Source organism: Brachybacterium sp. GU-2 (genome assembly GCF_030866705.2).
Lineage (GTDB): Bacteria > Actinomycetota > Actinomycetes > Actinomycetales > Dermabacteraceae > Brachybacterium > Brachybacterium conglomeratum.
Genome location: NZ_CP133037.2, coordinates 2,497,317 through 2,952,750 on the forward strand (window position 1 = coordinate 2,497,317; position 455,434 = coordinate 2,952,750).

Sequence of the window (455,434 nt, forward strand, 5' to 3'; positions counted from 1 at the left end):
CGCTGGCGCATCGCGTCCTGGGAGACGTCGACCAGCTCGGCGCCGGGGAAGGCGTCCTGGAGGCGGCGGAGGATCTGCAGCGTGACGGTGTCGTCCTCGATGCCCAGGCGCTTCGGGTCGGTGATCCCGCGCTGGGCCAGGGCCTGCTGGAGCGCGTAGTAGAAGTTGTCGCGGTTCCAGTCGGTGTAGACGATGTTCTCGCCGTAGCTGGTGCGCCAGGGCATGCCCGCGTCGATGTTCGCGGTGATGGTGCAGGTGTCGTCGGCGGTGACGACCATGCCGTAGGAGCGTCCGAAGTACGTGAACAGGAAGTCCGAGGAGTACTTGATTCCCTGGTAGCTGGTGAGGATCACGGCGTCGAGGTTCTTCTCGGCCATGATCCTGCGCAGCCCGCTGAGGCGGCGCTCGAACTCGGCGTCGGAGAAGGTCAGCTGCTGCTTCTCGCCGTTGTGGAGGACCTTGAGGCGCTCGAGGTCGTTGACGGAGGTTGCGGTGGTCGCGGTCATGATTGTCTCCTTCGGCGGGGCACGGCACGGTACGTGGCCTTGGTGGTTGCCTTGAATGCAACCCTGTTGCGTCAGTGTTGCGCGTGAGGGGTGTCACGTCAAGCGGTTCGGGGAGGAAGTTGCTGACCCGTGATGGTGGGGCGGGCGGAGGCGGGATCGGCGATGCAGGCGGGGCCGACGGGGCCGCCGGTCGGACGACGAGCCCTGCCCCTCGCCCGAGGCGGACGCGGAGCGAGGCTCGTCGAGGTCAGAGCCCGAGCTCGGTGTGCAGCTCCGCGGCGAGGTCCGCGACGGTCTGCGTGAACAGCAGCTCGCCCTTCTCGGCGCTCGCGCCGTCGGGCGCCGAGAGGCAGCCGGTCTCCGGCGTCCGCTCGGGCACGACCGGCAGGCGGTCGAAGCGGTACGGCGCGGCGGGCGGATGGCTCACCGCGCGGTCCATGTGCACCAGCTCCGGCCGCAGGTGCAGCAACAGCGCGGTCTCCAGCACCCCGCCGTGCTCCACGTCCCAGCCGGGGAACCCGCCCGGGTAGACGACCTCGAGAGTCGGCGCAGAGACGTAGTCCCAGTAGGACAGCAGCATCACCGACTGCTCCGCGCCCGGGGCCAGGCCCAGGTCGCGCAGCGCCAGGTCCGCGCCCTCGTAGAGGAACTGCGTGTTCTCGTAGTGGCCGTTGAGCACCACCACGTGCCGCACGCCCTGGGCGAGCAGGCCCCGGATCAGCTGGCGCGCCTGGGCGATGAGCGTATCGGCGTCGAGGCTGAGCGTGCCGGGCAGGTGGTTCCCGCCGCCCGAGCGCTGCTGGGACTTGTATCCGAGCGTGAACGGCTCGAGCACCTTCGCCCCGGTCTGCTCGGCGACGGCGGTCGCGACCGCGGTGGAGAGGATCGCGTCGGTCCCCAGCGGCAGGTGCGGGCCGTGCTGCTCGAAGGCCCCGGTGGGCAGGATCGCGACGGCGCTCCCGCCGCCCACCCACTCCTCGTACTCCCGGGCGGTCATCGTCGCCAGGCGCACGGTGCGGGCGGGCCCGTCGGCCGACGAGGCGTCGGGCGTGGGTGGCTCTGTCATCGGTAGTCATCCCTTCGGTCGTCGTGCCGGCGTAACGTCTGCGGGGGCACGAAGGTGCCCTCGCCGACGCCGCGCTTGGGGTCGGGGATCCCGTCCTCGTCGACGAACTCGTCCTCGGGGCGGGGCTCGGGGTCGTTGATCTCGCGCTCGGTCCGCACGACTGCGGCGTTGCGGCTGCGCAGTCGCCGGATCAGGTTCGCGATCATCAGGATGATCACGAAGGAGAACGGGAAGGCGCCGATGATCGTGCCGGTCTGGACGGTGTCCACCACGGCCGCGCCGCCGAGGGACAGCAGCACCGCCGCGACGGTCGCGATCGAGATCACGAGCACCACGCGGAAGGCGGGGCCGGACTTCTTGGGGGCCGAGACGAACTCCGCCAGCGCGTAGGTGCCGGAGTCGAGGCTGGTCACGTAGTAGGTCGCGACCAGAACGGTCGCCATGATGATGAGCAGGATGCCGATGCCCGGCACCATCTCCAGCATCCGGAACAGCGCCACCGAGAGGTCCTCGTTCACTGCCTCGGAGATCACCAGGCCGTTCTGGTCGTCGTAGCGGATGCCGGCCGAGGCGATGACCGCGGTCCACACCATGACGATCAGAGAGGGCACGATGGTCACGCCGAGCACGAACTCGCGGAGCGTGCGGCCGCGGGAGATCCGGGCGATGAAGCCGGCGACGAAGGGCGAGAACGCGATCACCCAGCACCAGATGAACACGGTCCACGGGCCGTTCCAGAGCTCGTCCCAGGGGGCTCCGCTGCCGGCGGCCTCGGCCTCGGTCCAGAAGCTCATGGCCGGGAAGGAGGCGAAGAAGCCGCCGAAGGTCTGGAACATGTTCGAGAGGATGAAGATCGTCGGCCCGAAGACGAACACGCCGACCACCAGCACGATGCTGAGCACGGAGTTCAGCTCGCTGATCCGCTTCATGCCCTTGTTCACGCCCATGAAGGCGGAGATGGCGGTGAGCGTGCCGAGCACGACGATCACGATCATCCAGACCAGGGGGCCGGAGGTGACCCCGGTGAAGGCGTTCAGGCCCGAGGAGAACTGCATCGCCGCGAAGCCGAAGGAGGTCGCCAGCCCCAGCACGGTCGCGATGATCGCGAGCAGCTCGATGACCACGCCGGCGGGGCGGCGCACGGCCGCGGGGAGGATGTCGACGGTCGCCTCGCGGAAGGTGAGGGTCTTGCCGAGGTTGTGGTGCGAGTAGGCCAGGCAGATCGCGACCACGCAGTACATCGCCCAGGCGGTGGGTCCCCAGTGGAAGTAGGTCCAGATGATGCCGGACTGGCCGGCGTTGCCCATGTCCGAGGCCACCGGGGCGCCGTCGCGCAGCATCATCGGCTCGGCGAGGGACCAGAAGATCAGGCCCACGCCCTGCCCGCAGGCGAAGAGCATCGAGTACCAGGCGAAGTTGCCGTGGGCCGGCCGGGCCTTCGGGCCGCCCAGGCGGATGCGGCCCAGCGGGCTGATGCACAGCCACACGCAGACCGCCACGGCGATCAGCGAGTAGAGCACGAACCACCAGGTGAATCCGCCGGTGACGAAGGAGCGCAGGTTCGAGATGAGGTTCGCGGAGGCGTCGGGTGCGAGGATCACCGCGATGACGACGCCGACGATCAGCAGCGGCGGCAGCACCATGATGATCGTGCGGTCCAGCGCCGGGATCTGGAATCCGCGGAAGCGGGGGAGGTCGACCGTGCGCTCGTCGGCGCGGGAGGCGCCCTCGGGCGTCTCCGCCGCACCGTCGCGGTTCTCGGGCTCAGGGGGCGAGGACGGGTCCTCGGCGCCGGGATGGTTCGTCTCTGTGGTCGTCATGGGACACCCCTCGGGATGGTCGGTGCGGCCGGGCCTACGGCGATCGTTCTCGATCGCTCGACGGTCCGCGGGACTGATTCCCCTGCACTGTTGCGTTTACCGCAACGTGGTTGCTCAAGCATTCACGTGGCGGCGGTCACAGTCAAGGGGGTTCTGGGGCGCGGCGCGCCGCGCGACACCTGTGAGGCGCCCACGCGACGTGTCGGGCGCTCAGGGGGCGGCGAGCTGCTCCTGCTCCTCGCGGGCGGCCTGCTCCCGGGCGGCCTTCGGATCGTACGAGTCGCCCTGGAGGATCAACGCGACCAGCCCGAGCAGCGAGAGCCCCATGATCAGGAAGGCCGGCGAGTACGAGTTGTCCGTGACCGAGATCAGCCAGGTCGCGATGAACGGCGCGGTGCCGCCGAAGATCGCATTGCCGAAGTTGAAGGGGATCGCGAAGCCGGAGAGGCGCACCTGCGGCGGCACCGCCTCGACGAAGTAGACGGCGAAGGTCGAGTCGTTGAGGCTGAACAGCGCCACCAGCGAGATCTGGATCAGCAGCACGCCGAGGAAGCCGGACTGCCCCAGCAGCACGAAGGCCGGATAGCTCAGCAGGATGAACCCGATCGCGTTGATCAGCAGCAGTCGACGCCTGCCGAAGGTGTCCGAGAGCCAGGCGCCCACGAAGATCAGCGGCAGGTAGAGCACCAGCGCGAGCGAGAGGATCAGGCTGGACTGGAAGGCCGTCAGCCCCAGCTCCACCTCGATGTAGGTGGCCATGTAGGTGAGCACCAGGTAGTAGCCGCTCGCGTTCACGGCCATGATGAAGAGCATCCGCAGCATCGAGGGCCAGTGGCCCTTGATCAGCTCGAGCAGCGGCGCGGTCGCGACCGCCTCCTCCTGCTCCATCTGCTCGCGCACCGGCGAGTCGGAGACCTTGCGGCGGATCCAGCGCACCACGATCGTGAGCACCGCCGCGGCGAGGAACGGGATCCTCCAGCCCCACTCCTGCACGGCCTCCTCGGGCAGCAGGCCGTTCAGCAGCGAGGCCATCACCGACGCGCCGAGGAAGCCGGCCGACGTCGCGATCGGGACGGTCGAGACCCAGCGGGCGCGCTTGTGCGCCGGTGCGTGCTCGGCCAGCAGCACCGCCGCGCCCGAGTACTCGCCCGCGGCGCAGAAGCTCTGCAGCATCCGGGCCGCGAGCAGCAGGATCGGGGCGGCGAGCCCGATCGTGGCGTAGCCGGGCAGCACGCCGATGGCGAAGGTCGCCAGCCCCATGCCCACGATCGTGAGGGTGAGCGTGCGCTTCGGACCGATCTTGTCTCCGAAGTGGCCCCAGAACAGCCCGCCGATGGGGCGGACCAGGAACGACAGCGCGAAGACGCCGAAGGTCTGCATCAGCGCGATGCCCGGGTCGGTGCTCGGGAAGAACACCTGGGCGATGGTGGTGGCGAGATAGGCGTAGCTGGCGTACTCGAACCACTCGATGAACGTGCCCAGGCCGACGGTGCTGAGCGTCAGCCGGACCTGGCCGCGCGCGAGCCGTGTCGCCGCGGCCGCGGTCGCGTGGGAGGGGGTGCTGGACATCGGGGCTCCTGTCTGCCTCCCGCCGCCGGGAGGGGCCGTCGGCTCGCACGGGGCGACGCGGGAGGAGGTGCGCGCCGGCGAACTCGTAAGTTGCGTTCAGTACAACCGAGTTGCCAGAATGTCCTGTGGGATGGGTCACGTCAAGGGGATCGGCGGCCCGTGACCGTCTCGTTGCACGCCCGGCCGGATGCTGGCTTCAGAGCACCGTGCGGATGGAGGACTCGAACTCCGCGACGTGCTGCGTGACGAGCTCGGCGGCGCGGTCGTCGTTCCCCGCGAGTATCGCGTCGAGCATCTCCCGCAGCTCGGTGACGTGCGAGGTCAGGCCCGGTAGGCGGTGCATCGCCACGCACCAGATGCGGGTGGAGAGATTGTCCAGGCGCAGCAGGGTCTCGGCGAGATAGACGTTCCCGCAGGCGTGGTAGATCGCACGGTGCACGCTGACGTCGACCTGCAGGGCGTGGCGCGGGTCCGCGGTCTCGGGGTCGGCCTCGAGCGCGTCGAGGGAGCGCAGCGACTCCTCGAGGGCGGCGCGGGCCGAGGGATCCTGGTTCGCGGACGCGGCGCGGACCGCGACCGGCTCGAGCGCCGCGCGCACCTGGGTGATCGCCGCCAGCGCCGTGATGTCGACCGTGGTGGCGAAGGTGCCGCGGCGGGGATAGGTGACCACGAGGTGGTCGAGCTCGAGGTGCTTGATCGCCTCACGCACCGGGGTGCGGCCCACGCCGAGCCCCTCGGCGATCCGGCCCTCCTGGAGCGGCTCGCCCGGGGCGATCTCGAGCATGATCAGCCGGTCGCGCAGGGCCAGGTACGCCTGCTCGGCGAGCGAGGCGGGGGAGGTGCCGAGGGGCGTGGTCATCTCTGCTCCTGAGCGTCGGGGCGGCCGGTATTGACACCGGATGTGTCCCACCCTACAGTGAGCGAACAGTGATATATCAGTCACAGTCGACTGGTCGACACACGCTCCGTCCGGCCCTCCGCCGACGACGGCGCGCCCCGTCCCCCTCTGCGAAGGAACCCTCCATGGCCGACCTTCTTCCCGAGCATCCCGATTTCCTGTGGCACTCGCCCGAGCCGAGGTCCGGCTACGACGTCGTGATCGTCGGCGGCGGCGGCCACGGCCTCGCGGCCGCCTACTACCTGGCCTCCCGCCACGGCATCACGAACGTCGCCGTGCTCGAGCGCGGCTGGCTGGCCGGCGGCAACATGGCCCGCAACACCACGATCATCCGCTCGAACTACCTGTGGGACGAGTCGGCGATGATCTACGAGGCCTCGCTGAAGCTGTGGGAGCAGCTGCCCGAGGAGCTCGAGTACGACTTCCTGTTCAGCCAGCGCGGCGTGCTCAACCTCGACCACACCCTCGGCGACGTGCGCGGCTCCGTGCGCCGCGTCAACGCCAACAAGCTCAACGGCGTGGACGCCGAGTGGCTCGACCCGAAGCAGGTCAAGGAGGTCGTGCCGATCCTCAACATCTCCGAGGACATCCGCTACCCCGTCCTCGGCGGCACCTACCAGCCCCGCGCCGGCATCGCCAAGCACGACCACGTCGCCTGGGCGCTCGCCCGCAAGGCCGACGAGATGGGCGTGCACATCATCCAGAACTGCGAGGTCACCGAGGTGATCGTCGAGAACGGCCGCGCCGTCGGCGTCGAGACGACCCGCGGCCGGATCGACGCCGGGAAGGTCGCGCTCGCCGCGGCCGGGCACTCCACCGAGGTCTCCGAGACCGCCGGCGTGCGCCTCCCCGTCCAGTCCCGCCCCCTCCAGGCCCTGGTCAGCGAGCTGTTCGAGCCCGTCCATCCCGCCGTCGTGATGAGCAACCACGTGCACGTCTACGTCTCCCAGGCCCACAAGGGGGAGCTCGTGATGGGCGCGGGCGTGGACCAGTACAACGGCTACGGCCAGCGCGGCGCCTTCCACGTCGTCGAGGACCAGCTCGCCGCCGCCGTGGAGCTGTTCCCGATCTTCTCCCGGGCCCGCGTGCTGCGCACCTGGGGTGGGATCGTCGACGTCACCGCCGACGCCTCGCCGATCATCTCGAAGACCGAGGTGGACCAGCTGTACGTCAACTGCGGCTGGGGCACCGGCGGCTTCAAGGCCACCCCCGGCGCCGGCTTCGCCCTCGCGCACACGATCGCCAACGACGAGCCGCACGAGATCAATACGCCCTTCACCCTCGACCGCTTCGAGACGGGCCACCTCATCGACGAGCACGGCGCCGCCGGCGTCGCCCACTGACCGCGCCCCGGCGCCACGAACCCAGGAGGCCACCATGCTCCTCATCGACTGCCCCCACTGCGGGCCCCGCAACGAGGTCGAGTTCCACTACGGCGGCGAGGCCCACGTGCCCTACCCCGAGGACCCCTCGGCCCTCGACGACCGCGAGTGGTCCCGCTACCTCTTCTACCGCGCCAACACCAAGGGCATCCTCGCCGAGCGCTGGCAGCACTCGGCCGGCTGCCGCAAGTGGTTCAACGCCCTGCGCGACACCCGCACCTACCGCTTCGAGCGCATCTATCCGATGGGCTCCCCGCGCCCCGACCTGCCGGACCCCGAGAAGGTCCCGGCCGACGCCGCCGAGCCGGACCGCTTCGCCTCGATGACCACCACCGAGGGGCGCACCGACGGCTCCGTCGCCGACCCCTCCGCCGCCGGCACCGCCGCCGACGGCTCCACCCCTGCCCCCGAGGCTCGCACCGGGAACGAGGACGACCATGCCTGAGAACCAGACCCCCCGCCGCGGCCCCGCCCACGGGGTCGACCCCGCACGGCCCCTGACCCTCACGGTCGAGGGCGAGACGCTGCCCGCGCTCGCCGGCGACACCGTCGCCAGCGCCCTGCTGGCCGCCGGTCGTCTGGCCGTGGCCCCCTCGATCTACCTCGCCCGTCCCCGCGGCCTCATGGCCGCCGGCCTCGAGGAGACCAACGCCCTGATCACCGTCCACGACCGACGGGAGAACGGGACCGACGAGTCGATGCTTCCGGCCACCGCGGTCGAGGCCGTCGACGGGCTCGAGGCGAGCCTGCTCAGCGGGCTCGGCACGCTCGACCCGCGCGAGGACCACGCCTACTACGACCACAAGCACGTCCACACCGACGTGCTCGTCGTCGGCGCCGGCCCCGCCGGGCTCGCCGCCGCCCGTGAGGCGGCCCGCTCCGGCGCCCGCGTCATGCTTCTGGACGAGCAGCCCCTCGCCGGCGGCTCGCTGCTGTCCTCTCGGGGCCTGCGGATCGACGACCAGGACGCCATGGACTGGGTCGACGCGACCGTCGCCGAGCTGCGCCGCACCGAGGACGTCACCGTGCTCGAGCGCACGAACGTCTTCGGCAGCTACGACTCGAACTACATCACCGCCCTGCAGAAGCGCACCGACCACCTCGGACTCCCCGCGGAGGGTGCGGACGGCGGCCGTCCCGGCGTCTCCCGCCAGCGCGTCTGGCACATCCGCGCGAAGCAGGTCGTGCTCGCCCCCGGCGCGATGGACCGCCCCGTCGTGTTCGCGCACAACGACCGCCCGGGCGTCATGCTCGCCGCGGCCGTGCAGACCTACCTCAACCGCTTCGGCGTCGCCGCGGGCGAGGACGTCGCGGTGCTGACCACGAACGACTCCGCCTGGGAGCTCGTCGCGGATCTGCACGACGCGGGCGTGCGCCTGCCCGTCGTGCTCGACTCCCGCCCCGAGCCCAGCGCCCGTGCCGCGGCCGTCCTCGAGGCGACCGGCGTCGACGCCCGCTTCGGCTGGTCCGTCGTGGACACCGTCGGCGGCGGCGACGGGGACCGCCTCACCGCGGTGCAGATCGCGCCGCTGGGCGCCGACGGCGAGATCGCCGGCGAGGTCGAGACCGTCGCCGCGGACCTGCTCGCCGTCTCCGGCGGGCTCTCCCCGCTCGTGCACCTGCACTCCCAGCGCCAGGGTCGGATCCAGTACGACGAGGCGCTGACCTCGTTCGTCGCCGTCCCCTCGGTCGAGGACCAGCACCTGGCCGGCTCCGTGCTCGGCACCGCCGACCTCGCGGGCGCCCTCTCCCAGGGCGCCGAGGCCGGGGCCGCCGCCGCGACCGCCGCCGGATACCCGATCACGGCGAAGGCCCCGCAGGCCGAGGCGTCGGCCCCCGTGGCGCCGGCCCGGCCGCTGTGGCTCGTGCCCAGCCCCGACAGCGGTCTCGTCTCCGCGGCGACCGAGGACCCCGAGCGCTGGCGAGAGCACTTCGTGGACCTGCAGCGCGACCAGACCGTGCGCGACGTGCTGCGCGCGCTGGGCGCGGGCATGCGCGCCGTCGAGCACGTCAAGCGCTTTACCTCGATCAGCACCGGCGCCGATCAGGGCAAGACCTCCGGCGTCGCCGCGATCGGCGTGATGAGCGTGCTGCTGGGGGAGGAGGACCTCGGCGGCATCGGCACCACCACCTACCGGGCGCCCTACGCCCCGGTGAGCTTCGCCGCCCTCGCCGGACGCCGCCGCGGGCAGATGTTCGACCCCGCCCGCATCACCTCCATCCACCAGTGGCATCTCGAGCACGGCGCCGTCTGGGAGGACGTGGGCCAGTGGAAGCGCCCGCGGTACTTCCCGCAGGGCGAGGAGGACATGGACGCGGCGGTGCTGCGCGAGTGCGCCGGCGTGCGCGACTCCGTCGGCATGATGGACGGCACCACCCTCGGCAAGATCGAGATCCGCGGCGCGGATGCGGCGCGGTTCCTCAACCGCATGTACACCAACGGCTTCCTCAAGCTGCCGGTCGGCAAGGGCCGCTACGGCGTGATGTGCGGACCCGACGGCATGATCATGGACGACGGCGTCACGCTGCGCGTGGCCGACGACCACTTCTTCATGACCACCACGACCTCGGGCGCCGCCGCGGTGCTCGACCACCTCGAGGAGTGGCACCAGACGGAGTGGCCGGAGCTGGACGTGTCCATGACGTCGGTGACCGAGCAGTGGGCCACGATCACCGTCGCCGGCCCCCGCTCCCGCGACGTGATCGCGAAGGTCGCCCCCGACCTCGACGTCTCCCAGGAGGCGTTCGGGTTCATGGAGTTCCGCGACACGGTCCTGGCCAGCGGCATCCCGGCCCGGATCCCGCGGATCTCGTTCTCCGGCGAGCTCGCCTTCGAGATCAACGTCGACGCCTTCTACGGGCGGACCGTGTGGGAGGCCGTGCACGAGGCCGGCCAGGAGTTCGGCATCGTCGTCTACGGCACCGAGACCATGCACGTGCTGCGCGCCGAGAAGGGCCTGATCATCGTCGGCCAGGACACCGACGGCACGATCACCCCGCAGGACGCGAACATGTCGTGGATCATCGGCGCGAAGAAGAAGGACTTCGTGGGCAAGCGGTCCCTGGACCGCCCGGACTCCGTGCGCGAGGACCGCCGCCAGCTCGTCGGCCTGCTCAGCGACGACGGCACCACGCGCCTCGAGGAGGGCGCGCAGATCGTCGACGCCAGCACCCCGATCACGCCCGAGGACGGGCCCGTGCCGATGATCGGCTGGGTCTCCTCCTCGTACCTCTCGGCGGCTCTCGACCAGCCGTTCGCGCTCGCCCTGGTCGACGGCGGCCTCGGCCGCATCGGCGAGAAGGTCCGCTCCCCGCAGGGGGACCGGATCATCGACCTGACCATCACCTCTCCCGTGCTCGTCGACCCCGAAGGAGCCCGCCGTGACGGCTGACAGCACCACCCTGACCACCTCGATGGACGTCCTGGAGCCGCTTCGCGCGGCCCCCGCCCGCCATCTGGCCGACCTGATGGAGGGCGCCGCCGTCACCGGGGCGCGCGCCGTGACCCTGCGCGAGCACGAGTTCGCCGTGCAGATCGGCCTGCGGGCCGTGCCCGGCGAGCAGGGCGCGACGGCGCTCGAGTCCGTGCTCGGCGTGCCGCTGCCGACGGCGCACGGCGAGGTGACCGGCGACCTGGACGGCCTGCACGTCCTGCGCCTCTCGCCGGACGAGTTCCTCGCCGTGGACGTCTCCCGCCGGCAGGAGCCCGGCGTCGAGGCGCCGTACCAGGAGGCGCTCGAGGAAGGGGTCCCTGGGCAGGCCGTGGACCTCTCCGCCAACCGCACCGTGCTGGTGCTCGAGGGCCCCGGTGCCCGCGAGGTGCTCGAGAAGAGCGTCGCGCTGGACCTGCACCCGCGCGTGTTCGGCGTCGGCCGGGCCGAGGCGACGCTGCTGAGCACCATCCCGGTGGTGCTCGTGCGCAGCGGCGAGGAGACCTGGCGGATCCTGCCCCGCGCCTCCTTCGCGGACCACATGGTCCGCTGGCTCGTCGACGGCATGACGGAGCTCGGCTCCGCCTGCCCGGAGGAGGAGTCCGCGCAGCGCTCGGTGCGCCCCGCCCAGCACGCCTGAGCTCGCCCGCGGCACGGCGCGAGGGGCCGACGGGATCCGTCCGTCGGCCCCTCGCGCCGTGCCCGGCCGTCCCTGCGCCGCGGTGAGCAGGGAGTTCGACCGCCCGGTCGTCGCGGCGTGACATCACGGAGCTTCCGCGGCAGGGTGGAGGGATGAACACAGAGCAGACCCATCTGACCGTCACCCGCACGATCGACGCCCCCTCGAAGGACATCTTCGGCGTGCTGACGCTCCCCGCGCGCCACCACGAGTTCGACGGCTCTGGCTTCGTCCGCGCCGCCGACGACACCGAGCGGATCACCGCCGCGGGCGAGAAGTTCGTGATGAACATGCACGGCGACCACATGGGCGGCGACTACCGAACCCACAACTTCGTCACCGCATACGACGAGAACAAGATGGTGGGCTGGAAGCCGGCTCCCGAGGGGGAGGACGGCAGCGCCCCCGAGGGCCCGAAGGGCTGGGAGTGGCTCTACGAGCTCACCCCGCAGGGCTCGGACGCGACCGAGGTGTCGCTGACCTACAGCTGGTCCGACGTCACCGATCCCGAGCTGCTCAAGCAGATCCGCTTCCCGATGATCCCCGAGGAGGATCTCGAGCAGTCGCTGAACCTGCTCGCCGCCGCGGTCACGAAGGACTGATCGCGCAGGACGCCCGCCCTCCTGCCGGGGCGGGCGGCCTCGTGCGCGCAGGCCGCCCGCACCCGTCGGCCGGAGGAGGAGCCTCGCCCGAGCCGCCGATCTCTGGCACGCTTCGTGCAGACGGCGACGACGCCGCCCCGACTCGAGGAGCACCGCCATGGCCGACGCACAGTCCCTCCCCGCCGACGCCCCCGTCCCCGACGAGATCGTGCACAGCGTGCTGATCGACGCGAGCGCGGAGAAGGTGTTCGCGGTCGTCCGCGAACCCGGCTGGTTCATCAACGACGGCGAGTACCGCGAGCACGAGATCACCACGTCGGGCCCGGTCACGCACGTGGTCGATCCCGTCCACGGCAGCTTCCAGCTCGCGATCGAGGCGCATGAGCCGCCGAACCGCGTCGCGTTCCGCTGGCTCGGAGGCGGGCTCGGCGAGATCTCCGACGCCCCGAACAACACCGTCGAGTTCGTCATCGACCCCGCCGGCACCGCGGCCCGGAACCGTGTGCGGCTGACCGTGCGCGAGCGAGGATTCGCGAAGCTGGGCCTGGACGAGGCGGTGCGGCGGCGCAACTACGAGGAGAACCTCCACGGCTGGCAGCTGGAGCTCGACCTCGCCAAGCGCCTTGCGGAGAACGGTCGCAACGGCACCGGTGCGTCGGTACCCGGCGAAGACGCCCACGGCTGAGGGCACGCCGCACCGCAGGTGGGAGGGCTATCCTCGAGGGATGGGCAGGGTCACCGACAGCACGCGGATCCGCACCGTCCGGGTGCGGGACGGGAAGCTCTACGCCGGACGCAAGGGCGACCATGTCGCCGTCGAGGAGCCGCTGGACATCCGCCTGAACGGGCAGCAGCTCTCCCTCACCATGCGCACCCCCGGCAACGACGTCGAGCTGATCCACGGCTTCCTGCACGCGGAGGGCCTGATCCGTGACCGCGAGGACGTGGCCGAGGCCCGCTACTGCGACGGAGCCGTCGTCGACGCCGGCAGCGGATTCGCCCAGAACACCTACAACGTCATGGACTTCACGACCACCCGACCGCAGCTGCTGCCGCAGGTCGCCCGCGCCTTCACCACCACCTCCGCCTGCGGGGTGTGCGGCGCAGAGAGCATCGACGCCGTCCGGCAGAAGAGCCGGTACACGCTGCTGCAGTCCTGGGTGGCGGACCCGCACGTGATCCTCCGCGCCGCCCGCGAGCTCTCCGACCAGCAGGCCGTCTTCGCCCGCACCGGCGGCGTCCATGCCGCCGCGCTCGTGGACCTCGAAGGGAACCTGCTCGTTGTCCGGGAGGACGTCGGCCGGCACAACGCGGTCGACAAGGTCATCGGCTGGGCCCTGCTCGAGGACCGCCTGCCGCTGCGGGACTGCTTCCTGCTGGTCTCCTCCCGGGCCAGCTTCGAGATCGTCCAGAAGGCCTGCATGGCCGGGATCCCGCTGGTGGCCTGCGTCTCCGCCGCGAGCTCCCTCGCCGTCGAGACCGCCCGCGAGTTCGGCCAGACGCTCGTGGGTTTCACCCGCGCGGGGGACGACGGGGACGGCCGCATGAACCTCTACACCCACCCCGAGCGCCTCGACCTCTCCGCCGCCGAGGGCTGACAGACAAGGGGTCCGGCCTGCTCCTGCGATCTGGCCTGACCGGATCGCTCGGGCCCGTCGTCGGCCGGGCCCGTCGGCCGGGGCCCGATGGTCGACTCTGCGTCTCCGTGCCCGGTAGAGTGCGGCGGTGAACAGCGACGACGCCGCCCTCCAGCAGTACTGGGCCGAGGCCCGCACCGCCCGACCCGAGCTGCCCGAGCAGAGGCCGGAGGCCTGGGCGTTCGGTGCCACCCCTGAGCACGCCGACGGGCTGCTCCGCCTCGTGCTCGACGGCGTGAAGACGGGGACCGCCTCCTCGCTTCGGGACTACGAGGCCGACGGGGACCCGCTCCCGGAGGTCGGCGAGCTGTCCATCATCCTCGACGGCAGCGGCGCGCCCCGCGCGGTGCTGGAGACCACGGAGGTCGTGACCGTCCCCTTCGACCAGGTCACCGGCGAGCACGCCCACGCCGAGGGGGAGGGCGACCGGACCCTCGCGGCCTGGCGGCAGATCCACGAGCGCTTCTGGACCGAGCACTCCGACGGCGGCTTCGCCCCGGACATGCCCGTCGTCTGCGAGCGCTTCCGCCTGATCCACTCCCGCTGACCGCATGATCACTCGGGTGATTGCCTGATCCCCGCCGGCGGCCGCTCGCCCCGCCGTCCGGCAGCCCTTCCCGACCGCGTCGCCCCGCCCGGGCGCCGACCGGTCGCGATCGAGACGTGGATCTGTGTCGTCATTCGCCGCCATACCGACACATAGCCACGTCTCGGCGTCGCGAGGATGGGAGCCGGAGGACGGCGTCGTGGGGCTGGGGCAGGGCAGCGGTGCTGCCGTGCAGAGCAGGGCGGGTCGCCTCAGCGCAGGGCCAGCAGCGCCGTGGCGGTGACCGCGTCGATGACCAGGTCCGTCGCGACCCCGGCCCGCAGTGCCGCCCGCAACGGCAGCGCCTTGCGGGAGCCGGAGGCGACTAGCAGGCGGCGGGGGATCCGGGCCAGCCGGTCCGGGGCGGTGCCCGATCCGCGCGCGTTCATGGCGATGTCGCGGAAGGTGCCGTCGGCCCGCAGGAACACGGTGCACACATCGCCCACCGCGCCGTCGGCCCGCAGCGAGCGCAGGTCCGCGGCCGTGAGGTAGTTGTGGGTGTAGACGTGGCTGGGGACCTCCGCGTCGAAGGCGCCGACGCTGAACACTGCGACCGTGGCCTGCGTCTGCGTCTCCAGCACCCGCTGCACCGAGCGCTCGTGCCACATGGCCTCGCGCGTGGCGGCGTAGTCGAAGAAGGCCGGGACCGGGAACTGGTGCACCGTCGCGTCCCATCGCTCCGCCGCGCGGGCGAGCACGGTCGCGATATAGGTCAGGCCCGAGCCCTCGACGTTGATCGCGCCGTTGAGCTGCACGATCCGCATCCCCGGCACGGGGCGGGGCCGCACCGTGCCCAGCAGTGCCGCGACCGTCGTGCCCCAGGCGATGCCGAGCGTGGAGCCGGGCTCGAGCATCTGATCGAGCAGCTCCGCGGCCTCCTCGACCACGGCGGCGAGGCGGTCGCGCTGATCGCTCTCGGGCGGATCCGGCACCACGTGCACCTTCACCCCGTACTGGCGGGCGATGCGTCGTCCGAGGTCCTCGACGCGATGCGCCTCGGGCGGGCGCAGGGTGATCTGGACCAGGCCGGCCTCGCGCGCGTCCCGCAGCATTCGTGACACGGTCGAGCGGGACACCCCGAGCTCTCCGGCGATCGCCTCCATGGTCTGGCTCTGCCCGTAGTACATCCGTGCAGCGGTGAAGAGGTCCTCGAGCCGGGAAGCGGGGGTCATGGACACCAGTCTTGCACGTTCGTGCACCTGGCTTGCGCGATGCTGCACGCCCGTCCCAGGATGGCCGTGTCACCGCCGCGGAGAGCGCGACGGGCCCGGCCGCGAGCGCCGGGATCACCAGGTGCCGATGCGAAGGAGCAGCCAGCGTGTCCGAACAGCAGCGATCCGCACTCACCCCCGAGGGCCGCGGCGAGCACCTCGCCCGCCTGCGCGCCACGACGGCCGAGAACCCGCTGGACGTCCTCATCGTCGGAGGCGGGGTGAACGGGGCGGGCGCCGCGTTCGACGCCGCCACCCGTGGCCTGTCCGTCGGCCTCGTGGAGTCCCACGACTGGGCCTCCGGCACATCCTCCCGCTCCTCCAAGCTCATGCACGGCGGCCTGCGCTACCTGCAGATGCTCGACTTCAAGCTGGTCGCCGAGGCTCTGCGCGAGCGCGATCTGCTGCTCGAGCACACCGCCCCGCACCTGGTGAAGCCGATCAAGTTCGTCTTCCCCTTCTTCAAGAAGGTCATCGACCGCGGCTTCATCGGCTCCGGCGTCATGCTCTACGACGCGATGCAGTCGGTGGGCCGCAAGCGCGCCGTCCCCTTCCACCGCCATCTCCTGCACGACAAGATGCTCGAGGTGTTCCCGGCACTCGACGGCGACAAGGCCGTCGGCGCGCTCGAGTACTACGACGCGCAGGTCGACGACGCCCGCTTCGTGATGATGCTGGTGCGCTCCGCCGCCCAGCTCGACGCCTCGGTCGCGAACTACACCACCGTCGTCGACTACCTCCACGAGGGCGAGCGTGTGGTCGGCGCCCGGGTGCGCGACGAGGAGAGCGGCGAGGAGTTCGACGTCCGCGCCCGCCACGTCATCCTCGCCGGCGGCGTCTGGACCCAGGAGCAGCAGGATCTCGCCGGGGCCGACGGCGGCCTCGAGGTCCTCGCCTCCAAGGGCATCCACGTCACCGTCGCCCGCGACCGGATCCCCGCCGTCCCCGACACCGGCATCATCACCCAGACCGAGAAGTCGGTGCTGTTCATCATCCCGTGGGACGAGTACTGGGTCATCGGCACCACCGACACCCCGTGGACCCAGGACCCCCGCGACGTGGGTGCCACCTCGGACGACATCGACTACGTCCTCGAGCACGCCAACGCCGTGCTCGCCGACGACCTCACCCGCGAGGACGTCATCGGCGTCTACTCGGGCCTCCGCCCCCTGCTGCAGCCCGTGAAGAAGGGCTCGGACAAGGGCTCGACCAAGGTCTCCCGCGAGCACACCGTCATGCAGGTCGAACCCGGCCTGAGCGCTATCGCGGGCGGCAAGTACACGACCTACCGCGTGATGGCCGAGGACGTCGTCGACTTCGCGATCAAGGACACCGAGCCCGGCCGCCCGTCGCTGACCCGCTCGGTCCCCGTCATCGGCGCGCAGGGCTACCAGGCGCTCGTGCGGGACAAGGCCGCGATCGGCCGACGGATCGGCGCGGACGAGATCCGCATGGACCGGCTCCTGTTCCGCTACGGCAGCCTGCTCACCGACGTGCTCGCCCTGATCGACGAGGATCCGTCCCTCGCCACCCCGCTCGAGCATGCCCCGCGCTACCTGCGCGCCGAGGTGGTCTATGCCGCCCGCGCCGAGGGGGCCCGGCATCTCGCCGACGTGCTCGAGCGCCGCACCCGCCTGGACTACGAGACCCGCGACCGCGGGGTCGCTGCGGCCGACGAGGTCGCCGCGCTGCTCGCGCCGGAGCTCGGCTGGGACGAGACGACCGTGCGCGCCGAGGTCGACGCCTACCGCGGGTACATCGAGGCCCGTCTCGCCGGGGAGGCCACCGCCTCCGACGCCGAGGCCGCCTCCCGCATCGCGGCCGCCGCGGAGGTGCCCGCTCGCGGCTGACCCAGAACTCCTCCCCGGTCGTGAACCGGCCGGGGAGGCCCTCCGCGGGCGACTCCGCCCGCGGACCATCGGCGGGCAGGACCCGCCCCTCTCCCCACCAACTGGATGCCACCGGTCCCGCAACGCTGCGGGACCGCTCGACGAGGAGGCCCCATGGCAACCATCTTTCTGTACGAGATCGCCGGAACGGCGATGCTCACCCTGCTCGGCGGCGGCGTCGTCGCCAACGCGATCCTCGGCAAGACGAAGGGCAACGGCGGCGGCTGGCTGATGATCAACTTCGGCTGGGGCCTCGCGGTCTTCGCCGGCGTGTACGTCGCCTACAAGACCGGCGCCCATCTGAACCCCGCGGTGACCCTCGGCCTGCTCTCCAGCGGCGCCGCGGAGTACGCCCCCGGGATCGCCGTCACCGTCGGCAACACGATCGCGTACCTCCTGGCGGAGATGATCGGCGCCTTCCTCGGCGCGATCGTCGCCTGGCTCGCGTACAAGACCCACTACGACCAGGAGACCGATGCCGGAACGATCCTCGGCACCTTCTCCACCGGTCCGGAGATCCGCTCCTACGGCTGGAACTTCGTCACCGAGGTCATCGCGACCTTCGTGCTGGTGTTCGTGATCATCATGTTCGGCAGCACGCCGAGCGGACTCGGACCCCTCGCGGTCGCGCTGCTGGTCGTCTCGATCGGCGCCTCCCTCGGCGGGCCCACCGGCTACGCCATCAACCCCGCCCGTGACCTCGGCCCCCGCCTCGCCCACGCGATCCTCCCGATCCCGCACAAGGGCGGCAGCGACTGGGGCTACTCGTGGGTCCCGATCGCCGGCCCGATCGTCGGCGGCGTCCTCGCGGGCCTGGCGAGCTTCGCCTTCTGACCCGACCCGCCGCTCCACCGCCGAGCGGTTCCCGTGCGCCGCGCGGGGCTGTCCGGCACCATGACCACCACCTGTTCATCACCACGAAGGAGTTCCGATGACCGACTCGACGAAGTACATCCTCTCGATCGACCAGGGCACCACCTCGACCCGCGCGATCGTCTTCGACCACGCCGGCCAGATCGTCTCGACCGGCCAGCAGGAGCACGAGCAGATCTTCCCCAGGTCCGGCTGGGTCGAGCACGACCCGATGGAGATCTGGCGCAACACCCGCTCCGTCGTCGGCTCCGCGCTGACCGGCGCGGACATCAACCGCCACCAGCTCGCCGCCGTCGGCATCACCAACCAGCGCGAGACCGCGGTGGTGTGGGACAGGAACACCGGCGAGCCCGTCTACAACGCGATCGTCTGGCAGGACACCCGCACCCAGAAGATCTGCGACCGCCTCGCCGGCGACGAGGGCGCCGACAAGTACAAGGAGCGCGTGGGCCTGCCGCTGGCGACCTACTTCTCCGGCCCCAAGATCGCCTGGATCCTCGAGAACGTCGACGGCGCGCGCGAGAGGGCCGAGGCCGGCGATCTGCTGTTCGGCAACACCGACTCCTGGCTGGTGTGGAACCTGACCGGCGGCGTCAACGGCGGCGTGCACGTCACCGACGTCACCAACGCCTCGCGCACCATGCTCATGAACATCGACACCCTCGACTGGAACGAGGACATCGCGAAGGACATGGGCATCCCGATGTCGATGCTCCCGGAGATCAAGTCCTCCTCCGAGGTGTACGGGCACGGCCGCAAGAACGATCTGCTCATCGACACCCCGATCGCCGGCATCCTCGGCGACCAGCAGGCCGCCACGTTCGGCCAGGCCTGCTTCGAGATCGGCATGGGCAAGAACACCTACGGCACCGGCAACTTCATGCTGGTCAACACCGGCGAGGACCTGGTGCGCAGCGAGAACGGGCTGCTCACCACCGTCGCCTACAAGATCGGCGAGAACAAGCCCGTCTACGCCCTCGAGGGCTCGGTCGCGGTGACCGGCTCGCTCGTGCAGTGGATCCGCGACAACCTCGGCCTGATCAAGGACGCCCCGGAGATCGAGGACCTCGCCAAGCAGGTCGACGACAACGGCGGCCTGTTCGTGGTCCCGGCGTTCTCGGGCCTGTTCGCCCCGCACTGGCGCTCCGACGCCCGCGGCGTGATGGTCGGCATGACCCGCTTCCACAACAAGAACCACATCGCCCGCGCGGTCCTGGAGGCCACGGCCTTCCAGTCCCGGGAGGTCCTCGATGCGGCGATCGCCGATGCGGCCTCGGAGGGCGTGGAGCTCACCGAGCTCAAGGTCGACGGTGGCATGGTCATGAACGAGACCCTCATGCAGTTCCAGGCCGACATCCTCGGAGTGCCCGTCGTGCGCCCGAAGGTCATCGAGACCACCGCGCTGGGCGCCGCCTACGCGGCCGGCATCGCGGTGGGCTACTGGGAGGGCGAGCAGGACGTCATCGACAACTGGGCCGAGGACAAGCGCTGGGAGCCCCAGATGGACGAGGAGACCCGCGACCGGTACATGCGCCTGTGGCGCAAGGCCGTCGAGCGCACCCTCGACTGGGTCGACGACGACACCGACGCTCTGTTCGGCTGATCGGCTGACCGACGAACTGCGGGCGCGGAGCGGTCGGCGAGGGACGAGCCGCCCGTGAAGCGTCCGCGGGAGGAGATCAGCGCAAGAGTGCAGTGGATCGACGATCTGCGGGCGCCCGGCATCTCGAGGGATGCCGGGCGCCCGCATGTCCGGGGGCGAGGTCACCTTCCGGACACAGGGTGGGGTGATCGGGGTCACCTCGGCGTAGGCTCGTCGGCACCCGTCCGCCGAGCACCGGTACGGTGACCCGTCGTCCCGGTCCGACCCGTCGGCCCTGCGTGCGAGGTCGCCATGGCCCCGGAGCGTCATCCCTTCCCCACCAGAGATCGGAGAGACCCATGGATCTCGCCTTCAAGCTGGTCGCCCTCGTCGTCTACTTCGGCGGCATGATCGGCATCGGCCTCTACGCCTTCCGCAGGACCAAGGGCGGCGAGGACTACATGCTCGGCGGCCGACAGCTGCACCCCTTCGTCGCCGCGCTCTCCGCCGGGGCCTCGGACATGTCCGGCTGGCTGCTGATGGGCCTGCCCGGCGCGCTGTACATGAGCGGCATGGTCGAGGCGTGGATCGCGATCGGCCTGACCGTCGGCGCCGGTCTGAACTGGATCTTCGTCGCCCCGCGCCTGCGCCAGTACACCCAGATCGCCGGCAACGCGATCACGGTGCCGAGCTACTTCGGCAACCGCCTCCACGACCGCACGAACATCCTGCGGATCGCGGCGGGCCTGATCATCCTGGTGTTCTTCACCTTCTACGTCTCCTCCGGCATGGTCGCCGGCGGCGTGTTCTTCCAGTCGATGTTCGGCGGGCCGTATCTGACCGGCCTGCTCCTCGTGGGCGGCGTGACGATCCTGTACACCCTCTTCGGCGGCTTCCTCGGCGCGAGCTACACCGACGTGGTGCAGGGCCTGATCATGCTGGTCTCCCTGATCATCGTGCCGATCACCGCGATGTTCGTCGTCGGCGGGCCCACGGCGATGTTCGCCTCGGTGCGCGAGGTCGACCCCTCCTTCGGCTCCCTCGTCTCCGGCGGCACCTGGGTGGGGATCCTCTCCGCCCTCGCCTGGGGCCTGGGCTACTTCGGCCAGCCCCACATCATCGTGCGCTTCATGGCGCTGCGCTCCTCGCGCGACGCGAAGTACGGCACGATCGTCGGGATGAGCTGGATGATCCTGTGCGTGACCGGCGCCGTGTTCACCGCGATGGCGGGTCTGGCCTACTTCCAGCAGAACCGCGACGTGCAGATCACCGACGCGACCAACGGCGAGTCGGTGTTCCTCGACCTCGCCCAGGTCCTGTTCCATCCGCTGATCGCCGGCATCCTGCTGGCGGCCGTGCTCGCAGCGATCATGTCCACGATCTCCTCGCAGCTGATCGTGACCACGTCCGCGCTGGTCGAGGACATCGTCGGCGGCGTGGGCGTGAAGCTCGGAGACAGCGCCAAGCTGTGGGGCGGCCGCATCGGCGTGCTCGTCGTCTCCGTCGTCGCGGTGATCCTCGCCCTGGATCCCGAGAGCTCGGTGCTGGCCCTGGTCGCCTTCGCCTGGGCGGGCTTCGGCGCCGCCTTCGGGCCGATCGTGCTGCTGTCGCTGTTCTGGCGTCGCCTGACGACGGCGGGCGCTGCGGTGGGCATGATCTCCGGCGCGGTGGTCGCCTTCGTCTGGGGCCAGTCCTGGGGTGCGGAGAAGCAGCCTCTCGATGTCACCCTGGGCCTCTTCGGCGGAGAGCACCTCTACGAGATCATCCCCGGCTTCGCGATCTGCCTGGTGCTCGCGGTCGTGGTCAGCCTGATCACCCCGCAGCCGCCCGCCAAGGCGATGGAGGAGTACGACGACATGCTCGACTCCCTCGCCACGGGCGAGGCCCGGGCCCGCTCATCGGAGGAGCCCGCCGCGGCCTGAGCCGTCGGCGTCCCGGCCGGCGGTGCCGTCCCTGGCTTCAGGCCGCCATCCCCGGCCCAGGCCGTCGGTGCCTTCCCCGGCGCCCTGGCCCCGGCGCTGCACACTTCTGCGCTCCTGGCGTGACCTCAACGACTATACGACCCTCAGGTCACGCCAGGAGCGCATTTGTTGTCACGGCCAGCCCCGGGGCACGGGGCTGGCCGTCGGGGTCAGGCGTCCGGATCGACCTCGTCGGGATCGCCGAAGAGGTTCTCCTCGGTGGGGCCGACGACGCCCGGACGCACCGAGAACAGCGAGCCGGCTTCCGGATCGTCCCCGTCGGCCACGTTCTCCCGGCTGGTGGTGATGAACAGGGTCCCGCGGTCCTCGCCGCCGAAGGTGCAGGCCGTGACCTGGCGCGCCGCCACCGTGATCCGCTCGGCGACCCCGCCGCGCTCGTCCAGGCCCAGGACCTGAGAGCCGCCGAACATCGCCACCCACACCCGGCCTTCGGCGTCCAGGCACAGCCCGTCCGGGCTGCCGTCCTCGCCGGAGAGGTCGGCGAAGGGCCGGCGCTCGACGAGCCCGTCGGCGTCGGACCAGTCGAAGAGGTCGACCCGTCCGGTGGGGGTGTCGACGTAGAAGGCGCGCGTCCCGTCGGCCGTGAAGGCGAGGCCGTTGGAGATCGTGAGGTCCCCGAACTGCCGGGTGGTGGTGCCGTCGGGCATCAGGCGCCACATCGCGGCGGCGCCGGGCCGCTGGTCATAGGCCATCGACCCGCACAGGAAGGAGCCGTCCGGCGCGATCGCGCCCTCGTTCATGCGCACGGCCTCGTCCCACAGCGGCGGCAGCGCGCGGATGGACCCGTCGGCGTCCTCGAGGCCGAAGCCCTTCTCGAGGGCGAGCACCGCCCCGCCGTCCGCCGCGGGGCGCACGCAGGCCACGACCGGGCTCGGGGTGGGCAGGCGCCGGGCGGTCCCGTCGGCGTCGAGATGCAGCATGTCCCCGGCGAGCATGTCCACCCAGCGCAGGCCGTCCCAGGTCTTTGACCAGTACGGACCCTCCGCGTGGTGACAGAGGGATTCGGTGAGTCGGTCGGCATGCATGGGGCTCCCCTTCCGGGCGCTGGATGCGGTCGACCGGCGCGCGGAGGTGCCGGTAGGGCCACCGTACGGGGTACGACGACGCGGCGTGCCGGACTCCCGGCCTCAGTGCTCCTGCATCGCCGCGAGAGCGTGGGTGATCTGAGAGGTCGCGGGGTAGAGGTCGCGGTAGAGCCGGTACAGCTCGTCGTAGCGCTCGCGCCGCGACGGGTCCGGGACGATCTCGTGATCGGTGGGGTTCCAGCGGGAGACGTCGGTGCCGTGGGCGAGGCGCGCGGCGAGCATCGAGCCGCCGTAGGAGGCGCCGACGATGCGCCGCGGGATCCGCTGGACCAGGCCCGTCACGTCGGAGACGATCTGCGGCCACAGGTCGCTGCGGGCCCCGCCGCCGACGGCGACGACCCGGTCCAGGCTGAGCTCGGCCGCGGTGAGGGTCTCGAGGTGGTGGCGCACCCCGAAGGCGGCGGCCTCGAGCGCGGCGCGGTAGAGGTCCCCGCGGGTGTGGGAGAGGGTCAGGCCCGCGATCACGCCCCGGGCGCCGGGGTCGGCGATGGGGGAGCGCTCGCCGGCGAAGTAGGGGAGCATGACCAGCCCGTTCGCGCCGGGGCCGCTGGCCTCCGCCTCCACCAGAAGCTCGTCGAACCCCGGGGAGCCGGTCAGCTCGCGCAGCCAGCCGGTGATCGCCCCGGAGGACGCCATGCCGCCCGAGAGCGCGTAGGCGCCCGGCTCCACCCCGGAGGTGGGCCACAGGGTGCGGCTCGCGACGGGCTCGACGGTGGTCGCGACGAGGAAGGTGGTGGTGCCGTACATCAGCATCAGGTCTCCCGGGGAGGCGGCGCCGACGCTGACGGCCTCCGCCCAGGCGTCGATGGTGCCGGTGATGACCGGGATCCCGGCGCGCAGACCGGGCACGAGCCGCGCGATCGCGCTCTGCACGGTTCCCGCCGCCTCGCCCGCCCAGCGCAGCTCGGGGAGCTCGAGGCCGGGGCCGACGCGCTCGGCCCACTCGGGATGCCACGTCTGGTGGCGCAGGCTGTACATCGGCGCGGACTGGCTGGCGCTGACGTGGTCGAGCACGTACTCGCCGGTGAGGCGGAAGGCGAGATACGAGGCCGGCATGAACAGCCGACGCGCCCGTGCATAGACCTCCGGCTCGTGCCGGGCGACCCAGGCGACCTTCGGCCCGGCCGCCTGCGAGGTGAGCATCCCGCCGCAGTGCGCGACGATCTCCTCCCGGCCCAGCACGTTCGTGAGGTGGCGGATCTCCTCGCCCGCGCGGGTGTCCACGCCGTAGAGGATCGCCGGGCGCACCGGTTCGCCGCGCTCGTCGGTGAGCAGCACGCAGGGGCCCATCCCCGAGACGCCGATCGCGGTGACCTCCGCAGGGACGTCCGCGGCGCCGGTCGCGGTGAGCTCGCGGGCGATGTCCACGAACTCCTCCCACCAGATCTCCGCGTCCATCTCGACGTGGCCCGGTGCGGGGCGGGAGACCGAGTGCTCGCGCACGGCGGTGGCGAGAATGGTCCCGTCGAGCGCGACGAGGGTGCCCTTCGTGCTCGAGGTGCCGACGTCGACGCCCAGCACAGCGGGGATCGTCGCGCCGGCTGGCGCTCCGGCCGTTCGGGGCGCGGTCGACGGGGCGGACGAGGTGGTGGGGGCGACGGATCCAGCGGTGGTCGCCGCCGCCGCCCGCGGGGCGGGCTGCGCTGTCGGCGCCGCGGTCGCTGGCGACGCTGCCGAGGAGTCCGACGGAGCGGTCCGCGGAACAGGGGTCGTCGCCCCCGTGCCTGCCGTCATCGCGCCGCCTCTCCGTGCCGTCATCGCCGCAGACCATCCTGCCACCGTCCGCCCTGCCAGGGGCGCAGGATGGGCCCCTGTTCCGCAGCACCGCCCGGCGTTCACTAGGATCATCGGCGCGAGCCCCGCCGCCCCGGGGCCCGGACACGGCCTTCACGGAGAGGAAGGAGCATCGATGCTCGAGACCGCGATGGACCTCCAGCTGCTCCACCGCGCCGCCTCTGCCTACTACGTCGACGGGGTGCGACAGGCCGAGGTCGCCGCGCGCCTGGGCGTCTCCCGGCCCACGGTCTCCAAGCTCCTCGCCGAGGCGCGACGGATCGGGATGGTGCGCTTCGAGGTGCTCGAGCCGCCCACCGCCGACCTGCCCGATCTCGGCGCCCGCCTGCAGGACGTGCTCGGCGTCCGCTCCGTGCGCATCGCCCCGGGCAACCAGGTCCAGCGCGACTACCGCGGCATCGGCGACCTGCTGGGGGAGGAGCTGCGCTCGCTGGACCTGCAGCGGGGCGAGGTGCTGCTGATCTCCTCGGGCAAGACCACCTATGCCGTCAGCGGCATGCCCGGGCTGCCCGAGCTGCCGGGAGTGGTGATCGCCCCGACCGTCGGGGGGCAGCAGGAGACCGACCCGTCCTTCCAGACCAACGAGATCGTGCGCCGCTTCGCGGACCGCACTCGGGCCGAGCCGAAGTTCATGTTCGCCCCGGCGAGCCCCTCGGAGCAGCTCTGGGAGTCCCTCCAGGCCGACCCCAGCTTCCGCGAGATCACCGACCTGTGGGCGCGGGCCCGCGCCGTGGTGGTCGGGATCGGCGAGCCGTACCAGGGTCGCGCGGCGCTGACCTCCGTGGTGCCGCGCGACGAGAAGGCGCTGCTCCCGGCCGTCGGCGACATCAACCTCCACTTCTACGACATCGACGGGCATCCGGTGAGCTATCCCGGCTCGGAGCTGCTGGTGCGCCCGCCGCGCGCGCTGCTCACCGCGCTGCCGACCTCGATCGCGATGGCGGCGGGGGAGCGCAAGGCGCCCTCGATCCTGGCCGGCGCCCGCGCCGGGCTGTACACGACGCTGCTGACCGACGAGCCGACGGCCCAGGCCGTGCTCGCGCTCGCCGCCTCGATGGGCTGACCCCGTCCGATCCACCCCTGGCATACCTCTGAACTGCGTCGCCCGGGTGTAGAACATTTGTGCTTGACGTTTGTTCCCGGCTCGCCTAGAGTGTCCCTCGTCAGGCCCGACCCGTCGGCGCGCGCTGTGGCGCCCCAGGCCGGGCGGAACGTATCGAAGGAGATGTGTCTTACGTGAGCCAGCTGCCCGCCACCATGCAGGCCGTCGTCATGCATGCCCCCGAGGACTACCGCCTCGAGGAGCGCCCGGTCCCGACCCCCGCCGCCGATGAGCTCCTGATCCAGGTCGAGGCCGTCGGCGTCTGCGCGTCCGACCTCAAGGCCTACGCCGGCGCCGCCAAGTTCTGGGGCGACGAGAACCGCGACCGCTGGGTCGAGCCGGGCATCATCCCCGGCCACGAGATCACCGGCACCGTCGTGCAGGGCTCCGACGAGATCCTCGCCCACCACGACGTCTCCGTCGGCGACCGCATCGTCGTCGAGCAGATCGTCCCCTGCGGCGAGTGCATGTACTGCCAGCGCGGCTGGTACTGGATGTGCGCCCCGCACGACATGTTCGGCTTCAAGCACTACCACGGCGGCATGGCCGAGTACATGATCGTGCCGAAGCTCGCCCGCGCCCACAGGATCTCCAAGGACATCGCACCGCAGCACGCCGCCTACGCCGAGCCGCTGTCCTGCTCGATGCACGCCGTGGAGCGCGCCGAGCTGGAGTTCGACGACGTCGTCGTCATCGCCGGCGCCGGCCCCATCGGCCTCGGCGCGATCATCGGCGCGGCCCACAAGAACCCCAAGCTCGTCATCGCCCTCGACTTCGACGACGACAAGCTCGAGCTCGCGAAGAAGTGCGGCGCCGACCTCACCCTGAACCCCTCGAAGGTCGACATCTACGAGGAGATCCGCGGCCTCACCGGCGGCTACGGCGCCGACGTCTACATCGAGTGCACCGGCCACCCCAGCGCCGTGCCGCAGGGGTTGAACCTGCTGCGCAAGCTCGGCCGCTTCGTGGAGTACTCCGTGTTCAAGGAGAACGTCTCCGTGGACTGGTCGATCATCTCCGACGACAAGGAGCTCGACGTGCGCGGCGCCCACCTCGGCCCGCACACCTGGCCCGCCGCCATCAAGATCATCGAGAAGGGCGACCTGCCCCTCGACGAGATCTGCACCCACCAGTTCGGCCTCGCCGACTTCCAGAAGGCCCTCGACTCGGTCGCCGACTCTGCCGGCGCCTCGGTCAAGGTCTCCATCCTCCCCGGCCGCTGAGTACGGCCCCGCTGATCCCGGATCAGCCCTGACGGGGCGGCCGACGCCTCGATGATGCCGCCGGCCGCCCCGAGCCTCTCCCCCTCGCACACAGGAGTGCCCTTATGAGCGCCGTACCCTCGACCACCCAGCCCGGACCCGCCGTCCCGGCCGCCGGGTCGTCCCAGGAGACCTTCCTGGACCGACTCGGCATCCCCCATCCGCTGCGATGGGGCTTCCTCGGCGTGCTCGTCTTCATGACGGGCAACGGCGTGGAGACCAACTTCGTCTCCCCGCACATGGCCGAAGTCTTCGGCGGCGGCGACAACATGATCAACCTCGCCGCCACCATCATCACCTTCTACTCCCTCGCCTCGCTGGTCGGCTCGTACCTCGCCGGCGCCCTCTCGGACCTGTGGGGCCCGCGCAGGGTGATGCTGCTCGGCCTCGTCGTCTGGCTGGTGTTCCAGGCCGCGTTCCTGGGCGCGCTGTCCACCGAGTCGATCCCGCTGGTGGCCGCGACCTACTTCTTCCGCGGCTTCGGCTTCCCGCTGTTCGCCTTCTCCTTCCTGGTCTGGGTGAACGCCGTGGTCCCCAAGGAGCGCAACGGCGCAGCCGTCGGCTGGTTCTACGTCATGTTCACCGGCGGCATGCCCACCATCGGCTCGCTGGTCGCGATCGGCCTGATCCCCGCCTTCGGCGGAGGCTTCTTCGGTGAGCGCTGGGCCATGGCCGCCTCCTCGCTGATCGTGATCGCCGGCTTCCTGATCGCCTGGTTCGGCGTGCGCGAGAAGCACGGCTCGATGCGACTGGCCCCCGAGGGCGAGTCCTCCCGCCAGGTGATCTTCTCCGGCGTCAAGCTCTCGCTGACCAACAAGCGCGTGATGATGGGCTTCCTGACCCGCCTGATCAACACCGCCCCGCAGTTCGGCATGTTCATCATCCTGCCCACCGTCATCGCCGAGACCCTCGGCTAGGGGCAGAGCCGCTGGCTGCTGATGACCTCGATCGTCTTCGCCGGCAACATCCTGTTCAACGCCGCCTTCGGCGCCCTCGGCGACCGCATCGGCTGGACCACCACGGTGCGCTGGTTCGGCATCGTCGGCTCCGCGATCGGCCTGCTGCTGTGGTGGTACGTGCCGCACTGGGTGCCGGCCGGCTCCGACTGGGGCTTCATCGTCGCCGTCATCGCGGGCACCGTCTTCGGCATCCTGCTGGCCGGATTCGTGCCGCTCGGCGCGATCATGCCGGCGCTCGCCCCCGACCACAAGGGTGCTGCGATGGCGATGTACACGACCGCCGCGGGCGGCGCGACCTTCCTCGGCTCGGCCGTGGTCGCGATCGTCCGTCCCTGGGGCGGGAACGTCGGCGTGGTCTGGGCCTTCGTGGCCCTGTACGCCCTCGCCTTCCTGATGACCTTCGCGCTGAAGGTCGACCAGCCCCGCGTCGGCAAGAAGAACATCGCCGCCGCCGAGGCCTGATCCGCGCCCCGGGGGCCGACGCAAGGACCGTCGGCCCCCGGGACTCGTTCGTCCTGGCCGATCCGCCCGCTCGTCCATCGCGCACGACCCGCGCGCCCCGACCCGCGCGCAGCGCCCGTCGGCCCCGTCTCTCCCGTCCGCCCACTGCTTCGAAGGAGTCCTCCATGACCTCCGCCATCAGCCCCATGTTCGACCTCACCGGGCGCACCGCCCTCGTCACCGGCGGCGCGAAGGGCCTCGGCCTCGCGATGGCCAAGGGTCTCGCCCAGCACGGCGCCCCGATCGTGCTGGCCGACATCGACGACGCCACCGGCGAGCAGGCCGCTAAGGAGCTCGCCGCCGAGACCGGGGTGGGGGTCTCCTACCGTCACCTCGACGTCACCGACCAGGCGATGGTCGAGAAGGTCGTCGCCGAGATCGACCAGGAGGTCGGGGGGATCGAGATCCTGCTGAACAACGCCGGGCGCACCATCCACCACCCGGTCGAGGACGGCGACGGCGAGAAGTGGCGGGCCGTGATGAGCCTGAACCTCGACGGCGTCTACCACGTGCTCTCGGCCGTCGGCCGGGCCATGCTCGAGCGGGGCCGCGGCAGCATCATCAACACCGGCTCCATGAGCGGCATCATCGCCAACATGCCCCAGACCCAGGCCTCCTACAACGCCTCCAAGGCCGCGGTCCACAACCTCACCCGCTCCGCCGCGCTCGAGTGGGCCTCCCGCGGCGTGCGCGTGAACGCGATCGCGCCCGGCTACATGCGCACCGAGCTGACCCGCGACTTCTACGAGGAGGGCGGCGAGCAGATCGACATCTGGAACGCGATGACCCCGATGTCCCGCCCGGGCGAGCCGGAGGAGCTCGCCGGCGCCGCCGTGTACCTCGCTTCCGACGCCGCGAGCTTCGTGACAGGCTCGATCCTGTCGATCGACGGCGGCTACACCGCCGCCTGAGCCCCGGCGGCCGAGGCGCCGTGGGGGCAGCGGTCGTGCTGCCGGCCCCGCGCCCGCCACCGCGGCCGCCGTGCCCGCCCGGCGCCGGCCCGACGCCCGCCGCACCTGCCCCCATCCGCACCGACCCCGCCGATCCGGAGAGACCCGATGACCTACCTTTTCGATGACCCCCAGACCTTCCCCTCCGACGCCGTCGAGGGCCTGGTCGCCGCGCACCCCGAGGAGCTGCTGCGCGTGCACGGCGGCGTGGTGCGCGCGAAGCGGACCCCCGCCGGGCAGCCTGCGCTCGTCGTCGGCGGCGGGTCCGGGCACTACCCGGCCTTCGCCGGCTGGGTCGGTCCCGGCTTCGCCCACGGCGCGCCCTGCGGGAACATCTTCTCCTCGCCGTCCTCCGACCAGGTGTACTCGGTCGCGAAGAACGCCGAGAACGGCGGCGGCGTGATCCTCGGATTCGGCCACTACGCCGGGGACGTGCTCCACTTCGGCGTCGCCGCCGAGAAGCTGCGCGCCGAGGGCATCGACGTGCGCATCGTCGCCGTCAGCGACGACATCGCCTCGGGCCGCGAGGGCGAGCACCGCGACCGCCGCGGCATCGCCGGCGACCTGCCCGTCTTCAAGGTTGCCGGGGCTGCGATCCGGGCCGGCGCCGACCTCGACGACGCCGAGCGCCTCGCCTGGAAGGCGAACGACGCCACCCGCTCCCTCGGCGTCGCCTTCGACGGCTGCACCCTGCCCGGCGCGGAGGACGCGCTCTTCCACGTCCCCGAGGGGCGGATGGCGATCGGCCTGGGCATCCACGGCGAGCCCGGCATCGACGAGCAGCCCATGCCGAGCGCGAAGGAGCTCGCGAAGGTGCTGGTCGACGGCGTGCTGGGCGAGACCCCCGAGCTCGACTCGGACCGCGTCGCCGTGGTGCTGAACGGTCTGGGCACCGTGAAGTACGAGGAGATGTTCGTGGTGTGGAAGCACGCCTCGCAGCTCCTGCTGGAGGCGGGCCTGACCATCGTGCGCCCCGAGGTGGGCGAGCACGTCACCAGCCTCGACATGGCCGGACTGTCCCTGACCGTGATGCGCCTGGACGAGGAGCTCGAGCAGCACTGGCTCGCCGCGGCCGACGCCCCCGCCTTCCGTCGCGGCGGCACCGTCGAGGGTGACCTCGGCACCGAGCGCACCGAGATCTACACCCCCGGCGAGGACCCGATCCCGGACGCGTCCGATGAGTCGAAGGAGTCGGCGCAGCGGATCGCCGGGATCCTCGCCGACGTCGAGGCGCTGCTGGTCGAGCTCGAGCCGGAGCTCGGCCGGATGGACGCGATCGCCGGCGACGGCGACCACGGCCAGGGCATGGTTCTCGGCGCGAAGGCAGCCCGCGCGGCAGCCGACCGCGTCGTCGGGTCCGACGGGGGTGCCCGCACCGTCCTGGTCCAGGCCGGTGCGGCCTGGTCCGCCGAGGCCGGCGGCACCTCCGGCGCGCTGTGGGGCGCGGCGCTGACCAGCCTCGGCAGTGCCTTCTCCGACAACGCGCCCGTCTCCGGCGAGCACCTGCTCACCGGCCTGGTCCAGGCGGTCGAGGCCGTCGAGCGGCTCGGCGGGGCGAAGCCCGGCGGTAAGACCATGGTCGATGCGGCCGTGCCCTTCCGCGAGGCGATCGCCCTCGCCCGGGCCACGGGCGCCGAGAGGGGCGACGGCCCCGCCGCCTCCGCTTCCCGGACGATCGAGACCGCGGCCGCCCGCGCCGTCGAGGCGGCCGAGGCCACCGCGGACATCTCCGCGACCCTGGGCCGCGCCCGCAACCACGGCGACAAGTCCGTGGGCACCCCCGACCCCGGCGCGATCTCGTTCTCGAAGATCGTCACGCTGCTGGCCGAGAAGCTCTCGGCCTGATCCCCGGGCCGAGCCGGCCGGGCTCTTCCCGGCTCGGAGCGCTCCGAGAAATGAGCGATTCTGAGCCATTTCGGGCTCGAGAGTGGCTCAGAATCGCACATTCTTCGTCATCGCCGGGCCCGGAGGGCCCCTCTGGCTTTCACTGCTCGTACTACCCACCTCAGGAGGACATCATGGGTTTCACCATCGTCACCGGTTCCGACAACGCCGGTTACGGCCACAAGTCCGCGCTCAAGGAGCTGCTCGAGCAGGATCCCCGCGTCGAGAAGGTCATCGACGTGGGCGTGACCGGCCGCGAGGACGGCACCTACTACCCGAACGTCGCGGTCGAGGCGGCGGAGAAGATCGCCGCGGGCGAGGCGGACCGTGCGCTGCTGATCTGCGGCACGGGCCTGGGTGTCGCGATCTCGGCGAACAAGGTCTCCGGCGTCCGCGCCGTGACCGCGCACGACCTCTACTCGGTGCAGCGCTCGGTGCTGTCGAACAATGCGCAGGTGCTGTGCATGGGCGAGCGCGTGATCGGGCTGGAGCTTGCGAAGGAGCTGGTGAAGGTGTGGCTCCACCTCGAGTTCGATCCGGAGTCGTCCTCGGCGGCGAAGGTCGACGCGATCTGCGCCTACGACGGCTCCCTCGAGAAGTGAGCTGAGCCCGGACCCGGCACGGTGCCCCGGGCTCGGCAACGGGCTCCCGCCCGGGGCCTGCCGCTCGGGCGCGATATCACCGGGTCGGGCTCGGTACCTGGGCAGTCATCGCACCGACGCTCCTGCGCGTCCCCACCGGGCGGTTGTTCGACGTCGGGTACCAGGACCCCGCCAGTTGTTCGACGTCCGGTACCAGGAAACTGGTACCGGACGTCGAACAACCCCCGCAGCGTGGAACCGGACGTCGAACAACCCCCGCGGCGTGGTGCCGGTCGTCGAACAACACGTGCCTGGTGACGCGTGGCGCTGATCGCCGCAGCCCCATGCCATCGCGACAGCGCCGGAGGCCTACTCCGCCAGCGCCTTCCCCCGCTGCTCGGGCAGGGTGAAGGCCGCGGCGGCGGCGACGGCGAAGGCGAGCGCGAACACCCCGAAGGCGAGCCACTGCCCGCCGGCGAGCACCAGCGCCGGCACCAGGAACGGGGCGATGATCGAGGCGAGTCGGCCGAAGGCGGCGGCCGCGCCCGTGCCCGTGCCGCGCACCGCGGTGGGGTAGAGCTCCGGGCCGATCGCGTACAGCGCGCCCCAGGCGCCGAGGTTGAAGAAGCTCAGCAGGCAGCCGGCCACCAGGATCAGCGCCTCGGAGTCGGCCATGCCGTAGCCCACCGCGGACAGCGCTGAGCCGGCGAGGAAGATCGTGAGGGTCCAGCGCCGTCCCAGCACCTCGATCAGCCAGGCCGCGGCGGCGTAGCCGGGGATCTGGGCGAGCGTGATGATCAGGGTGAAGGTGAACGACTTCGTGAGGTCGAATCCGCGGTCCACCAGCAGTGTCGGGATCCAGATGAACGCGCCGTAGTAGCTGAGGTTGATGCAGAACCACACCACCCACAGCCCGGCGGTGCGGGCGCGGAGGGACGCCGACCAGATTCCGCCGGTCGCGACCTGATCGGCCTCCGGCACGACGCCGACCGCGTCGGCGGAGACACGGCCCTGATCGCCGACGCCGGTGATCTGAGCGTCGGGCGCGGTGCGGGCCTCGGAGGAGTGCGGGACGGCCTGCTCCTCGGCGCCGATTCCGGCGGAGGCCTCGAAGTCGCGGACGATCCGCTCGGCCTCCTCGTGGCGGCCCTTCGTCTCCAGGAAGCGCACGGACTCGGGCATCCCGAGCCGGATCACCAGCGAGTAGACGGCCGGGATCATGCCGAGCGCGAGCGCCCAGCGCCATCCGGCCGGCCCCGAGGTCGCGACGAACGTGCCGATCACGGCGGCGAGGATCCAGCCGCCGGCCCAGAACGCCTCGAGCCACACGATGATCCGGCCGCGGATCCGGGCGGGCGCGAACTCGCTCATCAGCGTCGAGGCGACGGGCAGCTCGGCGCCGAGACCCAGGCCCACCACGAAGCGCAGCGCGATCAGCGTCCCGACACCCAACGCCAGGGCCGAGGCGCCGGTGGCCAGGCCGTAGACGAGCAGGGTGAGGGCGAAGACGGAGCGTCGGCCGATCCTGTCGGCCAGCAGCCCGCCGAGGCTCGCGCCGATCGCCATCCCGGCGAAGCCGGCGGAGGCGATGAGGGAGCCGTCGGACTTGGCGAGGTCCCAGTGGACGGTGAGCGCGGCGATGACGAAGGAGATCAGGCCGACGTCCATGGCGTCGAGCGCCCAGCCGATGCCGGAGGCGCCCAGCAGTTTGCCGTGCTTGCGGGTGAAGGGGAGGCGGTCCAGGCGCTGCGAGCGGGTGAGCGGCCGGCCGAGCGGGGCCGCGGACTCCGGGGCGAGGGGGAGGAGCTCATGTCATCTCCGACGACGAGGGGCGGGGTGCGCACATCATGGCCCACCGCGGCCGCCGCGTCGTGCGGTGTGGATCACACCGACGGGCGTCGCGGTGCGTCGCCGGAGGCATGACTCCTGGTCAGAGTGAGAAAAAGTGGGACGTCTCGGAAGGGTTGCGGTTCTGGGGCCGTCTCGCGTGGTCTCGGCACGCGGGACGATCGGCGGCCGACGGGCATCGCGGCCGAGGGGCATTGCCGCCGGCGAGCTGCCGCGGCCGACGGGCCCCGTCGGCCGCTCGGCCGGGGACCTCCCGACGGGACCGACAGGTCACCGCCGGGAATGGGAGGCGAGGTCCACCTCGGCCTCGCCGCGCAGCACCGCGAGAGCGCGCCGGGCACGGGCGGCGCCCCAGGTCGAGAGCAGCTCCGCCCGGTCCTCCTCGATGAGCGCCCAGTCGTCGAGCTCCGAGGCCTGCGGCACGATCTCCGCCTCGAGCTGCGCGCGCGGGATCACGCCGGCGTCGAAGATGAAGTGCACGCCCATCGGCGCGCTGCGCACCGGACTCGCCGGCAGCCAGTCCACGGTGAGCAGCCGACCCACCTCGACGTCCAGGCCCAGCTCCTCCATGACCTCGCGCTGGGCGCACTGCCGGGCGTCCTCGCCGGGGTCGACGCCGCCGCCGGGCAGCAGCCAGTGCGGACGGTAGTTCGGCTTCTCGACGACGAAGCGGCCGTCCTCGTCGCGCAGGATCACCGCTCCCGAGGTGATGACCTTGGGCAGGGAGGCGAAGTAGGCGGGGTCGGGGAGGAGGCGCGGCATGCCGCCCATCGTGTCATCGCCGGTGCACCGGTGCACTCGCGTCCCGCTCCGCAGGGGAGTCCTCCCCATGGCCCCGGACCGGGAGGTTCCCGTCGTGGTGAACGGAGCGGTCGTCCCATGCAGCCGCGCCTGCGCAGTCCCGAGCGGGAGACCATGTGCTCACGGAGCGTCGACGGGCACCAGGCGCAGGCGCGTGCCCGGCCCCGCCTGGGCGAGCCGGTCAAGGCCCTCCTGCGTGACCACGGCGATCACCGGGTAGCCGCCGGTGGTGGGGTGGTCGGGGCCGAAGACGACCGGGAGCCCCGAGGGCGGCACCTGCACCGCCCCGGGCAGCATCGGTTCACTCGGCACGGACGCCGCGCCCGAGGGGACCGGTATCGCCGGCCCGTCGAGCCGCACCCCGACCCGGTCCGAGTCGGGTCGCACGGTCCAGTCCGTGCCGAGCAGCGCCTCGACCGCCTCGTCGCCGAGCAGCTCGGCGCGCGGCCCGATGAGCACGGGGATGCGGACGGAGCGCCCGTCCGATGTCGACGAATCGGGATCCGCGGCCGACGGGCCGTCCTCCTCCGCTGCCGTGGTGTCGATGCCGTCGGGGCCGGCGACGTGGTCGGGAGCATCGGTCCCGTCGGGGTCGTCCGGCACGGGCACTGCCGGGGCGATGGCGGCCGGCACCGCGTCGAGGCCGCGCTCAGGGCCGACGACCAGCAGGTCGCCGGCCTGCAGCGGATCCGGGCCGAGGCCGGAGAGGGTGTCCCGGGAGCGTGCGCCGAGCACCTCGAGCAGCTCGTCGTCGGCGGGGTCCTGCCGCCTCACCTGCGTGATCCCGCCCCGGACCGCGAGGACCAGACGCAGCCCGTCCGCGGCCGGGCCCACCTCGATCCGGTCGCCGGGGTCCAGCGCGAGGGCGCGTTCGCGGGAGGCGCCGGCCGGCAGCTCCACGTCGCCGACCTCGTCGTCGCCCCGCCCGATCCGCACCGGGGCGTGCGCGCCGGAGACGGCGACGACCGTCGGCGCGGCGGCGCGCAGCGCGAGCGGTCCCAGCAGGATCTCGAGCGCGGCGGCGCCGGAGGGATTGCCGACGGCACGGTTCGCGCGCTGCAGGGCGCCGCGGTCGAAGGCCCCCGACCGGCTCACGCCGATCGCCGCCCGGCCGGGCCTGCCGGCGTCCTCGATCAGGGCCAGCGGACCGGGGGAGAGGACTTCGAGCGCGGGGCGGGAGTCCGTGCCAACCTCCGCGCCGCGATGGAGCCTGAGCCGGGCGGGGACGGCGGCGGCCTCCCGCGCGGCGCGGGTGAGGCCCGCGGCGGTCGCGGCCGTCGGACGGGAGGCGGCGCGCTGCGGCGTGAAGCGCACGCGCGTGCCCGGGCTGAGCAGTGCGGGCGGCTCCCGGTGCACGTCGAACAGGGGCGCGTCGCTGCGGCCGATCAGCTGCCAGCCGCCGGGGGAGGGTCGAGGGTAGATGCCGCAGTAGCGGGAGGCGAGGCCGACGGCGCCCGCGGGCACCGACGTGCGGGGCTCGGCGCGGCGCGGCACCTCCCAGGGCGGGCCGGACGCCTCGTGGGGATCGCCGGCGACGAGATAGGGGAAGCCGGGGGCGAAGCCGCCGAAGGCGACCGTCCATGTCGCTCCGGAGTGCGCGCTGATCAGCGCGTCCGTGCTCACGCCGAGCAGCTCCGCGACCTCCTCCAGGTCTTCGCCGTCGTAGACGATGCCGATGCTGGTCTCGCCGCCGCCGCTGTCATCGCGCGCGGCGCGGGGGAGTCGCAAGAGCAGGTCCTCGAATAGGCGCACGTCGCGCGGCGCCGCGCCGTGCAGCAGCAGGGTGCGCTCGGCGGGCACGAGCTCCAGCAGGTGCGCGGGGGAGCGGGCGCGCACGGCGGCGGCCGCGGCGAGCACCGCGGCGGTGTCGGGGTACTCGGCGAGGATGCTCGTCTCGCCGGCGCGGTGCACGCGCAGCGGGGGAGGGAGCGCATCGGCCGGACGCGCCGCGCCGTCGTGACCGTCGCCGAGCGCGCCGGTGCCGCCGTCGGGGGCGGTGCTGCCGCGCCCCGCGAGACGGCCGACGCCGGGGAGCGGTCCCTTCGCCCCGTCCCTCACAGCGCCGCCTGCAGGGTCACGCCCGCCTCCGCGAGCCGGGCCCGCACCGCCCGAGCCAGCTCGACGGCGCCAGGGGTGTCCCCGTGCAGGCACAGCGACCGCACCGGCAGTTCGACCCAGGTGCCGTCGGAAGCGCGCACCCCGCGCTCGGTCGCGATCGACTGCGCCTGGGCCGTGACCGCCTCGGGGTCGGTGAGCACGGCGCCGGGCCGCGTGCGCGGGGTGAGGGTGCCGTCGGGGAGATAGGCGCGGTCGGCGAAGCCCTCGAGCACCACTTCGAGCCCCGCCGCCTTCGCCGCGGGGACGACCACGGCGCCGGGCGCCGCGACCAGGGGCATGCCGCCGAGCTCGCCGAGCGCCCGCACCACCGCGCCGGCCTGCGCCTCGTGACGGGCGAGCGCGTTGTACAGGGCACCATGCGGCTTCACCCCGCGCACGCTCGTCCCCTCCGCGCAGGCCATCGCCTGCAGCGCCCCGGCCTGCACGACCACCTGGTCCGTGAGGTCGTCCGGGTCGATGTCGAGGAAGCGGCGGCCGAAGCCCTGCAGATCCGGATAGGCGACGTGCGCGGTGATCGCGACGCCGCGTGTGGCGGCGGCCCGGCAGGCGGCGCGCATCGTCGAGCCGTCCCCGGCGTGGCCGCCGCAGGCGACGTTCGCGGTGGTGACGACCTCGAGCATCGCGGCGTCGTCGCCCATCGACCAGTCGCCGAAGCCCTCCCCGAGGTCGGCGTTGAGGTCGACGACGGCGGTGGGGGTCATGGGCGGGCTCCTTCGTCCGACGGCGGGATCCTCCCCATTGTCGGCCCCGACCGCGCGGGCGTCATCCCGCCCTGCGTCCGACGGGACGCGCAGGCGAGATGCCGCGCGTTCGCATGCCCCGGCGCGCATGCGTTCCCCAGACCTTATGCGCCTGGGACGACTCATGGACGCCGCGACATGCGTCGCCACCGGCACAGAACCTGGCCGGCCGGGGCCCGGGCGGCGGCGGCTGGTGCGGCCCCGCATCGAGGGCCGGAGCCGAAGTTCTGCACCGCTGAGGACCCGTGCCGGCGACGAGATGAGTCCTCAGCGGCGCAGAACCTTCGGCCCTCGATAGCCTCGGGGCATGAGCGCGACCCCGGCGTCCCCCGCCCCTGACGCATCGACCGATGCGTCGACACGGATCCCCGACCTCCCCGCCGGGATCGGCGGCACCGATCCGACCGCGCCGCTGCAGTACACCGCCGAGGACGTCGCCGCCGCGCGTGACCTGCTCGAACGGGTGCGGAGAGGGGAGGCGACGGGACCGGATGGCCTGCCTCGCCCCTCCGGCCCGCCCGCCGTCGTCCATCCCGACCCGTCGGTCTCACAGGACGACGGCGCCCGGCCCGACCCGCCCGCTGCACAGGACGACGGCGGCCGGCCCGACCCGTCGGCCGCCCAGGAGCCCGCGCCGGTGGTGACCCTGAGCGATGAGCAGATCGCCGCGCTCGACGGGTACGAGCGCCGCCAGTTCGTGGCCCTGCCCTGGCTCGACGCGCATCCCGAGCAGCGACGCGTCGCCGCGGCCGTCGCGCTGCGCGGCATGATCGCCGGCGGTCAGGTCCTCACCCGCACCGCCCGGCACGAGGAGGGGCCGCGCTGGCGGGCTGTCCCCGAGATCTCCGGCTGCCTCGTGCTGCGTCGCACCGCGGAGTCGTTCACCACCGCCGAGCGGACCGTCCGCACCGAGGCCGGGCCGCAGGTCCATCGCCTGCACTGCTACAGCCACCCCGGCGGGGTGCTCGAGGAGGAGACGACGGCCGACGGCCTCCACCGCTTCACCGTCCTCCGCGCCGAGGAGGCGACCGTGCGCCTGGCCGCCTTCCTCGACCCCGCGGGCCTCGCCGATCCCGCCGCCGATGCCGAGTCCGACGCCGGCGGCGGGAGCGTCCACGTGCGCGGCTCGGAGCTGCTCGCCCACCCGCTCGCCGCGCAGCTCGCCGCGACCCGGGCGCTGACCGTCCTGACCCGCGTGCGCACGGCCGACGGGACCGTCCAGCAGCTCAGCGCCTACGCGACCGCCGGCGGGATGCTCACCATGGAGGCCCTCGACCCCGGCGTCGAGGACCCCCGCCTCGAGTTCCGCCGCGTCGGCCCCGTGTCCCTGCGCGCGCCCGCGACGGTGCTGGTCAGCGGCCAGGGCGCGCCGCAGTGACGCTGCCGGCGGGTGAGCACTCGCGGTCATCGGCGCGGGGGTCGACGCCGCTCCCAGGACCGCCCTCCGCGCCTCGATCGGACCCGGACCTCACATCCCCGGCCGCCCGCGCGTCTGCAGGGTGATGACCATGAAGATCCCCTACGAGACCGCGGTCCAGCGGCACGGCCCCACCGTGCTGCGGGTGTGTTGCGCCGTGCTCGGCCCGGGACCCGACGCCGAGGACGCCTGGGCGGAGACGTTCCTGGCGGCGCTGACCTCCTGGCCCGATCTCGCGGAGGACACCAACGTCGAGGCCTGGCTGGTGCGCGTCGCGCACCGCAAGGCCATCGACGTCACCCGCCGCCGGGCCCGGCACGCCGTGCCCACGGACGACCTGCCCGAGCGGACCTCCCGCCGCGGGAACCCCGGCCGGGACGACGGGGTCTGGAACGCCGTCGCGGCCCTGCCCGAGCGGCAGCGGCTAGCTGTCGCCTATCACTACCTCGGCGGACTCCCGCACGCCGAGACCGCCGCCCTGATCGGCGGGAGCACCGAGGCCGTCCGCCGCGCCTCGGCCGACGGCATCCGAGCCCTGCGACGGACCTTCGCCGCAGGCGACGACACGGAAGGAGCCGCGCGATGACCGATACCCCGAGCCTCCCCGAGCACCTCACGACGAACGAGCGGGAGGCGCTCTTCCCGCTCCCCGACCCGGCCCTGGCAGGACTCCGCGCCCGCCTCGTGCAGCAGGCCGACGACGCCGGCCTCGTCGAGATCGCCTATCGCACGCTCGACACCCCCGTCGGCCCGCTCCTGCTCGCCGCGACCGCGCAGGGGCTGGTCCGCGTCGCCTTCGAGCGCGAGGGCTTCGACGCCGTGCTCTCCGCCCTCGCGACGAGGGTCAGCCCCCGCATGCTGGAGGCACCGGGCCGGCTCGACGAGGCGGCCGCCGAGCTGGAGGAGTACTTCACCGGCACCCGCCGCCGCTTCGACCTGCCGCTGGACCGCGCCCTGTCCACCGGCTTCCGCGAGAAGGTCCAGCGCGTCCTGCCGCAGATCGACTACGGCTCCACCCGCTCCTACAAGGAGATCGCCGAGCTCGTGGGCAGCCCGCGGGCCGTCCGCGCCGTCGGCACCGCCTGCGCCACCAACCCGCTGCCGATCGTCGTGCCGTGCCATCGCGTGCTGCGCACCGACGGCGCGCTCGGCGGCTACATCGGCGGCCTCGACGCGAAGACCGCCCTGCTGACCCTGGAGAGGACCGCATGACCGCCCCCGACCCCCGCACCGGCCCCGACACCGGCGCCCGCCCCGACGCGGACCCCCGTACCGGCCCCGACCCCGACGCCGTGATCGGCGAGGACGGCCTGGCCCGCCCCGCCTGGGCGGCGAGCGACCCGATGCTGCGCGAGTACTACGACACCGAGTGGGGCATGCCCGTCCGCGACGAGCAGGGCATGTACGAGCGGATCAGCCTCGAGGCCTTCCAGGCCGGGCTGTCCTGGGCGACGATCCTGCGCAAGCGGCTTGCCTTCCGCACCGCCTTCGACGGCTTCGACCCCGAGGTCGTCTCCCGCTACGGCGAGGCGGAGGTCGAGCGGCTCATGGCCGACGCCGGCATCGTGCGCAACCGCGCGAAGATCCTCGCGACCATCACCAACGCGAAGGCGACCCTGGCGCTGCGGGAGAAGGGCGGGCTCGTCGACCTCGTGTGGTCCTTCCAGCCGGGGACGACGCCCGCGCCGAGGACCGTCGCCGAGATCCCCACCCGCTCGCCGGAGTCGACGGCGCTGTCGAAGGCCCTGCGCAAGGAGGGGTTCGCCTTCGTGGGGCCGACGACGATGTTCGCGCTGATGGAGGCCGTCGGCATCCTCGACACCCACCTGCTGGGCTCGCACCGCCGCGGCACCGTCTGGGGGGCCTGAGGGTCCGGGCGGGGCCGGCGGGACGGCCGCCGCGGTGCGGACGAGGGGGCGCCGACCGGACTGACCTGCGCGCGGATCAGCTCGCGGTGCCGTGCTCGACGCCGCCCGGGGCGTCGCCCGCCGTGCCGAGGTCCGCGCTGACGGCGCCGGCCCACTGCGCGAGCACGTCCTCGAGGCGGCCGTGGACGCGCAGGGACGCGTCGGGATCGGCGCGGGTCGGACCGTCGTTGAGGATTACCACCGGCTTGTCCTGCTTTCGAGCGGCGCGCACGAAGCGCAGCCCCGACTGCACGGTCAGCGAGGAGCCCAGCACCAGCAGGGCGCGCGCCTGCTCGAGCGCGGCGAAGGCGGAGGCGACTACCTCCCGCCGGGCGGACTCGCCGAAGAAGACCACGTCGGGCTTGAGGATCCCGCCGCACAGCGGGCACGGCGGGTAGCGGAAGGAGCTGGTGCGGTCGACCTCGGCGTCCCCGTCGGGCGCCTGGGCGGCATCGGCCGCGAGCTCGGGAAGGCGGGCTGCGAGTTCGGGGTTCATCGCGAGCATCCGGGCGTGCAGGGCCGCGCGGGAGGAGAGGGCGTCGCACTGCTGACAGCGCACCCGGTCCAGGCGCCCGTGCAGGTCGATCACGGGATCCGAGCCCGCCGCGGCATGCAGGCCGTCCACGTTCTGGGTGATCACGGCGGTGACGGGGAAGGCGGCGGGGGCCAGCACCGCGAGCAGTCGGTGGGAGCGGCCGGGCCGGGCGCTGCGGAACTGCTCCCAGCCGACGGTGGAGCGGGCCCAGTACCGGCGTCGGGCGAGGTCGTGCCCCATGAACTCCTGGTAGGTCATGGGGGAGCGGGGCACCGCATCGCGGCCCCGGTAGTCCGGCAGGCCCGAGCCCGTGGACATCCCTGCCCCGGTCAGCACCGCGACCGGCCGGTCCCGCAGCAGCGCGAGCGCCTCGTCGATCTCGTGGTCGTTGCTGCGCAGGCCGTAGCGCGCGCCCTCCATCGGCCCCCAGGCGGGCAGGCGCGGCCCGCCGCGGGTCGGGCCCGGGCCGTCCAGCGGGCGGGAGGTCGCGGTCGCGAACCAGCGGCCGACGTCCGCCGCGGGCCCGGCGAGGCCGGAGCGGGGCGAGGGGTCCTCGGCGCTGCTCATTCCTCGAGCGTAGAGGGCGTGTCGGTCGCCGTGGAGCCGTCGGCGCCCGAGGTCACCACATCGTCCTCGTGGACCCGGTCGCGCCGGGAGCGGATCCGCTGGGTCGCCAGGCCCACCAGGGCGAGGATCCCGATCCCCGCCACGATCGAGGAGTAGATCCGCACGAAGCCCTCGAGCGCCTCGCCGCCGGCCTGCCCGAAGGCATAGCCCGCGACCACGAACACCGCGTTCCAGATCGCGGAGCCGAGCCCTGTGGCCAGGGCGAACAGCCACACCGGCATCTTCTCGATCCCCGCCGGGACCGAGATGAAGGTGCGCACCATCGGCACGAAGCGCGCGAGCGCCACGGCGGGGAAGCCCCAGCGCTCGAAGAACCGCATCGCGATGGTCACGTCCTTCTCCTCGAGCAGCGGGAGGCGCCGCACGAGCGCCGTGGTGCGCCGCAGCCCGAGCGCGCGCCCCACCGTGTACACGCCGAGCCCGCCGAGCACGGAGCCGAGCGTGGTCCAGAAGATCGGCACCAGCACGTGCTGGCCGTTCGCCGCGGCGGTGACGCCGGCGAAGGGGAGCAGCACCTCGCCGGGGATCGGCGGGAACAGCGCCTCGGAGGCGATCACGAGCGCGGTGCCGGGACCGCCCAGGATCTCCATCAGGGCGATCGCCCATGCCGTGACGTCCACAGGGGCCTCCCGTCCTCGCGCATCGGCTGGCGCGTGCACCGTAGCGGGGGACAGTGGAGGGCAGGTGAACGGCACGTGGCGACAGACGAGGCGCACGCCCACCAGCCGACTTGCAGATGCGTGCTGCAACTTTGCACCGACCTGTTGACAACAATGGGATGAAGCGCTTTCCTAGTCTCGATCCTCCAGCCCTTCACCGAGGCGGTCCAGCGCGAGGCGGTCGAGGAGGCCGTGAACGTCGCCGCCCTGGACCATCTGCGCGAGGATGATCCTCGTGAGGAGCAGCTGGTCGACCCCGAGGCGGTCCGTCGCTTGGTCGCCGCGGGCAGCACGGTCGACGAGCGCCTGCTGCTCGACGCGCTGATCTTCGAGGAGCTCCATCTCGCCCACGCCGTCGCGGTCGCACGTTCGGCCGGGATGATCTACCCGGCCCGCACCGCGCTCGAGGCGCGGGGGATGGCCGACGGGACGGCCAGGTAGGCGGCGGGACGGCCGACTGGTGACTCCCTGGCACCGCGACGAAGAGGGAGGCGCGAGGATGTGCGGACACGTTCAGTCGTCGGAGGCCAGACGGGCACTCCAGTAACCCGGTCGTCGGCTCTCATGCGCATAGGCGAGGACGAGGATCGAGCCGTCCGACTCGGCGTACACGATGCGGAGTCGGAACGGTTGCACAGCACGCGACCGGATCACGGTGCCTCGGGTCGAAGACGCCAGCGGAGGCCACGATCGGGGCGATCGCCGGACGGACAGGATCGCCCGCTCGACCGCGTCGAGCAGGAGATCTCCCAGGCCAGGGCGCTGGTCGTCCAGATGTAGTGCGGCGGCGAGGAGCTCCTCGTGTGCGGCGGGGTGCTCACGCCACGGAAGCGTCATCGGCGGTGGACCGCCAGCTGCTCACGCACGGACTCGAGTGCGTTCGGGCCATCGACGCTGTGCACCGAGCCGTCCTCGATCTCCTCAAGGCGCTGGAGCGCTTGTGACGTCCACGCCTTCTCGGCGCCCTCGGCATCCGTCGCCTCGTCGGCGGAGTCGGAGGCTTCGAGGGCATGCAGCAGCTCATGGACCAGATCGGTCAAGTCCTGGTGGCTGAGCTGCTGAGCATCCCTCAGGAGCTCGGAGACGCTGCGTTCCATGCATCGAGTGTAGGGACGCGCCTCGACAGCCACCAGGTGCTGGGCGTCGATGTGGATGGCAACCACCGTCCCCGGTCCGTCCGGGGAACCGAGAGCGTCAGCGTTCTGTCACAGGCCTGCTCACGCCCCCAGCAGCCGGTCCACGTACTCGTTGCGGAACACCCGCTCGGGATCGAGCCGGTCCCGCAGCGCCCGGAAGCGCTCCAGGTCCGGATACTGCGACTGCACCACCTCCGGGTCCAGCGTGAACACCTTCCCCCAGTGCGGCCGAGGCGCGAAAGGGGCGAGGCGCTCCTCGATCTCGGGCAGCAGCGCCGCGACCTCGGCGGGCCGCTGCTTCCAGGTGAAGTGCACGCAGGCGCTGTCCCGGTGTTGGGCGGGGGAGAGCCACAGCTCGTCGGCCGCGACGGTCCTCACCTCGGAGGCGTGCAGCAGCGGACGGATCCGCTCGCCGAGCGGCATCACCGCCGCGAGCGCCTCGCCGATCCGCTCGCGCGGCACGAAGTACTCCGACTGGATCTCCTCGCCGCTGGACGGGGTGAACTCGAGCCGGAAGTGGGGCAGGCGCTCGTGCGCCGGCCCCGGCTCGCCGGTCTGGTCGGTGCAGAAGTCGGCGGGCATCCCCGGCAGCGGGTGCACGGGACCCGGCGCCCGTCGGCCGCCGAGCCAGTGCTCCGGCAGCGCCGCGTCCTCGTCAGTGTCCTCGCTCAGGCGCTGCTTCACCCAGGCCTGGGCGATGTGCCCGTCCCAGTGGTGGAACAGGCTCACGCTCGCGCCCGCCCCGAGCATCTCGGCGAGGCTGCCCTCGTCCATCCGCTCGGCGGGGAAGTCGAGGTGGACCGTCTGCCGCATCGGCGCGGCCGGCACCAGGTCGAGGGTCAGGTGCGTGGCGATCCCGAGCGTGCCGAGGGAGAGGACCGCCCCGTCGAACACGTCGGGGTCGGCGTAGCGGGACAGCGTCACCAGGTCGCCGCCCGCCGTGACCAGCTCGATCTCCCGCACCGAGGAGGCGAGGGAGCGCGAGCGGTTCCCGGAGCCGTGGGTGCCGGTCGCGCTCGCCCCGCCCACCGAGATGTGCGGCAGCGAGCCCATATTCGGAAGTGCCAGCCCGGCCGCATGGGCGGCGACAGCGAGCTCGCCGTAGCGCACCCCGGCGCCGACGCGGACCGTCGCAGCGGCCATGTCGATCTCGATCTCCGGCGGCATCGCCGTGAGGGTCACCAGCGGCCCGTTCGACGCCGCGACCTCGGAGAAGGAGTGCCGGGTGCCGAGCGCCCGCAGCCTCGCGCTGCCGGCGACGAGCTGTTGCAGCGCGGTGACCGAGGTCGGGGCGTGCAGCGGTCCCGGCCCGTAGTCCACGGTGCCCGACCAGCTCAGCCCGGGGGAGTGGAGGGCGGGATCGGGGGTGCTCGAGGTGGGCATCTTCGCTCCGAGGTGTCGAGGGACGCGGTCACGGGGTGCCGGACGGCGCACGGGCCAGGGCTGTGTGCGGCGCGGCCGGCGCGCGTGTCGGGCCGGCATGGCAGGAAATGTACCGCCAGGACCCATGTGGGGCCCCGCATGAGTCCTGGCGGCAGCAAAAGCTGTCGACCACCGGCGGACGGGGCCCGCCGGCCGGGCCCTGCCGCACGGACGGGGCCGGGCCCGCACGGCAGAGGGGGCCGTCACCCGGGCCCGCGCGGCCGACGGAACGGGCGGCCCGTCCCGTCGGCTGCCCCAGCCCGCCCCGTCGGCCGGGCCGCTCAGAACCCCTGGGCGAGGCGGTGGAATACCTGGTTGGTGCGCAGCTCCTGGGCGAAGGAGCGCACGGTCGTGGTCTCGTCGATGATCGCGAGCTCGATATCCGCGATCGTGGCGAGGTCCTCCCACACCTCCAGGCCCACCGCCGTGGTCATCACGGTGTGGTGGGCGGCGCCGGCGGTCAGCCAGCACTCGGCGGAGGTGGCGAAGTCGGGCTGCGGCTCCCACACGGCGCAGGCGACCGGCAGCTTCGGCAGCTCCTCGTCGGGCTCGACCACCTCGACGACGTTCGCGACCAGGCGGAACCGCTCGCGCATGTCGGACAGCGCCACGACCACCGCGGGGCCCGCGTCGGCCATGAACTTCAGGCGCACCGGGTCCTCGCGGTCCCCGATCCCCAGCGGGTGGATCTCCAGCGAGGGCTTGGCGGTGGTGAGGGTGGGGGAGACCTCGAGCATGTGCGCGCCGAGGATCTTCTCGCTGCCCGGCGTCATGTCGTAGGTGTAGTCCTCCATGAGCGAGGCGCCGCCGGGCAGGCCGTAGCCCATCACCGCGGCCACCCGCACCAGGATCGCGGTCTTCCAGTCGCCCTCGGCGCCGAAGCCGTAGCCGTCGGCCATGAGGCGCTGGACGGCCAGGCCCGGCAGCTGGCGCAGCCCGCCGAGGTCCTCGAAGTTCGTGGTGAACGCGCCGAAGCCGCCGTCCTCGAGGAAGCGGCGCAGGCCCAGCTCCTGCCGGGCGCCGTAGCGCAGCGACTCGTGGCGCTCGCCGCCGCGGCGCAGCTCGGGCACCACGTCGTAGAGCTCCTCGTACTCGGCGACGAGCTCGTCTACCGCGCTCTCCTCGATCCCATCGACCACCTCGACGAGGTCGTTGACGCCCCAGGTGTTCACGGAGACGCCGAGCCGCAGCTCGGCCTCGGTCTTGTCGCCCTCGGTGACGGCGACGCCGCGCATGTTGTCGCCGAAGCGGGCGAGCCTGAGGGAGTGCATCTCCGCCCAGCCGGTCGCGGCGCGGGCCCAGCGGCCGATCTTGGCCTGCACCGTCTCCTCCGAGGCGTGGCCGACCACGGTCTTGCGGTCCACGCCGAGACGGGTGGCGATGTACCCGAACTCGCGGTCGCCGTGCGCGGCCTGGTTGAGGTTCATGAAGTCCATGTCGATCGTGGACCAGGGCAGCTCCACGTTCGCCTGCGTGTGCAGGTGCAGCAGCGGGGTGGCCAGCGCGTCGAGGCCCTGGATCCACATCTTCGCGGGGGAGAAGGTGTGCATCCAGGTGATGACGCCGACGCAGGCCGGGTCCGCGTTCGCGGCCAGCGCCATCTCGCGGATCGCGTCGCGGTCGGTGAGCACGGGCTTCCACACGATCCGCACCGGGATGTCGGAGGCGTCGAGGGTCTCGGCGATGGTGCGGGACTGCGTGGCGACCTGCTCGAGGGTCTCGGGGCCGTACAGCCCCTGGCTGCCGGTGAGGAACCAGATCTCGCGGGTCTCGAAGGGGTTGTGCATGGTGCGTCCTCGTCTCTGAGTGGGATCGGTGCGCCCCAGGGGCGGCGGGTCGGTGAGAGCTGGTGGCGCAGGCGGCGGGGCGTGCGCCTGGCGGGCGGGCCGGCGTCAGCGCTGGCCGTAGACGTTCTGGTAGCGATCGAAGAGGGAGTCGACGAGCGACTGCTCGATGGGCAGCGGCTCGCCGAGCTGGCGGGAGACGTGCACGGTGCGTGCGACCTCCTCGCACATCACGGCGGCCTTCACCGCGGCGCGGGCGTCCTTGCCGATGGTGAAGGGGCCGTGGTTCTGCATGAGCACGGCGGGGGAGCGGGAGCCCTCCAGCGTCTCGACGATGCCGCGGCCGATCGAGTCGTCGCCGATCACGGCGAAGGGGCCCACGGGGATCGGGCCGCCGAACTCGTCGGCCATCATCGTCAGCACGCAGGGGATCTCCTCCCCGCGCGCGGCCCACGCGGTCGCGTAGGTGGAGTGGGTGTGCACCACCCCGCCCACGTGGTCCATGTGCTCGTAGACGTAGGCATGGGCGGCCGTATCCGAGGAGGGGGAGAGCGAATCCGGGGTGCCGTCGACGATCTTCGCGCCGTCGAGGGTGCACACCACCATCGTCTCGGGGGTCAGGTCGTCGTAGGAGACGCCGGAGGGCTTGATGACGAACAGGCCGGGGACGCCCTCCGGCAGATCCGGGACTCGCTCGGAGACGTTCCCGGCGGTCCACACCACCAGCTGGTTGCGGGGCAGCTCGGCGTGCAGGGCGGCGACGCGCTCGCGCGTCGCGGCGACGGCGCGCTGGGCGGCGTCGGGCAGGTCGGTCAGGACCAGGGTCATGGGGCTTCCTTCCGGTGCGGGGTCTGCAGTGTTGTCAACGTTCACAGATGGAGCCGAGGGCGATGTCGCCCGGTCGGCGGGCGAGGTCGGAGGCGTCCCGACGGGCCGATCTGCTGTGGTGGCGAGGTGGTCGTGACGGTCGCGCGAGCAGTCGGCCGACGGGCCGCTCCTGCGCCGCGCCGGTCGCCGGATCAGCGGAGCAGGTCTCCGGCCCGGCGGGCGAGCGGGAGTCCGTCGCGGTAGGCGTCCAGCCAGGTCGTGTGGCCCTCGCGGCCGGCGTCGTCAGGGGAGCGGGTGGTGATGTCCTGGCCGGCGAAGACGACCTTGTCGAGGTAGGCGCTGAGGGACTGCGCGTCACCCACGGCGGTGGCACCCGATCCGTCAGCCGCTCCGCCGGCGGCTCCGTCGGCCGCGGCGGTGCGGGCGGTGTGCGCGGCGAGCAGCGCCATGCCCCAGGCGCCGCCCTCGCCGGCTGACTCGCCGAGCGCGACCGGCACGCCGAGCGCGTCGGCGAGCACCTGCTGGGCGACGCCCCGGGTGCGGAAGATGCCGCCGTGGGCGTACATGACGTCCAGTCGGACGCCCTCGTCCCTCAGCAGTGCGTCCATCCCCACGGCGAGGGCTCCGAAGGCGCCGTAGAGCTGGGCGCGCATGAAGTTCTCGAGCGTGAAGCGGGCGGACTGCTCGCGCACCAGCAGCGGGCGGCCGGAGGCGACCCCGGTCTGGTGCTCGCCGGAGACGTAGTTGTAGGTCAGCACGCCGCCGGCGTCGGCGTCCCCGTCGGCCCCTGCGGAGAACAGCGTCCCGTAGAGGTCCTCGGCGGACTGCGGTGCCCCGATCAGCTCCGCGAACTGCGAGAACAGGCCCAACCAGGCGTCGAGATCGGTGGTGCAGTTGTTCGTGTGGATCATCGCGACCGGGTGACCCGACGGCGTGGTGACCAGGTCGATCTCCTCGCGCGGCCCGGACAGCGGCCCCTCGAGGACGACCATCGCGAAGGCGCTGGTGCCGGCCGAGACGTTGCCGGTGCGGGGCTCGACGGCCTGGGTGGCGACCATGCCGGTGCCGGCGTCGCCCTCGGGCGGGGCGGTGATCGCCCCGGGCTGCAGCGTCCCCGACGGGTCCAGCAACGCGGCGCCCTCGGCGGTCAGGTGCCCGGCGTCCTGCCCGGCGACGAGCACCTTGGGCAGCAGGTCCGGCAGCGACCAGGGCATCGCGTCGATCGGGTCGAGAGCGGCGGTGCGCTCGAGCAGCTCGGCGTCGAAGGAGTCGCCCGAGGCGCCGATCGGGAACATGCCGCTCGCATCGCCGACGCCGAGCACCTTCTTCCCGGTGAGCTTCCAGTGCACGTAGCCGGCGAGGGTGGTGAGGAAGTCGAGGCGCTCCACGTGCTCCTCGCCCTGCTGCACGGCGTGCAGGAGGTGGGAGATGCTCCAGCGCAGCGGGATGTTCTGCTCGAGAGTCTCGCTGAGCCGCGCCGCGGCTTCGGTGGTGAAGGTGTTGCGCCAGGTGCGGAACTCGGCGAGCTGCTCGCCGTCCGCGTCGAGGGCGAGATAGCCGTGCATCATCGCGGAGATGCCGAGGCCGCCGAGGGTCGTGAGCTCGACGCCGTGCTGCGCGCGCACGTCGCGGGCGAGGTCGGCGTAGCAGTCGCGGACCCCGGCCCACACCGCGTCCAGCGAGTAGGTCCAGATCTCGCCCACCAGCTCGTTTTCCCAGGCATGGGAGCCGGTGGCGAGCACGGTGCCGGTGCCGTCGACCAGGGCGGCCTTGATGCGGGTGGAGCCCAGCTCGATCCCGAGATGGGCGCCGCCGTCGGCGATCAGGGCCGCGGCGTCCTCCCCTCCGGGTGCGGGGAGGAGGACTGGGCGGGGGACACGTCAGCGTGCGTCATGGGGTCACTGAACCAGGTCTTCGACCGCTCTGTCAACGTTCACATCGCAGAGCCCGACTCCCGGACAGGGGCCGCTCAGTGGGTCCGCTCGGGGCGGGTCGAGCGGCGCACCACCAGGCGCGGCGACAGGGGTGGCGGGGGAGGGCCGGGGTCCTCCGGATCCTCCAGCAGCTCCAGCAGCCGGTGCAGCGCGAGCCGGCCCAGCTCCGCGAACGGCTGAGAGACCGTGGTCAGCGAGGGGAGCAGGTACTCGGCGCCGACGGTGTCGTCGAAGCCCGCCACCGCGACGTCCACCGGCACGCGCGCGCCGTGCTCGTGCAGCGCGTGCAGAGCCCCGATCGCCATCATGTCGTTCGCCGCGAAGATCGCCTCCGGCACGTCGCCCGCGAGCAGGGCGCGCGTCAGCTCGTACCCGGACCTCGGCGTCCAGTCGCCGGGCGCGGTCGTCGTCCCCTCCAGGCCCAGCTCCGCAGTCGCCTCGCGGAAGCCGTCGAGGCGGGCGCGGGCGTCGTACCAGTCCGTCGGGCCGGCCAGGTGGGCGACCGAGCGCACGCCCGTCCGTGCGAGGTGCTCGACCACCGCATGCGCGCCGAGGCGCTGGTCCACGCCCACGACCTGGGTGGATGCGGTCGCAGGAGGCTGTGCGGAGACGGCGAGGACGGGGATCGTGGAGGCCGCCGCCGCGACCACCGGCTGCATCCCCTCGTGCGCCGCGACCACGAGGATCCCGTCGACGCCCGAGCCGATCAGCTCGGCGCCCGGCGTGGCCCCCGCAGGGTCCCCGGGGCGGACCGTCGTCAGCAGCACCGAGTAGCCAGCCTCGCGGGCTGCGGCCTCGATCGCGGTGACCGTCTCGGAGGGGCCGAACAGCGAGGAGCCATCGGTGAGCAGGCCGATCTGCGAGGAGCGGGTGGTCTTCAGGGCGCGGGCGGCGCGGTTCGGGGTGTAGCCGGTCTCCGCGATCGCCGCGAGCACCCGCTCCCGGGTCTCGGGGCGGACGATGCCGGGCTGGTTGAGCACGCGGGAGACCGTCTGGTACGAGACCCCGGCGCGGCCTGCGACGTCGGCCATCGACGGGCGGCGCGTCGCTGGACTCATGGCGTCCTCCTCGCTGACGGTCGGTGGAGCGGCACTCTACAGGGCGATGACCTGCACGGATCGCCCGGTCCGAGCTCGGCGGGCAGTGGTGGCGGGCGCTCCCGGCAGGGTGCGGCGCGGGGCGCGATCGGCGGCGTTGCGGCATCGTGACCCGCGGCGCGGTGGTGTCGGTTGACACGCGACTTGATGTGAACGTTATCATCCTGGCGACCGATGCCATCGAGGGCATCGGTCGAATCGGACGCGGGGCCGCTGTCGGCCCGACGTCCACGCCGACGAACGGCCGGTCCCCACGGCGAAGGTGCCCGAGGGAGCCGATGTGCCGCACGCGGTGTCCCGCTCCCGATGAGGGGAGCGGGCGGAGATTTCGACGAGGAGAGATCCATGCACAACCGCAGAAGCTTCATCCTGGGCGGCACCGCCGCCGCGGCAGCGCTCGGCCTCGCGGCCTGCGGCGGGACCGGCGCCGGCTCCGGCGGCCCCGACCCCGACGCCGCCCCCGAGGACCAGACCGTCGGCGTCGCCATGCCGACCCAGACCTACGAGCGCTGGGTCGCCGACGGGAACAACATCAAGAAGGGCCTGGAGGACAAGGGCTTCACCGTCGACATGCAGTACGCCGACGACGACATCCCCACCCAGCAGCAGCAGATCGACCAGATGATCAACTCCGGCGTCTCCGTGCTGCTGATCGCCTCGATCGACGGCGCCTCGCTCTCCTCGCAGCTCGACGCCGCCGAGGCCGCGGGGATCCCCGTGATCGCCTACGACCGCCTGCTCACCGACAACGAGAACGTCGACTTCTACGTCACCTTCGACAACTACAAGGTGGGCGTGAACCAGGCCAACGCGCTCCTGTTCGGCCTGGGAATGCTCGACGAGTCCTTCGAGCCCGCGGCCGATGCTCCCGAGGGTCCGCTGAACGTCGAGCTGTTCGCCGGCTCGCTGGACGACAACAACGCCCACCTGTTCTGGAAGGGTGCGATCGACACCCTGCAGCCCTACTTCGACGAGGGGACCCTGAAGGTCCTCTCGGGGCAGATGGACATCGAGCAGGCCGCCACCCAGCGCTGGGAGCAGGAGACCGCGCAGAAGCGCATGGAGAACCTCCTGACCACCCACTACAACGGCGGCGAGGAGCTCGCCGGCGTGCTCGCCCCGGCCGATCCGCTCTCGCGCGGCATCATCAACGCCCTGCAGAACGCGGGCCTCGGCCCCACCATCGAGGAGGGCCTGCCGATCGTCACCGGCCAGGACGCCGAGATCGCCTCGATCAAGCTGATCGCCGACGGGGTCCAGTCCTCCACGATCTTCAAGGACACCCGCAACCTCGCCGAGCAGGCGATCGTCGCGGCCGAGTCGATCCTGAACGGCGAGGAGCCCGAGGCGAACGACACCGAGACCTACGACAACGGAGTGGTCGTCGTCCCCTCCTACCTGCTCGAGGTGCAGATGGTGCTGCAGAGCAACTATGAGGAGATCATGGTCGACTCCGGCTACTACACGGCGGAGCAGGTGGAGTCCGGCCAGCTCTGACGCAGGCGAGAAGCACCGAACCACCGGTGGGGTCCCGGCGCGCCGTCGTGCCGTCGGGACCCCCTGCCCGAAGGAGGTCCCCGTGGCCGAGAACATCCTCGAGATGCGGTCCATCACCAAACGCTTCCCCGGCGTCGTCGCCCTGAAGGACGTGTCCCTGACCGTCGGCGAGGGGGAGATCCACGCGATCTGCGGCGAGAACGGCGCCGGCAAGTCCACGCTCATGAAAGTCCTCTCGGGCGTCGAGCCCGCCGGCACCTACGAGGGCGAGATCCACTACCGCGGACGCCCCGTCAGCTTCGCGAGCATCAACGACTCCGAGGCCGAGGGGATCGTGATCATCCATCAGGAGCTCGCGCTGATCCCCCACCTCTCCATCGCGGAGAACATCTTCCTCGGCAACGAGCAGAGCCGCGGCGGCGTCATCAGCTGGCACGAGACCAACGCCCGCGCCGCCGAGCTGCTCGAGCGCGTGGGGCTGAAGGAGAAGCCCGTCACCCCCGTCGGCCAACTGGGCGTGGGCAAGCAGCAGCTCGTCGAGATCGCCAAGGCGCTCTCGAAGGACGTGAGCCTGCTGATCCTCGACGAGCCCACCGCCGCCCTGAACGACGACGACTCCGAGCACCTGCTCGGGCTGATCCGCGACCTGCGCGAGAAGAGCGGCGTCACCAGCATCATCATCTCCCACAAGCTCGGGGAGATCGCCGCGGTCGCCGACGCCACCACCGTGATCCGCGACGGCTCCACCATCGAGACGATCGACATGCGCGTGCCCGAGCAGGAGCGGGGCACGCTCGTCCCGCGGATCATCCGCGGCATGGTCGGGCGCGACATCGACAGCCTCTACCCCGAGCGGAATGCCGAGATCGGCGAGGAGATCCTGCGGATCGAGGACTGGCACGTCGGCCACCCCACCCAGCCCGGCCGCGTCGTCGTGGACGGGGCGTCGCTGACCGTCCGCGCCGGCGAGGTCGTCGGCATCGCGGGGCTGATGGGCGCCGGCCGCACCGAGCTCGCCATGAGCGTGTTCGGCCGGTCCTACGGCCGCGACATCTCCGGCCGCGCCCTCATCCACGGCAAGGAGGTGCAGCTGCGCTCGGTCGCCGACGCGATCGACGCCGGCATCGCCTACGTCTCCGAGGACCGCAAGCGGTACGGGCTGAACCTGATCCAGGACATCCGCACCAACATCACCGCCGCCGCGCTGAAGAAGATCCGCACGGGCGGCTGGCTGAACGGCAACGAGGAGATCGCGGTCGCCGAGCGCTACCGCTCCTCGCTGAACATCAAGACGCCGACGGTCATGGCGACCGTCGGCAAGCTCTCGGGCGGCAACCAGCAGAAGGTCGTGCTCAGCAAGTGGCTGTACACCGAGCCGGACCTGCTGATCCTCGACGAGCCCACGCGCGGCGTCGACGTCGGCGCCAAGTTCGAGATCTACACGATCATCAACGAGCTCGCCGAGGCGGGCAAGGCCATCATCGTCATCTCCTCGGAGCTTCCCGAGGTGATGGGGCTGGCCGATCGCATCTTTACGCTGTCCGCGGGCCGGGTCACCGGCGAGGTCGCCGCCCAGGACGCCACCCAGGAGCGCCTCATGGAGCTCATGACCATGGAGAGGGAGTGAGCGCGGCTCATGGCCGGGACTTCTGACATCAAGGAGCTGCTCACGCGCAACCTGCGCACCAGCGGCATCTACATCGCGTTCGTATTCATCATCCTGCTGTTCACGATCCTCACCGGCGGCCAGCTGCTCAGCCCCGGCAACCTCACGAACCTCGTGCTGCAGTACTCCTACATCCTGATCCTCGCCATCGGCATGGTGCTGATCATCGTGGGCGGGCACATCGACCTCTCCGTCGGCTCGGTGGTGGCGCTGACCGGCGCGGTCGCCGCGGTGGTGGTGATCGGCAACGGGCTGCCCTGGTGGCTGGGCGTGCTCGCCGCGCTCGGCACCGGCGTGCTGGTGGGGCTGTGGCAGGGCTTCTGGGTCGCGTACGTGGGGATCCCCGCGTTCATCGTGACCCTGGCCGGCATGCTCATCTTCCGCGGCCTGACCATGCAGGTGCTCGGCAACGTGTCGCTCTCGCCGTTCCCGCAGGAGTACCAGTTCATCTCCGGCGGCTTCCTCAACGGACTGCTGGGCGGCCAGGGCTTCGACGCCTTCACCCTGTTCCTCGCCGCCGCGCTGGTGGTCGTCTTCGCGATCCAGGAGTACCGCGGACGCCTCGCGAAGCTGAGGTACAAGCAGCAGGTCGAGGCGTTCCCGCTGTTCTGGGTGAAGATCGCCGCGGTCGCGGTCGTGGTCATGGCCTTCGCCTGGCAGCTCGCGCACTCGCGCGGCCTGCCGGTGGTGCTGATCCTGCTGGCGGCGCTGGTGCTGGTCTACGGCTTCATCAGCCAGCGCACGATCGTCGGCCGGCACATCTACGCCATGGGCGGCAACCTCCAGGCCGCGAAGCTCTCCGGCGTGAAGGTCCGCCGCGTGAACATGTGGCTGTTCATCAACATGGGCCTGCTCTCCGCGGTCGCGGGCATCGTCTACTCGGCCCGCTCGAACTCGGCCCAGCCCGGCGCGGGCAACATGTTCGAGCTCGACGCGATCGCCGCGGCCTTCATCGGCGGCGCGGCCGTGACCGGCGGCATCGGCAAGGTGCACGGTGCGATCATCGGCGGCCTGATCATGGCGGTGATGTCCAACGGCATGCAGATCATGGGCATCGACCAGTCCACCCAGTCCGTGGTGCGCGGCGTGGTGCTGCTGATCGCGGTCGCCTTCGACGTCTGGAACAAGAAGCGCTCGCAGGCCGGCGCCTGAGCCGCAGCTGGCGAGAGCGGATCCAAGCCGCCGCGCATCCCCTCACCGGAGGAAGTGCGCGGCGGCTCTCGCTCGCGCGCGACCGCGGTCGCGGCCCGAGCCGAGGAATGCGTGATTCCGAGCCGGATCCGGCCCGGACGTGGCTCAGAACTGCACCATCTTCGACCCTGCCGCCCGCCGGCCGCCATGGGGAGGCCGAGGCGGACCGAGCCGCACGGCAGATCGGTCGGGCGGAGTGTTGACGCTCACGTTACAACGATGTAAATTCTGGAGCAGCACACGAAGATCCGGGCTGGGAGCCCGCGGCAGAGCCGCCCGCCCCGCCCACCACGAAGAGGTGGCCCGCATGATGCAAGGTTCTTCCCGCGCTCCCCGCGGCGGTGCCCGGACGGGCCCCGTGCTGGGCAGGCGCTCCCTGATGCAGGGCGCCGGGGCGCTCGCCGCACTCGGCGCGCTCGCCGGCTGCGCCGGCGCGTCGGCCCGACCCAGCGACGACATCGCCTTCTGGCACCTGCTCTCCGGCCCCGACGGGGTGACGATGGGCGAGCTGCTCGACGGCTACATGGCCACCGACGGCGCCGCGAAGGTCACCCAGACCGTCCTGGCCTGGGGCGCGCCGTACTACACGAAGCTCGCCATGGCCTCGGCCGGCGGCCGGGCCCCGGACCTCGCGGTCATGCATGCCGCGCGCGTCCCCGGCTATGCGCCCGGCGGGCTCCTGGACGAATGGGACCTCGACCTGCTGGGAGAGTTCGGGATCCGCCAGGAGGACTTCCCGGAGCTGATCTGGGACAAGATGGTCGTCGACGACAAGCTCACCGCGATCGCGCTGGACTCCCACCCCTTCGTCCTCTACTACAACACCGAGATCGCCGAGGCCGCCGGGGTGCTCGGCAGCGACGGGCTGCTGCTGCCCACCGACACCCCCGAGGACTTCCGCGCCCTCGCCCTCGAGCTCGGCGGGAAGGCGCCCAGCGGCTTCGGCCTCAGCTGGGGCTATCTCGGCGACGGCTCGAACCAGTGGCGCATGTTCTCCACCTACTACTCCCAGCTCGGCGGCACGATCGAGCTGCCCGAGGGCGGGACCATGCAGTACCAGGAGGAGCTCGTCGTCCAGGCGATCGAGTGGACCCTCTCGCTCATCGACGGGGAGGTCGGCAACGGCGGCCACGACGGCGGCACCGCCATCTCCGAGTTCGCCACCGGCGGTTCCGGCGCCTTCTACGGCGGTGTGTGGGAGACCGGCAGCTACAAGAACGAGGGCCTGCCCTTCGACATGACGATGATCCCCGGCGTCTTCGGCGAGCCGGTCGCCTACGCCGATTCGCACTCCTTCGTCCTGCCCCACCAGATGAGCCCCGACGAGGAGCGCCGACGCACAGTCCACGCCGTGGTCGCGCACCTGCTGAAAAACTCGATCGACTGGGCGGCGGCCGGTCACATCCCCGCCTACTCCCCGGTGGTCGAGGACCCGGCCTACGGCGAGCTGGTCCCGCAGTCGCACTATGCCGACGCCGTGGACCACCTGGTCTACGACCCGCCGGCCTGGTTCACCGGCTCCGGCAGCGACTTCCACACCTACTTCGGCAACGACATGCAGAACGTGTGGGCGAGGCGCACCGACCCGCTCGACGGCTGGAACGCCTTCGTCGCGCGGATCAACTCGCTGCTGCAGAAGCCCAGCCCGATGTGAGCGCGGTGCCCCTCATGCCCGAAGCCACCACCGCGCCCGCGGCAGCCTCTGTGCCTGCGACCGCCAACACACCCCCAGCCCCCGCCGGCGTCCGCGCGCTCCGCGACCCGATCCGTCGGCCCCGCCCGTCCCTGCCCCGTCCGCCCGTCGAAGGAGACGTTCGATGACCACCGCAGACGACCTCGTCACCCCGCCGGGGAAGACCGCCGCCCCCTCTCCCGCGCTCACCCCGGCGCTGAGTCCCGCCCGTCGGCGCCGACGCCGCAGCGAGAACCTCCGCGGCTGGCTCTACCTCGCCCCGTTCCTGCTCGCCTTCGGCCTGTTCCTCATCTGGCCGACGGTCTACGGGCTGTGGATGAGCTTCACCGGCACCTCGCTCGCGGGCACGAACACCCAGTTCGTGGGGCTCGCGAACTGGAAGGAGGCGCTCGGCGACCCGCAGGTGTGGACGTCGCTGGGCAACACGGTGTGGTTCACCGTGCTCTCCACGATCCCGCTGGTGCTGGTGGCGATGCTGCTGGCGGTGCTGGTGAACATCGGCCTGCCGGGGCAGTGGTTCTGGCGGCTGAGCTTCTTCATGCCCTTCCTGCTCGCCTCCACCGTCGTCTCCCAGTTCTGGAACTGGATGTACAACCCGCAGCTGGGGCTCGTGAACACGATCCTGGGATGGTTCGGGATCGCGGGGCCCGCCTGGCTGCAGGACCCGAACACCGCGATGATCTCCGTGGTCATCACCACCGTGTGGTGGACCATCGGCTTCAACTTCCTGCTCTACCTCGCCGCGCTGCAGAACATCCCCGACCAGCTCTACGAGGCCGCCTCCCTCGACGGCGCCAGCGCCTGGCAGAAGTTCCGCTCGATCACCCTGCCGCAGCTCGCGCCGACGACGGTGCTGGTGCTGGTGCTGCAGATGCTCGCCTCGCTGAAGGTCTTCGACCAGATCTACCAGATGACCGGCGGCGGTCCCGGCGGCTCCACCCGCCCGGTGCTGCTGTACATCTACGAGGTCGGCTTCACCGGGTACCGCCTGGGCTACGCCTCGGCGATCTCCTACATCTTCTTCTTCCTGATCATCATCATCTCGATCGCCTACATGGTGATCTCCTCCCGACGGAGCGTGAAGGCATGACCCCGACTCCGACCGCCCGCCCGGCACAGGCCGCGCTCCCGGGCCCCGCACCGGTCCCGTCCACGTCGAAGGAGTCCCGCTCATGAGCGCCGCGAACCCCGCCGCCGCCCCCGCCATGCCCGTGCGCGCCAAGGCGGCCGCGAAGGCCCAGCCGGTGACCGTCGCAGGCCGACGCCGCCGCGGCCCCACCCCGGCCCGCATCCTGGCCTTCGTGATCCTCGCCGTGTTCGCCCTCGCCTGGCTGACGCCGGTGCTGTGGGCGGCGCTGACCTCCTTCAAGACGGAGGCGGAGGCCGCGGCGATGCCGGTGACGATCGTGCCGGAGAACGGCTTCACCCTCGAGGCCTATCTGAACGTGCTGCGCGAGGGTCTCGTGCCCCGCTGGGCGTGGAACAGCCTGATCACCTCCGCGGCGGTCACCCTGATCACCGTCGCGATCTCGTCACTGGCCGGCTACGCCCTCTCCCGACTGCGCTTCGCGGGGCGGCAGATGGTGGTCATGCTGATCGTCGCCTCGATCATGATCCCCGGCCAGATCCTCATCGTGCCGCTGTTCCAGCTGATGCTCTCGCTGAACCTGGTGGACACCTACTGGGGCATCATCCTGCCGCAGGTGGTCGCCGCCCCGATGGTGTTCATCCTCAAGAAGTTCTTCGACCAGATTCCCTTCGAGCTGGAGGAGGCCGCGCTGATGGACGGCGCGAGCCGGCTGCGGATCTTCTGGTCGATCGTGCTGCCGCTGTCCCGCCCGATCCTCGGCGCGGTCGCGATCTTCGTGTTCATCGGCGCGTGGAACAACTTCCTGTGGCCCTTCATCGTCGTCAACGACTCGAACCTGATGACGCTGCCGACGGGCCTGCAGACCGTGATCAGCGCCTACGGCATCCAGTACGCGCAGAACATGGCCCAGGCGATGCTCGCCGCGCTGCCGCTGATCGTGGTGTTCATGTTCTTCCAGCGCCAGATCATCAAGGGCATCGCCACCACCGGCATCGCCGGCACCTGAGCGGCGGTGTCCAGCAGGGAGGCCGCATAGGTCACATGGGTTTGCCTCCCCGCGCTCACCTGGCCTGGGATGGAGGGACGGCCGCCGGCGGGCGGCGACCCCGTCCCAGCAGGAGGCAGCCCATGACGATTCTCGAGCACTCGATCGTGATGGGCGGGAGCATGGCCGGCCTGCTCGCCGCCGCGGCCCTCGCCCCGCACAGCGCCCGCGTCACCGTCGTCGACCGCGACCCGCTGCACGTCGACGGCCCTGAGGCCTTCGCCCCGCGCCGCGGCGTCCCCCAGGGCGGGACCGTCCACCGCCTGCTCGCCCTCGGCGAGGCGCGGATGGAGGAGCTCCTGCCGGGCCTGCGCGAGGATCTCCTCGCCGCCGGCGCCGCCTCGCGCGCCGCCCGCGAGGCGGACCCCGTGCTCGAGGAGGCGACCCCGAACGAAGGCGCCCCCGCCGCGGCCGACGGCCCGCTCGGGACCGACGAGCACGACGCCCCGGGCATCGACGAGCAAGGCACCCTGTGGCTCACCCGCCCCGTCCTCGAGGGCGTGGTGCGCCGCCGCGTCCTCGCCCTGCCCGGCGTCGAGGCGGTCCAGGGCGCCGTCGGAGGGCTCCTGACCAGCGACGACAAGCGCACCGTCACCGGCGTGCAGCTCCGCGGCGGGGACGCCGGCGAGCTGCACGGCGACCTCGTCGTCGATGCGACCGGGCGCAGCAGCCGCGCCGCCACCTGGGTCGAGGGCCTCGGCGGCACCCGTCCGCGCACCCTCGGCACCCGCGTCCACGTCGCCTACACCTCGCAGCGCCTGCGCCTGCGCGGGGGCGCGCTTCCCGAGGGCACCGAGTCTCTCGGGCAGCCGGCGACCGGCAACAGCCCCTTCACGATCGACCTCGAGCCCTGCGGGGCCGGGGAGCACATCCTCTCCGTCGCCGGCACTGCCCGCCACCAGCCGCCCGCGGTCCTCGAGGGTCTGCTGGACATGGTCGCGCTGCTGCCTGAGCGGGAGACGGCCGACGCCCTGGACAGCGCGCTCGAGGGCGCGGAGCCGGTGGGGGAGCCGTCCGTCGCCAAGGCCGCGGGCGCCCATCGCCAGCTGTGGGAGGAGACGACCGACGGGCCCGCGGGCCTCGTCCACGTCGGCGACTCCGCCGCGATGTTCACCCCGCTGTACGGCCAGGGCATGACCATGGCCGCGGTCGGCGCGGTCGCGCTGCGGGACACGCTCGCGGACGACGGGGCCGACGGTCTCGCCGCCCGCTTCCCCCGTCTGCTCGGTGCCCTGCTCGACCGCGCCTGGGAGATCACCACCTCCCGCGACGCGCAGATCGCCGGCGCCGAGATGCTGGTGGACGGCGCGGTGGTCGAGGAGCTCCCGGCGCCGGGACCGCTCGTCGGCGCGGCGCCCGGCGAGTAGCTCGGTCCCCTGGGCACACGCCGGCGGCGCGGGCTCTGACTCGGCGCTGACCGGGCCTGCACGGCTCAGCGCGAGTAGGTGAGGATCCGGTAGCGCAGCCCGTTCGCGTCCTCGTGCCAGCCCTCGGCAGGATCGGCAGCGGTGACCGTGAAGTCCGCGGGGATCTCGGGGGCGAGGGTGTCCCCGTCGACCTCGAGGTCGATCTCGGTGACGACCAGCTGCTCGGCGACCTCGATCGCGTCGGCGTAGATCGAGCCGCCGCCGATCACCCAGGTGGTCCCTGCCGGGCCCGACTCGGTCGCGGCGAGCTCGAGCGCCTCCGGCAGCGAGCGGGCGCGCACCGCGCCGGGCAGCTCGAGGGTGTCGTCGCGGGTGATGACGATGTTCGTCCGCCCAGGCAGGGGGCGGAAGCGCGGCGGGAAGGATTCCCAGGTGCGGCGTCCCATCACGACGGGGGAGCCGGAGGTGGTGCGCTTGAAGTGCTTCAGGTCCTCGGGCAGGTGCCAGGGCATGTCGCCGCCGGCGCCGATCACTCCGCCGCGCGCCTGTGCCCAGATCATGCCGATCCGCGGCGCGGCCGCATCGTCGGCCGCGCCCGTTCCGCGCACGCCGTCGGCCGCGCTCGACGCGCGCGCCTCGGCCGGCCCGGCGCCGGGATCCGCGCCCGTGCTGCTCGCCCCGTCGGCCGCACTCATACCGCCACCGGTGCCTTGATTCCCGGGTGGTGCTGGTAGCCGACGATCTCGATGTCCTCGGGCTCGTACTCGAGGATCGAGTCCGGCCGACGGTTCAGCCGCAGCTCGGGGTAGGGGAACGGCTCACGGGAGAGCTGCCGCTCCACCTGCTCGACGTGGTTGTCGTAGATGTGGCAGTCCCCGCCGGTCCACACGAAGTCGCCGACCTCAAGGCCCGTCTGCTGGGCGACCATGTGGGTCAGCAGCGCGTAGCTGGCGATGTTGAAGGGCACGCCGAGGAAGAGGTCGGCGCTGCGCTGGTACAGCTGGCAGGAGAGCTTCCCGTCGTGCACCTCGAACTGGAACAGTGCGTGGCAGGGCGCGAGCGCCATGGCGGGGATGTCCGCCGGGTTCCAGGCCGAGACGATCAGGCGCCGCGAGTCGGGGTTCGTGCGGATCTGCTCGACCACCTCGGTGATCTGGTCGATCACGCCGCCGTCGGGGGTGGGCCAGGAGCGCCACTGCGCCCCGTAGATCGGGCCGAGGTCGCCGTTCTCGTCGGCCCACTCGTCCCAGATCGTCACGTCGTGCTCGTGGAGGTAGCCGATGTTCGTGTCCCCGCGCAGGAACCACAGCAGCTCCACGATGATCGAGCGGGTGTGCACGCGCTTAGTCGTGACCAGCGGGAATCCCTGCGAGAGGTCGTAGCGGATCTGCTTGCCGAAGAGGCTGCGGGTGCCGGTGCCGGTGCGGTCGCCCTTGGCGTGGCCGGTCTCCAGGACCTCGCGCAGCAGGTCCTCGTAGGGGGTCGGGATCGTCACCGGGGGAGCTCCTCGTTCTCGGGGCGGGCAGTGGGTTCGGGCTCGGGCAGGACGGCGCCGGGAGCCGGGGGAGCGGCCGACGGGGCGGCTCCGGCGGCCGCCGACGGGGTGGGTGCCTCCGGCGACGCCTCGACGGCAACCGGCACCGTGGACTCGCGCACGACCAGCGAGTACGGCGTGTCGATCGTGCGGGGCGGGCCGTCGTAGCCCTGGATCCGCTCGGCGAGCAGGTCCAGCGCGGTCGCGGCGAGGGTGAGCTTGTCCGGCGCGATGGTGGACAGCGACGGGATGGTGAAGGGGCTGTCGGGGGCGTCGTCGTAGCCGATCACGGCGACGTCCTCGGGCACGCGCTGGCCCAGGCGGCGCAGCATGGCGAGCGCGCCGGTGGCGAGGTCGTCGTTGCCGCACACGATCCCGTCGACCTTCGGATGGCGAGCGAGCAGCTCGCGCGCCCCGCCGAAGCCGTCCTCGCGCCGCCAGTCGTCCACCACCTGGATCCGGGCGGGATCGCCGCCGAGGCCGTGCGCATCCAGCGCCGCGAGGAAGCCGTCGCGCCGCAACGTCCCGGAGGAGTGGGGCTGCTTGCCCTGGGCGGTGTCGATCGCGCCGATGAACGCCAGGCGCCGACGGCCCTGCGCGATCAGGTGCGAGGTCGCCTCGTACGCGGCGCCGACGTTGTCGATGCGCACGTAGTCGCTGCCCTGGGGGAGGGTCTCGGGGAGGTGCTCGCCGATGAACACGGTGGGCTGGCTGGTGCGCTCCATCCGCGCGAACAGCTCCTCCTCGAGCATCAGCGGGTTGAAGATGACCCCGTCGCCGAGCACGCGCTTGAACCCCTCGAGCACGGTCCGCTCCGCCTCGCGCCCTCCGGAGGTCGAGTGCAGCAGGATCGTCTGCCCCCGCTCCTGCGCCACCTCGATGAACTGCTGGGCGAGGTTCGAGAAGTAGGAGAAGTCCAGCGAGGGGACCGCGAGGGTGATCATGCCGCTCGCCCCGGTGCGCAGTTGCTGCGCCGCGACCTGGGGGCGGTAGCCCACCTGCAGGATCGCCTCGCGCACCTTCTCGCGGGTGGAGTCCTTCACGTGGGGGTAGTCGTTGACCACGTTGGAGACGGTCTTGATCGAGACTCCCGCGAGCTCGGCGACGTCGCGCAGCGACGGCGGACGTCGGCGGCGGGTCGCGGGGCTCGAGGGCATGAGGTCGATTCTCGCACCGTCCAGGGCGGGCGGTGTGCGGTTGGTGCGGACGTCACTGTGGAGGGCTCTGCGTTCACTGGCCGTATACCGGGAGCCTCGGCCGTATAACGCGAGGGTCCGGTATTCCGCCAGTGAACGCACCGGGCCGACGGCCGCAGTTGGGGTGGAATGGCCGAAGGGGGGCGACGGCAGAGCGGGGAGCGGAGGGGTGTGCCGGCGGGTCGAGGCCGCGGGGTGTGTCGGCGGGATGCCGTTGACGGGGAGGCGGGCCTGTGGAAGCATGTTTCCAACGTTGTAGAAACGGTCGTCGCACCGGCGCGCAGCTGCCCGGTCGCACGACCTCGCCGCTCCCTCGCTCCGCCGTCGATCGCCGCTCCGGCGCCGCATCGCCGGCCCGCCCCACCTCAAGGATGCCGACACCGATGTCTTCGCCCGTCACCCTCACCCTGCACCCGTCCTTCCAGGTCGCGCCCGTGCGCCGCCGCACCTTCGGCGCCTTCGTCGAGCACCTCGGCCGCTGCGTGTACACCGGCATCTTCGAGCCGGATCATCCGTCGGCCGACGAGGACGGCTTCCGCACCGACGTGCTCGCCCTGACCCGCGAGCTCGGCGTGAGCTCCGTGCGCTATCCGGGCGGCAACTTCGTCTCCGGCTACCGCTGGGAGGACGGCGTGGGCCCGGTCGAGGTGCGCCCCGCCCGCCACGACCTCGCCTGGCACTCCACCGAGCCCAACACCGTCGGGCTCGACGAGTTCATGGCCTGGGCGAGCAAGGCCGAGGTCGAGCCGATGTACGCGGTGAACCTCGGCACCCGCGGGATCGAGGAGGCGCTCGACGTGCTCCAGTACGCGAACGCCCCCCGCGGCATCGCGTACTCGGACCAGCGCGCCGATAACGGCCACGCCGAGCCCTACGGCATCCGCATGTGGTGCCTCGGCAACGAGATGGACGGTCCCTGGCAGGCCGGGCACAAGACCGCCGAGGAGTACGCGCGGATCGCCACCGAGGCCGCCCGCCTCATGCGCCAGGAGGACCCGGAGCTCGAGCTGATCGCCTGCGGCTCCTCCAGCTCGCAGATGGAGACCTTCGCGGCCTGGGAGAACACCGTCCTCACCGAGTCCTACGACCTGGTCGACATGATCTCCGCCCATGCCTACTACTCGGAGAAGGACGGCGACCAGGCCTCCTTCCTCGCCTCGGCCGACGACATGGACCACTTCATCGACTCCGTCGTCGCGACCGCCGATCACGTGCGTGCCAAGCTCAAGCGCGACAAGCGCATCATGATCAGCTTCGACGAGTGGAACATCTGGTACCAGCACCGCGCCGAGTCCCGCCCGCCCAGCGGCGATGACTGGCCGGTCGCGCCCGTGCTGCTCGAGGACACCTACAGCGCGATGGACGCCGTCGTCTTCGGGAACCTGCTGATCTCCCTGCTGCGCCACAGCGACCGCGTCGCCTCCGCGTCCCTCGCCCAGCTGGTCAATGTCATCGCCCCGATCATGACCGCGCCCGGCGGGGAGGCCTGGAAGCAGACCACCTTCCACCCCTTCGCGCTCACCTCCCGTCACGCGGCCGGGCAGGTGCTCGACGTGCGCGTGACCGCGCCGAGCTTCGAGAACACCCGCTTCGGCGAGAGCTCCGCGGCCGACGCGGTGGCGACCTGGGACGAGGCCAGCGGTGCGCTGACCCTGTTCGTCGTCAACCGCGGACCCGAGGGCGAGCAGGTGCTGGACGCGGACCTCGCCGGCTTCGGCGATCTCGAGCTGGTCGAGGCCGTCACCCTCCACCACGAGGACCCCTACGCCGCGAACACCCAGGACGCGCCCGAGACCGTCGTGCCCGCACCGAACGACTCGGTCGCGCTGGACGGCGGCCGCCTCGTCGGCGCGCTGCCGGCGATCTCCTGGTCGATGATCCGTCTGGCCCGCCGGGCCTGACCTCCTGACATGGTCCGGCCGGGTGGAGCGCCCCCGGCCGGGCCGCCACCCACCCGTCCGCCACAGCCCGCCGTCCGCGCCCCGCGTCTGCAGATGTGGGCTCTGAGCGGCACGCTGAGCCGCTGAGCGCCGCGGCGTGCCGCTGGAGTCCCCTTTCTGCAGACGCTCCGCCCCACCGACCTCGCCCCGCCACTCCGAGGAGCCCTCGATGACCGCCCGCACCCTGACCACCGGCCTGGTCGGCGCCCTCGCCCCGACCTCGACCGGCAGCCGCCCGCTCGCCCCGCGCGCCGGAGCGACCGACGGGCCCGCCCGCGTCGTGATCGACCTGGACCTGCCCGGCGCCACGATCTCCCGCCACCTCTACGGCCACTTCGCCGAGCACCTGGGACGCTGCATCTACGGCGGCTTCTACGTGGGCGAGGACTCCGAGATCCCGAACGTGCGCGGCATCCGCACCGACGTGGTCGAGGCGCTGCGCGCCCTGCGGATCCCGAACCTGCGCTGGCCCGGCGGCTGCTTCGCCGACGACTACCACTGGCGCGACGGCATCGGCCCGCGCGAGGACCGCCCGCGGATGGTCAACTCCCACTGGGGCGACATCGTCGAGGACAACTCCTTCGGCACCCACGAGTTCATGGACCTCGTCGAGCTGCTCGGCACCGAGGCGTACGTCAACGGCAACGTCGGCTCCGGCACGGTGCGGGAGATGAGCGACTGGATCGAGTACCTCACCCGCGCCGACGACTCCCCGATGGCGGCGCTGCGGCGTGAGAACGGCCGCGACGAGCCGTGGCAGGTGCCGTTCTTGGGCATCGGCAACGAGGCCTGGGGCTGCGGCGGGAACATGCGCGGCGAGGACTACGCCGCGCTGGCTCGCCAGTACGCCACCTATGTGCGCGACCACGGCGACAACCAGGTCACCCGCATCGCCGCCGGCGCGAACGTGGACGACTACGCCTGGACCGAGGCGCTGATGCGCGCGATCGACGGCCTCGAGGGCCGTGACGGCCGGCCCGGTCCCTTCCAGGCGATCTCGCTGCACTACTACACGATGTCCGGGCCCTGGGAGGACAAGGGCAGCGCCACCGAGTTCAGCGACCAGGAGTGGTACCGCACCCTCTCCCGCGCCGTCCGCGCCGAGGAGCTGGTGGCCCGTCACGCCACCGTCATGGACCGCCACGACCCGCACAAGAAGGTCGGGCTGGTGTTCGACGAATGGGGCACCTGGTGGAACGTCGAGCCCGGCACGAACCCCGGCTTCCTGTACCAGCAGAACACCGTGCGAGACGCGCTCGTGGCGGGCATCCACTTCGACGGCTTCCACCGCCACGCGGACCGGCTGCTCATGGCGAACATCGCCCAGACCGTGAACGTGCTGCAGGCGATGATCCTCACCGACTCGGACTCCGGCGCGCTCGTGCTCACCCCGACGTACCACGTCTTCGCGATGAACGCCGGGCACCAGGACGCCGCCGCGCTCGACGCCCACCTGCTGCTTCCCGAGGAGGTGCAGGAGGTCGACGGCAGGCCGCTGCCGCTGGTCTCCGCCTCCGCCTCGCTGCGGGCCGACGAGGGGGCGGCGCTCGTCTCGCTGTCGAACCTCTCGGCCGACGAGCCTCGCACCCTCGTCCTGGACCTGCGCGGCCGCGAGGTCGTAGGCCATGAGGCGACCGTGCTGACCGGCGCGTCGACCGCCGCACACAACACCCCCGAGCGGCCTAAGGCGGTCGCCCCGGCGCCGCTGACGGACGTGCGCGAGCACGAGCGCGGGCTCGAGGTGACCCTGCCGCCGCACTCCTTCGCGACGGTGCGGCTTGACCTCGCCTGACCGCGGCGGCGACGAGCCCCGGCAAAGCGCGAGAGCGGAGAGGCACGGTGCGTCGGCCGGTGGTGCGGAGGAGCGCCGCGAGCGCCTCCGCATCCTGCTGGGTCTCGAACCCACCACGACGGAGGGACGCCTCGCCGAGGTACCGCCGGCCCCGTCGGACGGCGGCCCGGTCGAAGTGCAGCTGCTCGCCCCGTGCGGGGAGCCCGGCGTGGAGCCGGATGCCGATCCCGACGTGATCCCGGCCTTCCTCCTGCGCCCCGACCCGGAGCGCGACACCGGCGCCGGCGTCGTCCTGATCGCCGGCCACGGCCGCGGCATCGACGACCTCGTCGCGACCGACCCGGCCGACGAGTACCACGACGCCCTCGCCCTCAAGCTCGGCCGCGCCGGGCTGACGGTGCTGTGCCCGGAGATGGTCAGCTTCGGCCGTCGCCGCGTCCCGCCCCCGCCGGGCGGCGCCCCCTGGGCGCCCGAGGAGAAGACCTGCGAGATCGACGCCGCCCGTCATCTGCTGCGCGGCCGGCCGGTCATGGGCCGCCGCGTCGCCGACGCCCGCGCCGCCGTCCAGGCGCTGCGCGCCCTGCCGGGCGTGGACCCAGAGCGGGTCGCCGTCGCCGGCGGCTCCGGCGGAGGAGCGGTCGCGCTGCTGCTGGCCGCCGTCGACGAGACGGTCGCCGCGGCACTGGTCGCGACCTATTTCAGCAGCTTCGCCGCGAGCATCGCCTCGATCCGACACTGCCCCTGCAACATCGTCCCCGGCCTGCTGCCCGGGCTGGAGATGGCGGACATCGCCGCGCTCATCGCCCCCCGCGCGCTCGTGATCGAGGCGGGGGAGTGCGACCACATCTTCCCGATCGCAGCGACCCGCGAAGCCTTCGCACAGCTGGGACCGGTGTGGGAGGCGCACGACGCCGTCCCGCCCGAGCTCGTCGTCACTCCCAGTGGTCACGCCTTCCGCGCCGAGCGCTCCCTCGAGGCGCTGGTCGAGCAGCTGACGGGCTGACCTAAGGGCTGTCTGCGGGGCGACGAGGCGGACCGACGCCTTCCCCGTCGGCCGGCGCCGCCCTGTCAGCCGTCCCTGCCCGTCGGTCGGCGCCGCCCTCTAAGCCCCCGTCGCCCTCTCGGCCCGCGCCGCCCTGTCGGCTGAGACCACCCTGTCTGCCCCGTCGCCCCCTCGGCCCGCTCCATCGGCCTGCCCCGTCGGCCCCCGCTGTCAGAGTGACAAGATCGAGTGTTTGCGCCCAGGGGTGGGGGAGATGTCCTCTTCTGCCGTACGGTGAACCGTGTGCTGATCGCTGCACCCCGCGAGGGGACGCGCGCGGCGCCCGAGACCTCAGTCCCTGTCCCTTCGACGATTGTGAATCCCTTATGCAGGTAGCTGCCCGCAACAAGCTGTCCGCTCCTCCTCGCCTGGCCAAGAACGGCCTGCGCATCACCCCGCTCGGCGGCCTCGGCGAGGTCGGCCGCAACATGACCGTGTTCGAGCACCACGGGAAGCTGCTCATCGTCGACATCGGCGTGCTCTTCCCGGAGGACCATCAGCCCGGCATCGACGTGATCCTGCCGGACTTCGCCTCGATCCGCGACCGCCTCGACGACATCGTCGGCATCGTGCTCACCCACGGCCATGAGGACCACATCGGCGGCGTCCCGTACCTCCTCAAGGAGCGGGCCGACATCCCGCTGTACGGCTCGGAGCTGACCCTCGCCTTCATCACCGCGAAGCTCAAGGAGCATCGCATCACCCCGAAGACCATGCAGGTCAAGGCCGGGGACCGCCAGAAGGCTGGGCCCTTCGACCTCGAGTTCGTCGCGGTGAACCACTCCATCCCGGACTCCCTGGCGGTGTTCATCCGGACCTCCGCCGGCTCCGTGCTGCACACCGGCGACTTCAAGATGGACCAGTTCCCGCTGGACGGTCGCATCACCGACCTGCGCGCCTTCGCGCGCCTCGGCGAGGAGGGCGTGGACGTGTTCCTCACCGACTCGACCAACGCCGAGGTCCCCGGCTTCACGATGAGCGAGCGGGACCTCACTCCCGCGATCGACCGGGTCTTCGCGACCTCGCCGCGGCGCGTGATCGTCTCGAGCTTCGCCAGCCACGTCCACCGCATCCAGCAGGTGCTCGACGCCGCCCACGCCAACGGCCGCAAGGTCGCCTTCGTGGGCCGCTCGATGGTGCGCAACATGAAGATCGCGCGCGAGCTCGGCTACCTCTCCATCCCCAAGGGCCTGGTCGTCGACTTCCGCAAGATCCAGTCGATGCCCGATCACAAGATCACCCTGATCTGCACCGGCTCCCAGGGCGAGCCGATGGCGGCGCTGGCGCGCATGGCCAACGGCGACCACCAGATCCAGGTGGGCGAGGGCGACACCGTGCTGATGGCCTCCTCGCTGATCCCCGGCAACGAGAACGCGATCTACGGGATCATCAACAAGCTCATCGACCTCGGCGCGAACATCGTCCACAAGGGCAACGCGAAGGTGCACGTCTCCGGCCACGCAAGCGCCGGCGAGCTCGTGTACTGCTACAACATCGTGGGGCCGAAGAACGTGCTGCCGGTGCACGGCGAGTCCAAGCACCTGCACGCCAACGCCGACCTCGCCCGGAAGACCGGTGTGCCCGAGGACCGCGTGGTCGTCGGCTTCGACGGCGTGGTCGTGGACCTCGTGGACGGGAAGATCAAGGTCGCCGGCAAGGTCGACGCAGGCCTCGTCTACGTGGACGGCCAGACCATCGGCACCGCCACCGAGGACACCCTCGCCGAGCGCCGCATGCTCGCCGGCGGCGGCGTGGTCACGGTGGTCGCGCTGATCGACCCCAAGACCCACAAGCCGGTCGAGCCGGTCGAGTTCCTCACCAAGGGCTTCGTGCACGACAAGAAGACCTTCGAGGGCGCCGCCGCGCAGGTCGAGAAGGCGCTCGCGCAGTCGAAGGCTGACAAGATCGACGACATCGCCGAGATCGAGCAGATCGTGGTCGACACCGTCACCAATCACCTGCGCCGCACCTACCGCCGCGAGCCCGCGGTGATGGCCGTGGTCATCGACTCCTGAGTCCCGGCGCGGCCGACGTCCGTCGTCGGCCCCGCACGACGGCCCCTCCGGCCCGCGTCACAGCGGTGCGGGAGGGGCCGTCGGCTCAGTCGATCCAGATCTGGCAGATGTTGCTGCGCGTGAAGGTGGCGACTCGATCGACATGGAGGAGCCCATCGAGGGCCACTGGATCGTTGTCGAGCACCCCGGTGATGTGCACGCGAGCCGTGCGTCGGCCACCTCAACGCGACAGGTTGCGTTACGGCGGGTTGAGTGAACCCGCTTCACGTGCCCGTACTTGTCCGCCGCCCTGGACCCGCCGCTGAACAGCTTGCGCCCACCGAGTCTCGTCGTGTGCGACTCTACGGCGGTGCCGGCCGACGGGGCGGGGTGGGCGGAGGGACGGGTGATGACAGCGACGAACACGGCTCTGAAGGTGGGGCGATGACGGCCGTCGGCGGATCCGGCGCCGGCGACGAGCCGAGCCTTGCGGGCGGGCGCGCCCCGCTGCAGCTGCTGGTCGGCGGGGCGAGCAGGGAGGAGCTGCGCACCCGGCTCTCTAAGCTCTGCATCCAGCTGAACGACGGCGCGCGCACGCTTCTCGAGGATTCGTGCTTCGACACCCGCGCACCGGAGACGCTCGAGGTCGTGCAGCGCAGCCTCCACCAGCTCGGCCTCGCCTCGGGCGGCACCCTCCCGCAGATCACCGCTGCGGCACGGGCGCAGGGTCTCGCCCCGCTGCCGCCGGACGCCGGCCCTTACCTCCGCCTCGCCATCACGGACCAGGGGCAGGCCCCGGACTCGATCCTCTCCGCCGGGAGGGCACCGACCGGCGCCGTGCACGTCCACTCCGCACCTCTCCGCGCGGACCACGACTACCCCAAGGGCTTCTACCTGCGTGTCGTCGACGGCGTCACCTGGCTGCGGGGCTTCCGCTGCGACGACGAGTACGTGTGGCCGGCCGACGCCGTCCTCGCCCTGCGGGCCCCCGAGGGGTGAGGGGCCGCTGCGGCGCCTGAGCGCACCGCTCCACCACGTCGTCCAACCCCGTGCACGAAGTGTCCCAGATCAACCCCCGGCCTCACATCTGCACGCCAGCATCGACAAGGTCATGACCAACGACACCTGGGCTTCGAGGGTGTTCTTCTCCCAGTCGCCCGGAGCGCTGGGACTCCCCGGCCGAGGAATTCCGCACTGCTCTCGGACCCCTGCCTGAGATCCTCGAGCTGCTCACCGCCGCCGTGGGCACGTGGATCCGGCCCATGCACCAGACCCTCGACCATGCCGCGAACCGGCGCCTGCACGCCGGACGTCTGTCGCCGGTCTCCGAGATCCTCGCCGACCACGACCTGCGGCTCGGGCTGGAGTACATCGGGCCGAAGGCCTTCTGGTCCACCGAGCGTGACCCTTTCGTCCACGACATCACCGACGCCCGCGCCCTCATCGCCGAGACCGACGCGAGCAACATCGGCCTGTTCCTCGACAGCCGCCGAGCCGACGTGCGCGTCGGCACTCCGGTACGGGCCCTCCGGCCCGCCTCGTGGGGGCGCGAAAGGGCTGTTCGAGTCAACATGTGGTCAGCTCGTCCGATATCGCGCACGACGGGTCGACGGGTCCAGCCCTGTGCAACGTCCAGAAGCGGCGCGAGAAGCGCCGCGGATCGGAGGCCCCGACACGTGCGACAGTCACGCTCACGTCGTCGGCGGGGGAGCGGTGCTCTGCCGCGGCACCAGCACCATTGGTAGGCGGGCCGGGGAGCCGGCCTCTTCGTGCGGCTCTCCTTCTATGAGGCGGATCAGCAGATCGACTGCGATAGAGGCCTTTGCGGGGATGTCCTGGCTGACCGATGTGAGCTGAGGGCGCATCCACCGGCTGATGGCCGTGTCGTCGAAGCCCACGACCGACATCTGCCCGGGCACGTCCACGCTGCGATCGAGCAGCTCGCCGACGAGTTCCCCTGCGAGCGTGTCGCTCGCAGCGATCACTGCGGACGGACGGTTGGTTCCGGTAAGGAGCCGCTCAGCCACTCGTGCGGCGGCGCACGGTCCATGGTCAGCGGACACCACCTGGGTGATCTCAACGTGCGGGGCGGCGGCGACCGCTGATCGCAGTCCCGCTAATCGTCGAGCGACGACGCCGTCGGTCGAGCCGAGCGGCCCCGCAAAGGCCAGACGTCGATGGCCGAGCTCGATGAGGTGCTGACCGGCCGTCTTTCCTCCGTGGTGGTCATCGACCCCCACGACGTGCACCCGCGCCTGGCGCGAGTAATTGTCGAGGAAGACGAGCGGCCGCGCCTGGGTGCGCTCGAGCTCATTGATCTCGTCGGCCACCGAGCCGTAGACGATCAAACCGTCCGTCCGCCACGAGCCCACAGCCCTGGCTGTGGTGACGACATCCGCGCTGGAGGCGGTGATGAGGGAGAAGCCATGAGCGGTGGCCGCCCGCTCGACAGCCCCGAGCAGGATCGCGTCATGCGGATTCTCGAGCAAGTCGCGGCGCTCATCCGGGTGGTGGATGACCATGCCGATCATCCGTGATCGGTTGGCGGCAAGGGAGCGAGCCTGCGCGTCGGGGACGTACTCCAGGTCGGCGATGACCTGGCGGACCCGAGCGATCGTCGCGGCGGAAACTTTGTGGTGATGGCCGTTGATCACGTTCGAGACCGTCATTCGACTGACGCCGGCGACTGCCGCCACCTCGCGCAGACTGCTCATAGGTTCTCCCTGTTCGGCCCGGCCGACACACTGGTCGACGCATTGACCGGCGCCGGAGGGGGGCCTACCCTGACCCGAGTGGACCGGTAAACCCGCCGTGACCAGGCTGATGCTAAGCGCTCGACACGGATCAGGTCTATAGGTAGGCAGAGTCGCCTGCGCCCGCTCGCAACGAAGGAGCCCTTCATGAACGTCCGGCCCGGCCCCACCCCCCACTTCGCCTCACGTCGCATGGTCCTCGCCGGCCTCGGCGCCGCCACGCTGTTCCCCGTCCTTGCGGCCTGCGGTGCGGAGGAGCCCTCCGAGCAGGCGGCCGACGACGTCGCCGCCGCCGCGGAGGTCGAGCTCCCCACCTACGCCGAGCAGACTGCCGTGACTCCGGACATCCCCGGCCGGAACGGCTCCACCCCTGGGTATACGACCTATCCTGCCGACCTGCCGCAGACCGTCGAGGCGCCGCCAGGATCGGGCGGCACCTTCTCGCTGATGGTTCCGACCTGGAGCGCGGTTCAGTCCAGCCCCGACAATTCCTTCACCAAGGGGCTCGACGAGGCTCTGGGCGCGACGCTGACGTATCAGATGACTACAGGCAACGATTATCGCGACAAGCAGGCCGCTGTCTTCGCCTCTCCCGATGACGTCGCGGACTGGGTCTCCGTGTTCGGCTGGAACCCACCCCCGCGCTTCGCGCAGGCCGTCGAGTCCGTGTTCCAGGACCTCACGCCGTTCCTTGCCGGGGACAAGATCTCGCGCTGGCCGAACCTCGCCAACCTCCCGACCGCCGCGTGGGAGTTCGGGGTGTTCGGCGGCAAGCTCTACGGGATTCCTGTTCCGGGCGAGATCGTCACCGATGCGATCTTCTACCGCGCCGATATCCTCGACTCCCTCGGACTCCAGCCCCCGACCACGGCCGAGGAGTTCCTGCAGGTCTGCGAGGAGCTGACCGATCCCGGCGCCAATCGGTGGGCGGTCAACGACATGAACGTCGGAGCACCCAACCTGCTGTTCGGAGCCCCGCCGGACTGGAGGGATGACGACGGTGCGCTGATCTACCGCTGGGAGACCCAGGAGTACCGCGATGCGCTCGAGTTCCAGGTCCAGCTTTTCGAGAACGGTCTGGTCCACCCCGACGTAGCTGCCGATTCTGGCGACGCCAAGCAGCGCTTCGAATCCGGGCAGGTCGCCATCCATTACGACGGGATAGGCGCATGGGGCGAGTCCACGAAGCGAGTCCGAGCCTCGAACCCCGACTATCGGCAGGTCCCGATGAGCGGTCTGTCGGCCACAGGGTCCGATCCGATCCGGTACGCGGGTAACGCGGCGAACTTCTTCAGCTTTCTGAAGAAGGTCGACGACGAGGCCCGCATCGAAGAGCTGCTTCGTATCGCGAACTATCTGGCCGCCCCTTTCGGCACGAAGGAATGGGAGCGGGTCAACTTCGGTACGGAGGGTGTCCACTTCGAGCGTGGCGAGGGCGGGGTCCCGGTCGCCACTGACCAGCTCGCCGAGGAGCATCCGGGGGTGCTGTCCACGCTCGTCACCGGACCGGTCGCCAAATTCGACTTCACCGACCCGGACCATGTGCGTGAGTACTGCGAGTGGATGGCGGCGGAGACCGAGCACATGGTCGAGGGACCTTTCTACGGCCGGCAGATCCCCCGCCCCGTTGAGTATGCGGCGCTCGACCAGCCGATGTACGACCTCGAGAAGGACGTGGCGCGAGGACGTAAGTCGATGGACGACTTCGATCAGGCGGTCGAGACCTGGCGGAGCTCCGGAGGTGATCGTATGCGGGAGTACTACCAGGCCATCTACGACGAGCTCGGCGCATGACTGCCGACCAGGGGGCCACGGGCGCCCCCCGCTCAGTCCGAACTTCCCCGGTGGGGGCCGACGAGAACCCGCCGTCTCGAAGCGACACGGGCGCCCCGGTCGAGCGCCGCCGGATCCCCCTTGGTAAACGGCTGCGGCGTGACTGGCCGCTGCTGGCGATGGTCCTGCCCGCTGTGGCTTTGATGATCGTGTTCATGTACGTGCCGATGTTCGGCAACGTGATCGCGTGGCAGCACTACTCGCCGTACGTCGCGTTGTTCGAGAACCCCTGGGCGGGCTGGGAGAACTTCGCGCGCGTGTTCCGCACGCCCTCCTTCTGGGATGCGGTGGTCAACACCCTCACGATCACCACGTTCCAGCTGGTGTTCTTCTTCCCGGTGCCGATCGCCCTGGCACTGTTGCTCAACTCGGTGCTGACTCCGTGGATCCGTACCACCATCCAGTCGATCGTCTACCTGCCCCACTTCTTCTCCTGGGTGCTCGTCGTGACGATCTTCCAGCAGATCCTCGGCGGCGCCGGCCTGCTGAACCGCATCCTGCGTGATGCCGGCATGGCGCCCATCGAGATCATGACCAACCCGGATACCTTCCTGCTCCTGGTCACGTCGCAGGCGGTGTGGAAGGACGCCGGCTGGGGCATGATCATCTTCCTCGCTGCCTTGAGCACCATCGACCCTGCACAGTACGAGGCTGCGGCCGTCGACGGCGCCGGCAAGTGGCGAAGGATGTGGTCGATCACCCTGCCCGCTATCAGGCCTACCATCATTCTGCTGCTGATCCTGCGCCTCGGCGATGCCCTCACCGTCGGCTTCGAGCAGCTGATCCTGCAGCGCGGCGCCGTGGGACAGGGCGCCGCAGAGGTTCTCGACACCTATGTCTATTATCAGGGCGTCATCGGTGGGGACTGGTCGTACGCGGCCGCAGCGGGCCTGATCAAGGGCGTCGTCTCGCTGATCCTGGTGCTCGGCGCCAACAAACTGGCCCACGTCTTCGGTGAGGCCGGCGTCTATCAGAGGGAGGCCCGATGAGCACGAGCGCACCTGGATCCGGCATCGCCGATCAGACCGTCCCCGCGACGCAGAGCGCCCTCGGGGCCCCCCGGCCGGAGGGCAGCAGGGGCTGGCTGGGCAGGCTCGGGGGACCTCTGCGCCGGGCGCATGGCAGCAATCAGCGGCCGGCCTGGGCGGAGAAGCCGACCGTCCTCGAGAAGACCGGGAAGGCGCTCGCACTGAGCCTGATCGTGCTCATCGTGCTGCTCCCGCTGTACACCGTGGTGCTGACGTCCCTCTCCTCGGACGCCACCATCACCGAGGCCGGGGGCATGGTGCTGGTTCCCGGCGAGCTCACCCTGTCCGCGTACTCAGCGATCCTCAGCGGAGGAGTGGTGACGCGCTCGATCCTGGTCAGCGTCGGCGTGACGGCAGCCGGCACCCTGTTGTCGACCGCCGTCTCGGTGCTGGCCGCCTATGGGCTCAGCCGGACCGACTCATTGCTGCACCGACCGATCCTGTTCCTGTTCCTCGTCACGATGTTCTTCTCGGCCGGCATGATCCCCACCTACCTGGTGGTCTCAGAGCTGGGCCTGATCGACACATATCTCTCGCTGATCCTGCCGGGCGCCGTCTCGGCGTTCAACATCCTCATCTTGAGAGCGTTCTTCATGGGCATCGACACCGGCATCCTCGAGGCCGCGCGGATAGACGGCGCCGGGGAGTTCCGAATCCTCGGCACCATCGTGCTGCCGATGTCCACTGCAGTGGTCGCGGTGGTGGCGCTGTTCTACGGCGTCGGGTACTGGAACGCCTTCTTCAACGCGATGCTCTACCTCCAGGACAGCGCCAAGTGGCCCCTGCAGATGGTGCTGCGATCCTACGTCCTCGAGGGCGTCGAGCTGCCGGGCTCGGAGCTCACCCCCGCCGGGGTCGCCGGCGCTCGACCGCCCGCCAGCCTTGCGCTGAAGATGGCGATCGTGGTGTTCGCTCTCGTGCCCATCCTGCTCGTGTACCCCTTCGTGCAGCGGCACTTCACCAAGGGGGTCATTTTCGGGGCGATCAAGGGATGAGCCCTGCCTGACCGAACGCCCCGGTCGTCGCCTCCCATCACCAGAATCTCGCTTGTGGAGCGCCCCGCAGGCAGCCCCCGTGTCGGATTCAGGGCTCTTCAGAGTTGTGTGTGGGGTGAGGCGTCGAGGCCGCCGGTGATGAGGAGCATTCGGAGGCGGTAGTGCTCGAAGTTGCGGAAGCCGCGGGCGATGCGGCGGCCGAGTTCGATGATCCCGTTGACGGCCTCTGTGCCGCCGTTGCTCGCGCCATCGGTGTCGAAGTAGGCCAGGAACGCCGTCCGCCAGCGGCGCAGGGTCTTCCCGAGCCTGGCGATCTCGGGGATCGGGCAGGATGGCAGCGCAGCGATCAGCCGCTCGGCGAGGCGGCGTCCCTGGGCGGGCGTGGGCTGGTGGAACACGCCTCGGAGGTCCTGGGCGCACTGGTAGGCGACCTCGACCGCGACGTGATCGGGATGGGCCGCGAATGCGCTGGCCAGGCGGGTCTGCTGGCGCGGCGTGAGGCGCTCCCGTCCAGCGCGGAGAACATGACGGATCCCGTAGAGGGGGTCGCCCTTGCGGCCTCGGTGGCCGAGAGTCTCCTGCTGGATCCGGCGGCGAACGTCATCGACTGCAGCCCCGGCGAGCTTCACGATGTGGAACGCATCCAGCACGCAGGTGGCGTCCTCGAGCTGGTCATCGATCGCGTTCTTGTATCCCTGGAACGGGTCCAGCGTCGCGATCTCGACCCGCTTGCGGAACTCGTCGCCGCGCTCGTCGAGCCAGTCTCGGTAGGCCTTGCCGGATCGGCCTGGGACGAGGTCGAGAAGTCTGGCGGTGGGGTGGGTGCCGCGAGTCAGATCGACCATCCCGGTGAGCTCCTTCGGTCCGCGCCGGCGCGGGTCCCGGTGGTGCCAGATGTGTTCGTCCACGCCCAGGACCTGCACGCCCTCGAACCGGGACGGGTCGTTCGCGGCCTTGATCAGGACTGGCCGGACCTGGGACCAGAGCGTGTTCCAGGTCGTGCCGAGCTGGCGGGCCAGGCCCTGGATCGTCGCTCCCTCGCGCCGGAGTTGTCCGATCGCCCAGCGGATCGCGCGCGTGCTCAGCAGGCCCCGCGGTGCACAGACCTCCGGGTTCTGCTCGGCGAAGGTCGTCACCGTGCAAACGCGCTCGAGGCAGATCCAGCGGCGCTTGCGCCACCGGATTCGCACCGGTCGGCCAGCCCATGGCGCGTCGATCATCTCGACCACCACTCGGCCGTGACCAGTCGCAATGACACCGCAACCAGGGCAACCGGTCACCGAGTCGCAGGACTCCACCTCGAGCGCCAGGCCACCTCGCCGGTCCTTCGTGACCGTGAGCAGATGGAGGCTGGGGAAGTCGAGTAGAAGATCGCATCGGTCGCAGCGGTCAAGCGCGTCAGGGCATACGCAACTATGGTTGGGCATTGTCGAGGTCCTTGAGATTAGCGGGGGTAGAAGTCCGCTCATCATCGAGGACCTCGACGTCTATCCCCAGCTACCCGACGCCACCGGCGCGCCCACACTCAACTCTGAAGAGCCGGATTCAGTCTCGTCAGTTGATGAGCAGGGGTTCCAGATATTATCGCTTGACCGTTTCGGTGGCGATACGCCAAGAATGAACGCCACCCCTGTGGAGGAAACCCATGCAGATCTCCATCCAGCTGTACAGTGTTCGCGATGCGCTCGCGACAGACTTTCAAGGAGCCTTGCAGCGCTTGGTCGACCTTGGATTTAGTTATGCAGAGCCATTCAATCTCCTCCAGTTCAGCGAGGACCTCGTTGAGGCGAGCGCCCCCGTGCCGATCACCTTCCCTAGCGCCCATCAGTCGTTTCTAGGTGACGGAGATTTCCAGGAAGTGCTCGAGGCGGCCCAGGCCGTCGGCGTGCAGTACCTTATCGACCCGTATTGGGAACGGGAGGATTGGACCGACGCCGGTAAGGTACGCGCTCTGTCCGCACGACTGAACGACCGAGCCGCGGCGGCCGCTGCTTACGGCATCCGCGTCGGATACCACAACCACCACTTCGAGATTGCTTCGCGCCTCGAGGGTCGCAGCGCCCTGGAACTTTTCGCCGCAGAGCTCGATCCGCAGGTCATCCTTGAAGTCGACAGCTACTGGGCTGCCGTGGCAGGAGTCGATGTCCCGGTGCTGCTGGACGCGCTGGGCAGCCGCGTCCAGCTGGTGCACCTCAAAGACGGCGACCTGTCCGCAGACCCCGGAAACCAGTTGCCCTTAGGTGCCGGAGCGATGCCGCTCGCGGGAACGCTGCAGGCCGCGGCAGGAGCAGCCTACGGCGTGATCGAATTCGACGACTACGCTGGAGACATATTCGAGGGTATTGATACTTCGCTCGCTCATCTTCGCCGGATCCTGTAAATCGTTCGCGCGCGTCTGGCCCGCAGCGCCCTGGGCTCCGTCCCGTGGTTCGGCGGTCGCGGGCGCGAAGGCAGTGGGTCGGGTGCAGGTCGCCTCGATGCTCGCCGGGGTGCGGTAGCCGAGAGCTTCATGGAGTCCGGACAGCCCCTCGGCGTGCGGCTCGGGGCGGGGAGCACCACCTCGCGGCGCGCCGTTGACGTCTCGTCGCCGTCGGCGCCGACGGCGACCTGTCGTAGCGTCGTGCGCGGCGCGGGGGCTGCCGCCAGGCGCCCGCTGAGGCCGGATTCGAGCCGTCGCCTCCTTCACTGGTACGAGACGAACCAGGGCCGGGGCTCGAGGGCGAAGGTCTCCTCCGGGGTGAACATCGGGGTGTCCTCGTCGTGGAAGTTCTTCCACGCCATGAAGATCCCGCCCGGCAGGTCCTGCTGGAGCGCGTTCCAGGTGGCGAGCTTGTCCTCGGGGGTGCCGTGCCCGTCGGCGTGCAGGGTGATCGCGAGCTCGGGGCGGGAGGTGTCCACGTCCTGACGGTCGGAGATCATCGAGAGGTTGAACTGGTGCAGGATCAGCACCTTCTGCGGCAGGCCGTGCTCCGCCGTGAGGTCCGCGAGCCAGGTGGAGACCTCGTTGATCTCCGCCGCGGTGACCGAGCCGATCTGCTCGAGATGCTTCTGCCCGGGCTCCAGCCGCCACTCGGCATCCAGTGCCAGTCCGACGTGCGGGGCGGTCAGCAGCTCCTCGTAGCGCTTCGCCTGGGTGAGGAAGTCGGTGGTGCCCGGCTGCAGGTCCAGCACCACGTACACCCCGGCCCCGCCCGCCGCATCGACCCACTCGCGCAGTCCCTCGACGCCCAGCTCGGAGGAGAAGTCGCCGTCGCCGCCCGGCTCCGAGGAGGCGATGGTCGTGATGATCTCGAGGGCGGGGACGGCCGGCTCCTCGGCGAGCCCGTCGTACTCGGCGACCATCTCCTGCACCCGCTCGAGGGTCTGCTCGAGGTCCTGCTCGCCGAGGATCCCGAGCGAGGGCACGGCGGGGGAGCCGTAGGCCGCGATCATGCGCCGGCCGGGGAAGGCGGTGACGCCGCCGCCGGGCAGCTCGGTCGTGGTCGCGGCCCGGCCCAGCGCCTCCACCAGCGACGAGGCGTCCCCGAAGGAGTCGCCGAGCGCGAGCACGCCCACCGAGGCGTCCTCTCCGGCCGCCTCCTTCGCCGCGGCGACGCTCTCGCCGCTGCGGCCGACGTCCCCGCCGGGCGTCTCGACGACGGATCCGCCCGCGGCGGTGACCACGGCGCTCGCAAGTGACTGTGCGGGCGAAGCCGCCTCCGGGTCGACCAGCAGCGTCACGGCGTCGGTCGCCTCCCCGGCGGAGACCTTCGGGAGGTCGGGGTTCTCGGCGGAGAGGTCGATCTCTATGATCTCCCGACCGTCCCCGAGATCGCCGGGATCGACGCCCGCCGGGACGACGAGCGTGGCCGCGCCGAGCCGGTCGATCTCATCGGCGACCGCCTGATCGATGCCCGCCAGCACCGGGGCGGGGAAGCCCTCGAGCGTCGGCAGCAGCGCCTCGAGCGAGGCCTCGTCGGCGAGGACGGCGACGTCCGAGGAGGTGAAGAGTGCCGCGCTCAGGGCGGCGGACGCCGCGGGGAGATCGTCGCCCGGCAGCACCGTGGTCTCGGGGGACTCGGTGCGCTCGACGGAGAGATCGCCCCCGGTGCAGGCCGCGAGGCCTCCCGCGAGCGCGAGCACCGTCGCGCCCGCGAACGTTCGCCGGGTGATGCTCGCCGGTCGTCGGTCTCGTGCTGTCACGGCGGTGACCTCCTCTGCGATGCGGGCGAATGCCGGCGATCGGTACGGGCCGAGCCCGGGCTGGTGCGGTCGCATGGTGCCCATGCTGTCAGAGCCGCGGAACGGCCGATGGCACGGAGAACCCCGGGTCGGATCTCTCCGGCTGGTCGTCGTTCCTCGCTGCGGACCCGATGCGGTCGGCACGCGCTTGCCCGACCGAGATGCTCCGTGGTCTAATCATTCGAGATGGAAAGCGGTTACCGCCGCAGGGGTTGCGAGTGCGGCCCAAGGACCTCGAAGGAGAGCAGCCACATGGCAGAACGCAGGATCGGCATCATCGTCAACGGCGCGACCGGGCGCATGGGCTACCGCCAGCACCTGGTCCGCTCCCTCCTCGCCATCCGCGACCAGGGCGGTGTCGAGCTCGAGGGCGGCGACCGGCTCATGCCGGACCTGCTGCTCGTCGGCCGCAACGAGGAGAAGCTGCGCACGATCGCCGAGCGCCACGGCCTGAAGAACTGGACCACCGACGTCGACGAGGCGCTCGCGAACCCGGACTACGAGGTCTACTTCGATGCGCTGGTGACGAACCTGCGAGTGGCGAACCTGAAGAAGGCGATCTCCGCCGGCAAGGCGATCTACACCGAGAAGCCCACCGCCGAGTCCTTCGAGGACGCGCTCGAGCTCGCCCGCCTGGCGAAGGAGGCCGGAGTCGTGAACGGCGTCGTCCACGACAAGCTCTACCTCCCCGGCCTGCTCAAGCTGCGCCGCCTGATCGACTCCGGCTTCTTCGGCGAGATCCTCTCCGTTCGCGGCGAGTTCGGCTACTGGGTCTACGAGGGCGACTGGCAGAGTGCCCAGCGGCCCTCCTGGAACTACCGCTCCGAGGACGGCGGCGGCATCGTCGCGGACATGTTCCCGCACTGGAACTACGTCATCGAGGAGCTCTTCGGCCGCATCGAGGACGTCTACGCCCAGACCGCCACGCACATCGGGACGCGCTGGGACGAGAGGGGTCAGGAGTACACCGCCACCGCCGACGACGCCGCCTACGGCGTCTTCCGCCTCGAGGGCGGCGCCGTCGTGCAGATGAACTCCAGCTGGGACGTGCGCGTCCACCGCGACGAGCTGGTCGAGTTCCAGGTCGACGGCACCGAGGGCTCCGCCGTCGTGGGCCTCCACGGCGCGCGCATCCAGCCGCGGGAGGCGACCCCGAAGCCCGTGTGGAACCCCGACGTCAAGGATCCCCACAACTACTACGACGACTGGATCGAGGTCCCGGACAACGCCGGGCCCGACGGCTTCGACAATGGCTTCAAGGTGCAGTGGGAGGACTTCCTGCGCCATGTGGCAGGCGCTGAGGAGGGTTCCGACTATCCGTACGACTTCCTCTCCGGCGCGCGCGGCGTGCGGCTGGCCGAGGTGGGCCTCGCCAGCTCCGCCGAGGGCCGCCGCATCTCCCTCACTCCGCTGACGGAGGTGTGAGCATGAGCGAGTCCCTGCAGCTCACCCTGCTCGACGAGGACGGGTCGCTGCGCCGCCTGGACGTGGACCCCGCCCCGGCGTTCGCTCCGCCCACCGCGCCGCTGCGCTCCCGCGTCGTCTATGCCGCGGTGCACGTGGTGCCGAAGGTCCACGGCGATAACACCCCCGGCGCCCCGGCGGACGTGGACTGGGACGCGACCCTCGCGTTCCGCCGCACCATGTGGTCCCGCGGCCTCGGCGTCGCCGACGCAATGGACACCGCCCAGCGCAACATGGGCCTGGACCCCGCGGCGACCCGCGAGCTCATCTCCCGCACGGCCGACGCCGCCCGCGCCGCGCTCGAGGACCCCGAGATCGCCGCGGTCTTCCCCGCCGGCGCCACGGTGAGCGACCTCGTCGTCGCCGGGGTGAACACCGACCAGCGCGAGGAGCGGGACCTGAGCCTCGACGAGATCGTCGAGGCCTACGTCGAGCAGCTCGGCGCGACCGAGCGGGCCGGCGCCGGGGCCGTGCTCATGGCCTCCCGCCACCTCGCCCGCACCGCGCGCTCCGCCCCGGACTACGAGGAGGTCTACCGCCGCGTGCTCGCCGAGGCCACCGCCCCGGTGGTCCTGCACTGGCTCGGCACCGTCTTCGACCCGCAGCTGGAGGGCTACTTCGGCAGCACGAGGAGCGCCGACGCAGCAGACACCATGATGCGCATCATCGAGCAGGACCCCGCGAAGATCCGCGGCGTGAAGATGAGCCTGCTGGACGACGCCGCCGAGATCGCCGTGCGCGAGCGCCTCCCGGAGGGTGTGCGCATGCTGACCGGGGACGACTTCCACTTCTCCCACCTCATCGTCGGCGACGGCACCGTGACGACCGGGGCCGACGAGCAGCAGGTCCGTGGGGAGTACTCCGACGCGCTGCTCGGCGCCTTCGCCGCGACCGCTCCCGCCGCCTCCGCCGCCGTGCAAGCACTGGACCGCGGCGACGTGGACGAGGCGCGGCGCATCCTGGACGCCGCCGAGCAGCTGGGGCGGCACGTCTTCTCCGCCCCGACCTACCACTACAAGACCGGAGTCGCGTTCCTGGCCTGGCTGAACGGCCACCAGCAGGCGTTCACGATGGTGGGCGGGATGCACTCCGCCCGCAGCCTCCCGCACCTCTCGCGCACCATCGAGCTCGCCGCCACCACCGGCAACCTCGAGGACCCGGCGCTCGCCGCCGAGCGCTGGCACGGGATGCTGCGGATGGCCGGCTACGAGATCCCGGCCGACGCGGCGACGCGCGACAGCGCCGCGCACGACGACCTGGCAGCCGCCCTGACAGGAGACCCCGTATGAGCACGCAGACCAGCACGTCACGGACCGGGACCGACGCCGCCGGCACCGTCCCCCGCCTGTCCCTGAACCGCTGGACCTTCCGCACCACGCCCGTGCAGGACTTCCTCGAGGCGACCGTCTCGCGCGGCATCGACGCCGTGGGCCTGTGGCGCCAGGACGTCCAGGAGGTGGGCCTGGACGCGCTGCGCTGCCGCGTGGACGACGCCGGACTGCGCGTCAGCTCCCTGTGCCGCGGCGGCTTCCTCACCGCCTCCGCCGAGGCCGACCGCGCCGCGGCGCTCGAGGACAACCGCCGCGCCATCGACGAGACCGCGGCGCTCGGCGCTCCCACGCTCGTCATGGTCGTCGGTGGCGTGGACCGCGCCGACAAGGACATCGTCGGCGCCCGAGCCCGGGTCACGGAGGCGATCGCCGAGCTCGCCCCCCACGCCGAGGAGCGCGGCGTGAGCCTCTCCCTCGAGCCGATGCACCCCATGTTCGCCGCCGACCGGGCGGTGCTCTCCACCATCGATCAGGCCCTCGACATCGCCGAGGCCTCCGGCAGCTCCGCCGTCGGCGTCGTCGTGGACACCTACCACGTGTGGTGGGACCCGTACCTCGAGCACGCCATCCAGCGCGCCGCGGCCTCGGACCGTCTGCTCGCCTACCAGGTGTGCGACTGGAACCTGCCGCTCGCCGCTGAGCCGCTGCACTCCCGCGGCTACATGGGCGACGGGTTCATCGACTTCCCCGCGATCACCCGAATGATCAAGTCCGCCGGCTACACCGGGGACATCGAGGTCGAGATCTTCAACGAGGACGTGTGGGCGACCCCCGCCGAGGAGTCCGCACGGATCATCGCCGAGCGGTACCAGGAGCTCGTGCTGCCGTACGCGTGACACGGCGGGCCACGGGCCCACCTCGACCTCCGCCTCCGGGCGCCGCCGCAGCCGCAGCCGGAGCCTCGCTGATCCTGAGGCGGTCTCGTGTCTCGCGGTCAGCGGTGTGCGATCCCCGTCGATTCGCGCAGCGCCACGTCCCCGCGCACCCGCACCTCGCGCACCGGGTCGGCCGCGCCCTCGGCCGATGGCTCCTCGTCGGAGCCGCTCGCGGCCTCCGCCTCATCCCCCGACCGGTGCGCGGGGGCGACGCCCTCGAGCGCCCACGCCGTCGCCTGTGCGGCCATCTCCGACAGCGGCAGCGCGATCGTGGTCAGCGAGGGATTCGCGTCCGCCGCGGCGGTGACCCCGCCGAAGCCGGCGACCGCGACCTGGCCGGGCACGTCCAGGCCGCGACGGCGCAGCTCGCCGAGCGCGCCGAGGGCCATCACGTCGGCCGGCGCGAACAGGCACAGCGGGCCCTGGTCGGAGCCGCCGGCTCCCTCGAGATGCTCCTGGACGCGGGCGGCGGCCTCGATCCCGCCGTCGCGGGTGAGATCCGCGGCGATGCTCAGCTCGGGCTCGATCCCCGCCTCCGTCAGCGCGGCGATGAAGCCGCTGGTCCGGGAGCCGGCCGACGGGATCCCGGGGATGCCCTCGACCACGGCGAAGCGTCGATGCCCCTCGACGACCAGGGCGGTGGCGAGCTCGTGGGAGTCCGCGGCGTCGTCGGAGATGATCGTGCGGCCCACGCCGAGAGACTGGCCCAGCCCCACGACCTTCCCGCCGTTGCGCTCGAAGCCCTGCAGCAGCGTGCTGATCGCGGTGTCGTCCTCGGTGCCGTAGCGGTGCGTGCCCACCAGCACGAGCGCGTCGACCTGCTGGGCGATCAGGGAGCGCAGCGCCCGCACCTCGGTGTCGATCCGGCGATCGGTCTGCGTGAGCAGCACCTGGGACTGCGAGGCGAACAGCTGCTGCTGGACCTCGCCGGCGATGGTCGCGAAGTACGGATCGGCGAGATCGTGCACGACCAGGCCGATCAGCCCCGAGCGGGAGCGGGCCAGGGCCTGGGCCTGGGCGTTGGGGACGTAGCCGAGGCGGTCCGCGGAGGCGCGCACCCGTTCGGCGACCTCCTTGCCGGGCACGCGGGCCGAGCCGTTGAGGACGCGGGAGGCGGTGGCGAGCGAGACGCCCGCATCCTGGGCGACGTCGCTGAGGCGCACGGCGGGCATCGGGGGCTCCTTCGTGGTGAGGCGGTCCTCCCGTCGGTGATCGTCCGGGCGGTGCGCACCGGAGCGGTCCGTCGGGGCCGACGGGTCCGACGGGAGGGCCCGACGGGGCTGCCGGGGTGGGTCGACGAGAGGGGTGGGAAACGCTGTCCCGGGAAGGTCAGCATAACGAGGCGATCACGGCCACGAGGCCGGCACGGCAGGTCGGGGAACGTGATCCCGGTCGGGATGCGGGTCAGGCCATGGAGTCCCGGCGGCTCCCGTCCACGGGATAGCGCGGCGGCTCCCCGGCGGAGAGGCGTCGCAGCTCCTCGAGCGCGGCCTCGCCCATGCGGTGCAGCTCGTTGCCCTGGGAGCCCGCGATGTGCGGGGTGAGCTGCGCGAGCTCCGCCTCCCACAGCGGGTCGTCGTCGGCGAGGTCGTCGTGCACGTCGAGGACCGCGCTGAGCCGGCCCGAGAGCACCTCGTCCCGCAGTGCGTCGATGTCCACCAGCGCGGGCCGGGCGGTGTTGAGGAAGGTGGTGCCCTCGCGCATCAGGCCGAGCAGTTCGCGAGTGACCATGCCCTTCGTCGCGGGCACGTCCGGGGCGTGCAGGCTCACCACGTCGCTGCGGGCGTAGAGCTCCTCCGGATCGACCTTCCTCGCACCGAGCTCCGCGATCTGCTCGGCGCTCGCGAAGGGGTCGGTGACCAGCACCTCGAGGTCGAAGCGGCGCAGGTGCTCGGCCACCAGCGTCCCGATCCGGGAGGCGCCGATCAGGCCGACGACCCCGCCGTGGTTCCCGATCCCGGGATCGGCGGCCGTGGCCGTGCCGACGGTGCGCTCGCGCTGGTAGCGTGCCTGCTGGGCGAGGGTCCGCTTCCCGGCGAGCAGGATCTGCGCGAGCGCGTACTCGGCGACCGGGACGGCGTTCGCCTCGGTTGCGGAGGTCACCACGATGTCGCCCCTGTCCCACACGGCGTCGGTGACGACGAAGCGGACGGTGCCGGCCGTGTGCACGATCGCGCGCAGGTGCGGCATCCGCGCGAGCGCCGCGGCGTCGACGGCGGGGGAGCCCCAGCCGGTGACCAGCACCTCCACCTCGGCGAGCTCCTCGTCCGGCGCGGCGGCGAGGTCCGGGACGGTGCGGGAGACGTCGATGCCGGTGATCTCCGCGAGCCGCTCCCGCTGGGCGGGGGAGAACATCCTGTCCTGCAGGTCCTCGGGCATCGCCAGCAGCGTCCTCATCGCGCGAGCTCCTCGCCGGCGGTGATCAGGGTGCGCAGGGTGTCCGCCTCGCGGGGCAGCAGCGCGGGGTCGTCGCCCGGCACGAACTCCAGCAGCGCATCGCGGTCCGCGCCGTTCGCGGCGAGGACCGCGAAGGCCGGCTCCCACAGGTCCGAGCGCTCGGCGAGCGGCAGGCGCTCGTGGTCCGGCCACCAGGAGAAGACGTGGATCGTGGAGGTGCGGGGCAGCGCCTGGCGCAGCGTGTCCAGCGCCGGCTCGACGGGCATGTCCTGATGCGGCTGCCAGTAGGTGAGCACGTTCGTGCGTCCCACCTCGTCCAGCAGGCGCAGGGCCGAGCCGATCTCGTCGGTGAGGGTGCCGCCGTGGAACTCGAGCCCGAGCTCCAGCCCGTGGGCGGCGACGCGGTCGGCGAGCTCCCGGATCCGGCCGACGGTGACGGCACGGTCCTCGGCGGAGGTCTCCGCCGAGCCGGTGCGGGTCGCCCACACCCGGATCCGCGGGGCACCGAGCGCGCGGGCCGCGGCGATCACCGCCCCGCCCGCGGCGTGCACCTCCTCGTCGGAGCCGACGAAGGTGAGGTACGAGCCGTAGGAGGTGACCGCGAGGCCCGCCTCCTCGGTGACGGTGCGGGCGTGGGTGGCCGCGTCGAGGTCGCCGGGCGGGACGTGTGCGTCCCCGGCCCACTCGATGCCCTCGAGTCCGGCGGAGGCGGCGTGGCGCACCACCTCCTCGACCGGCAGCGAGCGGAAGGTGACGGAGCACAGGCCCGGGCGGATCATGACGATCCCTCCGATCTCGACGAGGCGGGAAAGCGGTTGCGGTCAGGCTATCGCAGGTCCGCGAAGTGCCCGACGGGTCACCTGTGGGGTCCGGTCCGACGCGGCCGGAAGGCAGGCGCCCGACGGGTCGGAACCGAGGGGCCGGCCGCCCGGATCAGCCCTCGCGCTGCGCCCGCTCGGCCTCCTCCTGCCGCCAGACCTTCTCCTTGGCGATGTACTCGTTGTCCTCCGAGACGAGCTCCGCGATCTCCTCGTCGCCGTGGATCCGGCGCACTTCGAGCTTCATGCCGGGGCCGAGCGGGCAGCGCTCCGCCCACTGCCGGGCCTCATCGCGCGAGGCGACCTGGAGGATCCAGAACCCGTTGAACAGGGACTCCGTCGGCCCGTAGGGCTCCTCGGAGAGGGTGGGCGGGGTGGAGGAGAAGTCGAGCACGAAGTTCTCCTCCGCGCCCGCGTCGGTGAGTCCCTCGCCGCCGGCGAGCACTCCCGCGTCGTGCATCGCCTCGTTGTAGGCGCCCATCTGGTTGACGACCTCCTCGAAGTCCACCTCGGCGCTCGCGGCGAGCGCGGCATCGGTCGCTCGCATGATCAGCATGTACTTCATCGGGGCTCCTCCCGGTGGGGTTCGCGGCGATCCGCGGGCCGTCTGCGCTCAGCGTAGGGCCGCCTCGATCTGGGCACGCGGCGAATGGGCGGATCAGGTCAGCCGAAGCCCGTCGCCTCACCGCCAGGGAGACGCAGGCCGGCCCGGGGCCGTGACGGTCCCGGGCCGGTCGAGGTGCCGTGCCGGATCAGGTGCCGTGCCGGATCAGCGGCGGGGCAGCAGGTCGCCCATCGGCACGAAGTCGGTGAACTCGGGGTCCAGGCCGGGGCGTGCGGGAGCGGCGTCGGCCGACGCGTCCTCGACGGAATGCGTCTCGGCGGAGCCGTCGGCCGCAGAAGCCTTGCCCGCGGCGCCGGCGACCGGGAGCGCCGTCCCGCGACGGGCAAGCAGCATGGTGGCGAGCTCACCGGTCGCGCGACGCACCCGCGCTGCGAGCGGCTGCTCGTCGGCCTGGCCCTCGGTGTCCGCGCCGAAGTCCGCCGAGGCCGCGAACACGGAGGTCGGCACGAGATCCGCCTTCAGGTAGCCGAACATCGGGCGGACCGCGTAGTCGATCGCGAGGGAGTGGCGGGCGGTGCCGGCGGTCGCGCCGAGCAGCACCGGCTTGTCCTTCCACAGCTCGATGTCCAGCGCGTCGAAGAACGTCTTGAACAACCCGGCCGGTCCCGCGTTGAAGATCGGGGTGACCGCGATGACGGCGTCGGCCGCACGGACCTTCTCCCTCGCCGTCGAGAGGCGCTCGCTGGGGAAGCGGGTCAGCAGCGCATTGGTGAGGTCGTGCGCGTACTCCCGCAGCTCGACGGTGGTCACCTCGACCGCGGAGCCGTCGGCCCCGAGCGCGGCCGACGCCTCACGGGTCAGCTGGTCGGCGAGCATGCGCGTGGAGCTCGGAGTGGACAGCCCTGCGGACAGGGCGAGCAGGCGGAACGTGTCGGTCATGGGGAGTCTCTCTCGGGGAGCGCCGGGCGGCGGGGGGCATGGGGCGGAGCGTGGCGGGAGCTTTTGCGCCCGCGAGGACCGATGGCGGGCCGAGCATCGGTCCTCCGGGCAGCAAAAGCTGCGTGGACGGCGGACCGGGGTCGACCGCAGGGGTCGTCGGGCCCGGATGGCCGCGCCCGGTCAGCGTCGGGCGTCCTCGGCGCGCAGGCCGGTCCAGTTGTCGCCGGTCTCGAACTTGTAGCTGTCGTCGAAGGCGCCGTGCTCCGCCTCCGCGGCGGCGACCCGGCTGGCGTGGGTGGGCGCCTCGGGGGTGTCGGCGGGCTTGCGGGTCTCGAGCTCGCGGCGCAGCACGGGGACGACCTCGGTGCCCAGCAGCACGATCTGCTCCAGGACCGTCTTCTGCGGCAGCCCCGCGTGGTCCAGGAGGAACATCTGGCGCTGGTAGTCGCCGACGTGGTCTGCCATGGTCAGGTAGCGCTCCACGACCTGCTCGGGGGAGCCGACGGTCAGCGGGGTCTGCGCGGTGAAATCCTCCATCGAGGGGCCGCCGCCGTAGACGGGGGCGTTGTCGAAGTAGGGGCGGAACTCGTTCCACGCGTCCTGGGAGTTCTTGCGCATGAACGCCTGGCCGCCGAGGCCCACGTAGGCCTGGTGCGCCTTGCCGTGGCCGTAGTGCTCGTACCGCTCGCGGTACAGCTGCACCATCTGCTTGGTGTGGCTCATGGGCCAGAAGATGTTGTTGTGCAGGAAGCCGTCGCCGTAGTACGCGGCCTGCTCGGCGATCTGCGGGGAGCGGATCGAGCCGTGCCACACGAAGGGCGCGACGCCGTCCAGCGGGCGCGGGGTGGAGGTGAACTGCTGCAGCGGCGTGCGGAACTGGCCCTCCCAGTTCACGACGTCCTCGGTCCACAGTCGGCGCAGCAGGTCGTAGTTCTCGATCGCGATCTCGATGCCCTTGCGGATGTCCTGCCCGAACCAGGGGTAGACCGGGCCGGTGTTGCCGCGGCCCATCACCAGGTCCACGCGGCCGCCGGTGAGGTGCTGCAGCATCGCGTAGTCCTCGGCGATCTTCACCGGGTCGTTGGTGGTGATCAGTGTGGTCGCGGTGGAGAGGATGATCTTCTCGGTCTGCGCGCCGAGGTAGGCGAGGGTGGTGGTGGGGGAGGAGGTGACGAAGGGCGGGTTGTGGTGCTCGCCGATCGCGAAGACGTCCAGGCCCACCTGCTCGGCGAGCCTGCCCATCTCGATCATGTTCCTCAGGCGCTCGTTCTCGGTGGGCACCTTCCCGGTCATGGGATCGGGGGTGATGTCGGCGATGGTGAAGATTCCGAACTGCATGGCAGGCTCCTTGAGGTGCGTCGCGGGCATCCGAGAGGGCAGTGGCGAGGTTCCGCCCGGACCCGCCGAGAAGATGCTGCAAAGTTAAACTATCTCGGACGGGCTGGCAAGGACGGGGTGATCCCGGTCGCCTCGGAGCGGGCCCTGTGGACTCCGGCGAGCCCGCGGTCTGCGCGTCAGTGCCCACCGGCCGACGGGCAGGTGCGAGGATGGCGAGCCATGACCTCCACGAGTATCGAGACCCTGCTGGACGCGACCCGACTGGCCGCCCTCGAGACCACCGAGGGAGGCAGGATCGTGGCGAAGGTGTCCGGCCTCGACCAGAAGGGCACCTCCTATCGCGGCTCCCTGGTCGAGATCGACGGGGACCGCCTGGTGCCTCTGACTCGCGGAAGCGCCTCCGTCGGTGCCGTGGCCCTCGACGAGGACGGCACCACCTACTTCACCGCGAAGCGCGCGGGCGAGGACGGCGAGGAGTCCGAGGACCCGCAGCTCTGGGCGCTGCCCGCCCGCGGCGAGGCGCGCGAGCTCGCGAACCGTCCTGGCGGATTCGGCGGCCTCGTCGTCGCCGGACGCCACCTGGTCACCGAGCTCGAGGTCCACTCCCAGGCGGCCGACGAGGCCGAGCACGCCGAGCTCACCGCGACGCGGAAGAAGGCCAAGGTCAGCGCCGCCTTCCACGCCGGCTTCCCGACCCGCTACTGGGATCACGACCTCGGCCCCACCCGCCCGGTCCTCGCCATCGCCGCCCTGCCCGAGGACCTCGCCGACGCCGAACGCACCGCCGCGCCCACGGCCGACGGGGCCGACGCGGACGAGGACGCCCCCACCCAGGTCCTCCACTTCCGCCACGTCACCATGCCGCCCGGACGCCTCGAGGCCTGGACCGCGGACCGCACCGGCGAGCAGGCCCTCGTCGCCATGGCCGACTCCCGCGACGACCGCCTCGCCGTCACCGACCTCTACCTCCTCGACCTCGTCGGCGCCCAGCCACCGCGACTGCTGCGGGAGGGCTCGAACGAGGTCGAGTACGGCCCTGGCGAGTTCAGCCCCTCAGGCGACCTGGTCCTCATCGGCCGCCACCGCCACTGGACGCAGACCGCCTCGCTCCACGCAGGTGTCGAGCTGCTCGACCTCGCCACCGGCGAGTCAACCCCCGTCTGGCCGGAGCTGGACCACTGGGTCGACCCCGTCTGGCTGGACGAGAACACCCTGGTCGCCACCTCCGACGACACCGGTCGCGGCTCCGTCTGGATCGGTGACGTCAGCGACGCCGCGCCGCGCCGCCTCGCCGGCGGCCCCGGCCAGGACCTCGCCTTCTCCGGTCTCTCCATCGCCGGCGGCGAGATCATCGCGTCCGCCTCCGGCATCAGGGTCGCCCCGCACCCGGTGCGGATCGACCGCGGCAGCGGCGCCGTCGAGGAGCTGCCGAACCCGGCCGACGTCCTCGTCCAGTCGGGCACGCTCACCGAGGTCACCGCGCAGGCCGAGGACGGCACGGCGCTGCGGGCCTGGCTGCGCGTGCCCGACGGCGAGGGGCCGCACCCGCTGGTCGTCTTCGCCCATGGCGGCCCCTGGGGCTCCTGGAACGCCTGGACCTACCGCTGGAACCCCGGCCCCTTCGTCGATGCCGGCTACGCGGTGCTGCTGCCGGACCCCGCGATCTCCACCGGCTACGGCCAGTCCATGATCGACCGCGGCCAGCACGAGCTCGGCGGAGCCCCGTTCACCGACATCATGGCGCTCACCGACCGGGCGATCTTGCGCGAGGACATCGACGAGGCCCGCACGGCCTTCGCCGGCGGCTCGTACGGCGGATACATGGCCAACTGGGTCGCCGGGCACACCGGCGACCGGTTCCGCTGCATCGTCACCCACGCCTCGCTGTGGGACACCGAGTCCATGGGCCGCACCACCGACAACGCCGCCTGGCACCGGCCGATGCTCGCCCAGAACGCGCGCTTCAACCCGCGCGACTTCGTGGGCGAGATCGTGGCGCCGATGCTCGTCATCCACGGCGACAAGGACTACCGCGTCCCGATCGCGCAGGGTCACGCCCTCTGGCACGACCTGCACGAGTACTCCGCCACCCCGCGCGACGCGCAGGGCCGCAGTCTACACCGCTACCTCTACTTCCCCGACGAGGGGCACTGGATCCAGGGGCGCGGCAACGCGCAGGTCTGGTACGAGACCTTCCTCGGCTTCCTCGATACGCACGTGCGCGGGACGGCCTGGGAGCGCCCGGCGACGCTGGGCTGAGAGGCGTGATGACGACGAGCCTGATCCCCGGCACCGGTCAGAACGAGGGGATCAGCGTGGCGCTGTGCTCGTCCTCGAGGAAGGTGCGCACCGCATCGGAGGTCATCGCCCGCTGCAGCGCCTGGATCTTCGCGGAGTCCCTGTTGTCCTCGCGGGCGACGAGCGAGATCGCGAAGCGCTGGTCCACCGTCTCCTCGAGCAGCAGGGCGTCGGCCGGGGTCAGGCCCACCTTCGAGATGTAGGTGGGGTAGTTGTAGACGAGCGCGATCCCGTCCTCGTCATAGGCGGAGGCGAGGTTCAGCAGGTCCACCTGCACGAACTCGAGCGCGAGGGGGTTGTCGACGATGTCGGCGACCCTCCCCTCGAAGCCGGCGTCCTCCGGGAGGGAGAGCAGGCCGTGCTCGTGCAGGATCGCGAGCGCGCGCCCCTCGTTGGAGAAGTCGTTCGGGATCGCGACCTTCGCGCCCTCGGGGATCTCCTCGGTGCTCGTGTACGCCTTGGAGTAGTAGCCGACCTTCGCGTCGTAGATCGCGGCGAGCTTCACCAGCTCCGTGCCGTTCTCCTCGTTGAAGGTGGTCATGTACGGCTCGTGCTGGGCGAAGTTCGCATCGACCTCTCCGTCGGCGAGCAGCCGGTTGTACTGCACGTTGTCGCTGACCTGCACGAGCTCGACGGTGTAGCCCTCCTCCGCGGCGACGGTCGCGGCGGTGGTGACCACGTCGGTCATCGGCGGGAGGTGCGAGGCGACCTTGATCGGGGTGTCGCCGCCGCCGTCGGACGCGCCGCCCTGACCGGAGTCGGAGCCGCCGCCGACTCCGCAGGCCGCGAGGCCCAGCGCCGCGCCACCGGCGAGGGCCGACAGGCCGACGGCGCGGCGGGTCGGCAGGCCGCCGGACGGGCGGACGGCGCTGCGAGAGAAGGGGGAGGGGCTGCCGACGGGCCGGGGCGCCTCGGCACGGCGGGAGGGGGAGCGGCGAGCGGAGGGAGCCACGGGATGTCTCGTTCCTGGAGGTGGGGGTCGGGGGAGGTGAGGCCGGGGCCTGCGGGACTGCGGGCTGCTCGGCTGTCGGGCACGAGCGCTGCGGTCGTCGGGCGGACCCGTCGGCCGGAGGGGCGCGGTCAGCGCCCCGTCGGTCCAGGGCTCGGGAGAGCAGTGTCCCTGCGCCCTGGATGATCATCACCGCCACGATCATCAGCACGATCGTGGCGTACATGAGGTCGTACTCGTAGGTCTGGTAGCCGTAGCGGATCGCGAAATCGCCCACTCCGCCGCCGCCCACGACGCCCATGATCGTGGAGTAGCTGACCATCGAGATCGTCACCGTGGTCAGGCTCAGCACCAGACCGGAGCGCGCCTCGGAGTACAGGAAGCGGGTCACCAGCTGCAGCGGGCTCGCACCGAGGGAGCGGGCGAGCTCCACGGTCTGCTCGGGCACGTCCAGCAGGGTCTGCTCCGAGAAACGGGCTTAGAGCGCGGCGGCGACGAAGGCGAGCGGCACGGAGGCGGCGGTGGTGCCGAAGGAGGTCCCCACCAGCCAGCGGGTGAAGGGGATCAGCGCGACCACGAACAGCAGGAAGGGCACCGAGCGCACCACGTTGACGTAGACGTTCAGCGCCGTGTGCAGCCAGCGCCGCTCGTACGGGCCGTCGGGGCGGGCCAGGTACAGCATCGTCCCCAGCGGCAGGCCGACGAGCACCGCCGCGAGCAGAGAGTTGCCGATCATGTACCCGGTCTCGACGATCGAGGTGATGATCTCGCCGCGGTACTCGGAGAGGCGCGCGAGCAGGTCGTTCATGCGAGGAACTCCGCGGCGCGCTCCGCGTAGCTGCCGGTGCGCTCGCGCGGTGGCGGGGGAGTGATGTCGGTGAGCGCGGCGATCCGGCCCCGCTCGAGCACGACGGCCCGCTCGCAGGAGCTCTTCACGGTCTCCAGCTCATGGCTGACCAGCACGATCGTGGTGGAGAGCTCGTCGCGCACCGCGCGCAGCACGTCCATCACCTCGCCCGTGTGGCCGGAGTCGAGGGCCGAGGTCGGCTCGTCGCAGAGCAGGATCCGCGGCTGGGTCACGAGGGCCCGCGCGATGGCGACACGCTGCTTCTCGCCGCCGGAGAGGCGTGCGGGATGCGTGTCCCGGTGGCCGGTCATCCGCACGAACTCGAGCATCTGCATCGCCCGCTCGCGGCCGCGCCGGCCCTGCATGCGCAGCGGGAGTGCGACGTTCCCGAGGACGGTCGAGTTCGCGAGCAGGTTGAACTGCTGGAACACCATGCCGATGTCCCGCCGCCGCTCGCGCTGCGCGCGGGCCGACAGGGCGCCCTGGTCCTCGCCGTCGACCAGGACGGTGCCGGAGGTGGGCGCCTCGAGATGGTTGATCAGCCGCAGCAGGGTGGACTTGCCGGAGCCGGATTCGCCCACCACTCCGACCATCTCGTTCTCCGCGATCGTCAGGTCGATGTTGTCCAGCGCGGTCACGGTGGTGCGGCCCTGGGTGAAGGTCTTGCTGACCTGGCGGAACTCGATCATCGGCTCTCGGGGGAGGGGAGGGCCCGTGAGCGGGCTCGACATGGAGAGCGCCCGACGGGAAAGGTGAATCAAGCCTATCCAGCCGGTGGGTCAGCGCGTTATGCGGTGCGTCACGGAACCCTCGTCACCGAGACGTCCCCGCCGCCGGCGAGCAGCTTCGAGACCGGGCAGCGGGCATGCGCCGCCTCGATCAGCGCCTGCGCCTCCTCGGCGGGCAGTTCGTCGATCCCGATCTCCGCGCGCGGCGCGAAGCGGTAGCCGCCGGCGGGATCGCGCAGCAGGTCCACCTCGACGCTCACCCGGCTCGCCACCCGGTGCCCGTGCTCGCGCAGCACCACCTTCAGCGTCTCGCCGAGACAGGTGGACCAGGAGGCCGCCAGCAGCTGCTCGGGGTCGAACCCGGCCGCCTCGGCCGACGGGCCGCCCGTCGGCAGCGTGATCGCGCCGTCCGGGCCGGCCGCGGTCGCGGCGAGCTCGACGGCTCCGGCGCCCTCGATGACCACCTCTCCCGCAGTGCCGCCGCGGTTGCGCACCTGTGCGGTGTACAGCGCCTCCTCGGCGGCGCTCGGTGCGGGCGGAGCGGGCGGTGCCTGCGCGGCGTGCGGCGCGGGGCCGTCGGCCGTGGGCGCTCCGTTCTGCGGGGTGGGATCGGTCGCCATCGTCCCAGGCTAGTCCCGCGGGGAGGGGCGGCGGGTGGTCGCGGTGCGCGTCGGCCTTGACTGCAGTTCGAACGCATGTTCGACTATCGGGCATGCGGTGGAGCGGACAGGAGATCGGCCCGGGGCCGGAGCGGCAGGCGGGTGCGCCCGCGCTGCTGGGCCTGTCGGGCCTGGTGCGCAGCGTGACCACGCCCGAGTTCCAGGGCGTCACCTTCCACGAGGTCACCGCGAAGTCCGCGCTGAACCGTGTTCCCGCCGCCAGCTCGATGCCCTTCGAGTGGACGGTGAACCCGTATCGCGGCTGCTCCCACGCCTGCGTGTACTGCTTCGCGCGCAACACCCACCGCTATCTCGACCTCGACGCGGGCGCCGACTTCGACCAGCAGGTGATCGTGAAGGTCAACGTCGCCGAGGTGCTGCGGGCCGAGCTCGCCCGCCGCTCCTGGAACGGGGACCTCGTCGCGCTCGGCACCAACACCGACCCCTACCAGCGCGCCGAGGGCCGCTACCGGCTCATGCCAGGGATCATCGACGCGCTCGCCGAGTCGCGCACGCCGCTGTCGATCCTCACCAAGGGCACCCTGCTGCGCCGTGACCTGCCGCAGCTCGAGCAGGTCGCCCGGCGCGTCCCCGTGGACCTCTCGATGTCGATCGCGGTGTTCGACGACGCGCTGCAGAAGGCCGTCGAGCCCGGCACCCCCACCACCGCGGCCCGGCTCGCGACCGTGCGCGCCGCGGCCGACGCCGGCTTCGCCGTCACCGTCTTCCTGATGCCGATCATGCCCTGGCTGACCGACTCGGACGCGCAGCTCGACGACGCGCTCGCCCGGATCGCCGAGGCGGGCGCCTCTCGCGTCGTGTTCGGGGAGCTGCATCTGCGGCCGGGGGCGAAGGAGTGGTTCCTCGAGTGGATCCAGCGCGAGCACCCGCACCTGGCCACCGGGTACCGCCGCTTCTACGGCAGCTCCTCCTACGCCCCGGCGAGCTACCGCGCCCAGCTGGCCCGGCGCATGCGGCCCCTGCTGCGGCGGCACGGCCTGGACGCGCGGGAGGACGAGGACCAGCCGGAGCAGCGACGCCTCACCCGTGGGTCCGCACGTCGGCCCACCTCGCCGCCGTCCGCCCTCGACCCGATGCCGCAGCCGGCCCTGTTCTGACGGAGGCGACCGTCTCGGCGCGCCTCGGCAACTCTCCCCGCTCCGCACTCGGCCCCGAAGCCCCGGCCCGCACTGTGCACGGCCACGGATCCTGCGCCGCAGCGGCGGCGCGCCGGCCGGTCGACTCAGGCGACGGCGTCGGGCGCGGCGGACCAGGTGTCGCAGCTGCGCAGCACGCCCTCGCTGCCCTTTCCCTGCCCCACCCACACCGCACGGGCCTCGGGGCTCGGCTCCCCGGCGGTCGCGGGCGCGGCCTGTGCGTCGACCGAGGTCACGAAGCTCTCCACCCTGCCGGCGGGACGGATCCCCTCGGGCATCCGGTAGACGGCCGCGGAGGCGAGGCACGAGACTTGCAGGTCGTACCGGCGCTGGAACTCCTCGGCGCGCTCCGGCTCGTCGGCCAGGGAGATCAGCAGCGTCCCGAAGTAGTCGTCCAGCGAGGCGGCGCTCATCGCGAACAGCGCGTAGGAGTAGGAGAGGTGCCACATGTACAGCTGCGGCACCTCCTCCGCGGCGGTGTTCGAGAAGCCGGGATCCCAGGCCGCGGGCCAGTACAGCGTGTTGTCGGCCTGGCACACGACGGGCGTCGCCTCGGAGAAGCGTGCCGGATCGCAGGCCGAGTCCTCGAGCAGCGCATCGACGGTGTAGACGACGACGTCGGGACCGGTGAACTCGACCCCGACCGCGCCGAGCGCCTCGCCCCAGCTGGACTCGAGGCAGTCAGCCCCGATCTCGAGATAGCCGGTCAGCTCCTCCGATGCGAGTGCGCCGCCGTCGGTCGGCGGCAGCTCGCAGTCGGTGGGGGCCTGCAGCGTTGCCTCCTGCAGCGGGTTCTCGGCGAGGACCTGCTCGAGGTCGTCGGCGGTGCCGGTGGGCTGCTGCCCCTCCTCGAGCGGCTGCCAGACGCCGGGCTCGGCCTGGGCGGAGCTGCTCGAGGACTCCGCGACGGGGTCGGGGTCGCTGTCGCGGTTGCCGAGCCACACCGCAGTCAAGCCGCCGCCCACTCCCAGCAGCAGGAGCATCGCGCAGCCGAAGGCGATCGCCGGCACCAGCAGTCCGCGCCGGCGCGTACCGGTCGCGTCGATGCCTGGCGGGGCGCCGGGCGGGGTGGGGGAGGAGGCCGACGGACTCCCGTCGGCCGGCTGCGCTCCCTGCGAGGTCGAGCCCTGCGGCTGCGCGACGGGCGGCGGCGTGCCGGTCGATCGCGCGGCCGACGGCGTGGCGGTCGACGCGGCGGGGTATTCGAAGCGGGGCCGCTGGTCGAAGCGCTGGATCGGGCCGGTGTCGGGCAGGAAGGGCCTGCCGCCGGGGGAGGGGTCGAACAGGCCGCCTCCGGGACGGCGCACCACGGTGTCGTCGTCGGAGTCCGAGAGCGGGACCTCGTGGACCAGCGCGTTCCCGTCGGCCTCCCGGGGTGGTGCCTCGCGCAGCACGGTGTCGTCCTCGGGCAGGTCCTCGCCGGAGCCGACCGGTCCGGCCCCCTCGGCGTCGCCAGGGCGGTGATCGGTCGGTGCCCATTCCGAGGGCGTGCCTCGGACGGTGCCCTCGAGGTCGGGATCCGCCGGGGAGCCGGTCCCGGCCTCGCCGCGCTGATCGCTCATCGTCCTCCTTCCCTCAGGGCCCGGTGGTCGGCGGCTCCTCCGCCGGACGCCCGGCGCCGTGGCCGAGCCGTCCGCTCAGGAGACCGTCTCGGTCTCCGCCGTCCAGGTGTTGCACTTCGCGAGGTCGCCGCCCGAGTCGAAGCCCGCCGAGATCCAGCGCGCCCGGGTCTCCGGCGTGATGTCGTTCGGCGGCTCCCCAGCCTCCCAGGCGTCGGGCGAGCCGAGCGCGTCCCGCAGCTCCTGGCTGGGCTGTGCGGCGCGGGGGACCTGCATCGACGCGGCCGAGGCCCAGCAGATCCACTGCAGCGAGTTGCGGCGCCAGGCGTCGTCGAACGCCTCCGGGTCGGTGTCCTCGTACTGGTTGCGCAGTTCGCCCTGGTAGAACACCAGCGTGCTGTTCCAGCTGGCGGCGTTGGAGTACATGTAGGCGAGGTCCCACAGGTAGGCGCCGGGCACGTGCGCCTCGTCCTCGAAGTCCGTCGCGGTGCCGTAGCCCACGGGCCAGTAGATCGTGGAGTCGAGGTTGCACATGCGCGGGAAGTCCTCGGCGAAGGTGTCCGCCTCGCAGCTGGAGGACGAGGGGACGTCCGGCCAGGTGTAGACCACCACGTCGGGCGCGGTCCAGGGCAGCCCGCGGTCGGAGCTCGCGACCGACCACACCTGGTTCAGGCACCCCGAGGCCGCATCGAGCACGGCCTGGAGCTGCTCCTGCGACGGCGAGGTCGGGGTGGCAGGCAGCTCGCACTCGCCCACGTCCGGCAGGCCGCCCTCGGTGAGGGGGTTGTCCTGCATGACGCCCAGGAGCTCCTCGGGCGTGGCCTCGGGGAACTCCCCGAGTCCCAGCACCTTGAACTCGGAGTAGTCGGACGCCTCGGTCGTCGGGGTCTCCTCGGCGGAGGCAGACTCCTCGTCGCTGGAGGAGGCCTCCGAATCGCTCGGCTCGACGGAGTCCGACGTCGTCGTGGGGTCGCCGGCGACGGGCTCCGGGTCGCCGCGGCGGAGCACGAGGAACCCGATCCCTCCGCCGACCACGAGGATCATCGCCGCGATGCAGCTCGCCGCGACCGCGATCAGCCCCCACGGCCGCTTCTGGTGCGGGGCGGGAGGCTGCACGCCGGGGCCCTGCCCGTAGCCGGGGCCCTGGGACGGCTGCGACGGCGGCTGCTGCCACTGCGGCGACTGCCACGGGCCCTGGGGCGCGCCGCCCGACGGCGAGGCGGCGGGCTGCTGCGGGCCGGGAGCCGACTGATGCGGAGGCTGGGCCCACGGTGGTGTGTTCTGCGGCTGACCGGCGCCGCCCTGACCGGGGGAGTTCTGCGGTCCGCTCGGATGCCCGGAGCCGTCCTGGGGACCGCCCGGCCCCTGTCCGTGCTGGCCGGCCCCGTCTCCCGGGCCGCCCCATCCTGCGTTCGACATCTGGTTCCCCTCGCCTCCGCCGCCGCACTGCCACCGCGCCGCTGGTGTGCAGGATATCCGGGCAAGTCGCCAGGGGAGAGCGTTCCACGAGCGGGGGAAGGGGCAGGGCCGCCGGTGCCCGGGCCGAGCGACCACGGCGGCCGCATATGCCGAAAGACCCCTGCCCGGCGAGCGAACTCGCTGATCAGGGGTCTTTCTCCGGCGGAGGATGGGGGATTTGAACCCCCGAGGGCGTTAACCCAACACGCGTTCCAGGCGTGCGCCATAGGCCGCTAGGCGAATCCTCCAGCGCTCGTGAAGAGCGATGATCAGAGTACCCGACAGCCCAGGCCTGCGCGAACCGAGCGGGCACACGTCACATTCGGCTCGTTCGCGACGGCGTCGCGGCGATGGTCAGGTACCGGCGCGTGGTGTGCCGATGCGCCTATAGAGGCATAGCGGCACGCCACGCGCCAGTGCTCGACACTCATGGGGAGGCGGGTCCGGGGCCGGTGGAGTCGCGGATGCGCAGCACGGGCTCGGCGATGCTGCGGGAGTCCGTGCGTCGGCCCTCGCGCCGCTCCTGCAGCATCCGCGCCGCGATCCGCCCCATCTCCGGTCGGGGCTGGTTCACGCTGGTCAGGTGCGGCCGGACGGTGAGTGCGACGGCGGAGGAGTCGTAGCCCACCACGCTCAGCCGCTCCGGCACCGCCACCCCGAGATCGGCGGCGCGGTGCAGCACCCGCACCGCGGCGATGTCGTTCGCGGCGAACACCGCCGTCGGGGCGTCCTCGGCGCCGCGTCGCAGCTCGCGCAGCAGCAGGTCGATGCCGTCGTCGGCCGAGTCCGGGCCGATCGCAGCGACCGCGTCGGCGAGCCCGAGCCGCGCCGTCTCGGCGAGGAAGCCGGTGCGCCGCGCGGCGGGTCCGGGCCGGGAGGAGAGGGTCACGTGCGCGAGGCGACGGTGCCCGGCCGTGACGAGATGCCGCACCGCGAGCGCGGCCCCGGCGGTGTCGTCGGTGATCACCGCATCCGTGCCCGGCACCGGGTCCTGCATCCGCCCGATCACCACCACCGGCACCGAGCGCGCCGCCTGCTCGAGCGCCTCCGGCGGCAGCCACGTGGTCACCGCGATGATCCCGTCCACCTCGAGGTCCAGCAGGCGCTGCAGCTGCCGCTCCATGTGCGCGGTGTCCCGCCTCCCGTGGGCGATCACGACCCCCGCCCCGAGCATCTCGGCGCTCTCCTCGATCCCGGCGATGACGTCGGTGTGGTACGGGTTCCCGAGGTCCGTGGGGAGCACCCCGAACAGCGTCGTCGCCCGCCTCCGTCGTCCGTAGCCGAGACCTCGCGCGGCCTCCCGCACGCGCCGGCGGGTCGTCGGCGCGATGCCGGGGCGGTCGTTCAGCGCCATCGACGCGGCGGCGGAGGAGACCCCGGCCGCACGCGCCACGTCGGCCAGGCTCGGGCGCTTCCCGGAAGTGGTCACGACACCGGTCTAGCAGTGCCGAGTGCGGTGCTGACCGGCGGGTCTGAAGGTTTTCAGTCCCGGACCCGAAGGCGTGCCGACGGGTTCACCTTCCGTTCACGGGGTGCGCCCCGATGCCGCCTAGCGTCGAGGTCATCGGCCCTGCGCCGCCCCGCTCCTCCCCGTCGAAGGACCTCCGTGACCACTGCGCCCCGCACCCTCGATCCCGCCTCGTCCGTCCTGCTGCCCATCGGCGACGGGGTCCCGGCGCTGCCCGCCCCCGCGGCGCTGCTGCTGGACTTCGGCGGCGTGGTCGTCACGACTGTCCCTCGCGTGACCTGGGCGCAGGAGCTCGCCGAGGCCGTCGTCGCCCGGTCCGCGACGCTCGGCGCCCGGCTCGATCCGGCGGCGGTCGCGGAGTCGCTGCGCGCGGGCCGCACAGCCCTGTCGATGTGGAAGAACGCCGCCTCCCGCCGCCTCGCCCCGCGTGAGCTGGCCCCGGCCGAGATAGTCGGCGACTTCCTGCTCGCCGACCTCCCGGACCCGGTGCGACGCACCCTCGCCCTCGACGCCGGAGAGCTGCTCGCGACGATGGCGACGATGGTCTCCGAGCACCACCAGCGCCCGGGCATCGACGAGCTGCTCGCCGAATGCGCCACGCGCCGCCTCCCGCTCGGGATCGTCTCCAACGCCCACTCCGGCCGGGCGCACCGCGCGATCCTCGCCGACCTGGGACTGGACCGCTTCTTCGGCGTGCAGGTGTATTCCGACGAGGTCGGGATCCGCAAGCCCCACCCGGGCATGATCCGACGGGCCGCGGAGGGGCTCGGCGTCGCTCCGCAGCAGACCTGGTACGTCGGCGACACCCTCGACCGCGACGTGGTCGCCGGGCGCCGCGCCGGGGTCGGCGCCGTGGTGATCACCCGCGACCGACGCACCGACACCCCGCCGTTCCGCATCGCCGAGGCTCCCGACCTCGTGCTCGAGACCCCGGAGGGGCTGATCGTCCCGCTGCGCGCCGCGCTCGATTCCGCGGCGTCCGAGCGCGGCGCGGCCGGCGGGCCGACGAGGGCGACCGCGCCGGGTACGGACCCGTCCGGCGGCGGCCCGTCGGCCGCAGCGCCGCCGTCGGTCGCCTCGGCCGGTGCCGCACCCACCGCCCCGCGCCGCGGGCGACCCGCCGTGCTCCTGGACCACGGCGGCGTGATCACGCTGTCCACCCCGAAGCCCTCCCGGAACGAGGAGGTCGGCGCGCTGATCGTCGAGCTCTCCGAGCGCATCGGCCACCCGATCGACCTCCCCACCGCCGCGCGTGCCGTGGCCGACGGCTGGGAGCGGCACCGCGCCCGCAAGCGCGCCCGCGACGGCCGCGCCCTGGACGCCCGTGACCTCGACACCGCCGCCGACCCCGCGCACCGCCACGACGAGATCGACCCGGCCGTGCTGTGGGGCGACCTCGTGGGGGAGGGGCTGCCCGAGCCGCTGCGCGCTGCGCTGCGCCTGGACGGCGCGCAGCTCTCCCTCGCCCTGCACCGCGCGAAGTCCCTGCCCGCACCCCGCCCCGGCGCGCTCGAGCTGATCCGCTGGTGCCGCGAGCAGGGCATCGTCGTCGGCATCGTCTCCAACACGATCTCCGGCCGCGGCGTGCGCGAGATCCTCGCCCGCTACGGCGTGCTCGCCGACCTCGGCCCCTCCGCGTACTCCGACGAGATCGGGGTGCGCAAGCCCGGCCGCGAGATCTTCGAGGCCGCGCTCGCGGGGCTCGAGACCGACCCCGCCGATGTCGTCTACGTCGGCGACAAGACCGTCAACGACGGCCGCGGCGGCAAGGACGCCGGCATCGGCACCGTCTGCCTGCTGCGCGGCGGCAAGGACTCCGACGAGTCGCTCGAGGAGGCGCTCGCGAAGGGTCTCGCCGACCACCTCCTCGACTCCCCGGACGCGCTCATCGAGCTGCTCGTCGAGCGCCTGCGCGAGGCCGCGCGTCCGTCGCCCGCGGCGGAAGCGCGCAGCACCACCCCCTGATCCCGGTGCCCGCGCGGCACCGTCGTCCCCCGTCCCCTCGCCGACCCTCCCTGCGACCCGCTTCCCCGGCCGCAGTCCGTCCAGCTCGCCCCGAACCACTCGAAGGAGACCCCCGTGACCACCCAGAACCCTCCCCGTCCTGCCGAGGACGAGCGCCGCGGCGCCCTCCGCGGCACCATCGACGGGGTGCGCAGCGCCCAGCTGTCCACCTCGCAGAAGCTCATGATCTTCGTGCTGTCGATGTCGCTGTTCGGCCTGTCGAACATCATCCTGGAGATCATCCCGGACCCCTCGATCGGCCCCGTCGACATCTCCGTGTCCTACATGGTGTTCGTGCCGCTGACGATCGCGGCGCTGTTCTCCCCGTTCTGGGCCGCGCTCGGAGCCCCGCTCGGCGAGATCGTGTTCACCGACCTGCTGATGGGTGACTTCTCGGGCCTCGCCGAGGTCGAGGGCTACCTGCAGATGTTCCTCGCCGTGTTCATCGCCGGCTCCCTGATCCGCAACCCCCGCTCCAGGGGGCAGATCGCGCTCGGCGCGATCGTGCTGGTGCTCGTGGACAAGATCCTCTCCGCGATCGTGGACCTCTCCAAGGTGTGGATCGGCGTGGAGGACGCGGAGTTCGTCGAGGGCCTGCCCGAGTCGATGCTGGCGCTCGAGCTCCTCGGCCTCGGCGTGGACGTGCTGATGTCCGGCATCCTGCTCGGCGCGATCCCCGCGATGTGGCTGATCCCGGCGCTGCACGGGAAGATCGAGCCGCTGATGGGCATGCGCCCCCGCGTCCCCGGCGAGCCGATCCCCGGCCAGGCCCGGATCTCCGGCACCTTCGTCGGCTTCGCGGTGCTGCTCGGAGTGGCGAGCTTCGGCTTCGCCTTCCTCGAGGCGTTCGACATCTCCGCCGGCGCCTTCGAACCGGACTTCATCGACCGGTTCGGCGACTGGTTCCTCCTCGTCTCCGTGCTCGCGATCGCCGTGGTCCTGGGGATCGCGTTCCTGCTCTTCCGCCGCGCGCAGTCCTCGCGGGAGACCGCGGACCGCGCCTGAGCGACGACCCCAGAACCCGGAGACCCTGATGCAGACCGTTCCCCCGACCACCGCCCCCGCCCCGGCACCCGCCGGCGACGGGAGGGCGGAGCCCGTGATCCGCGTGAAGGACCTGTCCTTCCGCTACCCGGGCACCGACCGCGACACCCTGCGCAACGTCGACCTCACCATCGAGCGCGGCGACTTCGTGGCGGTGGTCGGGGGCAACGGCTCCGCCAAGACCACCCTGTGCAAGACCTTCAACGGCCTGGTCCCGCACTACTGGAACGGCGACTTCGCCGGAAGCGTGCACGTGGACGGGGTCGACACCTGGGACTCGTCCGTCGCGGAGCTCTCCAGCCGCGTCGGCTACGTCTACCAGGACTTCCAGAACCAGCTGGTGCGGCCGACGGTCCGCGACGAGGTCGCCTTCGGCCCGCTCAACTTCGGCCACGCCGACTACCGCGAGCGCACCGACGAGGCCCTCGAGCATCTCGGCATCGCCCATCTGCGCGACCAGTTCGTGTGGCAGCTCTCCGGCGGCCAGTCCCATCTCGTGGCCCTCGCCGCGGTGCTCGCCCTGCGCCCCGAGGTGATCGTCGTCGACGAACCCGTCGCCGAGCTCGATCCGGCCCGGGCCCGCGAGATCTACCTGCGGCTGCGCGAGCTCAACGAGCGCGACGGCGTCACCGTGATCACCATCGAGCACCACGCCGAGTTCATCGCGGAGTTCGCCCGCACCGTGGTGCTGATGGCCGACGGCGCGCCCGTCTGGCACCTGCCCGTCCAGGAGGCGATGGACCGCCACGCGGACCTCGCCGCCCACGGCGTTCCCGCCCCGGACGCGGTCGCGCTCTCCTCCGCGGTCGGTGCGCGCCCGGTCGCGCTCGACGTCCCCTCCGCCGCCGCGGCCCTGCGGCCGGTGGTGAGAGAGCGGCCGGCAGGGAAGGCCGTCCCTGGAAACGCGCCTGCCGCCGGCGGGCCCGGCCGACCGCCGACCCGTGACGGGGCCGCCGATGCTGCTGCGCACGCTGCGGCCGACCGACCGGCCGACGGGTCCGCAGCGCCCGCCGAGGTCGTCGCCGCGCTGCGCGGGGTCCGCCACGGCTACCGCTCCGTCGCCGGCGACCTCTCCACCGTGCTCGACGACCTCGACCTCGACCTCCGGGCGGGGGAGCGCGTGGCGCTGGTCGGCACCAACGGCGCCGGCAAGACCACGCTGATGAAGCTGCTGACCGGCCTGATCGTGCCGCGCGCGGGCACCGTCACGGTCGACGGGATCGACACTCGCACTCGCTCGGCCGCGAAGATGGCCGACCACGTCTCCTACCTCTACCAGCACCCCCAGCAGATGTTCCTCAAGGACACCGTGCGCGAGGACATCGCCCTGTTCCCGCGCGGGCGGAAGGTGCCCGACGCGGAGGCGATCGTCGAGAGGATCATCGAGGACGTGGGACTCTCCGCCCTCGCGGACCGCGACGGACGCTCCCTCTCCGGCGGCCAGCAGCGCCGCGCGACGCTCGGCATCGGCCTGGCCATGAGGCCCTCGCTGCTGCTCCTGGACGAGCCGACCTCGAGCCTCGACATCCGCTCCCGCGACGACGTCACCGCCATGCTCGCCGCGCTCGCAGAGACCGTGCGCTGCGCCGTCGTCGCCACCCACGACATGGAGCTCGTCGCCACCTGGGCGAGCCGCGTCCTCGTGCTCGACCAGGGGAAGATGCTCGCCGACGTCACCCCGCGCGAGCTCTTCTCCCGCCCCGAGCTCACCGCCCGCACCCGGCTGGTCCCGCCGCAGGCCGCGCGCATCGCGCTCGAGCTGGGCCTGGATCCTCTGCCGCTGACCGCGGCCGAGCTGCGGCAATGGCTGCCGGAGCCCGCCGGAGCCGCTCGCGAGTCCGGCCCGCCAGCCGCGCCCGCACCGCCGTCTGCACCCGCGGAGCCGGACCTGTCGGCCGTCCCCGTCGGCCCCACCGCGAAGGAGGTGCGCTGATGGCGCGCAAGACCCACGACGTGCTCAGCGTCGACTGGATCCGGCTCGAGCTGCTGCGCACCGCGTACTCCACCCGCGGCGGGCTGTTCTCGAGGATGGATCCGCGGATCGTGCTGGCCTGGTACCTGCTGATGGCGATCGCGCCCTGGCTCACCCATGACACCGGCGTGCTGCTGGTGCTGTTCGCGCTCGGCGTCGTCTCCGTGGCCCTCGCCCGGGTGGGGCCGCTGGTGCTGGGGCTGTTCCTCATCGGCCTGCTCGGCAACGTGATCGGCCTGTTCGCGGCGTCGTTCCTGTTCGGCGGGAACCTCGACACCCTCGTCGCGCTCGCCGAGCTGAACCTCAAGCTCGGCGCCGTCTCCATGGCCTCGATGGCCGCGTTCGTGTCCCTGGACCCGGAGAAGCTCTCCGACGCGCTGCTGTGGTTCCACGCCCCCGAGCTGCTCGCCTTCGGTGTCAGCTACGGCTACCGGATGCTGCCGATCCTTGTGGACGAGTACGTGACCGTGTTCGAGGGACAGCGCCTGCGCCACGCTCCGGTGGACAGGCCGGGCCTGCTGGGCTGGCGGGTGGTGTGGCAGTGGTGCGTCCTCGCCGTCACCGCGTTCTACCCGATCATGCTCAACACCGCCAAGAACGTGCGCACGACGGTCGAGGCGCTCGAGACGCGCGGCTTCACCTACGGTGCCTCGAACCCCGCCGGACGCTCGCTGCGCCTGGCCTACCTGCGCGTCTCGGCGCTGGACCTCGTGGTGCTGCTGGTGAGCGCGGCGCTCGTCGTCGCCGCCTTCCCGCTCGGCGCGAGGATCTCCGGCCTCGTCTGAGCCCGTACCCGGCCCCGGTCGCCGTGGCCTCGGAGGACCGGGGTTACCCAGAGGCATCCCGTCTGAGCTGTCGCTATGGGGTCACCATTGCGACAGCTCAGACGGGATGCTCGTGGGCCACGACGGGATCCGAGGCGCGGGGCACGGATCCCGGGGGTGAGGCTCAGTCCTCCTCGGGCGCCTCGGGGTGGCTGCGGAGGTTGACGACGGCGGCGACGAGGCCGCCCCAGACGGTGACGATCGCGACGATCATCATGACGATGGCGGGGACGGACATGATCCCTCCTGGGGAACGGGCCGGCGCGGGACCGGCGGTGAGTCGTGCGGGCCGGCGCGGTGCCGGCGAAAGACGGGTCGAGCGGTGGTGCGGGGGGGGGGAGCCGAGTGCAGCTCGCCGGGGACGAGGTGCCGGGCGGATCGCCGCCCGGCACCTCGCACCTCAGAGTCCGGCGGAGCGCAGCTCGTGCGGCGTGGTCGCCTCGGGCGTGGTCACCAGGCCCTTGCCGGAGACGACCTCGGGGGCGATCGGGTCGCCGTCGGAATCGTCCTTGTACAGGTTGGAGCCGGCCGGCCACGGGATCAGCGAGAGGATCACCGCGACCACGACCAGGCCGATCGCCATCAGCCAGCCGAAGGTCAGCACGAACCAGCCCGGATAGCCCTCATAGGTGCCGTCGGCCGAGAGCAGGCTGATCGTGCTGATGATCAGCGAGACGCCGAGCACGAGCGGGGCGATGATCGCCACGCACAGGTACCACCAGCGGCCGATGTGGAAGGAGCCGCGGAAGTTCAGGTGGTCGCGGAGGGTCGGCATGCCGCGGACCACGAAGGCGACGATCAGCGAGGAGACCAGCGCCGCCGCGACGATGCCGTACTCGTTGGCCCACTTGTCCATCACGTCCAGCAGCGGCAGCCCCATCGTGGTCGAGAACAGGATCGTGGAGACCACCGCGATCGGCACGCACACCAGCAGGGTCGAGGACACGCGGGCGAGGCCGAACTTGTCCTGGACCGCGGCGATCACGACCTCCACGATCGAGATCAGCGAGGTGAAGCCCGCCAGCACCAGCGAGCCGAAGAACAGCACGCCGATCAGCGCGCCGGCCGGGGCCTCGGAGATGATCGTCGGGAAGGCGATGAACGCCAGGCCCACACCGGCGACGACCACCTCGTCGACCGCGACGCCCTGGGCCTGCGCCATGAAGCCCAGCGCCGAGAACACGCCGATGCCGCACAGGATCTCGAAGCTCGAGTTCGCGAACCCGACCACCAGGCCGGAGCCGGTGAGGTCGGTCTTCTTCTTCAGGTAGGAGGAGTAGGTGAGCATGATGCCGAACGCCACCGAGAGCGAGAAGAAGATCTGCCCGTAGGCGGCGATCCACACGCCCGGATCGGCGAGCGCGGCCCAGTTCGGGCGGAAGAAGGCGTCCAGGCCGTCGACCGCGCCGGGCAGGAACAGCGAGCGCACCACCAGGATGATGAACATGATGATCAGCAGAGGGATGAAGACGACCGAGGCGGCGGAGATGCCCTTCTGCACGCCGAGCGCCATCACCACGATCACCGCGATCCACACCACCAGCATGGAGATCAGCACTGCGGGGACGTAGTCGAAGGAGATCGCCACGTCGGCCCCGCCGAGGGCCTGGGTGTACTCGCCGAAGAAGCCGGCCGCCCCCTCGGGGTGGGCGTCCCAGCGCTGGTCGAGGGAGAAGATGGTGTAGTTCGTCGCCCACGCCAGGATCAGCGCGTAGTACAGGGCGATGATCAGGGCGATCAGCACCTGCCACCAGCCGATGAACTCGGTCCAGCGGCGGAAGCGGCGCCAGGCGGCGGGGGCGGAGCCGCGCCAGCGATGCCCGATCGCATAGTCGAGGAAGAGCAGCGGGATGCCCGCGGTCAGCAGCGCGACGAGATACGGCAGGATGAACGCTCCGCCGCCGTTCTCGTAGGCGACCGCGGGGAAGCGCCAGATGTTGCCGAGGCCGACGGCGGAGCCGATCGCCGCGAAGATGAAGGCGGTGCGGCCGCGGAACGCACCGCGATCGGCGCTCTGGGTGGCGGCGCCGGCGGACGGGGTTGGTGCACTCACGATGAGCCTCCGGGTGAGCTGCGCCGGTCACGGCGCGGGGGAGAGAGGTCGACGACGTCGGCGACCCGGGGAAGATGCGCCGCCTGGGGGACGACGGCACGGCGGCCGCGGGAGACGGCCCTGGACCGCAGGGATGGGCGGTCCGATGCACGGCGCGGTGCGGGATCGCCGCGGGGCACCGTGGGGGGATCGTACCGTCCCGAGGGATGGACGCGCGCGGAGCGGAATCGACCGCCGGGTCGTGCCCGGTGCGGCGAATCGGGCGCGGTACCGCACCGCACCGGCCCGGCCCGGGGCGCGACGGGGCGTCGCGACATCGACGGACCGGGCCTGCTCCGGGTCAGTCGGCGGGCGGCGGCGGGGGCGTCGGCGCGCCGACGGGCGGGGCGACCCGGGGGTGGGTCGTCCCCGAGCGGGCAGCGGTGCGGCCGTCGGCCGCGGCGCCCGACGACTCGTCGGCACGGCCGTCCGCTCCCGTCCCCGCAGCGGCACCGACGGGGACGCGGGCGGGCGAGGGGTCCCAGCCGCCGTCGACCACGCGGCGCTGCATCAGGATCGCGCCGCCGAGGATCAGGGCGCCGACGACGACCAGCAGCACGATCCCGGGCAGCACCCCGGTGCGCGCCGAGTAGCCGATGAGGATGCCGAACCAGCCGAAGTCGGTGTCGCCGAAGGTGGTGTTCGCGGAGCCGAAGGTGCCCAGCACCTTCAGCAGCAGCGCCGGCAGGAAGGTGACCAGCAGGCCGTTGACGAATCCGCCCGCGACCGCTCCGCGCCGTCCGCCGGTGGCGTTGCCGTACACGCCCGCCGCGCCGCCGGTGAAGAAGTGCGGGACCAGGCCCGGCAGGATCAGCGCGAGGCCGAGCACCGGGCCGAGCCACACGCCGAGCACCAGCAGGCCCACGAGACCGCCCGCGAAGCTCGACAGGAACCCGATGAGCACCGCGTTCTGGGCGTAGGGGAACACGATCGGGGCGTCGAGGGCCGGGATCGCGCCGGGCACGACCTTCGCGGCAATGCCCTGGAAGGCGGGGACGAGCTCGCCGAGGATCGTGCGCACGCCGAAGAGGATCACGGCGACCGCGATGCCGAACTGGAGACCCTGGGTCACCGACTGCATGAGGTAGTTGCCCACCCCCGTCGCCCCGCTCTCGAAGGCGCCGAAGGCGGTCTCCTGTCCGGCCCGGGCGAGATACGCGACGGCGACCACGAGATACATCAGCACCATCGACAGGGCGGTGGCCACCATGGAGTCGCGCAGGAAGCGGAGCGACTCGGGGACCTTGAGGTCCTCGGTGGAGCGGCTGCGCCCCTTGGGGTCGACGAGTCGGCCGACGGCGCCGGCGGCGATGTAGCCCGCCGTGCCGAAGTGACCGATCGCGATCGAGTCGTCCCCGGTGATCCGCCGGGTCCAGGGCTGGGCGAGAGCGGGCAGGGCCACCATGAGGATGCCCAGCAGCACCGCGCCGAGCACCACCACGACCACGGTCGGCATCCCGGCCGAGGCCATCACGATCGTGATCAGGGTGGCCATGAACAGCAGGTGGTGGCCGGTGAGGAAGACGTAGCGCAGCGGGGTGAAGCGGGCGAGCAGGATCGCGACCACGAAGCCGAGGATCATCAGCCAGGCGACCTGGGCGCCGAACTCCTCCTGCGCGATGCCCGCGATCGCCTCGTTGGTGGGGACCACGCCCTGGGCACCGAGCGCGCCCTGGATCATCACGCCCAGCGGGGTGAGGGAGGCGGTGACGAGCGTGGCGCCCGCGCCGATGAGCAGGAAGCCGAGCACGGCCTTCAGGGCGCCGCCCGCGACCTGGCCGACGGACTTGCGCAGCGCGATCAGACCGATCGCGGTGATGATGCCGATGAGATAGGCGGGGACGGAGAGCACCTCGTTGACGAGGAACTCGGCGACCGTGACGAGCACGTTCATGGTTCTTCTCCGGAGAATCGGGGGACGGGGGAGGGGTGGCTGACAGGTCGGAGAGGGCGGACGCGTCAGACGGCGTAGATACGGCGCAGGGCCGCGTCGATCTCCGCCTGCGAGGTGAAGTTCTCGATCACCTCGACGCGCACGCCGACCTCGCCGAGGGTGTCCGCGATCGCCCCGGAGGTGAGGATCGCGTCGGAGTCCTTGGCGCGGCCCTTCGCAGAGATCGTGTCGGTGGCCTGGACGTCCAGATGCGAGGACCAGCCCCAGCGCTCCAGGACCTGCTCGGCCGTGTTCTTCAGGAACAGGCTGGTGCCCAGCCCGTTCCCGCACACCGTGAGCAGGAGCTTCTTCGAGGGGACGGCGTGGGCATCGACCATGGCGCCCGTGCCGGAGCCGGTGTCGGTCCGGGCAGCGGCGCCGGACCGGGAGTCCTCTGCCGACCTCTCGCCCGGACCAGCGCCGTCGGCCGCGAGAGCTGCGAGCACGTCCTCTCGCGTCCGCGCCTCGTCGAGCAGGGAACGGCGGGCCGGGTCGGCGAGCACCCCGGCGAGGGCCGCGAGCGCCTCGCGGTGTGCGGAGCTGTCCGCCGCAGCCAGCGCCATGACCAGCGTGACGGGATCGTTGGCCGCGTTGCCGAAGGCGATCGGCTCCGCCAGGCGCACGAACGACATCCCCGTGCGATGCACCGACTCGTCGGGTCGGGAATGGGCGAGCGCGAATCCCGGTGCGATGACGATGTAGGGGCCGTGCTCCTCGACGGTGCGGATCATCGCCTCGGTGTAGGCGGGGTCGGTGGCGCCGGTGGAGACCAGCAGCTCGCCGGAGCGACGTATCGCCTCGCGCCAGTCGGCGGCATCGGCGTCCAGGAGGATCGTGGACGGGGAGAGCAGTTCGCTGAGCTGTGACATGTCAAGGGCCTCTTCTCACGAGGGCGGCGCGGGGCGTGATCGAAACGCTACGCCTGAGCCGTCGGCGATGGGGGAGCGCGCCTGTCCCGGTGCGACGAGGCCCACCCGCCCTGCATGTCACGGCCCCGCAACCGACCGCAGGCGCGCACGAGGCGAGGGGCCTCGACCGTTACGCTCGGGCCCATGTCTGAACCGTCCCCCGTGCGGCTCGGGTCCACCTCGACCGAGCCGTCCACCGCCTACATGCACCAGCTCGACGAGGAGAGGGAGGCGGCTCTGCGCACGCAGAGCCACCCCGGCTCCTCGCACACCGGCGCCCCGGAGGCGCTGCGCTCCCGGCTCGAGGAGGAGGTCGACGAGGCCGGCCCCGAGCTCGTCGACCTGATGATCGACCTCGCCGAGCATCCCGAGGTCGCCTTCGAGGAGCACCGCTCCGCCGCCGCGATCGTGAGGATCCTCGAGGGCCACGGCATCGAGGCCCAGCTCGGCGCCCACGGCCTGGCCACCGCGATCCGCGCCGAGATCCGCGGCGAGGGCGCCGGATCGGCCGACGCGCCGACCGTCGCGGTGCTCTCCGAGTACGACGCCCTGCCCGGCATCGGCCACGGCTGCGGCCACAACGTCATCGCCGTGATGGGACTGGGCGCCTTCCTGGGCCTCGCGGAGCTCGCGAAGAGGGACCCCTCGGCCGTGCCCGGCACCGTCGTCTACCTCGGCACCCCCGCCGAGGAGGGCCACACCGGCAAGGAGTACATGGCCCGCGAGGGCGCCTTCGACGGGCTCGACGCCGCGGTCATGGCGCACGGCTACCCGGGCTACGACCTGGCCGACCAGGTGTGGCTGGGCCGGCGCACCCTCACCGTCGAGTTCCACGGCCACACCGCCCACGCCTCCGCGCAGCCGTTCATGGGACGCAACGCCCTGGACGCCGCGAGCCTGATGTACCAGGGCATCGGCCTGATGCGCCAGCAGACCCCGCCCAGCGACCGCATCCACGCCGTGATCCGCGAGGGCGGCGAGCGGGCCAGCGTCGTCCCCGACCACGCGAAGCTCGACCTGTACGTGCGCTCCCAGCGGCCCGAGACCCTCAAGGACCTCTCCCGCCGGGTCGAGGACGTCGCCCACGGCGCGGCCCTGATGGCCGGCGTCGGCGTGACCGTCACCTGGGACCACCACCCGCCCTCCCTGCCGGTGCGCACCAACGAGGCGCTGACCGGCCGCTGGGTCGAGGCGCAGCGCCGCCGCGGCCGCGACCCGCTGCCGCTGGGCGTGGTCTCCACGACCCTCGCCGCCTCCACCGACTTCGGCAACGTCAGCTACCGCCTGCCCGGCATGCATCCGCTGATCCGCATCGCCCCGGCCGACGTCGCCCTGCACACCCGCGAGTTCGCGGCCGAGTCCACCTCGCCCGCCGCCCGCTCCGCCGCGACCGACGGGGCCTACGGCCTCGCCGCGACCCTGCTCGACGTCCTCCACGACCCGGCGCTCGCCGCCGCCGTCGCCGAGGAGTTCGCCGCCGCCGGCGGTGCGATCGACGTCCCCTCCTTCTTCGACTGATCCGCCGACGGACCCGTCGCAGCTGCCGCCGTCGACCCCGTCGGCCGACGGCCGAAGGCCTCTCCCCACCCCCGTCTGGAGAACCCATGAGCGCAACACCCGCTCCGCCGGCCAAGACCGGCCTGACCGACAAGATCCTCAACGGCGTCGAGAGGGCGGGCAACAAGCTGCCCGAGCCCTTCATGCTGTTCCTCATCCTGTTCGCCGTCACCGGCGTGGTCTCCACGGCCATGGCCTGGGCGGACGTGGAGGTGACGGTGCCCGGCTCGGACGAGGCCACCGTCATCAAGGGCCTGTTCACCGGTGAGGGCATGACCTGGCTGACCACCACCCTCGGCGAGAACTACATCGGCTTCCCGCCGCTGGTGACGGTGCTGCCGATCCTGCTCGCGATCGGCATCTCGCAGCACTCCGGGCTGCTCGCCGCCGCGATCCGCAAGCTGTTCGGCTCCTCGCCGTCGTGGATGCTCCCCTACGTGGTGGGCTTCGTGGGCGTGGTCTCCTCGATCATGGCCGACTCCGCCTTCGTGGTGGTCCCGCCGCTGGCCGCGCTGGTGTTCAAGGCCGCCGGGCGACACCCCGTCGCGGGCCTGCTGGGCGGCTTCGCGGCCGCCGGCGCCGGCTACTCCACCAACATCTTCCCCACCTCGCTGGACGCGCTGTTCGCGGGGATCACCACCTCCGTGATGGACGCGCTGCCGGACTTCGAGTTCACCTCCGTGAACCCGGTCTCGAACTGGTTCTTCAACATCGCCTCGTCGCTGGTGCTCGGCTTCGTCGCCGGCTTCATCATCGACCGGATCCTGGAGCCGCGCCTGAACCGCCAGGGCATCGGCCGCGACGAGATCACCGAGGAGGGCGAGGTCGCCACCAGCGGCGAGAGCGCCGAGCAGATGCGCGCCGAGCTCACCCCGGCGGAGAACAAGGGCCTGATCGCCGCCGTGATCGCCGCGGCGGTGCTCACCGCGATCGTGCTGGCGGCGACGCTGGCCTCCGCCTCGCCGTGGCGGAACGAGGACGGCGGCTTCCTGCCGAAGTCCCCGCTGCTGGACTCGATCGTGTTCCTGGTCGTCGCCTACTTCATCGTGCTGGGCCTGACCTACGGCATCGTGGTCGGCACCCTGCGCAGCACCAGGGACGCGGTCGCGATGATGACCGAGTCGCTCAAGGAGATGCTGCCCTTCGTGGTGCTCGCCTTCATCCTGGGCAACTTCATCGCCCTGTTCAACTGGTCCGGGATCGGCACCTGGATCGCCGTGACCGGCGCCGCCGCCCTCGAGGGCATCGGCCTGACCGGCTTCCCGGCGGTGCTCGGCTTCATGCTGCTGGCCAGCTGCCTGAACCTGTTCATCATCTCCGGCTCCGGCATGTGGGCGATCATGGCCGCCGTGTTCGTGCCGATGTTCGCGCTGATCGGCTACGAGCCCGCCTTCACCCAGGCCGCGTTCCGCGTGGGCGACTCCGCCACCCAGGTCATCACCCCGATGAACCCGTACATGATCGTGCTGCTGGGCATGCTGCGGAAGTACGAGCCCGGCGCGGGCCTCGGCTCGCTGATGGCGCGGATGCTGCCCTTCGTGGTCCCGTTCTGGATCGTGTGGACCGTGATCCTGGCGGTCTTCTTCTTCGCGGACCTGCCGCTCGGCCCGGGCAACGGCATCTTCCTCGGCTGATCCCCGCCCGCGGCCTCTCCTCCGACGGCCCCGTCGCTCCCCGGGTTGAGCGGCGGGGCCGTCGGCGCGAGGATGGCGTCCATGAGTGAGCTCGCCGACCGCCTTCGCGCCCTGCCGTCCTTCCCCGAGGACATGCCCGGCCTCGACCCGGACTCCGTCCCCGAGGACCCGGCAGAGCTCTTCCTCGCCTGGCTCGAGGACGCGATCGCGAGCGGCGCCCGCCAGCCGCACGCCATGACCTTCCAGACCCTCGACGGCGGCGCGCCCGTCGGCCGCACCCTCATCCTCAAGGACCTCGACGAACGCGGCCTGCACGTCTCCACGCACCGCACCTCCCGCAAGGGCGAGCAGCTCGCCGCGGACCCTCGCGCCGCGATGACCTTCTTCTGGCGCGAGAGCGGGCGTCAGGTGCAGGTGGGCGGCGAGGTCGTGGCGCTGGACGAGGCGACCTCGCAGGCTGACTGGGCCTCGCGCCCCTCCTACGACGGCTCCCCGAACCCGGACTGGCAGGTCTACGCGCTGCAGCCGGCCTGGTACGAGTTCACCCAGTCGCGGCTGGATCGCAAGCACGTGCGCGTCGGCTACCGGCGCGAGGGCGGCGCCTGGGCGCACGAGCGCGTCACCACCCCGGCGGGCTGACCGGCCCCCGCCTCATCGCTCCCGGACGAAGCGCCGGTGCGGGCGGCCGTAGGCGTCGACGGTCCCGTCGTCCGCGAAGCCGAGCCGGGCGAGCACCGCGGCCGAGGCCGGGTTCGCGAGGTCGCAGAGGCCGACGAGGCGGCGCAGCCCGAGCGGTCCGTCGGCCGCCTCCACGCACAGCCGTCCCGCCTCGGTCGCGAGACCGCGGCCCCACCGGCCCCGGGCCAGCGTGTAGCCGAGCTCGATGCCCTGGTCGGTGACCTCCAGGCCCGCATCGCCGATCAGCTCGCCGCTCGCGCGCTCGATCACGGCCCAGAACGCGAAGCCGTGCCGGGCCTGGTGGGCGGCGTAGTCGACGAGCATCTGCGCGGTCCGCTCAGGGGAGGCGGGCTCGCCGTCGCCGACGAAGCGCATCACCTCGGGATCGCCATAGACGCGATGCGCGGTCGAGGCGTCGTCGGCCGTGAACGGGCGCAGGTCCAGTCGCGGACCGCGCAAGGGGAACCGAAGGGTCATCCCGCCAGTATGGCGAGGGGCGGGCCCGGCCGGGAGGTCAGCTGACGACCGTGGCAAGGCCCTGGCGTGCGTGGCGCAGCCGGTCGGGGGAGTAGGCGGTGATGCCGATCTCCTGGGCGCGGCCCGGATCGGAGACGCGCAGGTTCCCGTTCTCGTCCTCGCCCTGGGCGACGACGAAGTGGCCGTAGTCGGCCCCCTCCTCGCCGAGCAGCCGGCCGTGGTGGACGTGCAGGATCACCACCTTGCCGCGCGCGGCGGCCTCCAGGCCCTCCTCGAACCGGGTGCGGGTGGCGCGGGCGCCCGCATCGCGCAGGCCGTTCTCGAGGTCGCCGAGATAGGCGCCCGTGTAGTCGACGGTCTTCTTCTCCGGCTCTCCCCAGGGGGACAGACCGCAGCGGGCCCGCATCTCGATGACCGCCCTGCGGTTGCCGCCCACCGTCGTGCCCTTCTCGCCCGAGACGTAGTGCGAGACCTTCCGGCCCGCGGCGACCATGGCGATGACCGTCGAGGTGGGGCCGCAGTTCTCCGTGTCCCACGGGCCGGTGCCGATCTGGTCGACGACCACGAGGTCGCCGGAGGCATTGGCCTGCGTGGAGGCGAGCAGTCCGGCCGCGGTGAGGCCGAGGGCGCCGACGCCGCGGAGCGCGGTGCGTCGGCTGAGGGTGCTGTCGAGCGGGCTGGGCAACCCGGTCACCTCCGAGGGGTCGTGGGGAGCGACCGGGCGAGCCTCAGCGGGCGGTCTCGATCGCGCACCGTCCCCGCGAGACGCGACCGATGCGCCGAAATGAGCCCTCCACGGTGTGACAGGGCCCCCGCGCGCGGCAAGACGTGCGTGATCCACCGCTCGTGCGGCACGGACCACATCGGGGCGGGCGCCCCGCTGCGGGCTACCCTTGCCGGGTGTCACGCGCCGCCCTCCTGCCTCCCGTGCTGCTCGGCCTCGTGGTCCTGCTGCTCGCGCAGATGATGGGCCTGGCCGCGACGGCCCTGCTCGACCTGCCCGTGCCCGGGGTGGTGCTCGGGATCGTGCTGCTGCTGCTGCTGGGGATCCTCCGGCCCACCCGAGGCGTGCTCCGCGCCGCCGAGCCCGCGGCGACCCCGCTGCTGGCCCACCTGCAGCTGCTGTTCGTCCCGCCCGGCGTGGGGATCCTGCTCGAGCTGGACACCCTCGCCGCGAACGCGCTCCCACTCGCGCTCGCCGTGAGCGGCTCCTTCGTGCTCGCGCTGGTGGTCTCCGGGCTGCTGCTCCAGGCGCTGCTGCGCCGCCAGGACCGCCGACGGGGCGCGGCGGGCGGGCCCGACGGTGCGCCACCGGCGGACGATCCGGACGGTGCGCCGCCGGCAGGCCGGCCGGACGGCTCCGGCAGGTCGCCGAGGCCCGGCGGGGCCGGGCCGTCGGCGGCCACGGGAGGTGCCTCCGCATGAGCGCGCTGTACGAGCTGCCGGTCTTCGGCCTCACCCTGACCCTCGCCGTGTACCTGCTGTCCTACGGGCTGTACCACCGGCTGGGCCGACCCGGCCTGCTCTCCCCGGTGCTGGTCAGCGTGGTGATGATCGCGACCGTGCTGCAGCTGACCGGGATGCCCTACGCCCTCTACCTCGAGCAGGTCACGCTGCTGACGCTCCTGCTGGGCCCCGCGACCGTCGCCCTCGCCCTTCCGCTGCTGCGCAACGGCCGCGCGCTGCTCGCCTCGGCGCCGGCCGTGCTCGGAACCCTCGTGGTCGCGGGGATCGTGAGCATCTCGGTGACCGTCGCCGCGATGGTCGCGCTCGGAGCCGACGAGTCGACGCTGCGCGCCGCGCTGCCGCGCTCGGTCACCTCGCCCGTCGGCCTCACGATCGCGGAGAGCCTCGGGGCTTCGATGCCGCTCGCGGTGGTGCTGACCCTGGTCTCCGGCACGCTCGGCGCGGTGGTGGGGCCGGCGCTGCTGAGCCTGGTGCGTGTCCGCGACGAGCGGGCGCGCGGCTTCGCGATCGGCCTGACCTCTCACGGGATCGGCACCTCGCGGGTGCTGGGGGAGTCGACGGTCTCCGGCGGCTGGTCGAGCGCCGCGATGGTGCTGAACGCACTCGCGATGACGGTGACGCTGCCGGTCGTCGCGCACCTGGTGACTCGCTGAGCGCCTGCGGTCAGAGCATCGCGTCGTACCCCGCCCGGAAGTCCGGGAACTCGAGCTCGCCCAGCAGCTCGTGCAACGCGGTCGCATCCAGCACGGTGCCTGCCCCGGGATCCTGTGACGTGCGCGGCGGCGCGGGCACGCCGAGACGCTGCGCGAGATGCGTGACAACCTCGCCGAGCAGGGCGGGTGCGCCGTCCGTCGCATGGAGCAGCGCCGGCGGTGCGGGCGAGGACAGCAGCGCGAGGATCGCGCGGGCGAGATCGACCTCGTGGATCCGGTTCGTCCGACGACCGTGCTCGACCGGGCGCCTCTCGAGGACGGTTCGGATCAGACGGTCCCGGCCGGGGCCGTAGATCCCCGCCGGGCGCAGGATCACCGCGCCGAACAGCTCGCGCGCCGTCTCCTCGCCCTCGACCAGCACGCGGGCGCGGTCGGAGCGCGGTCGCGCGGGATCCGCCTCGGTGAGCGGACGCGAGGCGTCGTACCCCTCGAGGACCCGGGTGGAGGAGACGAACACCGTGCGCCGTGGGACCTCGGGCAGCGCGGCCGCGAGATGCGCGAGAGGCTCGCGATAGCTCGGGGCGGCCGACGGGGTGAGGGTGATGACCATGGCATCGACCCGCGGCAGCGGGGTGGGGAGGGCGGCGGAGAGATCGGCGGCGACGGGCACGAACCCCGGCGGCAGGGAGCTCGGGTCGCGGCGCAGCCCGAGCACCTCGTGACGACCTCTCTCGTCCTGATCAGCGAGCAGCAGCTCGCCCACCCGCAGGCCCAGGCGCCCGCAGCCCACCAGCAGGGTCCTCGTGGTCATGGCCGTCCTTCCGCGCGGGGAGCCTCCAGTATGGCGCGATCCGGCCCAGCTTCGTGGACCGCTTCGTGCACACCCTCCCCGACGGCTGCGACACCGTCATCGAGGACGAGGGCGCGAACGTCTCCGCCGGCGAGCGTCAGCGGATCACGATCGCCCGCGCCTTCCTCGCGGACCCCGCGCTGCTGATCCTCTACGGGGCCACCAGCTCCGTGGACACCACCACCGGCCCCATCCCGGCCGGCGCCGCGACCGAGCCCGAGCGCGAGTAGCGCGGGCAGGGGGCGGAGTCGGCACATCGGCCGGCCGTGCCATGCCACGCCGCCCCGCCCTACCTCGCCCCGCCTCGACCGGGCCAGGCCGCGCGGGCCGCACCTTTTGTGCCCGTGAGGCCTCATGTGGGCCCACGCATGAGTCCTCACGGGCACAAAACCTTCTGCCATCCCGCCGCGTCCCGCTCCGACCCGCCGCATCCCGGTCCGCTCCGCCGCATCCCGCCGCGTCCGTCCCGCTCGCCTCGCGGCTCGAGAGCCTCCGGGAATCCCCCTGGGCAGCTCCGTCGGTCGCAGGTAGCGTCGAAGGCATGGACGTCACCGTCATCGGAGGCGGCATCGCCGGCCTCGCCCTCGCCCACCAGCTCGCCCCCGACCACGACGTCACCGTGCTCGAGGCCTCCCCGGGCCCCCGCGGCGGCGGCTACATGATCGACTTCTTCGGAGCCGGCTTCGTCGCCGCCGAGCGGATGGGGATCATCGACGAGCTGCGCGCCCGCGGCCACGTCTACGAGGGCGTGCGCTACGGGACGCCCGACGGGGCCGAGTCCGGCCGGATCGACGTCGGGCCCCTCGCCGCGGCCCTCGGCGGACGCTACTTCTCCATCCTGCGACCGGAGGTCGAGCTCGGGCTCCTCGCCGTGCTGCCGCGCTCCGTCGACCTGCGCTACACGGCCCGTGTCGTCGCGGTGCGCGACATCGGCCTGCAGGGCGGGGGCTCCCCGCGCGGCGCCCTGGTCGAGCTCGCCGAGGGCACCACGCTCGCCTCCGACCTCGTCGTGGCCTGCGACGGCGTGCGCTCCCCGGTGCGGGAGAGGATCGCGCCCGGTCACGGGGAGATCGTGCCGATGGGCTACCGCGTGGCGAGCTACCTCTACTCGGATCCGGAGCTCGCAGGCGAGCTGGGGGAGCGGATGCTCATGACCGACACCGTCGGCCGGGTCGGCTGGGCGTACGCGGCCGGCGACGGCCGGGTGGGCGCGATGTTCGCCGAGCGCACCGATGTCGCGAGCACAGAGCGGCCCGTCCCCGATCGGGAGCGGCTCCAGCGCGACTTCGCCGGCCTCCACCCGCAGGTCGACCGGGCCCTCGAGAACGCCCCGGAGTCCTTCTACGACGACCTCGCCGCCCAGGCGATCGCGCCCCGCTGGAGCCGCGGGCGCGTGGCCCTCGCCGGGGACGCCGCCCACGCCCCTTCGCTCCTGGCCGGGCAGGGCACCTCGCTCGCGATCGCGGGGGCCGAGGCGCTGGCCCGGAGCCTCCGTGCGGCCGGGCCGCACGTCGAGGTGGGGCTGGTCGAGTACGAACGGCGCTGGCGGCCGACGGTCGAGCAGGTGCAGCTCGCGGGCCGTCGCAGCGCTTCCTTCTTCGCCCCCGCGAATCGTGTCCAGCTGCGGATCCAGCAGATCGCCCGCCGGGCGGTCACGCTGCCCGGGGCGAGCCTGTTCGCCGCGCGGAGCGTCCTCGGCCACTGACCCCGCCGAGGGCGTGGTCCTCGCTCGCTCAGCGCCGGCGCACGTGCTCGGTGAGGCTCACCCCGGACTCGGACGCCCATGATTTTCCCGGGCGTGGCCGTGCGTCGCGTGGTCGTCGGCACCGTGATGCTCGAGCCGGTGCTGCTCACGCTGCGCCTGCTCGCCCAGCGCGAGCTCTCCGTGCGTCGCGCGAAGACCGTCGACGGGGGCCGGATCCGGACCGACCCTCGACGATGAACACCGCCCCGTTCCGAGCGGCCGAGCGTGCGACCCGGCGGCTCAGTACGGCGTCGTGGGCGGCGCCCCGGGCGGGGGCTCCGGCGGCGGGGGCTGGTCGGGCTGGGGGAGCGGCTCCGGTGGCGGCTCCGGCGACGGCTCGGGCGGTTGCCCGGGGATCGGGGCCGGCGGGTCCGAGGGCGGCGCTCCCGGCGGCTCGGTGGGCGGATCGGTCGGCGGGGCCGTGGGCGGCTTCCCGGGAGGGGTCATCGGCGGTTCGCTGGGCGGCGGCAGGCTGCCGCCGGACGGCGCAGACGCGAGCGAGTCGTTCGGCGCGCGTTCGGCATCAGGGAGGCCGACCGAGCGGTCCTCGAGCGGACGGCGGGTCATCGCGGACTCGTTCCCGGGACCTCGACCGGCACCCGGTCCTCCAGCATCCGCGACCGGGTCAGGAACCTCTTCCCGTCGGGGGACTCGAGGCTGAACCCGCCGCCGCGCCCGTCGACCAGGTCGATCGTCAGGTGCGTGTGTCGCCAGTAGGCGAACTGCTCACGGCTCATCCAGAAGTCCAGCGGACTGGTGCTGCCGTCGGGCAGCGGCACCTCGACGTGGCCCATCCGCACATCGGCGTCCCCCGTGATGAAGTCGCCCTCCGGGTAGCACATGGGGGAGGAGCCGTCGCAGCAGCCGCCGGACTGGTGGAACATCAGCGGGCCGTTGCGGTCGATGAGCCGCTGGATCTGCGCGACCGCCGCGCCGGTGAAGGCGACGCGGGAGAAGTCCTCGCCCTCGACCGTCGGCTCCATCTCCAGGACGTCGTCGGCCTCGGTCGGCTCCGGCAGCGGCGGCGCCGGCGGCTGTCCGGGCTGCGGGGCGGGGGTGGTGGAGGTGTCGGTCATCGGGCTCTCCTTCCAGCGCGGCCGACGGCGCGGCCGGCCGGGTGCGCGGCGGCGATCATCGGCCTCGGCGTCACGGGCACCCGGACGGCGGGTGCGACGACCGGCGTCGGCCGGTGTGACGCGGGCCACCAGGATAGACCCGTGCCGGCGGACATAGGGTGGAACGCATGGAACATCGCCACCTCGGCCGCTCCGGCCTCAAGATCAGCGAGATCATCTACGGCAACTGGCTCACCCACGCCTCCCAGGTCGAGGACGACCGCGCCCGCGCCTGCGTCCGCGCCGCTCTCGACGCCGGCATCTCCACCTTCGACACCGCCGACACCTACGCCAACACCGCCGCGGAGGTCGTGCTCGGCGAGGCCCTGAAGGGCGAGCGCCGCGAGTCGCTCGAGATCTTCACCAAGGTGTACTTCCCGACCGGCCCGAAGGGGCACAACGACACCGGCCTCTCCCGCAAGCACATCCGCGAGTCGATCGACGGCTCGCTGCGCCGCCTGGGCACCGACTACGTCGACCTCTACCAGGCGCACCGCTACGACGACGCGACCCCGCTCGAGGAGACGATGCAGGCCTTCGCCGACGTCGTCCACTCCGGCAAGGCCCTCTACATCGGCGTCTCCGAGTGGAACGCGGACCAGCTGCGCGCCGGCCACCAGCTCGCCCGCGAGCTCGGCATCCAGCTCGTCTCCAACCAGCCGCAGTACTCGATGCTGTGGCGGCTCATCGAGGAGCGCGTCGTGCCGACCTCGCGCGAGCTGGGGATCTCCCAGATCGTCTGGTCTCCGGTCGCGCAGGGCATCCTCACCGGCAAGTACAAGCCCGGGGCCGAGGCGCCCGAGGGCTCGCGCGCCCGCGACGAGAAGGGCGGCGCGGACATGATCAAGCGCTTCCTGAACGACGAGGTGCTCACCGCGGTACAGGGCCTGCTGCCGATCGCGGAGGAGCTGGGGCTCACCCCGGCGCAGCTCGCCGTCGCCTGGGTGCTCAGCAACGACAACGTCGCCGGCGCCATCATCGGCGCCTCCCGCCCCGAGCAGGTCACCGAGAACGTCAAGGCCGCCGGTGTCATCCTCGACGCCGACGTGAAGGCCCGGATCGACGAGGTCCTCGGCGAGATCCCCGAGACCGACCCGACGAAGACCCAGTCCCCGTCGCACCGCCTGTCCTGACCTGATCCGGCGCGCAGCCGGCAGTCGCGCGCCAGCTGCGCACAATTCCGCGCTCCCTGCGTGAGCTCACGCCGTATACGGCCGCGAGGTCACGCAGGGAGCGCATCTGTGTGCGGCGCAGCCGGTCGGGCGGGCGGCGAGGCGCGGCGCTGCTCAGTGGATCAGGCGAAGATCGCCTCGGGGAGCCTCGCCCCGCACTCCTGGAAATCGCCCGCACTCCTGGAAGCCCCCGCACGGACGGAGGAGCGGCCGGTCCCGGGGGCCGGCCGCTCCTCCGCGCGAGGGCGGGTGATGGTCCGCGTCAGCGGCCGGAGACCTTCTTCTCGAGGTCCTCCCCGGTCTCGCCCTGGCTGACCAGGCCGTCCGCCCGCAGCTCCCAGAACTCGGCGTTCTTGATGCCGAGCGGGCGCGGATCGAACTGCGGGTCCTTGCCGGCCTTCTTCTGCTGCTGGTAGTCCTTCAGCGCCTTGAGGGCAGGTCCCTGGAGGATGAGGATCGCGACCACGTTCAGCCACGCCATCGCGCCGACGCCGATGTCGCCGAGCGCCCAGGCGTTGCCCGTGGTGGTCACTGAGCCGTACACGACGGCCACGAGGATCAGTGCCTGCAGGAAGCGCACCAGGACGCGTCGCGCGGTGCGGTTGGGGATCCAGCGGTTGAGGTAGGTGAGGTTGACCTCGGCCATGTAGTAGTAGGCCACGATCGTGGTGAAGGCGAAGAAGAACAGCGCGATCGCCACGAAGGTCGGTCCCAGGCCGTGGAACACGGACTCGAAGCCGTTCTGCGCGAACTCGGGACCGTAGTCGGTGCCCTCGGGGACCGAGCCGGCGTAGATGAGCTCCTCGTCGGGCCCCTGGAACACCTGGTACATGTCGGTGGAGATGATCAGGAACGCGGTCGCCGTGCACACGAAGAGGGTGTCGATGTAGACCGCGAAGGACTGCGCGAAGCCCTGCTTGGCGGGGTGGGAGACCTCCGCCGCCGCGGCGGCGTGGGGACCGGTGCCCTGGCCGGCCTCGTTGGAGTAGAGTCCGCGCTTGACGCCCATCTCGACGGCCTTGCCGACGATCGCGCCGAAGACGGCGTGGGCGCCGAAGGCGCTCGAGAAGATCAGTCCGAAGACGTGGGGGATCTGATCGAAGTTCACGAAGAACACGATCAGCGCGGCGATGATGTAGAGGATCGCCATGATCGGCACGACCAGCACGGCGAAGTGTGCGATGCGCTTGACGCCGCCGATGATGATGAAGGCCAGCAGGATGACCACGCCCACGGCGGAGACCCAGTGAGGCAGCCCCCAGGCCTCGTAGGCCGCGGAGGCCATGCCGTTGCCCTGCACGCCCGGTAGGAAGAAGCACATCGCGACGACGGTGACGATCGAGAACACGATCGCGTAGACGAGGAACACCGGGGCGGCCGTGGTGTGCTTGAACGCCTTCTCGATGTAGTACGCGGGTCCGCCGCGGTACTCGCCGGTGTCCTTGTCCTTCTCCTTGTAGATCTGGCCGAGGGTGCACTCGACGAAGGAGGTCGCGGCGCCGAGGAAGGCGATCAGCCACATCCAGAACACGGCGCCCGGGCCGCCGATCGCGATCGCGGTGGCTACACCGCCGATGTTGCCCATGCCGACGCGTCCTGCGAGGGACATCATCAGCGACTGGAAGGACGAGGTGCCGTCGGGGGAGGCCTCGCCCTTCTTCAGCTGGTTGAGCATGTCGGGGATGCAGCGCACCTGCAGGAACAGCGTGCGCAGGGAGAAGTAGAGGCCGGTCAGCAGCAGCAGCCCCACCAGGGGGAGCGACCACACGAGGTTGTTGGCCCCGGTGATCAAGGTGTCGAAGAACATGGGATCTCCATGGGGAGGGGAAGGATGGTCGCGGACGGACATCGGGCTCGCCTGTGAGCCCGGTCACCGACATCGCCGTGGAGGAACAGTAGCGCGTCACAGCCCCGCAGACACCTCAAGGGATGTCCGTTATCCGACTGCAATGCGCGCGGAGGCGGTGAGCCGGGCGACATCCGACCGCTCCGGCATGACGCGGACCGGGCTCGTCTGTAGACTCGTGGACGACCCCTCGTGCGGTGTCATCTTGCTGAACTCCCCCAGGGCTTGACGGCAGCAAGGGCAGGTGAGCTCTGGCAGGTGCGCGAGGGGTCGCTTCATGCCCGGACGCAGGAGGTCCGACGGCCGCCGGCTCTGCAGGTCCGGCCATCGACGCGGCGCCTCCGGCCGACGAGCGCGCCCCCTGTCGCGCCCCGAGCCCCCCGCCGCCGACGGGGGATGCCCCCACCTCGGCCGGGCGGTCCTCCCCGTACCGCCGCCCCGGGCACGATCCCTAGCGTGGACGACGATGCGGAGCCCGCCCCGGGACCCGCGCATCCCTCCCCAGGAGCGCACGATGTCGACGCCCCCGGCAGTCGCCCAGCCCGTCCTCGCCCCCTCGCTGCGCCGCGTGCTCGCCTTCCTCGGCATTGCGCTCGCCGTCTCGACCGCCCTCTCCCTGCCCTTCGCGTTCGGGGCCCTGCCGCCGGCGGCCGTCGGCCTCGCCGTGCCGCTCGCGCAGCTCTCCCCGCTGCTGGCCGCCCTGCTGGTGCGCAGGCGCGGAGCGCCGTGGTGGCACGCCCTCGCGCTCGGCGTCCCGTCCGGGCGGGCGCTCGGGATCGCCGCCCTCGCCGCGATCGCAGCATTCGTCATGGTGCCGCTGGCCAGGGTGCTGATCGGGCTCGGCGCCGGGGTGCCGCCGTCGGCCGATGCCCTCCCGCTGTCGTCCCTGCTCCTCGCCGTGCCGGCCGTGCTGGTGATGCAGTCGCTGTTCGCGATCGGCGAGGAGGCGGGGTGGCGAGGCTGGCTGCACGGCGAGCTCCGCCCGCTCGGCTTCTGGCCGATGTCCCTGCTCGTCGGGGTGATGTGGGCGGTGTGGCATGCGCCGATCGTGCTCGCCCTCGGCCTCGCGCCGCGCGAGGCCGTGACCTATCTCGGCACCATCGTCGCCGTCGCACCGCTGCTGTCCGCGCTGCGCGAGATCTCCGGCACCGCCTGGGTTGCCGTGCTCGGCCACGGTCTGCTCAACAGCGCCCGTGTCGCGATCGAGCAAAACGTGCTCGGCCCGCTCGAACCCGAGACCGCCTGGCTGCTGGATCTGAGCAGCTGGGCGCTCTGGATCGCGGCGGCATGGATGGTGCTGCGACTGGGTGGGACGCTCAGGAGAGCCGACGCAGCACTTCCCGCTGCTGCGGGTTCAGGCCGCGCTCGGCCAGGTCGATGATCAGCCGGCTCTGCTGCTCGGTCACCTCCGGGACGTGCTCCGCGAGGACCTCCAGCAGCCGCCGCGTGTCCGCGACCAGCTGCTCCAGGGCGTCGGCGCCGGTGTGCTCGTCGACCGCGTCGAACCGGTCCTGCAGCTCCAGGATCCGCGGTCGCGTCCGGGGATCCTGGAGGACATCGGCCATCCGCTGGGCCTGCTCCTCGTCGGTGTGCAGGTGCGCGTAGAGCGTGTAGAGCGGAACGTCCTCAGGCTTGGTGACCAGCGCGGCGGCCAGGCGCGTCAGACCGAGGTGCGCTCCGGAGCGGGCCTCGGCGAGCCGCCTGCGCTGCGCCGTGAGCGCGGCGATCTGCCGGCGCAGCGCCTCGTCCACCTCGTCCAGGACGTCCTCCGCGGTCGCCGCCTCGGACTCCGCGACGACGGCCCCCGCCTGCGCGAGCGACAGACCGGAGCGGGTCAGATGCCCGAGGCGCACGAGGGCGACGAGATGCTCGACCTCGTACTCCCGGTAGCCGTTGGCGCGACGCGCGGGCTCGGGCAGGACCCCCTTCTGGTGGTAGTGGCGGACGGCGCGCACGGTCACGCCGGCCAGATCCGCGAGCTCTCCGATGCGCACAGCGCCATGCTCCCAGACGGCGCAGGGCGCGGTCCGGCACAGGAGCCTTGACCCTGACGCGACGTCATGGTCCGCAATGGTCTCCATGAGACGCATCATCCGGTTCTACCTGGCCTCCTACGGCACCTCGCTGCTGGGCAACTCGATCACCGCGATCGCCCTGCCCCTGCTGGTGCTGTTCACCACCGGCAGCCCGCTCGGAGCGGGCGTCGTCGCGATGGCCGCCGCGGTGCCGGCCGCCTTCGCGGGGCTGCTCATGGGTTCGCTCGTGGACCGCTTCGACCGACGCGCCGTTGCGATCCTCGCCGACGTCATCTCCGCGCTCGCCCTGCTCGTCCTGCCGATCGTGCATCTCACGGTCGGGCTCGAGCTGGGCTGGTTCATCGCCGCCGCCGTGCTGAACTCCTTCGGGGACGTCCCGGGGATCACCGCGAGGGAGGCGATGCTGCCGGCGATCGCCCGCTCCGCGGGCGTGGGCGCCTCCCGGCTCATCGGTGTGCGCGAGTCGATGTCGGGGGTGGCGCTGCTGATCGGCCCCGCCGTCGCCGGGATCCTCGTCGCCGCGCTCCAGCCGGTCACGGTGCTGTGGTTCACCGCGGGGCTCGCAGCGCTGGCCGCCCTGCTCACGCTCGTGATCCCACGGACAGCGACCGCGGCCGTCGCGCGCGACGGGCGCGCCGACGATCCCGCGTCCGCGCCCGCCCCCGCGTCGATCTTCGCCGGCCTCGGCGTGATCCTCCGCGCGCCGCTGCTGCGCGGGCTGGTCCTGCTGCAGCTCGTGCTGGCCGTCGTGCTCGCCGCCACCCAGGGAATGGTCGTCCCCGTCCACTTCGCGTTCCGGGGCGAGCCGGGGCTGGTCGGCTTCGTGCTCAGCGCGCTCGCCGTCGGACTGCTGCTAGGAGGGGGCTGCTTCGCCGCCCTCGGGCACCGCATCCCGCACCGCCGATGGTTCCTCGCCGGGCTCGTCCTCGTCGCGACCGGCGTCGTGCTGATCGCGGTCCTGGGTCCCACCTGGTCGGTCTTCCTCGGTGCGGCCGTGATCGGCCTCGGTGGAGGATGCATGAACGCCGTCATCGGCCTGGCGTTCGTCGAGAACGTCCTGGATGCCCGGCGGGGCAGGGTGCTGGGTGCCCAGAACACACTGATGACCCTGGTCCCCGCCGGAGGGATCGGCCTGGCCTCCGTGCTGATCGAGCTCGGCGGGCTCCCGCTCGCCACCGCCGTCCTGGCCGGTCTGTGGATCCTCGCGGCGCTCGCCACGCTCCTCTCGCCGCGCCTGCGCCGCCTGGGGGACCCTGGCGCGCATCCCTCGCCGCGGCGTCCCCGACCGGACGGCGCCGGTGCCCACCCGTCGCCGTCGCCCACCACCGCTCCCGGAAGGAGCAGCCGATGAGGATCTGGCTGAACGCCCGCACCGTCCTCCACGACCACTGGAGGACCTACCTCCTGCTGAACCTCGCCGTCTACGACGTCCTCGTGGCGTCGGCGGTGATGACCCTGCTGCTGCCCGGGCTGCGCGGACGCGCTGCGCAGGACGTCGAGACCTTCGGCGGCCTCCCGATCCTGTCGCTCGTGACCGAGGCGTACACCGACGGCGACGTGCTGGCGGCGGCGGTGGGCACGTTCCTGGCGAACCTGCTGTTCGCCGCCGTGCTCACCACCACGCTGCCCTCCCTGCTGATCCCGTACGTGGGCGTCGTGCTGACGGTCCTGCGCACCGGCATGAACGGCGTCTGGCTCACCCCGACGACGCCCGGTGAGGCGATCGCTCTCCTGCCCCACCTGATCGTGCTGGTGATCGAGATGCAGGCCTATGTCCTCACGGCGCTGGGGACCGTGGTGCTGTGGCGCACGACGTTCGGGCACCGGCGTCTCGAGCTCCCGTCGGCGGGGGCGGGATATCGCGCCGGGGTCGCGGACATGCTGCGGCTCTATCCAGTCATCGCCGCCCTTCTGCTGATCATCGCGATCGTCGAGGCGATTGAGGTCATCTGGATCATGCCGCTGCTGGGGTGAGGGCCCCAGCGCAGGCTCACAGATGCTCGGCCGGATGCTCCTCCAGGGTGCTCGCCCGCTCCTCCACGGTCGGGGCCGACGGGACCGCGGCACGGGGGTCGCCGAGCGCTGCGTTGACCAGCGCGGCGAGGACCACGAACGCCGCCGCTCCGGTCGGCAGCCACATCGCAGCCTCGGCCCCGACGCCGTCCGCGACCGCGCCGGTCAGCGCCGAGGTCGCGGACTGGCCGACGATCGTGGCCGAGCCGAGCATCGACATCAGCGTCGCCGAGCGGCCCTGCGGGGCGCGGTCCGCGGCGAGGCTGTAGATCGTCACGATCGTCGGCCCGATGCCGATGCCCGCCACGGCCATCGCCCCGACCAGGCCCCACAGCCCGCCGGCGAGGCCGAAGGCGACCATCGAGGCGAGCATCAGCGCGGAGAACACCAGCCAGCGGTGGGAGCGGCGGAAAGCCTCCGGGAACAGCGAGATCGACAGCGCCAGGATCGTCGAGCCGACGCCCATCACCCCGTAGACCAGGCCTGCGGAGTCGCCGGCGCCGCGGGTGTCGAGGAAGGCCGTCAGCGAGGTCAGCACCGTGCCGAAGAACAGGCCGACGCCGAGCGCCCCGGCGACCAGCACGAGCACCCGCGCGGTGCGCAGCTCCGCGGCGGGCGCCTGCTCGGTCGGCGACTCGCTGCTGGGCGCGGAGGCGCGCGCGGTGGGATGCAGCGCGAAGGCGGTGACGAACACGAGGGTCAGGAGGGCCGCGCCGATCATCGGCGCCGCCGGGGACATCGTGGTGGCCAGCAGGCCCACCACCACGGGGCCGAACATGAAGGCGGTCTCGTCGGCCGCGGACTCGTAGCCCATCGTGGCGTTGAGGCTCTTCGCCCGGCGCGCGACCGGCAGGCGGGTGAGGATCAGGTGCACCAGGCGGGTGCGGGAGAACGGGCCGATCTGCGGGGAGGACGCACCGATCACGAAGCCGACGGCGAGCACCGCGACATCGGGCAGCGGGCTGAAGGCCACCCAGGCCAGGCCCATCAGCGCCAGCGAGTTCACGATCCCGGCCACCAGGATCACGCGGCGCTGGCCGAAGCGGTCCGCGGCGGCGCCCAGCAGCGGACCCACCAGCGCGGAGCCGAGGCCGAGCACGGCCGAGTTCAGCCCGCCCAGCGCGATCGAGTCGCGCGCGGCGACGACCAGGGTCAGGGTGCCCACGATCATCATCGCGAAGGGGAAGCGGGCGATGAACGCGATGGGGAAGTAGGCGCTGCCCGCCTCGCGGCGCAGCGTGGTGGGAGCGGGGATGCCCCGGGTCGGGCCGTCGACGGGCCGGGCGTCGTCGGCGCGGAACTGCGGGGCGGTGTGCGGCGTGGTCATCGAACCTCCATGACGGTGGTGCCGCCTTGGACGATCCACGTCGTGGATCCGAGGTAGATGCACCCGGGAACCCGCCGGAGCGGGTGGGGAACGCATCGATCCTATGCGGGACGCGGGGGCGTGACCAGGGAGGGGGCAGGTGGGGTGCGCGGAGTCACCGATGACCGGATCGAGACCGGTCCGCAATGGTCGCGCCGAGTCCAGGACACCCTCGCGTCATGCGCCGTTCGCCTTCGCCACGTACTTATGGGAGCGCTCCCACACAGTGCTCCCCACGATGAGAACGGACACCATGCCCACTCCCAGCTCCCCGCCGCTGTGCCGCGCCGGCATCGCCCTGCTCGCCGGCACCGCCCTCGCCCTCGGCCCCGCCGTCCTGCCGCTGACCGGACCGCTCGGCGCCCTCGCCGGCAGCACGATCCCCGCTGCGCAGGCCGCTCCCGTCCCCGGCGGACCGCTGCTGGTCACCGAGATCGCACCGGACACCGTCGGGGCCGACGAGTTCGAGTTCGTCGAGCTCACCAACACCTCGACCGAGCCGGTCGTCGTCGGCGGCGAGGACGGCCACTCGCTGAGCTACATCTACGCCGACAGCGCCGATACGGCCCGCGACGTCCCGCTCACCCTCGAGGAGACGGTCGAGATCGCCCCCGGCGACTCGCTCGTGCTGTGGCTGAGCTACGAGGCGAAGGACCTGGACTCCTTCGCCCGCACCGTGGAGGAGTTCCGCACCCACTGGGGCGCCGCCGAGGACGTCCCCGTCGTGCGCGTGACCGGCCAGCCCGGCATGGCCAACGGCGGCGGCCGCGGCGTGCGCGTGCTCGACCGCGCCGGCGCCGAGGTCTCCCGGAGCTTCTACTCCGCCGGCTCCGTCGGCCAGGACCTCAGTGCCCACTTCGCACTCCCCGCCGCCGATTCGCTCTCCGCGACCCTGTTCGCGAGCGCTGCCGCCCCCACCCCGGGCGCCGTCGACCCCTCCCAGCTCACGCCCGCCGAGCCCGAGCAGCCCGAGCAGCCGGAAGAGCCCGCCGAGCCCGAGCAGCCCGCCGAGCCCGTGGACCCGCCGGCCGCACCGCCCGCCGACTCCCTCGTCGGCCACCTGCAGATCACCGAGCTGGTCCCCGACTCCACCAACATCGACGGCGCCGACGGCTACGAGTTCATCGAGCTGTACAACGCGACCACCGCCCCGATCTCGATGGCGGACTACGAGCTGCGCTACCTCTACACCGCCGACGGCGAGTCGATCACCAACGCCGCGGACTGGCCGCTCAGCCCGTCGGACGCCGTGATCGAGCCCGGCGGCACCCTCGTGATCTGGGTGCGGAACGGCTCCAACGACGCCGCCACCGCCGAGGACTTCGCCGCGAACTACGGCGCGGACCCCGCCTCGCTGCACCTCGTCGAGACCCCCACCGCCGGGATGGCCAACGGCTCCGGGCGCGGGCTGGAGATCCGCACCCGCGCCGGCGACAGCGTCCACCGCGCCTTCTACAACCTCTCCGGCGCCGACGACACCCAGCCCGACCAGGGCATCCAGTACCGCACCGGCGACGGCGCCGACGGCGCGCAGCCCGACTTCTCCCGCGCGGAGAGGACCGGCCTCGCCCCGGCCACCCCCGGCGCGGTCGACCCCTCCCAGGTCCCCGCCGCACTCGTGGACGTCCCCGCCGATACGCAGGCGCCCGAGGTCCGCGACCTCAGCCCAGCGGAGCTGGACCCGTCGGCCGATGCCGTGATCAGCCACGAGGTCACCGATGACGTGCAGGCCCGCACCGTCACCCTCCACCTCCGCTCCAGCGCCGAGGACGAGTTCACCCCGATCACCGTGCGCCGCACCGAGGGCGACCGCTTCGACCACGCCATCCCCGCCGCGGACCTCACCGGCAAGCGCTGGTTCGAGTACTACCTCGTCGCCTCCGACGGCACCCACGAGACCCGCACCGAGCCCACCCGCGTGGCGCTGACCGGCGTGGACGCGGCCGCGCTGCGCATGAACCTCGCCGAGGGCCAGTACGTCTCCGGCACCACCTCCGTCTCGGTGGCCGGCGACCGGTACCCGGCCGAGGCGACGGTGAGCATCGATGGGACCGAGCGCAGCGACGTCGTCCCCGCGCTCGAGGCCGCACCGGTCTTCGCGATGGACGTCTCCCAGACCGACACCTTCTTCCGCAACGGCGTGCTGGAGGGCGACGAGGTCATCTCGATCTTCGACGAGGGCACCTACGCGAACTGGACCGGCCACGACGCCGAGGTGCCGCTGCAGCACGTGACGCGCGGCGAGCCGCTCACCGTCACGGTCGCCGCCGGCACCAAGGCGTATCCCGGCATCGACGAGAACGAGAACAACGACGACTTCTCGATCCGCAACCTGCGCCTGATCCTGCCCGATGGCCGCACCCTCCGACCTGTCGACGGGGTCGACCCCGCCGAGATCATCGCGATGGGCGACTCGGCCGGCAAGCACGACCTCTACGACGCCGTCTTCGAGATACCCGAGGACGCCTTCACCGCGCAGGCCGTCGCCTGGGACACCACCGCCGTCGCCGACGGCGAGCACGTGCTGGTCGGCGCCGACGGGGACGGGAACCGCGTCGAGCGCACCGTGCTCGTCGACAACACCGCCCCGACCATCAGCACCGGGATCGAGGACGGCGCCGACTACCAGGGCCGCTTCTCCCTGGACGTGAGTGCGGAGGATGCAGGCAGCGGCCTCGCCTCCCTCACCGTGCTGCTGGACGGCGAGGAGGTCCAGCCGGGCGAGGAGCTCTCCTCCCTCACCCTCGACCCGGGCGAGCACACCCTGGAGATCACCGCGGCCGACGAGCTCGGCAACGAGGCGACGCGCACCCTCGCCTTCACCATCCCCGTCGAGGACCCGACCGCGACCCTCCTCACCGAGGACGGCCTGAGCGTGCCGGTGTGCGAGGCGCCCGAGCTCTCCGCCCGCGTCACCGACCCGTCGGGCGACCGGATGGACGTCTCCTTCCGCGCCGGTACCAGCGCATCTCTGACCGACGGGACCGTCGCGGGCACCGCCGGCGAGGTGCGCGACGCCGACGCCGCCGAGCGCGAGGGCGAGGCGCTCACCGGTGGGCAGACCACCGCCTCCGAGGACGCCCTGCCCTTCCACGAGTTCGCCGTCGACGTCCCCGAGGGGGCGGGAGAGGACGCCGAGGTGCATGTGACCTGGGAGGGGAGCGCCGATCCCGGCGCACGGGTGCGGCTGCTGGTCGAGGAGACCGCCGGCGGCCAGCTCATCGAGGTCGCCCACGCCTTCGCCGCCGAGGACGGCTCCGTCGCCTTCGACGAGGTGGTCCCCGCCGCCGGTCACGTCTCCGGCGGTCAGCTGCGCGCCGTCGTCCAGCACTCCGTGGGCTGGTCCGGGGAGACCTCTCCTCCCGCGGCGACGCGACCGCCCCGCACCATCCGGAGGCGACCGACCGCTCGGAGTACGACTTCACGCTGGCCTGGGAGTCCGACACCCAGTACTACAACGAGGAGTTCTACGAGCACCAGCTGAACATCCACGAGTTCCTGCTCGAGCAGCGCGAGCCGATGAACCTGCAGTACCTCTTCCACACCGGCGACATCGTGGACGAGTCCGACAAGCCCGAGCAGTGGGCGAACGCGAACCCCGCCTACGCCCAGCTCGACGAGGCGGGCCTGCCCTACAACGTGCTCGCCGGCAACCACGACGTCGGCCACATGGACGGCGACTACACCGAGTACTCGACGCACTTCGGCAAGCACCGCTTTGAGGACAACCCCTGGTACGGCGGGTTCTACGAGGACAACCGCGGCTCCTACACCCTGTTCAGCGCCGGCGGCGTCGACTTCATCGTGGTCTCCCAGGGCTGGGGTCCGGGCGATGCCGAGATCGACTGGATGAACGAGGTGCTCGCCCAGTACCCGGAGCGCACCGCGATCATCAACCTCCACGAGTACATGCTGACCACCGGCGGTCTCGGCCCGATCCCGCAGCGGATCCAGGACGAGGTCGTGGCCACGAACCCGAACGTGTCCATGGTGATGAGCGGGCACTACCACGACGCCCACACCCGCGTGGACTCCTTCGACGACGACGGTGACGGCACCGCGGACCGCGAGGTCACGCAGATGCTGTTCGACTACCAGGGCCTGCCGGAGGGAGGTCAGGGCTTCCTGCGCCTACTGCACTTCGACAACGAGGGGGAGCGGATGATGGTGCGCACCTTCTCTCCCTCGCTCGAGCAGTACTCGAGCGACGACGCGACCCTGACCCCTGAGGACCAGGACTTCGAGGTCTCCTACGCGCAGCTCGGCATCGAGCCGGCCGACAAGGAGCTCACCACCGACGCCTTCCGCGCCGACGTGCTCTCCTCCGAGGAGTTCGCGCAGGTCCAGGACGTCGCCTCGGGCGAGACCGTCGAGGCGGACTCCGCGGTGCTCGGCGCCGGGACCCACTCCTGGTACGTGCGCGTCACCGACCCTCACGGTGGCATCGCCCGCTCCGAGGTGCGTGAGCTGACGCTGACCGGCGACGCGGCTGGCTGCGAGGGCGGCACACCGGGCGACGGCGGGGACGGGGCCGACGGCGGCTCCGGCAGCGAGGGCGGCTCCGGAGACGACGGCTCCGGCGAGCCGGGTGGCGGCGGCCAGGCCCCGGGTGCCGGTGACGGCTCCGGGAACGCGGGCGGCTCGGAGGGCTCCGACGGGAACGGCGGCTCCTACGTGCCTGGCGCCGGTGACGGCCCTGGCGGGAGCGGCGGCGCGGACGGTGCCGAGGGGGACGGCGCGGGCTCTCCGGGCGCGACCGGTTCCGGAGCGACGGACTCCGGTGCGTCCGATCCCGGCGATGCTGACTCCGGTGCCGTCGGCTCCGAGCGCTCGGCAGCAGCCGGCGGTTCCGGTGCGACCGGAGCCGGCAACGCCGAGGACAGGGCCGGCGAGGAGCAGGCGAAGGACGGTGCCGTCAGCGACGGATCGCTCGCCCGCACGGGCGTGGAGGCGGCGGGACTCGCCGCCCTGGCACTGGCCCTCACCGGTGCCGGGATCGCCCTGGTCAGGCGTCGTCGGGCCTGAGCGCCCCTGACAACAAAGGAGTCCCTGGCGTGACCTCAGCTGCCAGAGGGCGCTGAGGTCACGCCAGGGACTCGAAAGTGTGCGCCGGCGGTGCAGGCGCGGCATGGGTCAGGCGCGGGCGCCGGCCGTCTGGTGAGAGCCGGCCGAGGCGTCGGCGTCGTCGGGCTCCGTGCGCTCAGCATCGTCGGCCGCGTCGGCCTCCGCCTTCTGCTCGGCCTGGATGGCCTGGAAGGAGGTGCGGGCGGCAGCGGCGTAGGTGTCCTGGTCCAGGATCTTCTCGCGCTTGGCGACGATCACGCCCACCAGCGACTGCCCGGTGACGTTCAGGGCGGTGCGGCCCATGTCGAGGATCGGGTCGATCGCGAGCAGCAGGCCCACGCCCTCGAGCGGGAGGCCCAGGGTGGACAGGGTCAGGGTGAGCATCACGGTCGCACCGGTCATGCCGGCGGTCGCGGCGGAACCGAGCACGGAGACGAGCACGATCAGCAGGTAGTCGGTGATGCCCAGCGGCACGCCGTAGAAGTTCGCGACGAAGATCGCGGCGAGCGAGGGGTAGATCGCGGCGCAGCCGTCCATCTTCGTGGTCGCGCCCAGCGGGATCGCGAAGGAGGCGTAGTGGCGCGGGACGCCCATGCGCTCGGTGACGGTCTGGGTCATCGGCATGGTGCCCAGCGAGGAGCGGGAGACGAAGCCGAGCGAGGTCGCCGGCCACACGCCGCGGAAGAAGGAGCCGATGGACAGGCCGTTGACCTTCAGCAGGATCGGGTAGACGACCAGCAGCACGATCAGCATGCCCACGTAGACGGCGAGGGTGAACACGCCGAGCTGGCCGATCGCATCCCAGCCGTAGGAGGCCACGGCGTTGCCGAGCAGGCCGATGGTGCCGATCGGGGCGAGGCGGATGACCCACCACAGCAGCTTCTGGACGATCTCCAGCGCGGAGCCGGTGACCTTCAGGAAGGGCTCGGCCTTCTCGCCGACGGAGAGCACGGCGATGCCGACGGCGATCGAGATGACGAGGATCTGCAGGGCGTTGAAGCTCAGGGAGACGGAGCCGTCGTCGCCGGCCGAGCCGGTGATGCCCAGGAAGTTCGAGGGGACCAGGCCGGTGAGGAAGTCGAGCCAGCCGCCCTGGGTGGAGGAGGCCTCGGCGGAGTCCGCGGAGACCTGCGAGTTCGCGCCGGGGGTGGTCAGCACGCCGAGGGCGATGCCGATCGACACGGCGATCAGGGAGGTGATCCCGAACCACAGCAGGGTCTTGCCGGCCAGACGCGCGGCGTTCGTGACGCCGCGGAGGTTCGCGATCGAGGTGACGATCGCGAGGAAGATCAGCGGCGGGACCAGCGCCTTCAGCAGCGTCACGAAGATCGTGCCGATGGTGTCCAGCGTTGTGGTCAGCCAGTTCGCGCCGTCGGGGTTCGCCTCGGTCTCGGCGACCGGGCCCATCTGGGCGGCGACGAGGCCGAGGACGATGCCGAGGACGAGGCCGATCAGGACCTGCCAGCCGAAGGGGATGCGGGTGATCGCGGTCAGCGGGTTGCGCGACCGCGTCGAGGCCGAGGAGGAGGTGGTTGATGTGCTCACGAGCGGGACGCTACGCGCCCATGCTCCCAAGTTCAACTATATTGCTATGCGGTCACATTAGCGCAGCTATGGGGTTGTGTGCTGCTGCCAGGCGCTGGAGGGGGTGAGGGGCCGAGCGATGCGTGCCCGGGGACGGCGCTGCGGCGGAGCCGTGAGGGCCCGGCCGACCGGAGGGAACGCCGCCGTCGGTGGATCGGCAGGAGCCGTGCGGCCCTCGGCCGATCGGAGGACCTCGAGAAGGCGGGAACCGACGTGCGGAGGATGTCGGTCGCGAGCAGGCCTGGCACGCTGGAACCATGTCTCGCACACCTGTGGACCACGCCGATCCCGCCTCCCCGGACGAGGCGCTGACGAGTGCTGCCGGTGTGGAGGACGGCACCGCCGGGACGCCCGAGGGCACGGACGGGACGCACAGTGCCGTCGACGGGGCCGACGGAACCGGCGGGGTGGACGGCGCGGCCGATGGGCGCGACAGGAGGACCGACGCCGTCAAGGAGGAGGCCCCCTTCGGCGAGCATCCGGCGACCCGCTTCGCCGCCGACGTCGAGTACAGCGGCCGTGCCGGCGAGCACGACTATCTCGTCCGCGTCCGCCATCGCCTGCTGGACACCTCCTTCACCGTGGTCATCGACGGGATCGAGCACGATCCCAAGGCCGAGGAGAAGGCACGGAAGGCCGGGGAGAAGCGCGAGGCGAGCGACGACGACGCGACCGGCGACGACGCGACCCGCGACGATGCGATTGATGACAACGCGGCCGACGACGACCTGCAGTTCGGCCTCGACGAGGAGTTCTCCACGCTGCGCTGCACCGTGCGCCGCTGCCGCGAGGACGGCGAGATCAAGGACTGCGAGGTGCTCACGATCCGCACCGCGGGACTCGGCGGCGCCGGCGAGGTCGAGGTCCGGCACGGGTTCCGGACAACTCTGCTCGTCCCGACCGAGGGGTCCCCGTCGGCCCTGCGCGACGAGAAGCGCACCGCCCACCCCACCCGCTATGCGCTGATCGCGGCGCTGGCGAAGGCGGCGAAGTTCCTCATCCCGCTGCTGGGCCTCGGTGCGCTGTTCGGCGGGCTGCTCGACCCGGTCGAGGAGTGGATCGAGGCGCGGATCCGGCCCGTCGTCGCCGCGGTCGCCCAAGCCACCCAGCCGATCCGGGACTGGATCGGAGAGGTCACGCGACCGGTGCGGGAGTTCCTCGACGCCCTGCTGAGTCCGATCCAGGAGCTGATCGCCGCGATCCTCCGCCCGATCGGCGACGCCGTGCGCTGGCTGCTGGACCTGCTGCCGGAGATCGGGTTGCCGTTCTCCGTGCCCGGCTGGCTGGTGGACGTGCTGGTGCCGGTGATCGTCGTCATCGCCGTGTTCACGGCGACCCACCGCGCCCTGCGTACGCGCCGGGAGAAGCTCGCGGCGACGTCGAGCGGCACGGGTTCGGACAGGGGCGCGGGTTCAGACGACGACGCCGGAGCGCATGCCGCGAGGACGGGCGGTGCAGATTCGGGCGCCGCGGACGGGGCGGATGCCGAGACGCCGAGAAGCGCGGAAGCGGACGCCGCGCCGAGGAGCCGAGCGCACGTCGCAGACGGTGACCACGGCGCAGAGCCCTCGGGGCCGTCGCCGTCGGAGGTCGAGGACGACGATCGGTCCGCGGGTGAGCGAAGCACGCAGAGCTGAATCCCGTCCGGACCGTGCAGGCAGGTCCGGCGACCTGGTCAGAGGAACTCGAGGAACTGCCTGTTCTCCGCCATGATCTCCTCGAGTCGGGTGCGCGGGGGCCGCGCGTACGGCTCGTCCCCGAGAGCGGTGCAGGCGCGGTCGAAGAAGTCGGCGGAGACCAGCACGCCGCGCGCCCGTGCTCCGCGGCTCATCACCGTGACGGGCTGACGGTGCGAGAGCTCGAGGAGCTCGCTCAGCCTCGTGCGGAACTCCGAAGCGGTCACGATCTTCGTGGTGACCGCAGCCTCGATCGCGGTCAGTGCAGGCGGGCCCATCGCCGGCCCGTCAGGTGGGGTCCCGACCGCGTCACTCGCGGACCTCGCACGGCCAGTGCCCGCCGTGCTCGTCTCGTCAGCCCGATCCGGCTCGTCCGCTGTGTCGTCCCGATTCGACTCGTCTGCCGCGTCGAGGCGATCCGACACCTCCACCTCTGCGTCCCATGCACTCTCTGCCATGCCGCTCATCCCCCGTATCCGTCGTTTCTCTGAGGGGGAGTCTCGGCCATCTGGGGGTATCGGCTCCGCACGCGGTGTCTGTTGTGGAAAAGCACGTACATGACGTACGTGATGTACGCAGTTTTCCGCAGTACCCATGCGGTGCGGTGCCGGAATGTCGCCGCAGCGCGTCGCATGACCGACGACTGTTAGCGGATGTACTGGCGGATGGCGGATGGCGGATGGCGGATGGTGTATGGCGGATGGCGGATGGCGGATGGCGGATGGCGGACGGCTGTCGCCCGGCGCTGGAAGACCTCCGCGATGTGACCGCCGCCCGGCGTCGACGAGGGAAGCCGTGACGTCTCCTCCACAGTGCGGGGTTCTCCACGAGGATCCTCGCGACGGTGGGAGAGCGTGGGTGGCCTCGACTAGCCTGTTGGAGTGGCCACCGCTCTGTACCGTCGTTACCGCCCGGAGTCCTTCGCCGAGGTGATCGGCCAGGACCACGTCACCACGCCCCTGAGGCGTGCGCTGCGCGCGGGCCGGGTCGGTCATGCCTACCTGTTCTCGGGGCCTCGCGGCTGCGGCAAGACGACCTCCGCCCGCATCCTCGCCCGCTGCCTGAACTGCGAGCAGGGGCCGACGGACACCCCCTGCGGGACCTGCGACTCCTGCCGCGACCTCGCCCGCGGCGGCGCCGGCTCGCTCGACGTGGTCGAGATCGACGCGGCCAGTCACGGCGGCGTGGACGACGCCCGCGAGCTGCGCGAGCGCGCCTCCTTCGCCCCGGTGCGGGACCGCTTCAAGGTGTTCATCATCGACGAGGCCCACATGGTCACCTCCGCCGGCTTCAACGCGCTGCTCAAGCTCGTCGAGGAGCCGCCGGACCATGTGAAGTTCGTCTTCGCGACCACCGAGCCGGATAAGGTCATCGGCACCATCCGCTCCCGCACCCACCACTACCCCTTCCGGCTCATCCCGCCGCAGGTGCTCGGCCCCTACCTCGAGGAGGTCTGCGCCGCGGAGGACGTCCAGGTCGGCGAGGGCGTGATGCCGCTGGTCGTGCGCGCCGGCGGCGGCTCCGCCCGTGACTCGATGTCGGTGCTGGACCAGCTGATGGCCGGCGCCGGCGAGGACGGCTTGGACTTCCCCACCGCGATCGCGCTGCTCGGCTTCACCGACACGGCCCTGCTCGACCAGGCGGTCACCGCCATCGCCGAGCGGGACGCGGCCGCGCTCTACTCCGCGGTCGAGCACGTGCTCGCCACCGGCCACGAGCCGCGCCGCTTCGTCGAGGACCTGCTGGAGCGGATGCGGGACCTGATCGTGCTCGCCGCCGTGCCGGACAAGGGCGCCGATCTGCTCCCGCAGGTCCCGGCCGGAGAGCTCGAGCGGATGCTCGGCCAGGCCGCGCAGTTCGCCCCGGCCGATCTCTCGCAGTGCGGCGACCTGGTCCACGAGACCCTCTCGACCATGAGCGGCGCGACCTCGCCGCGTCTCCACCTCGAGCTGCTCGCGGCCCGGCTGGTGCTGCGGGACGAGCGGGCGGCGCTCGCCGCGGCCGATGCCCCGGCTCCGCAGGGCGGAGCGCCACAGGGCGGTGCGGGTGCAGGCCGTGGCGCGCAGGACCGCTCCGGTGCCGCGTCGGTCGGCGGCGGGGGAGGCCGCGAGGAGGCCCGACGGATCGCCCAGGAGCGCGCCGAGGCGGCCCGTCAGGCACGCGGCGGCGGGCGCCCCGCCCCGGCGGCTGCCCCCAGTGCGCCGCCTGCCCCGACGCAGGACGCCCCGGCCGCCGCGCAGAGCGGGAGCCCGCAGGGCGAGCCGACGCGGACGGCACCCGCCCAGGACTCCTCCTGGGGCGCGCTCGCCGGTGCTGGTGCTGGTGCTGGTGCCGGTGCCGGCCAGGCCTCGGGCGAAGAGCGTCGAGAGTCGCAGGGCGGGCAGGGGGAGCCCGGCGGCCGGGGCGCGTCGGCACCGACGGCTCCGTCATCCGCCGACGCCCCGACCGCGCCGCAGAGCGGCCCGTCGGGTCCGCAAGGCGGTCCGTCGTCTCCGCACGGGGGCCCGACGGCTCCGCAAGGTGGACCGGCCGGACCACAGGGTGGCCAGTCCACGCTGCAGGGTGCGGGCCCCGCACCGCAGGGCGCGTCGGGAGCACCGCAGAACGCTCCGGCGGCGCCGCAGGGTGCCCCCGCCGCGGGCGGCGGGATCGATGCCGACGCAGTGCGCGGGCACTGGTCCGCGATCCTCGACGAGCTGCAGCAGATCCGCCGCCCGAGTTGGGCTCTGATCTCACAGAACGCGCACGTCAACGGCGTGAACGGCAGCACCCTCGTGCTCGGTTTCCGCACAGAGGGCCTCGTGAGCGCCTTCCGCCGCGGCACGGCGGCGGAGAACCTCGCCGACGCTGTCCGACGCATCATGCACATCGACGTCATGGTCGACGCCGTCGTCGGGGAGGATCCCGGCCCCGGCAGCGCTGGCCCCGGTGGTGCAGGCCCCGGCGGAGGCGGCCCCGCAGGTCCGGGCTCCGCCGGCAGAGGTCCTGGCGGGAACGCGCCTGGCGGTGCCGGGCCGGGGAACGCCGGCCCCGGTGGCCCTGCCGACTTCGGCGGCCCGGGAGGTCGGGGCGGTTCGGGCGACTGGGCTCCCCGCGGGCAGGGCCCTGTCGGGCAGGACGCTCCCGGCCCGGGCGGACAGGGAGGCGGAGCCTCCGGTGGTCCGACCGCGGAGGACCCGTCCGGCGGCCAGGCCCCGCGGACCGGGGGAGCGCCGTGGGGAGACGCCGCCTCCGCGATGGCGCCGCGCGACCCGGCGCCCGCCCGCGCACCCTCCGTGCCGGGCTCCGCAGCGCCGTCGCCAGCTCCTTCGGCTGCGTCGTCGGTCGCACAGTCGGCGGCGCCTGCTGGTCCTGACAGTCCCGAGCTGCAGGAGCCCGCGTCTGTCGGCCAGCGCGCCTCGGAACGGGCTATGGCCGCCGCTGCGCGCGCCGCGAGGAACGCTCCGGCCGGACCCTCCTACGCCCCGTCCGACGACTTCCCGCCGGAGCCCGACGACCCCTACCCGCCGGACCCCGAGGAGCACGGCCCGCCCGCGCAGCACCAGCCGCCCACCGCGGCGCAGGGCGGAGGTCGCTGGTCGGAGGCGCTCGAGGACCGAAACGCGGGAGCAGGCGCCCCCTCCGCTCCGTCCCGATCCGCCGCGGCGGCCGCCCCGTCGGCCCCGTCCGCGCCCGGGGCCTCCGCGCCCACGGCGTCGCCAGCGGGCGATGCTCCTGGCGAGGCGCGACCGGGGTCCGCGTCGGCGGGCCCGCCGCTCGAGGTCGAGGACGAGGGACGCGACAGGCTGCCGGCGGAGGAGCCCCGCACCTTCGGCCAGAACGCGCTCAAGCGTGCCCTCGCGGAGGGTCGCGTGGTCCGCTCGCTGCCCGCCGCGCACCTCGCGCAGGGGGCGGACGCCTCCGCCTCAGGACCGGGCGAGGCGCCGGTCCAGGAGCCGGAGGACGTCGCGCAGGGCGGTGACATGCCGCGCGGGTTCACCGCGGCCCCCGAGGTCGCCTCACCCACCTCGCCGGACACCGCTCCGCCGGCCGGACTCGGCCGTGCCGTCCCACACGACGACCCAGCTCAGCCTTCCGGTCAGGTCGTGCCGGGCGGCGCGGACGGCTCCGCCGCCGCACGCGCGACGAGCTCCTGGGGCGCCGCGGCGTCGGTCACCGGCACCGCCTCGGGATCAGCCCCGTCGGCGTCTGCGGCACCGTCGGCCCCGCCCGCCGCAGCTCCCACCACCGCACCCGCCGCACCGCCCTCGGCGGACGCGCCGCGCAGCGGTGCCGCGCTCGTCCGCGAGGCCGCGATGGCGTCCCGCACCGCCGGTCAGCGCCTGCGAGGAGGGCGAGGCCAGGCGGATCAGGCCCCGCAGGCCGATCCGGACCCGACCGGCGGCGCGACCCGGGACGACGAGGACGCCGTCGTCGCGACCCGGAACGGCCGCGAGGTGATCGAGAAGATGCTCGGCGGCAGGGTCCTCGAGGTCATCGACGAGAACCGCCCGCGCTGACCCGGCGCACGCGGGACAGCCCGCGCTGAGCCGATGCAGGTTGTGCCGGATTGCGCCGAGCGGAGCCGGCACCGCAGAGCGGACCGTCTGAGCGGGCGAGCACCGAAGCGGCGCGCGCCCTTCCGGACGTCGCTCAGCCGCGCGGCTCGAGCAGGGAGAACAGGTCCGTGCGCAGCTTCGCCGGGTTCATGTCGGGATGCGGCTCGGTGACGTAGAACTCCCAGAACGGGTACGTCATCTGCTCATCCGACTCCCCGACCTGCTCGGTGAACGCGCCCCACTTCTCCGCGAGGCCGCCGTAGGGGCCGATGTGCGAGATCCAGGCGATGCGACCGCCCGGGATGCTCGACCCGCTGACCTCGTAGCCGCTGGGCAGCTCGAGGGGCTCGGTCAGCGGGGCGTCCACCGGGAAGCCCACCTCGAGATCGGCCGCCGCGACCGGCGCCCGGTGGTGCAGGGAGAACGCGGGGCCGATCGGGCGGATGCCCAGCGCCGCCAGCGCCTCGGCGAGATGGGAGAACGTGCCGTCCATCAGGGCGGGCGTGTCGTACATCGGGAAGTCGTGCTGGACCACGACCGCGGTCATGACCTCGGGAGCCTCCGTGATCCGGCAGGAGGTGGCGGGCTCGGCGGCGTCGTACGGGGCGGGCATCGGCGACATCGGGACTCGTCCTGTTCGCGGTCGGCGGGGGGCCGAGCAGGATGGCGGCGGCCCGGTCAGACGCTATCGCGGCAGGCTGGACGCCACCAGCACCGCCAGAGACTGCCGCCCTCTGCGGTGGATCCCCGTCATGCCCGGGGCTCAGGCGCGGGACCCCGCCCCCTCGTGCGTGCCGGACCGGTCTCGCAGGACACCGGCCAGATCCAGCGCCAGCTCGCAGAACATCGAGTTCGACCAGGAGAACCACTCCCGCGTGAACACCGTCGGGTCGTCCACGTGCACGCCCTCGTGCATCATCCCGGTCCCGCCGTCCGTGCGGATCATCAGCTCGAGCAGACGCAGCTTCTCGCCGCGCTCCGCGCTGGTCAGACCCTCGACCGCGAGCGCGATCGGCCACACATGGTCCTTCGGGGTGTGCGGGGAGCCGACGCCCTCGAGGTACAGCCCCTCGTAGTAGCAGGGGTTGCTGCGCGAGAGCACCGCGGCGCGGGTGGCCAGGTACAGCGGATCATCCTGCGCCACACAGCCCAGATACGGCAGGGCGAGCAGGCTCGGCACGTTCGCGTCGTCCAGGAACCGGTGCTCGCCGCGGCCGTCGATCTCGTAGGCCCAGACCCGCTCGCCCGTCGGCCCCTCGATCGTGCCGTGCTCGACCAGCGCCGCACGGATCTGCTCCGCCCGCTTCCGCGCCTCGTCCGCTTCCGCCGGGGCGTCCGCGACCTGCTCCAGCAGCTCCGCGAGCCGTTCCAGGGCGAGGGCGAGGAAGTGGTTGCCGGGGATGTTGTAGCCCAGCTCGCAGGCGTCGTCCGAGGGGCGGAAGCCCGCCCACACCAGACCGTTCGGCGTGGTCAGGGAGCCGCGCCCCTCCCGGGCGAGGGTGTCCTGGGCGGGCACGCCGGAGCGTCGGAAGAAGTACGCGGAACGCTCCTCGTGGTGCTGCTCTGTCCCGACGGTGGAGAGGATCGCGCGGGCCGCGGGCAGGAAGCGCTCGTCGGCCCAGCAGGTGTCGCCGGTCGCCCGCCACAGCCGCCAGGCGAGGTCGGGGCCGTAGGAGAGGGAGTCGAGCTCGAACTTCCGCTCCCACGCCCAGGGGTTGTCGCGCTCGGTCTCGTCCGCGTCCCAGTGGGAGGAGTCCGGGGCGCGGTTGAAGGCGTTGGCGTACGGGTCGATCTCGAGATACTGCCAATGACGGCGCAGCAGCCCGGCGAGCAGCGCGACCAGCTCGGCGCGGTCCTCGTCGGCCCCCACCCCGGCGGCCACGAGCCGCAGCAGCGGCGTCAGCTGCGCGGCGGAGTCCCGCAGCCACATCGCGGGGATGTCGCCGGTGATCACGAAGGTGGTGCCGTCCTCCTCCACGCTCACCGTGGTCTCGGAGGTGTTGCGCAGGTACGCGATCACGCGGCGTGCGATCTCGCCGACCAGCGCGTCGGAGGCGCCGAGGTCGGCGAGTCCCTCGAGCACGCGCGCCTGCACCGCGTCGAGCAGGGCGTCGGGAAGCCTGGCCATGGTTCTCCGCATCGAGAGTGGGTCGGGATCGTCAGCGTATCGATCGCCGACGCGAACGGGGCCCTCGTCCACCAGGAACGACGGCCCGACCTCTCAGGAGCGACGGCTCGGCGGCGGCCGACCGTCCGAGCGCCGCGCTCGGCACCGCGCGCCGCGATCCACACCACCTCGGCGCCGTCGCCGCACGTCGGCCCCGGGAACTAGAGTGAGACGCGTGTACGAAGGCATCGTCCAGGACCTCATCGACGAGCTCGGCAAGCTGCCGGGCATCGGCCCCAAGTCGGCGCAGCGGATCGCATTCCATCTGCTGGACGCCGACGACGCCGCCGTGCGCCGACTCGCCGAGGTGCTCGTCCAGGTCAAGGACACCGTCCGCTTCTGCGAGATCTGCGGGAACGTCTCGGCGGAGGAGAAGTGCCGCATCTGCACCGACCCGCGCCGCAGCGACGAGGTGATCTGCGTGGTCGAGGAGTCCAAGGACATCGTCGCGATCGAGAAGATCCGCGAGTTCAAGGGCCGCTACCACGTGCTCGGCGGTGCGATCGACCCGATCGGCGGCGTCGGCCCGAACGACCTGCGCATCACCCAGCTGATGAGCCGCCTCGGCTCCGGGGAGACCCAGGAGGTCATCCTCGCGCTGGACCCGAACATCGAGGGCGAGGCCACCGCCGCCTATCTCTCCCGCCTGCTCGGCCCTCTCGAGCTGACCGTCACGCGCCTGGCCTCCGGGCTGCCCGTCGGCGGCGACCTCGACTACGCCGACGAGATGACCCTGGGCCGCGCGTTCCTCGGCCGCCGCACCGTCTGAGGCGCCGCCGGTTCCCGTGATGACCTCTCCCCACTCCCGGACGCTGCCGCCGCTGACGGACCTGCCGTCGCCACCGCGGCTGCCGGAGGAGGAGACGCACCTGGTCTCGCCGGGGGAGATCATGGTCGAGTCCCGACGCGAGATCCTCCGCAGCCTGCTGCGTCGCCTCTGGGCGCCGGCGCTCGTGCTGCTCGGCCTCTGGTACGTGCTGCTGACCCTGTACGTCGTCGGCGCCTCGCCGACCTTCTGGTTCTTCTCCCTCCTCGCCGGCCTCGGCGATCCGGCCTACCTGCGCCAGGCGTTGAGCGCCCTGAACTTCACCTCCGAGGGCCTGTGGACCGCGTTCCTGCTGCTCCCGGCCGGCGCGACGATGCTGAGCCTGCTCGGGGCGCTGCTGGTGCCGCGCCTGGTCGCGCCTCTGCAGCCCCGCCGCTTCCTCTCAGAGACGCAGTTCCAGCGCGGCGTCGAGGATCGCACCACCGCGATGCTCCTCGCGCTGCCGGTGCTCACCGTCCTCGCCCTGCCGCTGACGGTCGTGCTCGGCCTGCCCCAGCCCTGGACCGGGCTCGGCGCGGGCCCGCTGTCCGTGTGGTGCGCCGGGCTGGTCGCCCTCGAAATCGCCTGGGTGCTCGTGCGCCGCACCGTGCCCGCCGCGCGGCTGCTCGGGATCACCTCCCACGAGGTGCTGCACACCGAGGCGCGCATCGGCACCGACCCGGAGCGCCGACGCGCCGCTGCCCGGCAGCACCTCGCCCAGGACCGCCGGCACCTGCCGCCGAACCCCGGCACCCCCGCAGCCGACGGGGCGAGGAGCCCCCGCGGCGCCCTCACCGCGCTCGCCCTCATCGCGCGCTCGGCACTGACCTGGGTGCTGCCCGCCCTGGCCGGGACCTCCTGGCTGGTGCTCGGCATCGCGGACCTCGTCACCGTCTGGAGCTCCCTGTCTGCGACGGGACTGTCCCAGGTCGAGACCCCGCTGCGCTGGCAGCACCTCGCCGTCGGCCTCCCCCTGCTCGTGCTCGTCGCGGCCGGCTGCGCGCTCGCCCCCGCGCTCGCGATCCAGCTCTCCTCCGGCCACCGCGCGCAGGAGCGCGACCAGCGCACCTACGCCGAGTGGGCGCACCGGGCCCGTGTGAACCCGTGGGAGGCGCGGGCGTGCGCGCTGACCGGCTGGCTCTGCGCGGGCTGGGCGCTCGCCGGGACCGTCCTCGCCGCGGTCCTGCTCCCGCTGCTCGGCGCCGGGACGGCCCTGACCTGGGTGTTCCTCACCCTCCTCGCGCTCATGGTCGTGCCGCTGCTGGGCCTCGCGGCGACGCAGGCGATGAAGAGCGGACTGCGCGACGTGCTCTACGGACCGGCCGGCGGATACATGCGCCGCCAGGCCCCGTACGCGCTGGTCGCCCCCGAGTTCGGCACCCGCGCCGACCGGGCGAAGGACCCCGCGGTGCGCGCCGCGCTGCGCAAGCGCCTCCAGGCCGACGGCGGGGACCACGCGCTGGAGATCTTCGACCTCGACGCGGCGGGGGAGCGGCTGTGGGTGGACGAGAACGCCCCCGGCGCCTCCGACACCGCCGTGCGGCAGGCGGACCTCGCCCAGGGCGTGCTGCCGGACTTCGGCTCCGAGGGATCGGCCTTCACCGGCGGTGGGAACAGCCCCTCCGAGCAGGCCTCGCACCTGCACGACATCCCCGACACGGTCACCGGGCTGCGCGAGCGCTGAACCGGCGGCCCCGTACTGTCCCTCGACGCGTGGTCGACTGATGGCGCCCTGCGTCCCGGTACGGATATATCGCCGTACCGGAACGCGGGACGCCAGCACCTAGCCACGACCGGCCTCGTCGCCTCAGGCGATCCGGGTGCCTGCGCCGAGCCGTCGGACCGGCACGGCGAGCCGCCGCACCGCGACCAGCAGCGACAGCGCCCCGACGAGCAGCCACAGCCCGAGACCCATCGGCCACACCGGACGGTTCGGCGGCGTGCCGAGATCGGTGGGGTAGCCGGGGTCGTCCGGCGAGCAGTACACGGAGTGGACGGGGTGGGTGGTGGTCGCGGCGGAGCGCATCCCGGTCTTCAGCGTCGTCAGAAGATCCGTGTCCGGGTCCTCGAGCGGGTCGTAGTCCGCGGGGAGGGTCGGCGCGGCCTCGGCCAGGAGCACCACCGGGTTCCCCCACAGCAGCGGCAGGGAGAGGTCCAGCCGGGGCACCGTCTCCTCGACCTGCTCCGCCGCGCACCGGCCCTTCTCCATCGAGTACTCGTCGTCGTAGACGGTGTAGTAGTTCGTGACCTCCCGCTCCTCGTTCAGCACCACGGCGGTGGAGCCCCACGCGATCGGCAGCACCACCGTCACCCCGAACACGATCACGTAGGCGAGCACCACCGAGCCGAGCTGCCGCGAGGTGAGCGCCGAGAGCCCGAGCCCCACCGCGGTCACGCACAGGGTGAGCAGCACGATCACCCCGAGCAGCCGCAGCATGTACAGGATCCCGATGCTGCCAAGCAGCGCGATCGGCACCAGCGAGGGCAGGGCGAGGACCAGGAAGGCGAGGCCGGTGAGGAAGCCAGCGAGCAGCTTCCCGAGCACGATCTCGGTGGGGCTGAGCAGGCTGGCCTGCAGCGTCGCGAGGGTCCCGGCGGTGCGGTCGCCGTTGATGGAGCCGGCCGACAGCGCCGGCACCACCAGCAGCATCGCGAAGAGCACCAGGATCATCTGCAGGCTGAACACCATCGCCGCGATCGGGCCGACGTCCTCCCACTGCGCGGAGTACAGCGTCGGGCCGAGGCCGAGCGCGCCGATGCCCATCATCACCAGCGTCCACACCGCCAGTGCCACGTACCAGCGCTTGGAGCGCAGGCGCTGGCGCAGCTCGAGCGAGGTGACCAGCCGCAGTCCGCGCCAGCGCAGCGCATAGCTGCCCCGGCCGCGGGGGCGGTCGGTCCCGGGACCGGCCTCGAGGGTCTGGGGAGTGCTCATCACAGGGCTCCTTCTCGCTGGGCGGCGTCGGAGGCGAGATAGGCGGCCTCGAGCCTGCCCGTCGTCGGGCCGAAGCCGATGATCCGGGCGCCCGCGGCGGTGAGATCCGCGAGCAGGCGGGCGGCGGTCGCGTCGTCGGGCAGCTCCACCACCGCCTCCGCATGACCGGAGGTGGTGCGGTCGCCGGGCAGCACCTCACCGTGGCGCACGTGCAGGTGATCGAGCGCCTCGACGAGCGCCTGATGGTGCAGCGAGGAGATCCGCCACGGCCGCGGCCGGGCGGCGAGGTCGCGGAGGCTCGAGGCGTCCACGGCGCGGCCGCCGTCCAGGAAGACGACGTGGTCGGCCATCTCCTCGAGCTCGCCGAGGATGTGGCTGGAGACCAGCACGGTCGCTCCATCGCCCGCCCGTGAGCGGACCACCTGCAGCAGGCGGCGTCGCGAGGCGGGGTCCAGGCCGGAGGCGGGTTCGTCGAGGACCAGCACCTGCGGGTCGTGCACGAGCGCACGAGCCAGGCCCAGGCGCTGCTTCTGCCCGCGGGAGAGCACGTGCGCGGGCTGCTGCGCGAGTGGCACGAGGTCCAGCAGCTCCAGCAGCTCGTCCACCCTCCCGCGCAGCTGCGCGGTGGGCAGGAAGTAGGCACGGCCCATCACCTCGAGCACCTCGGCGACCCGCAGCGAGTCCCACGCCCCGAACTGGTCCGGCATCCAGCCCACCTGCGCGCGCACCGCGGCGGAGTCCTCGGCGGGGTCGACGCCGCCGACCAGCACCCGGCCCGAATCGGGCGCCAGCAGCGAGGCGAGCATGAGCATCAGCGTCGACTTGCCGCAGCCGTTCGGGCCGACCAGCGCCGTCACCGCCCCGCGCGGCGCGGTGAAGCTCAGGTCCGCCACCGCCTGCACGCTGCCGAAGGCGCGGCTGACGTGCTCGGCGACGATCCCTGGCCCCTCCGGACCGGGAGCCCTCTGCGGGGAGGCATGGTCGACCGGCGGGAGGGGCGGAGGCGGGCCGTCCGGGGGTGTGCTCTGTGTCATGGGGCTACATTCCCACGCCCTGACCTGGCGCGACAGCCCTTCCTGGGCACGTTCGGGGCACGAACTGTGAGGGAGCGGTGGAGAGCCCGCGGCTCACTCCGCCATGGCGGCGTTGCCCTCCTCCTGCGCCTGCGGGATCCCGTCGGCGGCGGGGAGGCGTCCGATGAAGACCTCCTGGAAGATCGGCATCGCGGCGGTCAGCCCGGCGTTCGCGCGGGCGCCGGTGTCGGCCTCGGCGGGGTTCTTCGCCGCCTCGACGAACACGCTGACGTCCACGCCCTTGCCCTTCCAGAACTCGATGTACGCATCCTGGGCGTCGACGTGGCCGGGGAAGGAGACGCCCTGCTCCGCGAGCGGCAGCTGTCCGTCCTTCGAGCCGAGCCAGGTCAGCAGCTCGGCGATGCCGGCCTGCTGCTCGTCGTCGGCCTTCGCGTTGCCGACGGCGACCACGCCGTGGACCAGCGACTTCGCCCCGTCGGGGCCGGCGACCGGGGCGGCGAGCGCCCACTCGAAGGAGTCGGCGACGCCGTCGGAGATCGGCAGCAGGTTGTAGGGTCCGGACTGGAACAGGGCGAGCTTGCCCTGGGTGAACAGATCGCGGGTGAAGTCGCCGTTCTCGTTGGTGTCCGCGGCGCTGGGCGCGATGTTCTCGACGTTGATCAGGTCGGCCATGTACTGGAACGCCTCGATGCCCTCGGGGGAGGCGAAGGTGTACTCGTCCTCGTCCTGCCACTGCGCGCCGTTGGAGGCGAGCATCGGGCCGATGATCGCCTGCCGGTCGGCCTGCGAGTTGAAGCCGAACTGTGCGCGGGAGTCCACGTCGAAGCCGTCCTCGCCCGGGTGGCGGCCCTCGCCGTCCACCGTGAGCTTCCGACCCGCCTCGCGCAGGGAGTCCGTGTCGGCGGCCGGGTCGAAGGCGAGGGCCGACGGATCCACGCCGGCCTCCTCGACCAGCGCCTTGTTGTAGAACACGGCGATCGAGTCCCAGATCTGGGGCACGCCCCAGAGTCCGCCGTCGCGCGAGTACAGGTCCACCACGGCCTTCTCCCACTGCGAGGCGCCGTCGGGGACGACCTCGTTGATGTCCAGCAGGTCGCCGGAGTCCTTGTACAGCACGTAGTTCGCGGAGTTCATCCAGTACACGTCGGCTGCATCGCCGCTGGCGACGTCCAGCGGCAGGCGCGTCCAGTAGTCCGCCCACGGCACCACGTCGATCTTCACGTTCCAGCCGGACTGCTCGGTGAACGCGGCGAAGGACTCCTCGTAGGCGGCCACCGCGTTCTCGTCCCACAGACGGAAGGTCAGCGTGCCCTTGTCGCCGCCGCTGCTGCCGCCGGCGTCGCTGCCGCCGCCCTCGCCGTCGGAGCCGCTGTCACCGCCGCCCGACGGGGAGCAGGCCGCCGCGGTGCCGAGCAGGCCGGCGGCGGCGAAGGAGGAGAGGAGGGTGCGACGCTTCAGCATGGGAGGTCCTTCCGGGACGTGATGTCCTGCCCATTATCGTCCGCCGGCCCCGTCGTGGGGCGCTGTATGACCTTCCGAGACGGGGCGGGGCGCGGCCCTCAGCGCAGCGTCGCGTCGCCGACCGAGCGGGTGATCTGCTTCTGGAAGACGATCATCAGGATCACCAGCGGCAGCATCGCCAGCGTCGTCCCGGCCATCACCAGGGTCCAGTTGTTGTTGTACTGCGACTGCAGCGCGGAGGTCGCCACGGTGATCACCCGCCATTCGGGCCCGGAGGTGATCACCATCGGCCACATGAAGCTGTTCCAGTGCGTGACCACCGTGATCAGCACGAGGGTGACGATGATCGGCCGGTTCAGCGGCACCACCAGGTGCCACAGCAGGCGCAGCGTCCCGGCGCCGTCGATCCGCATGGCGTCCATCAGCTCGGTGGGGATGCCGCGGAAGTTCTCCCGCAGCAGGAAGATCGCGTAGGGGGAGCCGAGCACGAAGGGCAGCACGAGCGCCCAGAAGGTGTTGCGCAGCCCCATCTCCGAGAGCATCAGGTACAGCGGCACCACGACCACCACCTGCGGCACCATCAGCGTCGCGATGTACACCCAGAACAGCAGGTCACGGCCGGGGAAGCGGAGCTGGGCGAAGGCATAGGCGGCGAGCACCGAGAACACCATCTGCCCCACCAGGATCACCGCGACCATCTGCACGGTCACCGCCACGGGTGTGACAAAGCCGTCGGCCGAGGTGAACAGGCTGATGAAGTTGTCCAGCACCGGCGGGGCGGGCACCGACAGCGGCCCCTCCTGCGCGAACTGCGTGGTGGAGGTCAGCGCGGTCATCACCGAGAACAGGAACGGCCCGAGCGTGAGCGCGGCCGCGACGACCAGCACGAGATAGGTCGCGCCGACGCCGAGCACGCGGCGCGCGAGCAGCGAGCCGGTCAGCGGCCGACGGCGGGCGGTGGGAGCAGTCATCTCGTCCCTCCTCTCAGCTCATGTCGTAGGTGATGCGCTGGGAGAACCAGCGCTGCTGGATCACCGTGATCACCACCAGCAGGACGAACAGGATCACCGCGACGGCGCTCGCGCGGCCCAGGCGGCTGGCCTCGAAGGCCTCGTGGTAGATCAGGGAGGCGATCACCTCGGTGCGGTGCTGCGGGCCGCCGCCGGTGAGGGCGAAGACCATGTCGAACACCTGGAAGGAGGCGACCACCTGGGTGACGGCGAGGAAGAACGTCGTCGGGCGCAGCAGCGGGATCGTCATGAACCACAGCTGCTGCCCGGCGTTCGCGCCGTCGATCCGGGCGGCCTCGTAGATCGAGCCGGGGATCCGCGACAGCCCCGCCTGGAAGAACAGCGAGATGTAGCCGACGTTCTGCCAGATCGCGACGAAGGCGACCGCGGGCAGGGCGAGCGAGGGATCGGTCAGCCACTCGATCCGCACCCCGAGGATCTGGTTCAGCGCGCCGACCGAGGGCTGGAAGATCCACTTCCACACCACGCCGAGCGCGAGCGGCGCGCACACCCACGGGATCACCACGATCACCCGAACGATCGCCGAGCCCGGCAGCGCCCGCACCAGCTGCGTGGCGAGCACGAGCCCGATCGCGAGCGAGACCGGCACCGAGATCAGCGTGAACACGCCCGTGACCAGCAGGGAGTTCGCGAGCGCGCCGTCGGACAGCAGGGAGGCGTAGTTGTCCAGGCCCAGGAAGGTGCGCGTGCCCAGCAGGTCCCAGCGGAACAGGGACACCACGAAGGCGAGCACCACCGGCAGGATCAGGAAGCAGGTGACGCCGATCAGGCTCGGGGCGATCAGGAGCCAGCCGAGAAGGGGTCTGCGGGAGCTCATCGTCGATGCCTCCCGCCTGCGCCGTGCCGATGTTCCACCGGGTCAAACTATCGCAGCGCCGCCCAGGTCGTGGCGCTGTCCGTCCCCGTCGACACCGACCTGCCCCGTCGGTGCGGAGCTGTCCACGAGAGGGCGCCGAGCGCCACCGGGCCTGCACATGACAGGCCGTGTGCCGCTCACGTCCCCTCGGCGGACACGGCCCATTACGCTCGGGCCATGACCTCTGCGACGGACACCGCCGGTCACGCGGCCGCGGCCACGGACCCCCATGCCTCGATCTACGACCACGGCTTCGTGCGCGTCGCCGCGGTGACCCTGCCGGTCGCGCTCGCCGACCCGGCCGCGAACGCCGAACGCCACCTCGAGGTGCTGCGCGACCTGCACGACCAGCAGGTCGGGATCGCGGTCTTCCCCGAGCTGTCCCTGACCGGCTACTCCCTCGACGATCTCGTCCTGCAGGAGCCGCTGCTGGACGCGGCCGAGCAGGCAGTGCTCACCGTGCTCGAGGCGAGCGAGGATCTGATGCCGATCATCGTGTTCGGCGCCCCGCTGCGCGCGAAGGACCGCTCGCGGATCTTCAATTGCGCCGTCGTGATCCATCGCGGGCGGGTACTCGGCGTCACGCCGAAGCAGAACCTGCCCACCTATCGCGAGTTCTACGAGCGGCGCTGGTTCGCGCCGGGCGACGACGCGGCAGGCGAGTCGGTGCGCCTGGGCGGGGAGGAGCACGCCCTGTCGCCGCACTCGATCATCACCGTCGAGGACGTGCCGGGGCTGCGCCTGTTCGTCGAGATCTGCGAGGACATGTGGGTGCCGGTCCCGCCGTCGGCCGAGGCCGCGCTCGCCGGCGCGACCGTGATCGCGAACCTGTCGGGCTCCCCGATCACGATCGGCCGCGCCGAGGACCGCAAGCTCATGGCCCGCTCCGCCTCCGCCCGCGGCCAGGCCGCGTACATCTACGCCGCCGCCGGCGAGGGGGAGTCCACGACCGATCTCGCCTGGGACGGACAGACCTTCGTCTACGAGTGCGGTGACCTGCTGGGGGAGTCCGAGCGGTTCCCGACGGGGGTGCGCTCCACGATCGTCGACGTCGACCTGGATCGGCTGGTCGCCGAGCGGCGTCGCCAGAACACCTTCGACGACAACCGACGCACCCACGCCGCCTCGCTCGAGAAGTTCGACGGCTGGGAGGAGACGAGCCTGTTCGGTCCGTTCGAGAGCGACGAGATCGTCGCCGGAGACCCGGACTGGGCGATGGCCTGGGCCGACGGTCCAGGGTCGGCCGACGGCGTCGACCAGCACTCCTCGCCACAGCCCGCGGACTCCGCCACGGCGGAGAGCCGGCACGCACGGACGACGGGCTGGTTCGCGTACGCACCGCACTCCGGGAGCACGTATGACCCCGAGGGCGTCCTGGCGGAGCGGCCGCGCCCCGCCACCGGCCCGCTGCGCCGCCACCTCGACCGCTTCCCCTTCGTGCCCGACGACCCCGCGCGCCTCGCCCAGGACTGCTACGAGGCGTACAACATCCAGGTCGCAGGGCTGGTGCGACGCCTGAAGCAGATCGGCGGGGACAAGCCCGGCGGCACCCGCCCCGTCATCGGCGTCTCCGGGGGACTCGACTCCACCCACGCGCTCATCGTGTGCGCCCGCGCGATGGACCTGCTGGGCCGAGACCGCTCCGAGATCCTCGCCTTTACGATGCCGGGCTTCGCCACCACCGAGCACACCCGCTCCAACGCTGAGCTGCTCTCGAGGGCGATCGGCGCGAGCTTCGAGACGATCGACATCCGCCCCGCCTCCACCCAGATGCTCAAGGACATGGGTCACCCCTTCGGCGAGGGTGAGCCGGTGTACGACGTGACCTTCGAGAACGTCCAGGCCGGGATGCGCTACGACTACCTGTTCCGCCTCGCGAACCACCACGGCGGCATCGTGGTGGGCACCGGCGATCTCTCCGAGCTGGCGCTGGGCTGGTGCACCTACGGGGTGGGCGACCACATGTCCCACTACGGCGTGAACGCTGGCGTGCCGAAGACCCTCATCCAGCACCTGATCCGCTGGGTCATCTCCGAGGGGGTCTTCGACGCCGCGACCGCCGAGGTGCTGCGCGCCGTGCTCGACACCCAGATCTCCCCGGAGCTGATCCCCACCGCGCCCGGGCAGAAGGCGCAGTCCACCGAGGACTCCATCGGCCCCTACGCGCTGCACGACTTCGCGCTCTACCACCTGCTGCGCCGCGGCTACGGCCCCGGCAAGATCGCCTATCTCGCCCATCAGGCCTGGGGTGATGCGGAGGCGGGTCAGTGGCCGGCCGGCTACGCCGAGGACGACCGCCGCGCCTACTCCCGCGAGGAGATCAAGCACTGGCTGACCGTGTTCACCAGGCGCTTCTTCTCCAATCAGTTCAAGCGCTCCGCCCTGCCGAACGCCCCGAAGGTGCTGGCCGGCGGCTCGCTCTCCCCGCGCGGGGACTGGCGGATGCCCTCGGACGCCGCGTCGACCACCTGGCTCGCCGAGATCGAGCGCGACGTCCCCGGGGACTGAGCGGCGGCCGGGCCGCGGGCGCCGGCACTCATCGAGACGTGGCTTTCTGTCTCTATCGGGCCTGATAGGAGCAGAAAGCCAGGTCTCTCAGCGGTCCGCCCGGCGGTGAGGGGCGGGGCCCGGCCGACGGTGAGAGGTGAGCGGTCCGGCCGACGGTCCCGACCGGCCTCCCCGGCCCTCCTACTTCACCGCACCCATCGACAGGCCGCGCACCAGCTGCTTCTGCGCGATCCAGCCGGCGAGCACCACCGGCAGCGAGGCGAGCACCGAGGCGGCGGAGAGCCGGGCCAGGAACAGGCCCTCCGAGGTCATGGTCGACATCAGGAAGATCGGCACGGTCGCCGCGTTCGCCGCGGTGAGGTTCAGGGCGAAGAAGAACTCGTTCCACGCGAAGATCACGCAGATCAGCGCCGTCGCGGCGATGCCAGGGGCGACCATTGGCAGCAGCACCGTGCGCATCGTGCGCAGCAGCGAGGCGCCGTCGATCGAGGCCGCCTCGAGCACCTCGCCGGGCACCTCGAGGAAGAACGAGCGCATCATCCACACCGCGATCGGCAGGTTCATCGCCGTGTACAGAACGATCAGCGTGAGGATGTTGTCGAGCATCCGGATCTGCCCGGCGATCACGTAGATCGGCATGATCACCGCGACCACCGGCAGCATCTTCGTGGAGATGAAGAAGAACAGCACGTCCTGCGTGCGCTTCACGGGCCGGATGCTCACCGCGTACGCGGCCGGCACCGCGAGGACCAGCACCAGCAGCGTCGAGATGCCGGTGGCGAGCACCGAGTTCAGCACATAGGAGCCGACCTGGGCGGAGCTGACGATCGAGGTGTACTGCTCGAGCGTCGGGGTGAAGAAGAAGGCGGGCGGGTTCGAGGCGGCCTGCGACTCCTGCTTGAAGCTGGTCAGCACCATCCACGCCACCGGGGCGAAGAACAGCAGGCCGACCGCCCAGGCGAGGACGGAGAGCAGGTGCCCGCCGATCCGGCCCTTCCCGCGACGGGCGCGGGGAGCGCGCACGGCGGCAGGAGCGGCCGACGGGGAGACTGTCGCTGTGCTCATGACTCCCTCTCCTCCCGCTCGTTCCTCGCAGTTCGTCGATCGAGGAAGGTGCTCATGATTGCTCCTTGGAGTTGATGCTCGTGAAGATCAGGCGCAGCGCGAAGGTCGCGATGATGATCGTGGCGATCACCGTGACCACGCCCATCGCGGCGGACTGCCCGATGTCGAAGCCGAGGAAGGCGCGCTGGTAGATGTAGAACGGCAGGTTCGCGGACGCCGTGCCGGGCCCGCCCGCGGTCATGAGGTAGATCTGGTCGAAGGTGTTGACCACGTAGATCGCGCCCAGCAGCACCGACAGCTCGAGGTAGAACCGCAGGTGGGGGAGGGTGACGTGGACGAAGGTGGTCCACGTCCCGGCCCCGTCCATCTGCGCGGCCTCGAGCACGTCGCCGGTCTGGGACTGCAGGCCGGCCAGGAGCAGCAGCATCATGAACGGCGTCCACTGCCACACCAGCGCGATGATGATCGAGAGCATCGGGAACTGGCTGGTCCAGTCCACCGGGGAGATGCCGACGGTGCCGATCAGCCAGTTCACGAGCCCGTAAGTGGGGTCGAACATCGAGATCGACCACAGCATCGCGCCGGCCACCGGCATGATCAGGAACGGCGTGATCAGCAGGGTGCGGATGAACCCGCGGCCCACGAACTCCCGGTCCAGCAGCAGCGCGAGCCCGAGTCCCAGCAGCAGCGAGACGAGCACACAGCCCAGCGTGATGAGGATCGAGTTCAGCGCCGCGGTGCGGAAGGTCGAGTCGACGGCGAGGTCGAGGTAGTTCCGCAGCCCCACGAACGTCTCTCCCTCGGGGCGCAGCAGGTTCCGTGAGCGCAGCGAGTACCAGATCGTGAGCAGGAACGGGATCTGGGTGCAGATCACGACGAACACGAAGGCGGGCATCAGCGGGAGCCGACGACGCCAGCCCTCGGCGCGGGAGGCCCCGTCCTCGCGGCCGCGGGAGCGGGGCCCGTCGGCCGACGGGGCGCGCCCTCCGGGCGCCGGTGCGGTGTCCAGTGCGGTCATGGCTCAGCCCTCCCAGCCGTAGGTGCGGGCGACGGACTCGGCGAAGCCCTGCGCCTGGTCGAGGGCCTCCTCGACGCTCTTCTGCCCGGCGATCGCGGCGGAGAACTGCTGGCCGACGCGGGTGCCGAGGTCCTGGAACTCGGGGATCACGACGTTCTGCAGTCCGTCGTAGGGGACGTCCACGGTCATCGAGTTCTCCTGGGTCGAGTTCTCCATCGAGTCGAGGGTCGGCTCGGCGTAGGTCTTCGAGAGCTCCGCGTACTCGGGGATCTCGTAGGTGGACAGGCGCGACCCGGGTGGCAGCGCCTCCCAGCCGATCTCCTGGCCCACCAGCTGGAAGTAGTCGGGGTGGGTCATCCAGGCGATGAACTCCCAGGCCGCGTCCTTCTTGCGGCTGGTCTCGGGGATCGCGAGCGCCCAGGAGTAGAGCCAGCCGGCGTACTCGGTGTCCTTCGTCGGCCCGAGCGCGTAGCCGGTCTTCCCGACGACGGTCGAGGAGTCGGGGTTCTCGACGCCGGAGACCATCGAGGAGGCGTCGAACCACATGGCGGCGTTGCCCTGGCTGAACTGGGTCAGGCACTCGCCGAAGCCGGAGGTCGCGGCGCCGGGCTGGCCGTAGGAGCGCAGGGTGTCGACGTAGAGCGCGACGGCGTCGTGCACCTCGGGGGAGTCCAGTCGCGGCGCCCAGTCCATGTCGAACCAGCAGCCGCCGAAGGTGTTGATCACGGTGCTCATCGGGGCGAGGTTCTCGCCCCAGCCCGCGAGTCCGCGCAGCGCGATCCCGCTCATGCCCGCCTCGGGGTCGTGCAGGGTCTGGGCGAAGGAGCGGATGTCGTCCCAGCCGGGACGTTCGGGCATGGTCAGGCCCGCCTCGTCGAAGAGGTCCTGGCGGTAGACGAGGAAGGCGCTCTCGCCGTAGAAGGGGACGGAGTACATCGCGCCGTCGACGGTGAGCGCGTCCTTGATCGTGGGGACGAAGTCCTCCGGCGCGTAGCCCTCGGTGCGGGCGATGTACGGCTCGAGGTCGGTGAGCCAGCCGTTCGGGGCCCACAGCGGGGTCTCGTAGTTCGAGATCATCACGACGTCGAACTCGCCGCCGCCGGAGGCGACCGAGGCGGTGATCTTCGCGCGCGCCTCGTTCTCCGGCAGGGACACGAAGCGCACGTCGATGTCGGGATGCTGGGCGGTGAAGCGGTCGATGAGGCTGATCGCGTCCTGCATCTGCGGGTTCGAGACGATCGCGACGACGATCGACTCCTTCCCGCCGGCGGAGGAGCCGGCGCCGCATCCGGCGAGGCCGGCGGCACCGAGGCCCGCGGCGAGCCCGGCGCCGAGGACCGTGCGCCGTCGGGGACGGGAGGGCCGTGGCGGGGGAGAGGGGTGGGGACGGGGACCCATGCGCTGTTCTCCTGTGAACATCGCGGAGACGGGCCGCTCGGGCGCGTCGTCGCGGAGGGCGGGCACGGTCGGCGCCTCGGGGGCGTGCCCGGGAGGGCACGGCCGACGGGACGACCGTTCGCTCAGATGAGCGGGGAGACTTCTCAACTGAGGGTGAGCGTAGTCATATACGCTCAGCCGAGCAACCATCTGCCCTCACCTGAGGGGATCTGTGCAGTGGGCGGAGGGAGGAGTCGGGAGTGGACGAGCAGACCGCGGCCCGGACGGCGGGCGAGAAGGTCGGAGTCCGGAAGGCGGACACGCGTGCCGGGACTGCGGACGTCCGCGCCGGGAAGACGGATGCGCCAGCCGGGACGGCGGATGAGCGAGCCGGCGGCGGTGCGCCCGAGGCGATCGCGCTCAAGGTCACCCTCGCGAGCGAGCACCACCTCGAGGGCGTGCCGAAGATCGAGCTCGCCCGGCGCCACGGACTCTCCCGCTTCCAGGTCGCGCGCCTGCTCGACGAGGCGCGCGCCGAGGGCATCGTCCGCATCGAGGTCGTCGACCCGACCGCCGCCGGCCGCGACCTCTCCCCGCTCGCCGAGCGCCTGGGCATCTCCTCCGTCACCGTCGCGATCGACCGTCCCGGCGAGGTGCCCCGCGCCGCGCTCGCCCGCCAGGTCGCGGGCCTGCTGCTGCGTCACCTGCGCGAGGGCGGGCGGCTCGGCGTGGCCTGGTCGCGCACCCTCATGCACCTGCCCGCCGCGCTCGACGCGCTGCCCGCGGCCGACATCGTCCAGCTCGTCGGCCCCGTGAGCACCGCCGGGCACTCGACCGCGCAGTCCTCCGCGCTGGTCCATGAGCTCGGCGCCCGCTCCGGCGGCCAGGTCTGGGCCCTGCCCACCCCGCTCATCGTCGACTCCCCGCAGGTCGCGGCCTCGCTGCGCTCCATGGACGAGGTGCGCACGGCGCTCGATGCGGCCGACGGGCTCGACGTCGCGACCGTGTCCGTCGGCGCCTGGGCCGACGGGGCCTCGACCCTCTGGAGCCGGCTGCGCCCCGCCGAGCAGCAGCGCGCCCTCGACGCCGGCGTCGTCGCCGAGATCTGCGGGATCCTGCTCGGCGAGAACGGTGCCGTGTGGCACTCCGCCGTCGAGGACCGCGTGATCGGGGTGCGGCCCGATCAGCTGCGCCGCGCCCGCGTCATCGCCGCGATCCCCGCCGTCGGCCATCCCGAGGCGGTGCTCGCCGCGGCCCGCTCCGGCCTCGTCGACGACATCGTCCTCGCCCCCGAGCTCGCCGAGCAGGTCGAGGCGCTGCTGGGCTGAGCGCGGCCCCTCCATCCTCGGCCGGCCGCTCTGCCTCTGCTGTGCTGGCCGATCCGGTCGCGCGCTGCGCCGCCGTGTCACCTCGGGTCGACCGCGCCTCCGCTCAGCGCCCTCGGGTCCGCGGTGAGCCCGGCGTCGAACAGGTGAGCGCCACCCTCTGCTCATTTGACGTCGGAGTGTGTATCGTCGGGCGCACCCCCGATTCCTCGTCGAAGGATGAGCCGATGACCGCTCCGACCGCCCTGACCTCCGCCGCCCTCCCCGAGATCGCCGCCCGCGGCGAGGTCGCCACCCCGCAGCAGCCGCTGGACGAGCGACGTGTCGGCATCGTCCACTTCGGCGTCGGCGGCTTCCACCGCGCCCATCAGGCGATGTACCTCGACCGCCTCATGAACGCCGGACGCGGCCTCGACTGGGCGCTCTGCGGCGTCGGCCTGCTGCCGGGCGACGCCCGGATGCGCGACGCGCTCGACGCCCAGGACTCCCTGTACACCCTGGTCACGAAGGCACCCGACGGGACGCGCGACCCCCGCGTCATCGGCTCGATCGCCCGCTACCTCTTCGCGCCCGACGACCCCGAGGCCGTGCTCGCGCAGATGACCGACCCGGCCGTGCGGATCGTCTCGCTCACCGTCACCGAGGGCGGCTACAACTACAACCCCTCCACCGGGGAGTTCCAGTACGAGACCGAGGCGGTCGCCTCGGACCTCGCCACGCGGTTCGATCCTGCCGACGCCCAGGCGGCGGCCCTCGCGGGCTCGAACGACGGCGGCGCGAACTCCGCGCAGCAGGTGGGTCAGCCCCGCACGATGTTCGGGTACGTGGTCGAGGCACTGCGCCGCCGACGCGAGGCCGGCACCGCCCCTTTCACGGTCATGTCCTGCGACAACGTGCGCGGCAACGGGGACCTCGCCAAGCGCATGATCCTCGCCTATGCCCGCCGCCGCGACGAGAACGGCCTGCACGGCGATGCCCCGATCGCGGACTGGATCGCCTCCGAGGTCGCGTTCCCCAACTGCATGGTCGACCGCATCACCCCTGTCACCGCGGAGTCGGACATCGAGATGATCGCCGAGGACTACGGCATCGAGGACGCCTGGCCGGTGGTGAGCGAGGACTTCGTGCAGTGGGTGCTCGAGGACGAGTTCCCCGCCGGCCGCCCCGCCTGGGAGGAGGTCGGCGTGCAGATGGTCGAGGACGTCGAGCCGTACGAGCTGATGAAGCTGCGCCTGCTGAACTGCTCCCACCAGGCCATCGCCTACTTCGGTCTGCTGCTCGGGCAGACCTACGCTGACGAGGCCGCCGTCGATCCGCACCTCGCCCCCTTCACCCGCACCCTGTACATGGACCGCGAGGGCACCCCGACCGTGCCCGAGGTGCCCGGCATGGACCTCGACGCCTACAAGGACGAGCTCATGGCGCGCTTCGCGAACACGAGCGTGAAGGACACCCTCGCCCGCCTCGCCGCCGAGTCCTCCGACCGCATCCCCACCTGGCTCGTGCCCGTGATCCGGGAGAACCTCGAGGCCGGCCGCGACGTCTCCGCCTCCGCCGCGATCGTCGCCTCCTGGGCCCGCTACGCCGAGGGCACCGGGGAGAACGGCGAGCAGTGGCCGGTGGTGGACCGCCTGCACGACCGCGTCATGGCCGCCGCCGCGAAGCACGACGAGGACCCGCTCGCCTTCCTCCGCGACGAGGAGCTGTTCGGCGACCTCGTCGAGCACGAGGCGTTCACGACGCCCTACCTCCACGCCCTCCAGGTGCTCCGCACCGACGGCGCCCGCGCCCTCCTCACCGAGCTCACCGCCGGCCTCTGACCCGGTGCGGCGATACGTGGCTTTGTGTCGTTATTGCGAGCCATTCGAGCACAAAGCCACGTCTCGCCCCCTGCGCCGCGGAGGATTCGGCACATCGTCATCGCGGGCCTGGTCCGGGGGCCGCCGCGCACGGCCAGCTCGGAGCCTCGCATCGACTGGCCGACTCGGGGTGCTCGCGGCGCACGGCCGGTCGGACGCGAGTTCATCCTGTGCGGCCGACTCGAGGTGCGCTCATCCCGTGTGGCCGCGCCTGCGAAGCTCGGACGTCACTCGCTCGATGGCCCGAGCTGCGCCATGGTCCATGTCGCCCACGGAGACCACGAGCTCGGTCCATCCCGCGAGCCGTCGTCGCTCCCCGCGCAGGATGTCCTTCTCCTGCTGCGTCCGGCTGCGGTGGTGCCTCCCGTCGTACTCGAGGCAGACCTTCCACTGCGGCCACGCCATGTCCGGCTCCCCGAGCCATCGCCCGTCCTGACGGATCGTCGTGTTCAACAGGGGCTCGGGCAGGCCCGCCCGAAGGAGCGCGAGGCGGAGGAACGTCTCCTGAGGAGAGTCGGCGCCGACGCGGACGTCCGCCATCGCGGAGCGCAGCCGGCGTGACCCGCGGCCCCGGAACCGAGCGACGTCGTCGGAGAGCTCGTCGATCGGGACATGAGGCAGGCTGCGGCCCTCGAGGGAGGGACGAGGCATGCGCACGAGATGATCGCCGATCGCCACCATGTCTTCCTGGGGAAGCACCTCGGCGAGCTCGAGGAAGGTGCGCAGGCGCGTGGTGGTGCCGATGCCGCGCAGGCGGGTCCTCTCGCGAGACGAGATGTCGCTGGATCGCCACGTCACCTGCTTCGTGTTGAGCCGATGGACTCCGGTGAGGGACATGGTGATCGTCGAGTCCGGGTCGTCGACGTCCCAGGAGCTGAGGTAGAGCGGAAGGGGAAGGTTCCACAGCCTGGCCGCGCTGAGCCCGCAGGCGACCGCGTCCGGGTCGGCGCGCTGCAGCGCACGGATCACGTCGGCCTCGCGGACCGTGGTCGCCCCCTCTTCGTGCAGGGTCCCGTCGCTCTCGGGCGAGCTCGCGGCCCCGGTCGACTGTTCCGTCATGACATAGAGCCCTCGGTCGATGCGTGAGACGTCGGCGGCGCGCAGTCTGCCTCCCGAGACTCCAGCGGCTCGTGCTTCAGCGGCGGTGAACACGGGCCTGCTGAGCGAGGCGGGGAGCGGGAGCAAGCGGCGCGGCATGCAGGGAGCATGCCCCGCACGTGCCGCCCCGTCGCACTGCCCTCCACATCACCTCGGCGGGCGGCATGGATCGCCAGGTCATGACCCCGGACCGCTCCTCCACAGCACCTCGGCCAGAGGTCGCCTCAGACTCGGTGAGCTGGCGGCGCGCTCCCGGTGTGGATGCCGCTGCCGCGCTGCCATCACACTCCGGGCAGCTGCCGCCGCGGTCCCGGCGTGCCCACACAACGCGAGACGTGGCTGAGTGACGGTATGGGCCCACATAAGAGCACAAAGCCACGTCTCTGTGAGCCTTCCGGTGCTGATGTCGAGGAGCGAGGATCGGTGACCGGGCCGCGGGGCCCAGCCGCGGCGCGCCCGGGGTGGTGTTGCGCCGGTCACGTGCGCGAACCGTCCTGACCTGGCCCGCTGTCTCGAATGACGAGGTCACTGGGGCTTCGGGGAGCCGTCTTCGTAGACTGGCCTGCGTGTCGCGACGGCGTCACCGGATCGTCCGGGACGAGCGGTGTCCGGCGGGAGGCGTGCGTCTGCGCCGCTCCCGCGAGGCCGGCTCGGACCGCACGGCACGGGGCGTCCGATCGGCTCGAGCGGACCCGCGACGGCGGAAGTCCGCGCACCCACGCACGATCCGCACCGTCCTCGACAGTCAAAGGAAACCGCTCATGAGCCTGGTCGTCCAGAAATTCGGAGGATCCTCCGTCGCTGACGCCGACTCGATCAAGCGCGTCGCGCGCCGCATCTCGATGTACTCCAGGGCCGGCCACAAGGTGGTGGTGGTGGTCTCCGCGATGGGGGACACCACCGACGACCTGATCGACCTCGCCGAGCAGGTGAGCCCGAACCCGCCGCCGCGCGAGATGGACATGCTGGTCACGGCCGGCGAGCGGATCTCGATGGCGGTGCTGTCGATGGCGCTGAACGACACCGGCGTGCACGCCCGCGCCTACACCGGCTCGCAGGCCGGGCTGATCACCGACGAGGCGCACGGCAAGGCGCACATCCTGCGCGTCACCCCGGGCCGGATCGAGGAGGCGCTGGAGGAGGGCGCGGTCGCGATCGTCGCCGGATTCCAGGGCGTCTCGCAGACCACGAAGGACATCACCACCCTCGGCCGCGGCGGCTCGGACACGACCGCCGTCGCGCTCGCCGCGGCGCTCGAGGCGGACGTCTGCGAGATCTACTCCGACGTCGACGGCGTGTTCACCGCCGATCCCCGGATCGCGCCCGCCGCGCGCCGCGTCCCCGTCATCTCCAGCGAGGAGATGCTGGAGATGGCCGCGAACGGCTCGAAGATCCTCATGGCGCGCAGCGTCGAGTACGCGCGCCGCTACGGGGTGCCGCTGCACGTGCGCTCCTCGTACTCGGGCCGGCTCGGCACGATCGTCACCGACGAGCCCGACCGCGAGATCCCGATCGACCCTGACGTCACCCTCCGCCCCGCGGACGCCGCCCGTCGCGACGCCGCCGACCCGACCAAGGAGCTCCCCATGGACGACATCGCAGCACCGGGCCTCGAGGCGCCGATCATCTCGGGCGTCGCCCACGACCGCAGCGAAGGCAAGATCACCGTCGTCGAGGTCCCGGACGCGCCGGGCAAGGCGGCGCTGCTGTTCGACGTGGTCGCCGGGACCGGCGCGAACATCGACATGATCGTGCAGAACTCCTCGACGGTCGACGACACCGTCGCGATCTCCCTGACCCTCCCGGAGTCCGACGCCCCCGCCTCCCTCGAGGCGATCGAGAAGGCGCGCGAGGCGATCGGCTTCACCGAGGTCCGCTACGACGACCAGATCGGGAAGGTCTCCATCGTCGGCGCCGGGATGCGCGCGCACCCGGGCGTCTCGGCGACCCTGTTCCGCTCGCTCGGCGAGGCGGGCATCAACATCGACATGATCTCAACCTCGGAGATCCGCATCTCCGTCGTCACCGAGCAGTCGCGGCTCGACGACGCGGTGCGCGTGATCCACACGGCGTTCGGCCTCGACGCCGAGCAGACCGAGGCCGTGGTCTACGGAGGGACCGGACGATGAACACCACCAGCACCCCGAGCTCCACCACCGCGCCCGACTTCTCGGGCACTCCCGGCTACGCGGCCGACGGGCCCGTCCTCGGCGTCGTCGGCGCGACCGGCCAGGTCGGGCGTGTGATGCTCGCCCTGCTCGCCGACCGCTCGGTCGCACACTCCGCGATCCGCGTGTTCGCCTCCGCCCGCAGCGCCGGCAGCACCGTCTCGTATGCGGGTCTCGACCTCGTGGTCGAGGACGCGGAGACCGCCGACATCACCTCCGAGGGGCAGCGGCTGGACGTCGCGATCTTCTCCGCCGGCGGCTCGACCTCGAAGGCGCTCGCGCCCCGCTTCGCCGAGGCGGGCGCCGTGGTCGTCGACAACTCCTCGGCCTGGCGCCGTGACGAGGAGGTGCCCCTGGTGGTCTCCGAGGTGAACCCGGAGCAGATCGCCGCCCCGAAGCGCGGCATCATCGCGAACCCCAACTGCACCACCATGGCCGCGATGCCGACCCTGAAGGCCCTCCACGACGAGGCGGGTCTGGCCCGGCTGAAGGTCGCCACCTACCAGGCGGTCTCCGGCTCCGGCGTGGCGGGTGTCGCGGAGCTCGCCGCGCAGGTCAGGAAGGGTGTCGACCATGTTGAGGAGCTCGCGCTGGACGGCTCCTCGGTGGACCTCGGCGAGCCGGGCGTGTACCAGGCGCCGATCGCGTACAACGTGGTCGCGCTCGCCGGGAACCTGATGGACGACGGCACCGGCGAGACCGACGAGGAGCAGAAGCTCCGCAACGAGTCCCGCCGCATCCTGGGCCTGCCGGACCTGCCCGTGGCCGGCACCTGCGTGCGCGTGCCGGTGATGAGCGGCCACGCCCTCGCGATCCATGCCGAGTTCGACCGGCCGATCACCCCGGAGCGCGCCCGCGAGCTGCTCGAAGCGGCGCCGGGCGTGACCGTCGTGGACCTGCCCACCCCGCTGATGGCGGCCGGCAAGGACGGCACATTCGTCGGCCGCATCCGACAGGACGCCTCGGTGCCGGACGGGAAGGGCCTGATCCTCTTCGCGGTGGCCGATAATCTCCGCAAGGGAGCAGCTCTGAACGCGATCGAGATCGCGGAGCTGATCGTCTCCCGCCGACGGTGAAGGAGGAACGCCGATGACAGGTGTCGTGACCAACGGGTCGCAGGGGGCCGGGACGGGACCGGTGCCGCCGTCGGCGGTCTTCTCCGATCGAGCCGGCGAGGAGGCGCCGTGCCGCGCGGGCGGCGGGGCGCTCGAGGAGCCGCTGGGCCGGGTGCTGCGCAACCTCGACACCGTCACCGAGTCCCAGGGCGGGCTCGGCGCGGGCCTCGAGGGCGCGCGCGGCGCCTCGAGCGACGGGGCCGCACGGGCGGCCGACGGGGCAGTCACGACCATCGGCTCCGGTACGGCCATCGGCTCCGGCACGGCCGACGGGTCCGGTATGGTCGAGGGCTCGATCGCCGCCGAGCCCTCGCGGCGGGAGATGATCCTCGACGCCGCCTCGGCCCTGTTCGCCGAGCGCGGCTACGACGGCGCGAGCCTGCGCGACATCTCGCGCCGCGTCGGGATCTCGCATCCCGGCATGCTGCATCACTTCTCGTCGAAGGAGGTGCTGCTCGGTGCGGTGATCGACCGGCTCGAGGCGCATGCGCAGGGTCTGCTGGACTCGGCCGACTCGATCGCCTCCTCGCCGGAGACGCTGATCGCGTCGCTCGGCGGTCCGTGGGATCCGCGCAAGCACTCGATGGCGCTGCTGGCGACGCTGTCGGCGGAGATCGTGGACCCGGGCCATCCCGGCCGCTTCCGCATCGCCCGGCTCCGACTGGTCCACGAGCACGTCCTGGAGCGCGTGTTCGACGGCCTCGACGAGCGGGGGCACCTGGTCGCCGGGACCTCGCCGAAGTTCCTCGCCCGCTCCCTGTTCTCCCTGCTGCTGAGCCTGACGGTGCGCGAGCACACGGTCCGCGAGCTGCAGAAGACCTCCGACGCGGACCCGATCGCGGACGTGCAGGAGTTCGTGCGGCTCTGCTGCGTGACCGACTGAGCGCCCGGACCCCGTCGGTAGACTCCGTGGGCGTGACCCCCTGCGAGGAGACCCGATGAGCGCCGAGCGCACCCCGGAGGATCGCACCTCCGGCCTCACCGGCGGGCCGGAGACCGGGGATGCGCGGGGCCAGCCCCTCACCCACCACCGGGCGCCGGGCCTGCAGGCCCTCGCCGGGCTCACGGTGCGCGGCAGCGACGACCGGTTCGTCGGCCGTGTGCGCGACGTCTACCAGTACGATGCGAGCGGTGAGCTCGCCGCGCTCACCGTGATGCCCCGCCAGCTGAGCTCGCGCACCGTGATGATCCCGGCCGCGGCGATCGGGGGGCTGACCCCGCCCGGGGCGAGCCCCGCGCCGGACAAGGACGCGGTGGTGCGCCTGCGCGTGGACGCGGCGACGGCGCGGGCCGGGAGGCGCCCGCCCGCGACCGCGCACGTCGGCCCCGAGGAGCTGCGCGAGGCCGCCGAGGCGCTCGGGCTGGGGCCCGAGGACGCGGCCGGCCCGGGGACGGCCGACGGGTCCGTGCACCGGTCCGGCACCGCGGACGCGGCGGGCCCGGACGACGGCGCGGGCCCGGACCGCGGGCACCACGTCGAGAGCTCCGCCCCCGAGGACGAGCCCCGCTAGAGCACCGTCTCGGCGCCCATCACCACGGTGCGCGACGGCGGCAGATGCAGCACCTGGGTGCGGTTCGCGGAGCCCTTCTCGAGAAGGCGCACGAGCCGCTTCTGCCAGCGCGGCATGACGGGCTCCTGCCCGGCCTCGATGCGGAACACCGACAGCACGTACATCGCCTCGTCCGCGTCGACCGCGAGCGCGGGCAGATGCCGCCGGCAGTCGTCGGCGCAGTCCGCCTCGTGCGGGTGCCCGAGCAGCGCGACCGCGGTGCGCAGCGCGGCGGGGACGTCCTGCGAGTCGTGGAAGCCGACCAGGTAGGTCACCTGCACGATCCCCGGCCCGATCTCGCGCGCGTGGACCCGGTCGTCGCGGTGGGCGTGCGGCACCCCGATGTGCTTCATCGTCACGATGACGACGTGCTCGTGGAGCACCCGGTTCATCTCCACCCCGGTGCGCAGCGCGAGCGGCACGGTGGTCGGATCGCCGTGCGGGTAGACGACCAGGCCCGGCACCCGTCGCACCGCGCAGTCGGGACCGGCGACGAACTGCTCGAGCGGCCCCTCGAGCTCCCGTCGGCGGCCGAAGAGGATCCGCGCCCCGCGATGCCACACCAGCATGATCGTGGTGAGCGCCGCCGCGATGACCAGGGAGATCCAGCCTCCGGCGGGGATCTTGACGATGTTCGCGGCGAGCAGCAGCAGCTCGAGCCCGCCGACCACCGCCGCGAGCGCCACCACCTGCCACAGCGGTCGGCGCAGGATCCGTCGCGCGTACAGCAGGTACAGCGCGAGCACCAGCAGGATCGTCGCGGTGACGGCCAGGCCGTAGGCCGCCGCGAGCGCCTCGGAGCGGCGGAAGACGAGCACCAGGGTGACCACCCCTGCGAAGAGCAGCAGGTTGATCGCGGGGAGGTAGACCTGGCCGCCGTGCTCGAGGGAGGTCTGGGTGACCTTCATCCGCGGCAGCAGCGACAGCCGCGTCGCCTGGCGCGCCACCGAGAACGCCCCGGAGATCACGGCCTGGGAGGCGATCACCGTCGCGACGGCCGAGAGCGCCACCAGCGGGATCCGCAGCGCCTCGGGCACGAGGGTGAAGAAGGGGTTCGCGATCGCGGCGGGGTCGGCGAGGATCAGCGCGCCCTGGCCCAGGTAGTTGATCACCAGCGCCGGGAGCACCAGCGCGAGCCAGGCGACCGCGATCGGGCGGCGCCCGAAGTGGCCCATGTCGGCGTACAGCGCCTCCGCACCGGTGATCGCGAGGACCACCGCGCCGAGCGCGATGAACGCGACGAAGGGACGGTCCGCCATGAACGCGATCGCGTGGTGCGGGGACAGGGCGCGCAGGATCGAGGGGCCGGCCAGCAGGTGCGGCAGCCCGATCGCGGCGAGGGTCAGGAACCACAGCGCCATCACCGGGCCGAAGAACCGCCCGATGCCGCCGGTGCCGCGGTGCTGCACGGCGAAGAGCGCGGTGAGCACGATCAGCGCGCCGGGCACGATCACGGCGTCGGGCACCGCGGCGGCCACCTCGATGCCCTCGAAGGCGGAGAGCACGGAGATCGCCGGGGTGATCACCGAGTCGCCGAAGAACAGCGCCGCCCCGATCACGCCGAGCACCAGCGCGACGGACGCCTCGCGCGGACCGACCCCGCCGGGCCCGTGCAGCTTGCGCAGCACCAGCGCGGTCAGGGCGAGGATGCCGCCCTCGCCCTGGTTGTCGGCCCGCATGATCAGGCCGATGTAGGCGAAGGTCACGATGATCAGCAGGCACCACACGACCATCGAGATCACCCCGAGCACGTCGGCCTCGGTGGGGGCGACGGCGTGGTGGTGGAGGCTGAACACGGTCTGCAGCGCGTACAGCGGGCTCGTGCCGATGTCGCCGAAGACCACGCCGAGCGCGCCGAGCGAGGCCGCGGCGAGCGGGGTCCGGGAGCGGGGCATACCGCGGTGGTCGAGATGGTGATGGCTGTGCGGGTGGTCGCGGGGCCCGGCGGGGGAGCGCGGCACGGTGCCGGTCGGCGGGATCGTGGCCGGCGGGCAGATCGGGCCGGCCGACGGGGAGGGCGGCGCGGCCGATGGGGGAGGGGCCTGCGAGGCGGGCTCGTCGGCCGGAGGGGTTCGCTCGGGGTCTGGGGTGAGGGGCTCGTCGGAGCGGGGCGAGCTCGAGGTGTCCTCGTGCACGGAGCGAAATCATGCCACCGCTGCGGCCCGATGCACCCGGCGGGAGCGTGCGGGTTCTGCTCCGTGCGTCACATCCCGCGCCAGATGACTCACACGAGCCGAACGGCTCTGGCAACGAACCGATCGGTTCGTTAGTCTCCGGGGCATGACGACCTCACGGACCTCCGCCGTCCCCTCGCCCGCGACCGTGCCCCTGGCCGGTCGCCGCGAGTGGGCGGCGCTCATCGTGCTCGTGCTCGCGGTGACGCTCCTCGTCGTCGACGGCACGGTGCTCTTCCTCGCGATCCCCTCGCTGACCGCGGACCTCGCCCCCACGGCCACGCAGATCCTGTGGATCGGGGACATCTACTCCTTCGTCCTGGCCGGACTGCTGGTCACCATGGGCAACCTCGCCGACCGCATCGGCCGCAAGCGCCTGCTCCTGATCGGTGCCGTCGCCTTCGGTGCAGCGTCGCTGCTGGCGGCCTTCGCCCCGAGCGCCGGGATGCTGATCGCCGCCCGTGCGCTGCTGGGACTCGCGGGCGCCACGATCATGCCCTCGACCCTGTCGATCATCCGCAACCTGTTCCACGACCCCGCCCAGCGCACCCGTGCGATCGCGCTGTGGTCCGCGGGCGCCATGGCCGGCGGCGCCGTCGGCCCGCTGGTCGGCGGGGCGCTGCTCGAGATGTTCTGGTGGGGCTCGGTGTTCCTCATCAACGTCCCGGTGATCGTGGCGGTCGTCGGGCTCGGCGCCTGGCTGCTGCCCGAGTCGCGCAGCCCTGTCGCGGGGTGGATCGACCTGCTCTCCGCACTGCTGTCGGTGCTGGCCGTGGTGCCCGTCGTCTTCGCGATCAAGCAGGTGCTCGGCGGCGGCGCCGGAGCGCCCGCCCTGCTGGCCGCCCTGGTCGGCGCCGCCGCGGCCGTCGTCTTCGTGCGTCGCCAGCGACGCCTGGCCACCCCGCTGATCGACGTCGAGCTCTTCCGCATCCCCGCCTTCAGCGGTGCGATCGCCGCGAACGGCCTGTCGATCTTCGCCTTCCTCGGGATGCTCTACTTCTTCTCCCAATACCTCCAGCTGGTCCGCGGCTTCTCGCCCTTCGTGGCCGGGCTCGCGGAGATGCCCGCGACGCTGGCCTCCCTCGTCGTGGTGGTCGTCGTCGGCGTGGCGCTCGCCCGGCTCGGACGGGGCCGCGCGATCGCCCTCGGGCTCGCCGTCGGGGCGCTGGGGCTGGCCGGACTCGGCGTCGCCGAGGGACTGCCGGGCTATCTCGGGATCGGGATCGCCCTGGCCGTGATCGGGCTCGGCACGGGCCTGTCGATGACGCTGTCCACCGACGCCGTGGTCTCCGCGGTGCCGCCCGAGCGCGCCGGCGCCGCCTCCTCGATCTCGGAGACCGCCTATGAGCTGGGCGTCGCGCTCGGCATCGGGGTGCTCGGCTCGCTGCACACCGCGATCTACCGTGCGGACCTCACGATCCCCTCCGGCACACCCGCCGCCCAGGCCGAGGCGATGGAGGACTCCCTCGCCCACACATCGAGCATCATGGGGGAGGGGGCGCCCCTGCTCGACCTCGCGCAGGACGCCTTCACGCACGCCACCCAGGCCACCGCCTATGTCGCCGCCGGGCTGCTGGCCCTCGCGGCCTTCCTCGCCTGGCGCCTCATCCCCTCCGAGACGACACCCAGGAGCTGATCGTGGAGAACGACGACCCCGGCACCGCCGACGAGCCCGTCACCGCCGACGAGCCCGCCGCGCAGCCCGCGCCCCAGCGCGACAAGGAGCGCACCCGCGCCGCGATCCTCGACGCCGCCGCGAGCATGATCGTGGAGCACGGCGGCGGGGTGAGCCTCGCGGACATCGCCCGACGCGCCGGGGTGTCCAAGGGGGCGCTGACCCACCACTTCCCGCACCGACTCGAGCTCGAGAAGGCCCTCGTGCACCGCTCCAACGAGCAGTTCTGGGCCGATGTGCACGCCCTCGTCGACCTCTCCGAGAACCGTCCCGGCAAGCTGCTGCGCGCCTACGTGCGCGCCCTGACCGCACCGGACTCGCGGGCGGCCGAGATCTTCTCCCCGTCCTCCCTGCTGACCGTCCTCGGCGACCGCCCGGGCATGGAGGAGCTGGTCGACGAGGACGCGGCACGCTGGCGCGAGGCGCTCTCGGCCGACGGCTTCGACCCGGCGCAGGCCCTCGTGGTGCGCCTGGCCAGCGAGGGGCTCGCGATGAACATGGGCACGCCCTATGCGACCGAGCAGGAGCGCGAGCTCGCCCATGCCCGCCTGCTCGAGCTGGCCGAGCCGCGCTGATCGGAGGCGGGCCCGTCTACGATGGCCGCCATGACGTCACCGAGCCGACCCGTGCGCGGGGCGGCGGACGGGACGCCCGGCCCCGCCGCTTCGGCCGGTCGCGCCGCCCCGGTGGGACACGCCGCGATGCGCTCGGCGAACCTGAGCCTGCTGCTGCGCCACCTCCACTCCCACGGCGGCCGCTCCCGCGCCACCCTCGCCCAGGAGACCGGACTGTCCAAGGCCTCGGTGACCTCGCTGATCGGTGACCTCGCCGAGCGCGGACTGGTCCAGGAAGGGCAGGTCGAGCGACGCGGCACCGTGGGCCGACCCGGCACCGAGGTGCGCATCGACCCCGGCCACGTCGCCGGCATCGGCCTCGAGCTCAACGTTGACCATCTCGCGGTGACCCTCCAGGACCTCGGCGGCCAGGTGCGCTTCCGCTCCTCCGTGCCGACGCCCGTGGTGGACGGCCAGGACGGCCGCTCCCACCCGGTCGCCCCCGTCCTGGACCTCGTCGCGCAGCAGCTGCGCGAGACGCTCGAGGCCGCCGCCGCGCAGGGCCTCTGGGTCGCCGGGGCCACCATCTCCCCGCCCGGTCCCGTGGACTACGCGGGCGCGACCGTCCGCTTCGCCTCGAACCTCGGCTGGACCGGCGTCCCCCTCGGTGAGGAGCTCGCGAGGCGCCTCGGCCCCGACATGCCGCCGCTCTCGATCGAGAACGACGCCAAGCTCTCCGCGCTCGCCGAGGCACCGCGCCTGGCCCGACAGGGGATCACCGACCTCGTCTATCTCATCGGCGACATCGGCGTGGGCGCCGGCATCATCGCCGACGGACGGCTGATCCGCGGCTGGTCCGGGTTCTCCGGCGAGGTGGGCCACATCGGCCTGGACCACGCCGGGGCGCCGTGCCGGTGCGGGCGGCGCGGCTGCTGGGAGACCCTCGTCGGCTTCGACACCGTGCTGGCCGTGTTGGACCCCGACGATCCCGCGCGGTCGGGCCACCTGCCCCTGCAGGAGCGGCTCCGCCGGCTCCGCGACCTGCTCGACGCCGGGGACGAGCGCCTCGTGCAGCGCTTCCGGGCCCTGCCGGGCGATCTCGCGCGCGGGGCCGGGGTGCTCGTCGACGTGCTGAACCCGCAGGCCATCGTGCTGGGCGGCTTCTTCGGCGCCTTCGCCGACGTGCTCGTGCAGCCGGTGCAGGAGGCGCTGGACGCGCGGCTGCTCACCCCGGACGGACGGGTGGAGGTGAGCGCCTCCGCGCTCGGCCTCGACGCGGCGGCGATCGGCGGCGCCGACATGGCCCTCGAGCGCGTGCTCGCGGACCCGCTCCTCGCCCCGATCCTCCCCGTCGGCGCCTCCCGCTGATCACCCGTCGCGCGGGGTCCGCAGCAGGTTTTGCTGCCCTGACGACTCATCCGGGCTCCCACATGAGTCGTGGCGGTACAAAAGGCGGGCGGCCGACGTGCGGCCAAGCCGGTGCGCGACCCGGCCGTCGGGCGGCCCGCCCGGCTCCCGCGGTTGACGCGTCGGCCGCCTGGGCCTAGTTTGTTCGCAACGTGAACGTTCGGCGCTTCGAGGAGGGCGTGACTCGGAGCTCGTCCCCCAGCAGTCCTGGTTCAACCGGTCTCTCGACGCGATCATCGAGCAGCTCGGCCTCCCGCACCGTCGCCGAGCACTACCGTCTGGGGGCATGACGATGATCGACACCGCAGTGGTCCTGGCCCGGGGGCTCGGCTCCCGCATGCGCAAGGAGGGCACCGGCGCACTCACCCCGGAGCAGGCCGAAGCCGCCGCCTCCGGCCACAAGGCCCTGATGCCCATCGGCTCCCACCGCCTGATCGACTACTCCCTCTCGGCCCTGGCCGACGCCGGCATCCGTCGCGCCGTGCTGGTGGTCGCCCCGGAGCACGAGGAGTTCGCCCGTCACGCCCGGCAGCTCGCGCCGCGCCGGCTCGAGATCGGCTTCGCCGTCCAGGCGGAGCCCCGCGGCACCGCCGACGCCGTCGCCTCCGCCCGCGACGCCGTGGGCGAGCGGCCCTTCGTGATGGTCAACGGCGACAACCTCTACCCCCGCGACGGGATCGCGGCTCTGCTGGAGCAGGAGCGCACCACCCTGCTCGGCTTCGGGCGGACCGCGCTCGTGGAGCACTCCAACATCGCCGCCGACCGGGTGGCGGCCTTCGCGATCGTCGAGCACGAGGACGGCGCGCTGCGACGGATCCTTGAGAAGCCGTCGGCCGAGCAGCTCGCCGCCGCCGGCCCCGAAGCCCTGGTCAGCATGAACGCCTTCACCTTCCAGCCGGAGATCTTCGAGGCCTGCGCCTCGATCGAGCCCTCGGCGCGCGGGGAGCTCGAGATCGTCGATGCCGTCCGCGCCCTGCCGGACGTGCGCGTGCTGCCCTTCGCGGGCGGGGTCCTGGACCTCTCGCGCCGCGACGACATCGACGAGGTCGAGCGCCGCCTGGCCGGCGTCGAGGTCGCCCTGTGAGCGCAACGGCGCGCTGGACCATGCCCGGCCGCATCGAGGTGCTCGGCAAGCACACCGACTACGGCGGCGGCCGCGTGCTGGTCTGCGCCGTGGACCGCGGCGTCACCGTGCACGCCGAGCGGGTCGACGGGCCGACGGGAACCCTCCAGGCGAGCACCGACGCCTACCCGGGCACTCTCCTCCTCGCCGCCGGCACCGCCCCGGTCCTTCCCGCCGGGCACTGGGGCCGCTACGTCCACACCGTCGTCGAGCGGCTGGGGGCGAACTTCGGCCCGCTGCCCGCTGCGCGGCTCACGATCACCTCGGACCTCCCGCCTGCCTCCGGCATGTCCAGCTCCTCCGCGCTGCTGACCGGCACCGCGCTGGCGCTCGCCGACCTCGCGGACCTGCCCGCCACCGAGGCCTGGACCTCCCAGATCCCCGACCGGGTGGCGCTGGCCGGCTACGCCGCCTCGATCGAGAACGGGAAGACTTTCGGGGCCCTCGCCGGACGGCCCGGCGTCGGCACCAGCGGCGGCTCGCTGGACCATACCGGCATGCTCGCAGGCCACGACGGCATGATCTCCTACGCCGAGTTCGACCCGATGCAGATCCTCGACCAGGTCGCCCTCCCGGAGGGCTGGTCCTTCGTCGTCGCCGTCTCCGGCGTGCTCGCGGAGAAGACGGGCGCCGCCCAGGCCTCCTACAACCGCGGCCCCGCCCTGCTCGGGCAGATCCTCGCGCGCTGGAACCGGGAGACCGGCCGGGCCGACGACTCGCTGCAGGGGGCGCTCCGCTCCCTCGTCCGCGAGGATCTCGAGGCGCCGCTCGCCGAGGACGAGACCCGCTGGGAGCCGCTGCGCCGCCTCGCCGCCGAGGGCGCCGAGCGGGACCGGCTGGACCAGTTCCTGCTCGAGTCCGCGGTGCTCGTGCCCCGCGCCCATCGCGCCCTGCGTGGCGGCGACCTCGACGCCTTCGCGGCCGCGGTCGACGTCTCCCAGCGCCTCGCCGAGACGCACCTCGGGAACCAGGTCCCCGAGACGATCGCGCTGGTCCGGCACGCGACCGCGCTCGGCGCCCGGGCCGCCTCCTCCTTCGGCGCCGGGTTCGGCGGGAGCGTCTGGGCGCTCGTCCCCACGCTCGAGGCCGACGCCTTCGCCGCGGACTGGATGGACCGCTACCGCGCTGCGGGCACGGCCTCATCGGCGGCGAGCGCGCTGGTCACGCGGCCCGGCGCTCCCGGTCGGCGAGTCGAGCCGGTCGCGGGCTGAGCCGGGCTCGGTGGGTCGAGCGGGCTGAGCCTGGCGCGGCGGGACGAGCGGGCTGAGCCGGGCGCCCGACGGGGTGCCGACGCAGAGGCTGCCCGAATGATGAGTAGACTCCATGGTCGTGGCTGTGCGCGGAGAGCTCCGAGGTGCAGGAGCGGGATGAGGATCCTGGTCCTGACCCATTACTACGCCCCCGAGTACGGGGCTCCCCAGCGCCGCTGGTCCGCGCTGGTCAGCCGCTTCATCGCGGCGGGTCATCGCGTCACGGTCGCCGCCCCCGCCCCGCACTATCCCTCCGGTCGCCCGACGGTCGAGCAGCGGCGTGACCACCGGGTCGGCGGAGCGGAGCACGGCGCGCACGGCGAGACCGTGCTGCGCACCGCCTACCTGCCGCATCGAGGCGACATCGGGACCCGCACCGCGGACCACCTGGTCACCGCCCTCGATGCCCTGTGGCGTCTGCGTCGACGCTTCGACCGCCCGGAGGACCGGCCGGAGGTCATCGTCGCGACCGCCCCCGCGATCCCCACCCTCCTCGTCGGGAGACTGCTGTCCGCACGGTGGGGTGTGCCGCTGGTGGTGGAGATGCGCGACGCCTGGCCGGACCTGGTCACGCAGGTCGGCGGTGCCGCGCGGGTCGTGCCCGGGGCGGTCGTGGCCGCTGTCCGCGCCGCTGGCGACGCCGGAGAGCGGCCGGGACGGCGTGAGGGAGCGGCCCGCGTCCTCTCCCTCGGACGTCTGCGCAGCAGCGTCGTGGCGCTCGCCAAGCGGGTAGTGCACCGTCAGGTCACCGACTGGCAGACCGAGGCGTATGCGGTGGTCACCACCACCTCCCGCTTCGCTGAGGTGCTGCGCGAGCGCGGGGTCTCGACTGTCCACGTGGTCCGCAACGGCACCGAGCTCTCGCGCGTCCGGGCCCAGCGGGACCATTCCCCCGGCGACCACGCCGAGCTGCGCTGCCTGTACCTGGGGAACATGGGCCGCTCCCAGGGGCTCGAGACCGTGGTCCGGGCGGCGGCGGTGCTCGCACGCGAGGGGGTTTCGCTGAGAGTGCGTCTGGTAGGGCACGGGGTGGCCGCTCCCGCGCTCGCAGCACTCGCCCGAGAGCTGGAGGCCCCGGTCGAGGTGCTGCCTCGGATCCCGCACCGAGAGGTCGGCGCGCAGTACGCCTGGGCGGACTCGGTCGTGGTGTCGCTGCGGTCGTGGGCGCCGTTCGCCTGGACCGTCCCCTCGAAGCTGTACGAGATCCTCGCGACCGGCCGCCATGTCACCGCGCTTCTGGAGGGGGAGGCCGCGGACATCGTCCGGGATTCCGGGGCCGGGGACGTCCTGCCGCCCGAGGACGTGGCGGCGTTGGTGGAGCTGTGGCGCGGACTTGCCGCGGACCGCTCCCGCACCGCGGTGCGGGCGAGCGGGCGGGACTGGGTGAGCGAGCACGCCGATGACGACGAGCTCGCACGCACCTATCTGGAGATCCTGCGCGAGGTCGTCGCGGGCTGATGCGTTCCGGTCAGCCCGCTCGCCGCGCCGCCGCATAGGCGGGACGCACGCCCTCCTCGCGCAGCGCCTCCCGCTGAGCCGCCGGGGCGAAGCCGCTGGCGAGCGCGGTGAGCGCGACCTGCTCGAGCTCGTCGACGCCCCAGTCCAGCGCCTCCGCGACCAGCGCCGTCTCGCGGGTGGTGCCGGTGCGGCTCATCAGCCGGTTGTCGCTGCTGAGCGCGAGCGCGAAGCCGGTCGCGTGGAGGCGGCCGACGGGATGCTCCGCGATCGTCCGGGCGATCCCGGTCTGCAGGTTCGAGCTGGGGCACACCTCCAGGCAGATCTGCTCCCGGTGCACGCGCTCGGCGACCGGACCGAGGGCGTCGCCGCCGTCGCCGTCGAAATCCTCGACCAGGCGCACCCCGTGGCCGAGCCGCTCGGCACCGGTCTCCAGCGCGTCGGCGATCGAGGCGGGGCCGTCGCCCTCCCCGGCGTGGAGGGTGACGCGCAGCCCCTCGGCCCGGGCGCGGGCGAACTGCGCGCGGAAGCGGGAGGCGGGGAAGCCGGCCTCGGGGCCGGCGAGGTCCAGCCCCACCACTCCCGCGGAGCCGACGGGCGCCCCGGGGCGCGAGCCGTCGGTGCGCCGCGCGAGCGCGATCTCCACCAGGTCGTCGCTCGGCTCGAGATGGCGCAGGTAGCACAGCAGCTGGCCGACCACGATCCGGCCTCCGCGGGCCTCGACCGCCGAGACGCCCTCGTCGAGCCCGTCCTGCACGGCCTGGACCGCCTCGTCGAGGGACAGTCCGCCCTCCGTGTGCTGGTGCGGCGCCCAGCGGGTCTCCGCGTACACGACCCCGTCGGCCGCCATGTCCTCCACGAACTCGCGCGCGATCCGGCGCAGCTGCGCCGCGGACTGCATGAGCGCGACGGTGCGCTCGAAGGTCGAGAGGTACTCGGGCAGCGAGCCGGAGTCCGCGGCGTCGTGGAACCAGTCCGCGACCTGCTGCTCGGTGACCTGCTCACCGGGGACCTGCTGCTCGGTGACCTGCTGCGCGCCCGCGCCCGGCGGGTCGATCCCCAGCTCGCGGCACAGGTCGATCACGGTCGCGGGGCGCAGCCCGCCGTCGAGGTGGTCGTGCAGGACGACCTTGGGCAGGGAGCGGACGAGGTCACGGGGCAGCGGCATCCCCGCAGGATACGCGGCGCGAGGAGCGGGCCGGCCGGGCCCCTGTGGTGGCCCGGCCGGCCCTTCCCGTCGACCCCGGCGGATCCCCATCCAGAGGCCGGGTCGACGCTCCGGTGCGGAATCGCCCGTCAGGAGGCGGCGCCCTTGCGGTAGCCGTTCGCCATCAGGTGATCGGCGAGGCCCTCGACGTCCGTGATCGTGACGGCGGCGCGGCGCAGGTCGCCGACCAGCGCCTCCGCTGCCGGGGTGCGGACCGGCGGTGCGAGCGCGGCCTCGAGCGCCCGGTCCAGCGCCTCGCGGGTCGCGGGGTCCGCCTCGCCAGGCAGGCCGTTCTCCTGGGCGAAGGCCTCCCAGGCCCTCTCACGCATCTGGTCGGTCAGGCGCATGCCCGCCTGCGAGGTGCGGCGGACCAGGGCGGAGAGGGTCCCGCCCTCGACCTCGAAGCCGCGGTCCACGACGGACCGCACCACATGGGTGGGGAAGGGGCCGACGGTCACCTCCTCGGCGCCGCTGGTGCACGTGATCCACGTGGACTCGTCGCGGATGTAGATCGTCAGGGCGTCCCCGTCGACATCCGTCAGCTCGATATTGCTCATGACTCTCCGCAGGTTCAGGGCCGGGCGCCCCCGGTGGGCGCCCGGCCATTCCACGCGCCGGCACCCGGTTCATGACGCGCGTCGCCGGATTCGTGACCAACTGGTGATCTTCTACACAAAGAGGACATAATGGGACAAGTCGTCCGTGGTCCTCGGTGAGGGTCGTCGGCGGCGTCACCGGTGGAGCCGCACGTCGCGGCTCCGAGAAGGGAAGGGCCGAAAGATGACGGAGTCGGAGTCGGAGTCGGGTCCTCGGCGCCGCGGCGGCGCCTCCGAGGCGCTCTCCGAGGAGGCCCTGCTCGACGCCGTGCGCGCAGGCGACACGGGCGCCTATGCGGAGCTGTACCACCGTCATCATCACGAGGCGCTGCGCTTGGCGCGGAGCCTCCCCGGTCATCACGACCCCGACGACGTCGCGCAGGAGGCGTTCTTGAAGATCCTCAAGTCGATCCTGCGAGGAGCGGGCCCGCGCCGCGGCTTCGCGCCCTATCTCATGCGGGTGGTGCGCCACGAGGCCGTGGACCGCGGTCGCCGCGCCCACGAGGATGCGGTCGAGGACCTCGAGCGCGCCGCGCCGGGCCGCCTCGTCTCCTCCGACGGCGTGGACGAGCTGCTGAACCGCCAGCTGGTCCGCACCGCCTTCGCCCGCCTGCCCGAGACCTGGCAGCGGATCCTGTGGCTGACCGAGGTCGAGGGGGAGACGCCCCGCGCCCTCGCTTCGCAGCTGGGTCGCAGCCCGAACGCGATCTCCCAGCTCTCGCGCCGGGCGCGCGAGGGGCTGCGCGCCGCCTGGCTCGAGGCCCATCTCGACACCGCCGACGCGTCCCCGCTCTGCCGCAGCACCGCCCGGGATCTCGACGACCTCGAGCGCGGTCGCCTCACGCGCGCCCGGGCCGGGGGCGTCGAGCGGCACCTCGCGGTCTGCCCGCGCTGCGCCGCCGCGCGTGAGGAGCTGCGCGGCCTCGCCGTGCAGATGCGCTCGGTGCTGCTGCCGGTGGTGCTCGGCTCGCCGCTGCTGCTCGAGCACCTGACCTCCGACGTGGCCGCCGTCGGCCCCGCGGCCGACGGCACGCCCGCACCGCGCACCGCGCTGCGCGCCCTGGAGCCGGTCGGGGCCGGGGGAGGCGGTCTCGGCGCTCTCCGGTCCGCGGTCTCCGCCCACGCGGGGGCGCTCGCGACCGCCGTGGCCATCGCCGCCGCGGTCGGCGGCGGCATGGTGCTGCTGGACCCCTCGAGCGTGAGCGGCCCGGTGCTGGGCACCGCGGCGACCTGGACCGACGAGGATGAGCCCGAGGACGGCGAGGGGGCCGCGGCCGGCCAGGCGCAGGACGATGCCGCGACGACCGCCTCCCCGTCCTCCCAGGGCGGCACGGGAACGGCGGGAACAACGCCCTCCACGGCCGACGGCGCCGCCACCCCGGTGCAGCTCCCTGCGGTGGGCGAGGACCAGGCAGGCACCACGACGACGCCGACCGGGACCGCCGACGAGGACCCCGCGCTGCCCGACTCGCCGACCGGTCTCGCACCGTCCGGGGCGGGGCAGGAGACCGGCGACCCCGACGTGCCGCAGGCCCCGACGGGCGATGCGCGCGAGGCCGGTGCGGCCGGCGCGACCGATTCCCCGGACTCTTCCGACGTTGACGGCCCGACCGGGGGCTCCGCGACGGGCGGCACTCCGACGAGCGACCCCACGACCGGTGAGCCGCCGACCGGTGATGCCCCGACGGACGGCTCCTCGAGCGGCGAGACGCCGACGGGCGGCTCCCCGACGGGCGGCGGCACGACGGACGACCCGGAGAAGGACCCGGAGACCCGCCCCACCCCGCCGGACCGTCCCGCCCAGGTCCCGCTGCCCGGCCTGCCCCGGCCGACCCTCCCGCCCGGGGACACGGACCCCGAGATCGTGGTCGGCGAGGGCGCCCTCGGAGGGCCCGGCGGCGGCACCTCGACGGAGAGCACTCCCTTCCAGGACGGCTCCGGGGGCGGCACCGGTGGCAACAGCGGGCAGATCATCATCAGGCCGATGCCGCCGCAGCAGGGGTCCGGTCCCGGGCCCACGCTGCCACCGGCGTCGCAGGGCCCGGGAGTGCTGATACCGCTCCCGACCGCGCCGCCCAGCGACTCCCCGCCGCCAAGCGACTCCCCGCCGTCCAGCGACGGCGGCGGGGAGACCGGCGGCGGTGAGAAGCGCGAGGAGGGCTGACCCGCGTCCGGCCCCGTCGGCCGGGCCCGCCGGTCGGGCCCGCCGGTCGGGCTCGTGTGCAGGCCCGGCCCGGGCGCGCGGCGGCCTTCAGCCGGCGAGGCGGAGGATGGACAACGGCTGGGTGACCTCACGGACCTCGTCCTCGGTGACGCCGGGGGCGGGTGCGGACGAGTCCGTCGGCGGTGATGTCGAGGACGGCGAGCTCAGGAGGGCAGGGGTGCCCCGCCGCGTGAGACCGGGTGCCCGTCGGACAGGAGCCGGGCGCTCGGCCGTCGGGGGCCGCGGACCCGGCATCGTCCCGGGCTTGCCCCGTCGGCCCGGGTGTGAACCAATAGACGGCCGTGCCCCGCGTCGTTCGCGCCGACGGATCGTCCGCCGACCGCCCGACACCACGGGGCCGCCGTCGACAGCGGACCTCGAAGGAGAGCGGACATGCAGACGATCGACCTGCTGGTGATCGCGGCCTATCTGGCCGCCACCGCCTGGCTCGGCCTGAAGCTCAGCGGGAAGCAGACCGGGCTCAAGGACTACTTCCTGGGCGGGCGAGATCTGCCGTGGTGGGCGGTGTGCCTGTCCGTCGTCGCCACCGAGACCAGCGCCCTGACCGTCATCGGGATCCCGGTGATGAGCTACCTGGGCAACCTCTCGTACCTGCAGCTCGGGCTCGGCTACATCCTGGGCAGGGTGGTGGTCGCCTTCTTCATGCTGCCGCGCTACTACGACGGCGAGATGGTCACCGCCTACGCCTACCTCGGCAAGCGGTTCGGGACGAGCACCCAGACCACCGCGGGGGTCACCTTCCTGATCACCCGTCTGATGGCCGACGGGATCCGGGTGATCGCCGCGGCGATCCCCCTGAAGGTGATCCTCGACGGGCTGGGAGTGGACCTCTCCTACTTCGCGATCACGGTGATCCTCTCCGTGGTCACGATCCTCTACACCTTCATCGGCGGTATCACGGCCGTGGTGTGGGTGGACGTGGTGCAGATGCTGCTCTACGTGGTCGGCGGCCTGATCGCGATCATCATCGTGGTCTCGTCGATCGGCGCCGGCTGGCTGGGCGCGGCGGCCGAGGCCGGCAAGACCCAGGTCCTCGTGTGGTCCGGCAGCCCGCTCAGCGGCGATGACACCTTCCTGGTCTCCGTGCTCGGCGGCGCGGTGTTCGCGATGGCCTCCCACGGCTCCGACCAGCTGGTCGTCCAGCGCCTGCTCGCCTGCCGCTCGAAGGCCGAGGCGCAGAAGGCGATCATCGTCTCCGGCGTGATCGTCTCCGTGCAGTTCGGGATCTTCCTGCTGGTGGGGCTCGCACTGTGGGGCTGGTACGGCGCCACCGCCCCGGCGGAGCTGGGCCTGACCCGCGACGACGAGATCTTCCCCCTGTTCATCGTCGAGGAGATGCCCACGGGGCTGTCCGGGCTGCTGCTCGCGGGGATCCTCGCCGCCGCGATGTCGACCCTCTCCTCCTCGCTGTCCGCGCTGAGCTCCTCGACCGTCACCGACGTGGTCGCGAAGCTGCGTCGCACCCCGCTCAGCGACGCAGAGGGCCTGCGGATCGGCCGCTGGGCCACGATCTGCTGGGGCCTGGCCTTCATCGCCCCGGCCACGATCTTCCGCTCCGACGAGGGCAGCATCGTGGTGCTCGCCCTCGGCGTCGCCGGCATCACCTACGGCGGGCTGCTGGGCGCCTTCGTGCTCGGGATCGTGAACGGGCGGGCCCGGTCGGCCGACGCGAACATCGCCTTCGTGCTCGCCGTCGCGGTCAATGCGTTCTTCTTCGTGATGGAGAAATACGTGATCGGCGAGGTGTGGGTCGCCTGGCAGTGGTACCCGCTGCTGGGCGTGCTCGTCACCCTCGCCGTCGGCGGCGCGCTGTCGCTGCGGCACCGGGGCGCGCAGTCGCCGGAGACGGCGGGCAGCCTCCGGTCGTGAGGGGCATCGGCGTCGCGGGGATCGCGCCGGCGTCAGCCGTCCCGATCGGGCCGGGGAGCCGGTGACGCGTCCGGTGCCTCGTCACGACCGTGCCCGGGCGCGGCCTCCCGCACCCCGGGGATCGGGGTCGTGCCGGAGAACTCGGACGCGAGGGCGTCGACGCCGCGTTGAGGATGCGCTCGGTCGAGCAGCTGCTGCCGCCGCTCCCGGGTCGCGTCGGGGTCCAGGCCCAGGACCCGGGCGCGATCGGAGGCGAGGTCGGGGTCGCTCTCTCCGTCGCGGTTGAACGACCACATCAGCATCGGGTCGCCCAGGGGGAGCGGATGCCCGCCTCTCTTGTCATGCCGTCCCGTGTGCCAAGTGTGCCAGGTCTTCCCGTACGAGTTCACCAGCTCGGCCATCAGCTGCTGCTCCGCGAACGCCGGCAGACCCGGAGCGATCAGCTGGCCGGAGAGGATCTCGTAGTTGTGCGGGTGCCAGTACCCGCACTCCTCCTCGGGGAGGGTGTCGAACAGTGACTCCGAGACGATGTACTCGATGCCGATCAGATTCGCCTCGGAGGTGTTGCCGTCGAAGAGGACGCACTGGATGAGGTCGTCGTCGACGACCTTGCAGTAGTGATGGGCCTCCATCTGCATGTCCGGCGAGTCCTTCGCAGGATGGAAGCCGACGAGGTAGGCGTCGAACCCGCGCAGCGGCGCGGCGGACTGGAGGGCTCTGGCGCCGAGCTGGAGTGCGGCGAACTTCAGGCCCTTCGCGGTCCCCGGGGGACGCAGCGGTGGGGGCCGTTGCGGGATGCCGATGCCCATGGGCCCTCCTCTCCTCAGTCGTTCGGCTCGCCCTCGGCCTGGGAGGGCCGGCGGGAGCTCGGATCGTCGGGCTCGGTGCCGGACTGGGCGGCGTCGGCTTCCTCAGCGGCGCCGCTCGAGGGCTTCTCCTCGTCCTGCGCCTCGCCCTCCGCCTGGGAGGGGCGGGCCGGGTTCGGGTCGATGTGCTCGTGCTGGTTCTCGGTCATCGTGCTGACTCCTGTCGGTGTCGGGTGGTCGTGTCGGGCAGGGGCGGGGCGTTGTGGACGCGCGAGATCCGGTCCAGGCCCAGCAGCATCGCCCCCGAGCGGTGCCCGCTGGTCCTCAGCGCGTCGACGTCGGGGTGAGGCTGAGGGGGGACGGTAGGGAACCGGTCGGCCCGACCTCCGCCGGGTCTCTCGGAGTCGTGCGCTGTCTCGCACGCTACGCATGCACTCGGTCGCTGAGAAGGACACGGACCGATCGGATCGTGGCCGGGTCGGACGTGCGCAGGAAGGACCGGCGTGGACGGCGAGTGTGCGCAACCGATCATCGGCCCCGGGAGTCGCGAGCGTCCGTGCAGGTGATCGCGGAGAACGGGCTGCGTCATGGCGGATGTGCAGTAATCTTCAGTCACGGCGTCATGACACCGCTCGCGGTCGGCGCCTGCAGCCAGGTCGTCGGCTGCCGCCTCGGCCCCGCGGGACCACAGATGAGGAGAACGATGTCTGCACAAGGATCCACGGTCGACAGTGCGGAGGCCCCGCCGCCCATCGCGAAAGGGTCGGGCGCCACGACGTCGGCAAGACCGGCAGGGGAGGAACCCCCCGAGATCCGCACCGGTGCTCGAGGACGCCGCGAGGAGATCATCGACGGTGCAGCGGAGATGTTCGCGGACCACGGCTATAACGGCTCCAGCCTGCGCGAGATCTCGAAGCACATCGGTATCTCCCACTCCGGGATGCTGCACCACTTCGACAGCAAGACCGCGCTGCTCGACGGCGTGATCGACCGACTCGAGGAGCACGCCCAGAGCGCCCTGGACCGCGCTCCGGAGCTGCGCGCGAGCCGGCGTGCGCTGCTGCAGGGGCTGGTCGAGCTCTGGCACCCCGCTGCTCTTCCCATTCGTCTGCTCGCCACGCTGGACGCGGAATCCGTCAGCGAGGACCACCCCGGTCGCTTCCGGATGGCGAGGCTTCGGAAGGTGCACGAGCACATCCTGGAGGATTGCTTCACGAGCTTCGCCGAGCAGGGGCTCCTGCGTGCCGGAACGGATGCGGCTTTCGCGGGCCGCGCCCTGTTCGCCCAGGTGCTCAACCTCGCCGTTCGTGAGAAGACCGTGCAGCCGCTGCAGCACCGCTCACATGACGATGCGCCGCTGAAGGACCTCGCCATGCAGGTGGACATCTTCTTCCTCGAGGAGCAGCTCTCGGCCGACTGACGACGGTGTGGTCCTGGGCCGCCCTGCCCTCGACCACGTGACTCAGCGGTCGTCCCGATAGCGGTCGGAGAGGGCGCTCTCGTCGGCGCCGAGAGCATCGAGTGCGGAGCCCAGCCCCGACGGCATCTCGAGGCGCACCACCTGGTTCACCGCACCGAACCGGCCGAGGCGCAGCAGAACGCTGCCCGCCGTCCGATCCACCTCGACAGCGAGGAGCTCGCCGGTGGCGTCCTGACCCACCAGGATCTCTCCCTCGTCGACCGAGTAGGGCTCGCCGGCACGCAGCTCGAGTTCATGCCTGCCGCATATCTCGTACTCGAAGCTCCCGGCGGAGTACCACGTCTGCGGTGGTGCCGTGCATCGACGGACCTCGCATCTGCGCGGGAAGATCTCGGAGTTGTGATGCTTGTGAAGTGTCATGAAGGCTTCCACTCTCCCCGGTCCAGAGGTGCGCGGACGTTCGGGAGGGTAGGCCTGCCTTCCGGCACGGGACGATGGGCGCCTGCGGTCAGCCCTTGTCGCGGTGCGGCAGGCCTCCCTGCTCCTCGAGCCCGAGCGCGCTGCCCATGGCGAAGGAGATCGGTGCGCACTCGCCGACGAACAGGTCCCAGCGGTCGGCCTGTGCGCGGGAGGCCTCGGCCTTCATCGCCGACATCCCCCCTGTGGACGAGGGAGACGCCGATGGAGACGAGGCCGGCGGCGTACATGTGGTTCGCCATCACGCCCACCTCCTCGAGGAGGCGATGTTCGGAATCTCGGTGTGTGCGTCCCACCCTGGCACGCTCGGGTCCCGACCTGAAGAGGCCGGACCGATCGTATGGATATCGAGCGTGCGGTCGACCACCACGTGGTGCCCGGCCCGGAACCGCATGCCGTCCGCGTCCCTCGGGCACCCGCAGGGGCCGTCCTACGCGCGGAAGTGGTTCTCGAGGTAGTCCGGGTCCAGGGAGGAGACGAGGTCGTCCGCGAGCTCGCGGAGCTTGACGTTGCGGTGGTTGGAGGCGTCCTTGAGGATGCGCATCGCCTCGGCGTGGGTGCAGCGGTTCTGGCCCATGATGATCCCCGCCGCGAGGCTGATCACCGTGCGGGAGCTCATCGCGGCGTGCAGGTCGTGCTCGGCCTCGCGATGCGAGGCCAGGCGGATGGCGAGACGCAGGGCGCCCGAGACCCGGTCGACCTCCTGCTGGATGCTCGCGATCACGTCCGCCTCGAAATGGTGGGGCGCGGGGGAGTAGACGTTCAGGCCGGCCCAGGCATCGTCGTCCACCTCGAAAGGGACGCCGAGGATGGAGCGCACGCCCTGTTCCGCGGCCGCGGGGAGATAGTCCGGCCACCGCGTGTCCTCGCGCACGTGACCCACCCTGATCACGGTGTCCTCCCGGATCGCCGTCATGCACGGCCCGTCGGTGAAGCTGTTCTGCAGCTCGTCGAGGGCTTGCGCCTCGAGCCCGGAGGCCGCGGCGGTGCTCGCCTTCCTCTTCCGCAGCAGAGTCACCGCGCACCACGCCGGGGCGTCGCCATCTGAGATCTCCCGAGCGAGCATCGCGGTGAAGTCCTCGAGGAACGCGGAGATGTCGTCGCTGTGCAGGAGGAGATCCTGGAGCTCCTGTCGATCCATCGCGACTACGTCATCGGTCATCTCGGCTCCGTTCCTGCCGTGCGGGTGATCGGCCGTGGCCCGGGACGACCGACGGTCTTGACATCAACGGTACATTCGCGCGAGGCATACCGAGGGTCCGCCGACTCCGAGTGTTCGCAGTCGGTGAGCGGGCCAGGTCTGGGTGGCGCACGAGGTGCTGGATGCGCTCCTGGATCTCGCCGAAGGCGCCGTCCCGCCCGGGGCGGCCCTGCAGGGGGAGCGAGAGGGTGCGCGAGCGGCCTGAGCGGGTTCGGCCGAGTGGTCAGCGCTCGCCGGACGATTCCTCTCTGCGGACAGTTCTCTCGGGGTGACCCGCACCGGATCGTGCACCACCGGCGCGCAGGACGCGCAGCGTCGAGCTGACCGCCGCGTGACGACGTCGCCAGATCCTGACTGTCGGCCTCTTCCACGCCCACTACGGGATCGGCTGAGTCCTCCGGGGCCCTGAGCACGCTGTGTCGGGAATCGGGCGAGGCGTTGCGGGATCGTCCGACCGATGTTCGCCGCGGTTCATCCCGCGTCCATCTGCGACGGAGACGGTGAGGGAGCACCCCTGCCCCCGACCGGGAGTCCCCATGCCCAGCGCGCCCACCGCCGCCCCCGTCAGCCGTCGCCGCCTGCTCCAGCTCAGCGGCGCCTCCGCCGCCATGCTCGCGCTCGGCATCGACGCCCCCTCCGTCGAGGCCGCCCCGCCGCCGGGGACCGAGGGGATGTTCTCCCTCGGCGTCGCCTCCGGCGCCCCGCGACCCGACGGGGCCGTGCTGTGGACGCGTCTGGCTCCCGAGCCGCTGGCCGAGGACGGCCACGGGGGGATGCCGCTGAAGGAGGTGACGGTGCGCTGGGAGGTCGCGACCGACCAGGACTTCCGCGGCATCGTCGCGCATGGCCGGGCGCTGGCCCAGCCCGGCCTCGCCCACTCCGTGCACCCGCGCGTCGAGGGGCTCGAGCCCGGCACCGAGCACTTCTACCGCTTCCGGGTGGGGCGCGAGCTCAGCCCCGTCGGCCGCTTCCGCACCCTGCCCGGTGCGGGCGAGACCCCGGAGTCGTTCTCCTTCGGGCTCGTCTCCTGCCAGGCCTGGTACCACGGCCACTTCACCGCCCACCGCCACCTCGCGGCGGAGGAGGACCTCGACCTGGTCGTCTTCGTCGGCGACTACATCTACGAGTACGGCATCACGGAGACGAACCTGTGGCGCCAGGGCGCCGAGGTGGGCGAGGCGCACCGCGTCGAGATCGAGACCCTCGAGCAGTACCGCCTGCGCTACGCCTTGTTCAAGTCCGATCCGCACCTGCAGGCCGTGCACGCCCGTGCCGCGGCGGTCGCCGTCTGGGACGACCACGAGGTGCAGAACAACTACACCGGCCCCCTCTCCGACACCGGCATCGGCGAGGAGGACTTCGCCCACCGGATCGCGGTCGCCTATCGCGCGTTCTACGAGAACATGCCGCTGGACGTCGCCGCGCTGCCCGAGGGCCCGGACACCGACATCACCGCCGGCTTCGACGTCGGCACGCTCGCCCGCCTCTCCCTGCTGGACTCCCGCCAGTTCCGCGACGCGGAGCCGGCCGACGCCGCCGAGCAGCAGCGCGAGGACCGCACCATCCTCGGCACCGCGCAGGAGGAGTGGGTCGGGGAGCGGCTCGCGAGCTCCGAGGCGACCTGGAACCTGCTCGCCAACGGCGTGGTGCTGGTGCCGATCAACGAGAAGAGCACCGACATGTGGGACGGCTATCCGGCGGCGCGCCGGCGCCTGCTCGCCCAGATGGCCGAGGCGCAGAACCCGGTGATGCTCACCGGCGACATCCACAAGCACGTCGCCGCCGAGATCCCCGCCGACCCCGACGACCCGGGCGAGGAGCGCCTCGGCGTGGAGCTGGTGTGCACCTCGGTCGCCTCCGACGGCGACGGCGCCGAGGACGCGGGCAGCCCCGAGACCTGGACCCGGCACGACCACGTGAAGCTCTACGACGGCCGACGCGGCTACGTCCACGTGCGCCTCACCCCCGAGGAGATGGTCTCCAGCTTCCACGTCGTCGACTGGATCGAGGCCGACGACACCGCCCCGAAGCAGCTCACCGCCCGCTTCACCACCCCCGCGGGCGAGCCCCGCCTGATCCCGGCCTGAGCCGGACGAAGGAGCACCGCCATGAGCCCGCGCCCCGCCGTCGTCACCGGCCTCGCCGCCGAGCCCGCCCTCGTCGCGATCTCCCTTTCCTGGGACTCGCTCGGCTTCGACCCGCTGATCGACCACTACCGCATCTACGGCCTGCCCGGCGGGACGGCCCCCGACACGGCCGATGAGTCCGCGCTGCTGGCCAAGACCGTCTACCCCCGCTTCCGGCACACCGGCCTCGACGTCGCCGGCGAGACCTGGACCTACGCGGTCCTCGCCGTCACCGACGCGGGGGAGCGGGGCGAGCCCTCCGCCCCGGTCACCGCCGCCTCCGAGCCCTCGGTCACCGCGACCGGGACCCCGGTCGCGACCATCGGGGACTTCGACGGCCGCACCCTCGAGCACCTCCTCGCCCCCGCCTCCTACGCGCAGATCCCCAAGCGGTTCCCCGATGCGCTGATCGAGTACGTGGACGGGACCGACGCACCCGGCGAGGCCTGGCCCTACCTCCTGCCCGGCCCAGGAGACGCCTGGGCCGGGAGCAAGGCCTACCGCGCCCGCTGGACCGTCACGCTCGAGAGCGCACCGAGCGAGGACCACGACCTGGCCCTCTGGCTCGTGGACACCACCCGCCTCGGCGGCCTGCTGCGCATCGCGGCGAACGGCGAGCACGTCACCGAGCTCGAGCTGCCGGTCGGCGCGACCCGCGGCTCCCGCGAGGGCGACGCGACCGTGCCCGGCACGCCGCTGCGCCGCGCCCTGCTCGAGCTGCCCGTCCCGGCCGCCGCGCTGCAGGAGGGGCAGAACGTCATCGAGCTCGAGCTCGCCGAGGGCGGCTGGGTCGCCTGGGACGCGCTGGGGCTGTTCGCGCGGGGATGAGATCGGGCGGGGCGGGGCGTCGTCCGCGGCGGCTCCGCTGCCGAGCGCCCGGCCCCGCTCACCGCAGCATGATCAGCTGGCGCAGCCACGGCACGTGCCCGCCCAGCAGGGCGACCGCGCCGTCGGCCAGCACGGCGAGGCCGGCCAGGACGAGCACGGTCGCCAGCACTGTCTGCAGCATCCGGCGGCGCGGGGAGAAGATCTCGAGCAGCCGCGCCACGACCTGCTCGTGGCGGCCGACGGCGGCGGCGACGACCACCGTCACCAGCGGCAGCTGGTAGACGAGGTTCCACACCACCAGCAGCGCGATCCGCAGCGTGAGGTGCTGCTCCTGGGACGCCATCCCGACGGCGATCGTGAACGCCGGATCGGCCAGCGCGGTCCCGGCGAAGGCCACCCCGCCGAGGACCAGCGGGACGGTGGCCAGACGCGCCGGAGCGGCCCTCTCCTCGAGCGCGCCGTGCGGTCCGGGCGGCTGCGAGGCGGCGCGGAACTGGTGCACGCCGAACCCGATCAGCGCGAGGCCCACGACCGCCTCGACCGCGCCGATCGCGCCGTTCGACTCCAGCACGGGATGCAGCCAGCGTCCCAGCAGGGTCAGCAGCGGGTGCAGCACCAGCGTCGCCGCGACCACGACCGCGCCGTACCCCGCGGCGAAGGCCAGCAGGTGCCGCATCGTGCCGCCGCGCAGCAGCATCCCCATCGCGAGCACGCCGCCGAGCACGTCCATCGTCACCACGGCGAGGCCGAGGAAGGCGAGGAGGCCGGCTAAGGTCATGGAGGCCAGCGTATGAGGTGCCGGGGACCGGAACGACCGGACGACCTGCACGGACCGGGGTGGGGGAAGCCCCGGGCGATGCACCGGCGGGGCGCCCCCACGACGTCCTCGAAGGCGTCGGCGCCCGCCTGCCGCGGCCGCCCTGCCGTGTCGGCCACATCCCGCGGAACGGACGAAGGATTCCGCCTCTTGCCTGCCATCATGAGCACATGCGCGGAATCATCCTCGCGGGCGGCACGGGCTCCCGGCTGCACCCGCTCACGCTCGGCGTCTCCAAGCAGCTGATGCCCGTCTACGACAAGCCGATGATCTACTACCCGCTGAGCACCCTGATGCTCGCGGGGATCCGGGAGATCCTGATCATCACCACCCCCGAGGACCAGGCCACCTTCCACCGCGTCCTCGGCGACGGGTCCCGCTTCGGGGTCGAGCTCGAGTACACCGTCCAGCCCTCCCCGGACGGCCTCGCGCAGGCGTTCGTGCTGGGGGAGGAGTTCCTGGACGGGCAGCGCTGCGCGCTGATCCTCGGCGACAACCTCTTCTACGGCCAGGGCATGGGCACCCAGCTGCGCCGCTACGCGGAGGTCGACGGCGCCGCGGTGTTCGGCTACTGGGTCAGCGACCCGCGCTCCTACGGCGTGGTGGAGATGGGCGAGGACGGCCGTGCGCTCTCGCTCGAGGAGAAGCCCGCCGCGCCCCGCTCGAACCTCGCCGTGCCGGGCCTGTACTTCTACGACCACACCGTCGTCGAGCGGGCGAAGGCGCTGCGGCCCTCGGACCGCGGCGAGCTGGAGATCACCGACCTGAACCGCGGCTACCTCGAGGACGGCCAGCTGCAGGTCGAGGTGCTCACCCGCGGCACCGCCTGGCTCGACACCGGCACCTTCGACGACCTCGCCGCGGCCGGCGAGTTCATCGCCACCGTCCAGAAGCGGCAGGGCCTGTCCATCGGCTCCCCCGAGGAGGTCGCCTGGCGGATGGGCCACCTCTCCGACGAGGAGCTGCGCGAGCGGGCGGAGCCGCTGGTGAAGTCCGGCTACGGCCGCTACCTGCTCGACGTCCTCGATCGCGAACGCGTCCTCGGAGGTTCCCGCTGATGTCCCCCCACCTGCTCGTCACCGGCGGCGCCGGCTTCATCGGCTCCAACTTCGTCCACCACGTCCTCGCGCATACCGACGCGCGCGTGACCGTGCTGGACAAGCTCACCTACGCCGGCTCCGCGGCCTCCATCGCCGGGCTCCCCGAGGATCGGGTGCGCCTGGTCCAGGGCGACATCGCCGATGCCACGCTCGTGGACGAGCTGGCCTCTGGTCTCACCGGCGAGGGTGACGCGATCGTGCACTACGCCGCCGAGTCTCACAACGACAACTCGCTCGACGACCCGAGCCCGTTCCTGCAGACGAACCTCATCGGCACGTACACACTGCTCGAGGCCGCGCGGAAGCACGGCACGCGCCTGCACCACATCTCGACTGACGAGGTCTACGGCGACCTCGAGCTCGATGATCCCGAACGGTTCACGGAGAGCACCCCGTACAACCCCTCGAGCCCGTACTCCTCGACGAAGGCCGGCAGCGACCTGCTGGTCCGCGCCTGGGTGCGCTCCTTCGGGGTGCGAGCGACGATCTCGAACTGCTCCAACAACTACGGCCCCCGCCAGCACGTGGAGAAGTTCATCCCCCGCCAGATCACAAACCTGATCGACGGGATCCGCCCCCGCCTCTACGGCAAGGGCGAGAACGTGCGCGACTGGATCCACGCCGACGACCACTCCTCCGCGGTCCTGACGATCCTGGAGAAGGGCCGCATCGGGGAGACCTACTTGATCGGCGCCGACGGGGAGAGGAACAACCTCGAGGTCGTGCAGATGCTGCTGCAGCTGATGGCGCGGGAGGCCGATGACTTCGACCACGTCACCGACCGTCCCGGCCACGACCTGCGCTACGCGATCGACTCCACCAAGCTGCGCGAGGAGCTCGGCTGGGCGCCTGCGTACCGCGACTTCGCCGCCGGCCTCGCCGCGACCGTCGACTGGTACCGGGAGAACGAGGACTGGTGGCGCCCGCAGAAGGCCGCGACCGAGGCGAAGTACGCGCAGGTGGGCCAGTGACCGCGCTGCCCGTCGTCCACGAGACCCCGATCCCCGGCCTCCTGGTGGTGGACCTGCCCGTCCACGGGGATGCGCGAGGCTGGTTCAAGGAGAACTGGCAGCGCGAGAAGATGCTCGCCGCCGGGCTGCCGGACTTCGGCCCCGTCCAGAACAACATCTCCTTCAACCAGGCCCCCGGCGTCACCCGCGGCATCCACGCCGAGCCCTGGGACAAGTACATCTCCGTCGCCACCGGGCGCGTCTTCGGCGCCTGGGTGGACCTGCGCGAGGGCGACTCCTTCGGCGCCGTGTACTGGCACGAGATCACCCCCGAGGTAGCGATCTTCGTGCCGCGCGGAGTGGGTAACGCCTTCCAGACCCTCGAGGCGCCCTCGGCCTACACCTACCTGGTCAACGACCACTGGTCCGCGGCCGCGCAGTCGCAGTACACCTTCCTGAACCTCGGCGACGAGACCGCCGCGATCCCCTGGCCGATCCCGCTCGCGGAGGCCGAGCTCTCCGAGAAGGACCTCGCCCATCCGCGCCTGGCGGACGTCGTCCCGGTCCCGCCGCGCCGCACCCTCGTCGTCGGCGCGAACGGGCAGCTGGGCCGCGCGCTCGCCGCGCGCTGGCACGGGCGGGCCGACGTGGACCTCGTCGGCCGCGACCGGCTCGACATCGCGTCGGAGGAATCTGTCGCGGGGTTCGACTTCACCCCGTACGGCACGATCGTCAACGCCGCCGCGCACACCGCCGTCGACGCCGCCGAAACCCCGGAAGGCCGGGCCGAGGCCTGGGCCGTGAACGTCGACGGCGTCGCCCGGCTCGTCGAGGCCGCCCGCGCGCAGCGCGCGACGCTCGTGCTCGTCTCGAGCGACTACGTCTTCGACGGCACCGCGGAGGTCCATGACGAGGCGGAGCCGCTGACCCCGCTCGGCGTCTACGGGCAGACCAAGGCCGCCGGCGACCGGCTGGTGGCGACCCTGCCGGGGCACTTCGTGCTGCGCACCAGCTGGGTGGTGGGGGAGGGGAAGAACTTCATCGCGACCATGGCGAGCCTCGCCGAGCGCGGCATCGACCCGAGCGTGGTCGACGACCAGGTCGGCCGCCTCACGTTCACGACCGACCTCGCCGCCGCGATCGAGCATCTGCTCACGGTGCGGCCCGAGCCCGGGGTGTACAACCTCAGCGCCGGCGGGGAGCCGACGAGCTGGGCCGGGATCGCGCGCCAGGTCTATGCGCTGACCGGCCACGACCCGCAGCGCGTCACCCCGGTGCCGACGGCCGAGTACTACGCCGCCCAGGGGCGCGCCGAGGGCGACGGCACCATCGCGCCGCGCCCCCGCAGCTCGGTGCTGGACCTCGCGAAGATCGAGGCGACGGGCTTCGTCGTGAGGGACCAGGCCGAGGCGCTCGCCGCATACCTGGGAGTCATCGGCCGCTGAGCTGGCGCCATGGGCGACGAGCCGTGACCGACGGGCGCCGCGCGGGGATCAGCGGGCGGCCTCCTCCGCGACTGCGGTGAACAGCTCCTCGTTCGTGGGCACCCCGGTCCGCACCGCGCCCTCCTCGTCGAGATAGCGCCAGGTGAACGGCACACCCTTCGCAGTGGTGATGTCGGGCCCGTCCATGAGCTGGAAGTGGACGTGCGGATCGGAGGAGTTCCCGGAGTTCCCGCACTGTCCGAGCACCTGCCCGGCCCGCACCCGCTCGCCCGCCCGCACCGTGGGCGAGCCGCGCCGGAGATGGGCGAGCACCGCGACCGTCCCGTCGGCCGCCCCGGTGCTTGCCGCGCGGACCATGACGTGGTTGCCCAGCAGGTGCCTCGGCGCGCCGAGGCTACGCACGAACCCCTCGAGCACCATGTACGCGATGCCCGGCAGGGAGAGGCGGCTGAGATGGTCGCGGCTCGTGCCGTGCACGGCGATCACCTCGCCGTCGAACGGGGAGAGCACCTCCTGCCCGAAGGACGGGAACCCCTCGGGCCGACGCATCGGCGCCCACAGAGGATCCAGGGCGCGGGGCGAGGCGCCCTCGGGCTCGTAGGTGATGTCGATGGCGAAGGTCTGGCCGAGCCTGTGGGTGTGCGAGGGGACCTTCGAGGCGGGCGAGTTCAGGCCCCGCCACCGCCCGGCCACGGGCAGCGCGACCGGGATCGGCTCCCGGTCCGTCGCGGGGTGCTGACGGCGGCCCTGCAGGAGCTGCCCTGCGACCCCGAGCACCACCAGCGCCACGCCCAGCAGGTACAGCGGGCCGATCCCGCGCCCCAGCGAGACCGTCGCGATGATCAGGAGCGCACCGAGCGCGAGCGCCGGTCCGGACAGTCGCAGCAGAGAGGACATCGAGGAGCCTTGCCGGTGAGGGGCGGAGACGGCCCCATAGTACGCACGGCCGGGTCGGTCCGTCCCGGGTCTTCCGCGACCGCTCTGAGGGGGCCTCGCCGCCGGGGCCTGCAGTGTCGGGCTCAGCCGGCACGAACCCCCGGCCTGCCCGACGGCGCCGCGCTGATCGACGGGTCAGTGCCCGTAGCCGCTTCCGGGCTCGGTCCGCTCCTCCGCATCGATCTCGTCCTGCTGCGCCTCGATGATGTCGTCGTGCTGCTCGGCCTCTTCGCGGGAAAGCCTCTTGGTGCGCTCGTCGACGAGGTCCTCGGTCTCGTCCGTCGACGAGCTCTGCTCCCCCTGGACCTCCGGGTCGGGGCGCGCCTCGTCGTCAGGGTGGTGCATCGGTGTGCTGGTCATCTCGGTTCCTCGTCTCCTGGTCGATCGGTCCGGTGGTGTCTCCGGACGGGTCAGTCGCCGGGCCATTCCCCGAACGTCTTCTCGAAGGCTCGGGCTCCGCCGCGGTCCACGAGCGCCTTGACCGTCGCGTAGATCGCGCCCTGGAGCGCGGCGGCGATGAGGATCTCCCGCAGCGGGAACTCGGACTCGAGCGCCTTGGGGGTGTCCTTCGACCGTGAGGGAGAGGCGACCTTCCAGAGCTGTTTGAACAGCACTCCGGAGAGGGCGCCGCTGAGGATCCCGCTCGCCAGGCCGACGGGCCGGTAGAGGATCTTCGCGGACGTGCTGGTGGGTTTCCGATGGGCCATGAGGTGCTCCTTCGCGCAGTGCAGTGCAGTGTGGCGGGTGCGGCCGGGAGGGGCCGGGTCAGCGCCGACGGGTGATCAGCAGGCCGACGGCGGCGAACACGCTCGCGCCGGCGACCGCGGCGAGCAGCGCCGGGACGGGACTGTCCGGGTCGGTGGCTGTGTGCCGGGCGTGGGCGAGCGTGGACTGTGCGCTCTCGCGGGCGTGGTCGACCTGCTCACGGGCGCGGTGCGTGAGCCGGTTGATCTGCTCATCGGCCTGCGCCTTCGGGTCGAGCTTGTCGGAGAGGGCCTCGACCGTCTCGCCCAGCTCGCGGCGGGTGCGCGCGATGTCGGCCTCGATCTCGTCGGGGCTCGCGTCGTCGGCCGGTTCGCGGGGTTCGCCGGCGCCGGGGTTCACGCGGGCGTTCTCGTCTTGGCCGGGCGTGGCAGCTGCGGGGGACATGTCAGATCCGCTCCTTGATCTCGTGGGCGTCGCGGCGCACGGTCTCGACCGTGCGTTCCGGCGCGGGGGTGAGGCCCTCGGCCTTCTTCTTGCCGAGCAGTGCGGCGATCCCCGCCGCGATGAACACGGCGACGGTCACGATCAACGCCGCGGCCCAGGCCGGCAGGAACAGCGCCAGGACCAGGATCAGCGTGGCCAGGAGCGTGCCGACGCCGAACCAGGCGAGGATCGCGCCTGCGCCGAACAGTCCGGCGGCGGTCCCGCCCTGCTTGGCCTTCTCGGTGTACTCGGCGCGGGCGAGCTTCAGCTCGTCCCGCACCAGTCGTGCGGTCTGCTCCGACAATCGGTCCACGAGGTCGGCGACGGATGGTTCCCCGGGGGTCGAGAGGTGGTCACAACGTGCTCCCTTCGCAGTGTCCGCGGCGCCCGCCCGGAGCGGGGGCCGCGGGGGCCGGGGCGAGGCGCGCCCGGCCCGTCCGTGGTACTGGCCACAGCTTAGGGACGTCACGGTCCGCTCAGTCGGGAGCCGGCCGGGACGGGCCGCAGAGATCCACAGCATCCGGCGCTCACCTGCGACGCTGCGGCGATCGCAGGCATCTTGTGAAGGAACCCGACCGGACGGTCACGGTGGTCGCACCGCGCCCCACCAGCGGGTGCGCTCGCTTGCACGCCGTGGCGTCGCCCAGGACGTGCCCGCAGCGCCGATCGCGTGGTCTGATCGTTTCAGGAGTGCGGGCGCCCCGCTGCGGGCCTCGAGGGGCCTGTGCGGGTCCCGCCAGGGCTCGGCCCGCGCTCGCGAGCAGGAAAGAGGAGCGAGCATGACCGCGAAGAGCACCGAGCCCGACGCCCACCCCGCCGACGCACCCGACCCGGAGGATCCCCGCAAGCCGGACTCGCCTGCGGAGGTGACCGCACCGTCGTGGAAGTACGTGCTGCGCACCACCATCCGAGAGTTCTCGGCCGACGCCTGCACCGACCTCGCCGCGGGCCTGACCTACCGCGCTGTCCTGTCGATCTTCCCCGCACTGATCGCGCTGGTGTCGATCCTCAGCCTCTTCGGGCAGGACGAGCAGTCGGTCACCTCGGTGCTCGACCAGGCAGAGGGCATCGTGCCGCCCGACGCCTGGGAGACGGTGCGCCCCGCGCTCGAATCGATCCTCACCGCGCCCGCCGCCGGGCTCGGCCTGATCATCGGCCTGATCACGGCGCTGTGGTCGGCCTCGACCTACACCAAGGCCTTCGGCCGGGCGATGAACATCATCCACGACGTGCCCGAGGGGCGCGGGGCGATCGCGCTCAACCTGCAGATGTACCTGCTGACCGCGCTGTTCCTGATCCTCGGTGCGGTGGGTCTGCTGATCTTCGTGCTCTCCGGGCCCGTCGCCGAGGCCGTGGGCAGCGCCATCGGCCTGGGCTCGGTCGCCGTGACGGTGTGGAATATCGCGAAGTGGTTCGTGCTGGCCGCGATCGTGGTGCTGGTGGTGGCGCTGCTCTACTACGCGACGCCCAACGTGCAGCAGCCCCGGTTCCGCTGGGTCAGCCTCGGTGCGCTGATCGCGATCGCCGTCGCCGTGCTCGCGAGCGTCGGCTTCTTCCTCTACGTCTCGAACTTCGGCAGCTATGACGCCACCTACGGCGCGCTGGCCGGCGTGATCATCCTGCTGTTGTGGATCTACCTGATCAACGTGATCCTGCTGTTCGGTGCCGAGGTGGACAGCGAGATCGAGCGCGGCCGCGAGCTGCAGGCCGGCATACCCGCGGAGGAGGAGCTGCAGCTGCCGCCGCGCGACACCAAGGCCAGCGACAAGAAGGCGAAGAAGTACGCGGCGGACGTCGAGCGCGGCCGGAACCTGCGCGAGAGCGCCGGACGCAGCCAGGAGGACCCCGCCGCCGGTCCCTCGAGCCCGTCGGCCGATCTTTCCGCGGAAACCGACCGGCGCTCCTGAGCCGCGGGCACCGGAGTGCGAGAGCGCCGCAGCAGCACGGAGATCGCGCAGACCGTAGATGGCAGAGCGGACGTCAGCTCTCGCGGCGGCGCGGCGCTCATGCGCGATGCGCGCCGTCAGTCCCAGGGGTGCTCCAGCTGGCACGCGGAACCGGTGCATGGCCGTGCGCTCGCCGCCGAAGAGGAAGGCCTTCCGCGCACTCTCGCGGACGGCTCCGACGAGGCAGTCCTGGTGGCGCAGATGCCGTTGGGTGATGCCGATGACGAAGTGCGAGCACTCGCATCCCTTCACTTGACCACCTGCACCATTGCCAACGGCTCTCGCAAGGACGGTCGCGCCTGGTGTGCCGAGGGTGCGCTGGACGAGGAGGGCAGCATCACCAGCGCCCGGATTCGTGCCGATCTGCTCGACACCGACGGGGCCGTCTGCGATGTCCTTGGTGCAGAGACGACGGCTCGCGATCGCATCGATCTCTACAGGCATCACCGTCTGCTCTCGCTCGAACTCGTGGAGGACATCTCCGAGAACCCATGCGGCTCCGCAGTGCGGGTCTCGGCGCGTGTGCGGTGACGCCGTCCGAGAGCAGGAAAGCGCACCCCCGTGGAAGGAGTGGGAGTGGCGATGGAGGCGACGTCGACCTCCCGCGAGGAATGCACTACGGCAGAGGCCAGGAGTTCCGGGCGGCGGTCATTCCTCGGCAGGTCCCTCGACGGGCAGGCGCACCGTGAAGCTCGAACCCACGCCCCGTTCCGAGGCGACCGTGATGTCGCCCCCGTGGGCGCGCACGAATCCGCGGGAGATCGCGAGCCCCAGCCCGGTGCCGGGGACCGCGGCGTTGCGCACATGCTCGGTGCGATAGAAGTTCTCGAACACGTGCCCGCGCTCCTGCTCTGTCATCCCGATTCAGCCCCTACCAGTTCTGGAGCGAACGCAACGCCTACACCGCCGGCACGAAGGTGGTGTGGCGGGGCAACGTGTACATCGCCAAGTGGTGGAACGAGGGCGAGGCGCCTGACAACCCCGTGCTCCAGGACTCCGAGACGCCATGGACCCTGATCGGGCCGGTTCTCGCAGGGGAGACCCCCGCCCCCACCCTCGAGGTGCCCGACGACATCGCGCCCGCATGGACCGGATCCGCCACCTATGAAGGCGGAGAGATCGTCTTGTTCGACGGCACCCTCTACCAGGCCCGCTGGTGGACCCAGGGCGACAGCCCCGAGAGCGCTCACGCCGACGCGAGCACCTCGCCCTGGCGGATCCTCGACGACGACGAGGTGACCGAACTGGTCGAATCAGGTGGAGTCGCCCCGAGAACCTCGGCCCCCTCCGACGGGGGCGGGGACTGAGCCGGTGGAGCCCGTACTTCTCCGGTGGCGATGCGCATCATGGGGACCCCGTAGTCGGAGTGTCGGCGTCGATGAACCAGGTGATGACTCGGCTCCCACTGCTGGCAGCCCTGCCGCGAGATCCTCGCCCAGCTGATCATCCTGCTCGGCATGCACCTCAGTATCGCGGTGCTGAGGGGGCTGACGTTCTTCTCCGTCATCATGGCCTCCGCCGATGCGGGGCTGGTTTCGGGCGCCACCTGGATCGCCATCGTCACCTGGCTGCGCACCGCGGTCATGGAGAACCGCATGAGCGGGCGGTGCGGGAACGATGCCGCGGGAAGAAGGATGCTTCCGCGCAGGAGGGATCCGGGAGGTCGCAGCGGTGCGATCCTCCCGCACAGCGAGCAGCCCGGACACGGCGTCTCGATGCCGCTCGCCCCGAGCCGGTGTGCATGGCGGCACGCGGCAGCCGGCTCCGGCGCCTATGCCCGGAACCGCGCCACGTACCGCTCGAAGTCCCACGCCTCGTGCGCCTCGTCCCCGTCGAGGAACGTCGTCGCCGCTTCACGACCCTTGCGGTACAGCAGCTCACGCTCGTCCTCGGAGAGGTCGAACTGCGTGGGACGCACCGCGGCGGTGTCGATGAAGATGGTGCGGGCGACGGCGTGGGTGGCGTCGATGTGCATCCGGTCGTAGAACCCGGTGACGGTGTCCACCACTGCCTTGCCGAAGGAGAGCGGGCCCCGGATGTGGTTGCGCACACCGAAGTCCGCCTCGGGCTTCGCGGAGAGCTTGAGGCCGAAGGTGGGCCAGCGGGGCGGCTCGCCGCCTGGGCGGTCGAAGACCGAGGTCGGGAAGTTCGAGAGCATCCCGCCGTCCACCAGCACGGACGTCCTGCCGTGGGTGTTCTTCCACCGCACGGGGCGGAAGAACAGCGGGATCGAGGCCGAGGCCCGCACCGCCTCCACCACCCGCAGCTGCTCCGGCCCGGTGCCGAAGGCGTCAGCGTCCGTCGGCAGATAGCGCAGGCGGCCCGCGCTCAGATCCGAGGCGGTCGCCACCAGCCGGAAGGCCTGCGCTCCGCTCAGCTGCTGGGCCGGGTCCGGGTCGCGGTAGCGCAGATCCGCGAAGGTGCCGGTCCATTCCGGTCCTGCGTGCTCTTCCAGCTGCTGCTCGAGCCAGGCCGCGAGCGCGTCCCCGCGATGCACACCGAGGTGCGTGAGGATCGCCAGGCCCTTGCCCAGCATCGGCCGGGTCCACCACGGGCCGTCCTCGAACTCGCGGTAGTCCGTTCCGCGCAGGATCTCCACCATCTCCGTGCCGGCGATCCCAGAGGTGGCCAGCGCTCCAGCGATCGCGCCGGCGGAGGAGCCCGCCACCCGGTTCACCCGGTAGCCGCGCTCCTCGAGCACCTCGAGGGCGCCGGCCAGGGCGATGCCCTTGACCCCGCCGCCCTCCATCACGAGGTCGACCCGACGCGAGAGCTTCTCGTCCCCGGCCTGCGCAGATTTGCCCTCAGCCCCGGCGTGCGCAGATTTGCCCTCATCTCTCGAGTGCAGGGCGGCGCTCGGCGGGGTGTCGGGCGAGACGGCAGGCTGCGGGGACGTCATGGCGCCCAGGCTAGGGGAGCGGTCCGACGCCGAGTCGACGCGGCCCGACCGCGGGCAGGCCGGTGGACAGATCCACGACGCAGGGATAGCGAACATGGGCGAATGGCGTGCTCGAAAGCCCATGTCTGCTGACCGGCCGACCTGCGACGGCGCGTCATGCAGGACCTCGCTCGGGCCGAAAGTTTTGTGCCTGCGGCGACTCATGCGAGCCCGCAGATGAGTCCTCACGGCCACAAAAGCTCACCGGCCCCGCGCCGGCCGGGTCCACGACGTCGCTTCCCGCCGCCGAGACGTGGAGATGTGACGGTATTGGGCCTCATACCGTCACAAACTCAGGTCTCGATCGCGTGTTGCCCGGTCTGCCCCGTCCAGCCCGCACCCCGCGCCGTCCCGTCCTGCCCCCACCCACGCAACAACCCGCCGAGGCCGATGCGATCGCTCGCACCGACCCCGGCGGGTCAGAAATCTGCGGACCTCCTGCTCGGGCCCCTTCCCGGACCTCCTTCGCGGAGGCACTGCGGAGGTGCCCTGCTCAGACGCCCTGCCGAGAAACCCTGCTCAGAGCGTCTTCGCCAGCGGGTCGAAGCCCTCGGGCAGCACCGGCACGGTGTCCACCGAGGACTCGACGGTGACGAACTCGCCGCGCTCGGCCGACTCCTCCGCGGAGAGCATGATGTCCAGCACGTGGTAGCCCACCTCGCCGCTCGCCACGTGCGGGCGGTCCTCCTGGATGGCGCGGACCATGTCCAGCAGGCCCAGGCCGCGGCCGGTGACCGGACCCTCCTGCTGGATCTCGATCCACTCCTGCTCGGGCGGGGCCTCGCCGAAGGACTCGAAGGGGCGCACGTAGGCGATGCGGCCCTCGAACATGTTCGGGTCGGGGATCGAGAGCGAGCCCTCGGTGCCGTGGATCTCGACGATGCCCTGACGGGCCAGCGGCGAGTCGAAGCTGACCAGCGACGTGCCGGTCTGGCCGCCCTCGAACTGGGTGAGCACGGAGATGGTCGACGGCGGCTCGACGGGGAACTTCTGGCCCTTGTTCGGGCCGACGAGGATCTCGCGCTCCTCCTGCGCCTTCAGACCCATCGCGGCGACCTTCTCGACGGTGCCGAAGAGGCTGACCAGGGTGGTGAAGTAGTACGGGCCGATGTCCAGCAGCGGGCCCGCGCCCTTGGCGAACAGGAAGGCGGGGTTCGGGTGGAAGACCTCCGGGCCCTGCCACTGCATGGAGGTCTGCGCGAACAGCGGGCGGCCGATGAGGCCGTCGAGGATCGCGCGCTTGGCGGTCTGCACGCCGGCGCCGAGCACGGTGTCGGGGGCGCAGCCGATGCGCAGCCCGGCCTCGTCGGCCTGCTTCAGCAGCGCGGCGGTGGACTCGCGGTCCAGGCCCAGCGGCTTCTCGGTCCACACGTGCTTGCCCGCGGCGATCGCCTGCGAGGAGATCTCCGTGTGCACGGCGGGGATGGTCAGGTTCACGACGACCTGCACGCCCGGGTGGTCCAGCACGTCCTGCGCGGTGCCGGAGGCGGGGATGCCGTACTTCTCGGCCTGGGCCGCGGCGACCTCGGTGTTGAGATCGCCGAGGATCAGGACCTCGAGGTCGGGGAAGGTGGTGAGGTTCGTCAGGTACTGGTCGGAGATGACTCCGGTGCCGATGAAGCCGACGCCCACGGGGCCGTTGAAAGGGGTGCTCATGCTGCGAGTCCTCCGTCGATCAGGAAGCGGTAGCTGTTCTCGACGTCCGCGAAGACGTCGCCGGGGGCGTTGTCGTACTCGATGACGGCGTACTTGACGTTCGTCGCGGCGTTCATCGCCTCGACGGTGGGCACCTCGCCCTGGCCGGCGTGGCGCTGGTCCAGGCTCGAGGAGCTGAACTTCGGGGCGCCGGGGGCGAAGGGGTTGGACTCGGGCTTGATGCCGTCCTTGACGTGGATCGCGACGAGGCGGTCGCCGAGCTCCTGCACCAGCGCGACGACGTCCTGGCCGCCGACGAGGGCCCAGTAGAGGTCCAGCTCGATCTCGACCGACGGATCGATCAGCGACAGGAAGCGCTGGTAGGCGGTCTGGCCGTCGAAGTCCGCGAGGAACTCCTGGGCGTGGTTGTGGTAGCCGACCGCGAGCCCGAACTCCTTGGCCTTCTCGGAGGCGGCGTTGAGGCGCTCGGCGATGTCCTTCACGCCGTCCTCGGTGAGCCAGCGCTCGGTGGGGACCATCGGGTCGATGACGGTCTTCATGCCGATCTCGGCGGCGGCCTCGAACACGACCTCGTTGGAGGGGGTGGGGATGGAGCCGTCCGGGGTCCACAGCTCGTCGGAGAGCAGCGGGGCGTGGCCGGTGGGGGAGGCGAGGCCGGAGGCGTCCAGCGCCGCACGGATCTCCTTCGGCCGACGCACGAAGTCGAAGGCCTCGACGTTCTTCAGGCCGATGCCGGCGAGCTTGTCGAGGGAGCCGTTCATGTCTGCGGAGAACTCCGCGGCCAGCGTGTACAGCTGGACGGAGGCGAGGGGCAATGCCACGGGTGACCTGCTTTCGGTACGTCGTCGTCAGAGGGCGGGTCGCACTCGCCTGCTCGCCTCGAGCGAGGACGGGCCGGTGCGTGGGCGACAGCGTAGCACCGGATCCCACCAGTTGGAGGTTTTATCTCGGATCGGCGGCCGACGGCGCATACTGTGGCGCCATGAGCACCGACGACGAGCCCGCCGAGGACCCCGCGAACCCTGCCGCGAGCTCCGAATCGAGCCCCGCCGGAGATCCCGCGACCTCGGCAGACCGCCCCGAAACCCCTGACGACGCCGCCGCCGGACCGGCTGGTCCGTCGGCCGCCGGGACGGCGCGTGCGCGCGGCATCGGCCGTCAGGGCTCCTACTCCAAGGGCATCGCGCGGAGGCGGGAGATCCTCGACCGCGCCATCGAGGTGTTCCGCGACCGCGGGGCCGACGGCACCTCGCTGCGCCGGATCGCCGAGGCCATCGGCGTCTCCCACGGTGCGCTGCTGCACTACTTCTCCTCCCGTGAGGAGCTGCTGGTCGCCGTCTACGAGCATGCCGAGCGCAGGCGCGACCTCGACCGGCTCGAGCGGGAAGGTCCCGCCGCCCTCGACGACGAGCTCGCCGTCGAGGTGATGGCCAATGCCGCGATGGCGAACCTCGAGGTGCCGGGGCTCGTCCAGCTCTACTCGACGCTGGTGGCGACCTCGCTGGAGAGCGAGCGCGGGCCGGCGAAGGAGTTCTTCACCGCCCGCTTCGAGAACGTTCGCGGCAGCCTCGCGACCCGCCTGCGCGAGGACCAGGCAGCCGGCCGGGTGCGAGCCGACGTCGACCCCGAGCAGATGGCGGCGCTGATCGTCGCCGCCTCGGACGGCTTGCAGATCCAATGGCTGCTCGAGCCCTCGATCCAGCTGCAGCAGACCCTCGAGCTGTTCGCGGTGCTGCTGGAGCCGTGAGGGGCTGACGGGGCAGTTCGGGGGACGCGCACCGACTACAGGAGAATCACCGATGACCAGCGGATGCGGCTGCGGCCGACGGCACGCCCTGGTGGTCCGGGGTGAAGGGCGCGGACTGGCCCCATCCGGGCGGTCGCCTCTCCGACCTCGACGGCCTCGGCGATCACCCGGCGGTGCACATCTGCTGGAACGACGCGATCGCCTACTGCGACTGGGCCGGGCGCCGACTGCCCACCGAGGCCGAATGGGAGTACGCCGTCCGCGGCGGGATCGACGGCGAAAAGAACCCCTGGGGCGATCAGGAGGTGGACGACGGATCCTGTCAATCCCGAGACCGGGCAGACCCGGGTCATGCGCGGCGGCAGCTACCTGTGCCACTTCTCCTACTGCAACCGCTACCGGAACTCCGCCCGCTCCCAGAACACCCCCGACTCCTCGATGGGAAACGGTGGCTTCCGCACCGTCGGCCGGCGGCGCGGCGAGGCGTGATCGCGACGCGGCGCACTCATCGCTCAGGGCGAGCGGGCGCCGCACGCACTGGTGGTGAGCTCGCCGTGTCGAAGTCTCGGCTCGCCATCGCCCGCTCGCTGTGCGTGATGAGGTCCAGTACGTCGAGCGACACATAGGCGCGTTGCGCCCGCCCGATCGAGATCGGGTCGAGGATGCCGTACTCCGCCAGGCGCGCCAGCGCGTTCTGGGCCGCAGTCGTCGTCACGCCGTGCACCCGTGTCACCGTGGAGGTGGTGAGCACGGGCGTGCCGGGCAGGGCATCGAGGATGGTTGACAGGGCCGAGTCCCGACGGGTGGCGCGCACCCTGCCTTCGCGGTGCCGTGCGTCGCTGATGATCCGGGCCCACTCCTCACGCAGCTCCGCGAGTCGGCGCTCCAGGTCCGCTGCCTGCTCGGCGGCGATGCGCACGGCTTGGGCGAAGGTGCTGATCCAGGCTTCGTACGCGGCGAAGACCTCGGGGGATCCCGGCCCTCCCTCGATCCGGAAGGCGCCGAGGCCGGCGATGTACTCCTCGTGGAGGGTCGCGAGCACCAAGCTCACCGGGAGGATCGCTTCCGAGGTGAGCCCGCGACGGGTGAGCACGGTGTGGATCAGTGCGCGGCCCACACGGCCGTTCCCGTCGGGGAAGGGGTGGATCGTCTCGAACTGCGCGTGGACCAGTGCGGCCTGCACGATCGGGGAATGAGCGGCGCCGGCCATGTACAGCACGAGGTCCTCGAGCAGGCTCCGCACCTGCTCCGGAGGAGGCGGTACATGCGCCGCGTCGAGGGGGTGGTAGCGCGAACCGCCGATCCAGTTCTGCGTAGTGCGCACCCCCTGCAGATCTGGGGGGTCGGTGATGAGGGAGGACTGAAGGGTCTCGAGATCGCCAATGGTCAGCGCGTCCTTCGTCGAGAGCGCGTCGGAGGCGGCCCGCACGATCGTCATGTTCCGCGCGACCTGCTGGGCCGTCTCGGTCAGGCCCCGGACGTCCTCGTCGAGCGCGAGCTCTGCCAGGGCGACGTTCCGCGGACTGGGAGTGATCCCCTCGATGTAGGACGATGCGATTGCCTCTGAGCGCAGGAGGAACCGCGAGACCAGTCCCAGATCTCCATACGAGCCACGGTTCAGTGAGCGGACCGCCCGCTCAGCCGCGGCGACCTCGGCGTCCACCGCGGGGCTGATGGCGAGGCGCATGCCCGCGAGCGCTGTGGGCGTGTAGGCGCGGTAGTCGCCCGAACGCCGATCGGAGCGAGGGATGCCGGAGTCGTGCGGGTTCTCCCAGTAGTGGCTCGAGTAGTGCCCCATGGATAGTCCCTAAGGTGGTGGGTAGAGCTCAAGGAGCCAAGGATAACCCTTAAAGTTGGATGAATGGCCGACGGGGGCCACCTTAGGAGTTATCTCGGCGCCGATCGCCGCCGAGCGACTCGGCAGCTCTCTTCGACCTCCGACATCAGTCGGCCCACGGGGTCTCTCCCATCGGGCCGCCCTGGTCCGCTGTCGGCGGCCGACCGTAGGCTGAGCCCGACGCCGGCGCTCTGACCAGCGCCTCTCCGGCGCAGACGGGCTCCGCACGACAGGCCTGTCCCGCCCACGAGATCCACGAAGAAGGTCGATCCCCACGGCCACGCCGACCCTGCGCCGCTTCGGCCCGCTCCGAGACCGCCACTCCCGCCCCTATCTGATGACCGCCGGTCTGTCGATGATGGGCGACAACATCGAGCACGTGATCACCTACTGGGTGCTGTGGGAGGTGTTCGCCTCGCCGTGGCTGGTGGGCTTCCAGGTGATCAGCCACTGGCTGCCGTTCCTGCTGTTCTCGGTGCTGTTCGGCGGTCTCGCGGAGAAGTACGACTGCCGACGCATCATCCAGATCGCCCAGGGCCTGTTCGCCTTCGTGTCCCTGAGCTGGGGCCTGCTGTTCCTGACGGGCACGCTGGAGATGTGGAGCGCCTGCGTGCTGCTGGTGCTGCACGGCTGCGCCGGGGCGCTGTGGGGCCCGGCCGAGCAGCTGATGCTGCACGACTTCGCCGAGCCCGCCGAGCTGCCGAGCGCGGTGCGGCTGAACGCGACGTTCAAGTCCCTCGGCGTGCTCGCGGGTCCGGTCGTCGGCTCGGTCCTGCTGCTGCTCCTGGGGCCGACGTGGGGGATCCTCGCCAACATCGTCTTCTACCTGCCGATGACGCTGCTGATGCTGCGCACCCCGTTCACCGGCCACTCCCGCAGCGGCTTCGTGCGCCGCGAGCGGGTCTCGATCCTGGACACCCCGCGGGTGCTGCGCACCGTCGGCAGCGACAAGGTGCTGGTGGGGATGATCGCGCTCGCCGGCCTGATCGCGGTGTGCGTCGGCGCGTCGCTGCAGGTGGCGATGCCGAACTTCGCCCAGGTGCTCGGCGCCGGGGACGAGGGCGGCCTCGGCTACGGCGCACTCCTGTTCGCCAACGGGATCGGGGGAGTGGTGGGCGGCTTCCTGCTCGAGGCCACCGGGATCCTGAAGGTCGACGTGCGCGGCGCGGTGATCGCGGCGGTGATGTTCGGGCTGACCTCGCTGATCGTCGCGACCACGACCAGCTATCCGATCGCGCTGATCGCGCTGGTGATCGGCGGCGTCGCGAACCTCGCCGCGACCGCGATCGGGCAGACGCTCGTGCAGCTGCGCGCCCCGGAGGACCAGCGCGGCCGCGTCGTCGGCGTCTACTCGATGATCGGCAGCGGCATGCGCACCGGCAACGGGATCACGATCGGCTGGCTCGGCGCTCTGCTCGGCGTCAGCGGTGCGGTCGCCGCGGGTGGGCTCGCGCTCGTGGTCGGCGCGCTGCTGATCGGCGTGCTCATCGCCCTGCAGACCCGCCGCGGCGCCCCCGCCTGACGCGGGCTCCGGCGCACCATCCGCCCGGGCGGGCGCTGGTCACCGCATCCGGCGTTCCGACTGCCGTCGGGCTCCGCGCCGCTCGACCCGACCGGTGCGGAGCACACCTTTTGTGAGCCCACGACTCATGCGGGGGCCGACATCGGTCCTCCAGGCCACAAAACCTGCGTCGTCGAGGGACTCGGCCCGGTGACCGAGCAGTCACCGCCGCGGGAGGTGCGGGTCGGTGCCCGTCGACGGGTCAGAGTCCGCGGCGGATCTGGTGGATCTTCAGCCCGGCGCCGAGGAGGATCGCGGCGGCCGCGATCCCGGCGGGGACCAGCATGTTCGACCCGGTCGCGGCGAGCGCATCGCCGCCGGAGGTCTCGGAGCCCGAACCGTCGTCGCTCGAGCCGCCATTGTCGGAGCCTGCGGGCACCTCGATCTCGGAGGCGTCGGCCGACGGGTCGATCACCGTGCGGGCCTGGTCGGGAGTCGTGCCGACCGAGCCCGAGGACACGCCGCCCGCGAACAGCTTGGTCATCAGCACCGCGAGCGCGGCCGACTGCTTCTGGTCAGCGGTCGCCTCCTGCTGGGCGGCCGGGAAGTCATTGGTTGCCGAGCCGGGCGCGGCCGGCGGCTGGGCAGGGGCGCTGCCCCTGCTCGCGGCGTTGCCGTTCGCCGACGACGCCGAGGTCTCGCCGCCCTCCTCATCACCGGGGAAGGGCTTGGTGGGGGAGCTGGAGTCAGTGGCGTTGCCGCCCTGCTGCTGCTCTTCGTCGGAGCCTGCAGTGTTGCCGGACTCGCCGTCGTTCCCGGTGTCCTGTCCCTGGTCGTCGTCGGTGGTGGAACCGCCGCCGGTGCTGGAGTCGTCCGCCGTATCGGAGTCGTTGCCGCTGGAAGCCTCGTCGTCGCCCGGATTCTGTCCGGTGTCGCCTGGCTCCTGGCCGTCATCGCCCGAGTCCGAGCCTTCGCCGCCTTGCTCTCCGCCGTCACCGGGGTCCGACGGGTCCTCGCCATCGTCACCCGAGCCGTTGTCGTCACCACCCTCGCCGCCGTCGGAGCCGCCACCCTCGCCGCCGTCGGGGTTGTCGGAGTCTCCGCCTTCGTTCTCGCCGGTGTCTTCCGAGTCCTCGCCCGCGACGGCAAATGATCCGTCGGCAACGGGGCTGCCGTTCACCTCGATCTGGTAGCGGTGGTCGCCTCCAATGGCGGCAGAGTAGGTGTAGCTGAAGCTTCCGTCTTTCCCAACGGCTACAAGCTCGGCGAGCGGCTGAGTCTCGTCGTTGATGACCGTCACTTGGGCTGGTGAGTTGATGGGGAAGCACTGGCCGATGAAGGTGACTTCGTCACCAACCTTCGGTTCGCCGGGGGTGATGGTCACCTGGGGGATGGCGTTTTCTTCACAGGCGGTCGGCTGTTCGCCGTCCCCGCCGCCATCGGACGGACCGCCCGGCGCGGCATACACAGCAGTCGGCCCGGCAGCGAACGCCGCGAGCAGCAGCAGCCCGGCAGAGGACTGGGCGACGGTACGGCGGACAGACATCGGAACCCTTCGGAGACAGTGGAGGACCAGCCATACTGTAGGAGGCGACGGCGCCCCGGGGGACCTCGACGAATTCATCCCCCGGCAAACTTTTCATGAACACCGCTGGGGTGCGCATCGGAGGAGCCTGTGATGATCCTGGAAGAATCCGGTGCTGGAACCGCCCCTGACCTGCAGGGGAGCGAGCCGCCCGAGGTCCTGTCGGAGCAGCGGGCGCACCAGATCGCCGAGGACGCCTCCGCGGTGGTGAGAGAGATCGCGACCGTCGTCGAGGGCAAGGAGGAAGTGGCCCGGATCGCGGTGCTGGTGCTCCTGGCCGGCGGGCACCTGCTGATCGAGGACATCCCCGGCGTCGGCAAGACGATGCTCGCCAAGTCCCTCTCTGCCGCGCTCGGCGCGGACCGCCACCGCATCCAGTTCACCCCCGACCTGCTGCCCGGAGACGTGACCGGTGCGAGCGTGTTCAACCAGGCCAGCGGGGAGTTCGAGTTTCGTCCCGGCGCCGTGTTCACGCAGATCCTGCTGGCCGACGAGATCAACCGCGCCTCCCCGAAGACCCAGTCCGCGCTGCTCGAGGCGATGGAGGAGCGGCAGGTCAGCGTCGACGGCACCACCTACGCGCTCGCCGAGCCGTTCATGGTCGTCGCCACCGCCAACCCCGTCGAGATGGAGGGCACCTACCGCCTCCCCGAGGCGCAGCGCGACCGCTTCCTCGCGCAGACCTCGATGGGCTATCCCGTCGCCTCCGCCGAGGCGCGGATGCTCGAGGCGCAGGCCGGGCCCGTGGCCGAGGGGGACCGGGACGTGGTCGACGCGGTCCGCCGGCGCACCAGCCCCGAGCGGATCGCCGACCAGGTGCGGGCGGTGCGCAGCGTCTACGCCTCGCCCGTGATCCTGCAGTACGTGGTGCGCCTGGCGGAGGCGACCCGCTCCCACCCCCAGGTCACCCTCGGCGCCTCGCCCCGCGCGGCCGTGCACCTGGTGCGCGCGGCGAAGGCGAACGCCGCGCTCGCCGCCCGCACCTTCGTCACCCCCCAGGACATCGCCGACGTCATCTTCCCCGTCTGGCGCCACCGGCTCCACCTGACCCCGCAGGCGCTCTCCCGCGGCGCGAGCGCCGGGGAGCTCGTGGACCAGGTCCTGCGCAGCACCCCGCAGACGTGAGGGGCCGCGCACGCACGATCCTCCGCCCCACCGGGCGGGGCGTCGTCGTGCTCGTGGCCTGCGCGGCGCTGTGGCTGCTGGGCGACCTCACCCGCATCGAGCCCGCCCGGCAGCTCGCCGCCGGCCTCGTGCTGGTCCTCGTTGTCGGCGTGATCGGGATCCTCGTCGCCGGCCGCGGCATCTCCCCGCGGCGCCGGGTCGTGGACGACGCGGTGCCCGTCGGCGGCTCCGCCCGCGTGATGCTCGAGATGCAGGACCGGCCGTGGATCACCGTGGTGCCGCTCGGCCGCGGGGTGGTGCGCGAGCACCTTCCGGAGGAGCTCGGCGGCCAGGGCGACCTACCTCTGGCGAGGCGGATGCCGCACGTGCTGCGCGTGAGTCGGCGCGGCGGCCATGCGCTGGGCCCGTACTCGGTCCTGGTGCGCGACGTGTTCGGGCTGTTCCACCTCCGCCGCACCGTCGAGGACGGGCTGCGGATCACCGGCCTGCCCGTGGTGGCCGAGATGTCGACCGCTGCGGAGCGCTCGACCGGCATCGCCGACAGTGCGGTGGCCGGCGCGGCGCCCGTCGCGGGAGTGGGGGAGATCGGCCCGATCGCCCGCCCCTACGCCACCGGCGACGACATCCGCCGCATCCACTGGCGGGCCAGCGCCCGCACCGGCACGCTGATGACCCGCGAGGACGAGCCGACCGCGGGCCGCAGCGCCGTGGTCGTGCTGGACACGACCCGGAGGGACGGGCTCGGGGGGCAGGTCGAGGAGGCGCTCGTCTCCCATGCCGCGACCGTGCTGGACTCCCTGGGCCGGAACGGCTGGGAGGTGCGGATCGTGGACGCCTCGGGCGACGAGATCACCCGTACCCAGCGCCGACGCGGCGTTCCCGGCCCGTCCCTGCTGGGTGGGGAGGTCGACGCGCTCGAGCGCCGCACCTCCCTCCTCGCGCTCGCGGAGGTCGACTTCGACGACGACGAGCAGGACGGCGTGGGCCGCGACCACGCCGCCGGCCATGCCGAGCTCGCCATCGCGCTCGGCCCCGACCTGGGCGAGCCCTTCGCCGGCCTCGAGCTGGACCGCTTCGCCGGCCGCGCCACCCGCCGCACCGCGATCGCGCTGGAGGCGGCGCTGCCCGAGGGGGAGCCCGAGACGCCCCGTCGAGCCCGCCGCATCGGCCCCGCCGACGGCGACGACTTCGGCCACGCCCACGAGCAGCACGCCGAGCAGCTCGCCGCTGCGCGCGCCCAGCGGCCGCCGCGCCGCTCGCGCCTGGGCACCTGGGCCCTCGTGCGCGGCTCCTCCGCCGACACCCTCGACGACCTGCTCACCACCGCCGTGGAGGAGCAGCGATGAGCCCGCTGATGGGCCGCCCCTCCCTCGAGGGCCCCCACCTCACCGGCCGCGCCCTGCTGCTCCTGATCGCGCTGCTGCTCGCCGCCGCGCCCACCTCCCAGCTGCTGGCCGGCACCTTCTGGCTGGTGCTGACCCTGACCGGCGCCGCCCCCGTGATCCTCGGCGGGATCGTGCTGCGCCACCTGCTCTCCCGCACCGTGCTGGTGCCGCTGCTCCAGCTGGGCCTGATCTGCGTGCTGATGCTCGTCGTCGAGACGGCGCAGGGGCTCGCCCCGTGGTCCGACGGGCCGGTCGCGGTCCTCGCCGCCCAGCCCGAGGTGCTGCGGCGGGGAATCCAGGAGCTTGCGTCCGGCCTGCCGCCGCTGGTGCTCGGCGCGCCCGGGACCGTGATCATCGTCGTGCTCGTCGCGCTGCTCGCCCTGCTGCTGGACCTGCTGTTCCTCGACCTCGGCTGGCACACCCCCACCGCCCTGCTGCTGATGGGCACCGTGCTGGTGCCCGCGCTGCAGCAGCCCTCGGGCGGGGCGTGGTGGCAGGTGGCCGCGCCGGTCGCCGCCGGCGCCGCCGTCCTCGCCGTCCGCACCGTCCACGGGGACCCCCGCTATCTCGAGGGGGACCGCCGCCCGCAGGCCGGACCCGTCCCCGCTCCGGGCCGCACCCTCGGCGCCGCGGTGCTGTGCATCGTGCTCGTCGCCGCCGGCGCCCCCGTGCTCGGCGCGGCCCTGCCCCAGCTGGTCCCGCCGCGGATCGCGCTGAACGTCGACGTGCTGAACCGCTGGCAGGACCCCGACACCCCGCAGCTCGGCCCCGTCATGATCGACGACGACGTCTCGGTGCGCCGCTCCCTGCTCGAACAGTCCGACACCGAGGTGCTGCGCTTTACCACCACCGCCGAGGACCCCTCCTACCTGCGCCTGCGCACCCTGAACCGCTTCGACGGGGAGACCTTCCACGCCGACGACGAGGAGGAGCCGGACCTCGTCTCCTCCTTCTCCGACGCCCGCGACGACGGCAGGGCGGTCAGCGGCGGCACGGGCGATCTCGAGGAGACCGACGTAGAGGTGATGAGCCTGGGCGGGGACCGGCTGCCGATGCCGGAGAACGTGCGCGAGGTGAGCTCCCCGACCCCGGCGCTGGAGCGTGCGCTCACCCTCCGCTCGGTCGACGGCGAGGCGGAGCTCGAGTTCGTCCCCGAGGGCCTGACCGGGCAGCAGTACACCGTGCTCTCCGAGCCGCGCTCCTCCACCCCTGAGCAGCTGCGCGCCGTCACGCCCGCCGCGGCGAGCGCCCCCTTCGACACCGGCTACACCGACCGCGCCGAGGTGCCGCAGGTCGCGGCCGACCTCGCCGAGCAGCTCGTCCAAGACGCCGGGGCGGAGAACGGCTTCGACGCGGCCGTCGCCTTCCAGGACTACTTCCGCACCGCCTTCGCCTACTCCCTCACCGTGAACACCCCTCCGGGGGAGGACCCGCTGGAGTCCTTCCTCGAGGACCGCATCGGCTACTGCGAGCAGTTCGCCTCGACCTTCGCGCTGATGATGACCGCGCAGGGGTATCCCACACGGGTCGTCATCGGCTTCACCGCCGGGGACTCCGACGGGGACGAGCGCACCGTCAGCGCCCGCAACGCCCATGCCTGGCCCGAGGTGTGGTTCGGCCCCGAGCACGGCTGGGTCCAGTTCGAGCCCACCCCCGCCGCCGCGAACAACGGCGTGCGCACCCCCGAGGTCACCGACCTCTCCGCGAGCGAGGAGGACGTCGAGACCACCGAGACGACCCCCGACACCCCGACCGCCGACGAGGAGAGCGCGAGCAGCGAGGAGGGCACCACCGAGGAGCAGAGCAGCGCGAGCACCGAGGAGGACGAGACCGCCGAGCAGGGCCCCTCACCGGAGACGGTCCAGCGCATCGAGTGGGGCACCGTCAGCGTGCTCGGCCTCGGCGCGCTCCTGGCCGCCGCCGCGGCCGCCGTGGTGCTGGTGATCCGGCGCCGACGGATCCGCTCCCGCGAGGAGCGCTGGGCGGCGCTCGGCGGCGGAGCGGGGGAGCGCGGCGCAGGAGACGGCGGGAGCGGAGAGCCCGCTGCGGAGAGCAGGGACGGCCCGTCCGGTGCGGCGAGCGACGGCTCCGTCGCCGCGCTCGAGGCCGAGCGGCTGCGTCGCGCCGCCGGCGAGCTGGCCTGGTCGGAGCTGACCCACGAGCTCGAGGTGCGGGCGACGGCGATCCGCTGGCTGGGCCTCACCGGGGCCTGGGGGAGGCCGCCGACGCGCCTCGCGATGGACCCGGCGCTGCCCCCGCACCGCGCCGTCGAACAGCTGCTGGACCGCATCGCGGAGGGCACGCCCGAGGTCACCGCCGAGGACCGCGCCGCCGCCGCCCGCCTCGCCGACGCCTATACGGCCGCTGCCTACGCCGCACCGCTGCCCGCATCGGCCACGGTCTCCGCGCCGAGCGGCACCGCATCATCGAGCGACGACGCCGCCGGCGGGACGGCGCAGCATCCCCTGCGCCGCGACGCCGACCGCATCGTCGAGCTCATCCGCACCGCACGCTGAGCCGGGCCCCCGACGCTCCCGCTCTCACCGAGACCCGGGTGACGGCTAAGTCATGTGCAGCCCTGTTCCGCACCGGGAACAGGGCTGCACATGATCTCTGGGTGACCCCAGATGGGGCGCGGCGTGACGCCCCGCCGGATCAGTCCTGGGAAGGGGCGGCGACGTCGGCCGCGCCGGGAGCTTCCTCGGCCGCCGCCCGGTTCTCCCGCGCCCCGGCATTCAGACCGAAGAGGCGGTTCGGGGCCTGCTCCTCGAAGATCCTCGCCGCGCGCAGCGAGTCGACCTCGCCCACCACGGGGTTCGGCTGGTGGGTGCCGCGGGTGCCTCCGTACAGCGAGATGAGGTTCATCGCGACGGCGCGCTGGTTGCGGTGGCCGAGCATCTTCGTGATGTGCACGCCGAGCCAGGCTGCCCAGCCGAGCGATCCGGAGAGCCCGCCGAGCACCGGCATCTCCGCGATCGCGGCGTGGCGGCCGATCGTGGCCATCGTGCCGAGGTTCGTGTACGAGAACTTCGGGCGCGCCTTTCCCTCGACGTCGGCGGCGATGGACTTCGCGACGGCCGCGCCGGTCTGGATCGCGGGCTGCGCGAGCTGGGGGAGGGCCTCGTCCTGGGCGGCGACGTCGCCGGCGGCGTACACCCCCGGCATGCCCTTGACCTGCAGATGGTCGTCCACGGCGATGCGGCCGCGCCTGTCCTGCGGCAGGCCCCACCGGGAGACCGTCTCGGGGATCGCGACGCCGGCGGCCCAGATCGTGATGTCGGACTCGAGGATCGAACCGTCGTCGAGGATCACGTGGTCGTAGCCGACCTCCTTCACGCCGTGGCCGAGGCGCAGCACGACCCCGCGGTCGCGCAGCTCGTCGGCGGCGTACTGGCGGTACTTGTCGCTGAACTCCTTGAGCAGCTCGTCGCCGCGCTGCAGCACCGTGAGCTGCAGGGTCCCCGGATCCATCTCGGGATAGAGGATGTCCAGCTCCTGCATGCGGAAGTCCGCCAGGGCGCCGGCGATCTCCACGCCCGTCGGCCCGCCGCCGACGATGCAGACGTGGAGCTTGTCGTGGGTGACGCCGGCCTCGCGGCTGGAGCGCTCGAGCTCGGAGAAGACCCGGTCGCGGATGGCGAGGGCCTGCGCGCGCGTGTACATCGGCATCGCGTGCTCCTCGGCGCCGGGGGTGCCGAAGTAGGTGGTGGTCGCGCCGTTTGCGAGCACGAGGTAGTCGTAGGAGAGCTCCTGATCGCCGCGCTGGCCCTCGTTGAGCGTGACGACCTTCCGCTCGGGGTCGACGCCGACCACCTCGCCCTGGCGATAGCGCATGTTGGGGACCTTCAACGAGAGGCCGCGCAGGAACATGGTGACGTCGCCCGGGTTCAGACCAGCGGTCGCCACCTGGTACAGCAACGGCTGGAAGGTCTTGTAGACGTTGCGGTCGATCAGGGTGACGCGCACGCGGGCGTCGCGCAGGCCCAGCACGGCGTTAGCACCGGCGAATCCACCGCCCACGATGACCACGTGGGGCCAGCTCGCGCCGTCCTTCGCGGGGACCGTGGGACGGCGGGTGAGGAAGGGCAGCGACATGGGAAGGACTCCTAGGGGCGACGCATCGGCCGACGGGGCGCGGCGGTGGCCGGCCGGGTCGTGCACCGCGTCTGATCGAGAGGGAGAGCGGCGGAGTGAGCGGGCTTCGGGCGGAGGCGGGATGTCCGTCGGCCGGTCCGAGATCGTCGGGCCGATGCCGCAATGCGGGCGACCCGGTCCGTCCAGAGTCCTCACCGATGCTACCCATTTCCCCGCCCGACAGCACGGCCGAGCGCCGCACAGGTCGTCACGACTCACATCCTGCCCGGAGCTCTCGGCGGCCGCGGTCTCTCTGCTCGACACCGCCGACGACGGGCACGCAGCGGTCTCCGCCGTTGGCAAAGGGTTCGTCAAGCACGGCAACGATGCAGGTCAAGAAGCCAGCGCAGAGGGGCGGAGTTGATGAACTTTCGGTGACGGCTCGATACCGGTTCCGGGAAAACCGGTTCTAGAGCTTCCCGATGGGGTGAGATGACATGGCGCACACGTGCGCCCTCCTCGACTCCGCCTCGTCCCCGGGAGCCTCCTCCATGCGTGTCCACCCCGCCCGCCGCGCCGTCCGCGGTGCGACCGTCGGCCTCGGCGCCGCCGCCCTCGCCGTCTCCGGCGCCCTCGTCCCGATGGGCGCGGTCGCCGCCGAGCCCGGCCAGCAGATCACCCTGATGGGCTTCAACGACTTCCACGGCGCGCTCGGCGGCGCCTCGGCCCTGGCCTGCCAGGTCGAGACCGTGCGGGCGGAGAGCGACACCTCGTTCCTCTTCTCCGCCGGCGACAACGTGGGCGGCTCCGCCTTCGAGTCCGCGGTGCAGAACGACGAGCCGACGATCGACGTGCTCAACGCCCTCGGCGTCGACGCGACCGCGATCGGCAACCACGAGTACGACCAGGGGCAGGACGACCTCTTCGATCGCATCGAGCCGCGCACCGAGTTCGCCGACCTCGCCGCGAACGTCTACGACGCCGAGGGCAATCGGGCGCATGACGCATACCAGATCGTCGAGCGCGACGGCGTGAAGGTCGCCGTGATCGGCGCTGTCACCACGAAGACCGTCGGCAAGGTCAGCCCCGCCGCGATCGAGGGGCTCGAGTTCGGCGATCCCGTCGACGCGGTCAACGACGTGATGGACGAGCTCGAGGCCGAGGGCGTCGAGTACGACGCCGCGGTCGCGCTCTACCACGAGGGCGCCTCCGGCAGCGGCGAGCCCGGTGCCGCCCCCTCGAACAGCGATCCGATCTTCGAGAAGATCGTCTCCGAGACCGATCCCGAGGTCGACGCGATCTTCAACGGCGACTCGCACCGCACCTATGCCTACCAGGCCCCGGTCCCCGGCCAGGAGGGCGAGACCCGCCCGATCCTCCAGACCGGATCGAGCGCCGCGAACCTCGGAACCGTCACGCTGCAGCGCGGCGAGGGCGAGGACACCGACTGGGACGTCGCCGTCGAGCCGGCGCTGCGCCCCACCGGCGAGGAGTGCGGCACCACCACCGACGTCACCACCGAGGTCACCTCGATCGCGCAGACCGCGATCGACGAGGCCGCCGTCGTCGGCGCCGAGCCCGTCGGCTCGATCGCCGGTGACATCACCACCTCGTGGGACGACTCCAAGGCCTCGTACACCGATGGCGTGCGCGTCGCGAACGACCCGGTCACCAACCAGGCCACCACCAAGGGCGACAACCGCTTCCGCCACTCCGCGGCCGGCAACATGCTCGCCGACTCCATGAAGTGGTACCTCGAGGACGCGGGCCTGGACGGGGAGAACGAGGTCATCGGGTTCATGAATCCCGGCGGCATCCGCGCCGAGCTGTGGGACGCCTCCTCGCCCACCGGCGAGGGCGACGGCGTGGTCACCTACGCCGAGGCGAACGGCATGGTGCCCTTCGGCAACACCCTGAATTCCGGCGAGGTCTCCGGCGCCCAGTTCGCCCAGATGCTCGAGGAGCAGTGGCAGCGCACGGCCGACGGCGGCGGCGTGGACGAGGGCGACGAGTCCTTCCTCGCCTTCTCCGTCTCCGAGAACGTCGAGTACGCCTTCGACAGCAGCGCCCCGCAGGACGAGCGGGTCTTCGACGTGCGCGTGAACGGCGAGCCGATCGACCCCGAGGGGACCTACACGATCGTCACCGCGAGCTTCCTCTTCGAGGGCGGCGACAACATGTGGGCGCTCTCCGAGGCGCAGGACGTGCGTGACACCGGCGTGCTGGACCGCGACGCGTTCATCTCCTATCTCGAGGCGAACCCCGAGCTCGAGCCCGACTACTCGCAGCGCCAGATCGACGTGCAGTTCCTCGAGGGCGATGACGAGCGCTCCCCGACGCTGCTCCTCTCCGGCCTCGAGTCCCAGAGCCTCGGCGCCCCCGAGATCACCTCGGTGACCGTCGACGCGGGGGAGTACGGCACCTTCGAGGCGCCCTACGGCCCCGTCGAGGCCGCCGCCGACGGCGAGCAGCCCTCCACCATGGCCGCCTCGGACGGCCTCGCCGCCGAGGTCACGCTCACCGACTGGTACTGCGAGGTCCCGGCGGACACCGCCGAGGGCACCGTCGTCCCGCTGACCATCACCGCCGTCCCTGAGACCGGCACCGAGATCGTCTTCGACACCTACACCGAGATCACCGGCGACGCCCCCGAGGGATGCGACGACGACGGCTCGACCACCCCGCCCCCGGGCGACGGCGACGACGGGGACGACACCACCACCCCGCCACCCGGTGACGACGAGGGCGACGACCAGGGCTCGGATGATGACCAGGGCTCAGATGACGACCAGGGCGCGGGCGACGACCAGGGTTCTGACGACCAGGGCTCTGACGACCAGGGTTCTGACGACCAGGGCTCTGACGACCAGGGCTCTGACGACCAGGGTTCTGACGACCAGGGCTCTGACGACCAGGGTTCTGACGACCAGGGCTCGGAAGACAGCCAGGGCACCAGTACCGGCGGCTCCACCGGGGCAGGCGCCTCCTCCGGCAGCTCCACCACGGGCGACCCCGTCGGCGACGCCCCCACCACCGCTGACGGCCGCTCCGCCCTCGCCCGCACCGGCACGAACGCGGGCGTCCTCGCCGCGATCGCCGGCGCGCTGACCCTCACAGGAGCGGGCGCGATCGCCCTTCGACATCGCGTCGGCCGACGCTGATGAGCTCCTGATCACGGAGGGGCCGGACCTCCTCGGAGATCCGGCCCCTCCTCTCCTGTCCGCCCCTCGACCCACCGCCAACCCGCCTTCCTCTCCCCGCCCCTCCCACCAAGGAGAACCGCATGTCACCGCGCACCATGGGCGACGCCCTCCGCCTCCGCTTCACGCGGGTCGGGGTGGCCGTCGCCGCTCTCGCCCTCGGAGCCTCCGCCCTGCCCGGCCTCACCCCCGCCGCCGACGCCGCCGTCGTCGCCCCGGGCGACCTGCAGATCAACGAGATCTACGGCGGCGGCGGCAACTCCGGCTCGACCTTCACCCACGACTTCGTCGAGCTCGTGAACACCTCCGACGAGCCGATCGACCTCGCCGGCTGGTCCCTCCAGTACGCCTCCGCGACCGGCACCTTCAACTCGTCGGGCGTGCTCGCCCTCGAGGGCACCGTCCCCGCCGGCGGCACCTTCCTGATCCAGCTCGCGAGGGGCTCCGGCGGCACCGAGGCGCTGCCCGAGCCGGACCTCACCGGCACCACCGCCGTCTCCGGCAGCCAGGGCGTCTTCGCCCTCTCGGACTCCGACGGCCGCCTGGTCTGCACCGGTGCGACCTGCGCCGATGACCCCGCCGTCGTCGACCTCGTCGGCTGGGGCGGCGCGACCACCTTCTCCGGCGCCGCGCCCGCCCCGCGCACCACGAACGCGACCTCCATTGCGCGCGTCGCCGCGACCGGAGAGAACTCCACCGACTTCGTCGCCGGCGACCCGACGCCCACCCCGTCGGGCGGCAGCACCGATCCCGAGGAGCCGGAGGAGCCCGGCGAGACGGTCGAGGCGAGCATCGCCGAGATCCAGGGCACCGGCGCGCAGAGCCCGATGGTCGGGAAGAACGTGGTCACCGAGGGCGTGGTCACCGCGGTCTACGCGACCGGCGGCCTGAACGGCTACGTCATCCAGACCGGCGGCACCGGCGGTGCGCTGGACTTCTCCACGCACACCGGCTCCACCGCCGTGTTCGTGCACTCCCCGGAGATCGCCTCCCAGGTCGCGATCGGCAACTCGGTGCGCGTGACCGGCGAGGTCTCCGAGTACTACGACTCCACCCAGATCTCCGTCGGCGCCGAGGGCCTCGAGCAGCTCGATCAGGCGCTCGAGCCCGTGGAGCCGGCGACCCTCGCCGGTGGCTTCCCCACCGAGGAGGCGCAGCGCGAGAGCATCGAGCACATGCTCTACCTGCCCGGCGCGGAGGAGTTCACCGTCACCGACGTGTACAGCACCAACCGCTTCGGCGAGGTGGGCCTCGCGATCGGCGACCAGCCGCTGCAGCAGGCCGGTGACATCATGCGCCCCGGCGCGGAGGCCACCGCCTACTACGAGAGCCGCGATGCGCTCAAGGTGCTGCTGGACGACGGCCGCACCACGAACTTCCAGAACAACTCCACCCAGCCGATCAGCTGGCTGACCACCGAGGAGCCCGTCCGGGTCGGGGCCACCCCCTCCTTCACCGAGCCCGTCGTGGTCGCCTACTCCTTCGACCAGTGGCGCCTGAACACCACCACCCCGTGGGAGTCGGCCTCGACCGACGGCGTCGACTTCGAGAACACCCGCCAGGACACGCCCGACCCCGTCGGCGGTGACCTGCAGGTCAGCACCTTCAACGTGCTGAACTACTTCACCACCCTCGGCGAGGACACCCCCGGCTGCGAGCCCTATACCGACATCGACGGCAACGGCACCACCGTGCGCGGCGGCTGCGATCTGCGCGGCGCGTGGGGCGCCGACGACCTCGAGCGCCAGCAGTCCAAGATCGTCGACGCGATCTCCGGCACCGGCGCCGACGTGGTGGGCCTGACCGAGATCGAGAACTCGGCCCGCCTCGGGGAGGAGGCCGACGAGGCCACCGCCACCCTCGTCGCCGCGCTGAACGAGAAGGACGGCGAGGGCACCTGGGCCTACGTCCCCACCGGTGAGGCCTACGCCGCGCAGGGTCTGGACGGCGGCCAGGACGTGATCACCAACGCGATCATCTTCAAGCCTGCCGAGGTGCGCCCCGAGGGGCAGATGCAGATCCTCGCCGACGACCCCGCCTTCGACAACGCCCGCGAGCCGCTCGGCCAGGTGTTCGTGCCGATCGACGGCGGCGGTGCCCAGCAGGTCGAGGGCGAGCCGTTCTTCTTCACCATCAACCACTTCAAGTCCAAGGGCTCGGCCGACGCCGAGGACTCCGGCCTCCCGGCCGACCCGGTCCAGGGCAACGCCCGCACCTCCCGCCTCCAGCAGGCCGAGGCGCTGCTGACCTGGGGAGAGCAGACCGCGGCGGAGCTCGGCGTCGAGGACGTCCTGCACGGCGGCGATTTCAACTCCTACACCCAGGAGGAGCCGCTGCAGAAGTTCTACGAGCAGGGCTTCGTCAACCTCGGCGAGACCCACGACCCGGAGGGCTGGTCCTACAGCTTCGGCGGCATGGTCGGCTCGCTCGACCACGTCATCGCCTCCCCGTCGGCCGCCGAGCGCGTCACCGGCGCGACCGACTGGCAGATCAACGGCCCCGAGTCGGTGATGGCCCAGTACGGCCGGTACAACAACAACGCGGTGAACCTCTACGAGGAGGGCGCCTTCGCGTCCTCCGACCACGACCCGATGATCGTGGGCCTGGACGCCGGGTACGAGGCGGCGCCGACGCTCCCGGACTTCACCGACGTGCGACCCACCCACGAGCACTACGACGAGATCATGTGGGCGGCCGGCAGCGGCATCGTCCCCGGTGGAGAGGACGGCACCTTCCGTCCCACCCGCGCCGCGGACCGCGTCACCCTCGCCGCGGCCCTGTACGAGCTGGCGGGCCGTCCCGAGGTGGAGGTCCCCGCGAGCTCGCCGTTCAAGGACGTGAAGGCCGATCACCCGCACTACGAGGCGATGCTGTGGGCCGAGTCCGAGGGCGTGCTCACCGTCAACAAGGGCGGCGCGTTCCGCCCGAGCGCGGCGCTGAGCCGGGGCATGGTCGCCGAGGCGCTGTACGCCGCGGCCGGCTCGCCCGCGGCAGGCTCGCCGAGCGGTGACGTGCAGGCCGACGCGATCGCGTGGCTGCAGGCCGAGGGCCTCGACGAGGGCATCGTGGACGGGGACGACCTCCGCCCGAACTCCCGCGTCGACCGCGCCGAGACCGCCGCCTGGCTGTACCGTTTGGACCGCCTGTGAGCGCGGGGGCGGTGCCCGCCGCACTCTCCCGCCGCCTCGGACTGCGCGACGCGGTGGTGATCGGCCTCGCCTCGATGATCGGGGCCGGTGCCTTCGTCTCCCTCGGCGCCGCCCAGGACCTCGCCGGATCGCTCGCCCCGGCGGCGGTGCTGGTCGCCGCCGTGGTCGCGCTGTGCAATGCGACCTCGACCGCGCAGCTCGCCGCCCAGCACCCCGCCGCGGGCGGCACCTACCACTACGGCCGCGAGCGACTCGGACCGTGGTGGGGGTTCCTCGCCGGCTGGTGCTTCGTGATCGGCAAGACCGCCTCCTGCGCCGCGATGGCGCTGGTCGTCGCCGCGTATCTCGTGCCCGAGCCGCTCCAGCGACCCGTCGCGGCGCTCCTGGTCGTGGTGCTGACGGCCGTGAACCTGGTCGGCATCACCCGCACCGCGGTGCTCGCCCGGGTGCTGGTCACGGTCGCGCTCGCCGCGCTCGTGCTGACCGGGGTGCGGCTGCTCGCCGGGGTCGTGGCGGGCGGGCCGACGGGAGGCGCGGGCGACGGGGCCGGTGCCGGGTTGTGGGAGGTGCCCGGTCCCCTCGCCGGGCAGGCCGTCGGGCTATGGGACGGCGGGCTCGCGGCCGTCGCCGGTGCGGGGGAGGGCGGCGCGCTCGGCATCGTCCTCGCCCTCGCGCAGGCCGCGGCGCTGATGTTCTTCGCCTTCGCCGGCTACGCCCGAGTGGCGACCCTCGGCGAGGAGGTCGTCGCACCGCGCCGCACCATCCCCCGCGCGATCCTGCTCGCGCTCGCCGCGGTCGGCGCGCTCTACCTGGTGCTGTCGGTGATCCTCGTGCTGGTGGGTCCGGCGCCGGGCGAGCAGGGCTGGGGCCCGGCGCCCTTCCGTGCGGCGCTGGACGCCGTCGGCGCGGGCGGGGTCTGGGTCGTGGTGGTGACCATCGGCGCGGTCGCGGCGGCCTCCGGTGCGCTCCTCGCCCTGGTCGCAGGCATCTCCCGCACCGTGCTCGCCATGGCGCGCGAGCGGGACCTGCCGCCCGTGCTCGCGCACGTCAGCGAGCGGTACTCGGTCCCGCAGCGGGCGGAGGCCGCGGCCGGCATCGCGGTGGTGCTGCTCGTGCTGCTCGCCTCCGACGTGCTGGTCGCGATCGCCGCCTCGTCCTTCGGCGTGCTGCTCTACTACGCGGTCGCGAACCTCGCCGCGCTCACCCAGACCGGGCAGTGGCGGCTGTTCCCGAAGGGGATGCAGTGGCTCGGCCTCGCCGGCTGCGTGCTGCTCGTCGCCGCGCTGCCCGGTCGCACGATCGTGGCGGGCCTGGTGCTCGTCGCCGTCGGCCTCGCCTACCGCGGCCTCGTGCTCGCCGCGCGACGCCGCTGACCGGCGCTGCCGCCGCGCCGCACCGCGCCGCACCGTGCTGCCCTGCCCGCCGCTCCGCCTCCCGGCGGCCCGGAAGCACCGAGTTGTTCGACGTCCGGTACCACTTTTCTGGTACCGGAGGTCGAACAACTGCTCGACCTCCCTCGGGCCGCCGAGTTCGTCGACGCGCGGTACCACTTTTCTGGTACTGGAGGTCGAACAACTGGCCGGGTGTGGCCTGCAAGGCGGCGGGCATCGCGGAGCAGGGCGGGCAGAGCGGAACAGGGCCGGGCCGGGTCGGGCCGCCGCCGGCCTCCTTGTCGCATAAGAGTTGACTTATATGACCGCGACGGTGGAGCATGGGCGCATGCACGCGCTCGACGTCCTCGGCGACCCGGTGCGGCGGCGGATCCTCGAGCTCCTCGCCGACGACGGGGAGCTCGGCGCGGGCGAGATCGGCGAGATCGTGCAGCAGGAGTTCGGGATCAGCCAGCCGGCCGTCTCCCAGCACCTGCGCGTCCTGCGCGAGCACGGCTTCGCCACCGTTCGGCCGGAGGGCCGACGCCGCCTCTACGCCCTCGACCCCCGCGGCCCGCGCGAGGCGAGGGAGTGGCTGACCCCGTTCGAGCGGTTCTGGCTGCCGAAGCTCGACGCTCTCGGCACCGAGCTCGCCCGAGGCAAGCGTGGGCGTCGCCTCGCCGCCGAGCGCGCTGAGACCTCCGGCCCCGCCGCCGACTCCACCGACACTGCGACGACGGGCACCCCGCCCGCCCACACCGACCCTGCGACGGGCACCCCGCCCGCCGCGACGACCCCCACCACCGAGAAGGAGACCTGACATGGTCGACGTCCCCGCCCAGCTGCAGTCAGTCACCCGCGCCTATCGCACCGAGGAGCGCGACGGCGAGCAGATGCACGTCCAGTCCCTCGAGCAGACCTACCCCGCCGCCCTCGCCGACGTGTGGGAGGCCGTCACCTCGGCCGAGCGCATCCAGCGCTGGTTCCTGCCGGTCAGCGGCGACCTCCGCCTCGGCGGCCGCTACCAGTTCGAGGGCAACGCGGGCGGCGAGATCACCGTCTGCGAGCCGCCGTCGGACGGTGCCGCCGAGTTCTCCGCGACCTGGGAGGCCATGGGCTCCGTGTCGTGGCTGACTGTGCGCCTGGCCGAGGTCGACGGCGAGCGCACCAGCTTCGAGCTCGAGCACAGCAGCCGCGTCGCCGACGTCCCCGCCGAGATGTGGGAGACCTTCGGCCCGGGCGCGACCGGGGTCGGCTGGGACGGCGGCCTGCTGGGTCTCTCGCTCCACCTCGGCGGTGTGGAGGGCTCGCTCTCCCCGGCCGAGGCGGAGGCCTGGGCGGGCACCGACGAGGGCCGCTCCTTCTACCGCGGCGCCGCCGATGGCTGGGCCGTCGCGCACGCTGCTTCCGGCGCGGATCCCGCCGTCGCCCAGCAGCGGGCCGACGCGACCTACGGCTTCTACACCGGCACCGAGGCCTGATCCGCGGAGCCCTGCTCAGACCGCCCGGGCGATCACCACGAACTCCCTGCCCGGGCGGTCCGGCGCGTCCCGGCAGCGTTCCGCAGCGGTCACACGAACGAGGTCCAGGTGGTCTCGGCGTCGATCAGCCAGTGGTTGCGCAGGGTGAGCGCGCGCTCGACCGCGGCCAGCACACCGGCGACGGTGACCGTGACGTTCAGCCAGGCGGGCAGCTGGATCGGCGAGGTGAAGGTCCCGACCCGCTCGGCGACCGGCGGGATGCTCGTGATCAACTCCGCGGCCTGCGGCACCATCAGCACCAGCCCGATCAGCAGCACCACGATCGCCATCGCGCCGAGCATGCGGCTCGCGCCCGGGTGGCGCCGGCCGAAGCGGGCGCGCAGTCCCTCGAGCGAGCGGGGGTGCGGGCGCAGGGTCCTGGCCGGGCCGTCGTCCGAGGGGACGAGGTGCATCCGGGAGAGGCCGTAGCTGCCGATCGCGACCTCGACCGTCCCTCCCGGCACCTCGAAGGCGACCGGCGAGTTCGCGATGTGGAGCTGTCGGCCGTCGCGGTAGATCGCGATCGGCGCGTGCCGCGCGCCCTCGGCGATCTTCCCGCCCTCGAGCTCGGTGGCCAGATAGCGCACGTCCACGATGTACGACGCCTCGCGGCCTGCCCTGTCATCGGGGTCCAGGGCGAACTGGGTGCGGGTGAGCGTCTGCCACCAGCGCAGATCCTTCAGCGCGCTGCCGTCGCCGGGCTTGGCGCGACCGAGCTGTCGCTGTCGGCGCAGTCGCTGGAACATGGTCCTCCCGGGGCCGTGGGGCGTCGATGGCCTCCATCCCATCGGACTCGGCGCACCGGACGCCAGTGCGATCTGTCATCTCCTCCGAAGGGAGGAGCTGCGCCGACGGGGAAGGGAGAGGATTCGGCTCAGCCGGCGCGCATCTCCCGCGGCAGCTCCTCGAGCAGCCGCAGCCACAGCTCCGAGGCGGCCGGGTAGCTCGGCACCGCATGGCGCAGCACGTGCACCGGCACCGCGCCGACGATCGCGATCGTCGCGGCGTGCAACAGCTCGGAGGCCTCGGGGCCGACGAACGTGGCACCCACCAGGGTGCGGGTCTCCAGGTCGACGACGATCTGCGCGGTGCCGGTGACGTCGTCGCGCAGCAGCGCGGAGCCGGCCGCCCCGCCGAAGGGCACCTGCGCGGTCGCCACCCGGTGTCCGGCCTTGCGGGCCTCCGCCTCGGTGAGGCCGACGGCCGCGACCTGCGGATCCGTGAACACGACCTGCGGCACCGGCACCTGGTCAGGCACCGGCTCCGCCGCCTCCCCGGTCGCGGCGGCGAGGATCCGCTGCCCGATCACGCGGGCGCGGTACTTCCCCCAGTGGGTCAGCTGCGCCTCCCCGCTCGCATCGCCCACCGCGTGCAGCCAGTCCGGCAGCGTCCCGTCGCCGGTGACGTCCTCGGGGAACAGACCGACGGTCTCGAGGCCCACGTTGTCCAGCCGCGGATGGCGCCCGGTCGCGACGAGGACCTCGTCGGCCTCGAGGGTGTCGCGACGGCCGTCGGACTCGACCTCGAGCCTCACCCGCCCGCCGTGCACACGTCCCAGCCCCGTCTCCCGGGCGTCCTCGCGCGATCCGGAGAGCACGGAGGCCCCCAGACGCACGTCGACGCCGAGGCCCCGCAGCGCCTCGAGCACGTGCTCGCCGGCGAACGGCTCCAGTCCTCGCAGCAGCGCGTCCCCGCGCGCCAGCATCGTGACCCGGGTGCCGAGCGCGGCCATCCAGGTCGCGGCCTCGACCGCGACCACGCCGCCGCCGACGACCACCAGCTCGTCCGGCACCTCCACCACGCCCGTCGCATCGCGCGAGGTCCACGGCGCGAGGTCCCGCAGCTCCGCGGGGACCCTGGGCACGGATCCGGTGGCCAGGACGACGGCGCGCTCGGCGACGAGGCGCTGCGGAGCGCGCCCGTCGGCCCCGACGACCTCGACCTCGCGCTCGCCCACGAGTCGGCCGTGCCCGCGCACCACGTGCAGCCCCGCGCCCTCGGCCCAGGAGACCTGGCCCTCGTCGGAGTAGTGGGAGACCCAGGTATCGCGCCGGGCCAGCAGCGCCTCGGCGTCGACCTCGGGGGTGGTGATGCCCGGCAGGTGCGCGGCGGCGTCGGCGACGGCGAGGGGGCGCAGCAGCGCCTTCGAGGGCATGCAGGCGTAGTAGGAGCACTCGCCGCCCAGCAGCTCGCCCTCGACGATCGCTGCAGTGAGGTCGGTGCCCTCGGTCGCGTACTGGGCGACGTTCTCGCCGACCGCCCCGCCGCCGAGAACGATCACGTCGAAGGAGGTCGCAGCATCGGGGGCGGGAGCATCAGCAGTCATGGTCCGACGCTACGCCGGAGCCCGGGCGTTGTCACGGCCTCGTCAGCGCCGGGTCCGGCCGCCCATCCCGTCGAGCACCTCGCGCACCGCCGCGGCGGGGTCGGGGGAGTCCATCACCGCGCGCACCAGCGCGAGCCCGGCGACGCCCGTTCGGGACAGCGCCGGGGCGTCGGCCGGGGTGACGTCCCCGATCGCGACGATCGGCAGCATCGTCGCGCGCACCAGCGCCGGATAGCCGTCCACCCCCAGCGGCTCCCGGCCGGAGTCCTTCGTGGGGGTGCGGCGGAACGGCCCGGCGCCGAGATAGTCGAGGTCGAAGGCGACGTCGGCCGAGTCGCGGACCAGGTCGAGCGTGCCCGTGGTCAGCCCGATGACCGCGTCGTGGCCGAGCAGGGCGCGGGCGTCGGGGACGGGCAGGTCGTCCTGGCCGAGGTGCACCCCGTGCACGTGCGCCCCGCGGGCCCGGGCCGCCGCGGCGACGTCGGCCCGATCGTCGACCAGCACCCGCGTCGTGGGATTCGCCGTGCGAACGGCCTCGGCGACGGCGAGGACGAGCTCGAGCAGCTCCCGCGTGCTCGCCTCCTTCGCCCGCACCTGCACGACCCCGGCCCCGGCCGCCGCGACCTCGGCGGCGACCTCGACGGTGCGCGGGCCCGTACCGGAGGTGACGAGATAGCAGCGCAGGTCGAGGGGGCGGGCGTTCACGGGAGGTCTCCGATCTCGTCGAGGGCGTCGAGCAGGTGCATGCGGAAGCTGCCGGGTCCGGTCGCGCGCGACGCGGCGCGCTCCCCGGCCAGAGCCATCCAGGTGGTCGCGGCGAGCGCGGCCTCGAAGGGATCCTCCCAGACGGCGGTGCAGGCGGCGGTCAGCGCACCCAGCAGGCAGCCCGTCCCGGTCACGCGCGGCAGCAGCGCGGAGCCGCGGGCGAGCCGGGCCTCGCGGCTCGCATCCAGCACCAGATCCACTGCGCCGGAGACGGCGACGGCCCCGCCGGTGCGGCGGGCGACCTCGGCGGCGGCGCCGGAGGCGGACTCCGCGGCGGCGGTCGAGTCCGCGCCCCGCCCGCCTCCCGCTTCGCCCACCAGGGACAGGACTTCGGAGGCGTTGCCCCGCACCGCCGTCGGCCGCTGCTCGATCAGCCGCCGCGCGAGCGGGGTGCGGACCGGGGCGATCCCGATAGCCGTCGGGTCCAGCACCCACGGCCGGCCGTCCTCCCGCGCGACCGCGACGGTGGCGGGGATGCCGTCCATCGCGTCGGTCGAGAGGGTGCCGAGGTTGATCAGCAGCGCGTCCGCGACGGTCGAGACGACGGGCGCCTCGACGACGGTCTCGGTCATCATCGGCCGCGCCCCGGCGGCGAGCAGCCCGTCGGCCACCAGCTGCATCGAAACGGTCGCGGTGAGGCAGTGGACCAGCGGCGCCGCCTCCCGCACCGCCGCCAGGACGGGCAGGGCGCGGGCGAGATCCCGGTCATCGGCGGGGCTCATCGCGTGCTCCGCTCGGCGACCGTGTCGAGGTCCGCGTCGATCTCGCGCGGGGAGAGCCGCGGGCCGAGCAGCGCCCCGACCACCACGAGCAGCCCGCCGAGCGCGACCATCCCCATCACCGTCGTGTGCCGGCCGAGCAGCGGCTCGAGCGCCGGCACGTAGAACGGGTACAGCGCCGGCAGCACGAGGGAGAGGCTGTAGGCGGAGCCGTAGCCGGTCGAGCGGATCGCGGTGGGGAACCGCTCGGAGAGATAGGAGGCGATCGGACCGTAGGCGGAGACCGTCGCGACCTGCAGCAGCGCGGCGAGCAGCGCCGCGACGGCGAGGGTCGGCGCGGTGACCGCCGCCCACCACAGCACCGGGCCGACGAGCCCCGCGACGGCGCCCCACACCACGAACAGGAGGCGCCTCCCGACCAGGCTCGAGAGGTGCCCCGCGAGCACCATCACGAGGGCCTGCGCGATCGAGGCCGCGCCCATCACCAGCGGCACCGCCTCCGGGGCGATCGGCGAGTCGGTGGACAGCCGGGCCGTCAGCAGCAGCACGGTCGAGTCGGTGAGCAGCCACAGCCCCGTCATCAGCACGAACGCCGCCCAGAACGCGGACGCCCACCGTCCGGTGAGCAGGCTGCGGAGGCCCGGTCGCGGGGCCGACGGGGCGGCCGACGCCGGTGCTCGCCGGGCCTGCGGCGCATCGACCACGTGCCGCCGGTAGTAGAGCATCATCGAGATCGACAGCGCCGCGCCCGCGACGAACAGCGCCCGCCAGCCCCAGACCGCGTACTGCTCCGGTCCCAGCATCGCCAGCAGCGCCGCGACGGCGAAGGCGATCGTGGCCTGCGCCCACGGCGCCATCGAGAGGATCAGCCCGCTCATCAGTCCGCGCCGCCCCGGCCGCGACCACTCCATCGCCAGCGGGATCGCGGCCGAGTACTCGCCGGCCACGAAGATCCCGCCGAGGAAGCGCAGCGCCAGGATCAGCGCGACCGTGCCCGGGCCGAGCACCTGGTGGGTGGGGACGAGGGCGATCGCGAGCGCGCACGCCGCGGTGCCCGCGATCGCAAGACGGGTGGTGCGGGTGCGCCCCATGCGGTCCGCGATCCGCCCGAACACCACCCCGCCGACAGGCCGGCCCAGCAGCATCGCGACGATGATCAGCGCCGCCGCCGACGCGGTCGCCGACGGGCCCGCGATCACGAGCATCGCCGGGGCCAGCGCCGTGACCGGCAGGAACACATGGATGTTGTCGATGAAGTTTCCGACCACGCCGGCGCGCAGCGCGGCCCGGCCCTCGGGCGGCAGGGCGCGGGTGCCGGTCGCGGGGATCGAGGCGGCGGTCATCGGGTCGCCCCCGCGAGGGCCGGAGCCGGGGAGAAGGCGGCGGCGTCCACACGTCGTGCCTGTTCGAAGAACTCCAGCTCGTGGCGGCAGGCGAGGAGGAAGGCGCGGGCCGCCTCGGCCCGCACCTCCGGGTCGGCGCCCTCGAGCTCGCGCTCGACGACGCCGAGCGCCCCGCGCACCCCCTCCACGAAGGTGGGGTCGCGGTAGGTCAGGAGCCACCCCGCGTAGGGGTGCTCGTCCGGGACCTCGGGCAGGCTCGCCCCGACCTGCGCGTACAGCCAGAAGCAGGGCAGCGCCGCGGCCGCCCCGACGGCCGTCGGGTCGCCGAGCGCCCGGGCGAGCAGGAAGTCGGTGTACGCGCTGGTCACCGGGCTGACGGCCACCTCCGCCGCGTCGGGGCGGGCCGCGAGCCAGGCGCGGTGCAGCTCGAGCTCGGTGTCCACACAGTGCCGGGAGGAGTCCGACCAGAACTCCCGCGCGGCAGGGGCTTCCGAGATCTCGGCCAGGGTCGCGAGGGCGCGGGAGTAGCGCTGCAGGTAGTGGGCGTCCTGGGCGAGGTAGAACGAGAACTGCCCCTCGGGCAGGCTCCCGTCCACGAGCGCCGCCACGAAGCCGGAGTCCTCGATCGCGCCGGCGAGCGGCGCCCCGGCCGCCCACAGCGCCTCGGTCCATGGGCCGACGGGCGGGACGGAGGCGGCGGGGCCGTCGGCCGTGACCAGGGCGGCGAGCTGCGACGGTTGCTCCCACCGCTCCGGCACCGCGCCCGCTGCCACCCACGGCGCGGCCGATCCCGCCGCCGCGAGGCGCCGTGCCCGGTGCGCATGGTCGACGGGACCGTTCCCGCTCCCTACCTGCAGTGCCGCGCCGTGCGCGATCGCCTCGTGCAGCCAGTCGGTGACCCAGGCGAGCGCCGTGGCCGGGTCCTCGCCGGCGCCGAGGCGGGTCGCGAGCGCCGCCGCGAGGGAGCAGCCGGTGCCGTGCGTGCTCGTCGTGTCCACCCGCGTGGAGTGCACCCGGTGGCGGGTCCCGTCGGCCCCGATCCAGGTGTTGGTGACCGCACGGCTGTCGAGGTGTCCGGTCTTCACCACGACCGCGACGCCGGTCGCCTCCGACCAGCGGGCGGCTTGGGCGAGGGCCTCGTCCTCGGCGTGCGCGCGGGGCTCGCCGGTGAGGACGGCGAGCTCGTCGATGTTCGGGGTGACCACGGTGGCGAGGGAGCAGAAGCGGATCATCGCCTGCTCCGCCTCGGGCTCCAGCAGCCTGTCGCCGCTGGTCGCGACCATCACCGGGTCGACCACGAGCACTCGCGGCGGATGGGCGGAGAGCCAGGTATGGACGGCCTCGATGATCTCGGCGGTGCCGAGCATGCCGGTCTTGACCGCCTCGAGCTCGACGTCGTCGGAGACCGCGCGGAGCTGCTCGGCGAGGAACTCCGCAGGAGGGACGTGGATGTCGCTCACTCCGTGGGTGTTCTGCGCGACGACCACGGTCACCGCCGCCATGCCGAAGCCGCCCGCGGCGGCGATCGACTTGAGGTCCGCCGCGGTGCCGGCGCCTCCCGTCGGGTCCGTGCCCGCGATCGAGAGCACGCGCGGGGCCGACGGTGCGGGGCGGTCGGGTGCGAGTCGACCCGGCGCGGCGACGCGGGGGAGGGCAGCGGGAAAGAGGGTGCAAGGATCCGAGCTCATGCGGACATCCCTTCGCTAGTACGAACTAGATCAGGTTCCACGGGTGTGATCTCAGCGCCTCGGGCGCACCCCGTGTCCAGTGGCCGAGTCTAGGCCAAACGGTGGGGGAGGGCCGGGACGTCCGGAGCCGATGCCCCTCTACCGCAGGGGTCCGACAGACGATGCGAACCCCTCGAGAACCGGTGGATGACATTGTGGAAAAGGGGGTTCTGTGGAGGGAAGGTGTGGATGGAGGGGCGTATAGCGGTCGAGATGCGCCACTCGATCAGAAAGTTATCCACATATTCCTCCCGGACCTTTCCTCCATCCGTGTCGGTCACTACTGTGAAGGGGTCGGGTCGAAAGGGGCGGTGCACCGATGCGTCGCCGACGCGGAGGGGAAGGAGGGGCCGATGAGCATTACGCAGCCGGAGCATCCGTCGGGCGATGAGATCGCCGACGACGCACGCGACGCGGTGCGTTCCGAGCGGTCGGATGCCGCCGCACCAGATACCTCCGCACTGGAGGTCGCCCTGCCCTCGGTTCTCGCCTCGTCGTCGGCGGTGACGGCATCGCCGTCGGCCCCTGCCACCACCTCCCCGGACCCCGCCGACGATGCCCTGATCGCGGCGCTTCCTGCACGTTTCCGCCGGGTCGGCGCACGCCAGGCTCGTACTCGTGACGCGCTGCCCGATCTCGGCGGCTGCGCCGACGACCCCGCCCTGAGCGAGGCCGCGCAGCGCGTGTGGGGTGCGGAGCGCGCCACTGCCCTCGCGCTCGCTGCGCAGTACCGCGCTCTCGCCGCCCTGCACGAGTTCGAGGGCGAGTACGAGGATGCCTGCGAGCTCGACGAGGTCGAGACGCTCTGCGCCGCACTCGGCCTCCGGGTCACTCGCAGTGCCGCGAGCTGGCGACTGCGCGACGCGTACCAGGCCGTGAACCATTTCCCGCGCACCCTCGAGAACCTCGAATCCGGAAGCATGCCGTCGGCCTGGTTCCAGAAGATGCTGAAGACCTCGCAGAAGCTCTCCGAATCCTCCAGGAGGCATCTCGATGCCGTGATCTCGACATGGTCCACGGATATCAGCCCGGAACGATTCTTCACGCTCCTGCGCGCCCTCATCGAGCATCTCGCCGAGCGCGAGAGCCGTCCCGATCCCGTCGCCGCGCTCGAGCGCACCGTCGAGCTGCTTCCCGGCGCGGAGGCCGGCACCGGGACCCTGAGGATCACGGGCCCGATCCCCGAGATCCTCGCCCGGTGGAAGTCGATCGACGAGTCCGCCCGCGCCGTCCAGGCGGCGCAGCGTGCGGCGCTCCGCGACGGCACCCCGATCCCGCACGACCCCGACGGCGTCGTCCTCGGGACCGGCAGGGCCCTTCCGCTCACCCGGCTGCGCTACGCCCTGATCGACACCGCCGACCTCGACGTCGACGGGGTCGCCGTCCCCGCCGAGCGGTTCCGCCTCAACGTCACCGTGCCCGTGCTGACCCTGCTCGGCGCCTCCGACCAGGCCGGCATGCTCGACGGCGTCACCCCGCTGCCGCCCTCGATGGCGCGTTCCCTCGCCGGCAGCTGCACCGTCTGGCACCGCGTCCTCACCAGCGCGAGCAGCGGCGCCTTCCTCCCGCTCCCGGCCGACCGCGTCACCCCCACCCCCGCGATGCTCGAGCACCTCCGGCTCCGCAACGGGCAGTGCGCCGTCCCCGGGTGCACGCGCCCCACCTCCTGGGCCTCCGAGTGCGACCACATCGAGGAGTGCCTGCGCGGCACCCCGGGCGAGGGCGGCGCCACCGAGGTCGAGAACCTGCACCTCCTGTGCTGGCAGCACCACCTCGACAAGACGAACGGCCTGCTGGACCCCACTCGGCTCCCCACGCAGGCAGGAAAGCCCGGCCGCACGCGCTGGACGATCGGCCGCCACGGCGACGCCGTCACCGTCCTCGACGACCTCGACCACGCCAGCCTCGAGATGGTCGAGCTGCTCACCGCCGCCTGGACCGGATTCCTGCGCGGCGCCCACGCCGGCAGCCCCGCGACCAGCCCGAACAGCCCACCGGAGACCCCCGGCGAACCGCGAATGCACCCCGCATCGCTGGTCGAGGAGCCGACACTGCGGACCCAGGTGCCGCCCGGACCACCGCCGACGGCAGGTCCGCCAGCTCCCCGGGACCAGCAGCCCGGCGCGGAGGCACGGGCTCACGCGGATCCACCACCACACCCTGCTCCGCGCCCCGACACTGCTCCGCCGCCCCGCACCGCACCCCCGGATCCTCCGCCGGAGGGGTGGGGCGACTACGGGCCGCCGCCCTTCTGATCGCGCACGGACCCCGCTCCGCCCGCGAGCCCCAGTCCGCGGGCGCCCCGCTGTCCGCCAGGCGCACCCGCGCGCGCCCGTCCCTCGTCCGTCGCACCCCACCCCTAGGCTCGATGACATGAAGATCCTGCACACCTCGGACTGGCACCTTGGCCGCACCCTGCACAAGGTCGACCTGCACGAGCACCAGGCCGCCTTCCTCGACTGGCTCGTCGACCTCGTCGAGGCCGAGGGGGTGGACGTGGTCGTGATCCCCGGCGACGTCTACGACCGTGCCGTGCCCGCGGTGAGCAGCGTGACCCTGCTGGACCGAGCCCTCGCCCGCCTCGCCGACACCGGCGCGACCGTGGTGCTGACCAGCGGGAACCACGACTCCCCGGAGCGGCTCGGCTTCGGCCGCTCCCTGATGCGCGCCGGCATCCACCTGCTCACCGACCTGCCCGGGATCGAGCATCCCGTCTCCGTCGAGGACGAGCACGGCGAGGTGCTGTTCTTCGGCCTGCCCTATCTCGAGCCGGACCGCGCCCGCACCGAGCTCGCCCGCGAGGGCGAGGAGCCGCTGCCCCGCAGCCACGAGGCCGTCACCCGCGCCGCCCTCGACCAGGTGCGCGAGCGCGCCGCGGCCCGGCCCGGTGCCCGCACCGTCGTGCTCGCCCACACCTTCGTCACCGGCGGCGAGGCCAGCGATTCCGAGCGTGACCTCTCCGTCGGCGGCGTCGACTCCGTCCCCGCCGGAGTGCTCGGCGGCATCGACTACCTCGCCCTCGGCCACCTCCACGGCTGCCAGGACCTCACCCGCAGCGTCGGCGCCCCCGCCTGGTACTCCGGCTCCCCGCTCGCCTTCTCCTTCTCCGAGCGCAGCCACCGCAAGTCCGTCCTCCTCGTCGAGCTCGGCGCCCCCGGGGCCGACGGGGAGCGGGCCGAGGTCGCCGTGCGCCGCCTCGAGACCCCCGTCCCACGCCGTCTCACCGAGCTGCGCGGCACCCTGGAGGAGATCCTCGCCCATCGGGACGAGCACGCCGGGGACTGGCTGAAGGCCGTCGTCACCGACCCCGCCCGCCCCGCCCACCTGCAGGAGCGGCTCCGCGAGGCCTACCCCCACCTGCTCCTGACCGAGTACGCCCCGGAGGGCCGCGCCGCGAGCGCCGGCACCCCGGTGGTGCGCCGGGAGCAGAACCCACTGGAGGTGATGGACGAGTTCCTCGCCCACGTCACCGGCGGAGACCCCACCGAGGCGGAGCACGACGTGCTCGAGCGCGCCTACTCCGCCGTCCGCCGCCAGCAGGAGGCCTCGTGAAGCTCCACCACCTCCGCATGACCGGGATCGGCCCCTTCGCCGGCACCGTCGAGATCGACTTCGCCGCCCTCGGCGCCTCCGGCACCTTCCTGCTCGAGGGGCCGACGGGCTCCGGCAAGTCCACGATCCTCGACGCGATCGTCTACGCCCTCTACGGGCAGGTCGCCGGCTCCGCCACCAGCGCCGACCGGATCCGCTCCCAGTTCGCCGCGCCGACGGAGCCGAGCATCGTCGACCTCGTCTTCGAGACCCCCTCCGGACTGCACCGCGTGCGGCGCTCCCCGGAGTTCCAGCGCCCCAAGCTGCGCGGCACCGGCACCACGAAGGAGCAGGCCAAGGCCCTGATGTGGCGGATCGGGTCTCCGCAGGCCCTGCCCGCCGCGATCGCCGACACCGCCGGCGCCGGCGACGACAGCGAGGTGATCGCGAGCCGCCTCGACGAGGTGGGCCGCGAGGTGCAGCGCGCCGTCGGCCTCACCCGCGAGCAGTTCACCCAGACCGTCCTGCTGCCCCAGAACGAGTTCGCCCGCTTCCTCCGCGCCGGCACCGGGGAGCGTCAGCAGGTGCTGCAGCGCGTCTTCGGCACCGAGACCTACGCCGCCGTCGAGAAGCAGCTCGAGGAGATGCGCAAACAGGCCAAGCGCCAGGTCGACGCCGCCCAGCAGACCCTCGGCACGGCGCTGGCCCGCTTCACCGAGGCCGTCGCCCTCGAGGACGAGGAGGGCGCCGCGCTCACCGAGCACGCCGCTGCACTGCGCCTCGAGTCCCTCGCCGCCGCGGCCGATGCCCAGCTCGGGCAGGTCACCGCCCGCGCGGCCGAGACCGCCGCCGGCTCCGCCGCGGCGCAGGAGGTGGAGCAGACCGCGCGGACCGCCGCCGAGGCCGCCCGCACCGCCCGCACCCGGATCGACCGCCGCCGTGAGCTCGACCAGCTCGCGACCCGCCTCGAGACGGAGAAGCCCGAGGCCACGAAGGCGTCGGTCGCGCTCGAGCGCGACGAGACCGCCCGCCCCGTCGTCGAGGTGCTGCGGCGACGCGACACCGCCGCCCAGGCCGCCTCCGCCGCGATCGAGGCCCTCGCCGCGCGTGCCGAGGAGACGCGACCCGCGCACCCCGACCTCGTCGACCTCCTCGCGGAGCAGGCCGAGGACCCCGCCGCCGCACTCGCCGCCGCAGCCGACGAGGCGACCGGCGCCGCCGGCGAACTGAAGGATCTCGTCGATCTCGAGACCGCGCTGCCCGAGCGGGAGACGCGGCTGGTCGCCCGGCGTGAGGCGCTTACGGCCCGCGAGACGCAGCTCCAGGCCGCGAGTGACCGGCTCGAGGAGCGCCCCGCTGCCCGCAGCGCCCTCCTCGAGCAGCGCGATGCCGCCCGCACCGCCGCCTCGGGTCTCGCCGAGGCGCGGCTCGCCCTCGCCGCCGCGCAGGACGTGCTGAAGGCCGCGACCGCCGCGGATGCCCAGGTCAAAGCGGTCGCGAAGGCCAAGGAGACGGCCGAGCGCTCCCTGCGCACCGCCCGCACCCGCGCCGAGGAGGAGGCCGCGCTGCGTCGGCGCCGCTTCGCCGGGATCGCCGCCGAGCTCGCCGCCGATCTCGAGGACGAGGCCGCCTGCCCCGTCTGCGGCTCCCACGAGCACCCCCACCCCGCGGACCCCTCCGAGGACGCCGTCAGCCCCGAGCAGGTCGAGGCCGCCGAGGCCGCCCGCCGCGCCGCCGAGCAGGCGCAGGCCGCCGACGCACAGGCCCTCGCCCTCGCCGAGCGGGAGCTCGCCGCGCTGCGCGAGGGCGCCGGGGAGCACACCCCCGACACCGCCCACGCCGAGGTCGGGACCCGCGCCTCCGCCGTCACCGCCGCGACCACCGCCGCCGCCCGCGCCGACGAGCTCGAGACGCAGCTGAACGCCTTCGACGCCGAGACCGAGAAGGCCACCCGCGCCAAGGAGGCGCTCGCCCTCGACGTCGCCCGCGAGCGCACCGGCATCGACGAGACCGGCCGCACGCTCGCCGCCGACCGCACCCGGATCGACGAGGCCCGCGGCGAGGACGGCTCCATCGCCGAGCGCCGCCGCGGCCACACCGCCCGCGCCCGCGCCGCGACCGCGCTCCGCGAGGCGCTGCGCAGCCGCGTCCAGGCCGAGAGCTCCGCCGCCGAGCTCGCCGCCGAGGCCGACCGCGCCCTCGCCGCCAGCGGCCTCGCCACCGCCGAGACCGCCCGCGCCGCGGTTCTGCCCGCCCCGGAGCGCACCCGGCTGCAGAAGCAGGTCCAGACCCGCGCCGTCGACGAGACCCGCCTCGCCGACGGTCTCGCCGAGGACGGCATCGCGGACACCGTCGCCACCGACGAGGCCCGTGAGCAGGCCGAGGCGGCGCTGCTCGCCGCGGGGGAGCACCTCACCGCCGCGCAGGCCGCCGCCCGGGAGGCCGCTGGACTCGCCGCCCGCAGCGCCGGCGTGGCCCAGCGCGCCGGCTCTGCGCGCGAGGCCCTCGCCGCCGCCTCCGAGCAGGTCCGTGCCGTCGGCGAGGACGCCGGGGTCGTGGTGCGCGTCGCCGACCTCGCCACCGGCCGCTCCGCCGACGGCGAGCGGGTGCAGCTGTCGACCTACGTGCTCATGTGGCGGCTGGACGCCGTGATCGACGCGGCCAACGCCCGCCTCGCGCTCTTCTCCGGCTCCGAGCTCGAGCTGCAGCGCGACCGCGGCGCCCGCGGCGCGCGGAAGACCGGACTGGACCTGCTGGTCCTCGACCGCCGCACCGACCAGGTGCGCGTGCCCGAGACCCTCTCCGGCGGCGAGACCTTCTTCGTCTCCCTCGCGCTCGCGCTGGGCCTCGCCGACATCGTCATGGGGGAGGCCGGCGGGGTGCAGATGGAGACCCTCTTCATCGACGAGGGCTTCGGCTCCCTGGACCCCGAGACGCTCGAGACCGTGGTGCGGGAGATCGGGCGGCTCGCCGAGAACGGCCGCACCGTCGGGATCGTCAGCCACGTCGGCGACATGAAGTCCCAGATCGCCGAGCAGATCCACGTGCGCCGCGGCGCCGACTCCCGCTCGACCCTGACGGTCACGGCCTGAGACCACCCCGCGTGGGGCGAGGGCTCTTCAGCACCTTCTGCTGGTGGACCTGCTCTGAGGCGAGGCGCTCAGCGCGGCGCCGGGAGCACCGCGTCGACCACGGCGCCCAGGCGCTCCGGATCGAGCGGCGCCGCGCCCAGAGTCGCCAGCGACAGATAGCCGGTGAGCAGGTCGGCGACCACCTCGGGCGGCGCCGGCGGCACCGAACGCCCACCCGGGGCGAGGATCGCCTCCGCCCGCGCCGTCAGCCAGGACTCGAGATCGATGCGCAGATCGCCGGTCTCCGGCACCGGCAGGACGCCCAGCGAGAAGGTCCCCTGCAGCACGGCCTGCGCCACGACCTCACTCCCCGCAGGGGATCCGCACCAACGCCGTCGCTCCCGGGCCCACCGCCACCGGCATCTAGGGCGGGATGCGCTCCGACTTCGCCGCCGAGCGCCTGGGCCCCTTCTTCGGCCTCATCCCACCGGTCGCGACCGCGGAGACCGTCGCGAGCTCGATCACCTGGCTGCTCAGCGACGACGCCGAGAACATCAACGGCCAGGTCCTCGCCTCCGACGGGGGCTGGTCCGCTCAGTGACCTCCGGGTCCTCCTCGCCCCCGTGCCACAGCTCCCGCCAGCGGGTCAGCAGCGGGGCGAGGAGGACCCCCACCAGGGCGCCGAGCGTGTTCGCCAGCAGGTCCTCGATGTCCGCGATCCGCACCCCGCAGGGGTAGATCCCGAACGCGCCGGTGTACTGGGTGAGCTCGATCAGCGCCGAGAGCAGCATGCCGGTGGCGACCGACGCCGTCGCATCCAGTCGGAGCACCCCGCGCAGGATCAGCCCCAGCGGCACGAACAGCGCCGTGTTCAGCGCCGCCTGCACCAGCGCGAAGCCCGTCCTCGCCGTGAGCGTGTGGAAGGGGTCCAGGCGCAGCACGCCGCCGGTGCGGGAGCGACAGGTCAGCGCCACGTCGTAGGCCGGGGCGATCGTGAGCCCCGCGAGCGTCATCGTGTACACGCAGATCACGGCGATGCCGAGCAGCCGCTGCGGCTGCACCCGGCCGAAGCGCCGGCGCTGCAGCCAACAGGCGGGCAGGAGGATCACGGCGAACACGCCGAGCCCTCCGACCACCCCCACCACGCCCAGGCTCGCCAGCTCGCTCACGGGCGGAACGGTACACACCCCGCCCGCACTACCATCGTGAGGATCAGCCCGACCCTGTCAGGAGACCGCCATGACGACGAGCCCCCGTCCCTTCGCCGCCCAGGCCCCCGCGGCCGGCTCGAGGATCCTCGGCACCGGCCACCACCGGCCCGACCGCGTGATGACCAATGCCGACCTCGAGCAGCTCGTCGAGACCAGCGACGAGTGGATCCGCCAGCGCACCGGCATCGAGGAGCGGCGCATCGCGGCCGACGGGGTCGACGTCGGCGACCTCGCCGCGATCGCCGGACGCAACGCGCTCGCCGACGCGGGCGTCGACCCCTCCGAGATCACGCAGGTCATCGTCGCGACCTGCTCCAACCACGAGCGCTCCCCGAGCGCCGCGGGCCGCGTCGCCCAGCAGCTCGGCATCCCCGCGCCCGCCGCCTTCGACGTGGGCGCGGCCTGCTCCGGCTTCGAGCACGCCCTGGCCGTCGCCGACATGTCGATCCGCACCGGCGCCTCGACCACCACCCTCGTGATCGGGGCGGAGAAGCTCTCCGCCGTCACCGACTACACCGACCGCACCACCTGCATCCTCACCGCCGACGGGGCGGGCGCGATGGTGCTGACCGCGAGCGAGGAGCCGGGCATCGCGCCGGTGGTCTGGGGCACCGTCCCCGAGCTCGCCGATGCCGTCACCATCAACGGCGAGGGCCCGGCCTTCGCCCAGCAGGGGCGGCAGGTGCTCGGATGGGCGCTGCGCGAGGCGCCGAAGATCTCGAAGCAGATCGTCGAGGCCGCCGGGCTCACCATGGAGGACATCGACGTGTTCGTGCCCCACCAGGCGAACCTGCGCATGATCGAGCCGCTCGCCGCCGCGCTCGGCCTGCGCGAGGATGCGATCGTCGCCGACGACATCATCACCTCCGGCAACACCTCCGCCGCGACGATCCCGCTGGCGATCTCGCGGATGCGCGAGGCCGGGCGGATCCCCTCCGGCGCGACCGCGCTGCTGGTCGGCTTCGGCGGCGGCTTCTCCTGGGCGGGCCAGGTGGTGCGCCTGCCCTGACGGGCTGCCGATAGGATCGACGAGGCCCCATCCGCTCCCGCGCCCCGGAGGACCTCGTGGTCGATTCCCTGACCGTCCAGATCATCGTCACGGTCCTCGCCGGACTCGCCTACGCCGTCGGCCTCACCGGCATCATCGTGCCGATCCTGCCCGGCACCATCACGATCGTCATCGCGACGCTGATCTGGGCGATCCTGATCGGCGGCTGGCCCGCCTGGGTCGCCTTCGGGATCGTGCTCCTGCTCGGCGCGGCCGGCATGACCGCCAGCTACGTCCTCACCGGCCGCCGCCTCCACGCTGCCGAGGTGCCGATGTGGCCGGTCTACGTCGCGATCGCCGCGGCGGTCGTCGGCTTCTTCGTCATCCCCTTCCTCGGGCTCCCGATCGGGTTCCTCGCCGGCCTGTACGTCGCCGAGTCGCTGCGGCTGAGGGACTGGAGGAAGGGCCTGGACAACACATGGATCGCGCTGAAGGCCCTCGGCACCGGGATCCTCATCGAGTTCTCCCTGGCGGTGCTGTCCACGTTCACCTTCGCGATCGCGGTCATCGTGCACTTCGTCACCGCATGACCACCTCGCAGCACCCCGCCGTCCTCGTCCCCGGGCTCAAGCGCCTGCTGAAGGGCTCCTGGGAGCAGAAGCGCTGGTTCGTTTTCGCCGTGCTCGGCGCGACCGCCTTCGCGCTGCTCCAGATCGCGACCTCCTCGATCATCGGCTGGGTCACCGAGCACGTCGTCGTCCCCTCCTTCGCCAGCGGCGAGGTCGCCCCCGCGCTCGTCCTCGGCGGGGGAGCGGCGATCCTCGGCATCGCTGTCGCCCGCGCCGTGACCGTCATGGCGCGGCGCGTCTTCGCCGCCGCCGCCCAGTTCGACCTCTTCCGCCTCTACCGCGAGCGGATCGTCCAGGTCTACGCGAAGGTGCCGCTGCTGTGGCACCGCCGCCAGGCCACCGGCACCCTGCTCAGCTCCGTCTACTCCGACGTCGAGGCGACCTTCTTCGCGATGGCGCCCTTCCCCTTCGCGCTGTCCACCCTGGTGATGCTGGCCTACGCGACCGTGGTCGTCGCCCGGATCGACCCGGTGATCCTGCTGGTCATGCTCGCGCTGATCGTGCTCCTGATCGTCCTCAACGTGCTCCTGCAGCGCTTCGCGACCCCGATCGCGATGCGCTCCCAGCAGCTGCGCGCCGAGGTCGCCGAGATCGCCCACGAGTCCTTCGACGGCGCGAACGTCGTGAAGTCCCTGGGCCGCGAGGACGTCGAGGAGCGGCGCTTCGCCCGCGCCGCCGACGACCTGCGCGAGACCGGGATCCGCTTCGGATACATCCGCGGCTGGTTCGACCCCGCCATCGACGCACTCCCCGACCTCGGCATCCTCGCCGTCGCCGTGCTCGGCGCCTGGCGGATCGGGGAGGGGCACCTCAGCACCGGGCAGCTCGTCGAGGTCGCCTACCTGTTCACGCTGATGTCCCTGCCGATCCGGTCCTTCGGCTGGGTGCTCGGGGACCTCTCCCGCACCGTCGTCGGCGGCGGCCGCGTGCAGCAGATCCTCGACGTCGACGAGGAGCGCACCTACGGCGACCGTGCCCTGCCGGACGGGCCCGGCGTGCTCGAGATCGATCGCGTCTCCTTCGTCTACCGCGACGACCCCGCCGCCGTGATCCTCGGCCGCGGCGTCCGCTCCGAGGACCTCGCCGTGCGGGAGGGGCATGCCCTGACCGACGTGTCCCTGCGCGCCGACCCCACGGCCGGGACCCGGGTGCTGGCCGTCGTCGGCGCGACCGGCTCCGGGAAGTCCACCCTCGCGCTGCTCGCCGCGGGCCTGGTCACGCCGAGCAGCGGCACGATCAGCCTCGACGGCGCCCGCCTCGAGAGCCTCACCGCCGAGGCGCTCACCGTCGACGTCGCCCTCGTGCTGCAGCAGGCCTTCGTCATGGACGCGACCGTGCGCGAGAACGTCACCCTCGGCGAGGACATCGACGAGGAGACCGTGCGCTGGGCGCTGCGCGTCGCCCAGGCCGAGGACTTCGTCGACGCACTGCCGGACGGGCTCGACACCGAGCTCGGCGAGCGCGGCGGCTCCCTCTCCGGCGGGCAGCGCCAGCGCATCGCGCTCGCCCGGGCGCTGGCCCGTCGGCCCCGCCTGCTGATCCTCGACGACGCCACCAGCGCCTGCGACCCCAGCGTCGAGCTCGCCATCCTCGACGGGATCCGCCGCGAGATGACCGACTCGACGCTGCTGCTGATCGCCTACCGCAAGTCCACGATCTCGCTCGCCGACCAGGTCGTGTTCCTCGACCACGGCCGCGTCGCCGATATCGGCCCCCACGAGGAGCTGCGCGGACGCAGCGCCGGCTACCGCGCGCTGGTGGACGCCTACGACGAGGCCGCGATCTCCCACAGCCTGCTCGAGGCCTCCAAGCCTCCGCCCAGCGACGCCCCCGAGGAGGAGCCCGACCCGATCACCGGCGCGATCGAGATCCACAGCGCGGGACGCCACCGCCACGAGGAGTCGGTCGCCGACGAGGGCGAGTGCGAGCCGCCCGCCCGCACGGGCGGGGTTCCCGCCGTCGACGCCGACCAGGAGGCCGGGCGATGACCGCCGCACCCGCAGCCCGCACCTCCTCCGCCCTCGGCGGGGAGGCCGCCGCCGACGAGGGCGCGATCGCGACCATCCGCCGCGGCCTCGCCCTCACGCCCGAGCTGCTGCGCGGACTGTGGATCACCCTGCTGCTGGCCGTGATCGCGACCGCCGGCAAGGTGGTCGTGCCCATCGCCGTCCAGGCCATCCTCGACCGCGGCATCATCGCGCCCGAGACCCCCGACGTCGCCTTCGTCGCCGGCGCCGCGGGGCTCGCCGCACTGGTGCTGCTCGCCACCGCGACCTGCAACGTGCTCATGAACCGGCGCCTGTTCCGCCTGGCCGAGACGTCGCTGGCGACCCTGCGCAAGCGCGCCTTCCGCCACATCCACGACCTGTCCCTGCTCACCCAGGGCACCGAGCAGCGCGGCGCCCTCGTCTCCCGCGTGACCAGCGACGTCGACACCGTCAGCCAGTTCATGAGCTTCGGCGGGATCATGCTGGTGGTGATGAGCTTCCAGCTCGTCCTCGCCACCGCCGTGATGGCCTTCTACTCCTGGCCGCTCGCGCTCGTGGTGTGGCTCTGCTACCTCCCGATCCTCGTGATCATGGGCTCCCTGCAGAAGCGGATCCGCGCTCGCTACCAGGTGGTGCGCACGAAGGTCGGCGAGATGCTCGGCACCGTCTCGGAGTCCCTCGTCGGCTCCGCGACCGTGCGCGCCTACGGCACCGAGGAGCGCACCCGCCAGGCCCAGGTCCGCCGGATCGGCGCGGTGCGCGACGCCCAGTTCGCGGTGCTGCGCCCCCAGTCCGCGTCCTTCTTCCTCTCGGAGACGGCCGACGGACTCGCGACCGCCGTCGTGGTCGTGGTCGGGGTGGTGCTCGGCACCGGCGCGCTCGGGATCGACCTGCCCGGCGCCGACCTCAGCGCCGGCGGCGTGGTCGCCTTCGTCTTCCTCGTCTCCCTGTTCAGCCAGCCCGTCCGCATGGGCATCGAGATGCTCTCGGAGGCGCAGAACGCCGTGGCCGGCTGGCGGCGCGTGCTCGGCGTGCTCGACACCCCGGCCGACGTCGCCGACCCCGGCGGCGCCATCGACCCCCGCACCGGCCGGCGCGGCGAGTCCGTGCCGGGGGCGCGGCCGCTGCCCGACGGGCTGCTCGACATCGAGATCCGCGAGCTGCGCTACCGCTACCCGACCGGCCCCGAGGTCATCCACGGCCTGGACGTCACCATCCCCGCCCGCTCCCGCATGGCGGTCGTGGGGGAGACCGGCAGCGGCAAGACCACCTTCGCCAAGCTGCTCACCCGCATGATGGACCCCGCCTCCGGGGAGATCCTCATCGGGGGGATCCCCCTGCACCTGGTGCCCTACGATTCGCTGCGCTCGCGCGTGATCATGGTGCCGCAGGAGGGCTTCCTCTTCGACACCACCGTCGCCGGGAACCTGCGGTACGGCCGTCCCGACGCTACCGAGGAGGAGATGCGTCGGGCACTGGAGGAGCTGGGGCTCGGCTCCTGGGCGGCGGAGCTGCCGGAGGGGCTGGAGACCCCCGTCGGCCAGCGCGGCGAGTCCCTCAGCGCGGGGGAGCGGCAGCTCGTCGCGCTCGCCCGCGCCTATCTCGCCGACCCCGACATCATCGTCCTGGACGAGGCGACCAGCGCCGTCGACCCCGCCGCCGACGTGCGCCTGCAGCAGGCGATCGACGGCCTCGCCCGCGGCCGCACCACGATCACCATCGCCCACCGGCTCTCCACCGCCGAGCGCGCCGACCGGATCATGGTGCTGGACCACGGCGACCTCGTCGAGCACGGCACCCACGCCGAGCTCGTCGACCTCGAGGGCGGGATCTACGCCGGGCTGCACAGGTCCTGGGTCGCACACCGGGCGGAGCGGTGAATGGTGAGGCCGGGTAGAAATCCGGTCGCCGACCCTCGGCGCGCAATGGAGTCAACAGATACTCCGAGCGGATGGCATGCCCGATGCGCTGAACGTCCAGCCAGGACAACGGTGCTGCGTGTACCGCCGTCGGACTATTGACCGTGCGAGTTCCATATCCATTCCTCCGAGCATCAGTAAGCCCGAGGTATAGCGGCTCTTCAGAGTTGAGTGTGGGCGCGCCGGTGGCGTCGGGTAGCTGGGGATAGACGTCGAGGTCCTCGATGATGAGCGGACTTCTACCCCCGCTAATCTCAAGGACCTCGACAATGCCCAACTCTACGTGCGCCTGCTCTGACGCGCTCGGCCGCTGCGACCGTTGCGATCTTCTCCTCGATTTCCCCACCCTCCATCTGGCCTCGGTGGTGAAGGGCCGTACGGGCCTGGTGCTCGAGGTCGAGTCCTGCGATCCAGTGGCCGGATGCCCTGGTTGCGGAGTCATCGCCGCTGGTCACGGCCGAGTGATGGTCGAGGTGATCGATGCGCCCTGGGCGGGCCGTCCAGTGCGGATCCGGTGGCGCAAGCGCCGCTGGATCTGCCACGAGGGCCTCTGCGAGGTGGTCTCGTTCGTGGAGCAGGACCCGGAGGTCTGCGCTCCGCGGGGCCTGCTGAGCACGCGCGCGATCCGCTGGGCGATCGGTCAGCTCCGCCGCGAGGGAGCGACTATCCAGGGCCTTGCTCGTCAGCTCGGCACGACCTGGAACACGGTCTGGTCCCAGGTCCGACCACTCCTGATCGAGGCTGCGAACGACCCGTCCCGGTTCGAGGGAGTGCAGGTCCTGGGCGTGGACGAGCACATCTGGCACCACCGCGACCCGCGCCGGCGCGGCCCGAAGGAGCTCACCGGGATGGTCGACCTGACCCGAGGACCCCACCCCACCGCCAGGCTGCTGGACCTGGTCCCCGGCCGATCCGGCAAGGCCTACCGAGACTGGCTGGACGAGCGGGGCGAGACGTTCCGACGGCGGGTCGAGATCGCGACGCTGGACCCGTTCCAGGGATATAAGAACGCGATCGATGACCAGCTCGAAGATGCGACCTGCGTGCTGGACGCCTTCCACATCGTCAAGCTCGGCGGGGCGGCGGTCGATGACGTTCGCCGCCGGATCCAGCAGGAGACCCTCGGCCACCGCGGCCGCAAGGGAGATCCCCTCTACGGCATCCGCCACATCCTCCGCGCGGGGCGCGAACGCCTCACCCCGCGCCAGCAGACTCGGCTGGCCAGCGCGTTCGCGGCGCATCCCGAGCATGTCGCGGTCGAGGTCGCCTACCACTGCTCCCAAGACCTCCGCGACGTCTTCCACCAGCCCACACCCGCACGAGGGCGACAGCTCGCCGAGGAGCTCATCGCCTCCCTGCCGTCCTGCCCGATCCCGGAGATCGCCAGGCTCGGGAAGACTCTGCGCCGCTGGCGGACAGCGTTCCTGGCCTACTTCGACACCAACGGCGCGAGCAACGGCGGCACCGAGGCCGTCAACGGGCTCATCGAGCTCGGCCGCCGCACCGCCCGCGGCTTCCGGAATTTCGAGCACTACCGCCTCCGAATGCTCCTCATCACCGGCGGCCTCGACGCCTCACCCCACACTCAACTCTGAAGAGCCGGTATAGCGGCTAAATTTCTCATGATGCGGTCATTCGTGCGAGCATCTTCTCTAGCCGGGTGCTCCCCAGAAGGCGCTCGGAGTAGTCCACCAATTGTCTGATGGACCGGATAGCTTCGAACATGTCCCAGCACTCGCTGGTAAGCCTTTCTGCTTCCCAGGTCTGGTCGGGCTTGGCGAGGTTCTCCAGTGGCTCTGCGTTGTCTAGCCGCTCTTGTTCCTCTAGCGGTAGGTGACGAAGAGCCTCATGTTGCATGTCGATCCGGCGGTTTTCCCACGCGCTAGCGTTCGGGAACCGGATGTGATCCGCGATCTTGCGCGGCCTCCCTAGCGAGGGCATTGGGAAGACAGTGGTGTAGCCCTGCCAAGCCTTCAATGACAAGAGGCGAGCGCACTCCACACGTCGCGAACCTAGAGCGGAGCAGAGATCCGATCGACTCTCGAGAGCGCCAAGAGCTTCGGTGACGCCAGGGGAAGGTGATCGGCGGGATGGCGAGTGGTCGAACGCGTCTTGGCACTCAGCCGTGCATTTCAGGTGAGAGTCTTCCAGGGTGAGCCCAAGCGGAGACGAAGCGCTTGACGAAGTCATCGTGCGCCACCATTCCAAAAAGTTCAGGTACGCAGATTCCCGCGCTATCACATGTCTCGTAACGTCCTCGTCGAGCGCCTCGGCAAGATTGTGCACGAGGGGAGTGATCTCATGCAGGAGGCCGATGGTCTCGACCTCTCGTTCGTGACGGTACTTTCTTTTCGCAAGCATCCGGTCGGTGCGTAGAAACTTTGCGCCAACGATTAGTAGTGCGATCAAGGTTGAAAGGGTGGTGAGGATCGCGAGTGGTGAAATGCCGATGTGGGTGAGTCGTCGGGTCGCATCAATAATGCTGCTGATACTGTGTTCAATCGCAAGCTTTGAACCCTGAGGGAAGGCGAGCGTCAACGCAATGGCAATAGACGCGATACCAAACGTGGTGGGTACGGCGAGGCCGATGACTCGAAGGATGGAGAACGCGCGCCCGATGGCCAGGAGGATTGAACGAAGGGCTCCAGTCAGCACGTGCGTGCGGGGGTGCTCTGTAGCAGGGGGTAAGCGGTCGCTACGGCTGTCCCGTACTCCGTAGGTTGTGCGTCCCCAAATGAGGGAGAACGCGGTCAGACCCCGGAACAAGGCACCTGAGTATGCCTCTAATCGGCGTGCAGCCTCCAAGGAGCCTCCACGAGCAATCGCTTCGGCTCCGCTTCTCACTCGGAACGCGAGCTCGCGAGGGATGATGTGGAGGCAGATCGCCAGGATCGCAATCGTCAATGCTGCGAGGATAAGTGCGAAAAGGAACCTGGCCCCGGCGCTGTCTGTCGTGTCCAGGTTGAACAAGCTGTTCGCCATGGCGATCGCGTTGAAGTACGCGTCGAGCGCTCGATCCATCTGTGCTCCTCAGTAGTGGGAGAGATCGGCACTAGCCTAGGAGGATCGCGGGGACTGCGGCACTTGGGCACCTCGGTACCCTTCTTCTTGTGCAACACCCACCTGTGCCGCCGATCTCCGCCCGCGACGAGCCACGTTTCGGGAGCGAGGAGCGGAAGACGGAGCTCGCCGAGGCGTTCGCGGGGCAGGGGGAGGACTACGACCGGCTACGGCCGGGGTATCCGCCCGCGGCGCTGGAGGCGATGCTCGCGGCGCTGGCCGATGCCGCCTCGTCGCTCCGCGCCGTGGATCTGGGGGCGGGGACGGGGAAGCTGTCGTGGGCGCTCGTGGAGCGAGGATTCGAGGTGACCGCGGTGGACACCAGCGCGGAGATGCTGGAGACCGCCCGTCGCCGCGGAGCCCGTGGCGCGCTCGCCACCCGCGTCGCGCCCGCCGAGGCGACCGGGCTGCCCGCGGCGTCGGCGGAGCTGGTCACCGTCGCCCAGGCGTGGCACTGGTTCGACGCGGAGGCGGCGTCGGCCGAGGCGCTGCGGCTGCTCGCGCCCGGGGGAGTGCTCGCCCTGGTGTGGAACATGCTCGACGTGACGATCCCCTGGGTGCACCGGCTGTCGCGGATCATGCACGCCGGCGACATCCATCGCGAGGACTTCCACCCCACCGTCGGCCCCGGGCTCGAGCTCACCGAGCGCCGTGCGCTCACCTGGGAGGACCCGATGCCCACCCAGGACGTCATCGACCTCGCCCGCACCCGCAGCTACGTGATCACCGCCCCCGAGGAGCGGCGGCAGAAGGTGCTCGCGAACCTCGACTGGTACCTCCACGACCACCTCGGCCACGCCCGCGGGGCGAGGGTCGGCGTGCCCTACCGCACCGACCTGTTCCTGTACCGGGCCGCCTGAGCGGACGCCCCGCGAGGTGACCGGGAGGTATCCGGTCTCAGCTGTCGTCACGGCGCCGGATTCCGACAGCTGAGACGGGATGGACGCCGGTCGGAGCGGGTCGCCGCCCGCTGTGCTCAGACTCCTGCGCTGTGTGAGCCGCGGAGGCCCGTGCCCAGCGCAGCGCGCACCAGGTCGACGGCCGGGGCGCATTCCTGCACGATGTCATCGGAGTGCAGGCGGACCTCCGTCCACCCCGCGGCCTGTACCCGTCGAGCACGACGGATGTCGCGGCTGACCTGGCCGGGTGTGCTGTGAGTGCGGCCGTCGTACTCGGCGCAGACCCGGTGCGCGGGCCATTGGAAGTCCGGCTCGTGCAGCTGCCTGCCGTCAGGCCCGATCAGAGGCGTGTTCAACAGGGGGTCCGGGAGCCCGGCACGGGCGAAGGCGAGCCGGAGCATGGTCTCGCGCGGCGAGTCCGCCCCGACGCGCACTTCCCGGAGAGCGGCTCGGAGCATCGCCGCGTGCCTGCCCGTGCACTGCTCGCGCAGCTCCTCGAGAGTGCACCACGGCGCGGTGCGTCCGTGCTCCAGCTCGGGGCGCGGGTGGCGCACGAGGTGGTCCCCGATCGCGATGAGCCAGAATTCCGAGAGGTCCGGGGCGAGATCGCGCCAGGTCCGGGCCCGGGTGGTGAGACGGACCGGGGCCTCGAGCACGGTGGACCCGTCCTCCGGCGGGTCCACCGCGAAGCGCGCCTCGCGCACCTGGTCGGGTGGCAGCACGAACTGGTGCCAGCGGACGACGGGGTCCGAGCTGACACGGCCCTGCGGGAGCGAGATGTGGACCCTGGGCCGGGGCAGCGAGCGCTCCAGGTGCTCGGGCAGCGGCATCCCCTGCATCCGTGCGGCCGTCAGCCCCACGGCGACCGCCTCGGGATCCGAGCGGCAATACGCCGAGACGATCTCGGTCTCGCCTGCAGTGCGGCCGCCGCGGACCAGCAGCCCGGGACGGAGCCGGGCGAGGTCAGGCGCACGGAGCCGCCCCGGGCTCACGCCGGCACGGAGCGCCTCGGCACGCGTCACCACCGGCCAGGGGAGGGAGGCCGGGAACGGGGCGGGCGCACGGGACACCTCCACAGCGTGCCCGAGCTCGAGGGACGTCCAGCGGGACATCCACAGCATCGAGGCAGGTTGGCAATGGGGAGGAGAGATCGAGCCGGGAGCAGGGGCGGCACGAGAACTGCCGGCCGAGATCCCCACGCGCACCGCCACCCGCTGAGGCACCTCCCCGCCGCGTCCTCTACCGTGGAGCCCGTGAACCGCCCCGTCCAACGCCTCATCGTCGTCGCCCTCGCCCTCGTGCTCCTCGTTCCCGTCGGCGCGCTGGGGATCTCCCAGCTGCTGAACCCCGGCGGTCAGGAGGAGCAGGCGAGCGAGAGCGCCGGCGATCCCGGGAACCCGGAGAACCGGCCGACGGCCGACCCCGCCGAGCAGCCGCCCCGCCCGGACCTGCCGCGCCCGGAGGAGCCGGCAGAGCTGACCGAGCAGAGCGAGGCCGGGGCCGAGGCGACCCTGACCTACCTGCTCGGCTCCTACGACTACATGATGAGCAGCGGCGACATCTCCGTCTGGGAGGACAAGGTTGACCCGGGCTGCCAGGTCTGCACCACCTTCCTGCAGAACGCCGAGCAGCTCGCCGCCCAGGACGGGTACCTGGTCGACGGCGCCTTCGAGATCCACTCCACCAGCTTCGAGGGCACCGGGGAGCCGCCCGCGACCGGCACCGTCACCGCGCAGTTCACGCAGGAGGCGTCGATCCTCGTCGACGACCCGAGCCTGCAGGCCAACGCCCTCGACGAGGTCACCGGGCAGCTGATCGCCACGGTCGCCTGGGACGGGGAGCGCTGGCGCGTGACCGACATGTCCATCGCCCCGCCCGAGGGCGCGGCCTCCGATGCGGGCGGCGCCGCGGGCTGACCCGCCCGACGCTCCTCGGCTCCGCCCTGCGCGGAACCGTCGATAGTCGGATGCCCCTGTCAGGCGCCTGTGCCTATGCTTCCGGGGCCGACCGGATCCTGCCCGGCCCGGACGGCCCTTCGGAAGGATTCTCGTGACCCTGCTGCGCCTCGTGCTCGGGGGCCTGAAGCCGTACGCGTTCTGGGTGCTCCTCGTGGTGCTCTTCCAGATCGCCGGCGTGCTGGCCGCCCTCTACCTCCCCACCCTCAACGCCGACATCATCGACGACGGCGTCGCCAAGGCCGACGTCCCCGTGATCTGGGAGCTCGGCCGGATCATGCTGGTCATCTCGCTGGGGAACATCATCGCGCTCGTCGCGGCGAACTTCTTCGCCGCCCGCTCCGCGATGCGGGTCGGCAAGGACCTGCGCTCGAGGGTCTTCGGTCGCGTGAACTCCTTCTCCCAGCGCGAGCTCGCCGAGTTCGGCACCCCCTCCCTCATCACCCGCTCCACGAACGACGTGCAGCAGGTGCAGATGCTGATCTTCTTCTCCCTGAACATGCTGGTCCAGGCCCCCGTCACGGGGATCGGCGGGGTGATCCTCGCGCTGCGGGTCGAGCCGGGGATGGCCTGGCTGATCGCGGTGATGGTGCCGGTCATGCTCGTGGCCGTCGGCCTGCTCATCGCGCGCGCGGCGCCCCTGTTCAAGCAGATGCAGGGCAAGATCGACGACATCAACGGCGTGCTGCGCGAGCAGATCACCGGCATCCGCGTGCTGCGTGCCTTCGTGCGCGAGGACCGCGAGCGGGAGCGCTACGCCGTGGTCAACGGCGAGCTGACCGAGCTGAACCGTCGCATCGGCCTGCTGATGATCCTCATCAACCCGATCATCATGTTCATCCTGAACATGTCCAGCGTCCTCGTGCTGCTGGTCGCCGCGCCGCGCATCGACTCCGGCCAGATGGAGATCGGCTCGATCACCGCCTTCATCGCCTATCTCATGCAGATCCTCATCGCGGTGATGATGGCGACCTTCATGACGATGATGATCCCGCGCGCCATGGTCTCCGCCGAGCGCATCACCGAGGTGCTCGAGACCGAGACCAGCGTCCACCAGCGCACCGACGGGATCCGCGAGATCGAGGGCCCGATCGAGCTGACCTTCGAGGACGTCTCCTTCACCTATCCCGGCGCCGAGCGACCCGTGCTCCAGGACATCTCCTTCACCGCCCGCGCCGGACAGACCGTCGCGATCATCGGCGGCACCGGCGCCGGCAAGACCACCCTGATCAACCTCGTCCCGCGCCTCATGGACGCGACCGAGGGGCGCGTGCTGCTGAACGGCCATGACGTGCGCGACCTCGACGCCCGCGTGCTCTGGGACCGGGTCGGCCTCGTGCCGCAGCGGCCCTACCTGTTCTCCGGCACCGTCGCGACGAACCTCCGCTTCGGGAACCCGACCGCCGACGAGCAGGAGCTCTGGCACGCCCTCACCGTCGCCCAGGGCCGGGACTTCGTCGCCGCGATGCCCGAGCAGCTCGACTCCCCGATCGCGCAGGGCGGCACGAACGTCTCCGGCGGGCAGCGGCAGCGGCTCTGCATCGCGCGGGCGCTCGCCGCGCAGCCGTCGCTGTACCTCTTCGACGACTCCTTCAGCGCGCTGGACCTCACCACCGATGCCCGGCTGCGCGCCGCGCTCGTGCCCGAGACCCGCGACGCGCTCCAGCTCGTGGTCGCCCAGCGCGTCTCCACCATCACCGGCGCCGATCTGATCCTCGTGCTGGACAACGGCCGGATCGTCGGGCAGGGCACCCATGCCGAGCTGCTGGAGAGCTCGGAGACGTACCGCGAGATCGTCCGCAGCCAGGGCATCGAGGAGGAGGTGGCGTGATCAGCACCGAGGAGAGCACCCCCGCCGACGAGATCGCCGCGGAGAAGGACGCCGAGCGCGGACTGCGTCCGGGCCAGAGCGCGAAGAACTTCTGGCCCTCGACCAAGCGCCTGCTGCGCGAGATGGGCCCCGAGCGGGCGTACCTGATCGCCGCGATCCTCGTCGGCGTCGTGTCCGTGGGCTTCTCCGTGGTGGGGCCGAGGATCCTCGGCCACGCCACCGACATCATCTTCACGGGACTGATCTCGAAGGGGCTGCCCGCCGGCGCCGAACCCGACCAGGTGATCGAGGGGCTGCGCGCCCAGGGCGAGGAGCAGTTCGCGGACATGCTCTCGGGGATGACCCTCACCCCCGGCGAGGGCATCGACTTCGGCGCGCTGTACCAGACGCTCGGCCTGGCCGTCGGCCTCTTCGCCGTCTCCGCGCTGCTGATGTGGCTGCAGGGCGTGGCCCTGAACCGGATCCTGGTGCGGATGGTCTCCCGGCTGCGCCGTGACGTCGAGGAGAAGCTGCACCGCCTGCCGCTGAAGTACTTCGACCGGATGAAGCGCGGCGAGATCCTCTCCCGCGTCACCAACGACATCGACAACATCCAGAACACCCTGATGAACACCGTCACGGGGCTGGTGAACTCGATCCTCACCGTGCTCGGCGTGCTGGTGATGATGCTGCTGATCTCCTGGCAGCTCTCGCTGATCGCGCTCGCCGTGATCCCCGTGGCGCTCGTGCTCACCGGCGTGGTCGGGTCGCGGGCGCAGAAGCTGTTCGCCCAGCAGTGGGATGCGACGGGTGTGGTGAACTCCGAGGTCGAGGAGGCCTACACCGGGCACGCCCTGGTGACCGTCTTCGGCCGCCGCGAGGAGGTCGCCGCCCGCTTCGAGGAGCGCAACGACCGCCTGTTCCGCGCCACCTTCGGCGCCCAGTTCGTCTCCTCCCTGATCATGCCGCTGATGATGTTCGTGGGGAACCTCAGCTATGTCGTCATCGCGATCGTGGGCGGGCTGCGGATCATCTCCGGCCAGCTCACCCTCGGCGACGTGCAGGCCTTCATCCAGTACTCGCGCCAGTTCACGCAGCCGCTCTCGCAGGTCGCCTCGATGGCGACGATGCTGCAGTCCGGCGTGGCCAGCGCCGAGCGGGTCTTCGAGCTGCTGGACGCCGAGGAGCAGGAGCCCGAGACCACCGAGGCCACCGCCGCGGCCGGGATCCGCGAGGGGCGCGTGGAGTTCGAGCACGTCCGCTTCTCCTACAGCCCCGACCGCGAGCTGATCCGGGACCTCTCGCTCGTCGCCGACCCGGGCCACACCGTCGCGATCGTCGGACCGACGGGGGCCGGGAAGACGACGCTGGTGAACCTCGTGATGCGGTTCTACGAGATCGACGGCGGACGGATCACGGTCGACGGGATCGACATCCGCGACCTCACCCGCGCCCAGCTGCGCGAGCGCACCGGGATGGTCCTCCAGGACACCTGGCTGTTCAAGGGCACCCTGCGCGAGAACATTCGCTACGGGCGGCTGGACGCGACCGACGAGGAGGTGGTCGAGGCCGCCGTCGCCACCCACGTCGACGACTTCGCCCGCCAGCTGCCCGACGGCTACGACACGATCGTGGACGACGACGGATCGACCCTCTCCGCCGGCGAGAAGCAGCTGGTCACCATCGCCCGCGCCTTCCTCGCCCGGCCCAGCCTGCTGATCCTGGACGAGGCGACCTCCAGCGTGGACACCCGCACCGAGGTGCTCGTCCAGCAGGCCATGAACCGCCTGCGCGAGGGCCGCACCAGCTTCGTCATCGCCCACCGCCTCTCCACCATCCGCGACGCGGACCTGATCCTCGTGATGGAGGCGGGGGACATCGTCGAGCAGGGCTCCCACGAGGAGCTGCTCGCGGCCGGCGGCGCCTATGCGCGGCTGTACCGCTCCCAGTTCGAGGGCGCGGCGGTCGACCTCGACGCGGCGGAGGAGCTGGCCGCGCAGGATGCCGGGGGCGAGGAGGCGCCGACGACGACCGGGCCGATCGCGATGGGGTGAGGGACCCGACACCGAGTTGTGGTCATGCAGGGTTATGAATACTATTCATCGGTGACTTCCTCCCGACCCCGTCGCCGCACCCTGCTGCGCGCCGCGCCCCTGGCCCTCGCCACGGGCGCGCTCACCCCGGTGCTGGCCTCCTGCACCCGCGCCTCCGAGCGCCTGGACGCCGAGTCGAACGCCGTGCCCGAGGTGGACCTCTCCGGCATCGAGGAGGTCCCGGAGATCTCCTCCCTCGTCCCCGCGGACATCCGCGCGCGCGGCGAGCTGGTCAACGGCGCCGCCCTGAACTACGCCCCCGGCGAGTTCGTCGGCTCGAACGGGAAGGCGATCGGCTACGACATCGACATCCTCGCCGGGATCGGCGCCGTCCTCGGCCTCGACACCCGCACCGAGGCGGCGGTGTTCGCGCAGATCATCCCCGCCGTCGGCTCCACCTACGACGTCGGCATGTCGAGCTTCACCGTCAACGAGGAGCGTCTCGCGGCCGTGTCGATGGTGTCCTACTTCCAGGCCGGCATCTCCTACGCGGTGAAGGCCGGGAACCCCTACGACATCCACCCCGACGACCTGTGCGGCAAACGCGTCGCCCTCCAGGTCGGCACTTACCAGGAGGAGCTCTCCATCGAGCGCTCCCAGGAATGCCGCGACCAGGGCCTGCCCGCCTACGACATGCTCGCCTACGCCTCGAACTCCGACGCCGCGACCAACGTCGCCGGCGGCAAGGGCGACATCCTCATGGCCGACTCCCCGGTCACCGCCTACGCCGTGGCCCGCTCCCGCGGGACCCTCGAGCCGATCGGCGAGATCGAGGAGTCGGCGCTGAACGGCATCGTCGTGGCCAAGGACCAGCCCGAGCTGGCCGAGGCGATCCGCGCCGCCGTGCAGCACCTCATCGACGACGGCCACATGGAGCGCATCCTCGCTGCATGGGGCAACGAAGCAGGAATGATCCCGACCGCGGAAGTGAACCCCCAGCCGTGACCACCACCCAGACCCCCGGCCCCGCCGGTCCCGCGACCGAGGGCGGCTTCACCCCGATCCGCGCGAAGGCCGCGCCGCGACCCGGCACCTGGATCTCCGCCGTGATCGTGGCCCTGCTGGCCGCGGGCCTCGTCGGCTTCCTCGTGACCAACCCCGTCCTCGAATGGGGCACCGTCGCGACCTATCTCCTCGACGTGAAGGTGGTCCAGGGCGTCGGCTGGACGCTGCTGCTGACCCTGCTGTCGATGATCCTCGGCACCGTCGTCGCGCTCACCGCCGCGATCATGCGCCGCTCCGAGAACCCCGTGCTGCGCGGCGTGAGCTGGGCGTACATCTTCGTCTTCCGCGGCATTCCGGTGTACACCCAGCTCGTGTTCTGGGGCCTGTTCACCGTGATCGTCCCCAAGATCGTGGTCGGGGTGCCGTTCGGACCCGAGCTGTGGAGCTTCTCCACCCGCGACCTGCTCACCGCCTTCTGGGCGGCCGTGATCGGCCTGGGCCTGAACGAGGGCGCCTATCTCGCCGAGATCATCCGCTCCGGCCTGAACTCCGTGGACAAGGGCCAGACCGAGGCGTCCAAGGCGCTCGGCATGGGCAATGGGACCATCCTGCGACGCATCATCGTGCCGCAGGCCATGCGCGTGATCGTGCCGCCGCTCGGGAACGAGACCATCGGCATGCTGAAGACCACCTCGCTGGTGCTCGCGGTGCCCTTCACCCTCGACCTCACCTTCGCCACCAACGGAATCGCCAACAAGCTGTTCACCCCGATCCCGCTGCTGATCGTCGCGGCGCTGTGGTACCTCGCGATCACCTCGGTGCTGATGGTGGGCCAGCACTACCTCGAGCGGTACTTCGGCCGCGGCTTCGACGCCCGCACCCCCGCCCGCCCCGGCAGCGGCGGACGCTCCCGCCAGGCCGCCGTGAACAGCGCCGGCACGACCCCGCAGGACCCGCTCCCGGAGGTGGAGCTGTGATGACCCAGAACGACGAGACCCCTGTCGTGATCCAGGTCGAGGGCGTCCACAAGACCTTCGGCGACCTCCACGTCCTCAAGGGCTGCGACCTCACCGTCCGCTCCGGCGAGGTGGCCGTGCTGGTGGGCCCCTCCGGCTCCGGCAAGTCCACCCTGCTGCGCTGCATCAACCAGCTCGAGGAGCCCACCGCGGGCCGCGTCCTGATCGACGGGGTCGTCCAGGGCTACCGCGCCGAGCCCCTGCCCGACGGGCGCTGGCAGAAGCTCCGTCCCGCCGAGATCGCCGCGCAGCGCTCCCGCATCGGCATGGTCTTCCAGCGCTTCCACCTCTTCCCGCACCTCACGGCGCTGGGCAATGTGATGGAGGCGCCCGTGCAGGTGCGCGGCCTGCCGAAGGCCGCCGCGGAGAAGAAGGCACGCGAGCTGCTGGAACGGGTGGGGCTCGGCGACCGCGCCGACCACTACCCCTCCGAGCTCTCCGGCGGGCAGCAGCAGCGCGTCGCGATCGCCCGGGCGCTGGCCATGGACCCCGAGCTGATGCTCTTCGACGAGCCGACCAGCGCCCTGGATCCCGAACTGGTCTCCGAGGTGCTCACCGTGCTCAAGGACCTTGCGGCCGACGGGATGACCATGGTCGTGGTCACCCACGAGATGGGCTTCGCCCGCGAGGTCGCCGACCAGGTCGTGTTCATGGACGAGGGCCGGATCCTCGAGTCCGGCACGGCCGAGCAGGTCATCGACCACCCCGAGTCCGAGCGCCTGAAGGGCTTCCTCGCCTCGGTGCTGTGAGCGGCTCTGCCCCTCCCCGACCTGTCCGGCCGCGACCTGCCCCGCCCGCCCCCCGCCGCCCCTCCCCGGGCCCCGGCCGTGACGTCCCCGCCCCGCTGGGCCGGCCGCGCGCATGAATCTGCGTCCTGTGCGTGACCTCAAGGCCATATAGCGCCTGAGGTCACGCATGGAGCGCATTTGTGTGCGGCAGGGGAGCGGCGGCGACGGCCAACACTCCGAGGCGGCGCACACCTGGGGAAGCACGACAGGCCGCGCAGCGGCGCTGGGGATCAGCTCGCCAGCAGCTGCTCCACCTTCCGCCGGCCGAACGCTCCGACCTCGGCGATCGTCTCGAGCGCCGCATCCTGGGTGTCGGCCCAGTTCCGCCAGACCTGCTCATAGCTCAGCCGCAGGGTCTGCAGCCCATGTCGGCCCGTGCGCAGGTCCCTGCGTCGATCCAGCGCGAAGGCATCGGGTCCGGAATGACCGTCGCGGCCGTCGATCTCCATCAGGATCCCGCCGACGTACAGGTCCACATAACCCGCACCGTCGACGAACACCTGCTGCTCCACCCGGAAGCCCCGCCTGCGGAGCCAGCGGACCACCCGCGTCTCGGACCCCGAGTCGCTCGCCGTCGACAGCGCGCCGATCCGTGAGCGCACCGATGCAGGGGCGGCGTCCAGCAGCCGCTGCACCTCCGCCGGCGCCATCAGCCGACGATTGATCGCTGACTCGAGCAGGATCGCCGCACGCTCTCCGCTCTGGCATCGCATCGCGTGCTCGAGGGCGAGCGGGAGGGAGGCGACCGCATCCGGCTCCGGCCACGACCGGCAGCCGGAGGGGTGGGCCAGCATGTCCTCCGGCACACCCGCGGAGTCGTTCGGGCGGTAGACGTGCAGCGTCCGTCGCTCCTCCTCGTCGCGGTACGGGATCCACAGGCCGTGCAGTGCGGCGGCGTCGATGCAGGTGAGACGGCACCCGTGGTGCAGAGCGAGTCTGGCGGGCGGGAGTGCCGCCGCGTTTCCGTACCAGCCTCGTGCCACTCTCTGCAGCCGTCCAGAGCGCACGGACCGGATCAGCCGGGAGTCGCTGTATCCCATCGCCAGCAGCTCCCGGCGCGAGGCGAGCCCGAGCTCCTGCTGAGTGAGGCGCCGGGTTCCCCGGGGCGGGCCGACGGGACGAGGCCAGGGCCATGCCGACGCGGGGAGCGCGAGATCGCTGGCGTGGTGCATGTCCCGAGAGTGCCGGGACCGGCGGTCGACTGCTGCGGCCTGGGTCCAGCTGTGGACAGCTCCTGCATGGGGAGGAGAGGCGGGCCCGGGAAGGCTGCCGGGCTGGGGAGGAGGGACAGGGCCGGGAAAGCTGCGATGCGGGGGTGGGGCGCACACAAATCCGTCCTGTGCGTGACCTCAGGCGCTATAGACGGCTGAGGTCACGCACAGGACGCAGAAGTGTGGGGGCCGCGCTGGGCTGGGACGCCAGGCGCTGGGCCGGGACGTCAGGCCGGGCTTGGCCCCCGGGTCACCACTCCAGGATCTGCCAGCGCTTCTTCTTCGCCACGGAGAACAGCCCGAGGTCCGGTGCGACCGCGGCGGGGGTGCCGACGAGCTCGAGCCAGGCGGCGTCCGCATGGGAGTCGCCGTAGCCGTAGGAGGTCGACAGGTCCGCGCCGTGCAGGTCCGCGTACTTCCGCAGCCAGTTCGCGCGTGCCTCGTCGACCAGCGGGGGAGTGGCGAGATAGCCGGTCATGACCCCGCTGCTGTCCTCGTCCATGTGGGTGGCGACGACCTCGTCGAAGAGGTCCGCGAGCGGCTCGACCAGCACGTCCAGCGCGCCGGAGACGAGCACGGTGCGGTGCCCGGCGGCGCGGTGGCGCTCGATGGTCTCCAGCGCCTCCGGTCGGATCGAGGCACGGATGCGGCGCCCGGCCTCGCCCTTCATGAGGGTGCGCAGCTCCTCGGCGCGGTATCCCTTGTAGCGGCGGTTGACCAGGCGGATCAGCTCGGAGCGGTCGCGCTGGTCGGCGCGCAGGTAGCCCGGCACCGCGGCGAGCAGGCCGCCGATCTCGGCCGGCCAGGTGCGGCGGGGGCGGGTCGCGCGGACCACCGCGAAGTACTGCTGGACGATGTTCGTCGCCAGCACGGTGCCGTCGAGGTCGAAGACCGCGAGCGAGTCCGTGGACTGCTTCAGCTCGGGCGTCGGGCGGGAGGCGCGGCGCTTCTGGGCGGACTTCGCGCGGGAGTAGGCCTTGGTGAGGTCCGTGACGGCCGGCAGGTGCTGCTGCTGGAAGTAGTCCTTCCACACGATCCCGGTGACGTCGAAGTCGTGGGTGGCGAGGAACTCCTCCGGCAGCTCGGCCCGCAGCGCCCGCGTGTTCGCGTCGTCGAAGACCATCTCGGTCTTCGTGTAGTGGCGGTACAGCTCGATGTACTTGCGCAGCATCGTCAGCCCCGAGGTGGCCTTGTGCAGGTTCGAGGTCCACTCGCGGGTGCGCTTGGTGGCCGGGAGATAGGCGACCGCGGTCGAGCCGATCTTCGCGGTGAGCTCCTTGGCGCGGAAGCGCTGCTCGACCATCTCCACCGCCGGGAAGGACCACTCGGGCACCTCGATCGGGCGGCCCTTCTCGTCCTCGAGCGGGTGCTTCGTGAAGTACTCGCGCACCGCGGTGACCATCTCGTGGAAGGGCAGCGGGTTCGAGGCGCCGGAGACGACCTGGTAGTAGGCGTCGTCGCCGCGGCGGGAGACGTCCTGGGTCGCGAGCGCCACGATGACGTTCACGACGTGGTCGACGGGGATCACGTCGAGGATGGAGTCCGCGAGGCCCGGGAACTCCGGCAGCATGCCGCGGCCGTAGGCCATGATCAGCGGGTCGGCGACCTTGTAGCCGTCGATCCAGCCCGGGTAGGGCTTCTTCATGGCGGACTCGATGATGGAGGGGCGCACGAAGGAGACGCGGTGGCCGCTGCCGGCCCACAGCTCCTCGGCGACCTGCTCGGCCATCGCCTTGGTGAAGGTGTAGATGTCGGTCCAGCCGACGGACTGGGCGCGGGTGCGGCCGAAGTCGACCAGGCGCTGCTGGACCCAGTCGCGCCGCGCCTCCTCGGAGACGTTCGCCACGGACTTCGGGCCCATGCGGCCCACCTGCAGCTTCGCGGTGCGGATCTGGGAGCGGAGGGTCTCGGGCTTGCGGGACTCCGCCTCGACGCGCTCGCGGGCGGCGAGGGCGGCGTCGAACTCGGCGCGCCAGTCGACGTCGGAGCGCAGCGAGCCCTCCTGGCGCAGCCCCTTGGAGATGCCGCCGACGTAGGCGGTGGAGACATGGATGACGTGCGGGTCCTGGCCCGAGGCCAGCAGCGCCTCGTAGAGGTTGCGGGCGCCGCCGACGTTGGTGCGGAAGGCGTCGTCGATCGGCGGGTCGAAGGAGACGGAGGAGGCCGAGTGGATCACCGTGTCGACGGGATCGGTGATCGCGGGCATGTCGGTGAGGTCGCCTTCGAGCACGCCGACGCGCGCGTCGAAGATCTCCTTCAGGCGCGCCTTCCCGTCGGCCGCGCCGCCGAGCGCGCCGTCCTTCTCCAGCTGCTCGCCCCAGGAGGCGAAGACGGGCTTGCGCAGCAGCTGCTCGAGGCGCCTGCGGCCCGTCACGGAGCCCTTGGGGCGCACGACGGCGGTGACGTGCACGTCCTCGGTGGTCTCCAGCAGCGAGCGCAGGACGGCCTGGCCGAGGAATCCGGTGACGCCGGTGAGCAGGATCCGTCGGCCCCCGGTCCCCCCGGGGGTGGACGGGGCGGCGGCGGGGGAGGTGTGCGACATGGGATCCTCTGGGGACGGGAGCGGAGATGGCGGACCGACCGGGGAGGTCAGCGGCAGGGTCCGGGCCTGCGCGCGCGACGCGCCCGCGATGTCTCTGCCCGGCGGCTTCTCCGCGCTGGTCAGGGCGGCGCTAGTGTATCGTAGCCGCCATGCATAGGGCCCTGATCACCGGCGGCACCGCAGGCATCGGGGCGGCCTTCGCCAGAGCGTTCGCCGGCCGGGGGAGCGCCCTCGTGCTGGTCGCGCGGGACCCCGATCGCCTCGAGGAGTCGGCCGCGCAGCTCCGTCGCGAGCACGGCGTCGACGTCGAGACGATCGTCGCGGATCTCGCCGACCGCGACGCTCAGCAGCGGGTCGCCGATCGCCTCGAGTCCGACACCGACCCCGTCGACGTGCTCGTGAACAACGCCGGCTTCTCCGTCCGCGCCGGCCTGCTCGACGAGGACCTCACCCCCCACGACCTCGGCTTCGAGGTCATGATCCGCGCCGTCCTCAAGCTCGGCGGCGCCGCGGGTCGGGGGATGCGACGCCGCGGCCGCGGCTGGATCATCAACGTCGGCTCGGTCTCGGCGCTGGTCACGCAGAACAACTACTCCGCGATCAAGGCGTGGGTGGGCAACTACTCCGAGTCCCTCGGCGTGCAGCTCGCAGGCACCGGCGTGCAGGTCACCGCCCTGATGCCGGGCTGGGTCCGCACCGAGTTCCACTCCCGCGCCGGGATCAAGGGCTCCTCGATCCCCGGCGTGCTGTGGCTGGACGCGGACCGTCTGGTCGAGGACTGCCTGCGCGACGTCGCCCGCGGCCGGCCCGTCTCGGTCCCCTCGAAGCGCTGGAAGCTGATCTCCGCCGTCCTGCGCACCACCCCGCGCGGCCTCGTCGCGCGGCTCAGCGCGCTGCTCAGCCATCGCCGCAACCGGGAGAAGTGATCGCGTGACCGACGAGGACAGCGAGAAGGAGCCCGAGGAGCAGGGGAGCTCGCGACGGGCCGAGGCCGCGGCACGGCTCTCCGAGGCCTCTAGCCGCGCCGCGGACGCCACCGCGAAGGCCGCCGACGACCTCAAGGGCCGCTCCCGTCGGCTGCTGGACTCGCTCTCCGCGCGCTCGCGCGGGCAGGGCTGGGAGAAGCCGACGGGCGAGCTGGCCAAGTACCGCTCCACCTGGCGCGCCGGGATGCGCTTCGTGCTGCAGCGGGTGCTGTTCCGGGGCGTGGTGAACTCCGCCGTGAGCCCGCAGGTGCAGGTGCACCGCCGCGTGAAGAGCATCCGCGGCCCGTTCGTGCTGGTCGCCAACCACACCAGCCACGTCGACGGCCCGCTGCTGGCGATGAGCCTGCCCTGGACCCAGGGCCGGTTCCTCTCCACGGGCGTGGCCGCCGACTACTGGTTCGACCACTGGCACCGCCGCCTCTTCGTGCGCCTGATGATGAACGCCTTCCCGATCGACCGCGGCGGCTCCCGCAAGCACGCGGGCACCTCGAAGAGGCTGCTGCGCAGCGGCGTGCCGATCCTCGTGTTCCCCGAGGGCGGCCGCCAGCAGACCGGCGCCATGGCGGAGTTCAAGCCCGGCGCGGCCGCCCTCGCCCTCGGCGTCGGCGTCCCCGTCGTGCCCGCCGCGATCATCGGCGGCTACGAGGCGATGCCCAAGGGGCGCAGCTGGCCCGTGCCGGGGCGCCCGCCCGTGCGGGTCGTCTTCGGCGAGCCGCTGCTGGGCGGGGTGGACGAGTCCGCGGGCGACTTCATCACGCGCATCCGGGACAGCGTGAAGAACCTGTACGACGAGCACCACGACGAGGTCCTGGGCAGTGCTGTCCGGGACGAGGAGGAGGACGCATGAGCGATCGGCCGAGCGCACGCGAGGTCAAGCGGCACAAGTGGTGGGGCTGGGGCCTGGACGACATCACGTTCCGCTACGACAACAAGCCCGCCTTCGCCCCGCTCGCGCGGAACAAGATCGGCGTCGACCTCGACTCGAAGCAGCCGGTCGAGCCGCAGCTGTCCGACGTCGAGGTGCCGGAGAGCCGGCTGCCCGCTCCGGCGCGCGAGGCGCTGGTCGCCGTCGTCGGCGCCGACAACGTGCTGGACGACGACGAGTACCGGGTCGTCCACTCCTTCGGCCGCTCCCTGCCGGACCTGTTCCGCGTCCGGGGCGGCCGCTTCGAGCGCCTGGTCGACGCGATCGTGTACCCCGCCTCCGAGGACGAGGTCGCCGCGGTCCTGCGTCTCGTGCTCGAGCACGACATGGTGCTGATCCCCTACGGCGGCGGCTCCTCCATCTCCGGCTCCGTCACCCCCGACGTGGACGAGCAGCGCCCGATCCTCACCATGAACCTCGGCCGCATGCGCGAGGTCCTCGAGATCGACGACACCGCGGGGCTCGCCCGCGTGGAGGCGGGCGCGTACGGCCCGGACCTCGAGGAGCAGCTGAACGCGCTGGGCTGGACCGTCGGCCACTTCCCCGACTCCTTCACCTACTCGACCGTCGGCGGCTGGGCCGCGACGCGCTCCTCCGGCATGCAGTCGGACAAGTACGGCGACATCGAGGACATCGTCCGCGGCCTGCGGATGGTCCATCCCGCAGGCACGGCCGTCACCAAGCCGATCCCGGGCCGCGACTCCGGGCCGAGCGTGCACGAGATGATCCTGGGCAGCGAGGGACGCCTCGGCGTGATCACCGAGGTCACGGTGCAGGTGCACCGCGTCGCCCCGGTCCGTCAGGTGATCGCCTACATGTACCCGGACTGGGAGCACGGCATCCGCGGCATGCACGCGATCGCCCGCTCCACCGACGTCTCCCCGACCTTCACCCGTCTCTCCGACGGGCCGGAGACCGAGTTCAGCCTCGCCATGGTCAAGGCGCCCACCTCCACCAAGGGGAAGGTCGCCGCGAAGGTGCAGGACGGGCTGTTCTCGTACCTGCGCTCCAAGGGCTGGGACACGACGAACGAGATGTCGATCTCCTACGTCTGCTTCGAGGGCTCGAAGGAATCCGTCGAGCAGCAGAAGTCGATCGTGAAGAAGATCGTGAAGAACGCCGGCGGCATCACGCTCGGCGCGGGCCCCGGCGCGATCTACGACCAGAAGAAGTTCGACACCCCCTACCTGCGCGACTTCCTGATGAACTACCAGGTCTTCGGCGACGTCTGCGACACCGGTGCGACCTGGTCGAAGATCAACGAGGTCCATGCCCGGGCGTTCGAGGCCTTCTACGCGGTGCAGGAGGAGCAGGGCCTGCCCGGCTTCATGTTCTGCCACATGTCGCACAGCTACCACGCCGGGGCGTGCCTCTACTTCACCTTCGCCTTCCCCTACTCGACCGACGAGCAGGCGCTCGAGCAGTACTACGCCGCCAAGAGCGCCGTGCAGCAGACCTTCGTGGACCTCGGCTCGACGGTCTCCCACCATCACGCGGTGGGCACCGAGCACCAGCCCTGGATCACCGAGGACATCGGCGAGGTCGGCACCCGCATGGTGCAGGGGCTTTTCGCCGACACCGACCCGGGCCGGAACCTCAACCCCGGCAAGGTCGTCCCCTCCTGAGCGGGGGAGCGACGATGCAGGCCGCGCATCCGGTCCTCGTGCTGCGGCACGGGGAGTCGACCGCGAACGTCGAGGGGCAGATCGTGTCCGTCCCCGGCCCGCGGGCGCTCGAGACGGTGGGGCTGACCGCACGCGGCAGGGAGCAGGCGCGCGCCGCGGCGACGGACGCGGCCGCGCAGGGCCTCGGGCCGGGCACGGTCGTGGTCACGAGCGACTTCGCCCGCGCCCGCCAGACCGCCGAGGAGTTCGCCGCCGGTCTCGGTGCCGGGGCGCCGCGGGTCGACGAGCGCCTGCGCGAGCGCTGCTTCGGCGCGCACGACGAGGGCCCCGCGACCGCCTACGAGAGCATCTGGGCGCGGGACCGCGCCCGTCGGGCGCACGACGACGGGGTCGAGCCCGTCGCCGAGGTCGCCGCGCGCGTGCTCGCGGCGCTCCGGGCGGCCGACGCGCTCGCCGCCGACGCGCCCGTGGTGCTCGTCGCCCACGGGGACGTGCTGCAGATCGCGCTCGCGCTCGCCGCGGGCCGCGACCCGCACGACCATCGCGAGGTGCCGCACCTGGGCAACGCCCAGCTGCGCGCGCTCGGCCCGCACCGCACCGCCGCAGCGGGCGCGCCATGCTGAGCGCGGACCGCGGCGGCGGGGTGCGCCTGATCGTGCGCGGGGACCTCGAGGAGACCCGGGCGCTGCTCGCCGAGTTCTTCACCGCCCAGGGCTGGCGCGTCCACGAGACCACGCCCGCGCGCCTGGAGGTGGAGACCGGGAGCCTGCGCCGCACGGTGCTGCTCGGCGCCCTGGCCGGGAGCCGCTTCCACCTCCGGGCCCGGCTCGAGCTGGCCGAGGTCCCGGGCGGGACGCGGATCCGTCATCTCTGGGGTGCGACCGTCGGCCGCGCGCTGGGCGGTGTGGCCGGATGGGCGCGGGCGAGCAGGCGCCATGCCGAGACGGCTGAGCTGCTCACCGCGCAGCTGCGCGAGCGGGGCATCCTGCTCGAGGCCGCGCCCGACCGCTGAGGCCGGCCTCCGCCGCAGCGGAGCGAGCAGGCTCCCTCGCCGTTGAAGGAGCCTGACGTCGACCATATTCAGTTACTCGTGAGGAATGGGTCACAGGCGGGTCACGGTTGCCTCGAGAGGCTGTTCCGATCCGGGAAGCAGCCTCCCGGCGGGTCCGCCGAGGTGACGGGGGCCGTGCGCCCCTACGATGGACCGGGTCGCCCGAGGAGCGGCGGCCCGCGAACCACCAGCGACAGGACGAGGGAATTCATGGCACTGCGCATCGCCGTCTTCGGCGAGAACCGGCACGAGAAGGTCGACCCGAAGGTCCAGCAGATCTATCCCGAGGGCATGCACACCGTGATCGCGGAGGCCCTGCGGACCGTCCTCGCGGCCGACGGCGTCGAGGCCGAGGTGCGCATCGCCCTGCTCGACGACATCGAGGAGTCCCTCTCCGAGGAGGCGCTCGCCGAGACCGACGTGCTCACCTGGTGGGGCCACATGGCGCACGAGGACGTGCCCGAGGAGATCGCCGAGCGCGTGGTGCGCCGCGTCCACGAGGGCATGGGGCTGATCCCGCTGCACTCCGCCCACTACTCCAAGCCCTTCAAGAAGCTCATGGGCACCACCTGCAACCTGCTGTGGCGCAACGAGGGCGAGGAGGAGCGGGTCTGGACCGTCAACGGCTCCCACCCGATCGCCCGCGGCGTCCCGCACCCGATCGTCGTCCCCGAGCAGGAGATGTACGGGGAGATGTTCGACATCCCCGCCCCCGACGAGCTCGTCTTCGTCTCCTCCTTCGCCGGCGGCGAGGTGTTCCGCTCCGGCGCCGTGTTCCGCCGCGGCAAGGGCAAGGTCTTCTACTTCAGCCCCGGCGACCAGGAGTACCCCGTCTACCGCCAGGCGGAGATCCAGCGCGTCCTCGCCAACGCCGTGGTCTGGGCCCGGCCCGAGGAGCGCGAGGCCGCACCGGTGAAGATCGCCAACGCCCCGCGCGACTGGTTCCGCGGGGACGACGCGGACGGAGTCACGCGTGTCATCTGAGACCAGGACGCTCACCGACACCTCCGCCGCCCCGACGCCGTCGGCCTCCCTGACCGGCTTCCCCCGCCTGCCCGCGGAGCGTCCCGCACGCGTGGTCGTCGTCGGTGCCGGATCGATGGGCAGCTGGTGGGCCCGGGAGATCGTCGCGAGCGGGGTCGCGGAGCTCGTCGGCGTCGCCGACCTGGTCGAGGGCGCGCCGCAGCGCGTGATCGACCAGTCCGGCGCGGCCGATCCGGCGGCGGTCGCCGTCGGCGCCGACGGGGTCGACCTCGCCCTCGAGCTCGGCGCTGACCTGATCGTGAACCCGACCGTGCCGGTCGCCCATCATCCCGTCACCGTGAAGGCGCTGCACGCGGGGATCCCGGTGCTCGGCGAGAAGCCCGTCACCGAGACGCTGCCCGAGGCGATCAGCCTGCTCGCGCACGCCGAGCTCACCGGCGTGCCGTTCATGGTCTCCCAGTCCCGGCGCTTCTTCCGCCAGGTGCGCCAGCTGCGCAGCTTCGTCGCCGCCCACGGGCCGACGGTGATGACCAGCGCGTTCTTCTCCCTGTTCACGGAGATGGACGGGTTCCGCCGTACCCAGGACCACCCGCTGCTGCGGGACATGGGCATCCACGCCTTCGACACCGCGCGCTACATCCTGGACGCGGACCCGGTCGCGGTCACCGCCCGCGGGACGCGCCCCGAGTGGAGCGTCTACCACCACGACGCGACCGTCAGCGCGACCTTCGAGATGTCCGACGGGTCCCTGTTCGTCTACCACGGCACCTGGAACGCCCGCGGCCTGCCGACCTGGTGGAACAGCGAATGGCGGATCGGTGCCCAGCACGGCTCCGCCACCTGGGACGGCACCGGCGCCCCGGTCGTCGGCACCGAGGACGAGGAGGAGACCGCGCGCCTGCAGGCCGCGATCGACGCCGAGACCGCGCCCGAGCCCGACCAGATCGCCGCCTCGCTGGTCGAGTGCGTCTCCGCGCTGCGCGAGGGCCGCACCCCGATGTGCGAGATCCACGAGAACGTGCTCAGCTTCGCCATGGTCGAGGCGGCCGTCACCGCCGTCGAGCGCGGGGAGCGGGTCGAGATCGACGAGCTGCTCGAGCAGGCGCGCGTCGAGGCGATCGCCGCGGAGGCCGACGAGCAGGCCCGCGAGATCATGCGCTCCTGGAGCAGCGTGCGCGAGGCGCTCGTCGCCGGGTCCTGAGCCGAGCCGCCGCGCCCCGAGGGATCACCGGGGCACGGCGGCGAGGTGACCGCACGCGGACATGCGAAAGGCCCCTCATCGCGATGTTCTCGCTGATGAGGGGCCTTTCCTTCTGCGCGCCCGGAGGGATTCGAACCCCCAACCTTCTGATCCGTAGTCAGATGCTCTATCCGTTAAGCTACGGGCGCTCGCCAGCTGCGCTGACCTGGACTACTCTAGCGGGCCCTCGCGGCCGGCGCCAATCGGCGGGCCATGAGCCTGCTCACAGGAGCGGGGTCACGGCCCGCAGCGGTCACCAGCCCGACTGCTGAGGAGGCTGCGGGGAGCCGGGACCCTGCGGCCCGCCGGGGTTCTGGCCGCTGTCGGGATGAGCCCACGGAGGCTGCTGCTGGCCTTGCGGAGAGCCCTGGCCGCCCTGCTGCGGGGCGCCCCACTGCTGATCGCTCTGCGGGGCCGCGGGCGGGGAGCCCTGCCCCCACTGCTGACCGGACTGAGGGGCGGGCGGGGGCGAGGCCTGACCCCACTGCTGGCCGCCCTGGCCGCTCTGCACGCCCTGACCGCCCTGAGGCGCGGGCGGCGGCGAGTTCTGGTCCCACTGCGCGCTCGGCGGAGCGGCCGGAGACGCTCCGGACGCGGCGCCGACGGACGCACCGGCGCCGTAGCCGCCGGGCACGCCCGAGGAGGCGCCGGCCTTGTTCTTCCGCGAGCGGAGCACGAAGAAGACGGCCACGGCGGCGGCGAGCAGGAGGAGGAAGCCGATCACGACGACGGCGATGATCACGATGACCCAGGGGAAGCTGTTCGCCTCGGCGCGGATGTCGATCCCGTTCGCGATCTCGGACGCATCCGTGAAGACGACGGTGCTGCCGTCGATCTGGCCGCCGGAGGACTCGATGATCTCGCCGGGGAAGATGAAGGTCATCGAGAACTCGAAGCCGTAGTCCGCCAGGGTCGGGTCGGTGAGGTCGCTCAGCCCGGCCTGGGCCGGATCGAGGGTGAAGTGGTACTCGCCGTCCTCCTCGACGAGGTCCAGCCCGTTGCCGAACTCCTCATTGTCGACCACGCCGGTGATCTTGCAGCCGTACATGCCGTCGGCCTCGTACGGCTCGACGGTCGGGGCGATCTCGCCGGCCACGCCCGACTCCTCGCCCTCCATCGCGGCGCACATGTCCTCGGCGGAGGAGTACTCGGACCCGATGAGGGAGGTGTCCAGGCCGATGTCCATCGCCACGTCGATGGTCTCGGCGTCCTTGATGTCGAAGGTCGCGTCGAACTTCCCGCAGCCCGCGAGGACCATCATGAAGGGAACGAGGAGGAGCGCGAGGAGTCTGCGCCGTCTGGAGATGCTGGTCACGGTTCCCCCGTCGGGTCGCGCACCGAGGTGCGTGGCGCCACCGGGTGTGACGCGCTTCCCGTTCAGGGTACCTGCGCAGGCGAGAGCGCGCGGTGGGGAGAACTCCCATCGCGTGCGGTCCGGTCGCACGGCTCCGATTTATCGGAGCCGGGGCGACCGGCTACTTCCAGAGCAATCGGCTACTTCCAGAACATGAGCATGCCGCCGCCGACCATCAGCACGCCGAAGCCGACGGCGAGGTTCCAGTCGCCGATCGGCAGGGGCAGCTGCCCGGCGGTGATGTAGTAGGTGACCAGGTAGGCGAGACCCAGGATCAGGAAGACCACGGCGGCGGGGGCGAGCCACCGCGGGTTCTGCCCGGCGGCCGCGACGCGCCGTCCGGTGGTGCGGGAGGTCTCGGCCGCGGCGGCCCGGCGCACCGAGGTGGCACGCGTGGAGTCCTTCGCCTTCTCGGGAACCTCGCCGCCGGCGGGCCTGCCGGTCTCGCTCTCGCCCTTCTTCTTCCCGGACGCGCCCTTCGTCGCGCCGCGACCGACGGGGTCCTTGCCCGCGGCGCCCCTGCGGCGCACGGGGTCCTTCGCGGAGCCCCCGGCGGGCTTCGAGTCCTCGGCCTCCGCGGTCGCGTCCTCCGCGTCCGCCATCGTGTCCTCGAGGTCCGTCGCGGCGTCCTCGGCCTCCGCGGTCGGGTCCTCGGCGTCCGGCGTCACGTCCTTCGGGTCCGTGCTCGCGGCCTTCGCGCTCGACGTCGCCCGGGCGGACGACTTCTTCCTGCTCCTGGCCATGGAACGATGCTCCCTCGACGCGGCCGTCGCGCGACCGTGCCGCGCGGATCCGCGGGTGCGGACCGTGGCCTAGGGTAATGGGCGTCCGGGACGCGCGCGAAGCGAGGAGTGACGATGGAAGCACAGGACACCCCGTCCGGGCGCCGTCGCGGCGGTGCCCGGGGGCGCGTCGGGGTGGCGCTGGTGATGGTGCTGTGCGGCGTGCTCTTCGCGACCACCTCCCGCCTCGCCGCAGGCGGCTCGATCCGCGACGAGAGCAGCGACGTCGCCGGCGTCCTCGCCGACCGCGGCCGCACCATCGAGGAGCTCACCGAGGACAACGCCGACAAGCGCGCCGAGATCGAGGAGCTGCGCGGCCAGGGCGCGGGCGCGGCGACCGCCGAGCGCACCGCCGTGGTCGAGGACGCCGTCGGCCTCAGCGAGGTCTCCGGGCCCGGGCTGCGGATCACCCTGACCGATGCGCCCTCGAGCGCGCTCGGCGCGATCCCGGGCACCGAGCCCGACGACCTCGTCGTCCACCAGCAGGACCTCGAGTCGTTCATCAACGCCCTGTGGGCCGGCGGCGCGGAGGCGATGATGCTGCAGGACCAGCGCGTGGTCAACGGCAGCGCCTTCCGCTGCGCCGGCAACACCCTGCTGCTCGAGGGCCGCGTCTACTCCCCGCCCTTCGTCATCACCGTGATCGGCCCCGTCGAGGAGATGACCGAGGCGCTCGACTCCTCCCAGAACGTGCAGCTCTACCGCGAATGGGTCGATCACGTCGGCCTCGGCGAGAAGGTCGAGACGCTCCAGGACACCACCCTGCCCGCCTATGTCGGCCCCCTCGCCGTCGACGCCGCGGTGAGCCGGTGAGCACGGGCCGCACCGAGCGGGGGCGAGGAGTCGCACGATCCCACCGCGGCCGCCCCCGCGGGCCGGGTGTGCTCGGGGTCCTCGGCGAGCTGCTGCTGACCGCCGGGGTGCTGCTGGGCCTGTTCCTGGTGTGGCAGCTGTGGTGGACCGACGTGATGGCCGACCGCGAGCAGGCCGGGATCCTCGACGGGCTCGAGCAGGAATGGGGCGCCGTGGACAAGGAGCGGATCGCCCCGCGCCAGGACGGACCGCCGCCCGTCCCCACCACGCCCGAGGACACCATGGTCTTCGGCACCATGCACGTGCCTGCCTTCGACCGCGACCGCTTCCCGCTCGCCGAGGGCGTGGACCTCGAGCAGGTCCTCAACGTCAAGGGAGCCGGCCACTACCCGCAGACCGCGCTGCCCGGCCAGGTCGGGAACTTCTCCGTCGCCGGCCACCGCAACACCTACGGCCGCGTCCTCGAGGACATCGCCGGCCTCGAGGAGGGTGACCCGATCGTGGTGGAGACCGACGAGGCGTTCTACGTCTACGAGGTCACCGAGTCGCTCGTGGTGATGCCGGAGGACGCCTGGGTCATCGCCCCGACGCCCGGCGAGAGCGGGGTGGAGCCCACCGAGCGGATGCTCACCCTGACCGCCTGCCATCCGATGTACTCCGCGCGGGAGCGCTACATCGTCCACGCCGAGTTCTCGTACTGGACGGACCGGTCCGACGGGATCCCCGAGGCGCTCGCGACCGCCCCCGACCCCGCCGAGGAGGGCTGATGTACGCCTGGCTGTTCCGTCACCTGCCCGGACCGCTCTGGATGCGGATCCTGCTGACCGTCCTGGTGCTCGCCGCGATCGTCGTGGCCCTGTTCGGCTGGGTGTTCCCCGCGATCGCGCCGCACATGCCCTTCAACGACGGAGTCGTGGGGGCGGCGGCCGCCGGCTCCTGAGCGGCGGGCCTCAGCCCGCGGTCATCAAGGGCTTCAGCCCCTCCGAGCGCTCGAGGGCGTCGCGACCGTCACACAGCTCGAGGAAGCGCGCGAGCATCAGGTGGCCGTTCTCGGTGAGCACCGACTCCGGATGGAACTGCACCCCGTGCAGGGGAAGCTCCCGGTGGACCAGGCCCATCACCATCCCGTCGGCGGTGCGGGCGGTGACCTCGAGCTCCGCCGGGATCGTCTCCGGCACCACGGTGAGGGAGTGGTAGCGGGTCGCGGTCATGGGGGAGGGGGCGCCGGCGAAGACGCTCCTGCCCTCGTGCGTGAGCTCGCTGGTGCGGCCGTGCATCAGCTGCGGGGCGTGGTCCACGCGCGCTCCGAAGTGCTGGCCCAGCGCCTGGTGCCCGAGGCACACCCCGAGCATCGGCACCCGCTGCTCGGCGCAGCGGCCGATCACGTCCAGGGAGCGACCGGCGGTGGACGGGTTGCCGGGGCCGGGGGAGACCAGCACCCCGTCGAACCCGGTGAGGTCGACCGCGCCCGTACCGTCGGCGGGCACCTCGTCGTTGCGGACCACCGTCGTCTCCGCGCCCATCTGCTGGAGGTAGCCGACGATCGTGTAGACGAAGCTGTCGTAGTTGTCGATCACGAGGATCCGTGCTGCGGACTGCTCAGCCATCGCCGTTCCCGTTCCCGTTCCCGTTCGCGTTGCCGTTGCCGTTCCCGTTCCCGGCGCCCGCGCCGCGTCCGTTGTTGCCGTCGCCCTGCGCGGCGTCGTCGGCCTCGTCCTCCGGCGGGTCCGTGGTCGGCGAGGGGCTGTCGCTCGGCTCCTCGGTCGGGCTCGGCTCCTCGGTCTCGGTCGGCTCCTCGGTCGGGGTGGGTGTCGGCGTCGGCTCCGGGCCCTTGGAGACGACGATCGTGATCGTGGTGCCGCGGTCCACCTGCTCGTTCGCCGCGGGGTCGGTGCGGATGACCTGCCCCTCGGGTACCGAGTCCGAGAACTCCGAGGTCGGGGTGGTACCCGTGAACCCGGCGTCGGACAGGGTCTTCTGCGCGTTCTCGAGGGTCTGCCCGGCGACGTTCGGGACCGCCACGGGACCGGGCGCGACCGCGATCACGAGGTCGACGGTGGAGCCGTAGCGGGCGGGGCTGCCGCCGGCCGAGGGCGTCTGCGAGAGCACGGTGCCCGGGTCCTCGTCCGCCTCCTCGCGCTCCGCGGGGTCCGGGACCTCGAAGCCGCGCGCCTCGAGGGTCTCCTTGGCCTTGTCGAACTGGACGCCCTCGACGTTCGGGACCTCCACGTTGCCGGAGGCGAAGCGCACCTCGACCGCGGAGCCCCGGTCCACCGACTGCCCACCCTGGGGAGAGGTGCTCGCCACCGTCCCCGCCTCCTGCGGCACGTCCTCCGCCTCGCCCTCGGTCATGGTGAGTCCGACGGCCTCGAGCGCGGCCTGGGCCTCCTCGCGGGTCATCTCCAGCAGGTCTTCGGGCACCGTCACCGCGTCCGGGCCGCCGGAGACCGTGACCGTGATGGCGCTGCCCACCTCGACCTCCTGGCCGGCGGGAGGGTCCGTCTCCATGACCTCGCCCTTGTCGACGTCCTGGGAAGGCGTCTGCTTGAAGGTCGGGTCGAGTCCGGCCTCGGTGAGCGCGCTGCGCGCCTGGTCCTCCGTCTGCCCCACCACGTTCGGGACCGCGATCGTCTCCGGCCCCCGGTCCCACGGCCGGAAGTAGGCGAGCGCCGCGGCGATCAGTCCCAGGGCCACGAGGGTCACGAGGATGATCAGCCACCACGGCCGCTTGCGCTTCTGCTCCGGCTCCACCTCGTCCCCCGAGCGCGGGGCGAGGGGCCCGGTCGCGGGGGAGGGCGCGGAGCCGGTGCGCCAGTCCTGGGGACGCATCGCGGCGGCGCCCGCCGCGCCCGCGCCCAGGGCACCGGCCGTCGCCGGCAGCGCCTCGGTCGCCTCGTCCAGCGGGCTGAGCACGGTCGTGGCCTCGGGGTCGTCGGCCCCCGGCAGGGCGCCGGCGACCAGCGCCGGGGCCCGCCCGGCGACGACGGCGGCGATGTCGCGGGAGAAGGCGACGGCGCTGGGGTAGCGCTGCTCGCGGTCCTTGGCCAGTCCCGTGAGGATCACCGCATCCATCGCGGGGGTGACGGCCGGGTTGAAGGCCGAGGGCGGCTGCGGCTCCTCCCGCACGTGCTGGTAGGCGATCGAGACCGGGGTGTCGCCGGTGAAGGGCGGGCGCCCGGTCAGCATCTCGAACATGACGCAGGCGGCGGAGTAGATGTCCGAGCGCGCATCGACCAGCTGGCCGCGCGCCTGCTCGGGGAGAGGTACTGGGCCGTGCCCATCACGGCCTGGGTCGCGGTCATGGCGCTGGTCGCGTCGGCGACCGCGCGGGCGATCCCGAAGTCCATCACCTTCACGGCGCCCGCGGAGTTGATCATGATGTTGCCGGGCTTGATGTCGCGGTGCACGATCCCGGCGCGGTGGGAGTACTCCAGCGCGCTGAGCAGCGCGGCCATGATCTCCCCGGCCTGGATGACGTCCATCGGGTGCTCGGGGTCGATGTACTCGCGCAGGGTGCGACCCTCGACGTACTCCATCACGATGTACGGGATCGTCACCTCGGAGCCGGTGATCGTGGTCTGCTGCTCCTCGCCGGTGTCGTACACGGCGACGATCGAGGGATGGTTCAGGGACGCGGCGCTGTGCGCCTCACGCCGGAAGCGCTCCTGGAAGTTCGCATCCCGGGCCAGGTCGGAGCGCAGCACCTTCACCGCGACCGTGCGGTGCAGGCGCGTGTCCTCCGCGAGGAACACCTCCGCCATGCCCCCGGTCCCGAGGATCCTTCCCAGGCGGTATCGACCACCCAGGATCACCGTCTCTCCGCTCACTCCACACCCGTCCTCGTGCCGTGGCCGACACCGATCGATCCGACCATCGTAGTAGCTGACGTCGCCTCGCCAGGCGCCGTGCCCAGGCCCGTCGGCGCCGCGGCGTCGATCGCGCCGAGGGGCAGCAGCCCCAGGCCGCCCGCGACGGCGACCGCGATCGCGACGACCACCAGGATCAGCAGCACCAGGCCCGGCACCGACATCCCGCCGACCCGCCGCCCCGTGCTCGTCCCGCGCACCGTGCGCGAGGACGCCGCGGTGTCCACGTCGGCGTAGGCGCCGCCCGAGAAGGCGCGCTCGGCGCCGTCGGCGGCGCCCGCCGCCGAGGCCGCATGCAGCGGGGAGCGGGCGCCGTCGCCGCGCGGGGCCGGGGCGGGCGAGGCCGCGGAGCGGGCCGAGCTCGCCGACGGGGCCGAGCGGGCCGAACCGCGCCGCGGGGCCGAGCCCGCCGACGCCGCCGACAGCGCCGAGGGACCCGAGCCCCCGAGCGATGCCGGATGCCGCGGGACCGGCCCGACAGCGGCAGCGGCATCGCCGCGGTGCGCGTGCCCGTGGGGGAGGCGCCGGGGCGCGGCGCCTGCTCCCCGGTCCCGGAGCCGGCGGGCCGCACCCGGTTCTCGCCCGTCCAGTCGTGGTCCTCGACCCGCGTCACCGGGATCGCCCCGGTCGTGAAGCGGGGCTCGACCCCGCGCTGGATCGCCTCGAGGATCCGCGCGACCGCCGCCGCGGAGCGGGGACGGTTCGCGGGCGCCTTGGCCAGCATCATCATCACCAGTCGCCGCAGGTCCGCGCCGATCGCCTCCGGGAGCTCCGGCGGCTGCTGCTTGACCTGCGCCATCGCGATCTCCACCTGGCTGGAGCCGGTGAAGGGGCGGCTGCCCACGAGCATCTCGTAGGCGACGATGCCCAGGGCGTAGATGTCCGAGAGGGAGGTGGCCTGCTTGCCCATCGCCTGCTCGGGGGAGAGGTACTGGGCGGTGCCCATGACCAGGCCCGTCTTCGTCAGCCGCGCCTGGTCCTTGCTGCGTGCGATCCCGAAGTCGGTGATCTTCATGGACCACCCGTCCTTCTCGTCGACCAGCACGTTCTCGGGCTTCACGTCGCGGTGCACGACGCCCTTGGAATGGGCGGCGTCCAGCGCCCGGGCGAGCTCGATCATCAGCTGGACCACGCGCTTCTCGGGCAGTCCGCCGGGGTTCTCCTCGATGATCTCCGAGAGGGGACGGCCGGGGCACAGCTCCATCACGATGTAGGCGCGCCCGTCGAGCTCGCCGTAGTCGTACAGCGCGGCGATGCCCTCGTGGGAGAGGGCGGCCGTGTGCCTCGCCTCGGCCCGGAAGCGCTTGAGGAAGCCCTCGTCGCCGGCGTACTCCTCGCGCAGCACCTTGATCGCGACATCGCGCTCGAGCTCCTGGTCGCGGCCCTTCCAGACCTGACCCATTCCGCCCGTGGCGATGAGCGAGGTGAGCTCGTACCGTCCTTCGAGCACGAGCCCCGGTTCGGTCCTCATCGCTGGATCACCGCCTCCATCACGTCACGGGCGATCGGCGCCGCGGTGCGCGACCCGTATCCGCCCTCCTCGACCACGACCGCGACCGCGATCTTCTGCTCGTCCGTCTGTCCGTACCCGACGTACCAGGAATGGGGGAGCGGTCCTCGCCCCACTCGGCGGTGCCGGTCTTGCCGCCCACCTCGACGCCGTCGATCGCCGCCGCCGATCCGGTGCCGTCCTCGACCACGCCCACCATCATCTGCCGCATCTGCGCGGCGTTCGCGGCGGACAGCGGCTGGCCGACCTCCTTCGGGGTCAGCTCGGAGACGGTGGAGAGGTCGGCCGTGCGCACGGCCTGGACGAGCTGCGGCTGCATGACCACGCCGTCGTTCGCGAACGCCCCGCCGACCATCGCCATCTGCAGCGGCGTCACCCGGGTCTCGTACTGCCCGATCGAGGTGGTCGCCAGCTGTGCGTCGTCGAGGTCCTCGCCGATCCGGGAGGGCGTCACACCCATCGGGATCGAGAGGTCCTGGCCGAAGCCGAACTCCTCGGCGGTGCTGCGCAGCTGGTCCTGTCCGATCTCGACGCCGAGCATGCCGAAGGAGGTGTTGCACGACTGGCGCAGCGCCTCGGCGAGCGTGGACTCGTCGTCCGGGCCGCACGGCTCCTGGCGGCCCGCGGAGAAGTTGTTCATCGTCGACGAGGAGTTCGGCAGCTCGTACTTCCCGGGTCCGGGGATCACCGACTCGGCGGTGTAGTCGCCGGTCTCGAGCGCCGCGGAGGCCGTGACGAGCTTGAAGGCCGAGCCGGGCGGGTAGAGGTCCCCGCCGATCGCACGGTTGGTCAGCGGCCGCTCGGGGTCCTCGTTCAGCGAGGACCAGGCGGCCGAGACCGCGCCGGTGTCGTGGGAGGCGAGCTCGTTGGGGTCGAAGCTCGGCGCGGAGACCATCGCGAGGATCGCGCCGGTCTCCGGGTCCAGCGCCACCACGGCGCCGCGCCGGCCGTCCAGCGCGTCCCAGGCCGCCTGCTGGGCGGCGGAGTCGAGGGTGAGCTCGACGCTCGCGCCCTGGTTCTCGCGGCCCGAGACGACATCGGCCAGGCGGTGGTAGAACAGCGAGTCCGCCTCGCCCGAGAGGGTGTCGTTCAGCGAGCGCTCGATGCCGGTGAAGCCGTAGACCACCGAGTAGTAGCCGGTGATCGGGGCGTACATCGCGCCGGGGTCGTAGGTGCGCAGGTAGCCGTAGGTGTCCTCGGACTCCTGCGAGGTCGCGATCGCGTGCCCGTCCACCACGATCGGTCCGCGATGGCGGCCGTACTCGCTCTGGAGGGTCCGCTGGTTCTGCCCGTGGGCGGCGAGCCGGCCCTGGGCGACGACCTGGAAGTAGGTGGTGGAGGTGAACAGCAGCACGAAGAGCACGCCGACCACCAGCCACACGTGGCGAAGGGGCTTGTTCACGCGATCGCCTCCTGGCCGGTGCGGGCGGGGGAGCCGGGCAGGGTCCCCTCGACCTGGCGGGCGGCGGGGCGCCGGGCCGCGTCGGACAGGCGCACCAGGATCCCCGCGATGATCCAGTTGCACACCAGCGAGCTGCCGCCCGCGGCGAGGAAGGGGAGGGTCAGGCCCGTCAGCGGGATCACCCGGGTCACGCCGCCGACGACGACGAACACCTGCAGCGCCATCACGAAGCCGAGCCCCCCGGCGAGCAGGGTGCCGAAGCCGTCGGAGATGCCGACGGCCGCGCGGATGGCGCGCTGGACCAGCACCAGGTACAGCAGCAGCAGCGCGAAGGCGCCGACCATGCCCATCTCCTCCGCGAAGGAGGAGAAGATGAAGTCGGACTCGGCGTGCGGCACCATGTCGGGCCGTCCCTCCCCGAGGCCGGTGCCGACCAGACCGCCGTTGGCGAGCCCGAACAGGCCCTGGCTGATCTGCTCGCAGGAGGAGTAGTTCTCGCCCGAGAGCGGGTCCAGCCAGCAGGTGATGCGGGTGCGGACATGGCTCATCTGGGTCGCGGCGAAGACCGCCGGCGGCAGGAACATCACCGCCCCGATCACGAGCCAGCTCAGTCGGTCGGTGGCGACGTAGAGCATCACCACGAACAGGCCGAAGAACATCAGCGACGTCCCCAGGTCCGTCTCGAAGACGAGCACCGCCATCGCGAAGCCCCAGGCCACCAGGATCGGGCCGAAGTCCGACCAGCGCGGCAGATGGATGCCCAGCACCTTCGGGCCCGCCAGTGCCAGGGTGTCGCGCCGGGCGACGAGATAGCCGGCGAAGAAGACCGCGAAGGCGATCTTCGCGAGCTCCGCGGGCTGGAAGCTGAAGCCCGCCACGGAGATCCAGATCTTCGAGCCGTTGCGGGCCGAGCCGATCACGGGCACCAGCGGGAGGAGCAGCAGCACGCCGCCCGCCACGGCGCTGATCCAGGTGTAGCGGCGCAGCCATCGGTGGTCGCGCAGCAGCACCAGCAGCGCCACGCACAGCACCACCCCGATCACGGCCCACAGCATCTGGCGGTCCGCGCTCGCGGAGCTGCGCAGCCCGTAGATCTCGTTGGCGGCGTGGACGGACTCGATCATCGTCACGCCCAGGAGGTTCAGCAGCACCACGATCGGCAGGATCACGGGATCGGCGTAGGGGGCGCGCCACATCACGGCGATCTGGAGCACGGCGACGAGCACCAGCGCGCCGATCCCGACCTGGAGCAGGTTCGCGGGCAGCTCGTCGAAGCGGCCCAGCCCCACCAGGGCATAGGCCCCCACGCCCACCGCCACCGCGAGGAGCAGCAGCAGGGCCTGGATCAGGCGGCGCGGCCGTGCGGTGTAGGAGACGATGGTGGCCACTACGTCGCCCCGCCCTCGTCGGGGGAGCCGGCCGTCGGCAGGGGCGCCATGCCGTCCGCGGCCCCCTCCTCGGCGCCGCCGACGTCGGAGGCGCCGCCCCCGTCGGAGGGGGAGACGGCCGTGGGCGGCCGGTTCGCGGCCGCCGCCTGCTCGAGACGGTCGATGATCTGGTCGGCGCCCTCGCGGTCCGAGGCGCTGATCGTGCTCTCGACCTGCTGGCGCGTGATCTCGGGGAGGTCCTCGATCTCGATGTCGGTGACCTCGAGCGGCTCGGACAGGGAGACGTGGCCGAGATCCTGGGCGAGGCCCTGGTAGAGCACCACCCGGGTGCCGTCGGTGCCGACGTAGTACTGCCGCTGGGACCAGGCGTAGCCGCCCCACAGCAGCCCGCCGAGCAGCGCGACCAGCAGCGCCAGCACGACGACGGCGGGCCAGGGGCTGCGCCGCGGCGGCTCCTCCTCGGAGAAGTCCTCGTCCTCGTAGGGGATCTCCGGCTCCTCGCGGGTGAGCGCGGCGGCCTTCGCGGCGGGGCCGGAGGCGGCGGTGGGCCGGTGTCGGTTCCGCGCCGCGGAGCCGACGATCTGCGGGGTCGTGGACGGCGCCTCGACCCCGCGGGGGAGGGCGTCGAGGTCCACGACGTCGGCGACGATGCAGGTGATGTTGTCGGGGCCGCCGCCCTTCAGGGCGAGCTGCACGAGCGCGTCGGCGCACTCGCCGGGGTCCTCGATGTCCTTCAGGGTCGCGTCGATCGTGTCGAGGGAGACCAGTCCGGAGAGGCCGTCGGAGCACAGCAGCCAGCGGTCGCCCGGATGGGCCGCGCGCAGCGAGAGGTCCAGCTCGGGATCCGCGTCGACGTCGCCGAGCACGCGCATGAGCACCGAGCGCTGCGGATGCCGCTCGGCCTCTTCCTCCGTGAGTCGGCCCTCGTCCAGCAGGCGCTGGACGAAGGTGTGGTCCTTCGTGATCTGGACGGTCTCCCCGTCGCGCAGGAGGTAGGCGCGGGAGTCGCCGATGTGGGCGAGGGCGAACTTGCTCTCGGCGCGCAGCAGCGCGGTGATCGTGGTGCCCAGGCCCCGCAGCTGCGGTTCGTCGCGTGCGCGGCGCAGGATCTCCTGGTTCGCCTCGAGCACGCTCTCCTCGAGGGTCGCGACGATGTCGGAGGCCGGGGTCTCGGAGTCCAGGGAGGCCAGGCGTCCGATCGCGACCGAGGAGGCGACGTCGCCGCCGGCGTGGCCGCCCATGCCGTCGGCGACCACCAGCAGGTGGCTGCCCGCGTAGGCGGAGTCCTGGTTGTTCGAGCGGACCAGGCCCACGTCGGAACGGGCGGCGTAGCGCAGGGCGATGCTCATCGCGGACCTCGTCTCAGCTCGATCTCGGTGCGGCCGATCCGCACCTGCGCCCCGGGTCGGAAGGGCACCGCGCCCTCGATGCGCCGCCCGGAGACCAGGGTGCCGTTGGTCGAGCCGAGATCCTCCACCATCCACTCGTCCTCGCGCTGGAAGACGCGGGCGTGTCGGTTGGAGGCGTAGTCGTCGTCGAGCACGAGCGTGCACTCGGGTGCCCGGCCGATGAGGATCGGGGTCGAGCCGAGGGTCAGCGAGGTGCCGCGCAGCGGCCCGGCGGTGACGACCATCGCGGCCTGGGTGATCTCCGGATCGGTGCGCAGCGAGGCCGGATCGGCGCCCGCCTCGGAGGCGGCGCCGCCGATCGGGCCGGAGGCCGGTCGCTGCTCGCGGCGCGGGTCGCGGCTGGAGCGGGTGACGACAGTGGTGCCGAAGAGGTCGTTGCGCAGCACGAGCACCACGACCACCACGAAGATCCACAGCGCCAGGACGAGGCCCAGACGCAGGGCGACGAGGGTCAGTTCGCTCATGGGGCGCTCACCAGGCCGCCGGGGTCGAGCCCGGCAGCAGGACGGTCAGTCGCGTCCGCCCGATCTTGATCAGGGAGCGGTCGTGCAGCGGGACGGGCGTGCGGATGCGCTCGCCGTCGACGAAGGTGCCGTTGGTCGAGCCGAGGTCGGTGGCGACCAGGGACGAGTCCGGCTCGGCGCGCAGCTCGAGGTGGTGCCGGGAGACGCCCGTGTCCTCGAGGATGATGTCCGCGTCGCCGCCGCGGCCGATCACCGTGACGGGGCCGGTGAGCAGGTACTGCTGCCCGTCGATCTCGACGATGGGGCTCCCGCCGGGGCTGTCCTGGGCGGCGCCGGTCGCCGGGGCGACGCTGCCGCGCTCGGTGCGGGACTCGGTCTCGAAGCGGCCCTGACGGACCTCCTCGTCCTGCTCGAGGGCGACGGAGACGGCGCCGACGAACATGTAGCGCTGCTTGTCCGCATGCTCCATGAGCACGCGCTGGAGCTCGTCGAGGAGGGTGTCCTGCCAGGAGGAGAAGCGCTCGAAGTCCTCCGGGTGCAGGTAGACGGTGTACACGTTCGGGGCCAGGGTCCGGGTGCGGTCGAGCACCTGGATCTGGTCGTCGCACTCGCGCCTGAGGCCCTGCGCCAGGTCGAGGGGCTTCAGCTGCCCGCGACCGGGCGAGAACACGCTCGTCACGCCGCGGTCGAGGCTGCGCTCGATCCGATCCAAGATCCCCACGGTGGTCCTTCGCTCTCGCTGGGCTGCCAGGTGCGGGCAGCGACCCGTCGACGGGGCTGCACGCCCTCCGATCGTAGCGCGTGGCCTGGCCCCCGGCGCCGCGCACGGGGCGCGGGGCCGGCGAGGGATTCGTGCAGGAGAGGTGAAGGCGGCGGGTCAGTGGATGAGCACGCGCCGTCCCTTCCGGAACCAGTTCCGGCTCCACAGCATGTCCGCCGCGGCCACGGAGATGCGGCTGCAACCGTGCGAGGCGGGGTAGGAGGGGATCGAGTTCGAGCCGTGGATCGCCCACCCGCGGTCGTAGTAGCCGGGGCGGTACAGGTTCCCCAGCGGGCCGCTCTGCCAGCCGCGGCTGTACAGGCTGTACATCTCGAAGTCGCCCTTCAGGGTGGTCGCGGTCTTCCAGCGGCCGCCGGAGTAGTAGCGCTCCCCGGACCCGGTGGAGGTGTTCAGGATGTAGTAGAGCCGGCCGTGGGCGGTCGCGATGAGGAGCTGGCGGTCCAGGTCGACCTCGAAGCCGCGCCCGCTCTTGATCCGGCGGGACGGGATCTTCCCCGCGTCCAGCGCGGACCAGGTCTTCGGGCCGACCACCCCGTCCCGGCCGAGCCCGGCCGCCTTCTGCAGCGCGAACACGGCCTGCTGGGTGAGATGGCCGAAGCTGCCGTCGGGCGATCCGCACCAGTACTTCAGCGTGTTCAGCCGCTTCTGCAGCGTCGTCACCGAGCTGCCGCGGCTGCCCTTGCGGAGCTTCGGGCGGGCGGCCTCGGCGGCGCCGGTGCCGAGCGCGAGCCCGGTGCCGAGGGCCCCCACCCCCAGCAGCAGGGTCCGTCGGCTCGGGGCGAGGGGCAGCAGCCCCTCCGCGCCGTCCTCCGGCTCTCTCGTGCGGTGCGGTCTAGGTGTGATGGTGAGGTCCATCGGTCTTCCCCCATGACGTGTTCTGCCCGTGCTCGGTGGAGCGGGCGGTGGTGCGGTGCCCGGGGTCGGGCCCGTCGCGCCACATCCTGCACAGGTCAAGGAAGGGTCAACAAGAGGAAAAAAGTCCTGGTCGTGGAACTCGTGGGCAAGATCCTGCAACGTCGCAGGCAGACGGACTATTCGGACATGTCACGATTCTGTCACGACTCCGGCTCCCGTGCCATAGTGGAGCGCGTGCAGCCCGAGACCGCGCCCCCGATCCCCGTCGACCTCGACGCCGCCCACGCCCTCGGCGTCACCGCGCCGGGCGCCACCCTCCACGAGCAGGGCGAGACCGGGCGGGTCTTCGACCTCGCGAGCGTCTCCAAGCCCCTGGCCGCCCTCGGCGTGCTCGTCGCCGTCGAGCGGGGCCTGGTCGACCTCGACGAGCCCGCCGGGCCCGAGGGCGCGACCGTGCGCCACCTGATCGCGCACACCGCCGGCTACCCCTTCGAGGGGGAGGAGACGGTCGGCGCGGTCGGCGCCCGCCGCATCTACTCCAACACGGGTTTCGAGGTGCTCGCCGCCCACGTCGAGGAGTCCACCGGATACGACTTTCCCGAGTGGATGGAGCAGACCGTCGTCCAGGGGCTCGACCTCGTCGACCTCGAGGTGGACGGCTCCCCGGCCGCCGGCTACCGCGGCACCGTGGCCGACCTGCTGGTCGTCGGCCGCGAGCTGCTCGCGCCCACCCTGATCTCCGACGCCCTCCACGAGGAGATGCGCACGGTGCAGTTCCCGGGGCTCGCCGGGATCCTCCCCGGCTACGGACGCCAGACGCCGAACGACTGGGGCCTCGGCATGGAGATCCGCGGGCACAAGGACCCGCACTGGACCGGCGCGCACTCCTCCCCGCGGACCTTCGGCCACTTCGGCCAGTCCGGCTCCTTCCTCTGGGTCGACCCCGAGGCGGGCCTCGCCGCCGCCTTCCTCGGCGAGCGGCACTTCGGCCCCGACCACGTGCGGATCTGGCCCGGGATCACCGATGCGATCCTCGAGCGCTTCGCCGGGGGCGGGACCGGCCGATGAGCGCCCTCGGGCTGCTGGACGAGTTCGGCTTCGAGGCCGCCGCGATCGTGCTCGGCCCCGAGGGGGAGCGGGAGCGACGCGGCGACGTCGAGCGGATCCGCCCCTGGCGCTCGGTCACCAAGACCCTCACCGGCCTCGGCGCCGCGCTCGCCCTCCAGGAGGGGCGCGTGTCCCTCGACGACGAGGCCGGCCCGCCCGGTGCCACGCTCCGCCACCTCCTCGCCCACGCCTCCGGCTGCTTCTACGAGTCCGACGCGACCCTCCAGGCGCCGGGCCTGCGCCGCCACTACTCGAACTACGGCATCGACGAGGCCGCCCGCCACGTCGAGCGCGCCGTCGGCCGCGACTTCGGCGACTGGGTCCAGGAACGGATCGCGGACCCGCTGGGGATGACGGGCCTGGAGTGGGAGGGCTCCGCCTCGGTCGGCGCCTCCGGCGCCCTCGTCGACCTCGCCCTGCTCGCCGCGGAGCTGCAGCACCCCACGCTCCTGGAACAGGAGGTGCACGCCCAGCTCGTCGGCGTCCACTTCCCGGAGCTGGTGGGCATCATGCCGGGCTTCGGCAAGCAGGATCCCAACCCCTTCGGGCTCGGCATCGAGGTGCGCGGCACCAAGTCCCCGCACTGGACCGCGACCACCGGCAGCGAGCGGACCTACGGCCACTTCGGCATGCGCGGCACCGCCTTCTGGATCGACCCGGAGGCGGATCTCGCCCTCGTCGTCGGCACCTCCCACGACTTCTGCGACGCGCACCGCGAGATCATGCCGCGCCTCGGCGACGCCGTGCTCGCCGCGCACCGCTGACGCGATAGCGTCCGGGAAGACCCCGGGACGCCGGAGGGCCGACGAGACCCCGCGACCCGCCCCACGCGCCGAAGGAGCCGCCACATGTTCGACGACCGGGAGCTGACCGAGGCCCGCATCCGCCGGTTCACGCAGGACCACCTGGTCCCGCGGATCTACCAGGAGCGGGCCGAGGTCACGATCACCGCGCACCGGCTCGAGGGCGAGCCGATCCCGCCGCGCGAGGCGATCGCCCGGGAGTACGGCCCCGTCGAGGTCGGGGCGCCGCTGGGGCGTGCCTGGTCCACCACTTGGCTGCATGTGACCGGCACCGTCCCCGCCGACTGGGCCGCCGATGAGCACTCCGCCCCCGAGCTGATCGTCGACCTCGCCTTCACCGGCCAGCCCGGCTTCCAGGCCGAGGCGCTCGTGTTCACGCCGGACGGCGTGCCCGTCAAGGCGATCAACCCCTGCAACCGGCACCTCCCCGTCCGGCCCGGCGAGGAGCTCGACTACTACCTCGAGTGCGCCGCGAACCCGATGGTCGCAGGGAACTGGACCTTCGCGCCGACCCCGCTCGGCGACCTGGCGACCGTGCCCGAGGAGGAGCTCTACACGATCGAGGAGCTCCACCTCGCCCGCCGCGACGTGCGGATCTGGGAGCTGCACGAGGACGTCCGGGCCCTCACCGGTCTCATGTACGAGCTGCCCGGGACCAGCCCGCGCCGCCACGAGATCCTCCGCGCGCTCGAGACCGCCTGCGACGTCGCCGACCCCGACGACATGCCCGGCACCGCCCGGACCGCCCGCGAGGCGCTCGCCCCGGCGCTGGCCGCGACGGCCGGCTCCTCCGCCCTGACCGTGCTCGCCACCGGCCACGCCCACATCGACTCGGCCTGGCTGTGGCCCGTGCGGGAGACGGTGCGCAAGGTCGCCCGCACCTTCTCCAACGCCTGCACCCTGATCGAGGACGACCCCGACGTCACCTTCTCCGCCTCCTCCGCCCAGCAGTACCGCTGGATCCGGGACCGCTACCCGGAGCTGTTCGCGCGGATCCGCGAGCACGTCGCCGGCGGCCGCTTCGTGCCCGTGGGCGGGATGTGGGTCGAGTCCGACACCAACATGCCCGGCTCCGAGGCGATGGCGCGGCAGTTCGTCGCCGGCAAGCGGTTCTTCCTCGAGGAGCTCGGGGTCGAGACGCGCGAGACCTGGCTGCCGGACTCCTTCGGCTACTCCGCCGCGCTGCCGCAGATCGCCGCGCTCGCCGGCCAGGAGTTCTTCCTGACCCAGAAGGTCTCCTGGAACCAGATCAACACCTTCCCCCACCACACCTTCCGCTGGGAGGGCCTGGACGGCACCAGCGTGTTCACCCACTTCCCGCCCGCCGACACCTACAACGGCTCCCTCACCGGATCCGAGCTCGCCTACTTCGAGCGGAACTTCAAGGAGAAGGGCCGCTCCTCGCTCGGCATCGACCTGTTCGGCTGGGGCGACGGCGGCGGCGGACCCACCCGCGAGATGATGGCCGCCGGTCGCCGCGCCGCCGACCTCGAGGGCTCCCCGAAGGTCGAGTTCGGCACCGCCGAGGACTTCTTCGAACGTGCCCGCGCCGAGTACCCCGACGCGCCCGTGTGGAACGGAGAGCTCTACCTCGAGCTGCACCGCGGCACCTACTCCGCGCAGCTCGGCACCAAGCAGGGCAACCGCCGCAGCGAGCACCTCCTGCACGAGGCCGAGCTGCTCGCGACCCTCGCCGCGCTCCGCGCCGAGCACCCCTACCCCCACGACGAGCTCGCCGCGCTGTGGGAGGACACGCTGCTGAACCAGTTCCACGACATCCTCCCCGGCTCCTCGATCGCCTGGGTGCACCGCGAGGCCGAGGCCCAGCACGCCGCGCTCGCCGAACGGGCCGAGCGGATCATCGGCAGCTCCCTCGCCGCGCTCGCCGCGGCCGGCGGGCAGGGCGAGGGCGAGGCGGCGGGCGCGGCCGACGGGCACGACACGGTGCTGCTGAACACCGCCCCGGTGCCGCGCCGCGGCGTGCCCGCCTACGGCGCGGGCCGCCCCGAGCCGGTCCAGGAGGCCGTGGTCGTGACCCGTGCGGGCGACGAGGTCCGACTCGAGAACCAGGCGGTGCGCGCGGTGCTCGACGCCTCCGGCGCGCTGGTCTCCCTCGTCGGCCGGACCGACGAACGCGAGACCATCGCCCCCGGCGCCCGCGGCGCGCTGCTGCAGCTGCACCGCGACACCCCCAACGCCTGGGACGCCTGGGACATCGACGAGTTCTACCGCCGCGTGGTCCGCGACCTCGATGCCCCGACCGCCGCCGAGGTCGAGGAGGAGAACGGCGGGGTCCGCGTCTCCTTCACCTACACGACCGCGCTCGCCGACGGCGAGGAGACCTCCGGCGTCACCGGCGCGGGCTCCACGATCGTGAAGACCTTCGTGCTGCGCCCGGACGACACCTCCCTCGGGATCGAGGTGGACCTCGACTGGCGCGAGCGCAAGAAGGCGCTCAAGCTCGCCTTCCCTCTGGACCTGCGCGCCTCCCACCTCTCCAGCGAGATCCAGTTCGGGCACGTGGACCGGCCGGTCCCGGTGAACACCTCCTGGGACTTCGCCCGCTTCGAGACCTGCGCGCACCGCTGGGTCCACGCGGCCGAGGGCGAGCACGGGGTGGCGATCGCGAACGACTCCACCTACGGCCACGACGTGCTGCGCACCGTGCGCGAGGACGACGGCGGCACCACCACCACGACCCGCCTGACCCTGGTGCGCTCCCCGGAGTACCCCGACCCCGCCGCCGACCACGGCCGGTACACCCTGCGCGTCGCCGTGCGACCGGGCGCGGGGATCGCCGAGGCGATCGAGGAGGGCTACCGGCTGAACCTGCCCGAGCGCACCGCGCCCGCGGCGGCGGCCACCCTGCTCGCCGCGCCGCCGGTCACGGTCGCCCCGGCCGACGGGGAGGGCGCCTCGAGCGTGGTCGTCGAGACCGTGAAGCTCGCCGAGGACCGCTCCGGGGACCTGGTGCTGCGGCTGTACGAGTCCTCCGGCGCCCGTGCCGCGGCGATCCTCGCCCTCGACCCGGTCCTCGCGGGCGGCGAGGTGACGGCCACGGACCTGCTCGAGCGGCCCTTCGGGGAGGACGCCCCGGCGTTCCGCTCCGCGCTCGCGCGGGGAGAGGACGGCACGGTCGAGCTCTCCTTCCGTCCCTTCGAGATCAAGACGCTGCGCATCGCCCGCGGCTGAGCGCCCCGGGCCCCGGCCCCTCAGACGTTGTGGACCAGCGGTCCCGCCGGCTCGCGCCAGCCGGCGAGCACCTCGAGCATCCGGACCATCCGCACCGTCTCGCGCACGTCGTGGACCCGCAGGATCCGGGCGCCCAGGCGGATCGTCCACGCTGCCGCGGCGAGGGAGGCGGCGAGCCGCTCCTCCTTCGGCAGGCCCAGCGACTCGCCCACGAAGTCCTTCCGCGAGAGCGCCGCGAGCAGCGGCAGGCCGAGCGCGGCGTACTCGCCCCAGTCCCGCAGCACCTCGAGGGTCTGCTGCGTGTTCTTGTTGAGGTCCGGGCCGGGGTCCAGCACGATCCGCTCCCGCGCGATGCCCGCCTCGAGCGCCCGCTCCAGGCGCGCGGCGAGGAAGTCCCGCACCTCCTCGACCACGTCCTCGTAGCGGGGGCGGGGGAAGGGACGGCGCGGCTCCGCGACCGAGTGCGTGAGCACGAGCGAGGCGCCGGCGCGGGCGACCTCCTCGGCCATCCGCGGATCGGACAGGCCCGTGGTGTCGTTGATCAGATCCGCCCCGACCTCGAGCGCGGCGCGGGCGACCGAGGCGTGGAAGGTGTCCACCGAGAGCAGCACCTCGCCCGGCAGCTCGCGGCGCAGCCGTTCGATCACGGGGACCACCCGGGCGGCCTCCTCCGCAGGGTCCAGCGGGTCGCCGGGCGCGAACTTCACCCCGCCCACGTCGACGATGTCGGCGCCCTCCTCCGCGGCGCGGATCCCCGCGGCCACCGCCTGCTCGAGCCGCCAGGTGCGCCCCTCGTCGAAGAAGGAGTCCTGGGTGCGGTTGACGATCCCCATCACCAGCACGCGCCGGGAGGTGTCGGGCAGGGGGCGCGGCGTCGGAGCGCCCAGCCCGGTCCCGGGCTCGGGGGATACAGTGGCGAGACGGCTCGGAGGACGGCCCGTCGGACCCTCGTCATGCACGGTGTTCATGGTCCGTTCCTCTGCTGTTCGGGCGGCCGTCCCACATCTTTGAGCGTCGCCTGACCTGCACTACGTTAAGACTGCACACGGTATTGCACCACCCGGCGCCCGTGCCCCACGGGATCCGGGGACCTGGACTATTGGAGGACTTGCCCCATGAAGATCGTCGTCGCCGGTGGAGATGGGTTCTGCGGCTGGCCCACCGCCCTGTACCTCTCGCAGAAGGGCCACGACGTGACGATCGTGGACAACCTGGTGCGACGCGAGATCGACGTGGAGCTCGGCTCGAACTCCGTCACCCCCATCCTGCCGCTCGAGGAGCGGGTCGCGGCGTGGAAGGAGGTCTCCGGCAAGGACATCGAGGTGCGCATCGCGGACCTCACCGACTACGACGCGGTCGCCTCCGTCTTCCAGGACCTCGAGCCCGAGGCGTTCGTGCACTTCGCCGAGCACCGCTCCGCCCCGTACTCGATGATCGACCGCGAGCACGCGATCGAGAACCACCGCAACAACGTCGAGGGCACCCTGAACGTGCTGTGGGCGATCAAGGACTTCGCCCCCGACTGCCACCTCGTCAAGCTCGGCACCATGGGCGAGTACGGCCAGCCGAACATCGACATCGAGGAGGGCTGGATCGAGATCGAGCACAAGGGCCGCAAGGACCGCCTGCCGTTCCCGAAGGCCCCCGGCTCCTTCTACCACCTCACCAAGGTGCACGACAGCGACAACATCATGTTCGCCTGCCGCATCTGGGGCATCCGCGCCACCGACCTCAACCAGGGCGTCGTCTACGGCCTCGAGACCGACGAGACCCGCCTGGACCCGCGCCTGGTGAACCGCTTCGACTACGACGCGGTGTTCGGCACGGCCCTGAACCGCTTCATCATCCAGGCCGCGATCGGCCACGACCTCACCGTCTACGGCAACGGCTCCCAGACCCGCGGCTACCTGGACATCCAGGACACCGTGCGCTGCATCGAGATCGCCTGCGAGAACCCCGCCGACCGTGGCGAGTTCCGCGTGTACAACCAGTTCACCGAGCAGTTCTCCGTCAAGGAGCTCGCCGAGAAGGTGCAGAAGGTCGGCGGCGACCTGGGCCTGGACGTGAAGATCGCCCCCACGGAGAACCCGCGCGTGGAGAAGTACGACCACTACTACAACGCGGTCAACACCAACCTCCTCGACCTCGGGCTGCAGCCGCACCTGCTCACCGACGAGCACCTCACCGAGGTGCTGAAGGTCGCGATGAACAACACCGATCGGGTCAAGCGCGAGCTGGTCATGCCCACCGTCACCTGGAAGTGAGCCCGCTTCCGTGAAGATCGCGATCGTCACGGAGACCTTCCTGCCCTCCGTCGACGGCGTGGTGACCCGCCTGCGCCACGCCGTCGAACGGTTCACCGACCTCGGCCACGAGGTCATGGTGATCGCCCCCGACCTCGGGGTCACCGAGCACCACGGGGCACGGGTGGTGGGCATCCGCCCGGTGACGCTGCCGTTCTACAAGCATCGGCGCTTCACCCTCCCCAGCCCCAACGTCGACGGCATCATCCGCGGCTTCCACCCGGAGGTCGTCCACGCCGCGCAGCCCCTGCTGCTCGCGTCCTCGGGAGCCTTCGCCGCACGCCGGCAACGGATCCCGCTGGTCGCCAGCTACCACACCCACATCCCCCGCTATCTGGACCTCTACCGGGCCTGGACCTGGGGCAAGCCCGCGGTGTGGTGGCAGATCAAGCGCAACCACGCGATGGCCGACATCAACATCGCCACCTCCGAGACCATGAAGCAGGAGCTCGCCCAGCACGGGATCGAGGACCTCCACGTGGTGCGGCGCGGCGTGGACACCGAGACCTTCCATCCCCGCTTCGCGGACGAGGAGATGCGCTCGCGGCTCACCGGCGGGCACCCGGAGAAGAAGCTCCTTGTGTTCGTGGGCCGGCTCGCCGCGGAGAAGGAGATCCACACGCTGCGCCCCATGATGGAGCGCCGCGACGACGTGGCCCTCGCGATCGTGGGCGACGGCCCCTACCGGGGCGAGCTCGAGGAGCTCTTCGCCGGCACGCAGACCACGTTCCCCGGCTTCATGGAGGGGGAGGAGCTCGCGAGCGCCTTCGCGAGCTCCGACGCCTTCGTCTTCCCCTCGGTCACCGAGACCCTGGGACTGGTGATCCTCGAGGGCATGGCCTCCGGGCTGCCCGTGGTCGCCGCCCGCTCGGGGCCGACGATGGAGCAGGTCACCGACGGGGTGGACGGCCTGCTCTACGACGCCGGCGACCAGGCGAGCCTGGATGAGGCGCTCACCCGGCTGGGCGATGCGGAGCTGCGCGGGAGGATCCGGAAGGCCGCCCGCGCCGAGGCGGAGAAGTTCTCCTGGGAGAACGCCTCCGACGACCTGCTGCGCTACTACGAGATGGCGATCGAGAAGCACGGACGCAGCCATGACTGAGGGGGCGGCCGGCGCGCGCGAGGAGCGCACCCGCGCCGTCCCCACCGCGCCGCTGCCGCGCCTGGAGCCGGTGACGCTCCGTGGGCACGGGATCCGCCTCGAGCCCCTCTCCGAGGCGCATGTCCCGGGCCTGCAGGGCGCGGTCGCCGACGGGGGGATCCACCGCCTGCCCTTCGCCCCGCACGTGCCCGCGCCGGAGGCGGTCGAGGGCTCCGTCCGCGGTCTTCTGGTCGACGTCGAGGCGGGCACCCGTCTCGCCTGGGCCGTCGTGCGTGAGGCGGACGCGCAGGTGGTGGGGCTGACCACCTTCATGAACCTCGCCCTCGCCGACCGCGGCCTCGAGATCGGCAACACCTATCTCGCCGGCTCCGTGCACCGCACCGGGGTGAACACGGCGATGAAGCGACTCCTGCTCGGCCACGCCTTCGACGAGCTCGAGATGCTGCGCGTCGAGTTCCGCGTGCACCACCTGAACCTCGCCTCGCGCCGCGCCGTCGAGGCCCTCGGCGCGCAGCAGGACGGGATCCTGCGATCGCACCGCATCCTGCCCGACGGCTCGGTGCGCCACACGGTGGTGTACTCGATCGTCGCGCCGGAGTGGCCGGGGGTCCGGGCGATGCTGGAGGGGCGGATCGCCGGACCGCAGCGCTCGCCGCGCGGCTGATCGGGGGCCGCGGCCGAGCGGCTCAGCCCGTCCCGGCGTCCCTCCACAGCAGGCGGAACCACACCTCCGTACCGTCCTCGAGCGTGTGGACGTCGAAGGCGCCGTGGTCGGTCTCGCGCAGCACCTGCCCCGTCGGCCGGAGCCGGGAGCAGGAGAAGACGTCGTACTCGTCCTCGACGCGGAGCACCTCGAAAGGCGCCGCCTCGCCGCCGTCGCCCTCGCCGCGGATGCCTGCGAAGGAGAGAGCTGCGATCTTCTCCTCGCGGACGGCGTCGGCCTCGCGACCGAGCGTGCGGTGGGAGCGACCGAGCAGTGAGTGCGCCCGGGGGCTGAGGAGCAGACCGGGCATGTGCGAGGTGATGTCCCTCTCGAGACGAGCGGCGACCTCCTCGGCGGTGCCGCTCGGGCCCTCCGCCGCGGCGGTCAGGGCGTGCAGCGAGATCATCGGGGCGTACGTCGGGGACGCCGTCACGGCGGTGCGCAGCGCGTCGAGATGCGCCGGTATCGGTTCCAGGAGATAGGTCTCCATGAGATCCCAGAGGGTCATGTCTGTGCTCCTCGTGTGCGGTCTGCGCGGGTCTCGGCCGGTGTGAGGGTCAGGGCAGGGCGCAGGGCGTCCAGTCGGTCCCGTCCCAGGCGATCACGCCCAGGGTCGGAGATGCCGAGAACAGCGTGGAGCCGTCGGGGGAGAACTCGATCGCCCCCGGCGAGCCCTCCGGGCGGGAGAGCTCCTCGAGCTGGTCCGCGGAGCGGTCCCAGAGCGTCACCTGCCCGCCTGTCCAGGAGGTCACCGCGATGCGGCGGCCGTCGGGGGAGACGGCGAGGTGCCCGGCGTCGTCACCAGGGAGGGGCGGCGCCTCCTGCAGCTCTCCCTCGGGGGACAGCGCATAGAGCATCGCATGCGCGGGGTCGGAAGAGGTGTGCTCGAGCGGGACCCCGGTACCGATCAGCAGGGTGCCGTCGGGCGTATACGTCACTGCACGGGGTGGGAACTCCGTGCGGTCCACCGTGCGGGACCGCTGCGCAGCGGTGAGATCCCACAGCTCGACGGGACCCGGGTTTGCGGGTGGTGGTGCGGCGGCGCATGGGGTCCTCGGATCGACGGCGGGCGGTCCGCTCGAGGGTACGGGGAGGGGGCGACCGGCGGCGGGGTGACCGGCGGCCGGGGCCCGAGCGACGGAGGAGACGCTCCGGCAGGATTCGAACCTGCGACCCACTCCTCATGAGGGAGCTGCTCTACCGGGCTGAGCTACGAAGCGGTGGTGCGGCGGGTGCCGACGGGGTGTGACAGGACCAGCCTGCGGGACGCGACGGGCGGTGTCGAGCGCGCTGTCATCTGCCGTCGCATTCGGCGCGAAGAGTTCGCGACCGTTCCTCCGCAGATGGTGGATATCCACATTTCCGGGGCGAGTATTGCGTCATTCTGGGGAACGGGGTGTGGAGTTTTAGAGGTGACGTCGCAGTGTGCCGAGCGTACCCTCTGCCTGCGCACATGTGTGACTCGGTGGGCGACTGCGCGCATGACTGTTCCTCCCCGGGTCAGGGCTATCCACATTCTTCTTGGGGTCTTTAAAATGTCGGTGGGAGTCGGAAGAATAGGGCCATGACTCTCGCAGTGCAGGACCTCGACGCGGCTGCTGGTGATCCCCACCAGCAGCTGGTCGACGCCGTGCGCGCGGGAGGTCCCGGAGCGCTCGCCGAGGAGCTCGGAGACCGCGCCCATGTGCTGAGCGCCCTCACCGGGTTCCCGCAGGAGCTGTTCACCGCCGCGGATCCGTCGGCCGAGGCGTTCCGTGACGTGATCGGCAGCCTGCACGCCCTGCGCAGCGCGATCGACGCGCTCGAGATCCGCGCCGTCGTCGCGCTCGCCGATTCCCTCACCCTGCGCAGGCAGGCCGAGGCGCGTGCGCACGCCGCGCAGGAATCGGGGAGGAGCCGCCGCCCGCACAGCTGCTTCGCGCGGCGTCCCGTGAGGCGGCCCGTGAGGTCTCGATGCTCACCCGCCGCTCCCCGGCGTCCGCCTCCCACTCGCTCGCCGCCCGGCGACGGCTCGTCGCGGACATGCCGGTGATGCTCTCCGCCCTCGCGGACTCCCAGGTCACGACCGAGGACGCCTATCGCACCGCCCGCTCCTTCGCCCCGCTCACCCCCGCCCAGCGGCGCGAGGCGGACCGGCTGCTCGGGGAGCGCCTGCCCTATCTCGACGGCGCCGGCTCCGAGGAATGGTCTGACGCCCGCGCCGCCGCGATCTCCCTCGCAGACCCGGACGGCGAGGCCCGCCGCCATCAGCACGCGAAGCGCGAGCGGCACGTGACGGTGCGCCGCGGCGAGCACGGCATGGCCACGGTGACGGCGCACGTCACCGCGCTGGACGCCGCACTGATCCGCAAGCGTCTCTCCCTCGAGGCCGAGCGCCTGCGCGCCGCCGGTGATCGCCGCGGGCACCAGGCCATCCAGGCCGACACCTTCGTGGACACCCTGATCGGGCGCGGCGAGAGCATGGAGCCGGTGACGCTGGACATCGGCGTGATCATCACCGACCACGTGCTGCTCGATCCCGGCACGGGCGACCTCGCCCAGATCGAGGGCTACGGCACGGTTCCCGCCGAGGCGGTGCGGGAGAGCCTGCGGGACCCGCTCGACGCGATCGCGGGCACGGACGAGGGCCCGCTCGGCCCCGACGGTCCGGCACTGCGCGCCGTGCTGCGAAAGCTGTACGAGCACCCGAGGACCGAGGAGCTGGTCGCCGTCGAATCCCGGGCGCGGGCCTTCCCGCCCGCGCTCGCCCGATTCATCCGCCTGCGCGACCGGACCTGCCGCGGCCCGCACTGCAGCGCCCCGATCCGCCACATCGACCACATCCGGCCCCACGGCGCCGGCGGACCGACCTGCCTGGACAACGGACAGGGAGCCTGCGCCTTCTGCAACGACAAGGAGCAGCAGCTGGCGAGCGTGGAACGGGTCGGGGACCCGGCGGTCGACGGGCACGTGGTGGAGTGGACGACCCGGCTCGGCACCACCCGACGCACCCGCTCGACACGGCTCAGCGCGGCAGGGGACGAGAGGCAGGATCCTCCGGCGTCGAGCGAGCCGGACTACGTCGATCCGCCGCCGCACGGCCCGCGTTGAGGACGGCCGGCGGAGGATCAGGGCAGGTCGAAGGATCTCCAGCGCGTGCCGTCGAAGGCGAGGATCCCTTCTCTCGAGCTCAGGCTGAACAGCACGTCCTCCGCAGCGGACCAGACCATGCTGTCCACCGCGGACTCGGACTCGATCTCGTGCCGGGACTCCTCCCCGCTCTCCCGGTCCCACAGCAGCAGCTCCTCGTCGGCATGCAGTGCGACGCGGTGCCCTGGCCCCACCGCGAGATCCGCGAACCAGGTCGAGGTGGTCACGGGGCCCTCGACCACGGAGCCGTCCGTCCCGACCGTCATCAGCGCTCGCGGCTCGTCGGCGACCACGACCAGGGCGCCGTCCGCCGCATGGTCGAGCGCGAAGACGATCCCCGGCACGTCCTCGAGGACCTCCGTCCGCCGGCCCGTCGTCGGGTCCCAGAGCGTCGGAGGATTGTCCTCATCGCCTTCGCTGGAGGTCGAGGTGGCGCCGACGGCGAGGGAGGAGCCGTCAGGCGAGTAGCTGAGATCCCGGTTGTGCCGCGGTCCGGTCCGCAGGACGTGCCCGCTGCCGCAGGACTCCGGGTCCATGTCCCACAGACGCACGGTCCTGTCCGACCCCGAGGACGCCAGCTGCGTGCCGTCCGGGCTGAACGCGAGATCGAGGATCGCCGCGGTGTCGCCGCGCGGCAGCTCGTGCCCGAACAGCGTGCGTTCGACCGTCCCCTCGAGATCGACGATCGAGATCAGGCGGCCGTCGCCGATCGCCAGGCGGTCCCCATCCGGGTGCCAGGCGAGCCTGCCCAGCATCGGAGGGTGGAACCGATGGATCACTGCCCCGGTCCCCGCATCCCACAGGACGATTCCCCTGGTCTCAGCGTTCTCAACGTCTTTCCGGCCGCGCATCTCGCAGGCCGCGAGCGTCGACCCGTCGGGGGAGATCGTGAGGGTCGAGGACATGAACAGGAGGGACTCGTCGAGCGGAACGGGATCCACGATGACGCCCTCCGGCACCGTCTCGTACGCCTCCTCGGGGATCTCCTCGGAGGGGTCCAGGCAGATTCCGGGGCTCCGCGACCCGGGCAGGGGCGGGAGACCGCCCGAGCATCCTGCGAGCGCCAGGGCGCCGGGGAGCGCGGTCGCGCCCAGCAGCAGGCGTCGGCGCGAGCAGTCCGTCATCGTCGGCCCCTCTTCGTCTCCATGAGCACCGGTTCGTGTGCGACGTCGTCCGAGCGCGTGACCGGGCTGGTCATCGTGCCTCGATGCTAGGAGCGAAGCGCGGCGACGTCGATGGGGAGCGCTCCCCGTGCCCGGCCTCGACGGCGCGGCGCCTCGGCCCGCCGGGTCTCACGGCAGCTCGAACTGCCGCCACTCCGTTCCGTCCCAGGCGGAGATCCCCTCCGACTCGCTCAGCGTGTACAGCGTCGCCTCGTCCGGGGACCAGCAGACTCTCCCCAGGAGCGACCTCTCGAGCGTCTCCTGCTCGTCGCTGCCTCGATCCCACAGCTGGAGGGTGCCCGACGCACTGAGCACCGCGACCCGGGTTCCCGTGCCGACGGCCAGGTCCCTGAACCGTGCCGCGTCCACCGGCGGGCCCGTGCTGGTCGATCCGTCCGGCGCGTGCACGGCGAGCGAGGACGGATCGTCGAGCACCTGGACCAGGGAGCCGTCCCCGCTGTACCCGAGCCCGAGCACCACCCCGTCGACCCCGTCGAGGACCTCCTCACGCCGGCCGCTGCGCGGATCCCACAGCCCGGTCGGCTTCCCGCCCTCGTCGACGTCCGTCAGCTCGACGCCGCCGACGGCGAGGCGCGTGCCGTCGGGCGAGAACGCCACGTTCCTCTGCCGGCGGGGCCCAGGGGAGAAGACCCGGGTGCCGATGCAGCTGTCCGCGGAGGTCGAGTACAGCCGGACCGCGCCGTCGCTCGCCGAGGCCGCCAGCAGCGACCCATCCGGGCTGTAGGCGACGTCGAGGATCCGCGCGGCAGTCCCACGAGGCTCCTCATTGCCCACGAGGTTCCGCAGCAGCGAGCCCTCGACATCCACCTCCGCGACGTGGAGTGCGTCGCCGACCGCGAGGCGCGAACCGTTCGGGTGCCAAGCCAGCGGCCCGATGGCGCGGGGCTTCAGCCGACGCACGATCTCCCCGGTGCGCGTGTCCCACAGCAGCACGCCGTGGGTGTCGGCGAGGTCGAGCTGGGACCGGTCCGGGGCCTCGCAGGCCGCGATGAGCGTGCCGTCGGGGGAGACGACCGGGGTCTGGATCTCGAAGTAGTGCTCCTCCGACGGTGGCACGATCCGGGCTCGGGCGCCCCGCGGCCAACGGGGCGGCTCCGGCTCGGGCACCTCCTCGTCCGGTCCGAGGCAGCTGCCCACCTCGGGGCTGCTCCCGCAGCCGGGAAGCAGCAGCGCCGCCGGCAGGGCCGCAGCGCCGAGCAGCCATCGGCGTCGCGGCAGCGCGAGCCTGTCACGGGAGGGGATCATGGCATCACGGCCTGCGAGGGGAGCCGGGGAGCGGCCTCAGCGCAGGGACGCTCACGAGATGACCGGGACGCCGGCATCGAGCTGGTACTGCCGGAGCTCCTCGAGAGTGATGTCCTCGGCGAACTCGTCGCCCTCGTCGAAGGCATCGTCCTCGAGCGGCTGCTCCCGGTACGCCTCGTACTCCTCGGTCCAGGCGTCCTTCTCCGACTGCGGGGCGTCGTCGGGAGGCTGTGCATCGGTGGGCCCCTCCTCGTAGTCCTTGTCATTCTCGCGCCAGGCCTCGATCTCCTCCTGCGTGACGCCGTGCTCCTTCTCGATGCGCTCGTAGTCCTCTGCGCTGTCGTCATCCCGCCAGAACTGCCATGCCGGCGGGCCATCGGTCTCCTCGACCCAGTTGTCCTGTGCGGCATGCCGGGCCTCGTGCGCGACGGTGTTGAGCGAGTCGGGGTCGGAGACATGGTTCTCGTCGATCTGGATGTGCTCCCCGCGCAGAGGATGCCGGATGTCGAACTCGTACCAGAAGCCGAGGGCTCCGTCCTCCGGCAGATCGTCGAAGTAGACGGGCACGTCGTCGACACCCTGGCGCTCGAGCTCCTGGGCGACGATCTCTCGGAGGACCCGCTTCTGCTCAGGCGGGTCCATCGCGGTCCAGGCGTCGGCGACCTCCTGGCTCACCTTCCCGTCCCCGCCGCCGCCGGCGCGGCGGCCACGTCCCGATGCACTGCTGGGCGAGCTGGCCCCGCTCCCGCCGCTCCCACCGTCGCCGCGTTCGCCCTGCGAGGCGGTCTCCTGCTGCTGCACCTCCTCCTCGAGCTGTGTGCCGAGGGCACCGAGCGCGGTGCACTGCTCGCGCAGCATCCGAGACGCGCCGGTGCTCCAGTCCGCGCGGAAGCGCTCCGCATCCGGCCCCCGCCAGATCGTCTCGCTCGCCCGCACGAGCGCATCGAGCACGCCGTGCCGCTCCTCGAGGCGTTCGCCGGCAGCCCGCAGACGCTCAGCATGGGCCTCGCCCTGCGCGGTGTCCATGCCGATGAACCCCATGGTCTCCCCCTTCGTCCCGTTCAGGGATCGACACTAGGTGACGTCAGCGGTCGGCGACATGGGGAGTCCTCCCCTGTGGACGGAGCTCAGCTCTGCGAGGCGCCTCCGGCCTGGTCGTCCGGCGCGGCGGTCGAGGGGGCGAGCCAGAGCAGCCGGAACCACACCTCGCCACCGTCCTCGAGGGTGTGGACGTCGAACTGTCCGCGCTCGTCGGAGACCTGCCGCTGGGCGGTCGGGCGCTGCGAGGAGGCGCGCAGGATGTCGTACTCGTCCTCGATGCGGAGCACCGAGCACGGCTCCTCCTCGGAGCCGCTGCCCGAGGCCGCGATGCTGTCGAGCGCGAGCCGGGAGAACTTCGCCTCGATGCGGCCTGCCTCGGCATCGCCCAGCTCGGTGAGCGCCCCTGCGAGATAGCCGTGCGCGGACGGGCTCAGGAGCGCGCCGGGCATCCACGAGCGGATCAGGTCGGCGATCTCCTGGTGCTTCCCGGCGCGCAGCAGCGGGACGACCGCCCGGGAGACGGAGAGCAGGGGGTCGTAGCGGGGAGCCGCCATGATCCCGGCCTGCAGGTCGTGAAGACCCTCGGGCGTCGGGTCCAGGGCGTAGGCCTCGACGAGGTCGTTCAGGGACATCGTGCGTCCTTTCGCTGGTCAGGTGCGAGAGCCGTGGAGGCGGAAGAGGTCCATGCCAAGAGGTCCATGTCGGTCGACGCGTCCGGAGCGTCAGGGCGTCTCGAAGCTGCTCCAGGACTCGCCGCCGGACCAGGCGACGACGCCCTGGGACGGGGAGGCGCTGTACAGCGTCGTGCCGTCGGGGGAGAACACGAGCCGGCCGGCGGATCCGCGCACGACGGGGAGCTCGACGGTCTCGTCGGTCTCGCGCTCCCAGAGCAGGACCCGGTTGTCGCCTCGGCCGACGGCGGCGACACGTCCCCCCGCCCCCACGGCCACCCAGTACGGGCCCTCCGCGGAGAGAGCCGGTCCGGTGACCACCTCTCCGGACGGGGCCAGGGCGTGGAGGGCGCGCTCCCCGTCGGCGGCGAGGATCAGCGTGCCGTCCTCGGCGTGCGTCAGCCCGGCGACCGTCCCGGGGAGGTCCGGCCCGGTGCCCGTCCGCGTCCCGGCGTGCGGGTCCCAGAGCTCGACCGTGCCGTCCTCGGCGCAGAGGGCGAGCGTGTCGTCGGCCGGGGAGAGGCTGAGCGCGATCACCGTTCCGAGCTCCGCAGCGATCTCGTGCTCGACCTCGCAGGTCTCGTCCTCGAGGTGCCAGATCGTGACGCGTCCGTCGGCGCCGAGCACCACGAGGCGGGTGCCGTCGGCGGTGAGGGCGAGATCGCCGACCCGATTCCCGATCCGCGGGCCGAAGGGCTCCTCGCCACCGGTCAGCGCCTTCAGCACCTCGCCGTCCGCCTCGCGGAGCTCGACGGTCGTGACGCCCCCGATCGCGAGCCGTCCGCGGGAGTCCGCGGTGATCGCACCGACCAGCCCGTTGTCGAGCCGTTCGAGGATCGTGCCGTCGGCGGTGCTCCACACGACGGTCCCGAAGGTGTCCGACTCGCCGAGCATCAGCGCGTCCGAGGTCTGCTGGGCGGCGATCCGTTCCCCGCCCGCGAACAGGGCCAGTCCGTACTCCGACAGAGGCCGGTCCGGGATTGCCTCGTTCTCCGGGCCGGCGTCCGCGCGCGCGGGCGGCTCAGGGCGCTCCCGGCGTGACGCGTCCTCGTCCGACAGACAGCGATCCGGCGACGCGGCCGCCTTCGTCCTCCCCGGCCCGTCGGCGGTGACCGGGTCCTGCGAGGGCTCGTCGCCGTCGCCGAAGGATCCGCAGCCGACGAGGGAGAGCGCCGCGGGCAGCAGGCTCGCGCCGAGCAGTCTCCGGCGGCTGGGGGAGGGGGTCATCGTCGCTCCTCGTGATGGTCGGCGGTGGCTCGCCCTGGCAGGCATCGCTGGGCTCGCGGTGCTACCGATGCTAGGACGACCGCTCGTGGGCCGAGTGGGGAGCACTCCCCATCGCGACCCACGGATGGCCGGAACCGCATGAAACCCTGGCCGGACCTCAGGCCCCCGCGGCCGCCTTCGCCGCCGCCGGCAGCACCGTCGCGATCCGGTCGAGAACCTCGTCGGTGTGGGCGGTGGAGACGAACCACGCCTCGAAGGCCGAGGGCGGCAGGTACACCCCGCCCTCGAGCATCGCGTGGAAGAAACGGGTGAACGCCTCGGTGTCCTGCGCCTTCGCGTCCTCGTAGGTCGTGACGGGCTCGCCGCGGAAGAACACCGAGAACAGGGTGCCGGCGGTCTGGACCACGTGCGGGACGCCCTCGGCGGTCAGCGCGTCGGCGACCAGCTGCTGCAGCGTCCTCGAGGCCCGGCCGAGCGTCTCGTAAGCCGCGTCGTCGAGCCCGGCGAAGGTCGCCAGCCCCGCCGCGGTCGCGAGCGGGTTCCCCGAGAGGGTGCCGGCCTGGTAGACGGGGCCGGCCGGGGCGAGCAGGCCCATCAGGTCCTCGCGCCCGCCGAAGGCGCCGACGGGCAGGCCGCCGCCGATCACCTTGCCGAAGGTCATCAGGTCCGGAGCCCAGTCCTCGCCGGTGCCGCGCGGGCCGTCGACCCCGTAGTGCCCCTCGCGGCTCGCGCGGAAGCCGGTGAGCACCTCGTCGCTGATCAGCAGCGCACCGGCGGCGTGCGCCGTGTCGGCGAGGAAGCGGTTGAAGCCGACGCCGTCCTCGGCGAGCGGCGGGACGACGCCCATGTTCGCGGGCGCGGCCTCGGTGATGATCGCGGCGATCTCACCGCCGCGCTCGGCGAACAGGGACGTGACGGCATCGCGGTCGCCGTAGGGCAGCACGACCGTGTCCTTCGCGGTCGCGGCGGTGACGCCGGCCGAGCCCGGCATGGCGAAGGTCGCGACCCCGCTGCCCGCCTCGGCCAGCAGCGCGTCCACGTGCCCGTGATAGCAGCCGGCGAACTTCACCACCACGTCGCGGCCGGTCGCGGCGCGGGCCACGCGCAGCGCGCTCATCGTCGCCTCGGTGCCGGAATTGACCAGGCGCAGCTGCTCGACGGGGCCGATCCTGCGCACGACCTCCTCGGCCAGGGTGACCTCCCCGGCCTGCGGAGCGCCGAAGGACAGGCCCCGCCCGGCCGCCTCCCGCACCGCCTCGACCACACCGTCATGGGCGTGGCCGAGGATCATCGGACCCCAGGAGCCGACCAGGTCCACGTACTCGTTGCCGTCGGCGTCGGTGAGCAGCGCGCCCTTCGCGCTGGTGAGGAACGGGGGCGTGCCGCCGACGGAGCCGAAGGCGCGCACGGGCGAGTTCACCCCGGAGGGGATGACGCGGCGGGCGCGATCGAAGAGATCGGCGGAGAGCGTGGTCGTGGGGGTCATGCGAGGCTCCTTCTCGGGAGGGGCGGGGGACGACGGGCGATGATGCGCCGCCGGGCCGCGGCACGGCGGGCGCGCCGGAGGGCGCGGACCGGGCTGCGGCTCAGGCGAACTCGCGCAGGTGCGGGGGCAGGCCCTGCTGGAACCAGCCCGCGACCTCGCTCGCGTAGTAGGTCAGGACGCTCGAGGCGCCGGCGCGGCGGAAGGCCAGCAGCGACTCGAGCACGGTGCGGTCGCGGTCGATCCAGCCGTTCGCCGCGGCCGCCTCGATCATCGCGTACTCGCCGGAGACCTGGTAGGCGCCGACAGGGACGGGGGAGGCGGCGGCGACGTCCTTCAGCACGTCGAGATAGGGCAGGCCGGGCTTGACCATGACGAGGTCCGCGCCTTCGGCGACGTCGAGCTCCAGCTCGCGCAGCGCCTCGCGGCCGTTGGCGGGATCCTGCTGGTAGGTGCGGCGATCGCCCTGCAGGGACGAGTCCACGGCCTCGCGGAACGGGCCGTAGAAGGCGGAGGCGTACTTCGCGGTGTAGGCGAAGAGCGCGGTCTCGAGATGACCTGCGGCATCGAGCGCGTCGCGGATCGCGGCGATCTGGCCGTCCATCATCCCCGACGGGCCCAGCAGGTGCGCGCCGGCCTCAGCCTGCGCGAGGGCCATCTCGCGGTAGCGCAGGAGCGTCGCGTCGTTGTCGACCCGGCCGTCGGCGTCGAGCACGCCGCAGTGGCCGTGGTCGGTGAACTCGTCCAGGCACAGGTCGGCCATGATCACGGTCTGATCGCCGAGCTCCGCGCGCAGGCGGGCCAGCGCCCGGTTCAGGATCCCGTCCGGGTCGGTGGCGCCGGATCCGACGGCGTCCTTGTGGTCGGGCACGCCGAAGAGCATCACGCCGCCCACGCCGCGCTCGGCCGCCTCGGTCGCGGCGCGGACCAGGGAGTCCATGGTGTGCTGCTCGACGCCGGGCATCGAGGTCACGGGCTTGTTCTCGCTCGCGCCCTCGCGCACGAACATCGGCAGCACGAGGTCGGCAGGGCGGAGGGCGTGCTCCCGCACCAGGGAGCGCATCGCGGCGCTGCTGCGCAGGCGGCGGGGGCGGTCGATCGGTCCGGGGAGGGTCGGCTGGGTCATCGGGTCTCCTTCGATCGGGGGTGCGTGGGGTGGGCGGCCGACGGGGCGGGGCCCGCAGGGGCGGGGCTCGACGGGGGCGTCTCGTGCGGCGCCGCGTCGAGCGCCTCGAGGACGGCCGCGACGAGCGACTCGTCGGTCGGGGCGACGGCCTGGTGGAGGGGGCCGAGGCCGGCGGCGCGGACGGCCTCGGCGGTCGGGTCGCCGATGGCGATCACCGCGGTGGCGGGGTGCACGCCGAGCTCGGCCGCACGTCGGGCGATCATCGGGCTGGTCAGCACGATCGCCGCGTACCGCCCGGCGGCCAGGGACTCCGCGACCGCCGGGGGCGGGTCGACGGGCTCGGGACGGTAGGCCTCGACCTCCACCACCTCGTAGCCGGCCGCACGCAGCCCCTCGGGGACGGTGCGGGAGGCGGCGGCCGAGGCGGGCAGCAGCACTCGGTCGCCCGGGGCGGCGGGCGGCATCGCGGCGACGAGCGCCGCACCGGAGCCGTCGGCCACGGCGGTGGGGGAGAGGCCCGCCTCCCGCAGGGTCTGGGCGGTGCCCCCTCCGACGGCGATGATCGCCGTCACGGAAGGGGCCTCCGCCCCGGCGAGGACCTCGGCGGCGGTGCGGGAGGTGACCACGAGATGCGTGAACGCGCCCGCGGCGAGCTGCGCGAGGGCGGCCTCGAGCTCCTCGCCGCTGCTCGGGACGAGGCGGGTCAGCGGGGCGTGCTCGGCCGCGAGGCCCTCCGCCTCGAGCAGGCTCGCGAGACGCTCCCCCGCCCCGCCGGGCGCGTGATCAGCACGGGCCGGGCGGCGCGGGGCGGGGCGGAGGCCATCTCTGCGGAGGGCATCAGGCGCGGACCTCCGCGAGGATCTCGCCGGCGCCGCGGGAGAGCAGGTCCGCGGCGAGCTCCTGGCCGAGCTCGACCGGGATCGAGCCCGGCCCGGAGAGCGCATCGGCGGCGAGGTCCAGGTCCACCCGGGCCTCGCCCTCGACGACATGCGTCCCGTCGGGACGGATCGCGAGGGCGCGCAGGCGCAGGACCTGCGCGGCGGCGGGATCCATGCCCGGCTCCAGCTCCGCGTACGCGGCGACCGGGGCGGAGCAGCCCGCCTCGAGCGCCCGCAGCAGGGACCGCTCCGCCGTGACCGCGGCGCGGGTGGTCGCGTCGTCGACCGCCGCGAGACGCTCGGCGAACCAGGGCGCCTGCGCGAGCGCGGCGGTGGTCGCCTCGACCGCGAGCGCGCCCTGGGCGGGGGCCGGAAGCATGACCTCGACGGGCAGCAGCTCGCTGATCACGGCCTCCCTGCCCACGCGGAGCAGCCCCGAGGCGGCGAGCACCACGGCATGGAGGTCCGCCTCCGTCCCGAGCGCCCGGTTCAGCCGGGTCTCGACGTTGCCGCGGATCCCCACGACCTCGAGATCGGGCCGCGCCCGCAGCAGCTGCGCGCCGCGTCGCGGGGAGCCGGTGCCCACCCGCGCCCCGGCCGGGAGCTGAGCAAGAGTCATCCCGTCACGAGCGCACAGGGCATCGCGCGGGTCCTCCCGCTCCGGCGTGCAGACCAGCGTGATCTCGTCCAGCGGCGCGGTGGGCAGGTCCTTCCAGGAATGGACCACCACGTCGACCTCGCCGTCCAGCAGGGCCTGTCGCACGGCGGTGACGAACACGCCGGTGCCGCCGATCTGGGCGAGGGGGCTGATGCGGTCGCGGTCGCCATGAGTGCTCACGTGCACCAGCTCGACCTCGTGCCCGGTGCCCTCCACGACCGCGGCGCCGACGTGCCCGGACTGGGTCAGCGCGAGATCGGAGGCGCGGGTGCCGATCCGCAGCGGGGACGCGGTCACGAGAGGGATCCTGTGCCCGCCTGGCCGTCGCCGGCCGTGGCGCGGCGCTCGGCCCGGGCCCGCTCGACGTCCGACGCGGAGTCCACCGCGCTGGTGGTGGGACGGCAGATGCGTCCTACGCAGCAGTTCACCCCGCACACGTCCGGGGTGCCCCCGAAATCCGTGACCACCCGTCGCGGGAAGGACTCGTCCAGCCGCTCCTGGACGAGATCCGCGAGGGCGGCGATGAAGCGGGGATCCTCCCCGGAGGTGGCGACGCGGCGGAAGGCGAGGCCCTTCTCCTCGGCGGTCTCCTTCGCCTCGGTGTCCAGGTCCCACACGACCTCCACATGGTCGGTGACGAAGCCGATGGGGACGACGACGACCGCGTCGGCGGAGTCCTCCTCGGCGATCCGCGCGATGACGTCGTTGACGTCCGGCTCGAGCCACGGGATGTGCGGCGCCCCGGAGCGGGACTGGTAGACGAGCTGCCAGTCGGGAAGCTCGGGGGCGTCGTCGTGCAGCTGGTCCATCACCCACCGGCAGGCGGCGAGATGCTGCTCGACGTACCATCCGCCGGAGCCCTCGACCCGCGTCTCCTCCGGCCCGGAGGCCTCGGCCATCGCCGTGGGCACCGAGTGGGTGGAGAAGAGCACCGCGATGCGCTCGCTGTCGTGGCCCTCGGAGGCGAGGCTCGCCAGGGCGGCCTCGACACCGTCGACCACCGGCGCGAGGAACCCGGGGTGGTTGAAGTAGACGCGGACCTTGTCGATGGTGACCTCACCGGCCAGACCCGTCTCCTCGAGCACCATGCCGAAGTCCTCCCGGTACTGCCGGCAGGAGGAGTACGAGGAGTACGCGCTGGTGACGAGTCCGAGTGCGTGGCGGCGGCCGTCGGCGTGCAGAGCGCGCACCGCCTCGGCGTTGTAGGGCGCCCAGTTGCGGTTGCCGAAGTAGATCGGCAGATCCACATCGCGGCGGGCGAGCTCCTCCTCGAGCGCGGCGATCATCGCCTCGTTCTGCTCGGTGATCGGGCTGCGTCCGCCGAGAGCGCGGTAGTGGCCCGCGACCTCCTCCAGCCGCTCGTCGGGGATCCCGCGCCCGCGGGTGACGTTGCGCAGGAAGGGGATGACGTCCTCCTGCCCGTCGGGGCCGCCGAAGGAGGAGAACAGGATCGCGTCGAAGGGACGGGCCTCGCCGCGACGCGCATGGGTGGGGGAGTCGGGGGCCGCGCTGCGCGGCGCGGGCATCTGGGTGGTGGTGTCGGTCATGGTGTGGTCCTCGGTGAAGGTCGTGCGGGCAGGGAGGCGTCCGGGATCAGGCCAGGAGTGCGGCGACGTCCTCGAGGTCCTCGAGGCGGCGGCCGGTGTGGAAGGGGAGCTCGTCGCGCACGTGCAGGCGCGCGTCGGAGTAGCGCAGGTGGCGCATCATGTCGACGAGGTCGTGCAGATCATCGGCCTCGAAGGAGAGCAGCCACTCGTAGTCGCCGAGTGCGAAGGCGGCGACGGTGTTGGCGTTGACCTGCGGGTAGTCGCGGCCCAGCAGGCCGTGCTCGCGCAGCATGCGATTGCGCTCCTCGTCGGGCAGCAGGTACCACTCGTAGCTGCGCACGAAGGGGTACACGGTGATCCACTGCTTCCGCTCGAAGCTCGGGACCATGAACGAGGGGACGTGGCCCTTGGCGAACTCGGCCATGCGGTGCACGCCGACCGACGCCCACTCGCGGTGCAGCCAGGTGCCGACCAGGGAGCGCTCGAACTCGCGCAGGCCGCGCTGCAGCGCCTCGGGGTCCTCGGCGGCGAGCCACAGCATCAGGTCGTCCTCGGCGCGGAAGCCGGAGACGTCGTAGAAGCCGAGGATCTCGACTCCTCCATCGCTGGCAGACTCGATCAGCGGGATCGTCTGGGCAAGCGCCTCGGCGACCTGGGCGGCGGTGAGCTCGCCGTCCTCGGTCAGGCCCGAGAGGCGGCGGAACACGGTGTAGCTCGTGTACCGGGTGGTCTGCGCGATCTCCTCGGGGGTCGAGGCGGCGGCGTCGTTCATCGTGGGGTTCCTTCCGTGGGAGCGGTGGGAGAGATCGGGGTGGTCTGCGGGGCCTGCGCAGCGGCGGCGAGGGCGTCGTCGGCGCGGACGATCGCGTCGAGGCCGGTGCCGGCCCGCCAGGAGCCGACGAGCTCGAGGTCGTCCCGCGCCTCGAGCAGACTCGCGAGCGCGTCGAGGGCGGCGCGGTGGCCGGGCCGGGGCCGGCGCATCGCCCGGTCCCAGTCGATCACGGCCCAGTCCGCGAGCCGGGAGCGGGTGAGCGGGGTGCCGAGGATCGCGGAGGCGTCGGCGAGGGCGAGGTCGACGATCTCCTCCCGCCCCGGCAGCTGTTCGCCGGGACGGCCGTAGGAGAGGCGCACCAGGTGCGGGGAGGCGGCCGACGGGAGGGCTTCGCGCAGCGCGCGCTCGACGTGCTCCCACTTGGCGCTCGCATGGGTGAGGGCCTTCGCGCGGATACCCGGGGTGCCCGGCGCGACCAGCGCCCCGGTCCCCGAGGGATGGGAGTCCAGGGCGGGGGCGTCCAGCACCAGGGCGACCAGCCGCACCGCGGCCGACGGCGTCTCCGGGATCGCCTCGGCGATCTCCGGCGCGGCCACGGCGAGCAGGGCGCGGGCGGTGTCAGGAGGACAGGCCAGCACGAGGCGGTCGGCCTCGAGCTGCTCACCGCGGGCGGTGCGGACCCGCCACGGCTCGCCCTCGCGGTCCAGGCCCGTGACCTCCACGCCGGTGCGCACGATCCCGCCTGCGGCGAGCAGCTCCTCGCTCAGCGCCGCGGGAAGGGCCGCCATGGTCGGGGCGAGGGCGTGCACACGGGTCCCGGCGCTCGCGCCGGTCGTGCGGCCGGCGCCGCCCCGTCGTCCCCCGCCGCGCAGGCGGCGCACGGTCCGCACCAGCGAGCCGTGCTCGAAGAGGCCCGTCGCGAGCTGCGGGGAGGCGGCGGCGAGCTCGAGCTCGGCCGGATCGGCGGAGTGCACCCCGCCGACGATCGGGGCGACGAGCCGCTCGAGCGCCCGTCGGCCCATCCGGCGTCCCACCGTCTCGGCGACGGTCGCCCCGGGCCGTGCGCCGACGCGGGCGGGCAGCAGGGGTTCGAGCGCCGCGCGCAGCGCCCCCGGCCAGCCGAGCACCGCGCGGACGTCGGCGGCGAGCGGTCGGCCGGGCACCCCGAGCAGGGCGCCGGCCGGAGCGCGGTGCACCCCGGCGGCGGAGACGATCCGGCTGCCGAGCCCCTCGCGCGGGGCGACGACCCGGTCCGCGAGCCCGAGCTGAGCGACCAGCGCGTCGACCGCGCCGGAGGCGGTCGAGTACGCCTCCGCGCCCGCGTTCAGGGCGAGGTCGCCGGCGCCCGGGAGGGCGAGCTCCGCGACCGCGCCGCCGAGGCGGTCCTCGGCCTCGAGCAGCACCACGCGGTGTCCCGCGCGCTGGTGGCGTCGGGCGGCGAGCAGCCCCGCGAGGCCGCCGCCGACGACGAGGATCCGGGCGCTCATGCCTCGGGCGCCTCCGCGGCGCGCGCGACGCGCTGGGAGTGGAGGAAGGCGACCAGATCGGTGAGGACCTGCGGGTCGGTGTCCGGCGGGACGCCGTGGCCGAGGTTCACCACGTGCCCGGCCGCCGCGGCACCCGCCTCGAGCACGCCGCGCGCCTCCGCGAAGCGCGCCTCCTCCGAGGTGAACAGGACCGCGGGGTCGATGTTGCCCTGCACCGGGGTGCCGGCGGGGAGGACCTCCAGCGCCCGGTCCAGGCGCAGGCGGTGGTCCACGCCCATCGCGGTCGCGCCGGCCCCGAGCATCGGCAGCAGCAGGTGCGCGGCCCCGACGCCGAAGTGGATCCGCGGCACGGGGAGGTCCGCGACGTGGGCGAGCGCGGCCGCGGAATGGGCTTGGACGTGCTCGAGGTACTGCTCCTGCCCGAGCGCTCCCACCCAGGAGTCGAACAGCTGCACCGCGGAGGCGCCCGCGAGGACCTGGGCCCGCAGGAAGCGGCCCGACAGCTCCGCGACCCAGGTCGCCAGGCGCTCCCACAGGTCCGGGCGCGAGCGCATCAGCGCGCGGGTGCGCAGGTGGTCACGGCTGGGACCGCCCTCGACCATGTAGCTCGCGACGGTGAAGGGGGCGCCGGCGAAGCCGATCAGGGGCGTGGTGCCGAGCTCCGCCACGGTCAGGCGCACCGCCTCGCGGATCGGGGCGAGCGCCTCCTCGTAGTCGTCGCCGAGCGGAGGCAGCGCCTCGATGTCGGCCTCGGTGCGCACGGGATGGTCGAAGACCGGGCCGACGCCCGAGCGGATCTCGACGCCGAGCCCGGCGAGGCGGGCGGGGACGACGATGTCCGAGAAGAAGATCCCGGCGTCCACGCCGTGGCGGCGCACGGGCTGGAGCGTGATCTCCGCGGCCATGTCGGGGCGGACGCAGGAGTCGAGCATCGTGGTGCCCTCCCGCAGCGCCCGGTACTCGGGCAGCGAGCGCCCGGCCTGACGCATGAACCACACGCTCGGTGTGTCACTCCTCACGCCGCGCAGCTCCTGCAGCAGTGAGGCGTCGGCCACGCCGCCGTCGACGGCGCAGCGGCGCGCGGGATGCTCCTCGGGGAGTGATCCGGGGCCCGTGAGGGGGTGCGCGGAAGAGGTCTCGGCAAGGGGTGCGGCAGCGGTGACGAGCCCGGGGCCTGCGGCGTTCCCACATGCTGACAGGTGTCGCGATCGATCTGACGCACCGTCGGCAAAAAGGGGCTCTGACATGGGGTTCTGGTTCATGACGCCCCCATTGTGCACACGTTCGCGCGCGGCGTCGCCAGACAGGTCCTCCGGGGGGTGGAGCGACGGGCGGACGTGCCTAGACTGAGGATCATGCTCGCTGCTCTCCGTGCCTCCCACGAGCATCTCGACCTCGAGATGCTCGACGCCCTGACCCGGGGTGCGGAGTCCCTTCCCGAGGCGCTCGAGGAGCTGCAGGCCGAGCGCGCCGAGGCCGTCGGCGCCCCGCCCGTCGTCTCCGGAGCGGTGGTGCTCAGCACCTGCAACCGGCTCGAGGTCTACCTCGACACCGAGCGCTTCCACGAGGGCGTCGAGCTCGTGATCGACGCGGTCTCCCGCACCAGCGGCCTGGACCGCGAGGTGGTCTCCCTCTGCTTCGACGCCGCGATGGACGCCCCCGTCCCGCAGCACCTGTTCGAGGTCACCTCGGGGCTGCGGTCGATCGTGATGGGCGAGGCCGAGATCTCCCACCAGGTGAAGCAGGCCTACGAGGCCGCGCGCCGCGCCGGTCGCACCACCTCGATGCTCCACGACCTCTTCCAGCACGGCTTCCGCTGCGCCAAGAGCGTCGCCACCCAGGCCCCCGTCGGCGCCGCGGGTCGCTCCGGCGCCTCCGTCGCGCTGGACCGCGCCGGGATGCAGCTCGGCGGCTTCGAGAGCCGCAGCGTGCTGATCGTCGGCACCGGCGCCTACGCCCGGCTGGGGCTGTCGGAGCTGGCCCGCCGCGGCGTCTCCCGGATGCAGGTCTTCTCGCCGTCCGGGCGGGCGGCGGGCTTCGCCGAGCGCCACGGCGCGGAGGCCGTCGAGGCCGAGGGTCTCGAGCGGGCGCTGCGCGAGGCCGACCTGGTGCTGGCCGCCTCCGGCCGCGGCACCTCGCTGTTCCCCGAGCTGTTCCTGAACGCGGGCCGCACCGTCGTGCTCGACCTCGCGCTGCACTCCGACCTCCACCCCCTCGTGCGCCACCTCAAGGGCATCACCGTGCTGGGGCTGGAGGACCTGCGCCGGGAGGACCCGGACGGCGAGGACCCGGCGCTGGTGACCGCCCGCGGCATCATCGCCGAGAACGTCGAGGCCTTCCGCCAGCAGCAGGAGGTGCGCCGCATCGACCCGGCGATGGCCGCCCTGCGCCGCGAGGTGTTCGACGCGGCCGACGGGGAGATCGACCGCCTGCGCCGCGACGTCTCCGGGGAGACCGCCGACCAGCTCGAGCGCTCGGTGCGCCGCATCCTCGCCAGGGTCATGCACCAGCCTGCCGAGCGGGCCCGGCACCTGGCCGAGACCGGTTTCGCCGACGAGTACGTCTCCGCCTTCCACACGATCTTCGGGATCGACATCTCCGCCGCGCAGGGTGCCGAGGACTCGCCGGTGCCGGCCGCGCCCGGAGCGGTCGAGCCCGTGCCGGCCGGCTGGATGCGCGTGGACCGCACGGTCCCGCCCGGCCCCGCCGACCTCGCGGGCCTGGCGGGGGCGGCCGCCCTCGCCGTCGGCGGCCGGCCCACCGGCGCGGAGCTCGCCCGGCGGACCCTGCGCGGCGGGGGCTGCCCGGCCGGGCACGACGCCGAGGGCTGAGCCTCTCGGGACCTGGACCGGTGCGCGTCGTTCAGCCCCGGGAGCGCCTCCACCAGCGGCGACGGCGCGCAGGCTCCTCCTGCGGCGGCGCGGACTCCGCGGACGGCTCCAGCTCCTGCGCCGGCTCGGGCTGCTCGAGCTCCTCGGGGTCGATCCGCAGGCCGTCCTCGTCCACCCACACGTCGGTCCAGCCGACGTCGGACTCGTCCCGGGGCACGAAGGGGCGACGGCCCGGCAGGAGCTCCTCGACCTCGGCCGCCGCCGGCTCCTGCGGGACGCGGACCTCCTCGCCGCGGTGCGGCACCGGGCAGGTCCAGAAGAACGGGCACCCCGGACAGCCGGCGGTCTCCTCGTCGGGAGCCGCCTCGCGCTGCATCGCGACGGTGTCGATCTGCTGCAGCATGCGCAGACGCGAGTCGTAGGGGTTGATCTCCATCTCGTGGTCAGCCTACTGCCGCTCGGGGCGGTCGCCCGCCGGGCCCGGCCCCGGGGCGGTCGCCCGTAGGATCGGGGCCGAGGTCCCGCCCCACCGCACGAGGAGATCCCTGATGAGCACCCCGGCCGAGCGCGTCCACGACGCCACCCGTCGCCTCCTGACCCTGCTCGAGGAGGGCGAATCGACGACGCCCGAGGCGATCGCGCTGCGCGCCGAGCTCGCGGAGGCCACGGCCGAGGCGGGTCAGCTCGAGGACGCCTACTACCAGGCCGACGAGCTGCTCAAGGACGCGCGCCGCGAGCACGGCGAGGAGCACGAGGCGACCGTCCGGGCCCGCGCCGCGGTCGAGACGGTCGAGGCGATCGCGCAGCGCGCGGGGAGCGCCCCGCAGGGCTGAGCGCCCGGGGCAGGCTCACCAGGGGGAGCCCGCCTCCGTGAGCTGCCGGTCCGCCTCCCCGCCGGCCGACTCCCTGCAGGTCGCCGTCGCGTGGTCCTGGTCGAACATGACGTGGACGTTCCCGATCAGCGGCGGGCACCCCTTCGCGGGGCAGACCGCCGGGAGCAGGTCGAGCCCGATCAGCAGGGCGAGGGTGGCCACCGCCCAGGAGCGCTGCGGGGCGGCGTCCGCCCAGCGCCAGCGCGGGGACCACGGGCGGGGGAGCGGGGCGGCGGCTCAGCCGCGCAGGAACGCCGCGCAGGCCTGCTGCAGCAGCAGCGGGTCCGCGGTCGCGCACATCTCGCGGGCGGAGTGCATCGACAGCAGCGTGATGCCCACGTCGATGGTCGTCATGCCCAGGCGCGTGGCGGTGATCGGACCGATCGTGGAGCCGCAGGGCATGGCGTTGTGCGAGACGAAGTGCTGGTGCGGCACGCCGGCCCGCTCGCAGGCGGCGACGAAGGCGGCGATGCCGACGGCGTCGGTCGCGTACCGCTGCTGCGCGTTGATCTTCAGCATCGGGCCCTCGCCCAGCCGGGGTCGGTTCACGGGGTCGTGGCGCTCGGGATAGTTCGGGTGGGCGGCGTGGCCGGCGTCCGCGGAGAGGACGAGCGAGGAGGCGAGGACCTGCCGGCGGCTCGCCTCGTCGCCGCCGAGCGCGGCGTGGACGCGCACCAGCACGTCCTCGAGGAAGGGGCCGGCGGCGCCGGAGCGGGTCGCGGAGCCGACCTCCTCGTGGTCGTTGGCGACCATCAGCGCGATCGGGGCGGGCCCGTCGGCCCTGCCGGGGCGCTCACCGGCGGCGACGGCGAGCAGCGCCTCGACCTCGGCGTGCACGGAGGTGAGGTTGTCCAGCCGGCCGGAGGCGAGGAACTCCTCGTCGGCGCCGAAGAGCGCCGGGGCCTGCGCGTCCACCGTCACCACGTCGAGGCCGACCACGTCGGCGCGGCGCACCCCGGCGTGGTGGGCGAGGATCTCCAGCACGTCCACGCCCTCGAAGCCGAGGATCGGCTGCATGTGCCGCTGCGGGTCCAGGGTCAGGCCGTCCTTGTTCACCGCGCGGTCCAGGTGCACTGCGAGCTGCGGGACGCGCAGCAGGCCGGGGGTGTCCACGAGCACGGTCGTGCCGTCGGCCAGTGCGAGCCGGCCCGCGAGGCGCAGCTCCCGGTCCAGCCAGGAGTTCAGCAGCGGGCCGCCGTAGATCTCGACGCCCACCTGGGCGAGGCCCTCCGCGCCGAGGCGGGGATCGGGCTTGACCTTCAGGCCGGGGGAGTCGGTGTGGGAGCCGACGATGCGGAAGGTGCTCGCCGCGTCCGCGCCCGCGGGGGCGGTCCAGGCGATCAGCGAGCCGTCGCGCAGCACGTAGCGGTCGCCCGCGACGTCCTCGGCCGACCAGGGCGCGGTCTCGACCAGCTCGGTGAAGCCGGCCTCCGCGAGGCGCCGGGCCGCCTCGCGGGCGGCGTGGAAGCTCGAGGGGGAGGCGGTGACGAAGGCGCCGAGGTCGAGGGCGGCGGCACGGGCGCGGGGCGAGGGGGAGGCGGCGGAGAACGACATCACCCCGTCATTGAACCATCCGGCGCGGGCGGCCGACGGGGAGGGCCGGCGGCCGACGGGGAGGGCGGGCGGCCGACGGGGCGCGCGGGCGGCCATCGGGCCGGGCAGGCCGCTTGACGGGCCGGGCGCCGGGGCCTCAGCCGGCCTCGCGGATGCTGCCGGGGCCGTCCGGGCCCTCGAGCGCCTCCGTCATCGCCGGGGTGATGACCTGCTGGACGAAGCGCTTGGTGAGGTGGTCGTCGTCGAGGTACACGTAGCTGTCGCCGAGGATGGGGGAGCAGCGGCCGTCGGGACAGATCAGCGGGCTGAAGTCGAGCGAGGTCAGGGTGCCTCCGCCCTCCCCGGCGACGAGCCCGGCCGCGGGGCTCTCGGGCGCGAGCTTCTCCGCGGCGTCCGCGCCGCAGGCCGCATCGGCCTCCTCGGGCGTGCCGCCCTCGCTGATCACGGCCTCCGCGCAGGAGTACGCGTTCTCCTCCCAGCGCGGGTTGTCGCGGACGCTGATCACGTCGATGCCGCGGGCGGTGAGGATCTCGACCGCATTGCCCATGCCCTCGGGCATCGTCTCCTCGGGGCCCTCGGGGGAGGTGCGGGTCGAGGTGGTCAGCACCACGTCCGGCTGGACGGCGTCGAGGTACTCCAGCGCGTACTCGTCGTAGCCGTCGCAGTACTCGCCGCGCACGGAGCCGGGCGCGAAGTCGCAGCCGTCCATGTGCAGGTTCACGATCTGCAGGTCGTGCTCCTCCGCCCAGGGCAGCAGCGCGGGGACGTACTGGCGGGCGTGGGAGCTGCCGAGCACCACCACTACCCCGGCGGGCTCCGCATCGGCGGGCAGGAGCTGGTCGCAGGGGACGTGGCGGAACTCGGTGGCCGGCTCCCACGGCCCGGAGCAGTCCTCCGGCAGCGCCGGCCACTGGGCGTTCAGCTCCCAGCCGCGGGGGAGCACCTCCGGCGGCGTCTCGGAGGGGACCTCGTCGGTGGGCATGGCCGGGGAGGCTGTCGCGGCGGGGTCCGGCTCGACCTCGCGGGTCAGCGAGCGGGACCAGGCCCCGGCGGTCCCGGCCACCAGGGCGACGCTCAGCGCGATCGCGGTCAGGGACCGCCAGGGCCGTGCCTCCAGCCACGCCGAGCGGCGGATCGGCGCGTCCACCAAGCGGGTCAGCGCCCAGGCCAGCAGCACCGAGGCGGTGAGCACCGCGAGGCCGTCCAGCAGCCCCGCCCGCTCCTGCCCGCTGTGATGCAGCCACATCACCAGCAGCGGCCAGTGCACCAGGTAGAGGGCGTAGGAGATATCGCCGACGAAAGCGGCCGGGCGCGTGGACAGCAGTGCGTCCGCGCCCCAGCGCCGGCCCGAGTGCCCCGCGACCACGACCGCGCCCGCCGCCGCCAGCGGCCACAGCGCGATCCAGCCCGGGAAGAGGGAGGAGACGTCCACCAGCACCCCGACGGCGAGGAGGGAGGCGATCCCCGCCCAGCCCAGCAGCGCCCTCGCCGTGGCGAAGCGGGGGCGCTGGGCGTCCTCCGGGCGCTGAGCGCCGCTGATCCGGTCCAGCAGCGGCAGGGTGAGCGCCAGCAGCGAGCCGGCCGCGAACTCCCACATCCGCGCGGCCGTGTCGAAGTACGCGATCTGCTGCTGGGACTGGGTGGAGAGGATCGACCAGACGAGCGAGGCCGCGCCGATCACGGAGACGATCGCGATCAGCGGCAGGCGCACCGACCTGCCGGCCCGGGCCCGGCGCCGCACCAGCAGGAACAGCAGCGGCCAGACCACGAAGGCCTGGCCCTGGACGCTCAGGGACCAGAAGTGCTGCAGCGGGGACGCGGCGCCGGCGTCCTGGTTCTGGTAGTCGACCTGCAGCACCGCCAGCAGCAGGTTCTGCAGGTAGATCGCCGAGGCGACCGCCTGCTCCATCACCGGGACCCACTGCGAGGGCGGCAGCAGCACGGCGGTGCCCGCGAGCACGAGCAGGATCGTCACCGCCGCGGGCGGCAGCAGGCGCTTGAAGGTGTGCAGCCAGTAGTGCGGGATCCGCAGGGGACGGCCGCTCTCGAGCCGGCGCACGAAGGTGCCGGTGAGGAAGAAGGCGGAGAGGAACAGGAAGACGTCCACGCCGCCGGAGACCCGCCCGAGCCAGACGTGGTAGACCGCGACCAGGCCCAGCGCCACCGCCCGCAGGCCGTGCAGCTCGGCGCGGAAGGCGGGGCGCTGCCGGCGGCCGTCGCTCCGGGCCGGCTGCGCGGGCGCGCTCCCGTCGGTCCCCGGGGCCTCGTCGGCCGGTCCGGGCCGGCCGTAGCGGCCGGCGGCGGTCGCCCCCGAGACGGACTCACCGGTGGACCAGGCGTCCTCCGCCTCCTGCTCGGCGTACTCCTCCACCGGTCCCTGCAGCCAGTCCTCCAGGGTGGTGCTGCGCGCGGGCGCCGGCTCGGCGAGCCAGTCCTCGAGCCGGGTGCGGGGACGCGAGGAGCGGCCGACGGGCTCTCCGACCGGGTCCTGGACCCAGTCGGAGAGCTCGTCGGCCGGGGTCCGTCCCTGCTCGGAGTCGCGCACCCGGGGAGGACGTCAGGGACGACCCATGGAGCGGTAGCTCCAGCCGGCCTCGCGCCAGGCGGCCGGGTCCAGGACGTTGCGGCCGTCGATCATGACGGGCGCGGCCACGACCTCCCGCAGCCGCACCGGGTCCAGCTCCTTGAACTGCGTCCACTCCGTCAGCAGCAGCACGATGTCCGCGCCGGCGGCGGCCTCGTAGGCGTCGGCCGCGATGGCGAGGTTCGGGCGCTCGGCGTGGACGCGGGCGTTCGCCGCCGGGTCCGTGACCACGACATCGGCGCCGCGGCCGGAGATCTTCGAGGCGATGTACAGGGCGGGGGACTGGCGGGTGTCGTCGGAGTCCGGCTTGAACGCCGCGCCGAGCACGGCCACGCGCTTGCCGGTGAAGCTGCCGCCGAGCTCCTTGCGTGCCATGTTCACCACGTGGTCGCGGCGGCGGTTGTTGACGTGGTCCACCTCGCGCAGGAAGCCGAGCGCCTCGGTGACGCCGAGCTCGCCGGCGCGGGCCATGAAGGCGCGGATGTCCTTGGGCAGGCAGCCGCCGCCGAAGCCGATCCCGGCACGGAGGAACTTCGGGCCGATGCGGTCGTCCAGGCCGATCGCCTCGGCGACGACGGAGACGTCCGCCCCGGTGGCCTCGCAGATCTCCGCCACGGCGTTGATGAAGGAGATCTTCGTGGCCAGGAACGAGTTCGCGGAGACCTTCACGAGCTCCGCGGTGGCGTAGTTGCCCGCCACCAGCGGGGTGCCGTTCTCCAGCATCGTGCCGTACATCTCGTCGAGCACCGCGCGGGCACGGGCGGACTCGGCGGGATCCTCGGGCAGGCCGTAGACGATGCGGTCCGGGCGCAGGGTGTCCTCCACGGCGAAGCCCTCGCGCAGGAACTCCGGGTTCCAGGCCAGCGCGTTCTCGCGGCCGGCGGCGCGCAGGCGCTCACGCAGCGAGGCGGCGGTGCCCACCGGGACGGTGGAGCGCCCCAGCACCACGGCGTCCTCGGCGAGATAGGGGATCAGGGCATCGACCGCGGCGTGGACGTAGGTGAGATCGGCGCCGGCGGCGTCGATCAGCTGCGGGGTGCCTACACAGATCACATGGGCGGTGTAGTCGGCGGCGAGGGAGTAGTCGGTGGAGAAGCGGAGGCGGCCGGCCTCGAGGGCGTCCTGGAGCACCTTCTCGAAGCCGGGCTCGTGGAACGGGGCGATGCCCCGGTTGAGGTCGTCGACCTTCTTCTGATCGACGTCCAGGCCCAGGACCTCGTGCCCGATCGACGCCATCGACGCGGCGTAGACCGCGCCCAAATACCCACAACCGATGGTGCTGATTCTCATGAGGGGAGGATACAAGCCCCGTCCCGGGCCGCGGCCGGTGAGGGGCGGGGCACGGCCAGGATCACTCCGCGACCTCGAGCAGCCCCTGCCGCGCCAGCTCGTCCTGCACCGCGCCGGGCAGCACCCAGATGCGGTAGCCGTAGCTGGGGCGGCCCACCACGGCGCGCGCCCCCAGCTCCTCGGCCCGCTCCCAGTGCTCGCAGGACATCACCAGATCCGCGGTGAACTCCTCGTCCTTCTGCGTCTCCACCACGTGAGGGTTACGAGGCGACATCCACACCGCGATCGAGTTCAGCGCCACGGCCCGGTTCGGGCCGTGCTCCGGCGGGCAGCCGTAGTCGAAGTCCAGCGCCATCCGCTCCTGCCCGGTGGCCTGCTCCACGGACTCCACCGCCGCGATCATGTTCCGCGGCGGGTAACGGGTCTGATCCGGATCCGCCACCAGGGACGTGGCCAGTGCCGCGATCCCCACCAGCACCACCATCGCCCGCGGGCGGCGCACCGTCAGCGCCAGCACGCCCAGGGAGACCAGGACGGCGAGCGTGGCCCACAGCCAGAAGCTGTTCTGGTTCGCCAGGCTCGGCACCAGCGGCGTGGTGAAGGGCTCCTCCGGGAACAGTCCCGCCCACGCGAGCACCGAGGAGGCGTTCGCCGGGCCGTTCGTGGAGCCCCACACCGGCACGCTCGGCGCCACCCAGAACACCACCAGCGCGGCCCAGGGCACGAACAGGAGGGCGCTGAGGCCCACCAGGCGTGCCGAGGCCTGGCGCAGCAGGTACGCCAGCGCGATCACCGAGAGGATCGCGCCGATGTTGTCCAGGTAGCGGGAGTACACCCAGGCGTCGAAGCGGCGGCCTCCGTCGGGCGGCAGCAGCAGGTAGCCCCGGGTCCACCAGATGGTGCTCATGAGGAACGCCGACAGCGCCAGGCCGAGGTAGAAGGTGTGGATCCCCGGGCGCAGGCGGCGCAGCTCCTCCACCGTGGACAGGGCGACGATCAGCGCGCCCACCACGGTGAGCCCCAGGTACCCCAGGGCCTGCACCCACCCCTGGCTCAGCACCACCTTGGCGAACAGGTCCAGCGAGGCGCTCTCGAGCCCCTGGAGCAGCACGTCCTCCTTGCCGTAGCCGCGCAGCAGCACCGTCTCCGCGAGCGCCTCGGCGAGCGGGCCCACCACCCGCCAGACCAGCACCGCCCCCGCGGCGCCGGCCAGGCCGATCCGCCAGTTGCGCAGGCAGAAGCACAGGAACCAGATCGCGACCGTCCCCAGCAGCGCCAGCGCGCGGGAATGGATGAAGAACGCGCCGGTCGCCGCGGCCAGCAGCGCGGCGGCCCGGCCCCAGCTGGGCTTCTCCCACAGACGGTGCACGGCCAGGGCGGTGAGCGCGTAGAACAGCATCAGCGGCTGCTCGCTGAGCGCGTAGTCCGCCAGCAGGGAGCGGCCAGGGAACATCATCACCACCGCGGAGATCGCGATCCCTTGCGGCCAGGACACCCCGAAGCGGCGCGCGATCGCCGCCAGCGGCGCGATCGTGGCCAGCGCCAGCAGGTTCCCGATCCACACGGCGGCGGTGTACACGGCATACGCGTCGTCGGTGAACCACCACACCGGCGCGATCATCACCGCCCAGCCGGGGTAGTAGCCGGAGCCGGAGACCGGCGTGAGCCCGCGCTCGCCCGCGATCCAGCGCGCCGTCTGCATCGGGTGCCCCTCGTCCCAGGGGGTGCGCGGGGCGAGGGCGGTCTGGGCGATGTCCCAGTACAGCCAGGTGCACGCCAGCACGGCGGCGACAGCGATCAACCACCACAGGGCGTCCCCACGGGCCGTGCCGGCCACGGGCGGGACCGTGCGCGCCGCCGTCTCGTCGCGGCGATGGCGGGCGGTGCCGGGGACGCGGGGCACGGGGGCCGGGCTGCGCCGGGCGCCCCCGTGCGTGGGGACGAACTCGGGGGTGGTCACTCAGGAGCTCCTGCGACGATCGGTGGGGACGGGGTGGGCAGAGGGCCCTGCGGTGCGCTGGGGCCGGCGGGTGATCTCAACGGTCCAGCAGTCCCGCCTCCTCGAGCGCGGCCTGCTCCTCCCCGGGCAGCACCCACAGGGCATAGCCGTAGTAGCCGCTGTCGCTCACCCGCAGAGCCCCGAGCTCCGCCGCCTCCGGCCAGTCCTCGCAGGAGACCACGTACTCGGAGTCGAACGGGGTGCCCTGCGGCGGATCGGCGAGGTCCACGTCCCGCGGGGACAGCCAGAAGCCCAGCCAGTTCATCACCTGGTGGCGGGTCAGCCCCGGACTGCTGCAAGAGTAGTCCATGTCCACCTCCGCCTGCTCGCCGGTGACGGCCTCGACCCGCTCCACGGCCTGCTCGATCGCCACCGGGGCGTCCCGCCGCTGCGAGGGATCCGCCTGCAGCGAGAGGGTCACGGCGGTGGCGAGCAGCAGGGCGATCAGCACGCGCGGGGCACGGCGCAGCAGCAGGGCGGCCAGCAGCGCGGCCGCCCCGAACAGCGAGGCCCACACCCAGAACCTGTTCTCGTTGCCGGCGGTGGGCAGCTGGGGGAGCGGGAACGGCTCGGTGGGAAACATCGAGACCCAGCTCAGCAGCGCCGAGGAGTTGCCGGGGCCGTCGAGCGCGCCCCACAGGGCGACGTCCTTCGCGACCCACAGCACCACCGGCAGCGCCACCGCGGCGAAGAGTCCCAGTGCCGCGAGCAGCGGGCCGCGCCGCAGCCCTCGCACCAGCGCCACGAGCGCCACCAGCACCAGCAGGGTCGCGACGTGGTCCACGTATCGGGTGTAGATCCACACGTCCAGCCGCACGTAGCCGTCCCCGGCCCAGAGGAAGTCCGGCCGGGTCCACCACACGGCGCTCAGCAGCAGCGCGGACAGGCACGTGCCCAGCAGGAAAACCCCGGGACCGATCCGCCACCGCCGCAGCTCGCGCACCGCCCACGCCGTCACCACCACGGCGCCGATCGCGGCCAGCCCCGCGGTCCCCACCGCCTGCGCCCAGCTCTGGTTCAGCAGCACCCTGGCGAAGAGGCCCACGGAACCGTTCTCGAAGACCTGGCCCAGCAGGCCCTCCTTGCCGCCGCTGCCGCCCAGGAGGGTGGCGTCGAGCACATGGGCGGAGAACCGCCGCACTGCGAGGCTCGTCACGGCCAGCAGCGGCAGCCCCACCGCCGCCACCCGCCAGTGACGCACCGCCATCAGCGCCAGCCACACCCCGGCGGTGGCCACCAGGGCCAGCTCGCGGGAGTGCGTGAGGTAGCAGGCCGCCACGCAGAGCACGAACACCACCGTGCGCAGCACCGTGGGGCGCCGCCACAGCGCATGCATCGCCAGCACCGTCCAGGCCAGCACGAAGAGGATCACCTGCTCGCTGAGGGCGTAGTCCGCCAGCACCGTCCTGCCGGGGAGGCAGAGGGCCAGCGCGGAGACGGTGAGCGCCGGCGCGACGGGGAGGCCCATGCGGCGTGCAAGCAGGGTCAACGGGGCGATCGTGGCGACGGCCAGCACGTTCCCAATCAGCACCGCGAGCTGGTAGAGCCGCTCCGGATCATCGGTGAACCACCACAGCGGGGCGAGAATCAGCGCCCAGCCCGGGTAGTAGCCGCTGCCGGAGAGGGGCAGCACCTCGTGGTCGCCGGCGAGATAGCGGGCGGTCTCCAGGGGGTGGATCTCGTCCCACGGAGTGCGGGGCGCGATCGCCGAGCGGCTGATCTCCCAGTGCAGGTAGAGGCAGGCGCCCACCGCGACCGCCGCGGCCACCCACCACCACCAGGAGCGCAGCACCGTCACGGAGGTCCCGTCGGCGCGGCGGTGGGTGCCGGAGCCCGTGTGCGGATTCGCGCGCGAGGGGCGCAGGCCGCGGGGAGGGGCGGCTCCGGGAATGGCCTCGGACACGGCATTCCCTCCAGGAGGCGACAGGGGCGGCGGACTCGCGGCAGTCTATCCGCACGCCCTCCGGGCCCCGACCGGGGCGCGGGTACACTCGGCCCCGGTGCGCGGCGCCGGGTGGAGGCACCCGGAGCTCCCGCCCGGGGCCGTTCCGTGCTCCGCGGGGGAGGGCGCATCCCCCTGACCATCACTCCTGGGAGGCCCTGTGCTCGACCGGCTGAAGAAGATCGCCAAGGACCTGCTGGCGATCACCTGGATCCGCCGCACCTACGAGGTGGTGAACCGTGGATTCCTGGAGTCCTTCGGCTCCAACCGGATCCTCACCCATCTCTTCTTCGCGGTGAATCCGCTCGCCTTCAACCGCGAGCAGTCCGCGGTGCTGCGCGGGCGCCGGAACTACTACCGCAACAAGAGCACCTCCCGCACCACCCACGTGGAGCTGCGCCGCAACGTGCATCGGCTCGAGAAGGGGCTCATCATGCGGCCCCGCCGCGACGTGTTCGCCCGCGACTACATCACGGAGACCATCGAGTTCTACGAGACCGCGGCCCGGCAGTGGCGTCAGGCGCCCGGCAGCATGGACCAGTCGGAGATGGAGTGGGCGCATGACGTGCTCACCGAGTACTTCCGCGTGAGCGCGCGCACCGATCGCACGGTAGAGGCGGCCCGCGCCCGCTTCGAGGCGGTCGAGCACGGCGCCGAGAACACCGGCAAGATTCCTCACCCCAAGGAGATGGTGAGCGACATCTCCTACGACTCGCTGCAGCTGCTCGCCCAGCAGCGCCGCAGCGTGCGCTGGTTCGAGCAGAAGCCCGTGGAGCGGGAGCTGATCGACAAGGCGCTGCGGGTGGCCCGCCAGGCGCCCACCGCCTGCAACCGCATCCCCTACGAGTTCCGGATCTTCGACGATCCGGCGCTGGCCCGCGAGGTCGCCGCGATCCCCTTCGGCTCCGCCGGCTACTCCGACAACGTGCCGGCCGTCGCCGTGGTGGTCGGCAAGCTCGAGTCCTACTTCAGCCCGCGCGACCGCCACGCCATCTACGTGGACAGCTCCCTCGCCGCGATGCAGTTCATCCTCGCCCTCGAGACCCTGGGCCTGAGCTCCTCGGTGATCAACTGGCCGGACTTCGAGCCGCTCGAGGCGAAGATGCAGCGCCGCCTCTCCCTTGACACCAGCGACCGCGTGGTGATGCTGATCGCCTTCGGGTACGCGCACGACGAGGGCCTGGTGCCGTACTCCGCGAAGAAGTCCCTGGACACCTTCCGGCGGTACAACGACTGAGATGACGGACCTCCCCACCACGGCCGACGACCCGGCGCCCCCGGCGCGCAGGCGCCCCGCAGGGCGGCGCGCGCTGCGCTGGATCGTCACGGTCCTGGTCGTCGGCCTCGTCGGCGTCCTCTTCGCCCGCTCCCTCGCCGCCAACTGGGCCGAGCTGCGCGCCGAGCACCTGCGCTTCAGCCCCTGGTGGCTGCTCGCGATCGTCTTCTTCGCCCTCGCGGTCGCCGTCACCGGCTCCGCCTGGGGCCGGATCGTGCGCTGGCTCGACCCCAGCGCGAGCATCAGCGCCCGCGAAGCGGTCGCGGTGCAGTGCCTGTCCTGGGTGCTGAAGTACATCCCCGGGCAGGTGGGCTCGGTGACGAACAAGGTGCTGTGGGCGGGCAAGAAGCGGATCAGCCGCACCCTGGTGCTGATCAGCTTCGTCTACGAGAACGTGTTCCTGCAGATCGCCTCGATCGTCCCGGCGCTGGTGATCCTGCTGGTGAGCCTCGGCCCCGGGATCCTCGGCGAGAACGCGACCCTCATGGTGGCCCCGTTGCTGGTGCTGATCCCGGCCGCGTTGGTGCTGCACGCCCCCACGTTCCGCCGGATCCTGAACCTCCCGCTGCGCCGGCTCCTCAAGCGTTCCGTGCCGCCGGAGTACTTCCTGTCCAGCGGCCGTGCCGCGCTCTCCGCGCTCGAGTTCGTGCTGCCGCGGATCCTCAACGGCATCGGCTTCGTGCTGATCGCCGCCACGGTCAGCGACATCACCCCCGCCTACTGGCTGCCCTTCGCCGCCGCCTATGCGCTCGCCGGCGCCGTGGGCATCCTCGCGATCCTCGTGCCCAGCGGCCTCGGCGTGCGCGAGGCCGTCATCGTGCTGGTCCTCAGCCAGTACATCCCTGCTCCGGAGGCGATCGTCATCAGCCTCCTCTCCCGCCTCCTGGCGACGATCGGCGATGCCGTCGTCGCCGCGATCTATCTCATCGTCCGACGCACCATCCCCCAGGAGATCCGTCCATGAGCACCCCCCGCATCACCGTCATCGGTTCCGCGCTGTCCGGCAACAAGGGCGCCGCCGCCATGCTCGAGAGCGCCGTGCAGACCCTCGGCGAGCGTCTCGGCGAGGTCCAGTTCACGTTGCTGAGCATGTACCCCGAGGAGGACCGGGCCCAGAACCCGTACCCGAACCTCGAGGTCGTCGCCGCGGACCCCAAGACCCTCGGCGTCACCATCAACTCCCTCGCGCTCGCCCACCGGCTGCTGCCCCCGCTGCGCGGCCTTCTGCGCCGCCACCCGGCGATCCGCGCGCTCGCTGACAGCGACGTGCTGCTGGACCAGGGCGGCATCACCTTCACCGACGGCCGCGAGAAGTTCCTGCTCTACAACGTCGCCTCGATCCTCCCGGCGCTGAACCTGCACACCCCGGTGTTCAAGTGCGCCCAGGCCGTGGGCCCCTTCAAGAACCCGATCAACCGCGTCGTCTCAAAGATCTTCCTGCCCAAGGCGCAGACCCTCGTGACCCGTGGCCGCATCACCCACGAGTTCGCCGAGGGCCTGGGCCTGACGAACCTCGTCGCGGGCGCCGATTACGCCTTCTCCCTGGAGATGGACGGCACCGAGGAGCAGGGCCTGCGCGAGGCGGGCGTGGACCTCGACTTCTTCGCCGACGGCGAGGTGGTGGGCGTGTGCCCCTCCGTGGTGCTGCAGAAGAAGGTCGAGGCCCGCGGCGAGGACTACGTCGGCCAGCAGATCGCTTTCATCGAGCGCCTGCGCCGGGACGGGAAGAAGGTGCTGCTGGTGCCGCACTCCGTGCGCACCGGCACCGAGAAGACCCACAACAACGACCTGCCGCTGTGCACCCGGATCAACGATCTGCTGGTGCCCGGCGAGGACGTGCTGTTCGTGGACCGAGAGCTGAGCTCCCAGCAGCTGCGCCACCTCATCGGGCGCTGCGACCTGTTCGTGGCCAGCCGTTTCCACGCGATGGTCTCGTCGCTCGCGATGGCGGTGCCGACCCTGGTGATCGGCTGGAGCCACAAGTACCGCGAGGTGCTGGAGATGTTCGAGCTCGAGGAGTGGGCCTTCGGCCACGACCAGCTCACGCCGAGCTACCTCTGGAGCCGGTTCGAGGACCTCTCCGCACGCCGTGACGAGGTGCAGGGGAAGCTCGATCAGTACCTGCCCGAGGTGAAGCGACGCTCGCTCGCCCAGGCCGATCTCATCGCCGAGCTGGTGATGGAGCGCGCTGCGGCCCGCGGCCGCTGACGAGGGGCCCGTGGGCGCGCAGGCTGCCGCCGGCCCGGCCGTGCCGCGGGAGCGGGCGGCGCGCAGGGCCGGCGGCCTGCGCTTTCGGGTCTCTCAGGTGCTGCCCGCCCCCGGGGCCGGCTGGCAGTGGGGTGCGGCGGCGAGCGTGCTGCTCGCGCTCGTGCTCCACACCGTGATCGCGTGGGGAGCGAGGACGCCCTCCTTCCCCTTCGACGAAGTGGTGCTGCTGCAGTACTCGACATTCCTCTCCGGGGGCGAGATGCCCACCCCGCCGCGCGGGGCCGGGTACTTCCCCGCCTGGAGCGTGGTGCTCGCGCCGATCTGGTGGGTCACCGGGAGTCCCGCCGTCGCCTACCGGCTCGCGATCGCGCTCGGCGTGGTCGTCTCGCTCGCCACGATCTGGCCGCTGGCACGCGCCGTGACCCGCCTGGGCCTCGCCGTCCCGCAGGCGACCGTCGTCGCCTCCCTGGTGATGGCGCTGCCCTCCCGCGCCGTGCAGAGCGGCTACGTGACCAGCGAGAAGATGCTCTTCCTGGCCCTGGCCTGCACGATGCTCGCCGCCCTGCGCCTCTGGGAGCGGCCCACCGTGCCGCGCGCGGCGGTGTTCGCGATCGCGGCGGTGGTGCTGACCACGACGCACGCCCGGGCCGTGGTGCTGCTGATCGCCTGCGTGATCTGGCTGCTGCTGCTCACCCTGCGCTCCTGGCGGGCGGCGCTGGCGGGTCTGGCCGTCGCGGCACCGCTGGGCTCCCTCGCGTTCTGGTCCGGCGGGCTGCTGAACCAGTACCTGGGCGGCGGTTTCAGCCAGGACGAGAAGGTGCTGGGGACAGTGCGGGAGTCCCGGCCGTCGCTGATGGTGCGCGCCCTCGTGGGGCAGGCCTGGGAGCAGACGGCCGGCAGTCTGGGCCTGGTGGCCGTGGGCCTGGTGGTGCTGGTGGTGCTGGTATGGCGTGAGCTGCGGCGGGAGCGCGCGTTCGGCCCCGCCTGCCTGCTGGCCGCGATGCTGCTGGGCGTGGCCGTGCTCTCGGTGGGCCGGTGGGCGAACGAGGGGGAGCTGTACCTCGCCTCCTGGCGTCGGCTGGACGCCTGGCTGTACGGCCGCTACCTCGACCCTGTCACCGCGCTGCTGGTGGCGCTGGGCGCGGCGGCGGTGCTGCGCGGCGCGGGACGCCGAGTGGTGGGCGTCGCACTCGCCCTCACGGTGGCGCTGGTGGGCGTGACCGTGCTGTGGCTCGCGCCCGACGCCCCCACCTGGGGGTACGTCACTCCCGCGCACATCCCCGGGGTGATGCCGTGGTTCTGGACGCTGCCCGAGGCCACCTCGGAGACCTGGCCCTGGGGGCTGGTGCCGAGCCTCACCAACGACAACCGCTTCTGGCTGATGGCGAGCCTCCCGCCGCTGGCGCTGCTCGCCGTGCTGACGGCGATCGGCCGGACCGGGCGCCGAGGCGCCCCCGTGCTCGCCGCATCGCTGCTGGTGGTCACGGCGGCGGGCACGCTCGCCGCCACCCGCGCCACCGACCACTTCCAGCAGCTGGAGGGGGTCGTCCGGTGCTCGCCGACGAGATCAACCGCCTCCAGGCCGCGCACGGGGACGCCCTCACCGTCGAGTTCGACCGCTCCTGCACACCCGGGAGCAGCGACGACGCGGTGGTGCAGAACTTCCTGGCCTACTGGATCCATCCCACCACGATGGGAGTGACCACGGACCGCAACGCCTCCGACGCTCAGATCACCCTGGGCTGCGACACCTGGCCCGAGGGCAGTGCCGCCGGGGCCCGCATGCTCTCCGACGTGCACAGCTACGGCTATCACGCCTGGATCAGGCCGGGACCGCTCCAGGACGAGCTCGCCGCCGAGGGCCTCCTGGACCCGGTCGCCGAGCCCGCGGCGGTGCCCTGACGCGCGGGCGCGTCCGTCGGCCCGCCGGTCCACGCTCGCCGGCATCCCGGCCCCCGCGCGTCGGCCCCGCACCCCGACCCGCCCGTCCGTGCGGTGGCAGGTCTCACGACATGCCTGTGACGCCGGCTACCGGGCGGGCTAGGGGGCGCTGGATAGACTGGGCCGGTTCCGCGCAGCGCCGGGGCGTCGGCGGCTGTTGACCGGCCGGGTCCGGGCACGTCGACGACAAGGTGATATCCCCATGAAGGTCTTCGTCCAGATCCCCTGCCTCAACGAGGAGCAGACGCTCCCGATGGTGCTCGACACGATCCCCAAGGAGCTGCCCGGCGTCGACTCCGTCGAGGTGCTGATCATCGACGACGGCTCGAGCGACCGCACCGTCGAGGTGGCGAAGGAGCACGGTGTCACGCACTTCGTGCGCCATGCCCGCAACATGGGGCTCGCCCGCTCCTTCCGCGACGGCGTGGACTACGCCCTCGCCCACGGCGCCGACATCGTCGTGAACACCGACGGCGACAATCAGTACAAGCAGGAGCGGATCGCCGATCTCGTCGCCCCCGTGGTCTCGGGCGAGGCGGACATCGCCATCGCCGACCGGCAGACGAAGAAGATCGCCCACTTCTCGCCCTTCAAGAAGGTCATGCAGCAGGTGGGCTCGCAGGTCGTGAACATCGCCGCGGAGACCGAGCTGCCCGACGCCGCCTCCGGCTTCCGCGCCTACTCCAAGGCCTCGCTGATGCGCCTGAACGTCATCACGCAGTTCTCCTACTGCATGGAGACGATCATCCAGGCGGGCAACAAGCGCCTCCGCATCGCCTCGGTCCCGATCGACACGAACCCCAAGACCCGCGAGTCGCGGCTGTTCAACAACATCTTCCAGCACATGTGGAAGTCGGGCTCCGCGATCGTGCGCGCCTACCTGATGTTCAAGCCCCACACCGTGCTGCTGTGGCTCGCCGCCATCACGGGCGTCGTGGGCCTGGTTCCCTTCATCCGCTTCCTGATCTTCGCGCTGATGGGCGAGGGCGGCGGCCACATCCAGTCGCTGCTCTTCGGTCTCGTGCTGCTGACCTGCTCGTTCATGACCTTCGTCGTGATGATCATCGCCGACCTGCTGCGCACCAACCGCGTGCTCATGGAGGACGTGCTCGAACGGGTCAAGCTCATCCAGTACGGCACCCCGAACCATCCCCTCGTCGGCTCCGGGGGCACGGTGCCCACCTCAACCGGTCCGATCGCGACCGGCTGGGTCGACGGGAACGCGCCGGGCACGCGCGAGTACGCCCCGGGCACCGCGGTGACGGACGACGAGGTCGTGGACCAGTGGGCCGCGGCCGCCGGCCGCGAGACGCCGCACGGCCGACAGGGCTGACCGCCCGCGCGCGCACGCGGTCGACGGCACCCGCCGCTCTCAGTCGGTGGCCGGCCGCTCCGCGCCCGTGCCCCGGCAGGGCTTCATGCGCAGCAGCTTCGCCTCGCCCACCTGCAGCACCACCTCCGCGGCACCGGTCTGCGAGATCTCGTTGAGCCCCTTGTAGGTCGCCGCGCCCGGCCCCACCTCCTTCGGCCCGAAGTCGAGCGCGTACTCGATGCCGTGCTCGTGGACCGCATCGCACACCTCGGGCTCGGTCCGCGCATCGTCCAGCGCCCGGTTCAGCAGGTGCACCTCCGGCTCGGCCTCGAAGGACATGGAGGTGTTCAGCACCTTGCGGTCCGAGAGCGCGTAGGCGAGGGAGCTGCCGTTGAGGGCGTTGGTGGCGATCACCGCGTCCTCGGGCACCACCTCGGGCAGGCGCTCGAGCAGCTCCCGCTCGTCGGCCGAGAGCAGCAGGTCCGTCTGCCACTGAGCGGCGGCGTAGCGGCTGGATGCCTCGGCGCTCGGGGAGAGCAGGCTCGGGACCAGCAGCGCGAGCACCACCGCGACCGCGACGGCCGGGGAGGCGGCCCCGCCCAGCACGGGCAGCACCCGGGCGGCGCGGCGGAGGATCACCTCGATCCCGAGCGCGAGCACGGGGATCGCCCCGACGGTCAGGAGCGCGACGATGCGGAAGTTGTCGCTGTACCAGTTGCCGGTGAGGAGATAGCGCAGCTGCCCCTCCGGTGCGCTGCGGGTGATCACCGACATCGCCATCACCGACGCGCAGGGGACCAGCACCCAGCGGGTGCGGGAGCCGAGCAGCACCGCGAGGAGGCAGGCCCCCATCACCACGCCCAGCGGCACCCAAGTGGGGCTCTTGTCCGCGGCCAGCGAGAGCGTCTGGCCGACGGCCTCGGTCGGCGTGGCGGTCGGCGTCCAGAACGAGGCGGCCTCCGTGGGGCGCAGCACCAGCCAGGCCGGCACGGTCGCGGCGGCGACGGAGAGGGTGAGCAGGAGGAGCGGCAGCACCCGCCGGGCCGGCCCCGGGCCGTGGACGCGGCGCTCGTGGAGACGGACCAGGCATCCCCACACCAGCAGCGGCAGCCCGATCACGATCCCGCCGAACACCGCCTGGGGGTGGGAGAGCGCCGCCGCGACGCAGACCACGGGCAGCAGCACCGCCAGCTGGGAGGGGCGCAGGTGCTGCGGGGAGTCCGGGGCGAGGCCCGCCAGGTGCACCAGCATGATCACCAGGACCGGCATCAGGGTCATGCTGAGGAAGTACGGCAGCAAGATCCCGAAGGCCATCAGCGACAGGGGGAAGGCGCCGGAGATCCCGGCCAGGGCGCCCGCCGCCATCCAGCCGACGGGTCCCGACCTCGTGCAGGTGCGCACCAGGGCCATCAGCCCCAGCGGCCACACCACGACCGCCAGCAGCAGCATCACCATGTTGCTCGCCAGCGGGATCTCCTGGCCCGAGAGCTGCACGACGAGGCTGACGGTCTGGTGCCACAGCGCGGGGTAGAAGCGCGTCTCGCCCGGCAGGGAGGTCATCGCGCCCACGGTCCAGGCGGAGGCGTCGCCGTGACGGAGCAGGTACTGCACGGCGTTGAGGTGGAAGACGTTGTCGTAGGTCTGGCTGACGGCGCGCACGGAGCCCATCACCCCGAGGGCCTGGATCGCGATCGCCCCGCCCCCGATCACGAGCCCGGTCAGGAGCGCTCCGGCGCGCCCTCGGCGCGTGGCGGCGAGCGCGCCGATCCCGGTGGCGGGGGAGCCGTCCGCCGGCGAGGCGGCCCCGTCGGGCCCCTCTCCGGCGGCGACCCCGTCGGCACCGTCGGCCGCGGGCGCCGGCAGTCGGCGGCGCAGCGGCAGCAGGGCGGCGCCGAGCAGCGCGCCGAGCACGAGCGGGGACAGCGGCGACCACGGCACGCCCAGCAGGTGCCCGGCCTCCGCCGCGAGGGTGATCGCGAACAGGGAGACGGGGACGGCGGTGACCAGCGCGGTCAGCGGCCGCAGCCGCAGCGCGAGCACCGTCGGCAGGCCCGGAAGCGTGAGCACGACGACGGCGGCGGCGAGCGCCGCGAGGGCGTGGAGCGCGGTCAGCATGCCGACTCGTGCCTCCTGACGGGAGGAGCTGGTGGGTCCCGGGCACGGCCCGCCGGGGACCGGACCACGGCCCGGTGACGGGCCGCGCCGATTGTAGTCAGGGAAGATGGACGGGAGAAGGCGGACAGGGGCGAGCCTGCAGGAGATCGACCGTCCGGTCGCCGCCGCTCATGGGACGATGTCCCGGTGACCCCCTCCCGTGCCGACCAGCCCGTTCCGCCGCCCGCCGTCCCGTCGCCGCCCGACGCGGCGGCCCCGTCCGCAGGGGCGGGGAGGCCTCCGTCCCCCGCCGACGTCGGCTTCGAGATCACCGCCCGTCACGGCGAGAAGGCCCGCGCCGGGGTCATCACCACCCCGCACGGACCGATCGCGACCCCGGCCTTCGTGCCCGTGGGCACCAAGGCGACCGTCAAGAGCGTGCTGCCGGAGTCGATGACGCAGCTCGGCGCGCAGGCGCTGCTGGCGAACGCCTATCACCTCTACCTCCAGCCCGGCCACGACCTCGTGGACGAGGCGGGCGGCCTCGGCGCCTTCATGAACTGGCCCGGCCCCACCTACACCGACTCCGGCGGCTTCCAGGTGATGAGCCTGGGGGCCGGCTTCCAGAAGGTGCTCTCCTCCGAGTTCTCCGGCGGCGAGAAGGCCCGCACCGCGAACGGCGAGGACGACGCCGTCCGTGAGGGGAAGGAGCGTCTCGCCCACGTCGACGACGACGGCGTCACCTTCCGCTCCTTCATCAACGGCGACGAGCACCGGTTCACCCCCGAGATCTCCATGCAGATCCAGCACGGCCTCGGCGCGGACATCATGTTCGCCTTCGACGAGCTCACCACGCTCATGAACTCCCGCGGCTACCAGGAGCAGGCGCTCGAGCGCACGAGGCTGTGGGCGCTGCGCTGCCTGGCAGAGCACGCCCGCCTCACCCACGAGCGCACCCACCGCCCCTACCAGCAGCTGTGGGGCGTTATCCAGGGCGCCCAGTACGAGGACCTGCGCCGTCAGGCCGCCCGCGACCTGGGCGCGATGGACGTCGAGGGGTGGTCCTTCGACGGCTTCGGGATCGGCGGGGCGCTGGAGAAGGAGAACCTCGGCACCATCGTCGGCTGGGTGACCGACGAGCTGCCCGAGGACAGGCCCCGCCACCTGCTCGGCATCAGCGAGGTCGACGACCTCTTCGTCGCGATCGCCGCCGGCGCCGACACCTTCGACTGCGTCTCGCCCTCGCGGGTGGCGCGCAACAGCGCCGTCTACACCCGCACCGGCCGCGTGAACCTCACCGGCTCCCGCTACCGCCGCAAGTTCGCGCCGATCGACGAGACCTGCGACTGCTACACCTGCACCCACTACACCGCCGCCTACGTCCACCACCTCTTCCGGGCCAAGGAGATGCTCTCCTCGACCCTGTGCACGATCCACAACGAGCGCTTCGTGGTGCGGCTGGTGGACCGGATCCGCGCCTCCCTCCAGGACGGCACCTTCGACGCCCTGCGGGAGGAGACCACCGGCGCCTACTACGGCGAGCCGCGGTGAGCGAGGACCAGGCACCGGCCGACGAGCATCCGCCGGACGCGGCGACGGCGCTGGGCCTGGCGGTGGTGCTGCTCGCGCTCGCCGGGATCTGCGCCCTGCTCGGCGACCACTTCCTGCTCGGGGCGCTGCGCCTCGCAGCCGGGGTGCTCGCGGGCACCGGGCTCGGAGTGCTGCTTCTCGCCCTGCTCGGCAGGCGCCTGCGACGCCGCACGCGACGTCTGCTCGCAGGCGCCCTCGCACTCGTCGTCGCGCTCGCGCTCACCGTCCCCGCCGTGCACGCCTCCCGCGTGGGCTCGCTCGAGAGCGCTGCCGCCGCGGAGATCGCACCGCTCGGCGAAGGGGACAAGGTCGCCTCTGCCGCGAACGGGCAGGGGCCCGTGCTGGTGCGCCGCGCCGACGGCACCGCCCAGCTCGTCGGTGCCGGAGCCGAAGCGAGTGAGGTCGAGGCCGCACCCGATGACGTGCTCGCCCTCTCCTCAGACGGGACCCGCCTCGTCCAGGTGACGGGGGAGGTCACCCGGGTGCATGAGCTCGGCGGCGGGAGCGACGCCGCCGGCGACGGATCCGATGCGCCGGACGGGGGCGCTGCGCCCGTCGAGCTGCCCGGGCAGCCGCTCGCCCTCTCCGGCGACACGCTCGTCCTGCGCGCCTGCGAGGACGGCGTCTGCCGGGTGCGGGGCGTGGACCTCACCGCCCCGGACGAGCCGCTGTGGACCGTCATGGACGCCGAGGAGACCCGCGGACCCGACCAGGCCGGCCTCGCGCTCCCCGCCCGGGCCGAGGCCCCGGCCGGCCTGCTCGACGCCGTCGCCGCGACCGGGGTGCTGCCGTCGGTGCCGCTGCGCTTCGACCCCGCCCAGGGCTGGCTGCAGATCGATGCCGCCACCGGGTTCCCCGTCGGCCGGGTCCTCGCCCCCGCCGACGCCGACTGCCGCATCGCGGCGACCCCCGCCCCGCCCGACCCGCAGTCCGTCCAGGAGCAGGGACCGCTCGTGCTCACCGCCTGCTCCGGGGAGGACGGTGCGCTGACCGCGACCGCCTTCCGCGACGGCGCACCGCTGTGGGAGTCCGCGCCCTCCCCGGCCGGGAACTGGACAGTGCGGCTCGAGGCGGGCCGCGTCCTCGCCTCCGGCACCGAGGCCGGGACCACGACCGAGGGCGAGATCCTCGCCTCCGAGCACGGCGCGGACTGGACCGCGCCGGGCGGAGACGGCGTGGCGCAGGCCGAGGCGTTCACCGCCCGCATCGGCATCGACGGGACCCGGATGGTGCTGACCAACGAGGCCGGACAGCTCCTCGCCTACGACACCGCGACCGGGACGAACAGCTGGACCCTCCCGCTCGGCGACCCCGAGGTGGAGGTGCGTGGGAGCCTCGCCGCGGGCACCGCCGTCGTGCTCGACGAGACCGTGCGGGAGGAGCCCCTGGACCCTCGCGGCGCGCAGCGGCTGCGCGTGATCACCGCCGAGGACGGCGCGGTGAGCGAGGAGCTCGTCCTCGACGAGGAGATCACCGCCTGGCACCCCCTCAGCGGCGGACGCGCCCTGATCAGCACCGACGAGGAGACCGTGCTGCTCGGGGGCTGAGCGCCGCCGCTGCGGACGGCGACGGGCCCGGTCCCCGCGCGTGCGGAGACCGGGCCCGTCCCGGAGTGCGGCCGTGCCTCAGGCCGTGGCGCCCTCGTTCTTCCGACCCCAGGCCATGACCATGTACGAGCCGACCAGCAGCGCCGCGGCGACCACGATCACGCGCAGGAGCTCGGCGATGCCGCCGACGGTGTAGATCGTGCCCATGTCGTAGGCATTGCCCGCGATGGCACCACCGAGGAATCCGGCGATGAAGCTGACGATCCAGTACAGGATCACCGAGACGATCACGGTCGCCCCCACGATGATCGCGCCCGTGCGGCCACGACCGCTGAACTGGATCGCGGCGATGATCGAGACGACCAGGAGCCCGATCGAGAAGATCAGGTTCGCGATCCATGCCAGGAGCGTGCCGATGCTCCCGAGGCCCATGCCCACGGAGATCTCCTCCATGTCCGCCGGGTTGCCGTTGGCCGCCATCATGAACATGAAGATCGGCGTCGCCAGTCGAGCGATCACGGCGAGCACCGACAGGACCAGCAGGGCGATTCCGAGCTTCTTGGCCAGCGCGCCCTTCCCGGCGACGCGTGACGTCGACGCGGCCCCGGCCGTGCCGGGGTAGCCGCTGGTGCCCGGGTACCCGCCCGGGGCGGGCGGCGGCGAGGCCTGGCTCCACTGCTGCGGGGCGGGCGAGGCCTGGCCCGCCGACTGCTCACCCCACTGCGGGGCGGCCGGCGCGGGAGAGGGCTGCCCCCACTGCGACTGCGGAGCCGGCTGCTGCCCCTGCGGGGAGTTCTGCCCCCACTGTCCCTGATCGCCGTCGGCGCCCCACTGGCCGTTCTGGCCGTTCTGCGGCCCGTACCCCTGAGTCATGCTTCTCCCTCATTGCCCCCTATGACGGGGCTATTGCGTCGTGGCGCCACGGCGGCACCCGCTCCAGCCTAGCGGGCCGCACTTCGGCTCAGGCGCCCCGGAGGTGACGAGCGGGTTGCGATCGGGGACCCTCACGCGGAGCAGGTGGTAGGAACCGGTGCCCGGGCGGGACCCGGGGCTGGGGCCGGGACGTGGCTGGGCCGGCGGCCTTCCCGCGGTGCGCGAGGAGGCCGCCGGCCCGAGCGAGGCTCAGCGCCCGGCAGGCGCGAAGCGGATCCGGAAGCTCTCCTCTCGTGCGGTCAGCACGTGCTGGGGCAGCGGCTCCGGGCCGCAGGCTGCCGAGCCCACGCCGTGCAGCGCCGCCGAGAGCGTGACCCAGGTGCGGCCGTCGGGACGCAGCGCCCCGTCGTGGGCGCGAGCGTCGAGCTCCGCGGTGGACCAGGGCCGCACCACGAGGCCCAGACCCTCCGGTGCGGTGAGCTCGAGGCCGGAGCCCGCCTCCCCGCCGCTCAGCACGGCCCGCACCACGCCCGCACGGTTGCCGTTCTCCTGCGGGAACACGTACGGGACCTGCAGCTCCTCGACGCTCGCGGTGCGGCGCGCGAAGGTGGTGCCGCCGCCGGTGTCGGGGTACATCTCGTGCGGGCCGAAGCCCTCGTACTCCACCTCGCCCGGCGCCGCCGGCAGTGCGAAGCTCCAGCCGATCCGCGGCAGCGGCAGGTCCTCGGGCCACAGCGCCGACGGGGTCACCGTCACCGCGAGCTCGACCCCGTCCGCGTCGGCGCGCCAGGTCTCGGTGATGTCGGCGTGCAGGGCGTTGCCGTCCAGGCCGATCCGGGAGCGGACCACGAGCTGCTCGCCGCTCGCCTCGATCCCGACCAGGCGGCGACGGGCGACGTTCAGCCCGATCCGCTTCCACCGTGCCTCGAGCGGGTAGCGGGTGCGGGCCCGCTCGTTGTCCACCGGGGCTCGGTACAGGTCCGCCCCCGCGTGCTCGAGGGCGAGCTCGCCGAGGCCGACGAGCCGGCCCAGGTCGTCCAGGCGCGCGGGCCCCACCTGCCAGGTGCCGTCGACCGCCTGCTGGGGCGCGAGGGCCGCGGCGGGGGCCGGGGTGACCGAGGCGGCCAGACGATCCGCGTCCACGTGCGAGGCCGCGACGATCTCGTGCCCGGCCGGGACCGGCCCGTCGTCCTCCCGGGTGGTGAGGCGCACCGTCACCGCGGTGTGCTCGCCCTCCGGCAGCGCCAGCTCGGTGCTCTCGCCCGGGGCGAGGGCCGGCAGCTCGAGCTCCTGCCAGCTGGCCTGCAGGTCGGTGGACGCCTCGGCGCGCAGGTGGGAGAGGTCCGAGAAGGCGTAGCGGTTCACAATGCTCGCCGATCCGGCGCCGACTTCGAGGCCGACGGGGGAGTAGTGGTGCTTCGCATCCAGCAGCGCCGGGGACGGGGTGCGATCGGGCAGCAGCAGCCCGTCGGCGACGAAGTTCCCGTCGTGCAGGCGCTCGCCGAAGTCGCCGCCGTAGCCGTAGATCTCGTTGCCCTCGGCGTCGGTGGTGACGATGCCGTGGTCGATCCACTCCCAGATGAAGCCGCCGTGCAGCGCCGGGTAGCGGTGGACGAGGTCCATGTACTCCTTCAGCGCGCCGGCGCCGTTGCCCATCGCATGCGCGTACTCGATCCACAGGAAGGGCTTCGACAGCGCCGGCATCGGCGACTCGTCGGAGCCGAAGCCCGCCTCGCCCGGGTCCACGCCCAGGTGGTGCAGCATCCCGATGAGCTTCTCGCGGTACTCCTCGGTCAGCGCCCGACGGCCGATCTGCTCGGTCTCGTCATGGCTGGGGTACATCAGCGAGAAGACGTCCACGGTCTCGGCGCGGTAGTCCTGCTCGTAGATGACCGGGCGGGTCGGGTCCGTGGCGCGGACCGTCTCGATCATCGCCTCGGTGACCGGGCCGGTGGAGGCCTCGTTCCCGATCGACCACATGACGATCGAGGCGTGGTTGCGGTCCCGCAGCACGAAGCGCTCGGACCGCTCGCACAGCATCGGGCGGAAGCGGTCGTCCGCCGCCGGGCGCGCGGCCGCGCCGGTGTCGTCCTCGCCCCAGGTCGAGTCGACGTGGAAGCCGTGCGTCTCGAAGTCGCCCTCGCAGATCACGTACAGCCCCGCCTCGTCGCACACCTCGAGGAAGCGCTGATGGGGCGGGTAGTGGGAGGTGCGCACGGCGTTGAGGTTGTGCTGCTTCATCAGCGCGACGTCCAGGTCCTGGTTCTCCAGGTGCTGGGTGCGGCCGACGACCGGATCCGCCTCGTGACGGTTCACGCCGCGGAACACGATCCGCTCACCGTTGACGCGGAAGATCTCCCCGTCCACCTCCACGCGACGGAAGCCGAGCCTCAGCGTCACCGTCTCGGTGCCGGCGTCGGTGGAGACGCTCGCCTCGTACAGCCGCGGCGACTCGGCGCTCCAGGGGGAGACCTCGCCGGCGGCGATCTCGGTCCCGTCGGCCGTGGCCTCGATCCCGAGCTCCGGGATACGCACCGTCGCGGGGACGATTCCGCCGTCCGCGTCGTAGGCGGTGGCGGTGAGGGTGCCGCGGCCGGTCGCGGGGTCGAAGTCCGCGTGGGTCGCGAGGTCGTGGATCCCGCCGGCGGGGCGCAGCAGCAGGTCGACGGAGCGGAAGATGCCGGAGGCCCACCACATGTCCTGGTCCTCGACGTAGGTGTTCGCCGACCACTGCACGACCCGCACGTCCAGGCGGTGCTCGCCCGGTGCCGAGAGGGCGTCGGTGACGTCGAACTCCTGGGTCAGGCGCGAGCCGGAGGTCACGCCGATCTCGGTGCCGTCGATCCAGACCTTCGCCGCGGAGTCCACGCCCTGGAAGCGCAGCAGCGCTCGGGCGCCACCCGCGAGGGAGTCGGTCCAGTCGGCGGGGACGGCGACGGTGCGGGAGTAGTGGCCGGTCGGGTTCTCGTCCGGGACGTGGGGGACGTCCATCGGGATGGGGTAGACGACATTGGTGTACTGCGGGGCGCCGTGGCCCTGCAGCTGCCACAGCCCCGGCACGGCGATCTCGCCGGGCTCGCCGAGGTCGGTGCCGTCGGCGCGGGTGCCGTATCGGAAGTCCCAGGTCCCGTCGAGGGTCAGTGCGGGGGCGTCGGAGTGCAGGTGCGCGCGGCCGCGGAGGCGGTTGCGGCCGCCGGCGAGGTCCTCCCACCACCGGTCGGAGCGGTCGGCGGGAGGCAGGGCGTCGTCCTGCGGGGTGCTCGAGGCATGGGGTGCGGGGGTGCTCATCGGTGAGTCTCTCCTGGGTCGGGGGGGGGCGGTCACGAGACGGTGTCGTGAACGTTCACGGTCGAGTGTACTCACGTCCCGCGGCGGTCCGCACAGGCCGGTCGTCCCGGCCTGCCCGACCTTCTCCGCGCCCGGCCGGGGGCAGGGCGTCATCGAGTGGCGGATGTCGACCGGTATCCGGGAGATGAAGCGGTCGACATCTGCCACTCGATCCAGTTCGTCCGACGCGCCGGGGGCACAGGGGCAGGGGGAGGGCGGGTGCTGACGCCGGCCGACGAGGAGCCCCTGCATCGGGGCGCGGGAGCGGACCGCTAGACTCGCTGACCGTGACCACGACCGAGCCGAACCGGTGGACCGACCGCCGCAGCGACGCCGTGTCTGCGCGCAAGGAGGCCTACGAGCAGCTGCGCCGGGCCAGCACCTGGCGCCTGCTCGCCGCGACCAAGGCCCCGGCGGTGCTCGCGATCCTGCAGGCCACCTTCCCCGCCGGCGACCGTCGGCTGCCGCGCAGCGAGCTCGTCGCCCGCGTGGGCGCGCACCTCTCGCTGCTGCACGACGACGAGGGCCCGGCCGACGGGACCTCCACGGCGGACGGGACCTCCACGGCGGACGGGGCCGCCTCGACCGACGGCGCCGGGGACGAGGCTCGCGGCGGTCGCAGCGCCGCCGAGTACGTCGACGGGTGGGTGCGCGAGGGCTACCTGACCCGTCGCGACGACCCCCAGCGCACCGAGACGACCTTCGAGCCGAGCCCCGCCACGATCGACGCGATCCAGTTCATCGCCTCGCTCGAGGAACACCGGCCGACGACGACACAGTCGCGCCTGCAGCTGGTCATCCAGCAGTTCGACCGCCTCGCCCAGGAGACGGAGACGGACCGCGACGTGCGGCTCGCCGATCTCCAGCGCCGCCGCGAGCGGATCGAGCAGGAGATCCGCGAGCTCGCCGAGGGCGAGCTGATGCTCCCCAGCGCCGAGGCCTCGGTGGATCGGCTGCGCGACATCCTGCAGATCGCCGCCGAGCTCTCCGGCGACTTCCTCCAGTACCGCGAGGACCTGCGCGCCGTGGACCTGCACCTGCGCGAGCAGATCCTCTCCCCGGAGGGCTCGCGCGGCGAGATCCTCGAACAGCTGCTGGCCGGGGACGACCTGCTCGGGCAGTCGACCGTCGGCCGCACCTTCACGGCCTTCTTCCGGATGCTGAACGACCCCGTCCAGACCCGCGCCACGCAGGAGCTCGTGGACCGTCTGCTCGAGCGGGACTTCTCCCGCTCCCTCTCCCGGGACGAGCGCGACCGCCTCGCCAACGTGTTCAGCGACCTCTACGAGCCGGCGCAGGAGGTGCTGGACGTCAAGACGGAGCTGTACCGCTCGCTGGCCCGCTTCGTGCGCTCGCAGGACTTCCGCCAGCACCGGGTGCTGCTCGAGGCGCTGCAGGAGGCGCAGGGCCTCGCGCTCGCGCAGAAGGACGAGGTGCCCACCCGCACCCCCTTCCCGCTCGAGCTCGACCTCTCGCGCGTGCAGCTGAGCTCCGTCGCCCAGCACCGGCTGAAGGACCCCACCGATCCCGGAGCGCCCGCCGAGGCCGAGGTGCACGATGCGACCTCTCTCAGCGTCGAGGTGCTCCAGGACCTCGTGCGGACCAACGACATCGATCTCGTCGGCCTCACCTCCCACGTCAACGACGTGCGCGGCCGCTCCGGCCAGGCCTCGATCGGCGACATCCTGCGGGAGAAGCCTGCCGAGCAGGGGCTGGCGAGCGTCATCGGGCTGATGTTCCTCGCGACCAGCCATGCGCAGGAGCGCGAGGGGTCCACCGAGATCGTCACCTGGCGGGAGCTCGACGGCAACGACTACGCCGCCCGCGTCCCCTCGTTCTACTTCCTGGACGACGTCCCGGTGGAGTGAGCCCCGACGGGGCGAGGGGCGGGGCCCTCAGCCCTTCGACATGCGCCGGCGTATGCCCTCCTGCACCTCGGGCGGAAGGTCCTCGAAGCGCTCGCCCTGGCGCGGCGCGGGCCAGCCGGGGATCTCGGTGCGGTGGGAGCCCTTCTGCCCGGACAGACGGCCCGGGGGCAGAGCGGTGCGCGGCACGTCCGCGGCGCCCGGGACCCGGGCCGCGACCAGCAGCGGGGTGAGAGCGCCGATGAATCGCTCCGCGGAGCCACTGAGCGCGAACATCACGACGGTCCCGCCGCCGAGGGAGGCGACCAGGTCGTCCTCGACCAGGCGCCCGTCCTTCAGCCGCCCGCTGCGGCCTGCCCGGAACGTGACTCCGAGGCGTGACAGGGGAGTGATCATCTCTCCGCTGGTGAACGCGCTCGTCCCGGAGGCGCGGAGATAGGCGCGCAGGTTGGACCAGGTGCGGATCGTCGAGGTGTCGATGTCGGCGTAGAACAGCACATCGGGCGCGACGCCCGGGACGAAGGGGCCCATGACTATCGCCCGGTCGGTGAGGATCATCCGGTGGCGGCGCAGGAACCAGGTCAGCGGGAGCGAGGCCAGGAGCCATACCAGCACCAGCCCTATGACCGCGGCGCCGGGGCTTCCGGTGGCCACGACGAGTGCGGCGAGCAGGAGCGGTACCAGCCACAGCACGGCCCAGACCAGCGCCGAATAGTGCATCCGGAACTCGGCCCGTGGTGCGCCGACCAGGTGCTCGGCGCCGCGTAGCGAGGGGCTCATGCGTCCGTCTCCTTCAGCTCTGCGAGGGCCGGTTCGGCGTCGGCTCGCAGCTGCTCGAGGTCCGCGCCGAAGTCCTTCATCCGGCAGCCGAGCCCGTTCGGCTTCACCACGATCCCCTCCTCCTGCCAGTGGGGAAGGGCACGGGCGAGCAGCGGATGGTCGCCGGAGGCGTTCGTGACGCGCCACCACGGCGTCGACGAGCCCCAGGTGCCCATGATCCGTCCCACCAGACGCGGGCCGACGCCGACGATCGCGCCCACCTCCCCGTAGGCGGCGACGCGTCCCGGCGGGATCGCCTCGACCACGCGCAGCACCCGCTCGACCGTGAGGTCGTCCATGCGGGTGCGGGTCGTGCGCTCGGGCATGGCCGACAGTCTGGCACGCGGCTCCGGACGATCCGCCGCCCCGGACCGAATGCGGGCCCGAACAGGGAGCGACCCCGGCGCCGAGGGGCGCCGGGGCCGCGTCCGCGGTCGGGAGGGGTCAGCGACGAGCGTCCCCGGCCTCTCCGTCGACGCCGTCCTCCGGGAGACGGTTCTGCACGGAGCCGTCCTCAGGGGCACCGAACTCCGGAGCCTTCGGCGGGAGATCGCCGTTCTGGCCCCGCAGCTGCTGCTCCTGGCGGAAGAAGGGATCGTCCTCGAACTCACCCTGTCGCGACTCCTGGGTCTGGAAGCCGTCCTGGCGACCGTCGCGGCTGTCCAGGGGGCGGAACTCGCCCTGGTGGCGAGCACCGTCCTGCGGAACCTCCGGATCTGCCCCGGCCGGACGGAACTCCGGACCGTCCTGGGGCTGCGAGGCCTGTCGATCGGCGCCGAGCCGGTCCTGATCGGCACTGAGCCGATCCTGCTCCGTGCCGCGCCGGTCCGCGGAGCCGCCGGACCAGTCCTGCGCGACGGGAGGCTCCATGCCCGAGCGGTCCTCGGCGCGCGCCGGCCGATCGCCCACGCGGTCGTCGCGGATGCCGCGCTCGTCGCGCTCCGTCCCGGCCCGGCCGAGGTCGCCGGTCTCGTCCGTGGAGCGGACCGGGTCGTGGCGGTCCGCCTCGGAACGGGCGGCGTCGCCGCGATCGACGTCGTTGCGATCGGCGTCGCCGCGATCGACGTCGTTGCGATCGGCGTCGCCGCGGTCGACGACGGACCGGTCGACGTCGCTGCGGTCCACCGCCGACTGATCGATGCGCTGCGGGTCGGCCTGCTGCTGACCCTCGCCGTGACCGGTCAGATCATGCCGACGGTCCGCATCGTGCCGGGCCACGTCCTGCTGATCGATGTCGTGACGGTCGATCGACTCGTCGCGAGCCGGGCGCTGCTCGGCCCGGTGGGCCTCGCCCTCATAGCCGGTCCCGACAGGATGGTCGGTCGCGCGGGCCTCGCCCGCCCCGACGGGACGGTCGGCCTCACGGACCCCGGCGGCCCCGCCGTCGCGAACGGCACCGTCCCGATCCAGGCCCTCGTGGGCGCGGTCATCGCGGGCCGGGTCGACAGCGGCGCGATCCTCAGGAGTCCGGTCCTCTCGGACGCCTCCCTCGCGGTCACCTCCCGCGCGGACGTCGCCCTCGGGGTTCCGGTCCTCGCGCGGCTCCTGCTCGGTGCGAGCGGCGCGACGGCCGTGAGGACGCTCGTGCGACGACGCGTCGTCGGCCACTGCGGAGCGATCCTTTGAAGCGCGATCCTCCGGCGAGCCGCCATGCGCGGCGGCCGCCCCGGCGGCGACGCCGGCCGTGCCCGCGACACCGGCCGCGGCTGCGGTCCCGGCCCCGCTGCGGGGCTCGTCCTCGCGCTGCACGGGACGCTCATCGCCCCGGACGGTGCGCTGGTCGTCGCGAGCGGAGCGATCGTCGGCGGCGCGGTCATCGACGCGTCGGCCGTCGGCCGCACGGTCGTCGGACATGCGCTCGCCAGCCGTGCGGTCGTGGCCGGCAGCGCCTGCGGCCGGCGCGGTGCGGTCCCCGTCGCGGGGCGTGGGGGAATCGGGGTCCAGGCGGTCCGCCTCGGCGCGCTGCTCCTCGACGGCGCTGCGCTCCTGGTCGACCTCCTGGCGCTGCGTCTCGGCCTCGCTCCGGCGACGCTCGGCGGCGAGCTGCTCCTGCTCGGCCGCGTTCGCCTTCCGCTCGGCCTCGAGACGGGCCTTGTCGGCCTCGATCTCGGACTCGCGGGCCTTCAGATCGCGCTCCTGGACGGCCTGCTCCTTCTGGGCGGCCTGCTCGCGGATCTCCGCGGCGCGGCGTCGATCCTCCTCCTGCTGTCGCTGCTTGCGACGCTTCGAGGCTTTCGCGCCCACGACGATCAGGACGATGACGACGATCAGGACCAGCAGAATGATCCCGACGATCACGGGGGTGGACAGGTCGGTCATGGTCGGCTCCTCACCGCTCGACTGCTCCACCGCCGGGCGGCGGAGCGCGCCCCGGACGGGGGTCCCGGCACAGGGCGATGCCCCGATTCCACCAGACCGAGACGGATCCGGAGAGATTTTCGACCAGCCGATCGGCACGACGTGTCCCGCCGAGCCGTCGACGGGCGCGTCCTGAGCGTGGCGGGGGAGCGGTCGTCCGCCCGTGCCGGTAACGGTCGGCGCGGCTCAGCGCCGGAGCTCGGCCTCCCCGTCCTGGGGCTTCTCCCAGTTCTGCGCCGGAGCGAGCTCCTCCTCGGCGGTCCGGGCCTCGGACCGCTCGCTCAGCAGCGGACGCGAGGCGCGGCGGCCATGGCGCTCCCGCCAGGGCCGCGGATCATCGTCGACGGGCGCTGCGTCCGAGGATGCCGACGGGTCCTCCTCCACCGCGCCGGCGGGCGCGACCCCCGTCGCCTCGGCGGACGAGGGAGAAGGGCCGGCGGGATCGGCACTCGCGTCGGAGACCGTCGGTCCATCGCTCGAGGTGTCGGCCGGCCGTGCGGCCGATGCGCCGGTCGAGGACTCCGCGGAGGTGCCGCCCTGCGTCGCTCCGGTGCCGACCGGACCCTGGTCGTCCCGTCGGCCGCGCGCCACGAGGACGCCGAGCACGACCAGCACCAGCAGGACGACCGCCAGGATCGCGAGAACAGCGGGCACGGGCAGATCGGACATGACGGCTCCTCGTGGTCGTCGGCGGGCCGCAGGCGGTCCGTCCCGCCCGGGCATACCCCGATTCCACCAGATCGATGTCCGTTTTGGGTGGATTGCTCGCCAGTCGGTCGAAGTGCCCCGCACTGTCCGGGCGCCGGCTCGTCGCGCCCCGCGCCGGTAGGCTGTCTGGCCGTGACCAGTCCTGCGCACCGCACCGAACCCGACGACCACGCGCCCGGCGAGGAGGCGAGCCCCTCCGTGCCCGGCGGCGCGCTCGTGGACGAGTCCCGCCGCGTGCTCGTGCACCTGCTCCAGGGCCCCTTCCTCGACGGGCGCCGCGACGGCGGCCGCTACGCGCAGCTGCTGCGGGACCGGGTCGCGATCGAGGCCCGGCTCGCCGACCTCTTCCTCGAGCTGATCGTCGACGACGACGCCCAGGTCGCCTTCGTGCGCCAGAGCGAGGACGACCCCGACGCCCCGAAGCTCCTGCGTCGTCTGACCGGCATGAACCGGCTCGACTCCGTGCTGCTGCTCGTGCTGCGCCAGATGCTTTTGACCCAGTCCTCCCGCGGCCAGCGCACCGTCGTCTCCGAGGCGGAGATCCAGCAGGCGCTGGCCGCCTACCGCCGCACCACCTCCACCGACGAGGCCGGCTTCGCCAAGGAGGTCCGCGCCTCGATCGCGAAGGTCCAGCGTGCCGGACTGCTGGACGAGCAGGGCGACGACTACGAGGTCTCCCCAGTGCTGCGGCTGATGATCGGGCCCGATACGGCGCGCGAGTTCATCTCCCTGTACCGGCAGGCCGGGGTCGACGGGCTCGAGGACCCCCGCGACGCTGAGGATGTGGGCGGCGCGGACGACGAGGACGAGGCGGCGGCGACGGGCTGATGAACGGCGTGATCTGAGCTGATCCACGGCGTGATCTGAGACGCATTCCCGCCGGGGCGCGGGGCTGTGACCGGCACGCTTGGCCGGAAGGTCCGTGCGGGAGGCCGCGACGACCCTCCCAGCAATTGAGTGACGCGAGAGTTGCGTAATAAGGTCAGGCTCACCTCACCCCTGGACCGGGGGTGCCGAGAGAAGGATCGCCCCATGTCGAGCTCGTTCACGCGCCGCTCCGTCGTGCTCACCGCCCTCGCCCTGCCCGCGCTCGCCGCCTGCAGCGGCGGCGCCGATGTCGCCGGCTCCGGCGCCTCCGACGCGGGCGGCAGTTCCGGCGCCGCGGCCGACGCCTTCCCGGCCACCGTCGAGCACCTCTACGGCACCACCGAGATCGCCGCGGAGCCCACCCGCATCGCGACCGTCTCCTGGGTCAACGCCGACACCGTCCTCGCGCTGGACATCGTCCCCGTCGGCCTGCCGCTGGTCGAATGGGGCGGCAACGACAACCAGTCCACCGACTGGATCGACGCGAAGCTCGAGGAGCTCGGCGCCTCCTGGGGCAGCGAGAACGCCCCGACCACCTACTCCGAGGCCGACGGCGTCAACACCGACGAGATCGCCGCGCTGACCCCGGACCTGATCATCGCCGCCTACTCGGGCCTGACCGAGGAGGAGTACGCGACCCTCTCCAAGATCGCGCCCACCATCGGCCCGCTCGCCGCGAACTACACCGCCTCCTGGGAGGAGGTGCTGACCGCCGTCGGCACCGCCACCGGCCGCAGCGACGCCGCCGCCGAGCTCGCCGAGCAGCTCACCGCCGACCTCGCCGCCGTCGGCGAGGAGAACCCGGCCGTGGCCGGGTCGACCTTCATCGCCGCGAGCCTGTCCACCACGGACCACACCATCTCGATCTACTCCGGCGACGACACCCGCCCGCGCTTCTTCACGGCGCTCGGCATGACCCAGGCCGAGGTCGTCACCGAGAACACCGCCGACGAGAACACCTTCTACTTCGACTGGTCCGCCGAGCGCGGCGACGAGCTCGTCTCCGACGTCCTCTACACCTGGGCCGCCGCCGGCGACACCGTCGAGACCTTCCAGGACGATCCGCTGTTCGCGCAGATCCCCGCGGTCGCTAGCGGCGCCCTCGTCCTCACCCCCGACGACCACCAGACCCTCTCGATCTCCGCGGCGAGCGTGCTGAGCCTGCCCTGGGCGCTCGAGAACGTGGTCCCCTCCGTGATCGAGGCCGCGCAGACGGCCCAGGCCTGAACGGTGCCCGGCCGGCCCACCCTGCTCGCGACCGCCGGGGCCCTCGCGGCCCTGGCGGTCGCCTGCGTGCTCTCCCTGCTGGTGGGCGCCCGCACCGTCCCCCTCGACGCGGCCTGCCAGGCCGCGCTCGCCTTCGACCCGGCCGACGCCGACCACGTGGTCCTCGCCAGCCGCCTGCAGCGCACGCTCGCCGGGCTCGCCGTCGGCGTGGCCCTGGCGCTCGCCGGCGCCGGGCTGCAGGGCATGACCCGCAACCCGCTGGCCGATCCCGGGATCCTCGGACTGAACTCCGGGGCGGCCGCGGCCGTGGCCACCGGCGTCTACCTCTTCTCCTTCTCGAGCGTCACCCAGTTCATGGCGGCGGGCTTCGTGGGCGCGGCCCTCGCCGCCGTGCTCGTCTACGCCCTGGCCGCCGCGAGCCGCACCGGCGCCACCCCGGTCACCCTCGCGATCGCCGGCGCCGCCGTCACCGCGGGCCTCGGCTCCCTCGTCCACGCCCTCGTGATCCTCGACCAGGGGGCGCTGGACAGGATGCGGCTGTGGCAGGTGGGCACCCTCGGCGCCCGCGACCTCGGGGACCTCGCGGCCGTCGCGCCCGCCCTGCTGATCGGGACCCTGATCGTGCTCGGCGCCGCCCGGTCCCTGAACGCCCTCGCCCTCGGCGACGACGCCGCCGCCGGGCTCGGCGTCCACGTGGGCCGCACTCGGGTCGTGCTCGGCGTCGGCATCGTGCTGCTGGTCGGGGCGGCGGTCTCCCTCGCCGGACCGGTCGGCTTCCTCGGCCTCGTGGTCCCGCACGCGGTGCGCCTGCTCGTCGGCTCGGACCACCGCCGCCTGCTGCCGCTCTCGCTGCTGCTCGGCCCCGTGGTGCTGCTGCTGGCCGATGTGGTCGGCCGCGTCATCGCCCCGCCCGCCGAGGTGCAGGTCGGCGTGATGACCGCGCTGCTCGGCGTGCCCGTCTTCCTCGTGCTGATCCGGACCCGGAAGCGGGTGGCACTGTGACCTCGCGCCGCCTCCTCCTTCCGCTGCTGCTGATCCTGGTCGTGGCGGGCCTCCTCACCGCCCGGGTGCTGCTGGGCACCCCCTTCGTCTACGCCGACCTCGCCGTGCGGGCCGTGCTCGGCGAGCGGATCCCCGGCGTCTCCTTCATCGTGATGGACGACCGTCTGCCCGCCGCGGTCGTCGGCGCGCTCGCCGGGGCGGCGCTGGGCCTGTCCGGCACCGTCTTCCAGACCCTGCTGCGCAACCCCCTGGCCAGCCCCGACGTGATCGGCGTGACCCTCGGCTCCTCCGCCGCCGCGGTGCTGGCGATGGCCGTGCTGGACGCCCAGGGCATGGCCCTGTTCTGGTGGACGCTGCTGGGCGGCCTCGGCACCGCGCTGCTGGTGCTGTGGGTGGCGCGGGCGCACCGGCCCGGCGGTCCGGGGGCCGGCGGCGCCGGCGCGGTCGACGACCGCTTCGTGCTGGTGGGCCTCGGGGTCGCCGCCGGCTTCACCGCGCTGATCCAGTACCTGCTCAGCCGGATGGAGTCCCAGCAGGCGGGCGATGCGATGCACTGGCTGGTCGGCTCCGTCGCCGGCTCCACCTGGCCGCGCGCCGCCGTGCTCGCCGCCTCGCTGGTGGTCCTCGTACCGCTGCTCGCCGCGCTGGTGGGCCGGCTGCGGATCCTGCAGCTGGGGGACGAGACCGCCACCAGCCTCGGCCTGCCCGTGCCCGCCACCCGCATCGCGCTGGTGATCGTGGGGGTGCTGCTGAGCTCCTTCACCGTCGCGGTCGCCGGCCCGCTCGCCTTCGTCGCCTTCCTCGCAGGACCCCTCGCGCGGATGATCGCGGGCCGGCCCAGCTTCCTCCTCGCGGCGCTGCTCGGCGCCGTGCTCGTGCTCGCGGCCGACGTCGCGGGCCAGAACCTCTTCGGCCGGCACGAGATGCCGGCCGGCGTCATCACCGGAGCGCTCGGGGCGCCGTTCCTGCTGTGGATGCTCGTGCGCTCGAAGACCTCCGGAAGTGGAAGGTGATCCCGTGGCCCAGCTGACCGCCCGGAACCTGCAGCTCGCCTACGAGCGACGCGTCGTCGTCGATGACCTCGACCTGACCCTCCCCGAGGGGAAGGTGACGATGATCGTCGGCGCGAACGGCTCGGGGAAGTCGACCCTGCTGCGGGGCCTGTCGCGTCTGCTGCCGCCCCGTCAGGGGTCGGTGCTGCTGGACGGCGCCGACATCCACTCCCTGCGCGGCAAGGAGCTCGCCCGCCGGCTCGGCCTGCTGCCGCAGTCCCCGCTCGCGCCCGACGGCGTGACCGTGCGGGAGCTGGTCACCCGCGGCCGCTACCCGCACCAGGGCCTGTTCCCGCAGTGGAGCGAGGAGGACGAGCAGGCGGTCGCCGAGGCGCTGGCCCTCACCCGCACCGACGAGCTCGAGGGCCGTCTGCTCGACGAGCTCTCCGGAGGGCAGCGTCAGCGGGTGTGGATCGCCATGGCGCTCGCACAGCGCACCGAGGTGCTGCTGCTGGACGAGCCGACCACCTATCTCGACGTCACCCACCAGCTCGAGGTGCTCGACGTGGTCAGCGAGCTGAACCGCACCCGCGGCACCACCGTCGCGATCGTGCTGCACGACCTCCAGCTCGCCGCCCGCTACGCCGATCATCTCGTCGCCGTGCACCGCGGTGCCGTCCACTGCCAGGGCGCCCCGGCCGACGTGATCACCTCGGCCATGGTCAAGGAGGTCTTCGCCCTCAACGCCCTGATCGCCCCCGACCCGGTCACCGGCACCCCGATGGTGCTGCCGCTGGGCCGGGACGCCGCCCCCGAGACCGCACCCGACGGCGTCGCCTCCCGGGGCGCCGACGACACCGACCCCGAATCCGCACGCCAGGCCGCCGCCGGGACCGCCCCCGGCACGGCCGACGAGTCCGAGGAGGACCCCATGTCCGTCGCCACCGACCAGCACCGCACCGCCGCCCGCGCCTCGGAGGAGCCCGTGCTGGTCCCCGCGCTCGAGGGGAGTCCGCAGCTCGCCTTCACCCTCACGGTCGGCGCCCGGACCATGGTGGGCAAGAACCTCGTGCGCCTGACCCTGACCAGCCCCGAGCTGCGCCATCTCGGCGTGGGCGGGCCGCTGCTGGACGTGCGCATCAAGCTGATCATCCCGGGCCCCGAGGCGAGCGTGGACCACTTCGCCGCGCTGCGCCCCGACGCCGTCTCCGACCCCGACGCCTTCGCGGGCTGGTACCGCGACTGGCTGCAGGTCGACACCGCCGAGCGCGGCTGGATGCGCACCTACTCGATCCGCGAGATGCGCGGCGCGGGCCATCCCGGGAACCTGGGGGAGGATCCCGAGCTGGACATCGACATGGTCCTGCACCTCGAGGAGCCCGTCGTCCCCGGCTCCGGGGTCGCGGCGCGCTGGGCGGCCGCCGCCGAGGTGGGCGACACGGTCACGATGCTCGGCCCGAACCGCCGCCTCGTCGGCCCCGACTACGGCGGGATCGAGTTCCGTCCCGGCACCGCCCGGCGCCTGCTGCTGGCCGGGGACGAGACGGCCCTGCCCGCGATCTGCGCGATCCTCGAGACGCTCCCCGCCGGCTTCACCGGCCACGCCTTCATCGAGGTGCCCGACGCCCGGGACGAGCAGCGGGTCCTCTCCCGCTCCGACGTGGAGCTGACCTGGCTCGCCCGAGGCGACGCCCCGCACGGCACGCTGCTGGACCCCGCGGTGCGGCGCCTCCTGGACGAGCGGCCGGAGCTGTGCCAGGACTGCTCCGTCGGTGTGCCCTCCGAGACGGGCGAGTTCGAGGAGGTCGACATCGACTCCTCGATCCTGTGGGAGACCACCGAGGGGCACGGCCCCTTCTACGCCTGGCTCGCTGGGGAGGCCGGGGTGATCACCACCCTGCGCCGCCACCTGGTCAAGGAGCTCGGCGTGGACCGCAAGCAGGTGAGCTTCATGGGCTACTGGCGCAAGGGGCGTGCCGAAGGGTGAGCACGAAGGCGACCCACCCGCGGGGCTGACAGACTCTCCCCATGCGTGCCGTCGTCATCGAGCAGTTCGGTCTCCGTCCCGAGGTCCGCGACCTCCCCGCCCCCTCGGCCCCGCCCGGCGGCGTGGTGCTGGACGTGGAGGCGACCGGAGTGTGCCGCTCCGACCATCACGCCTTCGCCGGACACGACGACACGGTGACGCTCCCGCGTGTGCCCGGGCACGAGATGGTCGGCCGCGTCGCCGCGCTCGGGGAGGGTGTCACGTCGGTGCGGGTCGGGGAGCGGGTGACCACTCCCTTCGTCGAGGGCTGCGGGCGCTGCCGCTGGTGCCGCCAGGGCGCCGCCCAGATCTGCCCGGACCAGACCCAGCCCGGCTTCACCCACGACGGCTCCTGGGCGGAGCAGGTCGCGATCCGGGCCGCCGACCACAACCTCGTGCCCGTCGGCGAGGACCTGCCCGCCGAGGCGGTCGTGACCCTCGGCTGCCGCTTCGCGACCGCGTACCGGGCGCTGACCGCCCGCGCCGGGCTCCGCGCCGGGGAGACCGTCGCGGTGATCGGCTGCGGCGGGGTGGGGCTCTCGGCGATCATGATCGCCGCCTCGCTCGGCGCCCGGCCGATCGCCGTCGACATCGACCCCAGCGCCCTCGCCCTCGCCCGCGAGCACGGGGCGGCGGTGACCGTGGACTCCCGCGGCCTGGATTCGGCGGCGACGGCCGCGGCGATCGTCGAGGCGGCGGGGGAGCGGCCGACGGCGAGCGTCGAGGCTCTGGGGCGCGAGGCGACGACCGACGCGGCGCTGCTCGCCCTCGCTCCGCTCGGACGACATGTGCAGATCGGGCTGTACGCGGAGCCGCCGCGGCTCGCGATACCTCGCGTGATCTCCCAGGAGCTCGCCGTGCTGGGCAGCCACGGCATGGCCGCCGCAGACTATCCGGGGCTGCTCGACCTGGTGCGCGAGGGCTCGCTGCGGCCGCAGGACCTGGTCACACGCACCCTCGACCTCGAGCAGGCCTGCGAGGCGCTGGTCGAGCTGGGGGAGCGCACCTCTGCCGGGGTGGGGATCATCCGGCCGTGAGTGGGGCTGCCCCGGTCAGCCCCGCATCGCGATCGGACTCGGTACCCTGACGGGGTGCCTACCACGACTGACGCCGCGAACACCCGGGGAGAGGACGTCCTCGACCTCCCCGGCATGGCCGGGCCGGACGCCCCCGCCGAGCCGGCGGTGACCGACCCCGATCATCCGCACCCGGGGCAGTGGCGGCTCACCCATGTGCAGATCTCCAACTGGGGCACCTTCCACGGCACCCATGACCTGGCGATCTCCTCCAAGGGCTTCTTCCTCACCGGCGGGCCCGGCACCGGCAAGTCCACGCTGCTGGACGCGATCAGCGCCCTGCTCACCCCGCCGCGCACGCTCCAGTTCAACGCCGCCGCCTCCGACGCCGGCCCCCAGCGCTCGAAGTACCGCCGCACCGTCGCCAGCTACGTCCGCGGCGCCTGGGCGATGCACTACGACCAGGCCACCGGCGAGTTCAGCCAGGAGGTGCTGCGCGAGAAGACGACCCTGTCGGTGCTCACCCTGCGCTACGGCGACGGCCGCGGCGGCACGGTCCAGCTCTCCCGTCTGCTGCTCCTGCACGCCGGCCACTCCGCGGACTCCGACGTGAAGTCCCTCTACGTCATCGCCCGGAAGCCCCTGGACGTCACCGACCTGCGCCAGTTCGTCTCCACCCAGATCGAGGGCAAGGCGCTCGAGGCCGCCCATTCCGGCACCCAGACCTTCCGCCAGTTCCGCGAGTACCGGGCCGCGTTCTGCCAGCTGCTGGGCATCCCCGACGAGAAGGCGCTCGGCCTGCTGCACAAGATCCAGTCCGCCAAGGAGCTCGGCGACGTCAACGCGCTGCTGCGCGACTACATGCTCGACGAGCCGCGCACCTTCGAGCTCGCCGACCAGGCGCTGGCGAACTTCCACAACCTCTCCGAGGTGTACGAGGCCCTGGTGACCGCGCGCGAGCAGCGGGACCTGCTGCGCACCCTGCGCACCACCCACGAGGACTGGTCCGCGATGCGCGAGCGCGGCGGCGAGCTGGTGGACCGCCGCGCCGACATCGACGTCTTCGCCGCCCAGCACCTGGTGCGGCTGCTGGGGGAGGAGACCGGGCGGCTCCAGCTGGAGCGGGACTCGCTCACCGCCCAGCAGCGCCGCCTCACCCAGGACGTGGCCGAGGCCCGCTCCGACCTCGCCCAGCTCAAGGAGCAGCGCCGCCGCGCCGGCGGCGGGGAGATCGACGACTGGAAGCAGCAGATCGCCGGGCTCGAGGTGGAGCGGGAGCGCCGCCGCGAGCGGGCCGCCGAGTTCGCCTCGCAGCTGGCGACCGTGGAGCTGCGCACCCCGGCGGGGGAGGACATGTTCCTCGGCCTGCAGCGCGAGGTCGCCCAGCTGCGCGAGTCCCTCGAGGAGGAGGAGCGGGGCGCCGACGCCGCCCGCTGGGAGGCGGAGGCGACCGTGCGCGAGCTCGGCGCGACCCTTCAGCGCACCCGCGAGGAGCTCGCCTCCCTCACCTCCCGCGCCTCGAACCTCCACTCCGAGGACGTGGCCCTGCGCGACCACATCGCCGCCGAGGTGGGCATCGCCCCGACCGAGCTGCCCTTCGCCGCCGAGCTGCTGCAGGTGCGCGACGGCGAGGAGGAGTGGACCGCCGCCGCGGAGCAGGCGCTGCGAGGACTGGCCCGCTCGATCCTCGTCCCGGACCGGGCGTACCGCCAGGTCGCGCAGGTCATCGACCGCACGAAGCTGCGCCGTCGGATCTCCTACAACCGTGTGAACACCGATCTGCGCCGCCCCGCGAAGAACATCGACCAGCGCTCGCTCGCGGCGAAGCTCGACGTCAAGGACGGCGAGTTCCACGTCTGGCTCTCCCACGAGATCGCCGCCCGCATGGACTACACCTGCGCCGAGAGCCTCGAGGAATTCACCCGGCTGAACCGGGCCGTGCTCCGCTCCGGCCAGATCAAGCACTCCGCCACCCGGCACGAGAAGAGCGCGGACCGGCAGATCAACGACCGCTCCCAGTGGGTGCTCGGCTTCGACAACCGCGCCAAGCGCGCCGTGTTCGAGCAGGAGCGCACCCGCGCCGAGCAGGCGCTGTTCGAGGCGCAGGCCCGCCGCAAGGACGTCGAGGTCGAGCGGGAGCGGCGCCGTGAGCGGCTCTACGCACTCCAGGCGATCAGCGCGGTCACCTGGGACGACATCGATGCCGCCTCGGTCGCGCGGCGTGTGGCGAACCTGCGCGACATGGTCCGCGCCGCGGAGGACGGCTCCGCCGCCCTCACCGAGCTCGCCCGACAGATCGACGATGTCGAGGCCTCGATCGCCGCGAGCGACGAGGAGCTGCTCGAGGTGGTGCGCGCGGCCGGGAAGACCTCCGAGCAGGCCGAGCGGGCCGAGGAGCGCCTCGCCCAGGCGCAGGAGCGCATCGCCGAGACGAGCCTGGACCCCGAGGTCGAGGAGGAGCTCGCCGCGCGCTTCGCCGCGATCGCCCCGACGCTCGTGCTGTCCACCATCGACCGCGTCACCAAGGACGCCTCCGCCACCCTGGACGCGGAGCTGATGGACCTCACCAAGCGCACCTCCCGCGCCGAGGAGGACATGCGCACCGCCATGCGCGAGTTCTCCCGCCGCTGGCCCGCGCAGGCCGGGGACACCGCCCCCACCCTCGAGGGGATCGAGGACTATCTCGCGATCCTCCAGCGGATCGAGGAGGAGAAGCTGCCCGAGGTCGAGGACCGCTTCTTCGAGTTCTTCACCGGCAACACCCTCGGGGACGTGCAGGCGCTGGCCACCGCGATCGCGCGCGAGCCCGCCGAGATCCGCAAGCGCCTCCAGCGCATCAACGCGCTGCTGGCCCAGGTCGAGTTCCACTCCGGCCGCTTCCTGCAGCTGTCCATGCGGCCCGTGCACCTCGCGGCCCTGGACGAGTTCCGCAAGGCGCTCGAGGAGGCCGTGGCGGACACGGCGCTGAACGACATCTCCCGCGACCGGGAGCTGGCCGAGGAGCGCTTCCTGTCCCTGCGCCACCTGATGGACCTCATCGGCGCCGCCCGCACCCGCGACGACCAGGTCTCCCGCGTCATCCTCGACGTGCGCCGGCACGTGCACTTCCACGCCGAGGAGGTCGACGCCGAGGGCACCGTGGTCCACGCCCACGAGTCCGGCGGCCCCCTCTCCGGCGGCCAGAACGAGCGCCTGGCCACCTTCTGCCTCGCCGCCGCGCTGCGCTACCAGCTCGCCGGCACCGGGCAGGAGGTGCCCCGCTACGCGCCGATCATCATCGACGAGGCGTTCTCCAAGGGCGCGGGCAAGTTCATCACCGCCGCGATGGAGTCCTTCCGCCACTTCGGCTTCCAGGTCATCCTCGCCAACCCCGGCAAGAACCCGCAGGCGCTCGCCCCGTTCATCGGCGGCGTCGGCGTGGTCTCGATCCGACAGGACCGCTACTCCTCGGTCTCCCCGGTCGATTTCGTGCCGGTCGAGGAGGGCTGAGCCCGGCGCTCGCCGGCCGATGGGGAGTTCTCCCCATCGCAGGGCTCCCCGAGGGGCCGATACCCTGGTCGCCACCCGCGCGGACGGGTGACGGAGCAGGACGTCGCCGCGGGCGGCGCGACGGGAGAGGCGGTCGAGGATGCCAGCGCTCCCCCGACGGACCGGGGACGAGATCCCGGGCCAGGACGCCACCCATGCGCGGATCCGAACCCTGCTGGGGGACGTGACCGCCGTGCTCCTCGAGCAGCAGCCCGGGCTGCTCGCCTTCCGCGACCACCGCCCCGAGCGCGACCGCTCCTCGGGCGGCTCCTGGCACGGGCTGCAGACTCTCTGCCACGTCAGCGCCCTCCTCGCGGCCGACGGGACGCCCGATCCCGATCAGGCGGCGAGCGCGAGGCTGCTCGAGTCGGTCGAGCGCCGCGCCGCGGCCCACGGCCTCACCCGCCGTTCCGCCGAGGAGGCGAACGGGATCCTCGACGCGACCTGGGGCGGGGCCGACGGCGATCTGCTCGAGGTGATCGTCGGCGTGCGCGTCGCGGTGCGAGCCATCAGCGCCCCGTTCCTGCCGGGCTCCCTCACGCCGATCACCACCACCAGCCCCGTCTCGGCGCTCAGCCCGCCGACCCCGCCCCCGCGCCTCGTGCGCTGATCCGCTCGAGCGCGCCGAGCGGGATCGGCAGCCAGTCGGGGCGCTGACGGGACTCGTACAGCGCCTCGTACACCGCCTTGTCGGCCTCGAAGGCGGCGAGCACCGCGGGTGCGGGCGTCCCCGCCTCCGCCGCCCAGCCCTCGAGGAAGGCGGCGCGGGCGTCGGCCGCCCAGGCTTCCGCGTCGACCCCGTGCTCGAGGGCGACGGCGCCGGCGACGTAGTCGAGGCTGCGCAGCATTCCGGCGACGTCCCGCAGCGGGGAGTCGGGCAGGGCGCGCTCGGCGAGCGGCCGCAGCGGCTCGCCCTCGAAGTCCAGCAGCACCCAGCCGCGCTCGGGCGAGGCGAGCACCTGCCCGAGGTGCAGGTCCCCGTGGATGCGCTGCATCGCCGGCCACGTCTGGCCCGCGGCCGCGTCCAGCAGGGCTGCGAGCGGCTCCCGGTGCGCGGCGACCTGCTCGACCTCCGCGGCGACCTGTGCGAGACGCCAGTGCATCTGCGCGATCACGGTCCGGACCGCGCCCTCGTCGGCCGCGACCGTGCCGAGCGCGCCGGCGAGATCGCGGTGCACCTCGGCGAGGGTCGTGCCGAGCGCCCGGGCGGGGGCGGTGAAGCCCTCGCCGGCGCGCGCGAGCCGCAGCGCGACCCGCCAGGCGTCCTCGACCTGCGGCAGGAACTCCTGGGCGACGAGGGCATGGGTGCGCATCGCTCCGGTGCGCACGGTCGCGGCGCCGACGACGGCGGGCACGTGGACGGAGCCCTGCGCGGTGAGCGCGCCCTGCAGCACCGCATCGGGGTTCTCCCCGTCCTGCAGCACCCGGAACAGCTTCACGATCAGCGGGGAGGCTCCCTCCGTCTCGATGATCAGGGAGGTGTTGGACTGCTCCCCGGCCAGCACCCGGCTGCGCATCGCCCGGCCCAGCGGCAGCGGGGAGTCGGGGAGGGTGCGGTGGGAGGCCAGGGACAGCCCGGGACCGGCGGCGCCGTCTCCGGAGACGAGAGTCGCGACCAGGGCGGCCCGCCCGTCGGCGTCCCGCGTCGCGTCGTCCACCCGCAGCGGACCGCCGGCGACCGCGAGCACCCCGATCTCGGCGCCCTCCTCGGGGGCGGGGGCGCCCTCGGGACGGCGCAGCACGAGCGGGACCTGGTAGAGGGCGTCCGGCTCCCGGGGCCCGGTCGGCCCGGTGCCGGGAGCGCCGCCGGGAGCGGCGCCCCGGGCGTCCGGGGCACCGCCGGCCGTGCCGTCGAATGCGTCCGCGGCCGCGCCGTCGGCCGCGGGGCGGTCACCGTCGCCGAGATGCACCGCGGCCACGAGCAGGACCGTCGCATGATCCGGGGCGATTCGGAGGGGCGCCCACCCGGCGACCTCCACCTGCGGCGCGCCGGCGCCCTTGTGCGCGTACCAGCGCTGCTGCGGCATCCAGGCGGCGAGCTGCGCGGCGGCGAGGTCGAGCACCTCCCCGAGCGGCGGCAGGAGGGTCATGTCGAGCAGGGCGGTGGAGCGCGCATCGGCCATGGGGTCACTCTACGGTCGAGGGGTCCGGGAGGGAGGGGCAGGGCCGCCTCTCCAGGGCCTGCGCCGCGGCCGTTGCTAGGCTGGGCCGGTGCTCGAGCCCCCGCTCCGTCCCCCGCGCGCGCGTGGGCCGCGCCCGCTGACCCGCGCGGCGGCGCTGCTGGCCTCCGCCGCGCTCGCGGTCTCTCTCGCGCCCGCCGCGTCTGCGCTCGGGGAGGACGGCCCCTTCGAGTTCCCCGCCCAGACGCAGACCCTCTCGATGATCCCCGGGACGGTCACGCGGATCCCGCTGCGCGCACTGGTCGCCGACGACGTCGAGGACCAGGTCGACCTGGACTCCGCACGCCTCGCCGTGCCCGAGGAGCTCGACGAGGCGGTCCGCTCGACGATGGAGCTGGGGGAGGACTCGCTCAGCATCGCGGTCGCCGGGGAGGGCACCTGGACGCTGCTCGGCCAGGAGCTGGTGTTCACGCCGCTGCTCGGGGTGCAGGGGCCCAGCACCCCGATCGCCCTGACCGTCGGGGGCCTCCACGACAGCCGCTCCCTGCCCGTGGTGCTCACGCCCGAGCTGCTCGAGCTCGAGCAGCTCGACGCGCACGGCTCCGCCGGGGAGGCCACGACCGTGGAGCTGCCCGACGACGTGCCCGAGGACGGGGCCGTGCGGCTCGAGCTCGCGGATCTCCCGGCCGGCTCGACAGTCGACCTCGCCGGCAGCCGCGCGACCGTCCCCGACCAGGGCGCCTGGCAGCTCTCGAGCGATCGCCGCAGCCTCACCCACACCCCCGCGGGCCCAGGCCTCGGCCGCCAGCTCGACCCGGTCCTCTACGTGGTCGAGGACGAGGAGGGCGCCGTCGAACGGGCCGGGCAGGTCACGCTCACCATCCCGATCATCTCCGACCTCGACCGCTCCGCGCCCTTCGGCGAGGACATCGTGTTCGTGGTGGGGGAGGGGCAGCAGAACGTCGACCCGACCACGCTGCGTCTGGAGCCCCTCGGCGACCAGGCGGCCTACGAGGCCTCCGCCGATGGCACCCGCGTGACCGAGCGGGACGTGGGCGTGTGGACGCTGGACCGCGCCACGGCCACGGTCCGCTTCGCCCCGGAGAGCGACCAGGTGCGCCTGGTCGCTCCGATGGGCATCACCGGCGGGGACGGCGAGGGCGCGACGGCCGCGACCGCGCTGCTGAGCACCGCCTATCCCGTGCTCTTCTCCCGGCAGCAGGCGGCCCTGCCCGGCACGGAGATCGTCTTCGACCTCAGCACCGGGATCCGTGACGTGCGCTCGGACTCGCTGCGCTTCGACGCCGCCGACGCCCCCGACGGGGCCGACGTCTCGGCCGACGGGACGACCCTGACGGTCCCCGACCAGGGCACCTGGCGGATCGACCTCGAGTCCCGCACCGTCACCCTGACCCCGCAGGAGGGCTTCGAGGGCACGGCCGATCCGGTGGCGATCACCGCCCGCGGCGTCTACGCCGACAACCCCGTCAGCGCCTCGCTCACGGCGATCTACTCGCCGATCGTCGCGACCCTGCGCGACGACGAGGCGCGCACCGCCCCGGGCCGCCCGGTCTCCGTGGACGTGCTCGGCAACGACACCGCCGGCAGCGGCTCGCAGCCCCTCGAGCCGGCCACGGTGGAGATCAGCGCCCTGGAGGCGACCAACCTCGCCGACCTCCGCGACGGGCGCGGCAAGCGCCTCGTGATCCCGGGGGAGGGCGAGTTCACCGTCAGCGGCAACGGCGCGGTGACCTTCACCCCGGAGGAGGGCTTCTCGGGACGCACCTCCACGATCACCTACCACGTGGTCGACAGCACCGGCATCCCGGCTCAGGCGGGCCTCGCCGTCGACGTCGACCCGGACCTGGACGCCGCCGGCGAGTCTGGCCCCGAGGTCTCCGGCATCAACAGCGTGCTGGCCGGGCTGATGCCCTCCTCGCCGAGCACCGCGCTGGTCTTCGGCACGATCGTGATGCTGCTGCTCTTCGGCGGCGCGATCTCGCTGTGGACCGGGACGCGGAGCGAGGTCGATCGCCGGGACTGGGAGGACTGACCGGGGCGCGCGGCGCCGCGCGGGGCTCTGGCTCAGCAGCCCTCGGGGACGGGGACCGGCGCCTCCAGCGCGTCGGCGGCCGCGGCCGCCGGCGCGAGGTCCGTGAAGCCGGCGCCGAGCAGCAGATCCACGTCGGTGCCCTCCCTCGCCTCGTCGAGCTTCAGCACGGGCTCGACGTCGGCCGTGGCGAGCTGGGCGCGCACGGACTGGGCCGCGAGATAGCCGGTCGGTCCGTGGACGATCGTGGCGGGGCCGCTCGCGCTGCGGGTGTTGCCCGGCTCGCCGGTCTCGTAGCCGCGGCCTGCGAGCTCGTTCGCGGCCTCGCCGGCGAGACCGCTGCGGGTGGTCCCGTTCAGCACGGTGACCGTCACCTCTGCGGGCGGCAGCGGCACGGCGCCCTCGTCGGGGCACTCCACGGCGACTGGGTCCGGCCCGATCTCCTTCGGCGCGATCATCCCGGGCTCCTCGACCGGCTCGCGCAGCTCGCCCACCGCGTACACGCCCACGGCGATCAGCGCCACGGCGAGCACGGAGAAGAACGCCAGCTGCGTCGCGCGGAGCCGGCGCGTGCGACGCAGCCGCGTGTCGCGGCGGCGCACGTCAGCGGCAGAGCGGCCGTAGGGGTGCGCGTCTCGGTGGGAGGTGGGCATCGCAGACGTCAGTCGTCGAGCGGGCGGTACCGGATCCCGAAGGCGTCCAGGCGCGGCAGGTGGGCGCGCAGGCGCTCCTGGAACTCGTCCCAGCTCTGCTCGGGAGAGCCCCAGGCCCGCTCGGCGAAGGCGCACAGGCGCGGGAAGGCCATGTACTGGATGGCGCCGGCGTCGGGCAGGTACTCGGTCCACAGCTGGGCCTGCAGGCCCATCACCAGGCGCTCCTGGTCCGCGCTCATCTTCTTGGGCAGCAGGCGACCGGTGTACACGTCCTCGAGCGTGGACTTCCCGCCGATGGCGAGCGGCTCGTCGGCCGGGTCCGCCTGGTAGTGGTCGAAGTAGAGCAGGTCGGAGGTCGCCACGATCGTCTGGAAGCCGCGCGCGGTGGCCTCCGCGACGCCGGCGGGTCCGCGCCAGTTCATGATCACGGTGTCGTCGGGCAGATGGGTCTCCAGGACCTCGTCCCAGGCGATGGCGCGCTTGCCCTGCTCGGCGAGCACCTCGGAGGCGAAGGTCGTGAAGCGTCCCTGGATCTCCGAGACGCGGGTCAGGCCCCACTCGTTCATGCGGGCACGGGCCTGGGAGGAGCGCTCCCACTCGCCGGTGGGGCACTCGTCGCCGCCGATGTGCACGTAGGGGGCGGGGAAGATGCCGGCGACCTGCGTGAGCACGTCGCGCAGGAAGTCGAACACCTGGTCCGAGACGCCGAGCACGTGGTCGGAGATCCCCCACACCTCGCGCACGCCCACCTGCTGCTCGGGGAAGTTCCCCAGCTCCGGATAGGCGGCGACGGCGGCCTGCATGTGCCCGGGCAGGTCGATCTCGGGGACGATCATGATCCCGCGGCGCCGCGCGTACTCGACGAGGCCCTTGAGCTCCTCCTGGCTGTAGGAGCCGCCGTGGCGCACGCCGTCGAAGGTCCAGGACTCCTCGTCCCCGCTCATGTGGCCGACGAGCGTCTGCTCCCGCCACGCGCCGACCTCGGTCAGGCGCGGGTAGCCCTTGATCTCCACGCGCCATCCCTGGTCGTCGGTGAGATGGAGGTGCAGGACGTTCAGGCGGTGCAGGGCCATCCCGTCCAGGAGGGTCTCGATCTCCTCGACCGGGAGGAAGTGGCGCGAGACGTCCAGGTGCATGCCGCGCCAGGCGTGCTTCGGGCTGTCCGCGATGGTCACGCACGGGATCGACCCGTCGGCCCCGGTGACGATCTGGGCGAAGGTGTTGCGCCCGTCGGCCAGGGCCGCCTCGCTGCCGGCGCTCAGCGCCGCGCCCTGCGGGGAGATGGAGAGGGCGTACTCGGTCGCCGGCAGGTCCTCGCTGAGGCCGACGGACAGGCCCTCCCACGGGTCGGTCGTCTCCCACGTGCCCTCCGACCACACGACGGATCGGGGCAGCGGGACGAGTGCGATGGGGTCGGGCATCCGGATCTCCTGAGGGACGTGGGAGTTCGTGACCCGACCAGTCTGCCACGTGGATCACATCCCGCGGCACGAACCGGCCCGGACGCGGAGGAGCCCGGTCGGCGATGCCGACCGGGCTCCTCCACCATGTCGCCCTGCTCCTTCCCGGTGACGCTCTCGCGTCGAGCAGGCCGTCATGGTCCTCTGCGCGACTCCTGCCGTCTCAGCGGTAGGTGACGAACACGTGCGGGGCGTTCCAGATGGTGCGCTCGACGACCTGCTGGCGCGAGCCGGAGGCGTCGATGATGCCGTTGCCGCCGGTGAAGATCCCCATGTGGCCGTAGTCGTTGCCGGTGAAGGCCACGAGGTCGCCGGGCTTGGCCTGCGACTTGGGGATGATCCGCCCGCCGAAGGTGTAGCCCTTGGCGGTCTTGCGCGGCATGTTCATGCCGGCCTGGTTGTACGCGTGGTACACGAGGCCGGAGCAGTCCAGGCCGGAGGAGGGCGTGGAGCCGCCCCACTTGTAGCGGACCCCGAGCTGGGCGCGGGCCGCGGACACGATGGCGCTGCCGTTGACCGTGGTGCCCGAGCTCGCGCCGGTGCCGCCAGAGGGAATCGACACGCCGCTGTACAGGGCGTTCCAGGTCTTCGGACCGACCACTCCGTCCACGCCGATGCCGGCGGCGGACTGCAGGGAGCGGACGGCCGAGCCGGTGGCGGCGCCGAAGACGCCGTCGACCTTGAGATCGGCACCGCGGGCGTTGAGCCCGCTCTGCAGGGTCGACACGGCGGTGCCGCGGCTGCCGTGACGCAGCTTCGGCTGCGAGGAGGACGAGCCGGCCGCGGGAGCGGAGGACGAGCCGCCGGTCAGGGCGTTCCAGGTCTTCGGACCGACCACGCCGTCCACGCCGATGCCGGCCGCGGACTGACGATTCTTGACGGCCCGCAGGGTCGCGGAGCCGAACACGCCGTCGACCTTCAGGCTCGCGCCGTGGGCGTTCAGACGCTGCTGGAGGTAGGAGACGGCGCTGCCGCGGGAGCCGAGCCGCAGCTTCACCGAGGTGTACTGCGTGCTGGCGGGCGCGACGGCGGACACGGCCGCGGGGATCGCGGCGGCGGTCCCGGCGGACGGCGCGGCGGAGGCGGCGGCGGCCGCGGGCGCCTGCGCGGTGGCGGAGGTGCTGCCGGCGAGGGCGGCGGTCGCGGAGACGGCGCCGATCACGGCGGCCCCTCCCACGCCCTTGCCGACCGGGGCGGCGAGCCCTCGGTAGTCGATCACGGCACGACCGGGAGCCCGGTGCGTGGCGCGTGGAGCGGTGCGGAACATCGGTGGCGATCACTTTCTCCGTCGCCTCGCAGTCGATACGCCGCGGACCTGTGGGGAGACCGCGGAGCCTGCGCCCGTCACCCAGGGAAGCGGAGGAAGGAACCGGACCGGTGACGGGGAGGCGGCGGCCCGGTGGGAGCCGCCTCGGAAAGGGCGGCACCGCAGGTCACTGTAGGGGTGAGGACATGTATGACCACAGGTGCATTTGCTGTCGGGCGTGCACTTCTTTGCGAAGATTTTGCGAGTCGCGCCCGAAATGCCGCGTGTCCGATCCGAGAAATGAATTCCACCGTGATAACTACTCCATTGTCATTCACGTCGGCGGAATGCCCGGTATGTCCGAGTAAGGTGATGTCGCTGGTCGACCCGTCGGTCACCGCGCGACGGGGTGAAATGTCCGATCAGCCCGATGTGAGTCGCGAGCGGCCCGGGAGTGTCCTGACGGTCGTCGAAAGAAAGCGCGATAGACCCGACCGAGATTGGTCATTCGGCGATAAAGTAACGCCTCGAGGGTGGTGTGCGGAGCGGGATCATCGTCGTCGTCGATCCCGCGGGCGGCCGGCGGGCGGACCGCCGACCGACGCAGAAGGGGAGTCGTGAGATCGATGGATCTCGCGACTCCCCAGAGGGTCGGGGTGACAGGATTTGAACCTGCGACCTTGCCGTCCCGAACGGCACGCGCTACCAAGCTGCGCCACACCCCGGTAGAACCCGCTCGAGCGGGTCACCGAGGAGAAACTCTAGCAGGCTCCCGGCCGGTCAGCCGACGTCCGAGGGCCTCCGGGCCCGCAACGTGAGCAAGGTCGCCTCCGGCGGGGTCAGCAGACGGTAGTTCGAGTACGGGCTCGCGCCCATCCCCGCGCTGACGTTCATCGGCACGCCCTGCCAGTCGGAGAGTCCGCGGGCCTGCTGCCGAGGCAGGTCGCAGTTCGTGACCAGCGCGCCGATGCCGGGCAGGCGGAGCTGGCCGCCGTGGGTGTGCCCGGCGAGGATCAGCTCCGCGCCGTCGGCGACGAAGGCGTCGAGCACGCGGCGGTAGGGGGCGTGCGCGACGCCCACCTGGAGCACGTTGCCGTGCTCGGGCGTACGCGGGGCGGGAGAGGGCAGGGCGGGCATCCGGTCGCGCTCGAGATGGGGGTCGTCGACCCCGGCCAGGCGCACCTCCAGGCCGCCTAGCTCGATCGTGGCACGGGTGTTGGTCAGGTCCTTCCAGCCGTGCTCCGAGAGGCGTGCGGCGAGCTCCGCGGTGGGCAGCGTCGGCTCCCGGGGCGCGGTGAGCCCGGCGGGCCGCGGATCCGGCAGCAGGTACCGGGCGGGGTTCTTCGGCATCGGCTCGAACATGTCGTTCGAACCCATCACGAAGGCGCCGGGCCGGCGCAGCAGGGGCTCGATCGCCTGGGCGAGGGCCGGGACCGCGGCCGCGGAGGCGATGTTGTCGCCCGTGTCGATCACCAGGTGCGGGCGCAGGCTCTCGAGGTGCTCGAGGAAGGCGAGCTTGCGGTGCTGGTCCGGCAGCAGGTGGATGTCGCTGATGTGCAGCACACGTCGCGTGCGCGCGCCCGTCGGCAGGATCCGCAGCTCGGCCTCGCGCAGCGTGTACCGGTGGATCTCGACATGGCGTGCCCAGACGTGGGCGGCCCCGGCGAGCCCGAGGCCGACCCCGCCGAGCGCGCCGGCGGCCGCGAGCGCGGGCCTCACCTCACTCCTCACCGGAGGACTCGCGGATCACGACGGGACGGCCCTCGGGAAGCTCGGTGCCTGCCGGGGGATCGGTGTCGATCGCATGGCCGGCGCCGATCTCGCCGTGCGGCGCCTGCTCGATCCGCACGGAGTAGCCGGCCGCCTCGAGCGCGGCGCGGGCCTGCTCGATCGGCATGCCGCCGACGTCGGGCACCTTCCCCTTCTCGATCGCGTCGCCCGCGGCGCTGGCCGTCGGGGCCGGGGCGGCGGGGAAGGGTTCCGAGGGGAGGCCCTCATGGGCCCTGGTCATGTACTCCTGCCAGGTGGGCAGGGAGACCGTGTTCCCCCAGACGCTGCCGCTGCGGAGCATCTCCCCGTCGACGTCGAAGCCGCCGGGGCGGGTGTCGGTCGCCGGGTGGCCGAACCACACGGCGGTGGACATCTGGCGGGTGAAGCCGACGTACCAGGTGTGGAACTGGGACGTCGAGGTGCCGGTCTTGCCTCCTGCGGCGTGGCCGGGGATGGTCTTGCCCTTGCCGGTCGCGCGCGGGTCCTCGAGGTCCTGCTGGAGCACCCAGGCCATCGTGTCGGCGACCTCCTTCTCGACGGCCTGGTGGCACTCGGCGCCGGAGATCTCCATCGCCTCGCCGTTGCGGTCGACGACCTCGGTGATCGCCTGCGGCTTGCAGTAGGTGCCGCCGGCAGCGTACGTCGCGTAGGACGCGGCCATGTCCAGCGCGGAGATCTGCAGCTGGCCGAGCACGACGGCGGAAGGAGCGAGCTCCGTGCCGTAGAGCTCGGCCACGCTCGTCTCCCAGGTCGCCTTGTCGAAGGGGTTGTACCGGGCGGGGACGACGCCGATGTCGCGCGCCCCCTCCGCGATGCTGCACAGGTCGAGCTGACGGGACATGTTCGCGTAGCTGGTGTTGATCGAGAACTTGGTGGAGTTCAGCACCGACTCCATCGGTGCGATCGGCACGGAGACCGCGTTGTCCGGGTCGTATCCGCCCGCCTCGTACCAGCGACCCCTGTCCAGGCACTCCGCGGGGAAGGACTTCATCACCTCGCGTCGGGTGCTCACGCGGTCATCGATGCTGTGCCCGGTTTCGAGCCATTCCTGCAGCACGAAGGGCTTGAAGGTCGAGCCGACGGGGAAACCGTTGCCGCCGCCGAGGGCCTGCGGCACGTTGTAGTTGATCGCGGTCTCGCCGGGCTGGACGTCCTCGTGCGGGTTGAAGGTGCGGTTCTCCGCCATCGTGAGGATCTTGCCGGTGCCCGGCTCGACGGTGACGATCGAGTGGCCGAAGCCGTGCTGGGAGTCGCCGGGGACCTTGCGCTGGAGGATGTCCACCGCCGCGGCCTGCGTGTTCGGGTCCAGCGTGGTCCTGATCGTGAGCCCGCCGCCGTAGAGAAGCTTGCGCCGCTCCTCGTAGGTGGGGGCGAAGTTCGGGTCGTTCAGCAGGGAGCGCGTGACGTAGTCGCAGAAGAACCCGCTCGTGCCGGCGTCGGCGCAGCCGGCCCGCACGTTCTGGATCTGCAGCATCTCCTCGACGGGCTGGGAGGTGTACTGCTCGTACTCCTCCTCGGTCACGAAGCCCTCGCGCTTCATGTCCGCGAGCACCTCGTTGCGGCGCTTCTCGCCCGCCTCGGGGTGGGCGACCGGGTCGTACTGGTTCGGGCCGTTGGTGATGCCGGCCAGGAGGGCGGCCTCGCCGGGGTTGAGGTCCTTCGCGCTCTTGGAGAAGTAGTGGCGCGAGCCTGTCTCGACGCCGTACTGGGAGGGGCCGAACTGCGCAACGTTCAGGTAGGCGTTGAGGATCTCGTCCTTGCTCCACTGCTTCTCGAGCGAGATCGCGAGCTTCGCCTCGCGCAGCTTGCGGCCGTAGCTCTGCTCTGTCGCGGCGAGCTGGTCCTCCTGGTCGCCGCGCTGCACGGCGTCCATGAGCAGCGCGTTCTTCACGTACTGCTGGGTGAGGGTCGAGCCGCCCTGCGTCGCGCCGCCCGCGGCGTTCGAGGCGAAGGCGCGGACCAGGCCCTTGGGGTCCACGCCGCCGTGCTCGTAGAAGCGGCGGTCCTCGACCGCGATCACCGCGTTCTGCATGTGGGGCGAGATCTCCTCGATCGGCACCATGATGCGGTTCTCGGTGTAGAAGGTCGCCAGCAGCGACCCGTCGGCCGCCTCGATGCGGCTGGCCTCGTTCAGCGGTTCGACCTCGAGCTCGCTGGGGTAGGACTCGAAGAGGTCCACCCCGTCCTCGGCGACGGCGGAGGTCGCCGAGACCGCGGGGAGGAAGAACGCCGCGAGCAGGACGCCGGCGAGGGCCGAGACGGCGAGGAGCCCCAGCAGCAGGTAGACGGTCTGCGCCAGGGCGACGGGCAGGGAGCGTCCCGAGCTGGACGCGGGCGAGGTGCGGGCCATGGAACTACAGTACGGCGACCCTCCTCGGCGCGGCCATCCGGCAGGCCGCGCGCGCGGAATCTTCACGAAGCCGATGCCGCGCCGTGACCTGCCCCGCAGGGATGGGCTCGTGCGCTCCTTAGCACGGGCCGCGCCCCCCGTCGGGGAGGCCCGCGCGTTTTGCCATGTGGCGACCGTCTCCATACAGTGGGGCGAGGAACGGATCAAGGTCGATCCGGAAGACGGAAGGGGATGGAGAATGACCATCGGGGGAAGCGCCTTCACCGGCGACAGCAGCTGGGCCACCCGCGGCGCCTGCGTGACGATGGATCCCGACGGGTTCTTCGTGCAGGGCGCGGAGCAGCACGCCGTCAAGGCGGCCTGCGGCGCGTGCCCGGTGCGCACCGAGTGCCTGGCCGACGCGCTCGACAACCGCGTCGACTTCGGCGTGTGGGGCGGCATGACCGAGCGGGAGCGGCGACGCCTGCTGCGCCGCCACCCCCACGTCAGCGACTGGTCCGCGCTGCTGCGGCGTGCCGAGCAGCAGGCCGTCGGCGGCTGACCTCCTCGGACCGGGCTCCCCGGGTAGGCTCGTCCCCATGAGCGCACACACCCGCTGGGAGTACCTGACCGTCCCGCTGCTGATCCACGCGACCAAGCAGATCCTGGACAACTACGGCGACGAGGGCTGGGAGCTGGTCCAGGTCGTGCCGGGGCCGAACCCGGAGAACCTGGTCGCCTATCTCAAGCGCCCCCGGGGCGAGGGCTGAGCCGATGATCGACGCCGTCCCGGCGCGCAGCCCCCGCACCCGCGCCCGCCTCGCCGAGCTCGGGCATGCTCTGCCCGAGGTCGCGGCCCCGGTGGCCGCCTACGTGCCGGCCGTCCGGACCGGCTTCCACGTCCACACCTCCGGGCAGCTGCCCTTCGTGGACGGGGCGCTGCCGCGCACCGGCAAGGTCGGCGCCGAGGTCACGGCCGAGCAGGCCACCGAGCTCGCCGAGATCTGCTGCCTGGGCGCCCTCGCTGCCGTGGAGGCGCTCGTGGGCGACCTCGACCAGGTGGTCAGGATCGTGAAGGTGACCGGGTTCGTCGCCTCCGATCCCTCGTTCACGGGACAGCCCGCCGTGATCAACGGCGCGAGCACCCTGCTCGGCGAGGTCTTCGGCGAGGCCGGGAGCCATGCCCGCTCCGCCGTGGGCGTGGCCGTGCTGCCCCTTGACGCTCCGGTCGAGCTCGAGCTCGTCGTCGAGCTCTCCGCATCTCTCGACCCCACCGCCTGAGCGGGGCCGCGATGGACGAGCATCTCGGGCAGCGGGCTCCCGACGCCCCGGCGGTCGAGCTGATCGTGGTGCGGGCCGACAACCCCGGCCCCATGACGCTCACCGGCACCAACAGCCACGTGCTGCGCGACGATGACCAGGTGTGGGTGGTCGACCCCGGCCCGAAGGACCCCGAGCACCTCGCCGAGCTGCTGCTCACCTGCGGCGACGCCCGGCCGGAGGGCGTGCTGGTCACCCACCGGCACGCGGACCATGCTGCGGGCGCCGCGACCCTCGCCCGGCAGCTCACCGCCCGCAGCGGCCGGGAGGTGCCGCTGTGGGCGGCCGATCAGTCCGCCGTGCCCGGCTCGCGCCCGCTGCCCGCGACGCTGATCGGCGACAACGGGACCGTCGGACATGTCATCCACCTGCCCGGGCACACCTCCGACTCCGTCGGCCTGCTGGTGGAGGGCGGGCGGATGCTGACCGGCGACACGCTCCTGGGCGGCTCCTCGACGGTGATCGTGCCCGACCACGGCGGCTCGCTCACCGAGTACCTGCAGTCCCTCGCGATCCTCCACGCCCTCGCCGAGGACGGGCGGATCAGCGCGTTCTTCCCCGGACACGGGCCGTCCGTCGACTCCCCGCTGGAGGTGCTCGCCGTCCTCGAGGAGACGATCGCGCACCGCCGGCAGCGGATCGATCAGGTGCGGCGCGCCCGCACCGCTGGGGTGCTCACCCTCGACCGGCTGCTGCGCGTGGTCTACGGCCCGGACCTGCCCGAGCAGCTGCAGGACGCGGCCCGCTGGAACCTCCGCGCCACCCTCGACCACCTCGCCCGGGAGCGCTGACCCCGCGCTGCGTCGCTGCGCCGGATCGCCCCCGCGGCTGCGGACTCCGGGCGCGGCGCCGTCGTCCCGGGTGCCCCCGGGCGCTCGAACGGCCCTCCTCCCCGCGCGGGGAGGAGGGCCGTTCGAGCGCGGGCGCGGCGTCGGGCGTCTGCGCGAGATGCCCGGGCCCGTCTCAGCGGGCGCGGCGGCGCAGGCGCTCCACGTCGGCGATGAGGACGGCGCGGGCCTCGAGCCGGATCCAGCCGCGAGAGGCGAAGTCGGCCAGGGCCTTGTTCACCGTCTCGCGGGAGGCGCCGACCAGCTGGGCCAGCTCCTCCTGGGTCAGGCCGTGGGCGACCATCACGCCGTCGTCGGTCTGACGGCCGAAGCGCTGGGCGAGGTCGAGCACGTTCTTCGCCACGCGACCGGGCACATCGGCGAAGACCAGATCCGCGAGGGACTCGTTGGTCTTGCGCAGACGGCGCGCGAGCGACGCGAGCAGATGGCGGCCCACCTCCGGACGCTGCGCCAGGACGCGGTACAGGTCCTGCTGCGAGAGGGAGTACAGGGTCGACTCGGCCACGACCGTGGCCGTCGCGTTGCGCGGCGCGGGATCGAACAGGGAGAGCTCGCCGAGGGTCTCGCCCGGGCCGAGCACCGCGAGCAGGTTCTCCCGGCCGTCGCCCGAGGCGTGGCCGACCTTCACCTTGCCGGTGCCGATGATGAAGAGCCGGTCGCCCGGATCGCCCTCACGGAAGATGATGGCGCTGCGGTGGTAGTCCTCCTGCTTCATCGACGCCAGGACCGCCTGCTTGCCGTCCTCGTCGAGCGCGGCGAACAGCGGCGACGACCGTACGATGTTCTCGTCCACGGAACCTCCTGGATGTGGGGTCCCGATCTTCCGGGACCGTGCTGTACAACCTGTGGCGGACGCCACGTTCAGCGGTGGCGGCTGTCACATGATGGTCAAACACTATCGCGCTCGCGGCGACATGGCCCATCTCCGAGGAAGGGAGACGTCTCCGGCATGTCGAGCAGGTCGTCCCACCGCCCCGCCGCGGCCGCCTCCGGGGCCCCCGCCGACGCGGGTCTCGTCGCGGCCCGGCTCGAGCGCCTCCACCTCGGTGCGCGCACCGAGCTCGACCACCGCGACGCCTTCAAACTGCTGGTCGCGACCGTGCTCTCCGCGCAGACGACCGATGTGCGCGTCAACCAGGTCACCCCCGGACTGTTCTCCCGCTGGCCCGGCCCGACAGCTCTCGCCGAGGCCGACGAGGACGCGGTCACCGAGCAGGTGCGCCCGCTCGGGATGGGCGCGACCCGGGCGCGTCGGATCATCGGCCTCTCCCGTGCGCTGCTCGTGGACCACGACGGGGAGGTGCCCGACGACCAGGCCGCGCTCGAGCGGCTGCCCGGCGTCGGCCGGAAGACCGCGCACGTGGTCCGCGGGGCCTGGTTCGGCCACTCCCTGCTCGCCGTGGACACGCACGTGGGGCGGCTCTCGCGCCGGCTCGGCTGGACGACGGCCACCGACCCGCGAACGGTCGAGGAGGACGTCCTGGCGCGGGTGGAGGCCGACGGCACGGGCGCCGACGCCGAGGACCTCACGATGCTCGGGCTGCGCCTGATCCTCCACGGCCGCCGCGTCTGCACGGCGCGGGCGCCCCGCTGCGGGGAGTGCGTGCTGGCCGACCTCTGCCCGAGCGCGGGGGAGGCGGCATGAGCACGGCCGTCCCGTCGGCCGAGGGGCTCCCCGACGGGGCCGGCTTCCTCGCCCCGCTCGCCGAGCGGGCCCGGCGCGGGGACGTGCTCGTCGACCGTCGGGACGGACGCGGCTCCCCTCCGATGCCGACCGACGGAGGGCGGCGCAGCGCCGTGCTCATTCACATCGCCGGCACGGATCTGGCCGACGCCCGGCTCGTCCTCGAGGAGCGCGGCCACCGCCTGCGCTCCCAGCCCGGCCAGTTCTCCCTGCCCGGAGGGAAGCGCGACCCCGGCGACCGCGACGACGTGCACACCGCGCTGCGGGAGGCGCAGGAGGAGACGGGGCTGGACCCCGCCGACGCGCACGTGCTCGGCGCCTTCGCCCCGATCCCGATGCCCTGGCGGGGGCAGCTCGTGATCCCGGTGCTGAGCTGGTCCGCCGAGGTCCCGCCGCTCGGGGTGCAGGACCCGGTCGAGGTCGAGCGCCTGGTGTGGGCGCCGTTGACCGGGAGCGACTCCCTCGACGACGCCGCGCTGCGCCGACGCGGCCGGCTGAACGGGCACGACGTCGGCCCCGTCTTCGAGCTGCCCGAGGACGCCTTCATCTGGGGCTTCACCGCGATGATCCTCGAGCAGGTCCTCGCCGGGCTCGGCCTCGAGCCCGTCCCGGCCGACGCCCCGACCCGCGAGATCCCGCCCGAGCGCCGGCGCTGAGCGGGGGCAGTGCCGTCCCGTCGTGCAGCGTGCTGCGCTGCGCCGTCGGCCTGTCGGGCCCTGCCCGCGCCGTCCTGTCGTTCCCTGCGGTGGCCGTCGTCACCTCGCAGGAACCCGCTCGCCGCCGCCGGCCTGCTCGCGATAGCATGGAGTGTTGCCGGACCCGCTCCGGCAGCCTCCCGGGTGGAGGCGGCCGGCACGTCGGCCCGCACGCGCCCGGGATCCGAGAATCGCCCCACGACGACCACCAGATGAGGAATGGGATCCAGGTGCCACGAGGCAAGGTGAAGTTCTACGACGCCGAGAAGGGCTTCGGCTTCATCCTCGACGACGAGGACGGTCAGAGCGTGTACGTGCACGCCACCACCCTGCCCAAGGGGGTCACGACCCTCCGCCCCGGCGCCCGCGTCGAGTTCGACATGGTCGACGGCCGCCGCGGCCCGCAGGTGCTCTCCCTGCAGCTGCTCGAGCCCGCGCCGTCGGTCGCCCGCGCCCGCCGCCAGAAGCCCGAGGACCTCGCCGTCATGGTCGAGGACCTGATCCGGCTCCTCGACGACGCCGGCACCGGGCTGCGCCACGGCCGCTACCCCGATCGCGGCCACTCCCAGAAGATCGCCACCGTGCTGCGAGCCGTCGCCGACAACTTCGAGGCCTGAGATGACGTCCCCGACCACCGCCCCCCGCCGTCCCCGCACCGCACGTCCGAAGCTCGACGCGGTCGCAGCGGCTGCCGTCGAGCTCGCCCGCGAGGCGCTCGAGGACGTCACCGAGCCCGGACAGGTCGGTGAACACCTCCGCGTCGAGGCGACGGGGGAGCGGCTGGTCACGCACGTCTTCGAGTGCACCATGCCCGGCTACCGCGGCTGGTCCTGGGTGGTCGTGCTGGCCCGCGCCTCCCGTGCGAAGGCCGCGACCGTCGCCGAGACCGCGCTGCTGCCGGGCGAGGACGCGATCCTCGCCCCCGCCTGGGAGCCGTGGTCCGAGCGTCTGAAGCCTGAGGACGTCGGCGCCGACGACCTGCTGCCCTACCGGGAGCAGGACGAGCGGCTCGAGCAGGGCTACGAGGCCACCGGCGACGAGGACGAGGACCGCGTCGCCCTCTGGGAGCTGGGGCTCGGCCGCCCCCGCGTGCTCTCGCAGGAGGGCCGCGGCGAGGCCGCCGAGCGCTGGCAGGCCGGCGAGTTCGGCCCCCGTCAGACCTCCTCCCGCGGGCGCAAGGGCACCGTCCCCGCGAGCTGCACCAGCTGCGGATTCCTGATGAAGCTTTCCGGCTCGCTGCGCTCCGAGTTCGGCGTGTGCACCAACGAGTGGTCCCCGGCCGACGGCCGCGTGGTCCACCTCGGCTACGGCTGCGGCGCCCACTCCGAGACCGGGCAGGACGACGGCGAGCCCGAGATCCCCCGCGGCGCGGGCGTGATCGTCGACGAGCTCGACGTCGAGGTCGTCGACGACGAGAAGGCCGCGGCGGACGCGACCGCACCGGCCGGCGGCACTGCGGCTGAGAGGTCCCAGGCCGAGGACGCCGTCCAGGCCGGGGGCTCGCACGCCGAGAGCAGCTCCGCCCCGGCGGACGTCGCACTCGTCGAGCCGGTCGCCGAGCCCGCGCCAGCTGATGCCGAGCCGGAGCAGGCCTCGCAGGAGCAGGCCCCGACGGAGCACCCGGCCCTGTCCTTCGACATCCCCGAGGCGGACTCTCCCGAGGACTGATCCCCGGCCTCGGGCCGGCGGACCGCTCTCCGCAGCTCACGTGCGCTCCTGTTCCAGGACCGGAACAGGGGCGCACGTGACGTCGCGGTGACCTCCAGGCGAGGGCGCGGGGCGGATCCGGCCCGGTGCCCGGCGGGGTCAGCGCTGGGAGACGGCGATCCGGGAGAGCAGCGCCTCGACCGCGAGCAGCGGCGGCACGTTCCCCGCGATCCGTTGACGGGCCTCCTGCACGGCCTCGAGCAGAGCGAGGGTGGAGCGGCCCGTGCCGTGCGCGGCGGCCTGCTCGATCTCGCCCGTCACGTCGACGTTCACCAGCTCCGAGCCGGTGGCCAGCTGGCGGCTCAGCACGTCGCGCAGCACCGAGTGGGCGTCCAGCAGGTACCGGTCCAGCACGTCACGGACCAGACGGGTCTGGCGCCGCTTGGCGTCCTCCTCGAGCTGGCGCATCTGGGAGCGGAGCGAGGGCGGCACCTTCCCGTCGTCGATCCCGGCCGAGCGCAGGAAGCGCTCCTTCTCCTCGAGCGCGACCTGGTCCGCGTGCTCCTTGGCCTCGGCGGTCGCCCGCTCGACGAGGGCCTGGGCGGCGAGCACGGCGCCGCCGGCGGTGCGCAGGGCCAGCAGCGTGCGCGCCGACTCCACCCGCGCGCCGAGCGCCCCCTCCTGCGTCGCGTAGCGCAGCGCGAGACCGATGTGGCCCTGTGCGGCGCGCGCCGCACGCAGTGCCAGCTGGTCCTCGATCCCGTCGCGGCGGCGCAGCAGCTCCGCGACCATGTCGGAGTCCGGGACCGTGAGGGTCACCAGGCGGCAGCGGGAGCGGATGGTGGGGGCGAGGTCCTCGGCCGAGGGGGCGCACAGCATCCACACCGTCGACGGCGGCGGCTCCTCGATCGACTTCAGCAGCACGTTGAAGGTGCCCGCGGTCATGCGGTCCGCGTCCTCGACGATCAGCACCCGGTGCCGGCCGGTGGCCGGGGCGCGCTGCGCGGTCATCACCAGCGAGCGCACCTCCTCCTTCGCGACGGAGAGCTTGTCGGTGGCGACGACGGTGACATCGGGATGCGTTCCCGCGAGGGTGGTGCGGCAGGCCGGGCACTGCCCGCAGCCGGTGCCCTGCTCGCACTGCAGGGTCGCGGCGAAGGCCCGGGCCGCGGTGGAGCGGCCGGAGCCGGGAGGGCCCGTGATCAGCCAGGCCTGGGCGAGGGACCCCTCCGGGGAGGCGGCGCGGCGGAACTGCGCGACCGCCGCGTCCTGGCCCACGACGTCGGCCCACACCCCGGGCGCGTGCGGCGCCCCGGCTGCCTGCGCGGCCGCGGTCACTGCTCGTCCCGGTGCCGGGGCGGGGGCGCCGGCTCGAAGGTCGGGTCGAACAGGCTCAGCACCTCGGCGACGGAGGCGAGCACCTGCGCATGGACCTCCTCGCGCGGGCGGGTCCCGTCGACCACGGCGTAGCGCTCGGGATCCGCGCGGGCGAGCTCGAGGAACTCCTCGCGCACCGCCTCGTGGAACTCCAGGCCCGCGCTCTCCAGACGGTCCCTGCCCTCGGAACCGCGGCGCTCGTCCAGGGCGCTGGTGGGCACGTCGAGCAGGATCGTGCGATGGGGCAGCAGCCCGTCGACCGCCCACAGCGACAGCCCCGCGATCTCCTCCGGCGAGAGCTCGCGCCCGGCGCCCTGGTAGGCGACGGAGGAGTCGAGGTATCGGTCCCCGAGCACGAGCCCGCCGCGAGCCAGATGGGGGCGGACGACGGTCGCGATGTGGTGCGCGCGATCCGCCGCGTACAGGAGCGCCTCCGCGCGGGGCTCGACGTGCTCCCCGTGCAGCAGCAGCTCGCGGATGCTCTCGCCGAGCGGCGTGCCGCCCGGCTCCCGGGTGGTGAGGATGAGGTCCTCGGCGACGGAGCGCTCGGTGACCAGGTGGTCCCGCAGCATCCTCATCTGGGTGGACTTCCCGGCGCCGTCCCCTCCTTCGAAGGAGATGAACACGCCGCGGCGGGGCGGGTGCGTCGCGGGGACGCGCAGGGAGGTGCTGTGCAGCGACGGTGCGTGGCGTGCCGCGGCCTGCAGGGCGTCCTCGTGCGGCGCGGGAGCGGGCTCGGTGCGGCTCATGCGCTCTCCTCCCCGGGGTAGACGACGCCGAGCTCGGCGCGGACGGCGTCCATCGTCCCCATCACCGACAGAGTGTCCGACCAGCTCATCAGCGGGGACTCGAGCTCGCCGGCGGTGATCCGGCGGGCGGCCTCCGCGATCTCGTAGGCCATCCCGTCGCCGGGCGCGCCAGGATGCTCGAAGGACGCGGAACGGCCGTCGAGCAGCTCGACGGTGAGCGTGCCCGGGGCGTAGAACGGACCGGTCAGGCGGGCCGTGCCCGCGGTGCCCGCGACGACCGCCTCGGCCGGGGTGCGGGTGCGCAGCGTCGTGCCGAGCCGCGCGAACCCGCCGCGCGCGCCCCGGGCGAGCAGGCCGAGCGTCGCGTCGACGCCGGTGGGGGTCAGCTCCCCGCGCACGACGGGGTCCTCGAGATCGCCGAGCACCATCTGCGCGAAGGAGATCGGGTAGACGCCGAGGTCCAGCAGCGCCCCGCCGCCGAGCTCGGGGGCGTTCATGCGGTGGGAGGGGTCGGTGGGCATGGCCTGGCCGTGGTCGGCTGCGACCTCGACGATCTCGCCGAGCAGGTCGGCCTCCATCACGCGGCGCAGCAGGTCGTACTGCGGCAGGAAGCGCGCCCACATCGCCTCCATGGCGAACACGCCCCGCTCCCGGGCGAGGTCGAGCAGGTCGCGGGCCTGCGCGGTGTTCAGGGTGAACGCCTTCTCCACCAGCACCGGCACGCCTGCCTCGAGCACCGGGCGGGCCAGCTCGTGGTGCTGGGCGTGCGGGGAGGCGATGTACACCGCGTCGATGCCGCCCGCGGCGAGCATGCCCTCGACGCTGTCGAAGGAGCGCTCCGCACCGTGCTCGGCCGCGAAGGCCGCGGCCCGCTCTGCGGAGCGGGAGACGACCGAGACGATGCGCGAGGCCGTCGCCCGATGGGCGGTGTCGGTGAACTGGCCGGCGATGTGGCCGGGGGAGACCACGCCCCAGCGCAGACTCGGCGCCGAGGCCGGATCGGGGACGGCGGACTCGGGCAGGACCAGGGCGGGCTCGTCGACGCCGCTGGTCTCGTCGGTCTGGCTCATGGGGTCCAATCTATCGGTCCGGCCGACAGGCCGGGGTCGGGCTGTGGACGCGGCCGCCCGTGCCGTCGGTGCCGGTGCGGGACGGGAGCGGTGGAGGTGGTCCGCGGCGCCGATCCGGCTGACCAGTGCCCGGACGTCCGGTGTGAGTAGGATCACCGCGCCCCTGGGAGTACTCTGACCACGACACCAGGTGTCACCGTGCGAACAAAGGAGTCTCGACATGAACACCACCCCTGCGCGCCCGCTTCCCCGCCGTCGCTCCGTCCTCGCCGTCGGCGGTGTGGCCACGGCGGCCGCCGCCCTCGCGGCCTGCTCCTCCGATTCCGGGGGCGGTGACGGCGGCAGCGACGGCGGCACCGGCGCCTCCGCCGCCGACTTCGAGGAGCGCGGCCCGATCACCCTGGCCAAGGGCAAGGACACGACCGGAAAGCTCGCCGAGTTCCTCGAGTCCTGGAACAGCGAGCATCCTGACGAGGAGGTCACACTCATCGAGCTGCCCGAGTCCGCCGACGAGCAGCGCCAGCAGATGCTCAACAACGCCCAGGCGAAGTCCGACGCCTACACGGTGCTGGGCCTCGACGTGGTGTGGACCGCCGAGTTCGCCGCCAATCAGTGGGTCGTCGAGCTGCCCCAGGACGGCTTCCCCCTGGACGAGCTGATCCCCTCCACCGTCGTCACCGGCACCTACTTCGACAAGCTCTACGGCGTCCCCTTCACCACCAACGCCCAGCTGCTGTTCTCCCGCACCGACCTGCTGGAGAAGGCCGGGCTGGACGGGCCGCCGGAGACCTTCGAGGAGATGTACGCCGCGATCGAGACGCTGCAGGAGGACGACCCGGAGCTGCTCGGCTTCGGCTCCCAGTACTCGAAGTACGAGGGGCTGACGGTGCAGACCTCGAGCCTGGTCGCCTCCGCCGGCGGGGAGCTCTTCGACGACCAGGGCGAGCCGCACGCCGACTCGTCCGAGGCGATCATGGGCCTGCAGGCGGTCCGCGACGGCTTCGACAAGGGATACATCCCCCAGGAGGCGCTGACCTACAAGGAGGAGGAGTCCCGGCAGGCCTACCAGGATGGCCGGCTCGCGTTCCTGCAGAACTGGCCCTATGTCTGGGCGCTCGGCCAGGCCGAGGACGGCTCCTCGAAGGTCAACGGGAAGATGGTCGCGAGCCTCGTGCCCGGATTTGACGGCCCGGGAAGCACCACCCTGGGCGGCCTGAACCTCGCCATCAGCGCCTTCGCGAAGAACAAGGGCACTGCGGTGGACTTCATCGCCTTCATGGTCGACGCGGCCCAGCAGAAGGACTGGGGCCTGGCGACCTCGCAGGCCCCCGCCAATGCCGGGGTCTACGAGGACCAGGAGATGCTCGATGCCTTCCCGTTCCTGCCCCAGCTCAAGGAGGCGATCGACCAGGGCAGCAGCCGGCCGGCGGTGGTGAACTACGGCGACGTCACCCAGGCGATCCAGGAAGCGGCCTACGGCTGCCTCTCCGGGGAGACCGAGGCGGAGGCGGCGATGACGCAGCTGCAGACGCAGCTGGGCGAGCTCGCGGAGGGATGACCGTCGTGGCCGTCCCTCGGCGCAGGGTGGGCGGGGGCGAGAGCAGGATGGCGTACCTCCTGCTCCTGCCCACCCTGGTGCTGCTCGCCCTCGTCGTCGGCTTCCCGCTGGTGCTCTCCGCCTGGCAGTCGCTGATGCAGACCGGGAAGGGCATCGACCCCACCACCGGGCTGATCCAGCAGGGCGACACCTTCGTGGGGCTGGAGAACTACGCCCAGGCGTTCACCGGCGCGGGCGCCGGTGCCGGGTTCTGGAACGCCTTCTGGAACACGACGCTGTTCACCGTGGTCGGGGTGAGCATCGAGACCGTCCTCGGCGTCGCGATGGCGCTGATCATGGCCAAGGGGCTGCGGGCCACCGGTCTCGTGCGCGCCTCGATCCTTGTGCCCTGGGCGATCCCCACCGTCGTCTCGGCACTGATGTGGCAGCTGATTTTCGACGCGAACGGCATCGCCAACCGCCTCATCGGCTACCAGGTGCTGTGGACCACCGAGGGCTGGCAGGCCAAGGCCGCCGTGCTGATCGCCGACATCTGGAAGACCGCGCCCTACATCGGGCTGCTCACCCTCGCCGGGCTGCAGACCATCGACCGGCAGGTCTACGAGGCGGCGACCGTCGACGGCGCGAACCGCTGGCAGACCTTCTGGAGGATCACGCTGCCGCTGGTGCGACCCGTGCTCGTGGTCGCGGTGCTGTTCCGGCTGCTGGACGCGATGCGCATGTTCGACCTGCCCTACGTGCTGCTGGGGCGCCTGCGCTCCGGCCAGACCCTGTCCATGCTCGCCACCGATGCGGCCTCCAAGACCGACTTCGGCATGGCCTCGGCCTACTCGATGGTCCTGTTCGCCTACATCTGCCTGGTCGCCTTCCTCTTCGTGAAGCTGCTGGGCGCCGACGTGATCGGGGACAGGGACCGCCCCGCCCGGAGCCGCCGCACCGCCCGCCGGCTCCGCCCCACCAGCGAAGGGAGTCTGCCATGAGCGCCGCGACCGGCGAGGTCCGCACCCGCACCGGCGAGGTGCTGCGGCCGAAGAAACCCCGGGGCCGCACCGTCGGCACCGTGATCGTCGGCCTCGGGATCGCCTTCATTCTGGTGTACTGCCTGGCCCCGTTCTACTGGATGATCGTCTCCGCGCTGCGCCGGCCCTCCGAGGGCCGCTCCACGGAGCTGATCCCGAACCCGATCAGCGTCGAGAACTTCGCCGCGGTCTTCGATCCGTCCAACCATTTCGCCCGGGCGCTGCTGAACTCCCTGATCGTCGCCGGCGGCACCACGCTGCTGGTGCTCGTGCTGGGCGTGTTCGGCGCCTACGCCCTGGCCCGGCTGGACTTCCGCGGCAAGGTGGCGGTGATGTTCCTGATCGTGGCGACCTCGATGTTCCCGGTCGTCACGCTCGTGGTGCCGCTGCTGAAGCTGTTCAGCGGCGGCTACGACTGGTTCCCGGTGAACTGGATCAACACCTATCAGGCGATGATCCTGCCGACGATCTCCTTCGCGCTGCCGCTCGCGGTGTGGAACCTCAACGCGTTCTTCCGGCAGCTGCCGGTCGAGCTCGAGCAGGCGGCGATGGTCGACGGGACCACGCGCTTCGGCGCCTTCGCGCGGGTGATCCTCCCGCTCGCGGCGCCGGGCGTGTTCACCACTGCGATCATCACCTTCATCGCGGCGTGGAACGAATTTCTCATCGCGCTGACCATGGTGAACAGCCCGCTGATGCAGACCGCGAACGTCGCGATCTCGAAGTTCACCGGCAGTTCGCAGTTCGACACCCCCTACGGCACGAAGATGGCCGCCGGGGTGATCGTGACGGTGCCGCTGATCATCATGGTGCTGGTCTTCCAGCGCCGCATCATCGGCGGCCTCGCCGCCGGGTCGGTGAAGTGACGGGCTGAGCGCCGACGGGCGCTCGCGCTGGCCCTCGGCGCCCGGACAGCGCGGCGGCCCCGCTCCGGGGAGCGGGGCCGCCGGCGTCGGTCACTTCTTCGCGGAGGTGCTCTTCTTCCGCGTGGTCGTGGTGCGGCGGGCGGCGGGCTTCTTCGCCGGTCCCTTCGCGCGCTTCTCCGCGAGCTTCTCGATCGCGACCTGCTCCGTGATCTCCTCGACCTTCTCCGTCGCGCGCAGCGAGACGTTGGTGGTGCCGTCGGTGATGTACGGGCCGAAACGGCCGTCCTTGATGACGATCGGCTTCTCCGAGGTCGGGTCGGTGCCGAGCTCCTTCAGCGGGGGCTTCGCCGCGGCGCGGCCGCGGGTCTTGGGCTGGGCGTAGATCTTCTCGGCCTCCTCGAGGGTGATCGAGAAGATCTGATCCTCCGTCTCCAGCGAGCGGGAGTCGGTGCCCTTCTTCAGGTACGGGCCGTAGCGGCCGTTCTGGGCGGTGATCTCGGTGCCGTCCGCGGCGGTGCCGACCACGCGCGGCAGGCTCAGCAGCTTCAGCGCGTCCTCGAGCGTGACGGTCGAGAGGTCCATCGACTTCAGCAGCGAGCCGGTGCGGGGCTTCGGCTGCTTCGACTTCGGGACCTTCTTGCCGTCGGTCTCCTCCGGCTCGGGAAGCACCTCGGTGACATAGGGGCCGTAGCGGCCGTCCTTGGCGATGATCTCGTGGCCGGTGTCGGGATCGGTGCCGAGCACGCGCCCGTCGTCCTTGGCGCGCTCGAGCATCTCCTTCGCCTTCTCGACGGTGAGCTCGTCGGGTGCGACCTCGTCGGAGACGTTCGCGCGGCGCGGGTCCGCGCCCTCGACGACGTTCCCCTCCTCGTCGGTCGGGTACTGCTCGACGTAGGCGCCGTAGCGGCCCACGCGCAGGGTGATCCCCTCACCGATGTCGATCGAGTTGATGGCGCGGGCGTCGATCTCGCCGAGGTCGTCGACCATGGGCTTCAGCCCGATGGGGGCATCGCCCGAGCCGTCGGAGAGGTAGAAGTCGCGCAGGTAGTCCGCGCGTCCCAGCTCGCCGCGGGCCATGCGGTCAAGCTGCGCCTCCATCTGGGCGGTGAAGTCGTAGTCGATGAACGGCCCGAAGTGCTCCTCCAGCAGGCGCACCACCGCGAAGGCGGTCCAGCTCGGCACCAGCGCGGTGCCGCGGCGCAGCACGTAGCCGCGGTCCTGGATCGTCGCGACGGTGGAGGCGTAGGTCGAGGGGCGGCCGATGCCGCGGTCCTCGAGCGCGCGGACAAGGGAGGCCTCGGTGTACCGCGGGGGCGGGGTGGTGGTGTGCCCGTCGGGGACCAGCTCACGGGTGGGGAGGGTCTGGCCCTCCTCCATCTGCGGCAGGCGCTTGTCGTCGCCCTTGTCGTCGTCGCCGTAGCGGGAGGCGTCGCGCCCCTCCTCGTAGGCGGCGAGGAAGCCGCGGAAGGTGATCACGGTGCCGGCGGCGCGGAAGGTCGCGCTGCGGCCCTCGTTCTCGACCTTCAGCTCGACGGTGGAGGTGGTGCCCTTCGCGTCGGCCATCTGCGAGGCGACGGTGCGCTTCCAGATCAGCTCGTAGAGGCGGAACTCGTCGCCGGAGAGCTGCCCGGCGACGTCCGCCGGGGTGCGGAAGTGGTCGCCGGCGGGCCGGATCGCCTCGTGCGCCTCCTGCGCGGACTGCGACTTGTTCGTGTAGACGCGGGGCTTGTCCGGCACGAACTGGGAGCCGTAGAGCTCGGAGGCCTGGGCGCGGGAGGCGCGGATCGCTTCGCCCGAGAGCGTCACCGAGTCGGTGCGCATGTAGGTGATGTAGCCGTTCTCGTACAGCGACTGCGCCACCCGCATGGCCTGGCGCGCGCCGAGGCGCAGCTTGCGGCTGGCCTCCTGCTGCAGCGAGGAGGTGGTGAAGGGGGCGGCGGGCCGGCGCGTGTACGGCTTGGACTCGAGCGAAGTGACGGTCGCCGGGGTGGAGCCGAGCACCTGCACGAGCTCGCGGGCGGAGGCCTCGGTGAGGATCGTCGCGCTCTTCGAGCGGGGCTTGAGGGTGCCGTCGTCGGCGAAGTCGCTGCCGGTGGCGACGCGGGCGCCGTCGACGGTCTGGACCTTCGCGGTGAACTGCTCGGCGTCGGGGCCGAAGGTGCCGGTCACGTCCCAGTAGTCGGAGGCGACGAAGGCCATCCGCTCCCGCTCCCGCTCGACCACGAGGCGGGTCGCGACGGACTGCACGCGCCCGGCCGACAGCGACGGCTTGATCTTGCGCCACAGCACGGGGGAGAGCTCGAAGCCGACCAGGCGGTCCAGGATGCGGCGGGTCTCCTGCGCGTCGACGAGGTGCACGTCGAGGTCGCGGGTGTTCTCCAGCGCGCCTTGGATCGCGTCCTTGGTGATCTCGTGGAACACCATGCGCTTGACGGGCGTGGACTTCTTGGGCTTGAGGGTCTCCAGCAGGTGCCAGGCGATCGCCTCGCCCTCGCGGTCCTCATCGGTGGCGAGGTAGAGGGTGTCGGCGTCCTTGAGGGACTTCTTCAGCTCGGCGACGGTCTTCTTCTTGTCGGGGCTGACGATGTAGTACGGGTCGAAGCCGCCCTCGACGTCGACGCCGAACTTCCCGTACGGCCCCTTCTTCATCTCGGCGGGCAGGTCTCGGGGCACGGGGATGTCGCGGATGTGGCCCACCGACGCCTTGACGTCGTACTCATCGCCCAGATATCGGGCGATGGTCCGTGCCTTCGCCGGGGACTCGACGATCACCAGATGCCGTCCGCCTGTCACGTCGCCTGCGTCCTTCCTCGCCGCGTCGCTCGCGGCCGTACGTCACGCCCCGTCGCGGGGTCGCATCTCCGCCGCGCGCTGACTCGGTGCGCGGCGATTGCTCACGGTACACGCTCCGCCGGAGGTGTCCGCAGAACGCTCGGCGTGCGCAGCACCAGGACCAGCGCCACCCAGGCGGCGGTCGCGCCGGCGATCACGGCGCCGGTGGCGCGGAAGGCCGCGAGCTGCGAGGCCCGGTCGGCGAGGTCCAGCGGGAGGGGGAGGCCGGCGATGCCCGCGGCGCCGGCGACCAGGCCGACAACGCCGATCGCGCCGAGCACGAGGGCGCAGGCCAGCTCGGCCCGCGGCAGGCGCGGCACGTCCTGGCGGAGGGCGCGTCTGCGACGTCGCCGCCCCCGGCCGGCGTGCGCGGCGGCGCGGCGCAGCCGCCGCCTCGTGTGCAGCCCGTCCACCCCGAGCACGAGGAAGGTCCAGGCGGCGCTGACCGCGATCGCACCGATCACGTCGCTGGGCCGGTGCCATCCGGTGACGAGGGTGCCGATGCCGGCGGCGCCGCTCCACAGCAGGCCGAGCGGGGCGACCAGCGGCCGGGCCCGTCCGGCGACGAGCACGAGCGCGATCATCGTCGTCGCCGCGAGGGTGGAGTGGCCGGAGGGGAAGGAGTTCGTGGTCGGTTCGATGCCGGGGCCCAGCACCTCGCGGCTGACCAGCAGGTGCTTGATCACCTGGGTGGTGAGGTTCGCGCCGAGCACGAGCGAGGCCAGCGGCAGCAGCAGCGCGGGGCGGCGTCGCAGCAGCGCGATCACGGCGGTGAGCGCGAGCAGGGCGATGATCACCGGCATGCTCACCGTCTCCACCGCGAGCTCCGTGATCCGCGAGAGGAGGCCGTCGTGGTTCCGGGAGCCGGAGAGGGTCAGCTGGTCCAGCCGCTGACCGCTCGCGGTGCCGACCGCGCCGCGGGCCATCAGCACCACCGCCGCGCCGCACACAGCGGCGACCAGCAGCGACAGCAGCGGCCGGGCGAGGCCGACGGGGGAGGGCGGTGCGGGCTCCGCCGCGGGGAGGGCCTCGGGCGCCGTCACAGGGTCACCATCCCCGTCAGCGCGAGCTCGCGCACGGCGGGCAGGACCCGGGCGCGGGTCTCCTCGACGTCGGCGTCGGTGAGGGCGCAGACCGCGGCGACCACCTGGCCGAGGGTGAGCGTCCCGTCGAGCGCGCCGACGGTCGCGGCGAGCGCCTGGTCCGCGGGGACGGTGCGGGCGAGGCCCGCCCCCTGCACCAGCTCGATGAGGAGCGGGTCCCACTGGCCGGGGGTGAGGTGACGGCGCTCCACGACGTCTTCGGCGCGGACGGGGCGGGTCGCGGCGAGCGCCTCGTCGTCCAGCGCGGAGAGACGGTCGAGCGCGGTGAGGGAGGCGGCCAGGTGCTCCGAGAGGGTGCCGCTGCCGGTGCCGGTCGCGAGCTCGGTGCGCAGCAGGCCGCGTCGGCCGGCGTCGGGGCGGCGCAGCAGCAGGTAGCCGAAGCCGATGCCCTCGACCGCGCGGGAGGCGAAGTCCTCCAGCCAGGCGTCGATCAGCGCGTCCCAGCGGTGATCGCGCGGCGTGATCCCGCCGTCGCGGGCCCAGGTCCCGGCGTACTCGGCGGGGTCCTCCCGGTCGCGCTGCAGCACCCAGGCGTCGACCCCGTCGGTGAGGGCGGGCTCGAGCCATGCCCGCGGATGCGCGAAGCCGTCCTCCTCGTCGGTGATCTCCCAGTTGCCGAGCATGACGGCGCTCGCGCCCGGGGCGAGGTGCGCGGGGAGCTGTGCGAGCAGCTCGGCGAGCAGGGTATCGCCGGCGCGGCCCCCGTCGCGGTAAGTCCAGGGGTCGTGCTCGTCGTCGTCCGCGCGGGGCGTGATCACGAAGGGCGGGTTGGAGACGACGAGGTCGAAGACCTCCCCGACGACGGGCTCGAGGAGGGAGCCGCGGCGCAGGTCGAGCTCGATCCCGTTCAGCGCCGCGTTGAAGGCGGCGAAGGCGAGGGCGCGCTCGGAGAGGTCGGTGGCCACGACGTGCTCGGCGTGGCGGGAGGCGTGCATCGCCTGGATCCCGCCGCCGCAGCCGAGGTCGAGCACCCGGCCGACCGGAGTGCGGGGCGTGATCCGGGCCAGGGTGAGGGAGGCGCCGCCCACGCCGAGGACGTGCTCGGGGGAGAGCGGGGCGCCGGTCGCGAGCTCGGAGAGGTCCGAGGCGATCCACCAGTGGACGGGGCCGGCATCGTCCTCGGCGGCGTAGGGCGCAAGATCCACGAGGGCGCGGACGGAGGGAGCGCCGGCCGCGGGCCCGTCGGCCGTGTGCCCATCGTGCCCGTCGGCCGTGGGCCGGTCGCCGGCGGGGCGGTCGGCGGGGGCGAGCAGGCCGAGCCGCTGCGCGCCCTCGAGGCCGAGGGTGGGCAGCGCCGCGGCGACCCTGGCCCCCGGCAGGGTCTCGCCGAGCACGAACAGGGCCAGGAGCGTCGTGGCCGGATCGGTGCTCTCGGCGAGCCGGCGACGGGCCGGCGCCGGGTCCTCGCGACGCAGCGCGGCGGAGGCGACGGCGCCGAGGACCTCCTCGAGGTGCTCGGTGACGTAGCGGGATTCGCGCAGGTCCGTGCCGAGGGCCTCGATCTCCGGGGTCAGGACGGTCGGGGCGGCGGCCGGTGCGTGCTCCGGGGTGGTGGCGGGCATGGCTACGATTGTGCCCCAGCGCGCCCGGACGATTCCGGGGAGGACGTGCGGAGAATGCGCAGACCCTGTGGGGACGCGGGAGGACGGTGAGGGATGCGGGCAGGCAGGGCCTCGGAGCTGCTCGCCGACCTCAGCGCACCGCTGATCCGCCACGGCTGCCTCACCCACGTCGAGCGGCGGCCCGCCCGCGAGGGCCGACGGGGCAGCTTCCCGGAGTGGACCGATCCGCGCCTGGTCCTCCACCTCGCCGAGCGCGGCATCACCGCCCCCTGGGTCCACCAGGAGCAGGCGGCGCGCCTGGCGCATGACGGCCGGGACGTGGTGCTCGCCACCGCCACCGCTTCCGGGAAGTCCCTCGCCTACCTGCTGCCGACCCTCACTGCGATCGGGGCGCGGGAGATCGACCCCGGGGCGCCCCGCGCGACGGTGCTCTACCTCTCGCCCACCAAGGCGCTCGCCGCGGACCAGCTCACCAACATCACCGCCCTCGCCGACGGGGCCGGGATCCGCGACGCCCGCATCGCCGTGTACGACGGGGACACGCCGGCCGAGCAGCGCCGCTGGGTGCGCCGCCACGGCACCGTGGTGCTCACCAACCCCGACATGCTCCACTTCGGGATCCTGCCCGGGCACGAGCAGTGGGCCCACTTCTTCCGGGCGCTGCGCTACGTGGTGATCGACGAGTGCCACAGCTACCGGGGGGTGTTCGGCAGCCATGTGTCGATGGTGCTGCGGCGCCTGCGCCGGATCGCCGCGCGGTACGGGGCCGATCCCACCTTCGTGCTCGCCTCCGCCACCACCGCGAACCCGGAGCTGTCCGCCTCGCGGCTGATCGGACGGGACGTCGAGGCGGTCACCGAGGACGGCTCGCCCCGGGCCGGGCTCACGATCGGGCTGTGGGAGCCGGGCACGCGCACCCGCGTGAACGGCCGCGGCGACCCGGCGCGGTGGGAGGAGCCGGGCCGCGACGCGAACGGCGGCGAGGAGGTCGAGGGTCCCGACGGGGACGGGCAGGGCCGTCGCGAGGAGCCGCTGCGCCGCTCGGCCACCAGCGAGGCCGCCGCGCTGCTCGCCGATCTCGTCGAGCGGGACGTGCAGACCCTCGTCTTCGCCCGCTCGCGGCGCGGGGCGGAGCTCGTCTCCACCGGGGCGCGGCGCCTGCTGGGGCAGAAGGCGGAGGAGAGCGCCGATGCGCGCCTGGCCGATGCCGCGCAGCGGATCGCCGCCTATCGCGGCGGCTATCTCGCCCGCGAGCGACGCGGGCTCGAGGACTCCCTGCGCAGCGGCGAGCTGCGGGCCCTGGCCTCCACCAACGCCCTCGAGCTCGGGATCGACATCTCGGGGCTGGACGCCGTGGTCGTTGCCGGCTGGCCCGGCACCCGCGCCTCGCTCTGGCAGCAGTTCGGCCGCGCCGGCCGCCGGCAGGACTCGCACGGCGGCTCCCTGGCCCTGTTCGTCGCCCGCGAGGACCCGCTGGACACCTACGTGGTCCACCACCCCGAGACGGTGTTCGGCGCCGAGGTCGAGGCGGCCGTGTTCGATCCCGCCAACCCCTACGTGATGACCCCGCACCTGTGCGCCGCCGCGTCCGAGCTCGCGATCCGCGACGGCGAGGAGGAGATCTTCGGGCCGACGGCGCGGGAGCTGCTCACGACCCTCGCCGCCCGCGGCGTGCTCCGCTCCCGCGCCACCGGCTGGTACTGGACGCTGAGCGAGTCCGCGCACGAGCTCACCGACCTGCGCGGCAGCGGCGGGGAGCCGGTGCGGATCGTCGAAGAGGCGGGCGGGGAGCTGCTGGGCACGGTCGATGCCGCGAGCGCCCACACCCAGGTCCACGACGGCGCGGTGTACCTCCACCAGGGCCGCAGCTACGTGGTGAACAGACTGGACGTGGACCAGGCCGTCGCCTTCGTGCGACGGGAGGACCCGCTGCACTCCACCCATCCGCAGTCCGCCTCGACGCTCCGGATCCGCCAGGTGGACCGCGAGGTGCCCTGGAAGGACGGGGTGCGGCTGTGCTTCGGCACCGTGGACGTCACCGACCAGGTCACCGGCTACCAGGTGCGGGACGTGTTCACGCAGGCCGTCCTCGCCCAGCACCCGCTGGACCTGCCGCCGCGCACCCTGACCACCAAGGCGGTGTGGTGGGTGGTCCCGCGCGAGCGCACCGACGCCGCCGAGATCCCCGCCGAGGAGCTGCCCGGGGCGCTGCACGCCGCCGAGCACGCCGCGATCTCGATGCTCCCGCTGCTGGCCACCTGCGACCGCTGGGACATCGGCGGGCTCTCCGCCGCCGAGCACGAGGACACCGGGGCGCCGACGATCTTCGTGTACGACGGGGCGCCGGGCGGCGCGGGCTTCGCCGAGCGCGGGGCCGATGATGCCGCCGCGTGGGTGCGGGCGACGGCGGACATGATCGCCGAGTGCGGCTGCGAGGCGGGCTGCCCGGCCTGCGTGGTCTCGCCGAAGTGCGGCAACGGCAACGAGCCCCTGTCGAAGGCGCAGGCCGTGCGGCTCCTGGGACTGCTCGAGGAGTGAGCTCGGCGAGTCCGTGATCTCGCTGACGCCGCACTCCGGCTCGACGCTGGAGATCTTCCGCTCGGGCGGGATCGCGCTGGCCCTGATCGGAGGGCTGCTGCTGATCGCGCGACCCCTGCGCTGGGGGCTGCTGCCGCTGTCGGCGATGGGATCGATGCCGCTGACCGCCTACTCGGTGCACCTGGTCTCCCTGGTCGTGCTCGCCGGCCCCGGCGGATGGATCGCGGACAACCGCGTCTGGGTCGCCTCCGCCGTGGTGCTGCTCGTGGACTGCACCGCCTGGTCCGCGCTCAAGGGGCGCGGCCCGCTGGAGCGGGTCACCGCCTGGGCCGCACGGCGCGCCGGGCAGGCGGTCCCCGCCGCGGGACCCGGCCCAGCCGCGAGGTCCGCCGTCCGGTAGGTCGCTGGCTGCAGGTCGCCGTGGCGTCGGGGGCTTCGTCTCGTGCGGAGCCCGTCCTCGCTCACGTCTCCGGGACCTCCGACGGTCCGGGGCCCGCCCTCGATTCCGCGACCGCGGAGGGGAGCGCTCCGGCGTTGACCTCGACCCGGACGAGCACGTCCCATTCCCGCTGCTCGCATCCGGTGAGCGTCGCGCCGTTGCGCTCGGCCGTCTCCGCCGCGACCCGGCAGGGGTGCGGATGGGCGACCGCGAGCGCATCGGCGCCCGCGAGGGAGGCGAGATCCGCGGCGGTGCCCGCCTCGGCCCGGGCGAGCACCCCGCCGCCCAGCAGCGCGAGGGCGGCCACCACCGTGGTCGTCGTCCCCGTCCAGGCCAGCACCGACGCGCCTGACGTGCTCATGGCGTCCCTCCCTCGAGCAGCTGCGGCTCGAGCCGTGCCTCGGCGTCGGCGCTGAGGGACCAGGACGCGGTGGACATCGGCCCCGCGGGGGCGTGCAGCGTGCGCGTCACCTCGACCCGCACCCACTGGCCGGAGCTCGAGACGGACACGGCCGTGCCCTCCCCGCCGATCCGCTCGGCGACCTCGACCGCCACCGCGGTCTCCTCTCCCCGGGCGAGCTCCCGCACCGCGCCGCGCGCGGCGCTCTCGAGTCTCAGCTGGGAGGCCAGGCCCGCACCGGTCAGCAGCACGACCACCACCATCACCACCACGACGGGCAGCACGATCGCCGTCTCCGCCGTGGCGGACCCCCGGTCGTCCCGCAGGCGGGACGACCGGGCGGACCGCATCATCACGACCCCATCGACAGGGCGGAGGTGATGATCCCCATCAGCAGGGTCCGCACCTCCCCGGACGCCAGCAGGGCGACCAGGACGGCGGCGAAGCCGCAGGCCGCGAGCACGGTGATCGCGTACTCGGCGGTGGAGGCGCCGGTCTCGTCCCGCCAGCGGCGGGCGAGGGTGCGGCGCAGTCGGTTCCTCGTGCAGTGCATGGTGCTCCTCCTTCGTTCTGCGGGGCGGCGCTCGCCGTCCCGCGGTGGCGGCTCCCGCCGCCGACGCCGTCCCCGGGCGGGGACGACGGACCGGGACCTTCCCGGTGATCCGTGGCCTCACGCTCCGCCGGAGGTGAGGGAGAGGGTGCCGCCCAGCAGGGAGATCACGGTCGGCACGATGCCGAGGGCGACGAAGGCCGGCAGCAGCGCCGCTCCGGTGGGCAGCACGAGGCGGACGGCGAGCTCGGCGGCGCGCACCTCGGCGTCCCGGGCGCGGCCGCGCCGGGCGTCCCGCGCCGCGGAGCGCAGCACCCTCGCGAGATCCGCGCCGGTCTCCTCCGCGAGCACGGCGGAGCGTCCCAGGGCGTCGAGCTCCGCGGGGAGCGCGTCGACCGCGAGCCGTGCAGGGGCCCCGGCGGCGAGGGCGGAGGCGACGGCCCGCATCGCCTCGGCGTCCGTCCCTCCCGGCAGGGCTGCGGCGACCGCGGCGAGGGCGCGGGACAGCGGCAGCCCCGACTCGAGCGCCCCGGCGATCAGCTCGAGCGCGACCGACGGGTCCACCTCCGTGCGCAGGGGAGGGTCGGCGCTGCGCAGCAGGCGGCGCATCCACCACCAGCCCAGCACCGTCAGGCCGATCCCCGCCCCGCCGAGCAGCCGTCCCGAGGTCGAGGCGACCAGGAGCCGCAGCGGGTCGCCGCCCAGGAGCATGCCGAGGCCCAGTCCGGCCAGCGGCAGCACGAGCAGGATCCGGGCGGTCGAGCGCGGGCCCGCGAAGGCGCTGCGCCGCGCCTGCGCGGCGTCGTGGAGGTCGCGCAGGGCGTCGGCGAGGTGCTGGAGCATCACGGCGGCCGGGGCGCCCGTCCGCTCGCACACCGCGAGCGCGGCGCCCAGCGAGGCGACCGTCGGCGCTCCGCGCAGCCGTCCGCCCGCCGCGCGGCGCGGATCCGCTCCGGCGGCGGAGGCGCGGGCCAGATCCCGCAGGTCCCCGTCGGGAAGGGCGCGCGCGAGCGCACCCCAACCCTGCCGGATGCTCGCCCCGGAGCTGATCACGCTCGCGAGCTGCTCGACCGTGCGGGCCAGGTCCAGCGGACCGGACGAAGCGCGGCGGGGCCGGGAGGCCCTCACCGGCGCTCCGGCGGGGAGCGCCGGCGGGACGAGCACCCACAGCAGCACGAGCGCGAGGGCGCCGACGGCGAGGACGGGGATCATGCCGCCCTCCGTCCCGCTGCCCGGGCGGGCCCCGCGCCCGCCCCGTGATGCAGGCGGGAGGCGAGATGCTCCGCGGCCGGCCCCTCCCGCAGCGTCCCGCCCTGCGAGCGCAGCGCGGCCCGGGCGGTGAGCATCCCGTCCCCTCCGCGCGAGAGCACCGCGATCTCCTCCAGCACGCGCAGCCCGTCGCGTCGGCCCAGGTGCACGACGACCTCGAGGGCGCTCGCCACCTGCGCGGCGAGCGCGCCGCGGTCCAGCCCGCCGAGGGCGCCGAGCGCCTCGAGCCGGGCGGGGACGTCCGCCGCAGTGTTCGCGTGGACAGTGCCGCAGCCGCCGTCGTGCCCCGTGTTCAGCGCCTGCAGGAGCTCACGGATCTCCTCGCCGCGGCACTCCCCGAGCACGATCCGGTCCGGCCGCATGCGCAGGCTCTGCCGCACCAGCGCGGTGAGGTCGACGGCGCCCGCGCCCTCGCTGTTCGCGTGCCGCGACTGCAGGTGCACGACATGGGGGTGGTCCACGGCGAGCTCGAGCACGTCCTCGACCACGACGATGCGCTCCTGCGGCAGAGCCTCGTGGAGCATCGCGGCCAGCAGCGTCGACTTCCCGGTGCCCGTGCCGCCCGTGACCAGGAAGGGCACCCGGGAGCGGACCAGCGCGCGAAGCACCTCCCGCACAGCGGGGGTCAGCGCCCCCAGACGCTCGAGATCGTCGAGGTCCAGGCGGTCCCGCGAGGGCAGGCGCAGCGAGAGGATCGCCCCGCCCGGGGAGAGCGGAGGGAGCACGGCATGGAAGCGGATCCCGGAGGGGAGGTGCGCATCGGCCCAGGGCACTGCATCGTCGAGGCGACGACCGCCGGAGGTCGCCAGGCGCACCGCGAGATCCCTCGCCTCGCCGGCGGTGAGGCGGAGCCCCGCGGGACGGAGCCCGCCCGAGTCGTCCACCCAGACCGTCCCGTCGTCGTTGACCAGCAGGTCCGTGACCCCGGGGGCGATGAGCCCCTGCAGGGGGCCGAGGCCGTCGACGTGGTCCCGCACCCGCGCGGTCAGCTCGAGGGTCGCCGCGGCACCGAGCACCCGCCCCTGGGCGCGCAGCACCCGAGCGATCCGCGGCACGTCCACCGCGCCGGGGGAGCGCACCAGGTCCTCCCTCACTCCCGCGAGCAGGGTGTCGAGGGCGCCCTCGTCCGTGCTCCGGCCGCTCATGCCGGCTCCTGCATCAGGAGCTCGGCGAGCAGCTCACGGGTGGCGCGATCCGCACCTCGGCGTCGCACGTCCAGCAGCGGGACCGCGCCGCGGGGGCTGTCGCGGAAGGAGGCGGCGAGGGGGAGGTCCAGGTCCTCGGCGACATCGGCGGCGGAGAGCGCGCCGCCGCGGCGCACCACCGCTCTCGTGAGCCCGGCCGGCGGCGACCACTCCCGTAGGCGTCGCGCGGCGGACCGCACCGCATGGTCGCTCGCGGGCAGCACCAGCAGGAGCTCGTCCAGGTGAGGGATCGCGCAGGGGACGAGCGCAGCGGCGAGGTCCACCACGACCGTGCCGTCGAGAGGGCCGAGCGCCGCGAGCACGCGCGGCAGGTCTTCCTGGTCGGGTCCGGGCCTCTCCCCGGCCACGAGCAGGTGCACCTCGTCGATGCGCGGCAGGCCCGAGCGCAGGGCCTCGCCGTCGTCGACGCCGAGCGACGCGGTCTGCGACCAGTCCAGGCCCGGGGCGCCGCTCGCCTCGACCAGCAGGTCGAGCCCTCCGCCCAGCGGATCCGCGTCCAGCAGCGCCACGGGGCCGTGGCGGCGCGCGGCCCCGGCGAGCCGGGCGGCGAAGCTCGAGGCGCCGGCCCCGCCGCACCCTCCGGTCACGCCGATCAGACGGGCGCCCGAGCGGGTGCGGGTGAGCTCGGCAAGGCGCGAGAGCAGCTCCTCCGAGGCCGAGGGCAGCGGCAGGACCGCGAGGGCACCGGCCTCGAGCGCGAGGGGCCACAGCTCGGCGGGCACCTGCTCGGCGGCGAGGACGACGATCAGCGGGGCACGGCCCGGGGCGGCGCCGGGGGAGCGGGGCGCGCCGTCGCGGAGGGCGTCGGCAGGGACGACGGTGCAGCCCGCCGTCTCGTGGGGATCCTCGAGGAGCCAGGAGCCGGCCGCCGTGGCATGGTCCGCCACGAGCTCCCGCAGGGGACCCTCCGGTCCCACCCATCGGACACCCCGACAGGGCCTCCCGGGGCTCCCGGCGCGGTCCTGCCCGGCGCCCGGGAAGCGGGAGCGGGCCCGTCTCGGCGCGCGGGCCGCGGAGGGGTTGAGGGAGGCGGGAGCTGAGGTCCGCTCGGGTCCTGCAGAGCTCGGCGAGCGGTCGGCGGCGGAGGCGATGGTGCTGGTCATGCCGCCATCGTGGCGAGCACGGGCGGAGTGCGACAGGTCGTCGGCGCGACGGTGGACGGACGGGGTCTGTGGAGGAGAGGTCGCCGGGACGAGGGTCCTTGCGTCCTCCCCTCCGGGCGGGTAGTGTGAGATGCACCACGACGGATACCGGCATCGGAACCCACGTACGACTGGTCCCCGCAACGGACCGGCTGTGAGACGTCGACAGCGTCACCGCAGCTGCTTCACGTGTACGCCTGATCCTGATGCAGACGGCCCGTCAGGAGCGGCGGTGCGACTCGATCGCACCGCCGCTCCACCATGTCCGGACCCGGCGCGGGAGCCGCCCGGGCCGGAGCGCCCTCAGAGCTCCAGATCCACCACGACCGGCGCGTGGTCCGAGGCGCCCTTGCCCTTGCGCTCCTCGCGGTCGATGAAGGACCCGGTGACCGCGCTCTGCACGGCGGGGGAGCCGAGCACGAAGTCGATGCGCATGCCCTCCTTCTTCGGGAAGCGCAGCGCCTGGTAGTCCCAGTAGGTGTACACCCCGGGCCCGGGATGCTCGGGCCGCACGACGTCGGCGAAGCCCTCGTCCACGACCGCGCGGAAGGCCGCCCGCTCCGGCTCGGTGACGTGGGTCTTGCCCTCGAAAAAGTCCATGTCCCACACGTCGTCGTCCTGCGGGGCCACGTTGAAGTCGCCGACGAGCGCGACCTTCGCCGCCGCGTCCGCGGCGAGCTCGCGCGCGCCCTCGGCGCGCAGCGCCTCGAGCCAGCGCAGCTTGTAGGGGTAGTGCGGGTGGTCCAGCTCGCGGCCGTTGGGCACGTACAGCGACCAGATCCGCAGCCCGTCCCCGACGATCCCGCCGAGCGCACGCGCCTCGACCACCCCGGTCTCGTCCTCGGGCCAGGTGGGAACGGCCGGGAGCTGCGTGCGCACGTCGGACAGGCCCACGCGCGAGATCAGCGCGACCCCGTTCCACTGGTTCAGCCCGTGCGCCGCGACCTCGTAGCCGGCCGCCTCGAGTGCGGTCAGGTCGAGCTGGGTGGGCTTCGCCTTGATCTCCTGCAGGGCGAGGACGTCCACCTCGTGCCGTTCGAGGAAGGCGAGCACGCGGTCCATCCGGGCCCGCAGCGAGTTGATGTTCCAGGTCGCGATGCGCATGCCGCCGATCCTACGGGGCACGGGCGCGCGTCCGCCTCGAATGCTCCATGGCAGGCTCCGGACCTGCGTAGACTCTGTCCATGGCGCGCGCACTCGTCACGGGATCCACTTCAGGGCTGGGACTCGAGTTCGGCTGGCAGCTGGCCGGCACCGGGCACGACCTGGTCCTCGTCTCGCGTGACGAGGACCGTCTGCGCGCCGTCGCCGAGCAGATCCGGGACGTCCACGACGTCACGGTCGAGGTGATGTCGGTCGACCTCTCCGACCGCCGCGAGCTCGAGCGGGTCGAGGTCCGCCTGACCGACCCCGTCGACCCCGTCGACCTGCTCGTGAACAACGCCGGCTACGGGCTGCGCGGCGGCTTCCTCGAGGTGGGGATCGAGGACCACGAGAAGCAGCTCGACACCCTGATGCGGGCCGTGCTCGTGCTCTCCCACGCCGCGGCCCGGTCCATGGTCCAGCGCCGCCGCGGAGCGATCCTCAACGTCAGCTCCCTCGCCGGGTACACCACCGCCGGCCCCTACGCGGCCTCCAAGAGCTGGGTCACCGTGTTCACCGAGTCCCTCGCCATGGAGCTCAGGGGCACCGGCGTCACCGCCACCGCCCTGCTGCCCGGCTTCGTCCAGACCGAGTTCCACGAGCGGGCCGCGATGTCGATGGACGGGCTGCCCCGCATCACCTGGCTGAAGGCCCCGTACGTCGTCGAGCAGGCGCTGAGGGATGCGGCCAAGGGCTCGGTCCTGTCGATCCCGTCGGTGAAGTACCGCACCGCGGGGGAGATGTCCCGGATCGCGCCGCGACCGCTCGTGCGCGCCATGACCTCCCCGAACTGGTACCGACGCCTGCAGGCGCGGTCGGTGGAGCGCTCCCGTCGTCGGGCCTCCCGCCGCAACCTTCGCGCCCCCTGGCAGCGCGAGGACGACGCTCTCTGACGGGATGGGCATCCACTACCCTGGCCGCATGTCCTCCACCAGCACGGATCCTGTCCACCAGCTCCCGATCGACGAGGCCCGCGAGCGTCTGCGCGTCCTCATCCGCGACCTCGCCGTGGTGCGCGGCCGCGTCACCCTCTCCTCGGGAGCGGAGGCGGACCACTACGTGGATCTGCGCCGCATCACCCTGCACCACGAGGCCGCGCCGCTCGTCGGCCGCGTCATGCTCGACCTGCTGCAGCGCGAGGGCCTCGTGCCCGGCGTCGAGGCCGTCGGCGGGCTCACCCTGGGCGCGGACCCTGTGGCGACCTCGATCCTGCACGCCTCCGCCGCCGATCCGGCGCTCGATGCGCTGGACGCCTTCGTGGTCCGCAAGGCGAACAAGGCCCACGGCCTGCAGCGCCGCATCGAGGGCCCGGACGTCTCGGACCGCCGCGTCGTCGCGGTCGAGGACACCTCCACCACCGGCGGCAGCGTGCTCACGGCCTGCGAGGCGCTCGCCGAGGCCGGCGCGGACATCGCCGCGGTCGCCGTGATCGTGCACCGCGCCGACGCCTCCCGCGACGCGGTCGAGCAGGCCGGGCACCGCTACCTCTCCGCCTACGACATCTCCGAGCTGGAGATCTGAGGCCGAAGCTCCCGGAGCTCCTGGAGCTCGACCGGACCCGACCCGCCCGGATCAGACCTGGTCGGCGGCGAAGGTGTCGCAGGAGGCGATCGTGCCCTGCTCGTAGCCGGTGGTGAACCAGGCCCGACGCTGCTCCGAGGAGCCGTGGGTCCAGGTCTCGGGCCGCACCTGCCCGCCGGCGACGTCGCCCTGGATGTGGTCGTCGCCCACGGCGCTGGCGGCCGAGAGCGCGGACTCGATGTCCTCCGCGGTCAGCGGCTGCAGCATCGCATTGCCCTCGTCGTCCACGGAGCTCGCGGCGTGATGCGCCCACACGCCGGCGTAGCAGTCGGCCTGCAGCTCGAGCCGCACCCCGTCGGACTGCGGGCCGGTCCGGGAGCGGTCCGCGGTCTCCATCACCCCGGTCAGGTACTGGATGTGGTGGCCGTACTCGTGGGCGACCACGTACATCTTCGCGAGCTGCCCGCCGTCGGCCCCGTACTGGGTGGCCAGCGAGTCGAAGAAGGACACGTCGACGTAGAGGGTCATGTCGGCCGGGCAGTAGAAGGGGCCGACGTCGGCGGTCGCCGCACCGCAGCCGGTCTGCACCTGGTCGGAGAAGATGAGGCCCTGCGCCTCGACGAAGTCGATGCCCTCGGCGGGGGCGAGCTGACCCCACGTGGAGTCCGCGGACTCCACGGTCGCCTGGACCAGGCAGTCGTCGCGCTCGTTGGCGTCGGCGCCGCTGAGGCAGTGGTCCAGCGAGCCGCCCTCGGCCGCCGGCCCCTGCTGCGTGCTGCTGCCGCCGAGCAGGTCCAGCGGGTTGCCGCCGACCAGCGTGTAGATCAGGACCACCACGAGCAGCAGGCAGCCGGCGCCGCCGCCGAGCTTGAGCCCGCCGCCGCCCCGCCCGCCGCCACGCGGGTAGAAGCCGCCCCCGCCACGACCTGCGGCGGAGACGTTGTCGGAGCGGATCTCCGCGTTCGGGTTGAAGGTCATGCGCCCAGAGTAGACCGGGAGTCCGCTGTGAACGGCCGGAACAGCGTTCGTGGAGGTCCTGGGCAGGCCGCGGGCGGGCCGGGGCGCGCGCCCGAGGCGGGCACCTAGACTCGGGGGCGGGCCGACGAGGTCCGACTCCTCCACCACGACCTCCGGGAGCCACCAGCATGAACATCGTCGACTGGGCCGTCTCGACCATGGACGCCCTCGGGCCGCTCGGCGTGTTCCTGCTGATCTTCCTCGAGAACATCTTCCCGCCGATCCCCTCCGAGGTGATCCTGCCGCTGGCGGGCGTGACCTCCGCCGGGCCGAACCAGTCGTTCTGGCTGATGCTGCTGGCCTCGATCGCGGGATCCGTCGTCGGGGCGTGGCTGCTCTACGGGATCGGGCGCCTGCTGGGCCCCGAGCGGCTGCGGGTCCTCTTCATCCGCCTGCCGCTGGTGCACGTGGAGGACTACGACAAGACCGTCGCGTTCATGGACGAGCACGGCTACAAGGCGATCTTCTTCGGCCGCTTCGTGCCCGGCATCCGCTCGCTGATCTCGATCCCGGCCGGCCTCTACGCGATGCCGATCGGGATGTTCACCCTGCTCACCGCGATCGGCAGCGGCATCTGGAACACCCTGTTCATCACCATCGGCTACTTCATGGGCTCGAACTGGACCGTCATCGAGCCCTACACCGGCATCTTCTCCAACGTCGCCTACGCCGTGATCCTGCTGATCGTGCTGTGGTTCGCGGTCAGGCTCGTGCTGCGCGAGCGCAAGCGCCGCAGGCTCGGCCTGCCCGACCCCGACGCCCAGGAGCTCGAGGCGCTCGAGGAGCAGAAGGACCCCGAGCGCGCCGAGGAGCGATGAGCGAGGCTCCCCGCGCAGCGGACCCCGGCCGCGAGGTCGGCGTCGGCCCTCATCCCGAGCCCTGGCCCGAGGATCCCCGACTGGACCCGGAGCTGCTCGCCGGCGGCGACCGCCGCAACGTCGAGGACCGCTTCCGCTACTGGCGGCGCGAGGCGATCGTCGCCGATCTCGACACCCGCCGCCACGACCTCCACGTCGCGATCGAGAACCTCGAGCACGACGCGAACATCGGCTCCGTGGTCCGCACCGCGAACGCCTTCGCCGTCGGCGCCTTCCACATCGTCGGCAGGCGCCGCTGGAACCGGCGGGGCGCCATGGTCACCGACCGCTACCAGCACGAGATCCACCACCCCGACGCCGCACACCTCATCGCCTGGGCGCGGGAGCAGGGCCGGCCGCTGGTCGCGATCGACCTCGTGCCCGGGGCGGTCCCGCTCGAGCGCACCGCCCTCCCGCGCGACGCGGTGCTCGTGGTGGGGCAGGAGGGGCCGGGGGTGAGCCGTGAGCTGCTGGAGGCGGCGGATCTCGTCGTCGGCATCACCCAGTTCGGCTCGACCCGTTCGCTCAACGTCGCCGCGGCCGCCGCGATCGCGATGCACGCCTGGGTCCTCCAGCACGCCGAGATCCCCGAGGGCCCGCTGCGCTGAGCCGTCCACGCGGGACCTCCGGCCGGAGGATGCCGGGTGCCCTGTGGAACAATGGCCACGATCGGACGACCCCGCGCGGAGCACCGCCGGTCGTCATCGACCCCACCGACGAAGGAGAGTGCCCCCATGGCAGTCGTTTCCCCGGATCAGTACGCAGAGATGATCGATCGCGCCAAGGCGGGCAAGTTCGCCTACCCGGCCGTGAACGTCTCCAGCTCGCAGACCGCCACCGCCGCCCTCCAGGGCTTCGCCGAGGCGAACTCCGACGGCATCATCCAGGTGTCCTTCGGCGGCGCCGAGTACCTCTCCGGCTCCACCATCAAGGATCGCGTCGCGGGCTCCATCGCGCTGGCCGAGTACGTCCACGCCGTCGCGAAGAACTACCCGATCAACGTCGCGCTGCACACCGACCACTGCGCCAAGGAGGTCCTGCCCACCTGGGTCGAGCCCCTCATCGAGTGGGACCTCGAGAACCGCGTGAGCAAGGGCCTGGACCCGCTGTTCCAGTCGCACATGTGGGACGGCTCCGCCGTGCCGGTCGACGAGAACCTCGAGATCGCCGAGAAGCTGCTCGAGAAGTCCGCCGCCGCCAAGAAGATCCTCGAGATCGAGGTCGGCGTGGTCGGCGGCGAGGAGGACGGCGTGGAGGCGAACGTCTCCAACGACAAGCTCTTCTCCACCCCCGAGGACGGCCTGAAGACCGCCAAGAAGCTCGGCCTGGGCGAGCGCGGCCGCTACCTCACCGCGCTGACCTTCGGCAACGTGCACGGCGTGTACAAGCCGGGCAACGTGAAGCTGCGCCCCTCGGTCCTGCTGGACATCCAGAAGGCCGTCGGCGCCGAGTACGGCCGGGACATGCCCTTCGACCTGGTGATGCACGGCGGTTCCGGCTCCACCCTGGAGGAGATCCAGGAGGCCGTCGACAACGGCGTCATCAAGATGAACATCGACACCGACACCCAGTACGCCTTCACCCGCCCCGTCGCCTCGCACATGTTCGAGAACTACTCGGGCGTGCTGAAGGTCGACGGCGAGGTCGGCAACAAGAAGGCCTACGACCCCCGCGCCTGGGGCAAGAAGGCCGAGGCCGGCATGGCCGCCCGCATCGTCGAGGCCTGCGAGAACCTCCGCTCGGCCGGCACCCACCAGGCCTGAGCGACCACCTGAAGCGCTGAGCGCCGACCCGGCGCCTGCACGAGAAGGACCCCGGAGCCCCATGGCTCCGGGGTCCTTCCCGTCCGGAGACGAGCCGGTCGCTGCGGCGCTCCTGTCCTTCCCGTGACGCTCCTGCCCTTCCTGCGCTGCTCTCACCCCGCCCGCGCTGCTCATGCCCCGCGCGCGGCGGGGCGGCGAGAATCTGTGAGTCCCAGGACTCATGCGCGAGGGTGCATGGGTCCTGGGACTCACAAAAGGTGGCGGACCGAGGGGCGGCCCGCGGTGTGCCCGAGGGTCGGCCGACGGTGTGCCCGAGGGGCGGCCGACGGGGTGGACGCGGGGGTGGCCGGCGGCGGTCAGCTCACCAGCGGTTGCCCTGGGCGCGGCCCATGACCCGCTTCAGCGCGGGCAGCACGTCGGCCAGGAAGATCCCGGCGATGATCACGCCGGCCAGCATGAACAGCATGCTGCTGCCGCGGCCGATCGGGTACGGCAGGGACAGGAAGCCCAGCAGCATCGCGACGCCGGTCAGCACGCACCAGAACACCTTCGAGCGCTTGCCCGCAGCCGTGTAGGCGTCGGGGCGGAAGCGCAGCGCGTTGACGAACGCCCAGATCTCGAGGGCGAGCAGGGCCACGGCGAGGACCAGGAAGATCCACATCTGGATGAGGGCGATCATCGTTCCAGGATAGGGGCGCGCCCTGGACGCTCCCCGCAGACGCGCCCCTCGCCCCCTGGACCCCGCCGCTCGCGCCCGGGTCGCCGCGGCCCCCGCGCCCCGGACCGCACCGTCCGCTCAGCGGCGGCGCTCGGGATCCGAGCGGTCCGTGATCAGCAGTTCGAGCGCCTCGGTCGTGGCGGGCGGCTCCACGGCCTTCATCTCCATCGTCATCGGGCGCGGGCCGATCGCGTCGCCGTCGGCGGCGATGACCAGGCTCGGCAGGAACTTCTTGGCCTCCGCGGCGGTGAGCCCCGTGGCCTGCAGCAGGTCGATCGCGAGCGAGCGCAGCTGGATGGTGAGGGTCACGCCCTCGAAGTGGCCGGCTCGCCCCGGCCGCACCCCCTCGTCGTTGCGCAGCAGCATCTCGGGGGTGAGATAGGAGCCGAACAGCCGCAGCTGGCGACGCGCCGTGGTGAAGTCGACCTCCTCATGGGTGACGGCGACCCGCAGCTCCTGCACGGCGTCGCGGGCGGCGAGCAGCGCGTCGGCCAGGGTCGAATGGGCGTCCCCGCGCACGGCCTCCAGGAACTCCGCCTGGCGACGTGCGATCACGCGCAGGTTCCGCATCGCCCGGTCGGAGCCGACCAGCAGGTGCTGGATGCGCTCGACGTCCTCGGCATGGCGCAGCCCGGTGGGGGAGAAGGTCGCCATCTCGTTGGCGACGTCATTGGCCAGGCTCCACTCGTCGGTGTACTTCTGGGAGACGTCGCGCAGATTCCGCAGCGTCGCCAGCGCCACCCCGCGGTCCCCGGTGCGGGCGGAGACGGCAAGGCTGACCAGCGCGTCCTCGAGCTCACGGAAGAAGGAGTCCGCGGCACGGGACTGGAGTCGGCGCGGGTTGCCGGAGAGCAGCAGGTGGATCACGAGCGCCACGCTCACGCCGGTGAGCGCGTCCAGCACCCGCCCCCCGGGGTCATGGTGGGGGTGGCCGGCATGATCATCACCAGCAGCGACTGGATGGTGACCTGGAAGCCGAAGAGATTGCTGGACTCGAGGAAGCGCGCGAGCATCCCCGCGCCGAACACGACCACCAGGATCTGCCACGCGCCGGAGCCGATCACCTGGCGGGCCAGCTCCCCCAGGAGCACGCCGAGCATCACGCCGCAGCCCAGCTCGACCACTTTGCGCATCTTCTTCTCGATGCCGAAGCCGATGATGATGAAGGCGACGATCGAGGAGAAGAACGGGAACTCGTGCCCCCACACGAACTGGCTGATCAGATAGGCGAGCGAGGCGGCGAGCGCCGCGCGGGCGACCGTGAGCGCGTCGGCGCGGCCGCGGGAGACGCCGCCGCGCAGCCGGGCGGACAGGGCGCCGCGGACGCGCTCGATGACGGGCAGCGGCCCAGTGGGCGTGAGCGAGAAGTGATTCATGCGGGCACCGGATCCTGGCGCCGACGGCGCAGCAGCTCCTCGAGATCGAAGGTGTCTCCGTCGCGGGCGCCGCGGCCGACGACGAGCGGTGCGGGGAGGGCTCGGGTGCCTCGCCGCGCAGCCGGGCGAGGAGGCCCCCCTCGACGCGCAACACGTAGTAGCGGCCCTCCGCATCCACCGCGAGGGAGCGGTCGCGCTTGAGGTACCAGCCGCTCAGGCCGGTGCGCACGGTGCCGCTGCCGCGATAGGGCCGCGCCCGCAGCGGCACCGGGGCGATGCCGTCGGCGAGATAGCCGGCCACCGCCTCACGGATCAGCGCGGTGGCCCGTGCGTGCTCGTCCTCACGGGCTGCGCGGAGGGCCTGCTCCTTGGCCTCGACCACCTCGCGCCGGTGGCGGGACCACTCCTGCTGCTCGGCCTGGCTGTTCATGACGCCATTCTTCCAGGCCGCGGCGCCGAGCACAGCGGAGCCGGGCAGGAGGTGCGGTGCAGGGGATGTGCGAAGAGCGTGGAGGCGCGGCTCAGAGCTTCGCGGTCGCGGGACGTTCGCCGTGGTCGCGGGGCACCACGACCGGCTCCTGGGAGGCGTCGATCCAGAGCGCCCCGGTCTCGCCGAGGAGCACCTGCACGGACAGCGCCGCATCCAGCGGCACCGCCCGACGCACGACGGCGAGGGCGATCGGGCCGAGGTCCGCATGGAGGGCCGCGGAGGTGACGGCGCCGACGACCTTCCCGTCGGCCCCGCCCAGGCGCACCTCGCCGCCGGGGGCGACGGGGACGTCCTGGGAGCCGTCGAGATGGAGCATCACCAGGCGCCGCGGCGGCTGGCCCAGGTTCAGCACCTTCGCGACGGTCTCCTGGCCGCGATAGCAGCCCTTGGCGGTGTGCACGCTGGTGCGCAGCAGGTCGAGCTCGTGCGGGATGGTGCGCTCGTCGACCTCGCGCGCCTGGCGGGCGCGATGGTCCGCGATCCGCACCGCCTCCCAGGAGCTCATCCCGGCCAGCTGCCGCTCCTGCCAGGGCAGCGCCTCGAGCGCCGCGGCGGGGAAGACCGAAAGGACCTGGCCGGCCGCGTCCTCGGACGCAGGACCGTAGGCGACGCCACCGGGGGCGACCTCGGGCCAGGGCTCGGACCACACGGCGACGGGCTCGGGCAGGTCGAGGTCCGCGAGCACCTCGGCCGCCGGTACGAGGGCGCCCAGCACCCGCAGGTCGTCGCGATCGAGGATCTCGACCCGGGCGGCGAAGCGCATCATCTCCAGGTAGCGGCGCAGTCCGGCGCGCGCCCCGGCGTCGAGGACCAGCAGCAGCGACTCCTCACCGATCACGACGGCCGCGGCGAGATGCTCGACGCGGCCCTGCGGGGAGAGCACCGCGAGGGAGGACGAGGCGCCGACGGGCGTGCCGGTGAGGACCTGGGTGGAGACCGTGGTCATCCAGCTGCGGGCGTCGGCGCCGCTGACCTCGAGCAGCTCGAGCTGGCCGAGGTCGACGACGGCCTCCCGCTCCAGCAGGCGGCGCTGCTCGCGCAGCGGGGCGCCGTAGTGGGCGGGCACGGACGCGTCCGGGCCCTCGCCGAGGACCGCGCCGCGCAGGGACAGGGGGCGGATCTCGCGGACGGGACCGGACACGGGATCAGACACGATGCAGCTCCAGGGAGAGATGGGGGAGGAGCGCCGTCTCGCCGGGCGCACCCTCGGGGGCGGGGCCGCGCTGCTCCCAGAGCCACATGAGGCGTCCGGAGATGTAGCCGACCATGCGTGTCGCGGCGACCTCGCCGTCGGCGCCGGGCAGGGCGAGCTGCAGGCGCGGCCCGCGGACCTCGCCGCGCCAGGTCTCCGCGGCCTCGCCGCGGCGCTCGAAGCGCGCCTCCAGATGATGGGAGAGCTGCCCCTCGGGGCTGCCGGGGCGTGCCGCCTCGGCGGCGGCGCGGTCCTGCCCGGGCAGGAGATCGCCGACGGTCCACACACCGTCCTCGCGGTGCAGCAGGCTCCGCTCGCCGGTCGACGGCGGGGCAGGGGCGTCGTCGTCCCCGTTCTCCGCGCGGGCGAAGGCGCTCGTGGGCGGCAGGGGAGCGGGGGCGTCGACCCGGTGGATCGTCGAGCGCCAGGCGAGGGTGCCGTCCTCCTGGGCGGTGCACACGAGACGCTGCTCGACGCGCACGTCAGGGGTGCCCGGGGACGGGGCGGCGAGGGCGCCGCTGCCCTCCCACTCGCCGATCAGCCAGGCGAGCGGGTACAGGGAGCGGGGGAGGGAGGGGTCGAGCGTGATGGGCATCGGTGCCGCGGGGCGCTCAGCGGTTGAACAGGCGGCTGATCACCAGCACGGAGAAGCCGAGGACGAGGATGCCCACCAGGACGACGAGGGCGAGGAAGAACAGCGACAGCGCAGACATGGCGGCGAGTCTACCGTCGTCAGCCGAACAGTGTGATCGCGAGATGCGCGAGGACGCCCACGGTCCCGACCGGCACCGCCGCCACCGCCAGCGAGGGGACCGGCTCGTGCGCGACGAGCGAGGAGCCCACCAGCAGATGCGCGCTGCTCGCCCCGATCGCCGTCGCCACGCCCAGCATCACCGCGATCGGCAGGGCGAGCGAGGCCAGCGACACCGCGAGCAGGCACGTCAGACCCGCCCCCACCGCCACCGAGAGCACGAAGCGGGGCAGCGCGGGCAGCGGCGTCCAGTCCAGCAGCAGCGTCGCGGCGAGGCCCGTCGCGACGGCGGTGACCACGGCCGTGCTCCCGGAGGCCTGGGCGTCGACCTGAGCGATCACCCAGGTCGCGGCGAGCCCGGCGAGGAAGACTCCGGCGACCGTGCCCGTGAGTGAGGAGGTGAGGTCGCGGCGGTCGCGCCGGAGCATCTGATGGACGAAGGAGGCGAAGATCCCCGCCGCGCACAGCATCACGATCGCGGAGACGGGGGTGAGGCGCTCGGGGACGAGGACCGCGACCAGCGCGCCGCCGATCCCGGTGCTGGCGACGACCACGCGGGTCCCGATCGCGGAGGGCAGCTCGAGCAGCCCGGGCCAGGAGATCCCGATCAGCAGCCCGAGCAGGCCGACGGAGGTCGCCATCAGCACGGGGGAGAGGGGGCCGGTGAGCGAGACGAGCGCCAGGAGCAGCGCGAGGGCGGCGCCGAGGGGTGCGTGCTCGGGAGCGGTCACGGGGCCTCCCTCGCTGTCTCTGCCGGTCGCTCGATGGGTCGCCGACGGCTCGAGGTCCGCGGCGCTACAGTGGCAGTCTACGAGTGCCCGCAGGTGGAGGCATACTCGTGCCGCTCACCACCGCCGTCCGTCGTCCCGGAAGGACCCCATGATCTCCACGGCCGAGCTGTCACAGGAGCACCGTGACCAGATCCTCGATCTGCTCGGCGCGGTGACCGCGCGCGACGGCGTCTCCCCGCTCGACGAGGCGGCGAGCCTCGCGCTCGAGGGCGACGGCGCCCGGCACCTGCTCCGCCTCGAGGGGGACCGCGCGGTCGCCTACGCCAGCGTGCTCGCCGACGGCACCGTCCAGGGGATGGTGCGCCCGGAGGTGCGCCGCCGCGGCCACGGCACCGCCCTGCTCGAGGCCGCGCTCTCCGACCGGCCCGACGCCGGGGTCTGGGCGCACGGCGCGCTCGAGGGCTCCCTCGCCTTCCTCTCCGCGGCCGGGCTCGTCGAGACGCGCCGCCTGCTCACCCTGCACCGCGCGCTCGGGGCCGATGCCGCGCTCGAGCCCGTGCCCGAGTCCTCCCTGTCCGGGCTGACCCTGGGCGTCTTCGATCCGGTGCGCGACGCGGACGCCTGGGTCGGGGTCAACTCCCGCGCCTTCGCCTCCCATCCCGAGCAGGGGGCGCTCACCCGCGCGGACCTGGACCAGCGCCTCGCCCAGCCCTGGTTCGACGCCGAGGACATGGTCGTCACCCGTCACGACGGGGAGCTGATCGGATTCGTCTGGGTCAAGCGGGAGCGGCCCGGCGCGACGGACGCCGACGCCGAGATCTACGTCGTGGCGACGGACCCGGCGGTGCAGGGGCACCGCATCGCGGCGGTGCTGCTGGCGACCGCGCTGCGTCGCCTGGCCGAGGGCGGGGTCCCCGGCGTCGAGCTCTACGTCGAGGCGGACAACACCGCCGCGCTGCGCCTGTACGAGCGCTGGGGCTTCGAGGTCTCGGGCCGCGACGTGCAGATGCGCCGTCCCGCAGCGGCCTCGGCATGAGCGTGAGCGTCGGCCCGGGCAAACCGCCTCCCGTCCTCGCCGCCGGCGCCCTCGCCTGGCGCGAGAAGGGCGGGAAGCTCCAGGTGCTGCTCGTGCACCGGCCCCGCTACGACGACTGGTCGGTCCCCAAGGGCAAGCTCGACAAGGGCGAGACCTTCCCCGCGGCCGCGGTGCGGGAGGTCACCGAGGAGACCGGCTACCGGGTGCGCCTGCACCGGCCGCTGCCCGCCTCCGTGTACCTGCTGCCGGACGGGCGCACCAAGATCGTCCAGTACTGGGTCGGCACGGTCCGGGCGAAGGTCGCGCCCGGTCCGGAGAACGCCGCCGAGATCGACAAGGTCCGCTGGGTCCCGCTGGCGGAGGCCGAGGGGATGGTCGCGCGCCAGGGCGACCAGGTCCTCCTGCAGTCGCTGCGACGCTTCGCGGAGGCCGGGGAGCTGCGCACGGCGCCCGTCGTGATCCAGCGCCACGGCGCGGCGGTCTCCCGGTCGAAGTGGCGCCGCGGGGAGGGGGCCCGCCCCTTGAACTCGAAGGGGAAGAAGCAGGCCAAGGCCCTCCCGCCGCTGCTGGACGCCTTCGACCCGGGGAGCGTGGTGAGCAGCCCGTGGGAGCGGTGCCTGAGCACCGTCGAACCGCTGGCGAAGAACGAGGGCCTCACGGTGCGGACCAAGGGCGAGCTCTCCGAGGCCGGCCACGCGGAGCACCCCTCCCGCACTGAGGCGGTCATCGACCGGGTGCTGAGCGAGGCGCGGCCGACGGTCGTGTGCACGCACCGTCCTGTGCTCCCCACGGTCATCGAGGCGGTGCGCCGGGTCTCCCGGCCCGGCGCGGCCCTCGAGCTGCCGCGCGAGGACCCCTATCTCGCCGCCGGCGAGGCCCTGCTGCTGCACGTCACGCCTGAGGGCGTCGTGGTGGCGATCGAACGACACCTGCCGAACATCGGCTGACGACGGACTGGAGAGAGCACGGATGAGCACGCAGTGGGGGCAGGACCCGTACGGGCCCTCGTCGGAGCGGTACGGCCCGTACGGGTCCTCGGCGTCGGCGGACCCGTACGGCAGCGCGGAGCAGCACGAGGCGGCGGACCCGTACGGCACGGCGGATCCGTACGGCGCGGCCGATCCGCACGGGGCCCCGCAGCGCGGTGCCGGGGTGCCGGATCCCTACGCCTCCCTCCCCTCGGGGCTGTCCCAGGGCCGCTACGCCGCCCCGGGCTATGCCGTCGCGGTGCAGCCGGCGCCGCCGAGCTCCGGGCTCGGGATCGCCGGCTTCGTGATCGGCCTGCTCGGGCTCACCCTGTGCGGAACGCTCGTCTCGCCCGTCGGCCTGGTGCTGTCGATCCTGGGCATGCGGGAGACGTCCCCGACCGCGACCCCGCCGAAGGGAGGCCGCGGGCTCACGATCACCGGGCTGATCCTCTCGATCATCGGCACGGTCGCACTGCTTCTCATCATCGCCTACTTCGTGGTCATGTTCGTGATCGCAGGGGTGGCCGCCGGCTCCGGCTACTGAGGGGCATGCCGAACGTGTCCCAGCCCACTGGAAGTCGGACGAAACGGGAGTGTGATCCGTTCGTAATCCGGTAACGACCTGCGAGTTCATGGGAGCGGGAGGGCTGTTCACCTGGTGTTCACGCAACGACGGGCCCCGCGTCATCTCCCCTCCCTAGGTTCGCCGCTGACAGACGTCAGCAGGTGTGAACCCGGGCCGAAGGCCCCGAAAGGACTCGCAGTGAACGTTCGCAAGAACAAGCTCGTCTCGCTCGCAGCGCTCGGACTCGTCGGCGGCCTCGCGCTGTCCGCGTGCGGCGGCGGCTCGGAGAACGGCGGCACGGACGGCGCCTCCGACGGCGGCGGCGCCGCGGCCGGCGGCTACGCGGAGCTCTCCGGCAACCTCGCCGGCTCGGGCGCGTCCTCGATGCAGAACGCCCAGACCGCGTGGACCGAGTCCTTCATGGGCCTCACCCAGGCCGAGGGCGGCGACCTCACGGTCACCTACGACCCCACCGGCTCCGGCACCGGCCGTGAGCAGTTCCTCTCCGGCCAGGTGCAGTTCGCCGGCACCGACGCCGCCCTGGACGAGGAGGAGCTCACCAAGTCCGCCGAGGTGTGCAACGACTCGCAGGCCTTCGACCTGCCGGTCTACATCTCCCCGATCGCCGTGGTCTTCAACCTCGAGGGCGTCGACTCCCTGAACCTGACCCCCGAGGTCATCGCCGGGATCTTCGCGGGCGACATCACCACGTGGAACGACCCGGCGATCGCCGAGTCGAACCCGGACGCCGAGCTGCCCGACCTGGACATCGTGCCGGTCCACCGCTCCGACGACTCGGGCACCACCGAGAACTTCACCGAGTACCTCTCGGAGACCGCGCCCGACGCGTGGACCCACGGCCCGGTCGAGACCTGGCCCATCTCCGGCGGCCAGTCCGGCGACGGCACCTCCGGCCTGATCTCCACCGTCGAGGGCGGCAACGGCACCATCGGCTACGCCGACGCCTCGCAGGCCGGCAACCTCGGCACCGCCGCGATCCAGGTCGGCGACGAGTTCGTCGAGTACAGCGCCGACGCCGCCGCCAAGGCCGTCGACGTCTCCCCGCGCGAGGAGGGCCGCGAGGAGAACGACATCGTCGTGGAGCTCGACCGCACCACCGAGGAGGCCGGCGTCTACCCGATCGTCCTCGTGTCCTACCTCGCGCTGTGCGGCTCCTACGCCGACTCCGCGCAGGGCGAGGCCGTCAAGGCCTACGCCTCCTACATGGTCTCCGAGGACGGTCAGGCCACCGCCGCCGACGCCGCCGGCTCCGCCCCGATCTCCGAGGAGCTGCGCACCGAGGCCCAGGCCGCGATCGACGGCATCACCGTCGGCTGATCCCGCCACCTCACGACAGCGTGTCGCCGGGCCGTACCGGCCCGGCGACATCGCTGTCCCCGCCGTCATCACCCCGGCCAGCGCACCGCGCGCGGACCGTGAGCTCGGAGGAAGGTCCCCATGAGCACAGCTGACATCGAACCGGACGCGGCATCGGCCCCGCCCGCCTCCATGAAGTCCGGTGGCCGCCGCTTCGGCGACTCGCTCTTCAACGCCCTGAGCGTCGGCTCCGGGCTCCTCATCTTCGTCACCCTCGCCGCGGTGGCCATCTTCCTCACCCTGGAGTCCCTCCCCGCGATCATCGCGAGCCGGGAGTTCTCCGGCACTGCGGACTTCTCGCTGATCGAGTACGCCCTGCCGCTCGTGTTCGGCACCGTCCTCGCCGCCGCGATCGCGCTGGTGATCGCGATCCCGATCTCCCTCGGCATCGCCCTGTTCATCTCGCACTTCGCGCCGCGCCGCCTGGCCTCGGCGCTCGGCTACATGATCGACCTGCTCGCCGCCGTGCCCTCGGTCGTCTACGGCCTGTGGGGCGGCGTGTGGCTGGTCCCCAAGCTCGAGCCCCTGTACGTCTTCCTCAACACCTACTTCGGGTGGATCCCGCTGTTCGGTGGCGATCCGACCGCCCCGATGCGCAACCTCGCCTCCGCCTCCGTGGTCCTGGCCGTCATGGTCCTGCCGATCATCACAGCGGTCTCCCGCGAGGTCTTCCTGCAGACCCCGCGACTGCAGGAGGAGGCCGCGCTCGCGCTCGGCGCCACCCGCTGGGAGACCATCCGCACCGTCGTGCTGCCCTTCGGCCGCAGCGGCGTGGTCGCCGCGTCGATGCTGGGTCTCGGCCGTGCGCTCGGCGAGACCATGGCCGTGCTGATGATCCTCGCGCCCGGCGCGACCTTCTCCCTGCACATCCTCGAGGTCGGCCGCCACAACTCGATCGCCGCGAACATCGCCTCGAAGCAGGCGGAGGCCTCCGGCGTCGACATGTCCCTGCTCATCTTCACCGGCCTGGTGCTGTTCGTGCTGACCTTCGTCATCAACGCCATCGCCCGGTGGATCGTCGCCCGCAGCGGCCCCAAGAGCTGAGAGGTCCCCCATGAGCACCCCCACCACCGTGCGGACCGGGCCCTCGGTCCACCACCCCCGCGACGAGCGCCGCCTGCCCTGGTACCACCTCGTCTTCACCGGCCTCGCGGGCCTCCTGGTCGCCATCGCCGTGCTGGCGATCGTCGGCGCCCTCTCGGTCACCAGCGCCATCCTGCTCGGATTCGTCCTGCACCTGCTCTTCGGCTGGGGCTACTCGCTCCTGCGCGAGGGCCCCCGCTGGGCGACCGAGCGGCTGATGACCCTGCTGGTCATCGGCGCGTTCGCGATCTCGATGTTCCCGCTGCTGTCGCTGCTGTGGTCCGTGGTCTCCCGTGGCCTGACCCGCGTGATCGCCGCGAAGCCGACCAGCTTCGCGTTCTGGACCGAGGACATGTCCGGCATCATCGGCGGAGCGGACGCCGGCGGCGTCTTCCACGCGATCGTCGGCACGCTGTTGATCACGCTGTGGGCCTCGATCATCTCGATCCCCGTCGGCCTGTTCACCGCGATCTTCCTGGTCGAGTACGCGAACGTGGGCTGGAAGCGGACCCTCGGCAGGGGTGTCACCTTCCTCGTCGACGTCATGACCGGCATCCCCTCGATCGTGGCGGGCCTGTTCGGCCTGGCGGTGTTCATCGCCTTCATGCCCGACCAGTCCGTGCGCATGGGCATCATGGGCGCGGTCGCGCTCTCGCTGCTGATGATCCCCACCGTGGTCCGCAACAGCGAGGAGATGCTCCGCCTGGTCCCCATGGATCTGCGCGAGGCCGCCTACGCGCTCGGCGTGCCCAAGTGGCTCACGATCGTCAAGGTCGTGCTTCGCACCGCGATCGCGGGCTTGACCACCGGCATCACCCTCGCCATCGCCCGCGTCATCGGCGAGACCGCGCCGCTGCTGCTCACGGTCGGCATGGTCACCTCGGTGAACTGGAACATGTTCGACGGCCGCATGGCGACCCTGCCCACCTTCATCAACCAGCAGTACCGCAACGGCAACGCGAACTGCATGTCGGACACGGTCACCAACCCGATCAACCAGGAGGTGTACGCCTGTGCGGTCAGCACCAACATCGACCGCGCCTGGGCGGCCGCCTTCACCCTGATCGTGATCGTGATGGTCCTGAACATCATCGCGCGCCTGATCAGCCACTACTTCTCCCCGAAGCTCAGCCGCTGAGCCGGGCCACCCACGCGAAAGGACATCTGATGGCAGCCCCCCAGCCCATCAACGTCGAGGACCTGAACATCTACTACGGCGACTTCCTCGCCGTCGAGGGTGTCGACGTGCAGATCCGGCCCCGTTCGGTCACGGCCCTCATCGGCCCCTCCGGCTGCGGCAAGTCGACCTTCCTGCGCACCCTGAACCGCATGCACGAGGTCATCCCCGGCGCATACGCGAAGGGCAAGGTCGAGATCAACGGCGAGGACATCTACGACGCCAAGGTCGACCCGGTCAACGTGCGTCGCCGCGTCGGCATGGTGTTCCAGAAGGCAAACCCCTTCCCGACCATGTCGATCCGCGACAACGTGCTCGCGGGCGTGAAGCTCAACAACCGTCGGATCTCGAAGTCCGCGGCCGACGAGCTGGTCGAGCGCGCGCTGAAGGGCGCGAACCTCTGGAACGAGGTCAAGGACCGTCTCGACAGGCCCGGCATGGGCCTGTCCGGCGGTCAGCAGCAGCGTCTGTGCATCGCCCGCACCATCGCCGTCAAGCCCGAGGTCGTCCTCATGGACGAGCCCTGCTCAGCGCTCGACCCGATCTCCACCCTCGCGATCGAGGACCTCATCCACGAGCTGAAGGAGGAGTACACGATCGTCATCGTCACGCACAACATGCAGCAGGCGTCCCGCGTCTCCGACCGCACCGGCTTCTTCAACATCGCCGGCACCGGCAAGCCCGGGCACCTCATCGAGATCGACGACACCGACACGATCTTCACCAACCCCAGCAACAAGCAGACCGAGGACTACATCTCCGGTCGTTTCGGCTGATCGACGTACTGGCGAGGGACGAGCCGGTAGGAGATCAGTCAGGTGGACGGAGGCTGATCGACGTACTGGCGAGGGACGAGCCGGTAGGAGATCAGTCAGGTGGACGGAGGCTGATCGACGTACTGGCGAGGGACGAGCCGGTAGGAGATCAGTCAGGTGGACGGAGTCTGATCGACGTAGTGGCGAGGGACGAGCCGGTAGGAGATCAGCGAGTCGGACGGAGTCTGATCGACGTCCTGGCGAGGAGCGCCGGGACCCTGGGCCGAGTGCCCGGGTCCCGGCGCTCCGTCGTCCCGGGGCCGACGGTCGCATCCGGGCGTCATCCCACGGTCGGACGCCGCCTGTGCGGAACCGATCCCCGGGCGGATGCGGTGTGAGGGGCCCGCGGCGGATCGTGGGGGACATGAACTTCGCACCCCCTGCCTCGCAGCCCTCCGCCGCCCCGTCGGCGCCCGCCCATCCCACGCCGATCCTCTCCGCCCGGGGGCTCGTGCGCACCTACGGCAGCGACCAGACCGCCACCCGGGCCCTCGACGGCGTGGACCTCGACATCGCCCGCGCCGACTCCCTCGCCGTGATGGGCCCCTCCGGCTGCGGCAAGACCACCCTGCTGCACGTGCTCGCCGGCATCCTCGCCCCGACCTCCGGGACGGTGCGACTGGACGGCGAGGCCCTCGCCGAGCTCGGGGACCGACGGCGCACCCTGCTGCGCCGCAGCGAGTTCGGCTTCGTCTTCCAGGACGGCCAGCTGCTGCCCGAGCTGACCGCGGTCGAGAACGTGATCCTCCCGCGCATGCTCGGCGGCACCTCGCGCCGTGCCGCGACCGCCGAGGCCACCGCCTGGCTGGACCGGCTCGGCCTCGCCGGGATGCACCACCGCCGGCCGACCCAGCTCCCCGGCGGCCAGGCCCAGCGCGTAGCGGTCGCCCGCGCGCTCGCGGGGCGTCCGTCGGTCGTCTTCGCCGACGAGCCCACCGGCGCCCTGGACCAGGAGACCGGACAGTCCGTCCTCGCGACCCTCGTCGACGCGTGCGCCGAGACCGGCGCGAGCCTGGTCATGGTCACCCACGACGCGAAGGTCGCCGCGGCCTGCCGGCGAACCGTCGCGATGCGCGACGGCCGGATCGCCCGCGAGTACGTGCGACCCGAGGGCGCGCAGGGCACGGGGGACGCCCGATGAACGCCCTGCTCGTCTCCGCCCCGCTCCTGCTGCGCCGCCGCGGCGCCCTCGCCGACGTCCTGCCCGTGATCGCCTTCGCCGCGGCGACTGCGATCACCGGGACCGTGCTCGGCGGCGCCGCCGCCTTCGTCGGCCGCCTCCCCGCCGACGGCGAGGTCGCTTTCGAGGGGGAGGCCTCGCTGATCCCCTTCCTGGTCTCCTGCGCGATGGTCGCCTCGGTGCTGCTGATCCCGAGCGCCGTCGGCCTCGGCGGCTCCGCGGCGAGGCTCTCGCTCGCCCGGCGCGAGCAGGACCTCGCCTCGATCCGTCTCGTCGGCGGCACCGCCGGCCAGGTCGGCGCCGTGGCGGTCCTCGACGTCGCCGCGCAGGCTCTGCTCGGCGGGCTGCTCGGCGTGGTGCTGCACCTGCTCGTGACCCCGCCCCTGACCGCGCTCGACTTCGGGATCGCCCCGTTCACCACCGCGGACCTGCTGATGCCGTGGTGGGCGTATCCGCTGCTGGTGATCGGCATGGTCCTGCTCGCCGCGGGCTCCGCCGCCGTCTCCCTCACCGCAGTGGTGCTCAGCCCCCTCGGCGTCGCCCGCGACTCCCGCATCGTGCGGATGTCTGTGCTCCGCCTGGTGATCTGGGCGGCGCTGATCCTCGGCTTCCTCGTGTTCATGCAGGTGGGCGGGATGATCTTCGGCGAGGTCGCCGACGGGATGCTGTTCATCGGGATCATGATCGTGTTCATCGGCGCGGTCGTCGCCGGCGTGAACGTGGTCGGCCCGTTCCTCGTCTGGGGCGTGGCGCTGCTCGTGGCGCGCACGGCCCCGACCCCTGCGCTGATGGTCGGCGCGAGGCGCCTCGCCGCGGACCCGAAGGCCGGCTGGAGGGCCGTCTCCGGGATCACCTTCGCCCTGGTCATCGCAGGCTTCCTCACCACGCTCGCGACGCTCGCCCCGGACGGCGGCGCCCGCGCGGTCGAGGACCGGATGATGGCCACCGCCATGTCCACCGGCGGGCTGCTCACCCTCGGCATCGCGGCCGTCCTCGCCGCGGTCGGCACCGGCGTGACGCAGACCGCGCGGGTGATCGACCAGGCGCCGGTGCTGCGCGCCCAGCACATCGCCGGCGCCGAGGTGGGCCAGCTGCACCGGGCCCGGATCGCGGAGATCACGCTGCCGGTGCTGCTGAGCTCGGTGCTCGCGACCTTCACCGCTCTGCTCGTCGTGCTGTCGGTGCTGGGATCGGGCGCCGCCGATCCGAGCGCGGCGGTGCGCTACCTGGTCAGCGTCGCCGGGGCCTACGCCCTGGTGATCCTCGCCGTGCTCGTCGCCTCCCCGCTCGTGCGCCGGTACGCGACGCGCACCGCCTGAGCGGCACCTCCGCGTGCCCCGCCCCGCCTTCCCGCGGCGCGGGGCACGGCCGTTAGGCTGGGGCGATGGACATGCAGACCGTCGCCCCGCAGGACGTGCCCGAGGGCGCGCATCTCATCGACGTGCGCGAGCAGGCCGAATGGGATGCCGGGCACGCCCCCACCGCCCAGCACCTCCCGGCGAGCACGCTCCTGCAGAACCTCGAGCAGCTCCCGGAGACGGACGAGGACCTGTACATCGTCTGCCGCAGCGGCGGACGCTCCTTCCAGGTCGCGCAGTGGCTGAACGCCAACGGGTTCGACGCGATCAACGTCGGCGGGGGCATGGACCAGTGGTTCGAGTCCGGGCTGCCGATAGAGTCCGACGGCGAGGGCGAGGCCTTCATCCTCTGAGGCGCCTCCCTCAGAGCGGCAGCACGTCCTTCAGCAGCGCGTAGCCCACGAACGCGGCCACGTCGAGGAGGGTGTGCGCCACGACCAGCGGCATCGTCCGACGGGTGCGTCGGTACCACTCGCCGAGCACCAGCCCCATCACCAGGTTCGCGAGCCCCGGACCCACCCCCTGGTAGGTGTGGTACGCGCCGCGCAGCAGGGCGGAGGCGAGCAGGATCCGACTCGGCGACCAGCCGAGCCGTTCGAGGCGCTGGTAGAGGTAGCCGACCACGATCACCTCCTCGAGCAGCGCGTTCTTCAGCGCGTGGAGGATCAGCACCGGAGTGGTCCACCAGTGGGTCGCGAGCGCCGCCGGGATCACCTCCACGGTCGCGCCCAGCGCCCGACCCAGGTAGTAGACGGCCAGGCCCGGCACCCCGATCGCGGCGGTGAGCAGCAGCCCGTGGCCCAGGTCCCGCAGCGGCCTGGCGAGGTCCAGGCCGAGGTCGCCGAGCGCCTGGCGCAGCGAGCCCGCGGTCGCGGCCAGCAGCAGCACCACCAGCGCGACCGGCACCAGGGCGAAGACGATCGAGAGCAGCTGGTACATCAGGTCCAGCCACGCGTCCTCCCGCAGCGAGGAGTTCAGCGAGGTCGACTGACCGGAGAGGGGGCCGGCGGCGAGGGCCTGGGCCAGCGCGATCAGCGAGTACACGGCGCTGCGCCCCAGCGAGAGCGCCAGCACGATGAGCACCTCGGCGCGCAGCCAGGCCGGGCTCGGTCTCCACGTCTCCACGCGCACATGCTCTCACCCCGGCTCCGTGCCAGACTCGATCCCATGACTGCCTCGCATCCCGCTGCCCGCACCTCCCGTCCCGTCGTCCTGGTCACGGGCGCGAACCGGGGGATCGGCCGCGCCGTCGCGCACGAGCTGGCCGCCGACCACCACCTGCTGCTGGGCGGGCGGGACGAGCAGGCGCTCGCCGCGCTCGCCGCGGAGCTCCCGTCGGCCGAGCCCGTCGTCGCCGAGCTCACCGACCCCGCCGATCTCGACCGGGCGCTGACCGGCCTCGCCCTCGAGGAAGGACTCGCTGGCCTCGTCCACTCCGCGGGGATCCTGGTGAACGGCTCCATCGAGGAGCTGACGCCCGCGGACTGGGAGCGGAACTTCGCGGTCAACGTCACCGCCGTCTCGGAGCTGACCCGGCGCCTGCTTCCCGCGCTGCGCGCGGCGCGCGGCACCGTCGTCGCCGTGAACTCGGGCTCCGGCTACGCCGCGAAGGGGGACCGCGGCGCCTACTCCGCCTCGAAGTTCGCGCTGCGCGCCTGGGCCGACGCGCTGCGCGAGGAGGAGCTCGCCGCGGGCGTGCGGGTCAGCTCGGTCCACCCCGGACGGGTCGACACCGACATGCAGCACGAGCTGCGCGCCGCCGAGCAGGGCGCCTACCAGGCCGAGCAGTACCTGCGCCCCACCACGGTCGCCGCGGCGATCGGCTTCGTGCTGCGCGCCCCGGAGGACGCGGTGGTGACGAGCCTGGACCTGCGCCCCCGCGCGATCGGCTGACCCGGCGCGGCCGACGGGCCGGCCCGACCCGGGCCCCGTCCGCCGGAACCAGGACGACCCCTCCTGCTCGCCCGAGCAGGAGGGGTCGTCGGCCGTGCGGGGCGCGTCAGCCGCGCTGGTCGTCCAGGTGGCCGACGAGCTTCGCGGCGAGGCCCACGTAGGTCTGCGGGGTCAGGGCCAGCAGCCGCTCCTGCTCCGCCTCGGGCAGGCCGAGCGAGGAGATGAACTCGCGCATCCCCTCCCCGTCCACGCGGTGGCCGCGGGTGAGGTCCTTCAGCCGCTCGTAAGGGTTGTCCAGGCCCTCGTGGCCCTGCACGCCCAGGGTGCGCATCACGGACTGCACCGCCTCGCCGAGCACCTCCCAGTTGCCCTCGAGGTCCGCGGCCATCGCGTCGGCGTCGACGTCCAGGCCCGCCAGGCCCTTGCGGATGTTCGCGATCGCCAGCAGCGAGTGGCCGAGCGCCGGGCCGACGTTGCGCTGCGTGGTCGAGTCGGTGAGGTCGCGCTGCAGGCGCGAGGTGACCAGGGTCTGGGAGAGCACGTCCAGCAGAGCGCCGGAGACCTCGAGGTTCGCCTCCGCGTTCTCGAAGCGGATGGGGTTGACCTTGTGGGGCATGGTCGAGGAGCCGGTGCCGCCCTGCGCGGACAGGCGCTGGCGGAAGTAGCCCAGCGAGATGTAGGTCCACACGTCGGTGGCGAGGTTGTGCAGGATCCGGCCGGCGCGGGCGATGTCGGCGTAGACCTCGGCCTGCCAGTCGTGGGACTCGATCTGCGTGGTCAGGGGGTTCCAGGTCAGGCCCAGGTGCTCCACGAAGGTGCGCGCGATGCGCTCCCAGTCCGCGCCCGGCACGGACACGGCGTGCGCGGCGTAGGTGCCGGTCGCGCCGTTGATCTTGCCCAGCATCTGGTTCGCGGGGATGCGGCGGGCCTGGCGGCCCAGGCGGTGCGCGAAGACCGCCATCTCCTTGCCGAGGGTGGTGGGGGTCGCGGCCTGGCCGTGGGTGCGCGAGAGCATCGGCACCTCGGCGGTCTCGCGGGCGAGGGCCTCGAGGTCGCCGATCAGTGCCTCGAAGGCGGGCAGCCACACCTCGTGCACGGCCCCGCGGATCATCAGCGCGTAGGCGAGGTTGTTGACGTCCTCACTGGTGCAGTAGATGTGCACGACCTCGGCGAGCGGCTCGAGGGAGGTGCCGGCCAGGCGGCGCTTGATGTAGTACTCGATCGCCTTGACGTCGTGGACGGTCTCCCGCTCGATCTCGGCGTGCTCGGCGATGCCGTCGGCGCCGAAGTCCTCCGGGATCGCGCGCAGCAGCGCCCGCTCCTCATCGGTCAGGGTGCGCAGACCGGGGATCACCTCGCCGTCCAGCAGGTGGATCATCCACTCGGTCTCCACCACCAGGCGGGAGCGGTTCAGCGCCGCCTCGGACAGGTGGTCGACCAGCGGTGCGACCTGGCCGCGGTAGCGACCGTCGAGCGGGGTGAGGGCGATCGGGGGAGTGATGTCCGCGAAGGAGTGAGCCATGACGGGCATTCTCCCAGAATCGCGCGCACCCGCGCCGTCGGGGCCGACGGGCGGGCGCGGGGGGCAGCGCGGATGCGCGGGCGTCGGCTCAGGGCCGACGGCGCCGGGGGCGCGCCGGGAGGCCGAGAGTCCCTCCGGCGCGGTGAGGGGTCAGGCCCGCTCGACGTCGCGCTCGCCGACGCCGGTGACGGCCTCGACGATCGCCGAGAGGATCCCGATGATCACGCCCGCCAGCAGCGCCCACCAGAAGGAGTCGAACTCGAGGGTCAGGCCCACGAGCCCCGACACCCAGCTCGCGAGCAGCAGCATGAGCGTGTTGATCACCAGCTGGAACAGCCCCAGCGTCAGGCAGGTGATGGGGAAGGCCAGGAACGACAGCAGCGGCTTCACGATGGTGTTGATCAGCGCGAGGATCAGCGCGATCGCGCCGATCGTGAGGACCTGGGTGAGCAGGGTCGCCGAGTCGTCGCCCAGATGCATGCCGGGCAGGATCAGGGCCGTGACCCACAGCGCGAGGCCGGTGACGATGATGTGTCCGAGGAATCTCATGGGGCTATTGTCCTCGCGGGACGCTGTGCACGCATGGGGGAAAGCCCCTGGATGTCGGGGTGGGGACGCCCTCGGACTCCGCCGCGCCGGTGACGACGTCCGGCATACCCTGGACGGCATGTCCGACCCCGCAGCTCGACTCGACCAGCCCGCAGAGACGATCCGTCTTCGTCCCGCGCTCGAGAACCTGCCCGCCTACGTGGCCGGGAAGCCCGCGGCCGACGACGGGATCCATCGCTTCAAGGTCTCCTCGAACGAGTCGCACCTGCCGCCGATCCCCTCGGTGCGCGATGCCGCGGTCGCCGCGATGGAGTCCTCGAACCGCTACCCCGACGCCTCGGCGCAGCAGCTGCGCGCCGCGCTCGGACAGAAGCACGGCGTGGACCCGGCGCAGATCGCCCTGTCCACCGGCGCCGTCGCGGTCACCGGCGACCTCGTGCGCGCCGTCGTCGGCGAGAGGGACGAGGTCGTGTACGCCTGGCGCTCCTTCGAGGCCTACCCGATCCTCGTCGGCTCCCACGGCGGCACCCCCGTGCCGGTGCCGCTGACCGCGGAGGGCGAGCACGACCTCGAGGCGATGGCCGCGGCGGTCACCGAGCGCACCCGCCTGGTGCTGCTGTGCACCCCGAACAACCCCACCGGCCCCTCGCTCTCCACCGAGCAGGTCGAGGACTTCCTCGCCCGCGTCCCCGAGGACGTGGTGGTCGCGATCGACGAGGCCTACCGCGAGTTCCACGACCCCGCGACCGTGCTCGGCACCGCCGGGATCTTCCGCCGCCACGGCAACGTGGTGCTGCTGCGCACCTTCTCGAAGCTCCAGGGCCTGGCCGGGCTGCGCATCGGCTACGCCGTCGCCCATCCGCGGCTCGCCCGGGCGCTCGGCCAGGTCACCGTGCCCTTCGGTGCGGGAGCCCCCGCCCAGGCCGCGGCCCTCGCCTCGCTCGCCCCCGAGGCGGCCGAGGCGCTCGAGCGCCGCGCGGAGCAGGTCCGCTCCGAGCGCTCGCGGGTGATGGCCGGACTGCGCGAGCAGGGCTGGGAGCTGCCCGCGAGCCAGGGCAACTTCGTCTACTTCCCGCTCGGGAAGCGCACGAGCGAGTTCGCCGAGTTCGCCGACGCACGTGGCCTCGTGCTGCGCGCCTACGGCACCGACGGGGTGCGCGCCACCATCGCGGAGGAGGAGGCGAACGATCGCCTGCTCGCCATCGCGAAGGAGTGGCTCGCGGGCTGAGCCGCCGCCGGGCGCGCGGGACCGGCCGCACGGCGCCCGGCAGGTCTGCCGGGCGGGCGGAGCCTCAGGCGCCGACGGGCTCCGCGGCCGGGACGACGTGCCCGAACCACGGCATGGACGCGAGATCCGTGGTCCGGACGATCACCGCGCCGAGCGGGAGCATCGACGCGGCGATCCCGAGAGAGCCGGCGGCATCGGCGGCATATGCCAGGCAGCAACGCTTCGCGAGGGGTGCATGTCCCTCAGCGAAGCACCGCCACGACCCGGCGGCAAGGGGATCCCTCGGTGACCTGCGGGTCACCCCAGTGGGGCTCCCAGGCTGCGGGTCACCGCACGAAGGCGTCGGCCTCCCCGGTCATCCCGATCCTCTCGGCGACGTAGTCGATGTCCTTGTCGCCGCGCCCGGAGAGGTTCACCAGCAGGTGCTCCTCATGGCCCATCGTCGGCGCGATCCGGATCGCATGGGCGAGGGCGTGCGCGGACTCGAGCGCGGGGATGATCCCCTCGGTGCGGCTGAGCAGGCGGAAGGCATCGAGCACCGCCTCGTCGCCCTCGCGCACGTACTCGACCCGGCCCAGCTCCCGCAGATGCACGTGCTGCGGCCCGACGCCGGGGTAGTCCAGGCCCGAGGCGATCGAGTGGACCTCGCCGGGCTCGCCGTCCTCGTCCTGCAGGACGAGGGTCTCCATCCCGTGCAGCATGCCGGGGCGGCCGAAGCTCATCGTCGCGGCGTGGCGGCCCGGCTCGTCGCCCTGCCCGCCGGGCTCGACACCGATCAGCCGCACCTCCTCGTCCTCGAGATAGGCGGTGAAGGCGCCGATCGCGTTGGAGCCGCCGCCCACGCAGGCGATCACCGCGCCCGGCAGGCGGCCGTGCGCGGCGAGGTGCTGGGCACGGGACTCGCGGCCCACGACGGACTGGAAGTCGCGCACCATGTCCGGGAAGGGCGCCGGACCCACCACGGACCCGATCGCGAAGAGGTAGCGCTCGGAATCCGCGGCGTAGACGGCGAAGGCGGAGTCGACCGCCTCCTTCAGGGTGGCCTGGCCCGTCTCCACCGCGACCACCTTCGCGCCCAGCAGGCGCATGCGCACCACGTTCGGGCGCTGCTTGGCGACGTCGACCGCGCCCATGTGGATCTCGCACTCCAGGCCGACGAGCGCCGCGGCGGTCGCGAGCGCGACCCCGTGCTGGCCCGCCCCGGTCTCGGCGATCAGGGTGCGCTTGCCCATCCGCTTCGCCAGCAGCGCCTCGCCGATCGTGTGGTTGATCTTGTGGGCGCCGGTGTGGTTGAGGTCCTCGCGCTTGAGCAGGATCCGGGCCCCTCCGAGCTGGTCGGAGAGCCGGTCGGCGCTCGTGATCGGGGAAGGGCGGCCGACGACCTCGCGCAGCAGGCGCGAGTACTCCGCGAAGAACTCCTCGTCGTGCCGGGCCTCCTCGTAGGCGGCGGCGACCTTCGCCATCGGCTCCGCGAGCGGCGGCGGCAGGATCGCGCCGCCGTGGTCGCCGAAGCGACCGCCGGTGTTCCCGGCGAAGGCAGCGGAGCGGGGGAGCGCCGCGGCCTCGGCGAGGGTGCGCGGGGCGGAAGCCCCGTCGACGGCGGGTGCGGTGGTGCTGGGCATGGGAACCTCCCGTGATAGGGCCCGGACCGGGAGGCTCGCAGACACGAGAAGCCGCCCGGGTGACGGGCGGCTTCGGTGTCAGCGCATGCGACAGGGGACCGCCCTCAGGCGGCCCACCAGCTGATCGTCGCGACGCGCATGGCGGCACCATAGCCCAGCCCCGGCCGTGCTGCGCGGCACGTCCGGCCGGCGACCCAGGACCGGCCGACGGACGCCCCCGGTGATACGGGGAGGGGCGGATATCACTACCGGCCCCGCGGACGCCGCCGATAGTCTTGAGAGCGGTCGGGCCCCTGCCGCTGCGGGACGGGCGCCCGAGGCGTCCGGTCCGACTGCACGTCGCCCCGCACCTCCTCGCACGAAGGACCCCATGGCCGCCCCCGCCGCCCCTGTCCCCGCTCCCGCCCTCGGCGGCCCCCGCGCCTACGCGGTCTGGATCGCGGCGGTCACCGCCTATTCGATCGCCGTGCTGCAGCGCACCACGATGGGCGTCGCCGGGCTCGAGGCCGCGGACCGGTTCGGGGCCTCGGCGACCATCGTGTCGACCTTCGTGGGGCTCCAGCTCGGCGTCTACGCCCTCGCCCAGATCCCCGCCGGCGTGCTGCTGGACCGCTACGGCTCCCGCGTCACCCTCACCGCCGGCGCCGTGCTGATGGCGCTCGGCCAGGTGCTCATGTCCCAGACCGAGACCGTGGGCGTGGCGATGATCGCCCGCATCGTGCTCGGCGCGGGCGATGCGCTGACCTTTGCAAGTGCGATCCGGCTGGTCCCGGCCTGGTTCCCGCCCGGACGCGTGCCGCTGCTGACCCAGCTCACCGGCATCCTCGGCCAGGTCGGGCAGATCCTCTCCGCCGTCCCCTTCGTCGCCGTGCTGAGCGTGGCCGGCTGGACGCCCGCCTTCTCCTCCGCCGCGGCGCTCAGCGCGATCGCCGCCGTGCTGGTGCTGCTCGTCGTCCGCGCGACGCCGCCGGGGATGCCGCGGCCGACGGTGAAGCAGGACCTCCGACGGATCCCCGTGGTGCTGGGGCGGATCGTGCGCCACCCCTCGACGCAGCTGGGCTTCTTCACCCACTTCACGGCCGGCTTCCCCGGCATCGCGTTCTCGATGATGTGGGGCTACCCGTATCTCACCGCGGGGGAGGGGCTCAGCCGCCCCGCCGCCTCCGCGGTGATGACCGTGCTGGTGGTCGTCGCGATCGTCGGCGGTCCGCTGATCGGCGCGCTCACCCAGCGGCACCCGCTGCGCCGCTCCACGCTGGTGCTGCTGATCGTCGCGACGATCGTGGTGCCGCTGCTCGCGCTCGTGCTGTGGCCGGGCAACGCCCCGATGTGGCTGCTGATCGTGCTGGTCTCCGGGTACTCCATCGGCGGCCCCGCCAGCTCCGTCGGCTTCGACTTCCCGCGCACGGACCTGGCCAAGCACCGCCTCGGCACCGCGACCGGCGCTGTGATCATGGGCGGCTTCATCGGCGCCCTCGTCGCGATCCTCCTGATCGGCGTGGTGCTGGACCTGCTGCGCCCCGACGGGGACTACGACCTGGCCTCCTTCCGCCTCGCCTTCGCCGTTCAGCTCCCGCTGCTCGCGATCGGGGTGGTCGGGATGCTGATGACCCGTCGGAACCTGCGCCGACGGATGGCCGTGCAGGGCCGCGAGGTCCCGCCGTGGCGCGAGGTGTGGCGCTCGGGGCGCTGGCGCCAGCTCTGAGGAGCCCCTGTCCCGTCGGCCCCGGAGCCCGTCGGTCGGGCTCGGTCCGCTCCGCGGCCGCCGTCGGGGCCCTCGTCGGCCGGGCCGGGCTTGCCGCCGCCCCTGCCGTGCCGTAGCGTTCCTCCCAACACTTACTTTCAAGGAGGAAATATGTCGTTCACGCTGGGCATCGTCGGGATCGGTCAGTTCGGATCCCACTTCGCGGAGCTCTTCGCCGCCCATCCCGACATCGACGCGCTCTACGCCGTCGACGCCGTCCCCGAGCGGATCGACGCCGTCGAGGCGCGCGGGGTCGCCTTCGCCGGCCGGTTCGAGACCCTCGAGGAGCTGCTCGCCTCCGACGTCGACGCGGTCGCGATCTTCACCCAGCGCTGGACCCACGGGCAGCATGCCCTGGCCGCCCTCCGTGCCGGCAAGCACGTCTACTCCGCGGTGCCGATGGCCATCGAGGAGGACGAGATCCGCCAGATCACCGAGGAGGTGCAGCGCACGGGGCTCGTCTACATGATGGGCGAGACCAGCCAGTACAACGCCGCCGTCGTCCTCGCCCGGCGCATCCACCGCTCCGGCGCGTTCGGCGAGGTGTTCTACGCCGAGGGCGACTACGTCCACGACATGGACCTCGGCTTCTACGACGCCTACAGGTACTCCGGCGGCGAGCAGTGGAAGTCCACCGCCTCCTACCCGCCCCTGCTCTACCCCACGCACTCCATCGGCGGCATCCTCGGCGTGCTGGGGGAGCGGCACGCCGTCTCCGTCTCGGCGCTGGGACGCCCCGACACCCGCGGCGACGGGGTCTTCGACAAGGACGTCTCGATGTTCGGCAACGACGTCTCCAACGCCTTCGCCCTGTTCGGGATGGACAACGGCGGCGCCTTCCGCACCAACGAGCTGCGCCGTGTGGGCTACCCCTCCCACAAGCGCGAGAGCCGCTTCCGCTTCTTCGGCGAGGCCTCCTCCTTCGAGGAGACCGTCGACGTCACCTACTGGCACGACAAGAAGGACGTGCTCGAGGTGACGGACCTGATCCGCACCGACCGCACCATGAGCCTGGACGACCCGCGGCTCGCGGACGTCTCGCCCACCCTGCGCGACGCCTTCGTCGCCGGTGCCTCCCGCGCCCACCACCAGGAGCGCCTGCCCGAGGAGTTCCAGGGCATGCCCAACGGGCACGAGGGCGCCCACCACTTCCTCGTCGACGACTTCGCCCACGCCGTCGTCGGCGGCCACCAGCCCGTGGTCAACGCGTGGCAGGCCGCCCGCTACACGCTGCCCGGCGTCATCGCCCACCAGTCGATGAACCGCGGCGGCGAGCGGCTCGAGATCCACGACCTCGGCGACTGCCCGCTGCCCGTGGTCGATCTCGACGCCGAGCAGGAGCCGCTGGACCCGCAGGCGCTCGCCGCTGCGGTCGGGGTGGTCCCCGAGGCCGTCGGCGCCTGACCGTCCGGTCCCGCCCGGCTCCTCTTGCTCGCCCCGGCCGTTCGACGAGACGTTCCCGAGACGTGGAGCGGCGGGGGCGCTGCGGCGTGCCGGACCGCCCGGGGCGCGAGGTCCCTCGCTCTCGCGATCTGGGAGCTCCGGGGCGTTCACGCCGCGGTCCCCCGCGAGCTCGAGGAGGCCGCCTGCCTCGACGGCGCCTCCTGTCTGCGCATGTTCCGCGCCGGTCCGACGGGCCCTCGCCGAGGGCATGACCGCCGACGCCGTGAAAGGCTGAGGCATGACCAGCATCCCCGCCGGCCCCGGCGCCCGGCTCCGCTACGACGCCGACGTGCTCGGCGTGCTCATGGCCCCCTTAACCGGCACCGCCGTGCCGGGCTGGCTCGGCCACGCGCTCGACGGCGGCCTCGCCTCGGTGATCCTCTTCGGGCACAACACCCCCGACGCCGCGACCGCCCGCGACCTCGCCCGCGCGCTCCACGCCCGGGCCGAGCACTGCGTGGTCGCGATCGATGAGGAGGGCGGGGACGTCACCCGCCTCCAGTCCGCGACCGGCTCCGGCCTGCCGACGGCCAGGGCGCTCGGCGCGATAGACGACCCCGAGCTCACCCGGCGGGCGGGGCGCGCCCTCGGCGACCTGCTCGCCGCCTGCGACCTCGACCTGGACCTCGCTCCCGTGCTGGACGTGTCCACCGATCCCGCGAACCCGGTGATCGGCACGCGCGCCTACGGGGACGAGCCCAACCGGGTCGCCCTGCACGCCCGCGCCTTCGCGGCCGGGCTGATCGACGCCGGGCTCGGCACCTGCGCGAAGCACTTCCCCGGCCACGGCGCGACCTCCGCCGACTCGCACACCGCGCTCCCGCGGATCGACCTCGGACCGGCGGAGTTCGAGCGCGAGCACCTGGCGCCCTGGCGGATTGCACCGTGGCTCGACTCGGTGATGACCGCGCACGTGCTGGTCCCCGCGCTCGGCGAGGGGCCTGCCTCGATCTCGCCCTGGGCGCGGCCGCTGCTGGACCGCGCAGTGGGCGGCACCTTCCACGGCCTGGTCATCACCGACGCGCTCGACATGGCGGCCGTCGCCGAGGACCCCGGCTGTGGGGAGGCGGCCGTCCGCGCGATCGAGGCGGGCGCCGACCTGCTGTGCCTGGGCACCTCCCTGCGCCGGGATGACGAGCGGATGCTCCGCGAGGCGCACGATGCGCTCCTCGACGCGGTCGAGACGGGGCGACTCCCGCGCGTCGTGCTCCGCGAGCGTGCCGAGCGCACCCGTGAGCGCCTGCGCAGTCTGCGCACCCGGCGCCGCTTCGTCCCCGCCCCCGAGATCGAGGACGCCCTCGCCGGTCTCGAACGACTCGGGGCCGCGGCGGCCGCCCGCGCGGTCAGCTCCCGCCACGGCCACGCCCGCCTCGACGGGCGGCCCGCCGTCGTGCTCGACCTTCGCCACCGGGCCCAGCACACCTCCGGAGCCCGCACCCAGCAACTGGTCGCGGCGCTGCGCGAACGGGGGATCGACGCCGCGGAGCCCCCGGAGCTCGACGGCCCCGAGCAGCATCGGCACCCGGAGCGGTCTGCGCCTCCCGCGGGCCCGCGGCTCCCGGCGCGGCGCGCCCAGGACGACCCGACCGCGCAGCTGCTCGCGGTGACCCGTCTGCCCCGCAGCGACGCCGAGGAGGGACGCCGCCTGGCCGCCCTGCTCGCCGCTCGGCCGGACACGATCGTGGTCCACACCGGGGTGCCCGACGCCGCCCCCGACCACCGCCTGATCGTCCTCGCCCACGGCGCCGGCCGCACCATGATGCGCGCCGCCGTGGACCTGCTCCTCGACGGCGCGGACCGCGGCGGGAGAGCAGGATGAAGGCGCTGGGGATGATGTCCGGCACGAGCCCGGACGCGATCGACGCCCTCGCGCTCGCCGCCGCGCTGCCGGAGGCGGGGGAGGGGGCGCTGCGCCGCACCCGCGCCGCACCGGGCTCCCGGCGGCGGTGACGGACGGCTCCTTGGAACTTACGGCACCGTAGGTTACGCTCGCCCCCGTGAGCGTCTTCCGATCCACGATCCCCGACGTCGCGGCCGAGGAGCCGATGGTCCAGCTCCTGGGGCCCGACGGCACCCGCACCCCGCACGAGCAGCTCGACGCCGTGCTCGAGGAGGCGGGGCTCGCCACCCCCGAGCGGCTGCGCGGCTACTACCGCGACATGGTGATGATCCGCGCCGCGGACCTCGAGGCGACGAGCCTGCAGCGCCAGGGCCAGCTCGGCCTGTGGGCGAGCGCGCTCGGGCAGGAGGCCGCGCAGATCGGGGCCGGCCACGCCTCCCGCGAGCAGGACTATCTCGTGCCCACCTATCGCGAGCACGGCGTCGCCTGGGCCCGCGGCATCGAGCCGTGGCGCCTGCTGGAGATGTTCCGCGGCATCAGCCACGGCGGCTGGGACCCCAACGAGCTGCGCACCCACCCCTACATGATCGTGCTCGGCTCCCAGGCCCCGCACGCGGTCGGCTATGCGATGGGGCTGCAGCGCGACGGCGTCGTCGGCACCGGAGACAGCGCCACCGACACCGCGGTCCTCGCCCTCTTCGGCGACGGCGCCTCGAGCGAGGGGGAGGTCTCGGAGTCCTTCACCTTCGCCGCCTCCTTCCAGGCCCCCGTCGTCTTCTACACGCAGAACAACCAGTGGGCGATCTCCGTGCCCACCTCCGTCCAGACCCGCGTCCCCCTCGCCCAGCGCTCCCGCGGCTGGGGCATCCCCTCGGTGCGCGTGGACGGCAACGACGTCCTGGCGGTGCTCGGCGCCGTGCGCACCGCCCTGGACTCGGCCCGCGCGGGGGAGGGGCCGGTCTTCGTCGAGGCCCTCACCTACCGCATGGCCGCGCACACCACCAGCGACGACGCCTCCCGCTACCGTCCCGCCGCGGAGGAGCAGGAATGGGCGGAGAAGGACCCGATCCTGCGCCTGCGCCGCCACCTCGAGCAGCTCGGCGAGATCGACGAGGCCTTCGTCGCCCGCTGCGACGAGGAGGCGTACGACCTCGCGATGCAGCTCCACCACCACATCCACGGCATGGAGGACCCCGACCCGGTGCGCATGTTCGACCACCCCTACGCCGAGCCCCACCCGATCGTCGACGCCGAGCGCGAGGAGTACCTCGCGTACGTCGCCCAGTTCGAGGACGAGGAGGGGACGAGCGCATGAGCACCTCCTCCACCCCTTCCACCACGACCCTCCCGATCGCGAAGGCCATCACCGCGGGGCTGCGTGACGCGCTGACCGCCGACGACAAGGTCCTGCTGATGGGCGAGGACATCGGCGTGCTCGGCGGCGTCTTCCGCGTCACCGACGGGCTCCACGCCGAGTTCGGCTCCCAGCGCGTGGTCGACACCCCGCTCGCGGAGGCCGGGATCGTCGGCACCGCCGTGGGCCTGGCCCTGCGCGGCTACCGGCCCGTGGTCGAGATCCAGTTCGACGGATTCGTCTTCCCCGCCTTCAACCAGATCACCACCCAGGTCGCGAAGATGCACAACCGCACCTCCGGCCGGGTGAACATGCCGATGGTGATCCGGATCCCGCACGGCGGCGGCATCGGCGCCGTCGAGCACCACTCCGAGAGCCCCGAGGCGCTCTTCGCCCACACCGCGGGCCTGCGCATCCTCGCCCCCTCCACCGCGCAGGACGCGTACTGGATGACCCGCCAGGCGATCGAGTCCGAGGATCCCGTGATCATGCTCGAGCCCAAGCGGCGCTACTGGGTCAAGGGCGACGTCGACCCCGACCACCGCCCCGAGCTCTCGCCCTGGCAGGCGCAGGTGGTGCGCCCCGGCACCGACGCGACGGTGCTCGCCTGGGGACCGAGCATGCCCGTCGTCCTCGAGAGCGCCGAGGCCGCCGCGGCCGACGGCCTCGACCTCGAGGTGATCGACGCCCGCTCCCTCGCCCCCGTCGACTACCCCACGATCGCGGACTCGGTGCGGCGCACCGGGCGCCTGCTGATCGTCCACGAGGCCCCCGTGCTCGGCGGGCTCGGCGGCGAGATCGCCGCCCGCATCTCCGAGCAGTGCTTCTACCACCTCGAGGCGCCGGTGCTGCGCGTGGGCGGCTACCACCTGCCCTATCCGCCCTCCCGCATGGAGCACGCCTATCTCCCCGACCTCGACCGGGTGCTGGACGGCGTGGACCGTCTGCTCGAGCACTGACCCGCGCGCCCGCCGCGTGAAAGGATCACGACCATGAACGCCTCCTCGATCGTCACGATCGCCCTCACCGATCCCGGCGAGGGCCTCACCGAGGCCGAGGTCCTCGAGATCAAGGTCGCCGTCGGCGACCGCCTGGAGATCAACGACCCCGTCGTCGAGGTCGAGACCGCCAAGAGCGCGGTCGAGCTGCCCAGCCACGTCGCCGGCACCGTCGTCGAGATCCTCGTCGCCGTCGGCGAGGAGGTGCCCGTCGGCGCCCCGCTGATGCGTGTGGACACCACCGGCGGGGCCGTCCCGGCCCAGGCACCCGCCGCCCCCTCCGGCGCAGCGGCGGAGGCGGACCCGTCGGCCGCCGAGCTCTCCGCCCAGGCGACGGAGCAGGCCGCCGAGCAGGCCGAGGGGCAGGCGGAGCAGCCCGCCGCCCCGAGCGAGAGCGAGGGCGCGCCGGCCGCGCAGGAGCCGAAGAACCTCGTCGGCTACGGGGAGCGGGCCACGGGCACGCGCCGCCGCCGACGCCGGGCCCAGCCCGCGCAGCCCGCCGCGGAGCAGCAGGTCCCCATCGACCGGATCCTCGCCAAGCCGCCGGTGCGCAAGCTCGCCCGCGACCTCGGGATCGCGCTGCACGACGTGCTCGCCACCGGCCCCGAGGGCACCGTCACCCGGCAGGACGTGCTCAACGCTCAGCAGCGTTCCTACGGCGCGGAGGCCGCCGCTCACGACGGCGCTGGTGCGTACTTCCCCGAGGAGTCCCCGCAGGCGCCCGAGCACCTCGGCGACGTCATGAAGACCACTCGTGACCAGCCCTTCTCCGGCGTCACGAGCGACGAGCGCACCACCCGTGTCCCGATCCGCTCGGTCCGCAAGCGCACCGCCGAGGCGATGGTGGCCTCCGCCTTCACCGCCCCGCACGTCACGGTGTTCAACGAGATCGACATGACTGGCGTGACGCGGATCATCTCCCAGCTGCGCGCCTCGCGCGAATGGGCCGACGTGAAGGTCAGCCCCCTGGCCGTGATCGCGAAGGCGCTGCTGGTCGCGATCCGCCGAAATCCCGAGGTCAACGCCTCCTGGGACGAGGACGCCCAGGAGATCGTCTACAAGCACTACGTCAACCTCGGCATCGCCGCGGCGACCCCGCGCGGCCTCATCGTCCCGAACCTGAAGGACGCGCACCTGATGACGCTGCGGGAGCTCGCCGAGGGGATCGGGGAGCTCGCCCGCACCGCGAGGGCCGGGCGCACCTCCCTGCGCGACACCCGCGACGGCACCATCACCATCACCAACTACGGCGTCTTCGACATCGACTCCGGCACCCCGATCCTGAACCCGGGGGAGTCCGCCATCCTCGGCGTCGGCGCGATCAAGGAGAAGCCGTGGGTGGTGGACGGGCGGATCGAGCCGCGCCGGGTCGCGACCCTCTCGCTGAGCTTCGACCACCGCCTGATCGACGGGGCGCTCGGCGCGGAGCTGCTGCGCGACGTCTCCGCCGTGCTCGAGGACCCCTCCCTGGGCCTGGTCTGGGGTTGAGAGGCGAGAGATCGCTCCTTAGTACCCTTGTGCGGTGACCTCGAGCCCGCCCGCTTCCCCGCCGCCGCGGCGCGACGACCCCCGCATGCACACCGTCGAGATGGCGGCCCTGCGCGACGTGGTCGTCGCCGACTCCGAGACCCTCGTCTCGGGCCCGGTCCGTCCGGCGCCGGCGAGCTGGCGGATCGCCCTGCTCGTCGCCGCCGGCGGAGCGCTCGGGGCGATGCTCCGCTTCCTGCTGACCGTGCTCGACCCCGCCGTGACCACCCCCACGCTGGTCGAGATGCCGTGGACGACCCTCACCGTCAACGTGCTGGGCTCCCTCGGGCTCGGCGCGCTCAACGGCGTGCTCGAGGTGCGCGAGGGGCGGCCGTGGATGCGCCCGCTGCTGGGCACCGGGCTGTGCGGCGGCTTCACCACCATGTCCACCGTGGTGCTCGAGGGCTCGGCGATGATCGGCGCGGACTTCCCGCTGCTGGCCCTGCTGTACGCCGCGCTGACCCTCGCGCTGTGCCTCGGCGCGGTCGTCCTCGGCCTGCTGCTGGGCAACCGCCTCGGCGCCCGGGGGCTCGAGGCGACGGACGGAGGGGCGGCATGACGGCACTGCAGCTCGTCCTCAGCCTGGCCGTGGTCTGCGTGGGCGGCGGCCTCGGGGCGGTCGCCCGCTGGGGCGTGCAGACCGCCGGCACCCGCATGATCGCCGCCCGCGGCATCGAGAACGGGGAGCGGTTCGTGCCCTGGCTGACCTTCCTGGTCAACGTCGCGGCCTGCTTCCTGCTCGGCATCGTCGTGGCGCGGCTCGGCTCCGCCACCGGTGCGGGCGGCGTGTTCTACGTGCTGCTCGGCGGCGGCTTCTGCGGCGGGCTCTCCACGCTCTCCACCGCCGCGCACGACATCGTCGTGCTCGCCCGCCGCGGCGCCTACTCGATCGCGCTGGCCTACCTGATGCTCAGCGTCGGCACCGGCATGGGCGCCCTCTGGGTGGGACTGGTGATCGCCTCATGACGCTGCGCCGCACCCTCCTCGCCCTCCTGCCCGCCCTCGCGGTGCTGAGCCTGCTCGCCGTGCTCGCGGCCGACGCCGCCGGCGGCGACAACCTCGTGCTGCTGGATGCGGGCCCCGTCGCCCGGATCGGCGCCCCGGTCGCCGCGACCCTCGCCGACCTCGCCGCCGCACTGACCCTCGGCGGCGCCGTGGTGGCGGGCTGGCTCCTGCGCGAGGAGGCCGACCGCACCCGCGCCCTCGGCATCGTCGCGGGCGCCGCCGCGGCCACCACCCTCGCCCGCGGCGCCTCCCTCGCCTTCTCGTACGCGATCGCGACCGGGCAGCCCGTCGGCTCGCCGCGCTTCGGCTCCGACCTCGGGGTGTTCCTCGCGACGGAGCTCGGCGTCTGGCTCCTGTGCGGGCTGCTGGCCGCCGCGGCGACCACCACCGTCGCCGTGCTCGGCACCTCCGCCTCTCTCGCCCGCGCCGTCGCGGTCCTCTCCTCCGTCGTCGCCTTCTCCGCCGCGATGACCGGGCACGCCGCGGGCGACGAGACCCACGAGATCGCCACCTCCACGATGCTCGTGCACCTGCTGGCGGTGGGGATCTGGCTGGGCGGCCTCGCCGTGCTGCAGGTGCTCACCGATCGCAGCCGCGACGACGTGCGCGTGCTGCGCGGCTACTCCCATCTCGCGCTGATCTGCTGGATCGCCCTGGCGCTGAGCGGGGTGCTCGCGCTCGTGGTGCGCATGAACACCCCCGCGGAGCTCCTCACCAGCGCGTACGTGCAGATCGGGCTCGGCAAGGCCGTGGTGCTGCTGCTCCTGGGCCTGCTCGGCGCGCTCCAGCGCCGCCAGCTCGCCACCGGGCTCGGCACGGACTCCGAGGGGCGCCGGGCGCTGGGGACCTACCGGCGCCTCGCCCTGCTCGAGCTGGCGCTGATGGGGCTCGCCGTCGCGCTCGCCGCGGCGATGAGCTCCTCCCCGCCGCCCGCGGAGGAGGGCACCCCGCCGGCGGGCACCGCCGGCACGCTCACCGGCTACCCCCTGCCTCCCGCCCCGGACCTCGTCACCGTGCTCGGGCAGTGGCGCCCGGACCCCTTCGGGGCGGCGCTCGCCTGCGTCCTGCTGCTGCTGTGGTGGAGGCCGAGCGCCCCGCCGCGTCCGCGTGGACGCAGCCTGCAGCTCCTGCTCGGTGCCGCCGCGCTCGTGCTGCTGACCTCGGGCCCTCTGAACGTGTACGGCAAGGTGCTCGTCTCCGCCCACGTCCTCCAGCACGTGCTGCTGCTCGTGCCCGCCGGGGTGCTGCTGGGCTGCGCGATGACGATCCCGCCGCGTCTGCGCACCCTGATCGAGGGGCGCTGGCCGCTCGCGGCGCTGCTCGCCGCGGCCGGGCCGCTGCTGCTCGCCGCCTGCTACATCAGCCCGCCGCTGCTCCGCGCCGCCCTGGACAGCCACGCCGCCCATCTCGCGCTGCAGCTGCTGGCTCTCGCCGCCGGTGCGCTGATCGCGCTCGCCGTGAGGCTCGCGCCCGCGCCGCGTCGGGCCTGGGTCGCGGCGGTCCCGCTGCTGCTGGGCGCTGCCGGGGGGATCGCGCTGCGCAGCACGGAGAGGCTGCTGGCGGCGAGCTGGTTCGGCGCGACCGGCCGCACCTGGCGGGCCGACGCGCTCGCCGATCAGCAGTCCGCGGGCACGCTCGTGCTCGTCGTCGTGGTGCTCATCGCGCTCGTGGCCGGCGGGGCGGCGCTGCGGAACCGCGGGCGCCGCGGCTGACCGCACGAGGAAGGGGCCCGCGCAGCGGCGCGGGCCCCTTCGTCGGAGCGTGCGGCGGGGCGTCGGCCCCGGGGACCGCTCAGCCGAAGAGGCTGCGCACCGAACGGAGCCGCGCGAGCTGGGTCTCGCGGTCCACGGCTGGGACCAGGCCCTCCTCGGCGCCGGCGCCGGAGGGGACCTCGCGCGGGGTGACGCGGCGGGTGCCGACGGCGGTCTCGAGCCGGCCGCGCAGACCGCCGGAGGCGGGGGCGGGACGGGCCGGGATCGCGGCCTCGGCGCCGCCGCGCACGCGACGGAACTGCTCGAGCGCGGGGGAGGTGCCGCCGTCACGGGTCGCGGCGAGCATGTAGGCGGCGATGTCGGCCTGCTCGACGAGGAGCGGCAGCACGCCGCCGGAGACCCGCTGCTGGCCCAGGATCACGAGGTCGTCGCGGCCGCGGGCGAAGGCGCCGAGGAAGAGGTCGCTCTCGCCGCTCGCGGTGCGGGGCACGAGGTCCTCGGGGAGGTGGTCGGCCCCCGTCTCGTAGCCGGTGGCCAGCACGATCAGGTCCGCGCGGTAGGTGTCGGTGCCGAAGGCGTCGCGGCCGCGGGCGTGCGTGACCACGCCCTCGGCGTCGACGCCCTGGACGTCGCCGGCGGGGGTGATGCGCCCCTCGCGGACCCGCTGCAGCAGGTCGTCGGAGACGATCACGCGGTCCTCGAGCAGGGGCTGCGCCGGGCGGGGCAGACCGGCCTCGACCGGGTCGCCGACGGTGCGTCGCACCACGGTCTCCGCGATCCTCGCGTTCAGCCCGCCGAGCATCGCGGGCTCGCGCGCGGAGGCGACGTCGCCGGGGATCCCGGCGATGCGGCGCGGCACCACCCAGTGGCCGGTGCGCATCGACCAGCGCACCTCGAGCGCGCGACGGGCGGCGTCGACCGCGATGTCCGCGGCGGACTGGCCCGAGCCGACGACCAGCACCCGCCTGCCCTCGAGACCGTCGGCGCCGGTCCACTCCGAGGAGTGCACGACCTGCACCGTGCTCGGGACGTCGGCGGCCCAGTCGGGGCGGTGGGGGCGCTGCGAGATGCCGTGCGCGGAGATCACTGCGCGGTAGATCCCGATCTCGCCGGTGGAGAGCTCCACCTCCCACACGCCCTCCCCGAAGGGGCGTGCGGCGCGCACGGCGGTGCGCGGGCGGAAGTGGTCGGTGATCCCGTGGCGGGAGGCGTAGGCGCGCAGGTACTTCGCCATGTGCGCGGGGGTGGGGAACTCGGGGAAGGAGACCGGCTGCAGGAGGTCCTCGTACTGGGTCTGCTCGCGCGAGGAGATCATCTCCATCGTCGGCCAGATCGGGGAGTCCTCCCGCTCGGGGTCCCAGATGCCGCCGACGTGGTCGGCGCGGTCCACGATGTCGAAGGGCACCTCGAGCGCCTTCAGCGACGCCGCGGCGGCGAGTCCGGCGGGGCCGGCGCCGATGATCAGCACCTTCTCACGGGTGGGGATCTGGTCGTGGAGCTCGGGCATCGAAAGGAGCCTTCTTCCGGGTGGACGGCCTGCTGACGCCCGCCATCCTAGTCTCCGCGCGGGGGCGGTTCAGGCGACCGCGGTGATCACCGCGGAGACGCCGAGCGTCGTGATGATCGTCGTCATGACATAGGCGAGGACCACCTGGTGGCGCACCAGGCGACGTGCGGTGGCCGTGAGCGGGCTGAGGTCCGCGGCGCCCGCGGAGGCCTGGATCTGCACCGCGCCGTGGAGATCAGCCGGCGATCCGGCCCACGAGCTCGCGTGCGAGCAGCAGCGCACCCGGCAGCCCGTCGGGCGCGGGGCTCACGGAGCGGCGACGGTCCTGCAGCGAGGCCGTCACCTCGTCATGGATCGGGCCCGGACCGGTGAGCACCGAGCCTGCGAGCACGACGGGCAGCACCGCCTCCGGGTCCAGCGCCTGAACCGTGTCCAGCACGTGCTCGATCACGGCGGAGAGGATGCCGCGGGCGACCGGATCGTCCCGCACCCGGGCGGGCAGCGGCGCGAAGCGTCCCAGCGCCGCCGGCGCCCCGGCGGGCAGGTGCTCGTCGAGCGCGCGGATCAGGTCCTGGCGCGGGTCGCCGGTGGGGGAGGGCGGGCGGAGCCCCTCGCGCAGGTCCAGGCCCAGCGCGGCGCCGACCTCCTCCGTCAGCAGGGTGCGGGGGCCGCGTCCGTCGAGGTCCGCGGCGACCGCCTCGAGCGTGCGCCGCCCCAGCCACACCGCGGAGCCGACATCGCCCAGCAGCCAGCCCATCCCGTCGCGGCGGGCGATCGCCTCGCGGTCGCGGAAGCGGACCGCGACCGCGCCGGTCCCGGCGAGCACCAGCAGGCCGTCGTCGCCCACCCCTCCGGAGAGGAAGGCGGTGTGCAGGTCGTCGGTGACCAGGAGGCGCTCGGCGGGGATCCCGAGCGGGCCGAGGCGCTCGCCGACCGCGGCGCGGACCTCCGCCGCACGCGCCGGCCCCGCCCCGGAGATCCCGAGCGCGACCGCCGCGACCTCGGCCGGGTCGTCGGCGAGCGGGCCGGCCGGACCGTCGGAGGTGTCGTCGTCGGCGCCCGCGTCGGCGGTGCGCAGCGCGTGCCGCGCCTGCTCGAGCACCTCGGCGATCGTGGCCGCGAGCGTGTCGAAGGCCTCCGGTCCCGAGGAGCGGAGGTTCGCTCCCGGCCCCTCGACCTGCGCGAGGAGCCCGCCGCCCACCGACGCGGCGACCAGCCGCGAACGCGTCCCCCCGACATCCCCGGCGAGCACCAGGTGCTGGCGCATACGGCTCCCTCCTCCAGCGTTCCCCGTCGAGCGTCCCCACATCGTAGGGCCCGCCCCGCCTGTCCTACGCTGTCCCGTGCGACGCCCACCGATCATTGGAGACCACGTGAGCAACCCCCGCAGGGACCCGAGCCACCTCGACGACGACCTGGTGGGGCTCGCCTCGCCCACCGAGGAGCGCAATCCCGCCAGCGCCGAGCTGGACACCCTCGACGCCCGCGGGATGGTCGACGTGATCCTCGGCGAGGACGCGACCGTCGCCGCGGCGGTCCAGGCGCGGTCCGCCGAGATCGCGGCGCTGGTGGAGACGTGCGTGGCGGCGATCGCGGACGGCGGCACCGTCCACTACCTCGGGGCCGGGACCTCGGGCCGGCTCGCGGTGCTGGACGCGGTCGAGCTCGCCCCGACCTTCGACGCCGACGAGTCGATGGTCACCGCCCATCTCGCGGGCGGGCCCGGCGCCTTCCTCACCGCGGTCGAGGGCGCCGAGGACTCCGCCGCGCAGGGCGCGCAGCTGGTGCGCGAGCAGTGCCGCGAGGGCGATGTGGTGATCGGCCTCGCCGCGAGCGGCCGCACCCCCTTCGTGGCCGGTGCGCTCGAGGCCGCCCGCGCCGCGGGGATGCCCACCGCGCTGATCTCCGCGAACCCCGCCGCGCCGCTCGCCCCGCTCGCGGACCATGCGATCCTCCTCGACGTCGGCCCCGAGGTGGTCACCGGCTCCACCCGCATGAAGGCCGGGACCGCGCAGAAGCTCACCCTCAACGCCCTCTCCACCGCGACGATGGTCCGACTCGGGACCACCTTCGGGAACCTGATGATCCAGGTGCGGCCCACGAACGAGAAGCTCGTCGCCCGCACAGTGCGGATGCTCGTCCAAGCCAGCGGCGCCGAGCCCGAGGAGGCGGCGCGGGTGCTCGAGGACGCGGGCGGCAGCGTGCGCGTCGCGCTGGTCGCGCTGCTGTCCGGGACAGACGCCCGGGCGTCGGCCGCCGCGCTCGAGGACTTCCCCCGGGACCCCCGCCGGATCGGCGACCCCGCCGGGATCCGCTCCGCGGTCGCGGCGCTGTGCGGGTGATCCCCTCGACGGCGCCGGGGCGCGGCCCCTGCCGTGGTCGCCATGCGTCTGTGATCAGCCCTGCGCCCGCCGTCCGTCCGCGCCGAGGAGCCGCTCGAGCTCGGCGACACAGACGTTCACAGTCCTCGCCCCGCCGGCGCGCGGCGGACAGGCTGAGCGCAACCCCCGACGCCCAGGAGGAGCGCAGCCATGACGCACCAGCCCCAGAAGTTCGAGACCCTCGCCGTCCACGCCGGACAGACCCCCGACACGGACGCGGGCTCGCGCGCCCTGCCCATCCACCAGACGACCAGCTTCGTCTTCCCCTCGGCGCAGTCCGCCGCGGACCGCTTCGCGCTCGCCGAGGCCGCCCCGATCTACACCCGCATCACCAACCCCACCCAGGCCGCGGTCGAGGACCGCATCGCTGCGCTCGAGGGCGGCGTGGCCGGGCTCCTGCTCGCCTCCGGGCAGAGCGCCATCACGCTGTCGATCCTGAACCTCGCCGGGGCCGGCGACTCGATCGCCGTCTCCCCGAGCCTGTACGGCGGCTCCTTCAACCTCTTCAAGCACACCCTCACCCGCCTCGGCATCACCCCGCAGTGGGTCGGGGACCCGACCGATCCCGCCTCCTGGCGCGCCGCCGCGGACGGGACCACCCGCGCCTTCTTCGTGGAGTCGATCCCGAACCCGCAGCAGGACATCCCGGACCTGCGCGCCCTCGCCGACGTCGCCCACGAGGTCGGCGTCCCGCTGATCGTCGACAACACCGTCGCGACCCCGTACCTGCTGCGCCCTCTCGAGCACGGCGCGGACGTGGTCGTCCACTCGGCGACCAAGTTCCTCGGCGGGCACGGCACCTCGATCGCCGGCGCGATCGTGGACGGCGGCAGCTTCGACTTCACCGCCCACGCCGAGAAGTACCCCCAGTTCACCGAGCCCGACGAGTCCTACAACGGCCTCGTCTTCGCCGGCGTGCCCGGCCCCTTCGCGACCCGCGCCCGCACCAACCTGCTGCGCGACCTGGGCCCGGCCGTCTCCCCGTTCAACGCCTTCCTCATCGGGCAGGGCCTCGAGACGCTGCCGCTGCGGATGGAGCGCCACCTGGAGAACACCCGCCGCGTCGCCGACTTCCTCGAGGCCGACGAGCGGGTGGGCACGGTCACCTGGGCCTCCCTGCCCTCCTCCCCGCACCACGAGCGGGCACAGCGCTATCTCCCGCAGGGCTCCGGCAGCGTGCTCGGCTTCGAGCTGCCCGGCGGCCTCGAGGCCGGGCGCCGCTTCGTCGACGCCCTCACCCTCCACTCGCACGTGGCGAACATCGGCGACGTGCGCAGCCTCGTCATCCACCCCGCCTCGACCACCCACTCGCAGCTGACCGAGGAGGAGCTGCGCGCCGCCGGCGTCGCCCCCGGCTTCGTGCGCCTCTCCGTGGGCATCGAGCACATCGACGACATCCTCGCCGACCTGGAGCAGGGGCTCGCGGCGGTGTCGGCCTGAGCGGCCGCTCCGCGGGCGGGAGCTCGCTGGACGCCGGGGCCGCGGTGATCGTTAGGCTGGGCCCATGAGCGATGCGAGCGACCCCGGCGCCCTCCTGGCACCCTCCCCGCTGGAGACGTGGCCGCCCGCGTGGTCCCCGGCCGCCGTGGTGATGGACTGCGACGGACTGCTGGTGGACACCGAGGGGCGCTGGCTCGCGCTGCAGGAGGACTATCTCGCCGACCACGGCGCCTCCCTCGCCCCGGAGGTGCGCCGCGCCCTGACCGGCCGGCCGATCGAGGTCGTGGTCACCACGATCGCCGAGGCCATCGGCAAGGACCCGCACCGCGCCGGGGCGGAGCTGATGGCCGCCCACCAGGAGCGCCTGGAGGAGCCGCTCGTGCCGCTGCCCGGGGTGGTCAGGACCGTCCGGGCGGTCGCCGCGGTGCGCCCCGTCGCCGTCGCCTCGAACTCTCCCCGGGACCTGCTCGAGCGGACCCTCGACGCGCTCGGCCTCGCGGGCGCCTTCGACGCCCGGGTCTCCCTCGACGACGTCGCCGCCGGGAAGCCGGCCCCCGACCTCTACCTCGCCGCCGCTGCGGCGCTCGGCGCCGACCCCGCCGACTGCCTGGCGCTGGAGGACTCGGAGACCGGCGCCCGGGCCGCCCTCGCCGCCGGGATGCAGCTCATCGCGGTGCCGTCGATCCCCGGGCAGGACCCCGTCGCGCCGCGCCGGCTCGACTCCCTCGAGGACCCCGTCCTCGCCGACTGGATCTCGAGCTGGGAGGCCCGCCGGTGAGCACCTCGCCCGACCGCTTCGCCCGCGCCTTCGGCGACTGGACCCCGCGCGCCGTCGTCTTCGACTGCGACGGCCTGCTGCTGGACACCGAGTCGGTGTGGCAGCGCGCCCAGGACACGGTCGTCGCCGCACGCGGCGCGGTCCTGGCCCCCGAGGACGACGCCGTGCTGCACGGCTCGACGATCGAGGTCGCCGCCGAGCTGATCGCCCGCCGCTCCGGCCACACCGTGGAAGAGGTCCTCGCCGACCTGCACCGCGAGTTCGACCACGAGCTCTCCGGCGGGGTGTGCACCCTGCCCGGCGCGGCCGAGGTGCTGCGGGCGGCGGCGGCCCGGGTGCCGCTGGGCTGCGCCTCGAACTCCTGGCTCGAGGCGCTGGACCACAAGCTCGTCGCCGGCGGCCTGCGGGAGCACTTCACCGTCCTGGAGGCCTCGGACACCGTCGAGAACCCCAAGCCGGCCCCCGACATGTACGCCGCGGCGGCCCGCGCCCTGGGCCAGCGGCCCGAGGACTGTCTGGCCCTGGAGGACTCCGGGACCGGTGCCCGCGCCGCCCGCGACGCGGGGCTGCGCCTCATCGCGGTCCCCGCCCCCGGGCACCCCGTCCCGCCCGCGGACCTCGCCCTCACCTCCCTCACCGATCCCGAGCTCGGGGCCTGGATCGCGACCTGGTGACCCGGGAGTGATCCGGCGCGGATGTCCGCGCTGTCACCCGAGTTGGCCCCCGGGCGTCGATCCGGTGTTCACTGGACCCCATGACCACTTCGTCGGACCCCTCCGCGCCCCTGTCCTCCCGCGCCCACGGCTCGCCGCTGCGCGGCCGCGGCTGGCTGAACACCGGCGGCGCCGAGCTGGACCTCGAGACGCTGCGCGGGAAGATCGTGCTGCTGGACTTCTGGACGTTCTGCTGCGTGAACTGTCTGCACGTCCTGGACGAGCTGCGCCCCCTCGAGGAGAAGTGGGCCGATGAGCTCGTCGTCATCGGCGTGCACTCCCCGAAGTTCGAGTTCGAGAAGGACCCCGAGGCGCTGCGGGCCAACATCGAGCGCTACGAGGTCTCCCACCCCGTGATCGACGATCCGGAGCTGGAGACCTGGAGCGCCTACGGCGCCCGCGCCTGGCCCACCCTGATGGTCCTGGACACCCACGGCCGCATCGCCGGCAACCTCTCCGGCGAGGGCCATGCCGCGAACCTCGACCGCCTGGTCGCCGAGCTCGTCGCCGAGGGCGAGGCCGACGGCTCGCTGCGCCGCGGCCCCGCGCCGACCGTCCTCGCCGAGCGGTCCGAGCAGACCCTCCGCTTCCCCTCGAAGCTCGCCGTCCTGCCCGACGGCCGGCTGGTGGTCTCCGACGCGGGCCAGCACCGCCTGGTCGTCTTCCAGGCCGACGGCGCGACGGTCGACGCGATCATCGGCACCGGGGAGCGCGGCCATGCCGACGGCGACGAGGACACCGCCCAGTTCGCCGAGCCCAACGGCGTCCTCGCCCTGCCCGCCGAGGTCGCCCAGGAGGTGGGCTACGACCTCCTGGTCGCCGACACCGCCGGGCACCGCCTGCGCGGCGTGAAGATCGGGCAGGACCGCCTGCTGCGCTCCCGCACCACGACCGAGGTCACCACCCTCGCCGGCACCGGCGAGCAGTGGATGCAGGGCGAGCCGCTGCCGCGCGGCGAGGGCGATGCCCGCTCCTACAGCCTCTCCACCCCCTGGGGCCTCACCTGGAGCCACTCCCTGAACCGGGCCGTGATCGCCATGGCCGGGATCCACCAGCTGTGGACCTACGACCCCGTCACCGGCGCCCTGCTGGTCCTCGCGGGCACCACCCAGGAGGGCCTCGTCGACGGCCCCGCCGTCACCTCCTGGTGGGCGCAGCCCTCGGGCCTCGACGAGATGCCCGACGGCCGGATCGTGATCGCGGACTCCGAGTCCTCCGCGGTGCGGCTCCTGGACCCGCAGACCATGCAGGTCAGCACCCTGGTGGGCAAGGGCCTGTTCGACTTCGGCCATGTGGACGGACCGCTCGACCGGGCCCGTCTCCAGCACCCGCTCGGCGTGACCGCCCTGCCCGACGGGCGCATCGCGATCGCCGACACCTACAACGGCGCGATCCGCCTCCTGGACGAGGAGACCGGCGAGGTCGTCACCGTCGCGACCGACCTCAAGGAGCCCTCCGACGCGATCGTCGGCCCGCCCGTGGACGGGATCGGCCAGCTGATCGTCGTCGAGTCCGGCGCGCACCGCATCACCTGGGTGCCTGTCGCGAAGGCCGCTGAGCGCGTGATCGACGAGGGCGCCCAGCGCTCCGAGCGGCCCGCGACCGAGGTGGGTCCCGGCCCGCTCACCGTGCGCGTGCTGTTCACGCCGCCGCCCGGGCACAAGCTCGACGACTCCCTCGGACCGTCCACGCAGGTCACGATCGCGACCACCCCCACCTCGATGCTGAAGGCCGGGGGAGGGGTGGACACCGCGCTCGAGCGCACCGTCACCCTCGACCCCGCGTACACCGAGGGCGTCCTCCACGTCAGCGCCCGCGCCGCCTCCTGCGACGCGGACCCGGCCGTGGAGTTCCCCGCCTGCCACATGCACCAGCAGGACTGGGGGGTCCCGATCCGCGTCGTCGAGGGCGGCCTGGATCATCTGGACCTCTCCCTGCTCGCCTGACCTCTGACGCCGACGGAAGCTGAAGCCGACCCGTGGATCTGATCACGCAATTCCCCCTCGGCGACGATCTCGCCGTCACCCTGCTCGTCCTCGGCCTTCTGGCCGTGGCCGCGCTCGTCGCCGGGGCGGTCGTGCCCACCCGGCTGCGGCGCGACGAGGACAGCGCCGAGGTGGACCCGACGCTCGGACGGCGGCTCGGCGCGCCGCTGCTGTCCTCCGCCTCGATCCTGCTGTGGGTGGGGCTGCCGCTCGCCGTGGTGGTGTACCTGGCCCCCGGCGGGACCGACGACCGCATCCTGCGCTCGGCGATGCTGCTGGTCGGGCTCGCGCTCGGCCCGCTCGCGGCCTGGCGGGGCCTGGCGATCCAGCTCGCGGCGCTCGGCGTCGATCCCGAGCGGCGCGGGGCGATGCTCCCGCGTCTGGGGGCGCTCACGGTCGCCGGCGCGCTCGCGCTCGCCGCGCTGCCCGTGGTGATCGCGGTGTGGTTCCTGCAGACCACGGCCGGGCCGGCGCTCATCGCCCTCGCCGCGGGCGCCGCGATCTCCGCCCTCGTGGTGCGGGCCAGCGCGGCCCCGGTCGAGGCGGGCGCGGCCGCGGCCGCGGTGCTGGTCGGCACCGACGAGCACGAGCTCGACGTCGACGACGAGGACAACCTCGGCGGCCCCCACCTGCGCAGCGCCCGCATGGTGCGCCGCGGCGGGGCCCTCGGCGCCGACCTCGTCGCCGTCGCGACCGCCGGCGCCGCCCTCGGCGTGCTGCTCGGCGTGCCCGTCCTCGCGGCCGAGGGCTTCGTCGTCACGCTGCTGGCGCTGGGCACCGCGCTGCTCGCCGCGGGCGTCTCCGCCGTCGTCCCCCATGCGGGCCGCGAGGGCCACGAGCGCGGTGCGCTGCAGCTGGGCGGGCTGATCCCCTCCGTGCTCGGCGCCGCCGGCGCGGTCGCCGCTGCGGCGCTGTGGATCCCCTCGCAGTACAAGGACCTCCGCTTCGAGGACGTCGGGCTCGAGAACTTCACCGATCCCGCGATCACCGGCGGCACCGACACGCCGCGCGAGCAGCTCGAGCCGCAGATCGAGGAGCTCGGCGGCGACCTGAGCCAGTTCATCTCCCAGACGGACGACTCGCAGTACGCCTCCGCCTTCCTCGACATGCTCGCCCTCTATGGCATCACCCCGAACGTCGTGGTCGCCGTGGCGCTGGGCCTCGGTGCCCTCGCCGCGCTCGCGACGGTGCTGCTGCTGGGCGGCACCGGCCATCGCCTGGGCGGCTCCGTGCTGCGCGCCGCCCGCACCTCCCGCACCGGCGGGGCGCTCGGCCTCACCGCGGGCCTGGGCTCCTCGGCGCTGACCGCCGCCGGGGCGCTCGCCCTCGTGGTCCTCATCGCCGCCGTGCTCTCCGTGCTCGCCGCCGGTGTGCCCTCCCTCGCCCTGGCCCTCGCGGTCCACGCCGGCCTCGGCGCGCTGATCGTGGTCGCCGGCCATGCGGGGCCGCTGCTGGCCTCCACGCTGCTGGACCGCGCCGGGGCGGAGAGCGGCTCGCGCCGCGCCGCGGGCGGCATCGCGACCGGTCCGCTCGGCGCGCTGCTGCTCGCCGCGGTGCTGATCGGCCTCGGCGCACTCGGCCCCGTCGTCTCCGCGCTGCAGCTCGCCCCGCGCGCCGCGACCGTGTGGGAGGACCGGGCCCTGCACCTGGCGACCCCCGCCTCGCTCACCCTGCTCGGCGGCGTCGCCCTCGGCGTCGTGACCGTCCTGCTGATGACCTCCTCGCTCCTGGACGGCGCCCGCCGGCTCGGCGCGAACGCGGTCGTGGAGACCCGCGCGGCGATGCTCGAGGGCCGTGACGGCGCGGAACTGCCCGAGCTGCCCGAGATGGTGCGCCGGGCCGCGCTGACCCCCGTGGTCGTCGCGGTGCTCGCCCCTGTGGTGGCCGGCTTCGGGCTCGGCCCGGCCGCGCTGCCGGGCCTCGTCGTCGGCGTGGTGCTGACCGCGGCGGGCCTGGGGCTGTGGACCCTCGGCTCCGCCTCGACCCTTGCCGGCGCCTCCGCGGTGATCGGCTCCGGCCGCTACGGCGGCCCCGGCTCCTGGGGGCACTCCGGCGCGCTCGGCGGGGCGGTGCTCACCGGCATCCTGCGCTCCGTGATCGGCTCGGTGGCGCTGCCGCTGGCGCTGACCGCCTCGCTGCTCTCCGCGCTCGCGGTGAGCGCCGTGGTGGGGATGAGCACCGACGGCACCAGTGCCTATCTCCGCTGGGGCATCGCCGTGGTCGCGATCATCATCGCGCTGACCTGCTGGGTCATCACCGCCACCGCGCCCGAGGTGGACCTCGAGGACGAGCACGAGGAGCTGTCCCGCCCGCTCTTCTCCCGCACCGCGGAGGAGACCCCGGAGGACTCCCTGGACGCGATGGACTGGGAGGTCGACGAGGAGGACCGTCACGAGGCCACCGTCACCGCCCGGTCCACCCGCAGGAAGCGCAAGGGCAGGGGCTGAGGCGTCGGCGCGCTCAGACGGTCGCGCCGAGCCCCTGCAGCACGAAGCGCTCGAGCGCCTCGCGCGGGTAGCGCTTCGCGGAGGAGCCGACGAGCAGGCCGTTGATGATCCGGACGGTGCCGGTCACGTCGAGGTCGGCGGAGAAGTCGCCCGCCGCGATCCCGGCCTCCACGATCGTGCTGAGCACCTCCTCGATCAGCACCACGTGCTCGCGCATCCGCGCGGCCGCGTCGGGGGTGAGGGCGGCCCGGCCCGCGGCCTGCGGGACGTGGAAGGAGACGGTGAGCTCCAGCTGGGTGCGCACGTAGGCGATGACCGCCTCGCGCGGGGTCGCCGAGTCGCTGACCCCGGCCCGCAGCTGGGTGATGTAGTCCGTCGTCTCGTGGATCGCGTACTCGATCAGGAGCGTCTCGCGGTCGGGGAAGTGGTTGTACATCGCGGTGCGGCCCACGCCGGCCGCGGCCGCGATGCGGGAGAAGGTGATGGTCTCGAACTCCTGGGTCTCCAGCAGCTCGGCCAGGGCGGCGAAGATCTTCTCCCGCGTGCGTTCGCGGTGCTCCTCGAGCGACCCTCCGATGATCTTGGGCATGCCGCATTCTTACACTCACCGGGACGTTCGACAGAACCCGCAAGCCGCAGACCCCTGCGCGGCGGGGATCGGAACGCGTCACGCCGCGGCGGGGGGGGCGAGGCGGGAGGAGGGCGCGGGCCCACTCGGACGTGATCCTGGACCTGACCCCGGACATGACGGAGCCGCGACCTCCGGGGACGGAGATCGCGGCTCTGGTCGCGAGAGCGGGTGACGGGAATCGAACCCGCGCTGTCAGCTTGGGAAGCTGAAGTTCTACCATTGAACTACACCCGCGACACGGTGCCCGGTCGGTGCAGGAGGCCTGCTGTCCGAGCGAACGGGAGACAGCATACCCCCTCTCCGGAGTGGTCCGCGAACCGGGACGATTCGGGACGAGCTCACGCACTGCGCCGGTGGGGGGCTAGTCTGGTCGCCGTGCTGCTGAGCGATCGAGACATCCGGGCCGAGATCGAGGCCGGACGGGTGCGGCTGTCCCCCTTCGACGAGGCGATGATCCAGCCCGCCTCCGTGGACGTGCGGATCGACCGCTTCTTCCGCCTCTTCGACAACCACAAGCACGCCCTGATCGATCCCTCGATCGAGCAGGCGGACCTCACGCGCGAGGTCGCCGTCGATCCCGACGAGGCGTACATGCTGCACCCGGGGGAGTTCGTGCTCGCCTCGACCTACGAGCAGATCACTCTTCCAGGCGACGTCGCCGCCCGGCTGGAGGGCAAGAGCTCGCTGGGCCGGCTGGGGCTGCTGACCCATTCGACCGCCGGGTTCATCGACCCCGGCTTCGACGGGCACATCACCCTGGAGCTGTCGAACATGGCGACCCTCCCGGTGGCGCTGTGGCCCGGCATGAAGATCGGCCAGCTGTGCTTCTTCCGCCTCTCCAGCCCGTCGCAGAACCCCTACGGCAGCGCCGGGAACCTCAACCGCTATCTCGGCCAGCGCGGGCCCACGCCCTCCCGCTCGGCGCAGAACTTCCATCGCACCCGGATCCCCCTCCAGGAGGAGCAGCAGTGACCGAGCCGGTCCGCACCAGCCATCGTCTGCAGCTGCCGCGGGACACCGACCCCGCCGAGGTGCTCACGATGATCCTCAACGTCCGCCCCACCGCCCGGGAGGACGAGGACGGGGCGATCGCGATCGGGGACGACGTCCGTCTGGTCCCCGACCGGACGCCGCGCGGCGCGGGCCGCTGGACCCTGGAGACCCCGCGGGTGCGCGAGGACCCCGTGCCCGAGGGCATGGTCGACTCCCACGGCTACGGCCGCGCCTTCCCCGAGGGGCTGCCCTTCGGCGTGGAGCGGGAGAGCCTCGACCTGGCCTGGGCGCTCGCACGGCGTCTGTACGGCGCTGTCGTCACCGACGGCCACGTCCGCCTCGAGCCGCATCCGTACCACGTGCGGGACCTGACGGTCACGAGCCCTCACGCCCTCGCGCCGGAGTCCCTCGCCCAGCTGCTCGCGCCGCTCGAGCCGGAGGCGGAGCTGGACCGCGCCCCCGAGGAGGCCTCCCGCACCGGCTACGGGCTCACCGCGCCGCTGCCCGGCGGCGACGTGATCGAGGTGCGGGTGGGACGCAGCGCCCGCCCCGTCGCCCTCAGCGCCCTCGAATGGCTGGGCGATGCCGTGGACTACCAGCTGGTCCACGTCACCGCGAACCCGGAGGAGGACGCGATCGAGACGCCGGACGCCCCGACCGCGGAGCGCTGGCAGGAGGCGTACCGGCGCATCGGGGTGATCGCCGGGCTGATCGCCGAGAGCGTCGGCGGCTACGTCCTGGACCTCGACGGCCTCCTGGTGGACCCCGCCGACCTCGCCTGATCCCGCTCCGGCGGCTGAACCCGGTCGGGGGTGTGATCCAGGTCAGGCTGTCGAGGCTCCCGAGCGCGCGGCCGCGGCGGCGCGGCCCGCCGCTCCCAGCCGGATCGGCAGGAACGCCACCAGGCCCAGCGCCATCACGATCACGATCCCGAGGATCCCGGTGCGGGTCTCGCCGGAGAGCGCGACGGTCGCGGCGAAGGCCGCGGTGCCGAGGAACCCGAGCGCCCGGCCCGTCGTCGCGTAGAGGCCGAAGTTCTCCGTCTCCCGGCCCGGGAGCGACAGCCGGGTGAGCAGGTTCCGCGAGGCGGACTGCACGGGGCCGACGAACAGGCAGATCGCCAGGCCCGCGACCCAGAACACGATCGTCGGCTCGAAGGCGAGCACCACCAGGCCCAGCACGATGATGCCGGTGCAGCCGGCGATGATCACGGGGCGGGGGCCGACGCGGTCGTCGACCCTCCCGCCGAGGAACACCCCGACGCCGGCGAGGAGGTTCGCGGCGATGCCGAAGACGATGATCTCCACCGCCCCGAAGCCGTAGGCGTTCGCGGCGAGGACGCCCGCGATCGAGAACACGGCGCCGAGCCCGTCGCGGTAGATCGCGGAGGCGACCAGGTACTGGAGCATCACCGGCTCCTCCTTCACCGCCCGGAGCACGCGGCGGATGATCGAGGCGTAGCCCTGCCAGGGGTTCCAGCGCTCGCCGGGCGCGGTGGCCGCGTGGCGCGGGGCGCGCAGCATCAGCGGGAGCGTCCCGACCAGGATCCACAGCGCCACGAACAGGGGGATCGCCCGGTAGTTCCAGCCGTCCTCGCCGGTGATGCCGAGCATCCCCGTCCCGGGCATCACGAAGAGCACCAGCACCAGGCCGAGGCACACGATCGAGCCCCAGTAGCCGACCGCCCAGGCGGTCCCCGAGACCCGTCCCCGGTTCGCGGGGGTGGAGATCTCCGGCAGCACCGAGTTCACGAACACGCCCGCGAGCTCGCTGAACACGACCGCGAGCGCGATCAGCACCGCCCCGAGGGTGAGGTAGTCGGAGTCGAGCTTCACCAGCGGCATCAGCGCGACGGTCGCCACGGTGGCGAGCGTCGTGATCCGCAGCAGGGCGTTGCGGGCGCCGCCGGAGTCGGCGAGGTTGCCCAGCAGCGGGGCGAGCAGCGCGACGGCGACCGCGCCGATCGACTGCCAGGTGGTCAGCACCTGGGAGCCATGGGCCTGCGCGGCGGTGATCGCCTCCTCGCCGACCGCGCCCTCGGAAGCGACGCCGCTGGCCACGTAGGTGGCGAAGACGAAGGTGAGGATGACGGAGCTGAAGGCGGACATGCCGCCGTCCCACAGTGCGAAGGGGACGACCGGGGGACGGAGCCGTCGGGGCGAGATCATGACCACACTCTACGGAGCGCCGAGCCCCGCGCTGCGGGCCCCGCCTGCTGTGAGATCAGCGGAGCCCCAGGAACGAGACGGCCCCTTCGCGTAGGATGGCACCTGGCCCTTTCCCCGCGCCGGACGGAGATTCCGTGTTCACGATGCTGCTCGCCCACATGGTGGCGGCGCTCGTGGCTCCTCTTCTCGTCCGCTGGATCGGGCGCAGCGCGTTCTACCCCCTGGCCGTGGTGCCCGCCGCCTCCGCCGTGTGGCTGGCGACCTTCGATCCGCGCACCCTCGGGGACGCGCCGGTCGAGGTGTCCGTCCCCTGGATCCCCGCCTTCGGGATCGACCTCGCCTTCCGCCTGGACACCCTCAGCTGGGTGCTCGGCCTGATCGCCACCGGCATCGGGGCGATGGTGCTGCTGTACTGCGCGCGCTACTTCAAGGACTCCGAGCCTGGGCTGGGCCGCTTCGCCGGCGTGCTCACCGCCTTCGCCGGCGCGATGGTGGGTCTGGTCCTGGCCGACGACGTCATGGTGGTCTACACCTTCTGGGAGCTCACCACCGTCTTCTCCTATCTGCTGGTGGGCCACTACCAGGACAAGCAGGCCTCCCGCCGTGCGGCGCTGAACGCCCTGATCTCCACCACCGCCGGCGGCCTGGCGATGCTGGTGGGCATGCTGATGGTCGCCGCCGAGGCGGGGACCCTGCGCCTGTCCGAGATCGTCGCGGATCCGATGTGGGCCGATGCCGGCCCCTTCCTGATCACCGCCATGGTGCTCATGCTCGCGGGCGCGACCAGCAAGTCCGCGCTCGTGCCGACCCACTTCTGGCTCCCCGGCGCGATGGCCGCCCCGACCCCGGTCTCCGCCTACCTGCACGCCGCGGCGATGGTGAAGGCGGGCATCTACCTGATCCTCCGCATGGCGCCGGCGCTGACCCACCTCGAGGTGATCACGGTCGTCCTGTCGGTGCTCGGCGCGGCGACGATGCTGCTGGGCGGCTGGCGCGCGCTGCGGCAGACGGACATCAAGCTGCTGCTCGCCTACGGCACCGTCTCCCAGCTCGGCTTCCTCGCCGCGGTCTCGGGTCTGGCTACGCACGACGCGGTGCTCGCGGGGCTCGCGATGCTGATCGCCCATGCGCTGTTCAAGGCGCCGCTGTTCATGGTCGTGGGCATCATCGACAAGCGGTTCGGCACCCGCGACCTGCGCATCCTCTCCGGCGTGGGCCGGGTCGCGCCCGTCCTCGCGGTGATCGGCACGCTCTCGGCCGCCTCGATGGCCGCGGTCCCGCCGCTGTACGGCTTCGTCGCCAAGGAGTCGATCTATTCGGCGCTCTGGTACGCGGGCGGCTGGCAGCGCCTGCTCCTGATCGCGCTGGTCGCCGGATCCGTCCTCACCGTCGCCTATTCCTGGCGCTTCGTGCGCGGTGCCTTCGGCCCGGCGCCCGGCGCCCCCCGCGTCGCCGCCGTGCGCATCACCCCGCTGTATTTGCTCGCGCCCGCGCTGATCACCGCGGCGTCCCTCGCCCTGATCGTGCTGACCTCGCCGCTGGAGGAGATGCTTCGCACCTACGCCTCGGTGCTCCCGGAGACGGGGGAGGGGATCCACCTCGTGGTCGTCCCGCACCTGGGAGTTCCGCTGCTCGCCTCGGTGATCACCCTCGGCCTCGGCATCGTCCTGTGCTTGATCCCGCGGCCCGTGGCGCTGCTCCAGAAGGCGGTCTCCCCGCTGGCCTGGGCACCCGAGCCGGCGCTCGACGTGCTCGACGCCGAGCGAGGCTTCCGCCGGATCCTGCGCACGGTCGACAAGCTCTCGATCATCATCACGCCCCTGTTCCAGCGGGGCTCGCTGCCCTACACCCTGGGCACGATGCTCGTGGTGCTGCTGGCGCTGGTGGCCCCGGTCGCGCTGACCCAGTCGCCGCTGCCGGACAACCTGGTGCTCTTCCAGCACCCGGTCGAGCTGATCGTCCTGCCCGTCGCGGCGCTCGCGGCGATCGGCGCCGCGCGCTCCCGGCGCCGTCTGCGGGCGGTCTTCCTGATCACCGTCACCGGCTACAGCGTGGCCGTGCTCTTCCTGATCGCGGGCGCTCCCGACGTCGCCACCACCCAGGTGCTGGTCGAGACCGCGATGACCGTCGTGCTCGTGCTCGTCCTGCGCCGCCTGCCGCTGCACTTCTCGCGCCGGCCGCTGCGCATCGGCGCCTGGGGCCGATGGGCGATCGCGATCTCGACCGCGCTCGTGCTGTGCGGCGGCGCCCTGTACGCCGCCGACGCCCGCTACCGGGAGGCCCTCGGCCCGGGCCTGATCGAGCCGGCCTACGAGATCGGCGGCGGCCACAACGTCGTCAACGTGACCCTGGTCGACGCCCGCGTCTGGGACACGATGGGCGAGATCTCCGTGCTGCTCGTGGTCGCCACCGGCGTCGCCTCGCTGATCTTCGTGACCCGGCGCGAGCGGCCCATCGCCCGCGTGCGCGACGTCGACGCCTCGCGCACCTCGATCTGGCGCCGTCGCGCGGACCCGGCCCTGCCGCAGAACGCGCTCGACTTCGATGCGCGCCCCGATGACGTCGCGGGCGGCAACCGCTGGCGCACCTGGCTCTCGGCCGGGCTGACCCTCGCGCCCGAGCGGCGGATGGTGATCCTGGAGGTCATCACCCGCATCGCCTTCCCGATGATGATGATGTTCTCCGTGTACCTGCTGATGGCCGGGCACAACCTGCCCGGCGGCGGATTCGCCGGAGGCCTCGTCGCGGGCCTGGCCCTCGCGGTGCGCTATCTCGCCGGGGGGCGCTACGAGCTCACCGAGGCCGCCCCGGTCCAGGCCGGCTTCGTGCTCGGCACCGGCATGGCGCTCGCGGTGATCTCCGGGGTGCTGCCCCTCCTCTTCGGCGCCAACGTCTTCTCCCAGGCGACGCCCGTGGTGCACGTGCCGCTGCTGGGCGAGCTGGAATTCCCGACAGCGCTGCTGTTCGACCTCGGGGTGTACCTCGTGGTGGTCGGAGTGATGCTCGACTTCCTGCGCTCCCTCGGCGCCCAGATCGACCAGCAGCAGGAGGCCGATGCCGATGCCCGTTAGCCTCGCCCTCCTCCTGACCGCCGGGGTGCTCATCGCCTGCGGCATCTATCTCGTGCTCGAGCGCACCCTGACCCGCATCGTGCTCGGCTTCGTCCTCGCCGGGAACGGCGTGAACCTCCTGTTCATCGTCGCCGCCGGACCGATCGGGACCCCGCCCTTCGAGGGCAGCGGCGACCCCGAGCAGATGACCGATCCGCTGCCCTTCGCGATGGTGCTCACCGCGATCGTGATCTCGCTGGGCATCACCGCCTTCGGCATGGCGCTCGCGTACCGGGCCTGGCAGCTGTTCGGCCACGACGAGGTCCCCGACGACGTCGAGGACCGGCGCGTGCTGCGCCGTCGTCGGCGTCGCAGCGAGGACGCGGAGCGCCTGCCCTGGTCGCAGGCTCTCAGCGAGGAGGCGCGGCGCGGCGCGCTCGCCCAGTCCCAGGGGCTGGACGACGAGGACGACGACCCGCTGGGCTCGGACCTCACCAGCGCCGAGGACGTCCCCCAGGACGCGACGGAGGCCGACGAGGGCGACGCCGACTCGCTGCGCGAGACCGCGCGCCGCCGCCGCGAGCACCGCCGCGGGGAGGCCGTGGCGCTGCGCCACGAGATCCGCGACCGCACGAGCGACGAGGAGGACATCTGAGCATGGAGCTCCTCCTCGCCCTGCCCGTGATGCTGCCGCTCGTCGGCGCCGCGATCACGCTGCTGCTGCGCCACCACACCCGGCTGCAGCTCGGCCTCGCGGTGGTCACGCTGCTGGCGATCTTCGCGATCGCGCTGGTGCTGGCCTGGCACGTCACCCAGGAGGGCGTGCTGGTCCTGCAGATCGGCAACTGGACCCCGCAGTTGGGGATCGTGCTGGTCGCGGACCGGCTGACGGCGCTGATGCTGACCGTCTCGAGCTTCGTCACCCTCGCGGTTCTCGTCTACTCGAGCGCGCAGAGCGTGAGCGAGAACGTCGAGCGGACGCCGGTGGCGATCTACCACCCCACCTATCTCACCCTCGTCGCGGGCGTGTCCATGGCGTTCCTCGCCGGGGACCTGTTCAACCTCTACGTCGGCTTCGAGGTGCTGCTGGCCTCGAGCTATGTGCTGCTCACCCTCGGCGGCTCCGCGAGCCGCGTCCGCGCCGCGACCACCTATGTGATCGTCTCGGTGCTCAGCTCGGTGATCTTCCTGGCCGCGATCGCGGCGATCTACGCCGCCGCCGGCACCGTGAACATGGCCGAGCTCGCGGTGCGGCTGGACGGGCTCGAGCCCGGCACCCGCATGATCCTGGAGCTGATGCTGCTGGTCGCCTTCGCGATCAAGGCCGCGATCTTCCCGCTGAGCGCCTGGCTGCCCGACTCGTACCCGACCGCGCCGGCGCCGGTGACCGCGGTCTTCGCGGGACTGCTCACGAAGGTCGGCATCTACGCGATCCTGCGCCTGGAGACGCTGCTGTTCCCCTTCTCGCAGATCTCCAACCTGCTGCTGGCCGCGGCCGGGCTGAGCCTGTTCATCGGGATCCTGGGCGCCGTCGCGCAGACCGACCTCAAGCGCGTGCTGTCCTTCACCCTGGTCTCCCACATGGGCTACATGCTGTTCGGCATCGGCATGGTCACCCAGCTCGGCATGGCCGCGACGATCTACTACGTCGCCCACCACATCACCGTGCAGTCCACGCTCTTCCTCGCCGCCGGGCTGATCGAGCACCGCGGCGGGACCACCAACCTCATCCGGCTCGGCGGACTCCAGAAGCTCGCCCCGCTCATCGCGGTCCTCTTCTTCATCCCCGCGATGAACCTCGCCGGTATCCCGCCGTTCTCCGGCTTCATCGGCAAGGTCGGCCTGATCGAGGCCGGCATCTCCTACGACGACACCGCCGGGTGGATCCTCATCGCCGTCAGCGTCATCACCAGCCTGCTGACCCTGTACGCGATCGCGAAGATCTGGAACCGCGCCTTCTGGCAGGAGCCGAGCGAGGAGATCATCGCCCGGGACGTGCCGATGCCGAAGGTGATGACCGGCGCGACCACCGCCATGATCGCCTTCTCCCTGGCGCTGACCGTCTTCGCGGGCCCGCTGATGAACTACGCCGACGAGGCCGCGCACTCGGTCCTGCAGCGCACCCCCTACGTGGGCGCGGTGCTCGGCGACGAGGCGGCGGGGGACCTGCGCTACCGGATCGACGACCAGGGACAACGGATCGAGGACGGCGTGATCGCGGAGGTGGACGGATGATCTCGCGACGGTTCCGCGACCTGCGCCGCTCCTGGCTGTGGATCCTCACGGCCGTGGCCCTGTGGTGCCTGCTGTGGGGCGGGGTCGACCTGAAGAACGTGCTCGGCGGCGCCCTGGTGGCCGTGCTCGTCTTCGTGCTCTTCCCGATGCCGCCCACCGGCCACGAGCTGACCCTGCGCCCGATGCGCTTCACCCTCTTCGTGCTGCGCTTCCTGGTGGACTGCGCGATCTCGGCGGTGCAGGTGGGCTGGTTCGCGGTGCGTCCCGGCCCGCAGCCCCCGAGCTCCGTGATCGCGGTGCAGATGGCCTCCCGCTCGGACTTCTTCCTGACCTTCACAGGTGTGCTGTGCACCCTGATCCCGGGCTCGGTCGTCGTCGAGGCGCAGCGCGCCACCGGCACCCTCTTCCTGCATACCTTCAACGCGGGCACCCCGGAGGCCGTGGAGAAGGCCCGCGAGAGCGTGCGGGCGCAGGAGGAACGTCTGCTGTGGGCCGTCGGCCGCCGCGAGATCCTCGAGGAGGCGGGTCTGCGATGAGCGCCTTCGACGTCGTCCTGGTGGTCTACGCCACGATCCTCGCCCTCGCCGGCCTCGCGATCGTGTACCGCATGATCGTGGGCCCCACCATCCTGGACCGTGCGATCTCCAGCGACTCCCTGGTCACCCTCGTGGTGATGGGCCTGGCGCTGCACGTCGCGCATTCCGGCGCAGCCTGGGCGGGGCCCGCGATGCTGAGCCTGACCGGGCTCGCCTTCGTCGGCACCGTGACCTTCGCGCGCTTCGTCGCGCGGGAGGACCCGATGCAGGGGCGGCGCCGCCCCCATCCCGAGGAGCCCGATGCGGACACCGGCCCGCACGAGGCGATCCACCTCGAGACCGACTCCGCCTCCGAGGACGGGTTCGCCTCCGAGGACGGGTTCGCCTCCGAGCAGGGCTTCGTCGGCGAGGACGGGTTCGGTCAAGAGGCCGGCACCGCCTCCGAGGACGGCGCCCTCGTGCCCGAAGACGAGCACGCCCGCGTGCTCGGGGCGGCGGACCCGGCGGGGGAGGCCGACGACGGCTCCGAGGAGGGCTTCGGCCTCGACGGCACGACGGACGGCTCCGACGCGGGCGACCAGGGCTTCGAGGACGACGACCGGCTCACGGGCGGTCCGACGGGAGGTGCACGATGAGCGCGGTCGAGATCATCGCGTCGGTGCTGATCGGCGCCGGACTCCTGCTGGGCGTCCTCTCCGCGATCGGGCTGAACCGCTTCGACGGGGTGCTGATGCGCATCCACGCCGCCTCCAAGCCGCAGGTGCTCGGCCTGATCCTGGTCTTCGCCGGGGCGGCGCTGGCCGCGAGGTCGTGGAGCATCGCGGCGTTCCTGCTGGTCGTGCTGCTCGCGCAGATGCTCACCGTCCCCGTCGCGAGCGCGATGGTGGGGCGCGCCGCATTCCGCCGCGGCTTCGTGCGCGGCGGCGACTACGCGATCGACGAGCTCAGCGAGCGGCTCGCCACCCCGTCCGACGACGATGACGACGAGGACGGCTTCGTCGACGAGCCGGACGACGACCACGAGGACCTGCACGGTGGCGGCCATGAGCTGTTCCCCGAGAACGTCGTCACGGACACCGTCGCGCCCCTCACCGGACGGAACTGGGAGGAGCCGGAGGGCGGCGCCGCGGACGTCGAGGACGAGGACGGGCTGGACATCGACCTCGACGACGAGACCGAGCTCGAGGCCGAGGAGGTCGCCGAGCGCGACGAGCGGCGCTGACCGGCGACGCCGACGACGACACAGACAAGCGACACCGACGACGACGCCCGTGCCCGCGATCAGCGGGCACGGGCGTCGCCGTGCCGGGGGAGCGGAGGTCCGGTACGCGCAGGGCGTCCCGGAC

The 455,434-nt window shown here is 72.7% G+C and carries 381 protein-coding genes, 5 tRNA genes, 1 other RNA gene, 5 pseudogenes and 1 riboswitch (1 of these 393 running past the window's edge); of the genes and pseudogenes, 211 read left to right on the top strand and 181 right to left on the bottom strand.

Annotation, left to right across the window (positions count from 1 at the left end; all coding sequences use genetic code 11):
* The 5 genes from RBL05_RS11405 to RBL05_RS11425 form a co-directional block, all read right to left on the bottom strand.
* Window positions 1–506, bottom strand: partial view of an aminopeptidase P family protein gene (locus tag RBL05_RS11405; RefSeq protein ID WP_308739377.1) — the beginning only. 745 nt of this gene lie to the left of the window's left edge; 506 of the gene's 1,251 nt are visible here — the first part of the coding sequence; the start codon lies at window positions 504–506; the stop codon falls past the left edge of the window.
* Between the two features lie 247 nt (window positions 507–753).
* The gene (locus tag RBL05_RS11410; protein ID WP_308739376.1) at window positions 754–1,572 is read right to left on the bottom strand and encodes a creatininase; all 819 of its coding nucleotides are present in this window, start codon (window positions 1,570–1,572) and stop codon (window positions 754–756) included.
* Window positions 1,569–3,392 carry a BCCT family transporter gene (locus RBL05_RS11415; protein ID WP_308739375.1) on the bottom strand — a complete coding sequence of 608 codons (1,824 nt, stop codon included), beginning with the start codon at window positions 3,390–3,392 and terminating at the stop codon, window positions 1,569–1,571. The genes RBL05_RS11410 and RBL05_RS11415 overlap by 4 nt, the downstream gene beginning before the upstream one ends.
* A 210-nt stretch (window positions 3,393–3,602) precedes the next feature.
* On the bottom strand, window positions 3,603–4,961 hold the full coding sequence (locus RBL05_RS11420) for an MFS transporter (RefSeq protein ID WP_308739374.1): 1,359 nt from the start codon (window positions 4,959–4,961) through the stop codon (window positions 3,603–3,605).
* A gap of 196 nt (window positions 4,962–5,157) precedes the next feature.
* The gene (locus RBL05_RS11425) at window positions 5,158–5,820 is read right to left on the bottom strand and encodes a GntR family transcriptional regulator (RefSeq protein ID WP_308739373.1); all 663 of its coding nucleotides are present in this window, start codon (window positions 5,818–5,820) and stop codon (window positions 5,158–5,160) included.
* 164 nt (window positions 5,821–5,984) lie between these two features.
* On the opposite strand from RBL05_RS11425, the gene RBL05_RS11430 reads away from it, so the two are divergent.
* From RBL05_RS11430 to RBL05_RS11465, 8 genes are all read left to right on the top strand, one after another.
* A complete protein-coding gene (locus tag RBL05_RS11430) occupies window positions 5,985–7,202 on the top strand; it encodes a sarcosine oxidase subunit beta family protein (RefSeq protein WP_308739372.1) in 1,218 nt (405 codons plus the stop codon).
* A 34-nt stretch (window positions 7,203–7,236) separates the two neighbouring features.
* Window positions 7,237–7,686: a sarcosine oxidase subunit delta gene (locus RBL05_RS11435; RefSeq protein ID WP_126988356.1), complete on the top strand. Its 450-nt coding sequence runs from the start codon at window positions 7,237–7,239 to the stop codon at window positions 7,684–7,686.
* Window positions 7,679–10,633 (top strand): FAD-dependent oxidoreductase, encoded by a 2,955-nt coding sequence (locus tag RBL05_RS11440; protein ID WP_308739371.1) that lies wholly within the window; start codon window positions 7,679–7,681, stop codon window positions 10,631–10,633. The genes RBL05_RS11435 and RBL05_RS11440 overlap by 8 nt, the downstream gene beginning before the upstream one ends.
* Window positions 10,623–11,312 (top strand): sarcosine oxidase subunit gamma, encoded by a 690-nt coding sequence (locus RBL05_RS11445; RefSeq protein WP_308739370.1) that lies wholly within the window; start codon window positions 10,623–10,625, stop codon window positions 11,310–11,312. Before RBL05_RS11440 ends, RBL05_RS11445 begins: the two co-directional genes overlap by 11 nt.
* A 152-nt stretch (window positions 11,313–11,464) precedes the next feature.
* Window positions 11,465–11,953, top strand: coding sequence for an SRPBCC family protein (locus tag RBL05_RS11450; RefSeq protein WP_053915900.1), 489 nt, complete (start codon window positions 11,465–11,467; stop codon window positions 11,951–11,953).
* 157 nt (window positions 11,954–12,110) lie between these two features.
* Complete coding sequence (locus tag RBL05_RS11455; RefSeq protein WP_308739369.1) at window positions 12,111–12,638, top strand: polyketide cyclase; 528 nt, start codon at window positions 12,111–12,113, stop codon at window positions 12,636–12,638.
* Between the two features lie 40 nt (window positions 12,639–12,678).
* Window positions 12,679–13,551: a formate dehydrogenase accessory sulfurtransferase FdhD gene (gene fdhD, locus RBL05_RS11460; protein WP_191460027.1), complete on the top strand. Its 873-nt coding sequence runs from the start codon at window positions 12,679–12,681 to the stop codon at window positions 13,549–13,551.
* Window positions 13,552–13,678: 127 nt separating this feature from the next.
* A complete protein-coding gene (locus tag RBL05_RS11465) occupies window positions 13,679–14,137 on the top strand; it encodes an ASCH domain-containing protein (protein WP_308739368.1) in 459 nt (152 codons plus the stop codon).
* A 251-nt stretch (window positions 14,138–14,388) separates the two neighbouring features.
* Here the strand turns inward: RBL05_RS11465 and RBL05_RS11470 are convergent, their stop codons facing one another.
* The gene (locus RBL05_RS11470; protein ID WP_070499895.1) at window positions 14,389–15,348 is read right to left on the bottom strand and encodes a sugar-binding transcriptional regulator; all 960 of its coding nucleotides are present in this window, start codon (window positions 15,346–15,348) and stop codon (window positions 14,389–14,391) included.
* Window positions 15,349–15,494: 146 nt separating this feature from the next.
* Between RBL05_RS11470 and RBL05_RS11475 the strand changes: the two genes are divergently transcribed.
* The 4 genes from RBL05_RS11475 (at window position 15,495) to putP (ending at window position 21,653) form a co-directional block, all read left to right on the top strand.
* Window positions 15,495–17,237, top strand: a complete 1,743-nt coding sequence (locus RBL05_RS11475) for a glycerol-3-phosphate dehydrogenase/oxidase (protein WP_308739367.1) — start codon at window positions 15,495–15,497, stop codon at window positions 17,235–17,237.
* 153 nt (window positions 17,238–17,390) lie between these two features.
* Window positions 17,391–18,110, top strand: coding sequence for an MIP/aquaporin family protein (locus RBL05_RS11480; RefSeq protein WP_308739366.1), 720 nt, complete (start codon window positions 17,391–17,393; stop codon window positions 18,108–18,110).
* A gap of 97 nt (window positions 18,111–18,207) precedes the next feature.
* Window positions 18,208–19,752, top strand: coding sequence for a glycerol kinase GlpK (glpK, locus tag RBL05_RS11485; RefSeq protein ID WP_308739365.1), 1,545 nt, complete (start codon window positions 18,208–18,210; stop codon window positions 19,750–19,752).
* A gap of 338 nt (window positions 19,753–20,090) precedes the next feature.
* Window positions 20,091–21,653 (top strand): sodium/proline symporter PutP, encoded by a 1,563-nt coding sequence (gene putP / locus RBL05_RS11490; protein ID WP_308739364.1) that lies wholly within the window; start codon window positions 20,091–20,093, stop codon window positions 21,651–21,653.
* A gap of 209 nt (window positions 21,654–21,862) precedes the next feature.
* On the opposite strand, the gene RBL05_RS11495 is transcribed toward putP, so the two are convergent.
* The gene (locus RBL05_RS11495) at window positions 21,863–22,738 is read right to left on the bottom strand and encodes an SMP-30/gluconolactonase/LRE family protein (protein WP_308739363.1); all 876 of its coding nucleotides are present in this window, start codon (window positions 22,736–22,738) and stop codon (window positions 21,863–21,865) included.
* A gap of 102 nt (window positions 22,739–22,840) precedes the next feature.
* Window positions 22,841–24,319: an FGGY-family carbohydrate kinase gene (locus tag RBL05_RS11500; protein WP_308739362.1), complete on the bottom strand. Its 1,479-nt coding sequence runs from the start codon at window positions 24,317–24,319 to the stop codon at window positions 22,841–22,843.
* Window positions 24,320–24,707: 388 nt separating this feature from the next.
* On the opposite strand from RBL05_RS11500, the gene RBL05_RS11505 reads away from it, so the two are divergent.
* The 7 genes from RBL05_RS11505 (at window position 24,708) to RBL05_RS11535 (ending at window position 31,852) form a co-directional block, all read left to right on the top strand.
* Window positions 24,708–25,655: a sugar-binding transcriptional regulator gene (locus RBL05_RS11505; protein WP_308739361.1), complete on the top strand. Its 948-nt coding sequence runs from the start codon at window positions 24,708–24,710 to the stop codon at window positions 25,653–25,655.
* Window positions 25,656–25,828: 173 nt separating this feature from the next.
* Window positions 25,829–26,917: a zinc-binding dehydrogenase gene (locus tag RBL05_RS11510; RefSeq protein WP_318603644.1), complete on the top strand. Its 1,089-nt coding sequence runs from the start codon at window positions 25,829–25,831 to the stop codon at window positions 26,915–26,917.
* Between the two features lie 104 nt (window positions 26,918–27,021).
* Window positions 27,022–27,873, top strand: a complete 852-nt coding sequence (locus RBL05_RS11515) for an MFS transporter (protein WP_308739359.1) — start codon at window positions 27,022–27,024, stop codon at window positions 27,871–27,873.
* 21 nt (window positions 27,874–27,894) lie between these two features.
* Window positions 27,895–28,377, top strand: coding sequence for an MFS transporter (locus RBL05_RS11520; RefSeq protein ID WP_308739358.1), 483 nt, complete (start codon window positions 27,895–27,897; stop codon window positions 28,375–28,377).
* 164 nt (window positions 28,378–28,541) lie between these two features.
* Complete coding sequence (locus RBL05_RS11525) at window positions 28,542–29,327, top strand: glucose 1-dehydrogenase (protein WP_308739357.1); 786 nt, start codon at window positions 28,542–28,544, stop codon at window positions 29,325–29,327.
* A 147-nt stretch (window positions 29,328–29,474) separates the two neighbouring features.
* On the top strand, window positions 29,475–31,211 hold the full coding sequence (locus RBL05_RS11530; RefSeq protein ID WP_308739356.1) for a dihydroxyacetone kinase family protein: 1,737 nt from the start codon (window positions 29,475–29,477) through the stop codon (window positions 31,209–31,211).
* A 173-nt stretch (window positions 31,212–31,384) separates the two neighbouring features.
* Window positions 31,385–31,852, top strand: coding sequence for a ribose-5-phosphate isomerase (locus tag RBL05_RS11535; RefSeq protein ID WP_308739355.1), 468 nt, complete (start codon window positions 31,385–31,387; stop codon window positions 31,850–31,852).
* A gap of 348 nt (window positions 31,853–32,200) precedes the next feature.
* Here the strand turns inward: RBL05_RS11535 and RBL05_RS11540 are convergent, their stop codons facing one another.
* The 4 genes from RBL05_RS11540 to RBL05_RS11555 all read right to left on the bottom strand — a co-directional run bounded on the left by RBL05_RS11540 (window position 32,201) and on the right by RBL05_RS11555 (window position 37,299).
* Entirely contained in the window at window positions 32,201–33,499 is a 1,299-nt protein-coding gene (locus RBL05_RS11540; RefSeq protein WP_318603645.1) for an MFS transporter, read from the bottom strand.
* A 450-nt stretch (window positions 33,500–33,949) separates the two neighbouring features.
* Window positions 33,950–34,441, bottom strand: coding sequence for an NUDIX domain-containing protein (locus tag RBL05_RS11545; RefSeq protein WP_308739353.1), 492 nt, complete (start codon window positions 34,439–34,441; stop codon window positions 33,950–33,952).
* A gap of 159 nt (window positions 34,442–34,600) precedes the next feature.
* Window positions 34,601–36,538 (bottom strand): carboxyltransferase domain-containing protein, encoded by a 1,938-nt coding sequence (locus RBL05_RS11550; RefSeq protein ID WP_308739352.1) that lies wholly within the window; start codon window positions 36,536–36,538, stop codon window positions 34,601–34,603.
* Window positions 36,535–37,299: a LamB/YcsF family protein gene (locus RBL05_RS11555; RefSeq protein WP_308739351.1), complete on the bottom strand. Its 765-nt coding sequence runs from the start codon at window positions 37,297–37,299 to the stop codon at window positions 36,535–36,537. The genes RBL05_RS11550 and RBL05_RS11555 overlap by 4 nt, the downstream gene beginning before the upstream one ends.
* Window positions 37,300–37,645: 346 nt before the next feature.
* Here RBL05_RS11555 and RBL05_RS11560 point away from each other — a divergent pair, with 346 nt between their 5' ends.
* The 4 genes from RBL05_RS11560 to RBL05_RS11575 all read left to right on the top strand — a co-directional run bounded on the left by RBL05_RS11560 (window position 37,646) and on the right by RBL05_RS11575 (window position 40,623).
* A complete protein-coding gene (locus RBL05_RS11560) occupies window positions 37,646–38,716 on the top strand; it encodes a hypothetical protein (RefSeq protein WP_308739350.1) in 1,071 nt (356 codons plus the stop codon).
* A 130-nt stretch (window positions 38,717–38,846) separates the two neighbouring features.
* Window positions 38,847–39,341 (top strand): RNA polymerase sigma factor, encoded by a 495-nt coding sequence (locus RBL05_RS11565; protein WP_308739349.1) that lies wholly within the window; start codon window positions 38,847–38,849, stop codon window positions 39,339–39,341.
* A complete protein-coding gene (locus RBL05_RS11570) occupies window positions 39,338–39,967 on the top strand; it encodes a methylated-DNA--[protein]-cysteine S-methyltransferase (RefSeq protein ID WP_308739348.1) in 630 nt (209 codons plus the stop codon). Before RBL05_RS11565 ends, RBL05_RS11570 begins: the two co-directional genes overlap by 4 nt.
* On the top strand, window positions 39,964–40,623 hold the full coding sequence (locus RBL05_RS11575) for a DNA-3-methyladenine glycosylase I (protein ID WP_308739347.1): 660 nt from the start codon (window positions 39,964–39,966) through the stop codon (window positions 40,621–40,623). The genes RBL05_RS11570 and RBL05_RS11575 overlap by 4 nt, the downstream gene beginning before the upstream one ends.
* Window positions 40,624–40,699: 76 nt before the next feature.
* Here RBL05_RS11575 and RBL05_RS11580 read toward each other — a convergent pair whose 3' ends face one another.
* Together RBL05_RS11580 and RBL05_RS11585 are read right to left on the bottom strand one after the other, a co-directional pair.
* Complete coding sequence (locus RBL05_RS11580; RefSeq protein ID WP_318603646.1) at window positions 40,700–41,764, bottom strand: NAD-dependent protein deacetylase; 1,065 nt, start codon at window positions 41,762–41,764, stop codon at window positions 40,700–40,702.
* Entirely contained in the window at window positions 41,761–42,444 is a 684-nt protein-coding gene (locus RBL05_RS11585; RefSeq protein WP_318603647.1) for a DedA family protein, read from the bottom strand. Before RBL05_RS11585 ends, RBL05_RS11580 begins: the two co-directional genes overlap by 4 nt.
* Before the next feature lie 231 nt (window positions 42,445–42,675).
* Here RBL05_RS11585 and RBL05_RS11590 point away from each other — a divergent pair, with 231 nt between their 5' ends.
* The gene (locus tag RBL05_RS11590) at window positions 42,676–42,924 is read left to right on the top strand and encodes a hypothetical protein (protein ID WP_308739345.1); all 249 of its coding nucleotides are present in this window, start codon (window positions 42,676–42,678) and stop codon (window positions 42,922–42,924) included.
* 392 nt (window positions 42,925–43,316) lie between these two features.
* On the opposite strand, the gene RBL05_RS11595 is transcribed toward RBL05_RS11590, so the two are convergent.
* The 6 genes from RBL05_RS11595 to RBL05_RS11620 form a co-directional block, all read right to left on the bottom strand.
* Complete coding sequence (locus tag RBL05_RS11595; protein ID WP_308739344.1) at window positions 43,317–43,580, bottom strand: hypothetical protein; 264 nt, start codon at window positions 43,578–43,580, stop codon at window positions 43,317–43,319.
* A 120-nt stretch (window positions 43,581–43,700) separates the two neighbouring features.
* Window positions 43,701–45,002 carry a D-arabinono-1,4-lactone oxidase gene (locus tag RBL05_RS11600; protein WP_308739343.1) on the bottom strand — a complete coding sequence of 434 codons (1,302 nt, stop codon included), beginning with the start codon at window positions 45,000–45,002 and terminating at the stop codon, window positions 43,701–43,703.
* A 320-nt stretch (window positions 45,003–45,322) separates the two neighbouring features.
* On the bottom strand, window positions 45,323–46,828 hold the full coding sequence (gene araA / locus RBL05_RS11605) for an L-arabinose isomerase (RefSeq protein ID WP_308739342.1): 1,506 nt from the start codon (window positions 46,826–46,828) through the stop codon (window positions 45,323–45,325).
* A gap of 105 nt (window positions 46,829–46,933) precedes the next feature.
* Window positions 46,934–47,653: an L-ribulose-5-phosphate 4-epimerase gene (locus RBL05_RS11610; RefSeq protein ID WP_308739341.1), complete on the bottom strand. Its 720-nt coding sequence runs from the start codon at window positions 47,651–47,653 to the stop codon at window positions 46,934–46,936.
* Between the two features lie 191 nt (window positions 47,654–47,844).
* Window positions 47,845–49,395: an FGGY-family carbohydrate kinase gene (locus RBL05_RS11615; RefSeq protein ID WP_318603648.1), complete on the bottom strand. Its 1,551-nt coding sequence runs from the start codon at window positions 49,393–49,395 to the stop codon at window positions 47,845–47,847.
* 227 nt (window positions 49,396–49,622) lie between these two features.
* Window positions 49,623–50,645 carry a LacI family DNA-binding transcriptional regulator gene (locus tag RBL05_RS11620; RefSeq protein ID WP_318603649.1) on the bottom strand — a complete coding sequence of 341 codons (1,023 nt, stop codon included), beginning with the start codon at window positions 50,643–50,645 and terminating at the stop codon, window positions 49,623–49,625.
* A 384-nt stretch (window positions 50,646–51,029) separates the two neighbouring features.
* Here RBL05_RS11620 and chvE point away from each other — a divergent pair, with 384 nt between their 5' ends.
* The 7 genes from chvE to RBL05_RS11655 all read left to right on the top strand — a co-directional run bounded on the left by chvE (window position 51,030) and on the right by RBL05_RS11655 (window position 60,233).
* Window positions 51,030–52,181: a multiple monosaccharide ABC transporter substrate-binding protein gene (gene chvE, locus RBL05_RS11625; protein WP_308739337.1), complete on the top strand. Its 1,152-nt coding sequence runs from the start codon at window positions 51,030–51,032 to the stop codon at window positions 52,179–52,181.
* A gap of 82 nt (window positions 52,182–52,263) precedes the next feature.
* Window positions 52,264–53,808: a multiple monosaccharide ABC transporter ATP-binding protein gene (mmsA, locus tag RBL05_RS11630; protein ID WP_308739336.1), complete on the top strand. Its 1,545-nt coding sequence runs from the start codon at window positions 52,264–52,266 to the stop codon at window positions 53,806–53,808.
* A 9-nt stretch (window positions 53,809–53,817) separates the two neighbouring features.
* Window positions 53,818–54,999, top strand: a complete 1,182-nt coding sequence (gene mmsB, locus RBL05_RS11635) for a multiple monosaccharide ABC transporter permease (RefSeq protein WP_308739335.1) — start codon at window positions 53,818–53,820, stop codon at window positions 54,997–54,999.
* Window positions 55,000–55,417: 418 nt separating this feature from the next.
* Entirely contained in the window at window positions 55,418–56,692 is a 1,275-nt protein-coding gene (locus RBL05_RS11640) for an extracellular solute-binding protein (RefSeq protein ID WP_318604317.1), read from the top strand.
* A gap of 163 nt (window positions 56,693–56,855) precedes the next feature.
* Entirely contained in the window at window positions 56,856–57,821 is a 966-nt protein-coding gene (locus RBL05_RS11645; RefSeq protein WP_308739334.1) for a carbohydrate ABC transporter permease, read from the top strand.
* Between the two features lie 82 nt (window positions 57,822–57,903).
* Window positions 57,904–58,827, top strand: a complete 924-nt coding sequence (locus RBL05_RS11650; protein WP_318603650.1) for a carbohydrate ABC transporter permease — start codon at window positions 57,904–57,906, stop codon at window positions 58,825–58,827.
* A gap of 122 nt (window positions 58,828–58,949) precedes the next feature.
* The gene (locus RBL05_RS11655; protein ID WP_308739333.1) at window positions 58,950–60,233 is read left to right on the top strand and encodes a hypothetical protein; all 1,284 of its coding nucleotides are present in this window, start codon (window positions 58,950–58,952) and stop codon (window positions 60,231–60,233) included.
* 65 nt (window positions 60,234–60,298) lie between these two features.
* On the opposite strand, the gene RBL05_RS11660 is transcribed toward RBL05_RS11655, so the two are convergent.
* The 3 genes from RBL05_RS11660 to RBL05_RS11670 are packed head-to-tail and all read right to left on the bottom strand — an operon-like array spanning window position 60,299 to window position 62,924.
* Complete coding sequence (locus RBL05_RS11660) at window positions 60,299–60,928, bottom strand: dihydrofolate reductase (RefSeq protein ID WP_308739332.1); 630 nt, start codon at window positions 60,926–60,928, stop codon at window positions 60,299–60,301.
* Window positions 60,925–61,728 (bottom strand): thymidylate synthase, encoded by an 804-nt coding sequence (locus RBL05_RS11665; protein ID WP_308739331.1) that lies wholly within the window; start codon window positions 61,726–61,728, stop codon window positions 60,925–60,927. The genes RBL05_RS11660 and RBL05_RS11665 overlap by 4 nt, the downstream gene beginning before the upstream one ends.
* Window positions 61,725–62,924: a LacI family DNA-binding transcriptional regulator gene (locus RBL05_RS11670; RefSeq protein ID WP_308739330.1), complete on the bottom strand. Its 1,200-nt coding sequence runs from the start codon at window positions 62,922–62,924 to the stop codon at window positions 61,725–61,727. The genes RBL05_RS11665 and RBL05_RS11670 overlap by 4 nt, the downstream gene beginning before the upstream one ends.
* Before the next feature lie 422 nt (window positions 62,925–63,346).
* On the opposite strand from RBL05_RS11670, the gene RBL05_RS11675 reads away from it, so the two are divergent.
* The 5 genes from RBL05_RS11675 to RBL05_RS11695 all read left to right on the top strand — a co-directional run bounded on the left by RBL05_RS11675 (window position 63,347) and on the right by RBL05_RS11695 (window position 70,730).
* The gene (locus RBL05_RS11675; protein ID WP_308739329.1) at window positions 63,347–64,864 is read left to right on the top strand and encodes an alpha-N-arabinofuranosidase; all 1,518 of its coding nucleotides are present in this window, start codon (window positions 63,347–63,349) and stop codon (window positions 64,862–64,864) included.
* Between the two features lie 208 nt (window positions 64,865–65,072).
* A complete protein-coding gene (locus tag RBL05_RS11680) occupies window positions 65,073–66,695 on the top strand; it encodes an alpha-N-arabinofuranosidase (RefSeq protein WP_308739328.1) in 1,623 nt (540 codons plus the stop codon).
* Window positions 66,682–67,698: a dienelactone hydrolase family protein gene (locus tag RBL05_RS11685; RefSeq protein WP_308739327.1), complete on the top strand. Its 1,017-nt coding sequence runs from the start codon at window positions 66,682–66,684 to the stop codon at window positions 67,696–67,698. Before RBL05_RS11680 ends, RBL05_RS11685 begins: the two co-directional genes overlap by 14 nt.
* A 365-nt stretch (window positions 67,699–68,063) precedes the next feature.
* Window positions 68,064–69,752 (top strand): ribonuclease J, encoded by a 1,689-nt coding sequence (locus tag RBL05_RS11690; protein WP_318603651.1) that lies wholly within the window; start codon window positions 68,064–68,066, stop codon window positions 69,750–69,752.
* Between the two features lie 423 nt (window positions 69,753–70,175).
* Window positions 70,176–70,730: a hypothetical protein gene (locus tag RBL05_RS11695; protein ID WP_308739325.1), complete on the top strand. Its 555-nt coding sequence runs from the start codon at window positions 70,176–70,178 to the stop codon at window positions 70,728–70,730.
* 692 nt (window positions 70,731–71,422) lie between these two features.
* Here the strand turns inward: RBL05_RS11695 and RBL05_RS11700 are convergent.
* On the bottom strand, window positions 71,423–72,445 hold the full coding sequence (locus RBL05_RS11700; RefSeq protein WP_318603652.1) for a LacI family DNA-binding transcriptional regulator: 1,023 nt from the start codon (window positions 72,443–72,445) through the stop codon (window positions 71,423–71,425).
* Between the two features lie 231 nt (window positions 72,446–72,676).
* On the opposite strand from RBL05_RS11700, the gene RBL05_RS11705 reads away from it, so the two are divergent.
* Genes RBL05_RS11705 through RBL05_RS11715 form a run of 3 tightly spaced genes read left to right on the top strand, consistent with a single transcriptional unit; the run spans window position 72,677 to window position 76,340 of the window.
* On the top strand, window positions 72,677–74,278 hold the full coding sequence (locus tag RBL05_RS11705; protein ID WP_308739323.1) for an extracellular solute-binding protein: 1,602 nt from the start codon (window positions 72,677–72,679) through the stop codon (window positions 74,276–74,278).
* On the top strand, window positions 74,275–75,306 hold the full coding sequence (locus tag RBL05_RS11710) for an ABC transporter permease (protein WP_308739322.1): 1,032 nt from the start codon (window positions 74,275–74,277) through the stop codon (window positions 75,304–75,306). The genes RBL05_RS11705 and RBL05_RS11710 overlap by 4 nt, the downstream gene beginning before the upstream one ends.
* Entirely contained in the window at window positions 75,303–76,340 is a 1,038-nt protein-coding gene (locus RBL05_RS11715) for a carbohydrate ABC transporter permease (protein ID WP_308739321.1), read from the top strand. The genes RBL05_RS11710 and RBL05_RS11715 overlap by 4 nt, the downstream gene beginning before the upstream one ends.
* Before the next feature lie 98 nt (window positions 76,341–76,438).
* Here the strand turns inward: RBL05_RS11715 and RBL05_RS11720 are convergent, their stop codons facing one another.
* Window positions 76,439–77,767 carry an ISL3 family transposase gene (locus RBL05_RS11720; RefSeq protein WP_308739320.1) on the bottom strand — a complete coding sequence of 443 codons (1,329 nt, stop codon included), beginning with the start codon at window positions 77,765–77,767 and terminating at the stop codon, window positions 76,439–76,441.
* Window positions 77,768–77,985: 218 nt separating this feature from the next.
* Here RBL05_RS11720 and RBL05_RS11725 point away from each other — a divergent pair, with 218 nt between their 5' ends.
* Entirely contained in the window at window positions 77,986–78,720 is a 735-nt protein-coding gene (locus tag RBL05_RS11725; RefSeq protein ID WP_308739319.1) for a sugar phosphate isomerase/epimerase family protein, read from the top strand.
* A gap of 302 nt (window positions 78,721–79,022) precedes the next feature.
* On the opposite strand, the gene RBL05_RS11730 is transcribed toward RBL05_RS11725, so the two are convergent.
* On the bottom strand, window positions 79,023–80,522 hold the full coding sequence (locus RBL05_RS11730) for a hypothetical protein (protein WP_308739318.1): 1,500 nt from the start codon (window positions 80,520–80,522) through the stop codon (window positions 79,023–79,025).
* Window positions 80,523–80,813: 291 nt separating this feature from the next.
* Here RBL05_RS11730 and RBL05_RS11735 point away from each other — a divergent pair, with 291 nt between their 5' ends.
* Genes RBL05_RS11735 through RBL05_RS11745 form a run of 3 tightly spaced genes read left to right on the top strand, consistent with a single transcriptional unit; the run spans window position 80,814 to window position 84,192 of the window.
* Entirely contained in the window at window positions 80,814–81,986 is a 1,173-nt protein-coding gene (locus RBL05_RS11735) for a Gfo/Idh/MocA family protein (RefSeq protein WP_308739317.1), read from the top strand.
* Window positions 81,987–81,988: 2 nt separating this feature from the next.
* Window positions 81,989–83,314, top strand: coding sequence for a DUF993 family protein (locus tag RBL05_RS11740; RefSeq protein WP_318603653.1), 1,326 nt, complete (start codon window positions 81,989–81,991; stop codon window positions 83,312–83,314).
* Window positions 83,311–84,192, top strand: a complete 882-nt coding sequence (locus RBL05_RS11745; RefSeq protein WP_308739316.1) for a sugar phosphate isomerase/epimerase family protein — start codon at window positions 83,311–83,313, stop codon at window positions 84,190–84,192. The genes RBL05_RS11740 and RBL05_RS11745 overlap by 4 nt, the downstream gene beginning before the upstream one ends.
* Window positions 84,193–84,290: 98 nt before the next feature.
* Here the strand turns inward: RBL05_RS11745 and RBL05_RS11750 are convergent, their stop codons facing one another.
* The 6 genes from RBL05_RS11750 to RBL05_RS11775 all read right to left on the bottom strand — a co-directional run bounded on the left by RBL05_RS11750 (window position 84,291) and on the right by RBL05_RS11775 (window position 90,288).
* Window positions 84,291–85,403 (bottom strand): LacI family DNA-binding transcriptional regulator, encoded by a 1,113-nt coding sequence (locus tag RBL05_RS11750; protein WP_308739315.1) that lies wholly within the window; start codon window positions 85,401–85,403, stop codon window positions 84,291–84,293.
* 232 nt (window positions 85,404–85,635) lie between these two features.
* Window positions 85,636–86,628: a hydroxyacid dehydrogenase gene (locus tag RBL05_RS11755; RefSeq protein ID WP_308739314.1), complete on the bottom strand. Its 993-nt coding sequence runs from the start codon at window positions 86,626–86,628 to the stop codon at window positions 85,636–85,638.
* On the bottom strand, window positions 86,625–87,407 hold the full coding sequence (locus RBL05_RS11760) for a sugar phosphate isomerase/epimerase family protein (protein WP_308739313.1): 783 nt from the start codon (window positions 87,405–87,407) through the stop codon (window positions 86,625–86,627). The genes RBL05_RS11755 and RBL05_RS11760 overlap by 4 nt, the downstream gene beginning before the upstream one ends.
* A 154-nt stretch (window positions 87,408–87,561) precedes the next feature.
* Window positions 87,562–88,011, bottom strand: coding sequence for a YciI family protein (locus RBL05_RS11765; RefSeq protein ID WP_308739312.1), 450 nt, complete (start codon window positions 88,009–88,011; stop codon window positions 87,562–87,564).
* Window positions 88,012–88,215: 204 nt separating this feature from the next.
* Window positions 88,216–88,950 carry a CE1759 family FMN reductase gene (locus RBL05_RS11770; protein WP_308739311.1) on the bottom strand — a complete coding sequence of 245 codons (735 nt, stop codon included), beginning with the start codon at window positions 88,948–88,950 and terminating at the stop codon, window positions 88,216–88,218.
* A 180-nt stretch (window positions 88,951–89,130) separates the two neighbouring features.
* The gene (locus tag RBL05_RS11775) at window positions 89,131–90,288 is read right to left on the bottom strand and encodes an LLM class flavin-dependent oxidoreductase (RefSeq protein WP_308739310.1); all 1,158 of its coding nucleotides are present in this window, start codon (window positions 90,286–90,288) and stop codon (window positions 89,131–89,133) included.
* Between the two features lie 219 nt (window positions 90,289–90,507).
* On the opposite strand from RBL05_RS11775, the gene RBL05_RS11780 reads away from it, so the two are divergent.
* Window positions 90,508–92,547, top strand: coding sequence for a S9 family peptidase (locus RBL05_RS11780; protein WP_308739309.1), 2,040 nt, complete (start codon window positions 90,508–90,510; stop codon window positions 92,545–92,547).
* 37 nt (window positions 92,548–92,584) lie between these two features.
* Here RBL05_RS11780 and RBL05_RS11785 read toward each other — a convergent pair whose 3' ends face one another.
* The 5 genes and pseudogenes from RBL05_RS11785 to RBL05_RS11805 form a co-directional block, all read right to left on the bottom strand.
* Complete coding sequence (locus RBL05_RS11785) at window positions 92,585–93,538, bottom strand: MetQ/NlpA family ABC transporter substrate-binding protein (protein ID WP_308739308.1); 954 nt, start codon at window positions 93,536–93,538, stop codon at window positions 92,585–92,587.
* Between the two features lie 199 nt (window positions 93,539–93,737).
* Window positions 93,738–93,983: pseudogene (locus tag RBL05_RS11790) on the bottom strand (ABC transporter permease); the annotation flags it as partial.
* 30 nt (window positions 93,984–94,013) lie between these two features.
* A complete protein-coding gene (locus RBL05_RS11795; protein WP_308739307.1) occupies window positions 94,014–94,343 on the bottom strand; it encodes a hypothetical protein in 330 nt (109 codons plus the stop codon).
* The gene (locus RBL05_RS11800; RefSeq protein WP_308739306.1) at window positions 94,340–95,071 is read right to left on the bottom strand and encodes a methionine ABC transporter ATP-binding protein; all 732 of its coding nucleotides are present in this window, start codon (window positions 95,069–95,071) and stop codon (window positions 94,340–94,342) included. The genes RBL05_RS11795 and RBL05_RS11800 overlap by 4 nt, the downstream gene beginning before the upstream one ends.
* 110 nt (window positions 95,072–95,181) lie before the next feature.
* Entirely contained in the window at window positions 95,182–95,730 is a 549-nt protein-coding gene (locus tag RBL05_RS11805) for an OsmC family protein (RefSeq protein WP_308739305.1), read from the bottom strand.
* Window positions 95,731–95,822: 92 nt separating this feature from the next.
* On the opposite strand from RBL05_RS11805, the gene RBL05_RS11810 reads away from it, so the two are divergent.
* Window positions 95,823–96,887: an Rv2578c family radical SAM protein gene (locus RBL05_RS11810; protein WP_308739304.1), complete on the top strand. Its 1,065-nt coding sequence runs from the start codon at window positions 95,823–95,825 to the stop codon at window positions 96,885–96,887.
* A gap of 125 nt (window positions 96,888–97,012) precedes the next feature.
* Here the strand turns inward: RBL05_RS11810 and RBL05_RS11815 are convergent, their stop codons facing one another.
* The 4 genes from RBL05_RS11815 to RBL05_RS11830 form a co-directional block, all read right to left on the bottom strand.
* Entirely contained in the window at window positions 97,013–98,488 is a 1,476-nt protein-coding gene (locus RBL05_RS11815) for a hypothetical protein (protein ID WP_308739303.1), read from the bottom strand.
* A 75-nt stretch (window positions 98,489–98,563) separates the two neighbouring features.
* Window positions 98,564–99,904, bottom strand: coding sequence for a hypothetical protein (locus tag RBL05_RS11820; RefSeq protein ID WP_308739302.1), 1,341 nt, complete (start codon window positions 99,902–99,904; stop codon window positions 98,564–98,566).
* 202 nt (window positions 99,905–100,106) lie between these two features.
* Window positions 100,107–100,191 (bottom strand) — tRNA-Ser (locus tag RBL05_RS11825).
* A gap of 179 nt (window positions 100,192–100,370) precedes the next feature.
* The gene (locus RBL05_RS11830) at window positions 100,371–101,372 is read right to left on the bottom strand and encodes a LacI family DNA-binding transcriptional regulator (RefSeq protein ID WP_308739301.1); all 1,002 of its coding nucleotides are present in this window, start codon (window positions 101,370–101,372) and stop codon (window positions 100,371–100,373) included.
* Between the two features lie 177 nt (window positions 101,373–101,549).
* Between RBL05_RS11830 and RBL05_RS11835 the strand changes: the two genes are divergently transcribed.
* The 4 genes from RBL05_RS11835 to RBL05_RS11850 all read left to right on the top strand — a co-directional run bounded on the left by RBL05_RS11835 (window position 101,550) and on the right by RBL05_RS11850 (window position 107,216).
* Window positions 101,550–103,376 carry an HAD family hydrolase gene (locus RBL05_RS11835; protein WP_308739300.1) on the top strand — a complete coding sequence of 609 codons (1,827 nt, stop codon included), beginning with the start codon at window positions 101,550–101,552 and terminating at the stop codon, window positions 103,374–103,376.
* A 114-nt stretch (window positions 103,377–103,490) separates the two neighbouring features.
* Complete coding sequence (locus tag RBL05_RS11840) at window positions 103,491–104,420, top strand: cell division protein FtsQ (RefSeq protein WP_308739299.1); 930 nt, start codon at window positions 103,491–103,493, stop codon at window positions 104,418–104,420.
* Between the two features lie 28 nt (window positions 104,421–104,448).
* A complete protein-coding gene (locus RBL05_RS11845; RefSeq protein ID WP_308739298.1) occupies window positions 104,449–106,392 on the top strand; it encodes an ABC transporter ATP-binding protein in 1,944 nt (647 codons plus the stop codon).
* Window positions 106,392–107,216: an energy-coupling factor transporter transmembrane component T family protein gene (locus tag RBL05_RS11850; protein WP_308739297.1), complete on the top strand. Its 825-nt coding sequence runs from the start codon at window positions 106,392–106,394 to the stop codon at window positions 107,214–107,216. The genes RBL05_RS11845 and RBL05_RS11850 overlap by 1 nt, the downstream gene beginning before the upstream one ends.
* A 163-nt stretch (window positions 107,217–107,379) precedes the next feature.
* Here RBL05_RS11850 and RBL05_RS11855 read toward each other — a convergent pair whose 3' ends face one another.
* The 4 genes from RBL05_RS11855 to RBL05_RS11870 form a co-directional block, all read right to left on the bottom strand.
* A complete protein-coding gene (locus tag RBL05_RS11855; RefSeq protein WP_082358729.1) occupies window positions 107,380–107,493 on the bottom strand; it encodes a methionine/alanine import family NSS transporter small subunit in 114 nt (37 codons plus the stop codon).
* A 162-nt stretch (window positions 107,494–107,655) separates the two neighbouring features.
* Entirely contained in the window at window positions 107,656–109,308 is a 1,653-nt protein-coding gene (locus RBL05_RS11860) for a sodium-dependent transporter (protein WP_308739296.1), read from the bottom strand.
* A gap of 340 nt (window positions 109,309–109,648) precedes the next feature.
* Window positions 109,649–111,241 carry a PTS ascorbate transporter subunit IIC gene (locus RBL05_RS11865; RefSeq protein WP_308739295.1) on the bottom strand — a complete coding sequence of 531 codons (1,593 nt, stop codon included), beginning with the start codon at window positions 111,239–111,241 and terminating at the stop codon, window positions 109,649–109,651.
* 65 nt (window positions 111,242–111,306) lie between these two features.
* On the bottom strand, window positions 111,307–112,149 hold the full coding sequence (locus RBL05_RS11870; RefSeq protein WP_308739294.1) for a PTS sugar transporter subunit IIA: 843 nt from the start codon (window positions 112,147–112,149) through the stop codon (window positions 111,307–111,309).
* A 183-nt stretch (window positions 112,150–112,332) separates the two neighbouring features.
* Between RBL05_RS11870 and RBL05_RS11875 the strand changes: the two genes are divergently transcribed.
* From RBL05_RS11875 to RBL05_RS11885, 3 genes are all read left to right on the top strand, one after another.
* Window positions 112,333–113,706 (top strand): M20 family metallopeptidase, encoded by a 1,374-nt coding sequence (locus RBL05_RS11875; protein ID WP_308739293.1) that lies wholly within the window; start codon window positions 112,333–112,335, stop codon window positions 113,704–113,706.
* Window positions 113,707–113,792: 86 nt separating this feature from the next.
* Window positions 113,793–115,379 carry an AbgT family transporter gene (locus RBL05_RS11880; RefSeq protein ID WP_308739292.1) on the top strand — a complete coding sequence of 529 codons (1,587 nt, stop codon included), beginning with the start codon at window positions 113,793–113,795 and terminating at the stop codon, window positions 115,377–115,379.
* A gap of 81 nt (window positions 115,380–115,460) precedes the next feature.
* Complete coding sequence (locus RBL05_RS11885; protein WP_308739291.1) at window positions 115,461–116,018, top strand: pyridoxal 5'-phosphate synthase; 558 nt, start codon at window positions 115,461–115,463, stop codon at window positions 116,016–116,018.
* 12 nt (window positions 116,019–116,030) lie between these two features.
* Here RBL05_RS11885 and RBL05_RS11890 read toward each other — a convergent pair whose 3' ends face one another.
* Window positions 116,031–116,534: a GNAT family N-acetyltransferase gene (locus RBL05_RS11890; RefSeq protein ID WP_308739290.1), complete on the bottom strand. Its 504-nt coding sequence runs from the start codon at window positions 116,532–116,534 to the stop codon at window positions 116,031–116,033.
* Between the two features lie 37 nt (window positions 116,535–116,571).
* A complete protein-coding gene (locus RBL05_RS11895; RefSeq protein WP_308739289.1) occupies window positions 116,572–117,219 on the bottom strand; it encodes a hypothetical protein in 648 nt (215 codons plus the stop codon).
* Between the two features lie 215 nt (window positions 117,220–117,434).
* Here RBL05_RS11895 and RBL05_RS11900 point away from each other — a divergent pair, with 215 nt between their 5' ends.
* Window positions 117,435–117,959 carry a CidA/LrgA family protein gene (locus RBL05_RS11900; RefSeq protein WP_308739288.1) on the top strand — a complete coding sequence of 175 codons (525 nt, stop codon included), beginning with the start codon at window positions 117,435–117,437 and terminating at the stop codon, window positions 117,957–117,959.
* A complete protein-coding gene (locus tag RBL05_RS11905) occupies window positions 117,956–118,654 on the top strand; it encodes an LrgB family protein (RefSeq protein WP_308739287.1) in 699 nt (232 codons plus the stop codon). The genes RBL05_RS11900 and RBL05_RS11905 overlap by 4 nt, the downstream gene beginning before the upstream one ends.
* Before the next feature lie 10 nt (window positions 118,655–118,664).
* Here the strand turns inward: RBL05_RS11905 and RBL05_RS11910 are convergent, their stop codons facing one another.
* Window positions 118,665–119,465: an SDR family NAD(P)-dependent oxidoreductase gene (locus RBL05_RS11910; RefSeq protein WP_308739286.1), complete on the bottom strand. Its 801-nt coding sequence runs from the start codon at window positions 119,463–119,465 to the stop codon at window positions 118,665–118,667.
* Window positions 119,466–119,500: 35 nt separating this feature from the next.
* Between RBL05_RS11910 and RBL05_RS11915 the strand changes: the two are divergent.
* The 3 genes and pseudogenes from RBL05_RS11915 to RBL05_RS11925 all read left to right on the top strand — a co-directional run.
* Window positions 119,501–119,689 (top strand): annotated as a pseudogene (locus RBL05_RS11915) (ATP-binding cassette domain-containing protein); the annotation flags it as partial.
* A 356-nt stretch (window positions 119,690–120,045) separates the two neighbouring features.
* Entirely contained in the window at window positions 120,046–121,209 is a 1,164-nt protein-coding gene (locus tag RBL05_RS11920) for an FAD-dependent oxidoreductase (RefSeq protein ID WP_308739285.1), read from the top strand.
* Between the two features lie 78 nt (window positions 121,210–121,287).
* Entirely contained in the window at window positions 121,288–121,446 is a 159-nt protein-coding gene (locus RBL05_RS11925; protein ID WP_308739284.1) for a hypothetical protein, read from the top strand.
* Window positions 121,447–121,811: 365 nt separating this feature from the next.
* Here the strand turns inward: RBL05_RS11925 and RBL05_RS11930 are convergent, their stop codons facing one another.
* Window positions 121,812–122,324: a DUF779 domain-containing protein gene (locus RBL05_RS11930; RefSeq protein WP_308739283.1), complete on the bottom strand. Its 513-nt coding sequence runs from the start codon at window positions 122,322–122,324 to the stop codon at window positions 121,812–121,814.
* A gap of 167 nt (window positions 122,325–122,491) precedes the next feature.
* Between RBL05_RS11930 and RBL05_RS11935 the strand changes: the two genes are divergently transcribed.
* Window positions 122,492–123,496, top strand: a complete 1,005-nt coding sequence (locus RBL05_RS11935) for an aldo/keto reductase family protein (protein WP_308739282.1) — start codon at window positions 122,492–122,494, stop codon at window positions 123,494–123,496.
* 301 nt (window positions 123,497–123,797) lie between these two features.
* Here the strand turns inward: RBL05_RS11935 and RBL05_RS11940 are convergent, their stop codons facing one another.
* A complete protein-coding gene (locus tag RBL05_RS11940; RefSeq protein ID WP_308739281.1) occupies window positions 123,798–125,342 on the bottom strand; it encodes an alanine/glycine:cation symporter family protein in 1,545 nt (514 codons plus the stop codon).
* 220 nt (window positions 125,343–125,562) lie between these two features.
* On the opposite strand from RBL05_RS11940, the gene ffs reads away from it, so the two are divergent.
* An RNA gene (gene ffs, locus RBL05_RS11945) (signal recognition particle sRNA small type) lies at window positions 125,563–125,659 on the top strand.
* A gap of 236 nt (window positions 125,660–125,895) precedes the next feature.
* On the top strand, window positions 125,896–126,762 hold the full coding sequence (locus tag RBL05_RS11950) for a CPBP family intramembrane glutamic endopeptidase (protein WP_308739280.1): 867 nt from the start codon (window positions 125,896–125,898) through the stop codon (window positions 126,760–126,762).
* Here RBL05_RS11950 and RBL05_RS11955 read toward each other — a convergent pair.
* Complete coding sequence (locus RBL05_RS11955; RefSeq protein ID WP_308739279.1) at window positions 126,698–127,375, bottom strand: MerR family transcriptional regulator; 678 nt, start codon at window positions 127,373–127,375, stop codon at window positions 126,698–126,700. The two genes, RBL05_RS11950 and RBL05_RS11955, sit on opposite strands and share 65 nt — an antisense overlap.
* Window positions 127,376–127,460: 85 nt before the next feature.
* Between RBL05_RS11955 and RBL05_RS11960 the strand changes: the two genes are divergently transcribed.
* Window positions 127,461–128,768, top strand: a complete 1,308-nt coding sequence (locus RBL05_RS11960) for an MFS transporter (RefSeq protein ID WP_308739278.1) — start codon at window positions 127,461–127,463, stop codon at window positions 128,766–128,768.
* Entirely contained in the window at window positions 128,765–129,391 is a 627-nt protein-coding gene (locus RBL05_RS11965) for a hypothetical protein (RefSeq protein WP_308739277.1), read from the top strand. The genes RBL05_RS11960 and RBL05_RS11965 overlap by 4 nt, the downstream gene beginning before the upstream one ends.
* A 16-nt stretch (window positions 129,392–129,407) precedes the next feature.
* Here RBL05_RS11965 and RBL05_RS11970 read toward each other — a convergent pair whose 3' ends face one another.
* Window positions 129,408–130,757, bottom strand: a complete 1,350-nt coding sequence (locus tag RBL05_RS11970; protein WP_308739276.1) for an MFS transporter — start codon at window positions 130,755–130,757, stop codon at window positions 129,408–129,410.
* Between the two features lie 292 nt (window positions 130,758–131,049).
* Here RBL05_RS11970 and RBL05_RS11975 point away from each other — a divergent pair, with 292 nt between their 5' ends.
* Both RBL05_RS11975 and RBL05_RS11980 read left to right on the top strand, forming a co-directional pair.
* A complete protein-coding gene (locus RBL05_RS11975; RefSeq protein WP_318603654.1) occupies window positions 131,050–134,280 on the top strand; it encodes a lamin tail domain-containing protein in 3,231 nt (1,076 codons plus the stop codon).
* A 35-nt stretch (window positions 134,281–134,315) separates the two neighbouring features.
* Window positions 134,316–135,821 (top strand): metallophosphoesterase, encoded by a 1,506-nt coding sequence (locus RBL05_RS11980; protein ID WP_318603655.1) that lies wholly within the window; start codon window positions 134,316–134,318, stop codon window positions 135,819–135,821.
* A 108-nt stretch (window positions 135,822–135,929) separates the two neighbouring features.
* Here the strand turns inward: RBL05_RS11980 and RBL05_RS11985 are convergent, their stop codons facing one another.
* The gene (locus tag RBL05_RS11985) at window positions 135,930–137,405 is read right to left on the bottom strand and encodes a dicarboxylate/amino acid:cation symporter (protein WP_308739274.1); all 1,476 of its coding nucleotides are present in this window, start codon (window positions 137,403–137,405) and stop codon (window positions 135,930–135,932) included.
* Between the two features lie 296 nt (window positions 137,406–137,701).
* Between RBL05_RS11985 and RBL05_RS11990 the strand changes: the two genes are divergently transcribed.
* Window positions 137,702–139,081 carry a hypothetical protein gene (locus RBL05_RS11990; protein ID WP_308739273.1) on the top strand — a complete coding sequence of 460 codons (1,380 nt, stop codon included), beginning with the start codon at window positions 137,702–137,704 and terminating at the stop codon, window positions 139,079–139,081.
* A gap of 38 nt (window positions 139,082–139,119) precedes the next feature.
* Here RBL05_RS11990 and RBL05_RS11995 read toward each other — a convergent pair whose 3' ends face one another.
* Complete coding sequence (locus RBL05_RS11995) at window positions 139,120–139,398, bottom strand: type II toxin-antitoxin system prevent-host-death family antitoxin (protein WP_156488554.1); 279 nt, start codon at window positions 139,396–139,398, stop codon at window positions 139,120–139,122.
* 603 nt (window positions 139,399–140,001) lie between these two features.
* Between RBL05_RS11995 and RBL05_RS12000 the strand changes: the two genes are divergently transcribed.
* A complete protein-coding gene (locus tag RBL05_RS12000) occupies window positions 140,002–143,619 on the top strand; it encodes a DNA polymerase III subunit gamma and tau (RefSeq protein ID WP_308739272.1) in 3,618 nt (1,205 codons plus the stop codon).
* 133 nt (window positions 143,620–143,752) lie between these two features.
* Here the strand turns inward: RBL05_RS12000 and RBL05_RS12005 are convergent, their stop codons facing one another.
* Window positions 143,753–144,280 (bottom strand): GyrI-like domain-containing protein, encoded by a 528-nt coding sequence (locus RBL05_RS12005; protein ID WP_308739271.1) that lies wholly within the window; start codon window positions 144,278–144,280, stop codon window positions 143,753–143,755.
* Between the two features lie 141 nt (window positions 144,281–144,421).
* Window positions 144,422–145,786: a glycoside hydrolase family 125 protein gene (locus tag RBL05_RS12010; RefSeq protein WP_308739270.1), complete on the bottom strand. Its 1,365-nt coding sequence runs from the start codon at window positions 145,784–145,786 to the stop codon at window positions 144,422–144,424.
* A gap of 214 nt (window positions 145,787–146,000) precedes the next feature.
* Here RBL05_RS12010 and recR point away from each other — a divergent pair, with 214 nt between their 5' ends.
* Both recR and RBL05_RS12020 read left to right on the top strand, forming a co-directional pair.
* Window positions 146,001–146,594 (top strand): recombination mediator RecR, encoded by a 594-nt coding sequence (recR, locus tag RBL05_RS12015; protein WP_010549346.1) that lies wholly within the window; start codon window positions 146,001–146,003, stop codon window positions 146,592–146,594.
* Between the two features lie 19 nt (window positions 146,595–146,613).
* A complete protein-coding gene (locus RBL05_RS12020) occupies window positions 146,614–148,314 on the top strand; it encodes a hypothetical protein (protein WP_308739269.1) in 1,701 nt (566 codons plus the stop codon).
* 123 nt (window positions 148,315–148,437) lie between these two features.
* Here RBL05_RS12020 and RBL05_RS12025 read toward each other — a convergent pair whose 3' ends face one another.
* From RBL05_RS12025 to RBL05_RS12045, 5 genes are all read right to left on the bottom strand, one after another.
* Window positions 148,438–149,565: an ABC transporter permease gene (locus RBL05_RS12025; RefSeq protein WP_308739268.1), complete on the bottom strand. Its 1,128-nt coding sequence runs from the start codon at window positions 149,563–149,565 to the stop codon at window positions 148,438–148,440.
* On the bottom strand, window positions 149,565–150,599 hold the full coding sequence (locus RBL05_RS12030; protein ID WP_318603656.1) for an ATP-binding cassette domain-containing protein: 1,035 nt from the start codon (window positions 150,597–150,599) through the stop codon (window positions 149,565–149,567). The genes RBL05_RS12025 and RBL05_RS12030 overlap by 1 nt, the downstream gene beginning before the upstream one ends.
* 93 nt (window positions 150,600–150,692) lie before the next feature.
* Entirely contained in the window at window positions 150,693–152,060 is a 1,368-nt protein-coding gene (locus tag RBL05_RS12035) for an ABC transporter substrate-binding protein (protein ID WP_308739266.1), read from the bottom strand.
* Between the two features lie 98 nt (window positions 152,061–152,158).
* Window positions 152,159–153,031 carry a carbohydrate ABC transporter permease gene (locus tag RBL05_RS12040; RefSeq protein WP_308739265.1) on the bottom strand — a complete coding sequence of 291 codons (873 nt, stop codon included), beginning with the start codon at window positions 153,029–153,031 and terminating at the stop codon, window positions 152,159–152,161.
* Between the two features lie 13 nt (window positions 153,032–153,044).
* Window positions 153,045–153,908, bottom strand: coding sequence for a carbohydrate ABC transporter permease (locus tag RBL05_RS12045; RefSeq protein ID WP_263312022.1), 864 nt, complete (start codon window positions 153,906–153,908; stop codon window positions 153,045–153,047).
* Between the two features lie 216 nt (window positions 153,909–154,124).
* Between RBL05_RS12045 and RBL05_RS12050 the strand changes: the two genes are divergently transcribed.
* A complete protein-coding gene (locus tag RBL05_RS12050) occupies window positions 154,125–156,455 on the top strand; it encodes an NAD(+) synthase (RefSeq protein ID WP_308739264.1) in 2,331 nt (776 codons plus the stop codon).
* A 180-nt stretch (window positions 156,456–156,635) separates the two neighbouring features.
* Here RBL05_RS12050 and RBL05_RS12055 read toward each other — a convergent pair whose 3' ends face one another.
* Genes RBL05_RS12055 through RBL05_RS12065 form a run of 3 tightly spaced genes read right to left on the bottom strand, consistent with a single transcriptional unit; the run spans window position 156,636 to window position 159,936 of the window.
* Entirely contained in the window at window positions 156,636–157,520 is an 885-nt protein-coding gene (locus RBL05_RS12055; protein ID WP_308739263.1) for a carbohydrate ABC transporter permease, read from the bottom strand.
* Window positions 157,521–157,572: 52 nt separating this feature from the next.
* Window positions 157,573–158,538, bottom strand: coding sequence for a carbohydrate ABC transporter permease (locus RBL05_RS12060; RefSeq protein ID WP_308739262.1), 966 nt, complete (start codon window positions 158,536–158,538; stop codon window positions 157,573–157,575).
* Between the two features lie 3 nt (window positions 158,539–158,541).
* The gene (locus RBL05_RS12065) at window positions 158,542–159,936 is read right to left on the bottom strand and encodes an ABC transporter substrate-binding protein (protein ID WP_412523792.1); all 1,395 of its coding nucleotides are present in this window, start codon (window positions 159,934–159,936) and stop codon (window positions 158,542–158,544) included.
* A gap of 239 nt (window positions 159,937–160,175) precedes the next feature.
* On the opposite strand from RBL05_RS12065, the gene RBL05_RS12070 reads away from it, so the two are divergent.
* Together RBL05_RS12070 and RBL05_RS12075 are read left to right on the top strand one after the other, a co-directional pair.
* Window positions 160,176–161,243 (top strand): sugar-binding transcriptional regulator, encoded by a 1,068-nt coding sequence (locus RBL05_RS12070; protein ID WP_318603657.1) that lies wholly within the window; start codon window positions 160,176–160,178, stop codon window positions 161,241–161,243.
* 224 nt (window positions 161,244–161,467) lie between these two features.
* A complete protein-coding gene (locus RBL05_RS12075) occupies window positions 161,468–163,060 on the top strand; it encodes a mannitol dehydrogenase family protein (protein ID WP_308739259.1) in 1,593 nt (530 codons plus the stop codon).
* Between the two features lie 231 nt (window positions 163,061–163,291).
* Here RBL05_RS12075 and RBL05_RS12080 read toward each other — a convergent pair whose 3' ends face one another.
* Window positions 163,292–164,158, bottom strand: a complete 867-nt coding sequence (locus RBL05_RS12080; protein WP_308739258.1) for a hypothetical protein — start codon at window positions 164,156–164,158, stop codon at window positions 163,292–163,294.
* Between the two features lie 800 nt (window positions 164,159–164,958).
* On the opposite strand from RBL05_RS12080, the gene RBL05_RS12085 reads away from it, so the two are divergent.
* From RBL05_RS12085 to RBL05_RS12100, 4 genes are read left to right on the top strand one after another with little or no spacing between them, the layout of a single operon-like run.
* Window positions 164,959–166,326, top strand: coding sequence for an aspartate kinase (locus tag RBL05_RS12085; protein ID WP_318603658.1), 1,368 nt, complete (start codon window positions 164,959–164,961; stop codon window positions 166,324–166,326).
* The gene (locus RBL05_RS12090; RefSeq protein WP_308739257.1) at window positions 166,323–167,441 is read left to right on the top strand and encodes an aspartate-semialdehyde dehydrogenase; all 1,119 of its coding nucleotides are present in this window, start codon (window positions 166,323–166,325) and stop codon (window positions 167,439–167,441) included. Before RBL05_RS12085 ends, RBL05_RS12090 begins: the two co-directional genes overlap by 4 nt.
* 13 nt (window positions 167,442–167,454) lie before the next feature.
* A complete protein-coding gene (locus tag RBL05_RS12095) occupies window positions 167,455–168,363 on the top strand; it encodes a TetR/AcrR family transcriptional regulator (protein WP_308739256.1) in 909 nt (302 codons plus the stop codon).
* A 55-nt stretch (window positions 168,364–168,418) separates the two neighbouring features.
* Complete coding sequence (locus RBL05_RS12100; RefSeq protein WP_308739255.1) at window positions 168,419–168,991, top strand: PRC-barrel domain-containing protein; 573 nt, start codon at window positions 168,419–168,421, stop codon at window positions 168,989–168,991.
* Here RBL05_RS12100 and RBL05_RS12105 read toward each other — a convergent pair.
* Complete coding sequence (locus RBL05_RS12105; RefSeq protein ID WP_308739254.1) at window positions 168,988–171,165, bottom strand: potassium transporter Kup; 2,178 nt, start codon at window positions 171,163–171,165, stop codon at window positions 168,988–168,990. The genes RBL05_RS12100 and RBL05_RS12105 overlap by 4 nt on opposite strands.
* A gap of 145 nt (window positions 171,166–171,310) precedes the next feature.
* Here RBL05_RS12105 and RBL05_RS12110 point away from each other — a divergent pair, with 145 nt between their 5' ends.
* The 6 genes from RBL05_RS12110 (at window position 171,311) to RBL05_RS12135 (ending at window position 178,671) form a co-directional block, all read left to right on the top strand.
* Window positions 171,311–172,840 (top strand): MFS transporter, encoded by a 1,530-nt coding sequence (locus RBL05_RS12110; RefSeq protein ID WP_308739253.1) that lies wholly within the window; start codon window positions 171,311–171,313, stop codon window positions 172,838–172,840.
* A 2-nt stretch (window positions 172,841–172,842) separates the two neighbouring features.
* Window positions 172,843–173,454, top strand: a complete 612-nt coding sequence (locus RBL05_RS12115) for a TetR/AcrR family transcriptional regulator (RefSeq protein WP_308739252.1) — start codon at window positions 172,843–172,845, stop codon at window positions 173,452–173,454.
* A gap of 30 nt (window positions 173,455–173,484) precedes the next feature.
* Window positions 173,485–174,801 (top strand): ROK family protein, encoded by a 1,317-nt coding sequence (locus RBL05_RS12120; RefSeq protein ID WP_308739251.1) that lies wholly within the window; start codon window positions 173,485–173,487, stop codon window positions 174,799–174,801.
* Between the two features lie 325 nt (window positions 174,802–175,126).
* A complete protein-coding gene (locus RBL05_RS12125; RefSeq protein WP_308739250.1) occupies window positions 175,127–175,924 on the top strand; it encodes a sugar phosphate nucleotidyltransferase in 798 nt (265 codons plus the stop codon).
* A complete protein-coding gene (locus RBL05_RS12130; protein WP_308739249.1) occupies window positions 175,921–177,174 on the top strand; it encodes a galactokinase family protein in 1,254 nt (417 codons plus the stop codon). The genes RBL05_RS12125 and RBL05_RS12130 overlap by 4 nt, the downstream gene beginning before the upstream one ends.
* A 156-nt stretch (window positions 177,175–177,330) precedes the next feature.
* The gene (locus RBL05_RS12135; protein WP_308739248.1) at window positions 177,331–178,671 is read left to right on the top strand and encodes a glycosyltransferase family 4 protein; all 1,341 of its coding nucleotides are present in this window, start codon (window positions 177,331–177,333) and stop codon (window positions 178,669–178,671) included.
* A gap of 10 nt (window positions 178,672–178,681) precedes the next feature.
* Here RBL05_RS12135 and RBL05_RS12140 read toward each other — a convergent pair whose 3' ends face one another.
* Both RBL05_RS12140 and RBL05_RS12145 read right to left on the bottom strand, forming a co-directional pair.
* Complete coding sequence (locus tag RBL05_RS12140) at window positions 178,682–179,836, bottom strand: adenosine deaminase (protein ID WP_308739247.1); 1,155 nt, start codon at window positions 179,834–179,836, stop codon at window positions 178,682–178,684.
* A 128-nt stretch (window positions 179,837–179,964) separates the two neighbouring features.
* Window positions 179,965–180,432, bottom strand: coding sequence for a hypothetical protein (locus tag RBL05_RS12145; RefSeq protein ID WP_308739246.1), 468 nt, complete (start codon window positions 180,430–180,432; stop codon window positions 179,965–179,967).
* Window positions 180,433–180,655: 223 nt separating this feature from the next.
* Between RBL05_RS12145 and RBL05_RS12150 the strand changes: the two genes are divergently transcribed.
* Together RBL05_RS12150 and RBL05_RS12155 are read left to right on the top strand one after the other, a co-directional pair.
* Complete coding sequence (locus tag RBL05_RS12150) at window positions 180,656–182,635, top strand: sigma-70 family RNA polymerase sigma factor (RefSeq protein ID WP_318603659.1); 1,980 nt, start codon at window positions 180,656–180,658, stop codon at window positions 182,633–182,635.
* 432 nt (window positions 182,636–183,067) lie between these two features.
* Entirely contained in the window at window positions 183,068–184,564 is a 1,497-nt protein-coding gene (locus RBL05_RS12155) for a sodium:solute symporter (RefSeq protein WP_318603660.1), read from the top strand.
* 32 nt (window positions 184,565–184,596) lie between these two features.
* Here the strand turns inward: RBL05_RS12155 and RBL05_RS12160 are convergent, their stop codons facing one another.
* Both RBL05_RS12160 and RBL05_RS12165 read right to left on the bottom strand, forming a co-directional pair.
* Window positions 184,597–185,373, bottom strand: coding sequence for an OBAP family protein (locus tag RBL05_RS12160; protein WP_308739243.1), 777 nt, complete (start codon window positions 185,371–185,373; stop codon window positions 184,597–184,599).
* Between the two features lie 14 nt (window positions 185,374–185,387).
* Window positions 185,388–185,579, bottom strand: coding sequence for a hypothetical protein (locus RBL05_RS12165; RefSeq protein WP_308739242.1), 192 nt, complete (start codon window positions 185,577–185,579; stop codon window positions 185,388–185,390).
* A gap of 494 nt (window positions 185,580–186,073) precedes the next feature.
* On the opposite strand from RBL05_RS12165, the gene RBL05_RS12170 reads away from it, so the two are divergent.
* On the top strand, window positions 186,074–186,790 hold the full coding sequence (locus tag RBL05_RS12170; RefSeq protein WP_308739241.1) for a TetR/AcrR family transcriptional regulator: 717 nt from the start codon (window positions 186,074–186,076) through the stop codon (window positions 186,788–186,790).
* Between the two features lie 42 nt (window positions 186,791–186,832).
* On the opposite strand, the gene RBL05_RS12175 is transcribed toward RBL05_RS12170, so the two are convergent.
* The 3 genes from RBL05_RS12175 to RBL05_RS12185 all read right to left on the bottom strand — a co-directional run bounded on the left by RBL05_RS12175 (window position 186,833) and on the right by RBL05_RS12185 (window position 188,429).
* Window positions 186,833–187,210: a hypothetical protein gene (locus RBL05_RS12175; RefSeq protein ID WP_308739240.1), complete on the bottom strand. Its 378-nt coding sequence runs from the start codon at window positions 187,208–187,210 to the stop codon at window positions 186,833–186,835.
* A gap of 88 nt (window positions 187,211–187,298) precedes the next feature.
* Window positions 187,299–187,445, bottom strand: coding sequence for a hypothetical protein (locus RBL05_RS12180; protein WP_308739239.1), 147 nt, complete (start codon window positions 187,443–187,445; stop codon window positions 187,299–187,301).
* 252 nt (window positions 187,446–187,697) lie between these two features.
* Window positions 187,698–188,429 carry a GAF and ANTAR domain-containing protein gene (locus tag RBL05_RS12185; protein WP_308739238.1) on the bottom strand — a complete coding sequence of 244 codons (732 nt, stop codon included), beginning with the start codon at window positions 188,427–188,429 and terminating at the stop codon, window positions 187,698–187,700.
* 575 nt (window positions 188,430–189,004) lie between these two features.
* Between RBL05_RS12185 and RBL05_RS12190 the strand changes: the two genes are divergently transcribed.
* Both RBL05_RS12190 and RBL05_RS12195 read left to right on the top strand, forming a co-directional pair.
* Complete coding sequence (locus tag RBL05_RS12190; RefSeq protein WP_308739237.1) at window positions 189,005–190,555, top strand: alkaline phosphatase D family protein; 1,551 nt, start codon at window positions 189,005–189,007, stop codon at window positions 190,553–190,555.
* Between the two features lie 21 nt (window positions 190,556–190,576).
* Window positions 190,577–191,422 (top strand): polysaccharide lyase family protein, encoded by an 846-nt coding sequence (locus RBL05_RS12195; protein ID WP_263311339.1) that lies wholly within the window; start codon window positions 190,577–190,579, stop codon window positions 191,420–191,422.
* A gap of 58 nt (window positions 191,423–191,480) precedes the next feature.
* Here the strand turns inward: RBL05_RS12195 and RBL05_RS12200 are convergent, their stop codons facing one another.
* Entirely contained in the window at window positions 191,481–192,200 is a 720-nt protein-coding gene (locus RBL05_RS12200; protein ID WP_308739236.1) for a hypothetical protein, read from the bottom strand.
* 209 nt (window positions 192,201–192,409) lie between these two features.
* Here RBL05_RS12200 and rfbA point away from each other — a divergent pair, with 209 nt between their 5' ends.
* From rfbA to RBL05_RS12215, 3 genes are read left to right on the top strand one after another with little or no spacing between them, the layout of a single operon-like run.
* Window positions 192,410–193,297: a glucose-1-phosphate thymidylyltransferase RfbA gene (gene rfbA / locus RBL05_RS12205; protein ID WP_308739235.1), complete on the top strand. Its 888-nt coding sequence runs from the start codon at window positions 192,410–192,412 to the stop codon at window positions 193,295–193,297.
* Entirely contained in the window at window positions 193,297–194,310 is a 1,014-nt protein-coding gene (rfbB, locus tag RBL05_RS12210; RefSeq protein ID WP_263311342.1) for a dTDP-glucose 4,6-dehydratase, read from the top strand. Before rfbA ends, rfbB begins: the two co-directional genes overlap by 1 nt.
* Window positions 194,307–195,734 (top strand): bifunctional dTDP-4-dehydrorhamnose 3,5-epimerase family protein/NAD(P)-dependent oxidoreductase, encoded by a 1,428-nt coding sequence (locus tag RBL05_RS12215; protein WP_263311343.1) that lies wholly within the window; start codon window positions 194,307–194,309, stop codon window positions 195,732–195,734. Before rfbB ends, RBL05_RS12215 begins: the two co-directional genes overlap by 4 nt.
* A 48-nt stretch (window positions 195,735–195,782) precedes the next feature.
* Here the strand turns inward: RBL05_RS12215 and RBL05_RS12220 are convergent, their stop codons facing one another.
* The 5 genes from RBL05_RS12220 to RBL05_RS12240 form a co-directional block, all read right to left on the bottom strand.
* Window positions 195,783–196,631 (bottom strand): M23 family metallopeptidase, encoded by an 849-nt coding sequence (locus tag RBL05_RS12220; protein WP_308739234.1) that lies wholly within the window; start codon window positions 196,629–196,631, stop codon window positions 195,783–195,785.
* A gap of 174 nt (window positions 196,632–196,805) precedes the next feature.
* Window positions 196,806–197,030, bottom strand: coding sequence for a hypothetical protein (locus tag RBL05_RS12225; RefSeq protein WP_308739233.1), 225 nt, complete (start codon window positions 197,028–197,030; stop codon window positions 196,806–196,808).
* A gap of 50 nt (window positions 197,031–197,080) precedes the next feature.
* Window positions 197,081–197,377 carry a DUF4235 domain-containing protein gene (locus RBL05_RS12230; RefSeq protein WP_133675551.1) on the bottom strand — a complete coding sequence of 99 codons (297 nt, stop codon included), beginning with the start codon at window positions 197,375–197,377 and terminating at the stop codon, window positions 197,081–197,083.
* Window positions 197,378–197,435: 58 nt separating this feature from the next.
* Window positions 197,436–197,819, bottom strand: coding sequence for a DUF3618 domain-containing protein (locus RBL05_RS12235; protein ID WP_263311346.1), 384 nt, complete (start codon window positions 197,817–197,819; stop codon window positions 197,436–197,438).
* Between the two features lies 1 nt (window position 197,820).
* The gene (locus tag RBL05_RS12240; protein WP_308739232.1) at window positions 197,821–198,171 is read right to left on the bottom strand and encodes a phage holin family protein; all 351 of its coding nucleotides are present in this window, start codon (window positions 198,169–198,171) and stop codon (window positions 197,821–197,823) included.
* A 466-nt stretch (window positions 198,172–198,637) separates the two neighbouring features.
* Here RBL05_RS12240 and RBL05_RS12245 point away from each other — a divergent pair, with 466 nt between their 5' ends.
* Entirely contained in the window at window positions 198,638–199,765 is a 1,128-nt protein-coding gene (locus RBL05_RS12245; protein WP_308739231.1) for a YihY/virulence factor BrkB family protein, read from the top strand.
* A gap of 99 nt (window positions 199,766–199,864) precedes the next feature.
* Window positions 199,865–200,335 (top strand): hypothetical protein, encoded by a 471-nt coding sequence (locus RBL05_RS12250; protein WP_263311349.1) that lies wholly within the window; start codon window positions 199,865–199,867, stop codon window positions 200,333–200,335.
* A gap of 117 nt (window positions 200,336–200,452) precedes the next feature.
* Here RBL05_RS12250 and RBL05_RS12255 read toward each other — a convergent pair whose 3' ends face one another.
* Entirely contained in the window at window positions 200,453–200,662 is a 210-nt protein-coding gene (locus RBL05_RS12255) for an ATP-binding protein (protein ID WP_308739230.1), read from the bottom strand.
* 62 nt (window positions 200,663–200,724) lie between these two features.
* Between RBL05_RS12255 and RBL05_RS12260 the strand changes: the two genes are divergently transcribed.
* Window positions 200,725–201,111 (top strand): carbohydrate-binding protein, encoded by a 387-nt coding sequence (locus RBL05_RS12260; protein ID WP_318603661.1) that lies wholly within the window; start codon window positions 200,725–200,727, stop codon window positions 201,109–201,111.
* Window positions 201,112–201,575: 464 nt separating this feature from the next.
* Here the strand turns inward: RBL05_RS12260 and RBL05_RS12265 are convergent, their stop codons facing one another.
* From RBL05_RS12265 to RBL05_RS12275, 3 genes are all read right to left on the bottom strand, one after another.
* A complete protein-coding gene (locus tag RBL05_RS12265; protein WP_308739228.1) occupies window positions 201,576–202,703 on the bottom strand; it encodes a patatin-like phospholipase family protein in 1,128 nt (375 codons plus the stop codon).
* 558 nt (window positions 202,704–203,261) lie between these two features.
* On the bottom strand, window positions 203,262–204,398 hold the full coding sequence (locus tag RBL05_RS12270; protein WP_308739227.1) for a Gfo/Idh/MocA family protein: 1,137 nt from the start codon (window positions 204,396–204,398) through the stop codon (window positions 203,262–203,264).
* Window positions 204,395–205,219, bottom strand: coding sequence for a sugar phosphate isomerase/epimerase family protein (locus RBL05_RS12275; protein WP_308739226.1), 825 nt, complete (start codon window positions 205,217–205,219; stop codon window positions 204,395–204,397). The genes RBL05_RS12270 and RBL05_RS12275 overlap by 4 nt, the downstream gene beginning before the upstream one ends.
* Before the next feature lie 161 nt (window positions 205,220–205,380).
* Here RBL05_RS12275 and RBL05_RS12280 point away from each other — a divergent pair, with 161 nt between their 5' ends.
* The gene (locus RBL05_RS12280) at window positions 205,381–206,145 is read left to right on the top strand and encodes a TetR/AcrR family transcriptional regulator (protein ID WP_308739225.1); all 765 of its coding nucleotides are present in this window, start codon (window positions 205,381–205,383) and stop codon (window positions 206,143–206,145) included.
* 74 nt (window positions 206,146–206,219) lie between these two features.
* A pseudogene (locus RBL05_RS12285) lies at window positions 206,220–206,634 on the top strand (SUMF1/EgtB/PvdO family nonheme iron enzyme); the annotation flags it as partial.
* Between the two features lie 16 nt (window positions 206,635–206,650).
* Here RBL05_RS12285 and RBL05_RS12290 read toward each other — a convergent pair.
* Window positions 206,651–207,943, bottom strand: coding sequence for a Fic family protein (locus RBL05_RS12290; RefSeq protein WP_308739224.1), 1,293 nt, complete (start codon window positions 207,941–207,943; stop codon window positions 206,651–206,653).
* Between the two features lie 376 nt (window positions 207,944–208,319).
* On the opposite strand from RBL05_RS12290, the gene RBL05_RS12295 reads away from it, so the two are divergent.
* A complete protein-coding gene (locus RBL05_RS12295) occupies window positions 208,320–209,504 on the top strand; it encodes an MFS transporter (protein WP_318603662.1) in 1,185 nt (394 codons plus the stop codon).
* 241 nt (window positions 209,505–209,745) lie between these two features.
* Here the strand turns inward: RBL05_RS12295 and RBL05_RS12300 are convergent, their stop codons facing one another.
* Window positions 209,746–211,029: a hypothetical protein gene (locus tag RBL05_RS12300; RefSeq protein ID WP_308739221.1), complete on the bottom strand. Its 1,284-nt coding sequence runs from the start codon at window positions 211,027–211,029 to the stop codon at window positions 209,746–209,748.
* A gap of 132 nt (window positions 211,030–211,161) precedes the next feature.
* Between RBL05_RS12300 and RBL05_RS12305 the strand changes: the two genes are divergently transcribed.
* From RBL05_RS12305 to RBL05_RS12315, 3 genes are read left to right on the top strand one after another with little or no spacing between them, the layout of a single operon-like run.
* On the top strand, window positions 211,162–212,193 hold the full coding sequence (locus tag RBL05_RS12305; protein ID WP_308739220.1) for an AAA family ATPase: 1,032 nt from the start codon (window positions 211,162–211,164) through the stop codon (window positions 212,191–212,193).
* Complete coding sequence (locus RBL05_RS12310; protein ID WP_308739219.1) at window positions 212,190–213,539, top strand: DUF58 domain-containing protein; 1,350 nt, start codon at window positions 212,190–212,192, stop codon at window positions 213,537–213,539. The genes RBL05_RS12305 and RBL05_RS12310 overlap by 4 nt, the downstream gene beginning before the upstream one ends.
* Entirely contained in the window at window positions 213,536–216,094 is a 2,559-nt protein-coding gene (locus RBL05_RS12315) for a DUF3488 and transglutaminase-like domain-containing protein (RefSeq protein WP_308739218.1), read from the top strand. Before RBL05_RS12310 ends, RBL05_RS12315 begins: the two co-directional genes overlap by 4 nt.
* 139 nt (window positions 216,095–216,233) lie before the next feature.
* Here RBL05_RS12315 and RBL05_RS12320 read toward each other — a convergent pair whose 3' ends face one another.
* Window positions 216,234–217,673: an NAD(P)/FAD-dependent oxidoreductase gene (locus RBL05_RS12320; protein ID WP_308739217.1), complete on the bottom strand. Its 1,440-nt coding sequence runs from the start codon at window positions 217,671–217,673 to the stop codon at window positions 216,234–216,236.
* A gap of 530 nt (window positions 217,674–218,203) precedes the next feature.
* On the opposite strand from RBL05_RS12320, the gene RBL05_RS12325 reads away from it, so the two are divergent.
* The 5 genes from RBL05_RS12325 (at window position 218,204) to RBL05_RS12345 (ending at window position 226,852) form a co-directional block, all read left to right on the top strand.
* Window positions 218,204–220,813 (top strand): bifunctional metallophosphatase/5'-nucleotidase, encoded by a 2,610-nt coding sequence (locus RBL05_RS12325; RefSeq protein ID WP_308739216.1) that lies wholly within the window; start codon window positions 218,204–218,206, stop codon window positions 220,811–220,813.
* Window positions 220,814–220,935: 122 nt separating this feature from the next.
* Complete coding sequence (locus RBL05_RS12330) at window positions 220,936–224,001, top strand: ExeM/NucH family extracellular endonuclease (protein ID WP_318603663.1); 3,066 nt, start codon at window positions 220,936–220,938, stop codon at window positions 223,999–224,001.
* Window positions 223,998–225,374 (top strand): APC family permease, encoded by a 1,377-nt coding sequence (locus RBL05_RS12335; protein ID WP_318603664.1) that lies wholly within the window; start codon window positions 223,998–224,000, stop codon window positions 225,372–225,374. Before RBL05_RS12330 ends, RBL05_RS12335 begins: the two co-directional genes overlap by 4 nt.
* 346 nt (window positions 225,375–225,720) lie before the next feature.
* On the top strand, window positions 225,721–226,191 hold the full coding sequence (locus tag RBL05_RS12340; protein ID WP_308739213.1) for an ArsR/SmtB family transcription factor: 471 nt from the start codon (window positions 225,721–225,723) through the stop codon (window positions 226,189–226,191).
* Between the two features lies 1 nt (window position 226,192).
* On the top strand, window positions 226,193–226,852 hold the full coding sequence (locus RBL05_RS12345; protein WP_308739212.1) for an SRPBCC domain-containing protein: 660 nt from the start codon (window positions 226,193–226,195) through the stop codon (window positions 226,850–226,852).
* 89 nt (window positions 226,853–226,941) lie between these two features.
* Here the strand turns inward: RBL05_RS12345 and RBL05_RS12350 are convergent, their stop codons facing one another.
* From RBL05_RS12350 to RBL05_RS12375, 6 genes are all read right to left on the bottom strand, one after another.
* The gene (locus RBL05_RS12350) at window positions 226,942–227,637 is read right to left on the bottom strand and encodes a hypothetical protein (RefSeq protein ID WP_308739211.1); all 696 of its coding nucleotides are present in this window, start codon (window positions 227,635–227,637) and stop codon (window positions 226,942–226,944) included.
* Between the two features lie 128 nt (window positions 227,638–227,765).
* Window positions 227,766–229,217 (bottom strand): dihydrolipoyl dehydrogenase family protein, encoded by a 1,452-nt coding sequence (locus tag RBL05_RS12355; RefSeq protein WP_308739210.1) that lies wholly within the window; start codon window positions 229,215–229,217, stop codon window positions 227,766–227,768.
* Between the two features lie 42 nt (window positions 229,218–229,259).
* The gene (locus RBL05_RS12360) at window positions 229,260–229,922 is read right to left on the bottom strand and encodes a thiamine phosphate synthase (RefSeq protein WP_308739209.1); all 663 of its coding nucleotides are present in this window, start codon (window positions 229,920–229,922) and stop codon (window positions 229,260–229,262) included.
* Window positions 229,919–230,704, bottom strand: a complete 786-nt coding sequence (gene thiM, locus RBL05_RS12365; protein ID WP_308741175.1) for a hydroxyethylthiazole kinase — start codon at window positions 230,702–230,704, stop codon at window positions 229,919–229,921. The genes RBL05_RS12360 and thiM overlap by 4 nt, the downstream gene beginning before the upstream one ends.
* Window positions 230,701–232,044, bottom strand: coding sequence for an MFS transporter (locus RBL05_RS12370; protein ID WP_318603665.1), 1,344 nt, complete (start codon window positions 232,042–232,044; stop codon window positions 230,701–230,703). The genes thiM and RBL05_RS12370 overlap by 4 nt, the downstream gene beginning before the upstream one ends.
* Window positions 232,041–233,732 (bottom strand): bifunctional hydroxymethylpyrimidine kinase/phosphomethylpyrimidine kinase, encoded by a 1,692-nt coding sequence (locus tag RBL05_RS12375; RefSeq protein WP_318603666.1) that lies wholly within the window; start codon window positions 233,730–233,732, stop codon window positions 232,041–232,043. Before RBL05_RS12375 ends, RBL05_RS12370 begins: the two co-directional genes overlap by 4 nt.
* Window positions 233,723–233,815, bottom strand: a riboswitch (TPP riboswitch). Its footprint overlaps the gene before it by 10 nt.
* A 309-nt stretch (window positions 233,816–234,124) precedes the next feature.
* Here RBL05_RS12375 and RBL05_RS12380 point away from each other — a divergent pair.
* The 3 genes from RBL05_RS12380 (at window position 234,125) to RBL05_RS12390 (ending at window position 240,394) form a co-directional block, all read left to right on the top strand.
* A complete protein-coding gene (locus RBL05_RS12380; protein ID WP_308739207.1) occupies window positions 234,125–236,026 on the top strand; it encodes an HNH endonuclease signature motif containing protein in 1,902 nt (633 codons plus the stop codon).
* A gap of 118 nt (window positions 236,027–236,144) precedes the next feature.
* Entirely contained in the window at window positions 236,145–237,323 is a 1,179-nt protein-coding gene (locus RBL05_RS12385) for an exonuclease SbcCD subunit D (protein ID WP_308739206.1), read from the top strand.
* Window positions 237,320–240,394: an AAA family ATPase gene (locus tag RBL05_RS12390; protein ID WP_308739205.1), complete on the top strand. Its 3,075-nt coding sequence runs from the start codon at window positions 237,320–237,322 to the stop codon at window positions 240,392–240,394. The genes RBL05_RS12385 and RBL05_RS12390 overlap by 4 nt, the downstream gene beginning before the upstream one ends.
* Before the next feature lie 68 nt (window positions 240,395–240,462).
* On the opposite strand, the gene RBL05_RS12395 is transcribed toward RBL05_RS12390, so the two are convergent.
* Window positions 240,463–240,732 carry a hypothetical protein gene (locus RBL05_RS12395; protein ID WP_308739204.1) on the bottom strand — a complete coding sequence of 90 codons (270 nt, stop codon included), beginning with the start codon at window positions 240,730–240,732 and terminating at the stop codon, window positions 240,463–240,465.
* 74 nt (window positions 240,733–240,806) lie between these two features.
* On the opposite strand from RBL05_RS12395, the gene RBL05_RS12400 reads away from it, so the two are divergent.
* Window positions 240,807–240,974: a hypothetical protein gene (locus RBL05_RS12400; protein ID WP_308739203.1), complete on the top strand. Its 168-nt coding sequence runs from the start codon at window positions 240,807–240,809 to the stop codon at window positions 240,972–240,974.
* Here RBL05_RS12400 and RBL05_RS12405 read toward each other — a convergent pair.
* Window positions 240,928–241,542 (bottom strand): VanZ family protein, encoded by a 615-nt coding sequence (locus RBL05_RS12405; protein WP_308739202.1) that lies wholly within the window; start codon window positions 241,540–241,542, stop codon window positions 240,928–240,930. The two genes, RBL05_RS12400 and RBL05_RS12405, sit on opposite strands and share 47 nt — an antisense overlap.
* Before the next feature lie 70 nt (window positions 241,543–241,612).
* Here RBL05_RS12405 and RBL05_RS12410 point away from each other — a divergent pair, with 70 nt between their 5' ends.
* From RBL05_RS12410 to RBL05_RS12430, 5 genes are all read left to right on the top strand, one after another.
* Window positions 241,613–242,593: a beta-ketoacyl-ACP synthase III gene (locus RBL05_RS12410; protein ID WP_308739201.1), complete on the top strand. Its 981-nt coding sequence runs from the start codon at window positions 241,613–241,615 to the stop codon at window positions 242,591–242,593.
* Window positions 242,594–242,649: 56 nt separating this feature from the next.
* Complete coding sequence (locus RBL05_RS12415; RefSeq protein WP_308739200.1) at window positions 242,650–243,162, top strand: DUF456 domain-containing protein; 513 nt, start codon at window positions 242,650–242,652, stop codon at window positions 243,160–243,162.
* Window positions 243,159–245,189 carry an ABC transporter ATP-binding protein gene (locus RBL05_RS12420; RefSeq protein WP_308739199.1) on the top strand — a complete coding sequence of 677 codons (2,031 nt, stop codon included), beginning with the start codon at window positions 243,159–243,161 and terminating at the stop codon, window positions 245,187–245,189. Before RBL05_RS12415 ends, RBL05_RS12420 begins: the two co-directional genes overlap by 4 nt.
* Window positions 245,186–247,069: an ABC transporter ATP-binding protein gene (locus tag RBL05_RS12425; protein ID WP_318603667.1), complete on the top strand. Its 1,884-nt coding sequence runs from the start codon at window positions 245,186–245,188 to the stop codon at window positions 247,067–247,069. The genes RBL05_RS12420 and RBL05_RS12425 overlap by 4 nt, the downstream gene beginning before the upstream one ends.
* Before the next feature lie 308 nt (window positions 247,070–247,377).
* A complete protein-coding gene (locus RBL05_RS12430) occupies window positions 247,378–248,703 on the top strand; it encodes an ISL3 family transposase (protein WP_308739197.1) in 1,326 nt (441 codons plus the stop codon).
* A gap of 25 nt (window positions 248,704–248,728) precedes the next feature.
* Here the strand turns inward: RBL05_RS12430 and RBL05_RS12435 are convergent, their stop codons facing one another.
* A complete protein-coding gene (locus tag RBL05_RS12435) occupies window positions 248,729–250,129 on the bottom strand; it encodes a hypothetical protein (protein WP_308739196.1) in 1,401 nt (466 codons plus the stop codon).
* 89 nt (window positions 250,130–250,218) lie between these two features.
* On the opposite strand from RBL05_RS12435, the gene RBL05_RS12440 reads away from it, so the two are divergent.
* A complete protein-coding gene (locus RBL05_RS12440; protein ID WP_308739195.1) occupies window positions 250,219–251,028 on the top strand; it encodes a class I SAM-dependent methyltransferase in 810 nt (269 codons plus the stop codon).
* 116 nt (window positions 251,029–251,144) lie between these two features.
* Here the strand turns inward: RBL05_RS12440 and RBL05_RS12445 are convergent, their stop codons facing one another.
* Window positions 251,145–252,188, bottom strand: a complete 1,044-nt coding sequence (locus RBL05_RS12445) for a hypothetical protein (RefSeq protein ID WP_308739194.1) — start codon at window positions 252,186–252,188, stop codon at window positions 251,145–251,147.
* Between the two features lie 132 nt (window positions 252,189–252,320).
* Here RBL05_RS12445 and RBL05_RS12450 point away from each other — a divergent pair, with 132 nt between their 5' ends.
* From RBL05_RS12450 to RBL05_RS12475, 6 genes are all read left to right on the top strand, one after another.
* Entirely contained in the window at window positions 252,321–252,983 is a 663-nt protein-coding gene (locus RBL05_RS12450) for a DUF6318 family protein (protein WP_308739193.1), read from the top strand.
* Between the two features lie 133 nt (window positions 252,984–253,116).
* A complete protein-coding gene (locus RBL05_RS12455; protein WP_308739192.1) occupies window positions 253,117–254,853 on the top strand; it encodes an ABC transporter ATP-binding protein in 1,737 nt (578 codons plus the stop codon).
* Complete coding sequence (locus tag RBL05_RS12460) at window positions 254,853–256,886, top strand: ABC transporter ATP-binding protein (protein WP_308739191.1); 2,034 nt, start codon at window positions 254,853–254,855, stop codon at window positions 256,884–256,886. The genes RBL05_RS12455 and RBL05_RS12460 overlap by 1 nt, the downstream gene beginning before the upstream one ends.
* A 51-nt stretch (window positions 256,887–256,937) precedes the next feature.
* Complete coding sequence (locus RBL05_RS12465) at window positions 256,938–257,870, top strand: ABC transporter substrate-binding protein (RefSeq protein WP_308739190.1); 933 nt, start codon at window positions 256,938–256,940, stop codon at window positions 257,868–257,870.
* The gene (locus RBL05_RS12470; RefSeq protein ID WP_263311991.1) at window positions 257,867–258,847 is read left to right on the top strand and encodes an amino acid ABC transporter permease; all 981 of its coding nucleotides are present in this window, start codon (window positions 257,867–257,869) and stop codon (window positions 258,845–258,847) included. Before RBL05_RS12465 ends, RBL05_RS12470 begins: the two co-directional genes overlap by 4 nt.
* Window positions 258,847–259,635: an amino acid ABC transporter ATP-binding protein gene (locus tag RBL05_RS12475; RefSeq protein ID WP_308739189.1), complete on the top strand. Its 789-nt coding sequence runs from the start codon at window positions 258,847–258,849 to the stop codon at window positions 259,633–259,635. Before RBL05_RS12470 ends, RBL05_RS12475 begins: the two co-directional genes overlap by 1 nt.
* Window positions 259,636–259,904: 269 nt before the next feature.
* On the opposite strand, the gene RBL05_RS12480 is transcribed toward RBL05_RS12475, so the two are convergent.
* A complete protein-coding gene (locus RBL05_RS12480; RefSeq protein ID WP_308739188.1) occupies window positions 259,905–260,846 on the bottom strand; it encodes a type IV toxin-antitoxin system AbiEi family antitoxin domain-containing protein in 942 nt (313 codons plus the stop codon).
* 289 nt (window positions 260,847–261,135) lie between these two features.
* Window positions 261,136–263,427 carry an HAD-IB family hydrolase gene (locus RBL05_RS12485; protein ID WP_308739187.1) on the bottom strand — a complete coding sequence of 764 codons (2,292 nt, stop codon included), beginning with the start codon at window positions 263,425–263,427 and terminating at the stop codon, window positions 261,136–261,138.
* Window positions 263,428–263,576: 149 nt separating this feature from the next.
* On the opposite strand from RBL05_RS12485, the gene RBL05_RS12490 reads away from it, so the two are divergent.
* The 7 genes from RBL05_RS12490 to RBL05_RS12520 all read left to right on the top strand — a co-directional run bounded on the left by RBL05_RS12490 (window position 263,577) and on the right by RBL05_RS12520 (window position 270,199).
* Window positions 263,577–264,353 (top strand): SDR family NAD(P)-dependent oxidoreductase, encoded by a 777-nt coding sequence (locus RBL05_RS12490; protein WP_263311994.1) that lies wholly within the window; start codon window positions 263,577–263,579, stop codon window positions 264,351–264,353.
* A gap of 4 nt (window positions 264,354–264,357) precedes the next feature.
* Window positions 264,358–265,260 carry a lysophospholipid acyltransferase family protein gene (locus tag RBL05_RS12495; protein WP_308739186.1) on the top strand — a complete coding sequence of 301 codons (903 nt, stop codon included), beginning with the start codon at window positions 264,358–264,360 and terminating at the stop codon, window positions 265,258–265,260.
* Window positions 265,257–266,963, top strand: coding sequence for an FAD-binding oxidoreductase (locus tag RBL05_RS12500; RefSeq protein WP_308739185.1), 1,707 nt, complete (start codon window positions 265,257–265,259; stop codon window positions 266,961–266,963). The genes RBL05_RS12495 and RBL05_RS12500 overlap by 4 nt, the downstream gene beginning before the upstream one ends.
* 14 nt (window positions 266,964–266,977) lie before the next feature.
* Window positions 266,978–267,586, top strand: a complete 609-nt coding sequence (locus RBL05_RS12505) for a histidine phosphatase family protein (protein WP_308739184.1) — start codon at window positions 266,978–266,980, stop codon at window positions 267,584–267,586.
* Window positions 267,580–267,975 carry a hypothetical protein gene (locus RBL05_RS12510; RefSeq protein ID WP_263311998.1) on the top strand — a complete coding sequence of 132 codons (396 nt, stop codon included), beginning with the start codon at window positions 267,580–267,582 and terminating at the stop codon, window positions 267,973–267,975. Before RBL05_RS12505 ends, RBL05_RS12510 begins: the two co-directional genes overlap by 7 nt.
* A gap of 249 nt (window positions 267,976–268,224) precedes the next feature.
* Window positions 268,225–268,998, top strand: coding sequence for a ThuA domain-containing protein (locus RBL05_RS12515; protein WP_308739183.1), 774 nt, complete (start codon window positions 268,225–268,227; stop codon window positions 268,996–268,998).
* Window positions 268,988–270,199, top strand: a complete 1,212-nt coding sequence (locus RBL05_RS12520) for a Gfo/Idh/MocA family protein (protein WP_308739182.1) — start codon at window positions 268,988–268,990, stop codon at window positions 270,197–270,199. The genes RBL05_RS12515 and RBL05_RS12520 overlap by 11 nt, the downstream gene beginning before the upstream one ends.
* A gap of 115 nt (window positions 270,200–270,314) precedes the next feature.
* On the opposite strand, the gene RBL05_RS12525 is transcribed toward RBL05_RS12520, so the two are convergent.
* The 3 genes from RBL05_RS12525 to RBL05_RS12535 form a co-directional block, all read right to left on the bottom strand.
* Window positions 270,315–270,387, bottom strand: a tRNA-Arg gene (locus RBL05_RS12525).
* A 104-nt stretch (window positions 270,388–270,491) separates the two neighbouring features.
* Window positions 270,492–271,553 (bottom strand): LppM family (lipo)protein, encoded by a 1,062-nt coding sequence (locus tag RBL05_RS12530; RefSeq protein WP_308739181.1) that lies wholly within the window; start codon window positions 271,551–271,553, stop codon window positions 270,492–270,494.
* Window positions 271,554–271,732: 179 nt separating this feature from the next.
* A complete protein-coding gene (locus RBL05_RS12535; RefSeq protein ID WP_308739180.1) occupies window positions 271,733–272,335 on the bottom strand; it encodes a cell division protein CrgA in 603 nt (200 codons plus the stop codon).
* 114 nt (window positions 272,336–272,449) lie between these two features.
* On the opposite strand from RBL05_RS12535, the gene RBL05_RS12540 reads away from it, so the two are divergent.
* The 3 genes from RBL05_RS12540 to RBL05_RS12550 all read left to right on the top strand — a co-directional run bounded on the left by RBL05_RS12540 (window position 272,450) and on the right by RBL05_RS12550 (window position 274,127).
* Entirely contained in the window at window positions 272,450–273,187 is a 738-nt protein-coding gene (locus RBL05_RS12540) for a DUF881 domain-containing protein (protein WP_308739179.1), read from the top strand.
* 68 nt (window positions 273,188–273,255) lie between these two features.
* The gene (locus RBL05_RS12545) at window positions 273,256–273,954 is read left to right on the top strand and encodes a class E sortase (RefSeq protein WP_412523793.1); all 699 of its coding nucleotides are present in this window, start codon (window positions 273,256–273,258) and stop codon (window positions 273,952–273,954) included.
* Window positions 273,954–274,127, top strand: coding sequence for a hypothetical protein (locus RBL05_RS12550; protein ID WP_308739177.1), 174 nt, complete (start codon window positions 273,954–273,956; stop codon window positions 274,125–274,127). The genes RBL05_RS12545 and RBL05_RS12550 overlap by 1 nt, the downstream gene beginning before the upstream one ends.
* A 10-nt stretch (window positions 274,128–274,137) precedes the next feature.
* On the opposite strand, the gene RBL05_RS12555 is transcribed toward RBL05_RS12550, so the two are convergent.
* From RBL05_RS12555 to RBL05_RS12605, 11 genes and pseudogenes are all read right to left on the bottom strand, one after another.
* Window positions 274,138–274,794: an anthranilate synthase component II gene (locus tag RBL05_RS12555; protein WP_308739176.1), complete on the bottom strand. Its 657-nt coding sequence runs from the start codon at window positions 274,792–274,794 to the stop codon at window positions 274,138–274,140.
* Window positions 274,787–276,382 carry a Stk1 family PASTA domain-containing Ser/Thr kinase gene (locus RBL05_RS12560; RefSeq protein ID WP_318603668.1) on the bottom strand — a complete coding sequence of 532 codons (1,596 nt, stop codon included), beginning with the start codon at window positions 276,380–276,382 and terminating at the stop codon, window positions 274,787–274,789. Before RBL05_RS12560 ends, RBL05_RS12555 begins: the two co-directional genes overlap by 8 nt.
* Complete coding sequence (locus tag RBL05_RS12565) at window positions 276,367–277,014, bottom strand: protein kinase domain-containing protein (RefSeq protein ID WP_318603669.1); 648 nt, start codon at window positions 277,012–277,014, stop codon at window positions 276,367–276,369. The genes RBL05_RS12560 and RBL05_RS12565 overlap by 16 nt, the downstream gene beginning before the upstream one ends.
* Window positions 277,011–277,217 carry a hypothetical protein gene (locus tag RBL05_RS12570; protein WP_318603670.1) on the bottom strand — a complete coding sequence of 69 codons (207 nt, stop codon included), beginning with the start codon at window positions 277,215–277,217 and terminating at the stop codon, window positions 277,011–277,013. Before RBL05_RS12570 ends, RBL05_RS12565 begins: the two co-directional genes overlap by 4 nt.
* Window positions 277,190–278,524 (bottom strand): serine/threonine-protein kinase, encoded by a 1,335-nt coding sequence (locus RBL05_RS12575; protein ID WP_318603671.1) that lies wholly within the window; start codon window positions 278,522–278,524, stop codon window positions 277,190–277,192. Before RBL05_RS12575 ends, RBL05_RS12570 begins: the two co-directional genes overlap by 28 nt.
* Window positions 278,521–279,800 (bottom strand): annotated as a pseudogene (locus tag RBL05_RS12580) (peptidoglycan D,D-transpeptidase FtsI family protein). The gene RBL05_RS12575 and the pseudogene RBL05_RS12580 overlap by 4 nt, the downstream one beginning before the upstream one ends.
* Window positions 279,801–279,961: 161 nt before the next feature.
* Window positions 279,962–281,353, bottom strand: a complete 1,392-nt coding sequence (locus RBL05_RS12585) for an FtsW/RodA/SpoVE family cell cycle protein (RefSeq protein ID WP_308739172.1) — start codon at window positions 281,351–281,353, stop codon at window positions 279,962–279,964.
* A complete protein-coding gene (locus tag RBL05_RS12590) occupies window positions 281,353–282,702 on the bottom strand; it encodes a Stp1/IreP family PP2C-type Ser/Thr phosphatase (RefSeq protein WP_308739171.1) in 1,350 nt (449 codons plus the stop codon). The genes RBL05_RS12585 and RBL05_RS12590 overlap by 1 nt, the downstream gene beginning before the upstream one ends.
* Entirely contained in the window at window positions 282,699–283,226 is a 528-nt protein-coding gene (locus RBL05_RS12595) for an FHA domain-containing protein (RefSeq protein WP_062947335.1), read from the bottom strand. Before RBL05_RS12595 ends, RBL05_RS12590 begins: the two co-directional genes overlap by 4 nt.
* Before the next feature lie 7 nt (window positions 283,227–283,233).
* Entirely contained in the window at window positions 283,234–283,947 is a 714-nt protein-coding gene (locus tag RBL05_RS12600; protein ID WP_308739170.1) for an FhaA domain-containing protein, read from the bottom strand.
* 156 nt (window positions 283,948–284,103) lie between these two features.
* A complete protein-coding gene (locus RBL05_RS12605) occupies window positions 284,104–284,862 on the bottom strand; it encodes a L,D-transpeptidase family protein (protein ID WP_308739169.1) in 759 nt (252 codons plus the stop codon).
* A gap of 186 nt (window positions 284,863–285,048) precedes the next feature.
* On the opposite strand from RBL05_RS12605, the gene RBL05_RS12610 reads away from it, so the two are divergent.
* The 3 genes from RBL05_RS12610 to RBL05_RS12620 all read left to right on the top strand — a co-directional run bounded on the left by RBL05_RS12610 (window position 285,049) and on the right by RBL05_RS12620 (window position 289,964).
* Entirely contained in the window at window positions 285,049–285,930 is an 882-nt protein-coding gene (locus tag RBL05_RS12610; RefSeq protein ID WP_308739168.1) for a serine hydrolase domain-containing protein, read from the top strand.
* A complete protein-coding gene (locus RBL05_RS12615) occupies window positions 285,927–286,733 on the top strand; it encodes a serine hydrolase domain-containing protein (RefSeq protein WP_308739167.1) in 807 nt (268 codons plus the stop codon). Before RBL05_RS12610 ends, RBL05_RS12615 begins: the two co-directional genes overlap by 4 nt.
* 84 nt (window positions 286,734–286,817) lie before the next feature.
* Complete coding sequence (locus RBL05_RS12620) at window positions 286,818–289,964, top strand: alpha-mannosidase (RefSeq protein WP_318603672.1); 3,147 nt, start codon at window positions 286,818–286,820, stop codon at window positions 289,962–289,964.
* A 20-nt stretch (window positions 289,965–289,984) separates the two neighbouring features.
* On the opposite strand, the gene folP is transcribed toward RBL05_RS12620, so the two are convergent.
* A complete protein-coding gene (folP, locus tag RBL05_RS12625; RefSeq protein WP_412523764.1) occupies window positions 289,985–290,932 on the bottom strand; it encodes a dihydropteroate synthase in 948 nt (315 codons plus the stop codon).
* A 147-nt stretch (window positions 290,933–291,079) separates the two neighbouring features.
* On the opposite strand from folP, the gene RBL05_RS12630 reads away from it, so the two are divergent.
* From RBL05_RS12630 to RBL05_RS12640, 3 genes are read left to right on the top strand one after another with little or no spacing between them, the layout of a single operon-like run.
* The gene (locus tag RBL05_RS12630) at window positions 291,080–292,228 is read left to right on the top strand and encodes an NAD-dependent epimerase/dehydratase family protein (protein ID WP_259881393.1); all 1,149 of its coding nucleotides are present in this window, start codon (window positions 291,080–291,082) and stop codon (window positions 292,226–292,228) included.
* Between the two features lie 10 nt (window positions 292,229–292,238).
* A complete protein-coding gene (locus RBL05_RS12635; protein ID WP_308739164.1) occupies window positions 292,239–293,369 on the top strand; it encodes a glycosyltransferase family 4 protein in 1,131 nt (376 codons plus the stop codon).
* Window positions 293,362–294,033: a GNAT family N-acetyltransferase gene (locus tag RBL05_RS12640; RefSeq protein WP_308739163.1), complete on the top strand. Its 672-nt coding sequence runs from the start codon at window positions 293,362–293,364 to the stop codon at window positions 294,031–294,033. The genes RBL05_RS12635 and RBL05_RS12640 overlap by 8 nt, the downstream gene beginning before the upstream one ends.
* A 22-nt stretch (window positions 294,034–294,055) precedes the next feature.
* On the opposite strand, the gene RBL05_RS12645 is transcribed toward RBL05_RS12640, so the two are convergent.
* From RBL05_RS12645 to RBL05_RS12655, 3 genes are all read right to left on the bottom strand, one after another.
* On the bottom strand, window positions 294,056–294,580 hold the full coding sequence (locus tag RBL05_RS12645; RefSeq protein ID WP_308739162.1) for a hypothetical protein: 525 nt from the start codon (window positions 294,578–294,580) through the stop codon (window positions 294,056–294,058).
* Window positions 294,581–294,629: 49 nt separating this feature from the next.
* Window positions 294,630–295,010 (bottom strand): WD40 repeat domain-containing protein, encoded by a 381-nt coding sequence (locus tag RBL05_RS12650; protein WP_308739161.1) that lies wholly within the window; start codon window positions 295,008–295,010, stop codon window positions 294,630–294,632.
* Between the two features lie 208 nt (window positions 295,011–295,218).
* A tRNA-Met gene (locus tag RBL05_RS12655) sits at window positions 295,219–295,292 on the bottom strand.
* Window positions 295,293–295,636: 344 nt separating this feature from the next.
* Between RBL05_RS12655 and RBL05_RS12660 the strand changes: the two genes are divergently transcribed.
* Both RBL05_RS12660 and RBL05_RS12665 read left to right on the top strand, forming a co-directional pair.
* On the top strand, window positions 295,637–296,104 hold the full coding sequence (locus tag RBL05_RS12660; RefSeq protein ID WP_318603673.1) for a hypothetical protein: 468 nt from the start codon (window positions 295,637–295,639) through the stop codon (window positions 296,102–296,104).
* Window positions 296,026–297,162 carry an HNH endonuclease signature motif containing protein gene (locus tag RBL05_RS12665; RefSeq protein ID WP_318603674.1) on the top strand — a complete coding sequence of 379 codons (1,137 nt, stop codon included), beginning with the start codon at window positions 296,026–296,028 and terminating at the stop codon, window positions 297,160–297,162. The genes RBL05_RS12660 and RBL05_RS12665 overlap by 79 nt, the downstream gene beginning before the upstream one ends.
* Before the next feature lie 17 nt (window positions 297,163–297,179).
* On the opposite strand, the gene RBL05_RS12670 is transcribed toward RBL05_RS12665, so the two are convergent.
* The 13 genes from RBL05_RS12670 to hemE all read right to left on the bottom strand — a co-directional run bounded on the left by RBL05_RS12670 (window position 297,180) and on the right by hemE (window position 311,575).
* Window positions 297,180–298,325, bottom strand: coding sequence for a WD40 repeat domain-containing protein (locus RBL05_RS12670; protein WP_308739159.1), 1,146 nt, complete (start codon window positions 298,323–298,325; stop codon window positions 297,180–297,182).
* Window positions 298,326–298,493: 168 nt separating this feature from the next.
* On the bottom strand, window positions 298,494–299,630 hold the full coding sequence (locus tag RBL05_RS12675; RefSeq protein ID WP_308739158.1) for a WD40 repeat domain-containing protein: 1,137 nt from the start codon (window positions 299,628–299,630) through the stop codon (window positions 298,494–298,496).
* A 51-nt stretch (window positions 299,631–299,681) separates the two neighbouring features.
* Window positions 299,682–300,671: a WXG100 family type VII secretion target gene (locus RBL05_RS12680; protein ID WP_308739157.1), complete on the bottom strand. Its 990-nt coding sequence runs from the start codon at window positions 300,669–300,671 to the stop codon at window positions 299,682–299,684.
* 86 nt (window positions 300,672–300,757) lie between these two features.
* On the bottom strand, window positions 300,758–301,303 hold the full coding sequence (locus RBL05_RS12685; protein WP_308739156.1) for a DUF4919 domain-containing protein: 546 nt from the start codon (window positions 301,301–301,303) through the stop codon (window positions 300,758–300,760).
* Between the two features lie 90 nt (window positions 301,304–301,393).
* On the bottom strand, window positions 301,394–302,569 hold the full coding sequence (locus tag RBL05_RS12690; RefSeq protein WP_308739155.1) for a WD40 repeat domain-containing protein: 1,176 nt from the start codon (window positions 302,567–302,569) through the stop codon (window positions 301,394–301,396).
* Between the two features lie 157 nt (window positions 302,570–302,726).
* Entirely contained in the window at window positions 302,727–304,055 is a 1,329-nt protein-coding gene (gene hemL, locus RBL05_RS12695; protein WP_318603675.1) for a glutamate-1-semialdehyde 2,1-aminomutase, read from the bottom strand.
* A 100-nt stretch (window positions 304,056–304,155) separates the two neighbouring features.
* A complete protein-coding gene (gene hemB, locus RBL05_RS12700; protein ID WP_308739153.1) occupies window positions 304,156–305,178 on the bottom strand; it encodes a porphobilinogen synthase in 1,023 nt (340 codons plus the stop codon).
* Window positions 305,175–306,122 (bottom strand): uroporphyrinogen-III synthase, encoded by a 948-nt coding sequence (locus RBL05_RS12705; protein ID WP_318603676.1) that lies wholly within the window; start codon window positions 306,120–306,122, stop codon window positions 305,175–305,177. The genes hemB and RBL05_RS12705 overlap by 4 nt, the downstream gene beginning before the upstream one ends.
* Entirely contained in the window at window positions 306,016–307,011 is a 996-nt protein-coding gene (gene hemC / locus RBL05_RS12710) for a hydroxymethylbilane synthase (RefSeq protein ID WP_308739151.1), read from the bottom strand. Before hemC ends, RBL05_RS12705 begins: the two co-directional genes overlap by 107 nt.
* On the bottom strand, window positions 307,008–308,261 hold the full coding sequence (locus tag RBL05_RS12715) for a ferrochelatase (protein WP_308739150.1): 1,254 nt from the start codon (window positions 308,259–308,261) through the stop codon (window positions 307,008–307,010). Before RBL05_RS12715 ends, hemC begins: the two co-directional genes overlap by 4 nt.
* A 46-nt stretch (window positions 308,262–308,307) precedes the next feature.
* Window positions 308,308–309,033 (bottom strand): hydrogen peroxide-dependent heme synthase, encoded by a 726-nt coding sequence (gene hemQ, locus RBL05_RS12720; protein WP_308739149.1) that lies wholly within the window; start codon window positions 309,031–309,033, stop codon window positions 308,308–308,310.
* Window positions 309,030–310,520 carry a protoporphyrinogen oxidase gene (gene hemG / locus RBL05_RS12725; protein ID WP_308739148.1) on the bottom strand — a complete coding sequence of 497 codons (1,491 nt, stop codon included), beginning with the start codon at window positions 310,518–310,520 and terminating at the stop codon, window positions 309,030–309,032. The genes hemQ and hemG overlap by 4 nt, the downstream gene beginning before the upstream one ends.
* Window positions 310,517–311,575 (bottom strand): uroporphyrinogen decarboxylase, encoded by a 1,059-nt coding sequence (gene hemE, locus RBL05_RS12730; RefSeq protein WP_308739147.1) that lies wholly within the window; start codon window positions 311,573–311,575, stop codon window positions 310,517–310,519. Before hemE ends, hemG begins: the two co-directional genes overlap by 4 nt.
* A 300-nt stretch (window positions 311,576–311,875) precedes the next feature.
* Between hemE and RBL05_RS12735 the strand changes: the two genes are divergently transcribed.
* On the top strand, window positions 311,876–313,351 hold the full coding sequence (locus RBL05_RS12735; RefSeq protein ID WP_308739146.1) for a glutamyl-tRNA reductase: 1,476 nt from the start codon (window positions 311,876–311,878) through the stop codon (window positions 313,349–313,351).
* Window positions 313,352–313,382: 31 nt separating this feature from the next.
* Here the strand turns inward: RBL05_RS12735 and RBL05_RS12740 are convergent, their stop codons facing one another.
* Entirely contained in the window at window positions 313,383–313,787 is a 405-nt protein-coding gene (locus RBL05_RS12740; RefSeq protein ID WP_308739145.1) for a hypothetical protein, read from the bottom strand.
* Between the two features lie 112 nt (window positions 313,788–313,899).
* Between RBL05_RS12740 and RBL05_RS12745 the strand changes: the two genes are divergently transcribed.
* Window positions 313,900–314,184 (top strand): hypothetical protein, encoded by a 285-nt coding sequence (locus tag RBL05_RS12745; RefSeq protein ID WP_318603677.1) that lies wholly within the window; start codon window positions 313,900–313,902, stop codon window positions 314,182–314,184.
* 15 nt (window positions 314,185–314,199) lie between these two features.
* Here RBL05_RS12745 and RBL05_RS12750 read toward each other — a convergent pair whose 3' ends face one another.
* The 6 genes from RBL05_RS12750 to RBL05_RS12775 form a co-directional block, all read right to left on the bottom strand.
* Window positions 314,200–314,385: a hypothetical protein gene (locus RBL05_RS12750; protein WP_308739143.1), complete on the bottom strand. Its 186-nt coding sequence runs from the start codon at window positions 314,383–314,385 to the stop codon at window positions 314,200–314,202.
* 75 nt (window positions 314,386–314,460) lie between these two features.
* On the bottom strand, window positions 314,461–315,777 hold the full coding sequence (locus RBL05_RS12755; RefSeq protein WP_308739142.1) for a M18 family aminopeptidase: 1,317 nt from the start codon (window positions 315,775–315,777) through the stop codon (window positions 314,461–314,463).
* Window positions 315,778–315,913: 136 nt separating this feature from the next.
* Entirely contained in the window at window positions 315,914–318,322 is a 2,409-nt protein-coding gene (locus RBL05_RS12760; RefSeq protein ID WP_308739141.1) for an acyltransferase family protein, read from the bottom strand.
* Between the two features lie 12 nt (window positions 318,323–318,334).
* A complete protein-coding gene (locus RBL05_RS12765; protein ID WP_308739140.1) occupies window positions 318,335–319,651 on the bottom strand; it encodes a UDP-glucose dehydrogenase family protein in 1,317 nt (438 codons plus the stop codon).
* 61 nt (window positions 319,652–319,712) lie between these two features.
* Complete coding sequence (locus RBL05_RS12770; RefSeq protein ID WP_308739139.1) at window positions 319,713–321,611, bottom strand: hypothetical protein; 1,899 nt, start codon at window positions 321,609–321,611, stop codon at window positions 319,713–319,715.
* 76 nt (window positions 321,612–321,687) lie between these two features.
* Entirely contained in the window at window positions 321,688–323,553 is a 1,866-nt protein-coding gene (locus tag RBL05_RS12775) for a hypothetical protein (protein WP_308739138.1), read from the bottom strand.
* A 199-nt stretch (window positions 323,554–323,752) separates the two neighbouring features.
* On the opposite strand from RBL05_RS12775, the gene RBL05_RS12780 reads away from it, so the two are divergent.
* The 6 genes from RBL05_RS12780 to RBL05_RS12805 all read left to right on the top strand — a co-directional run bounded on the left by RBL05_RS12780 (window position 323,753) and on the right by RBL05_RS12805 (window position 330,350).
* On the top strand, window positions 323,753–324,829 hold the full coding sequence (locus tag RBL05_RS12780) for a nitroreductase family protein (protein WP_308739137.1): 1,077 nt from the start codon (window positions 323,753–323,755) through the stop codon (window positions 324,827–324,829).
* Window position 324,830: 1 nt separating this feature from the next.
* Window positions 324,831–325,832: a lysylphosphatidylglycerol synthase domain-containing protein gene (locus RBL05_RS12785; RefSeq protein WP_308739136.1), complete on the top strand. Its 1,002-nt coding sequence runs from the start codon at window positions 324,831–324,833 to the stop codon at window positions 325,830–325,832.
* Window positions 325,829–327,076, top strand: coding sequence for a polysaccharide pyruvyl transferase family protein (locus tag RBL05_RS12790; protein WP_308739135.1), 1,248 nt, complete (start codon window positions 325,829–325,831; stop codon window positions 327,074–327,076). The genes RBL05_RS12785 and RBL05_RS12790 overlap by 4 nt, the downstream gene beginning before the upstream one ends.
* A 10-nt stretch (window positions 327,077–327,086) precedes the next feature.
* Window positions 327,087–328,778 carry a hypothetical protein gene (locus tag RBL05_RS12795; RefSeq protein WP_318603678.1) on the top strand — a complete coding sequence of 564 codons (1,692 nt, stop codon included), beginning with the start codon at window positions 327,087–327,089 and terminating at the stop codon, window positions 328,776–328,778.
* Window positions 328,730–328,978 (top strand): hypothetical protein, encoded by a 249-nt coding sequence (locus RBL05_RS12800; protein WP_318603679.1) that lies wholly within the window; start codon window positions 328,730–328,732, stop codon window positions 328,976–328,978. Before RBL05_RS12795 ends, RBL05_RS12800 begins: the two co-directional genes overlap by 49 nt.
* 241 nt (window positions 328,979–329,219) lie before the next feature.
* Window positions 329,220–330,350 (top strand): glycosyltransferase family 2 protein, encoded by a 1,131-nt coding sequence (locus RBL05_RS12805; RefSeq protein ID WP_308739133.1) that lies wholly within the window; start codon window positions 329,220–329,222, stop codon window positions 330,348–330,350.
* A gap of 39 nt (window positions 330,351–330,389) precedes the next feature.
* On the opposite strand, the gene RBL05_RS12810 is transcribed toward RBL05_RS12805, so the two are convergent.
* On the bottom strand, window positions 330,390–332,444 hold the full coding sequence (locus RBL05_RS12810; protein WP_318603680.1) for a DUF6541 family protein: 2,055 nt from the start codon (window positions 332,442–332,444) through the stop codon (window positions 330,390–330,392).
* Window positions 332,445–332,630: 186 nt separating this feature from the next.
* On the opposite strand from RBL05_RS12810, the gene tgt reads away from it, so the two are divergent.
* Window positions 332,631–333,974, top strand: coding sequence for a tRNA guanosine(34) transglycosylase Tgt (tgt, locus tag RBL05_RS12815; RefSeq protein ID WP_412523765.1), 1,344 nt, complete (start codon window positions 332,631–332,633; stop codon window positions 333,972–333,974).
* Window positions 333,971–335,560, top strand: coding sequence for a hypothetical protein (locus tag RBL05_RS12820; RefSeq protein WP_308739132.1), 1,590 nt, complete (start codon window positions 333,971–333,973; stop codon window positions 335,558–335,560). Before tgt ends, RBL05_RS12820 begins: the two co-directional genes overlap by 4 nt.
* Before the next feature lie 78 nt (window positions 335,561–335,638).
* Here the strand turns inward: RBL05_RS12820 and RBL05_RS12825 are convergent, their stop codons facing one another.
* Both RBL05_RS12825 and RBL05_RS12830 read right to left on the bottom strand, forming a co-directional pair.
* The gene (locus RBL05_RS12825; protein WP_308739131.1) at window positions 335,639–336,433 is read right to left on the bottom strand and encodes a hypothetical protein; all 795 of its coding nucleotides are present in this window, start codon (window positions 336,431–336,433) and stop codon (window positions 335,639–335,641) included.
* Between the two features lie 249 nt (window positions 336,434–336,682).
* Window positions 336,683–339,721, bottom strand: coding sequence for a glycoside hydrolase family 2 TIM barrel-domain containing protein (locus RBL05_RS12830; RefSeq protein WP_308739130.1), 3,039 nt, complete (start codon window positions 339,719–339,721; stop codon window positions 336,683–336,685).
* A 326-nt stretch (window positions 339,722–340,047) separates the two neighbouring features.
* Between RBL05_RS12830 and RBL05_RS12835 the strand changes: the two genes are divergently transcribed.
* Window positions 340,048–341,628, top strand: coding sequence for a DUF3375 domain-containing protein (locus RBL05_RS12835; RefSeq protein WP_308739129.1), 1,581 nt, complete (start codon window positions 340,048–340,050; stop codon window positions 341,626–341,628).
* A gap of 27 nt (window positions 341,629–341,655) precedes the next feature.
* On the opposite strand, the gene RBL05_RS12840 is transcribed toward RBL05_RS12835, so the two are convergent.
* From RBL05_RS12840 to RBL05_RS12855, 4 genes are all read right to left on the bottom strand, one after another.
* Window positions 341,656–342,405, bottom strand: a complete 750-nt coding sequence (locus tag RBL05_RS12840; RefSeq protein WP_308739128.1) for a hypothetical protein — start codon at window positions 342,403–342,405, stop codon at window positions 341,656–341,658.
* Entirely contained in the window at window positions 342,402–342,770 is a 369-nt protein-coding gene (locus tag RBL05_RS12845) for an MGMT family protein (protein WP_308739127.1), read from the bottom strand. Before RBL05_RS12845 ends, RBL05_RS12840 begins: the two co-directional genes overlap by 4 nt.
* Before the next feature lie 118 nt (window positions 342,771–342,888).
* Window positions 342,889–344,763: a hypothetical protein gene (locus RBL05_RS12850; RefSeq protein ID WP_308739126.1), complete on the bottom strand. Its 1,875-nt coding sequence runs from the start codon at window positions 344,761–344,763 to the stop codon at window positions 342,889–342,891.
* A gap of 225 nt (window positions 344,764–344,988) precedes the next feature.
* Window positions 344,989–345,471, bottom strand: a complete 483-nt coding sequence (locus tag RBL05_RS12855) for a hypothetical protein (RefSeq protein ID WP_308739125.1) — start codon at window positions 345,469–345,471, stop codon at window positions 344,989–344,991.
* Window positions 345,472–345,642: 171 nt separating this feature from the next.
* Between RBL05_RS12855 and RBL05_RS12860 the strand changes: the two genes are divergently transcribed.
* The 8 genes from RBL05_RS12860 (at window position 345,643) to RBL05_RS12895 (ending at window position 356,778) form a co-directional block, all read left to right on the top strand.
* Window positions 345,643–346,338, top strand: coding sequence for a DUF4194 domain-containing protein (locus RBL05_RS12860; RefSeq protein WP_308739124.1), 696 nt, complete (start codon window positions 345,643–345,645; stop codon window positions 346,336–346,338).
* 204 nt (window positions 346,339–346,542) lie between these two features.
* Window positions 346,543–347,604, top strand: a complete 1,062-nt coding sequence (locus tag RBL05_RS12865; RefSeq protein ID WP_308739123.1) for an ABC transporter substrate-binding protein — start codon at window positions 346,543–346,545, stop codon at window positions 347,602–347,604.
* A 3-nt stretch (window positions 347,605–347,607) separates the two neighbouring features.
* Entirely contained in the window at window positions 347,608–348,606 is a 999-nt protein-coding gene (locus tag RBL05_RS12870; protein ID WP_308739122.1) for a FecCD family ABC transporter permease, read from the top strand.
* Window positions 348,603–349,619, top strand: a complete 1,017-nt coding sequence (locus RBL05_RS12875) for a FecCD family ABC transporter permease (RefSeq protein WP_308739121.1) — start codon at window positions 348,603–348,605, stop codon at window positions 349,617–349,619. Before RBL05_RS12870 ends, RBL05_RS12875 begins: the two co-directional genes overlap by 4 nt.
* 4 nt (window positions 349,620–349,623) lie before the next feature.
* A complete protein-coding gene (locus RBL05_RS12880) occupies window positions 349,624–351,585 on the top strand; it encodes an SIP domain-containing protein (RefSeq protein WP_308739120.1) in 1,962 nt (653 codons plus the stop codon).
* Between the two features lie 41 nt (window positions 351,586–351,626).
* Window positions 351,627–352,661, top strand: a complete 1,035-nt coding sequence (locus RBL05_RS12885; protein ID WP_308739119.1) for an alcohol dehydrogenase catalytic domain-containing protein — start codon at window positions 351,627–351,629, stop codon at window positions 352,659–352,661.
* Window positions 352,662–352,715: 54 nt separating this feature from the next.
* Complete coding sequence (locus tag RBL05_RS12890) at window positions 352,716–356,129, top strand: ATP-binding protein (RefSeq protein WP_308739118.1); 3,414 nt, start codon at window positions 352,716–352,718, stop codon at window positions 356,127–356,129.
* 139 nt (window positions 356,130–356,268) lie between these two features.
* On the top strand, window positions 356,269–356,778 hold the full coding sequence (locus RBL05_RS12895; RefSeq protein ID WP_308739117.1) for a hypothetical protein: 510 nt from the start codon (window positions 356,269–356,271) through the stop codon (window positions 356,776–356,778).
* On the opposite strand, the gene RBL05_RS12900 is transcribed toward RBL05_RS12895, so the two are convergent.
* Window positions 356,741–358,291 carry a phosphotransferase gene (locus RBL05_RS12900; protein ID WP_308739116.1) on the bottom strand — a complete coding sequence of 517 codons (1,551 nt, stop codon included), beginning with the start codon at window positions 358,289–358,291 and terminating at the stop codon, window positions 356,741–356,743. The genes RBL05_RS12895 and RBL05_RS12900 overlap by 38 nt on opposite strands.
* Before the next feature lie 88 nt (window positions 358,292–358,379).
* On the opposite strand from RBL05_RS12900, the gene RBL05_RS12905 reads away from it, so the two are divergent.
* Window positions 358,380–360,341: an Ig-like domain-containing protein gene (locus RBL05_RS12905; RefSeq protein WP_308739115.1), complete on the top strand. Its 1,962-nt coding sequence runs from the start codon at window positions 358,380–358,382 to the stop codon at window positions 360,339–360,341.
* 32 nt (window positions 360,342–360,373) lie between these two features.
* Here RBL05_RS12905 and RBL05_RS12910 read toward each other — a convergent pair whose 3' ends face one another.
* The 6 genes from RBL05_RS12910 to RBL05_RS12935 all read right to left on the bottom strand — a co-directional run bounded on the left by RBL05_RS12910 (window position 360,374) and on the right by RBL05_RS12935 (window position 367,817).
* Window positions 360,374–360,991 carry a LytR C-terminal domain-containing protein gene (locus RBL05_RS12910; RefSeq protein WP_308739114.1) on the bottom strand — a complete coding sequence of 206 codons (618 nt, stop codon included), beginning with the start codon at window positions 360,989–360,991 and terminating at the stop codon, window positions 360,374–360,376.
* An 8-nt stretch (window positions 360,992–360,999) separates the two neighbouring features.
* Window positions 361,000–362,412, bottom strand: coding sequence for a beta-N-acetylhexosaminidase (locus tag RBL05_RS12915; RefSeq protein ID WP_308739113.1), 1,413 nt, complete (start codon window positions 362,410–362,412; stop codon window positions 361,000–361,002).
* Window positions 362,413–362,614: 202 nt separating this feature from the next.
* Window positions 362,615–363,670 (bottom strand): peptidoglycan-binding protein, encoded by a 1,056-nt coding sequence (locus RBL05_RS12920; protein ID WP_308739112.1) that lies wholly within the window; start codon window positions 363,668–363,670, stop codon window positions 362,615–362,617.
* A gap of 678 nt (window positions 363,671–364,348) precedes the next feature.
* A tRNA-Pro gene (locus RBL05_RS12925) sits at window positions 364,349–364,422 on the bottom strand.
* 55 nt (window positions 364,423–364,477) lie between these two features.
* Window positions 364,478–365,416, bottom strand: coding sequence for a metallophosphoesterase (locus RBL05_RS12930; protein WP_308739111.1), 939 nt, complete (start codon window positions 365,414–365,416; stop codon window positions 364,478–364,480).
* Between the two features lies 1 nt (window position 365,417).
* Window positions 365,418–367,817 (bottom strand): penicillin-binding protein, encoded by a 2,400-nt coding sequence (locus RBL05_RS12935; RefSeq protein WP_308739110.1) that lies wholly within the window; start codon window positions 367,815–367,817, stop codon window positions 365,418–365,420.
* 238 nt (window positions 367,818–368,055) lie between these two features.
* Here RBL05_RS12935 and RBL05_RS12940 point away from each other — a divergent pair, with 238 nt between their 5' ends.
* The 4 genes from RBL05_RS12940 to RBL05_RS12955 are packed head-to-tail and all read left to right on the top strand — an operon-like array spanning window position 368,056 to window position 369,907.
* On the top strand, window positions 368,056–368,358 hold the full coding sequence (locus RBL05_RS12940) for a WhiB family transcriptional regulator (RefSeq protein ID WP_308739109.1): 303 nt from the start codon (window positions 368,056–368,058) through the stop codon (window positions 368,356–368,358).
* Window positions 368,359–368,395: 37 nt separating this feature from the next.
* A complete protein-coding gene (locus RBL05_RS12945; protein WP_308739108.1) occupies window positions 368,396–368,566 on the top strand; it encodes a DUF4177 domain-containing protein in 171 nt (56 codons plus the stop codon).
* Between the two features lie 4 nt (window positions 368,567–368,570).
* Entirely contained in the window at window positions 368,571–369,077 is a 507-nt protein-coding gene (locus RBL05_RS12950; protein ID WP_308739107.1) for a RidA family protein, read from the top strand.
* Window positions 369,078–369,088: 11 nt separating this feature from the next.
* Window positions 369,089–369,907, top strand: coding sequence for an MBL fold metallo-hydrolase (locus RBL05_RS12955; RefSeq protein WP_308739106.1), 819 nt, complete (start codon window positions 369,089–369,091; stop codon window positions 369,905–369,907).
* A gap of 172 nt (window positions 369,908–370,079) precedes the next feature.
* Here RBL05_RS12955 and RBL05_RS12960 read toward each other — a convergent pair whose 3' ends face one another.
* Window positions 370,080–370,757, bottom strand: a complete 678-nt coding sequence (locus RBL05_RS12960; RefSeq protein WP_308445921.1) for a Crp/Fnr family transcriptional regulator — start codon at window positions 370,755–370,757, stop codon at window positions 370,080–370,082.
* 156 nt (window positions 370,758–370,913) lie between these two features.
* On the opposite strand from RBL05_RS12960, the gene RBL05_RS12965 reads away from it, so the two are divergent.
* The 4 genes from RBL05_RS12965 (at window position 370,914) to RBL05_RS12980 (ending at window position 374,011) form a co-directional block, all read left to right on the top strand.
* Entirely contained in the window at window positions 370,914–371,609 is a 696-nt protein-coding gene (locus tag RBL05_RS12965) for an endonuclease III domain-containing protein (RefSeq protein ID WP_308739105.1), read from the top strand.
* A complete protein-coding gene (locus RBL05_RS12970; protein WP_308739104.1) occupies window positions 371,606–372,304 on the top strand; it encodes an NUDIX hydrolase in 699 nt (232 codons plus the stop codon). Before RBL05_RS12965 ends, RBL05_RS12970 begins: the two co-directional genes overlap by 4 nt.
* Window positions 372,305–372,573: 269 nt before the next feature.
* Window positions 372,574–372,960 carry a cold-shock protein gene (locus tag RBL05_RS12975; protein WP_308741173.1) on the top strand — a complete coding sequence of 129 codons (387 nt, stop codon included), beginning with the start codon at window positions 372,574–372,576 and terminating at the stop codon, window positions 372,958–372,960.
* Window position 372,961: 1 nt separating this feature from the next.
* Window positions 372,962–374,011, top strand: coding sequence for a DUF3027 domain-containing protein (locus RBL05_RS12980; RefSeq protein WP_263311152.1), 1,050 nt, complete (start codon window positions 372,962–372,964; stop codon window positions 374,009–374,011).
* A 138-nt stretch (window positions 374,012–374,149) separates the two neighbouring features.
* Here the strand turns inward: RBL05_RS12980 and RBL05_RS12985 are convergent, their stop codons facing one another.
* The 3 genes from RBL05_RS12985 to RBL05_RS12995 are packed head-to-tail and all read right to left on the bottom strand — an operon-like array spanning window position 374,150 to window position 377,186.
* On the bottom strand, window positions 374,150–375,328 hold the full coding sequence (locus RBL05_RS12985; RefSeq protein WP_308739103.1) for a DNA polymerase III subunit delta': 1,179 nt from the start codon (window positions 375,326–375,328) through the stop codon (window positions 374,150–374,152).
* Window positions 375,325–376,116, bottom strand: a complete 792-nt coding sequence (tmk, locus tag RBL05_RS12990) for a dTMP kinase (RefSeq protein WP_263311150.1) — start codon at window positions 376,114–376,116, stop codon at window positions 375,325–375,327. The genes RBL05_RS12985 and tmk overlap by 4 nt, the downstream gene beginning before the upstream one ends.
* Window positions 376,113–377,186 carry a Gfo/Idh/MocA family protein gene (locus RBL05_RS12995; protein ID WP_308739102.1) on the bottom strand — a complete coding sequence of 358 codons (1,074 nt, stop codon included), beginning with the start codon at window positions 377,184–377,186 and terminating at the stop codon, window positions 376,113–376,115. Before RBL05_RS12995 ends, tmk begins: the two co-directional genes overlap by 4 nt.
* Before the next feature lie 220 nt (window positions 377,187–377,406).
* On the opposite strand from RBL05_RS12995, the gene RBL05_RS13000 reads away from it, so the two are divergent.
* Genes RBL05_RS13000 through RBL05_RS13010 form a run of 3 tightly spaced genes read left to right on the top strand, consistent with a single transcriptional unit; the run spans window position 377,407 to window position 380,629 of the window.
* Window positions 377,407–378,744, top strand: a complete 1,338-nt coding sequence (locus RBL05_RS13000; RefSeq protein ID WP_308739101.1) for an ABC transporter substrate-binding protein — start codon at window positions 377,407–377,409, stop codon at window positions 378,742–378,744.
* A gap of 47 nt (window positions 378,745–378,791) precedes the next feature.
* Window positions 378,792–379,724: a carbohydrate ABC transporter permease gene (locus tag RBL05_RS13005; RefSeq protein WP_082835202.1), complete on the top strand. Its 933-nt coding sequence runs from the start codon at window positions 378,792–378,794 to the stop codon at window positions 379,722–379,724.
* The gene (locus RBL05_RS13010; RefSeq protein WP_010549532.1) at window positions 379,721–380,629 is read left to right on the top strand and encodes a carbohydrate ABC transporter permease; all 909 of its coding nucleotides are present in this window, start codon (window positions 379,721–379,723) and stop codon (window positions 380,627–380,629) included. The genes RBL05_RS13005 and RBL05_RS13010 overlap by 4 nt, the downstream gene beginning before the upstream one ends.
* 90 nt (window positions 380,630–380,719) lie before the next feature.
* Here the strand turns inward: RBL05_RS13010 and topA are convergent, their stop codons facing one another.
* The 3 genes from topA to RBL05_RS13025 all read right to left on the bottom strand — a co-directional run bounded on the left by topA (window position 380,720) and on the right by RBL05_RS13025 (window position 386,126).
* Window positions 380,720–383,422 carry a type I DNA topoisomerase gene (gene topA, locus RBL05_RS13015; protein WP_308739100.1) on the bottom strand — a complete coding sequence of 901 codons (2,703 nt, stop codon included), beginning with the start codon at window positions 383,420–383,422 and terminating at the stop codon, window positions 380,720–380,722.
* 101 nt (window positions 383,423–383,523) lie between these two features.
* On the bottom strand, window positions 383,524–384,504 hold the full coding sequence (locus tag RBL05_RS13020; RefSeq protein ID WP_308739099.1) for a phosphatase PAP2 family protein: 981 nt from the start codon (window positions 384,502–384,504) through the stop codon (window positions 383,524–383,526).
* Complete coding sequence (locus RBL05_RS13025) at window positions 384,501–386,126, bottom strand: methyltransferase (RefSeq protein ID WP_308739098.1); 1,626 nt, start codon at window positions 386,124–386,126, stop codon at window positions 384,501–384,503. Before RBL05_RS13025 ends, RBL05_RS13020 begins: the two co-directional genes overlap by 4 nt.
* Before the next feature lie 93 nt (window positions 386,127–386,219).
* Between RBL05_RS13025 and RBL05_RS13030 the strand changes: the two genes are divergently transcribed.
* The gene (locus RBL05_RS13030; protein ID WP_308739097.1) at window positions 386,220–388,664 is read left to right on the top strand and encodes a DEAD/DEAH box helicase; all 2,445 of its coding nucleotides are present in this window, start codon (window positions 386,220–386,222) and stop codon (window positions 388,662–388,664) included.
* 13 nt (window positions 388,665–388,677) lie between these two features.
* Complete coding sequence (locus RBL05_RS13035; protein WP_308739096.1) at window positions 388,678–389,064, top strand: hypothetical protein; 387 nt, start codon at window positions 388,678–388,680, stop codon at window positions 389,062–389,064.
* A gap of 61 nt (window positions 389,065–389,125) precedes the next feature.
* On the opposite strand, the gene RBL05_RS13040 is transcribed toward RBL05_RS13035, so the two are convergent.
* The 7 genes from RBL05_RS13040 to RBL05_RS13070 form a co-directional block, all read right to left on the bottom strand.
* Window positions 389,126–389,464: an Rv3654c family TadE-like protein gene (locus RBL05_RS13040; RefSeq protein ID WP_308739095.1), complete on the bottom strand. Its 339-nt coding sequence runs from the start codon at window positions 389,462–389,464 to the stop codon at window positions 389,126–389,128.
* Window positions 389,461–389,856 carry a TadE family type IV pilus minor pilin gene (locus RBL05_RS13045; protein ID WP_308741172.1) on the bottom strand — a complete coding sequence of 132 codons (396 nt, stop codon included), beginning with the start codon at window positions 389,854–389,856 and terminating at the stop codon, window positions 389,461–389,463. The genes RBL05_RS13040 and RBL05_RS13045 overlap by 4 nt, the downstream gene beginning before the upstream one ends.
* Entirely contained in the window at window positions 389,856–390,056 is a 201-nt protein-coding gene (locus tag RBL05_RS13050) for a DUF4244 domain-containing protein (protein WP_010549540.1), read from the bottom strand. The genes RBL05_RS13045 and RBL05_RS13050 overlap by 1 nt, the downstream gene beginning before the upstream one ends.
* 117 nt (window positions 390,057–390,173) lie before the next feature.
* On the bottom strand, window positions 390,174–391,265 hold the full coding sequence (locus tag RBL05_RS13055; protein ID WP_308739094.1) for a type II secretion system F family protein: 1,092 nt from the start codon (window positions 391,263–391,265) through the stop codon (window positions 390,174–390,176).
* Window positions 391,262–392,467, bottom strand: a complete 1,206-nt coding sequence (locus tag RBL05_RS13060; RefSeq protein WP_308739093.1) for a TadA family conjugal transfer-associated ATPase — start codon at window positions 392,465–392,467, stop codon at window positions 391,262–391,264. Before RBL05_RS13060 ends, RBL05_RS13055 begins: the two co-directional genes overlap by 4 nt.
* Window positions 392,464–393,630 carry a hypothetical protein gene (locus tag RBL05_RS13065; RefSeq protein ID WP_308739092.1) on the bottom strand — a complete coding sequence of 389 codons (1,167 nt, stop codon included), beginning with the start codon at window positions 393,628–393,630 and terminating at the stop codon, window positions 392,464–392,466. The genes RBL05_RS13060 and RBL05_RS13065 overlap by 4 nt, the downstream gene beginning before the upstream one ends.
* Window positions 393,631–393,972: 342 nt before the next feature.
* Window positions 393,973–394,773, bottom strand: a complete 801-nt coding sequence (locus RBL05_RS13070) for an exodeoxyribonuclease III (RefSeq protein ID WP_308739091.1) — start codon at window positions 394,771–394,773, stop codon at window positions 393,973–393,975.
* A gap of 80 nt (window positions 394,774–394,853) precedes the next feature.
* Between RBL05_RS13070 and RBL05_RS13075 the strand changes: the two genes are divergently transcribed.
* Together RBL05_RS13075 and RBL05_RS13080 are read left to right on the top strand one after the other, a co-directional pair.
* Window positions 394,854–395,705 carry an SDR family NAD(P)-dependent oxidoreductase gene (locus RBL05_RS13075; protein WP_308739090.1) on the top strand — a complete coding sequence of 284 codons (852 nt, stop codon included), beginning with the start codon at window positions 394,854–394,856 and terminating at the stop codon, window positions 395,703–395,705.
* 28 nt (window positions 395,706–395,733) lie between these two features.
* The gene (locus RBL05_RS13080; RefSeq protein WP_308739089.1) at window positions 395,734–396,333 is read left to right on the top strand and encodes an orotate phosphoribosyltransferase; all 600 of its coding nucleotides are present in this window, start codon (window positions 395,734–395,736) and stop codon (window positions 396,331–396,333) included.
* 51 nt (window positions 396,334–396,384) lie between these two features.
* On the opposite strand, the gene RBL05_RS13085 is transcribed toward RBL05_RS13080, so the two are convergent.
* Window positions 396,385–397,311, bottom strand: a complete 927-nt coding sequence (locus RBL05_RS13085) for a neutral zinc metallopeptidase (protein ID WP_308739088.1) — start codon at window positions 397,309–397,311, stop codon at window positions 396,385–396,387.
* A gap of 167 nt (window positions 397,312–397,478) precedes the next feature.
* Between RBL05_RS13085 and RBL05_RS13090 the strand changes: the two genes are divergently transcribed.
* The 3 genes from RBL05_RS13090 (at window position 397,479) to fbaA (ending at window position 399,970) form a co-directional block, all read left to right on the top strand.
* Window positions 397,479–398,168 carry a DedA family protein gene (locus RBL05_RS13090; RefSeq protein ID WP_308739087.1) on the top strand — a complete coding sequence of 230 codons (690 nt, stop codon included), beginning with the start codon at window positions 397,479–397,481 and terminating at the stop codon, window positions 398,166–398,168.
* Window positions 398,165–398,815 carry a TrmH family RNA methyltransferase gene (locus tag RBL05_RS13095; protein WP_308739086.1) on the top strand — a complete coding sequence of 217 codons (651 nt, stop codon included), beginning with the start codon at window positions 398,165–398,167 and terminating at the stop codon, window positions 398,813–398,815. The genes RBL05_RS13090 and RBL05_RS13095 overlap by 4 nt, the downstream gene beginning before the upstream one ends.
* Before the next feature lie 126 nt (window positions 398,816–398,941).
* Window positions 398,942–399,970: a class II fructose-bisphosphate aldolase gene (gene fbaA / locus RBL05_RS13100; RefSeq protein ID WP_308739085.1), complete on the top strand. Its 1,029-nt coding sequence runs from the start codon at window positions 398,942–398,944 to the stop codon at window positions 399,968–399,970.
* 361 nt (window positions 399,971–400,331) lie between these two features.
* On the opposite strand, the gene RBL05_RS13105 is transcribed toward fbaA, so the two are convergent.
* From RBL05_RS13105 to RBL05_RS13130, 6 genes are all read right to left on the bottom strand, one after another.
* On the bottom strand, window positions 400,332–400,649 hold the full coding sequence (locus RBL05_RS13105; protein ID WP_263311131.1) for a DUF2516 family protein: 318 nt from the start codon (window positions 400,647–400,649) through the stop codon (window positions 400,332–400,334).
* Window positions 400,650–400,766: 117 nt separating this feature from the next.
* Window positions 400,767–401,591: a hypothetical protein gene (locus tag RBL05_RS13110; protein ID WP_318603702.1), complete on the bottom strand. Its 825-nt coding sequence runs from the start codon at window positions 401,589–401,591 to the stop codon at window positions 400,767–400,769.
* Window positions 401,567–402,064: an FUSC family protein gene (locus RBL05_RS13115; protein WP_318603705.1), complete on the bottom strand. Its 498-nt coding sequence runs from the start codon at window positions 402,062–402,064 to the stop codon at window positions 401,567–401,569. The genes RBL05_RS13110 and RBL05_RS13115 overlap by 25 nt, the downstream gene beginning before the upstream one ends.
* A gap of 521 nt (window positions 402,065–402,585) precedes the next feature.
* Complete coding sequence (locus RBL05_RS13120) at window positions 402,586–403,707, bottom strand: YgfZ/GcvT domain-containing protein (RefSeq protein ID WP_308739083.1); 1,122 nt, start codon at window positions 403,705–403,707, stop codon at window positions 402,586–402,588.
* Window positions 403,700–404,341 carry an FABP family protein gene (locus RBL05_RS13125; protein ID WP_308739082.1) on the bottom strand — a complete coding sequence of 214 codons (642 nt, stop codon included), beginning with the start codon at window positions 404,339–404,341 and terminating at the stop codon, window positions 403,700–403,702. Before RBL05_RS13125 ends, RBL05_RS13120 begins: the two co-directional genes overlap by 8 nt.
* Before the next feature lie 137 nt (window positions 404,342–404,478).
* On the bottom strand, window positions 404,479–405,228 hold the full coding sequence (locus tag RBL05_RS13130) for a hypothetical protein (RefSeq protein WP_308739081.1): 750 nt from the start codon (window positions 405,226–405,228) through the stop codon (window positions 404,479–404,481).
* 148 nt (window positions 405,229–405,376) lie between these two features.
* On the opposite strand from RBL05_RS13130, the gene mshD reads away from it, so the two are divergent.
* The 10 genes from mshD (at window position 405,377) to RBL05_RS13180 (ending at window position 415,140) form a co-directional block, all read left to right on the top strand.
* Window positions 405,377–406,264 carry a mycothiol synthase gene (gene mshD, locus RBL05_RS13135; protein WP_308739080.1) on the top strand — a complete coding sequence of 296 codons (888 nt, stop codon included), beginning with the start codon at window positions 405,377–405,379 and terminating at the stop codon, window positions 406,262–406,264.
* Window positions 406,261–407,211 (top strand): NUDIX hydrolase, encoded by a 951-nt coding sequence (locus tag RBL05_RS13140; RefSeq protein WP_259882799.1) that lies wholly within the window; start codon window positions 406,261–406,263, stop codon window positions 407,209–407,211. The genes mshD and RBL05_RS13140 overlap by 4 nt, the downstream gene beginning before the upstream one ends.
* Window positions 407,212–407,233: 22 nt before the next feature.
* Window positions 407,234–407,776, top strand: coding sequence for a DUF4190 domain-containing protein (locus RBL05_RS13145; protein ID WP_263311123.1), 543 nt, complete (start codon window positions 407,234–407,236; stop codon window positions 407,774–407,776).
* Between the two features lie 219 nt (window positions 407,777–407,995).
* Window positions 407,996–409,135 carry a phosphate ABC transporter substrate-binding protein PstS gene (pstS, locus tag RBL05_RS13150; RefSeq protein WP_308739079.1) on the top strand — a complete coding sequence of 380 codons (1,140 nt, stop codon included), beginning with the start codon at window positions 407,996–407,998 and terminating at the stop codon, window positions 409,133–409,135.
* A 120-nt stretch (window positions 409,136–409,255) separates the two neighbouring features.
* The gene (pstC, locus tag RBL05_RS13155) at window positions 409,256–410,218 is read left to right on the top strand and encodes a phosphate ABC transporter permease subunit PstC (protein ID WP_263311121.1); all 963 of its coding nucleotides are present in this window, start codon (window positions 409,256–409,258) and stop codon (window positions 410,216–410,218) included.
* A gap of 10 nt (window positions 410,219–410,228) precedes the next feature.
* Window positions 410,229–411,395 (top strand): phosphate ABC transporter permease PstA, encoded by a 1,167-nt coding sequence (gene pstA / locus RBL05_RS13160; protein WP_263311120.1) that lies wholly within the window; start codon window positions 410,229–410,231, stop codon window positions 411,393–411,395.
* A 29-nt stretch (window positions 411,396–411,424) separates the two neighbouring features.
* Complete coding sequence (gene pstB, locus RBL05_RS13165) at window positions 411,425–412,210, top strand: phosphate ABC transporter ATP-binding protein PstB (RefSeq protein WP_263311119.1); 786 nt, start codon at window positions 411,425–411,427, stop codon at window positions 412,208–412,210.
* 403 nt (window positions 412,211–412,613) lie between these two features.
* A complete protein-coding gene (locus RBL05_RS13170) occupies window positions 412,614–413,390 on the top strand; it encodes an ABC transporter ATP-binding protein (protein ID WP_308739077.1) in 777 nt (258 codons plus the stop codon).
* Window positions 413,387–414,748: an FtsX-like permease family protein gene (locus RBL05_RS13175; RefSeq protein ID WP_308739076.1), complete on the top strand. Its 1,362-nt coding sequence runs from the start codon at window positions 413,387–413,389 to the stop codon at window positions 414,746–414,748. Before RBL05_RS13170 ends, RBL05_RS13175 begins: the two co-directional genes overlap by 4 nt.
* 65 nt (window positions 414,749–414,813) lie before the next feature.
* On the top strand, window positions 414,814–415,140 hold the full coding sequence (locus RBL05_RS13180; protein WP_010549566.1) for a rhodanese-like domain-containing protein: 327 nt from the start codon (window positions 414,814–414,816) through the stop codon (window positions 415,138–415,140).
* Window positions 415,141–415,150: 10 nt separating this feature from the next.
* On the opposite strand, the gene RBL05_RS13185 is transcribed toward RBL05_RS13180, so the two are convergent.
* Window positions 415,151–415,918: a CPBP family intramembrane glutamic endopeptidase gene (locus tag RBL05_RS13185; protein ID WP_263311115.1), complete on the bottom strand. Its 768-nt coding sequence runs from the start codon at window positions 415,916–415,918 to the stop codon at window positions 415,151–415,153.
* Window positions 415,919–415,954: 36 nt separating this feature from the next.
* On the opposite strand from RBL05_RS13185, the gene RBL05_RS13190 reads away from it, so the two are divergent.
* Window positions 415,955–416,680, top strand: a complete 726-nt coding sequence (locus tag RBL05_RS13190) for an SDR family oxidoreductase (protein ID WP_263311114.1) — start codon at window positions 415,955–415,957, stop codon at window positions 416,678–416,680.
* Window positions 416,681–416,786: 106 nt separating this feature from the next.
* Here RBL05_RS13190 and purB read toward each other — a convergent pair whose 3' ends face one another.
* Both purB and RBL05_RS13200 read right to left on the bottom strand, forming a co-directional pair.
* Complete coding sequence (purB, locus tag RBL05_RS13195) at window positions 416,787–418,202, bottom strand: adenylosuccinate lyase (protein WP_263311113.1); 1,416 nt, start codon at window positions 418,200–418,202, stop codon at window positions 416,787–416,789.
* Window positions 418,203–418,352: 150 nt separating this feature from the next.
* Entirely contained in the window at window positions 418,353–418,751 is a 399-nt protein-coding gene (locus tag RBL05_RS13200; protein WP_263311112.1) for a phage holin family protein, read from the bottom strand.
* A 118-nt stretch (window positions 418,752–418,869) separates the two neighbouring features.
* Here RBL05_RS13200 and RBL05_RS13205 point away from each other — a divergent pair, with 118 nt between their 5' ends.
* Window positions 418,870–419,979, top strand: coding sequence for a histidinol-phosphate transaminase (locus tag RBL05_RS13205; RefSeq protein ID WP_263311111.1), 1,110 nt, complete (start codon window positions 418,870–418,872; stop codon window positions 419,977–419,979).
* Between the two features lie 326 nt (window positions 419,980–420,305).
* Here RBL05_RS13205 and trpB read toward each other — a convergent pair whose 3' ends face one another.
* A complete protein-coding gene (trpB, locus tag RBL05_RS13210; protein WP_318603717.1) occupies window positions 420,306–421,601 on the bottom strand; it encodes a tryptophan synthase subunit beta in 1,296 nt (431 codons plus the stop codon).
* A gap of 370 nt (window positions 421,602–421,971) precedes the next feature.
* Between trpB and RBL05_RS13215 the strand changes: the two genes are divergently transcribed.
* The 10 genes and pseudogenes from RBL05_RS13215 to RBL05_RS13255 all read left to right on the top strand — a co-directional run bounded on the left by RBL05_RS13215 (window position 421,972) and on the right by RBL05_RS13255 (window position 433,224).
* Window positions 421,972–423,306, top strand: a complete 1,335-nt coding sequence (locus tag RBL05_RS13215; RefSeq protein ID WP_308739075.1) for an MFS transporter — start codon at window positions 421,972–421,974, stop codon at window positions 423,304–423,306.
* A gap of 150 nt (window positions 423,307–423,456) precedes the next feature.
* Entirely contained in the window at window positions 423,457–424,749 is a 1,293-nt protein-coding gene (locus RBL05_RS13220; protein ID WP_308739074.1) for a Gfo/Idh/MocA family protein, read from the top strand.
* 105 nt (window positions 424,750–424,854) lie between these two features.
* Window positions 424,855–424,971: pseudogene (locus RBL05_RS16940) on the top strand (carbohydrate ABC transporter permease); the annotation flags it as partial.
* A gap of 55 nt (window positions 424,972–425,026) precedes the next feature.
* A complete protein-coding gene (locus RBL05_RS13225; RefSeq protein WP_308739073.1) occupies window positions 425,027–426,607 on the top strand; it encodes a glycoside hydrolase family 3 N-terminal domain-containing protein in 1,581 nt (526 codons plus the stop codon).
* A 226-nt stretch (window positions 426,608–426,833) separates the two neighbouring features.
* The gene (locus RBL05_RS13230) at window positions 426,834–427,943 is read left to right on the top strand and encodes a thiamine pyrophosphate-dependent dehydrogenase E1 component subunit alpha (RefSeq protein ID WP_318604318.1); all 1,110 of its coding nucleotides are present in this window, start codon (window positions 426,834–426,836) and stop codon (window positions 427,941–427,943) included.
* Window positions 427,940–428,941 carry an alpha-ketoacid dehydrogenase subunit beta gene (locus tag RBL05_RS13235; protein ID WP_318603720.1) on the top strand — a complete coding sequence of 334 codons (1,002 nt, stop codon included), beginning with the start codon at window positions 427,940–427,942 and terminating at the stop codon, window positions 428,939–428,941. The genes RBL05_RS13230 and RBL05_RS13235 overlap by 4 nt, the downstream gene beginning before the upstream one ends.
* A gap of 33 nt (window positions 428,942–428,974) precedes the next feature.
* Window positions 428,975–430,468, top strand: a complete 1,494-nt coding sequence (locus RBL05_RS13240; RefSeq protein WP_308739072.1) for a dihydrolipoamide acetyltransferase family protein — start codon at window positions 428,975–428,977, stop codon at window positions 430,466–430,468.
* Window positions 430,469–430,502: 34 nt separating this feature from the next.
* Window positions 430,503–431,066: a FluC/FEX family fluoride channel gene (locus RBL05_RS13245; RefSeq protein ID WP_263311103.1), complete on the top strand. Its 564-nt coding sequence runs from the start codon at window positions 430,503–430,505 to the stop codon at window positions 431,064–431,066.
* On the top strand, window positions 431,063–431,473 hold the full coding sequence (locus RBL05_RS13250) for a fluoride efflux transporter FluC (RefSeq protein ID WP_263311102.1): 411 nt from the start codon (window positions 431,063–431,065) through the stop codon (window positions 431,471–431,473). The genes RBL05_RS13245 and RBL05_RS13250 overlap by 4 nt, the downstream gene beginning before the upstream one ends.
* The gene (locus RBL05_RS13255; RefSeq protein ID WP_318603724.1) at window positions 431,470–433,224 is read left to right on the top strand and encodes a cytochrome c oxidase assembly protein; all 1,755 of its coding nucleotides are present in this window, start codon (window positions 431,470–431,472) and stop codon (window positions 433,222–433,224) included. Before RBL05_RS13250 ends, RBL05_RS13255 begins: the two co-directional genes overlap by 4 nt.
* Before the next feature lie 79 nt (window positions 433,225–433,303).
* Here RBL05_RS13255 and RBL05_RS13260 read toward each other — a convergent pair whose 3' ends face one another.
* The 3 genes from RBL05_RS13260 to RBL05_RS13270 form a co-directional block, all read right to left on the bottom strand.
* Window positions 433,304–434,731 carry a flavin-containing monooxygenase gene (locus RBL05_RS13260; RefSeq protein ID WP_308739070.1) on the bottom strand — a complete coding sequence of 476 codons (1,428 nt, stop codon included), beginning with the start codon at window positions 434,729–434,731 and terminating at the stop codon, window positions 433,304–433,306.
* 69 nt (window positions 434,732–434,800) lie between these two features.
* Window positions 434,801–434,953, bottom strand: coding sequence for a hypothetical protein (locus RBL05_RS13265; RefSeq protein WP_263311099.1), 153 nt, complete (start codon window positions 434,951–434,953; stop codon window positions 434,801–434,803).
* 13 nt (window positions 434,954–434,966) lie between these two features.
* The gene (locus RBL05_RS13270) at window positions 434,967–435,998 is read right to left on the bottom strand and encodes an N-acetylglucosamine kinase (protein WP_308739069.1); all 1,032 of its coding nucleotides are present in this window, start codon (window positions 435,996–435,998) and stop codon (window positions 434,967–434,969) included.
* Window positions 435,999–436,104: 106 nt separating this feature from the next.
* Here RBL05_RS13270 and RBL05_RS13275 point away from each other — a divergent pair, with 106 nt between their 5' ends.
* The 6 genes from RBL05_RS13275 (at window position 436,105) to RBL05_RS13300 (ending at window position 444,475) form a co-directional block, all read left to right on the top strand.
* Window positions 436,105–437,073 (top strand): N-acetylmuramic acid 6-phosphate etherase, encoded by a 969-nt coding sequence (locus tag RBL05_RS13275; protein WP_308739068.1) that lies wholly within the window; start codon window positions 436,105–436,107, stop codon window positions 437,071–437,073.
* A gap of 189 nt (window positions 437,074–437,262) precedes the next feature.
* Entirely contained in the window at window positions 437,263–438,552 is a 1,290-nt protein-coding gene (locus RBL05_RS13280; protein ID WP_308739067.1) for an O-acetylhomoserine aminocarboxypropyltransferase/cysteine synthase family protein, read from the top strand.
* Between the two features lie 64 nt (window positions 438,553–438,616).
* Window positions 438,617–439,330: an HAD family hydrolase gene (locus RBL05_RS13285; protein ID WP_308739066.1), complete on the top strand. Its 714-nt coding sequence runs from the start codon at window positions 438,617–438,619 to the stop codon at window positions 439,328–439,330.
* On the top strand, window positions 439,327–440,004 hold the full coding sequence (locus RBL05_RS13290) for an HAD family hydrolase (RefSeq protein ID WP_308739065.1): 678 nt from the start codon (window positions 439,327–439,329) through the stop codon (window positions 440,002–440,004). Before RBL05_RS13285 ends, RBL05_RS13290 begins: the two co-directional genes overlap by 4 nt.
* Before the next feature lie 80 nt (window positions 440,005–440,084).
* The gene (locus RBL05_RS13295; protein ID WP_308739064.1) at window positions 440,085–441,989 is read left to right on the top strand and encodes an NHL domain-containing thioredoxin family protein; all 1,905 of its coding nucleotides are present in this window, start codon (window positions 440,085–440,087) and stop codon (window positions 441,987–441,989) included.
* 32 nt (window positions 441,990–442,021) lie between these two features.
* A complete protein-coding gene (locus RBL05_RS13300; RefSeq protein WP_308739063.1) occupies window positions 442,022–444,475 on the top strand; it encodes a pyrophosphatase in 2,454 nt (817 codons plus the stop codon).
* Between the two features lie 13 nt (window positions 444,476–444,488).
* Here RBL05_RS13300 and RBL05_RS13305 read toward each other — a convergent pair whose 3' ends face one another.
* Both RBL05_RS13305 and RBL05_RS13310 read right to left on the bottom strand, forming a co-directional pair.
* A complete protein-coding gene (locus RBL05_RS13305) occupies window positions 444,489–445,064 on the bottom strand; it encodes a TetR/AcrR family transcriptional regulator (protein ID WP_259814374.1) in 576 nt (191 codons plus the stop codon).
* A 205-nt stretch (window positions 445,065–445,269) separates the two neighbouring features.
* Window positions 445,270–445,340, bottom strand: a tRNA-Gly gene (locus RBL05_RS13310).
* Between the two features lie 141 nt (window positions 445,341–445,481).
* Between RBL05_RS13310 and dcd the strand changes: the two genes are divergently transcribed.
* Complete coding sequence (gene dcd / locus RBL05_RS13315) at window positions 445,482–446,078, top strand: dCTP deaminase (protein ID WP_010550549.1); 597 nt, start codon at window positions 445,482–445,484, stop codon at window positions 446,076–446,078.
* Window positions 446,075–446,881, top strand: coding sequence for a hypothetical protein (locus RBL05_RS13320; protein WP_263311090.1), 807 nt, complete (start codon window positions 446,075–446,077; stop codon window positions 446,879–446,881). The genes dcd and RBL05_RS13320 overlap by 4 nt, the downstream gene beginning before the upstream one ends.
* 42 nt (window positions 446,882–446,923) lie before the next feature.
* Here the strand turns inward: RBL05_RS13320 and RBL05_RS13325 are convergent, their stop codons facing one another.
* Window positions 446,924–448,267 carry an MFS transporter gene (locus RBL05_RS13325; RefSeq protein ID WP_308739062.1) on the bottom strand — a complete coding sequence of 448 codons (1,344 nt, stop codon included), beginning with the start codon at window positions 448,265–448,267 and terminating at the stop codon, window positions 446,924–446,926.
* Between the two features lie 143 nt (window positions 448,268–448,410).
* Between RBL05_RS13325 and RBL05_RS13330 the strand changes: the two genes are divergently transcribed.
* Genes RBL05_RS13330 through RBL05_RS13355 form a run of 6 tightly spaced genes read left to right on the top strand, consistent with a single transcriptional unit; the run spans window position 448,411 to window position 455,310 of the window.
* Complete coding sequence (locus RBL05_RS13330; protein ID WP_308741170.1) at window positions 448,411–451,338, top strand: Na+/H+ antiporter subunit A; 2,928 nt, start codon at window positions 448,411–448,413, stop codon at window positions 451,336–451,338.
* Complete coding sequence (locus tag RBL05_RS13335) at window positions 451,322–451,972, top strand: Na(+)/H(+) antiporter subunit C (protein ID WP_308739061.1); 651 nt, start codon at window positions 451,322–451,324, stop codon at window positions 451,970–451,972. The genes RBL05_RS13330 and RBL05_RS13335 overlap by 17 nt, the downstream gene beginning before the upstream one ends.
* Window positions 451,973–451,974: 2 nt before the next feature.
* A complete protein-coding gene (locus RBL05_RS13340) occupies window positions 451,975–453,552 on the top strand; it encodes a Na+/H+ antiporter subunit D (protein WP_308739060.1) in 1,578 nt (525 codons plus the stop codon).
* On the top strand, window positions 453,549–454,088 hold the full coding sequence (locus RBL05_RS13345; protein ID WP_308739059.1) for a Na+/H+ antiporter subunit E: 540 nt from the start codon (window positions 453,549–453,551) through the stop codon (window positions 454,086–454,088). Before RBL05_RS13340 ends, RBL05_RS13345 begins: the two co-directional genes overlap by 4 nt.
* Window positions 454,085–454,723 carry a monovalent cation/H+ antiporter complex subunit F gene (locus RBL05_RS13350; protein ID WP_308739058.1) on the top strand — a complete coding sequence of 213 codons (639 nt, stop codon included), beginning with the start codon at window positions 454,085–454,087 and terminating at the stop codon, window positions 454,721–454,723. Before RBL05_RS13345 ends, RBL05_RS13350 begins: the two co-directional genes overlap by 4 nt.
* Window positions 454,720–455,310: a cation:proton antiporter gene (locus RBL05_RS13355; protein WP_308739057.1), complete on the top strand. Its 591-nt coding sequence runs from the start codon at window positions 454,720–454,722 to the stop codon at window positions 455,308–455,310. The genes RBL05_RS13350 and RBL05_RS13355 overlap by 4 nt, the downstream gene beginning before the upstream one ends.
* The last annotated feature ends 124 nt before the right edge of the window (window positions 455,311–455,434 follow it).

What these genes read in the sequence shown, in the direction of transcription:
- RBL05_RS13060 (WP_308739093.1), bottom strand. Translation starts at nt 392,467, where the DNA reads ATGAGCGGCCGGAGCACGGACGAGGGCGCCCTCGACACCCTGCTCGCG.
- RBL05_RS12475 (WP_308739189.1), top strand. Translation starts at nt 258,847, where the DNA reads ATGACCCAGAACGACGAGACCCCTGTCGTGATCCAGGTCGAGGGCGTC.
- RBL05_RS11765 (WP_308739312.1), bottom strand. Translation starts at nt 88,011, where the DNA reads ATGAAGTACATGCTGATCATGCGAGCGACCGATGCCGCGCTCGCCGCG.
- RBL05_RS11990 (WP_308739273.1), top strand. Translation starts at nt 137,702, where the DNA reads ATGTCTCGCACACCTGTGGACCACGCCGATCCCGCCTCCCCGGACGAG.
- RBL05_RS11815 (WP_308739303.1), bottom strand. Translation starts at nt 98,488, where the DNA reads ATGAGCGATCAGCGCGGCGAGGCCGGGACCGGCTCCCCGGCGGATCCC.
- RBL05_RS12645 (WP_308739162.1), bottom strand. Translation starts at nt 294,580, where the DNA reads ATGACCCTCTGGGATCTCATGGAGACCTATCTCCTGGAACCGATACCG.
- RBL05_RS12945 (WP_308739108.1), top strand. Translation starts at nt 368,396, where the DNA reads ATGAGCGCACACACCCGCTGGGAGTACCTGACCGTCCCGCTGCTGATC.
- RBL05_RS13055 (WP_308739094.1), bottom strand. Translation starts at nt 391,265, where the DNA reads ATGATCCCCGTCCTCGCCGTCGGCGCCCTCGCGCTCGTGCTGCTGTGG.
- RBL05_RS13250 (WP_263311102.1), top strand. Translation starts at nt 431,063, where the DNA reads ATGACGGCACTGCAGCTCGTCCTCAGCCTGGCCGTGGTCTGCGTGGGC.
- mmsB (WP_308739335.1), top strand. Translation starts at nt 53,818, where the DNA reads ATGGCCGGGACTTCTGACATCAAGGAGCTGCTCACGCGCAACCTGCGC.
- RBL05_RS11655 (WP_308739333.1), top strand. Translation starts at nt 58,950, where the DNA reads ATGACGATTCTCGAGCACTCGATCGTGATGGGCGGGAGCATGGCCGGC.
- RBL05_RS11560 (WP_308739350.1), top strand. Translation starts at nt 37,646, where the DNA reads ATGAGCGCGACCCCGGCGTCCCCCGCCCCTGACGCATCGACCGATGCG.
- RBL05_RS12200 (WP_308739236.1), bottom strand. Translation starts at nt 192,200, where the DNA reads ATGACCTTAGCCGGCCTCCTCGCCTTCCTCGGCCTCGCCGTGGTGACG.
- RBL05_RS11695 (WP_308739325.1), top strand. Translation starts at nt 70,176, where the DNA reads ATGACGGCCGTCGGCGGATCCGGCGCCGGCGACGAGCCGAGCCTTGCG.
- RBL05_RS12185 (WP_308739238.1), bottom strand. Translation starts at nt 188,429, where the DNA reads ATGACCGATGACGTAGTCGCGATGGATCGACAGGAGCTCCAGGATCTC.
- RBL05_RS11970 (WP_308739276.1), bottom strand. Translation starts at nt 130,757, where the DNA reads ATGACCACGCCGCACACCGCCCCGCAGTTCCGCGCCGACGACGCCCGG.
- RBL05_RS12380 (WP_308739207.1), top strand. Translation starts at nt 234,125, where the DNA reads ATGAGCATTACGCAGCCGGAGCATCCGTCGGGCGATGAGATCGCCGAC.
- RBL05_RS12560 (WP_318603668.1), bottom strand. Translation starts at nt 276,382, where the DNA reads ATGTTCGAGATGCTGACCGGGCGCCCGCCCTTCACCGGCGACACCCCG.
- RBL05_RS11530 (WP_308739356.1), top strand. Translation starts at nt 29,475, where the DNA reads ATGACCTACCTTTTCGATGACCCCCAGACCTTCCCCTCCGACGCCGTC.
- RBL05_RS12060 (WP_308739262.1), bottom strand. Translation starts at nt 158,538, where the DNA reads ATGACCGCACTGGACACCGCACCGGCGCCCGGAGGGCGCGCCCCGTCG.
- RBL05_RS11450 (WP_053915900.1), top strand. Translation starts at nt 11,465, where the DNA reads ATGAACACAGAGCAGACCCATCTGACCGTCACCCGCACGATCGACGCC.
- RBL05_RS12020 (WP_308739269.1), top strand. Translation starts at nt 146,614, where the DNA reads ATGACCTCTCCCCACTCCCGGACGCTGCCGCCGCTGACGGACCTGCCG.
- mshD (WP_308739080.1), top strand. Translation starts at nt 405,377, where the DNA reads ATGATCTCCACGGCCGAGCTGTCACAGGAGCACCGTGACCAGATCCTC.
- RBL05_RS11515 (WP_308739359.1), top strand. Translation starts at nt 27,022, where the DNA reads ATGAGCGCCGTACCCTCGACCACCCAGCCCGGACCCGCCGTCCCGGCC.
- RBL05_RS12955 (WP_308739106.1), top strand. Translation starts at nt 369,089, where the DNA reads ATGGACGAGCATCTCGGGCAGCGGGCTCCCGACGCCCCGGCGGTCGAG.
- RBL05_RS12030 (WP_318603656.1), bottom strand. Translation starts at nt 150,599, where the DNA reads ATGACACAGAGCACACCCCCGGACGGCCCGCCTCCGCCCCTCCCGCCG.
- fdhD (WP_191460027.1), top strand. Translation starts at nt 12,679, where the DNA reads ATGGGCAGGGTCACCGACAGCACGCGGATCCGCACCGTCCGGGTGCGG.
- RBL05_RS11620 (WP_318603649.1), bottom strand. Translation starts at nt 50,645, where the DNA reads ATGAGTCCAGCGACGCGCCGCCCGTCGATGGCCGACGTCGCAGGCCGC.
- hemG (WP_308739148.1), bottom strand. Translation starts at nt 310,520, where the DNA reads ATGAGCGCCCGGATCCTCGTCGTCGGCGGCGGCCTCGCGGGGCTGCTC.
- RBL05_RS13280 (WP_308739067.1), top strand. Translation starts at nt 437,263, where the DNA reads ATGACGCACCAGCCCCAGAAGTTCGAGACCCTCGCCGTCCACGCCGGA.
- RBL05_RS13255 (WP_318603724.1), top strand. Translation starts at nt 431,470, where the DNA reads ATGACGCTGCGCCGCACCCTCCTCGCCCTCCTGCCCGCCCTCGCGGTG.
- RBL05_RS12615 (WP_308739167.1), top strand. Translation starts at nt 285,927, where the DNA reads ATGAGCGCCCTCGGGCTGCTGGACGAGTTCGGCTTCGAGGCCGCCGCG.
- RBL05_RS12590 (WP_308739171.1), bottom strand. Translation starts at nt 282,702, where the DNA reads ATGAGCATCGCCCTGCGCTACGCCGCCCGTTCCGACGTGGGCCTGGTC.
- RBL05_RS12305 (WP_308739220.1), top strand. Translation starts at nt 211,162, where the DNA reads ATGATCCTGGAAGAATCCGGTGCTGGAACCGCCCCTGACCTGCAGGGG.
- glpK (WP_308739365.1), top strand. Translation starts at nt 18,208, where the DNA reads ATGACCGACTCGACGAAGTACATCCTCTCGATCGACCAGGGCACCACC.
- RBL05_RS12195 (WP_263311339.1), top strand. Translation starts at nt 190,577, where the DNA reads ATGAGCCCGCGCCCCGCCGTCGTCACCGGCCTCGCCGCCGAGCCCGCC.
- RBL05_RS11995 (WP_156488554.1), bottom strand. Translation starts at nt 139,398, where the DNA reads ATGGGCCCGCCTGCACTGACCGCGATCGAGGCTGCGGTCACCACGAAG.
- RBL05_RS11430 (WP_308739372.1), top strand. Translation starts at nt 5,985, where the DNA reads ATGGCCGACCTTCTTCCCGAGCATCCCGATTTCCTGTGGCACTCGCCC.
- RBL05_RS12895 (WP_308739117.1), top strand. Translation starts at nt 356,269, where the DNA reads ATGCCAGCGCTCCCCCGACGGACCGGGGACGAGATCCCGGGCCAGGAC.
- RBL05_RS12500 (WP_308739185.1), top strand. Translation starts at nt 265,257, where the DNA reads ATGAGCGATCGGCCGAGCGCACGCGAGGTCAAGCGGCACAAGTGGTGG.
- RBL05_RS12085 (WP_318603658.1), top strand. Translation starts at nt 164,959, where the DNA reads ATGAGCCTGGTCGTCCAGAAATTCGGAGGATCCTCCGTCGCTGACGCC.
- RBL05_RS13345 (WP_308739059.1), top strand. Translation starts at nt 453,549, where the DNA reads ATGATCTCGCGACGGTTCCGCGACCTGCGCCGCTCCTGGCTGTGGATC.
- RBL05_RS12065 (WP_412523792.1), bottom strand. Translation starts at nt 159,936, where the DNA reads ATGGGTCCCCGTCCCCACCCCTCTCCCCCGCCACGGCCCTCCCGTCCC.
- RBL05_RS11535 (WP_308739355.1), top strand. Translation starts at nt 31,385, where the DNA reads ATGGGTTTCACCATCGTCACCGGTTCCGACAACGCCGGTTACGGCCAC.
- RBL05_RS12535 (WP_308739180.1), bottom strand. Translation starts at nt 272,335, where the DNA reads ATGGCCAGGAGCAGGAAGAAGTCGTCCGCCCGGGCGACGTCGAGCGCG.
- RBL05_RS12660 (WP_318603673.1), top strand. Translation starts at nt 295,637, where the DNA reads ATGACTCTCGCAGTGCAGGACCTCGACGCGGCTGCTGGTGATCCCCAC.
- RBL05_RS12370 (WP_318603665.1), bottom strand. Translation starts at nt 232,044, where the DNA reads ATGACCGCCGCCTCGATCCCCGCGACCGGCACCCGCGCCCTGCCGCCC.
- RBL05_RS12605 (WP_308739169.1), bottom strand. Translation starts at nt 284,862, where the DNA reads ATGGACCTCACCATCACACCTAGACCGCACCGCACGAGAGAGCCGGAG.
- RBL05_RS12090 (WP_308739257.1), top strand. Translation starts at nt 166,323, where the DNA reads ATGAACACCACCAGCACCCCGAGCTCCACCACCGCGCCCGACTTCTCG.
- RBL05_RS12805 (WP_308739133.1), top strand. Translation starts at nt 329,220, where the DNA reads ATGAAGGTCTTCGTCCAGATCCCCTGCCTCAACGAGGAGCAGACGCTC.
- RBL05_RS12385 (WP_308739206.1), top strand. Translation starts at nt 236,145, where the DNA reads ATGAAGATCCTGCACACCTCGGACTGGCACCTTGGCCGCACCCTGCAC.
- RBL05_RS12970 (WP_308739104.1), top strand. Translation starts at nt 371,606, where the DNA reads ATGAGCACGGCCGTCCCGTCGGCCGAGGGGCTCCCCGACGGGGCCGGC.
- RBL05_RS11885 (WP_308739291.1), top strand. Translation starts at nt 115,461, where the DNA reads ATGAGTGAGCTCGCCGACCGCCTTCGCGCCCTGCCGTCCTTCCCCGAG.
- RBL05_RS12830 (WP_308739130.1), bottom strand. Translation starts at nt 339,721, where the DNA reads ATGAGCACCCCCGCACCCCATGCCTCGAGCACCCCGCAGGACGACGCC.
- RBL05_RS12610 (WP_308739168.1), top strand. Translation starts at nt 285,049, where the DNA reads ATGTCACGATTCTGTCACGACTCCGGCTCCCGTGCCATAGTGGAGCGC.
- RBL05_RS12490 (WP_263311994.1), top strand. Translation starts at nt 263,577, where the DNA reads ATGCATAGGGCCCTGATCACCGGCGGCACCGCAGGCATCGGGGCGGCC.
- RBL05_RS12640 (WP_308739163.1), top strand. Translation starts at nt 293,362, where the DNA reads ATGACTGAGGGGGCGGCCGGCGCGCGCGAGGAGCGCACCCGCGCCGTC.
- RBL05_RS12300 (WP_308739221.1), bottom strand. Translation starts at nt 211,029, where the DNA reads ATGTCTGTCCGCCGTACCGTCGCCCAGTCCTCTGCCGGGCTGCTGCTG.
- RBL05_RS12510 (WP_263311998.1), top strand. Translation starts at nt 267,580, where the DNA reads ATGCTGAGCGCGGACCGCGGCGGCGGGGTGCGCCTGATCGTGCGCGGG.
- RBL05_RS11470 (WP_070499895.1), bottom strand. Translation starts at nt 15,348, where the DNA reads ATGACCCCCGCTTCCCGGCTCGAGGACCTCTTCACCGCTGCACGGATG.
- RBL05_RS11675 (WP_308739329.1), top strand. Translation starts at nt 63,347, where the DNA reads ATGTCTTCGCCCGTCACCCTCACCCTGCACCCGTCCTTCCAGGTCGCG.
- RBL05_RS12400 (WP_308739203.1), top strand. Translation starts at nt 240,807, where the DNA reads ATGCGCTCCGACTTCGCCGCCGAGCGCCTGGGCCCCTTCTTCGGCCTC.
- RBL05_RS13125 (WP_308739082.1), bottom strand. Translation starts at nt 404,341, where the DNA reads ATGCCCATCACGCTCGACCCCTCCCTCCCCCGCTCCCTGTACCCGCTC.
- RBL05_RS13350 (WP_308739058.1), top strand. Translation starts at nt 454,085, where the DNA reads ATGAGCGCCTTCGACGTCGTCCTGGTGGTCTACGCCACGATCCTCGCC.
- fbaA (WP_308739085.1), top strand. Translation starts at nt 398,942, where the DNA reads ATGGCAGTCGTTTCCCCGGATCAGTACGCAGAGATGATCGATCGCGCC.
- RBL05_RS11495 (WP_308739363.1), bottom strand. Translation starts at nt 22,738, where the DNA reads ATGCATGCCGACCGACTCACCGAATCCCTCTGTCACCACGCGGAGGGT.
- RBL05_RS13230 (WP_318604318.1), top strand. Translation starts at nt 426,834, where the DNA reads ATGGTCCAGCTCCTGGGGCCCGACGGCACCCGCACCCCGCACGAGCAG.
- RBL05_RS12320 (WP_308739217.1), bottom strand. Translation starts at nt 217,673, where the DNA reads ATGTCGCTGCCCTTCCTCACCCGCCGTCCCACGGTCCCCGCGAAGGAC.
- RBL05_RS12375 (WP_318603666.1), bottom strand. Translation starts at nt 233,732, where the DNA reads ATGAGCTCGGATCCTTGCACCCTCTTTCCCGCTGCCCTCCCCCGCGTC.
- RBL05_RS11545 (WP_308739353.1), bottom strand. Translation starts at nt 34,441, where the DNA reads ATGCCGCGCCTCCTCCCCGACCCCGCCTACTTCGCCTCCCTGCCCAAG.
- RBL05_RS12035 (WP_308739266.1), bottom strand. Translation starts at nt 152,060, where the DNA reads ATGCTGAAGCGTCGCACCCTCCTCTCCTCCTTCGCCGCCGCCGGCCTG.
- RBL05_RS12790 (WP_308739135.1), top strand. Translation starts at nt 325,829, where the DNA reads ATGAGCACCCCCCGCATCACCGTCATCGGTTCCGCGCTGTCCGGCAAC.
- RBL05_RS12825 (WP_308739131.1), bottom strand. Translation starts at nt 336,433, where the DNA reads ATGACTCAGGGGTACGGGCCGCAGAACGGCCAGAACGGCCAGTGGGGC.
- RBL05_RS12845 (WP_308739127.1), bottom strand. Translation starts at nt 342,770, where the DNA reads ATGCCCGAGCGCACGACCCGCACCCGCATGGACGACCTCACGGTCGAG.
- RBL05_RS12095 (WP_308739256.1), top strand. Translation starts at nt 167,455, where the DNA reads ATGACAGGTGTCGTGACCAACGGGTCGCAGGGGGCCGGGACGGGACCG.
- RBL05_RS11740 (WP_318603653.1), top strand. Translation starts at nt 81,989, where the DNA reads ATGAGCGAGTCCCTGCAGCTCACCCTGCTCGACGAGGACGGGTCGCTG.
- RBL05_RS11670 (WP_308739330.1), bottom strand. Translation starts at nt 62,924, where the DNA reads ATGCCCTCGAGCCCCGCGACCCGCCGCCGACGTCCGCCGTCGCTGCGC.
- RBL05_RS12665 (WP_318603674.1), top strand. Translation starts at nt 296,026, where the DNA reads ATGCTCACCCGCCGCTCCCCGGCGTCCGCCTCCCACTCGCTCGCCGCC.
- RBL05_RS12515 (WP_308739183.1), top strand. Translation starts at nt 268,225, where the DNA reads ATGGCACTGCGCATCGCCGTCTTCGGCGAGAACCGGCACGAGAAGGTC.
- RBL05_RS11965 (WP_308739277.1), top strand. Translation starts at nt 128,765, where the DNA reads ATGAGGATCTGGCTGAACGCCCGCACCGTCCTCCACGACCACTGGAGG.
- RBL05_RS11425 (WP_308739373.1), bottom strand. Translation starts at nt 5,820, where the DNA reads ATGACCACGCCCCTCGGCACCTCCCCCGCCTCGCTCGCCGAGCAGGCG.
- RBL05_RS13260 (WP_308739070.1), bottom strand. Translation starts at nt 434,731, where the DNA reads ATGCCCGAGCTCCACGACCAGATCCCCACCCGTGAGAAGGTGCTGATC.
- RBL05_RS12550 (WP_308739177.1), top strand. Translation starts at nt 273,954, where the DNA reads ATGTACGCCTGGCTGTTCCGTCACCTGCCCGGACCGCTCTGGATGCGG.
- RBL05_RS12755 (WP_308739142.1), bottom strand. Translation starts at nt 315,777, where the DNA reads ATGTCGTTCTCCGCCGCCTCCCCCTCGCCCCGCGCCCGTGCCGCCGCC.
- RBL05_RS11690 (WP_318603651.1), top strand. Translation starts at nt 68,064, where the DNA reads ATGCAGGTAGCTGCCCGCAACAAGCTGTCCGCTCCTCCTCGCCTGGCC.
- RBL05_RS11930 (WP_308739283.1), bottom strand. Translation starts at nt 122,324, where the DNA reads ATGACCGACACCTCCACCACCCCCGCCCCGCAGCCCGGACAGCCGCCG.
- RBL05_RS12840 (WP_308739128.1), bottom strand. Translation starts at nt 342,405, where the DNA reads ATGAGCCCCTCGCTACGCGGCGCCGAGCACCTGGTCGGCGCACCACGG.
- RBL05_RS11750 (WP_308739315.1), bottom strand. Translation starts at nt 85,403, where the DNA reads ATGCCCGCCGTGCGCCTCAGCGACGTCGCCCAGGATGCGGGCGTCTCG.
- RBL05_RS12230 (WP_133675551.1), bottom strand. Translation starts at nt 197,377, where the DNA reads ATGGCCCATCGGAAACCCACCAGCACGTCCGCGAAGATCCTCTACCGG.
- RBL05_RS12785 (WP_308739136.1), top strand. Translation starts at nt 324,831, where the DNA reads ATGACGGACCTCCCCACCACGGCCGACGACCCGGCGCCCCCGGCGCGC.
- RBL05_RS13050 (WP_010549540.1), bottom strand. Translation starts at nt 390,056, where the DNA reads ATGCACTGCACGAGGAACCGACTGCGCCGCACCCTCGCCCGCCGCTGG.
- pstA (WP_263311120.1), top strand. Translation starts at nt 410,229, where the DNA reads ATGAGCACCCCCACCACCGTGCGGACCGGGCCCTCGGTCCACCACCCC.
- RBL05_RS12050 (WP_308739264.1), top strand. Translation starts at nt 154,125, where the DNA reads ATGACCTCTGCGACGGACACCGCCGGTCACGCGGCCGCGGCCACGGAC.
- RBL05_RS11565 (WP_308739349.1), top strand. Translation starts at nt 38,847, where the DNA reads ATGAAGATCCCCTACGAGACCGCGGTCCAGCGGCACGGCCCCACCGTG.
- RBL05_RS12570 (WP_318603670.1), bottom strand. Translation starts at nt 277,217, where the DNA reads ATGTCGGTGCCGGGCCTGGTGCTGCTGATCCTGGTGGTCGTCGCGATC.
- RBL05_RS11660 (WP_308739332.1), bottom strand. Translation starts at nt 60,928, where the DNA reads ATGAGTGCGGCCGACGGGGCGAGCAGCACGGGCGCGGATCCCGGCGCC.
- RBL05_RS12670 (WP_308739159.1), bottom strand. Translation starts at nt 298,325, where the DNA reads ATGACGGACTGCTCGCGCCGACGCCTGCTGCTGGGCGCGACCGCGCTC.
- RBL05_RS12995 (WP_308739102.1), bottom strand. Translation starts at nt 377,186, where the DNA reads ATGAGCCAGACCGACGAGACCAGCGGCGTCGACGAGCCCGCCCTGGTC.
- rfbA (WP_308739235.1), top strand. Translation starts at nt 192,410, where the DNA reads ATGCGCGGAATCATCCTCGCGGGCGGCACGGGCTCCCGGCTGCACCCG.
- RBL05_RS11595 (WP_308739344.1), bottom strand. Translation starts at nt 43,580, where the DNA reads ATGGAACGCAGCGTCTCCGAGCTCCTGAGGGATGCTCAGCAGCTCAGC.
- RBL05_RS12430 (WP_308739197.1), top strand. Translation starts at nt 247,378, where the DNA reads ATGCCCAACTCTACGTGCGCCTGCTCTGACGCGCTCGGCCGCTGCGAC.
- RBL05_RS12965 (WP_308739105.1), top strand. Translation starts at nt 370,914, where the DNA reads ATGTCGAGCAGGTCGTCCCACCGCCCCGCCGCGGCCGCCTCCGGGGCC.
- RBL05_RS12690 (WP_308739155.1), bottom strand. Translation starts at nt 302,569, where the DNA reads ATGACCCCCTCCCCCAGCCGCCGGAGACTGCTCGGCGCGAGCCTGCTG.
- RBL05_RS11870 (WP_308739294.1), bottom strand. Translation starts at nt 112,149, where the DNA reads ATGTCACAGCTCAGCGAACTGCTCTCCCCGTCCACGATCCTCCTGGAC.
- RBL05_RS12350 (WP_308739211.1), bottom strand. Translation starts at nt 227,637, where the DNA reads ATGTTCCAGCGACTGCGCCGACAGCGACAGCTCGGTCGCGCCAAGCCC.
- RBL05_RS12315 (WP_308739218.1), top strand. Translation starts at nt 213,536, where the DNA reads ATGAGCCCGCTGATGGGCCGCCCCTCCCTCGAGGGCCCCCACCTCACC.
- RBL05_RS13220 (WP_308739074.1), top strand. Translation starts at nt 423,457, where the DNA reads ATGTCGTTCACGCTGGGCATCGTCGGGATCGGTCAGTTCGGATCCCAC.
- RBL05_RS11960 (WP_308739278.1), top strand. Translation starts at nt 127,461, where the DNA reads ATGAGACGCATCATCCGGTTCTACCTGGCCTCCTACGGCACCTCGCTG.
- RBL05_RS11810 (WP_308739304.1), top strand. Translation starts at nt 95,823, where the DNA reads ATGCGGTGGAGCGGACAGGAGATCGGCCCGGGGCCGGAGCGGCAGGCG.
- RBL05_RS12680 (WP_308739157.1), bottom strand. Translation starts at nt 300,671, where the DNA reads ATGGGGTTCATCGGCATGGACACCGCGCAGGGCGAGGCCCATGCTGAG.
- RBL05_RS11455 (WP_308739369.1), top strand. Translation starts at nt 12,111, where the DNA reads ATGGCCGACGCACAGTCCCTCCCCGCCGACGCCCCCGTCCCCGACGAG.
- RBL05_RS12910 (WP_308739114.1), bottom strand. Translation starts at nt 360,991, where the DNA reads ATGCCCACCTCCCACCGAGACGCGCACCCCTACGGCCGCTCTGCCGCT.
- RBL05_RS12420 (WP_308739199.1), top strand. Translation starts at nt 243,159, where the DNA reads ATGACCACCTCGCAGCACCCCGCCGTCCTCGTCCCCGGGCTCAAGCGC.
- RBL05_RS11905 (WP_308739287.1), top strand. Translation starts at nt 117,956, where the DNA reads ATGAGCGCGCTGTACGAGCTGCCGGTCTTCGGCCTCACCCTGACCCTC.
- RBL05_RS12705 (WP_318603676.1), bottom strand. Translation starts at nt 306,122, where the DNA reads ATGCGCTCTCCGGGCCGGGCTCGATCCCGGTCGAGCTCGGCCAGGAGC.
- RBL05_RS11800 (WP_308739306.1), bottom strand. Translation starts at nt 95,071, where the DNA reads ATGATCGAGTTCCGCCAGGTCAGCAAGACCTTCACCCAGGGCCGCACC.
- RBL05_RS11880 (WP_308739292.1), top strand. Translation starts at nt 113,793, where the DNA reads ATGAGCGCAACACCCGCTCCGCCGGCCAAGACCGGCCTGACCGACAAG.
- RBL05_RS12010 (WP_308739270.1), bottom strand. Translation starts at nt 145,786, where the DNA reads ATGGCCAGGCTTCCCGACGCCCTGCTCGACGCGGTGCAGGCGCGCGTG.
- RBL05_RS12190 (WP_308739237.1), top strand. Translation starts at nt 189,005, where the DNA reads ATGCCCAGCGCGCCCACCGCCGCCCCCGTCAGCCGTCGCCGCCTGCTC.
- RBL05_RS13200 (WP_263311112.1), bottom strand. Translation starts at nt 418,751, where the DNA reads ATGAGATTCCTCGGACACATCATCGTCACCGGCCTCGCGCTGTGGGTC.
- RBL05_RS12765 (WP_308739140.1), bottom strand. Translation starts at nt 319,651, where the DNA reads ATGAGAATCAGCACCATCGGTTGTGGGTATTTGGGCGCGGTCTACGCC.
- RBL05_RS12685 (WP_308739156.1), bottom strand. Translation starts at nt 301,303, where the DNA reads ATGTCCCTGAACGACCTCGTCGAGGCCTACGCCCTGGACCCGACGCCC.
- RBL05_RS12140 (WP_308739247.1), bottom strand. Translation starts at nt 179,836, where the DNA reads ATGCCGCTGCCCCGTGACCTCGTCCGCTCCCTGCCCAAGGTCGTCCTG.
- RBL05_RS11415 (WP_308739375.1), bottom strand. Translation starts at nt 3,392, where the DNA reads ATGACGACCACAGAGACGAACCATCCCGGCGCCGAGGACCCGTCCTCG.
- RBL05_RS12220 (WP_308739234.1), bottom strand. Translation starts at nt 196,631, where the DNA reads ATGTCCTCTCTGCTGCGACTGTCCGGACCGGCGCTCGCGCTCGGTGCG.
- RBL05_RS11865 (WP_308739295.1), bottom strand. Translation starts at nt 111,241, where the DNA reads ATGAACGTGCTCGTCACGGTCGCCGAGTTCCTCGTCAACGAGGTGCTC.
- RBL05_RS11890 (WP_308739290.1), bottom strand. Translation starts at nt 116,534, where the DNA reads ATGACCCTTCGGTTCCCCTTGCGCGGTCCGCGACTGGACCTGCGCCCG.
- RBL05_RS11845 (WP_308739298.1), top strand. Translation starts at nt 104,449, where the DNA reads ATGCAGACCGTTCCCCCGACCACCGCCCCCGCCCCGGCACCCGCCGGC.
- RBL05_RS12255 (WP_308739230.1), bottom strand. Translation starts at nt 200,662, where the DNA reads ATGACAGAGCAGGAGCGCGGGCACGTGTTCGAGAACTTCTATCGCACC.
- RBL05_RS11520 (WP_308739358.1), top strand. Translation starts at nt 27,895, where the DNA reads ATGACCTCGATCGTCTTCGCCGGCAACATCCTGTTCAACGCCGCCTTC.
- RBL05_RS11575 (WP_308739347.1), top strand. Translation starts at nt 39,964, where the DNA reads ATGACCGCCCCCGACCCCCGCACCGGCCCCGACACCGGCGCCCGCCCC.
- RBL05_RS13005 (WP_082835202.1), top strand. Translation starts at nt 378,792, where the DNA reads ATGGCGTACCTCCTGCTCCTGCCCACCCTGGTGCTGCTCGCCCTCGTC.
- RBL05_RS12355 (WP_308739210.1), bottom strand. Translation starts at nt 229,217, where the DNA reads ATGACTGCTGATGCTCCCGCCCCCGATGCTGCGACCTCCTTCGACGTG.
- RBL05_RS11775 (WP_308739310.1), bottom strand. Translation starts at nt 90,288, where the DNA reads ATGCAGTTCGGAATCTTCACCATCGCCGACATCACCCCCGATCCCATG.
- RBL05_RS11525 (WP_308739357.1), top strand. Translation starts at nt 28,542, where the DNA reads ATGACCTCCGCCATCAGCCCCATGTTCGACCTCACCGGGCGCACCGCC.
- RBL05_RS12555 (WP_308739176.1), bottom strand. Translation starts at nt 274,794, where the DNA reads ATGGCTGAGCAGTCCGCAGCACGGATCCTCGTGATCGACAACTACGAC.
- RBL05_RS12850 (WP_308739126.1), bottom strand. Translation starts at nt 344,763, where the DNA reads ATGACCGACCTGTCCACCCCCGTGATCGTCGGGATCATTCTGCTGGTC.
- RBL05_RS12410 (WP_308739201.1), top strand. Translation starts at nt 241,613, where the DNA reads ATGACGACGAGCCCCCGTCCCTTCGCCGCCCAGGCCCCCGCGGCCGGC.
- RBL05_RS12575 (WP_318603671.1), bottom strand. Translation starts at nt 278,524, where the DNA reads ATGAGGACCGAACCGGGGCTCGTGCTCGAAGGACGGTACGAGCTCACC.
- RBL05_RS11505 (WP_308739361.1), top strand. Translation starts at nt 24,708, where the DNA reads ATGCTCGAGACCGCGATGGACCTCCAGCTGCTCCACCGCGCCGCCTCT.
- RBL05_RS12885 (WP_308739119.1), top strand. Translation starts at nt 351,627, where the DNA reads ATGCGTGCCGTCGTCATCGAGCAGTTCGGTCTCCGTCCCGAGGTCCGC.
- RBL05_RS11555 (WP_308739351.1), bottom strand. Translation starts at nt 37,299, where the DNA reads ATGACCCCCACCGCCGTCGTCGACCTCAACGCCGACCTCGGGGAGGGC.
- RBL05_RS11820 (WP_308739302.1), bottom strand. Translation starts at nt 99,904, where the DNA reads ATGTCGAACGCAGGATGGGGCGGCCCGGGAGACGGGGCCGGCCAGCAC.
- RBL05_RS11410 (WP_308739376.1), bottom strand. Translation starts at nt 1,572, where the DNA reads ATGACAGAGCCACCCACGCCCGACGCCTCGTCGGCCGACGGGCCCGCC.
- thiM (WP_308741175.1), bottom strand. Translation starts at nt 230,704, where the DNA reads ATGAGCCCCGCCGATGACCGGGATCTCGCCCGCGCCCTGCCCGTCCTG.
- RBL05_RS12245 (WP_308739231.1), top strand. Translation starts at nt 198,638, where the DNA reads ATGACCGCGAAGAGCACCGAGCCCGACGCCCACCCCGCCGACGCACCC.
- RBL05_RS13065 (WP_308739092.1), bottom strand. Translation starts at nt 393,630, where the DNA reads ATGACCAGCACCATCGCCTCCGCCGCCGACCGCTCGCCGAGCTCTGCA.
- RBL05_RS13225 (WP_308739073.1), top strand. Translation starts at nt 425,027, where the DNA reads ATGACCAGCATCCCCGCCGGCCCCGGCGCCCGGCTCCGCTACGACGCC.
- RBL05_RS13030 (WP_308739097.1), top strand. Translation starts at nt 386,220, where the DNA reads ATGCGGGCAGGCAGGGCCTCGGAGCTGCTCGCCGACCTCAGCGCACCG.
- RBL05_RS12630 (WP_259881393.1), top strand. Translation starts at nt 291,080, where the DNA reads ATGAAGATCGTCGTCGCCGGTGGAGATGGGTTCTGCGGCTGGCCCACC.
- RBL05_RS11715 (WP_308739321.1), top strand. Translation starts at nt 75,303, where the DNA reads ATGAGCACGAGCGCACCTGGATCCGGCATCGCCGATCAGACCGTCCCC.
- RBL05_RS11795 (WP_308739307.1), bottom strand. Translation starts at nt 94,343, where the DNA reads ATGAACGACCTGCTCGCGCGCCTCTCCGAGTACCGCGGCGAGATCATC.
- RBL05_RS12445 (WP_308739194.1), bottom strand. Translation starts at nt 252,188, where the DNA reads ATGCTGTGGATGTCCCGCTGGACGTCCCTCGAGCTCGGGCACGCTGTG.
- RBL05_RS11805 (WP_308739305.1), bottom strand. Translation starts at nt 95,730, where the DNA reads ATGGCGACCGATCCCACCCCGCAGAACGGAGCGCCCACGGCCGACGGC.
- RBL05_RS12080 (WP_308739258.1), bottom strand. Translation starts at nt 164,158, where the DNA reads ATGACGGAACAGTCGACCGGGGCCGCGAGCTCGCCCGAGAGCGACGGG.
- RBL05_RS13045 (WP_308741172.1), bottom strand. Translation starts at nt 389,856, where the DNA reads ATGATGCGGTCCGCCCGGTCGTCCCGCCTGCGGGACGACCGGGGGTCC.
- RBL05_RS13090 (WP_308739087.1), top strand. Translation starts at nt 397,479, where the DNA reads ATGAACATCGTCGACTGGGCCGTCTCGACCATGGACGCCCTCGGGCCG.
- RBL05_RS11735 (WP_308739317.1), top strand. Translation starts at nt 80,814, where the DNA reads ATGGCAGAACGCAGGATCGGCATCATCGTCAACGGCGCGACCGGGCGC.
- RBL05_RS12340 (WP_308739213.1), top strand. Translation starts at nt 225,721, where the DNA reads ATGCACGCGCTCGACGTCCTCGGCGACCCGGTGCGGCGGCGGATCCTC.
- RBL05_RS13115 (WP_318603705.1), bottom strand. Translation starts at nt 402,064, where the DNA reads ATGAATCACTTCTCGCTCACGCCCACTGGGCCGCTGCCCGTCATCGAG.
- RBL05_RS12055 (WP_308739263.1), bottom strand. Translation starts at nt 157,520, where the DNA reads ATGAGCACAGCGACAGTCTCCCCGTCGGCCGCTCCTGCCGCCGTGCGC.
- RBL05_RS12150 (WP_318603659.1), top strand. Translation starts at nt 180,656, where the DNA reads ATGACGGAGTCGGAGTCGGAGTCGGGTCCTCGGCGCCGCGGCGGCGCC.
- RBL05_RS12270 (WP_308739227.1), bottom strand. Translation starts at nt 204,398, where the DNA reads ATGAGCACCCCTTTCAACGGCCCCGTGGGCGTCGGCTTCATCGGCACC.
- RBL05_RS13295 (WP_308739064.1), top strand. Translation starts at nt 440,085, where the DNA reads ATGACCACTTCGTCGGACCCCTCCGCGCCCCTGTCCTCCCGCGCCCAC.
- RBL05_RS12950 (WP_308739107.1), top strand. Translation starts at nt 368,571, where the DNA reads ATGATCGACGCCGTCCCGGCGCGCAGCCCCCGCACCCGCGCCCGCCTC.
- RBL05_RS11610 (WP_308739341.1), bottom strand. Translation starts at nt 47,653, where the DNA reads ATGACCCTGGTCCTGACCGACCTGCCCGACGCCGCCCAGCGCGCCGTC.
- RBL05_RS12325 (WP_308739216.1), top strand. Translation starts at nt 218,204, where the DNA reads ATGCGTGTCCACCCCGCCCGCCGCGCCGTCCGCGGTGCGACCGTCGGC.
- RBL05_RS12250 (WP_263311349.1), top strand. Translation starts at nt 199,865, where the DNA reads ATGCGCGATGCGCGCCGTCAGTCCCAGGGGTGCTCCAGCTGGCACGCG.
- RBL05_RS13000 (WP_308739101.1), top strand. Translation starts at nt 377,407, where the DNA reads ATGAACACCACCCCTGCGCGCCCGCTTCCCCGCCGTCGCTCCGTCCTC.
- RBL05_RS13095 (WP_308739086.1), top strand. Translation starts at nt 398,165, where the DNA reads ATGAGCGAGGCTCCCCGCGCAGCGGACCCCGGCCGCGAGGTCGGCGTC.
- RBL05_RS11570 (WP_308739348.1), top strand. Translation starts at nt 39,338, where the DNA reads ATGACCGATACCCCGAGCCTCCCCGAGCACCTCACGACGAACGAGCGG.
- RBL05_RS11855 (WP_082358729.1), bottom strand. Translation starts at nt 107,493, where the DNA reads ATGTCCGTCCCCGCCATCGTCATGATGATCGTCGCGATCGTCACCGTC.
- RBL05_RS12940 (WP_308739109.1), top strand. Translation starts at nt 368,056, where the DNA reads ATGACCATCGGGGGAAGCGCCTTCACCGGCGACAGCAGCTGGGCCACC.
- RBL05_RS12915 (WP_308739113.1), bottom strand. Translation starts at nt 362,412, where the DNA reads ATGCCCGACCCCATCGCACTCGTCCCGCTGCCCCGATCCGTCGTGTGG.
- RBL05_RS11680 (WP_308739328.1), top strand. Translation starts at nt 65,073, where the DNA reads ATGACCGCCCGCACCCTGACCACCGGCCTGGTCGGCGCCCTCGCCCCG.
- folP (WP_412523764.1), bottom strand. Translation starts at nt 290,932, where the DNA reads ATGAACACCGTGCATGACGAGGGTCCGACGGGCCGTCCTCCGAGCCGT.
- RBL05_RS11580 (WP_318603646.1), bottom strand. Translation starts at nt 41,764, where the DNA reads ATGAGCAGCGCCGAGGACCCCTCGCCCCGCTCCGGCCTCGCCGGGCCC.
- RBL05_RS13355 (WP_308739057.1), top strand. Translation starts at nt 454,720, where the DNA reads ATGAGCGCGGTCGAGATCATCGCGTCGGTGCTGATCGGCGCCGGACTC.
- RBL05_RS11910 (WP_308739286.1), bottom strand. Translation starts at nt 119,465, where the DNA reads ATGACCACGAGGACCCTGCTGGTGGGCTGCGGGCGCCTGGGCCTGCGG.
- RBL05_RS11875 (WP_308739293.1), top strand. Translation starts at nt 112,333, where the DNA reads ATGTCTGAACCGTCCCCCGTGCGGCTCGGGTCCACCTCGACCGAGCCG.
- RBL05_RS13325 (WP_308739062.1), bottom strand. Translation starts at nt 448,267, where the DNA reads ATGATCTCGCCCCGACGGCTCCGTCCCCCGGTCGTCCCCTTCGCACTG.
- RBL05_RS13105 (WP_263311131.1), bottom strand. Translation starts at nt 400,649, where the DNA reads ATGATCGCCCTCATCCAGATGTGGATCTTCCTGGTCCTCGCCGTGGCC.
- RBL05_RS11640 (WP_318604317.1), top strand. Translation starts at nt 55,418, where the DNA reads ATGCAGGGCGCCGGGGCGCTCGCCGCACTCGGCGCGCTCGCCGGCTGC.
- RBL05_RS11710 (WP_308739322.1), top strand. Translation starts at nt 74,275, where the DNA reads ATGACTGCCGACCAGGGGGCCACGGGCGCCCCCCGCTCAGTCCGAACT.
- RBL05_RS13180 (WP_010549566.1), top strand. Translation starts at nt 414,814, where the DNA reads ATGGACATGCAGACCGTCGCCCCGCAGGACGTGCCCGAGGGCGCGCAT.
- hemQ (WP_308739149.1), bottom strand. Translation starts at nt 309,033, where the DNA reads ATGAACGACGCCGCCGCCTCGACCCCCGAGGAGATCGCGCAGACCACC.
- RBL05_RS13235 (WP_318603720.1), top strand. Translation starts at nt 427,940, where the DNA reads ATGAGCACCTCCTCCACCCCTTCCACCACGACCCTCCCGATCGCGAAG.
- RBL05_RS12810 (WP_318603680.1), bottom strand. Translation starts at nt 332,444, where the DNA reads ATGCTGACCGCGCTCCACGCCCTCGCGGCGCTCGCCGCCGCCGTCGTC.
- RBL05_RS11850 (WP_308739297.1), top strand. Translation starts at nt 106,392, where the DNA reads ATGGCGCGCAAGACCCACGACGTGCTCAGCGTCGACTGGATCCGGCTC.
- RBL05_RS11755 (WP_308739314.1), bottom strand. Translation starts at nt 86,628, where the DNA reads ATGAGGACGCTGCTGGCGATGCCCGAGGACCTGCAGGACAGGATGTTC.
- RBL05_RS12735 (WP_308739146.1), top strand. Translation starts at nt 311,876, where the DNA reads ATGCTCGCTGCTCTCCGTGCCTCCCACGAGCATCTCGACCTCGAGATG.
- RBL05_RS11760 (WP_308739313.1), bottom strand. Translation starts at nt 87,407, where the DNA reads ATGATCCGCCCGGGCCTGTGCTCCGTCACCTTCCGCTCGCTGCCGGTC.
- araA (WP_308739342.1), bottom strand. Translation starts at nt 46,828, where the DNA reads ATGCACAACCCCTTCGAGACCCGCGAGATCTGGTTCCTCACCGGCAGC.
- RBL05_RS13330 (WP_308741170.1), top strand. Translation starts at nt 448,411, where the DNA reads ATGCTGCTCGCCCACATGGTGGCGGCGCTCGTGGCTCCTCTTCTCGTC.
- RBL05_RS12145 (WP_308739246.1), bottom strand. Translation starts at nt 180,432, where the DNA reads ATGAGCAATATCGAGCTGACGGATGTCGACGGGGACGCCCTGACGATC.
- RBL05_RS13285 (WP_308739066.1), top strand. Translation starts at nt 438,617, where the DNA reads ATGAGCGATGCGAGCGACCCCGGCGCCCTCCTGGCACCCTCCCCGCTG.
- RBL05_RS11725 (WP_308739319.1), top strand. Translation starts at nt 77,986, where the DNA reads ATGCAGATCTCCATCCAGCTGTACAGTGTTCGCGATGCGCTCGCGACA.
- RBL05_RS11705 (WP_308739323.1), top strand. Translation starts at nt 72,677, where the DNA reads ATGGTCCTCGCCGGCCTCGGCGCCGCCACGCTGTTCCCCGTCCTTGCG.
- RBL05_RS12075 (WP_308739259.1), top strand. Translation starts at nt 161,468, where the DNA reads ATGACCGCTCCGACCGCCCTGACCTCCGCCGCCCTCCCCGAGATCGCC.
- RBL05_RS12165 (WP_308739242.1), bottom strand. Translation starts at nt 185,579, where the DNA reads ATGACCGAGAACCAGCACGAGCACATCGACCCGAACCCGGCCCGCCCC.
- RBL05_RS12345 (WP_308739212.1), top strand. Translation starts at nt 226,193, where the DNA reads ATGGTCGACGTCCCCGCCCAGCTGCAGTCAGTCACCCGCGCCTATCGC.
- RBL05_RS11650 (WP_318603650.1), top strand. Translation starts at nt 57,904, where the DNA reads ATGAGCGCCGCGAACCCCGCCGCCGCCCCCGCCATGCCCGTGCGCGCC.
- RBL05_RS13085 (WP_308739088.1), bottom strand. Translation starts at nt 397,311, where the DNA reads ATGACCTTCAACCCGAACGCGGAGATCCGCTCCGACAACGTCTCCGCC.
- RBL05_RS12025 (WP_308739268.1), bottom strand. Translation starts at nt 149,565, where the DNA reads ATGAGCACTCCCCAGACCCTCGAGGCCGGTCCCGGGACCGACCGCCCC.
- RBL05_RS12110 (WP_308739253.1), top strand. Translation starts at nt 171,311, where the DNA reads ATGACGACCTCACGGACCTCCGCCGTCCCCTCGCCCGCGACCGTGCCC.
- RBL05_RS12155 (WP_318603660.1), top strand. Translation starts at nt 183,068, where the DNA reads ATGCAGACGATCGACCTGCTGGTGATCGCGGCCTATCTGGCCGCCACC.
- RBL05_RS13075 (WP_308739090.1), top strand. Translation starts at nt 394,854, where the DNA reads ATGGCGCGCGCACTCGTCACGGGATCCACTTCAGGGCTGGGACTCGAG.
- RBL05_RS13145 (WP_263311123.1), top strand. Translation starts at nt 407,234, where the DNA reads ATGAGCACGCAGTGGGGGCAGGACCCGTACGGGCCCTCGTCGGAGCGG.
- RBL05_RS13170 (WP_308739077.1), top strand. Translation starts at nt 412,614, where the DNA reads ATGAACTTCGCACCCCCTGCCTCGCAGCCCTCCGCCGCCCCGTCGGCG.
- RBL05_RS12980 (WP_263311152.1), top strand. Translation starts at nt 372,962, where the DNA reads ATGACGTCCCCGACCACCGCCCCCCGCCGTCCCCGCACCGCACGTCCG.
- RBL05_RS12620 (WP_318603672.1), top strand. Translation starts at nt 286,818, where the DNA reads ATGTTCGACGACCGGGAGCTGACCGAGGCCCGCATCCGCCGGTTCACG.
- RBL05_RS13205 (WP_263311111.1), top strand. Translation starts at nt 418,870, where the DNA reads ATGTCCGACCCCGCAGCTCGACTCGACCAGCCCGCAGAGACGATCCGT.
- RBL05_RS13175 (WP_308739076.1), top strand. Translation starts at nt 413,387, where the DNA reads ATGAACGCCCTGCTCGTCTCCGCCCCGCTCCTGCTGCGCCGCCGCGGC.
- RBL05_RS13335 (WP_308739061.1), top strand. Translation starts at nt 451,322, where the DNA reads ATGCCGATGCCCGTTAGCCTCGCCCTCCTCCTGACCGCCGGGGTGCTC.
- RBL05_RS11600 (WP_308739343.1), bottom strand. Translation starts at nt 45,002, where the DNA reads ATGCCCACCTCGAGCACCCCCGATCCCGCCCTCCACTCCCCCGGGCTG.
- RBL05_RS11950 (WP_308739280.1), top strand. Translation starts at nt 125,896, where the DNA reads ATGTCGACGCCCCCGGCAGTCGCCCAGCCCGTCCTCGCCCCCTCGCTG.
- rfbB (WP_263311342.1), top strand. Translation starts at nt 193,297, where the DNA reads ATGTCCCCCCACCTGCTCGTCACCGGCGGCGCCGGCTTCATCGGCTCC.
- RBL05_RS11975 (WP_318603654.1), top strand. Translation starts at nt 131,050, where the DNA reads ATGCCCACTCCCAGCTCCCCGCCGCTGTGCCGCGCCGGCATCGCCCTG.
- pstC (WP_263311121.1), top strand. Translation starts at nt 409,256, where the DNA reads ATGAGCACAGCTGACATCGAACCGGACGCGGCATCGGCCCCGCCCGCC.
- RBL05_RS12865 (WP_308739123.1), top strand. Translation starts at nt 346,543, where the DNA reads ATGTCGAGCTCGTTCACGCGCCGCTCCGTCGTGCTCACCGCCCTCGCC.
- RBL05_RS12005 (WP_308739271.1), bottom strand. Translation starts at nt 144,280, where the DNA reads ATGTCGCCGATGCCCGCCCCGTACGACGCCGCCGAGCCCGCCACCTCC.
- RBL05_RS13270 (WP_308739069.1), bottom strand. Translation starts at nt 435,998, where the DNA reads ATGCGCCAGCACCTGGTGCTCGCCGGGGATGTCGGGGGGACGCGTTCG.
- RBL05_RS11435 (WP_126988356.1), top strand. Translation starts at nt 7,237, where the DNA reads ATGCTCCTCATCGACTGCCCCCACTGCGGGCCCCGCAACGAGGTCGAG.
- RBL05_RS12040 (WP_308739265.1), bottom strand. Translation starts at nt 153,031, where the DNA reads ATGACTGCTCCCACCGCCCGCCGTCGGCCGCTGACCGGCTCGCTGCTC.
- hemL (WP_318603675.1), bottom strand. Translation starts at nt 304,055, where the DNA reads ATGACCCCCACGACCACGCTCTCCGCCGATCTCTTCGATCGCGCCCGC.
- RBL05_RS12480 (WP_308739188.1), bottom strand. Translation starts at nt 260,846, where the DNA reads ATGCACCACGCCAGCGATCTCGCGCTCCCCGCGTCGGCATGGCCCTGG.
- RBL05_RS13340 (WP_308739060.1), top strand. Translation starts at nt 451,975, where the DNA reads ATGGAGCTCCTCCTCGCCCTGCCCGTGATGCTGCCGCTCGTCGGCGCC.
- RBL05_RS12290 (WP_308739224.1), bottom strand. Translation starts at nt 207,943, where the DNA reads ATGGGGCACTACTCGAGCCACTACTGGGAGAACCCGCACGACTCCGGC.
- RBL05_RS12935 (WP_308739110.1), bottom strand. Translation starts at nt 367,817, where the DNA reads ATGGCCCGCACCTCGCCCGCGTCCAGCTCGGGACGCTCCCTGCCCGTC.
- RBL05_RS13080 (WP_308739089.1), top strand. Translation starts at nt 395,734, where the DNA reads ATGTCCTCCACCAGCACGGATCCTGTCCACCAGCTCCCGATCGACGAG.
- purB (WP_263311113.1), bottom strand. Translation starts at nt 418,202, where the DNA reads ATGGCTCACTCCTTCGCGGACATCACTCCCCCGATCGCCCTCACCCCG.
- RBL05_RS12235 (WP_263311346.1), bottom strand. Translation starts at nt 197,819, where the DNA reads ATGTCCCCCGCAGCTGCCACGCCCGGCCAAGACGAGAACGCCCGCGTG.
- RBL05_RS12485 (WP_308739187.1), bottom strand. Translation starts at nt 263,427, where the DNA reads ATGTCGCACACCTCCCCCGCCGCCGCCCCGTCCACCCCCGGGGGGACC.
- RBL05_RS12435 (WP_308739196.1), bottom strand. Translation starts at nt 250,129, where the DNA reads ATGGATCGAGCGCTCGACGCGTACTTCAACGCGATCGCCATGGCGAAC.
- RBL05_RS12330 (WP_318603663.1), top strand. Translation starts at nt 220,936, where the DNA reads ATGTCACCGCGCACCATGGGCGACGCCCTCCGCCTCCGCTTCACGCGG.
- RBL05_RS11770 (WP_308739311.1), bottom strand. Translation starts at nt 88,950, where the DNA reads ATGACCGACACGTTCCGCCTGCTCGCCCTGTCCGCAGGGCTGTCCACT.
- RBL05_RS12100 (WP_308739255.1), top strand. Translation starts at nt 168,419, where the DNA reads ATGAGCGCCGAGCGCACCCCGGAGGATCGCACCTCCGGCCTCACCGGC.
- RBL05_RS12180 (WP_308739239.1), bottom strand. Translation starts at nt 187,445, where the DNA reads ATGTCGGCGATGAAGGCCGAGGCCTCCCGCGCACAGGCCGACCGCTGG.
- RBL05_RS12505 (WP_308739184.1), top strand. Translation starts at nt 266,978, where the DNA reads ATGCAGGCCGCGCATCCGGTCCTCGTGCTGCGGCACGGGGAGTCGACC.
- RBL05_RS13040 (WP_308739095.1), bottom strand. Translation starts at nt 389,464, where the DNA reads ATGAGCACGTCAGGCGCGTCGGTGCTGGCCTGGACGGGGACGACGACC.
- RBL05_RS12175 (WP_308739240.1), bottom strand. Translation starts at nt 187,210, where the DNA reads ATGACACTTCACAAGCATCACAACTCCGAGATCTTCCCGCGCAGATGC.
- hemB (WP_308739153.1), bottom strand. Translation starts at nt 305,178, where the DNA reads ATGACCCAGCCGACCCTCCCCGGACCGATCGACCGCCCCCGCCGCCTG.
- RBL05_RS13305 (WP_259814374.1), bottom strand. Translation starts at nt 445,064, where the DNA reads ATGCCCAAGATCATCGGAGGGTCGCTCGAGGAGCACCGCGAACGCACG.
- RBL05_RS12045 (WP_263312022.1), bottom strand. Translation starts at nt 153,908, where the DNA reads ATGAGCTCCCGCAGACCCCTTCTCGGCTGGCTCCTGATCGCCCCGAGC.
- RBL05_RS11935 (WP_308739282.1), top strand. Translation starts at nt 122,492, where the DNA reads ATGGAACATCGCCACCTCGGCCGCTCCGGCCTCAAGATCAGCGAGATC.
- RBL05_RS12295 (WP_318603662.1), top strand. Translation starts at nt 208,320, where the DNA reads ATGACCGCCGGTCTGTCGATGATGGGCGACAACATCGAGCACGTGATC.
- RBL05_RS12425 (WP_318603667.1), top strand. Translation starts at nt 245,186, where the DNA reads ATGACCGCCGCACCCGCAGCCCGCACCTCCTCCGCCCTCGGCGGGGAG.
- RBL05_RS11420 (WP_308739374.1), bottom strand. Translation starts at nt 4,961, where the DNA reads ATGTCCAGCACCCCCTCCCACGCGACCGCGGCCGCGGCGACACGGCTC.
- trpB (WP_318603717.1), bottom strand. Translation starts at nt 421,601, where the DNA reads ATGCCCAGCACCACCGCACCCGCCGTCGACGGGGCTTCCGCCCCGCGC.
- RBL05_RS11700 (WP_318603652.1), bottom strand. Translation starts at nt 72,445, where the DNA reads ATGAGCAGTCTGCGCGAGGTGGCGGCAGTCGCCGGCGTCAGTCGAATG.
- putP (WP_308739364.1), top strand. Translation starts at nt 20,091, where the DNA reads ATGGATCTCGCCTTCAAGCTGGTCGCCCTCGTCGTCTACTTCGGCGGC.
- RBL05_RS12125 (WP_308739250.1), top strand. Translation starts at nt 175,127, where the DNA reads ATGACGATGATCGACACCGCAGTGGTCCTGGCCCGGGGGCTCGGCTCC.
- chvE (WP_308739337.1), top strand. Translation starts at nt 51,030, where the DNA reads ATGCACAACCGCAGAAGCTTCATCCTGGGCGGCACCGCCGCCGCGGCA.
- RBL05_RS11645 (WP_308739334.1), top strand. Translation starts at nt 56,856, where the DNA reads ATGACCACCGCAGACGACCTCGTCACCCCGCCGGGGAAGACCGCCGCC.
- RBL05_RS12540 (WP_308739179.1), top strand. Translation starts at nt 272,450, where the DNA reads ATGGAAGCACAGGACACCCCGTCCGGGCGCCGTCGCGGCGGTGCCCGG.
- RBL05_RS12675 (WP_308739158.1), bottom strand. Translation starts at nt 299,630, where the DNA reads ATGATCCCCTCCCGTGACAGGCTCGCGCTGCCGCGACGCCGATGGCTG.
- RBL05_RS12120 (WP_308739251.1), top strand. Translation starts at nt 173,485, where the DNA reads ATGACGTCACCGAGCCGACCCGTGCGCGGGGCGGCGGACGGGACGCCC.
- RBL05_RS11480 (WP_308739366.1), top strand. Translation starts at nt 17,391, where the DNA reads ATGGCAACCATCTTTCTGTACGAGATCGCCGGAACGGCGATGCTCACC.
- RBL05_RS11780 (WP_308739309.1), top strand. Translation starts at nt 90,508, where the DNA reads ATGACCTCCACGAGTATCGAGACCCTGCTGGACGCGACCCGACTGGCC.
- RBL05_RS12745 (WP_318603677.1), top strand. Translation starts at nt 313,900, where the DNA reads ATGAGCACCCCGGCCGAGCGCGTCCACGACGCCACCCGTCGCCTCCTG.
- RBL05_RS12225 (WP_308739233.1), bottom strand. Translation starts at nt 197,030, where the DNA reads ATGACCAGCACACCGATGCACCACCCTGACGACGAGGCGCGCCCCGAC.
- RBL05_RS12170 (WP_308739241.1), top strand. Translation starts at nt 186,074, where the DNA reads ATGTCTGCACAAGGATCCACGGTCGACAGTGCGGAGGCCCCGCCGCCC.
- RBL05_RS13190 (WP_263311114.1), top strand. Translation starts at nt 415,955, where the DNA reads ATGACTGCCTCGCATCCCGCTGCCCGCACCTCCCGTCCCGTCGTCCTG.
- pstB (WP_263311119.1), top strand. Translation starts at nt 411,425, where the DNA reads ATGGCAGCCCCCCAGCCCATCAACGTCGAGGACCTGAACATCTACTAC.
- RBL05_RS11920 (WP_308739285.1), top strand. Translation starts at nt 120,046, where the DNA reads ATGGACGTCACCGTCATCGGAGGCGGCATCGCCGGCCTCGCCCTCGCC.
- RBL05_RS12855 (WP_308739125.1), bottom strand. Translation starts at nt 345,471, where the DNA reads ATGTCCGATCTGCCCGTGCCCGCTGTTCTCGCGATCCTGGCGGTCGTC.
- RBL05_RS12740 (WP_308739145.1), bottom strand. Translation starts at nt 313,787, where the DNA reads ATGGAGATCAACCCCTACGACTCGCGTCTGCGCATGCTGCAGCAGATC.
- RBL05_RS11980 (WP_318603655.1), top strand. Translation starts at nt 134,316, where the DNA reads ATGAACCTGCAGTACCTCTTCCACACCGGCGACATCGTGGACGAGTCC.
- tmk (WP_263311150.1), bottom strand. Translation starts at nt 376,116, where the DNA reads ATGAGCCGCACCGAGCCCGCTCCCGCGCCGCACGAGGACGCCCTGCAG.
- RBL05_RS12595 (WP_062947335.1), bottom strand. Translation starts at nt 283,226, where the DNA reads ATGAGCGAACTGACCCTCGTCGCCCTGCGTCTGGGCCTCGTCCTGGCG.
- RBL05_RS13240 (WP_308739072.1), top strand. Translation starts at nt 428,975, where the DNA reads ATGAACGCCTCCTCGATCGTCACGATCGCCCTCACCGATCCCGGCGAG.
- RBL05_RS11720 (WP_308739320.1), bottom strand. Translation starts at nt 77,767, where the DNA reads ATGCCCAACCATAGTTGCGTATGCCCTGACGCGCTTGACCGCTGCGAC.
- RBL05_RS12265 (WP_308739228.1), bottom strand. Translation starts at nt 202,703, where the DNA reads ATGACGTCCCCGCAGCCTGCCGTCTCGCCCGACACCCCGCCGAGCGCC.
- RBL05_RS11540 (WP_318603645.1), bottom strand. Translation starts at nt 33,499, where the DNA reads ATGGACGTCGGCCTGATCTCCTTCGTCATCGCCGCGCTCACCGTCCAC.
- RBL05_RS13215 (WP_308739075.1), top strand. Translation starts at nt 421,972, where the DNA reads ATGGCCGCCCCCGCCGCCCCTGTCCCCGCTCCCGCCCTCGGCGGCCCC.
- RBL05_RS12135 (WP_308739248.1), top strand. Translation starts at nt 177,331, where the DNA reads ATGAGGATCCTGGTCCTGACCCATTACTACGCCCCCGAGTACGGGGCT.
- RBL05_RS12280 (WP_308739225.1), top strand. Translation starts at nt 205,381, where the DNA reads ATGAGCACCGACGACGAGCCCGCCGAGGACCCCGCGAACCCTGCCGCG.
- RBL05_RS13140 (WP_259882799.1), top strand. Translation starts at nt 406,261, where the DNA reads ATGAGCGTGAGCGTCGGCCCGGGCAAACCGCCTCCCGTCCTCGCCGCC.
- RBL05_RS13070 (WP_308739091.1), bottom strand. Translation starts at nt 394,773, where the DNA reads ATGCGCATCGCGACCTGGAACATCAACTCGCTGCGGGCCCGGATGGAC.
- RBL05_RS11745 (WP_308739316.1), top strand. Translation starts at nt 83,311, where the DNA reads ATGAGCACGCAGACCAGCACGTCACGGACCGGGACCGACGCCGCCGGC.
- RBL05_RS12900 (WP_308739116.1), bottom strand. Translation starts at nt 358,291, where the DNA reads ATGGCCGATGCGCGCTCCACCGCCCTGCTCGACATGACCCTCCTGCCG.
- RBL05_RS11940 (WP_308739281.1), bottom strand. Translation starts at nt 125,342, where the DNA reads ATGTTCTTCGACACCTTGATCACCGGGGCCAACAACCTCGTGTGGTCG.
- RBL05_RS12715 (WP_308739150.1), bottom strand. Translation starts at nt 308,261, where the DNA reads ATGACCGACACCACCACCCAGATGCCCGCGCCGCGCAGCGCGGCCCCC.
- RBL05_RS11440 (WP_308739371.1), top strand. Translation starts at nt 7,679, where the DNA reads ATGCCTGAGAACCAGACCCCCCGCCGCGGCCCCGCCCACGGGGTCGAC.
- RBL05_RS12160 (WP_308739243.1), bottom strand. Translation starts at nt 185,373, where the DNA reads ATGGGCATCGGCATCCCGCAACGGCCCCCACCGCTGCGTCCCCCGGGG.
- RBL05_RS11925 (WP_308739284.1), top strand. Translation starts at nt 121,288, where the DNA reads ATGATTTTCCCGGGCGTGGCCGTGCGTCGCGTGGTCGTCGGCACCGTG.
- RBL05_RS13025 (WP_308739098.1), bottom strand. Translation starts at nt 386,126, where the DNA reads ATGCCCGCCACCACCCCGGAGCACGCACCGGCCGCCGCCCCGACCGTC.
- RBL05_RS13010 (WP_010549532.1), top strand. Translation starts at nt 379,721, where the DNA reads ATGAGCGCCGCGACCGGCGAGGTCCGCACCCGCACCGGCGAGGTGCTG.